This window comes from Saprospiraceae bacterium, from assembly GCA_016710235.1.
Classification (GTDB): Bacteria; Bacteroidota; Bacteroidia; order Chitinophagales; family Saprospiraceae; genus Vicinibacter.
This window is the reverse complement of the sequence record JADJLG010000001.1, coordinates 1,008,871-1,470,243: the sequence shown is the minus strand read 5'-3', so window position 1 is coordinate 1,470,243 and position 461,373 is coordinate 1,008,871. Positions and strand designations below refer to the sequence as shown.

365 protein-coding genes, 4 tRNA genes, 1 rRNA gene and 9 pseudogenes (2 of these 379 cut by a window edge) are annotated in these 461,373 nt (G+C 38.0%); 206 read left to right on the top strand and 173 right to left on the bottom strand.

The features are described from left to right. Positions 1-1,521: the final stretch of a VCBS repeat-containing protein gene (locus tag IPI99_06095; GenBank protein ID MBK7340080.1), read on the top strand. 2,040 nt of this gene lie to the left of the window's left edge; 1,521 of the gene's 3,561 nt are visible here — the last part of the coding sequence; its start codon lies beyond the left edge, outside the window; the stop codon is at positions 1,519-1,521. 37 nt (positions 1,522-1,558) lie between these two features. Here IPI99_06095 and IPI99_06090 read toward each other — a convergent pair whose 3' ends face one another. The 7 genes from IPI99_06090 to IPI99_06060 form a co-directional block, all read right to left on the bottom strand. Continuing rightward, a complete protein-coding gene (locus tag IPI99_06090; protein ID MBK7340079.1) occupies positions 1,559-2,341 on the bottom strand; it encodes a sulfite exporter TauE/SafE family protein in 783 nt (260 codons plus the stop codon). Beyond that, positions 2,334-2,747, bottom strand: coding sequence for a methylmalonyl-CoA epimerase (gene mce / locus IPI99_06085; protein MBK7340078.1), 414 nt, complete (start codon positions 2,745-2,747; stop codon positions 2,334-2,336). Before mce ends, IPI99_06090 begins: the two co-directional genes overlap by 8 nt. A gap of 5 nt (positions 2,748-2,752) precedes the next feature. Then, positions 2,753-4,420: a hypothetical protein gene (locus IPI99_06080; GenBank protein MBK7340077.1), complete on the bottom strand. Its 1,668-nt coding sequence runs from the start codon at positions 4,418-4,420 to the stop codon at positions 2,753-2,755. A 5-nt stretch (positions 4,421-4,425) separates the two neighbouring features. Then, positions 4,426-5,178 (bottom strand): methyltransferase domain-containing protein, encoded by a 753-nt coding sequence (locus tag IPI99_06075; protein MBK7340076.1) that lies wholly within the window; start codon positions 5,176-5,178, stop codon positions 4,426-4,428. Further along, entirely contained in the window at positions 5,178-6,131 is a 954-nt protein-coding gene (locus IPI99_06070) for a glycosyltransferase family 2 protein (GenBank protein ID MBK7340075.1), read from the bottom strand. Before IPI99_06070 ends, IPI99_06075 begins: the two co-directional genes overlap by 1 nt. A 115-nt stretch (positions 6,132-6,246) precedes the next feature. Next, positions 6,247-7,773, bottom strand: a complete 1,527-nt coding sequence (locus IPI99_06065) for an aldehyde dehydrogenase family protein (GenBank protein ID MBK7340074.1) — start codon at positions 7,771-7,773, stop codon at positions 6,247-6,249. A 5-nt stretch (positions 7,774-7,778) separates the two neighbouring features. Continuing rightward, positions 7,779-10,115, bottom strand: a complete 2,337-nt coding sequence (locus tag IPI99_06060) for an immune inhibitor A (GenBank protein MBK7340073.1) — start codon at positions 10,113-10,115, stop codon at positions 7,779-7,781. Positions 10,116-10,169: 54 nt separating this feature from the next. Between IPI99_06060 and IPI99_06055 the strand changes: the two genes are divergently transcribed. The 8 genes from IPI99_06055 (at position 10,170) to IPI99_06020 (ending at position 15,639) form a co-directional block, all read left to right on the top strand. Then, the gene (locus tag IPI99_06055) at positions 10,170-10,757 is read left to right on the top strand and encodes a ribonuclease HII (GenBank protein MBK7340072.1); all 588 of its coding nucleotides are present in this window, start codon (positions 10,170-10,172) and stop codon (positions 10,755-10,757) included. Further along, a complete protein-coding gene (locus tag IPI99_06050; GenBank protein MBK7340071.1) occupies positions 10,750-11,217 on the top strand; it encodes a hypothetical protein in 468 nt (155 codons plus the stop codon). Before IPI99_06055 ends, IPI99_06050 begins: the two co-directional genes overlap by 8 nt. 237 nt (positions 11,218-11,454) lie before the next feature. Further along, positions 11,455-11,880 (top strand): hypothetical protein, encoded by a 426-nt coding sequence (locus tag IPI99_06045; GenBank protein MBK7340070.1) that lies wholly within the window; start codon positions 11,455-11,457, stop codon positions 11,878-11,880. Next, positions 11,862-13,229: a hypothetical protein gene (locus tag IPI99_06040; GenBank protein MBK7340069.1), complete on the top strand. Its 1,368-nt coding sequence runs from the start codon at positions 11,862-11,864 to the stop codon at positions 13,227-13,229. Before IPI99_06045 ends, IPI99_06040 begins: the two co-directional genes overlap by 19 nt. Further along, the gene (locus IPI99_06035; protein ID MBK7340068.1) at positions 13,222-13,818 is read left to right on the top strand and encodes a hypothetical protein; all 597 of its coding nucleotides are present in this window, start codon (positions 13,222-13,224) and stop codon (positions 13,816-13,818) included. The genes IPI99_06040 and IPI99_06035 overlap by 8 nt, the downstream gene beginning before the upstream one ends. A gap of 21 nt (positions 13,819-13,839) precedes the next feature. Then, the gene (locus IPI99_06030) at positions 13,840-14,421 is read left to right on the top strand and encodes a hypothetical protein (GenBank protein ID MBK7340067.1); all 582 of its coding nucleotides are present in this window, start codon (positions 13,840-13,842) and stop codon (positions 14,419-14,421) included. A gap of 21 nt (positions 14,422-14,442) precedes the next feature. Beyond that, positions 14,443-15,030, top strand: coding sequence for a hypothetical protein (locus tag IPI99_06025; protein MBK7340066.1), 588 nt, complete (start codon positions 14,443-14,445; stop codon positions 15,028-15,030). 21 nt (positions 15,031-15,051) lie between these two features. After that, positions 15,052-15,639: a hypothetical protein gene (locus IPI99_06020; GenBank protein MBK7340065.1), complete on the top strand. Its 588-nt coding sequence runs from the start codon at positions 15,052-15,054 to the stop codon at positions 15,637-15,639. Positions 15,640-15,679: 40 nt separating this feature from the next. Here the strand turns inward: IPI99_06020 and hflX are convergent, their stop codons facing one another. From hflX to IPI99_05990, 6 genes are all read right to left on the bottom strand, one after another. Further along, positions 15,680-16,888 carry a GTPase HflX gene (hflX, locus tag IPI99_06015; GenBank protein MBK7340064.1) on the bottom strand — a complete coding sequence of 403 codons (1,209 nt, stop codon included), beginning with the start codon at positions 16,886-16,888 and terminating at the stop codon, positions 15,680-15,682. 69 nt (positions 16,889-16,957) lie between these two features. Further along, positions 16,958-17,320: a rhodanese-like domain-containing protein gene (locus IPI99_06010; GenBank protein ID MBK7340063.1), complete on the bottom strand. Its 363-nt coding sequence runs from the start codon at positions 17,318-17,320 to the stop codon at positions 16,958-16,960. Further along, on the bottom strand, positions 17,320-18,111 hold the full coding sequence (locus tag IPI99_06005; GenBank protein MBK7340062.1) for a sulfite exporter TauE/SafE family protein: 792 nt from the start codon (positions 18,109-18,111) through the stop codon (positions 17,320-17,322). The genes IPI99_06010 and IPI99_06005 overlap by 1 nt, the downstream gene beginning before the upstream one ends. Before the next feature lie 3 nt (positions 18,112-18,114). Next, positions 18,115-18,756, bottom strand: coding sequence for a DUF1801 domain-containing protein (locus tag IPI99_06000; protein ID MBK7340061.1), 642 nt, complete (start codon positions 18,754-18,756; stop codon positions 18,115-18,117). 18 nt (positions 18,757-18,774) lie between these two features. After that, positions 18,775-20,043, bottom strand: a complete 1,269-nt coding sequence (locus tag IPI99_05995) for an ABC transporter permease (GenBank protein ID MBK7340060.1) — start codon at positions 20,041-20,043, stop codon at positions 18,775-18,777. Continuing rightward, a complete protein-coding gene (locus IPI99_05990; protein MBK7340059.1) occupies positions 20,040-20,669 on the bottom strand; it encodes an ATP-binding cassette domain-containing protein in 630 nt (209 codons plus the stop codon). The genes IPI99_05995 and IPI99_05990 overlap by 4 nt, the downstream gene beginning before the upstream one ends. Positions 20,670-20,822: 153 nt before the next feature. Here IPI99_05990 and IPI99_05985 point away from each other — a divergent pair, with 153 nt between their 5' ends. Then, positions 20,823-21,608 carry a nitrilase family protein gene (locus IPI99_05985; GenBank protein ID MBK7340058.1) on the top strand — a complete coding sequence of 262 codons (786 nt, stop codon included), beginning with the start codon at positions 20,823-20,825 and terminating at the stop codon, positions 21,606-21,608. Here IPI99_05985 and IPI99_05980 read toward each other — a convergent pair. The 3 genes from IPI99_05980 to IPI99_05970 all read right to left on the bottom strand — a co-directional run bounded on the left by IPI99_05980 (position 21,586) and on the right by IPI99_05970 (position 23,854). Next, the gene (locus tag IPI99_05980) at positions 21,586-22,611 is read right to left on the bottom strand and encodes a thioredoxin family protein (GenBank protein MBK7340057.1); all 1,026 of its coding nucleotides are present in this window, start codon (positions 22,609-22,611) and stop codon (positions 21,586-21,588) included. The genes IPI99_05985 and IPI99_05980 overlap by 23 nt on opposite strands. A gap of 39 nt (positions 22,612-22,650) precedes the next feature. Then, positions 22,651-23,022 (bottom strand): VOC family protein, encoded by a 372-nt coding sequence (locus IPI99_05975; GenBank protein ID MBK7340056.1) that lies wholly within the window; start codon positions 23,020-23,022, stop codon positions 22,651-22,653. Positions 23,023-23,227: 205 nt separating this feature from the next. Next, positions 23,228-23,854, bottom strand: a complete 627-nt coding sequence (locus IPI99_05970) for an MBL fold metallo-hydrolase (protein MBK7340055.1) — start codon at positions 23,852-23,854, stop codon at positions 23,228-23,230. Positions 23,855-23,895: 41 nt separating this feature from the next. On the opposite strand from IPI99_05970, the gene IPI99_05965 reads away from it, so the two are divergent. Both IPI99_05965 and IPI99_05960 read left to right on the top strand, forming a co-directional pair. Next, positions 23,896-27,048 carry a hypothetical protein gene (locus IPI99_05965; GenBank protein MBK7340054.1) on the top strand — a complete coding sequence of 1,051 codons (3,153 nt, stop codon included), beginning with the start codon at positions 23,896-23,898 and terminating at the stop codon, positions 27,046-27,048. A gap of 155 nt (positions 27,049-27,203) precedes the next feature. Then, on the top strand, positions 27,204-28,100 hold the full coding sequence (locus tag IPI99_05960; GenBank protein ID MBK7340053.1) for a flavin reductase family protein: 897 nt from the start codon (positions 27,204-27,206) through the stop codon (positions 28,098-28,100). 60 nt (positions 28,101-28,160) lie between these two features. Here the strand turns inward: IPI99_05960 and IPI99_05955 are convergent, their stop codons facing one another. From IPI99_05955 to IPI99_05945, 3 genes are all read right to left on the bottom strand, one after another. Beyond that, entirely contained in the window at positions 28,161-28,991 is an 831-nt protein-coding gene (locus IPI99_05955) for a Smr/MutS family protein (GenBank protein ID MBK7340052.1), read from the bottom strand. A gap of 31 nt (positions 28,992-29,022) precedes the next feature. Continuing rightward, a complete protein-coding gene (locus IPI99_05950) occupies positions 29,023-29,727 on the bottom strand; it encodes a hypothetical protein (protein ID MBK7340051.1) in 705 nt (234 codons plus the stop codon). Between the two features lie 207 nt (positions 29,728-29,934). Beyond that, positions 29,935-30,258 carry a hypothetical protein gene (locus IPI99_05945; GenBank protein ID MBK7340050.1) on the bottom strand — a complete coding sequence of 108 codons (324 nt, stop codon included), beginning with the start codon at positions 30,256-30,258 and terminating at the stop codon, positions 29,935-29,937. 239 nt (positions 30,259-30,497) lie between these two features. Here IPI99_05945 and IPI99_05940 point away from each other — a divergent pair, with 239 nt between their 5' ends. Beyond that, on the top strand, positions 30,498-31,571 hold the full coding sequence (locus IPI99_05940) for a hypothetical protein (GenBank protein ID MBK7340049.1): 1,074 nt from the start codon (positions 30,498-30,500) through the stop codon (positions 31,569-31,571). 34 nt (positions 31,572-31,605) lie between these two features. Here IPI99_05940 and IPI99_05935 read toward each other — a convergent pair whose 3' ends face one another. Then, positions 31,606-35,004 carry an isoleucine--tRNA ligase gene (locus IPI99_05935; GenBank protein MBK7340048.1) on the bottom strand — a complete coding sequence of 1,133 codons (3,399 nt, stop codon included), beginning with the start codon at positions 35,002-35,004 and terminating at the stop codon, positions 31,606-31,608. A gap of 208 nt (positions 35,005-35,212) precedes the next feature. On the opposite strand from IPI99_05935, the gene IPI99_05930 reads away from it, so the two are divergent. Next, positions 35,213-36,088, top strand: coding sequence for a diacylglycerol kinase family lipid kinase (locus tag IPI99_05930; protein MBK7340047.1), 876 nt, complete (start codon positions 35,213-35,215; stop codon positions 36,086-36,088). Positions 36,089-36,132: 44 nt separating this feature from the next. On the opposite strand, the gene IPI99_05925 is transcribed toward IPI99_05930, so the two are convergent. Together IPI99_05925 and IPI99_05920 are read right to left on the bottom strand one after the other, a co-directional pair. Then, positions 36,133-36,822 (bottom strand): SOS response-associated peptidase, encoded by a 690-nt coding sequence (locus IPI99_05925; protein ID MBK7340046.1) that lies wholly within the window; start codon positions 36,820-36,822, stop codon positions 36,133-36,135. Positions 36,823-36,918: 96 nt separating this feature from the next. After that, entirely contained in the window at positions 36,919-37,722 is an 804-nt protein-coding gene (locus IPI99_05920) for an SPOR domain-containing protein (GenBank protein MBK7340045.1), read from the bottom strand. A 320-nt stretch (positions 37,723-38,042) separates the two neighbouring features. Here IPI99_05920 and IPI99_05915 point away from each other — a divergent pair, with 320 nt between their 5' ends. From IPI99_05915 to IPI99_05905, 3 genes are all read left to right on the top strand, one after another. Next, entirely contained in the window at positions 38,043-38,624 is a 582-nt protein-coding gene (locus IPI99_05915) for a sigma-70 family RNA polymerase sigma factor (GenBank protein MBK7340044.1), read from the top strand. 2 nt (positions 38,625-38,626) lie between these two features. Further along, positions 38,627-39,289 (top strand): hypothetical protein, encoded by a 663-nt coding sequence (locus IPI99_05910; protein ID MBK7340043.1) that lies wholly within the window; start codon positions 38,627-38,629, stop codon positions 39,287-39,289. Positions 39,290-39,398: 109 nt separating this feature from the next. After that, complete coding sequence (locus IPI99_05905) at positions 39,399-40,628, top strand: trypsin-like peptidase domain-containing protein (GenBank protein ID MBK7340042.1); 1,230 nt, start codon at positions 39,399-39,401, stop codon at positions 40,626-40,628. A 256-nt stretch (positions 40,629-40,884) separates the two neighbouring features. On the opposite strand, the gene IPI99_05900 is transcribed toward IPI99_05905, so the two are convergent. The 3 genes from IPI99_05900 to IPI99_05890 are packed head-to-tail and all read right to left on the bottom strand — an operon-like array spanning position 40,885 to position 45,129. Further along, positions 40,885-43,536: a TonB-dependent receptor gene (locus IPI99_05900; protein ID MBK7340041.1), complete on the bottom strand. Its 2,652-nt coding sequence runs from the start codon at positions 43,534-43,536 to the stop codon at positions 40,885-40,887. Next, complete coding sequence (locus tag IPI99_05895) at positions 43,533-44,516, bottom strand: FecR family protein (GenBank protein MBK7340040.1); 984 nt, start codon at positions 44,514-44,516, stop codon at positions 43,533-43,535. The genes IPI99_05900 and IPI99_05895 overlap by 4 nt, the downstream gene beginning before the upstream one ends. A 43-nt stretch (positions 44,517-44,559) precedes the next feature. Further along, positions 44,560-45,129: a sigma-70 family RNA polymerase sigma factor gene (locus IPI99_05890; protein ID MBK7340039.1), complete on the bottom strand. Its 570-nt coding sequence runs from the start codon at positions 45,127-45,129 to the stop codon at positions 44,560-44,562. 125 nt (positions 45,130-45,254) lie between these two features. Here IPI99_05890 and IPI99_05885 point away from each other — a divergent pair, with 125 nt between their 5' ends. Further along, positions 45,255-46,169 carry a hypothetical protein gene (locus IPI99_05885; GenBank protein MBK7340038.1) on the top strand — a complete coding sequence of 305 codons (915 nt, stop codon included), beginning with the start codon at positions 45,255-45,257 and terminating at the stop codon, positions 46,167-46,169. 284 nt (positions 46,170-46,453) lie between these two features. Here the strand turns inward: IPI99_05885 and IPI99_05880 are convergent, their stop codons facing one another. Then, a complete protein-coding gene (locus tag IPI99_05880) occupies positions 46,454-46,669 on the bottom strand; it encodes a transposase (protein MBK7340037.1) in 216 nt (71 codons plus the stop codon). An 867-nt stretch (positions 46,670-47,536) separates the two neighbouring features. Further along, positions 47,537-52,666 (bottom strand): gliding motility-associated C-terminal domain-containing protein, encoded by a 5,130-nt coding sequence (locus IPI99_05875; protein ID MBK7340036.1) that lies wholly within the window; start codon positions 52,664-52,666, stop codon positions 47,537-47,539. A 351-nt stretch (positions 52,667-53,017) separates the two neighbouring features. Between IPI99_05875 and IPI99_05870 the strand changes: the two genes are divergently transcribed. The 4 genes from IPI99_05870 (at position 53,018) to IPI99_05855 (ending at position 60,361) form a co-directional block, all read left to right on the top strand. Further along, positions 53,018-53,281, top strand: coding sequence for a hypothetical protein (locus IPI99_05870; GenBank protein ID MBK7340035.1), 264 nt, complete (start codon positions 53,018-53,020; stop codon positions 53,279-53,281). 59 nt (positions 53,282-53,340) lie between these two features. Continuing rightward, the gene (locus IPI99_05865) at positions 53,341-54,942 is read left to right on the top strand and encodes a hypothetical protein (GenBank protein ID MBK7340034.1); all 1,602 of its coding nucleotides are present in this window, start codon (positions 53,341-53,343) and stop codon (positions 54,940-54,942) included. Between the two features lie 24 nt (positions 54,943-54,966). Further along, on the top strand, positions 54,967-59,241 hold the full coding sequence (locus tag IPI99_05860; protein MBK7340033.1) for a PKD domain-containing protein: 4,275 nt from the start codon (positions 54,967-54,969) through the stop codon (positions 59,239-59,241). Positions 59,242-59,848: 607 nt separating this feature from the next. Continuing rightward, positions 59,849-60,361 carry a DUF1761 domain-containing protein gene (locus tag IPI99_05855; protein MBK7340032.1) on the top strand — a complete coding sequence of 171 codons (513 nt, stop codon included), beginning with the start codon at positions 59,849-59,851 and terminating at the stop codon, positions 60,359-60,361. Between the two features lie 76 nt (positions 60,362-60,437). On the opposite strand, the gene IPI99_05850 is transcribed toward IPI99_05855, so the two are convergent. Beyond that, positions 60,438-60,632, bottom strand: coding sequence for a hypothetical protein (locus IPI99_05850; GenBank protein MBK7340031.1), 195 nt, complete (start codon positions 60,630-60,632; stop codon positions 60,438-60,440). A 402-nt stretch (positions 60,633-61,034) separates the two neighbouring features. Here IPI99_05850 and IPI99_05845 point away from each other — a divergent pair, with 402 nt between their 5' ends. The 3 genes from IPI99_05845 (at position 61,035) to IPI99_05835 (ending at position 68,103) form a co-directional block, all read left to right on the top strand. Then, positions 61,035-65,603, top strand: coding sequence for a CotH kinase family protein (locus IPI99_05845; protein MBK7340030.1), 4,569 nt, complete (start codon positions 61,035-61,037; stop codon positions 65,601-65,603). 548 nt (positions 65,604-66,151) lie between these two features. After that, on the top strand, positions 66,152-67,453 hold the full coding sequence (locus IPI99_05840) for a transglycosylase SLT domain-containing protein (GenBank protein MBK7340029.1): 1,302 nt from the start codon (positions 66,152-66,154) through the stop codon (positions 67,451-67,453). A gap of 116 nt (positions 67,454-67,569) precedes the next feature. Beyond that, positions 67,570-68,103 carry a hypothetical protein gene (locus IPI99_05835; GenBank protein MBK7340028.1) on the top strand — a complete coding sequence of 178 codons (534 nt, stop codon included), beginning with the start codon at positions 67,570-67,572 and terminating at the stop codon, positions 68,101-68,103. A gap of 497 nt (positions 68,104-68,600) precedes the next feature. Here IPI99_05835 and IPI99_05830 read toward each other — a convergent pair whose 3' ends face one another. Continuing rightward, positions 68,601-68,888, bottom strand: a complete 288-nt coding sequence (locus IPI99_05830; GenBank protein MBK7340027.1) for a hypothetical protein — start codon at positions 68,886-68,888, stop codon at positions 68,601-68,603. 202 nt (positions 68,889-69,090) lie between these two features. Here IPI99_05830 and serC point away from each other — a divergent pair, with 202 nt between their 5' ends. The 8 genes from serC (at position 69,091) to IPI99_05790 (ending at position 77,784) form a co-directional block, all read left to right on the top strand. Next, positions 69,091-70,161: a 3-phosphoserine/phosphohydroxythreonine transaminase gene (serC, locus tag IPI99_05825; GenBank protein ID MBK7340026.1), complete on the top strand. Its 1,071-nt coding sequence runs from the start codon at positions 69,091-69,093 to the stop codon at positions 70,159-70,161. A gap of 11 nt (positions 70,162-70,172) precedes the next feature. Beyond that, positions 70,173-70,907, top strand: coding sequence for a M48 family metallopeptidase (locus tag IPI99_05820; GenBank protein ID MBK7340025.1), 735 nt, complete (start codon positions 70,173-70,175; stop codon positions 70,905-70,907). Positions 70,908-71,063: 156 nt separating this feature from the next. Then, complete coding sequence (locus tag IPI99_05815; protein ID MBK7340024.1) at positions 71,064-71,612, top strand: porin family protein; 549 nt, start codon at positions 71,064-71,066, stop codon at positions 71,610-71,612. A 107-nt stretch (positions 71,613-71,719) separates the two neighbouring features. Continuing rightward, the gene (gene fabG / locus IPI99_05810) at positions 71,720-72,466 is read left to right on the top strand and encodes a 3-oxoacyl-[acyl-carrier-protein] reductase (GenBank protein ID MBK7340023.1); all 747 of its coding nucleotides are present in this window, start codon (positions 71,720-71,722) and stop codon (positions 72,464-72,466) included. 15 nt (positions 72,467-72,481) lie between these two features. Then, positions 72,482-73,075, top strand: a complete 594-nt coding sequence (locus tag IPI99_05805) for a DUF3109 family protein (GenBank protein ID MBK7340022.1) — start codon at positions 72,482-72,484, stop codon at positions 73,073-73,075. Positions 73,076-73,225: 150 nt separating this feature from the next. Next, positions 73,226-75,346, top strand: coding sequence for a peptidylprolyl isomerase (locus tag IPI99_05800; protein MBK7340021.1), 2,121 nt, complete (start codon positions 73,226-73,228; stop codon positions 75,344-75,346). A gap of 171 nt (positions 75,347-75,517) precedes the next feature. Then, positions 75,518-76,804, top strand: coding sequence for a 3-phosphoshikimate 1-carboxyvinyltransferase (aroA, locus tag IPI99_05795; protein ID MBK7340020.1), 1,287 nt, complete (start codon positions 75,518-75,520; stop codon positions 76,802-76,804). Further along, positions 76,801-77,784, top strand: a complete 984-nt coding sequence (locus IPI99_05790; GenBank protein MBK7340019.1) for a chorismate synthase — start codon at positions 76,801-76,803, stop codon at positions 77,782-77,784. Before aroA ends, IPI99_05790 begins: the two co-directional genes overlap by 4 nt. 62 nt (positions 77,785-77,846) lie before the next feature. On the opposite strand, the gene IPI99_05785 is transcribed toward IPI99_05790, so the two are convergent. After that, on the bottom strand, positions 77,847-79,034 hold the full coding sequence (locus IPI99_05785) for a hypothetical protein (protein MBK7340018.1): 1,188 nt from the start codon (positions 79,032-79,034) through the stop codon (positions 77,847-77,849). Positions 79,035-79,327: 293 nt separating this feature from the next. Here IPI99_05785 and IPI99_05780 point away from each other — a divergent pair, with 293 nt between their 5' ends. Continuing rightward, positions 79,328-80,404 (top strand): glycosyltransferase, encoded by a 1,077-nt coding sequence (locus tag IPI99_05780; GenBank protein MBK7340017.1) that lies wholly within the window; start codon positions 79,328-79,330, stop codon positions 80,402-80,404. 19 nt (positions 80,405-80,423) lie between these two features. On the opposite strand, the gene IPI99_05775 is transcribed toward IPI99_05780, so the two are convergent. From IPI99_05775 to IPI99_05765, 3 genes are read right to left on the bottom strand one after another with little or no spacing between them, the layout of a single operon-like run. Then, positions 80,424-81,251 (bottom strand): M48 family metalloprotease, encoded by an 828-nt coding sequence (locus IPI99_05775; protein ID MBK7340016.1) that lies wholly within the window; start codon positions 81,249-81,251, stop codon positions 80,424-80,426. A gap of 58 nt (positions 81,252-81,309) precedes the next feature. Further along, positions 81,310-82,095 carry an enoyl-CoA hydratase/isomerase family protein gene (locus IPI99_05770; protein ID MBK7340015.1) on the bottom strand — a complete coding sequence of 262 codons (786 nt, stop codon included), beginning with the start codon at positions 82,093-82,095 and terminating at the stop codon, positions 81,310-81,312. Positions 82,096-82,109: 14 nt separating this feature from the next. Further along, on the bottom strand, positions 82,110-85,163 hold the full coding sequence (locus tag IPI99_05765) for a M1 family metallopeptidase (GenBank protein ID MBK7340014.1): 3,054 nt from the start codon (positions 85,161-85,163) through the stop codon (positions 82,110-82,112). A 167-nt stretch (positions 85,164-85,330) separates the two neighbouring features. Here IPI99_05765 and IPI99_05760 point away from each other — a divergent pair, with 167 nt between their 5' ends. Both IPI99_05760 and IPI99_05755 read left to right on the top strand, forming a co-directional pair. After that, positions 85,331-85,672 (top strand): DUF2853 family protein, encoded by a 342-nt coding sequence (locus IPI99_05760; protein ID MBK7340013.1) that lies wholly within the window; start codon positions 85,331-85,333, stop codon positions 85,670-85,672. Positions 85,673-85,743: 71 nt separating this feature from the next. Then, the gene (locus tag IPI99_05755; GenBank protein MBK7340012.1) at positions 85,744-86,472 is read left to right on the top strand and encodes a ComF family protein; all 729 of its coding nucleotides are present in this window, start codon (positions 85,744-85,746) and stop codon (positions 86,470-86,472) included. A gap of 62 nt (positions 86,473-86,534) precedes the next feature. Here the strand turns inward: IPI99_05755 and IPI99_05750 are convergent, their stop codons facing one another. Further along, positions 86,535-87,767 (bottom strand): ABC transporter permease, encoded by a 1,233-nt coding sequence (locus IPI99_05750; protein ID MBK7340011.1) that lies wholly within the window; start codon positions 87,765-87,767, stop codon positions 86,535-86,537. A 216-nt stretch (positions 87,768-87,983) separates the two neighbouring features. Here IPI99_05750 and IPI99_05745 point away from each other — a divergent pair, with 216 nt between their 5' ends. Beyond that, a complete protein-coding gene (locus tag IPI99_05745) occupies positions 87,984-88,229 on the top strand; it encodes a rhodanese-like domain-containing protein (GenBank protein ID MBK7340010.1) in 246 nt (81 codons plus the stop codon). Positions 88,230-88,281: 52 nt separating this feature from the next. Here the strand turns inward: IPI99_05745 and IPI99_05740 are convergent. Then, positions 88,282-88,355, bottom strand: a tRNA-Ile gene (locus tag IPI99_05740). Between the two features lie 198 nt (positions 88,356-88,553). Between IPI99_05740 and IPI99_05735 the strand changes: the two genes are divergently transcribed. Together IPI99_05735 and IPI99_05730 are read left to right on the top strand one after the other, a co-directional pair. After that, on the top strand, positions 88,554-89,189 hold the full coding sequence (locus IPI99_05735) for an HAD-IA family hydrolase (GenBank protein ID MBK7340009.1): 636 nt from the start codon (positions 88,554-88,556) through the stop codon (positions 89,187-89,189). Next, a complete protein-coding gene (locus tag IPI99_05730; GenBank protein ID MBK7340008.1) occupies positions 89,189-89,665 on the top strand; it encodes a RecX family transcriptional regulator in 477 nt (158 codons plus the stop codon). The genes IPI99_05735 and IPI99_05730 overlap by 1 nt, the downstream gene beginning before the upstream one ends. A gap of 352 nt (positions 89,666-90,017) precedes the next feature. Here the strand turns inward: IPI99_05730 and IPI99_05725 are convergent, their stop codons facing one another. From IPI99_05725 to IPI99_05705, 5 genes are all read right to left on the bottom strand, one after another. Continuing rightward, positions 90,018-90,860 (bottom strand): hypothetical protein, encoded by an 843-nt coding sequence (locus IPI99_05725; GenBank protein MBK7340007.1) that lies wholly within the window; start codon positions 90,858-90,860, stop codon positions 90,018-90,020. Between the two features lie 176 nt (positions 90,861-91,036). Beyond that, the gene (locus IPI99_05720) at positions 91,037-92,857 is read right to left on the bottom strand and encodes a T9SS type A sorting domain-containing protein (GenBank protein ID MBK7340006.1); all 1,821 of its coding nucleotides are present in this window, start codon (positions 92,855-92,857) and stop codon (positions 91,037-91,039) included. 269 nt (positions 92,858-93,126) lie between these two features. Continuing rightward, positions 93,127-94,971 (bottom strand): T9SS type A sorting domain-containing protein, encoded by a 1,845-nt coding sequence (locus IPI99_05715; protein MBK7340005.1) that lies wholly within the window; start codon positions 94,969-94,971, stop codon positions 93,127-93,129. A 111-nt stretch (positions 94,972-95,082) separates the two neighbouring features. Then, positions 95,083-96,066: an NAD-dependent epimerase/dehydratase family protein gene (locus IPI99_05710; protein ID MBK7340004.1), complete on the bottom strand. Its 984-nt coding sequence runs from the start codon at positions 96,064-96,066 to the stop codon at positions 95,083-95,085. Continuing rightward, on the bottom strand, positions 96,063-96,371 hold the full coding sequence (locus tag IPI99_05705) for a cytochrome c (GenBank protein MBK7340003.1): 309 nt from the start codon (positions 96,369-96,371) through the stop codon (positions 96,063-96,065). The genes IPI99_05710 and IPI99_05705 overlap by 4 nt, the downstream gene beginning before the upstream one ends. 112 nt (positions 96,372-96,483) lie before the next feature. Between IPI99_05705 and IPI99_05700 the strand changes: the two genes are divergently transcribed. The 3 genes from IPI99_05700 to IPI99_05690 all read left to right on the top strand — a co-directional run bounded on the left by IPI99_05700 (position 96,484) and on the right by IPI99_05690 (position 99,428). After that, positions 96,484-97,863: a TolC family protein gene (locus tag IPI99_05700; protein MBK7340002.1), complete on the top strand. Its 1,380-nt coding sequence runs from the start codon at positions 96,484-96,486 to the stop codon at positions 97,861-97,863. 19 nt (positions 97,864-97,882) lie between these two features. Then, a complete protein-coding gene (gene pdxH / locus IPI99_05695) occupies positions 97,883-98,512 on the top strand; it encodes a pyridoxamine 5'-phosphate oxidase (protein MBK7340001.1) in 630 nt (209 codons plus the stop codon). A gap of 175 nt (positions 98,513-98,687) precedes the next feature. Further along, positions 98,688-99,428 carry a glucosaminidase domain-containing protein gene (locus tag IPI99_05690; GenBank protein ID MBK7340000.1) on the top strand — a complete coding sequence of 247 codons (741 nt, stop codon included), beginning with the start codon at positions 98,688-98,690 and terminating at the stop codon, positions 99,426-99,428. Between the two features lie 42 nt (positions 99,429-99,470). On the opposite strand, the gene pdxA is transcribed toward IPI99_05690, so the two are convergent. Next, on the bottom strand, positions 99,471-100,529 hold the full coding sequence (gene pdxA, locus IPI99_05685) for a 4-hydroxythreonine-4-phosphate dehydrogenase PdxA (protein MBK7339999.1): 1,059 nt from the start codon (positions 100,527-100,529) through the stop codon (positions 99,471-99,473). A 205-nt stretch (positions 100,530-100,734) separates the two neighbouring features. After that, positions 100,735-103,146, bottom strand: coding sequence for a gliding motility-associated C-terminal domain-containing protein (locus IPI99_05680; protein MBK7339998.1), 2,412 nt, complete (start codon positions 103,144-103,146; stop codon positions 100,735-100,737). 210 nt (positions 103,147-103,356) lie between these two features. Here IPI99_05680 and IPI99_05675 point away from each other — a divergent pair, with 210 nt between their 5' ends. From IPI99_05675 to IPI99_05665, 3 genes are all read left to right on the top strand, one after another. Further along, positions 103,357-109,062 (top strand): hypothetical protein, encoded by a 5,706-nt coding sequence (locus IPI99_05675; protein ID MBK7339997.1) that lies wholly within the window; start codon positions 103,357-103,359, stop codon positions 109,060-109,062. Positions 109,063-109,308: 246 nt separating this feature from the next. Next, the gene (locus tag IPI99_05670) at positions 109,309-112,077 is read left to right on the top strand and encodes a TonB-dependent receptor (protein MBK7339996.1); all 2,769 of its coding nucleotides are present in this window, start codon (positions 109,309-109,311) and stop codon (positions 112,075-112,077) included. Between the two features lie 262 nt (positions 112,078-112,339). After that, positions 112,340-113,920, top strand: coding sequence for a T9SS type A sorting domain-containing protein (locus IPI99_05665; protein ID MBK7339995.1), 1,581 nt, complete (start codon positions 112,340-112,342; stop codon positions 113,918-113,920). A 52-nt stretch (positions 113,921-113,972) separates the two neighbouring features. On the opposite strand, the gene IPI99_05660 is transcribed toward IPI99_05665, so the two are convergent. Further along, a complete protein-coding gene (locus tag IPI99_05660) occupies positions 113,973-115,664 on the bottom strand; it encodes a T9SS type A sorting domain-containing protein (protein ID MBK7339994.1) in 1,692 nt (563 codons plus the stop codon). 251 nt (positions 115,665-115,915) lie between these two features. Here IPI99_05660 and IPI99_05655 point away from each other — a divergent pair. Next, positions 115,916-117,540, top strand: a pseudogene (locus tag IPI99_05655) (SulP family inorganic anion transporter). 13 nt (positions 117,541-117,553) lie between these two features. On the opposite strand, the gene IPI99_05650 reads toward IPI99_05655, so the two are convergent. Beyond that, a complete protein-coding gene (locus tag IPI99_05650; GenBank protein MBK7339993.1) occupies positions 117,554-118,678 on the bottom strand; it encodes a hypothetical protein in 1,125 nt (374 codons plus the stop codon). Between the two features lie 84 nt (positions 118,679-118,762). Here IPI99_05650 and IPI99_05645 point away from each other — a divergent pair, with 84 nt between their 5' ends. From IPI99_05645 to IPI99_05615, 7 genes are all read left to right on the top strand, one after another. Then, entirely contained in the window at positions 118,763-119,614 is an 852-nt protein-coding gene (locus tag IPI99_05645; protein ID MBK7339992.1) for a pantoate--beta-alanine ligase, read from the top strand. Positions 119,615-119,678: 64 nt separating this feature from the next. After that, entirely contained in the window at positions 119,679-120,029 is a 351-nt protein-coding gene (locus tag IPI99_05640; protein MBK7339991.1) for an aspartate 1-decarboxylase, read from the top strand. A 3-nt stretch (positions 120,030-120,032) separates the two neighbouring features. Then, positions 120,033-121,085 (top strand): flippase-like domain-containing protein, encoded by a 1,053-nt coding sequence (locus IPI99_05635; GenBank protein ID MBK7339990.1) that lies wholly within the window; start codon positions 120,033-120,035, stop codon positions 121,083-121,085. Beyond that, complete coding sequence (gene rfaE2 / locus IPI99_05630; GenBank protein ID MBK7339989.1) at positions 121,082-121,579, top strand: D-glycero-beta-D-manno-heptose 1-phosphate adenylyltransferase; 498 nt, start codon at positions 121,082-121,084, stop codon at positions 121,577-121,579. The genes IPI99_05635 and rfaE2 overlap by 4 nt, the downstream gene beginning before the upstream one ends. Before the next feature lie 95 nt (positions 121,580-121,674). Continuing rightward, positions 121,675-122,550, top strand: a complete 876-nt coding sequence (locus tag IPI99_05625; GenBank protein MBK7339988.1) for a cyanophycinase — start codon at positions 121,675-121,677, stop codon at positions 122,548-122,550. Between the two features lie 27 nt (positions 122,551-122,577). Next, positions 122,578-123,855 (top strand): phosphoribosylamine--glycine ligase, encoded by a 1,278-nt coding sequence (gene purD, locus IPI99_05620; protein ID MBK7339987.1) that lies wholly within the window; start codon positions 122,578-122,580, stop codon positions 123,853-123,855. A 3-nt stretch (positions 123,856-123,858) separates the two neighbouring features. Further along, positions 123,859-126,312, top strand: a complete 2,454-nt coding sequence (locus tag IPI99_05615) for a bifunctional UDP-N-acetylmuramoyl-tripeptide:D-alanyl-D-alanine ligase/alanine racemase (GenBank protein ID MBK7339986.1) — start codon at positions 123,859-123,861, stop codon at positions 126,310-126,312. Positions 126,313-126,484: 172 nt separating this feature from the next. Here the strand turns inward: IPI99_05615 and mscL are convergent, their stop codons facing one another. Both mscL and IPI99_05605 read right to left on the bottom strand, forming a co-directional pair. Beyond that, on the bottom strand, positions 126,485-126,883 hold the full coding sequence (gene mscL / locus IPI99_05610; protein ID MBK7339985.1) for a large conductance mechanosensitive channel protein MscL: 399 nt from the start codon (positions 126,881-126,883) through the stop codon (positions 126,485-126,487). Between the two features lie 91 nt (positions 126,884-126,974). Beyond that, positions 126,975-129,257 (bottom strand): aconitate hydratase, encoded by a 2,283-nt coding sequence (locus IPI99_05605; GenBank protein MBK7339984.1) that lies wholly within the window; start codon positions 129,255-129,257, stop codon positions 126,975-126,977. A gap of 242 nt (positions 129,258-129,499) precedes the next feature. Between IPI99_05605 and IPI99_05600 the strand changes: the two genes are divergently transcribed. Next, a complete protein-coding gene (locus IPI99_05600; protein MBK7339983.1) occupies positions 129,500-131,452 on the top strand; it encodes a peptidase M1 in 1,953 nt (650 codons plus the stop codon). Between the two features lie 157 nt (positions 131,453-131,609). Here the strand turns inward: IPI99_05600 and IPI99_05595 are convergent, their stop codons facing one another. After that, positions 131,610-135,065 (bottom strand): hypothetical protein, encoded by a 3,456-nt coding sequence (locus IPI99_05595; protein ID MBK7339982.1) that lies wholly within the window; start codon positions 135,063-135,065, stop codon positions 131,610-131,612. Positions 135,066-135,134: 69 nt separating this feature from the next. On the opposite strand from IPI99_05595, the gene IPI99_05590 reads away from it, so the two are divergent. The 7 genes from IPI99_05590 (at position 135,135) to IPI99_05560 (ending at position 141,205) form a co-directional block, all read left to right on the top strand. Beyond that, on the top strand, positions 135,135-135,305 hold the full coding sequence (locus IPI99_05590) for a hypothetical protein (protein MBK7339981.1): 171 nt from the start codon (positions 135,135-135,137) through the stop codon (positions 135,303-135,305). Between the two features lie 85 nt (positions 135,306-135,390). Then, positions 135,391-136,386 carry an Omp28-related outer membrane protein gene (locus tag IPI99_05585; GenBank protein ID MBK7339980.1) on the top strand — a complete coding sequence of 332 codons (996 nt, stop codon included), beginning with the start codon at positions 135,391-135,393 and terminating at the stop codon, positions 136,384-136,386. Between the two features lie 195 nt (positions 136,387-136,581). Further along, positions 136,582-136,917 (top strand): hypothetical protein, encoded by a 336-nt coding sequence (locus IPI99_05580; protein ID MBK7339979.1) that lies wholly within the window; start codon positions 136,582-136,584, stop codon positions 136,915-136,917. Positions 136,918-136,932: 15 nt separating this feature from the next. Next, positions 136,933-138,054, top strand: a complete 1,122-nt coding sequence (locus IPI99_05575) for an SIR2 family protein (protein MBK7339978.1) — start codon at positions 136,933-136,935, stop codon at positions 138,052-138,054. A gap of 3 nt (positions 138,055-138,057) precedes the next feature. Continuing rightward, on the top strand, positions 138,058-139,920 hold the full coding sequence (locus IPI99_05570) for an ATP-binding protein (protein ID MBK7339977.1): 1,863 nt from the start codon (positions 138,058-138,060) through the stop codon (positions 139,918-139,920). 212 nt (positions 139,921-140,132) lie between these two features. Continuing rightward, positions 140,133-140,522, top strand: a complete 390-nt coding sequence (locus IPI99_05565; protein MBK7339976.1) for a hypothetical protein — start codon at positions 140,133-140,135, stop codon at positions 140,520-140,522. A gap of 2 nt (positions 140,523-140,524) precedes the next feature. Further along, positions 140,525-141,205: a hypothetical protein gene (locus IPI99_05560; protein ID MBK7339975.1), complete on the top strand. Its 681-nt coding sequence runs from the start codon at positions 140,525-140,527 to the stop codon at positions 141,203-141,205. 484 nt (positions 141,206-141,689) lie between these two features. Here IPI99_05560 and IPI99_05555 read toward each other — a convergent pair. Further along, positions 141,690-142,718 (bottom strand): annotated as a pseudogene (locus tag IPI99_05555) (IS91 family transposase). A gap of 1 nt (position 142,719) precedes the next feature. Beyond that, on the bottom strand, positions 142,720-143,655 hold the full coding sequence (locus IPI99_05550) for a tyrosine-type recombinase/integrase (protein ID MBK7339974.1): 936 nt from the start codon (positions 143,653-143,655) through the stop codon (positions 142,720-142,722). 238 nt (positions 143,656-143,893) lie between these two features. Here IPI99_05550 and IPI99_05545 point away from each other — a divergent pair. The 6 genes and pseudogenes from IPI99_05545 (at position 143,894) to IPI99_05520 (ending at position 150,901) form a co-directional block, all read left to right on the top strand. After that, positions 143,894-145,353, top strand: a pseudogene (locus tag IPI99_05545) (IS1182 family transposase). A gap of 495 nt (positions 145,354-145,848) precedes the next feature. Next, complete coding sequence (locus tag IPI99_05540; GenBank protein MBK7339973.1) at positions 145,849-146,748, top strand: helix-turn-helix transcriptional regulator; 900 nt, start codon at positions 145,849-145,851, stop codon at positions 146,746-146,748. A gap of 98 nt (positions 146,749-146,846) precedes the next feature. Then, a complete protein-coding gene (locus IPI99_05535) occupies positions 146,847-147,980 on the top strand; it encodes an NAD(P)-dependent alcohol dehydrogenase (protein MBK7339972.1) in 1,134 nt (377 codons plus the stop codon). Between the two features lie 112 nt (positions 147,981-148,092). Beyond that, positions 148,093-149,253: a carboxymuconolactone decarboxylase family protein gene (locus IPI99_05530; protein ID MBK7339971.1), complete on the top strand. Its 1,161-nt coding sequence runs from the start codon at positions 148,093-148,095 to the stop codon at positions 149,251-149,253. A gap of 14 nt (positions 149,254-149,267) precedes the next feature. Next, complete coding sequence (locus IPI99_05525) at positions 149,268-150,323, top strand: NAD(P)-dependent alcohol dehydrogenase (protein MBK7339970.1); 1,056 nt, start codon at positions 149,268-149,270, stop codon at positions 150,321-150,323. Between the two features lie 2 nt (positions 150,324-150,325). Then, on the top strand, positions 150,326-150,901 hold the full coding sequence (locus tag IPI99_05520; protein ID MBK7339969.1) for an NAD(P)H-binding protein: 576 nt from the start codon (positions 150,326-150,328) through the stop codon (positions 150,899-150,901). Between the two features lie 558 nt (positions 150,902-151,459). On the opposite strand, the gene IPI99_05515 is transcribed toward IPI99_05520, so the two are convergent. Next, the gene (locus tag IPI99_05515; GenBank protein MBK7339968.1) at positions 151,460-151,642 is read right to left on the bottom strand and encodes a hypothetical protein; all 183 of its coding nucleotides are present in this window, start codon (positions 151,640-151,642) and stop codon (positions 151,460-151,462) included. A gap of 398 nt (positions 151,643-152,040) precedes the next feature. On the opposite strand from IPI99_05515, the gene IPI99_05510 reads away from it, so the two are divergent. The 8 genes from IPI99_05510 (at position 152,041) to IPI99_05475 (ending at position 159,763) form a co-directional block, all read left to right on the top strand. Then, positions 152,041-152,370 carry a hypothetical protein gene (locus IPI99_05510; protein ID MBK7339967.1) on the top strand — a complete coding sequence of 110 codons (330 nt, stop codon included), beginning with the start codon at positions 152,041-152,043 and terminating at the stop codon, positions 152,368-152,370. Further along, positions 152,357-153,094 carry a slipin family protein gene (locus IPI99_05505; protein MBK7339966.1) on the top strand — a complete coding sequence of 246 codons (738 nt, stop codon included), beginning with the start codon at positions 152,357-152,359 and terminating at the stop codon, positions 153,092-153,094. Before IPI99_05510 ends, IPI99_05505 begins: the two co-directional genes overlap by 14 nt. Positions 153,095-153,766: 672 nt before the next feature. Then, positions 153,767-154,072 carry a hypothetical protein gene (locus IPI99_05500; protein ID MBK7339965.1) on the top strand — a complete coding sequence of 102 codons (306 nt, stop codon included), beginning with the start codon at positions 153,767-153,769 and terminating at the stop codon, positions 154,070-154,072. 9 nt (positions 154,073-154,081) lie between these two features. Next, the gene (locus IPI99_05495) at positions 154,082-154,819 is read left to right on the top strand and encodes a slipin family protein (GenBank protein ID MBK7339964.1); all 738 of its coding nucleotides are present in this window, start codon (positions 154,082-154,084) and stop codon (positions 154,817-154,819) included. A 688-nt stretch (positions 154,820-155,507) separates the two neighbouring features. Further along, positions 155,508-156,029, top strand: coding sequence for a hypothetical protein (locus IPI99_05490; protein MBK7339963.1), 522 nt, complete (start codon positions 155,508-155,510; stop codon positions 156,027-156,029). Beyond that, positions 156,026-156,367, top strand: coding sequence for an NIPSNAP family protein (locus IPI99_05485; GenBank protein MBK7339962.1), 342 nt, complete (start codon positions 156,026-156,028; stop codon positions 156,365-156,367). Before IPI99_05490 ends, IPI99_05485 begins: the two co-directional genes overlap by 4 nt. Positions 156,368-158,262: 1,895 nt before the next feature. Continuing rightward, positions 158,263-158,541 (top strand): hypothetical protein, encoded by a 279-nt coding sequence (locus tag IPI99_05480; GenBank protein ID MBK7339961.1) that lies wholly within the window; start codon positions 158,263-158,265, stop codon positions 158,539-158,541. Positions 158,542-159,319: 778 nt separating this feature from the next. After that, on the top strand, positions 159,320-159,763 hold the full coding sequence (locus IPI99_05475) for a VOC family protein (GenBank protein ID MBK7339960.1): 444 nt from the start codon (positions 159,320-159,322) through the stop codon (positions 159,761-159,763). Positions 159,764-159,822: 59 nt separating this feature from the next. Here the strand turns inward: IPI99_05475 and IPI99_05470 are convergent, their stop codons facing one another. Next, positions 159,823-161,079 (bottom strand): IS66 family transposase, encoded by a 1,257-nt coding sequence (locus tag IPI99_05470; GenBank protein ID MBK7339959.1) that lies wholly within the window; start codon positions 161,077-161,079, stop codon positions 159,823-159,825. 673 nt (positions 161,080-161,752) lie between these two features. Here IPI99_05470 and IPI99_05465 point away from each other — a divergent pair. The 5 genes from IPI99_05465 (at position 161,753) to IPI99_05445 (ending at position 165,022) form a co-directional block, all read left to right on the top strand. Continuing rightward, on the top strand, positions 161,753-162,121 hold the full coding sequence (locus tag IPI99_05465) for a VOC family protein (protein MBK7339958.1): 369 nt from the start codon (positions 161,753-161,755) through the stop codon (positions 162,119-162,121). Between the two features lie 396 nt (positions 162,122-162,517). Then, positions 162,518-163,036, top strand: a complete 519-nt coding sequence (locus tag IPI99_05460; GenBank protein MBK7339957.1) for an ester cyclase — start codon at positions 162,518-162,520, stop codon at positions 163,034-163,036. Positions 163,037-163,182: 146 nt separating this feature from the next. Continuing rightward, positions 163,183-164,052, top strand: a complete 870-nt coding sequence (locus IPI99_05455; GenBank protein ID MBK7339956.1) for an NmrA family NAD(P)-binding protein — start codon at positions 163,183-163,185, stop codon at positions 164,050-164,052. Positions 164,053-164,056: 4 nt separating this feature from the next. Next, a complete protein-coding gene (locus IPI99_05450) occupies positions 164,057-164,635 on the top strand; it encodes a DUF1211 domain-containing protein (GenBank protein ID MBK7339955.1) in 579 nt (192 codons plus the stop codon). 12 nt (positions 164,636-164,647) lie between these two features. After that, positions 164,648-165,022 (top strand): hypothetical protein, encoded by a 375-nt coding sequence (locus tag IPI99_05445; protein ID MBK7339954.1) that lies wholly within the window; start codon positions 164,648-164,650, stop codon positions 165,020-165,022. Between the two features lie 54 nt (positions 165,023-165,076). On the opposite strand, the gene IPI99_05440 is transcribed toward IPI99_05445, so the two are convergent. The 9 genes from IPI99_05440 to IPI99_05400 form a co-directional block, all read right to left on the bottom strand. Next, the gene (locus tag IPI99_05440; GenBank protein MBK7339953.1) at positions 165,077-165,424 is read right to left on the bottom strand and encodes a helix-turn-helix transcriptional regulator; all 348 of its coding nucleotides are present in this window, start codon (positions 165,422-165,424) and stop codon (positions 165,077-165,079) included. Between the two features lie 225 nt (positions 165,425-165,649). Beyond that, positions 165,650-167,023, bottom strand: a complete 1,374-nt coding sequence (locus IPI99_05435) for a YHYH protein (protein ID MBK7339952.1) — start codon at positions 167,021-167,023, stop codon at positions 165,650-165,652. Positions 167,024-167,084: 61 nt separating this feature from the next. Next, the gene (locus IPI99_05430; protein ID MBK7339951.1) at positions 167,085-168,092 is read right to left on the bottom strand and encodes a c-type cytochrome; all 1,008 of its coding nucleotides are present in this window, start codon (positions 168,090-168,092) and stop codon (positions 167,085-167,087) included. Next, complete coding sequence (locus IPI99_05425; protein MBK7339950.1) at positions 168,089-168,763, bottom strand: hypothetical protein; 675 nt, start codon at positions 168,761-168,763, stop codon at positions 168,089-168,091. Before IPI99_05425 ends, IPI99_05430 begins: the two co-directional genes overlap by 4 nt. Positions 168,764-168,914: 151 nt before the next feature. Further along, positions 168,915-169,100 carry a hypothetical protein gene (locus IPI99_05420; protein ID MBK7339949.1) on the bottom strand — a complete coding sequence of 62 codons (186 nt, stop codon included), beginning with the start codon at positions 169,098-169,100 and terminating at the stop codon, positions 168,915-168,917. A 269-nt stretch (positions 169,101-169,369) separates the two neighbouring features. Beyond that, positions 169,370-170,278, bottom strand: a complete 909-nt coding sequence (locus IPI99_05415; GenBank protein ID MBK7339948.1) for a DUF2974 domain-containing protein — start codon at positions 170,276-170,278, stop codon at positions 169,370-169,372. A gap of 98 nt (positions 170,279-170,376) precedes the next feature. Next, a complete protein-coding gene (locus IPI99_05410; GenBank protein MBK7339947.1) occupies positions 170,377-170,601 on the bottom strand; it encodes a hypothetical protein in 225 nt (74 codons plus the stop codon). A 458-nt stretch (positions 170,602-171,059) separates the two neighbouring features. Beyond that, positions 171,060-171,722, bottom strand: coding sequence for a mechanosensitive ion channel (locus IPI99_05405; GenBank protein ID MBK7339946.1), 663 nt, complete (start codon positions 171,720-171,722; stop codon positions 171,060-171,062). Positions 171,723-172,259: 537 nt separating this feature from the next. After that, positions 172,260-172,979, bottom strand: a complete 720-nt coding sequence (locus tag IPI99_05400; GenBank protein MBK7339945.1) for a pirin family protein — start codon at positions 172,977-172,979, stop codon at positions 172,260-172,262. Between the two features lie 687 nt (positions 172,980-173,666). Between IPI99_05400 and IPI99_05395 the strand changes: the two genes are divergently transcribed. Further along, complete coding sequence (locus IPI99_05395) at positions 173,667-174,383, top strand: hypothetical protein (GenBank protein MBK7339944.1); 717 nt, start codon at positions 173,667-173,669, stop codon at positions 174,381-174,383. A gap of 208 nt (positions 174,384-174,591) precedes the next feature. Here IPI99_05395 and IPI99_05390 read toward each other — a convergent pair whose 3' ends face one another. From IPI99_05390 to IPI99_05370, 5 genes are all read right to left on the bottom strand, one after another. Then, positions 174,592-174,885 carry a hypothetical protein gene (locus IPI99_05390; protein MBK7339943.1) on the bottom strand — a complete coding sequence of 98 codons (294 nt, stop codon included), beginning with the start codon at positions 174,883-174,885 and terminating at the stop codon, positions 174,592-174,594. Positions 174,886-174,984: 99 nt separating this feature from the next. Beyond that, positions 174,985-175,482 (bottom strand): gliding motility lipoprotein GldH, encoded by a 498-nt coding sequence (locus IPI99_05385; GenBank protein MBK7339942.1) that lies wholly within the window; start codon positions 175,480-175,482, stop codon positions 174,985-174,987. Between the two features lie 6 nt (positions 175,483-175,488). After that, positions 175,489-176,643, bottom strand: coding sequence for a molecular chaperone DnaJ (gene dnaJ / locus IPI99_05380; protein MBK7339941.1), 1,155 nt, complete (start codon positions 176,641-176,643; stop codon positions 175,489-175,491). Between the two features lie 6 nt (positions 176,644-176,649). Further along, a complete protein-coding gene (locus IPI99_05375; protein MBK7339940.1) occupies positions 176,650-177,198 on the bottom strand; it encodes a nucleotide exchange factor GrpE in 549 nt (182 codons plus the stop codon). A 64-nt stretch (positions 177,199-177,262) separates the two neighbouring features. Next, complete coding sequence (locus tag IPI99_05370; GenBank protein MBK7339939.1) at positions 177,263-177,787, bottom strand: TlpA family protein disulfide reductase; 525 nt, start codon at positions 177,785-177,787, stop codon at positions 177,263-177,265. Positions 177,788-178,051: 264 nt separating this feature from the next. On the opposite strand from IPI99_05370, the gene IPI99_05365 reads away from it, so the two are divergent. Both IPI99_05365 and IPI99_05360 read left to right on the top strand, forming a co-directional pair. Then, complete coding sequence (locus tag IPI99_05365) at positions 178,052-178,948, top strand: ROK family protein (GenBank protein ID MBK7339938.1); 897 nt, start codon at positions 178,052-178,054, stop codon at positions 178,946-178,948. A 299-nt stretch (positions 178,949-179,247) separates the two neighbouring features. After that, complete coding sequence (locus tag IPI99_05360) at positions 179,248-179,727, top strand: hypothetical protein (protein ID MBK7339937.1); 480 nt, start codon at positions 179,248-179,250, stop codon at positions 179,725-179,727. A 35-nt stretch (positions 179,728-179,762) separates the two neighbouring features. Here the strand turns inward: IPI99_05360 and IPI99_05355 are convergent, their stop codons facing one another. The 11 genes from IPI99_05355 to IPI99_05305 all read right to left on the bottom strand — a co-directional run bounded on the left by IPI99_05355 (position 179,763) and on the right by IPI99_05305 (position 205,904). After that, positions 179,763-182,207, bottom strand: coding sequence for a hypothetical protein (locus tag IPI99_05355; GenBank protein ID MBK7339936.1), 2,445 nt, complete (start codon positions 182,205-182,207; stop codon positions 179,763-179,765). A 43-nt stretch (positions 182,208-182,250) separates the two neighbouring features. Then, complete coding sequence (locus IPI99_05350) at positions 182,251-183,447, bottom strand: hypothetical protein (GenBank protein MBK7339935.1); 1,197 nt, start codon at positions 183,445-183,447, stop codon at positions 182,251-182,253. 30 nt (positions 183,448-183,477) lie between these two features. Continuing rightward, complete coding sequence (locus IPI99_05345) at positions 183,478-184,020, bottom strand: hypothetical protein (GenBank protein ID MBK7339934.1); 543 nt, start codon at positions 184,018-184,020, stop codon at positions 183,478-183,480. 20 nt (positions 184,021-184,040) lie between these two features. Next, complete coding sequence (locus tag IPI99_05340; GenBank protein ID MBK7339933.1) at positions 184,041-184,484, bottom strand: hypothetical protein; 444 nt, start codon at positions 184,482-184,484, stop codon at positions 184,041-184,043. Positions 184,485-184,899: 415 nt separating this feature from the next. Next, positions 184,900-192,015: an RHS repeat protein gene (locus IPI99_05335; protein MBK7339932.1), complete on the bottom strand. Its 7,116-nt coding sequence runs from the start codon at positions 192,013-192,015 to the stop codon at positions 184,900-184,902. 16 nt (positions 192,016-192,031) lie between these two features. After that, positions 192,032-198,466, bottom strand: a complete 6,435-nt coding sequence (locus tag IPI99_05330; GenBank protein MBK7339931.1) for a hypothetical protein — start codon at positions 198,464-198,466, stop codon at positions 192,032-192,034. 23 nt (positions 198,467-198,489) lie between these two features. Further along, positions 198,490-199,635, bottom strand: a complete 1,146-nt coding sequence (locus IPI99_05325; GenBank protein MBK7339930.1) for a hypothetical protein — start codon at positions 199,633-199,635, stop codon at positions 198,490-198,492. Positions 199,636-200,097: 462 nt separating this feature from the next. Next, the gene (locus IPI99_05320; GenBank protein MBK7339929.1) at positions 200,098-201,930 is read right to left on the bottom strand and encodes a hypothetical protein; all 1,833 of its coding nucleotides are present in this window, start codon (positions 201,928-201,930) and stop codon (positions 200,098-200,100) included. 428 nt (positions 201,931-202,358) lie between these two features. Then, complete coding sequence (locus IPI99_05315; GenBank protein MBK7339928.1) at positions 202,359-203,432, bottom strand: hypothetical protein; 1,074 nt, start codon at positions 203,430-203,432, stop codon at positions 202,359-202,361. Positions 203,433-203,457: 25 nt separating this feature from the next. After that, entirely contained in the window at positions 203,458-205,173 is a 1,716-nt protein-coding gene (locus IPI99_05310; GenBank protein MBK7339927.1) for a collagen-like protein, read from the bottom strand. Between the two features lie 239 nt (positions 205,174-205,412). Further along, on the bottom strand, positions 205,413-205,904 hold the full coding sequence (locus IPI99_05305) for a T9SS type A sorting domain-containing protein (GenBank protein MBK7339926.1): 492 nt from the start codon (positions 205,902-205,904) through the stop codon (positions 205,413-205,415). Between the two features lie 103 nt (positions 205,905-206,007). Here IPI99_05305 and IPI99_05300 point away from each other — a divergent pair, with 103 nt between their 5' ends. Together IPI99_05300 and IPI99_05295 are read left to right on the top strand one after the other, a co-directional pair. Beyond that, entirely contained in the window at positions 206,008-209,109 is a 3,102-nt protein-coding gene (locus tag IPI99_05300) for a hypothetical protein (protein ID MBK7339925.1), read from the top strand. A 58-nt stretch (positions 209,110-209,167) separates the two neighbouring features. Beyond that, a complete protein-coding gene (locus tag IPI99_05295) occupies positions 209,168-209,788 on the top strand; it encodes a response regulator transcription factor (GenBank protein MBK7339924.1) in 621 nt (206 codons plus the stop codon). A gap of 579 nt (positions 209,789-210,367) precedes the next feature. On the opposite strand, the gene IPI99_05290 is transcribed toward IPI99_05295, so the two are convergent. Then, complete coding sequence (locus tag IPI99_05290) at positions 210,368-211,147, bottom strand: T9SS type A sorting domain-containing protein (GenBank protein MBK7339923.1); 780 nt, start codon at positions 211,145-211,147, stop codon at positions 210,368-210,370. Between the two features lie 453 nt (positions 211,148-211,600). Here IPI99_05290 and IPI99_05285 point away from each other — a divergent pair, with 453 nt between their 5' ends. After that, entirely contained in the window at positions 211,601-212,011 is a 411-nt protein-coding gene (locus IPI99_05285; protein MBK7339922.1) for a toll/interleukin-1 receptor domain-containing protein, read from the top strand. A gap of 57 nt (positions 212,012-212,068) precedes the next feature. Next, positions 212,069-212,527, top strand: coding sequence for a hypothetical protein (locus IPI99_05280; protein ID MBK7339921.1), 459 nt, complete (start codon positions 212,069-212,071; stop codon positions 212,525-212,527). A gap of 761 nt (positions 212,528-213,288) precedes the next feature. Here IPI99_05280 and IPI99_05275 read toward each other — a convergent pair. Next, on the bottom strand, positions 213,289-214,020 hold the full coding sequence (locus tag IPI99_05275; protein MBK7339920.1) for a response regulator transcription factor: 732 nt from the start codon (positions 214,018-214,020) through the stop codon (positions 213,289-213,291). Then, entirely contained in the window at positions 214,007-216,886 is a 2,880-nt protein-coding gene (locus tag IPI99_05270; protein MBK7339919.1) for a histidine kinase, read from the bottom strand. Before IPI99_05270 ends, IPI99_05275 begins: the two co-directional genes overlap by 14 nt. Positions 216,887-217,243: 357 nt before the next feature. Here IPI99_05270 and IPI99_05265 point away from each other — a divergent pair, with 357 nt between their 5' ends. Both IPI99_05265 and IPI99_05260 read left to right on the top strand, forming a co-directional pair. After that, a complete protein-coding gene (locus IPI99_05265) occupies positions 217,244-217,885 on the top strand; it encodes a class I SAM-dependent methyltransferase (protein ID MBK7339918.1) in 642 nt (213 codons plus the stop codon). A gap of 483 nt (positions 217,886-218,368) precedes the next feature. After that, positions 218,369-219,964, top strand: coding sequence for a hypothetical protein (locus IPI99_05260; protein MBK7339917.1), 1,596 nt, complete (start codon positions 218,369-218,371; stop codon positions 219,962-219,964). Between the two features lie 652 nt (positions 219,965-220,616). On the opposite strand, the gene IPI99_05255 is transcribed toward IPI99_05260, so the two are convergent. After that, complete coding sequence (locus IPI99_05255) at positions 220,617-221,222, bottom strand: hypothetical protein (protein MBK7339916.1); 606 nt, start codon at positions 221,220-221,222, stop codon at positions 220,617-220,619. Positions 221,223-221,467: 245 nt separating this feature from the next. Here IPI99_05255 and IPI99_05250 point away from each other — a divergent pair, with 245 nt between their 5' ends. Next, positions 221,468-223,786 carry a beta-N-acetylhexosaminidase gene (locus IPI99_05250; GenBank protein MBK7339915.1) on the top strand — a complete coding sequence of 773 codons (2,319 nt, stop codon included), beginning with the start codon at positions 221,468-221,470 and terminating at the stop codon, positions 223,784-223,786. A 16-nt stretch (positions 223,787-223,802) separates the two neighbouring features. On the opposite strand, the gene purQ is transcribed toward IPI99_05250, so the two are convergent. Beyond that, positions 223,803-224,528: a phosphoribosylformylglycinamidine synthase subunit PurQ gene (gene purQ / locus IPI99_05245; GenBank protein MBK7339914.1), complete on the bottom strand. Its 726-nt coding sequence runs from the start codon at positions 224,526-224,528 to the stop codon at positions 223,803-223,805. Position 224,529: 1 nt separating this feature from the next. Continuing rightward, positions 224,530-225,507 carry a hypothetical protein gene (locus IPI99_05240; GenBank protein MBK7339913.1) on the bottom strand — a complete coding sequence of 326 codons (978 nt, stop codon included), beginning with the start codon at positions 225,505-225,507 and terminating at the stop codon, positions 224,530-224,532. A gap of 135 nt (positions 225,508-225,642) precedes the next feature. On the opposite strand from IPI99_05240, the gene IPI99_05235 reads away from it, so the two are divergent. From IPI99_05235 to IPI99_05200, 8 genes are all read left to right on the top strand, one after another. Next, on the top strand, positions 225,643-226,614 hold the full coding sequence (locus tag IPI99_05235) for a polyprenyl synthetase family protein (GenBank protein ID MBK7339912.1): 972 nt from the start codon (positions 225,643-225,645) through the stop codon (positions 226,612-226,614). A gap of 109 nt (positions 226,615-226,723) precedes the next feature. After that, positions 226,724-227,149, top strand: a complete 426-nt coding sequence (gene rpsF / locus IPI99_05230; protein ID MBK7339911.1) for a 30S ribosomal protein S6 — start codon at positions 226,724-226,726, stop codon at positions 227,147-227,149. Between the two features lie 30 nt (positions 227,150-227,179). Beyond that, the gene (locus tag IPI99_05225; GenBank protein MBK7339910.1) at positions 227,180-227,446 is read left to right on the top strand and encodes a 30S ribosomal protein S18; all 267 of its coding nucleotides are present in this window, start codon (positions 227,180-227,182) and stop codon (positions 227,444-227,446) included. Positions 227,447-227,465: 19 nt separating this feature from the next. Continuing rightward, positions 227,466-227,912 (top strand): 50S ribosomal protein L9, encoded by a 447-nt coding sequence (locus tag IPI99_05220; GenBank protein MBK7339909.1) that lies wholly within the window; start codon positions 227,466-227,468, stop codon positions 227,910-227,912. Positions 227,913-228,085: 173 nt separating this feature from the next. After that, complete coding sequence (locus tag IPI99_05215) at positions 228,086-228,931, top strand: T9SS type A sorting domain-containing protein (protein MBK7339908.1); 846 nt, start codon at positions 228,086-228,088, stop codon at positions 228,929-228,931. A 49-nt stretch (positions 228,932-228,980) separates the two neighbouring features. Further along, positions 228,981-229,790 carry a Nif3-like dinuclear metal center hexameric protein gene (locus IPI99_05210; GenBank protein ID MBK7339907.1) on the top strand — a complete coding sequence of 270 codons (810 nt, stop codon included), beginning with the start codon at positions 228,981-228,983 and terminating at the stop codon, positions 229,788-229,790. A gap of 2 nt (positions 229,791-229,792) precedes the next feature. Further along, entirely contained in the window at positions 229,793-230,551 is a 759-nt protein-coding gene (locus IPI99_05205) for a hypothetical protein (GenBank protein ID MBK7339906.1), read from the top strand. A gap of 35 nt (positions 230,552-230,586) precedes the next feature. Further along, positions 230,587-232,074 carry a hypothetical protein gene (locus IPI99_05200; protein MBK7339905.1) on the top strand — a complete coding sequence of 496 codons (1,488 nt, stop codon included), beginning with the start codon at positions 230,587-230,589 and terminating at the stop codon, positions 232,072-232,074. Between the two features lie 130 nt (positions 232,075-232,204). Here the strand turns inward: IPI99_05200 and IPI99_05195 are convergent, their stop codons facing one another. Next, the gene (locus tag IPI99_05195; protein ID MBK7339904.1) at positions 232,205-232,807 is read right to left on the bottom strand and encodes a YceI family protein; all 603 of its coding nucleotides are present in this window, start codon (positions 232,805-232,807) and stop codon (positions 232,205-232,207) included. A gap of 18 nt (positions 232,808-232,825) precedes the next feature. Continuing rightward, complete coding sequence (locus IPI99_05190) at positions 232,826-233,284, bottom strand: MarR family transcriptional regulator (GenBank protein MBK7339903.1); 459 nt, start codon at positions 233,282-233,284, stop codon at positions 232,826-232,828. A gap of 132 nt (positions 233,285-233,416) precedes the next feature. Here IPI99_05190 and IPI99_05185 point away from each other — a divergent pair, with 132 nt between their 5' ends. The 5 genes from IPI99_05185 to IPI99_05165 all read left to right on the top strand — a co-directional run bounded on the left by IPI99_05185 (position 233,417) and on the right by IPI99_05165 (position 237,774). Continuing rightward, complete coding sequence (locus IPI99_05185) at positions 233,417-234,691, top strand: HAMP domain-containing histidine kinase (GenBank protein ID MBK7339902.1); 1,275 nt, start codon at positions 233,417-233,419, stop codon at positions 234,689-234,691. Continuing rightward, positions 234,688-235,377 carry a response regulator transcription factor gene (locus tag IPI99_05180; protein MBK7339901.1) on the top strand — a complete coding sequence of 230 codons (690 nt, stop codon included), beginning with the start codon at positions 234,688-234,690 and terminating at the stop codon, positions 235,375-235,377. Before IPI99_05185 ends, IPI99_05180 begins: the two co-directional genes overlap by 4 nt. Before the next feature lie 3 nt (positions 235,378-235,380). Next, the gene (locus IPI99_05175) at positions 235,381-236,295 is read left to right on the top strand and encodes a DUF4271 domain-containing protein (GenBank protein MBK7339900.1); all 915 of its coding nucleotides are present in this window, start codon (positions 235,381-235,383) and stop codon (positions 236,293-236,295) included. 69 nt (positions 236,296-236,364) lie between these two features. Further along, positions 236,365-237,105, top strand: a complete 741-nt coding sequence (locus IPI99_05170; GenBank protein ID MBK7339899.1) for a uroporphyrinogen-III synthase — start codon at positions 236,365-236,367, stop codon at positions 237,103-237,105. Between the two features lie 9 nt (positions 237,106-237,114). Further along, complete coding sequence (locus IPI99_05165) at positions 237,115-237,774, top strand: CoA pyrophosphatase (GenBank protein MBK7339898.1); 660 nt, start codon at positions 237,115-237,117, stop codon at positions 237,772-237,774. A gap of 834 nt (positions 237,775-238,608) precedes the next feature. Here IPI99_05165 and IPI99_05160 read toward each other — a convergent pair. Next, on the bottom strand, positions 238,609-239,124 hold the full coding sequence (locus IPI99_05160) for a mechanosensitive ion channel (GenBank protein MBK7339897.1): 516 nt from the start codon (positions 239,122-239,124) through the stop codon (positions 238,609-238,611). Between the two features lie 544 nt (positions 239,125-239,668). Between IPI99_05160 and IPI99_05155 the strand changes: the two genes are divergently transcribed. Then, positions 239,669-240,250: a DUF3575 domain-containing protein gene (locus IPI99_05155; protein MBK7339896.1), complete on the top strand. Its 582-nt coding sequence runs from the start codon at positions 239,669-239,671 to the stop codon at positions 240,248-240,250. 326 nt (positions 240,251-240,576) lie between these two features. Here the strand turns inward: IPI99_05155 and IPI99_05150 are convergent, their stop codons facing one another. Both IPI99_05150 and IPI99_05145 read right to left on the bottom strand, forming a co-directional pair. After that, complete coding sequence (locus IPI99_05150) at positions 240,577-241,050, bottom strand: hypothetical protein (GenBank protein MBK7339895.1); 474 nt, start codon at positions 241,048-241,050, stop codon at positions 240,577-240,579. A 311-nt stretch (positions 241,051-241,361) separates the two neighbouring features. Next, positions 241,362-241,751: a DUF1398 domain-containing protein gene (locus IPI99_05145; protein ID MBK7339894.1), complete on the bottom strand. Its 390-nt coding sequence runs from the start codon at positions 241,749-241,751 to the stop codon at positions 241,362-241,364. Positions 241,752-242,043: 292 nt separating this feature from the next. Here IPI99_05145 and IPI99_05140 point away from each other — a divergent pair, with 292 nt between their 5' ends. After that, positions 242,044-242,388, top strand: a complete 345-nt coding sequence (locus IPI99_05140; GenBank protein MBK7339893.1) for a hypothetical protein — start codon at positions 242,044-242,046, stop codon at positions 242,386-242,388. Between the two features lie 20 nt (positions 242,389-242,408). Here IPI99_05140 and IPI99_05135 read toward each other — a convergent pair whose 3' ends face one another. From IPI99_05135 to IPI99_05040, 20 genes and pseudogenes are all read right to left on the bottom strand, one after another. Then, complete coding sequence (locus IPI99_05135) at positions 242,409-244,127, bottom strand: metallophosphoesterase (protein MBK7339892.1); 1,719 nt, start codon at positions 244,125-244,127, stop codon at positions 242,409-242,411. A gap of 5 nt (positions 244,128-244,132) precedes the next feature. Continuing rightward, positions 244,133-245,332 (bottom strand): DUF1566 domain-containing protein, encoded by a 1,200-nt coding sequence (locus tag IPI99_05130; GenBank protein ID MBK7339891.1) that lies wholly within the window; start codon positions 245,330-245,332, stop codon positions 244,133-244,135. After that, a complete protein-coding gene (locus IPI99_05125; GenBank protein MBK7339890.1) occupies positions 245,329-246,951 on the bottom strand; it encodes a YHYH protein in 1,623 nt (540 codons plus the stop codon). The genes IPI99_05130 and IPI99_05125 overlap by 4 nt, the downstream gene beginning before the upstream one ends. Positions 246,952-246,965: 14 nt before the next feature. After that, a complete protein-coding gene (locus IPI99_05120; protein MBK7339889.1) occupies positions 246,966-247,439 on the bottom strand; it encodes an IS30 family transposase in 474 nt (157 codons plus the stop codon). After that, a complete protein-coding gene (locus tag IPI99_05115) occupies positions 247,400-247,933 on the bottom strand; it encodes an IS30 family transposase (protein MBK7339888.1) in 534 nt (177 codons plus the stop codon). The genes IPI99_05120 and IPI99_05115 overlap by 40 nt, the downstream gene beginning before the upstream one ends. Before the next feature lie 128 nt (positions 247,934-248,061). Next, positions 248,062-249,717, bottom strand: coding sequence for a metallophosphoesterase (locus IPI99_05110; protein MBK7339887.1), 1,656 nt, complete (start codon positions 249,715-249,717; stop codon positions 248,062-248,064). Between the two features lie 203 nt (positions 249,718-249,920). Continuing rightward, the gene (locus IPI99_05105; protein MBK7339886.1) at positions 249,921-250,334 is read right to left on the bottom strand and encodes a GNAT family N-acetyltransferase; all 414 of its coding nucleotides are present in this window, start codon (positions 250,332-250,334) and stop codon (positions 249,921-249,923) included. Positions 250,335-251,155: 821 nt separating this feature from the next. Beyond that, entirely contained in the window at positions 251,156-251,899 is a 744-nt protein-coding gene (gene arr / locus IPI99_05100) for an NAD(+)--rifampin ADP-ribosyltransferase (GenBank protein ID MBK7339885.1), read from the bottom strand. Between the two features lie 389 nt (positions 251,900-252,288). Then, positions 252,289-252,744: a DUF1801 domain-containing protein gene (locus IPI99_05095; protein MBK7339884.1), complete on the bottom strand. Its 456-nt coding sequence runs from the start codon at positions 252,742-252,744 to the stop codon at positions 252,289-252,291. Between the two features lie 179 nt (positions 252,745-252,923). Continuing rightward, a pseudogene (locus tag IPI99_05090) lies at positions 252,924-253,463 on the bottom strand (dihydrofolate reductase). A 524-nt stretch (positions 253,464-253,987) separates the two neighbouring features. Beyond that, positions 253,988-255,061, bottom strand: coding sequence for a porin (locus IPI99_05085; protein ID MBK7339883.1), 1,074 nt, complete (start codon positions 255,059-255,061; stop codon positions 253,988-253,990). Between the two features lie 686 nt (positions 255,062-255,747). Continuing rightward, positions 255,748-256,221, bottom strand: a complete 474-nt coding sequence (locus tag IPI99_05080; protein MBK7339882.1) for an IS30 family transposase — start codon at positions 256,219-256,221, stop codon at positions 255,748-255,750. Next, on the bottom strand, positions 256,166-256,714 hold the full coding sequence (locus tag IPI99_05075; protein ID MBK7339881.1) for an IS30 family transposase: 549 nt from the start codon (positions 256,712-256,714) through the stop codon (positions 256,166-256,168). The genes IPI99_05080 and IPI99_05075 overlap by 56 nt, the downstream gene beginning before the upstream one ends. Before the next feature lie 286 nt (positions 256,715-257,000). Next, positions 257,001-258,098 (bottom strand): hypothetical protein, encoded by a 1,098-nt coding sequence (locus IPI99_05070; protein MBK7339880.1) that lies wholly within the window; start codon positions 258,096-258,098, stop codon positions 257,001-257,003. Further along, positions 258,091-259,098 (bottom strand): hypothetical protein, encoded by a 1,008-nt coding sequence (locus tag IPI99_05065; GenBank protein MBK7339879.1) that lies wholly within the window; start codon positions 259,096-259,098, stop codon positions 258,091-258,093. The genes IPI99_05070 and IPI99_05065 overlap by 8 nt, the downstream gene beginning before the upstream one ends. Positions 259,099-259,331: 233 nt before the next feature. After that, positions 259,332-260,864: pseudogene (locus tag IPI99_05060) on the bottom strand (IS1182 family transposase). A 144-nt stretch (positions 260,865-261,008) separates the two neighbouring features. Continuing rightward, complete coding sequence (locus IPI99_05055; protein MBK7339878.1) at positions 261,009-261,332, bottom strand: type II toxin-antitoxin system PemK/MazF family toxin; 324 nt, start codon at positions 261,330-261,332, stop codon at positions 261,009-261,011. Then, on the bottom strand, positions 261,329-261,568 hold the full coding sequence (locus IPI99_05050; protein ID MBK7339877.1) for an AbrB/MazE/SpoVT family DNA-binding domain-containing protein: 240 nt from the start codon (positions 261,566-261,568) through the stop codon (positions 261,329-261,331). The genes IPI99_05055 and IPI99_05050 overlap by 4 nt, the downstream gene beginning before the upstream one ends. Before the next feature lie 72 nt (positions 261,569-261,640). Then, positions 261,641-261,919, bottom strand: a complete 279-nt coding sequence (locus IPI99_05045; protein ID MBK7339876.1) for a hypothetical protein — start codon at positions 261,917-261,919, stop codon at positions 261,641-261,643. Positions 261,920-262,076: 157 nt separating this feature from the next. Continuing rightward, the gene (locus IPI99_05040; GenBank protein ID MBK7339875.1) at positions 262,077-262,247 is read right to left on the bottom strand and encodes a hypothetical protein; all 171 of its coding nucleotides are present in this window, start codon (positions 262,245-262,247) and stop codon (positions 262,077-262,079) included. 236 nt (positions 262,248-262,483) lie between these two features. Between IPI99_05040 and IPI99_05035 the strand changes: the two genes are divergently transcribed. Both IPI99_05035 and IPI99_05030 read left to right on the top strand, forming a co-directional pair. After that, positions 262,484-263,419, top strand: coding sequence for a tyrosine-type recombinase/integrase (locus IPI99_05035; protein MBK7339874.1), 936 nt, complete (start codon positions 262,484-262,486; stop codon positions 263,417-263,419). Position 263,420: 1 nt separating this feature from the next. Further along, positions 263,421-264,449: pseudogene (locus IPI99_05030) on the top strand (IS91 family transposase). A gap of 555 nt (positions 264,450-265,004) precedes the next feature. On the opposite strand, the gene IPI99_05025 reads toward IPI99_05030, so the two are convergent. Continuing rightward, positions 265,005-265,676: a hypothetical protein gene (locus IPI99_05025; GenBank protein ID MBK7339873.1), complete on the bottom strand. Its 672-nt coding sequence runs from the start codon at positions 265,674-265,676 to the stop codon at positions 265,005-265,007. Between the two features lie 358 nt (positions 265,677-266,034). Between IPI99_05025 and IPI99_05020 the strand changes: the two genes are divergently transcribed. After that, complete coding sequence (locus tag IPI99_05020) at positions 266,035-266,334, top strand: hypothetical protein (protein ID MBK7339872.1); 300 nt, start codon at positions 266,035-266,037, stop codon at positions 266,332-266,334. Between the two features lie 593 nt (positions 266,335-266,927). Here the strand turns inward: IPI99_05020 and IPI99_05015 are convergent. From IPI99_05015 to IPI99_05000, 4 genes are all read right to left on the bottom strand, one after another. Next, positions 266,928-267,230 carry a hypothetical protein gene (locus IPI99_05015; protein ID MBK7339871.1) on the bottom strand — a complete coding sequence of 101 codons (303 nt, stop codon included), beginning with the start codon at positions 267,228-267,230 and terminating at the stop codon, positions 266,928-266,930. Between the two features lie 5 nt (positions 267,231-267,235). Then, positions 267,236-268,609, bottom strand: coding sequence for a restriction endonuclease subunit S (locus tag IPI99_05010; GenBank protein MBK7339870.1), 1,374 nt, complete (start codon positions 268,607-268,609; stop codon positions 267,236-267,238). 50 nt (positions 268,610-268,659) lie between these two features. After that, positions 268,660-270,819 carry a restriction endonuclease subunit M gene (locus IPI99_05005; protein MBK7339869.1) on the bottom strand — a complete coding sequence of 720 codons (2,160 nt, stop codon included), beginning with the start codon at positions 270,817-270,819 and terminating at the stop codon, positions 268,660-268,662. Between the two features lie 335 nt (positions 270,820-271,154). Further along, a complete protein-coding gene (locus tag IPI99_05000) occupies positions 271,155-271,886 on the bottom strand; it encodes a hypothetical protein (GenBank protein ID MBK7339868.1) in 732 nt (243 codons plus the stop codon). A 622-nt stretch (positions 271,887-272,508) separates the two neighbouring features. On the opposite strand from IPI99_05000, the gene IPI99_04995 reads away from it, so the two are divergent. The 4 genes from IPI99_04995 (at position 272,509) to IPI99_04980 (ending at position 276,811) form a co-directional block, all read left to right on the top strand. Then, positions 272,509-274,041, top strand: coding sequence for a CotH kinase family protein (locus tag IPI99_04995; GenBank protein MBK7339867.1), 1,533 nt, complete (start codon positions 272,509-272,511; stop codon positions 274,039-274,041). A 106-nt stretch (positions 274,042-274,147) separates the two neighbouring features. After that, positions 274,148-274,834, top strand: a complete 687-nt coding sequence (locus IPI99_04990; GenBank protein ID MBK7339866.1) for a hypothetical protein — start codon at positions 274,148-274,150, stop codon at positions 274,832-274,834. A gap of 420 nt (positions 274,835-275,254) precedes the next feature. Further along, positions 275,255-275,599, top strand: coding sequence for an alkylphosphonate utilization protein (locus tag IPI99_04985; protein MBK7339865.1), 345 nt, complete (start codon positions 275,255-275,257; stop codon positions 275,597-275,599). A gap of 36 nt (positions 275,600-275,635) precedes the next feature. Then, a complete protein-coding gene (locus IPI99_04980) occupies positions 275,636-276,811 on the top strand; it encodes a TlpA family protein disulfide reductase (GenBank protein ID MBK7339864.1) in 1,176 nt (391 codons plus the stop codon). Positions 276,812-277,042: 231 nt separating this feature from the next. Here IPI99_04980 and IPI99_04975 read toward each other — a convergent pair whose 3' ends face one another. The 4 genes from IPI99_04975 to IPI99_04960 form a co-directional block, all read right to left on the bottom strand. Then, positions 277,043-277,714 (bottom strand): two pore domain potassium channel family protein, encoded by a 672-nt coding sequence (locus IPI99_04975; protein MBK7339863.1) that lies wholly within the window; start codon positions 277,712-277,714, stop codon positions 277,043-277,045. A gap of 212 nt (positions 277,715-277,926) precedes the next feature. After that, positions 277,927-278,991, bottom strand: a complete 1,065-nt coding sequence (gene porQ, locus IPI99_04970; GenBank protein MBK7339862.1) for a type IX secretion system protein PorQ — start codon at positions 278,989-278,991, stop codon at positions 277,927-277,929. Then, positions 278,970-279,572, bottom strand: a complete 603-nt coding sequence (locus tag IPI99_04965; GenBank protein ID MBK7339861.1) for a toxin-antitoxin system YwqK family antitoxin — start codon at positions 279,570-279,572, stop codon at positions 278,970-278,972. The genes porQ and IPI99_04965 overlap by 22 nt, the downstream gene beginning before the upstream one ends. 12 nt (positions 279,573-279,584) lie before the next feature. Beyond that, a complete protein-coding gene (locus IPI99_04960) occupies positions 279,585-280,139 on the bottom strand; it encodes a putative metal-dependent hydrolase (protein MBK7339860.1) in 555 nt (184 codons plus the stop codon). Between the two features lie 130 nt (positions 280,140-280,269). On the opposite strand from IPI99_04960, the gene IPI99_04955 reads away from it, so the two are divergent. From IPI99_04955 to IPI99_04900, 12 genes are all read left to right on the top strand, one after another. Then, on the top strand, positions 280,270-281,592 hold the full coding sequence (locus IPI99_04955) for an OmpA family protein (protein ID MBK7339859.1): 1,323 nt from the start codon (positions 280,270-280,272) through the stop codon (positions 281,590-281,592). A 132-nt stretch (positions 281,593-281,724) separates the two neighbouring features. Then, positions 281,725-282,705: a PhoH family protein gene (locus IPI99_04950; protein ID MBK7339858.1), complete on the top strand. Its 981-nt coding sequence runs from the start codon at positions 281,725-281,727 to the stop codon at positions 282,703-282,705. A 52-nt stretch (positions 282,706-282,757) separates the two neighbouring features. Further along, entirely contained in the window at positions 282,758-283,786 is a 1,029-nt protein-coding gene (gene pheS, locus IPI99_04945) for a phenylalanine--tRNA ligase subunit alpha (GenBank protein MBK7339857.1), read from the top strand. A gap of 781 nt (positions 283,787-284,567) precedes the next feature. Then, entirely contained in the window at positions 284,568-288,272 is a 3,705-nt protein-coding gene (locus IPI99_04940; protein ID MBK7339856.1) for a hypothetical protein, read from the top strand. A gap of 90 nt (positions 288,273-288,362) precedes the next feature. Beyond that, the gene (locus IPI99_04935) at positions 288,363-289,889 is read left to right on the top strand and encodes a T9SS type A sorting domain-containing protein (GenBank protein ID MBK7339855.1); all 1,527 of its coding nucleotides are present in this window, start codon (positions 288,363-288,365) and stop codon (positions 289,887-289,889) included. A 165-nt stretch (positions 289,890-290,054) separates the two neighbouring features. After that, positions 290,055-291,581 carry a T9SS type A sorting domain-containing protein gene (locus IPI99_04930; GenBank protein MBK7339854.1) on the top strand — a complete coding sequence of 509 codons (1,527 nt, stop codon included), beginning with the start codon at positions 290,055-290,057 and terminating at the stop codon, positions 291,579-291,581. A 165-nt stretch (positions 291,582-291,746) separates the two neighbouring features. Then, positions 291,747-293,273, top strand: a complete 1,527-nt coding sequence (locus tag IPI99_04925) for a T9SS type A sorting domain-containing protein (GenBank protein ID MBK7339853.1) — start codon at positions 291,747-291,749, stop codon at positions 293,271-293,273. A gap of 231 nt (positions 293,274-293,504) precedes the next feature. Next, the gene (locus IPI99_04920; GenBank protein ID MBK7339852.1) at positions 293,505-294,809 is read left to right on the top strand and encodes an insulinase family protein; all 1,305 of its coding nucleotides are present in this window, start codon (positions 293,505-293,507) and stop codon (positions 294,807-294,809) included. A 221-nt stretch (positions 294,810-295,030) separates the two neighbouring features. Then, on the top strand, positions 295,031-296,062 hold the full coding sequence (locus tag IPI99_04915; GenBank protein MBK7339851.1) for a rod shape-determining protein: 1,032 nt from the start codon (positions 295,031-295,033) through the stop codon (positions 296,060-296,062). A gap of 28 nt (positions 296,063-296,090) precedes the next feature. Beyond that, the gene (gene mreC / locus IPI99_04910; GenBank protein ID MBK7339850.1) at positions 296,091-296,921 is read left to right on the top strand and encodes a rod shape-determining protein MreC; all 831 of its coding nucleotides are present in this window, start codon (positions 296,091-296,093) and stop codon (positions 296,919-296,921) included. Then, on the top strand, positions 296,914-297,435 hold the full coding sequence (locus tag IPI99_04905) for a hypothetical protein (GenBank protein ID MBK7339849.1): 522 nt from the start codon (positions 296,914-296,916) through the stop codon (positions 297,433-297,435). Before mreC ends, IPI99_04905 begins: the two co-directional genes overlap by 8 nt. A gap of 6 nt (positions 297,436-297,441) precedes the next feature. Further along, entirely contained in the window at positions 297,442-299,337 is a 1,896-nt protein-coding gene (locus IPI99_04900; GenBank protein MBK7339848.1) for a penicillin-binding protein 2, read from the top strand. A gap of 346 nt (positions 299,338-299,683) precedes the next feature. On the opposite strand, the gene recA is transcribed toward IPI99_04900, so the two are convergent. After that, positions 299,684-300,733: a recombinase RecA gene (recA, locus tag IPI99_04895; protein ID MBK7339847.1), complete on the bottom strand. Its 1,050-nt coding sequence runs from the start codon at positions 300,731-300,733 to the stop codon at positions 299,684-299,686. A 169-nt stretch (positions 300,734-300,902) separates the two neighbouring features. Between recA and IPI99_04890 the strand changes: the two genes are divergently transcribed. Continuing rightward, entirely contained in the window at positions 300,903-303,896 is a 2,994-nt protein-coding gene (locus tag IPI99_04890; protein ID MBK7339846.1) for an amidohydrolase family protein, read from the top strand. Between the two features lie 50 nt (positions 303,897-303,946). Here the strand turns inward: IPI99_04890 and tmk are convergent, their stop codons facing one another. The 3 genes from tmk to IPI99_04875 all read right to left on the bottom strand — a co-directional run bounded on the left by tmk (position 303,947) and on the right by IPI99_04875 (position 310,442). Continuing rightward, positions 303,947-304,567: a dTMP kinase gene (gene tmk / locus IPI99_04885; protein MBK7339845.1), complete on the bottom strand. Its 621-nt coding sequence runs from the start codon at positions 304,565-304,567 to the stop codon at positions 303,947-303,949. Positions 304,568-305,119: 552 nt separating this feature from the next. Continuing rightward, positions 305,120-307,264 (bottom strand): T9SS type A sorting domain-containing protein, encoded by a 2,145-nt coding sequence (locus IPI99_04880; GenBank protein MBK7339844.1) that lies wholly within the window; start codon positions 307,262-307,264, stop codon positions 305,120-305,122. A 91-nt stretch (positions 307,265-307,355) separates the two neighbouring features. Then, the gene (locus IPI99_04875) at positions 307,356-310,442 is read right to left on the bottom strand and encodes a leucine-rich repeat domain-containing protein (protein ID MBK7339843.1); all 3,087 of its coding nucleotides are present in this window, start codon (positions 310,440-310,442) and stop codon (positions 307,356-307,358) included. A 255-nt stretch (positions 310,443-310,697) separates the two neighbouring features. Here IPI99_04875 and IPI99_04870 point away from each other — a divergent pair, with 255 nt between their 5' ends. From IPI99_04870 to IPI99_04810, 13 genes are all read left to right on the top strand, one after another. After that, entirely contained in the window at positions 310,698-312,017 is a 1,320-nt protein-coding gene (locus IPI99_04870) for an amidohydrolase family protein (protein MBK7339842.1), read from the top strand. A 118-nt stretch (positions 312,018-312,135) separates the two neighbouring features. Next, positions 312,136-312,657 carry a DUF4294 domain-containing protein gene (locus tag IPI99_04865; protein MBK7339841.1) on the top strand — a complete coding sequence of 174 codons (522 nt, stop codon included), beginning with the start codon at positions 312,136-312,138 and terminating at the stop codon, positions 312,655-312,657. Beyond that, a complete protein-coding gene (mvaD, locus tag IPI99_04860; protein ID MBK7339840.1) occupies positions 312,654-313,700 on the top strand; it encodes a diphosphomevalonate decarboxylase in 1,047 nt (348 codons plus the stop codon). Before IPI99_04865 ends, mvaD begins: the two co-directional genes overlap by 4 nt. Positions 313,701-313,760: 60 nt before the next feature. Then, positions 313,761-314,306: a rhodanese-like domain-containing protein gene (locus tag IPI99_04855; GenBank protein ID MBK7339839.1), complete on the top strand. Its 546-nt coding sequence runs from the start codon at positions 313,761-313,763 to the stop codon at positions 314,304-314,306. 3 nt (positions 314,307-314,309) lie between these two features. Continuing rightward, a complete protein-coding gene (locus tag IPI99_04850) occupies positions 314,310-315,008 on the top strand; it encodes a TIGR04283 family arsenosugar biosynthesis glycosyltransferase (protein MBK7339838.1) in 699 nt (232 codons plus the stop codon). 64 nt (positions 315,009-315,072) lie between these two features. Beyond that, the gene (paaA, locus tag IPI99_04845; GenBank protein MBK7339837.1) at positions 315,073-316,041 is read left to right on the top strand and encodes a 1,2-phenylacetyl-CoA epoxidase subunit A; all 969 of its coding nucleotides are present in this window, start codon (positions 315,073-315,075) and stop codon (positions 316,039-316,041) included. Between the two features lie 12 nt (positions 316,042-316,053). After that, positions 316,054-316,335: a 1,2-phenylacetyl-CoA epoxidase subunit B gene (gene paaB / locus IPI99_04840; GenBank protein ID MBK7339836.1), complete on the top strand. Its 282-nt coding sequence runs from the start codon at positions 316,054-316,056 to the stop codon at positions 316,333-316,335. 5 nt (positions 316,336-316,340) lie between these two features. Continuing rightward, entirely contained in the window at positions 316,341-317,099 is a 759-nt protein-coding gene (gene paaC, locus IPI99_04835) for a phenylacetate-CoA oxygenase subunit PaaC (GenBank protein ID MBK7339835.1), read from the top strand. Between the two features lie 6 nt (positions 317,100-317,105). Then, positions 317,106-317,606, top strand: a complete 501-nt coding sequence (gene paaJ, locus IPI99_04830) for a phenylacetate-CoA oxygenase subunit PaaJ (protein ID MBK7339834.1) — start codon at positions 317,106-317,108, stop codon at positions 317,604-317,606. A gap of 51 nt (positions 317,607-317,657) precedes the next feature. Continuing rightward, a complete protein-coding gene (locus IPI99_04825) occupies positions 317,658-318,395 on the top strand; it encodes a sulfite exporter TauE/SafE family protein (GenBank protein MBK7339833.1) in 738 nt (245 codons plus the stop codon). 32 nt (positions 318,396-318,427) lie between these two features. Continuing rightward, positions 318,428-319,534, top strand: a complete 1,107-nt coding sequence (locus tag IPI99_04820) for a universal stress protein (protein ID MBK7339832.1) — start codon at positions 318,428-318,430, stop codon at positions 319,532-319,534. 31 nt (positions 319,535-319,565) lie between these two features. Continuing rightward, a complete protein-coding gene (locus IPI99_04815; GenBank protein ID MBK7339831.1) occupies positions 319,566-320,381 on the top strand; it encodes a universal stress protein in 816 nt (271 codons plus the stop codon). Between the two features lie 56 nt (positions 320,382-320,437). Further along, the gene (locus tag IPI99_04810; protein MBK7339830.1) at positions 320,438-320,827 is read left to right on the top strand and encodes a hypothetical protein; all 390 of its coding nucleotides are present in this window, start codon (positions 320,438-320,440) and stop codon (positions 320,825-320,827) included. Here IPI99_04810 and IPI99_04805 read toward each other — a convergent pair. Together IPI99_04805 and IPI99_04800 are read right to left on the bottom strand one after the other, a co-directional pair. Then, the gene (locus IPI99_04805; protein ID MBK7339829.1) at positions 320,815-321,411 is read right to left on the bottom strand and encodes a hypothetical protein; all 597 of its coding nucleotides are present in this window, start codon (positions 321,409-321,411) and stop codon (positions 320,815-320,817) included. The genes IPI99_04810 and IPI99_04805 overlap by 13 nt on opposite strands. Positions 321,412-321,432: 21 nt before the next feature. After that, the gene (locus IPI99_04800; protein MBK7339828.1) at positions 321,433-324,036 is read right to left on the bottom strand and encodes a T9SS type A sorting domain-containing protein; all 2,604 of its coding nucleotides are present in this window, start codon (positions 324,034-324,036) and stop codon (positions 321,433-321,435) included. A 226-nt stretch (positions 324,037-324,262) separates the two neighbouring features. On the opposite strand from IPI99_04800, the gene IPI99_04795 reads away from it, so the two are divergent. From IPI99_04795 to IPI99_04750, 10 genes are read left to right on the top strand one after another with little or no spacing between them, the layout of a single operon-like run. Then, positions 324,263-325,336, top strand: a complete 1,074-nt coding sequence (locus tag IPI99_04795) for a hypothetical protein (GenBank protein ID MBK7339827.1) — start codon at positions 324,263-324,265, stop codon at positions 325,334-325,336. 23 nt (positions 325,337-325,359) lie between these two features. Further along, positions 325,360-326,652 (top strand): nucleotide sugar dehydrogenase, encoded by a 1,293-nt coding sequence (locus tag IPI99_04790; GenBank protein ID MBK7339826.1) that lies wholly within the window; start codon positions 325,360-325,362, stop codon positions 326,650-326,652. A 33-nt stretch (positions 326,653-326,685) separates the two neighbouring features. Further along, positions 326,686-328,005 (top strand): UDP-glucose/GDP-mannose dehydrogenase family protein, encoded by a 1,320-nt coding sequence (locus IPI99_04785; protein MBK7339825.1) that lies wholly within the window; start codon positions 326,686-326,688, stop codon positions 328,003-328,005. 10 nt (positions 328,006-328,015) lie between these two features. After that, positions 328,016-329,146 carry a DegT/DnrJ/EryC1/StrS family aminotransferase gene (locus IPI99_04780; protein MBK7339824.1) on the top strand — a complete coding sequence of 377 codons (1,131 nt, stop codon included), beginning with the start codon at positions 328,016-328,018 and terminating at the stop codon, positions 329,144-329,146. A 14-nt stretch (positions 329,147-329,160) separates the two neighbouring features. Beyond that, on the top strand, positions 329,161-329,733 hold the full coding sequence (locus IPI99_04775; GenBank protein ID MBK7339823.1) for an N-acetyltransferase: 573 nt from the start codon (positions 329,161-329,163) through the stop codon (positions 329,731-329,733). Beyond that, entirely contained in the window at positions 329,730-330,665 is a 936-nt protein-coding gene (locus IPI99_04770) for a Gfo/Idh/MocA family oxidoreductase (GenBank protein ID MBK7339822.1), read from the top strand. The genes IPI99_04775 and IPI99_04770 overlap by 4 nt, the downstream gene beginning before the upstream one ends. An 11-nt stretch (positions 330,666-330,676) precedes the next feature. Then, complete coding sequence (locus tag IPI99_04765; GenBank protein MBK7339821.1) at positions 330,677-332,797, top strand: bi-domain-containing oxidoreductase; 2,121 nt, start codon at positions 330,677-330,679, stop codon at positions 332,795-332,797. Positions 332,798-332,812: 15 nt separating this feature from the next. After that, positions 332,813-333,907, top strand: coding sequence for a UDP-N-acetylglucosamine 2-epimerase (non-hydrolyzing) (gene wecB, locus IPI99_04760; GenBank protein MBK7339820.1), 1,095 nt, complete (start codon positions 332,813-332,815; stop codon positions 333,905-333,907). Next, positions 333,900-335,078, top strand: coding sequence for a glycosyltransferase family 4 protein (locus IPI99_04755; protein MBK7339819.1), 1,179 nt, complete (start codon positions 333,900-333,902; stop codon positions 335,076-335,078). The genes wecB and IPI99_04755 overlap by 8 nt, the downstream gene beginning before the upstream one ends. A 41-nt stretch (positions 335,079-335,119) precedes the next feature. Further along, positions 335,120-335,680 carry a class I SAM-dependent methyltransferase gene (locus tag IPI99_04750; GenBank protein MBK7339818.1) on the top strand — a complete coding sequence of 187 codons (561 nt, stop codon included), beginning with the start codon at positions 335,120-335,122 and terminating at the stop codon, positions 335,678-335,680. Between the two features lie 11 nt (positions 335,681-335,691). Here the strand turns inward: IPI99_04750 and IPI99_04745 are convergent, their stop codons facing one another. The 11 genes from IPI99_04745 to IPI99_04695 all read right to left on the bottom strand — a co-directional run bounded on the left by IPI99_04745 (position 335,692) and on the right by IPI99_04695 (position 343,669). After that, on the bottom strand, positions 335,692-336,510 hold the full coding sequence (locus IPI99_04745) for a T9SS type A sorting domain-containing protein (GenBank protein MBK7339817.1): 819 nt from the start codon (positions 336,508-336,510) through the stop codon (positions 335,692-335,694). Next, positions 336,468-336,761 carry a hypothetical protein gene (locus tag IPI99_04740; GenBank protein MBK7339816.1) on the bottom strand — a complete coding sequence of 98 codons (294 nt, stop codon included), beginning with the start codon at positions 336,759-336,761 and terminating at the stop codon, positions 336,468-336,470. Before IPI99_04740 ends, IPI99_04745 begins: the two co-directional genes overlap by 43 nt. 36 nt (positions 336,762-336,797) lie before the next feature. Beyond that, complete coding sequence (locus IPI99_04735) at positions 336,798-337,301, bottom strand: hypothetical protein (GenBank protein MBK7339815.1); 504 nt, start codon at positions 337,299-337,301, stop codon at positions 336,798-336,800. Positions 337,302-337,354: 53 nt separating this feature from the next. Further along, positions 337,355-337,651: a hypothetical protein gene (locus IPI99_04730; protein ID MBK7339814.1), complete on the bottom strand. Its 297-nt coding sequence runs from the start codon at positions 337,649-337,651 to the stop codon at positions 337,355-337,357. A gap of 782 nt (positions 337,652-338,433) precedes the next feature. Further along, positions 338,434-338,507 (bottom strand) — tRNA-Ala (locus IPI99_04725). 57 nt (positions 338,508-338,564) lie between these two features. Continuing rightward, positions 338,565-338,638 (bottom strand) — tRNA-Ile (locus IPI99_04720). Between the two features lie 217 nt (positions 338,639-338,855). Next, positions 338,856-340,382: ribosomal RNA gene (locus IPI99_04715) — 16S ribosomal RNA — on the bottom strand. 413 nt (positions 340,383-340,795) lie between these two features. Next, positions 340,796-341,116 (bottom strand): hypothetical protein, encoded by a 321-nt coding sequence (locus tag IPI99_04710; GenBank protein ID MBK7339813.1) that lies wholly within the window; start codon positions 341,114-341,116, stop codon positions 340,796-340,798. Continuing rightward, on the bottom strand, positions 341,113-341,364 hold the full coding sequence (locus IPI99_04705) for a hypothetical protein (protein MBK7339812.1): 252 nt from the start codon (positions 341,362-341,364) through the stop codon (positions 341,113-341,115). Before IPI99_04705 ends, IPI99_04710 begins: the two co-directional genes overlap by 4 nt. Then, complete coding sequence (gene lptB, locus IPI99_04700; protein ID MBK7339811.1) at positions 341,364-342,104, bottom strand: LPS export ABC transporter ATP-binding protein; 741 nt, start codon at positions 342,102-342,104, stop codon at positions 341,364-341,366. Before lptB ends, IPI99_04705 begins: the two co-directional genes overlap by 1 nt. After that, positions 342,101-343,669 carry an Ig-like domain-containing protein gene (locus IPI99_04695; GenBank protein MBK7339810.1) on the bottom strand — a complete coding sequence of 523 codons (1,569 nt, stop codon included), beginning with the start codon at positions 343,667-343,669 and terminating at the stop codon, positions 342,101-342,103. Before IPI99_04695 ends, lptB begins: the two co-directional genes overlap by 4 nt. Before the next feature lie 145 nt (positions 343,670-343,814). On the opposite strand from IPI99_04695, the gene IPI99_04690 reads away from it, so the two are divergent. After that, a complete protein-coding gene (locus IPI99_04690) occupies positions 343,815-345,545 on the top strand; it encodes a S8 family peptidase (protein ID MBK7339809.1) in 1,731 nt (576 codons plus the stop codon). A 19-nt stretch (positions 345,546-345,564) separates the two neighbouring features. Beyond that, entirely contained in the window at positions 345,565-346,641 is a 1,077-nt protein-coding gene (locus IPI99_04685) for a rhodanese-related sulfurtransferase (GenBank protein MBK7339808.1), read from the top strand. Here IPI99_04685 and IPI99_04680 read toward each other — a convergent pair. Continuing rightward, positions 346,638-347,186 (bottom strand): 1-acyl-sn-glycerol-3-phosphate acyltransferase, encoded by a 549-nt coding sequence (locus IPI99_04680; GenBank protein ID MBK7339807.1) that lies wholly within the window; start codon positions 347,184-347,186, stop codon positions 346,638-346,640. The genes IPI99_04685 and IPI99_04680 overlap by 4 nt on opposite strands. 207 nt (positions 347,187-347,393) lie before the next feature. On the opposite strand from IPI99_04680, the gene IPI99_04675 reads away from it, so the two are divergent. The 5 genes from IPI99_04675 to IPI99_04655 all read left to right on the top strand — a co-directional run bounded on the left by IPI99_04675 (position 347,394) and on the right by IPI99_04655 (position 351,399). Then, a complete protein-coding gene (locus tag IPI99_04675; GenBank protein ID MBK7339806.1) occupies positions 347,394-347,957 on the top strand; it encodes an RNA polymerase sigma factor in 564 nt (187 codons plus the stop codon). A 3-nt stretch (positions 347,958-347,960) separates the two neighbouring features. Next, positions 347,961-348,572, top strand: a complete 612-nt coding sequence (locus tag IPI99_04670) for a hypothetical protein (protein MBK7339805.1) — start codon at positions 347,961-347,963, stop codon at positions 348,570-348,572. A 19-nt stretch (positions 348,573-348,591) separates the two neighbouring features. Further along, on the top strand, positions 348,592-349,050 hold the full coding sequence (locus IPI99_04665) for a hypothetical protein (GenBank protein MBK7339804.1): 459 nt from the start codon (positions 348,592-348,594) through the stop codon (positions 349,048-349,050). 175 nt (positions 349,051-349,225) lie between these two features. Further along, on the top strand, positions 349,226-350,461 hold the full coding sequence (locus tag IPI99_04660) for a PDZ domain-containing protein (GenBank protein ID MBK7339803.1): 1,236 nt from the start codon (positions 349,226-349,228) through the stop codon (positions 350,459-350,461). A 470-nt stretch (positions 350,462-350,931) separates the two neighbouring features. Continuing rightward, positions 350,932-351,399 carry a DinB family protein gene (locus IPI99_04655; protein MBK7339802.1) on the top strand — a complete coding sequence of 156 codons (468 nt, stop codon included), beginning with the start codon at positions 350,932-350,934 and terminating at the stop codon, positions 351,397-351,399. 850 nt (positions 351,400-352,249) lie between these two features. On the opposite strand, the gene IPI99_04650 is transcribed toward IPI99_04655, so the two are convergent. The 6 genes from IPI99_04650 to aspS all read right to left on the bottom strand — a co-directional run bounded on the left by IPI99_04650 (position 352,250) and on the right by aspS (position 362,942). Further along, complete coding sequence (locus tag IPI99_04650) at positions 352,250-352,882, bottom strand: hypothetical protein (protein ID MBK7339801.1); 633 nt, start codon at positions 352,880-352,882, stop codon at positions 352,250-352,252. Continuing rightward, positions 352,879-353,487 carry a T9SS type A sorting domain-containing protein gene (locus IPI99_04645; GenBank protein MBK7339800.1) on the bottom strand — a complete coding sequence of 203 codons (609 nt, stop codon included), beginning with the start codon at positions 353,485-353,487 and terminating at the stop codon, positions 352,879-352,881. The genes IPI99_04650 and IPI99_04645 overlap by 4 nt, the downstream gene beginning before the upstream one ends. A 100-nt stretch (positions 353,488-353,587) precedes the next feature. Continuing rightward, a complete protein-coding gene (locus IPI99_04640; GenBank protein MBK7339799.1) occupies positions 353,588-354,046 on the bottom strand; it encodes a hypothetical protein in 459 nt (152 codons plus the stop codon). Positions 354,047-354,136: 90 nt separating this feature from the next. Next, the gene (locus tag IPI99_04635; GenBank protein MBK7339798.1) at positions 354,137-354,667 is read right to left on the bottom strand and encodes a hypothetical protein; all 531 of its coding nucleotides are present in this window, start codon (positions 354,665-354,667) and stop codon (positions 354,137-354,139) included. A gap of 642 nt (positions 354,668-355,309) precedes the next feature. Continuing rightward, complete coding sequence (locus IPI99_04630) at positions 355,310-360,895, bottom strand: HYR domain-containing protein (GenBank protein MBK7339797.1); 5,586 nt, start codon at positions 360,893-360,895, stop codon at positions 355,310-355,312. Positions 360,896-361,172: 277 nt separating this feature from the next. After that, positions 361,173-362,942: an aspartate--tRNA ligase gene (aspS, locus tag IPI99_04625; protein ID MBK7339796.1), complete on the bottom strand. Its 1,770-nt coding sequence runs from the start codon at positions 362,940-362,942 to the stop codon at positions 361,173-361,175. Between the two features lie 140 nt (positions 362,943-363,082). Here aspS and IPI99_04620 point away from each other — a divergent pair, with 140 nt between their 5' ends. From IPI99_04620 to IPI99_04605, 4 genes and pseudogenes are all read left to right on the top strand, one after another. Continuing rightward, positions 363,083-364,699 carry a hypothetical protein gene (locus tag IPI99_04620; protein MBK7339795.1) on the top strand — a complete coding sequence of 539 codons (1,617 nt, stop codon included), beginning with the start codon at positions 363,083-363,085 and terminating at the stop codon, positions 364,697-364,699. Between the two features lie 14 nt (positions 364,700-364,713). After that, positions 364,714-366,270 carry a YifB family Mg chelatase-like AAA ATPase gene (locus IPI99_04615; protein ID MBK7339794.1) on the top strand — a complete coding sequence of 519 codons (1,557 nt, stop codon included), beginning with the start codon at positions 364,714-364,716 and terminating at the stop codon, positions 366,268-366,270. Positions 366,271-366,281: 11 nt separating this feature from the next. Further along, positions 366,282-366,716 (top strand): annotated as a pseudogene (gene ybeY, locus IPI99_04610) (rRNA maturation RNase YbeY). 21 nt (positions 366,717-366,737) lie between these two features. Then, entirely contained in the window at positions 366,738-367,055 is a 318-nt protein-coding gene (locus IPI99_04605; protein MBK7339793.1) for an MGMT family protein, read from the top strand. Positions 367,056-367,439: 384 nt separating this feature from the next. Here the strand turns inward: IPI99_04605 and IPI99_04600 are convergent, their stop codons facing one another. The 11 genes from IPI99_04600 to IPI99_04550 all read right to left on the bottom strand — a co-directional run bounded on the left by IPI99_04600 (position 367,440) and on the right by IPI99_04550 (position 377,326). Next, positions 367,440-368,924, bottom strand: a complete 1,485-nt coding sequence (locus IPI99_04600; protein MBK7339792.1) for a cysteine--tRNA ligase — start codon at positions 368,922-368,924, stop codon at positions 367,440-367,442. 164 nt (positions 368,925-369,088) lie between these two features. Next, positions 369,089-369,757, bottom strand: a complete 669-nt coding sequence (locus IPI99_04595; GenBank protein MBK7339791.1) for a hypothetical protein — start codon at positions 369,755-369,757, stop codon at positions 369,089-369,091. Then, the gene (locus tag IPI99_04590) at positions 369,757-370,506 is read right to left on the bottom strand and encodes a cyclase family protein (GenBank protein ID MBK7339790.1); all 750 of its coding nucleotides are present in this window, start codon (positions 370,504-370,506) and stop codon (positions 369,757-369,759) included. The genes IPI99_04595 and IPI99_04590 overlap by 1 nt, the downstream gene beginning before the upstream one ends. Positions 370,507-370,516: 10 nt before the next feature. Continuing rightward, complete coding sequence (locus IPI99_04585) at positions 370,517-371,398, bottom strand: NAD kinase (GenBank protein MBK7339789.1); 882 nt, start codon at positions 371,396-371,398, stop codon at positions 370,517-370,519. Continuing rightward, positions 371,398-372,882: a hypothetical protein gene (locus IPI99_04580; GenBank protein ID MBK7339788.1), complete on the bottom strand. Its 1,485-nt coding sequence runs from the start codon at positions 372,880-372,882 to the stop codon at positions 371,398-371,400. The genes IPI99_04585 and IPI99_04580 overlap by 1 nt, the downstream gene beginning before the upstream one ends. Further along, a complete protein-coding gene (locus tag IPI99_04575) occupies positions 372,875-373,549 on the bottom strand; it encodes a hypothetical protein (protein MBK7339787.1) in 675 nt (224 codons plus the stop codon). Before IPI99_04575 ends, IPI99_04580 begins: the two co-directional genes overlap by 8 nt. Continuing rightward, entirely contained in the window at positions 373,536-374,333 is a 798-nt protein-coding gene (locus IPI99_04570; protein ID MBK7339786.1) for an NINE protein, read from the bottom strand. Before IPI99_04570 ends, IPI99_04575 begins: the two co-directional genes overlap by 14 nt. Beyond that, positions 374,330-375,577: a SpoIIE family protein phosphatase gene (locus tag IPI99_04565; protein ID MBK7339785.1), complete on the bottom strand. Its 1,248-nt coding sequence runs from the start codon at positions 375,575-375,577 to the stop codon at positions 374,330-374,332. The genes IPI99_04570 and IPI99_04565 overlap by 4 nt, the downstream gene beginning before the upstream one ends. After that, positions 375,574-376,542: an ABC transporter permease gene (locus tag IPI99_04560; protein MBK7339784.1), complete on the bottom strand. Its 969-nt coding sequence runs from the start codon at positions 376,540-376,542 to the stop codon at positions 375,574-375,576. The genes IPI99_04565 and IPI99_04560 overlap by 4 nt, the downstream gene beginning before the upstream one ends. Next, complete coding sequence (locus tag IPI99_04555) at positions 376,539-376,874, bottom strand: nucleotide pyrophosphohydrolase (GenBank protein ID MBK7339783.1); 336 nt, start codon at positions 376,872-376,874, stop codon at positions 376,539-376,541. Before IPI99_04555 ends, IPI99_04560 begins: the two co-directional genes overlap by 4 nt. Further along, complete coding sequence (locus IPI99_04550; GenBank protein MBK7339782.1) at positions 376,874-377,326, bottom strand: D-tyrosyl-tRNA(Tyr) deacylase; 453 nt, start codon at positions 377,324-377,326, stop codon at positions 376,874-376,876. Before IPI99_04550 ends, IPI99_04555 begins: the two co-directional genes overlap by 1 nt. 475 nt (positions 377,327-377,801) lie before the next feature. On the opposite strand from IPI99_04550, the gene IPI99_04545 reads away from it, so the two are divergent. The 4 genes from IPI99_04545 to IPI99_04530 all read left to right on the top strand — a co-directional run bounded on the left by IPI99_04545 (position 377,802) and on the right by IPI99_04530 (position 381,794). Next, on the top strand, positions 377,802-378,866 hold the full coding sequence (locus tag IPI99_04545) for a COX15/CtaA family protein (protein MBK7339781.1): 1,065 nt from the start codon (positions 377,802-377,804) through the stop codon (positions 378,864-378,866). Between the two features lie 76 nt (positions 378,867-378,942). Then, a complete protein-coding gene (locus tag IPI99_04540; protein ID MBK7339780.1) occupies positions 378,943-379,695 on the top strand; it encodes an alpha/beta hydrolase in 753 nt (250 codons plus the stop codon). A 60-nt stretch (positions 379,696-379,755) separates the two neighbouring features. Beyond that, positions 379,756-380,292, top strand: a complete 537-nt coding sequence (locus tag IPI99_04535; GenBank protein MBK7339779.1) for an RNA polymerase sigma factor — start codon at positions 379,756-379,758, stop codon at positions 380,290-380,292. Between the two features lie 32 nt (positions 380,293-380,324). Beyond that, positions 380,325-381,794, top strand: coding sequence for a hypothetical protein (locus IPI99_04530; protein MBK7339778.1), 1,470 nt, complete (start codon positions 380,325-380,327; stop codon positions 381,792-381,794). 1,247 nt (positions 381,795-383,041) lie between these two features. Here IPI99_04530 and IPI99_04525 read toward each other — a convergent pair. The 4 genes and pseudogenes from IPI99_04525 to IPI99_04510 form a co-directional block, all read right to left on the bottom strand. After that, positions 383,042-384,118 carry a hypothetical protein gene (locus tag IPI99_04525; GenBank protein MBK7339777.1) on the bottom strand — a complete coding sequence of 359 codons (1,077 nt, stop codon included), beginning with the start codon at positions 384,116-384,118 and terminating at the stop codon, positions 383,042-383,044. A 629-nt stretch (positions 384,119-384,747) separates the two neighbouring features. Beyond that, positions 384,748-385,086, bottom strand: a pseudogene (locus IPI99_04520) (outer membrane beta-barrel protein). A gap of 6 nt (positions 385,087-385,092) precedes the next feature. Beyond that, a complete protein-coding gene (locus IPI99_04515) occupies positions 385,093-385,629 on the bottom strand; it encodes a hypothetical protein (protein ID MBK7339776.1) in 537 nt (178 codons plus the stop codon). Positions 385,630-386,136: 507 nt separating this feature from the next. Next, a complete protein-coding gene (locus tag IPI99_04510; GenBank protein MBK7339775.1) occupies positions 386,137-386,436 on the bottom strand; it encodes a hypothetical protein in 300 nt (99 codons plus the stop codon). A gap of 52 nt (positions 386,437-386,488) precedes the next feature. On the opposite strand from IPI99_04510, the gene secA reads away from it, so the two are divergent. The 10 genes from secA (at position 386,489) to gldE (ending at position 399,864) form a co-directional block, all read left to right on the top strand. Further along, positions 386,489-389,797 carry a preprotein translocase subunit SecA gene (gene secA / locus IPI99_04505; protein ID MBK7339774.1) on the top strand — a complete coding sequence of 1,103 codons (3,309 nt, stop codon included), beginning with the start codon at positions 386,489-386,491 and terminating at the stop codon, positions 389,795-389,797. 65 nt (positions 389,798-389,862) lie between these two features. Next, positions 389,863-390,255 carry a hypothetical protein gene (locus tag IPI99_04500; protein MBK7339773.1) on the top strand — a complete coding sequence of 131 codons (393 nt, stop codon included), beginning with the start codon at positions 389,863-389,865 and terminating at the stop codon, positions 390,253-390,255. A gap of 6 nt (positions 390,256-390,261) precedes the next feature. Beyond that, a complete protein-coding gene (locus tag IPI99_04495) occupies positions 390,262-391,653 on the top strand; it encodes a rod shape-determining protein RodA (GenBank protein ID MBK7339772.1) in 1,392 nt (463 codons plus the stop codon). Positions 391,654-391,663: 10 nt separating this feature from the next. Beyond that, a complete protein-coding gene (gene tgt, locus IPI99_04490) occupies positions 391,664-392,803 on the top strand; it encodes a tRNA guanosine(34) transglycosylase Tgt (protein ID MBK7339771.1) in 1,140 nt (379 codons plus the stop codon). Between the two features lie 4 nt (positions 392,804-392,807). Further along, a complete protein-coding gene (locus IPI99_04485) occupies positions 392,808-393,911 on the top strand; it encodes an LptF/LptG family permease (GenBank protein ID MBK7339770.1) in 1,104 nt (367 codons plus the stop codon). A 200-nt stretch (positions 393,912-394,111) separates the two neighbouring features. Beyond that, complete coding sequence (locus tag IPI99_04480) at positions 394,112-394,660, top strand: RNA polymerase sigma factor (protein MBK7339769.1); 549 nt, start codon at positions 394,112-394,114, stop codon at positions 394,658-394,660. A 326-nt stretch (positions 394,661-394,986) separates the two neighbouring features. Continuing rightward, positions 394,987-396,909 (top strand): sulfatase-like hydrolase/transferase, encoded by a 1,923-nt coding sequence (locus IPI99_04475; protein MBK7339768.1) that lies wholly within the window; start codon positions 394,987-394,989, stop codon positions 396,907-396,909. A gap of 37 nt (positions 396,910-396,946) precedes the next feature. Next, complete coding sequence (mutY, locus tag IPI99_04470) at positions 396,947-398,011, top strand: A/G-specific adenine glycosylase (GenBank protein ID MBK7339767.1); 1,065 nt, start codon at positions 396,947-396,949, stop codon at positions 398,009-398,011. A 10-nt stretch (positions 398,012-398,021) separates the two neighbouring features. Beyond that, complete coding sequence (ssb, locus tag IPI99_04465) at positions 398,022-398,447, top strand: single-stranded DNA-binding protein (protein ID MBK7339766.1); 426 nt, start codon at positions 398,022-398,024, stop codon at positions 398,445-398,447. A 16-nt stretch (positions 398,448-398,463) separates the two neighbouring features. Further along, positions 398,464-399,864 (top strand): gliding motility-associated protein GldE, encoded by a 1,401-nt coding sequence (gene gldE / locus IPI99_04460; protein MBK7339765.1) that lies wholly within the window; start codon positions 398,464-398,466, stop codon positions 399,862-399,864. Between the two features lie 17 nt (positions 399,865-399,881). On the opposite strand, the gene IPI99_04455 is transcribed toward gldE, so the two are convergent. Further along, positions 399,882-401,036 carry a prolipoprotein diacylglyceryl transferase gene (locus IPI99_04455; protein MBK7339764.1) on the bottom strand — a complete coding sequence of 385 codons (1,155 nt, stop codon included), beginning with the start codon at positions 401,034-401,036 and terminating at the stop codon, positions 399,882-399,884. 170 nt (positions 401,037-401,206) lie between these two features. On the opposite strand from IPI99_04455, the gene IPI99_04450 reads away from it, so the two are divergent. Continuing rightward, the gene (locus IPI99_04450) at positions 401,207-401,767 is read left to right on the top strand and encodes a hypothetical protein (GenBank protein ID MBK7339763.1); all 561 of its coding nucleotides are present in this window, start codon (positions 401,207-401,209) and stop codon (positions 401,765-401,767) included. An 18-nt stretch (positions 401,768-401,785) separates the two neighbouring features. Here the strand turns inward: IPI99_04450 and mtaB are convergent, their stop codons facing one another. From mtaB to IPI99_04435, 3 genes are all read right to left on the bottom strand, one after another. Further along, positions 401,786-403,111 (bottom strand): tRNA (N(6)-L-threonylcarbamoyladenosine(37)-C(2))-methylthiotransferase MtaB, encoded by a 1,326-nt coding sequence (mtaB, locus tag IPI99_04445; GenBank protein ID MBK7339762.1) that lies wholly within the window; start codon positions 403,109-403,111, stop codon positions 401,786-401,788. 40 nt (positions 403,112-403,151) lie between these two features. After that, positions 403,152-403,226, bottom strand: a tRNA-Val gene (locus IPI99_04440). 137 nt (positions 403,227-403,363) lie between these two features. Then, entirely contained in the window at positions 403,364-404,806 is a 1,443-nt protein-coding gene (locus IPI99_04435) for an oligosaccharide flippase family protein (protein MBK7339761.1), read from the bottom strand. Between the two features lie 94 nt (positions 404,807-404,900). On the opposite strand from IPI99_04435, the gene IPI99_04430 reads away from it, so the two are divergent. The 4 genes and pseudogenes from IPI99_04430 (at position 404,901) to IPI99_04415 (ending at position 410,516) form a co-directional block, all read left to right on the top strand. Next, on the top strand, positions 404,901-407,138 hold the full coding sequence (locus IPI99_04430) for a gliding motility-associated C-terminal domain-containing protein (protein MBK7339760.1): 2,238 nt from the start codon (positions 404,901-404,903) through the stop codon (positions 407,136-407,138). 137 nt (positions 407,139-407,275) lie between these two features. Then, positions 407,276-408,222: pseudogene (locus IPI99_04425) on the top strand (DsbA family protein). 97 nt (positions 408,223-408,319) lie between these two features. After that, on the top strand, positions 408,320-409,621 hold the full coding sequence (locus tag IPI99_04420) for a deoxyribodipyrimidine photo-lyase (GenBank protein MBK7339759.1): 1,302 nt from the start codon (positions 408,320-408,322) through the stop codon (positions 409,619-409,621). Continuing rightward, positions 409,611-410,516: a TIGR01777 family protein gene (locus IPI99_04415; protein MBK7339758.1), complete on the top strand. Its 906-nt coding sequence runs from the start codon at positions 409,611-409,613 to the stop codon at positions 410,514-410,516. Before IPI99_04420 ends, IPI99_04415 begins: the two co-directional genes overlap by 11 nt. 53 nt (positions 410,517-410,569) lie before the next feature. On the opposite strand, the gene IPI99_04410 is transcribed toward IPI99_04415, so the two are convergent. After that, positions 410,570-411,289 (bottom strand): hypothetical protein, encoded by a 720-nt coding sequence (locus tag IPI99_04410; protein ID MBK7339757.1) that lies wholly within the window; start codon positions 411,287-411,289, stop codon positions 410,570-410,572. Between the two features lie 170 nt (positions 411,290-411,459). Between IPI99_04410 and IPI99_04405 the strand changes: the two genes are divergently transcribed. Both IPI99_04405 and IPI99_04400 read left to right on the top strand, forming a co-directional pair. Further along, positions 411,460-411,735 carry a hypothetical protein gene (locus IPI99_04405; GenBank protein ID MBK7339756.1) on the top strand — a complete coding sequence of 92 codons (276 nt, stop codon included), beginning with the start codon at positions 411,460-411,462 and terminating at the stop codon, positions 411,733-411,735. Between the two features lie 374 nt (positions 411,736-412,109). Further along, entirely contained in the window at positions 412,110-413,501 is a 1,392-nt protein-coding gene (locus tag IPI99_04400; GenBank protein ID MBK7339755.1) for a hypothetical protein, read from the top strand. Between the two features lie 112 nt (positions 413,502-413,613). On the opposite strand, the gene IPI99_04395 is transcribed toward IPI99_04400, so the two are convergent. The 7 genes from IPI99_04395 to IPI99_04365 all read right to left on the bottom strand — a co-directional run bounded on the left by IPI99_04395 (position 413,614) and on the right by IPI99_04365 (position 420,570). Then, positions 413,614-414,054, bottom strand: coding sequence for a VOC family protein (locus IPI99_04395; GenBank protein MBK7339754.1), 441 nt, complete (start codon positions 414,052-414,054; stop codon positions 413,614-413,616). Between the two features lie 49 nt (positions 414,055-414,103). Further along, positions 414,104-414,850: a sulfite exporter TauE/SafE family protein gene (locus IPI99_04390; protein MBK7339753.1), complete on the bottom strand. Its 747-nt coding sequence runs from the start codon at positions 414,848-414,850 to the stop codon at positions 414,104-414,106. 1 nt (position 414,851) lies between these two features. Further along, entirely contained in the window at positions 414,852-415,220 is a 369-nt protein-coding gene (locus tag IPI99_04385; protein ID MBK7339752.1) for a hypothetical protein, read from the bottom strand. Between the two features lie 14 nt (positions 415,221-415,234). After that, positions 415,235-417,589, bottom strand: coding sequence for a hypothetical protein (locus IPI99_04380; GenBank protein ID MBK7339751.1), 2,355 nt, complete (start codon positions 417,587-417,589; stop codon positions 415,235-415,237). 47 nt (positions 417,590-417,636) lie between these two features. Beyond that, positions 417,637-418,218 (bottom strand): nicotinate-nucleotide adenylyltransferase, encoded by a 582-nt coding sequence (locus IPI99_04375; protein ID MBK7339750.1) that lies wholly within the window; start codon positions 418,216-418,218, stop codon positions 417,637-417,639. After that, entirely contained in the window at positions 418,218-419,324 is a 1,107-nt protein-coding gene (dnaN, locus tag IPI99_04370; protein ID MBK7339749.1) for a DNA polymerase III subunit beta, read from the bottom strand. The genes IPI99_04375 and dnaN overlap by 1 nt, the downstream gene beginning before the upstream one ends. Before the next feature lie 214 nt (positions 419,325-419,538). Then, the gene (locus IPI99_04365; protein ID MBK7339748.1) at positions 419,539-420,570 is read right to left on the bottom strand and encodes a hypothetical protein; all 1,032 of its coding nucleotides are present in this window, start codon (positions 420,568-420,570) and stop codon (positions 419,539-419,541) included. Positions 420,571-420,800: 230 nt separating this feature from the next. On the opposite strand from IPI99_04365, the gene IPI99_04360 reads away from it, so the two are divergent. The 18 genes from IPI99_04360 to IPI99_04275 all read left to right on the top strand — a co-directional run bounded on the left by IPI99_04360 (position 420,801) and on the right by IPI99_04275 (position 441,068). Next, positions 420,801-421,631: a hypothetical protein gene (locus IPI99_04360; protein MBK7339747.1), complete on the top strand. Its 831-nt coding sequence runs from the start codon at positions 420,801-420,803 to the stop codon at positions 421,629-421,631. 77 nt (positions 421,632-421,708) lie between these two features. Next, positions 421,709-423,163 (top strand): hypothetical protein, encoded by a 1,455-nt coding sequence (locus IPI99_04355; GenBank protein ID MBK7339746.1) that lies wholly within the window; start codon positions 421,709-421,711, stop codon positions 423,161-423,163. Positions 423,164-423,170: 7 nt separating this feature from the next. Next, on the top strand, positions 423,171-424,400 hold the full coding sequence (locus IPI99_04350) for a PQQ-binding-like beta-propeller repeat protein (GenBank protein ID MBK7339745.1): 1,230 nt from the start codon (positions 423,171-423,173) through the stop codon (positions 424,398-424,400). A 258-nt stretch (positions 424,401-424,658) separates the two neighbouring features. After that, the gene (locus IPI99_04345; GenBank protein ID MBK7339744.1) at positions 424,659-425,882 is read left to right on the top strand and encodes a PQQ-binding-like beta-propeller repeat protein; all 1,224 of its coding nucleotides are present in this window, start codon (positions 424,659-424,661) and stop codon (positions 425,880-425,882) included. A gap of 223 nt (positions 425,883-426,105) precedes the next feature. Further along, complete coding sequence (locus IPI99_04340; GenBank protein MBK7339743.1) at positions 426,106-427,326, top strand: PQQ-binding-like beta-propeller repeat protein; 1,221 nt, start codon at positions 426,106-426,108, stop codon at positions 427,324-427,326. 222 nt (positions 427,327-427,548) lie between these two features. Further along, on the top strand, positions 427,549-428,772 hold the full coding sequence (locus IPI99_04335) for a PQQ-binding-like beta-propeller repeat protein (GenBank protein ID MBK7339742.1): 1,224 nt from the start codon (positions 427,549-427,551) through the stop codon (positions 428,770-428,772). Positions 428,773-428,994: 222 nt separating this feature from the next. Further along, positions 428,995-429,528, top strand: a complete 534-nt coding sequence (locus IPI99_04330; GenBank protein MBK7339741.1) for a hypothetical protein — start codon at positions 428,995-428,997, stop codon at positions 429,526-429,528. A 143-nt stretch (positions 429,529-429,671) separates the two neighbouring features. Further along, complete coding sequence (locus tag IPI99_04325; protein ID MBK7339740.1) at positions 429,672-430,217, top strand: PQQ-like beta-propeller repeat protein; 546 nt, start codon at positions 429,672-429,674, stop codon at positions 430,215-430,217. A gap of 222 nt (positions 430,218-430,439) precedes the next feature. Continuing rightward, positions 430,440-431,669, top strand: coding sequence for a PQQ-binding-like beta-propeller repeat protein (locus IPI99_04320; GenBank protein ID MBK7339739.1), 1,230 nt, complete (start codon positions 430,440-430,442; stop codon positions 431,667-431,669). A gap of 221 nt (positions 431,670-431,890) precedes the next feature. Then, positions 431,891-433,117, top strand: coding sequence for a PQQ-binding-like beta-propeller repeat protein (locus tag IPI99_04315; GenBank protein MBK7339738.1), 1,227 nt, complete (start codon positions 431,891-431,893; stop codon positions 433,115-433,117). Positions 433,118-433,344: 227 nt separating this feature from the next. After that, positions 433,345-434,574, top strand: coding sequence for a PQQ-binding-like beta-propeller repeat protein (locus tag IPI99_04310; GenBank protein ID MBK7339737.1), 1,230 nt, complete (start codon positions 433,345-433,347; stop codon positions 434,572-434,574). A 208-nt stretch (positions 434,575-434,782) separates the two neighbouring features. Continuing rightward, on the top strand, positions 434,783-436,021 hold the full coding sequence (locus tag IPI99_04305) for a PQQ-like beta-propeller repeat protein (protein ID MBK7339736.1): 1,239 nt from the start codon (positions 434,783-434,785) through the stop codon (positions 436,019-436,021). 230 nt (positions 436,022-436,251) lie between these two features. After that, on the top strand, positions 436,252-437,475 hold the full coding sequence (locus IPI99_04300; protein ID MBK7339735.1) for a PQQ-binding-like beta-propeller repeat protein: 1,224 nt from the start codon (positions 436,252-436,254) through the stop codon (positions 437,473-437,475). 75 nt (positions 437,476-437,550) lie between these two features. Next, positions 437,551-437,904, top strand: a complete 354-nt coding sequence (locus tag IPI99_04295) for a four helix bundle protein (protein MBK7339734.1) — start codon at positions 437,551-437,553, stop codon at positions 437,902-437,904. Positions 437,905-438,092: 188 nt separating this feature from the next. Further along, positions 438,093-438,452, top strand: coding sequence for a hypothetical protein (locus IPI99_04290; protein MBK7339733.1), 360 nt, complete (start codon positions 438,093-438,095; stop codon positions 438,450-438,452). A 99-nt stretch (positions 438,453-438,551) separates the two neighbouring features. Continuing rightward, complete coding sequence (locus tag IPI99_04285; protein ID MBK7339732.1) at positions 438,552-439,520, top strand: IS30 family transposase; 969 nt, start codon at positions 438,552-438,554, stop codon at positions 439,518-439,520. 168 nt (positions 439,521-439,688) lie between these two features. Then, positions 439,689-440,234, top strand: coding sequence for a PQQ-like beta-propeller repeat protein (locus IPI99_04280; protein MBK7339731.1), 546 nt, complete (start codon positions 439,689-439,691; stop codon positions 440,232-440,234). 288 nt (positions 440,235-440,522) lie between these two features. Next, positions 440,523-441,068: a DUF3575 domain-containing protein gene (locus IPI99_04275; protein ID MBK7339730.1), complete on the top strand. Its 546-nt coding sequence runs from the start codon at positions 440,523-440,525 to the stop codon at positions 441,066-441,068. A 603-nt stretch (positions 441,069-441,671) separates the two neighbouring features. Here IPI99_04275 and IPI99_04270 read toward each other — a convergent pair. The 5 genes from IPI99_04270 to carB form a co-directional block, all read right to left on the bottom strand. Next, complete coding sequence (locus IPI99_04270; GenBank protein ID MBK7339729.1) at positions 441,672-441,821, bottom strand: hypothetical protein; 150 nt, start codon at positions 441,819-441,821, stop codon at positions 441,672-441,674. A 113-nt stretch (positions 441,822-441,934) separates the two neighbouring features. Beyond that, a complete protein-coding gene (locus IPI99_04265; GenBank protein MBK7339728.1) occupies positions 441,935-442,372 on the bottom strand; it encodes a hypothetical protein in 438 nt (145 codons plus the stop codon). Positions 442,373-442,519: 147 nt separating this feature from the next. After that, complete coding sequence (locus tag IPI99_04260) at positions 442,520-444,457, bottom strand: tail fiber domain-containing protein (GenBank protein ID MBK7339727.1); 1,938 nt, start codon at positions 444,455-444,457, stop codon at positions 442,520-442,522. A gap of 11 nt (positions 444,458-444,468) precedes the next feature. Continuing rightward, positions 444,469-444,936 carry a T9SS type A sorting domain-containing protein gene (locus tag IPI99_04255; protein MBK7339726.1) on the bottom strand — a complete coding sequence of 156 codons (468 nt, stop codon included), beginning with the start codon at positions 444,934-444,936 and terminating at the stop codon, positions 444,469-444,471. 157 nt (positions 444,937-445,093) lie between these two features. Further along, positions 445,094-447,910: a carbamoyl-phosphate synthase large subunit gene (gene carB, locus IPI99_04250; protein MBK7339725.1), complete on the bottom strand. Its 2,817-nt coding sequence runs from the start codon at positions 447,908-447,910 to the stop codon at positions 445,094-445,096. Between the two features lie 86 nt (positions 447,911-447,996). Between carB and IPI99_04245 the strand changes: the two genes are divergently transcribed. The 6 genes from IPI99_04245 (at position 447,997) to IPI99_04220 (ending at position 458,971) form a co-directional block, all read left to right on the top strand. Beyond that, a complete protein-coding gene (locus IPI99_04245) occupies positions 447,997-448,944 on the top strand; it encodes a hydroxyacid dehydrogenase (protein ID MBK7339724.1) in 948 nt (315 codons plus the stop codon). A 158-nt stretch (positions 448,945-449,102) separates the two neighbouring features. After that, on the top strand, positions 449,103-452,765 hold the full coding sequence (locus IPI99_04240; protein ID MBK7339723.1) for a TonB-dependent receptor: 3,663 nt from the start codon (positions 449,103-449,105) through the stop codon (positions 452,763-452,765). Positions 452,766-452,794: 29 nt separating this feature from the next. Then, on the top strand, positions 452,795-456,865 hold the full coding sequence (locus IPI99_04235; GenBank protein MBK7339722.1) for a hypothetical protein: 4,071 nt from the start codon (positions 452,795-452,797) through the stop codon (positions 456,863-456,865). Positions 456,866-456,951: 86 nt separating this feature from the next. Next, positions 456,952-457,989, top strand: a complete 1,038-nt coding sequence (locus tag IPI99_04230) for a PorV/PorQ family protein (GenBank protein MBK7339721.1) — start codon at positions 456,952-456,954, stop codon at positions 457,987-457,989. Between the two features lie 113 nt (positions 457,990-458,102). After that, positions 458,103-458,576 (top strand): transcription elongation factor GreA, encoded by a 474-nt coding sequence (greA, locus tag IPI99_04225; protein MBK7339720.1) that lies wholly within the window; start codon positions 458,103-458,105, stop codon positions 458,574-458,576. Next, positions 458,576-458,971, top strand: coding sequence for an HIT family protein (locus tag IPI99_04220; protein ID MBK7339719.1), 396 nt, complete (start codon positions 458,576-458,578; stop codon positions 458,969-458,971). The genes greA and IPI99_04220 overlap by 1 nt, the downstream gene beginning before the upstream one ends. A 219-nt stretch (positions 458,972-459,190) precedes the next feature. On the opposite strand, the gene ruvC is transcribed toward IPI99_04220, so the two are convergent. Next, positions 459,191-459,751, bottom strand: coding sequence for a crossover junction endodeoxyribonuclease RuvC (ruvC, locus tag IPI99_04215; protein MBK7339718.1), 561 nt, complete (start codon positions 459,749-459,751; stop codon positions 459,191-459,193). A gap of 356 nt (positions 459,752-460,107) precedes the next feature. On the opposite strand from ruvC, the gene IPI99_04210 reads away from it, so the two are divergent. After that, the gene (locus IPI99_04210; protein MBK7339717.1) at positions 460,108-461,064 is read left to right on the top strand and encodes a hypothetical protein; all 957 of its coding nucleotides are present in this window, start codon (positions 460,108-460,110) and stop codon (positions 461,062-461,064) included. After that, positions 461,042-461,373: the 5' portion of a DUF3108 domain-containing protein gene (locus IPI99_04205; protein ID MBK7339716.1), read on the top strand. 496 nt of this gene lie beyond the right edge of the window; only the first 332 of its 828 coding nucleotides appear in the window; it begins with the start codon at positions 461,042-461,044; its stop codon lies beyond the right edge, outside the window. Before IPI99_04210 ends, IPI99_04205 begins: the two co-directional genes overlap by 23 nt.

Below are 461,373 nucleotides of genomic sequence, written 5' to 3'. Positions count from 1 at the left end.
AGTTTGACAATCCTCGATTTGCAAATTTATCCAAAATCCGAGCAAATTATATTTGATACCGCATGTTCATCGTACAATTGGAATGGAAATGTTTACACCAATTCAGGAACATACACATATCAAGGACAGACAGACCATTCCTGCGACAGCATCATCATCCTCAATTTGACAATTCAAGCTGCCGACACAATCATTCAGAATACGAGAGCTTGCGGCAATTACAATTGGAATGGAAATGTTTACACTAACTCAGGTACATACACATTCAATGGACAAAATGAAAATGGCTGCGATTCAATAGTTTTTCTGAATCTGAGCATCGATACCATTTTGTACAGTAATGAGTTTATTTCTTCCTGCGATCAATATGTGTGGAACGGAAAATCATACAACACAACAGGTCAGTACAGAGATACATTTTCTTCTATCAATGGTTGTGACAGCATCGTGACTTTGGATCTTGCATTGAACCAAAGTAAATCCATCATTCAAACACAGACAGCATGCGATTCATTCTTATGGTTGGGAAAGAATTATAAAGAAAGCGGATTATATTATGATACCTTGAGAACAACCAAAGGATGTGACAGCATCATCAAACTAGATCTGACCATTCATTCCACAAAAAGTATAAAGCAACAAAAAACCGCCTGTGATTCTCTCGAATGGAATGGCTCTACATACAAACAATCCGGCATTTATATTTCAAAAAATCAATCACAGCATTCTTGTGATAGTATTACAGAATTGGAATTGACCATCCATCTAAGTACGCGGACGATCCTCATGCATTCTGCATGCGATTCATTCGAATGGAATAGAAATGCAATCAAACAATCCGGCATTTATACTCAAATATTGAGCAACCAATATTCATGCGATAGCTTAGTCACACTCCATATTGAGATTTTCCCTTCTACACGAATATTGGATACGGTTCACGCTTGTGAAGAATATATCGACCCAATTACCGGAAACAGAATCACAAAAGACGAGGTATTGTCTTTCAATCAACAGACAGAACATGGCTGTGATTCTGTAATAAACAAGCTGGTATATATTCATCCACAATATTTCTATTCAGATACGGTTTATACCCAACAAAATTATCATTGGTCTATCAACAACCAAAATTATGGTGAATCAGGAACCTACACCGCAAATTTTCAGACCAAAGAACAGTGTGATTCTATATATACTTTATATCTGATCATAGAAGACGATATTGAAATTTATGCACCGAATGTAATCCACTCGGGAAGCGGAATTGCAACGAATAAATATTTTTATCTCATCACTACCGACGCAATCGATAGAATAGAATATCTGAACATTTATGACAGATGGGGTGAACTGGTATGGACGAAAGAAAATTTTGGAGCCAATATTCCTGAGTTAGGTTGGGATGGAAGCTTCAGAGCTGAACAGATGAATCCTGCGGTGTTTGTGTGGATTGCAAAAATAGTACTTAAAGACCAAAGGACCATTTCTATAAAAGGCGATCTAACAGTGTTGAAATAAATAAACTGTTCGAAAAAGCTATCCAAACCCAACTTTATCAAGTAAACAGAGATAAAATAAGACTATCCAATTGAAACAGATGTAGTAAAGTCATGATCATGATTAAAAGCAAAAAACGATAAGCCCATAGTTCTGCAAAACGCCATTTACATGCATAATGGGCCGTCAACCATCCACCGAGAGCTTGCCCGACGCCAATAACAATTCCAATATCCCATCGTACAGAATGATGAAAATGAAACAGAATCAAAACCAGCAATGTATATACCGAGACAATTACAATTTTAATCGCATTGGATGTAATTAGAGATCCTCCCCAAATCACTACCATCACAGCCAAAAAGAACAAACCCATACCCATCTGAATGAATCCTCCATAAAAACCCAGAATCAATAAAACCGAATGAGTGATCCAGGGTGAAACCTCTTTCGATTGAGGCATGGTTTGCAACCAGCGATCTGGCTTGATAAACATAAATATCAACAGCAGTAACATGAGATATCTATACACTGCCATAAATTGATCCGAAGAGATTTTTAAAGAAACAAGAGCTCCACAAACAGCACCAATACACGTTGGTATGATAAATTTCAGGTAGTTGATCCCCACAAATTTTTTGTTGCGGTAAAAAGGAACCCAACTGGCAATGCCTTGCATCAATATACCAATTCGATTTGTCCCATTAGCCACATTCCCTGGAAGAGATAACATCTCAGTGAGCAGAGCTAAAGTTATTGCAGAACCATTTCCCGCCAAAGTGTTGATGCTTCCAGCCAGAAAACCACCCAAAATGGAGACAACAATCTCCTGACTACTCATGTCCTTCGGCAATGTTCTGACACAACTCGATCAGCACTCCATTTGTGGATTTTGGATGAACAAAACAAACCCATTTTCCATCCGCACCACGTTTTGGCTCTTGCTGCAAAAGATGAAAACCGGCATCACGCAATCGATTCATTTCAATACGGATATCACTAACCTCAAATGCAATATGGTGAATTCCTTCACCTTTTCTGTCGATGAATTTCGCAATCGCACCCTCAGGATTTGTGGCTTCCAGCAATTCAATCTTGTTTGGACCTGTTCGATAAAACAAAGTTCGCACATGTTCACTGGCAACTTCTTCCAATTTATAAGCAGAATCATCAAACAAAAGATCAAATATTTGCCTCGATGATTCAATATTCCTAACAGCTATTCCTATATGCTCAATAGAATTCAACATAATCAATAATTAATTCTTTCAAATGCAGCAAATACCACTTTTTGATCAGGACTTTGCCATTGTTTTAATATCAGGAATTTATCAGGACGATCTTCAAAATATTTATAATTAACACCACCGTATCTCTCCGCAAAGTGGGAATCCCAGATCACAATACTTCCCACTTTGGATTGTTCCATGAGTGGGACAGTTACATTATCCAGACCGTATTTAAACTCTGATGGAGTCATATCCATAAAGTAGGTAAACATAGAAAGTTGCTGATAAATATGCCTGGAGTGAATGTATTTATTTTGGTTCACCCAATCCACGATTTCTTTGCATGTCGAGTTTTCATCGCGGTTGGCCAACTGAATCGGATTTGTAAACAAATAAACATTTACTGCACAAAGTGCTATCAACAACCACCGATATACTTTAACGGAGATGCGAGGAATCATCATCACAACAACTAAGGCCATAGAAACATACAATGGTGTATAAATTCTTGGCGCCCAAAAAGCCCTTTCAATCCAATTGTGATCAAACGTAAAAAAATAAGCTACTGCGATGAGTATGGGGACGAAAAGAATCAGATACAAATACTTTTTTTTCAACTTATAAAAATCACCTAAAGCCCACACAGCCATAGCTACTCCTAATGGCAAAATGATGAGCATATATCTAAGGTTTCCGGCAGTAGAGGTTCCAATGGGATAAGATTTAAGATTGAAAAGACAGTCGGTTAAGAAAAAAATATAAAAGGGAATTAACACAAACCATTCCTGCGTTCTGATTTTCCTTACCAACATCACCAGATACAATAATATTCCAATCACGGTAAGATAACCAAAACAGACACCCGACATTAAAAAATAATGATCAAAACCAGCCCTCAGGTATTGACTTGAATACTGTGTAGCCGTTTTCTTTGCGTCTGAATACAAGTACAATAAATCTCCAGTCTCCACAAATCCCCAAAAATTATTGAGCAGTGGAAACAGAGCCAACATAGCAATTGCTCTGAAATTCATCCTGTACAATAAATAAGCTCCAAAAAGGAATGCAGGCAAATACAATTCTTGTCTTATGATAAGTCCAAAAGAAATAAAAAATGCGGCCCACAGATCATTGGATTTAAAATGAAAATAAACAGCCGCCATGATCATACATGCTGCGGAGATTTCAGAATAGTTCCTGAAAGAAACTCCAAACCATAAAATGCTGGACATCATCAGAGGGATCACAAGTAAAGCAATTTCTGAGCCACGGTTCTTGACAATTTTATATGTAAAGAAAGCTGTTAGTGTCGCCCAAAAACAATTCATCAAAAAAACCAAAGTTTTTCCACCGAGTACAGGAAAAATGTAGAGTAATTTCCATCCTGTTTTTGCCCAGTTACCCAAGATCACAGATGGATTTTCCCAAAACATTTTCATGTTAATGTAGTGTGCCCCTTCCTCTCCCTGATAAAAACCATCACTATAAAATGAAAATGCATAGAGCGATACAAAATGAATGATTAGAAATAAATACAACAGTTTCTCATTTTGCCATTCGTATATCAGAGTATTCCTAATTTGTTCTCCAATATTTATCGGTGTTTTGTTGGTCTGTGATACAGTCTTTTGTTCAGAACTTTGTGCCGAAAATTCTGATGATTTTAGATTGGACTTTTTTGATTTTGCCATGTGAATTATATCTTTTTGCCAAGGGCGAGTAATGATGTTCCTGTTTTACCAAATCTGATTTTTCTTTCTATATAAAATAAAAATCTCAATATTCTGTCGACAGCCGGAGAAGCAGGTTTGAATCCATACTCTATCACATGATCCTTATTGACAAATTTTAACATCAGCTTCCTCAATAACGCTACGGGCAACATTGACCAACCCCAATAGCGTGTGTCGATGACTTGTACTCCTGCATTTTCAATGCAGCTTTTGAGCTTTTTCGCTGAGTATCGCCTTTCATGGCCGGCTGCTGTATCGTAGTCACTGAAGAGATACTGTCCTGCCGGAACATTGATGAGTACATAACCATCTTTTTGAACGTGTTTTAGTGCCTGTTTTACGAAATCACTGTCGTTGCCAATGTGTTCTATCACGTCGAGCAAAAACACGGATTTGTATGCATGAAGCAAATCAGGATGCTCTTCATAAATATTATAGATCATTTTTTTGCTTGGTCCGTCAGCAGCTTTGAGTAAAGCATATTCATTGAGGTCGCATCCGTCAGCCTTAATTCCGACTCTTTCCATCTGTGTGAGCACCACTCCATTGCCACAACCGACTTCAAACACCTGAGATGGATCCACTTGGTTTTTCTGCAACATTTTCTGAATTTCATAAAATCTCCATTGCATCCAAAAATGATCCGGCGCAGAGATTTCAAACCATTCATCAGCCATTGAAACGGGTGCAGGTTTACTATAATACAATAGTGCCATTACATGTATTTTTTCTTGACAATAAACAGAGGTCTCTTCCTGGATTCATCATAAATGCGCAATACATACTCGCCAATTATTCCAAGAGCAACCAATTGAACGCCACTAAATAAAAAAATTGCAATTGCTAGTGTCGCAAATCCCTGAGGTATATGCGGATTATTAATTTTGACATATAAAATGTAAATGGAGTACAATATTGAAATAATGATTACAATCAAGCCGATATTGGTGAGCAATTTGATCGGAAAATGACTGAAACTATAGATACCATTGTAAGCCAATTGGAAAAGCTTCTTGAGTGTATACTTGGTCTCACCACTATTTCTGCGATCTCGATCATACTCCATTCCAAATTGTCTGAAACCTACCCATGATCGAATCCCTCTCAAGAACAAACTGTGTTCTGTCATGGTCAACATTTGTTCGAGTACCTCCCTTCTCATCAGACAAAAATCACCACTGTCCAGTGGAATCCTGATTGTCGCTATCGAACTGATGATTTTGTAATATAAGCTGTAAGTCATCCTTTTCAGCCAAGCTTCCTTCCTCTTTTTTCTCACGGCATAAACGACGTCATATCCTTCTTGGAGCTTGTTGTAAAATGACTCAAGGATCTCCGGAGGGTCTTGCAGATCCCCATCGATCATGGCGATATACTGACCACTACAATGGCTCAATCCCGCCAAATAAGCTGCCTGATGTCCAAAATTTCTGGATAAGGACAATACTTTCCAACGAGAATCCTTTTGGTGAATGGAAATCAGTTGTTTCAAACTATCATCAGAACTACCATCATCCACACAGATCAGCTCATAATCGGGAGTCCAACTGCCTATGGCAGCATCACATCTGGAAAACAGTGTGGAAATATTTTCACCCTCGTTATATATTGGAACTACAATGGACAATAAAGGCTGCCGATCAATTGAGGTATTTTGGTTATCATGCATTGATTCGAAATGATTGCAATAATAGCGTTTTTTAGGCAAAATTATACCTTGTTCCAAGGCAATTCTACCATGAATTCACTAAGAATGGTCTCCAATCTTGTTGGATAAGACCCTGTTAAATTTCGAAACTTATTCCCTGTGCCAGGGTCAGTTTGTCACTATAGCTTATGGTGCTGGTTTGTCTTCTCATGTAGTTTTTCCATGCATCAGAGCCGGATTCCCGACCTCCTCCTGTTTCTTTCTCACCACCAAAAGCGCCACCGATTTCTGCGCCGGAAGTTCCTATATTGACGTTGGCGATTCCACAGTCAGATCCAGCGCATGAAAGGAATAACTCTGCTTCGCGCATACTTTCAGTCATGATCGCCGAGGAAAGTCCCTGAGGTACGTCATTCTGTAAGTGCAAAGCTTCCTGAATGTCTTTGTATTTCATCAAATAGAGCAAAGGAGCAAAAGTTTCGGAGCATACTATTGGCAGCTGTGATGGGACTTCAGCTATGCTAGGGCTCACATAGCAAGCACTTTCGAATCCGGGTCCTTGCAACAATCCCCCTTCTATCAGCATTTTGCCTCCCTGAGATTTTACCATTTCAATGGCACTCATATAGTGGGCCACGGCGTCTGTATCGATGAGCGGTCCCATGTGATTGGTTTCATCGAGAGGGTCGCCGATTCTCAATTGACTATAAGCTTTGATCAATACTGAGCTAACTTCATCATAGATATCTTCATGGATGATCAATCTTCTGGTACTGGTGCATCTTTGGCCTGCAGTACCGATAGATCCAAACACGATCGCAGGTAGTACCTGTTTCAGCCTAGCGGATGGGGTGATAATGATTGCATTATTACCTCCCAGTTCAAGCAGAACTTTTCCAAAGCGCCCTGCCACTTCCATTCCGACAGCGCGACCCATTCTGGTTGAGCCTGTAGCAGACACCAATGCTATTCTTTTGTCCTGACACATCCATTTTCCTACATCCGCAGCACCAGTGATCACAGTACTCAATGCGGATGGATATTGGTTTTTCTCAAATATCTCTGCCGCTATTTTTTGACAAGCAACCGCACAAAGGGGAGTTTTCTCTGATCCTTTCCAGATGACTGCATTGCCACATATCCAGGCAAGTGCAGCGTTCCACGACCATACAGCTACCGGAAAATTGAAAGCCGAAATCACTCCAACTATTCCCAGAGGATGCCATTGTTCGTACATCCGATGCATAGGTCTTTCAGAGTGCATGCTAAGACCGTAAAGTTGTCTGGACTGGCCTACGGCAAAGTCGCAGATGTCGATCATCTCCTGCACTTCTCCGAGTCCCTCCTGCAAACTTTTTCCCATCTCATAACTCACCAGTCGACCAAGGTCTTCTTTCCTGCGTCTCAGTTCATCACCGATCTGCCTGACGACATCTCCTCGTTTTGGTGCCGGAACATTGCGCCAAACGCTCGCTGCATGTTCAGCCGCTCCAACCAAATTTTCATAACTTGCTTTATCTGTGACAGAAACTGAGCCTATCTGCCTGCCATCTACCGGCGACACTGATTGTATAAAGTCTTTTCCCTCTATAGCTTGAATACCACTCCAGCTCCCGGGATTTTTTGCGTCTATCCGGAGTCTGTTAATAAACTGAATATCCATGATGTCTAATTTACGATGAAATGCAGAGAATGTGACTGCGACATATTGCGCCCAGTATGCAGGATGTAAAGTCCTTTTGGCAAATGGCTTACTTCAAGATCCCAGCCACCATCAGCAGTGCGCAGAGGAGCAACCCACTTTTTACCATCAGGTGAACTCAGCTGAAAATTGTATTCTTGGATTTGGGATATTTTAAAATCCTCTATCCGGATATGTAACACATCATTTGCCGGATTCGGTTCAAGGCGAATTTTGTCAGCAATTGGTTCCTGTGTACCGGTCAGAGACTCAGCATAGATTTTAATATCATCGATATAAAAACCATCATGCGGCACACCTGAGAAAGTAGAATTAAAATACAGTTCTAGAAATACATGTTTTCCCAAATATTCACTGAGGTCTATCCATTCAGAAACCCATTGTTCTTGAGTTCCGGCATAGAGCGGATTGTTCAGGTCTTGAAAATTCGTTCCTTGTCTGGTGTAAACCCCACAAAGTGGTTTGAAGTTGTTGCCGTCCGAAGATGCTTTGATCTGGACATAGTCTGCATCAGCTGAGAGATCCCACTTCGCCCTAAAACTAAGGTAAGCTGATTTTGAAGAGCCTAAGTTTGTAGCTCCCCAGGATTGCAATCTGAGTGTTTGACCTTCCTTGAGCGGACCATTTGGACTGTCTGTAAAACAACTTGGTTCGCTGGTATAATCTTCCTCTGTTAAAGTCCAGGACTGTGCGGTCACAGAAAACCATCTGTCTATCTGAGTACATTCTTCCTTGAATGCCGGAAGGCCTTTGAATACCTTAGTGGCTTTGATCACCTGCACATACGAACCTGAACTGATGGTGATCTCAAAATTGATACTGTCACCAACATGAGGTGACTTTGAAAAGTGAAACGGCAGGTCAATAAATTTGACTTCATTGGGATCGATATGATAAGTGCTTTCTCCACTGGTCGATTTCAATCCGCTGTAATCTGTTGTTACATTTACTGCTATGGTTCCATTGACAACACCGAGCTGCTGTACCTGAAGTTGAAGGATTAAACTATCTGTTTCAATTGCCCTAGGTGAAATTTCCTGAGCATCAAAGCACTCTCCTGCGCACCAGGCAGCTCTGAAGTTCATGTATTGGGTAGATTGGTTAAGCGTAAGAATATCTCTTCTCTCCGGCCAAAAAGCGTAACCAACTTCAGGTGTAAAAGCTAATATTTTTTGATTTAAATCCTCAGCACCATACATCCAGTCATCTGATACCCCGTTCACTCCATAGGCCAGAGTCTGCTGTGTCGTACCTACCTGAAATTTATTAAACTTGGTAAAATCATTTGCCAAAGCCAAGTACTGCACAGAGTCTTCGGTAGGCCTGTCAAGATAACCCCATGGAATGATCAGATAATCTCCAAATGCATGATAATTCAAGGCTATGCGAAATTCCTTTGTAGCACACAGATATTTCATGGCTTTGGTCTCGCTTTCTGAAAAAGCACCTGCACCTCTGAATGTCTCTGAGCCACCGGAAGGAGAGGAGCCATTATTGTCCACAGCCCAGCCCAATCCATAGTTGCGATTGAGATCCGTTCCGATCCCTTCGGTATTAGGCCTTACATTCTTCCTCCAATTGCCTCCACCAAATGGGCTTTGAAGCTCATTGTACGCATATCCATCAGGATTCAGACAAGGGACAAAATACAATTCGCGGTTGTCCACCAATCTTTTGATCTCAGGATCTCTGCCGTAATTTTCCAACAATGTCCACATAAAAAACAACATCTGGGACATGCTGATAGGCTCGCGAGCATGATGGAGCGCAGTATAAAGTACCTGAGGCTCGTCGGATTCGTCAGAGTCAGGATTATCGCTGATTTTCAAGAAATATATGGGTCTATTTTCAAAGGTAGTAAAGTTTCCTATCTGCTTTTTGACACTTATCAGCTGAGGATATAGCTCTCTCATCAAATCCAGATTGGCATACAACTCATCTAAAGTCGAAAACCCCCCCATTGATCCAAACTCATAATTTGATGGAATCTGGTACTTGGGAGGCAATACCTGATCCGGATTACAGTTGAAAGGTCCGGACCTCAGCTCTGTTTTTTTGCGAGGTACAGACTTATATTTCAATCCTGCATTTTCTATTTTTGCAAGCTCCTCCTGAGTAAAATCACCTTCAAATGACTGATGTGGTATATGATGCCCATGATCACAAGCCAATCCAAGATCCAAGAGAGTTTGGATACTTTGCCCATCAAGTTCTATTTTTGCCTTTTTCCAGAGATTGGTTTGTTGACCGAACAAACTTCCAGCGAAAAGAACCCAAACAAATAAACATTTAAAAACCGGCATAATAGCAAATGGAAATAAACAGAGCGCAAAAGTAAAAAAAATCTCGCAACACTGATGAAACAATTGTTTAAATATTACAAAAATTTATCATATGAAGTGGGATGCGATGAAGCCGGACGAGGTTGCCTGGCAGGACCTGTCGTCGGTGCAGCAGTAATGTTGGATCCAAAAATCGAAATAATAGGCCTGAAAGACAGCAAGAAGTTAAGTGAACAAGCCAGAAACTGCTTAAGAACCGAGATTGAATCCAAGGCTATGTGTTGGTCAGTATTCATGGTTCATGCAGACGAAATCGACCGGATTAACATCCTTCAAGCCAGTCTAAAAGCAATGCATCAAGCAGTCCTGGATCTGCCTCGCAAAGCCTCTTTGGTATTGATTGATGGAAATAAATTATTGCCGGATTCTGCTCTGGAACAAATCGCCATTATCAAAGGTGATGGTCTTTATCAAAGTATCGCTGCAGCATCCATTCTTGCCAAGACGCATAGAGATGAATTCATATCCGGACTTTCTGAAGAGTATCCGCAGTACGGCTGGGAACAAAACAAAGCCTACCCGACGATCTACCATAGACGAATGATTCGCATCCACGGCCTCAGTCCCTATCACCGCAAAACCTACCGTATAAGCCATGCCTGAACAAAATACAAAGCTCTCGACTCATCGATATTACTTAATGGCCTATCCGGTTTCCGATCTGACAGTGGCCAGATATCTTTCTGCTATGGGAGTTGACTTCCTGGGAGTTGACGCAGATAGCTTTTCAGCTGAAAGACTGGAAGAACTTTTGAACACCCTCAGCGCATGGCTGGCAGGGCCTGAAATTGTCCTGTTTGGCAGCTCAGAACAGCCACCTGCTTACCTTGCGGACCGATTCAAATATTTTGAAAAACCGGCTGGTGAAATTCCTGACCTTACCGTTCATCAATCCTCACTCCAAATTGCGAAATTATCACAAAATATCTTCAAAGAAGTGATGCTTGATCCCCTAAAGTTACCGGAAACTTGTATGGGGTACTTTTTCCATCCGGGCACAGAAAATGCACCTGGAATCTATGACTCCGAATTAACAGACAGGTTTTTTGAAACCATAAGTTGAATCTTGTAGGAGCGGTTTATTTGAACATAAATAATCAAAAAACTACAATGAATGTGTTCCTTGGCCTGCCCCTCGACCATAGGGTCCTGCGGGTCGCCCTTCTACGGGGTTCGCTGCGCTCCGTGCTGACGCACCAAGCCCTCCGTCCGGCTCAGGCATGATAAATTTAGCAATAATTCAATAAAAACTATTGGATCTTTCAACTATTTTGTTTAACTTTGACTAAAATAGTTTTATATGAAATACTCTCATCGCATCACTTTTGTATTTTTTGTAATTTTCTTCTCTTTCCATAGTCGGAGCAATAGCCAGAATAACTCATTCATTGAATATATAAATTACAATCCTGAACAATTCAATAGCAGTACTAATCAGTTTATACAATATAAAACTACTGACTCTAGCACACTGCAGTATTGTTTTGCTATATTGGGGAAGTTGCCTGACTTTTTGAATGATTCAGCACAGTTTCAGTTGAATATTCCGGGATTCATTACGAATCAAACCATCGAACCAATGGATTACCAGTTTACAAATGACTCCAATTATACTTATTCCGGCAAATTTGTCAACGCTGAAGGTTGGTTTACAGCTATATCAGAGGGTAAAACAAAATCAATGTTAGTACATGCGCCCCGTACTATATGCAATTTTATCCTTTAAAAGCTGATACTACCCTATGTATCAAGTTTTCTGATAATCCTGTCGGCAGACCTGCTTGTGATATTGGAGAAAGCGAAAATTCGGCTTCAAATGAAGATGAACCTCAGTTTGGTTGTGCTAATTCAGTATGCGCATCGGTCATTAAAATTTTGCTACTGATCACTCCCGAAGCAGAGACTAAGTTGCCTGACCGAAACCAAATTCCAGGCCTTGTAAAACAGTGGACAGAAAACATCAATACCGCCTTCCGCAATTCATTGATTCCCCATCGCATAGAAACAGTCGTTGATTATTATAACTTTACAAATTATTCTGAAGAAGGATATATAACAGAGGATGTTATTAATTTAAGATCTTCTCCTCAAGTTAATCAAATAAGAAATGATAATAAAGCTGATCTATTATTTTTAATTACTAACCAAAATTATAAAACATTTTTAGGTCATGTTGTGAATGAAGTGGTTGACCCAAATCGAGCGATGGGTATAATAGAGGTCTCTTATATCGATGCACCGGATTATACTTATGCTCACGAACTTGGGCATCTATTTGAAGCTCACCATCAACGAAAGACGGGTGGGAGTCCACCAGATCCTCAAGACTGTGCATTTGCCTGGAAAACTTCAACAAATCAATATACCATTATGAATTCCGGACAGCGTCCTTATATCATGCACTATTCTGATCTGTTTGCCAAATACAACTCAAGCATCCCTACCGGAAATGATATCAACAACAATGCAGGCAAGATTCGCACCTCAGGTTGTACTGTAGCCTCTCATAGATCAGAGAATAATTTACAAGTGTCTTTACTGGGCAGTTTTATAAGCTGCGGCAGCTACTTTCTACGTACTTTCATCAGGCAGCCTGATCTTGGCTTTATAGGCCAGCCTCCCTATACATATGTCTGGGAGAGGAGTATCACCGGCGATTTTAGTGATGCGATCCAAATAGGGATTGGCCCCAACATCAATTATGACCCATGCCTCGTATCCGGAGTCAGATATCATTTTGTCCGGGTTAGAGTGACCAGCCTGACAGATGGATACAGTACGATGGTGAGCCGCAAGATCAAATGCTTCAATTGTCCTAATGCTCAGGCTCATGCAGAAGAAAGAAATACCAAAGGATCATTGATATCACTTGATCAGCTTAATGGTATCATTTTTGAAAATCCTGATCTGATACACTCATATACAATATTTGCGGTCGATGGCCGCAGGATTGAAGAATGGAATAAAGGGATTACCAGAATTTCGGAATTTAATTCAATTCCTATAGGTATATACATATGTCATATCATATACAAAAATGGCAAATATCAAACTCTAAAATTCTATCATGAATAAATTTATGTATTCTTTGCTGATCAGCACATTAATAACATCCTCATGCAGCAATGTCGAAATCATTGATCCTCCTCCTTGCATAGAAAAAGAAGAAATTCAGGACAGTACGAGCAGGGTCATCGGCAATCCCTTCTTCCCCAATCCTCATGGCGAAGCATATTGTACCAAAGTCAACCAACTGACTTGGTTTGAACCCATATCAATTAAATACAAAAATGACTCATCTACTTTTTATTTAATATTATTCGGGAGAGATCAAGACAGTATATTGGTTGACGAATTAAGAGTGAACAGAATTCCATTTAAAATTGGTTGTTATGAAATTACCGGAACCAACCCGGAAAAGGATAAATCAAAATTAAATAGCACGTACGATAATATATATGAAGATGTCATCATTGATGAGTTTATGCTCGACACCTCTGCAATAAATAAAATAACTGTATCCGATATTGATACGACCTCAAAAACGATCACGGGTTATTTTGCAGTCTCCTTTGTCTTTAAAAATGATCGTCCCAAAAGAAATCCATTCAATCCTTACCGGATGAGATTTTTCAATGGCTATTTTAAAGGAAAATATGAATGATGAAAATTTAATAAGATCAATATGAAATACTATTTCTCTTTTCTTGTCATATGTGCACTTTCATGCAATAAGGTTGAAAACATTGCTCCTCCTCCTTGCATAGAAAAAGAAGAAATTCAGGACAGTACGAGCAAGGTCATCGGAAATCCCTTCTTCCCCAATCCTCATGGCGAAGCATTTTGTACCAAAGTCAACCAACTGACTTGGTTTGAGCCTTATATTGGGGAATACGAAAAAACTTTCTTTTATCTAAGATTAATTGGATTAGACTCAAATAAAATTGCATCAGATGAATTCGTCATTTATAATATTCCACTAAATATCGGATGTTACAAAATAGAAGCAAATTCTGTTGATCCAAATACCAAATTAGTGGAAGCTTATTACAGAAATATTGATTATGATATTATAATTGATGAGTTTATTCTCGACACCTCTGCAATAAATAAAATATCTGTATCCGCTATTGATACGACCTCAAAAACGATCACGGGTTATTTTGCAGTCTCCTTTGTCTTTAAAAATGATCGTCCCAAAAGAAATCCATTCAATCCTTACCGGATGAGATTTTTCAATGGCTATTTTAAAGGAAAATATGAATGATGGAAAATTAATAAGTTCAATATGAAATACTATTTCTCTTTTCTTGTCATATGTACACTTTCATGCAGCAAGGTCGAAAACATTGCTCCCCCTCCTTGCATAGAAAAAGAAGAAATTCAGGACAGTACGAGCAAGGTCATCGGAAATCCCTTCTTCTCTAATCCTCATGGCGAAGCATATTGTACCAAAGTCAACCAACTGACTTGGTTTGAGCCTCACATTAAGCGATATCCTAATCAGAATTCACTTTTTTATATTGAGTTTTTTGGATTAGATGCTGATAGTGCATTGGTGGATGATTTTTATATTATAGACATTCCATTTCAAGCAGGTTGTTATGAAATTGATGAATTAGAGTATATTACTTCAAATAATAAGTTAAATGCAACATATGAAAACATAGATCATGATATTGTCATAGACAGATTTATTCTCGACACCTCTGCAATAAATAAAATATCTGTATCCGCTATTGATACGACCTCAAAAACGATCACGGGTTATTTTGCAATCTCCTTTGTCTTTAAAAATGATCGTCCCAAAAGAAATCCCTTTAATCCCTACCGGATGAGATTTTTCAATGGTTACTTTAAAGGAAAATATGAATGATGGAAATTGATTAAGTTCAATATGAAATACTATTTCTCTTTTCTTGTCTTCTGTGCCTTTTCATGCAGCAAGGTCGAAAACATTGCTCCTCCTCCTTGCATAGAAAAAGAAGAAATTCAGGACAGTACAAGCAGGGTCATCGGCAATCCCTTCTTCCCCAATCCTCATGGCGAAGCATATTGTACCAAAGTCAACCAACTGACTTGGTTTGAACCCATTATTCAAAAAGATTTTAACGATAGTAATTTTCTATATATTTTTTTATTCGGAAGAAATATAGACAGCGCACTTAATGAAGAATTAGTGATTTGGGATATTCCATTCAAAATAGGTTGCTACAAAATTTCTGATTATCAGAGCGACAAAAATCGATCGACTTTGAATTCGGATTTTACACACATCGACGGTGATATCAATATAGATGCTTTTATTTTGGATACCACGGAAATAAATAAAATTTCGATTTCAAGCATTGACACCACCTCAAAAACGATCACGGGTTATTTTGCAGTCTCCTTTGTCTTTAAAAATGATCGTCCCAAAAGAAATCCATTCTATCCATACCGGATGAGATTTTTCAATGGTTATTTTAAAGGAAAATATGAATGAGTATATAAAATTATTTTTAAAATCCAGGAAGTACTCAAGATCACCATTGTCTGGCTTTGTAAGGATATCGTACCAAATATTGTCTGGCAATCATTTCTTTAAGCATCGTCCTAAACTGTTCGATATTCTCCAGGTTTCTTGCAGACAAAAATAATGCAGACATTTGATATTGTTCTGTAACTGAATATAAAAGATCCTTCTCCAGTTCATTTTTCGTTAGGGGATCCAGTAATTTGTCAAAATACTTTTCCCGATATTGATCTATTTTATTCAACACCATAAGCATTGGCTTATCAGCAGCATGAAGACTTTGCAAAGTAGCTAATACCGTATTGATATGATCTCTGAATTGAGGATGTGAAATATCGATGACATGCACGAGAATATCGCTTTCTCTTACTTCATCAAGGGTTGATTTAAAACTCTCCACGAGATGGTGAGGTAGCTTTCTAATGAACCCAACTGTATCTGAAAGTAAAAAAGGCATAGCATCCCAAACGACTTTACGCACTGTTGTGTCAAGTGTTGCAAAAAGTTTGTTTTCCGCGAATACATCAGACTTACTCAATACATTCATCAAGGTAGATTTACCGACGTTAGTATATCCGACCAATGAAACCCGAATCATTTCGTCCCTGTTTTTTCGTTGAGTCGTATTCTGAAGATCTATTTTTTCAAGCTTTCTTTTGAGCAATGAAATTTTCTCTTTAACGATTCGCCTGTCGGTTTCTATTTCCTGCTCACCGGGACCTCTCATACCTATTCCCCCTCGCTGCTTCTCAAGATGTGTCCACATGCCTCTCAATCTCGGATAGATATACTGCAACTGGGCTAACTCCACTTGAGTTTTAGCTTGTGCAGTTTGAGCGCGATTGGCAAATATATCGAGTATCAACGAAGACCTATCCAAAATTTTTACTTTGAGCATTTCTTCCAGAATATTCTGTTGCTTTCCGGTAAGATCATCATCAAAAATGACCAGATCTACCGGGAAATGCTCCATGTAAGTTTTGATTTCCTCAGCTTTTCCTTTCCCAATAAAAGTGCGCGAGTCCGGTCCGTTTAACCTTTGGGTCACTCTGTAGATGCTTTCTGCTCCGGCTGTCAGCGCGAGAAACTCCAATTCATCCAAATGCTCCTGTATTAAAGCATCAGACTGATCAGGTAAAATAATCCCAACTAGAATGGCTTTTTCAATACCATTTGTTCCTGATGACCTGCGGGGGTCAATATTCCAAGATGTTGTCAAATCAAACTACTATAAGTTACTGCAATAAATAGCACAATACGTTTAGTTCCAATCTCTAAAAAAATCAAACTAATCAATTCCTTTGAAATTGGAATATCCTCCCAAATTATACACATTCTTGAATCCTCTCTGCTTTAGATAATCAGTTGCGGAACCGCTTCTTCCACCACTTCGGCAGTACAGGTAGATATTCTCGTTTTTGTCCAAAGTTTCAGCCAACTTTTGAAAGTCCCCATTGTACCAATCTGCGTGAATCGCCTTTGAATAATGTCCCTCATTCCATTCATCCAATGTGCGCACGTCGATGACTTTACCGGGATTCTTGGTCAACTGTGTTTTGATGTCATTTGGCTTTCCTTGTCCATTTGCACAAGATATCGTGAATCCAATGACCAAAAGAGAAAAAATTGCACTTACAATATTTATTTTCATCATTTATAAAATTCGTTTTTCAAAATCACACCCGCAATACCAATAAGGATAAATGCCAGCATTTTTTTCAAATACATTTCAGAAAAATAATTCCTGAGCTGCACTCCGATCACAAGGCCACACACACAAGCCAATGCAAATGCCATAAAATGCCACAAATGATGTACAGGGATATGACTACTGCTGATCAAAAAACCGAGCATTGTGTTCAAACAAATGATGGCAAGAGAAGTTCCCGCTACTTGACTCATCGGAACTCCCAGACCCAAAATCAAAGCCGGAACTATGATAAATCCACCTCCTGCACCCACCAAGCCGGTAACCAAACCAACCAAGATTCCAAGAAAAACCATATACCTCTTGTCTTGCATGATTTCTCGACCAAAATTGGGTGGATACATCAAAAAATAAGCAGAAAGTAACAATATACAGGTGAATAGCACCATCAATACTTTCTCACTAGCTAGCTCCAGACCGGATCCTAATTCCAAATGTTCTGGTATCGCAGGTTGAACAAACACTCTGGTTAAAGCAATGACAATGACTGAAATCGTCCCAAATCGCACAAAAGCATTCAAATCAATGCCTTGCTTATGATTCAAATATAAAACTCCTGCACCGCTACTCAATGCAACTACAAGATAAGATCCAGGTACTGCTTCAGTCAATGGCAATCCATATACATAGACCAAAACCGGAATGGTCAACACTCCACCTCCTGCACCCACCAAGCCAAATAATATTCCCACTACAAATAGCAAAACCGAAGTCAATACAAAAGCGAACCACATGAATCAATCCCTTAAAAAAGTGAACTTCTCTTGTTTCATCATGGATCTTAAATGATCTAAAGCAGAAGGTCCTATCCCATGCCAGGATGCAATCTCTGTCTCTGTAAACTTCCCTAAATCAGCCAAATTATAGACTTGATGTGCTTGCAGCGCTCTTCTTGCAGGTGAAGCTAAAATATCAAAAGCTTTACTTTTATCCGCATCTCCTATGGAGCATTTTGGACAGAAAGTGCACACCTTGCGTGGAGGCAATAAATGTCCATTTTCACAGTACTTTGATTGCTTGGAAGCTCTTATCTTTTCTTCATTCTGATTTTTACAATAGAGACATATTTCACGTATCAATTTATCCGGCAATGCTACTTCATTTGGAAATTGAATAGTGCCTTTGGAGGTTTTCAAGTGATCAATTTGTCTTTTGAAATGCTCTATGGCTTTTGCTCCCGGATATAAACCGATATGTGATTGATAAGCAGAAAAATGTATCAAATTTCCAAAATATGTAAATGTAGGTATTCCGTAAGCCATGGTTCTCTCCGCTTGTGGGACGCATTGTTCGATGATGTCGACAAGCTGATTCAGTTTCGCTTGGATATCTTTTGGGAACTGTTGGATAAAATCCGTGAATGCTTGTTTAGAATCCATTTATGTTAATTTATACTGCTAAAATTCGGTAAGGTCTTCCTGAATCTGTGAACGCATGGCCAAATAGGACGGAATCAAAGCTGCAATCATACAAATCAGGACTGCAAATAAATATATTCGCAATTCATACATATGAAAAAACCACCCTGTGATTTGGTAACTTCTTTTGAGAAGTGTGGTCTTCGAAAATAATTCAAGGAAAGTATGACTAAAAATCCATGCCAGAAAAACTCCAAAAACCCCCAATATTACTGCTTCAAACAAATAAGCAGAAAAAATGAATATCTTCGAAGCACCACCTAACCTCATGAGTGCGGTTTCCTTTTTTCGCTCTTGTAAAGAATGCCACAGATGAATAAAAATACTGATGCCCGCCAATATACTGATCATTAATCCTATCCATTTCAATAGGTCTGAGGCTGAGCCGGTGAGTTCGTACAATCGATTCATCTCAATTGCCGGATAAGAAGCCATGACATTCGTATTGTCATTGACCATTCGCCCGAAGTTTAAAGCTTGAATATTGTTGCCTCTGAATCTGAGTAAGAGTGCGCTGATATCATAGTCGCGACCCGCAAGCGAATCATTACTCAGTACAGTCCGGTTCTCCTCATCATGGTGTTCGTGATCATGATTTTCTCCTTCGTGGTCATGATGATGTCCTTGATCATGTATAGCCCAATATGTAGAGATGGGACAATACACCAAGCGATCGCTGATTTGGCCCGTTGGCATTAAAACTCCTTTTACGATAAAATGATGTGGGTGCGATTCCAATGAGTCTTCTGCATTCAGTCCATGTCCACCTTCAAAACTCGAACCCGGTTTCAATCCCAATTGAAGTGCAACTTCACTTCCTATAACGGCATCGAAATCCTGTTGAAACGAATCACCCTCAGCCAGTGTCAACTTATACCAGTCAAGGTACCCGGTAGTGGTCCCCACGATTCTATAAGAATGTACTTGATCTCCCAAGGACAAGGGCAATGCCTCTTGGATTACGGGATGCTTGGGATTGAAAAATGCTTTAACTTCCGACAAATGGATATTGCCTGTGGGCACGTCAGCGTGGTAAATGTTGCACAGAACAGATTGCAAAGGACTTCCTTTGGCACTAATGACGAGATCCGTTTCGGCCAGATTCTTGCTAAAATGATTCTCGAGCTGCTGCTCTATTAGAAATATAATAGAATAAAGCCCTACTGAAAGGGCAACCAAGAGAATACTAAACCCACTCCTGAGTGGTTTAGATAACATATTCTTCCAGGCTAGGTACAAGGCTTTCATACAAGAGTCATAGAATTTGAAAACATGGAACTAAGACGATGGTCATGGGTTACTACAATCAATGTGGTGCCAATCTGATCTGCTTGATGCAGCAAAAGACGCGCAACCATGATGGCATTTTCATCATCCAAAGAAGAACTGGGTTCATCTGCTAGGAGCAGGCTTGGTTTTTTCATCAATGCTCGGATAAAATTGACCCGTTGCTGCTCTCCCTGACTCAATGTAAATGCCTTCTGATCCGCCTTATTTTCCAAACCCAACTTCGTCAACCAATCCATGCACTCTGACTCATTTTGCTTGGCATGTGAAAAATATTGGAAATACATCAGATTTTCCAACACAGTCAACGAATGGATAAAAACGGATTTCTGGAGTGCTACACCAATTTTCTTCCTGCGAAAGACATCCATTTCAGATTGTGACAATCCTGTGATCTCAGTGTCATCAATCCAAATTTTTCCTTTTCTGGGTTTGATTAATCCGGCTATCATATGGAGCAAACTGGATTTACCTGAACCAGAGCTGCCAAGCACCAACAAAGGCCTGTCACTATGGCACTCGAAATCCGGAAAATGGATAGGGTTTTCACCTTGATACTGAACCTCCAAATCTTGTATGCGCACCATATTTTGAAAAGCCTGATTTTGATAGTCCTAAATAAAAGGAATGAGAAGCACTTGTGTTCAAGAGTATTTAAATTGAGTAATCTATTTTTCAATCATTCCATTAATTTCTCAGAAAAATGTGAACTTCACCCTTGAATCTCAAACGGTAAAGGAATGAATTTAGCTCTGGTTCAAACTGACTTGATTTGGCAAGATAAAGCTGCCAATAGACAAAATATTGGCAAAATGATTGAAGAAAATACAACAAATGTAAAGCAGGCTGACATTCTGATATTACCCGAAATGTTCACCACCGGCTTTACCATGGCTGCATCGAAACTCGCAGAAAGCATGGATGGCGATACCATTCATTGGATGAGAAGCTTAGCTGACCAATACCAGATAGCGGTCTGCGGATCCATGATCGCGCATGAAGATGGAAAATTTTTCAACCGTTTTGTGTGGTTTTCACCGGAAAGCAAGGAGGTATTGTCTTATGATAAGAAGCATTTGTTCTCCCTGGCAGATGAAAATCATCATTTCCATGCAGGGACAGACCATTTAGAAATTGAATACAAGAATTGGAGGATCATGCCATTCATTTGTTATGATTTGAGATTCCCTGTTTGGATGCGCAATACCCAAGAAGTTGACCTGATGATCTGTGTAGCAAACTTTCCGACCAAAAGGAAAAAAGCATGGTCCACACTATTGCCTGCACGAGCCATTGAAAACGTATGTTACGTCGCAGGTGTAAATATTATAGGTCGCGACGGTAACGAAATAGAATATCCAGGATGTTCTGGTGTTTTCGATTACACGGGAGAACTCCTGCTGGACGCAAAAAGTGATAAAGCCATCAATTTTGTAAGTATTGATAAGCCGCCCTTGGATGTTTTCAGGAGAGCATATCCTTTTTTGAAGGATAGAGATCATTTTAATTTATTGCCGAATCATTGAGGATTTTTGTTCCCGTAGAGATTGGTTTTCCTATATAATTTTCAAAACCGGATTTTGAGCTGCTCGACTTTACTTTTTGCAATAGTCGATTTTGCCTGGGTGACAAATATATTGTGGGCTCCAGTGACAAGGCGAGTGCACTATTGACTCTGGCTGATTGAGTTTCGGTCATTGGGATGTATTTGAGATCATGGTGCTGGAGGTAATATTTTACTTCTCTATCTTCTCTGAATCCGGATCCGGACTTTCTTTCAATTTGGACAGAGGCATCCAGTTTCTGGGTTTTATCTAAATAAACAGCGTCCGCACAAGCCGATTTCCGGCCCTCCTCCAAAATTATTTTTGCACTTGTCTTTTTGGGATCATACTGCACTTGGACGACCTCCTTACCATTGACGAATCCTGCTTTAGTAGCTACCACACCGTCTAACTTCCCATAAGTTTTCTCTCCACTCCAAAAACAATACATTCCAACTGTCAAACTCTCAACACCCGAGGATTGAGCTTGCAATTCATCTTCAAGTAATTGCAGATATTGAGGTACCAATTTCCCTGATTTGATTAAACTTACATTGATCTTAGAAACCATAGCATATGCAGAATAATTTCCATTTAGACGCGGTGAGACTTCCTTCAGCTGGGCATCTACTATACGGACGACAGGGTTATTCCAGCTAGGTTCTTGAAAGTAATCCAATATTTGCTTGTCACTTCCTCCACGATTATTGTAGATACAAAGTGGTATAAAATAAGTTTCGATGGCTTCTACAATCAATGGATGCGACATCACCTGTTCCCCATAATTTTTGCAAGTTGAACATCCCGGTACTTCCTGGAATAGTATCAGTATCGGTTTTCCGGTTGATTTCGATTTTTCTTGAGCAGAATTCATATCACGCAACCAACGTACTAATCCCAATTCCTCGGGTTGAGATTGTGATCTTGCAGGAATCACAAACAATGCCATCAGCAGACAAAAGACAAAATCTGAAAGAAACTTCATTTTCACAGTTTTAAAAAAATGATACGTAAATAATTCATATCACCTATGTTGATCAAACATAAGCGGATTGCCATCCGGATCTACTACAATAAAACTTGCAGGTCCGGATGTCGATTCGTCAGCCTCCACAACCATACTGAGTCCATTTGATTTGATTGCCTTCTGAATGGTTCTGACATCATCAAACTGCTCAAGAGCTTGAGCGTTTTCGTCCCATCCAGGATTGAAGGTCAAAATATTTTTTTCAAACATGCCCTGAAATAGACCAACTAAAGCATTACCATTTTTCATGATTAAATAATTTTTGCTCAAATCTCCAGCAAAGACAGTAAACCCAATGTTTTCATAAAATGCCTTTGAAGCAATAATGTCCTTCACACTTAAACTAATGGAAAACGCACCTAATTTCATTTTAACAGTGATTTCATTTAAAAAATAATATACCTATAACCCCATTTTTACTTTGAATTTTCAGAACAATTGAATCGTAGTAGAAAATCAGCTGCAAAATTTGGGTTAATAAAACAACAAACAAATATAAAGATTATCTCAAACTGCCTCGCCACTAACTATTTATCCCCACAAGAGCAAAATTTCTGCAATTATTCCAGATATTCTATAAATCCATATCCTTTTCAGCTCCTATATTGGTCGGGTTCCCGTGTCCTGAATACACGACTGTTTCCTCTGGTAAGGTAAACATCTTCGTGCGAAGGGATTGAACCAATTGAGTATAATTTCCACCTGGAAGGTCGGTCCTTCCGATCCCTTGCTCAAACAGTACATCACCGGAAAAAATGATTCTCTTTATCTTTTCATGATATGCAATGCTTCCCGGACTGTGGCCCGGAACAAACAAAAGTTCAAATGCGAGGTCTCCCAAAACGATGATGGCAGTTTCGTCGAGTAAATGTGGGTGTTCAGGGAGCCGCATTTTACCTAAACCGTACATTTCAGAGACTTGTGGAGCAGCTTCGTACACAGCCAACTCACTCCTGTGAAGCTCAGGCAAGAGGCCAAATGTGTCAAACACCCATTGACAGCCAAACACATGGTCGATATGTGCATGGGTCAATAATAATCTGGAAGGAGTCAGCCCGTACCTCTTGAGGGAATCTTGCATTTCTTTCCTCTCCTGACCACTGATCATTCCAGGGTCAATAATCAGACATTCCGGACCTTGATCCCAAACCAAATAGCAGTTTTCGTAAAATGGATTACAAACTATACGGTGAATATTCATGATTCGTTCTATTTTTGGTACTTGTGAAACGTCTTTGTTTTTTGTCCTTGGCTTTAATTCTCCTTGTCAGTCAATCCGCTTTGACCCAAGGATCTGAAGTCATTTTTGGAAAAAACAAAATTCAGTTCACTGACGATCTGTTTGACTGGTGGATGTACGAGACAAATTCGTCCGTCATTTACTGGTATGGCAAAAGTAAAAATCCTGCCATTTTCTGCATTCGACAAATCGAAAATTATAAAAATAATGCTCAGCAATTGTTCGAATACCACCTCAAAGATAAAATAGAAATCTTTGTATATGCAGATAAGTCAGATTTTCTACAATCCAATTTTGACTTGTATTCTGCAATTCCAAGCCAACAACAAGATGCAAACATACCTCTGGTCAGAAATCAACAAATTGTCTTATACTTCAACGGCGATTATAATGCTTTAAAAAATTCATTGCAAAAAGCGGTCATGCAAGTATATTTCAATTCCATGTTTTCAGGTACCGGATTCCGTGAAGTAGTCCAAAAATACTCGTCCTTCAAACTGCCAGATTGGTTCGTTCCCGGATTGATAGAATTGTATGCAGACAACTGGAATGCAAGTGATGAAAATAGAATACAACAAATACTCCGGCGTAAAAAAAACAAAATTCCTTCTGATCCCTACGATCTTACATTCTATGGCAAAGCATGGTGGAATTATATTTTTCGCCACTATGGACAAAAATCGATCAGCTCATTTCTTTATCTCACACGTATCCATAGAGATCTGAACAAAGCAGCTAAACTCAACTTCGGAAAATCAATAAAAGATCTTCAAAATCTCGCATACATTGATTATAAATCAAAATACCAAGAGACCAATGATTTTTTAAATCCAGATTATATTGTTCGTCTAAAGCATGGAGAACAGATTATTCAAAGTATTTTCAACGAGGCAGAAAATTCTGTTATTTTAAGCACGTGCCAGCAGTCAAAAGTCAGAATAAAATATTGGAATCCTGAAACAAAAAAAACAAAGACATTGTGGAGGCGTGGAGTACGATCATCTATAGAGCCAAATGATGCGCATTTTCCTATTCAATTACTCTCGTTCCAAAACAAAAACCCGGGACTTGTCATTTACGAATCAAAAAATAAAATTTGTCTAAGCAATTATCTGGACCCACATTTCAAAAAACACTTTTTCCCAGAAGAAATTCACGAAGTATATAGCGGATTGAGACTTGATGATGACAGATTACTACTCAGTGTTGGTATTCAATCAAGTGTTGACCTCATCGTATATTCTATCCGGAAAAGGCAATACAAACGAATTTCGCAAGATCTCTTCCAAGAGAAAGTAGTAGCCTGGATAAATCGCAATGAAGTACTTGTTCTTTCAGACAGAATAGAGGACAAATATTACCTAAGGTTCGACACCAGCTTATTCAATTCTGAATTGCATGCATTCAAACTCAGCCTCAAAGATTTTTCTTTACACCCGTATCCCCTTCCGATTGAGAAGGGATTGCAGCAAGGAAATTATGATGGCACATCAACATATCTCACTTTTGAAAATAAGAACAAATATTATATTTTAAGAAGCAATTCTGAAGGAATTTGGGAATTCAAAATAAGTGATGAACCTCCGGTGGGATTTTTGCCCTTTCAATCTTCCACCTACGTGACTTATGATTCCGAGAAATTAAAATATCGGAGATGGTTTAAATCTATATGGACATCAGATTTAAAGTCTTTGGATACTACTACAACTTTTCCAAAACAAGACACAGTTGACAACTTAGGAAAAAACACGGAAGTTGCCATTCCCCAGGAAAAATTTATTAATGCATTCGGTCCCTCAAAAAATAGGGAAGAAATTCTTCGCGAATTATATTCCACTGAATCATCAACCATCAGATCAAATCATCAACCATCTTTTTTGTCTCTCAAGGATAGTGTGACATTTACTCCTTTTGTCCAATCCCAGGCTATCGCATACAGAAAGCGATTTTTTATTGAGGACCTGAGTTCTCAAATAGACAATAAGTTGTTATTTGAAGGCCTGGAATCCTTTTCACAACTACAAGACCAATATCAGTTACCTGTACCGGGAGTATTATTGAAAGGCAGGGTCAATGAAGTTCTACACAATTATCAAATCGAAGCTGCATTTCGCCTTCCATTAAATCTGGTAGGTTCGGAGGCATATCTCTCACTCGCATTCCGAAAGAAAAGAATAGATCATGTATTCACGATCTACCGCAAGAAATCCAAGCAATATGTGGGTGACGGGTATTCCAACATCCGTCTTGCGACAAACACGGTGATGTTGCAGTCACTATCCACTTATGCATTCGATCACCACAGAAGCCTGAGGTTACAAATGAATATCAGAAATGATCACAACTATTTTCAGGCTACAGAACAAAATTTATTAGACTCTTCAGGTCTTTTCGCTACCCGATTTGCTGTTCGTGGTGAATATGTTTTTGACAACAGTTATTTGCGGATGATCAATTTACGCGAAGGTTGGCAGGCAAAATTCTATATTGAAGGATCCAAAAAAATGAACATTTCTGAAGATTTTAACCGGATCGCATTAGGAAAATCTATATCCTTCTATACCGGATTTGATTTAAGATACCATTTTCCAGTTTTGCGGCAAAGTACCATTAGTTTGAGATCTGCAGCTGTTAGCTCTGTCGGGCAAGACAGAATATTATTTTATCTGGGTGGAACCGAAAACTGGATATTTCCAAAATTCAGCGAAGAAAACTCCTTTACAAATGGGCAGAATTATACTTATCAAACCCTTTTTACTGAAATTAGAGGCCACCCTTTAGGTGCAAGAAAAGGTGGATCTGCATGGACGAACTCTATAGAATGCAGAATACCTATATTCAAATATTTGCAGGGAGTAAACTGGAAAAGCGGATTCATCAGGAGTATGCAGTTGATTGGATTCTTCGACAACGGGATTGCTTGGGATGGATTATGGCCAAAATGGAACGAAATTCAGTATGTTCGTGTAGAAAGGGAAAACCCTGTAATACAAGCAGAGATCAATTACAGGCGAGGTGCTTGGATTTCAGGAGCGGGGGCTGGGATCAGAACTTCACTTCTTGGCTATTTCATCAGATTCGATTATGCATACCAGGTGACTTCCAATGGATTTCAAAATCCACTTTTCCATTTCAGTCTTGGTACTGATTTCTAAAGAATTTGAAACTCAGTACAATGAATTCTGATCCAAAATTATTTTGAAATAATGCCTCAACAATCCTCGATGTTTTTGTATTATATGATGATTCAAAAGTCAGAATTGTCTTAGTGGCAAATCATCCGGTTGATAGATTCACATTTTCCTATTTTATGAAAAAAAAATATATACCCAAAGACCTGAGTACAGCAGACCTGCACCAATTTTTATTGGGCTCTGTGGCGCCAAGACCCATTGCATTTGTGAGCACAATAGATCAAGATGGATTGCACAATCTGGCTCCTTATAGTTTTTTTAATGCTTTCAGTAGCAACCCTCCAATCTTGGTGTTTTCCTCCAATAGAAGAGTTGAAAATAACACCACAAAAGATACTCTTGCGAATATCATATCTTCGAAACAATGCGTGGTCAACGTTGTGAATTATGCGATCGTAAGACAAATGATGCTGTGTTCCGTGGATTTCCCTCACGAGACAAGCGAATTTGAACAGGCAGGTTTACACGAAGAAAAAGCGGATTATGTTTCCGCTGCACTAGTACAGGAATCGCCTGTAAATATGGAATGTGAAGTCCAGGAGGTGATGCCATTGGGTGACCAGGGAGGGGCAGGACATCTGATTATTTGTAAAGTGGTATGCATGCATATTGACGAAAATATTTTGGACCAAAACGAAAAAATAGATCCACACAAAATCGACTTGGTTGGTAGAATGGGCAGAGCATTTTATGTACGAGCGAGTGGAGACGCAGTATCCTCAATGCCACAATCTCAACAGCTTCCAATCATCGGTTATCCCGGACTCCCGGATTCAATAAAATGGAGTTCGGTTTTTTCTGCCAATGACATTGCACGCCTTGCAGGTATGAATGCCTGGCCGCTTCAAAAAATAAGTTTTGAACAATTAAAAGATTTGAATCTAGACCTGCCTGAAAAAGCCACAGGTATCCAATTAGACAATATACATCGTATTTGTTCCGAGTTGATACGAAAATCGGACTTGGAAAAAGCCTTGCTTATTCTTGATTATTATAGAGAAAACTCGCATTAATCTTTGCTGACAGCAGCATTTAAGGATGCACATTTATCTCTTGTAAAGCAATTTATATTCTTAATCATAGCGTAAAAGAATTTTACTACTCCCTCCATTATGGTTTTCTGTGATTTGGAATACGTATGAATTTTCTTCCAGAGATTCGTAAATTTTTTGCTTTAAAATACCATTTCCTTTCCCGTGAATAATTTCGATCTCTTCACATTCCAGTTGGATCACTTTATCCATATATTCATGAAATTTCTTCAATTGAATCTCCAGTACATGTTTGTTTTTCGAATGATGGATTCTTTCTTCATAGTGGAGATCTAAACTTCTAGACAAGGCAGCCAATTCTACTATCCTGTTCCGAGTGTTAATTTTTTTTGATCTTGCCGGCAATTCGATTTGAAAAGCCGCGTTGAAATCATTATCCTGATGAGCAGTTGGATTGAATTTTCTCCCATCCATATCGTGGTATGTCAGGAGCGTCAAAGTATAAAAAAGTCGCTGAGGCAAAATATGCAGTTCCCTTGATTGACGTCGAATATTTTGGAACTGAAAAACAATTTTTTTTGCGATGGGTTTTGCACAATTCTTGTGCAAAATATTCACATTGATTTCAGGTTTATAACTGCATTCATCTGCTGTCCTTTTGAATAAATCAATCATAGTCATAGCTGGTAATTTGCCTTTTAAGCTAAACTCTCCAAAGCCTTGACCAGAAATATGAATCGTTAAGCCAACATCAATCCAGCTGTCATTCGCAAGATAAAACTTGTAAAAGTACACATTGCCATCATAACTGTATTCCGGTTCTATTGCGAAAAAAATACCAAGTGAACGATGACTCTCCTCATCCTCAGGTAATTGAAAAAAATGAGGTCTGAATTGCAATAACAATTCCATATTGAAAAGCTATAATCTCAGAGTCTTATCTTTAGTTTGTAGGTGGGACTAATATTTTTTCGTCAATATCCGGGTTAATGGTGATTTTAATGACCTGCACTTCTCCATTAGGTGAGATCATTTTGTGAGGAAAAACTGTACCAGACTCTAGTTTCCTAAAATCGGAGAAATCCGTCACTATTTCCATTTCCTTTCCCATAATAGTCTTCTTTGCAGACACCCTCACCAAGTAATTAGTTGTTGGGTCTATCAAAAAATAACTGATTTTTCCTTCTTTACTAGTGGATTTTAACTTGTAACAATCTTTTCCATCTACATCATCCATCCCCAGATACTCAATAGCCAGTCCTATTTTTTTATAATCAAGCAAAGGGCCCGCAGGATAAAACTGCGATCTGCTTTCAGCAATAACTTCTTTTGGCATAGGTTTTAACACCGGTGCACCTTGCATCGGCATATAAGTCCATCCTGTATCAGGTGTAGCAATAGTCCAGAGCTTCATACCCATTATTTCCATGTCCATCCTGTAACCTTTCTCCTTTATTGAGGTAAACTTGATAGGAATTTCCTGTTTCATGGCCTGAACTTTGCCTTCCAAAATACTCGCCTGTATTAATTCCAATTTTTCACGGCCACCCATTGCTTGGATATATTTCTCAATGATTTCGTCTGCAGTTTGTGCACGAACGATCCAAACACCACATAGGAAAACTAAAAATGCTATAATTTTTTTCATGAATAACTTTTTTTAAACAGTAAATCAATATAAATGTTCCACTGCAAAGTTACTGAAAATCAGACACCTCAGGTATATTTATAATCTCCCAAAAAAAGAAAAAGACCACAGAGCTTAACTCCGTGATCTTTCTTTTACCCAGTTATTTACTTCTGAATTTTCACCAAAAATTCTCCTTTTCAAAGAATCACATCTCAGGCTTTTAGATTAAAATCTACGTCTTTGACGATCATGCTTTTGTTGCCACATATCCATTTGCATCTCTTTCCTCATTCTTTTGAGTTCTTCCTTTTCTCTTCTGGATAATTTTCCATCACTCAGGGCCATTTGTTTGGCTGCCTCAAACCTTTCTCTTTGGATTTTCAGCTGCATAGCTTCCCTGCCATCCAAATCACCATGACGGTAACCCTCTCTGATTCTGTCCTCATATCTATTGTGGTCATTTCTATCATCTTTGCATTGCGCCTTTAAAGTTCCTGAGACAAAAGCGAAAGAGAAGATGATCATAGCAATTGCGATTTTTGTTTTCATGGTTTTGTATTTTATCATTTTATTGATTGACCTGCCAAACCTTGAAAGGATTAATTGATTTTTTTTCTTAACTCAGCTTTAACGAAAATTGTGATTCTTGGTAGATGCACACACTCCGACAGGATAAATCGATTTATTCAACAATAATGATTCAATTGGTCAAAACAGACCATACTCCTCGCTTATCGGGATAATTGCCGTTTTAAATCTATGAATGTGCGTATTTTTGGATTGTGAATGTGGAAAAATCCATAGACCTGGCAGTTGATTTCTTATTATCCAGTATTGAACCAAATACTGGAGGTAGCAGCGCATTTTATTCAAAAATATTGCACCCCATCAATGGCTGGCATGCACCTTATCCTGAGACCAGCGGATATCTGATTCCTACATTGATCAATTGTGCAAATTCCAGTTCCAAACATGTGCAGCTAATCCCAAAAGCAATAAAAATGGCTGAATGGTTACTCAGTATTCAACAAGCAGATGGAGCATTCAGTGCTGGGGCATGGATTCAGAAAAATGATTTAACCAAAAGCCCCTTTAATACAGCTCAGATTATCATTGGATTAATTTCCGCTTATCAATTTACAGGAATTTCCAAATATTTGGATTCAGCTTCATCGGCTTCAAATTGGATTGTAAAAATTTTTGAATCGGAAATTTTTCCTGAACTGAGTGCACGTCAACACTCATTTCTTCCGGCATATTATTCCAGAATTGCTTGGCCGCTCCTACAATATACAGAAATAAATAAAGACTTAATCACTGCGTCAACTGCAGAAAGATTATTACAAATTATTCTGGGCTTACAAATGAATAACGGCGAATTTGCCGATGCTGGATTTTCTAAAAACAGTCCAGCTTATTTACACACGATAAGCTATTCACTTGAGGGATTTTTAGAATCATATTTAATTACCAATAATGAATCATACCTCCATGCTGTCATAAAAGGAATGAAACGTATCATTTTTTATCAGACCAATAATAATCGTTTACCTGGAGAGCTAACTGTAGATATGAAGCCAAGATTCCATTTTAGATGCCTTACCGGCGAAGCCCAAATCGCATTTCTTTGTTTTCAACTTTTTAATATTACTAATGATCGAAAATATTTTGAATTTGGCAAAAAAATACTTGGAGAACTTGTACTTCTGCAGCCTGAGAAGAACGGTTTCAGAAAACGTGGAGGATTATCCGGATCCAAACCTTTCTATGGTCCTTATGCCAGAATGAGACAACCTAACTGGGCTACAAAATTTTTATTAGATGCTTTACTTATGTTTAAAAGCATCCAAGAAAGATCATGAACGATCACAGAATTAAATTATAAAAGATAATAACCTATACCTTTTTGATTCCTATCAATACTGTTTCGTCATTCAACCATTCGATTTTCTCCTGACTTGCTTCATCTGAGGTAAATTGAATCTCATTGGCAAGTACTTCGCTTTTGATCATATCGCTGTATGTATTTACCGCTTGAACCAATTGTGGATGTGACTCTACAAAAGTGATGATCTTATCTGTTACATTTAAATCATTCGTTTTCCTCAAATTTTGGACTCGATTGATCAATTCACGGGCAAAACCTTCTGTGAGTAATTCATCGTCGAGTTTTATGTCCAATGCCACTGTAATTTCTTCGTCCGTACTTACTAACCATCCTGGAATATCCTCAGTAAAAATTTCAATATCATCCACTCCGATTTCGAAATTCTCTCCTGCAATCCGGAGCTGTGCGATTCCCTCATTTTCTATTTTTCTGATTTGATCATTTGCCCATTCAGTGATCAATGCCGCACCTTCCTTCATGTGTTTTCCCAGTTTTTTACCAAGTGTTTTAAAGTTGGGCTTTGCTTTCTTCCTTATGATATCGTTTTCTGCATCCAGATACCGGATCGATTTAATATTCAATTCTGATTTAATTAAATCTTCAACCATGAGTATGTCTTTCTTAAATTCATCACTCAATGCCGGCAATAAAATCTGCTGCAGAGGTTGTCTCACTCTCAATGATTGTGATTTTCGCAATGATAAGCCCAAAGTACAAATCCGCTGCGCATATTCCATCCGCCGCTCTAATGATAGATCAATATACTCTTCTTGAGAGACTGTCAACGAAGTCAAATGAACACTTTCAAATCTGATTGGACTTTGTCCAACCAAGCCTCTATTTCTGATACCATCTGTAAGTGATTTGTACAACCATTCTGCAAAAAATGGAGCGATCGGCGAAATTAATTGTCCACATACCATGAGACACTCGAAAAGAGTTTCAAATGCAGTTTGCTTTTCAAAAGATGACTCCGCTTTCCAGAATCTTCTTCTAGAAAGTCTCACGTACCAATTGGACAATTCATCACCCACAAACTTTTCTATTTTCCTGGCAGCTTGCGTTGGCTCATAATCATCCATGCATGCACGAACTTCCCTTACTAAATTTTGCAACTTCGATAATATCCACCTGTCCAATTCAGGCCGGTCTTCTACTGGAGTAACATTGAGCTCATCTATGGCGAACTGATCCACATTGGCATAGATGGCAAAAAATGAATATGTATTGTAAAGTGTTCCAAAAAATTTATTCCTGACTTCAGTAATTCCCTGAAGATCAAATTTCAGATTTTCCCAGGGGTCAGCGTTGGAGATCATATACCATCTCGTTGCATCTGCTCCATGATTTTTGATGGTTTCAAAAGGATCTACAACATTCCCTTTCCGCTTAGACATTTTTTCTCCATTCTTGTCCAATACTAATCCGTTGGACACCACATTTCGAAAAGCTATACTATCGAAAACCAAACTTCCAATTGCATGTAGAGTGTAAAACCAGCCTCGGGTTTGATCAACGCCTTCTGCAATAAAATCTGCAGGAAATAATTTTGATTTTTGGTCTACTCCAAATGGCAAAGCTTGTTTATTTCCGTCAGCATCCGGACAATAACCCCACTGCGCATAAGGCATCGCTCCACTGTCAAACCACACGTCGATCAGATCAGATTCCCTTTGCATCCTCTTGCCATCAACATCAGAAACTAAGATCACATCATCTATATATGGCCTATGCAAATCTTCCGGCACCTTTTGATCTATTCCTAAAGTGCGATTGGCTTTTTCTATTTCTGCTCTCAGTTCATTTATAGATCCGATGCATTTTTCATGTAAACCATCTTCGCTTCTCCAGATAGGAAGTGGAATTCCCCAATATCTAGATCTTGACAAATTCCAATCTTGTAGGTTTTCTAACCAGTTTCCAAATCTGCCGGTGCCTGTGGATTCGGGTTTCCAGTTGATTTGTTGATTGAGCTCAACCATTCTATTTTTAATGGAGGTCACTTTGATAAACCAGCTATCTAATGGATAATAGAGTATCGGTTTATCCGTCCTCCAACAATGCGGATAATTGTGTGTGTATTTTTGTGATACTAGAAGTTTACCTTCTTTTTTTAATTTGATGACGATGCGCTCGTCTACTGACAGATATCGATCGGATTGCTGTCTATTCTTTTCTGTTTCTTTTTCTGCTTCAGTGAGATAATCTTCCTTGACATATTCACCCGCAAAGTCTGTGACTTCACTTGTGAACTTGCCTCTTTGATCCACCAGAGTGAGTGCTCCAATACCATACTTTTTTGCCACCCTCATGTCATCAGCCCCAAATGAAGGTGCTATATGCACTATACCTGTACCATCTTCCGTGGACACAAAATCTCCCGGTACAACGATATATGAATCTCCTTCGTCAGGCTTCTTGTAATTGAACAAAGGCTTATATCTCAAGCCGGAAAGGCTTGCCCCGGAAATCGAAGTAGCCATGAGCTTGTATCCACCTTTTTTATCGAGATTATCCTCCCAGGAAGCCGTTTTTTCAAGTTCATTTTCCTTTTTAAACCAGGAATGAATCAGGTCACCAGCTATTATGATATTTTGAATTTCTTGGGTGTAAGGATTCTTGCATTGCACCCAGGCATATTTTACTTTTTCACCTACAGCCAGAGCTGTATTGCTCGGCAAAGTCCAGGGTGTCGTTGTCCAGGCGGCGATATAAAGTTGATCCGGCAGAGTCTCTTTTTGTTGATCATTCATGGATGCAGAATTCACCTCAAAAAGCGCAACTGCTGAGACATCTTTCACTTCTCTATATGCTCCGGGTTGATTCAACTCATGTGTGCTCAGTCCTGTTCCAGCAGCCGGTGAATAGGGTTGAATGGTATAGCCCTTGTACAGCAGTTTCTTATTATAAATTTGTTTCAATAACCACCATACGGATTGAATATAAGTTTTTTCAAAAGTGATGTAGGGCTGATTGAGATCGACCCAATAGCCCATTTTTCGGGTGATATCGTCCCATTCATTTTTATACCGCATCACAGTTTCACGGCACTTTTGATTGTAGTCTTCAATACTGATTTTTGTTCCGATGTCTTCTTTGGTAATGCCTAATTCCTTTTCAACACTGAGCTCGATCGGTAGTCCGTGAGTATCCCAGCCTCCTTTCCTGCTTACCTGCTTACCCTTCAATGTTTGGTATCTGCAGAAAACATCCTTTACAGCTCTCCCCATTACATGATGAATACCGGGCTTTCCGTTGGCAGACGGCGGACCTTCATAAAATACAAATACCTCAGATCCTTCCCGCAGATCTACACTCTTCTCAAAAATTTTATTCTCCTCCCAAAACTTTGAAATCTCTTTATCGATTTCCGGCAACTGCAGACTCTTTACTTCGCGATATAACATGATTCTAAAAAAAATAGAACCGCAAAGATACTATTAAAGGATTGATTTACAATATATTCTAATATAACAGATCAAATCCCTCCTTTCTCATTTCAGTATAAAACCGGAGTAGAAGCTTTTTGATAAAATCCAATTAATAATCAGAATTTGCTTTCTTCTCTAAGCTTCTCCGGCCAACTTGTATATTTGTCATTCTAAATTAAAAGCATTGACCAGGTTTCTCTTTATTGTCAATCCAAAATCCGGGACCACTACTAAAAACCGAATCGTAGAGAAAATCAGGTCTTCATTTAATGAGAATGAATATACTATCCAATACACAAACGGTCCTCGTCATGCTACTGCATTGGCATCAGAATTTGCAAGAAAGAATGGAGACACAGTAGTAGCAACAGGTGGAGATGGTACCATCAATGAAATCGCACAAGCCATTTGTGATTCGGATACTAAAATGGCGATCATCCCTTGTGGATCCGGAAATGGACTGGCAGGACATCTTGGCATTTCCAAAGAAGTGGACAAAGCGATTCAAATCATCAAGTCCGGCCATACCAAACCCATGGATCTGATTAGAATTAATGGCCGTATTTGCTGTAATACTACAGGGCTGGGATTCAACGCTTATGTTGCGAAAAGATTTGCAGAAAGCCATGCTCGCGGATTCAAGACATATTTGCAAATTGGTCTTTTGGATTTTGGCAGGTATCAGCCATTTGCTTGCTCGATGGAGCACTTACGTTTTAATGATCTCCTGACCCTGGAGATTGCAAATTCTTCCCAATTAGGCAATCGTGCAATCATTTCCAAATACTCCCTTGTGTCAGATGGAAAAGCCGAAATCATCACACTTCAGAAACCAAATATTATAGACGTACCGAGAATTCTCACCAGAGTTTTTGCAGGTAAATTACATTTGGATAAAAACAGTGAGCTAGTATCATTTGAAAAAGCAACGCTACATACCGATCGAAACGTCGAACTGCACATTGATGGCGAATTTATAATGGAGTCTGATCTTTTTGAAGTAGAAGTCTTGCCTCGCCAATTAAGCGTTTATATACCCGAAAAAGATTCACTTCATTAGTACCGGGAGACTTGTATTCCTAAAAGAGGTTTTGAAATAAAATATTAATTATTGCTTTCGTAGGGCTCCAATAATTCTGCTGAGTTGTTTTTCACTTGATTGACCAATTCCTTGACCCGGTATGCTTTCATATCATCCGATTCATAAGGTACCATTAGCCCTAATAAATCATTCCAGGTATTTTCAGGGCTCAACCACCATTTTTCGGCTTGCCTGGAGAGTATCACAGGCATCCTGTCATGGATGGGTTTCATGAATTCGTTGGACGGACAAGTAAGTATAGAAAAGCTATGCAAAAGAGAGCCATCCGGTGATCTCCAACTATCATAAATCCCTGCAGTAGCAAAAATTTTTTCGCTTTTAACCTGAATTCTCAATGGATGTTTTTCTCCCGATTCTGTTTTTTGCCACTCGTAAAAACCATCCAGAGGAACAATGCACCTGCGTGATTGGACAGCAGTTTTAAAATAAGGTTTTTCCAAAATTGTCTCTACCCGTGTATTGATCATCTTGGAGGCGATCTTTATATCTTTTGACCAAAAGGGAATCAATCCCCAACGATAAATCTGAAATTGGCCCGGATGCTTGTCAATCAGTAGTGGCAGGAAATGTGTTGGCGCTATGTTATAATTGGGTATCGGATTATATCGCTCCAAATCTTCTGAATAAAAGTCCGAGTCAAATCGCTCCTCCAAATCAGCTTCATTCACAGTAAGAGATGCTCGACCACACATAATTATACAAAAAATGGTATGGATGGTAGCCTATTCAGCAATAGCTTTCCGGCTTCCATCCATACCACCATCATTTATTGAAATGGAGATAAAATTTTACTTCTTGATAAAGGCGTCGTCTATACCTTTTGCTTTAAGGCGACTTACCACAGTACTGGCTTCCTGATGAGTAGTATATTGGCCAGCAATAGCTCTGTAATATTCTTCATTGCCGAAGGCTTTTTTAATGGCTTTGCTGAATCCCATTTTCTTCAGTTTTTTAACTTGTGCATCAGCACCTGAAGGTACAATATAAGAGCCTGCAACTACATAAAACGTCCCGGTGCCTGTACTTGCTTTTGTGTTGGTAGAGGACGACTTTGTTTCTTTAGTTTTTACAGCTGAAGTAGTTTTTGTTGTTACCGGAGCTGATCTTGTCACTACCGACTTTGATTCTTTCGCTTTCACCGTTGAAGTTGATTTGTCAACCGTAGCACGATGAGCAGAAGTTGTTCCAACATTGGATGAACTGCGATCCGACTTCGGCAGAGAAACAATATTATCCACATTTGCAGGCTGAGACACAGTCTGTGCTTTAGGAATGGTAGATCCCGTTCCTGCAGAAGGAGAAGAGTTAACAGGTTTACTGTAATCAAGTTCAATCACGCCATCTGTTCCAGCACCTTCCGGTTTTGCAACCTTTGTGGCGAGATCTCCGGTCAGGTCAAGTATCATACTGTCCTCTTTAGTCAAGGGACCGTTAGCAACAAAGGAAGGATCCAAAAACAAGCTGTCGCTTGCATCGGCCACCGTTTCTGCAACTGTTGCCTCCGGCTGAGTCCTCCTGTAAATCATGACAGATATCGCTACAACTAGCAGTGCAAGTAGCGAGTAGAGTAGAATTTTGATTAAATTGTTCATTTTTATAATATATTACAGTGCAAATATACAACATATTATAAATTACAAAAAAATTAAATGTATAATTTTACTGTATTTAAAAGATGTTAACTTTTCATCCGGAGAATCAGCCTGACAAGTGCCTGAAAACGAAAATAAAACTGGTTTCTAAATGACACCAATACTCCAAATTTTGACTTGTGTTTCATGCCAGCTCTTTATTTATAATTAAATAATGGCATATACAAATTACAAACCGATAGATTTCTTAATTTGCCCTCTTAACAAACAAAACAAAAGTCCAGACAGACCCACCGAGGCTTGTTTGCAATAAAGCAACCATGAAAAGCGACGAACTCGTATTAATGATCAGGCAAGGAGGAAGCAATCGCGATCGGGCTTTAAAGCAAATTTACAAGGATCACAAACTCAAAAAATCATTGCTGTTTTGGCTAAAAGGCACTGGAGGCACAGAAGGTGAAGCCGAGGACCTGTTCCAAGAAACTCTTGTAATCGTGGATCGCAACATCAGGGAAGACAAATTCCACGATAAAAGCAGTTTTTCTACATATTTTATCAGCACATTTAAGTTTCTGAGAATGAATGATTTACGTAAAAATAATCGCTTTATCGAACTACCGGATGCACAAGAATTGACGGAAATGGTAACGAATTCGACGATTGTGACACTAATAGATGAAGAAAGAAACCAACTATTAGATCAAACTCTGACCATGCTAGGGGAAAAATGTAAGAAAATCCTTGAATTATGGAAGTTGTCCTATTCTATGGATGAAATCTCACAAATCCTCGGTTTGCCATCAGAAAGTATGGCCCGGAAATTAAAATTTCAATGCATGCAGAATCTGATCAAGCTGGTGAATGAAAATGAAGATCTGAAATCAAATTTAAAATCAAGTTGACCTTGGAATCACACATTGAGATATTTGAAAAATACTTTCATCAAACTTTAAATCCTGATGAAAAGCAACATTTTGAAGCAAAAATGTCTAGGGATCCTGCAATTCGGGAGGAATGGCTTGCTTATTTGATGTCCCAACAAGTGATAGAGAGGCAGATTTCAAATTCCCTCAGACAACAAATGAAAGCCTGGGACCAGGAGAATAAATCGACAATTCTTAATCTCATCCCACTGCATTGGATCAAGTATGCTGCAACCCTGATCCTTCCACTCGCTTTTGCCTGGATTTATTCCAATCATTTTTATAGTGACAAAGCCCTTGTCAGTGAGTTCAATCAAGTAGTTGACCTTAACACCCGCGGAGAGCAACATGACAATGAACCCATCACACCAATTCAGGAAATGACGGAAATCCGCAAGCTCGTTTTTTCAAATGCACCATTGGCTGTACAACAAGCAGAAAAACTCCTGGAGAAATACAAGACCGGAGAATATGGTGATGCGGCAGAATGGACTCTTGCCATGGCTTATTTGGAATCAGGAGATGAACACCGATGTCGAGCTTTACTTGAAAACATGAGTGCTTCAAAAACTCATTTATACAATAGTAGATCCAAACTATTGCTGGACAAACTCAACAGTAGATGGAGGAGTTTATCATTCTAAAAATTAGTCCATCTTTTCGAGTTAAATTTGAGTTAAATGGATTAAACTAAAAATACAATTTTTTGAAGCAGCGTTTTTTGTCTATTCGAATATTAAAATTAGACAAACCATGAAAAAGTATTTTCCATTCATTTTTTCCGGGATGCTCGGAGGCCTGCTTGTTTTGGGAGGTTTGAAATACTGGAATGAACCAAAGCTACAAACTGTAGCAAATACCGAAAATGGGTTGGCTGTGGCTGTGTCTGAAAATACAAGCCCTGTAACCGGCCCGGATTTTTCACTTTCAGCAGAGAAAGCACTAAAAGTAGTTGTACAAATCAATGCACAGGAAAGCGACCAACTGGTAAAACAGAAACAAGAGGAACTGAGTAAAAAATACAGCAATCCTTTTTCTGACCATCCTTTCTTTAGAGAGTTTGATATGAGAGGTTTTGGATTTGGAACTCCTTATTACAATCAGAAAAAAGGTAGCGGAAGCGGGGTGATTTATTCCCAAGACGGTTACATCGTCACCAATAATCACGTTGTTGAATTTGCTGACGACATAGAAGTAATTCTTGAAGGAGGAAAAAAATATAAAGCAAAAAAAGTCGGCACCGATCCCCGAACAGATCTGGCCGTCCTAAAAATCGAGGCCACAGATCTACCCACATTAGAACTCGCTAACTCAGATATATTGAAAGTGGGTGAGTGGGTATTGGCTGTGGGCAATCCGTTTGGATACTTAACCTCTACAGTGACAGCAGGAATTATTAGTGCAAAAGGAAGAAATCTTGATATTGAATCCAATGAATATGATCCTTTCAACTTTGACGATCAAAACGACAAAAAAGAAGGACCTAAAATTGAAGAATTCATTCAGACGGATGCAGCGGTCAACCCCGGCAATAGCGGTGGAGCACTGGTGGATGCAACAGGAAAGCTGGTAGGAATCAACAGCGCAATCGCAACCAAAACAGGATATTATAGCGGTTATTCATTCGCAATACCCAGCAACTTGGTCGTCAAAATAGTGAAAGAGCTTATCAGCAATGGAAACTTTGAAAGAGGAAGATTGGGAATTGCTGTCTCAAATTTAGATGAAGAAAAAATTAAAGAATTAAAACTTTCTATTGAGCATGGCGTTGTAGTAGAATCATTAGAAGAGAATAGCTCTGCCAAGTTTGCAGGAATACAACCCAATGATGTCATTACAGGAATCAATGGAAAAGCGATCAACAATTATGATGAATTGCTAAAAGTTGTCGGTTTGACAAAAGTGGGAGAGACCTTGAACATATCAATTATTCGCGATGGAGAAACAAAGACAATTCCTGTGCGAATACGCAAAGGAATATAATAAGCCTTTTGTAGCTTTCTATAAAGTTGGTTTTTCGTTTTGTTTGAAGATCCCGGTCCATAAGGCCGGGGTTTTTTTTTGATTAAATGAAAAGTATTTTAACCGACATTATAGCTGAAATTCTATCTCACAGCAGATTCTGCACAAACGCAAAGCTCGACTCAAGACTTGATACGCAAGAATAGATGTTATAGCTTAATTTGAACGCTTCGGAATTATTGGGCATTTTAAATCTCAATGCAAAATCTGGGATTCACTACCATGCCACCAACAAGGATAGATTGAGTGTACGCCCGAGCAACTTTACTTCATTCCCCACAATTTCAGTATTATTAGGATTGCTGTTATTCCGATTAGGAATTTGGTATATGTACTGCACTGACTTTATATTGTTCCAATCCAATACATTGAACACCCCTATTCCGGCTTCAAGCCTCGATTTTTTAAAAAGCCATTCGTACCTCAATTCTGTATCAACTCTGAAGTAATCTCTCAAATAGTTTGTGTTATCGTTGACGACGATCTGAAGTCTGTTTCTGTCTTTGACAAGAGACAAATCGGTATATGGTTGAGCACTGCCGTATACACTCTGCAAGCTCAGACTCGCCCTCTTCAATCGATACAACTGAAATGCCTTAGCCTGGTGCTTACGGGAATAAGGGACGTCATATGGCTCTCCCGCATTTACTTTTCCAAAGCTGTTTTCAGCATTTAGATAAGAATAACTCAATTCCAATTCATAATTCGCCCATTTTCTTTGGAGCGATACATCAACTCCATACATTTTTGCTTCTCCATCAATGATGAGAGGTTTTGGAATGCGTGGTGGATTGTTGCCATTGTTTTGGATAAATGATGATCCATCATAGATTTGCTCTATCACACCATCTATATCTTTGTGATATGCTTCAATCGTAGCAACAAGTCGCCGATGCTGATACTTCAACTTCAGCTCCATCTGTCTGGAAGATAACTCAGGATATTGAATGCCATTGGGCAAAATCCAAAACATATTGACTTGTCCAAACCGATCTTCAAAATGGTTTTGCCTGAGATACTGCTCGTACCACCCAATTCTAAAATCGGCAGAAAACTGCTTTGTAAACTGATATCCAATATTCAATCTGGGTAAAAATTTCCCGGATGTAGCTTGTGAATACTTACTATAACGCAGTCCGGGTTGAATCCTCCATTGATTGAAGATGTTCTGTTGCATCGAAACAAAAAAAGCATAATCAGAATATCCAATTTGACTATCATCAATAACATTCCTCAAATTGAAGTGGGTTTCCAACATGGTTCGATAATCATTGTATTCGGCACCTAACTTGATGTCTGCTACTTTTAGACTGACTTGATGTACAAACTGCATCTGTCTGGTGTTCATGTAATGTTGATATATTGTTTTTTCAGACAGATTTATATTGTTGCGAGTTGAGAAGATATCCAGTGTTGACAAGATGGCTTTGTTTTGTCTGATCTCAGAAAAATTAGCCTCTACGGATGATTTTTGATTGGAGCTCCAATCGTAAGAAAAACCGGCATTAACACTGAAATTTTTCCAAATAGTAGTATCCTCGTATCCTTCAACAAAAGAATCCCTCATGATGGTATAATTTGAATTGTAGGAAGAGTTGAGATGATCACTGGACAAAAATCCAGCTAAATGTGCACATGCTTTTTTGCCAATTGGAAACTTGATCTTGGAATAGGTATCATAAAAAGAAAAATCAGGTTGAATAGAAATCAATTGTTGACTTCCTCTTTCTAAAGTCTGTACATTCCCTTGGCCGGATTCCAGGACATTGCTTAGAAATCCAGACTTTCCAATTGTTCCATTCGTTATACGTCCCGCCAACTGGAAGTTGATACGGTCTGATTTAGGACTTTCGATAAAAGCGTTTGTGCTGATCAAACTCAATTCTGCCTTGCCACTCCAATGATTCGATGGTGTAGGTGTAGTCATCAGAAAATAAGACGCCGTCTTGCCACCGTACTCTGCGGGAAAAAAACTCTTGAAAACTTCCATTTCTGAAACTAGAAAAGGATTAATGGCGCTGAATAATCCATAAAAATGGTCAATGGCATAAAGATTCAACTCATCCAGTCGCATATGATTTTCTTCTGATTGGCTTCCTCGTACGTGTAGTGCAGAAGATACATCATTTGTGGCATCGATCCCAGAAATTTGTTGCGCAGCCCTCATTGGATCATGAAATGCCATCGTCCTATTCAGCTGAAAGTCGTAGATTTTTGTAGATCGTAGGCTACGAATGTCATCAATTCCAGCCGCAGATGAAATGGTTATAGGTGTTAAAGTTTGCAAATCTGTATTCAATCTAATGTTGAGGTTTTTATTTGACCCGATTTTGAGGTCAGCACGTGAAGTTTCGTAGCCTAGATACCTAAACTCTAACCAGTGTACTGAAAACCTGCTTTTGGATTGCACCAAAAACTTACCTAAACTGTCAGTTTCGCTGACAATATAGTCTGGCAACAGGATTACAGTTACCCTCTCCAGGGGCTCTGAAGAGATTGCATCATAAATTCTACCCGATGCTGAAATAAGATTATCATTATAGCCTTGACTCTCGATCCTCATTTTCTTTGCAGGTTCAGGCACCAACAGATAATGTGATTTATCTTGCAACACGGCTTCAAATGGTGTTTGATACAGCAACTCATGAAGGACTTCTTGAAGCGTGTTTCCATAATAATCGGCAGGAACCTGGTAACCCGCAGCAAGGGCTGGGTCGAACGCAAAGTGCACACCAAACTTTTTCTCCAGTTGTTTAATGGACTCTCCTAAAGAGATGGTATTTGATGGAAAAGTATGTTTGACCGGTTGCGAGCGAAGGTCTGCAAACAAAAGAAAATAACTAAGTAAAATAATTAAAGCTGATTTCATTGTAGCTTTTTCAACATCAATGTGTTTCCTTCCATATGTCCTTCTAGACGTAAAGGTAAACAAATTGAGTGAATAGCTTGCTGGAGGTTAGCTTTATGGAAATAACCGGTGTAAGGTATTTGTCTAAGTGAATCTGCGATTTGAACGTCAGAAATCTGATATTGTCTTTGCAATTCATCCAAAATATGTTGAAGCGGAACCTGGTTATAGTAGAAATACCCTGAAGTCCACAGTTTTGCATTGTCAATCTCTGTTTTTTGTACTGCAGCTGAAATATCTTTATTGTTGACTTTTTGCCCTGGAGTGAGTATAAACCTGCTGTTATTGTTTTTGTAAGTCACAGCTACTTTACCTGTAAAACATGTCACTTCCATCCAATCACTTCTGCTGTAGATGTTAAATGAAGTCCCTAAAACTTCAACTTCTCCCTGACTGGTTTCCACAGTAAATTTACTGCCTTTGGTTACTTCGAAAAAAGCTTCTCCGATGAGTTGGATGCGTCTATTCTTCAAGAAACTTGCGGCATCATAATTGACCTGGCTTTTTGCATTTAACTTGACACTCGAGCCATCGGGAAGTAGATGTGTGCTGGTTTGGGCTACCTCCGTGGTGACATCGATCAAATTCGTTTTATTGAAAAAGAAAAGAAAATAAACCAACAGTAAACTGGCTGCTGCGCTGCCAATCCACGTCATGATTCTTGACAGGTGAATTTTCTTGCGTTCGGGTTCGACAGCTATAGCTGACTGAATCTTGTCCCACAGAATATCTTTATGATCAGGAGAACTCGCTTCCAGAGATTTATACTGCAATGCTTTACAAAGCCGAATAGCAGAAATATAATTGAAATTCGCTTCAGGATATTGGATTGAGAAATCAGACCATTTCTTCGAGTAAGGCTGCCCTGACATCACCCAGCTGACAAAGTCCGGATCTTCCAGAAACTGTTCGACTTGATATGATGAATATGACTCTTTCATGATGGTATACAAATGATATAAGTCAGTTTTTTTCGCCCTGTACTCATATTTTTAAAAAAAAGATCAAACAAAACACAATAATTTCTTTGAGCTTTACAATTGCTGTAGAAACCAGATTCCTTACTGACTGGTATTTGAGGTCCATAACTTCGCAAATTTGCTCATACTCCATTCCTTCTGAAAATCTCAAGTAGATGGCTTCTCTTTGTCTGTTGCTCAGCTTTTTCATTGCTTCTTGCAATTTTTGAGAATTCTGTTCATCCGTTTCTTGAATGATCATTTCATCCATAAATCCGGGCTGGCTATCAGCAGACTCTGCGCCTGATTCGTCCAATTCATTATAAGGACTGAGTTTTTTAATATTTCGGATCAGTTTCCTCCTGAATGAGCTTATAATATAATTTCGAACAGAATCCGTTTCGCCCAGATTGGATTTCATTTTCCATAGATCTATAAATAAATCCTGGATACTATCTTCAGTGATTTCCAGATTTGAACTCATACGCATACCATAATTGATCAATACCTTATAATATATATTGTACAAGGCTTGTAAGGCAGCGGCATCACCGGCACGAAGAGAAGACCAATATGTGAATTCGTTAGTTTGCAAGACACAAAAATGGCATGATTTTTTAAAATTTGATATTTTTTTCTAAAACATGAGTACAAAAATCCAATTACAATCTTTATCCCTTTGTAAACAATGATCTATAATTTATTAAAATTTTAAACTGTATGAAAATGTTAAAAAATGTATTGGCAGGCTTACTTCTTGTAGCGAGCGTGATATTTTTCAACTCTTGTTCAAAAGAAGACATCAGCTCAACGCTTAGCGATCAACAACTAGCAGTCTATGATGCTGAAAATTCTGCAACAGCAGATGTACTATCTACTTCTGACCAAACAGAGACTGCGGTATTGGAAATGAGAGGCGGACCTTGCTTCACAATCGTGTTTCCAGTAACAGTATTACTCCCTGATTCAACTACACAGGAAGTCGCTTCGGCTGACGAATTCAAATCTTTACTCAAAAGTTTAGGAAGAAAAGAAAGCAGACATGTTCATATTCTATTTCCTTACGATGTTACCCTGTCTGATGGTACAGTAGTCACTGTAAATTCAAAAGATGATATCAAAGCAATCATAGAGGATTGCAGAGGAACTCATGAAGCACAAGATACTCCTTGCTATACTGTCAACTTTCCTGTAACTATCGTCTTTCCGGACAACTCTAGCACAACAGTTGCATCCAAAGAGGAATTGATTGCAGCAGTAAAAGCATGGATTTCTAACGGAAATCGCGGTCGTCCCGAAATAGCTTATCCTTACACCGTAACTTTAAAAGACGGAACGATTGCAACAATCAACAGCAAAGCAGATATTGATGCAATTCGAGAAGCTTGCAGACCTGATAAAGGTGGTCACAATCCGAATACTCCTTGCTATGAGTTGCAGTTTCCTTTGCAAATAAAGATAGGTAAAGATATTATCACCGTAAACTCTGAGGATGAATTGCGTGCAGCAACCAAAAGAGGCCACAATGCTCAAATCCAGTTTCCTTACTCTGTAAAAATCGTAGAGACAGGGGAAATCGTGACCATAAATGATGCCTCTCAACTTAGACAATTGATCAAGGACTGTAGAGGATAAAAAGTTAAGTTAATTATTCAAATGGTGTAGAGCCTGGCTATTGCCGGGCTCTTTTCGTTTTTATGAATAACAGTTTTTCTACATCACACAATAAGAGTCTATGTCTCCTTGCAACTCAAAAAAATACATCTTTTCCAAAAAACCAAAGAATTGTTGACTTTTGATTCTAAGTAGATGCCAAAATCCGAAAATAGTCTTTATAAATCTTGTATTAGAAAAGAACAGGACTACTTTCAATTCGCGAAACCCTAGTCTAAATTCACTAATTTGACACCTTCCATGTATTAATATCTTATTTGTTTTATCCCCTGTGCCATTTTATCTGCAAGCTTCATAACCCATACAAATGCTGTACGTAAAACTGAAAATAAAGCTTTAAGTCTTTTGTGCTTTGCTAAATGTGTAGCTTCAATATCAAATCCGGAACTTTCCAAATTTTTGAACATACATTCGATTTGCCATCTCATTTTATACAATTCTAAAAAATTAGCTTGATCCACATTTGAGACTACTTTACAGGAATCAACTTTGGCTACTTTGTTCAATATTTTTTTTGCCTGAAATGAAAAATGGAAGAATTAAAAATGATCTCTGTCGATGAAATACCTTGCATTCATTGACGGATAATCTTTGAAATAGGTTCTTTTCTTCTGCATCCTATATTTTCTACAAATATGAAAATTATTGCACATGCGAATTATAAACAGAATTCTCAATTCATTTAATTTGTCAAAACCAGTTTTCGTCTATAATCTCCCTGTCTGCAAGGAATCCGCCAATTCCTATTTCAGGAAGAGCCTCCTTAAATTGAATCCATAATTCAATCCTTTCATCTTCACACGAATTGCCTCGTTAATTTAAGAATTTCCAAAACAAAGGGACGCCTTTTCCTTCCTAGCGCAGTGATAACATTTGAATATTAATATTGGAATCACCTAACTTCCAATTTCTTCTATCCATAATAAGAAATACTAAATCTCTAATACCATTCAATCGAACAATTATTTTGTCAAGATGCATTGGATTAAATCCAACTTCTGAAACAAACCGTTGAAGCCGTCTATTTATACTCAATGTCTTTGCTGTAGAAGGGATTAGCTCGTACATCTTCCATAAATAAATTGCCTGGGTTTTTATAATAGCCTCTATCATGAATTCTTTATTTTAATCTACTAAGATTCAAATATTCGAGTTCAGCTTGTAAAATTTCCAGGATGGCACAAGCTGTGTATTCAGTTGCCATGTCTTGTGGATTAATCGCAATAGATTGAATATCAACCACAAATATGGCAATTACTTATATTTGTAAAAAATATCATATACTTAGCTTTTCACTATTATCTCTTCACTTTTATCTATTTACAATTTTATCTAACCAAACTAACATCCCCGGATATTTCTACAACTTTATCTTGACTGTTGTGATAGGTAAACGTATAGACATAAACGCCTGGAAGTTGTGGGGTATTATTATAATTTCCATCCCATGATTTGCATGGATTCTGTGTATGGTAAATGAGTTCGCCCCAGCGCGAAAATATGGATAAAGAAATTATTTCAGCTGAAGATGCTGGGACCGGTAGCCATTCATCATTTATGCCATCTCCATTGGGAGAAAAGCTATTCGGAATATACCAATCGGGATCATTATTGGGAATGACGATAACTTGAATACTATCTATGTCTGTACATCCATTTTTATCTTTTACTTCAAGAAAATAAACGCCACTTGCTTTTGGTTTTAATATTGGATCTGGACAATCTGTACAGCTTAGTTGTTCCAATGATATCCAATGAAATTGATTTACATTATCTGAATAATTCGCTTTGAGAAATATACTATCGCCTTGTGTGATCTCGATCCGTTCAGGTAGATCCACATATAGATCTTCATAAAAGTAAACCGCATATTCTATAATACTATCGCAATAGATAGTTGAATTAGATTTTTTGCGAAGTGTCCAACTTTTCTCTTCATTGATCGTCACGCCTTCTACTATTACCGAATCTCCATAACAAATAAAAAATTCTATCTGTCTCGTCGGTGTGGGAAGTAAGGATACTTGATGTATGATAGTAGAATCACATGCTGATAAAGCAGAAGATAAATGCTGAACTAATTGGATAGAGTCGTAATAATATTTTCCTAAAACACTTACACTATCACCATGACAAATAGAATACTGCACAATGGTTTTAGGAATACTAGGAATCAGATGGACTTGATGTAGTATCGTCGAGTCGCAGCCTTGATTTGTGATAAAATTTTCTCTGATCGTATCTGCATTTTTTATCCAACGGTTGCTGATCCAGATAGAGTCTTCTGCACAGAGTGAATAATTATTTCGTTGTAAAGGAATAGTGGGCAATACTGAGACTGAATAAAAAATAGTGCTATCACATCCATTGTTGCTATTCAGAATTTCAAAAAAATCTCCAGTTGTTTTTCGCCATGCTCCCGCTAGATAAATGGAATCATTTGCACAGATGTATTGTGTAGGCATAATGGTCGATAGTCGAGGAAAATTTTTAACAATGGTTGTATGAGTAGAGTCGCAGCCATTATTGTTTTTTAGTACTGAATACAAACTGATACTGTCTCTATAATAAACGCCATTAATCAAAATAGAATCCTCACTACACTTATAAATAATCTCTTGTGTAAACTCCACTTTGGGATAGAAAATAAATTCTGTACTATGCATAGAGTCACATCCATTTTGATCCTGAAATTTCTCTGTAAGAATCTCATTCTTGGTGTAGGCATTATTTTGATAAAATGCGGTATCACCATAGCAGTAGAAATATTTTTGTTGTGTTGGGGTAGCCAGTTCATGAACAAAAATATCATGAATGACCAATGAATCAGGACAATCCAAACTATTCTGCAATAGCTCAGATACTCTAGCAGTTTCTGTCCATTTTTTTCCAAATGCAAATACCGTATCACCTCTACATATCTTATGATAGAATAGAGTACTATCTTTTTTTGAGGCTTTGATTTCTACTGTGGACAATGAGTCACAGCCATCCACAGATTGATATAATTTGCTCACGACTCCAGATGTTTTTTCCCATTTGTCAAAGACGAATATACTATCTTGAGCACAAAGTCTATGCTGTGTTTTGGTATTCCATGATAGAGCCACTCTCACACACACAGTCACGATACTATCACAATACTTAGGGTAATGCAGCTTGATATCGAAACAGCTATCTCTCTGTAGATTCTTGAGAAGGATGGTATCGCCCGTCTTCTGTCCATGGATGCTAAAGTCTGTGGCATTGCTCTCGAAGATAATGGAGGCATCTTGCCCTTTGCAGACGACTGTATCTAGTCTTGTCCACTGAAACTCTATATCACAGGCGCAAGGACTCACTGTGACCCAAGCTGTATCGGTGCGGAAGCCACAGCGCGCAGGATAGCTCGCTGCGATCCGATAGACTCCCGGCTGACCGAAATAGACATCTATCGTATCCCCTTGATGTGATCTCAGCTCTGCACCATCAAGCACAGTCCACTGCGTCGCCTCATGAGCACAGGCATCCGTGAGTCGGAATCTCAGTACAGTATCTGGACAGCTGTGCAGAGGCCCATAGATATAAGCCTTGTAGGGGAACTGCATCCCTGAGGGAAATAGTATCGATCCAAAATTACTAAAATAAGGCATCTTCAGTCCCTTGCGCTCGAACTGGCAGGCCACACCCTTCTCGTTGGGCTTATGCACGACAGCGAGATAAGGTCCAAATACTGCTGTGCCTCCTTCAAAATAGATCTTTTCATCTGGCCCTATGATTGGAGCTAATTCTTCTTCGACTCCGAATGTGCCTCGTAAATATATCACCGTCTTACTATTCCGAATGCTATCCTGATTCCTATTAGATAGATCCATCTGATAAACAGCGTCTCCTCCACTGACATACAGCTTACTATTGTCCGATGAAAACTCACACCAATAAACATCTTCTTGATTTGTAGATCGATCCATCACCTCTACACCATTACTGATGATCCCAGTGGCAGGATCAAACTGATGGATTTCTATATAATGCACACCTGTGACTTCTGCTAATGTGGAGCCATCGTGTGAGACCTTGATATGGCCATAAGTGCCCACGGCTCCAAAATCATTGTGATAAACACCTGAATATCCTGTCCATACTGGCGCTGCGGACAAGCCCTGATCTGTGAGCAACCAAACACTATACTGTTCATCTGTGGCTCTCTGTCCTATGACCCACCAGTCCTTGCCATTACAATGTCGCGCGGCGGTGACGCGCTCACCACTATAGGCGAGTATCTTTCTATCTTTCTGGCTCCCTTTGATCAGTCCCTTCCCCCCATTCGCCAATACATTGATGACTGTATGGTGCAAATACTCTATTCGTCCAGTGCGATCATTCGTCTCTGGTTGAAACAAATGGTAGAGAGAGTCATTTCCCGGTTGGGGAAGAAGCAGGGTCATGACACTAGAGCTTCCATACCAAAACCAATGCATACTAAAGTGATTTTTATTATAGAGTTCTAATCCATTCTCGTACAATAAGAGATTGCCATTTCTATCACAAATACTGGTATGTCCTTCTCCTAGTCTTGCCTGAAAATAGCTGATAGTATCTGGTCTGCCTTGATTCCAATCCAAGCCACTATAGCCCATATACCAGATATTCGTCTCTTTGCCACTGGGGCAAGTGTCGATACAGGTCTCTTCCACTCTCACACACACAGTCACGATACTATCACAATACTTAGGGTAGTGCAGTGTGATATCGAAACAGCTATCTCTCTGTAGATTCTTGAGATGGATAGTATCGCCTGTCTTCTGTCCACGGATGCTATAGTCTGTGGCATTGCTCTCGAAGATCATGGAGGCATCTTGCCCCTTGCAGACGACTGTATCTAGTCTGGTCCATCGGAACTCGATATCACAGGCGCATGGACTCACTGTCACCCAAGCTGTATCGGTGCGGAAGCCACAGCGCGCAGGATAGCTCGCTGCGATGCGATAGACTCCTGGCTGACCGAAATAGACATCTATCGTATCCCCTTGATGTGATCTCAGCTCTGCACCATCAAGCACAGTCCACTGCGTCGCCTCATGAGCACAGGCATCCGTGAGTCGGAATCTCAGTACAGTATCTGGACAGCTGTGCAGAGGCCCATAGATATACGCCTTGTAGGGGAACTGCATCCCTGAGGGAAATAGTATCGATCCAAAATTACTAAAATAAGGCATCTTCAGTCCCTTGCGTTCGAACTGACAGGCTACACCCTTCTCGTTGGGCTTATGCACGACAGCGAGATAGGGTCCAAATACTGCTGTGCCTCCTTCAAAATAGATCTTCTCATCGGGTCCTATGATTGGAGCTAGAAAATTTTCAACCCCGAATGTGCCTCGTAAATAAATCACCGTCTTACTGTTCCGAATGCTATCCTGATTCCTATTGGACAGATCCATCTGATAGACAGCGTCTCCTCCACTCACATACAGCTTGCTATTGTCCGATGAAAACTCGCAGAAGTATATGTCTTCTTGATTGGTGGATCGATCCATGACTTCCATCCCATTACTGATGACGCCGGTGGCAGGATCAAATTGATGTATCTCTATATAATGGCTTCCGGTGACTTCTGCTAATGTGGAGCCGTCGTGAGAGACCTTGATATGTCCATAAGTACCCACGGCTCCAAAATCATTGTGATAGACCCCCGAATATCCCGTCCAAACCGGAGCTGCGGACAAGCCCTGATCGGTGAGCAGCCATACACTGTACTGCTCGTCTGTGGCTCTCTGTCCTATGACCCACCAGTCCTTGCCATTGCAATGTCGAGCGGCTGTAATACGCTCACCACTGTAAGCGAGTATCTTTCTGTCTCTCTGACTCCCCTTGATCAGTCCCTTCCCCCCATTCGCCAAGATATTGATGACCGTATGGTATAAATACTCCGTTTTGCCTGTACGAGAATTTGTCTCCGGTTGGAACAAATGGTAGAGTGAGTCATTGCCCGGTTGGGGCAAGAGCAGGGTCATGACACTTGAGCCACCGTACCAGAACCAATGCATTCTGAAGTGATTTTTATTGTAAAGTTCTAAACCATTCTCATACAATAAGAGATTTCCATCTCGGTCGCAGATGCTGGTATGACCTTCTCCTACACGATACTGAAAATAACTGATGGTGTCCGGTCGGCCCTGATTCCAATCCAAGCCACTATAGCCCATATACCAGATATTCGTCTCTTTGCCACTGGGGCAACTGTCCTGTGCAGTGATTTTGGAAGGTGAACATGCAGAGTACAATGTAGTCTTAGCGGATACAGCATCCTTTATACTACAAGTCTGTGTACTGTCAAGAGGTCGCAATGAACAGCTAAAACTAGGGCTAGGGCTTGCTGTATGAATCAAATTCTTGGTGATGACCCCAATCCATAGGACGCAGCCTATCAGACTCAAGAGCCTGACCGGACTTGTATTAGGATTAATCTTGGAATTCATACTGATTCACTAATCGCTGATTTAGATCCGTTGTATAGCTGTTCACTACAAATCTAATTCCATTGTGTTGAATATGAGCTGAATTCGCTTAAATATTTTCAATTTAACTGAGATTTAAGTAGTTTTTCTTCATTTTTTAAAAATAATTAACGAATTCTTTGGCATTCAGCTCTTTTTGCTTACTTTTGCTTTAAGAATATCCACACACTCATACTCCTATTTTTTTTCATTCCTGATGTATAGCACATATCATTGATTGCTAAACTCATTTCTCAAAGGATGTTTTCATTTGTGACCTGCTCCATGCTCTAAAGAAATTCAATTTTATTAACACATTAAAATTTTTACAAGATGAAAAGATTCTTCTCTCTTACTACTTTGCTTGTTTTAATCACTACCGGATTGAATGACAGCCATGCTCAAGGGATCATAGGGCCAATCAGCCCCTGTAACCACAGCCAGACCAGTTACACGGTTGACATGTCGAGCCTTCCCAGTAATAAAAACTACTCACTCAAGTGGTCACTCCAACTGAATAAAGGAACGATAATCAAAGATAATATCGACCCTTGCGAAGTCATGTGGAATACCTCAGGAGCTGATACCTTATCGTAAAAATAACAGCTACTCAATTCACTCCTGTAGAATATAAACTCGGCATCCAGGTCAATCAAATGGAGGATTTTAAGATTGAGCTAAGTCCAATATATTCATGTCCATATCGAAGTGATATTCATATACCTTCCATATGTGTCAATGATACAATTACCGCAAGTACTATATCCGGCAACGACTATGATTACATTTGGGTATATGATGGCATGCTGATCGGGACTAACTCATCAGTGAAATTCACAAGAAGCACAGCACAGCTAAAAAACCTCTGCCTGCAAGTGACCCATAAAGTCAACAAATGTATTTTTTCTCAATGTATCCCTTTGCAATTTGTTGAAAAACCAATGGCAAAAATTGAACTGATAGACTCCTTTCACCAGCCCCTTATTATCTGTAAAAATGAAGAGATTAGATTCAAAAATAAGTTCATCAATTCACACAGTGCGCAATATGAATGGCAGATTCTTAAAGCGAATCAAATCCTAGCGCGATATTATACTAATGAAATCAGCCATAGATTCACTGTTTCCGGGGAAATCAAAGTAAAACTAATCATCACAAACTGCGCTCAATGTGTGCAGATAGATGAAATGAACCTGACCGTGGAAGACAAAAGAGCCATACTCATCTCGTGTCCTAGCGTGGTATGTCAAGACAGTCAGAAAATAGTGCGTTATACTGCTATGGACAGCTGCTCACAGTTTACATGGCAAGTGATCAATGGTCAAATCGTGGCGCAACAAGGGAATACACTCGACGTCATTTGGTCAGAATATCCTCCCGATGGATTTGGCTACGTCATCCTTGATGCGAGTGCATGTGATAGTACTGTCTGTTCTCAAAGAACCATAGTCAAAGTGCCTATCTTACCGACAAAAGGCGTCGATATAGTTGGACCAAAATTGCTCTGCAATCCTGGTCGCGCTACTTATATGATGCCAAAGTGGCCCGGCGCCATGTATTATTGGTCGGTGAGCCCTATGGATTCGGTGCATATAATCAATTCTGGTGCCAATCTTTCGATTGTCAATATTGACTTCTTAAAAGCAGGAAACTACACCATCTCTGTAAGAGTAGAACATCCCTTGGCGGAATGCAGCTTCACCAAAGAATTGGATGTACTGGTGACTCTATTATCTATTGAGCATCGCGATACATTCTGCTTAGACGAAACCAAATCGTTTGAACTTACAGGACTGCTAAATAGTCCTTATGAAATCATTTGGACTATATACAATCCTCCATTTTCTAAAGCAACAAGTAACACCAGATTATTAGATATCCAAGCATTAGATTGGAAATACACCGGATCAAATACTATTTATACTAAAGTTATGGATAAAAATGGATCGTGCGACGTCAGGAGCGATTTTTTGGTAATCAAACCACCCAAAGACTCCATCGCAGGTCCACGAATCATCTGTCCAGATAGTAGCTATCTCTATAGCTGCAATGATCCAGAAACAGAATGGGATGTCAGAGGTGGAGCAGTCATCCAATCGTCGCCTACTTCGAGAGAAATCCAATGGAATCCAAGTGGGCCTTATTTTATTAAATATAGAAGCAAATTGGCATTCTGTTATTCACATTGGGATAGTATCGAAATTCAATCGCACTTGAGCCAAGAAAGTGGTATTACAGGCCCTACAGAAGTATGTTAAGACAGTCGCAGCAGATACAAGGCAATGTACAGTCCAAAGGCCATCATACAATGGCTATCCCTACCAGATTCCATCGGATCTTTCCAACTCATCAACAATAATGAAATAGAAGTCTATTGGTTGGCATATAAAGACTCTACGGCTACGATAAGAATTCAAGTAAGTGACTGCGGCATGACATACTTTGATAGCCTCGTAGTACATATCAATAAGCGATCTAAAGCAATCATTACGGCTTTGAATTTGTGTCAAGGCAATGATGCAATGTTCTCGGTCAATGCCAATTCTTCAAGCTACCTCTGGGAATTTGGAGATGGAGAGACCAAGACGAGCAACACAAATGAAGCATCTCACCGATATAAAGAGCCTGGGATCTATACCGTAAGAGTCTATTGGGATAAAGGTGGTGATGACTGCATTCTAGGCAGCTATACTCTCAAGGAAATAGAGATCATCGCTACAGAATCACCGAGACTCAGCATGGTTAATCTGGATACGGGAGAAGACATGGGCTGCCTTACAGACGATCCTGTCAATGTGATCATTGTAGCATCGATGCCTCGCAGTCAGAATATAACGAGATATTCATGGTATGTGGGGGATTCATTGTATAGTGACACGGGTAGTACATTGACACTATACCATGCCTATCCAAGCTCACCGACTCTCTGCAATGATATAAAATGTATCCCGCATGGAGTGGATTGTCCTGGAGTAGGAAGCATAGCTGTCGCACCCTGCTCTATTTGTGACAGTGAATGTAGCCCTGATATCACGCAAATCTCTGCTAAATGTGCTAGAATAAATTTTGAAGGTCAATTCATCAATTGGGATGATTCATGTATCGTACCAGACCCTCCTATAGGAGATAAATCATTGAAAGGGGTTTGGCTTATCGATGGCCAAATAGTTAAAGAAATTAGAAGAAAAATTGATTTAGAAAGTCAACAATTTGAAGTACAAGAGGCTGGATGGCATACGCTAAGCCTCAAGGCATATATGCAGGGTGAATCGGATACCACTATAGTCTGTGGCGATACCATCGGCATATATCCCAAGGACGCACTGGGCAACTATCCTCAAGATACCTTCTGCGAGCTAAAAGTGGATACTAGCATCTTGGTCAAAACTGTGGCGAACTTTAAAGGCATCTTCTCATGCAACGGCGACCAATACAAGCTGCGACTCAAAGAGTCATTGAGCTATGTGCCTGGTCTATTTGACCCAAATATCTACCGATGGAAAAATACTGAGACAGATGTAGTACTCGGAGAGGGGAAAGAGATAGAGATCCTAGTAGATGGCGGTACTGAGATCATGGTCCTGCTCGAAGTCTTGGACACCAGCAATCCGAATCAAATTATCTCCTGTACCAAGGAGCAAAGTTTCCAAGCCCCAGACAAATTGTTGGCACCAATTATAATTCATAATCAAGTACTTTGTAATAAAGCTTTTTATGATTTTAAAATCGGCAATGATCTCAAAGATATTGTAGAGATACATTGGGACTTTGGTGATGGCTCAGAATCAAACCAATATCAACCCTCTAAATTATATGATAGCCCAAATACTTATATTATTAAAGTCACACTAGAAAACAAATACGGCTGTATAACAGAAAGCCAAGATACAATATTGGTGAAGCAAAATAGAATAAGTGGCTATATACTTATAGCACCGGATACTTGCAAAAATATACAATTGCTCTATTTTCAAAACACATCGCAGGATCCTGTTTCCAGCTATAAATGGAGCACGGGTTCTACTGATTCATTTACTTATGTGAATAAAGACGGTCAATATATGCTAGAAGTGACTAATCCAATAGGTTGCTACTATAAATTTTCAAGAACAATAAAGAATCAGTTACAATTAGCATTCTTGGATACGATCAAGGGACCGAAACAATTCTGTACAAATGGAGCCTTAGTTAAATACACATATCGAATAAATAGAGATACAAACCTATATAGATATGAATTCAGTATTGAAACTATACCTGCCACAATACCTATCACAAACTATTCGATGAACAATAGTTCAGGAACGATTACAATCACTTTGAATAATCTATTGGGCTATAAGGGCAGTTACTTAATCACAGTTCGGGCATTTAGAAAAGGGTCGAATATTCTATGTGACGAATTGGTGTATGAATTTAAAGCAAATGAAGCACAGATCCCTTATCCAAAAATTGACTCAACTTCGATTCAATGTGATCCATTTTCAGCCAGATTATATGATTCACTAGGAAGGAATATCATTTGGACTGATTTCAATATTACATCAAATGAAATTATTATCACAAAACCTGGTTTTATACAAACAAAACTAATAAGTATAGATGGTTGCATTTCGAACAAATCAATTTTATTAGATCCTTTACCCGATTTTTCATTTTTCTTATCGGGATGTTATGAAAGATGTGACACAACGATATACACCAATAAGCTCGTTATTCCAGGAAGTGCAGACACTAGAAAGTATAAAAAATGGGCATACATCCAAGACGACAATGTCATTTTATCAGGACAAAATAGTGTGGTAGGCGATCTTCATCTCGGTGTCGAAAACGAAGGAAAAATTTATCTTGTACTAGAAAATTATCTTGGATGTAAAGATACATCAGAAGCATTTTGTCTTGTGATAAAATACTGTCGTGATACTTTTGTCTGTGACTCATTACATATACTCTATGACAGTATAACTGTCATAAAAGATAGTATAAATTGCGTCAATGGCGAACAGTATTTCACCATAAAAGCCGAACTAGCGACCAATCCTATCACAGATATATGTGCGCCTAATCCAATCCTAATTACAAATGCAGTATGGACTAAACCGGTGCAAGCAAGAAGGAACGGAGGAAAATGGATCTTGGATCAAGGTCAATTTAAATTATCAAAAGAGCAATGCGAATCTGTAACTAAAGCCACAATAAAACTGTGCTACAATAACATTGAATGTGATGTTGATATACCATTTACATTAGATTGTACTGATGATTGTTTTGATTGCTCTGTTGTGCCTAACTTTAGTTGCCCACATATTTATATCCAACAAGTTAGTTTTGACTGTGCTAGTCAATCAGGCTTCTATACCATTAATGGTGAATTGGCGGCACCATCAGGATGGAGTATATGTAGTCCAAACCCAATAGAATTAGATAGTTTAGTTTGGGATGAATTACCTACAGTTACTCAAAATCCATTATATCCACAGTTGTTTACTATTACCGGAGGCAAGTTTAAAATTCCTTTGAACCAATGCACTGGAAGTCTAAAAGTCAGAATACGATTATGCAAAGGAGCGACAGTGTGTAAGAAGGAGTATGTCTGGCCATTTGCATGCTATGGTCAAGGTCAATGTTATGATGAGCAAGTTACAATCCAATTAAATGGTGAAGGACCTAGTATTAAAATGAATATAACTGGCATGGTGGATAATATATTGAATTGTAACCCAACGTATCCATATCTAAGAGCAGTATTGTATTATTGGCCTCAGTGTACACAAATGATAGCTCAAAAAACGATTACCAAACCACAGTATGGAGAAAGTTATAATTTTGATTTTACACTCTTTCCACCTATACAAACCTGTTATTGTGTAAGATTATTTTATTGCACTGCATTGATTGGGGGAAATTGTATTCCAGCATGTACATTTAATTCATGTAATGGTTATTATGGGGATTTAAGAACTGGAACAGATGGAAATATTAATACAAATATTACTTGTGTTGAAAACAATCCTATTGCAGGTTTAAACAGTTACAACTTTAATATAAACTATGGAGGAACAGGAACTGGTGTTATCATAGATAGTCTGAATATAATTACTAATAATATTTCAATCAATGGAATTTCTAAAACTAATGGTGAACTCAATGGCTCCTTTACATTACCAGATACCATTAGTAATATTAATTTCGAAATTTTTGTAGGGAATCAAAATTATTCCGAATCAACAGTAATTGTGTTAGGTAATAGTACTTTGCCTCCGTGCGGTCAAATCAGTAATCAGAGATCAAGAACAGTTTTTAATTATGATTTGCAAATTACTCCAAATCCAAGTAATGAAAGTACGATCGTAAATTACAAATACAACAAAGATTGTAAGAAATGTTATTTACGATTATTTAATTATTCAGGAGAAGAAATCACAATTAAAACCCCTTGTGATCTCAGCAACAAGTTAGAAATTAATACAAGTAAATACGCAGAAGGAATTTACGTAGTGGTGCTTGAAGAAGATGGAATTTTCAGGTCTATGGAAAGATTAGTTATCATGCGTTAGAAATAATTTCAATAACTACAATAATAAAGGCGAGGAATCCTCGCCTTTATCATTTCCTGAAATGGACATGAGTTCAATTATCCCAGATTCCGCATTAGGGAAAAAGAAGTTATTCTGTGGTCAGAATCCTACAGCTTAGCGTTAGAAAAAAAGTCATATGAAATTCGAGCTATCCTTTACAAATAAAGAGCTTACACCATGGCATGGATTGGTTTTTTTGAAGTAAATGTTAGACAAAATTGACTCTAGGGGGCAAGTTGAATCTCGCCATCCATTATCCGGTCAAAGTTCTCATATAGGTCATTGTGTTCCTGTATTCTTAGAGTCATTCGTAAGCAGAATTTGGTGTAGGGCCAAACGATTTTTGCATAAGGATTCACTAGTGCTGATCATGCTCTTACTAAAGTCTTTAATGAGAAGCAAGTTCAAGGTCAAGATGCATACCAGAGATATCTAAGCAAACTTGATCAGAAAACAAACATTAAAGTAAATCGCCATTTTCATTCATGGGTCTTTATCTCCTTGCAACTCAAAAAAATACAACTTTTCCAAAAAACCAAAGAATTGTTTACTTTTGATCATTAAAACTTAAACAAAATCATTTTTTATGGAAGGACTAATTCACATTAATTGGATTGCACTTTTTGTAGCATCATTAATCCCTTTTGTCACAGGATTTATATTTTATCATCCCAAAGTTGCCGGCACAAAGTGGATGGTGGCAGCAGGACTAACAGAAGAACAATTGAAAGGTGCTAATATGGGCCTCATTTTTGGGGTATCTTTTATCCTAAACTTTATGATTGCATTCGGAATACAATTTTTTGTGATCCATCAGTGGGGCATGATCGGTGTACTGATGGGTGGGCAGGATGCAATGAATCCAAGCTCTGAAGCAGCTCAGACTGCAAGGACGCTTTTCGAGAAATATGGCAATAATTTTCGCACTTTTAGACATGGGGCAATGCATGGAGGATTTGCAGGTTTGCTGATAGCATCCGCAATTATTGGTGTCAACTCAATGTTTGAAAGAAGGTCATTCAGTTATATTTTGATCAATGGAATATACTGGATCATCACTTTAGCATTGGTTGGCGGTCTAGTCTGCGCATGGGTTTAATGAAATAAAAATCCTTTTCACTTTAAACCATTATTTCAATTTGGAAAATTGAGATAATGGTTTTTTTATGACTCTATCACTTCATTTGCCTCATCCAGGTGGCCATTGATAGAATCAATGTAATTGCAAAAATGATATATAACAGAACAATATAATCACTAACCAACTTTGGAAAATAATGACCAAGAATCAGATAAGCAGAACCAATGCAAAGTTTTAAAGGAATCAGTTCTGCATTGGTCCAGGTTGATTTTTTTGAAAAAAGATTCATAATAATTTTTTACAATTGAAAAATTTGTACCGACATTTCAAGTTGTTCTACAAGATTTTAATAAATAAACAACAATTGTTGATTGAACATTAAACCATGTAAAATCCTTTAATAATGCAAGCTTCTTAATCATAATCTATTGGGCTTGCAATTTATAAATTTTGCTTTTCTCTATCCCGGATATTTTTACAAAGATACGACGTTAATTATCTATAAAACCGGCGATCACCATAAGCTTTTTTTAACATGTTATGACTATAAATTCGCCCAAGGATGCTGCATCACCCTTCCTGTAATGATTTAGAATTTTACAAATCCGAAAATCGGGAAAACCAGTACATTTGCGTGGCCTCAAGCTTCATAATTTAGATAGATTCCATTAAAAAATTACCTGTGTTCGCGATGACAAAACAATTGATTATCATGTGTTTGAGTCTGCTCTTAATTGAGTCCAGCCTCAATTCGCAAGTGTGGATTAATGAATTCCTGGCTTCCAATGTCGGCAATTTGGCTGATCCGCAATACGGTGTCTATTCGGACTGGATTGAGCTCTATAATGAAGGAAGCACATCAATCAATCTGAGTGGTTGGTCACTGTCTGATGAGGAGACCAATAATCCCACCTGGCATTTCCCTCAAAATATAAGCATAGCCCCAAAATCATATTTGCTGGTTTGGGCGGATGGACAAAACACCGGGCTGTATACAGATTTTAAACTCAGCGCGGACGGAGAAAGCGTGGTGCTGTATAATTCTGTTGGTCAATTGGTAGACTTCCTCCCTTTTGGTTCTCAAAATCAGGACGTTTCTTACGGAAGAAAAACGGATGGTTCTAAAGATCTCGGTTTATTTACAACACCAACTCCCGGTAAATCTAATAATTCAAGCAAATTCTTTTCATCAGCAGTCGAACAAGTGCCCGTTTTTTCAGTTAACGGAGGATTTTTTAGCAAGGCCATTGAGCTTGATATCAAAAATCTGTACAATACAGGGACAATCAGATTTACATCAGACGGTTCGGATCCATCTGAAACCAGTTTAATATTTTCAGTTCCAATATTGATTAATCAAACCACAGTTGTTAAAGCCCGGATGTTTTATCCAAACCAAATCCCAGGTCCAATTGTGACAAATACCTACTTTATCAATGAAAAATTTGAGCAACGCAAGTTGCCTGTACTTTCTTTATCCACTCACCCTGATTATTTCTATGGAAAAGATAGTGGATTGTATGTACAAAATTTTAAACCTGAGTGGGAATATCCCATCCATTTGGAATTCTATCAAAATGATGGCTTGCTTGGATTTCATCATGATGCAGGTGTACAAGTAGGGGGATTGAATGCCTGGATATTACCTCAAAAACTCCTCAATATTTATTCGCGAAAAGCCTATGGATCAGGTAAATTCAATTTCCAGATTTTTCCCCGAAATAAAAGAAATGAATTTGGAGACCTGATTTTAAGATGCTCTGGTAATGATTGGTCAAATACCCTCTTTAGAGATGGACTTATGCAATCATTAATACATGATTATGCAGACTTGGATGCTCAGGATTTTAGACCAACGTCTGTTTATATAAATGGCAAATATCTTGGAATACATAATATCAGAGAAAAACAAGACGCTGACTACTGTAATTATTACCACCAAATCAATGAAGATAGTTTGGACTATATTGAAAATAATACAGAAGTAAAAGAAGGCAATTTAAATTCATACAATTCCATGGTCGGCCTGCTGAGTGCAGGGGTTCAGTCCGATACCAATTTTGCTTTGTTACAGTCGATAATGGACACTAAAAACTATACTGACTATATTATCTCACAAATATTTTCGGCAAATACTTCTTGGGGTCATAATGTATCCTGTTTCAAAAATCGGTCCGGAGCAAATCAATGGAGGTGGTTATTGCATGATTATGATCGTGGTTTTGACTTGGCCAACGTCAATTCTACCGGGATGAATTGGGCAACCGCCACAAATGGACAATCTTATAGCAATCCTGCATGGGCAACTTTGTTTTTGCGCAAAATGCTGGAAAATAACAACTACAAAAAGGCGTTTATCTCACGATTTGCTGATCATTTATACGTGAGTTACCATCCTGTAACCATTGAGAATAAAATAAATTACTTTGCAAATCTCATCAGATCGGAGATGCCTTACCAAATAGCGAGGTGGAAAGGCACAACATCTTCTTATGGAGACGCCATACCCACTTTAGAATTTTGGGAAAATGAAGTTTCGCAACTAAAAGAATACGGCATACAACGCAATGCATTTATGTGGACTGATCTTCTTAACTTTTTTAATTTGGCTGGACTAAGCACATTAAATTTATATATAAGTTCAACTGATGCCGGTACTATCAAATTACATGATTTTAAAATTCCTACATTTCCTTGGAAAGGAACTTATCTCCAAAAAATTGAATTGACACTACAAGCTAATGCTAATCCGGGTTTTCAATTCCACCATTGGGAAAAAATAATGACCAGTGCGCATAGTATTTTTCCTCTGCAAAGTACCTGGAAATACAGAGATGAGGCTCTGGCACCTCCGGCTGATTGGAACAGTCCGAATTATGATGATAGAAATTGGACTCAAGGAAAAGCTGAATTTGGATATGGTGACGGTGATGAAGCGACAACCCTCCAATATGGGAATGATCCAAACAACAAAACAATCACATATTATTTCAGACAAAACTTCCATATAGATACAATATCAAATATTGTGAATTTATTTTTTCGCTTTAAGGCAGATGATGGAGCAGTTATTTATGTCAATGGCAAAGAAATTTATCGTTTCAATGTTCCTTCACAGCCAACTAAAATTGAATTCAATACTCTAGCCAGTAGTAATATCAGTGGCACAGCGGAAAATGAATTTAGATCCATAGAAATTCCAAAAACAACCTTACAATCAGGAGAAAATCTGATCGCTGTGGAGGTCCACCAGGTGAATCCAAGCAGTTCTGATATCAGTTTTGAAGGAGAACTTTTAGCTGAATATGTAAGTTCGGTGACAATTGTTCAATACTCTCCGATTTATTCATTGCAACTGGAAAAAGAAGCGAGCAATCTAAGGGCTGTATTTGAAATCGATGGTCATTGTGGTATACTATCTGAAAACATCTCCACAGATACAAAACTGGTCAAAGCCTGTTCCCCATATATCGCAACAGGAAATGTCCTTGTAAAAACCGGAGTTAAATTGAGTATTGAACCCGGAGTTGAAATCAAATTTCCGGCAGCTTGTAATTTAATAATCAATGGGCATCTCGATGCTCAAGGCTCAGAAAAAGAACCAATCATCTTTAGTGGCCTTAATGACAAAACAATATGGGGAGGATTATTCTTCCAAAACTCTGACAGCACTAATTTCCTCAATTTTGCTCAATTTACAAACGCAAGTGCTGGCTTAGATCGCACCTATCAACCAGCAGCCATCAGTTGTTATCATGCTGATCTTTCAATGGATCATTTACAGTTGACAAATGTGATGGACAATCCTATATTTTCACGATTTTCAAACATCGTATTAAGAAACTCCAATATAAAATCTAAAGTAACAGGAGATTGTATCAATGTGAAGCAAGGATTTGCTATTGTTGAGAATTGTGAATTTGAGGGATCTATAGAACAAGATATGGATGCTATTGATTATGATGGAGTTAAAAATGGAATCGTAAAAAACAACATCATTCATGATTTTAGAGGCGACAACAATGATGGGTTAGATATTGGAGAAAAGTGTGAAAATCTTGAAATCGAAAATAATTATATTTATCATTGCTTCGACAAAGGCATTTCTGTTGGACAGCAATCGACAGCAAGCTTGTTTGACAATACAATTGTTTACACGACTATTGGCATCGCACTGAAAGATCAAAGCAAAGCTACCATTGATCATTGCACTTTTTTTGGGAATCAGCAAGGAGTATCTGCTTACGAGAAAAACTCAGGCTTATTAGGAGGGTCTGGTATAATCACAAACTGTATTGTAAGTAATGCCTCATCCGACGCTTATCGCGCTGATACATTCAGCAGTTTAAACTTTGTTGATTGTCTATCGGATTTGGATCCGGGATTACCTAATCGTGGTGATATAAATGAAAATCCCGAATTTGTGAACCCAACGTATTACAATTTTCAACTCAAGTCAGGGTCACCTGCGATAGGCAAGGCATCAGATGCATCAAATCTTGGAACAAGAAATGTACGGCCGCAATCTGAAATCTACCAACTTTTGATTTCCGAGATCCTTTATGATGATTCACTCAGTAATTATCCTGAATATTTAGAAATTTACAATCCAGGGAATAAAGATATTTCATTAGCCAACTATAGAATATCTGAAGGGGTAGAATATGTTTTCGAAACTCCTGCTATTATTCATGCAAAAGAAGCTATCATTATCACCAGTGACAAAATCAAATTTAGTCAATTTCAGGGACAAGTTTTCCAATGGACTGACGGTAAATTAAAAAATGAAGGTGAAAGAATTCTTCTATTCGACAAGGATGGAATCCTCGTCGATTTTGTCAATTTTGACAATAAAGCACCTTGGCCTCCAGTTAATATGCTTGGTGGAAAATCCATTGAACTCATTAGTGCCAATTTGGACAATCATTTTGGTTCGAACTGGAAATACAGTGAGACTACAGGAGGAAGTCCAGGTAGCTTTACAGAAATCTCTAATGCGGATCAAGTTCAAAATTCATCCTTTAAATTAAGACCTCAACCTGCTTCAGATTGGGTTGAATTGGAATTTGAACATTCGGTAAACGATGCAAATTGTTATGTTTATAATATGTTGGGAGTTTGTTGTTCGGCCCAAAAAGCAAATGGTATAAATTTAAAAATTAACCTAATCGACAAGAACTTTTCTGATGGAAATTATTTAGTTCAGGTGATAGATAAAAATGGAACAAGCAGTTCACAACTATTAAGCATTGTTAAATAATTGCTATTGACTTTCTGGATATTTTTTGAATTTTATTATTAGTTATTCAGTGCTTCAGAAAGATTCATGCTCCACTTGTACACAAGATTTATCCTTTAATGGAATATTTCCAAAGAATTAGTTCATGATATTATTCATTTTATTTTGTTCAGAGACTAAGTTATACTACACACCATTATAGTCCTGTCCTATTCCACGTAGGTATCAAGCAAATATTGATTTGCGACAAATAAACTTCAATTTTATAAGAAACAGTCTCGTTGAGAAATGTTATTGATTTTTTACTAATGCAAATTTATTCCATGTATTTTCATTTGATTTTGAATCTATTATCACAATTTGACCACTTATTTTAATTGTGGCTTATTTTATATTAATATTTTTAGTAATGTGTATTAACACCATATTTAGGCGGTTAACTTTTACTTTACACAAATTTATTATACCTTTGCGTTTCTGTTTTCGCAGATCATGCTCGATTTTATGAAATTAAATTTCTAGAATTAAGCCTACTGCCAACCCATTCATCGATCCTTATTTTACATTTTATGCGTTTGACGGCTTCATTATTTATTGGTTTTATCTTGCTCAGCGCTTGGACTTTTGCGCCTGCGGGTACTGGCGTCCCATCTGACAAACCAGGTTCACCTATTGTTGTGGGCAGTCCATTTTTTGAAGATGAAGTAAAAGCAAGGCTTTCAGGTATGTATAGCATTGTAGGCGAGGTGCCTATTGATGAAGATGTAATGGATCAGGTTAAGAGATTTGTGTCAGTGGATAGAACTGCCAGTAAAATGCTATTGCAGAGAAGGGAGCAATTTTTTCCAGTATTGGACAAGTTGTTTATGGAAGCCGATCTCCCTTCTGATTTGAAGTTCTTAGCCGCAATCGAATCCGGTCTCAATCCGGCAGCCAAATCGGGAGTTGGTGCAGCAGGTTTATGGCAATTCATGCCAGGTACCGCAAAAATCTTAGGTTTAAAAGTTGATGCAGCCATGGATCAGCGGTTGGACGTTGTTCTTTCAACTAAAGCAGCAATCAAATACCTTCAAAAACTTTACAATCTTTTTGGAGATTGGGCGCTGGCATTAGCAGCTTATAACTGTGGAGAGCAAAAAATCATAGACCTAATTGACTCAGGAGTACCCAAAAATTTTTGGGAAATGCGAAAGTATTTGCCTAGGCAGACACAACTTTTTGTTCCCGCGTTCATCGGTATGAACTATATGATGCAATTTTATGGCGAACATGACCTGCTTCCGGATGCAGATGAGCCATTACATTTACCATTGTCATATGCCAAAGTATACAAGGAAATGCAGGTCTCTGACTTGCTATCCAGTACCAAAATAGATAAAGACATCTTTTATTTTTACAACCCTGCATATAGAAAAGGTAATATTCCAGGCAAAAAAGAAGGAATATTCATTGCACTTCCAGATAGTCTAATGAGTTCTTTTGTCGATTACTATGTTATCAAATTTGAAACAAAGGACGGCTTAACCCCTGAAGAGGTTCGCTCTTTAAATCCTGAAGACAATTATCTGGAAGTGATCAGTTTCTCCAGACCATATGTTTTCCAGCCTGAAGGCGTTATCAGTTACCTCTCAACTGAAGTGGCTTATACAAAACCAGAGATCATTCCTACTAAAGAAAAACTTGCAGACCTTTCTCCAAATTTAGAAGAAAGCAGGCTGATTCGACACATTGTGAAAGCCAAGGAATCCATTGCTGATGTGGCCATCCAATATCCTAATGTTGGAATACGCGACTTGATAGATTGGAATCAACTCGACATTTCACAGGCTTTACAGCCTGGGCAAATCCTTTTGATCAGAAATCGGAGCTAAAAGAGAACTTCACTGACTCCTTAATTAACTTATTATTTTAACAAAGCTTAATCCGTATTAACAGCAAGGTTTAAATGTCATAATACATTTGCGCTAAAATTAAAATCCAACACACAATGAAAAATTTAGCAATCGTATTATTTGTTTCTCTTTTGATCGTTTCTTGCAAAAACAACGAACAATTTCGTGCACCAATTGATGCTTTAGCAGCAGACTGGGAAAAATCTACTGGTAATGTAGCAGAAATTGGAAATTTAATTTCAGGACTTCAGTCTAATTTGACTTCAATGAAAGACAGTTTCGTTGTTGATCCAAAATTGAAATTGACGCCAACGGCAACAGCTACAATTGACTCTTTGAAAAATACCTACATGGCGTCCTTAAATAACGTTGAAGGTTTGACTAAAGGTTATTCAGAGTTTTCAACAAAATGGACTGATCTTACTAGCAAAATGAACAGCCTTAAAGAAGGTTTGGCAGCAAACAAATTGGAAGGAGACGTTATGGCTCAAATCAATGAATTGAAAAATTCTGTAGCTGAGGCTACTACAATGACTGAAGGTTACAAATCAAAGTTAGAAATGATCAGAGCAAACTCAATGTCTGTATATCAAAGTTTCAAAGCAGCATTGATGCCTGCAAAAAAATAAGTCTTGAGTGACATACATTCAGTCTAAAATAGTCTGAACCAAGTTCACTTTAGGAATGAAGAATTAAGAAAAGAGTCTGGAAATATTCCAGGCTCTTTTTTCTTTATGACCTTTAGAGTTTATAACATCTATACTCCATGAATTGAGTAACTTGTTTCACCCACATTTTTACTTTTAGATTCGTATTGAGAATCAAACCAACAATAAAATCATGGGTTTTGATGTAACCGGATGATTTCGCCAAGCGAAAAACGAAAGAGCAATTTTACTGGATTATGAGGGAATCGATCAAATTTTCGCTTGGCATTGCAATAGCAAATCATTGAATAAACAATTGTTTTTTTCAAATTCCATTAGTAACTATAATGATTGAACTAAGTGCAGTTGAACTTTTGGCTTGTCTAAAAGATATCTATCCTTGCTAATCAAGCACATTATAACGAATTGATTTTGAAATCAATTTGCTATGTAATACAAATTAAGCAATATCATTTGGGTTAGTAGTCCAGAAAAGTAATTCTACAAGCATCATCCGTATATCCGGTCACCATTCGTTCATTATCTCGAGCCAGAAATAATGCTTTGATAATATTAGCATCAGTTGTTGCCCCAATATAATTTTGATTGGCACCGGGAAACTTATACGCGAATACACGACCATCATTATAAATTCTCAATCGTGAAATTTTGACCCCTGAAAATACTGCACCACAACTACCCTTACTTGATTCGTGTTCGAGTTGTAAACCGTTCTTGCTTTTTGTGGTGCTTGACTTTTTTTTCATCACTTTCGTTTTTTCAGTTGGTGAGTTTGTTTTTGATCTTAGTTTTGCCATATTCACTTTATTATATTAGTGTCGATTTATGGTAAAATATTCCAATTTTCAGTTTCTAATGTTCATTTTTTTTCAAATTAGATATCGATTTCCTTTTGTACGCAACATCTTACGTCTGAATCCTTAACTTTGAGCCAAATTATACAAATTGATGAAAAAGCATAATTTTTACGCCGGGCCAGCGATATTGCCTCAATCTGTCTTACAGGAAGCAGCTCAGGCTGTTTTGGATTTTAACGGAAGTGGGCTTTCTCTACTTGAAATTTCTCATCGAAGTAAAGATTTTGAAGCTGTAATGCATGAATCCGACGAAAGAGTGAAGAAACTTCTTCAGATTGGTGATGAATATGCAGTGCTTTTTCTTGGTGGAGGTGCAAGTTCTCAATTTTCAATGGTTCCAATGAATCTATTACGAGATGGTGAAAAAGCCTATTACAGCAATACCGGAGTATGGGCCAGTGGTGCGATCCGTGAAGCAAAATTATTCGGTCAGGCAGTGGTTTTGGCAAGTTCAGAATCTGACCAATTTAGGCATATACCGAGAGATTATAATATTCCAAATGATGGTGCTTATTTCCACATGACATCAAACAATACAATATATGGCAGTCAATACCACTGGTGGCCTCAATCGGAATTGCCATTGATTTGCGATATGTCGTCTGATTTATTTTCCAGACCTGTAGAAGGCAATAAATTTGGGCTCATCTATGCCGGGGCACAAAAAAACCTGGGACCTGCAGGTGTCACACTTGTGGTAATCCACAAAAATCTGATATCTAGAAGTGGGCGCAAACTACCTGCAATGTTGGATTATAAAACACATGCGGAAAAAGGATCAATGTACAACACGCCTCCAGCATTCCCAATCTATGTTAGTTTGTTGACAATGAGATGGATTGAAAAAATAGGAGGACTGGAAAAGATTCAGGCTTTAAATCAAGCAAAAGCCAATTTGCTATACGCTGAAATTGATCGCAATTCATGTTTTGAAGGCACTGTTAAAGTTGAAGATAGATCTCTGATGAATGTTGTTTTTGTACCAAAAAAACAAGAATACGAAAGCATGTTTTTGGAACGATGCAAAGCTGCTGGTTGTGTTGGTCTGAATGGTCACAGATCCGTAGGTGGTTTTAGAGCATCACTTTACAATGCATTAGAACTATCCAGTGTTGAAACATTGGTAAATCTTATGCAGGATTTCGAAAAAAATGTCGGATAAGTCTTTTACATATGATCAGGAGGACAAAGCTCCGATTTGACGAACTTAATATCTTGCTGGAAATCCACCTGGAAAGACGTTCTTCTGCACGGGTATCTTTGGGTAAGGATAAGGCAATCCTTAGAATCCCTTTTCTGAGTTCAATCCCCGATACAGAAAAACATATTGAATGGGCAAAAAACTGGATTGGTGATCGAATCAAAAGTGATGCTTCACTAAAAGAAAGATATTCTGCCAAAGCATACGTCAGTGGAAAAAAATATATGGTACTCGGGGAAGAGATCGTCCTCCAAGTTGTTGAAAAAGGTACAGATCAGGTAGCCAAGGCTAATCTGGTAGAAAATACTCTTCAGATCTATCTTCCTGAAGGATTGGAAGACGATCAAAAAAAAGAGGTCTGCTCTACTGTTATTCATGGCTTGATTAGCAGACGTTTCTTACCTCGGTTGAAGATGAGAGTTTTTGAATTGAACCACAAGCATTATCAGCGAACTTACCGAAATGTAAAGATTAGGCATAATCACAGTAATTGGGGATCTTGCAGTACTGCAGGTAACCTGAGTTTTAGTTCCAGACTTTTATTGACTCCTTTGTTTGTGTACGATTATGTAATCATACATGAACTCGCACATTTGGTCGAACACAACCATTCAGACAGATTTTGGGCCCAGGTAGCCAGGGCTATGCCGGATTTTCAGAGAGCTGAGGATTGGTTGCGTATCCATGGAGAAAAATGCTTTTGGTAATTACTTATTTGATTGTCTTTGCTTTATATATATAAAATAATCGGAAATATTTTTTTTAAAAGCTTTAAGAATAGAAAATAATACATTCAAATACTTGGTATATAAAATATTTCTATACTTGTGGCAAATTTTTAATCACAATCAAAACTTAAAACAATGAAAAGATTCTTTCAACTATTGGTGCTTTTGGCATTTGTATCAGTTTCAGCTTCGGCACAAGGAAACCTATTCGTAGGTGGTCAATTAAGTTTTTCAAGCAATGATTCAGAAAACTCATTTACAGTGTCCCCTAATCTTGGATACAGGATCAATGAGCACATGGTACTCGTAGGAGCAGTTGGTTTTACTTCAGGAACCACAGATAAAGATTTGATCTCAGAAACAAAAACGAGCGGATTTGGTCTTGGTGCAGAATTGAGATATGGCTGGATGTCAGGAGATAATGTATTTTGGTTTCTTGCGCCGGGAGTTAATTTCGGATCTTCGAAAGTAACAATAAGTGACGTTGATTCAAAATCAACAAACTTTGGAATTGCCCTTCGCCCAGGTATATCTTATCAAATGTCTGACAGATGGTCAGTAACTTCTCATTTTGGCAGTTTAGCATATGATAGCGTAAAACCTAAAGATGGAGATGCTGTAAATACATTCGGTTTGAATTTGGACTTAGACAATATTGATTTCGGTTTGAGCTTCCATTTCTAATCATTAAAAATTAAAGTCAATTAGAAGGCAGTCCTCCGAGGCTGCCTTTTTTATTTGTAGGCTAAGCGGATTTAACTTAGTTTAGCATCTCAATTGCAAACTATTTTATGCAAATTTTACAATCCAAAACAGCTCTAGTCACAGGCGGAAGCAGAGGAATAGGTGCTGCCATAGCAGAAAGATTGGCCTCTGAGGGTGCCAACGTGGCCATAAGCTATCAGTCTTCCCCTGAAAAAGCGAATGAGCTTATTCAGAAATTACAATCTTATGGTATTCAAGCCAAAGCATATCAATCCAATGCAGCTGATTTTCAGCAAAGCGAACTTTTGGTCCAAAACGTAATTCAAGAACTCGGAGGATTGGATATCCTAGTCAACAATGCTGGGATTACAAAAGACAATCTGTTGCTCAGGATGACTGAAGAACAATGGGACTCTGTCATCAATACCAATTTGAAGTCGGTTTTTAATCTCACCAAATTCGCCACAAAACATATGATGCGTCAACGATCGGGCAGCATCATCAACATCAGCTCTGTGGTAGGCGAATTTGGAAATGCCGGGCAATCCAACTATGCGGCGTCGAAAGCCGGTATAGCAGGTTTTACCAAATCTATAGCAAAAGAACTTGCCTCCAGAAATATTCGATGCAATGCAATAGCTCCAGGGTTTATAGAAACGGATATGACCCATGTTTTGGACGAAGCTACGAAAGCTACTTTCATCAAAAACATTCCTCTAGGAAGGTTGGCATCGGTAAAAGAGGTAGCAGATGTGGTGCTTTTCCTTGCCGGAGAGCAATCCTCATATGTTACAGGTCAGATCATCAGTGTCTGTGGCGGGATGAACATCTAAAACTTCTGAAAGAAAATGATCGCCATTCGAGATATTCTGGTAAGTGAAGATATCATAGAAGAACAGTTTATATGTTCGTTGGATCGGTGCAAAGGAGCTTGTTGTTACGAAGGTGATCTTGGAGCCCCTCTTCAGGATGAAGAGCTCGATATTCTCGATGAAATTTATCCAAAAGTCCGACCATATCTCTCTCAACGATCTATTGAAGTCATTGAAAATAATGGACTTTATGCATTTTATAAAGATTTAGGGTCCTATGGTACACAACTAGATAAAGGTGGACCTTGTGTATTTATGGGCTCAGATCCAACTGGTGTAGCATATTGCAATATTGAAAAAGCATGGAAAGACGGCCTCATTGATTTTCGGAAACCTATCTCCTGTCATCTTTATCCTATCAGAGTATTATCGAACAAAAACCAAGGGTTTACAGCAATAAATTACGACAGATGGGAAATTTGCAATCCGGGCTGCCAACTGGGTAAACAGGAAAAAATGCCCTTATATAAATTTGTCAAAGAAGCCATTATTAGACGTTTTGGAGCTCAATTTTACGATGAGCTGGGCGAAATCGCACAAGACTTGTCAAAGGAAAGCCAGGACCAGTAGAATGAAATATGCTCTACGATCCAAAATTCAGAGAAATCTCATTGAAAATCAAGCACAAAGAGCTTATCTTTGCGACTCTTAAAAAAGAAACTACAGCTCCGCTGACATTTTTTACTAAAAAGTTGAACTACAAAGACTTAATTTAGAATCATGGGATTGATAAGCAATATCAGAAAGCATCTATGGTTTGTGACGATTTTGATTGCACTCGCCTTGATCGGTTTTATTGTGATGGATATGACAACCGGCAAAGGTGCAATTTTTAACAATACAGACACTTTGGGCAAGGTAGCCGGTGAAAAAATCAACTACAAGGATTTTTTGCAAACCGAAAAAGTCCTTTACAACAACACAGATGTTGACTATTTTGGACGTAAGGAGTACTTGTGGAACCAATATGTTGAAAGAATTTTACTGAACAAAGAAGCCGATAACAATGGTACTGGTGTCTCTGAACCTGAACTCAAGGAGTTGGAATTTGGTAACTTTTTGTCTCCGGTGATCCAAAGGAACTTCCGCAACCCTTCCACAGGAGTTGTAAACCGAGAGCAGTTGAACCAATTTAAAAATGGCCTGGAAAACGAAAGCCTGCCAGCTCAGTTGACGGAATTTTGGAAAGTACAGGAAAAAGAAATCATCAAGGACAGGATGTACACAAAGCTCAACAACATCGTGAGCAAATCGCTGCATATGCCAAACTTCATGGTGGAGAGAAATCAAGTCGAAAGCAATACCAAATATACACTTATAGCGTCCAGGGTTCCTTATACGGCTATGAAGGATGATGAAGTTGAAGTAAAAGATGAAGACTACAAATCATATATAGACGCCAATCCCGGGCTTTACAAAAATGATGAAGAATCACGCACCTTGAAATATGCAGTAATACCGGTAGAGGCTACATATCAGGACTCAGCCAACATTAGAAAAATTTTAGAGGATAAAATAGCCTCTTTCAGGGATTCTAAAGACGATTCTTTATTCGTCGTAACCAATTTAGGTAAATGGGAAGAAACCTACATTACTCCGGAAAAAATATCTAAAGGTCTCGGACAAGAAATTTACAATAAAAATGTAGGGGATGTTTATGGCCCATATGTGGACGAAGGTGAGTTTCGACTTGCTAAGGTCTTGGGTAAAAAAGTATTGGCAGATTCTGTTAAATCCAGACATATTCTCCGTAGAGTATCTACTCAAGCTGAGTTTATAGCAGCAACCAATTTGTTAGACTCATTGAAAAATCTGATAGAGACAGGCAAACAATCCTTTGACTCATTGGCTATCTTGTATAGTCAAGATCCCGGCAGTGGTACAAAAGGTGGAGATCTCGGATTTGCAGGTGAGAACATGATGGTCAAACCTTTTAATGATGTTATTTTCTACAAGGGTGACAAAGGTAAGTTGTATGTAGTCCATACTGATTTCGGTGTCCATTTGGTTCAAATCACAGATCAGAAATTCCTTACCAACAGACAAGGAATAAAACTTGGAATCATCTCAGAAACGATTCAACCAGGAGATGATATTCTAAACGCAAAACTTGAAGAAGCTCAAACTTTAGTCCAAAATAATAAAACATTAGAAAGTCTAGAAAAAGCTCTCAGTGCAGAAGGAAAATATACCATTGAACTGGTAGGAAATGCCTATGAAAATACATTCAAAATCAACAAGCTTGGTGAAAATGCGAACAATATAGCTCGTGAATTCATACGCTGGTCATATGGCAAAGATGTTGCCCCAGGCGAAGTTTGTCCGGAAGTTTATTCCCTCCAGGATGACGTAAAAAAGTTTACAAACAGATATCTGATAGGTGGTTTGAGCTCAATCAATCCAAAAGGTTTAATGACAGTAGACGCTGCTAGAAATTTCATTACCTCAGATGTTATGAATAAAAAGAAGTTTGAAAAGATGAAATCTAAAGTAGGTGTAGTTTCTGATATCAATGGCTATATCGGCGAATACCACGTTGAAATCGATACGCTCACTGAAATCACTCTTCAAGGTGCTATGCTTCCTCAATTTGGAGAAGAGCCGGAGTTGTTAGCTAAAATAGGCAAACTTCCGATAGGTCAAGTATCTGAACCATTGGAGGGGAAAAACGGACTTTATGTATTTAAAGTAATTGATAAAAAAGATGCGGGCCCAATCAATAATCTGGATGCATTCAGAAGATTTTATAAGCATCCCGCTGTAAATACATCAATGACATATATGATGATTGCACTGAAAAAGAAATATAGCATCAACGACAATCGTTTTAAATTTTATTGATCTACAAGATTCATTTATAATAAAAAACCGGAGATCAATATTTCCGGTTTTTTTATTTTAAGACTATTGAAAAATGGATATGAACCGAAAATATATCATGCTCGCTGTGGAAAAGATGGCACACAAATGTAGAAGAATAAAATCTGACCCATTTAATTTGTAAAGCTCACAATGATCATTCAAATAAATTCATCTCAACCTCCTCACGGTACTTTATTTTTCAAACGGCCCTCCAAGAGCATTGCACAAAGAGCACTTGCATGTGCAGTACTTGCACAAGGTAATAGCCAAATTATCGGTGCCGGAAATTCTGCAGATGTATTGACTGCAATCAACATCTGTCGATCTTTGGGCTCAAAAGTTCATTTAGAAGAGGAAAAACTTATTGTAGAGCCAAACAAAAATGAACGTCTCTATCAACAATTAAACTGCAGAGAATCCGGATTGTGTCTGAGAATGTTCTCTCCGATCGCAGCACTTTCCTCATCAAAAACAAGTATTTTTTGTGATCGTACATTGGCAGCCAGACCACATAATTTTTTGCAAATAATGATGCGTGATTGTGGGGTACAGTTTCTATCAAGAGATGATCAATGGCCACTTGAATTTAAAGGTCCATTACACAGGAAACATATTGAAGTTGACGCCTCGATCAGTTCGCAACACGTTACTGGGCTTATATTTGCCTTTTCTTCCATTGAAAGCCAAACTGAAACAAGCATTCTCCTTATAGATCCGGTTAGTTTACCCTATATTGACCTCAGCTTGGATATTCTGAAAAATTTCGGAATCCATGTAGTTAGAAATGGAACTGAAATTATTATTCCTGCTTCCGGAAAAATGCTTGCAAATGTAATTGAAGTAGAACCGGATTGGAGTAGTGCGTCTTGTTTACTTGCAGCCGCTGCCATCTCGGGAAATGTAAAATTAATGGGATTAAAGGCGCTTTCTAAGCAGGCTGATGCAGCAATACTGAAAGCATTGGAGGTATTTGGCGCGGGTATTGAGATGGATACTATTATTCCGGCAGTCCGAGTTTTTAAGAAAGAATGCAAACCAATAGAATTTGATGCCTCAGATTGTCCTGATCTTTTTCCTGCTTTGGTAGCAATGTGTTCCGTTGCCAATGGAAAATCCACTCTACACGGCGCCAACCGATTACACCACAAAGAGTCTAATCGCGCACTTGCATTGCAAGAAGAATTTCTAAAGTTTGGAGTTAAAATTCTCATCAGTGACAACACATTAGAGGTTTATGGAAATGAAAACTTGCTCAATCCAGGCATTATTGATACTCATCAAGATCATAGAATAGCCATGGCATGTAGCGCTGCTGCTTTTAGATCGAAAGGTCAGGTGGAAATCCACCATGCTGAAGTGGTTGACAAATCATATCCTGAATTTTTCCTAGACTTGCAACTGCTTGGGGCTGATATTCGTTCATTAGGAGGATTATGAACCAGATTGGACAACAGTTTCGACTTTCCATATTCGGCGAATCTCACGGACCAAAAGTCGGTGTGAGTATCGATGGCATCCCTCCTGGAATTGCTTTAGATGTTGACGATTTCTCCAATGATTTGCAACGTCGTCGCACAGGTGGTACAGGCACCAGTACTAGACTTGAAAGCGATCAACCTGAAATCATATCCGGCCATTTTAATGGATTTACAACAGGAGCCCCTCTGACAATAATTTTTACAAATGAAAGTCAAAAATCAACAGACTACTCTTTTGTCAAAAACTCGCCCAGACCCGGACATGCTGACTTCGTGGCGGATCGTAAATATAGAGGGTTTGAAGACTATCGCGGAGGAGGTCATTTTTCAGGACGCCTTACTTTATGTCTTGTAGCCTCGGGAGTAATTGCAAAAAAAATTTTATCCTCCTGTCATTTCTCAGCCAAGGTAATTGAAATTGGTGGCAATACAGATACCGAAGAAGGACTGCAAAAAGCCATTTTGAAACAAGATTCTGTTGGAGGATTGATAAGTTGTGAAATTACTGGTGTTCCAATAGGTCTTGGTGAACCTTTTTTTGATAGCCTGGAATCTAAAATAGCCCATCTTGCATTCGCAGTCCCTGCTGTAAAAGGTATAGAATTCGGCTCCGGATTTTCTGCAAGTAGAATGTATGGTTCCGAACATAATGATGCACTACTTGATAAAGACGGTTTCACTGCTACTAATAATTCAGGTGGAATCAACGGTGGAATATCAAATGGCAATCCTATTACCTTTCGCGTAGCAATAAAACCTGCCTCGAGCACTCCCAAAGAACAATTCAGTTTTAATAAGCAATTGAATGCCCCTGCTCAAATCACAGTAACAGGTAGGCATGACTTGTGCATCGCCTTAAGAGCGCCAGTTGTAATGGAAGCGATAGCTGCAATCGCCATTGCGGATGCTTTTCTATGCAATAATTCATTTCATGTCTAAGTAGGATTGTAATTGATTTACCCTGACTCAATTCAATAAAATTAATTTTTGTGAAACAAGTGCTACTTTGTATTGATCGCATCTTCGGTCATATTCTGTCTCATCAGTATATAAACAATCCAGGAAAAAAATAAGAAATATGCTACACCCATCTGAGTTTCAAGAGTAGACTCTACCATGCAGGTAGCCCATAGCATTGCCAAGATGGAGACGGCTAATGGCGAATGATTACTGATTGACTTTTGTACGTATACCACAAGAACATAAATTAGTGAAGTTATTGCCAGTATTCCGCAAAAAGCCCATGAGAAAATAAACTGATTATGAGGTAACAAAACCTTGTCAATTCCAAAACACTCTAAATAAGTCTGTGCAGTCACATCATACAAATCACCAATACCCGAACCCGTGATCGGCTGATGCTTGATCATCTCCCAACCCACCTTCATGGATACCCATCTTTCAAGATCCGAGTAAAGCGCCCAATTAGCACCTGATTTCCATACTTGATATTGCCAGAGCATATAACTCCATTTTTGTTGGATAGCCGGAATAAACCTAATGCTCGAATATAAAAGGGCTGTACCAAGTGTAAGAAAACTTGCTACATGTAAATACTTTTTCCGGCTGATGAAAAGTAAAGAAAAATAAACAATAAATGAAATATAAAACGCACCTACCGCACTTTTTACAGCAAGAATATGAATGATAATTGACAACACGAGAAACAATAACAGATTCCATACTTTTCTTAACCCTTTCTGTTGGATCTTATTGGTCCTGTACACATCGAAAAAAAATAATGCGAAACCAACTAACATTAAACTGAATCGAATATGTGAAATTGGAGTTTTAATTGCCTTTCCACGAGCCAGCTCAGATTGATAAAATGAAAAATTACTGAAATATTCATACAAAGAAATACTGCCAAAAATGACCAGACTGATAGCTCCGGTACATAATATTGCGTAAAGTTGCCTAAATGTTATTTTTTTAAAGCTTAACCATACCAAAGGCATAAATAAAAATGGAAGTTTCATTCTGGAAAACCAGATCCACTTTTCTAAGTTATCAGACCATAAACCTGAAATAAAAACACTGAAAAAAATAAACCATAAACCCAATAGTTCAGGATGATCAATAATTTCTTTGATTTCATTCCTCAGATTAGGTTTCAAGTGTATGTATGGAAAAGTATTTACAATTGAAAAAACGGCTGTAGCTGCAAGCATTATCGTAGAAACAGACACTAAAAAATTTGACCAACACAATCCAAAAGCCAATAAATGCATGCTCCCCAGAAACATACACTGTCTACAGCTCAATCCTTCACCAGGACCACAATTTACAATCGATCTAAACTTTGAGAATGCAGTCAAAAGCCAATTTCTTTTAGTAATAATGGAGGTTTAGCCGAAATATACAATGTATTAGTAAACGCTAGGTGAATATGATCCATTATATAGGTCACCATAATAAACTGATACAAGTTAGATTATCTTCTTATGAGATTTATCTTTATGCCTGATATCAATCCACCAAAGTGAGAGTATTGATTTGTCCGCAACATTGGGGTCTGGGCCACTTGACTAGAAGTATTCCTGTTATCAGGTACTTTATAAATAGTGGACATGAGGTGTTGCTTGCATCATCCGGTGCAGGAGTGGATTTCTTGCGTTCAGAATTTCCTGAAATTGAGGTTTTTGAATTACCTGATTATAAAATAAATTACCCTTCGTCCAATATGTATTTAAACATGTTGACGCAATTGGGAAAAATGCATCTTTCAATTTGGAAAGAACACATCAAAATTCGTGAACTCGTTAGGTTGCTCAAAATAGAGCTTCTTATTTCAGACACAAGGTTTGGAGCTTTTCACGGTAAAATTCCGTCAGTCATGATTGCTCACCATTTACATATACCATTGAGTATCAAGTCATTCAGTTGGTTTAGTGATACTTGGTTGAAACTATTTTATAACAAATTTGATCGACTCTGGGTACCTGACAGGGCTGGAAGCGATAATATTTCCGGTATATTGGCTCACAATTTTAAATCCGCCAAAAAAATTTTCTTAGGCAATATTAGTCGCTTTCAAAAATTGGAGCTCAGCAAAAGGTATGACATTTGTTTTGTGCTTTCGGGACCGGAACCCCAAAGAACTATTTTGGAAGAAAAGATACTGGATTATCGCCCTAAACTTTCTCACCTTAAATGTTTACTGATAAGGGGCAAGAAAGAAATTCATCACATCATTTCTGACGAGTCTTTTCAGATTGTTGATATTCTTTATTCCCCAGAACTCAATAAGGCCATGTGTGCATCGGACATGATCGTAAGCAGATCGGGATATACAACACTGTTGGACTTGAGCATCATTTGCAAAAAAGCATTTTTAATACCTACTCCAGGGCAATTTGAGCAAGAATATCTGGCACAAGATCTGAAAGACAGAGGCATTTATTATACAATCGACCAAAAAAACATAGACTTTGAAAGAGACTTGGTAGAAGCAAATGATGGTTACACCGGGTTTTTACCCAGGAATCAAAAAAATGAAAGTCTTGATGAAATATTAGATCGAGAAATAGAATTCCTTTTTCCTCAATCCAAATCTTAATATTCCTATGATGCGCGGGTTATTTCTTGTATTTATCAATAGCTGCCCTGATTTTTTCTTTTCTATTGTCCGGGTCAGGATGTGTTGAAGTAAACTCATCTTGGCTGGAGCCTCCAGAGGCTTGTTTGAGAATTTCCATAACATCAATCATGGCTTCAGGGTTGTATTTACTATCTAGCATAAATTTTACTCCCAATTCGTCAGACTGTAATTCCTGATCTCTCCCGTATTTGAGTCCTATCAATGCAGCTGCTTGTTGAGCCATTTGTGCAGCACCATAATCACCCAGAGCTATCCCTACAGCATTGGCAAGTCCACTTAGCAAGCCTTCTTTGGACATCCGCTCACCTGAATGTCGACCGATTACGTGACCTATCTCATGCCCTAATACACCTGCAAGTTGATCCTCGTTCTGCAGTCTAGCCAACAGTGCACGGGTTATAAAAACTTGTCCCCCTGGCAGAGCAAAAGCGTTGACAGTCTCCTGGTCTGCAAGCAAATGAAAATCATACTGATAAGGCGTTTTGGCAGCTACAGAATTTTGAACCAGCTTTTTACCAACAGTTTTGACTAGATTCTGGCCTCTTTGATCAGGATCCAGACCTCCATATTGCTGTACCATCATTGGTAGAGATTGCAATCCCATAGCGATTTCTTGCTCAGGAGTGAGACTCACATGCTGTTCTATACCCAAATATTCATTATATGATTTGGTATTGCAATACTGGAAGTAAGAAAACCCAAATATTACCAAACCGATGATCAAGGGAGCACCTAATCTGGAAACCAAGCCTCTGGTACCCGGATTACCATAATTTCCTTGAGGATAGCCACTTCGTCCAAACATTGTTTTCGTTTTTGCTTATAAAATAATTCAAAAATTTATAACCTATTTTTGTATTCAATTAGTTCCCGGTAAAAACAGGAGCTCGTTTTTCAAGAAATGCAGCAACGCCTTCCTTAAAATCTGAGCTGGCACCCGCTTGGAGCTGCAGTTCCAATTCGGTATTCAACTGGGCCTCCAAATTATTATCCTGTGAAAGTAATAAAGCTTTCTTTGTTAATGCAAGTGCTTTTGTTGGCATCACAGCTAGTTTCAGAGTAAATTCAAAAGCTGACGCAAAAAACTCTTCGTCCTGGTATAACTTGAAGGCTATACCCAAATTCAATGCATCCCGGCTATCTATTTTCTCCCCGGTCATCATGTAAGCCTTAGCCCTTTGCAGGCCAATCAATCTAGGCAAAAAGAAAGTTCCTGAACAATCTGGAATCAATCCAATTTTTGAAAAAGCTTGTATAAAAGATGCAGAATTGGAGACTAAAACAATATCGCATGCCAAAGCAAGATTTGCTCCTGCTCCAGCTGCTACTCCATTGACAGCTGCAACGACCGGTTTGCTCATCGAACAGATTCTTCTGATGATCGGATTATAATGTTCAGCTAAAATCGTTTCCATGGTCGGGCCATCGACAGCTATTGCTTCTTTTAAATCCTGACCAGCACTAAATCCTCTGCCAATTCCTGTAATCATAACTGCTCTCACATCAATACTTTCCTGGCAGTAATAAAGTGCTTTTTGTAATGAAATTGACATTTCTCTGTTAAAAGAATTGTAAACTTCAGGCCTATTGAGATAGATGATACAAACATTAGATTTTAATTCATATTTGATTCCATTCAGTTCTGTCATGGCAATTTATTTTATTAGTTTAACTTAATAGAATTGATGATATTGATTAAACTTACTGGACTAAACCTACAAGTAAATGTAATTTCTTTAAAATAGTTATGAGAGTCTTGTGACTGATATAAAGTTCTGATATTTGATGAATGAAAAACTGGAAAATTGAACTGCAAATAATTTCTCAATAATCTGAGTTGAATACCGGAAGTAAATGCTGTTTGCTCACTCTTCGGAATGAGATCAGATGAAGGCTTAAAATATCCCAGATCTACATAAGGTCTGATAATCCTTCCCACTTTAGGAAAAGGTAAGTCCATACTTAGATTTACAGCTACTAAGAATGTGTTGGTGTTGCCAAAATTCCCTCGTTGTGCCACTCCATTTGCAACATGAAAACCTCCCTGGAATTCTGCAATTTGTTGTGACCATATACCCTCGGGTGCTGTTCTACCAAAAAAGAAATTTTCATTGGTTGCATCCATATATCCTTGATAAGACAATCCAACAGAACCTCTTGTAAATGAGTGAACTCCACGTGCAGCGATGAATGAGGAATTTCTCTGAGAATTCAAAGGAAAGAAAGAGGTAAAAATTCTGGTTTCAACCCCTCTTCCTTTTTTATAAATCCAATTCTTATAACAGTCAAGATCCAGTCTCAAATATTGCTCTTTATCACTATTAATTATTTTGTAACGTTCATATTGTAAATTTGCTGAAGCGCGCAAGTTTCCTAATCCATGAGTTTTTACAAAAGTATATTTGAGTTGATGAATAACATTATTTACATGATCTGTTATTGGCAACTTTTCACTATAATTCAATACCTGATCTTGAATAAAATGTACCTGATATTTTAACTCTCCATTAGATAAAATGGAATGATCATGAATGAAATTCAAAGCTACAAATGGGCTTAATTGATTATAGTTTAATATTTGCTGATCGGATAGGATTCTCGTGTACGCAAATTGTTTAGCTTTCAATCCAAAATCAATCTTGTATAAAGGCTTTCCAATAATAAATCTTGAATAACTCAGGTTGAGTTTACCGACTAGATGTTTCGTTTCTGTACTATACATCGGTTGCAGAGACCATTTGAATTTTTGCTGGGGCAATACCGGATTTGAAATTAAAGCCCCCAACATCCATTTATTATAGTCATTCCACCCAACAAGAGGAGTAATACCTATTAGATTATACGATGGTTTTTCCATCAAGGGTAGTAATGATAATCGGATTGGATCACATTTTGGAAATAAGCGATTGGGTCGGTATGTATTATTTGAAGGATAGAGATCCGTAGATCTCAACTCTCGATCTAACTCGATTTTTGTCCAATTCCGATTGGGAAAAGGCAACTTCATTTCCCTTTCAAATCCGGGAACCCAATTTTCAAAATAAATACTATCCTTAACCCAAGCTGTGATTTTAATCGGAGCTGCTATTTTGCCATGATTCTTCAAAATGAGTTGACTGCCATCTGCATTTTTTTTCAAAGATCGAATGGCATAATCCGTTTTGTTATCAGATTGTAGAAGACCTTCAAACAACCAAGATAAATCCTCTCCTGCATTCTTTTCCAGTGATGCCTTTAAATCTTCAGGATATGGGTGTTTAAACTTCCATTCATTATAATAATTCTTCATAGCTGAGTCAAACTTCTTCTTACCCCAATACTTTTCTAAATATTCTAAATAGTAGCCTGTATTTGAATAAACATCAATTCCATAATTCCACGAAAAGAAGTTGGCTGAATGCTGATCAGGATGTTGAGAGAGGTGACTTCTTTGGAATACTCTAAATCCCAATTGGTTCTGATCAAGATTGCCCAGATATTTATTCCATTTTCTGGGTAAAAAACCTTCTCTTACTGCATAGAAACTATCCATATATCTGTTCTCATAATATGTATTAATGCCTTCATCCATAAACGGGTGTTCGCGCTCATTGCTACCAAGTATCCCGTAAAACCAGTTATGTCCAACTTCGTGAGTGATGACATTATCCAGTGAAGCATCATCATTAGCTCCACTGATCACCGTGATCATGGGATATTCCATTCCTCCCCCAGCACTTAGTGCTGCTTCAACAGCTGTCGCTTGGGGCCAGGGATAAGTACCAACATTTGCAGAATAAAATTCTACAGCCCGTTTTACATATTCAGCTGATTTTGACCAAAATTTTGGGTTTTCAAAAAAGCCCCACGTTTCAATATTTTTAAATACCTGGACTTGGCAATTTGATTTCTGCACATAAAATCTCTTGGAAGCAAACCAGGCAAAATCATGGACATTCTCAGCAAGGTACCTGATTGTTTTGTATTGTGAGGATGATTCAGGATCTTTATCGTAAAGCTTGGTTTGGTTTGCAATAGCTTGTGAAGATTGTCTCACCTTTTCTTCCAAAAAACGCTTTTCGCTTTCATCTTGAAGTTCACCCGTCGATGCCACGACATAGTTTTCGGGTAAATGTATATTCACATCGAAGTTTCCAAACTCCGAAAAAAACTCTCCCTGGTCCAAATATGGCATAAGATGCCAGCCTTTAGCATCATAAACTGCCGGCTTTGGGTACCATTGGGTGATTTCATATGTATGTCCATTGTGCCCAAGTCGGCTGAAAGTGATAGGAATTTTTACCTGGAACGGAGTTTCGATTCTGATAGTTTGTCCTGGTTTCAATGGCTGATTCAAAATAAGCCAAGCCATGTCAGGATTTTTTGTGTCTATCATAAGTTTCGCTTGTTCCTGATCCACTCTAAAATCCAACTCAGTAATATTTCCCATTTGAGTAATCGGAGCGAAATGATATTTCAGTGATTTCTGCTTGCTCTTTTGCTTTGCAAATGCGGTAGACTTTGTACTGTATGCGTTCGGCCATAGATGAAATCCAATTTTGTCTAAAACATGTGGACTATTATTCGTATATTTGAGTTCTAGTTTTCCATCCAGTTGATGCTTTTTATCATCCAGACTGACACTAATTTTATAATCCGTTCTTTGCTGAAAATAAGATGTTTGAGCTTCGATCAATCCAGCAAAAAACAAAAAGAAAGCAATTACTAATAAACGCATATGATCTATCGATTAAAAGTTTCAAAGGTACGATATTCTAATCAGGCTAAAAAAATGTCTCCTTTCTTTTAGAATGGCGAAAAAAGTGACTTCCGTGAATTTTTTACGTCCACAAGTTGTTAAATTTGAGCGATTGCTCTTTCACATACTTTTATAAAACTTTAGCAATGAGTAAATTTGATGAAAAACTGGACCTGTACACAGCAGAGGCCAAAAAATTAGGAATTTCAGTAGATCCTACATTATTGAAAGCAGTGACCAAAGGTCTTGGTCCGGCTATTTATAGCAATGATTCTTCAATTGTTGCTGGAAGTGACAAATCCGAATTGGATAGGATCAAAACCAACTTTTTAATCAAAAAATTGGGCTTGGCAGACAGCAACGAATTGGATCAAGCAATCGCAGATGCAGTTCAAAAAATGGGTGCCGGAAACAAACAAAAACACAGAGCTATAATTTATTATTTGCTTGTTGAGAAGTTTAAGAAGCAATCCGTATATAATAAATAACAAAAAATTAGAAGCCGATCAATTATCTCTGGTCGGCTTTTTTTTACACCTTATTTTCCCCGAGCCATTTTATGCAATTTCCTGGACTTCATAAGTCAGCACAATTATTTAAACGTGGATTTCAATCCATGGTAGATTTATTTTATCCTCAATACTGCATTTGTTGTGAGGAAAAGTGTCTTCAGAGTAATGAACTATTCTGCGAAAAATGCCAGTACCATGTTCACCCATCGGACATGTTTCAGTATGAAACCAATCCTTTCACGGATCATTTCCAAGGCCGTATACCTCTTGTAGCAGGGTCTGCACTTTTTATTTATACTAAGGGGGGAAGAGTCCAGCAAATGCTGGAAGCTCTCAAGTATAAAAACAAACCAGAAATTGGAATTAAGATAGGCGAAAGATTCGGACAGATATTGCTCAATTCAAAATTTGTCCATGGCATCAATTGCATCATTCCGGTACCTTTGCATAAAAAAAGACAAATATTAAGAGGTTACAATCAAAGCGAAAAGTTTGCGAAAGGCTTGTCCGAGATACTAAATATCCCTGTCCGCACGGACATATTATCAAGAGAAATTGCAACGCACTCCCAAGTTGAAAAACATCGGGCAGAACGCTTTGAAAACATGCAAAGGGTTTTCAGGCTTTTGCCTGCTTCATTGAAGTACGAAGGATCCCATTTTTTGTTAGTCGATGATGTGCTCACTACAGGCGCAACTCTTGAGTCTTGTGCACGTGAATTATTGCAAATCAAGGGCTCAAAAATCAGTATGCTGACCATTGCAATGGGAAAATAAATTTACAGCTAAAGATATATTCTTACTGAATTTGAAAATAAATATAATCGATTCTCAAAAATTCATTCGTACCTAAGGGACTCTACCGGATCCAATGCGGATGCTTTCACAGCCGGATATAGTCCCGCTACGATTCCCACGATCGTACAAACTGCAAATCCTAGTATTATCCAAGCCCACGGAATGATATACGGTCCACCCATCAGTACCGTTACGATGTTGCCCAGTGGAATCGCCAAAGCTACACCCAATACTCCACCAATCAGGCAGATTAATACAGCTTCGATCAAAAATTGAATCAGAATATTTCGTCGTGTTGCGCCTAATGCCTTAATGATGCCTATTTCCTTTGTGCGCTCTGTTACAGAAACCAGCATGATATTCATCAATCCAATTGCTGCTCCCAGCAGTGTCATCAAACCAATTGCTATTGCAGCTGCTCTAAGTTTTGTGGTATTTTCTTTTAGAAACTCTATTATTCCATCACTTTTCCTGATTTCGAAGTCGTTTTCTTCAAATGATTTCAATCCTCGAACTATCCTCATAACCCCAGTAGCTGAAGAAATGACTGCTTCCATCCGTACTGCGTCGTCTACTTTCACGCTGATATCGTAGTCCAAATCTCCATACATTACTCGCCCATTGACCAGAGGAATCAGTATCCTTCTGTCGGCACCTTCATTCATACTTGCGCCTTTTGATTTAAGTACACCTACGACTTGATATTTCTGGTCGTTGACTGAAATAGATTTGAGTAATGCATATTCGGGTTTATCTTTAAATAGTTTCTTGACCAATTCCATCCCAATTATGGCTTTGGCTGATCCTGATTCTTGTTCTTGTGGAGAAAAAGATCTGCCATACTCAATTTCATACCCTGCAACTTTGAAATAGTTATCATCAATTGCCCTAACTCTAACTGTAGGATTGGTTTTTTCAGATCCAAACTTGATTGTGGCATTATTAGTGCACCCAACTGAAAGACTTACTAATCCTTGTTCTGTAAATTTCTCTTTAAACGATGTTGCCTGGAAATAATCAATTTGCTCCGACTCTTGACTTTTGCGTCCACCTTGATGGCTTCTCATGTCAGAATTGAGTCTTTGAATATTGAAAGAATTTGCACCCAAATAACTAAAATTGCTGCTCATACTAAAAATGATGCCATCTATTGCGGTAAGGATTCCCACCAGTGCCATTACTCCCAGTGCAATGATTGTAAGGGTAATGGCTGAGCGCAAAAGGTTCGCTCGAATATTACTTAGTGCTATCCTAAATATTTCCAGCTGATTCATAGTTCAAATATAAAGCCCAAATAGTCTGTATAGAATTAATTCGATCAAAGTAACCAACAAGGCTGTCAAAGCAATGGCTTTCCAGACTAACGCAATTGTCTCAAGCTAACATAGTTCGCACATTTCAGATTATTTTCATTTTTGTTTAAATTTTCAACTCCAAAGTATAAACAAAATTTTACTTTTTGGCGTTGATCTAGCAAATTCTTATTTCAAATGAAAGCAACAATAGTAGATGTTCGAACACCACAGGAGTTTCAGGGAGGCCATGTCGCTGGTTCTGTAAATATTCCTCTTCAAGAGATTCATCTCCACCTTGAAAAGCTAAAATCTTTGCCTTCACCAATCATTTTGTGTTGTGCCAGTGGTATACGAAGCCAGCAAGCCACCTCATTCTTGACTAGTAATGGCGTAGATTGCAAAAACGGCGGGTCTTGGCTTGATGTCAATGCTAACTTCTAAAAGCTCAAGGTCACGAGCTTAGCTTTCTTAGGATGTATTTTGGAAATGTAAGTGGTCCCACCTGGGCTCGAACCAGGGACCCTCTGATTATGAGTCAGATGCTCTAACCGACTGAGCTATGGGACCGGATCTGAACAATCCGGCGCAAAAGTATGAAAATCTTATTAATTATCCACGCCAATCATCCGCCGAAGATGATTAAGAGATCTCAGAATGTATTAGGAATTGATTTAAAATAAATCTCCTATCATCTAAAAGCCATGTTACCATTTAAGTTCTTTATGATGGGGTATGTTTTGCAAAAAGAATGTACGAAATTTGCGGATGATGGAAACAAAGCCGGTAACATCTTTACTTATTGATCTTGGGGGAGTATTACTTTCGCTTTATGAATCCCAAACTTCAGATCATTTCAAAAAACTGTTGGACCCTACTAAACTGCAGAATATTGATGAGTTGGTGTTTCATCCTTTTGACCGTGGAGAAATCGGAGAAGAATCTTTTTTTAATAGACTACAGACAAGATCTCTAAAGATTTTTGATGGAGAGCTCTATCGAACAGCCTGGAATGCCATGCTGGGTAGCATGTCCCTTGAAACGATTTCCACGCTTGAAGAACTCAAAAAAAAATACACCTTGATATTAGTCAGCAATACAAACCTCACTCATATCCATTTTGTCAGAAAAAAAATTGCTCAGGAATGTGGACTAGTTGATTTTGACCGCCATTTGTTTCATCACAGTGTATTGTCATTTGAAGTGTTTATGAGAAAACCTGAAAGGAGAATTTTTGAATATATCCTGCAGCATTATAATTTAAATGCAGAAGAATGTTTGTTTATTGATGACAAAATTGAAAATACAACTTCCGCTAGTGCAGTTGGCATTCAAACTCATCATATGAAACTGAATAGTGATTTCACCAGAACTATTCAAGAATTATTGCCCTCAATTTCCTAATGAATAAGATTTATTCGTCAAAAGAAATCACACTACAAAAATTACAACATTACTGTGCGTATCAGGATCGTAGTCAAAAGCAGGTTGAAAAAAAATTGTATGAGCTAAAATGCGGTAGAGAGATAGCCGGCGAAATCACTTTAGAACTTATAAAATCCGGGTATCTGAACGAAGAAAGATTTGCAAGAAGTTTTGTCAGAGGAAAGTTCAGAATCAATCATTGGGGTAAGAAAAAAATAATTCACGAGCTGGAAGTACATGGTATAACTGGAAAATTGGTTCAAATTGCTTTGCAAGAAATATCTGATGAAGAATACGAAAATGAGGCCTTTAAACAAATTATATCTCTAGCTCAGAATTCAAAAGAAATAGATTTTGCAGCAAAACAAAAAATCTTCAGATCATTATATCAAAAAGGATTTGAGTCTGAATTGATAAACTCACTTATGGATCAATACTTCATCAAAAAATGGTGATTTATTGCATAAGCCAGAAGAATTTCTTTTATAAATTATTTCATCATATTTAATAAATTAGCTCTAAATACCTAACAATTCTATTAATTGCTAAATATAGAAATATATTAAGATTAAATTCAACAGGATATCTTTGTCATTAAACTAGCTATCCTAAGAAATCAAACAATTAATGCTGGGGCGACTAAAAACTCACCCCAGCATTAATTTAAAATTTAATATTAGTAAGAATTGTTTTACTAGTTAAATTAAAAACCTTATAGTATAAACTTATAAATTAATTCAGCTAAATTTTACATCAGAATAATAATATAATCGATTTCCAACATATAAATTTATGTAGTACATGCTGTTATATATGCGATCCTCCACAACATATATATGTAAATTGAACTATTATCTTAGTATTCCAACAGTGCTCTTCACTTATATTTTCACAACTGGAACCATCGTTACAAACAGAGTAGCTAATGCTCACTGATGGTGTACAATTTGTACATATATTTGAAGGACATGCAGGCATAAATAAACTCGCAAGAAAATTCACCTGAGCTGCTATTTGATTCTGCAAAGCTATAGATACCGGAATATGTAAATATGGTGTATTTGCTTGAAATTCAGGACAATAATATGTGCTACAAGATGTAGTATTTGAGCAAAAATGGAAAGGATTCCCATCTGGATCTTCACTGAACGTCCCATATGGCAATAGACTAAAATCTAAGCATTTTGTTTCTATAACAGAACAATTTGTTGATAAGCTTGGTCCAGTACAATTGGTAGTTGCTTTACATAATTCAGTAGCAACTGCAATTGCATAAGCTCCCATATTAGGATAGTTACATGGATCTAAATTTTGACGCGAACAACAGCCTATTCCTGGGCATAAACAATTAATATTAGTGCAATTGGAAAAATTACTACAATCCGTTACCAAATCAGCCCATTGAAACTCGCTTGTATTTTTACTAAGCTGGTTAGTTGCAGTAATAGGTGTTTCAACTTCTTGCTTACATCCAATTAAACCTTGAAAAATTAAAAATAAAAGTGAAAATTTTATGAAATTCGACATTCCGATGTCATGAACTTTTAAAAATTGGGATTCGGAATGTCGAATTTCTAGTTTTTTGAAACAAAATTTCTTAATAGTGTTTTCAAAATGTCTTGAATTAAAAAATTCCTCTAGTGATTTCATGTTAATAATTTTTTAGTTATTTAATAACCAAAATTAATAAGTTATCAATTTATTAGTTAATAATATTAAAATATTAACTAAATATTAACATAAGTACGTTCTTAACCAAAAAATCCTCCAAAAATCAAAAGCCCGAAACAGTGGTCCCGGGCTTTTGATTTTACTCTGAAAACAGATTAATGCGCTACGGTAAAGTTTAGTTTACGCAAGCCGATTTCTGTTTGTATTTTCAAAATATACTGCCCTGAAGGGAGTTTGCTCACGTCAAACTTTGGATGGAATTCCTGACCTTCTTGATCAGTTTTGATGTCGATCAGCCTTCCATTAATATCCAGGATATGATAAGTGATTTCCTTTATCGGAATAGCAAATTTCAGATCTGCACGTAGATATTGATTTACAGGATTTGGATAAATATTTACCTGCAACTTGGTATCATCCAGAACATCCTTATTTCCAACCGGACAAGCAGTAGATTCGCCTAAAATTACTCCGGTAGCTGAAGAAGCCCAGAAAATGCCATTAAATCCCGTATAACCTGCAGGAGCACTAAACACTCTTGCTCCTTCAAAATCAACAACACCTGATCCTGTGGTAGTAATTTGCAAATAAGGATACATTTCCCAGTCTTCTGTGTTTGTAAAGCTCCGATAAGCCACGGTTCCATTATAATCAAATCCCTCATCAAATCCAAAGAAAACAGTCTCTGCTCCAGTAAACTTTATACTGGCAATATAAAGATCATTGCTTCCTGTAACACAATAATGGGGCTGGTCTCCAACAAAGTTTTCCAGGTTCATTCTAATGTCTCCAAATGCTGATGTATAATTACTAGGGAAAGTATAACTGCCTGCAGCCGCAATTTCCATCTCATCATTTGTGGCCTGTAGATCACCATTCAGGTCATTCCATTTGTATATATACCCTTCCATAGTCAATCCTGCTAAATTCGGTGCAAGAGTTGCCGCTCCAAATACTAACGAGTCTATAGAGTATCCTATAGCAGTTGGGCTAGTACTATAAGGCAGCCTGAACAATGACAACAGCTCATAACTACCAGGCCAGGGACTTGGAGTATAATAATTGGTTATCATCGGTAAATTCGTCGCCGGATTCCAACGTCCTTTACAAAATATATTATTCGTAATGCTAAAGGTATTCTTTGCCTTATTGTCTATATCATATAATTCTACACTGTCGGATGAGGTTACATAGCTCACTTCATAAATACCCACACCCTTCTTTAAACTGCTTAGATTTGCTGAATCATTAAACAAAAAGATCGATGAGTCAGACTCTATAGCTACTTGATCAGAGGAAATATTATCATAAATACTTTGACCTCCGAAAGATATGGTTGCGTGCGATTTGACATTTGAAGCTGAAACTATCCCGTCATTGATAATGAACATTCCGGGATAAAACAAATAATCGCTTTCTGCACGCAATTGGCCAATGGGGTAAGCACCAGCTTCAGGATTAAAAATTCGCTCAAAATTATTTACCCTTAAGTCCACATTTTGAGGAGGAATCGGTCCTATAGAAAACCATACCTCTGACCCACCATTGATAGCTGCCTTGATTCGGTTACCATCTGCTTGAGATACCATGATACATGGTACTGTAATTTGATTGGCTACATTGGCAGCCGGCATTGGAAATGGTGATCCTACCCTGTTGTTGATGACAATGACCAAAGCAGCTCCGGCTTGTTGTGCGCGAAGGCATTTTTCATCCATTAAGCAAGTACCTCTGTCGAGAATTGCTATGTTACCCGTAACTTCAGCGGAATTGGTCAATGCGCTACAACCTTCATTTGGTTTTCCAAATAAACCTTGCAAATCAAAATTCTTATCGATTTCTCCTCCAAAATCAGCCTTTGCAAACTCAATACTTCCTGCTATACCGGCAGGTTGGGAGATTCGTACCAACACCTTTTGTGCTTGTGCCGCAACTAGGCATATTACGAATAGAAAAAATAGTAGATTTTTTTTCATGGATTAGAATTGTTGTGAATAAATATTTTTCAAATATACTGACAAGTCTTGAAGTATAGTCATTAGCTATTAATTGTTTTTTCTAATAACGAATAAAAGCTGGAAACGTGAATACAAATAGCAAAATCACTAGAGACTTAACACCGAATTTTATAGCTTGAATTCGACTCAGAGATATATTGAGTTAATGAAGATTGAATAAGAGTTGAGAACAAAAAAAAGCCCGATAAACGATACCGGGCTTTCATTTATAGAAAATTATAATTCCATTATTTCACGACTGTAAAGTTTGCCTTTTGGAAACCTTTGTCTGTTTGAACTTTAAGTATATATTGACCTGCAGGGAGTTCAGATACGTCAAATTTGCTGACATACTCTTGCCCTGATTTATCATTGAATTGTGTGATCAACCTTCCATTGATATCAATAATGTGATATACCATTGAGGTTGTGGGCTGGGCGAGTTTAATTTTTGCTACCAATTCCGTTGTTGCAGGATTTGGAGACAATTGTACCTGAACATCAGCGTCAGTGAGAAGGTCTTTGTTAGAAACTACTTGTTCACTCATAATCATTCCAGTAGCCAATGCTCCCCAGAAAGCTCCACTATAACCCATATATGGCTCTAACCCACTATCATTGAACAAACCAGCTTCTTCAAATGATACAACCCCAGCAGGGGTGAGAGTCGTCTGAAGGTAAGGATATGCGTCCCAGTCTAAAGCTTGAGCCGCTTCTCTGATTTGGAAGTTAATTCCATAATCTATCCCAAAGTCAAATGGAAAGAACATTGGTGCATCACCAACATATCTTATAGCAGCAACATATAAACCTTCATTCTCCGGAATAATGTAATGAGGCTCAAGTCCGGAAAAATTCTCCAGATTCATACGCACGAGTCCCGAAGAAGCTGTCGTTCCTGAAGGGAAAGTATATGTTCCAGCTGCAGCTATCATCATCTCGTCGTTAGTAGCTTCACCATCTTGATTGACGTCATCCCATCTGTAAATATAGCCTTCCATGGTAACACCTGCTAGAGTAGATGGTGAACTCACTAACACTCTGAAAACCAAAGAATCGATAGAATAACCCTGCCCATTGTTCAATCTATACGGAGAAAGCATCTCCAAAAAACCAGTTCTATTTGCTGCTGAAGGTCCAAAATAAGTTGTAACTAAAGGTTCATTCGCAGCCATATTCCATCTGGCTTTACTATAAGCAGATTTTGTTACATAAAAGCTTGAAGTAGCGATGTTGTCTTTGATAATTTTCTCTGTACTATCAGAACTTACTGAATAGTCAATCTTGTATTGACCTAAACCTTTATTGTTTGAAACAAAAGGATATTCTGCGATCAAAATTCCTGTAGTTGAATCAGGAAGGATATTGATTGTATCTGTGCTTGTAGAATTGAATACCTCAGTACCACTAGGTACATGAGTTATGGTAGCTTTCGCTTTCACATTTGTGGCTTCTTGATATCCATCGTTGGTAGGTAATGCAGCAACTAAAACATCAAAATCAGCGGCAGTTTTGATTTGTGAAAGAGGTACAGTTCCAGCTGGTGCATGAGCTATTTTTTCAAGATTATTAATTCTCAAGTCAACATTTTGATCAGGGAAAAGTCCAATTGAGAAAGTAACTTTCTCACCTGATGTTATTGCATTTTTTATTCTATTCCCTTCATCAAAACTTACCATGACACAAGGAATAGTGATTTGATCTGCAATTGCTTGAGTCGCGACACCCATAGCAAATGCCGGCCCACCAAGTGTTGCAGAATTGCTGTTCATCACAATAACCATGATGGCTCCAGCGATCTGAGCATTCAAACATTTCTCATCAAAATTGCAATTTCCACGATCAATCAAGGCAATATTACCGGAGATTGCAGCCCCATTTGTAATAGGTCCTGAATTACAAGCAAATGCAGGTACTGTTTTGATACCTTCACCGGAAATTACACTTGTAAATTCCCCGCCAAATCCTGCTCTTACAAAGTCGATCTGTCCGGCAATGCTTGAAGGCGCATTAATAAATGCGAGTTCTTTTTGGGCTTGGACCGACAATCCCAATGCGGCCACAAAGCCAAGTAGTAGTAAAAGTCTATTCATAATTTGTTTAGTTTATAGTTTGAAGCTTAAAATTACGACAAATTCCAGTGTCTTAGAAGTCATTTATACATAAATTAATTAGTCAATTTTATGTTCATCAATTATAACAATTTATATATTAGATTTTTTAATCATATATAGTCCGGAGATCCGCAACAATTGGTCTCTTAAGCCTTCCCTCTTTAAGCTCATGTATGTAGAATTTGCTTTCTGGTAGCTTAGAATTGTGCTCACCTGCTTCTCCGTTTCTGAGGTCATGACTGATTTAACTCCTTTTATTTTGCTCACGACATTGTCAGTCCAGCGAAAAATTCGAATCATACTGCTCCCGATGAGAGTTGAGGGCGCCTTTTTACCCATTCCCTCTGCAATCCAAGCAAAAAGGTCTTTGTAATGCACTACTGAATCGTAAACCAAACTCTGCTTTGCTTCTCCATCATGCCGAATCAGGTGGACGATCCATTTTGCGGTATTCTCTGCGGTACAAACGCCAATTTTTCCAGCAGGATAATACCTCAATCCTTGGTGCACTCGTCTGAATACGGCATTGGAGCCCTCCGTCCAATCGCCAAATCCAAGGATCAAGGCCGGATGTACTATTTGCACAATCATACCTTCTGCCTCTGCCCTGAGTATCTGGAGTTCTGCTTTGTATTTACTCTTTGCATACTCACTTGTAAAAACCGGATCACCCAATGCATCCAGTCCGATATAATTGGGGTCAGATGATCTACTCAGTGTGGAAGCTGAACTAATGTAAATTATCCTTCGCACCCCTGCATGCAGACAACAGTCTACAAGATCTGATGTAGCTATTTCATTTACTCGATATAGCATATTGCGATCAGTTGCAGAATAAGAAACTAAGCCTGCGCTATGAATTACGGTATCTACGCCTTCCAAAGCAAATTCGTAAGTATCCGGACGAAGTAGATCAGCTCTTATCCAAGTGAGGTTTTCCTTGGAGCAAGTCGGTGAATTCTGGTGATGAATAGCAACTATTTCTTCTAGCGGCTCCTGGAGTAGATAGTCTAAAATATGTGATCCCAACATTCCTGTAGCTCCTGTCAAGAACAGCTTCTTCCCCTTCCTCATAAACTATCTTTTAAGGAGTCTGCATATTTTGCCAGTAGAACTATTTCCATGCTGTCCAGCGCGGTAGTGAATCCACTCATCAGATTCCTTCCATAGCGGATCACGTCTTCCTTTTGTTGAAGGGAAAGTGCAGAAAACCGAAGATTCATGGCTCCATTGGACATCAGATTGCCATCTGCACCATGACATTTGATACAATAAGTTTTGTAAAGTTCTCTGCCCTGATCAAATTCATCTTTCGTCCGCTTTGATTGAGTACAGGACATCCAAATCAGTGCGACGCTCAAAAGTATTCCACCTTTCATCTTATACGGCCCGCAAATGTAAACTTTTTAAGCAGGAGATAGTTTAATTTCCCATCTGTACCCAACAGTCATATTTTTGCATCATTGTAATACAATCGTACAAATAGCCATCATGTTTAAAAATACCTTTCTACTATTTTGTTTGATCGTTCAATCATTTTTGATCCAAGCACAGCAAAATTTCAGTCTTTCCGAAGCTGTAGATTATGCTATAAAGGAAAGTTCAAGGTTAAAAATTCAAAAATTTGATATAGATGATGCCAAGCAACAGGTGAGAGAATATTATGCAATCGGATTGCCCAAACTCAAGGCCGGGGCTACTTACAATTATTTTCTCGATATACCGACTAGCATATTACCTGATTTCTTAAGCCCTGCAGTGTATGGTATCTTGTTCAAAGAAAATGTAATACCATCCAGAGATATTGATTTTGGTTCCGGCTTTCCTGCACAATTTGGTACCAGCCACAATTTGAGTGGCAATATCGAATTTTCAACGCTCCTTTTTGATGGAAGTTTTTTCGTTGGATTAAAAGCCCAGAAGCTCTATCAAGAATTGATCTATAAGCAAATTCATCAGACCGAAGCCGATGTGAAATATCAGGTTACCAAGGCCTATCTCTCTGCATTGTCAACGGAAGAATCAATACAAATTATAAACAAAAACATCAGCAATCTGGAAAAAGTGTACCATGAAATGAGTGAGATTAACAAAGCCGGATTTGTTGAAAAACTCGATGTGGATCGCTTAGAACTCTCCCTGGAAAACCTGAGAACAGAAAAGGAAAAATTAAGTCGTATATCGGAGGTCGTTCAAAATCTGCTTAAATTCCAAATGAATTATCCACTTGATCAGAAAATCGTTTTGTCGGACAATTTAGAACAAGTGATGAACCGGTCATATCTCGATATTATGGATCCAAATATTCGAGTAGACATTAATAAAAGACCTGAGACACAAGTCATCGATCAAACATTACAATTGCTCAATATCAATCTCAAAAGGTATAGGATGAGCTATTTTCCATCACTTTTTGGCTTTGCCTCACACTCACAATCTTTACAAAGGAACAAACTTTTTGACCCAGATGAAAATGGCTGGTTACCAACGACAGTAGTTGGGCTTCAATTGTCAGTACCAATATTTGATGGATTTGATCGAAATGCAAAAATCGCACGTGCAAAAATTGCGCTTGCCAAGACCAATACTCAAAAAACGGAATTTGAAAGGGCAGTTCAACTTGAATTTTCAAATGCAAGATCTCAATATCTAAATGCGTTGAATACTTTGGAGTCGCGCAAAAAATCGCTCCAATTGGCACAGAAAATATATGATACGAGCAATATAAAATTTAAAGAAGGTGTAGGTTCATCCTTGGAACTCACACAAGCGGAACGAGATCTTTACCTCTCTCAGGCAAATGTCCTAGAAGCTAAACTAATGCTCTCTCAGGCCAAAGCAGATCTGGACAAAGCTTTGGGCAACTATTAATCTACGAAACTTTCAATCCATGAAGCTTCATCATATCAGAGCGGAATATACGCAATCATCTTTAAACATTGGGGACGTAGAAAAGAATCCTATAGATCAATTTCGCAAATGGTACAAGCAGGCTGAGGAGGCTCAACTTGATGAAACTAACGCCTTCACATTGTCCACTGTGAGCCAAACAGGTCTGCCATCCTCACGTGTAGTCCTGTTGAAGGAAGTCTCGGATGAAGGCTTCGTTTTTTTTACAAATTACAACTCTCAGAAGTCTAAGGAGATAGAATCGAACCCCCAAGTGAGTATGAATTTTTTTTGGATGGGTTTGCAGAGACAAGTGCGGATTCAAGGTCATGCAGAAAAAATCTCAAGAGAGGCTTCGGTACTCTATTTTGACAGCAGACCTTTGGAAAGTAGGGCTGGATCTGCCGCTTCTCCGCAAAGTGCAGAAATTGAATCAAGGGAAGTCCTCGATACCAGATTTAACCAGCTTCTAAGCCATCCTGAAGAAATCAAATGTCCAGAGCATTGGGGGGGCTATTTGATCAGACCTATTCATGTTGAGTTTTGGCAAGGCCGCTTAGGCCGGCTACATGATAGAATCGCCTTTGAAAAAATCGATCTATCATGGCGAATTTTTAGGAAAGCACCTTGACATACGTCTTGTTTTTAAATCAACCAGCAGGTAAGATATAAAAAACACATTATAATTATTTATAACTTATATATTATTGTATATAAGGATATTATACAATATCAAATATAAACTTTGAAGAATTTGGTATCATTTTTGCTCAGGGAAGTGAAGAAGAATAATTTTGTGCGAAATCATGAAAAAAGGAATTCAAATCACAGCTTTTCTGAGCATCATTTTAGCCGGCATTTTTGGCGGATCATTCAGGCCCATAAGTGTTCAAGAGCTCTATATGGACCAATACAAATATGTAGCAATCAGTGAGATGCAAAGGAGTGGAATTCCTGCTAGTATCAAAATGGCTCAGGGAATCATGGAATCCATGGCCGGCAGATCAGAGCTTGCTGTCCAGGCAAACAATCATTTTGGTATCAAATGCAAAGGCACCTGGACTGGTGAAACTTATCTGTACCAAGATGACGATCTCGATTCATCAGGTCAGTTGATTCATTCATGTTTCAGGATGTATCCTTCCGCTGTAGATTCCTACATAGATCATACTGACTTCATTCTCGGTAGATCCAGGTACAAAGAGCTATTCAATTACTCGAAATTCGATTATGAATCTTGGGCATTGGGACTAAAAAAATGCGGTTATGCTACTGATCCACTTTATGCAAAAAAATTGCTCGAGACCATCAGGAAATATAATCTCGAAAACCTGGATAAAGAAGCTGATCCAATAGGCTGGGAAGCTTATCAGAAGGAAAAAAGTAAAATTTCTGTACTGCCGACACCTAAGAAAATTGAAGAATCAAAAGTGCTTTCAAACAACAATAAGCCGGAAGTAAAAGCAGCTACAAAATCTGTAAATAAATTAAAAAAGAAAAAGAATCGTCGTAAGTTTGCATCGCCAAGGTTATCAGGGTCGAAGTAAACCAATCTCAGACCAAAGACGAATGTTAATAGAGTGACCAACCTACTCGCTCATTTCTTCTGATAGCTTTGGCCTTTTTTTCAATACATTTTGTCTCATTTCCACATATCCTCTTTTTTCGAGTATGAGGTCTTTTGCCCAATACATAGCTTGAATCATTGAACCCGGATCAGCCATATTCTTACCGGCTATCTCAAAAGCGGTTCCGTGGTCTGGAGAAGTCCTTACGAATGGTAATCCAGCTGTATAATTCACACCTGAATTAAAAGATAATGTTTTGAATGGAATAAGACCCTGATCATGAAACATAGCCAATATTCCATCAAATTTTGAAAACATACCTGATCCAAAGAATCCATCTGAAGGATAGGGTCCCGAGACAAACAAACCATTTTTCTTGGCTTCGATTACTGCAGGACGGATAAAACTTTCCTCTTCATTGCCCAACAAACCTTCTTCACCAGCGTGAGGATTTAAACCCAGGACTGCAATTTGTGGCTTGGGAATGCCAAAATCTTTACGCAAGCTCTCTTCCATAATCAGAATCTTCCTGAGTATCAGCTCCTTCGACAAAGTTGAGGGTACTTGAGACAATGGAATATGGTCAGTCACCAAACCCACCTTGAGCTTATGGCTCACCATCATCATGAGTACATCATTTACACCTGCCTTCTCCTTGAGATAAGACGTATGACCCAAATGCATACTGCCGGCTAGTCTCATCGATGCTTTGTTTACCGGTGCAGTGACGATTGCGTCTATGTCGCCTTTAACGACATCTTCTACTGCCTTTTCTAAACTGAGAAGAGCATATTTGCCACCATCCGGACTGGCCTTGCCAAGATTTATAGTGACAGTATCATTCCAACAATTGACCAGATTTAGCTTGCCGGCTTTTGGTTTTTCGCCTTGATGCAGAACATGAAAAGAGAGATTGTCGAGCTGGACAATATTTTTATGATAAGAGCTGATCTTTATGTTTCCGTATAAGACAGGTGTGAAGAGTTCTAATATACTTGGATTCTTAAGTGCTTTGAGTATCACTTCGAGACCGATACCATTGATGTCGCCTGAAGTAATACCGATTTTTATTTTTTCCATTCGAATTGTTTGTGCGAAGATAGCCATACCGGAATGAATTCAAATTGCTTATTTCCCCGGGAAACGCAACGAGTCCCCAATCATCCGGATTGTAAAAGAAGCGGTATGGGTAAAATCTTATTTATAAAATCTTGTTCAACACAGTTGAATATTTCTTTGAGACATCTACACGTCAGAATGCAATAATCAAACTATGTTTTCTCTATCATTTGATAATTGAAAATGATCCACTGATATTTTTTCTGTCACAAAATATGTCTTCTGCTTCTATAGAATAAATATAGGTTTCTAAAGGCGATACTGTTCCTTTGAAAATAAGATCCCATCCTTCATTGATATTATCAGATGAATATACCCTTTGTCCCCATCGATTATAAATCTCCATTTGAAAAGATTTAATCTGCTGCAGACTATCCGAAGTCACTTTGAAAATTCTGTTTTCCGGAATTTCTGAGTATGGTGCAACGACATTTGGCATTTTGATGATTGGGAAGCAATCTTTCTTATTTAGAATGTGTTGTTGTGTAAAAATAGATTCTAAACATTTGTATTCTAATTGAACACTGGCAGGAGATTTCACTTGAAGAAATGATAAAGTATCGGCAGAGTTATTCGTTTTCCACTTGTAACTCAATAAACTATCTATACCACTGATATATTGGGCAGTAAAATTCATACTTTCAGTACAACATAATGGGTCATAATAAATGGTAGGTAATTGCGGGTTTAACTCTCTCACAATATGCATTTGACTGAATTTTGATTCAAAACAAGTATAATCTACAGTACGGGTGGCAGGTGCTTTAACACGTAGAGTATCTGTCTTCTCGCCGGTGCTCCAAACAAAACTGGTGTTTGGGAAAGTTGTAGCTTTAAAAACCTCTGATTCTCCTTTGCATTTCAATCCGTAATTTACCTCCGGTAATTGTGTTTGAAAAACTTCTACTTTATGTTTTTGGCTAAAATGGGTTTCAAAACAAGTATAATTCACTGTACGGGAATCAGGCGCCAGGACATGTAAAGTGTCAGTCGCCTCTCCTGAACTCCAGACAAAGCTGGATTTTGGGTAAGAAAGAGCTTGAAAAATAACCGGTTGAGCTTTGCAGCTAACCGGATATTCAATGTCAGGTAATACCGGTGAAAACTCTTCAACAAAATGCTTTTGAGTAATTGTCATTCCGCAATAAGTGATTGTCACTGTAACCGAAGAGGGAATACGCACTTTTATAGAGCTCTGTGTAGAGCCCGTCTCCCAGTTAAATGTCGTATTCTCTGTATTCGGAACATTAAATGTTATAGAATCTCCTTTGCAACCCGGAGGATAAGGAATCTCACCTGATTTCAAGTCAAATTTTTCACATAATCTTTCCATTTGAAAAGTGTCCAGCACCAAACGTTCATAAGAATCCAGTTTTGGAAAAGGAGTTTTGCTGAATGTAGGATGATCGAAAGTATCTGTTTTCATGAGCTGAGCCGGCCAGAAATTACGCTTGGTAGAGTCTTGACAACTAAAATCCATGAACTTGCTCAATTTTACATTAAAAAGCATATTAAAAGAATCTACTGCCAGTACAGCAGCAAATACTCTTTCTAAAGTTGGGGTCACCTTGTAATTTGTCAGCTTTAGAGTTTTATCAAATAGTGAATTTGACTTGATGGCATCCTGTTGCAGATCTCCCCAAAAAGATGCAATCGATGCTTTGGCATTGCGCCCTAGAGTCAAAGTATCAGAAAAAGTAGTATAGTACTTTCCATCTCTTCCATAGAAACTATACGGCTTTATATCCGGAAAATATTGAACCAGAGAGGAAGCAACGTCAAGCTCTCCACCGTCTGATACTCTTAAAAACCTGAAGTATCTCTGGCCATTGTTCTCCACCCATCCAGAGAGAGCTACGGGTTCATTGGGAGAAGTATGAATGACGATATTGTTTTGCATTCCTGAAAACCGAGTTTGGAAGGAGTGTACAAAATCGACCTCTGCATTTTCGTTCATTTGCATATACAAAGAGTCTCCCAATGTAACTAACCATCTACCTGCCTTGGAATAGTTGATGTCTTGCATTTGTAGGCTGCTGTCCAATTTTAAAAGCTGTTGAACAGTATAATCCGGCAGAGCTTTTAAAAAACAAAAGGAGGCATCCTGTTGATTATTGCCTCCATTGAACCCAAGAAAATGATTGTGGTCTTGAACGATGACTTTCGGATTGGATACAAAAGGCATTTGCTGAAAATGCATTCTTTTTCTGATCAATGAGCTGCCGTCTTTATTGACATCCATGCACAATATGCTCATTCCGACGGTATCCCTGAGGACTCCACTCATATGAGCCACATCATCTGCCATAAACAATGAAGATTCATTTAACAAACCGGACAACTTGAATTTACGAGACCATTCCAGCTTACCACAAAAATCAAATTTTGCAAAAGTGATTGCTGAATCTCGGGTGACAAAGACCTGCATCCAGCCTGCATCAGAAGTAGCTCCGATATGAGCATCCGTCACACTCAGGCTGTCTTTGTAGGCATCTACAAACTGGAGTGGTTGGGCCCATACCCACTGCATGGCTACAACAGTTAAAAAGAATGCTTTGGAAAAGGTCTTGAACATCATTTACTTCATTTTAAATCATCGGTGCAAAGATAACACCCTCCGGCCGGTTTTTGGGGGATTGATTTGGTCAGAATCTATTGAACATCGGAGCTGTGGGACATTTTAGAAACTTTTTAATTATATTATTAAAATATTATATATATATTTGCAGGTCTTTCTGTGACTAATATGTTACAAAAAGATTATATTTAATAAGCAAAACTACTCGACATGGTCTCTTTACAACGGATGCATAGCCCATCGTGGCTGTCTTTTGCATTGATTTTGTTGGTCTTTTCATCACTAAAGTCCCAGGTAAGACCGGGTGTCCCGGCCACACCTTGCCCAATCCGAAACGGGCAAAGCATTATTTCAGGTGACTTACGTCTCAGTCCTCATTCATTCAAGCAGAATTACTGTACAAGTGCCAGTTTGGACTGGAGTTCAATTGATCAATCCATCGTGTCAGACAATCAATACTCATCAGTTGAGCTGAATGCGGGGACCAAATCTTCCTGTCTTATCCTGGGAGGATTTGATCTCAAAATACCGGCTGGAAGTGTCATCCATGGGATGAGTTTGGAGTTGGAAGGCCATGTAGAGAAGGGTCCAGTCATTACAGAAAAGGTTCAGCTCATCAATGGCTTGGGCCAACTCATTGGAGAAAACAAAGCAAACCGCAACAATTCTCCGGCTTGGCCTCTGACAAACGGAATAGATCAGATTTGGACATATGGGTCTCCAACTGATCAATGGGCGAGCTCCCTGAACACTGACTTACTCAACGACCCGGGATTTGCCATTGTCGTGCAACTAGCAAACAATCAAACATCCACCGCGGTGGCGAAACTAGATCAGGCTAAATTGATCATCAGATACACTTCAGTAGGAAGAATTTGTATGAAAGAATGTGCCATGTTGTTTGTGGACCCTGTACCTGGTGCAGAAGAATATGAGTGGAGCTACCCACTTGCTGCTTATCCGGTGTCTGCCACAGACAATGAAGAAACGATTTCTCTCAATATGGAGGGATTGATGCCTGGTGTATATGAAGTCTGTGTCGCAGCAAAAAATAGTCGCGGAAGCTCATCTAAATGTTGTCGTTCTTTTTTACTCTCTCCATGTACTTCCGGTTCTGTCGGAGATTATGTATGGGCAGATGAAAATGGAAATGGGTTACAAGAATCCGGAGAAAAAGGTGTACCACAAATTACTGTAGGTATCTATGATGCTTTGACAAAGAAATTGATCAGATCAGTAACAACGGATTCGTCTGGTCACTTTAGATTTGATGGACTGAATGAAGGTTACTATTACTTAAAATATAATCTAGCAGCTAATTCTTACTTTACAAAAGTAATCTCATCTCCGACCGGATTTGATGTGAGCAAAGCAGATGAAAGCAATGGACCAGGTACCTCAGCAAGTTTCTATTTGGCCTCCGGTCAATTCAGGGATGATATAGATGCCGGCATTTTTAGTTTCTCGTCAATTGGTGACATGGTATGGTCAGATGACAATGGAAATGGAATTCAAGATCTTACTGAAAACGGCATTTCTGGAATCCGACTTTATCTTTATAATGATCAATTAATTTTGCTTGATTCAACCCTGAGTTCGAATGAAGGTAAGTATACTTTCTCAAAACTGTTTCCTGGAAATTATCTCATCAAAACTGTGTTGGATTCCAAATATAGTGTGACCCAACAGCATTCAGGAAATAATCATGAAAGGGACAATGATTTTGACAAAAATGGATGGACCTCCCAGATATCATTGCAATACAATTATAATAACGGTTCCATAGATCTTGGCATTCAGGAAGTGGGAGCCATTTGTGGAACTATATGGTATGATTCCAACAAAGATGGTCTGAGGGCTACAAATGAAAAAAGATATCCAGGTGTTAAAATTTACTTACTGGACGATTCTAAAATCGTAAAACTAGATTCAGCATATACTAACTCAGAAGGTAAATATTGTTTCCCAGAAATTCCTATCAAAAATACACGTTATCTATTGATTGATTTACCAAAAGAAAATATCATCACATTTACCGACAATGGTCCCGACAATATCGACAGTGATTTTGAGACTACGGGGTTTTCGAAAGCACAATATTTTGTTTATTCTGCCGTACTTCAAATCGATGGAGGATTGTATTATAATTGTCAATTAGTTGCATCAGATCTCCATGTTGTGGGGCCATCATCGTTTTGTATTCAAGCAGGACAAAGAGCAAATTTGAATGCAGCTCCTGTAACATCAAATCAATATCCATCCAACTACAAACTTTATTATGTACTTATTGATGAAAATGGTGATGTAATTGAAACAAAAGATTTTCCACAATTTGAAATTTACTCAGAAGGTACTTTTACAATTTCGTCCATCATTGTAGAATCCGATCCTAATGGATTCGACTTCGTCGACATCAACTCGTTGACCAAGGGAGTGAATTTTGAAAACTGGGTAAACGGATATCTTACGAAAGGTATCTGCCTAAAATCATCTCAGAATTCTGCAAGATTTTCCATCACACCGTGTGCTACATTATCAGGGCGCGTATGGTACGATTATGGTAAAGATGGAATTCAAGACCCACAGGACAGGGACATGAAAGATATCCAAATTTACTTGACCGATTCAGGCTCAAGAGTATTGGATTCAGTACGTACAAGTCCTGATGGGCTTTACAAATTTGATCATTTGGTCACAAATATTATTTACAGGTTGCAATTCAATTTTCCAAAAGATTTTGTAGCAAGTCCAAAAGATGCATCAGGTTTTGAGTACAACGATTCTGATATCGACGGAGCTGGTTGGAGTGATTTAATTCCATTAACTGGTAAAGATAGTATTGTAATTGATGCAGGAATGTCTCTCAACTGCACTGCCTTAGCCGGAACTCTGCAAAAATTGCCTCTGCAGAAAGATTGTTATTCCGGCAATTCGCTTCTGATCGAATCAAGTCCTGCCAATAGTGCTGTAATTCCTGCAGGTTTCAGCATAAAATATATTTTAACACATGGCCCAAATTTTATCATAGAAGATTATAGTAACAGTCCACAATTTTATGTAAATCAGATTGGGACTTTTTCCATCTATGCTCTTGTGCTCAATGAAAATCCAACTGATTACAATTATATCAATCTCAATTCCAGGATCCAAAAAGGGACAACTACACTGGTAGGATTCAGCTCTCCTTTGAGGTCTGAAAATATATGTCATGCAATCACATCAAGAAGTGTAAATCATTTCATTTATGATTGTGTGAATATTGAAGGCTTGGTATGGTATGATAAAAATAAAGATGGATCTCAGGCAAACGAAAATGGAGTACTCGGAACTAAAGTATATCTATTAAGATCAAATGGAACTTTATTGGATTCAACTGCAACTACAGGAGATGGAAGGTATAGATTTTCTTCCATTACTCCTTCGATAGATTATAAAATAAAAATTCTGGTGGACACTCCTTATATTTTCACATTACAGGATGCCACAGGTTCAGAAGCTGATGACAGCGATGTAGATCAAAGCGGTTTGTCCAGAGTCTACAGCCTAATACCTGGAACAACCCAACAATCAGATGCAGGTATTTTGTTTCCTTGCTCGGTGTTGGCAGCACCAATAGAATATAGGTTTCAATCAAATACATGTCTGAGGCCTTCAGGTGTTGATTTAAGGTCAAGAGTTGTCGGAAATCATTCATATAACAATAAATTTCAGGTGCTTTACCTGCTTTCGAATAAGGAAACAGATGTCATCCTTCAAACCTCCGTAATCCCTGATTTTAGAGTATATGATTCAGGGATGTATGAAGTGTGGGGTTTGATCATTCCGAACAGTTCTCACCCTGAGTATGAAGACTTTTCTTTTTTAATTCAAGGAAAAACAAAAATTGACGAAATCAGAAGTTTTCTAAATAAAACGAATATTTGTCACAGCTGGACACCTAATACTGTATCTTTTAATGTGATAGCATGTGACAGAATAGCGGGATCAATTTGGGAAGATCAAACAAAAGATGGATTGCATGATAGCTTTGAGCCTTTTTTAGAAGACATAAAAATCTATCTTGTAAATAATCAAAATACAATTATTGACAGCACTTTAACCAATGATAAAGGATCCTACGCCTTTATTAATTTAGTTGCAGCAGACTACTTTATCCGTGTTTCGATTCCAGCAGATTTTCAAATGACTTTACAGAATGTTGGTACAAATAGATCAATTGACAGTGATTTCTCTACTCAGGGAGAACTATTTGTGAATTCATCTGAAGTGCAAACCGGTACTTTTAAGGACGGTGGATTAATAAGAGAATATGGACAAGTTGGGAATCTAGTCTGGGAAGATGTCAACGGAAATGGCATTCAGGAAATTGGCGAACCGGGTATAAACGGAGTTACACTTCATCTCTACCAGGCCTCCACTCACGAAAAGATTGCTTCCACAATTACTTCTGACATGAATGGTATTAGCGGATCTTATTTATTTCCATATGCACCAGTTGGCCAAACTTATATTGTTGCAGAAATGTCGTCAAGATATTGTGTTACATTGCAAGGCGCTGGATCTAACAAATTGGAGGATAATAACTTTAAAACACATGGACAGATTCACACGTCAGATACATTTAATGTAATCGCTCAAACCCAAAATTCGGATGTAGATCTCGGTATTTTTAGAAAATCTACAGTGGGAAACTATGTCTGGTTAGACCAAAATCAAAATGGAATTCAGGATTCGAACGAATCAGGAATTAATGATGTAATTGTACGCCTCTTCGAAGCTTCAGGAAAAAAAATAGGTGAAATACAGACAAGATATAACCCAGAGTTCCAGACTGACGGTTACTTCGAATTTAATGATTTAAAACCGGGCTACTACTATCTGCAATTTACAAACACTCTTGGATTGGCATTCACGCAAGCAAATGCTGGAACCATCGACTTTGATTGTGACGTAACAGAGTCCAACGGTCCAGGTACAACAGATCAATTTTTAATAAACTCCGGTGACATACAGCTCCATCACGATGCCGGTTTTATCCCTCCTGGATTGATTGGGGATAATATTTGGATGGATAATAATTTAAATGGTTTACAAGACCCGGAAGAATCCGGGGCTTCAGAAATTACTGTAGAACTATACAACGCTTCTATGGATAAAATCAAAGAAACGAAAACAAATGCATTTGGTGAGTATCATTTTCCTGTGGAGCCCGGACAATACATAATTCGCGTAGTGCTGCCCGAAGGACTTCAGTTTACTAAATACAATCCTTCAAACGATGAACTCAACAGCGACATCATGGGAACATATGGGGAAGGTACGAGCAATATGATAGAACTGAGTAAATATGGTGAGCATGCAATCATCAATGCAGGCCTTGTACAACCTTCAATACTCGCATTAAACGAAATAGAATTGAATGCTAAAAGAGTGAAAAACTCTGTTCTTATAGAATGGAAACATGAAATTAAATCAGTTAATGGAAAATTTGAAATTTGGAAATTCAATTACCAATGGATGAAACTTACAGAATTCTCTGGTAATAATATTCCTTATAACCAATTACAAAAATTTGAAGACAAAGATCCAGTCATGCATGCTGAGTCACAATATCAAATACGATATACATACGAAGGCGGGCAAATCTTGTCCAACATTATTGTCTTGCCAGTAAGTTCCAATGAAATTAAAATTCAAAATCAACTGGTATCAGACAATCTGATTGCTATTCAAACAAACACAGCTCCTATTCAATACTTCATCACTCATATCAATGGTAAAGTAATCAAAACTGGCAATTTGTTACGCACGGAAGAAGTAATTTCTATAAATGACATTCCTTCAGGCTTTTACTTTATCCGATTTAATTCTGAAGGAAACTTCCTTAAAGCAATTCCTTTTGTTGTAGTCAGGTAAAACAAATGAAATAACAGATAATGAGCTTTGCTGTAGTATGAGTCTTGCGGTAAGGTTGTCATTCATTATAATAGTTAGCTGAAAAAAAAGAAATTTCAGCTATTCATTCTAAACCCAACATTCGTGGTTGGAAATCAAAGACTTTGGTTTGTCAAAAGAGTTCAATACAATTTGTTCATAATTTCTTAATTTTAATGTAACATTTATGTAACATTGAGATTAGACCTTTGTGCCAAAATAAAATTAATGAATAAATTATTGATCTTTTTGGCCTCATTACCACTAATCAGTTTATGTCAGGTAGGGTCTATTGAGGGGACAGTAAAAGACGCAACTACCGGTGAGCTATTAATCAATGCCGTTGTACAATTAACACCAGGACAAATAGGTACTGTAACTGACTTTGATGGAAATTTTCAATTTTCAAATATTAAAATAGGCGAATATCAAATCAAGATCAGCTATTTAGCTTATCAAGATACTATTATTAAAAAAATTAATGTAAGCAATAATATAACTCTTCAGATACCTGTTTGGCTATCCAACAACAAGATTTCTCTCAATGAGATTTCCATAACTGCAACAGCAAAAAGGGATGGGTTAACTGCCTTGATGCAACTCCAGAAAAACAATCAAGGTATAGGAGAGGGAATAAGCGGAGATGCGATTAAAAAGTCAACGGATAAAAATATATCAGATGCACTTAAACGAGTGAGTGGGGTTAGTATCCAAGATAATAAATTTGCAATCATTCGAGGTTTGGGTGAAAGATATAATATGGTGATGGTAAATGGCATTGCAATGAGTAGCACTGAACCAGATAAGCGAGCTTTTTCATTTGACATATTCCCGGCAAATCTTATAGACCAGATTTTTATTCAAAAAACAGCCACCGCGGATCTTCCAGCTGAATTTGCTGGCGGTGCTATCTTGCTAAAGACTAAAAACATCCCCGAAGAAAATTTTAACCTGTTTTCATTTGCTTTAGGTTATCTGGATGGAACAACCGGCAGAAGATTCATGAAATCCGAAACGGGTAGGATTGATTTTATAGGCATGGATGATGGAAGACGAAACATGCCACAAAATTTTCCTGAAACTGAACTTTTCCAGAGTATGAATCGCGAGCAACAGATTAATAATTCGAAGATGATGCCCAACGATTGGAAAATAGAGCATAAAAAATTCGCATTACCTTCAATCCAAGCCCAGTTTACAAAAGGATTGCTTTATAAATTCTATGAAAATAAAACATGGGGAAATACGATATCTTTTTACTATAATCTACAATCAAAATCCAATTTACAATTTAGATCTGATTATGCATCAACAGAACGGATCAGCGAATATACGGACAATATATCCAAGCAAAGCCCGGTATGGAGTGTTCTTTGGAATTCAGCACTTCAATTCAACGATAATAATAAGTTATACATCCTTACGAATCTCAACACCAATACTGAAAACACGATCATCAAAAGGTCTGGAAGTGACTTCGAGCAAGAAAGATATGTCAGATCCTCAAGTATCGAATACAATGAAAATCATCTGCTCACAACAAAATTGGGTGCAGAAAATACATTCTCACGGGTTTCATTAGACTATGGCATTGGATACAATTATAACTTAAAATCGACACCTTCCTTAAGAAGAATGTATTATAGCAAAAACTTTGATGAACTCGAAGGCATCCCGTACCGCGCTTATATTCCTTTAGGCTCTGCGGATCCATACAGGTCCGGAAGATTTTATTCTTCTCTCAATGAACATAGTTATTTTGTATTTGGGAATGTCAATATTCCTCTAAAGCAAAAATCTAAAAACGAAAAAGTGAAACTTGGATTTAATATCCAAAAAAGAAATAGGGAATTTGACGCAAGAGTTATTGGATATATCAAAGCAAACCCAACAATTTTTGAGCAAACACTTTTGACTCTGGAACCTTATGAACTTTTCGCTGAGGCAAATATCCGTGAATCCGGATTTATGCTCAACGAAATTACAAATCCAACTGACAGATATGTAGCTTCAGCATTGAACACTTCTCTATATGCCATGTACGATCAGCAATTTTATTCAAGAATCAAACTCAATCTTGGTTTTAGACTGGAAAATTATACGCAAATATTCAATGGTATTGATTACACACTTCGACCTGTTGATCTCAATGAAAAATACATTTCAGTTTTACCTTCAACAAATATTTCCTATGATTTTACTTCCAATCACAAATTAAGATTCTCAGTATATCGGACAATAAGCAGACCTGAATTCAGGGAGCTTGCTCCTTTCTCCTTCTATGATTTTAGCATCAATGGAAATGTAACCGGATCACCATCGCTCGTTCCGGGTTATATCAATAATTTTGATTTTAGGTATGAGTTTTATCCCGGTAAAAATCAAATTATATCGGTCTCTCTTTTTGAAAAAAAGTTTTACAATCCTATAGAATTTACATTCATAAACTATGGTGCAGGCTCAAAAACATTTTCTTATCAAAATATTCCCGCTGCAGAAACCAGAGGTATAGAACTTGAAGTCAGAGCCAAGCTTAATATTATTCACAAGTCACTTTCCAACTTTACCTGGTATTCAAACATTTCTGTCATGCAATCCAGTTTGGATCTGAAAAATGTAAGTTCCTATGATACAAAGAGATCCATGCAAGGACAATCTCCCTATCTGATAAATTGCAATCTAAGCTATGAACCAACGAATTCTAAATTATTCATAGGAATTGCTTACAACCGATTTGCAGACAGGATCGTTCAAGTGGGTACAGTAGGCTATGCAGATACATATGAAAAGGCTAAAGATCAACTGGATATAATATTGATCCATAAATTCAATAATAAGGCCTCAATTAAATTGGCTGCCGGAGATATTTTTGGGCTTCCAAACAAACTCTATCAAGATATCAACAGTTCTCACAAATATGATCCAGGGAATGACTTGTTGCTGCAAAAAACGGATTCTCAAAGATCATTCAGTGTGGGTCTTCAATTAAAAATTTAAAATAATCAATTAAGAAAGTATTAGATAGACTTAGTTATATTCAGGCGTTCAGACCATTCAACTATTCTATATTTTCAATTTTATCTCCTGACTATTTGCTTCGGATGCTTTGCACCTTCCTAAAATTTCCTCTAGCTCTTCACTGATTTAATTATTCTAAATGGTACTGCTTCATTTTAAAATTGTTACAATTTCGTAATATAAAGTTGCCGATAAATTCCTCCAATGGTCGCTAATTTTACATTCAATTAAAATTATTATTATGAAAAAATTATTTACACTTTTCCTTTTTTCTTTTACAATTTCCTGTTGGAGTCAATCAGAAATTCTCACCGGAGATATCACGACAAATACATTGCTCACAAGTAATAAATCTTATATATTGAAAGGATTTGTTTACGTAAAAAATGGTGCTGTTTTGACGATTGAACCTGGCACAATAATTAAAGCTGATAAAGCTACTAAAGGGGCGCTTATAATTACCAGAGGCAGTAAATTAATCGCAGAAGGAACCCAAGAAAAGCCTATTGTATTTACCAGTAATGAAACTATCCCCGGATATGGAGATTGGGGAGGTATCATACTTCTCGGTAAATCCTATACCAATACCACAACAAACGGTATCCATGGCGAAGGAATTATAGAAGGCGGCGTAGATAATGCAAATGGAGACGGCAGATATGGGGGAAATGAACCTGACGATAATTCAGGAATTTTAAAATTTGTCAGAATTGAATATCCGGGTATTGCATTTGCTCCGAATAATGAAATCAATGGCTTGACACTTGGAGGCGTTGGTAGCGGAACAGAAATTGATTTTGTTCAGGTTTCATATTCAGGTGATGATGCTTTCGAATGGTTTGGCGGCACGGTAAATTGTAAACATTTGATCGCTTACAGAGCCCTTGATGATGATTTTGATTGTGATTTTGGATTTAGCGGAAATATTCAATTTGCTTTATCCGTCAGAAATCCTTTGATTGCAGATATCAGTGGGTCAAATGGATTTGAAATTGATAATGATGCTTCCGGATCTAATTCTATCCCAAAAACCAAACCTACTTTCTCCAATGTAACTATTATCGGACCTATGAATCCCTCTGTATCGCCAGATTTCAAGAGGGGCTTGCATTTAAGAAGAAATAGCGAAGCTGCAATTCTAAACTCCTTGATCATTGGAAATTATCCAGTTGGTCTTTTCATTGATGGTGATTCGTGTTTTGCACATGCTCAATCCGGAAATCTTGAATTTAAAAACAACATTCTTGCCGGTATGACCGAACTCACAAAGACAACTGCATCCACTTTTGACATTAAAAACTGGGTTACAAATAATGAAAATAAATTATTTCTCACCACCAATGAAGCTGGCCTTGTTGACATCAACGTTTCTGATCCAATAGCCAACATTCTAAATCACTCGCCTGCAAATGGTCTTGCAAAGTTTGATTCAAAAAGAATCCAGAACAGATTTTTCGACAAAGTTGAATATTCGGGAGCATTTGACGAAACCAATGATTGGAGTTGTAGGTGGACTAGATTTGAAAACGGTGTCAGAAATAATTGCCAAATCACTTCCAGCAAGGAAATAAACAATGATGTTGAGATATTGATCTCACCACTTCCGGCTAAGCAATACGTAAATATTTCATTTGGGAATAATGTCCAACTCAAGTCGCCAATCCGAATTAGCAATTTTCAGGGGAAAATTTTAAAAACGGTGAATACCCAAGGAAATAATTCTGTTCAAGTGGACACCCATGACTTAATTAACGGCATTTATCTCATCAACATCAATACAACCCAAGGGCAAATCATAAAAAAACTAATCATTAGTCAGTAAATTTCTATCATAAATCTAAAAAGGGGGAGAATGAGAATTCTTCCCTTTTTTTTTACGGAGAAACGATAGCCTTTTGCGTCGCTTCAACGTCTTTTGATTTAATTTTTACAAAATAAACACCTGGCTTTTTCAGTTGAGGAAATTCACTCTTATATAGATGCTTTCCTGAGTTTTGATTTACCAACTTTTTTTCGTGAATTAGTTTTCCGTTTTCGGTGGTAATCGTAATTTGAATGTCGGATGGTTCAGCTAAAAAGTATGACAACACAAACTGCCCTTCGTTTGGATTTGGCAGAATATGTAGTTGAAGTTGATTACAACTTTGTTCATTTTTAAAGTCATTTGAGCCGGTATTGATTTTAACCAATTTTACTTTGAATATTGTATTCATTGCAGTACTTAAATCCCCTTCATTATCCCAAAATATATTTGCAGCATTACTTCTAATACCTCCAACAAGATAACCTAGTAGGGTTGTGTCAGAATTCAATTCATCCAATTTGACAACATTATTTTTAAATTTTGGTAAGTTGGCTTCCTGAATTAGTTCACTGCTCGCTCCTAACCATTCCGGTAATTCAAAAGGCAATTTATATTCTATCATTTTTCCATCAGCTGACCTAGTAATCCTTGCAATTGTTTTTACAAACGGCACATTATTGTCCTGAACTAATTGGCCATTTTTTTCATAATACTGGGCTATGCCTCCAAAAAACAAGGTGTGCATTTCATTATTTTTTTCAGAATACAAAGGAATCGTAGCGCAATGGTAATGATTGAAGTACTGTGCAAATCCAGGTACAATTTCATACTTCTGCTCTGTGATATCGACTGAATTCAAATATGGAAGATCTGCTGTTTCTTGAAAAACACCAGAAAATGCGGTGAGGCCTTCCCTACCGTCAGGCATGATCTGTGCGACAACATTATAATCTCTTCTATGAAAAGCAGTTTTATCTGTCCAACGATTAACATTAGTAATCCGAATCTGAGAACTATCATCTATCAGGTCAAACTTCTTTAAACAGTTGGTATACTCCTGAACAAAACCTGGTCCATGAGTCGGACCCATTGGATTATATCTGCCCATAAATTTCTGACCTCCAATCAGATAATAGGAATTATTTATTTTGTCTAATCTACCACCTGTGATTTGAAAAAAAGTGTCTCGTAGTTGCCTAAAGAATTGATCGGTCAGTCGATTTTCGATGACAGCCTGTATGGTTGCGGGAATATCGACTACCGTCAGATTTGGAAAAGTGACATGATCTCCTGTTATATCACTGAATCCATACCCACCAACTAAAATCAGGTTTTGAGCTTCTTGATAGAATTCCATATTTGTGGATTTCAGTTGCTCTCTCAATGGAGGAGATAGTTTCTCTACAGAAGCTGTCCAAAATTTTCCTTCTTTGGGATCCACTACAATGATTTGATTATTTTGTCCTGGCTGATCAAACGATGCAAAAGGTTGGCGGCGGTGGAGTCCATCAATCCGACCACCAATCAACATCCATTTACCTCCATGCTGCCCAACAGCATAAGATTGGATTCCTTGCATTCCAGTAATATGAAGTGGTTCCAACAGCATTTCAAATGGGAAGGCTTGCCCCGTTAAGTATGTATTTGTGATAAAAGTCATGACTACTATCCAGATAAAGCGCATACTTCTTGCCGCTTGGAAAAAACCACTGTTCGAGCTGTTTTTCAGCTCTCGATAGAAATTAATATTCAAGCTATTCATTTTTTGGATGAAAGTTTATTTGGTCATCATTTAAGAAACATAAGTATGAATATTGATGTTGATATTTTCTCCTAATTTTGCAACTTATCCTCATCATTCTAAATCAGCAAATAGATGGTAAAAACAGATACAACAAAATATTATTCTCACTATATTCCTAAGCTCCAAGAAATGTATGCACATTATATAAATTCATCAAACAATCTCCTTAATTTTTAATTAAAACAAATTCATCCCTTCAGTCTTCTGAAATGTATAGACCCTCCACTTTATTCTATCGATTCAAGCATGATTTGCCTGCCGGCATTGTGGTATTTTTTGTTGCATTGCCCTTATGTTTGGGAATTGCACTTGCCGGTGGCGCGCCTCTTTTCAGTGGTATGATCGCAGGAATACTGGGTGGTATTGTAGTAGGCTCACTGAGCAACTCTCCGCTTAGCGTGAGCGGACCCGCAGCAGGATTGGTCTCCATTATTTTCGTGTCTATAACCACGCTTGGTTCATTTGAAGCTTTTCTTGTGGCAGTCATTATCGCAGGGATTATTCAAATTCTGCTTGGCGTGATTAAAGCCGGAATGATCGCAAATTATTTTCCGAGCAATGTGATTAAAGGAATGCTAACTGCTATTGGAATCATCATCATCCTCAAACAGCTTCCTATTGCACTTGGATATGGCAAAACGAAAGATAGCTTATTGTCATTTTTACAACACCATGGCCCCAATGCACTTGCATTCATCACCGAAAAAATACAATACATCGACTTGGGAGCTACGACTATATCATTGCTATCCATAGTTATCATGCTACTTTGGGAAAGCAGATGGATTTCGGCTAAGCTCAAAATCATTCCTGGGGGATTAATAGCAGTTGCAGCAAGTATAGCGCTCAGCCAGCTTATTTTCAAACACTATAGTTTTTTACTAATTGAACCCAATCATTTTGTTCAGGTGCCGATCGCCCACAATTTGAGCGAATTCTACAGTTTTTTCAAAACTCCTGATTTTGATGTGTTGTATCGAAAGGACATCTATGCCATTGGATTAACTATAGCCATTGTTGCATCAATTGAGAGCTTGCTGAGTGTGGAAGCGATCGACAAGTTGGATCGCCAAAGGAGGGTAACAAATCCCAATCGAGAGCTGTTGGCACAGGGAATAGGTAATATACTCTCCGGTCTTCTCGGAGGACTTCCTATCACCAGCGTCATCGTCAGAAGTAGTGCCAATTTTAATGCAAACGCGCAATCTAAATTTGCAACTATCATCCACGGTATCATACTCCTCATTTGTGTTATAGGAATTCCTTCATTGCTGAACATGATCCCTTTGGCTGCTCTGGCATCTATCTTATTGCTCACCGGCTTTAAATTATGCAAACCCTCTATTTTCATTGGTTTCTTCCAAAAAGTAAATACCAATGGGTGCCATTTGTGGTAACAGTACTCGCGATTGTTTTTACCGACTTGTTGTATGGTGTAGCAATCGGGCTTGCGACCAGCGTCTCCGCCATTTTGGTTGGAAATTTTAAAAATTCATTTGTAATCTTCACAGAACAGACCGAAAATAAAGACCTGGTACTCGTGCATTTTTCAGAAGAAGTATCCTTCCTCAATAAAGCGGAAATAAGAAAGATGTTAGATCATTTACCAAAAAACTCTTCAGTGATTTTAGATGCTTCAGATTCAAAGTATATTGATTTTGATGTACAGGAGTTGATCAGAGAATTCATACAGCTCAAAGCACCACACTACAACATCCAGTGTCACACTATTGGCTTCAAAGAAGACTACAAAATTCACAATAGTGACAGTGCTTCAGAAATCAAAGAAAAATATCCAGTATTCGAAATGGTAATCAGAAAAACATTCCTTTAAATTTCGAATACGCTTATATTTTGATAGCTACAGCAGTTTCCTCTGAAGCGAGATGTGCATATAAAAAAGGAATTCCAAGAATAAAATAAGTGATGTCCGCCTTAGAAGAAAAAAAAGCTTCATTCCAACCATATGTCGCAGTCACATCACCCATATAGATCAAAGCTACCAGGAATAGCCATGAACCAAATATAAAATTGTAGTTTTTTACATTGATCCAACAACCGGAACCCAGTGCTATCAATAATACTATTATCGAAAGATATTCAGGAAAAAGCTTATCAGATTGCGTTAGAAATGGATTGTATTGTTGCCAAACTTGCGTATGACCCCAAATAAAAGGTAAAAACAATAAACAAAAAGATGTCAGTACGACGGAATTCCATAGAATCCATTTAGTGACTGTGCCAAAATAATTCTCCAAAAGAAAATAAACTGAACTTATCAGAAAAAGGCCGCCATAAACATTTCTAGTACAGAGGACCATTCCACCAAGTACGGCTGAAAATAAAATACTACTAATATTTGATTTTTTGTCAGTTGAAAACAGAAAGTCAAAATATATCAGGCAGATCAAACTAAAAGTCAATATCGTACTTCTGGTTAACACTTCATAAACGAAAACGGGAAAAACAAAAAGAGTTGAAATAAAAAGGAAGCTGTTGTTTTTTTTATGAGCAAGATAATAAATGAATACAAGCAAACTTGCCAAAGAAAGAAGTGCCACATCTCCAATCAGGTAAAAAGGTAGTGAAACAATAAAATAAAATGGTAGAGGACCCGGATGATTACCCAAATGTGAAATCGCCTCATAAGCATATTGATGATGAAAAACCTGTGTCCAAAATGAGCTGATCACACTCCAACGATCAACCTGAAGATTCTCAAATGGAATCCTCGACAATAAAAACATGATCATGACTAAAAATGCACCGATAAATAATGCAAGCATCTTTCTGTGCAGTGTAAACTGATTTATTCTTTCATTTTGGATCAGATAAACCATTCCGAGTAGAAAAGTAAAACACAACACATAAGACCATTCACCTGCAATTCTATATAAATATTTGAATAAAAATAATGTCTGAATGAGAAGTATGATACTCCACGTTATTCTTTTCTGAATCAATGCAATCATGTTCCCGCAAAATTAATTGTCCGGTGCAGATACAGATTGAATTAATCTTTAAAAAAATTGTACGTTTGCTTTTTTTCCCGATTCATGAAAATATATAAAACGGTCAAACCTCTCCAAGCGCATCTGGCACTGTTGAGGGCTAAGGGTGAAAAGATCGCATTTGCTCCTACCATGGGCGCTTTGCACCAAGGGCATGTCTCACTTATCCAAATTGGGAGGGAGATGGGTGCGAAAACGGTGTGTAGCCTTTTTGTCAATCCAACACAATTTAATAACATGCAGGATTTACTCAAATATCCACGAATGTTAGATAAAGACACCGCTCTGCTCAGGTCATACAAATGTGATGTCTTGTTTGCTCCCTCAATCGAAGAGATTTATCCTCCACAACTGGACACGAGAGTGCAGATCGACCTTCAAGGTCTGGATAAGGTGATGGAAGGAGTTTTTCGTCCTGGACATTTTGATGGGATGCTGCAAGTAGTCAAAAGGCTGCTGGATATCGTAAAGCCTGATCTTTTAATCATGGGGCAGAAAGATTTTCAACAGGTGTCCCTGGTGCAACTGATGATAAGGAGCCTCAATTTACCGGTACAGCTCGTCTTAGCGCCAACATTGAGAGAATCTGATGGTCTTGCTATGAGCTCTCGCAATATGAGATTAAGTCCGCAAATGAGAAAGAAATCCGTGGTGATTTACAAAGCTTTGTCCAAAATTAAAGACGAATTTGGAAAATATCCCCTGGAGATTTTAAAAAATCATGCCTGGAAAATGATGGAAGACGAAGGGCTGAGGCCAGAATATCTTGAAATTGTAGATGGAAACAACTTACAAAGTGTTGTCGATAGTCAAAAATCAGAATATATTGTAGTACTTACGGCTGCATGGGCAAATGATATAAGGCTGATCGACAATCTTATCCTCAAATCACTCTAATTTTGAACTATCTACCCTATGACTGCTGTTGATAGAGCAGAAATTAATTTGCTACATTTGCGCCATGTTTCTTCAATTTTTTAAATCAAAAATCCACCGTGCTTTTGTCACAGAGGCAAATTTGAATTATGTGGGAAGTATCACTATCGACGAAGTGTTGATGAAAGCCGCTGACATTTATGAGGGAGAAAAAGTCCAGATTGTCAATAACAACAACGGCGAAAGATTCGAGACTTATGTGATCAAAGGCGAGCCAAATTCAGGACGCATTTGCCTGAATGGGGCCGCGGCTCGCAAGGCTGAGGTAGGCGATATTTTGATCATTATTTCTTATGCTTTCATGACACCGGAAGAGGCTAAAGGTTTTCATCCCACTACAGTTTATGTAGATGAACAAAATCGCCTGAAATCATAAATTTTGCCTCGACTTCTCAAACAAATTCTGCAATTTATTTTATTTCTGGGCCTTGGCTTATTTATCATGTGGTATATCTACCATGGACAGAGGGATGCTTACTTCTTATACTGCAGCTCACATGAAATTCCAATTGAAAAGTGCAGCTTAAAAGACAAGCTCTGGAAGGACTTTAGCTCTGTGAACTGGTTTTATATCGCATTGATATTTGTGGCATTTTCTATGAGCAATGTGAGCCGATCACTGAGATGGCAAATGATCTTAAGAAGCATGGGTTACAAAACTCGTTTTGTCAATGCTTATGGATCTGTTTCCATTGCTTATTTTGCCAATCTTGGTTTACCCCGCAGCGGAGAATTTTTTAGGGCGAGCTTCATGTCTAAGTATGAAAAGATCGGTCTGGACAAAACACTTGGCACGATAGTGCTGGACAGGATGGTCGACATGGTTTCCATGCTAGGCCTCATAGCTCTGGCAATGGCGATTCAATGGCATATTTTTAAGGACTTTCTGGGAAAATATGTTTTTGCGAGCATGAACCAAAAGTTCTCACTATTGATCATTCTGGGGGTCGCTTCCTTACTTATTGTTTTGCTGATTTTCTTCAGCAGGTCGATCTGGAGACAGTGGCATTTTGTAAGACAGGTCGGCATCAAGCTTTCAGGTTTTGTTTCAGGAATAAGAGCCATAGGATCATTAGACAGTCCCTATCTTTTCCTCTTGCATACAGCATTGGTTTGGTTCTGGTATTTCATGATGCTGCTTTTTGCTTTGAAGGCTTTTGATGCAACCAGTCACATTGGAATTTCTGCGGCATTGTTGATATATGTTTTTTCTGCCTTAGGCATGGTTGTTCCAACGCCTGGAGGCATGGGTAGTTATCATTATCTGATGATACTCGCACTGAGTTTTTACGGGATCAATGAATTGGATGCATTCTCCTTTGCCAATATTGCTTTTTTCAGTGCTCAGTTTGCTACAAATATTTTGATGGGAATTGCGGCATTAATTTATCTGCCCATCGTTAATTCTACAACGAATAGACCGTCCACATGAAAACAATTGATCAAGTACACAATAAAATTGTCACCAGAGAACAAGCAGCAAAAATCGTTCAACACTGGAAGGACCAAGGAATGGAAATCGTTTTCACCAATGGCTGTTTTGATATATTGCACCGAGGGCATATAGAATATCTTTTTGCAGCCAGGACTCAAGGTGATCGGTTGGTAATTGGTGTCAACTCCGACCATAGTGTCAAACTACTGAAGGGCCCCGACAGACCTGTCAATGATGAGCAAAGTCGTATGCTCCTCCTGGGAGCGCTTGAATGTGCAGATCTTGTTGTATTGTTTGACGAAGAAACACCATTATCATTGATTCAGCTACTCTTGCCGGATATTTTGGTCAAAGGTGGTGACTGGAAAGTTGAGCAAATTGTAGGAGCTGATATTGTGACGGAGAAAGGAGGAAAGGTGTTGAGCCTGGCCTTTGTCGATGGATTTTCTACTACGGGTACGATCGCAAAGATCCAAAAAAAAGGTTCCTAAATTTAAGATTTTCAATGACTTAGCTCTCAAGCTGCGTTGCATTGTAGCCGTTTATATGAATTTGTTTAGTTTTGCGGTTCCATTTTGCTAACCAGATGACCGAATATAAAGGTACGCTCATTCCGATAGGAGGTAACGAAGATAAAGGGATGGGTCCGAACGAAATGTACACACTTGACTTCATTGAAAGGGGTATTCTCTCACGTGTAGTCAAAGAAGCTGGTGGCACAGCAGCCAAAATTGTGGTCATCACCACAGCTTCCAGCATTCCCGTTGAGGTAGGTAACAATTATTTACACGCATTCAGGACGCTTGGATGTACTCATGTGGATGTGCTGCATATCCGTAGTATAGAGGCTGCAGAGGATCTCAATCATTTGAGGCATATCCACAATGCGGATTGTGTTCTATTCTCAGGTGGAGATCAATCCAAGATAGTCAAGTACATAGGCAATACGCAGATGCATGTCGAACTCGTTTCCAGATTAATGGACGGAAAGTTTGTTCTGGCGGGGACGAGCGCAGGAGCAATGTCTATGTCACATGAAATGATTGCCGGCAGTGGTCCACCAGAATCATTGATCAAAGGCAATATCAAGATGTCCAGAGGAATGTCATTGCTTGATAATGTAATCATAGATACACATTTTATCCAGAGGGGCAGATTTGGTCGCCTAGCAGAGGCAGTCGCGAGACATCCGCGCTTGCTTGGTATAGGTTTAGCAGAGGATACCGGCCTTGTCATCCGCAGAGGAAATGACTGTGAAGTGATCGGTTCAGGGATGGTGATCTTATTTGATCCCAGGCACCTCAGTCACAACAATTATGATGTTCTAGAATCTGGCACCCCTATGTCACTGTCCAACCTTACTACGCACGTATTGGCTACCGGAGACAGATTTAAAATCAGAGAAAGGAGCTTAAAAATACTTCCTCTTGAATCTTATCTGGAAGCACAGGTCAAATCTTAATCCAGGGCGTCTTATTTTTACCGCACGATGAAAAAATCAGTACTCCTGTTAGGCTCAGGTGGGAGAGAACACGCCATAGCCCGGTCCTTGAATCAAAGTCCGCATTTGTCTTCTTTATTTGTGATGCCTGGTAATCCAGGTACAGCATCATTGGGCACTAATATTTCTATTGCCGCAGACGATGTCGCTGCCATCGTGGATTGGATCAGACTAAACCATGTAGATCTCGTCATCTGCGGTCCTGAAGCCCCTCTGGCAAACGGTCTGATGGATGAAATCCGAGCTGCATTTCCTCAACAAAAAATAGGCCTCATCGGACCCGGAAAAGCAGGTGCATTACTTGAAAGCAGCAAGTCATACGCTAAATCCTTTATGGCCAGGCATCAGATCCCAACGGCTGCATATTCCGCCTTTCAATCTCATCAAATGAATGATGTGTTGCAGTTCATCCATAGACTTCAGCCTCCAATTGTGCTCAAAGCGGATGGCTTGGCAGCAGGAAAAGGTGTCGTCATATGTCCTGACCATGGATCTGCAATTCAGGAAGCAGGTGAAATGCTGTCGGGAAAATTTGGATCAGCTTCCAGCACCTTGGTGATAGAGGAGTTTTTACATGGAATAGAATTTTCGGTGTTTGCGCTCACTGATGGGAAGGATTTTGTGCTATTGCCGGAAGCAAAAGATTATAAAAGGATTGGTGAAGGCGACACTGGTCCAAATACAGGAGGTATGGGCGCAGTGTCACCGGTGCATTTTGTCAATGATGAGCTGATGTCCAAGGTGCTGAGTCGCATCGTCGTTCCTACAATCAATGGATTGCGAAAAGAGAATATACCCTACTGTGGTATTGTTTTTTTTGGTTTAATCAATGTGAAAGGAGATCCCTTTGTCATTGAATACAACGTGAGATTGGGAGACCCTGAGACTGAGGTGATTTTACCTCGTCTCGAGACGGATCTTCTTACACTATTTTTGGCAGCAACCGAAGGAACACTTTCAGGAACAATGGCCAAAATTTCAAAGCAATTTGCGACTACCATAGTACTTGCATCACAGGGTTATCCTGCTGCATTTGAAAAGGGAAAATCCGTGCATCTGCCATCAATGCTAGATCGCTCGCAAATCCTCTTTCATTCCGGAACGATCCAGGATAACCATGGTATCAAAACCGCTGGGGGCAGAGTATTTGCAGCCACCGGATTGGGAGTCAGCCAAGCTGATGCTCTGCTCAAAGCCAATGAACTAGCTGCCTCGGTTCATTTTGAAGGAAAATATTTCAGGAGAGATATTGGTTTTGACCTCTGATCCATGAACTACAATCTGGAATCTTTAGCGAACATTTTCGGCTGTGCAAAACCGGTTGCACAGAAACAGAGAAGCATAACACAGGTCAGTATAGACAGCAGGTACATTACTGATCCGGCTTCTACGATATTCATTGCGCTTTCTGGTACCCATACGGATGGTCATCATTTTATACCCGAGCTCATAGATCTTGGTGTTCGGACGTTTTTAGTCGACAGGGAGATGCTTTCCGGCAATCCTGAGGTCATCTTTTTTCAGGTGGATAATGTTCTTGGCAGCTTGCAGACCTGGGCAGCCTTTCACAGAAAACAATTTCAGATTCCTATTATCGGAATTACAGGATCCAACGGGAAAACAATTTTAAAAGAATGGTTAAGCGAAATTCTATCACGGCACTACAAAATTTGTAAATCGCCCAAATCTTATAATTCACAACTTGGCGTAGCGCTCTCTGTACTCCAACTGGACAGCTATCATGAGATTGGGATTTTTGAAGCAGGGATCTCCCGGCCCGGTGAGATGACAAAATTGCTTGATATCATCCGGCCTACAGTCGGAGTACTGACCAATGTTGGTGACGCCCATGACCTTGGATTTGAGTCCAGAGAACAAAAATGGCGGGAAAAAATGACCTTGTTCAATAGCTGTCAAGTACTCATTACAAAAAAAGATCCCCACGTCGCCACAGCAATCCAACATCTAAAAACCAAATGGATCAACTGGAATTTTCAGCCTGATGAGGCAGAGTATCAACTTGCACTCAAAATTCAGGAAGACAATACAGAAATCTATGTAAGACACGGATCTGATCTGTCGGTGTATCAACTGCCACATCGAGATTCATTCGCGGCTGAAAACGCAATTCACCTCATCCTCACTTGTACTTATCTGGGGCTGAGACATGAGGATATCCAGCAAGGACTTTCTGATTTGCACCAGTTGAGTATGCGAATGGAATTGAAGGAAGGTCTCAATGACTGTTTGTTGATCAACGACAGCTATATCCTGGATCTCCAGTCCCTGAAACTTGGCTTGCAATTTATGGATCAGCAAAGCCTTCGATATTCCAGAACGATCGTCATTTCTGATTTTGCACAACACCATCATGACGAGAGATTATTCAGGGAGCTCGGAGAACTGATCCGACTCTTTCAGGTAAAAAAAGTAGTTTGCATTGGTTCGGCCATTCAGGAGTTGAGAAACTGGATACCGGAGCAAAGCCAATTTTACCATTTTAACGATACTGAAACCCTCTTGGATCAAATCAGTCAGTTACGATTCCAGGGAGAAATTATCTTGATCAAAGGTGCTCGTAAATTCAAGCTGGAGAGATTTTTTGAAGATTATTCAGCGTCGAGACATGACGCCATTTTGGAAATAGACCTTAAAGCAATAGAACACAATCTTCAGTTCTATAAAAGTATCATCAAAGCAGATACCAAGATCATGGCTGTAGTGAAAGCAGCATCATACGGCAGTGGCCACTATGAAATCGCACGACTGATGGAATTTAAGTCTGTCGACTATCTTGCTGTCGCCTATCCTGATGAAGGGATATTGTTGAGAGAGAAGGGGATTCGACTGCCGGTTCTGGTCATGAATTGTGGTATAGGGAATTTCCTAATATTGAAAGAAAACAGCCTGGAGCCTGAGATTTACTGCATGGAACAATGTCAAGATCTTGAAAAAATCTTAGAACTCACTGAGCCGACTGACATCCATCTGAAAATCGACACCGGAATGCACAGATTGGGGTTTGGTCCAGATGATATTGATCTACTGTGTCGATGGCTTCAAAAGAATGGAAGTAAACTGAAAGTCAAATCAATCTTTACACATTTATCTGCCAGCGATCAGAAAGCTTTTGATGAGTTTACCGCTCAACAATTGTCGGAATTTGGCTTGATCTGTGAAAACATCCAACAGACTTTGGGATATAAAGTATTGATCCATTCATTGAGCAGCTCAGGTATTGCCAGGTGGCCTGATGCGCAAGCAGATATGGTCCGCATTGGCATTGGTCTTTATGGCCTTGACAGCTCGGCAGAAATAAGAGAGCAAATGGAAGCTTCACATTGTCTGAAGGCTAAAATCAGCCAGATAAAATCATTGCAACAAGGAGACACGGTCAGTTATAACCGCAGCTACCAATGTGAGCGGGATATGCAAATAGCGATCATCAGTGTAGGATATGCTGATGGTCTTCCTCGCAATGCAGGAATGAATGGTTTTCGAGTGTTGGTCTCAGGTATTGAATGTCCCATTCTTGGAATTGTTTGCATGGATATGTGCATGATTGATATCAGTGAGGTGAAGGATGCACATATAGGAATGAGTGTTGAAATTTTTGGTAAAAATCGCCCAGTGCAACAATTGGCTTTAGCCGTACAAACGATACCCTATGAAATTCTCTGCGGCATATCTCCAAGAATCAAACGCATTTTTTTAAGGGATTAAAACCAATTTTTGCTGCTGAAGATTTATTAGAAAACAATTCCGCCGCCCAATATTCAACATTTATAAAGTAATAAATCCTTATTACCCAATTTATTTAGAATTGAATTTTGAACAAAAAAAAAAGCCGCAATAAAAAAATTACTGCGGCTGATAAATTTTGGTAAAAAACTCATTATCTCTTCAGCAAATCTCTGATTTGAGTGAGTAACTCTTCCTGAGTAGGTCCCGCTGGAGCTGCCGGAGGTGGTTCTTTCATTTTATTTGCTGATTTAACAATCATAAACATCACCCAAGCGATGATGATGAAATTGATCACTGCAGTAATGAATCTTCCCCATTGTATTGCTGACTTTGGAGTCGCAACTTTACCGTCTGCACCTAGTACTTCCGGAGATAACACATATTCAGCTTTTGCCATATCGCCCAGCTGAAATATTTTTCCAACTATTGGCATGAACATTCCATCTACGAACGCAGCGACGATCGTACCAAATGCTGTTGCCATAACGAGACCGACTGCGATGTCAATGAGGTTTCCCTTCATTGCAAAATCTTTAAATTCTTTAAACATAAGTAAATTTTTAATGAACAATAATTTGTTTGACCGTTCAGGATTCACACTGAACAAACGACAAATATATTAGAACTTTTTATATTTAAAATTACTTGATAAGTTCTTTTCTGATTTTATTTAATGCGGAACCTTCCCTCAGCCAGCTGATCTGCTGCTCGTTGTACGTGTGGTTTAGTTTTATTCTGTCCTTTGTTCCATCTGCGTGTTGCGCTACCAAAAACAAGGCTTTGCCGGGCTTCATCGCAGCAAACCCGTCCAACTTAAATGTGTCATCTTGGCGGATCAGATCGTAGTCCTTTGGGTTGGCAAAAGTGAGAGCCAGCATCCCTTGCTTCTTAAGATTGGTTTCGTGGATTCTCGCAAAGGATTTCACGATCACGGCTCTGACACCCAAGTAGCGAGGCTCCATAGCTGCGTGCTCTCTACTGGACCCTTCACCGTAATTTTCTTCTCCAACTACGATCGTACTGATCTTGGCTTTCTGATAAGCCCTTGCGGAGTCCGGAACTGCCATATATTTATCCTCAACAAAATTCAGCACCTTGTTAGATTCATCATTGTAAGCATTGATAGCACCGATGAGGCAGTTGTTGGAAATATTCTCAAGATGTCCGCGGAACTCAAGCCAGGGGCCTGCCATAGAGATGTGGTCAGTAGTGCACTTGCCTTTTGTTTTGATGAGAAGGCGCATGTTCTTGACTTGCGAGGCTGTAATGGGTTTGAACGGTTTTAGTAATTGCAAACGATTAGATCCTCTTTTCACCTTGACCACAACCGATGCTCCATCTTGTGCCGGTGCTTCGTATCCTGCATCCTTCACTTCAAATCCTTTTGTAGGCAGTTCGTGTCCAACGGGTGGCTCAAGTTTTACCTGCTGGCCGGCTTCGTTGGTGAGAGTATCAGTGATCGGGTTGAAGCTCAGTTTGCCTGCAATCGCGAGCGCTGTAACTATCTCCGGCGATGCTACAAAAGCATGTGTATTTGGGTTGCCGTCGTTCCTTTTAGAGAAATTCCGGTTGAATGAAGTGATGATTGAATTTTTTCGCGAAGGGTCAGCCATATGTCTTTGCCATTGGCCGATACAAGGCCCACAGGCATTGGCAAGTACAACACCTCCTATTTTTTCGAAGCTCTTCAGAATGCCATCTCGCTCCACGGTATATCTGATCTGTTCAGAACCAGGAGTTACGGTAAATTCAGATTTTATCCTCAAATTTTTCTTAACGGCTTGTTGAGCCAAGGAAGCCGCACGCGACAGGTCTTCGTAAGATGAGTTGGTACAAGAGCCAATGAGACCAACTTCTAGTTTTTCGGGGTAATTATTTTCCCGGACGGCTTGAGCAAACTGCGAAAGCGGCCATGCGAGGTCCGGAGTATAAGGGCCATTGATATGTGGCTCCAATGTGTTGAGGTCTAACTCAATCAGTTGGTCAAAATAAACTGCCGGATTTGCGTAACATTCTGCGTCTCCGGTAAGGTCAGACGCGATTTTGTCGCACATATCGGCGATGACGTCTCTTCCTGTATGTCTCAGGTATTTTGCCATGGATTCATCGTATCCGAATGTTGAGGTAGTCGCACCGATTTCCGCGCCCATATTGCATATGGTTCCCTTTCCTGTGCAAGAGAGGTTTCGCGCTCCTTCTCCAAAATATTCGACGATGGCTCCCGTTCCTCCTTTTACTGTTAGAATGCCGGCAACTTTCAAGATAACATCCTTGGCTGATGTCCAACCCGACAATTTGCCTGTAAGATGAACGCCTATGATTTTTGGCATTTTCAGCTCCCAGGACATTCCGGCCATTACGTCAACTGCATCGGCGCCTCCTACGCCTATAGCCACCATACCGAGGCCACCAGCATTGGGAGTATGAGAATCTGTACCGACCATCATCCCGCCCGGAAAAGCGTAGTTCTCAAGCACGATCTGATGAATAATGCCCGCTCCAGGTTTCCAGAATCCAATACCATATTTATTGGAAATGGACTTTAAAAAATGGTAAACTTCTTTATTGTCCTTGTTGGCTGTTTTTAAGTCATTCTTGGCACCATTTTCGGCAAGAATCAAGTGGTCGCAATGTACCGTAGTGGGTACTGCACATTTGTCTTTGCCGCAGGTCATGAACTGGAGTAAAGCCATCTGTGCTGTTGCATCTTGCATAGCTACGCGATCAGGTGCAAAAAACACGTAATCTTCGCCTCTTTTGTAATCTGCCATCGGACAGTCCGAATGCAAATGGCTGAATAATATTTTTTCGGTTAATGTAAGCGGCCGGTTTATTTTTTTCCTGGCTGCTGCAACTTTTGAAGAGAAGTTTGCATAGAATCTGGAAAGCATATCCAGATCGAACGGAGTGTTTGTTTTTGCCATGAATTTTTTGCTACTTTTTGCGCCGCAAAGATACAGGTATTCGCTCTGAAAAACAGAGTAAACCTAAAACTTTTGATGCCGGGATTCGTCATGAGAGATAAGTTATCTGTACGATCCGGGTTTGAAGCAGGTACTGCGCCGGTCGCAAAAATTTTCTCCACTAAATCCAGCAATTTATGCATTAAAATTCGTTCACTTATGAGATAAAATGCTGAGTATCTTTGCACAAATAAATACAGAACATGAATTTTCGATTCCCAAACTGGATTATGGTTTGCTTCTTAGTCCCCGCTTTTTTGCTGAATGCCCAAGATGAAGGAGTTTTCAGAGGCTGCAAAAGGCCTTCAGAGCACCAATGGCAAGATGTGAATCAGCGCATATCGGCGAGAGCTGCTTCAGATTTTAACATCGTGTACAGCAGGATGAATTGGAATATTGATCCCGCGGTTAATTATATCTCGGGTACGGTGACGCATTATTTTGCACCGACTACCAACAGCTTTGCGGAACTTCAACTAGATCTGTCACCGAGCCTCAAGGTGAATCAGATATTGTATCACGGCAACATCCTGAGCAGTTTTACTCATTCTGCACCTTTCAATCTCAACATAACACTGCCTTCTGAAATCTCTGCAGGTAGTCTGGACAGTATTTCGATCAGCTATGCAGGTGTGCCCACCGCAACCGGATTTGGATCATTCATTCAGTCAGACCACAACGGTGTGCCGGTAATCTGGACCCTGTCAGAGCCCTATGGAGCTCAGGAATGGTGGCCTTGCAAAAACGGCCTTGATGACAAAATTGACTCGCTGGATATCTTTGTCACATGTCCTAAAAAGTATAAGGCTGCCAGCAACGGATCACTCCAGCAAATCACAGATGGAACAGCAACTGACCACACCTACCACTGGAGACATCGCTATCCTATCGCTTCATATCTTGTGGCTATCGCCGTCACGAATTATGAGGTGTACACTGATGATGTTATCCTAAATAATGGTACTGCAATGCCTATGCTGAATTATGTCTATCCTGAAAATCTACAGGATGCCAAATCAGGAACGGCCAACCTGGTTCAGGTTCTCAGATTTTACGACAGTTTGTTTGTCACTTATCCCTTTGCAGCCGAAAAATATGGCCATGCACAATTTGGATGGGGTGGAGGAATGGAGCACCAGACGATGAGTTTTGTGACCAGTTACGGTTGGGGCTTATTGTCTCATGAGCTTGCCCATCAATGGTTTGGAGACATGGTGACTTGTGGTTCGTGGGAAGATATCTGGCTCAATGAAGGATTTGCGACTTATCTCGAAGGCTTGACCAGAGAACGATTTGTCACTGAACAAAATTATAGTTGGTATAACTGGAAAGAAGACAATCTCAACTACATCCTACTTGCCAATGATGGATCTGTACTGGTAGAAGATACCAGCAACGTAGGCCGCATCTTCCACGGGAGATTGTCCTATGCTAAAGGAGCTTATTTACTTCATATGTTGCGCTGGAAACTCGGCGATGCCAATTTCTTTCAAGGAGTGCGCGACTATCTCAGGTCAGAGCGTTATAGTTTTGGGCGTACACATGAGCTTCAGAAAAACCTTGAAAACTCGTCCAGACAAAACCTCTCCGAGTTTTTCTCAGATTGGTTTGAAGGGCAAGGTTTCCCACGTTATTTTGTAGAATGGAATCAGGATGTAGACAATAAAGTCTATATCAAGATATCACAGTCATCTTCACATCCTTCCGTTTCTTTTTTTGAAATGCCGATTCCCGTGTTGCTCAAAGGGCAAGGCAAGGAAAAAATGTTGAGATTAGAAAATGTACACGATAAACAAATATTCGTCAATGATGTCGATTTTGTTATAGAAGAAGTTGTTTTTGACCCAGAGCTATGGATACTTTGCAGCAATGGAGTATCCAAATCCCTCGTTTTAGGATTAAATGAAGGCGATCTTCATTCTGCTTATGAAATATACCCCAATCCTACAAATGGAATGCTGTTTATAGATAGCAAGTTAGGTACGCAGGATGGATTTAGATGGTCATTGAGACAAAGCACCGGATCTGAAGTCCGGTCGGGTTATTATCAGGCAGAGGGTATTGATCTTAGTGAGCTGATACCGGGAGTTTATGTCTTAGATATACAAGAGCCCGGGACGGGAAATTCGTTGAAATACAAGCTGATTCGAAATTGAGTTATTCCTCTTAGATTCACTTCATCCATGCAATAGCTGTATCAACTAGAATGTAGCAGCTGAAATTCTTTTCAGGGTAAAATTATTTGCAACGATTGGGTTTAATTCAAATTTTATTGCGGAAGGTCAATATCGTATTCCAAAGCAAAATCCGGGATTAAAAATTTGCCCTCATTGCAGCGCGCATCGTATGGGTGGGTTCGTAATCGGCAGATTTTCTTCCTGAATAGGACAATTGGAGTTGTACGACCTTGGTGATTCTATAATCTGTCTGTAGTTCCCAAGTAAAATTATTGCCCGCCTTAAATCCTTCTAAAAGTATGTACTCAACAGCAGTCCCCGGACTGCCTGAATAAGAAATACTTATCCATTTGGTATTGGCACGTAAGGATATTCGCCGTTTCCAGGCATATTGGACTTCGGCTGCTCCCTGATTGATATTGGCCCTTTCCCCGGAAAATTTGTATTCACCGGCATCTTTTTTCAGGTAGCTGCACTGCATCCTCACTTCAGAAGAGAGCCTGAAGCTTAGAGAAGGTTCTATTCGATATAGCCTTATTTGATAATTCTGAAGAGGGTATGATGCCAACTCGTGCTCTTCCCGTTTAAGTCCGGTGGACAAAGCCAGGTCCCATTTCTTCTTGAGTGTATATCTCACTTTGAAGGTTTGTTCCCAGGATTGCCTTTGTTCGGTGCCTGAAACCAGGAGTTGTTTTTGACCGGAATATTGCTGGATGTAGTTGTATTCGTATTTTGGACTAGAGCGGTTAAAGAAAATCTGCTGTTGAGCAAATGCAGTAAAGGCGATGGTTTGAGATGATTTATCGAGAAACTGGAGAGGATAGATACGTTCCCCAAAATTGCTTTGGTCGCCTACCTTGGAGTTGAAGCGCATCACATTTTCAATTTGAAGCCGGCGCATCGGATTTTTGTGGGATTGAAACAACTGTGCGCCGTCCCATCGCAAAAAGTTGTTCCACTCTGACTGGTACACCTGAACATACTCCGAATTGAATATTTGGATCTTGATGAACTGTGCAGAATCAATATCTGGTGCATAAACGTATTCCTGCTGTTGGCGAATGCCGTCAGCATTGAAGTCTACAAATATATAATCCCCTTCCCCGGGCCTTTTTTCTTCAAAGAGGAATTCGAGCTTGGGCTCAACTCCTGATGACACCAGATATGTGTTTTTACTGCGGATGGACTTCTTCCAGAAATCTATCTGGTGATCCACTGATCCGAGAAACTGATATTGCCCCAGACTATCTTCCAGAGCTTTGGAAGCATACTGTACCAATCTTCCTGTCAAATTCAGGTCGTAGTTTCCCCAGCGCAAGGAAACTTTCTTGAATCCAACTAAGGCTTCATGCGCCTGACTGAAATTTTGAAATGAGCTTACACCCGGAGTTTTGTCTGCGCGCCATTTGTATTCCAGGTTCAAGAGCTTATTGTCTCCAGACTTTCGCTGCCACGAAGTCTGTATCTGATCAAAGGAGAATGCCGATCTCAACAAGCTGTCAGAATGTAAAGATCGCCTCGAATTCTCCTCCCTATCTGCCTGGAGCCGCCCTGTCCAGAGTTTACCGAATCTTCTTTCCCAGGAAAACTGTGGTCTGAAGAAAACGGATCTGTCAGATATACTGCTGGCTTTCAACTGATCCAAGACCAGTGCAAACTGCCGAATGCTATCCCGCCATGCCAAGGTTGCCGTAGATTTCAAGCCGTCTTGAATATGGGTCCGGGAAAGTTGCGAGACTTGCATTCTCAGTTCCAGCTTTTTGTGCCAATCGGACTGGAGACCGGCTGTGATCCAGCGATCTTCTACGGAAGGTAGGTTGCTGAGGTTCCAATCTCGTAGAAATTCGACAGGTCTGTAGTGGTTGATGGCTTTGAATCTGCTGTCATTCCATTCAGCTTTGGTAAAGAGCTGTACGGATGTTTTGGCTGCATTCAGTTTCCAGGAAGGGCTTCGTAGCTCCAGAGTGCCTGCCAGACCTGTGTTGTCGCCATCATCCAAAGCAGACAGACGGTTTTGGTCAAATCTGCTCATAGCGATCTCTGCTTTGAGCAATCCCGTTGAGTATATATTGTGTCTGAGGCCAGCTGTCACCATCAGCTGACTTTGCGGAGCAATCAGCGGAACAAGTGGCTCGTAGTTGCCCGTAGGGAGACCCGTCACGGAATCCGGTGCTGTCCATTCGTAGACTCTGCCGTTGAGGTTTGCCGATTTGAGTCGGTAGCTTCCCCGTGCGGGTGGCGTTTCGGAAAACTGTACCTGAAGATCCGAGCTGTCCGGTAGTGATTTCACGCGCAAGATTCTAAAAGCTGCAGGCACAGCTTGGATCATCACCGTGGTATCAGCGTAGCTGTAGTAAATCCTGTTGGGGTTGAACTCGGAGCCTGCGGTTTTGATCCCACTGCGAAAAAGCAGACTTTGGTCATCACCTGAGTTGGCCAGGGTGAGTTTGTCCAACGAGTCCAGGTCGTTTTCAAAAGCGGGCTTTTTGCTGTCTCTTTCCTGGTAGACATTGAGGTAGATATTTCTTTTTTTACTGTCCATGGCAGCGTGATATACTGCCAGGGACCTAGTGTAGTGTTGGTCTGTGTATTCAAACTCTACTATGACCCTGCTTTCGGAACTGATCAACCGTCTGGGTGTAAATCTGATTTCGGCAAGGTTGTAATCCACGATATAGTCTCCTTCTTCTCCCCTCTCTAACAATTGCCCATCGAGCCATACTTTTTCTGTACCCGCCAGCATGATGATAAAACTCTCCCCCATCTCCCCTGTCAGTCGGTAAGGTCCCTGATTTCCATTGCTGACAGCTAACTCCATTCTGCGGAATTTGCCTTTGGAAATCCCGAATGCTGCCCGCTGGGTCCAGATGGCGGATTTCCAGTTTAGCTTATCTTCAATCAGCCCTCCCTGACTTTTCTTATAGTAATTCATGAAATACCCTTGAGGTTTTTGGATCTCAAAGTCGCCCATGGTCAAGGCAGATTTATTGTTGTAAATTTTGAGGAACAAGCGGTCGAACTCCTGTATCTGTCTGGTATTGCCTTCAGGCTGTATTGGAATCTGATTGTCTGATATACTACCGGTGAGCTTGAGGCCATGACCCAGATCACCATTGATCTGAAGATTGAGCGCAGAGTTGAGAACCAGATTTTGGGTGTTGCCTACTGAAAACCCACGGGTAAAGGATCCGGAATAGTCCAGATCACCCTGATCCCACCAATCTGAGGCTGGTTTGTCAGCCTGATATCCTACCATGTCTTCCAGAGGTTCGAGGACCTGTTGGCGGATATTTGTATCGTAGAGGAAATAAGCTTTGGAGCGATACAGAGGAAAGGTCCTGTAACTGATCTTGAAGCTGTCTCGCTGAATAGTATCGAGAATAATGACCGGGGGCTCGTGACTGAGAAAGCGGAATCCAATCTCTCCCTTTTGATTCGACAGCCGCAACGTAGCACCGTCTAAAACAAAGGAATCCAAAATGTAGAGTGTGTCCTTTGCCGGAGGATGCAAGACCAGATGTGGGGGATTGTTCTGTGCTCTCAATGCCACAACGGAGATCAGGCACATGGCTACAGGAAGCAGCTTATGCAAAATCCAAAGAGGAGAAGCTATGTTGTCAGCGTTAGTCAAGCTTATAAAAATATTCTAAAGACATGCTAAATGATCAAGGCATATTGCCTTTCTGCATCTCTGTGGACAAGAGAGCAGAACATTCATATCCTCTCCAGCCATCAAGTTTGGATGCAAAACGCAAATATCGCTATAGATCATATGGTTAGCGACTTCCAAATGATGAATCCTGTGCCGGAAATCGAGAGAACAGGACTTTAACAGAGTTTTAAAAACTAAAAAGAGGTATAGAAAATTCATTTCAGCTATCTTTATGCATCGAATGAATGATTCAAAAAGGAAGATTATGATGAAAAAATTATACTTAATCGCTTCTATTTTACTTTTTGCCGGAGTACTGGGTTATAGTCAGGCAAAGAAGTATATTACCTTACAGCATTTTACCAATACAGGTTGTCCTAGCTGTGCCAGTGCGAATCCGGGGTTCTATACCAAATTATTTGATCCCGCATTGCAGGGCAGCTACCACCATTTTACGGTGCACCCCTCATTTCCTTATAGCACCTGCCCGTTGTATCAGGCTAACAAAGAGCAAAATTCTCTACTGACCAAGTTTTACAATATCAACAGTACACCAATGATAGTGATCAATGGTACGAAGACAAAAGGCGCCGGAGCCGTGACTTCAGCAGATCTGTCTGCTGACCTCAATAGCAGTTCAGCGATTTCAATTGTGGTCAGCGAAACCGGTACGACCTCCAAAACTGTCAATGTTGAAATCAAGACCGTAGGGACTAAGCCCGGCAGCAGTTACAAGCTCATGGTAGTCGCAGTAGAAAAACAAATAGATCTGGTCACAGCCAATCGCGAACGCGTACATTACAACGTGTTTCGCACGATGGTCAGTCCGGCTGCCGGAGAATCCATCACTTTAGCCAATACAGGATCTTCGGTTTCATTTGTCTATAATTATACGGTAAACAGTGCCTGGAATGAAAATCAAATGTATGCGATCGCCTATCTCTATGATTCCAATACGAAGGAAATTCTCAACTCAGGTACAAAATTTGACCTGATCTCTTCTACAAATGATATTCAGGCTTCAGATATTCAGGTCTATCCGAATCCGGTGAAGGAAGTCCTCAATCTGGATCTGGGTCAATCCACCGCTGCTTCTGTCAATGTCGTGATTACAAACATGTTTGGTCGTGAGATCAAGAGCAATTTCGAGAGACAGAACAACACGCTTATCATTCCTGTAGGAGACCTTCCGAGAGGGATTTATTTTGCGCGAATCAATGTAGGGGACAGGACGATCACCAAGAAGTGGATAAAGTCCTGATTCACCCGCCGATTCTTTTACCTTATAATTTGAACTAAACAGGGCTATAGGTCTCGTAGAGAGGCTGCTGTATCATAGCTCTCGGGTCTGTACATCATAGCTGTCATGTCATTTGCATGGGGCGGGTTTCCGGTTAAGTCATCAGCCAGCCATACCCCCATTATCTGCATCGCTAAGCTCATACAAGCAATGCTTGTGGGAGTGCCCCTTGCGAGGCAAGGGTCGCCGTCCTGCGTGGTTCGCTATCCGCTCCGTCAGCCGGGTTCGGCTTACCTGCTGCGCAGCACTCCGGCCGGCTCACGCAGAGGAAAGAGGTCTGAGAAAAAAATCCTGAATCCACCCGGTAAAATGAGACAAAATCCTCCTTATATTTGCTTGCCAAAGCTCAAACCGCCCTTAAAAATGAAAGGAAACCCTGGTCACATAGAAGATATCTACGCCATAAAATATAAACGCCATATGGCGTATATATTTTATGGCGTAGATAAAGATGTTGGCGTGCATGCAAAAACCGACAACATAATACATTAATCGAAATAGGAAATAATGGACATAGAGAAATTTAAAAATACAATTCAAGACTGCAATTTGAATTTCCTTGTTGGGTCAGGTCTTTCAGTTCCTTACTTTTCGACACTTGGTAACATTGAAGTTCTTTTAACTGAATTGGAACGAAACAAAACTCTTAGCGAAAACGAAAAAACCATTGTTAGAGCTTCAATTTTGGGGAAATACTTCAAAACTGTTATCAGCAAAAACCCTCAAATTATTGATGAAACTATTACAGATGTTAAGAGAGACGAGGTTCTATCAAACTACAAAAATTTCTTAGTTTATCTAAATACAATTGTTCTAAAAAGAAAAAGTACCATTCTTAACAAACAAGTCAACATTTTCACGACAAATATCGATGTGTTTTTCGAAAAGGCTTTGGAGACCTCTCAACTTGAATACAACGATGGATTTTACGGCCGATTTAACCCTATTTTTAACCTAACAAATTTCAAGAATTCTTTATTCAAAAAAAGCCTTCATTACGATAACACCTCAGAAATCCCTGTTTTCAACTTATTGAAAGTCCATGGCTCGTTGACTTGGGAAACAGATAAAGATAATATTATTTATTCAGGTTTAAGAGCTATCAATTCTGTCCAAGTTAAATTTGACAATGTTGAATCGGATTTGATTGATTTTGATACATCAGCAACTATCGACACTCATTTTACTACAGAAGTTAAAGGAAAAACTATTTTACCAACCTATGGAGAGTTTTTAGAAGAATATAAAAAATTTGCAGTTGTAAACCCAACCAAGGAAAAGTTTCAAGACACAATTCTTAATCTTCAGTATTATGAGCTTCTAAGATTATTTTCAAACGAGTTAGAAAAAGAAAATACGATACTCATCGTATTCGGATTTTCTATGGCAGATGAACACATTAGGGAGATTGTTACAAGAGCAGCAAACTCGAATCCTACTCTAACAATCAAAGTTTTCGCTTATGACAATAGTGCAAAACTTGATATAGAGGCAAATCTAAAAAAAGGAAGTGCCACTATTCGTTATTATAATATTGAAGTCTTAGAGATTGAAGATACATCTAAACATTTCGACTTTAAAACTTTCAACCAAGCGTTCTTAAAAGCAATCTTAGACAAAATTGATTAGTATATGTCAAACGAAATAATAGTCGAAGATTCAATATTTAGAGTAGGTAGAGTAATTTCTGTTGATGGTCGGTCAATTAGAGTTTCAGTTGACAAAGCAAAAAATTCATCCCATTTAGTGTATAAAGGTGACCTAATTAAAAATGTATCTGTTGGTAGCTACATTAAAATAATAAAAGGTTTCACAATAATTATTGGTAAGGTTGAAGGGGAGTTCACTTATGAAGACAAAATTGCTTCTACGAAAGAATATAGTAGTGATAAGGAAAAGATAAATAGGTCACTTAGTGTAAGCCTGCTTGGTTTTTTTAACAAAAAGGAATTTGAGCGTGGAATTAAAGAGATGCCTTTAGTTGATAACGAATGTTATCTTTTAGACAGAAAAGAGTTTAACCAAGTACATGATTTTATTCGAAAAACTGATGAGCCTTTAGTTATCGGAACACTAACTTTAGAAAAAGGACAAACCATCACAGTTGGAATTGATAGTCTATTCGCCAGCCATATTGGTATTTTTGGTAATACAGGAAGCGGAAAGTCATATACACTAGCCAAGCTCTATTTTGAGCTGTTTAAAATTTACAAAGACAATCAGAAATTCAAGCAAAAATCAAATTTCTTTTTGCTAGATTTTAATGGAGAATATGTAACCGAATCAGAAAATGTAATTATCCCAAAAGAATACAAGAATATTTATCGGTTGAACACAAAAAACAATGACGGTCAAAAGTATCCGATTTCTAAAGAAACGCTTTATGACCATAATTTTTGGGCAATTGTATTAGAAGCTACTGAGAAAACTCAAACACCATTCTTAAGAAGAGCAATCGGCAACACTTCACTTGCAGAAAAGATTAAAACAAATGAGAGTCTTAAGGAGCTTATCAAAAGCACTTTTTTGCTTGGGATTGCAAAGAACGATGGCGAACTAGGTCAAAAGATTTTAATTGAATTTCTATCTGAGCTATATTTTTCGTTGGGTCATTCTAATTTACTCGAGATTAGAGATTCTATCAGAGATAGAATCACATTCTATGCCAGAGATAATAAAAGAGAGTTTGTTTACATAGACGATGATGGTGAATGGTATTGGGATAATAACATGAGAACAAAAATTCTAGAACACTTTGAGGAATTAGAATTAACAAACACAGAAATAAACGACTTGGATGTTCTCAAATTACAGATAGTTTTTCAATATTATGATGAGATAATCAAGGGATTTGCGAACATCGAACATCTTGCCCCATTGATAAAGCGGTTAGGAAAAAATTTTAGTGATATAAGAAAAGTTATTGAAGCGAAAGATGATGTTTCAACTTCTAGAAATTTCACAATAGTATCGTTAAAGGATGTCAATATTCATATGCGTAAAATATTGCCATTGTTGTTGTGTAAACAACTTTATGAAGGAGAGAAGGCAAAAAATGATGAGACAACTCACTTAAATATAATAATAGATGAGGCACACAATATTCTTTCAAGAGATTCAAATCGAGAAAGTGAACAATGGAAAGATTATAGACTTGAAACTTTTGAAGAAATAATAAAAGAAGGTAGAAAATTCGGTGTTTTTCTGACATTATCTAGCCAAAGGCCTTCTGATATTTCGCCAACAATAATTTCACAATTGCACAACTATTTTTTACACAGACTAATAAACAACAATGATATTATTGCGGTGGAGAAAACCATCTCTTATCTTGATAAACTATCCTTTGAGTATTTACCAATTCTGCCAACAGGTACTTGTATTTTAGCAGGGCTTTCAGCTCAAGTTCCAGTAGTAATAGACATTGGAGCAATTGATAAAGAATTTGAGCCAAATAATAAAACAAGAAGCTTGATTGAAAATTGGAAAGATTAAAATTGAAAATAATAAAGCACGACACGCCAACATTGGCTATACGTAATGCTGGCAAAAGTACTGATAATAAAGTAATTACATTAAATAAACTAACTGCCAAAAGGAAAGTGATGTGCCATAAATTCCCGCACTACGCATAGCCGCAACCGTTGGCGGCAAGTTTAACAAAGACTCCACTAATAGACATAAAGTGATAATCTAAAATTTGAACGATGATAACACCAGAACAAGCAAACGACATTAGAGATTTTCTGATTAAGGAGCTAAACAACAATGGCTTTGGCGACATCGTGACAGAAGTTAATACAAGACTTGAAGAAGAATATGAAGAAGAAAAATTTGAAAGGCAACCCCGTTATCTTTTAGATTTTTACCTAACTCAAAGCATTGAAGTTTTAGAGAATTTATCAAATAAAAATTTTCAAGGATTGATAAATCGCTTGAATGAGTTTACAAAAGGCGAAAAAAAAATTGAAACAATTAATGTTGAACTTTTAAATTCTGGAGAACAAGTCTATTATGACTTGAGTGAACTGCCAAACTACGACAAAATCATTTCAACATTCCGAGAAATTTTACAAGAAATTCGCAAAGAAAATTAACTATGACACCAGCAGACGTAGCTAGAATAAAAGGACAGATTACAACAATACTTCAAGGGAATGCAGGTGTTTCTCCTGCACGTACAGCAAATCTTTTGCCGACAAGAAGTTTACAAGGCAAACTTTATGAAGCCCACGTTCTCGCAACTATAATTGAAAATTTAGTAACTCAAGAAGGGCTTCAGGTCACTCTTATCGGTGGAAGTGTATTAACACTTCGTCAAAAGGGCGGACAAATTAATCGGGCTTATCCATATTTTGAAGTAAGGAATGGCGGAGTGCTTTTCGGTGAATTGTTTACTGATACATACTTTGCAACTATTAGCTATCATATGCGTGGTGCGCCACCCAGAAAAACAAACGGAGATTATCACGAACTTGACATTGCTTTACTTCAACCAAATCTAACAGGATACCCTCAACATACAGACGTAATGTTAGCCGTTGAATGTAAAAATACTTCCATTAAAAAAAGTATCATAAGAGAATTATTGGGTTTTAGGCGAGAATTAGCTTTTTATACTGGTACTATGCAACGGACACATTTCACTACCTATCCTACAAATCAAACTATGTCTAACCCAAATTCTGTTCATATGCTTTATTGTTCTGACATCCGAATAAACAGATACACTGCAAATTGTTTACAATTTGGAATACTATTACAACATCACAGAATTTAAAGAAATGACTAAAACTCAAAGAATAAAACCAGCCGCCAACATTTAGCCGTATAGAAGAAAGCCCAAAGGAAAAATACAATAGAAAGCTAATCGTCACTTACAGATAATGATAAAATAAAACTACAACGGGCTTTCTGCTATACGGTGTTCAACGAGACCTCTTCTTAGGTGTCATAGTATATCAATTGAGTTTTTTTAGGTCAAGCTTTTACTTTTTTAGTAGTACAATTATTAGTTTTTTTGCATAGCTTCGCCACAGAAAAATCTACATTAATTTTTCTGTAAGTAAATGTATAACAATATTTATTTAGGGTAATTTTCATGGAATGTCGATGTTTATTAATGGAGAGCCTTTGTTTTGTATGGTCTTGACATCGATCAAAATGCCGTTGATGCAAATACTTGTTTTGATCAGGATTAATTTTCCAGTTTTGCAGATGGGACATAGACTTATGTCAACTCCTGTTTTGATCAATACGCGCAATTGAATTGGTATTTCCACTTTTGGCATTGGTGGCGGCAGTTTCAATAGATTATGCAACTTTGCAATACGTTCATTTTTACCTCGATGGGACAAATATCCCGCATGACGAATTTTTACAAATCGTCTCGGCAATATATGTTGCTCATATCGTCTTGCAAATTCAATATGCGACAATGTCATTTCTTTTTCCTTACCATTATCAGCATAATCTTTGTATTGAAATTTGATATATTTATCATCAATTTTCTTTATCCTATGTGCTGTAATTGCCACCTTATGTGTATATCTACCTAGATATGCTATGATCTGAGATGGTCCTCCAAATGGTGCCTTAGAATACACATTCCACTTTTTATAACGCACTGATTCAATTGATGAATTTAATTTTTCTGCATTTTCTATTTGCAATTCACCATTGCAAAATTGAGAATACATTTGCTTAAGAAAATGTGCTTTATATATTTTCTCCATCACTCTTCGTGGAAAAATAAATCGATCTTTTGATCTTTTACTTTGTAACCAATTTCCTTCTTTAGTCACTCCACCGCCACTTACGATACAATGAATGTGTGGATGAAAGCTAAGATCTTGACCATGTGTATGAAGTATAGAAACGATACCAAGTTGAGCGCCAAGCCATCGAGGATCATGACCTAACTTTAGCAATGTATAATGTGCTGATTGAAACAATAACTCAAACATCAACTTCCGATTTCCCATCGTGATGCTTCGCAATTCTTGTGGCAATGTAAATACTATATGGAAATATTGTGTAGGCAGCAATTCACTCATTCGATCTTCTATCCATGCTTCACGTCTCATTCCTCCACATGTAGGACAATGACGATTCCCACAACTGTGATACTGATAATGGACATGGTTACAATTTGTATTATTACAACGATATTGATGAACTCCAATTTTACTTGTATGACATTTACTTAACTTGTCAAAAACTGCTCTGCTGTATGAGTTAAATCTTGTAATCGATGGATGTGAAAATATTTTTTGTTGTAATAATTTTGTAATCTCAATTTGATTTTGTTCCACGTTGAAACAATTGATCGAGTGGAGATATTATTCCAAGTTGTGTATGCTTTTGTAAATGTAGATAGATCATCGTGGTCTCTATCTTACTATGTCCTAATAGTGTTTTGATCACATGCAGATTTGTGCCACTATTAAGTAGATGTGTTGCAAAACTATGACGCAATGTATGAGCTGTATATTTACTTGTCTTGAATCCAGCTTTCTCCATTGCTGAATTTACTACCAGTTGCATACTTCTTGGATGCATTGCTCTGCCAGTTTGCTTACTTGTAAATAAATATACCTTTGGTCTTGATTCAAGGATATAGAATTCTCTCAGTCTAGCCACCAGATGATCCGGAAGCAATGTATATCGATCCTTAGACCCTTTACCTTGTATTATTTTAATTCGCTTTGATTTGCTATCGATATCTGCTATCCGAAGATTACACAATTCACTGATTCGCATTCCAGTGCCATACAATAATCCAACAACACAATATTCCTTCACCGTCATTGGTGTACATATTAGTTTTTCAATATCTTCTTCACTCATGATATTTGGCAATATAAATTGCTTCTTCGGATATAAATTACTCGGCACGATGTATTTGCACGGATGTATCTTCTTAAAGAAAAAACTGCATGCTTGTGCCACACTTCTACACTTAGCTCGACCTACTTGATGCGCTGTTTTTATATAAATCAAATATTGCTCTATATCTTCTTGTAGAATATCCTCTACTCGCTTATGATGATAGTATTTAAACAATAATGTCATCTCATTGACGTAGGATTTGATGGAGCCTAGACCATATTCTTTTATGGTCATTGTCTGTTGCAACTTCTTTAAATAAAAAATTGCATTCTCTTGTAATACATTTTTGGAAATTTCGTTACCTTGCATAAATTTTTGTAATGCAATGGCAAGTATCATTCCTATTTCTTTTGTTCACCAGAGGTGTCGCTTGAACATCGGTTTGGCAATAGTGGGGCAGACAGTTGTAAATTAAACTTTAGTAATTCTATTTGGCATTAGTGCAAAGGTTGGGCTGACGTTTTTCAAATGCCCCACCATCGCCAAGCCGTAAACCGTCAGGTTGTGAAAAAACTCCCAAAAAATTAATATAAATAAATCGTGGCAATATTAATTGTAATGTGTATTTTTATACATTATGAATCATGTTACCGGCATACCAAGATTACAAATGCAGATGAGTTCATTGGAAGACTCAATAGGACAGGATAATCCCGTTCGATTTATTGACGCATTTGTAGAGCAATTAGATTTGTTAAAACTTGGATTTGAAGTAAAGACTTTAAAGAATGAGGGTCGACCTAGTTTTGAATCTGCTACACTTCTTAGAATTTATTTGTATGGCTATTTAAATGGTTTGAGAAGTAGTCGCCGATTAGAAACAGAATGCTGTCGCAATATCGAACTTCAGTGGTTAACATTAGGCTTGAAACCAAATTATCATACCATTGCTGATTTCAGAAAAGACAATCCTAAAGCATTAAAAAACGTGTTCAAATTATTTGTTTCATTTTTGAAGGATATCGATTTAGTAAGTGGACAAGTTGTAGCTATTGATGGCACAAAGTCAAGAGCCCACAACAGCAAAAAGAATAATTACAATCAAAAGAAAATTGAGAGACATTTAGCCTATATTGAAGAGAAAAGTACGGAATACATCAATCTACTTGAACAAAACGATTCCCAGGACGACTTAATCAAAGTTTCTGACATCCAAGAAAAAATAAATAGACTTAAGAAGAACAAAATTAAGTATGAAATTCTTCAGGAACAACTCCTTACTACAAACGAACAACAGATAAGTACTACTGATCCGGATTCCAGAGCATTGTTGGTTCATGGACAAGTCGTGGAGGTATGTTACAATGTCCAGACTGCGGTTGATGAAAAACATAAATTGGTCATTGCCACTCATACCATAAATCGCAATGACCGGAATGCCTTAACCGATATCGCACTCGAAGCAAAAGCAAATTTGGCTGCAGATAATTTTATTGCTATTCTAGATAAAGGCTATCACAATGGGCGAGAAATTCAGCAATGCAAAGATGCAAATATTGTTACAATCGTTGCACCTTCTGAAATAGTGAATAGCAACACACATGGAACCACACCAGAATACGTAGTAACGAATTTCATTTATAATGAAGAAAGCGATTGTTATACATGCCCACAAGGCAATATTTTAAATACAACCGGTTCCTGGCATAAAAAATCAAGAGATAATCATAACAGTTATAGATTTAAAAAATACCGAACACCCGACTGTAAAACATGTCCGGTAAAACATCTTTGTACAGGAAGAGCAAGTGGAGGTAGAGAAATAGAGAGAAGTGAATTTGCTTCTGCGGTAGAAGAGAACAATAAACGCTATAAAGACAATGCAGTATTGTACCGTAAGCGACAAGAAATTAATGAGCATATCTTTGGAACCATAAAAGAAAATGGGGATATTATTACACAAACCTTAAAGGATTAGTAAAAGTCAATGGTGAACACAGTCTAATAATGCTTGTATACAACATCAAACGATGTTTCTCTATACTAGGGGTTCCGATGCTTATCGAAAAATTGCGAAACTGGGTTTCTCCTTACAAGAAAGACCCTAATTTTTCTCAAAATTGGCTTGTTTTAAGCCTGTGGGAGCTCATATTTTTTTGCAAACTACTCGGCGGTCTATGAAAATATTGCCTTTATCATGTCTAAAATTCGGTGATATGAAATTTTTCCAAATAATTTATACAGTTGGAAACAAAAAATATGGTATTTTCACAGTCTGCCGTTAGCAGAAACCCTATGGCGACAGTGCAACCTTGAACATTTGAGCTTTGAACGAACTTTTCGTGGACAACTTACTTGACTTCAAAAGCCCACCCAAAAATAAATTTGTAAAAAAGCCCACCCACGCCAACGCACAAAACACACTTTCATTTTTTGCCGACACACAAGCCGACCCGAAAAAAATGAAAGAGTGTTTTCTCCACCCAAAAAGACAATTAAAAACCAAAAAGACAAACAGCCCCCTTTTCGGGGGCTGTTCATTTTAAGTTTGCGATTTGTGTTTGCTATGTTTGAAATTCGTAACTTTGCCGCATGAAAAAAGTTGAGAACATAGAAACGTTTTATGAGGAGAAGCATACTTGGATGCCTGACAATCTGCGAAAAGAAATAGGGCATTTCAATGTATTTAAGCTCGACCCGTTTATAGGAAAGAACGCCAAACAAGTGCCTTACCGCAAAAGGGACTACTATAAAATCACATTGATTATTGGCAATGGCGTAGTTCAATATGCCGACAAGACAATAGAAGTAAAAAAACATGCTTTGGTGTTTTCCAATCCGCAAATACCATATAGTTGGACACAATTAGACAAGGTTCGCACTGGACAATTCTGCGTTTTTAACCAAACACTTTTTCACCAATATGGCAACCTCGACCAATATTCCGTTTTTCAACCGAATGGAACGCATGTATTTGAATTGACAACGGAACAAGTTAAAACTGCTACTGCTGTGTATGACAGAATGTTTGACGAGTTTAACTCCGAGTATATTCATAAATACGATGTATTACGCAACTTGACATTTGAGTTGATACATTTTGCTATGAAGATGCATCCAGCAACAAGTTTGGACAAGCAACCCGTGAATGCTGCCAAGAGAATTTCTACCTTATTCTTAGAGTTGTTGGAAAGACAGTTTCCTATTGATGACAACCATCAAACTATGCAGCTACGTTCAGCTTCTGATTTTGCAGAGAAATTGAATATTCATGTAAACCACCTGAACCGAGCAGTAAAGGAAACGGCAGAAAAAACAACATCGGAAATAATTGCTGAACGTATTTTACAAGAAGCAAAAATCCTGTTGCGACACAGTTCTTGGAATGTTTCTGAAATTGCTTACTCATTAGGTTTTACAGAACCGACACATTTCAACAACTTTTTTAAAAAGCACACCAAGTTAAGCCCGATGAAATTTCGTGTTGTTTGATTTTCGTAATTATCTGTTTGATTTTAGTTGTTGAGTAAATTCTAATTACTGCACCTTTGCGGTGTCAAATAATTAGTGACAATTGAAAAATTAGGTATATGAAAATCAAACATCTTTTTACAATAATAATGTCGCTGACATTTATTGCAACCGCATTCTCACAAAACAAAACTGTTCCCGCCAAAGGCTTTGCCGTATTGGCAAATGACGGAAAATTTAAACCGTTTGAATTTGAACGTCACGCATTGGGTGATGATGAAATTAAAATTGACATTCTTTACGCAGGTATTTGTCACAGCGATTTGCACCACGTTAAAAGCGATTGGGGCAAAGAAGAATTTCCCATGGTTCCCGGACACGAAATTGCTGGACGAGTATCAGAAGTAGGAAAAAATGTGACCAAGTTTAAAGTTGGCGATTTAGCAGGTGTTGGTTGCTTGGTCAATTCTTGCGGGCATTGCGATTTCTGCAAAGCCAATTTGGAACAATACTGCAAAGAAAATGTGCTTACCTATCACGACCACGACCAATTTCACAACAATGAAACCACACAAGGCGGTTATTCAAACAACATTGTGCTGACTGAAAAATTTGCAATAAAAATTCCTGCCAATGCAGATTTGAAAAAAGTTGCTCCATTGCTTTGTGCAGGTATTACAGTGTATTCGCCTATCCATTACGCAGGAGTAAAAAAAGGCGATAAAGTTGGCGTTGCTGGCTATGGTGGATTGGGGCACATGGCAGTTCAGTATTTGGTAAAGATGGGGGCAGACGTTACAGTATTTGATATAACCGAAGAAAAACGAGCTGAAGCTTTACGAATGGGAGCTACTAAATATGTGAATGTAAATAATCCCGAAGACCTAAAAGGATTAGACAATACACTTAGTCTTATTATCAGCACAATTCCCGCAAGCTACGACCCGAATATGTATTTAAAAATGTTGAACATCAACGGACAATTAGCCATCGTAGGACTTCCACCATTCGCTATTATGCCAACTATTCCTATTGATAAATTGATTTGGCAAGGTAACCGCAAAGTGTTCGGTTCTCAAATTGGAGGTATTAAAGAAACACAAGAAATGTTGGATTACTCTATAAAAAACAACATTTATCCCGAAGTAGAAATTATCTCTGCTACGTCTCAATCCATAGAAGAGGCTTATCAAAAAGTGTTAGACGGTAAAGTGAAATTCCGTTTTGTAATAGATATGACAACAATGAAATAACCCAATGAAAGTTCTAAAACATACAGGGCTTTTACTTCTGTTGGTTACATCCATTATCACAGGAATTACAACCGCAAAAGCACAAGTAAAAAGTAACGATAAAAATTACAAAATGACATCATTTATAGATAAAGGAGTTCCCGTTCCCAAAGAAAATTTCACAGGAACAGTTTGGGTGAATATGAACGTAAAACCCGATGAAGGCTACAACACCAATATTGGAACGGTAACTTTTGAACCGAAAGCAAGAACCAATTGGCACAGCCACACAAGTGGTCAAATATTGTTTGTGATTGAAGGCATTGGATATTATCAGGAAAAAGGCAAACCCATTCAGTTAATACAAAAAGGTGATGTGGTCAAAGTTCCAAAAAATACAGAGCATTGGCACGAAGCATCACACGGAAGTTCGATGAGGCACATTGCACTTGTTCCCGAATATGACAAGGATAAAACAGAATGGTTGAAACCTTTAAGCGATGCAGAATATAACCACTTTAAAACCGAAAAATCAGAAGTGAATATTACAGAGACGGCACACAAAAACCACGAAGAATTGTGGCCAAATTACAATTCAAAAGCTGCAATAAATGACCCCGATTTGATCAATGTGTTTGACAATTTTGCTTTTGATGAAGTCATCCATCACGACACAATGGATGCCAAATTAAGAGTGTTATTGATTATGGCAACTACCATTGGCTGTCAGGCGTTGTCAGAATATAAAATGTTTGTAAATGCAGCTCTAAACGTGGGTGTAACACCAGTAGAAATAAAAGAAGTATTGTATCAGTCAGTGCCTTACGTTGGCATTTCTAAAGTGCTTGATTTCATTTATGCTACCAATGAAATTTTCACAGAACGAAATATTACTTTACCATTAGAAAGTCAATCTACCGCCACTCCCGAAACAAGACTTGAAAAGGGATTGGCAAAGCAAAAAGAAATTGTGGGTAATCGTATTGATGATATGTATAAAAGTTCGCCTAAAGACTTGTTGCATATCCAAGAGTATTTATCTGCCAACTGTTTTGGCGATTACATTACCAGAAGCGGATTAGATGTTAAAACCAGAGAAATGGTAACGTTATCCTTTTTAATAGCAATGGGAGGAACTGAAAGCCAAATAAAAGGGCATATTCAGGGCAATTCCAATGTTGGAAACGACAGACAAACTTTAATCAACTTAATGACACAGTTGTTGCCTTATGTGGGTTATCCAAGAACACTAAATGCAATCAACTGTTTGAACGAAATTTTACCAATAAAATAATCAACCAAATAAATATGGAAGCGAAACAAATAAAAGCATACGGCACAGGAGCATCTACACAGCCTTTGCAAGAAATGAAAATTGAACGTAGAGCCACAACTCCACATGATGTAGAAATTGAAATCCTATTTTGTGGCATTTGTCATTCCGACTTGCACCAAGTAAAAAACGATTTTGGTGGGGCAATCTATCCGATAGTTCCTGGGCATGAAATTGTAGGACGAGTTACTGCTGTTGGTAATCACGTTACCAAGTTCAAGGTGGGTGACTTAGCAGGAGTTGGTTGTATTGTTGACACTTGCAGAACATGCAATCCTTGTAAAGACGGCTTTGAACAATTCTGCGAAGAAGGAATGACTTTTTCATTCAACTCCATTGACAAAACTTATGGTGGACATACGTTTGGCGGCTATTCAGAAAGTATTGTAACTGATGAAAAATATGTTCTAACCATTCCGAAAACTTTAGACTTAGCTTCTGCCGCACCGTTGCTTTGTGCTGGAATTACAGTTTATTCTCCGCTAAATCATTGGAAAATTGGACAGGGAAGTAAAGTTGGAATATTAGGCATTGGTGGATTAGGGCACGTTGCCATTAAAATTGCGAAAGCAATGGGTGCTTTTGTTACCGTGTTCACTACCTCACAATCAAAAGTTGACGATGCAAAAAGATTAGGTGCAGATGATGCTGTTCTATCTTCTGATCCTGAACAAATGAAAAAATACGCTGGCAAACTCAATTTTATTATAGACACTGTTTCTGCCAAACACGATGTAAATATTTACCTAAACCAACTTACAGTTGATGGCAGTATGGTCTTGGTTGGCTTGCCACCAGAGCCACTTGCAATTAGTGCATTTAATGTAATAAAAGGACGCAGAAGTTTTGCAGGTTCAAACATTGGAGGCATTGCAGAAACACAGGAAATGTTAGACTTCTGTGCTAAACACAACATTACTGCTGACATTGAACTGATAAAAATTCAAGATGTCAATACAGCATATACAAGATTAGAAAAAGGAGATGTGCATTACAGATTTGTAATTGACATGGCTTCGCTTAAAAGTTAGAAATGAAAAAGGTAATCATCCTTGGAGCAAGCGGAAGCCTTGCTCCCTATGTAATTGAGGCGTTGAAGCAATTGCAAAATGTAGAGATTACATTATTTGTAAGAAACAAAAGCAGACTTTCAAACAGTGTTGCCGAAGGCTGCACTGTGATTGAAGGTGATGCAATGAATTACAATAGCGTAAAAAATGCAATTACGGGTCATCAAATCGTTTATGTAAATCTTGCTGGTAATTTAGAAACAATGACAACTAACATTGTCAACGCAATGGACGAAACGGGTATTAAACGAATTATTGCCATCAGTTCTATTGGAATTTACAAAACACCTTTAAAATCTGTTTTAATTCCATACAGAAAATTAGCTGACATAATTGAAGCATCTAATCTTGACTACACCATTTTAAGACCTGATTGGTTTACCAATGACAGCGAAGTGGATTATGCGTTAACTCAAAAAGGAGAAACCGAAACAGGGACAGCTATTTCAAGAAAAAGTATTGCAGCATTTATTTCGACCATTATTGACAAACCTGAACTGCATATAAAAGAGAATTTAGGTATTAGTAAACCAAATTAAAAAGCCACCCACAAAAAATACACTCTTAAAAACCGCACAAGCCAACGCTGCGACCAAAGTTTTTAAGAGAGTATTTTTTCTCCCTCCCAAGAAAAGCCCCGCACTTTTTTACAAATTTATTTCCCCAACTGCACGGACTGACTGCAAACTCGGAACGACAAAGCACTTCGAACAGACAGAAGGGCATCTGCTAACATTTAGCCGTATAGAAGAAAGTCCAAAGGAAAAATACAATAAAAAGCTAATCGTCACTTACAGATAATGATAAAATAAAACTACAACGGGCTTTCTGCTATAAAGCTGAGAGAAGGGTCTCTCAGTTCTCTCATCAGATGCATCTCTATGCATCTGGTCTTGAATAAAATTCAAGACTTCATTCGTTCATTTTCAACGAGACCTCTTCTTAGGTGTCATAGTATATCAATTGAGTTTTTTTAGGTCAAGCTTTTACTTTTTTAGTAGTACAATTATTAGTTTTTTTGCATAGCTTCGCCACAGAAAAATCTACATTAATTTTTCTGTAAGTAAATGTATAACAATATTTATTTAGGGTAATTTTCATGGAATGTCGATGTTTATTAATGGAGAGCCTTTGTTTTGTATGGTCTGGACATCGATCAAAATGCCGTTGATGCAAATACTTGTTTTGATCAGGATTAATTTTCCAGTTTTGCAGATGGGACACAGACTGATGTCAATTCCTGTTTTGATCAATACGCGCAATTGAATTGGTATTTCCACTTTTGGCATTGATGGCGGCAAATCAGTTGATCATACAAGTTTGCTATACGCAGCTTTTTTCCTCGGGGTGACAAATATCCGGCATGATGTGTATAATCCGGAGCAAGGCTTACCACCAAAGAAAGTTCACTTTTGGATAATCAAGCGTTAAGTTGATTACCAGAATAGTCACAAGAAAGACCCGAATTTTTCTAAAAATTGGCTTGTTTTATACCTGTGGGAGCTCTTATATTTTGTGCAAACTATTCGGCGGTACATAAAAATCTTGTCTTTATCACGTCCAAAATTCGGTTATATGAAATTTTACCGGGTGATTTATGCATTTGAAAACAAAAAAATGGTATTTTCACAGTTTGACGTTAGTGGCAAGGCTACGAGACCGGAATACTGAAGTGAAAATGACAATTGATAAAATAAAAATATTAAAGATAAACCGCCACCTGTTTGACAAAGGGACAAGCAAGGAACAGGGTATTGCGGTGCTTTGTCCCAAGAGGTTCGACTCCTCGTTTGCTTCAGATGCAAAGTGTGGTTACACTCCAGCCTGTCACGCTGACAAAGAAAAGGTAAAGAACAGAGTAGAAATACTCAATCTGAATTTGAGTTTGCAAAACAAAGGATACCGTTTAGACAGTTTGGCTAAACTTAAAATGTTTTCCCTTGAGTTTGGTGTTTTTTACCTTTTATTATTTTCAAACTTCATAACAAATATATATGGCAATTTTTAAAAGGCAGTTACAAGTAAAACCAAATACAATTGGTTATTTGTATAGAGACAATAACTTTGAACAAACATTAAATTCAGGCTATCACGAATTTTGGGACTTTAAAAACCGAATTGAATTATTTAGTTTGCCAACAACAAGCAAACTTATTTGTGTGACAAATCAAGAAGTTTTGACAAAAGATAATGTTGCTCTACGCTTTTCATTCAATATACTTTATAAAATCACAGATGGACAAAAACTTTTAACTCAATTTTCGTTAGACAGACAAACTGTCTATATTATTCAAGAATTGGAACAAAGAATTTGTAACATTGTTCAAATATTTTTAAGAGATAGAATTGCTGAAATGGACAGTGAAACTTTGAATGAAAAACGCAATGAATTAACAGAATTCAAAACTGAAGAAATGGAAAATCAAGTTGCTCAATTTGGAGTAACAATTGAACAAGCTCAATTAAAAGACTTAACATTTCCTAAAACAATTCAAGACCTTTTTTCTAAACACTTGGAAGCAAAGGTCAGAGCAAAGGCAGACCTTGAAAATGCAAGAACAGCAGTTGCAACAGCACGAACTTTAAAAAATGCTTCTGAACTTATGAAAGGAGATGACAATATAAAATTCTTCCAACTTTTAGAAACTATTGGAAAAATTGCAGAGAAAGGAAAACATACTTTTAACTTTGGAGACATAACACAAATGGCAAAGAACGAAAATGGGAAATAAGCCCAGCCCCCAACATACAAGGAATAAACGAAGCTCTGCTGCGATTTAATCCTGTGTTGAATGAAGCTCGGGTAGCCCGGCTTTGAGGTCAATACTATGGGGAATAAATAATTTTGTGATGGGTTACTGAGGGTGCTTAGAGGTTATTCAGGAGATTGATCAGTGATTTATCAAGCTTCAATGGAATTGGAATTGAATAAAAGCTTACATTTTTATAGAGCAAATTGGTTTTTTGAAACAAGTGGTCATGTAGTTTTCAATGATTATTTTATTTGTGCAATAGGATCTTAGCTCGTTCACAGATACAAGTCGTTTATAGTGTATTGATTTTTAAAATTTGAAGATTCGCTATCGGAGGTGGAGTTGAACTAAAGCTCAGTATCCGGATCATTTTGCCTGTCTTGCAACAAGGACATGAGTCCGGATCTAAATGGTATTTCTCCACCCTAGAAAGACCCTATCTTAGCTCAAACTGGCTTGTTTTAAGCCTGTGGGAGAGCTTAATTTTTTTGCAAACTATTCGGCGGTCTATAAAAATCTTGTCTTTATCACGTCCAAAATTCGGTTATATGAAATTTTACCGGGTGATTTATGCATTTGAAAACAAAAAAATGGTATTTTCACAGTTTGACGTTAGTGGCAAGGCTACGAGACCGGAATACTGAAGTGAAAATGACAATTGATAAAATAAAAATATTAAAGATAAACCGCCACCTGTTTGACAAAGGGACAAGCAAGGATCAGGGTATTGCGGTGCTTTGTCCCAAGAGGTTCGACTCCTCGTTTGCTTCAGATGCAAAGTGTGGTTACACTCCAGCCTGTCACGCTGACAAAGAAAAGGTAAAGAACAGAGTAGAAATACTCAATCTGAATTTGAGTTTGCAAAACAAAGGATACCGTTTAGACAGTTTGGCTAAACTTAAAATGTTTTCCTTGAGTTTGGTGTTTTTTACCTTTTATTATTTTCAAACTTCATAACAAATATATATGGCAATTTTTAAAAGGCAGTTACAAGTAAAACCAAATACAATTGGTTATTTGTATAGAGACAATAACTTTGAACAAACATTAAATTCAGGCTATCACGAATTTTGGGACTTTAAAAACCGAATTGAATTATTTAGTTTGCCAACAACAAGCAAACTTATTTGTGTGACAAATCAAGAAGTTTTGACAAAAGATAATGTTGCTCTACGCTTTTCATTCAATATACTTTATAAAATCACAGATGGACAAAAACTTTTAACTCAATTTTCGTTAGACAGACAAACTGTCTATATTATTCAAGAATTGGAACAAAGAATTTGTAACATTGTTCAAATATTTTTAAGAGATAGAATTGCTGAAATGGACAGTGAAACTTTGAATGAAAAACGCAATGAATTAACAGAATTCAAAACTGAAGAAATGGAAAATCAAGTTGCTCAATTTGGAGTAACAATTGAACAAGCTCAATTAAAAGACTTAACATTTCCTAAAACAATTCAAGACCTTTTTTCTAAACACTTGGAAGCAAAGGTCAGAGCAAAGGCAGACCTTGAAAATGCAAGAACAGCAGTTGCAACAGCACGAACTTTAAAAAATGCTTCTGAACTTATGAAAGGAGATGACAATATAAAATTCTTCCAACTTTTAGAAACTATTGGAAAAATTGCAGAGAAAGGAAAACATACTTTTAACTTTGGAGACATAACACAAATGGCAAAGAACGAAAATGGGAAATAAGCCCAGCCCCCAACATACAAGGAATAAACGAAGCTCTGCTGCGATTTAATCCTGTGTTGAATGAAGCTCGGGTAGCCCGGCTTTGAGGTCAATACTATGGGGAATAAATAATTTTGTGATGGGTTACTGAGGGTGCTTAGAGGTTATTCAGGAGATTGATCAGTGATTTATCAAGCTTCAATGGAATTGGAATTGAATAAAAAGCTTACATTTTTATAGAGCAAATTGGTTTTTTGAAACAAGTGGTCATGTAGTTTTCAATGATTATTTTATTTGTGCAATAGGATCTTAGCTCGTTCACAGATACAAGTCGTTTATAGTGTATTGATTTTTAAAATTTGAAGATTCGCTATCGGAGGTGGAGTTGAACTAAAGCTCAGTATCCGGATCATTTTGCCTGTCTTGCAACAAGGACATGAGTCCGGATCTAAATGGTATTTCTCCACCCTAGAAAGACCCTATCTTAGCTCAAACTGGCTTGTTTTAAGCCTGTGGGAGAGCTTAATTTTTTTGCAAACTATTCGGCGGTCTATAAATATATTGCCTTTATCACGTCTAAAATTCGGCTATATGAAGTTTTACCAGGGGTTTTTTACAGTTGAAAACAGAAAAGTGGTATTTTCACAGTCTGACCTTATAGCCGTCATTGTATAACGACATTTCATAAACAACAATTAGACAAAAGAATATGCAAGATTTTAAAATAAACGAAAATGGACAATTAGAAGTTTTTGCTTCGCCAACTTCTTCACACACCGACTTTGACTTTTATATTGGCAAATGGAATATTCTCAACAGAAAACTTAAAGAACGACTAAACAACTGTGACGAATGGATAGAGTTTAACTCAACTGACGACACTTCTCATTTGTTAAAAGGTTTTGCTAATATGAATAAATTTTCTGCCACATTTGACGGAGAACTATTTGAGGGCATTGCAATCAGACTATTTAACCCACAAACAAAATTGTGGAGCATTTATTGGGCAGATAGTAACGCAGTTTCTTTTGACCCACCAATGGTTGGTTCATTTGACGGAAATATTGGAAAACTATATTGTAAAGACACTTTCAATGGACAAGATATAATTGTATTATTTCATTGGGACAAAACCGACATTAACAATCCAGTTTGGAGCCAGGCATTTTCAACAGACAATGGAAAAACTTGGGAATGGAATTGGTATATGTATGCAAGCAGAATAAAATGATAACAGAAATAAGAATATACAAATTCAAAGAAAATTCGTCAGAGAATTTTATTAAAGTTTTCACAGAACAATCATTGCCAATGATGAAAAGTTGGAAAATTAATGTCGTCGACTATGGCTTTTCACTTATCGATAAAGAAAGTTTTTATTTAATTCGCAATTACGAAAGCTTAGAGCAACGTAAAGAAAGCCAAGACGCATTTTATGGAAGTGATGAATGGATTAACGGGCCAGAAAAAGAGATTATGGATTGCATTGATACTTACAACACAATTGTAACAGACAACTCAACATTTTTAGCGAATTTGAATGACGAAAAAAGAACAACGACCGGCTAACATTTAGCCGTATAGGGGAAAGCACGACAAAGAAGGAAGCCTGAGAACTAATTGAACGAATTATGTAAATACAAAACTAGCTTTTCCCTATGCGGTGTTCAACGATGCTATTGAAACCAAGAGTTTAGTGGTTTCAATAAGTCGTTTTATGGCGTTTTCTCGCGCGCTGAAGGACGTGCGATCACTCTCTAGTTATTTCTGCATAATCCAGAATAATGCTTATCACCTTTTCCGGAGCAAAGGTACCCACCTATGGCCGTTCACTTTTGGATAAGCAAGTGGTAAGTTGATTACCATAATAGTTACAAGAAAGACCCAAGCCCATCACAAAATTGGCTTGTTTTAAACCTGTGGGAGAGCTTATTTTTAAAGCAAACTATTCGGCGGTACATAAAAATCTTGTCCTTATCACGTCTAAAATTCGGTTATATGAATTTTTACCAGGTGTTTTATGCAGTAGAAAACAAAAAATATGGTATTTTCACTGTCTGACGTTGTGCACAATAGATCATTTATTTAAACTTATTTCTAGTGAACATTGAAAGAACATATTTAATCTGGTTCTATGTTTTTAAGATATGTATTGCTTTATATTTACTTTATCAATTAAACGAAGCATTATATTTAACAAGTAGAGAAAACAATAATCCGCATTCCAAAAATTTACTAGGTTTAAAAGAATACTCATATGCATTCTATACGATAGATTTCATTTTAATCATTATATCCTTACATTGGGTATACAGGGTGCAAAAAAAAGGTTATAAAATTTAATAATTAAATGCCTGTAACATACAAGGATTAAACGAAGCTCTGCTGCGATTTAATCCTGTGTTGAATGAAGCTCATGTAGCCCGGCTTTGAGGTCAATACTATGGGGAATAAATAATTTTGTGATGGGTTACTGAGGGTGCTTAGAGGTTATTCAGGAGATTGATCAGTGATTTATCAAGCTTCAATGGAATTGGAATTGAATAAAAAGCTTACATTTTTATAGAGCAAATTACTTTTTTGAAACAAGTGGTCATGTAGTTTTCAATGATTATTTTATTTGTGCCATAGGATCTTAGCTCGTTCACAGATACAAGTCGTTTATAGTGTATTGATTTTTAAAATTTGAAGATTCGCTATCGGTGGTGGAATTGATCAGATTCCTATGGCTCACAAAAATATCCATCAGGAGATGTCAGCTCAACAAAATCTCGTCGATATATCGCAAGTTTCCAACCAAAAATTGTCCGCGTGGCTGATCACGGAAGCCGGGAAGATTGAACCCCAATTTGGCCACAGAAATTTGACAAAATACTAAGCTAATTCTTATTTGTAATCACTTCATCAATTGATTTGGGCGTGACCCTCGCCAGACGAGGGTCGGTGATCTCCGCACTCGCTATTCGCTCGGTGCTTGCGCACTACATGCTCCGTCCACCTCACGCATGAAATTGTATAATGATTTTCATTATTACCTACGATGGAAAAACAATTGATAAAGACAGAATTTTATTAAACATTTCCATTGGAGAATTGTAAGCCATTTGTGATTGTGATCATGACTTCCATAAACTCAAATTTTACTTTGAAGATCTGTTACCTAGCTCATTAATCACAAAATCCGGATTACAATTATTATCAAAGGATCAACAATAGGATTTTCCGAAAAAACCAAATCAATGAAATCGAAAGTAGAGATCAAAGCCATTTTCAATTGTACCTTGGAAAGAGCATTCAAAAGTCCAATGTTCTGCGACCTAACAAAAATTCATACCGGCTAAGGCCTGATGCTAAAAGTAACTCACTGTACAGAGGATCAAAGTTGAGGCCAAATAGGATCAAGCAAAAAAGTATTTGTCGCAAAATCCTGGACTCAAGCTGGAGGTCTTGGTTCTGTGGACAATGTGTTGGCGCGAATAGAAAATAAATATTGGAAAATAGAAGTCAACCAATTTCAGGCTTGGGTACTCGGCTTTTACAAATTTGTCGGTGAGTGGGAAACCACTGAATCAGAAAAAGATAAAATCCTGGTACAATATACTTATATCTTGTATTCCAATCAGTTCCTCCAATACCTATTAAATTGGCTATTTGCCAAAGTATTCTGGAAAAGCTATATGCATCGGGTGTTAGAAAATGTGAGAAATCAAACAATTCAAAATGATGCCTACGTATATGAATAAAAAGCTATTTCTAAGCCATCTATTTACCAAAAATAAGTAAATATCAGTGGATGAATAGCAGACAATAACTTATGATATCTCTGTAGTATCTTGAAATAAAATAACACAACAAGTGATACTAAAATTGTTATCTTGAATATTAAAATATTTGCCTGAAACAAACAAAATACACTCGTGAGATAAGCTATAAAAAAATGCTCAACTAGATAAGAATATCCAACAAAATATATTGGTAGTCTGTGGCAGAAATAAAAAACGAAGTCGTACTGCAGAACATATTTTTAAAAATGACCCTAGAATTAATATCCGCTCTGCAAGTTTAAGTCCGAAAAGTGAACGAAAGATTTCTGAAAATGATATTTCCTGGGCTCATATAATCCTTGTTATGGAATCGGACCAGCACAGCTAAATTGTGGACCTATATCCTCATTTAGATCTGCCTATTCTAAAAGTACTCTTCATCCCGGATGAATATGAGATTATGGATACCGAATTAGTTGAAATGCTACAAGACAAAATAAATGAAATCATAAACCATACCTAAGTCTTGTATTCAGGCAATCATACTGACACTAAGAATCTTCAAAACCGGTACGGAATGAGCGTGGCGATAAGTATTATAATTTTCCCCTACCTTTGCAAAACAAACAGCAATCAATAAAATAGTCAACTCATAGATGTTGATCAAATCAAAGTCAATGTTATGAATCAATATTTGAAATTTTCTTTACTGGGCCTAGTCTCATTTATTTTGGGCTTTCAGTTGAAAGGCAAGGTCATTGAAAATCAATCATCGGAAGGCCGGGTCACTGGTATAGGCGGAATCTTCTTCAAGTGCAAAAGTCCTAAAGAACTCAGAGCTTGGTATGAGCAGAATTTAGGGATAAAAGTCAATCAATACGGCGCTGTCTTCGAGTGGAGACAGGGATTGGATTCAAGCCAAAAGGGATTCACACAATGGAGTCCTTTTAATGAAAAAACCAAATACTTTGATCCTTCAACAAAAGAATTTATGATTAATTTCCGGGTAGATAATTTGGACAAACTACTCTACAAATTAAAGCAAAATCATATCTCAATTGTCGATACTATAGAAGCCTTCGATTATGGAAAATTTTTGCATATTATGGATTTAGAGGGCAATAAAATTGAGTTGTGGGAGCCTAATGACAGCGTATATGAAAAGTTAGGAGAAAGCCTCAAATGCGAAACAAATAAGTAGGCATTAAGAATTGCAATTCTCCCAATCAATATTTCAAATTATTGAATAATCGTAACTACTTAGGTCAAAGGTAAGGTAAAAATACCTTCAGCAAATAGAGATTTTATCCAATCGAGCACATTCACTGAGTTTTTTCTTAAAGTGATTGTTATGGAGGAAATACGCATATAGTATTTCGCACCTTCCAGAGATCTAAAGCATCCAGCCACTTTTTGTTTTGTTTTGCAATGGCGAATATCGCGTTCTGCTTGATTGTTTGTAAATGGTATTAAGTTGCTGAAGGCAAATCCCAATACAGATTCCTTATATTTAATTAGTCTGTTGATTAAGTTCAATCCTTTTGAATTTTTAATTCGACCTCTGTAACTTGTTCTTCTTGGTGGCGGTTCTTCATGAATTCCTTGTCGTAGTATTTTGTTATAGTCAAGAAGTATTTGTTTTTTATTTTTCTTATTTTTAGCTATCGGTGAATTATGTAGTTCTAATAAATATTTTTGAAATCGAAAAGCCCACTTTGATTTATCTTCTATTAATGCATTGAGTTCCCTTATGAGATGTGCTCCGCATATTACATGTTTAACTTGTTCTAATGTAAAATAGCTAGACCAGCAATCATGCACTAGTATTCCTTTATAATATGGTAATATGGAAGCTTCATTTCGAATTGCTTTTTGACCTCTTTTCTCGTTTATAAACTGGTGAGTTAGTTTGTCAGTCGATACTACATGATTCCAATAATTTTTACCATTGATATTAACTCCTGTTTCATCCGCATGCACTAATTTGCTATTCAGTAAATGTTCTTTTACCTGATCTTCTGTTGGTTTCATTAAGTTATAAGATTGTTTCAACCAATTGATAATACTGGATTCGTTTATTCTGATCTGATATAGATCTTCCATCAACTGGACAATCTTTGCCAGTGGAATTTTATAATTTACACTCATTATTACACATACAGCCTTTATGGTTGAACCATACTGCGTCGGCGCTTGTATGTGATTTGGAAAATGTCCGGCAGTTATAGCCTGACAGTACGGACATATACATTCTTTACGTTGATATTCTATTATCCGGATCTCCTGTGGAGGAATATCAAATTCTTGTCTTGTTTCAATTATTACACCTTTGACTTTTGTAAGATCTGCTCCACATTGACATCGTTTCGGTTCCAAAACTATAACCTCATCCACAAATTCTACTTTATCTAAAGTCTTTCCCTCGTGACCCTTTTGCCCACCTGAATTCTTATTCTGTTTCCTGGTAAATGCACTCTTTATCTTCTTAGTCTTGTATAGGTCCGAAGAAGGAGGCATATGACTATTTTTACTATTTTGCTTATTTTTAAGTTCTAATACCTTTATTCTCTCCTTTAGTATTGCATTCTCCACTCGAAGCTGGGCATTCTCTGCTCTAAGTTCAACTACTTCTTGCCGTAGTTTATTTAATTCTAATAATATTTCTTCTAATTTATGGATAACTTGAATCTTTTGATGAGTATTGATTCAATTATCTTCTATTGGTAGGAACACAAATATACCTATTTTTTTAATTCCGAGATAAAATATTATTTTTGACCTAAGTAGATACGAATAATCTTGCAAGGCAGTTTAAGTTCAATGTTGAATAATAGTAAAAGAATTTCATGATCTGCATCTCTCATATTAGAAGTTGGCATTGGGATAATGAACATTAAAATTATTACAAGGCTTATCGGCCTTCCTTGCGCCAATATACTTGCCTATCTCAAATGCGCAAATCAAAGAACAAATCCAGCTTTTTCCTGAAAAATACAGGATTGATCAGACTACATCAAGTCTTTATTCTGTCTGCCTCTGGGAGAATGGATATTACAGATCCAGGCATTGGCCATTTATTATGAACCGGGTGATTTTATAGAAAATTTGCTCACATTTCAAATATGGGTATCTTTGACCCACATGAAATAGTGCTTTTATCTATTTAAAAAGTTTAAAATTATAAATTAAAATGAAAAGGGTAACGGGAATTGGTGGCGTTTTTTTCAAATGTAAGGATCCAAAAGCAGTGACTGAATGGTACAAAAATCATCTTGGACTAGACACAAACCCTTATGGCGCGACTTTTGAATGGTATGAAAGTGCGGACAGCACTAAAAAAGCACAAACTCAATGGTCACCTTTTGCTGAAAGCTCCAAGTACTTTGAAAAAGAATTTATGATCAATTACAGGGTGGAAAACCTAGTGGAGTTAGTAGAAGAATTGAAAAAAGAAGGCGTGACCATCCTTGACAATATTGAGACATATGATTATGGAAAATTTGTTCACATTCTGGATGCTGAAGGGACCAAGGTGCAACTATGGGAGGCAGTAGATTAAAACTTAATTTGTAGTTGGAATTTTCTAAGGAGTCAAATTAATTTCAAACTCAAATCACAATTATCTAAATATTTATTGAGCCGGAAATCAGATGGACTGAAAAGTTCAAAATTGATTGTAAGCGTAAACATATCAAGCGAGGAATCGAAATGATTCATTATGAAAACTATCATCATTTAAGTCGGAAATTTTCAACTATTATTCTAAGGTGAATCCACTAGAGAAGGAATGAACAGCGAGATTTAATCCTATTTAATTTTCTTGTAACAAATACATTCCCGGAAAATATCAAACCTTAATGATACTTACCAAAAAGGTATTACTTTCAAATTGGTTAGTATGACACATTGGAATAGTAAAGAATTTACCTTTGTCGGCTTAAAATTATAATCAACAATGAAAAAAGTAATTTATTGGGCATTGCTCACAGTATTTCTAGTTTCTTCTGCCCAGGCACAAACATCAAAACATTCAAGTAAAAAACATTTAAAAATGAGTATTGACGCAAACAAAGAAATCGCTTTGTCACTTTCAAAATCTATTATGAAAGGAGATTGGGCTAAAGTAGAAGATTTGCTTTCAGATGATTTCCAGTATTTTGGGGATGGTCAGGCTGCCATAGGAAAGAAAGAATACATCTACTTCATGAAAGAAATTCTGAGCAAGGGATTCACCAATATGGATATGCACTTTAATCGCGTAGTGGGTGAGGCTGATATGGTCGCCGTAGATTACACCAACTTCATGGACAACTCTGGTGTTTATTTTGGAATTCCCGCGACAGGTAAGCGCATAGCATCTACAGGACAATTCATGAGGCAAATAAAAAATGGTCAGGTTGTGGCAGAATGGCAGACCACAAATACATATGGCATGATGGTCCAACTTGGTGTAATTCCACCTCCAAAAAAATAATCTCAATCGATTATTCTGCAACATTCCACCTGAATAAACAGGTGGAATGTTTTATTTTAGAAATATGGATAAATGTATACGGATGATTTAAACCAAAATTAGATTGAACCGAAAAGTATTATTTTCAATTTATAAAACTTAAATATATGTCAAAGAATATAAGCATTATTGGCGCCACAGGGATGATTGGAATTCCTGTAACAAAAGAGTTAGTCAAAGCGGGTTTTAATGTCACTGCATTGGTAAGAAATCCTGAAAAAGCGAAATCAATTTTTCCAGCAGGTGTAAATTTTGTGAAAGGGGATTTGGACGATAAAAATTCAATCGGGCTTGCTCTTGAAAATGCGGATGGACTGTATATCAATATTTCAACCCGCCCTACGGATAAAGAAAACCAGTTCAATCCTGAAGCTCAAGGTTTAGACCATATCATATCTGCTGCAAAAACCAATGGCAACATTAAACAGATTGTTCTTTTATCATCCTTTCTGGCGCGCAATTATCAAGGTAACTGGTGGGTTTTCAATTCCAAGAAATCAAGCATTGACAGAGTAAAAAAATCAGGGATTCCTTATACTATTTTTTATCCTTCAAACTTCATGGAAAATCTCATTTCTGAAGGGATGAAAAGAGGAAATAAACTCAATTTTATTAACGCTTCGGTAAACCATAAATCCTGGTGGATTGCCGGTGAAGACTTTGGCAGAAATGTCGCACAAGCTTTTTTGACAGAAAAAGCTTTGGATCAAGAATATCCTGTGCAGGGACCGGAAGCTCTGACTATGCAGGAGGCTGCTCAGAAATTTGTCGGTGCCTATTCCAAGGAAAGGCTTTCAGTGGGATCTATGCCATACGGAGTATTAAAATTTCTCGGATACTTCATACCTCAAATGAAGTTTGTCTCAAAATTAATGAATGTAATGATCAATAATTTTGAGACATTTGAGTCTCAAAAAACCTGGGACCAATTGGGCAGACCTCAATTGACCGTAGAAGGTTTTGCTCACAAAACATAATTGGATGAAAAAAGGAAGAATAGAAGCATTTAGTGATGGTGTCTTGGCCATCATTGTCACGATCATGGTACTGGAATTGAAAATTCCCCATGGCAATTCCTGGTCTGATTTACTGGCTTTATGGCCTAAATTTTCAAGCTATATCCTGAGCTTCTTGATGATCATCATCTATTGGAATAACCATCATCATGTTTTTCAAACAGTTGAGAAAGTAAATGGAAAAATCCTTTGGACCAATGGCTTGCTACTTTTCTTTCTTTCTCTCGTACCTTTTGGCACTGCTTGGATGGGCGAATCGCATTTTGATTCTACACCTGTGGCTTTCATTGGGATCATTTTCCTTCTTTCCGGGTCAAGTTATCAATTACTTACCAAGTTTATTATAAATGAGCATGGGCAGGATTCAGTACTTGCCAAAGCTATGGTAAATGATATCAAGGGGACAATTTCATTGGTGGTTTATATCCTGGGCATACTTATCTCTTATTATTATCCTATCGTTTCGGCAATTCTATATCTCCTGGTGGGTATTATGTGGCTGATTCCTGATAAACGTATCGAAAGAGAATTTCGAAAAAACTGATTCGTATTATTTATGCGCAAGACAGCATTATCCATTTCTCTGAGTATGATTTGGATTAGCATCTCAGAGTTTTATCGCAATTCAATATTGTTGCACACCATCTGGGCATTACATTACCAAAATTTAGGAATGTCGTTTCCGGAAGCTCCTGTCAATGGCCTTATTTGGGGCGTATGGTCTTTGATATTTGCAATCATCATTTTCATCTTGTTTCAAAAATTTAATTTTTGGGAGACCTTTATCCTGAGTTGGGTAATTGGTTTTTTAATGATGTGGTTGGTGATTGGAAATTTGGGTATCTTGCCTCTTTCTATATTACCATTTGCTATTCCATTGAGTCTTTTGGAGGTTTTTATCACCATCCATATTTTCCGATTTTTTAAATGACCACGTTTTTTCCAGACAAAGTATAGATAATCAGTAAAGATTATTTAATCGTATTTATTCTACTTCAAACTTTGATCCATACGAACTCATTGCTTCCATAATTGGAAGCAATTTTTTACCTTCTTCGGTGAGACTATATTCAACTTTAGGTGGAACTACCTGATAAACTTTACGATGAACTACGCCTTGTTCTTCAAGCTCTTTAAATGTCTGTGAAAGCATTTTGTCGTTTATAGTGACCAGTGTTCTTTTCATTTCACTAAATCTCTTCGTGCCATTACGCAGATTCCAGATTACAACACCCTTCCACCTTCCTCCCACAATTTTCAATGTCAGATCTACAGGACAATAAAAGTAAGTACCATTGAGCTTATACCTTTTCAATTTTAGAATTTTATGCAAAAGTAAATCTTAGTGATTCACTTACTAAAGATACAGTGCTTTCATTTTAGTAAGCACACATTGAGTCAGGCAGAAGCCTTCAAAAATCCGATCCCTCTTAGCTGTTTTTGAGCAATAAACCCAAAAAACATTTCGACTTAAAACAAAATTCCCGGATAGCAACTCATCATTAATAATTAATATTTGCTAATTAAAGATCCGTTGATTTACCAAAAAACTATTGGTTTATTTCTGTAAAACAAGCTTTTCAGTTTGGAAATGATTTCCATACTTGATTTGTATAAAATAAGTTCCTGCATACAATGTCTGAATATCGAAATAAGCGATCGTTTGCCCTTTATCAATAGTGGTCTGGCTAATCATCTTTCCTTGTAAATCAAACAAACTCAGATCTATATCATTTGGATTAAGTCCTTTGACTTGGATCGCAATCAGGTCTGAAGCCGAAACGGGTATAATCTTTATATCTATATTTTCTGACGAAGGATTTTGATTGGACAGAACCGGATTATAAACCGTCGTTGTTTCGGAAATTGAACTCACTTTTGTTCCTGTTTTAACACCATAATATTTAGGTCCGACTATGTATGGGTAGGCAGAGTTGTGCTGTTCGTCAACGGTGGCAAAATAGCAGTAAGTTCCTTTAGGATACTCCGGAGTCACGCAGAAACGGCCATTGTGTGCGTCCAGATAGCTTGGATCATTAGAATGAGAAATCCATTCGTAATCTTCACGAAAAGTTCCCAGAGGGTAACTGGTATTGACAGCCGGGCCATCAGGTACATCTGTACCATCGGCATGATGGGTCCTTACCGTTATTTTACGCAACTGATAACCGGATTTGATCCGTGTGATCCCGCCAGATCCATCAGTATTCGCGTACCCATAAGCTCCATAAACAGGAAATCCATCGTAAGCAAATCCCAACAGCGGAGAGTGCTTTGTAGGATCAATAACGTACAATCCGTCGGAATCATAAAGATTACAAATATTTGAAATCACAGTTTTGTCCAGGTCAAAGGCACTTGGATTCTGGTGATGATGGTAGTTTGAACCGGCCGGGTGCCCCTTCGCACAATCAAATCCTTTCTTTTCAAAAACGATTGCGTCACGATACCAAGATTGTGTAGTGCCGGGACCTCCCGGACAAGGTGCATTTCCCGGGCCACCGCACCAAGAATTTGTGTTGGTATTCCATGCTACATCATCCCTGAAATCGAACATAGCCACACCATTGATAAAGATACCTATGTTTCCTCCCTGAGTTGCGGTTTTCGTACCTGTATTTTCGGTTGGATTTAACGGCAATTTAAAGATAGCATTCTGATTACCGGCTTGATTGGGGTTTCCATCCAAATAAGGACCGACATGATAAGCCGGCATTCCAGTCGCATGGACATACACATTGTTTGCAGAGTATTCTACCGACTGACAATTGACCAAAATTCCATGTGAGACAGGTATTGAATTCCCTGAAACATAGTAATACCCAGTTTTTGATTTGTTTTGCAACCAACTCGATATGGCCGGATTGATTTGCGAAATAGCCGTTGTTAAGCTGATGCTGATTAGGGCTATGGCTAACAAATTATTTTTCATTTTTCCTGATAGTTTTTGTTTGAATTATAAAGTACCCAACCAAAAGTCATAATAAATGCTTTTACTTCAACAAATGTTTCGGATCGAACACAAATTCTTTGTCCGATAAAGTTAGAAGAAAAGCGATTAAGTCAACTTGATCATTTGGGTTTAAAATGATTGCCTTGCTTGCTTTCTCCGAACTATCCAATTTGGTGTTGAAATCCCCTGCATAATGGTGAATTACTTCTTTTAACGTCGCAAACCTGCCATCATGCATATATGGATATGTAAATACTAAATTACGCAAACTGGGTACTTTAAATTTCATTCTGTCTTCTTCTAGTAGTGTCACTCTATATCGCCCCTGATCATTTAAATCCGGGTCAAGCGCAAGTCCATTTTTTTCGAATGAAAAGTTTGAAAACAGAGGTTCCGTATGGCACCGATTGCAATTCTTCAAAAACAGTTTATACCCTTTTTCCTCCTGCACAGAAAATTTCTCCTGTCCCTGCACGACCCTATCATATTTTGAGTTTGCAGACACTAGTGTAAGCTGGTATTGAGCCAAAGCTTTCAAAATTTTAGCACTGCTTATACTGGAGTCCCCACATGCCTCGAAATACAGATTGCGGTAAAGAGTTATTGCTTCGATTTTTTGGATTACTTCATTGATGGAGCTACCCATTTCAGCTGCATGAGATATTGGTGCCAGAGGCTGGACATCGAGATGATTGATGGCTCCATCCCACATAAAAGATTGCTGCCATGCAAGATTAAAAAGAGCAGGCGCATTTCTATTTCCAATTGAATCATGAATACCGTGACTCAATTCATGATCCGTATGAGCAAAAGCATTGAAAGGCGAGTGACAAGAAGCACATGAGATCGAATTGTTAGCAGATAATTTAGGGTCAAAAAATAAACGCTTTCCAATCTCTACCATCAAGCTGTCCGGTGGATTGTCTTGAAAAGGATAAAAAGGTACAGGAAAGTGTGAAGGCTGATAGGGAAAAATATTACCGCAAATCCATCTGAACGACATGAATCCTAAGGCAATAAAGGCACACGAATAAATGAACGTTCTCATCTACAAGTCTTGAACATGTGAACTAAGTCATCAGCAATTTTCACTGCTGGTTCTCCGGGCGACATAACCTGATATGTATTGGTGAGATCAATTCTTCTCACTAATTCATCTAAAGCCAGCACGACACAAATATTACTATCCTCTTTCACATCCAAGCTCACTTCTCTCTGAGTTTGGTATGGTGTTAAATATCCACCGATATGCCAATAAAATTTATGGCGTCTTGCCGGGCAATTGCTTGACCTTCCCTCCAATTTAAAATTGATATAACCACTCTGCCAGGTCCAGTACATTCCCTTGATCGGATCTAGAACTCCATCCAGGACACCCGAAACATTGAGGAGGCTATCGATGCCGATCTTAAATCGCAGTAAATTGAACTTACCCTCAAATTGCAATGGAATTCTTAAACTGGAAGCATCTGACATATCTAACAAATATGCCTTCTCGTCAGACCTTAAAACCAAAGAATCATTATCAAACAACTCAAGATGAGTGATGTAAAATTTTAATTTATCAAAGATCAATGTATCACCTTCGATGACATAATTTTGACCTGGGAGTACGTCTTCAGATTGACAAGTAATCCTAAAATCAACAGAAGATAAATCCTGAGAATGTAAATTCTCATCTATCATCAATAAAAATAATATAATAACAAATCTAAGCATTTGATGAATTAATAAAAAGGGTCTAAGCAATCACTTTTTTAATAATCACATGGAAACATTTACCCTTCAATAGATGAATCCTATAATTCAAATTGAAACATGTAAAAATAAAACTTTTATTCATTTGCTTTTTCTTGTTTTGCAATAAGTTTTAAACAAGGTATCCTTTGCTATTCACTTTCAAAATATGTCTTTTCGCATCTTCGTAAAATTCACTTTTCCCAAGATGGTTCATGGTCAGAAACTCAACATCTCTGTTAGCTGCCTCGAAATGATATACTTTGGCTTCCTCCAGACTCATTTCAGTAAACTCCTGTCCCCTTGCATGAAAATACATTACAATAAAATACTATAACAAGAAAATTCCGTAAGACTTTACTGTCTATTTGGCTACAAAGGTAGTGAACATTGCCCGCAGACAAATTCAAGAAAGCTACTATTTTTTGATCTAACCAACAATGTGGAGAGAATGCCGTCGCTTACAAAAAGAGTGACCAGGAAACAAAAAGCGACATTTCTTCAAGTGTTGAGTAAAATTTTTCTCAGTTTAATTTCAAAATATCAAAGCTTGCCCTGCAAAAAACAAAACCTCAAATTTGATTGCCATCAATCAGACAATTTCATCCAGGAAATGAGGGAATCCTGCTCCACCAAGCTCCAAGAATGTGGATTGATATCGCCATTGGCACGTTTTCCCTTATTTGCACTTTTGACGATGTCACAAGACTGAGTGTCTAACGAGTGAAGGTATTCAAAAAATCGTTCATTCATCCGGCTATTCGTATAGTTGTAATCCCGCGATCTGTTGATCTTGTGCCATTCAGGTGATGGTTCAGTATAAATTCTAATCCGATAATCATTTAACCGATGAAGCCCGGTATGAGAATTTTGAGAGTACGTAAAAGGTGAAAATACAGTATACATACTATCATTTTCCATTGGATCACCTAAAGTATTTTTTAAAACAATGGTCAAATAATTGGCTTCTTGAATCGCAACATCATTGGCATTTAGCTTGATGTCATTTTGACAGTTCAAGAAGAGTTGTTTCAAATCCAAAGGAGCATCAACAGAAAAAACGGCTTTGACATTTCTACTACCGTGAGTACTCATATAGTCACATTGCAATAAAGCAATATTACCACCGCTGCTAAATCCGCCCATATAAATCGGATCATTCTTTAAATGATGAAATTGAAATATGGTATCAATTTGAATTCTCAACTTTTCCTTCTCCTCCTCAGAAATAAAAAGTCTTTGATTGTAATTCAAAATAATAGTCGTCACTCCCCGATCATCAATGCCCATTAAAAATTGTGCTTCCTCCCTAGTTTTTTCAATATCACAAAAATAGCAAGGAAATAAAATCAATATTCCTTTTTGTTTTGAAGAAATTTGAATTCCATAATTTTCATTTTTAAACCAGGTAGATTTTACCTTACTTCTACAAGTAAATGACCCAAAAAGTAAAATAATGAAAGTCAGAATTTCTATTTTTTTCAATTGATTTATCATTAAAACCCAAATTTAAAATTGTAAGACGAAATTTATTCTTATTGTATTATAAAATATCATACTTTATTCCACTAAACAAGATCTGATATATTAAGGAATCAAAATGCTCGATCCCTTCCAAACCTTGAATCATTAAACTTTTCAATACTTGTTTCTTCCGGATAAAGCCATATTTCATCTATGTCTCCGTCATCATTCAGGTCTGCATCTACATCTCCCACTTCATCCCCCGTGGTATTGATACATGTGGAGTTCGCCAAGGCTTTTTTGAAGGTAGAATCCGGCATATGTATGATCTTTCCGTAGCTAAGTATTGGGGACATGAAATAAATAATAAGCCATAAGCACTGCATAGTAAATGAATTAAAATTATCATACTATAAATTTAAATTAAAGTCCTCCGGCACAATAATGAGATTCACAGGTAAAATTCTATTGCTTCTATTCATGAGGAATTAAATCCTATCACAATTCTCCTTAGCTGCATAAATATAGCCAAAATTGCATGGTATTAATTTTGGGTTAAATTAAATATCTGGAACAGTTTCCTTGTAGAAGTAGGTTGAAATATCCTTCCTACATCCGGCTCGCATTGGCTACAGAATAGTTGGATAATAACTAATTTATTAAAGAATTTAAATTACCAAACCGGACTATACCCTGAGTATTATATTTGCCTGAACTTAAATCAATTCGTCTGATAATAATTATTCCAAATCTTCAAACCAATCTCTTTAGTACATTACAACAGCGAGTTCACTTTCAAACATAATACAGATGATCATTCGCTTTTGATATGAACAACCCTTTGAGGAAAAGGGATATGAATATTGTTCTCCCTTAGTGTTTTCAATATCTCGAGCCTAATGTCGCTTTTTAATCTCTCCACTCTAAAAACTTCGTTGGTGTAAAAAAATACAGAAAATATTAATGCGGAATCTCCAAAGTCATCAAATCTTACAAAGGGTTCGGGTTCCATCAAAATTTTTTGATTTTTTTTCACTACTTCTTTTAATAATTGCATCAACTTGGGAACATCTGTGGTATATTCAATTCCAAGTGTAACTCTAAATCGGGAAGAAACTGCACTATGCGTCCAGTTCACAACCCTATTGCTCGTAAGCTCGGAATTTGGTAAAATGATATAATTTTCGTCTCTTCCCAAAACTGTAGTAGTTCTAAAATTTATCGCCTCCACTTTATAAATCATGGAGTTTACTTCAATGATATCTCCTACCTTCAGTGTACCATCCAGCAACAACACAACTCCTGAAATAAAATCATTGAAGAGGTTTTGCAATCCGAATCCCAAACCAACAAGCAATGCCGTTGCCCCGGCCATTAAGACAGATACATTAAATCCAAGCAAATGTAAACTGATGACCCATGAAACTGAAATGATAATGTATCTGAAAAGTTTGGAAATAGAAAACTTCTTTGCAATATCCAAGGTCTTGCTTTTGTAAATGATGTGCTTGCTCACAACCAGCAAGAATATCACCAGCCCAACAAATATTATAAAACTGATGACATTGTGAATTTTTAAGGTGTACTCTCCAATTTCAATTAGATTCGATTGTAAAAATTCCTTCATAGACTTTCATGGTTTGGGGCAAAACTCTAAAGACAGATTCTTATACATTCTTCAGAAAAGTTTTCAGAAACCCATTATAAAAATTTCAAAAAACACTAAGAATTTCTTCTTTCCGGTTGTCCTGAGAGTTTAAGGTATAATAAGTAATGACAAATCAACCCTCCAATTGTTTATTCACTAAACATAGAAATAACTGTGTCTATGGGTATCCAAACATCTCATTAATTTTGCATAACCAATATCATATCTGAACAGGTATCAGGTAAGAATCTATTCAAAGTTAAAGGCGTCCAATAGATCTGGTGAATAGCAATTCATGACAGGCTAACTGGTCCATACTACCTTGGAGCATAAACTTCAAAATTTCTCTATCGGAGAAGGGTTGATTCATATACTCATTGGTAGTTCCATCAACAATAATTCTGCATCTTGACTTTCTGCTTTTATTGAAACCGCTTCTGTATCCCAAAGGCCTAAGCCGTCTCTTTGATTGAGAGATATACCATTGATGTTTACTTCTCCCTGAAGCACAAATCCATATACGCCATGATTACTATCCTTCAATTTATAATCCATTTGAAAGTTGTTGTCAAATTTACTGAGATAAAACCAGGCATTTTGCTGAATCCATACTCCCTGATCATCAGGATTTGGCGAAACGATTTGTTGAAATGTGTTTCGACGATCTGAAGGATTTAGAGTCATTTGATCATAACGAGGCTGCACATTTTTTTTGTTTGGGAAAAGCCAAATTTGTAAAAATTTCACCGGCCTGTCTTTGTGTTTATTGTGCTCACTGTGAGTGATCCCGGTTCCTGCACTCATTACCTGTATATCCCCGTTCTTGATAACCGCTACATTACCCATACTGTCTCTATGCTCCAGATCACCTTCCAGAGGAATACTGATGATCTCCATATTATCATGAGGATGCGTTCCAAAGCCCATGCCGGCCCCAACAGTGTCATCGTTAAGGACCCTGAGAACTCCAAAATGCATTCGCTCAGGATTGTAATAATTTGCAAAACTAAAAGTATGATAACTGTCTAGCCAGCCATGCTGTGTATGACCTCTTGTTTCGGCATTATGAATTACAAATTTGTCCATTATCTTTGAATTATTATTTCCATTAATCGAATGTTCTGCTTAAAGGAATCATTCCACTTTTTCTGAGTAACAAATTCCGAACCTTCAAATGATGTGAAGTTACGAAATTTAAACGACTTGTTCCAGATTAAACTCAATTTAATCCTCTAATAAATAATACACAAGTAGTCATGGTTTATATAAACTGTAATGAGGTATCATTCTATCATGAATCAGATTATGGAAGTATATTTTGTTTTTGCATAAGCCCGTTTTGTGCATTTGATATTCAATGTGGCATTGCAGTGGACAGTTGGGTACACTAATTTTTTCCTAATACAAGATTTAAGGTGTATTTGATTGAGTTCATTTATAGACTTTTAATTTATTGTATAAGAACGTTTTCCAATTCATAGATACGAGTAGGTTTTCGGCTAAGGATATTGGAGGCAAAAATATGCTGCACACTAAAAGTAATGCAATGAAAAATGCCAAATGATACCATCCTGGTAAAAGAGTTATCAAGTCATGATCTTGAAACTAAACTCATAATCTCCATAATAAAAATATATACTTAATTCCTTCGTTACAATTCTTATCCTTATCTAGTTGGATTTGGAACTAAATTTGCAATTGCTGACTTAATTCGAAATTCAGATTTTCTAGGCTTTAAATAAATAATCAAATACAGAACGATCAGGACTTATTATGAATATACTAACTATTATATTCGTCTTTACTTCAACCCTAGTGATTTCTTCATGTAAGTCACCGGATTTGGCTGTTTCAGGCAATGCCAAGGAAAATAGGTCAGATCTTAAAGCCACAAAAAAACAGCATTTTCGCTTTAACCAGGTGATTAGATTTGGTGACTACTACAGCTCAAAAGTAAAACGAAGCTGGCCAAAGCATAGTTCGGAATTTGCTTTGAAATTTCAAAAAAAAGCAGAACAAAAATTGAGTTTTACACAATATACTCCATTCGGAAAAACTGCCGCAGTGATGGCTATAAATCATTTGAGCAATAGGGAAATAAAAATTTTCAAGGATTTATTTTCATATTCGCTGCTGCATCAAAACACTTTCATCGGCACTGTCATACCTACGAACGATGAATCAAAAAATTGGAATTTTGTCATTCATGATCCAGAATCCGGATCGTCCAATGATCTGAAATGCGGTATGATTAAAGATAATTCTGACAATATAATAATGATCAATAGGGTAAAAAAATTAAAAGGACAATCCAACTGGGTTTTGCTTGACAATTTTGGTTTTGAATTCATCATGAACGGATGGACAGTTTGTGCCGTTTCGACAATTAATAACGGGCGGATCTGGTTGAAAGATGATATTGAAGAAGATCTCAAATTAGTCCTTGCCAGCATTTCCACTGCTTTACTTGTCCGACAAAGCCTGTACTAGTTGCCTGAATGCTGTCACTGAAGACTTTCACAATTCTGAGTACAGAATGCAGTTCCATGCAAAATGCTGTGCACGAGACAGGTCCTTCAAACAAAAATCCGGATGGAACCTGCAAACATTAATTTTAAAGAAAATTTCTCCTTTTGCAAAAGATTCAACTTATCCTGAAAGTTAAACCCAGATTTTACAGATGAACGTAGCTTAACATTTACTTCATCAAAATGAGTTGACTATCCTCTGTCGCATTTACCCAATGTTTGACTCCGGGAGCTATCTTTATAAAATCCCCGCTACACAACTTATACTGACCTTTGTTTTCGTCTTCATATATTACCACTCCTGACACACAAAGTAATATTGCATCTATTGGAGTGCTATGCTCTTTAAGAACACTGTCTTTCTGAAGATGAAGTGCTGTGATTTTTCCTTCAATGGTCTTAAACAATGGCTGTGCTGATACATTCTTTTCTGGTGAATGCAACCCTTCAAGATTGTGCTTCATACCTTTCAGTTTTATGGTCACTTTTTTTCAAAACGAATTGTGCAAACCATTTATTCAAAATACTGAGCCATTTATCAGAAAAATGACTCCTTGTTGGTTTTACTTTTGATCTTTCTGTCCTAATTTAAATACCTGAAGTCCAATTTTCTTTAGGCCAATGTAAGGATCTACACGAGAATTTTGTTGAATACTTAATTTGTATTTTCCCAATTGAGGAAATCTGGCTTTTTCCTGCAAGAGCAGTTCTAATTTACAATTAGCTCCTGTCGTACATTCCCCGTAAGGTTTACCATTTTCCTGAAGCAGCTCCAATGAAACATCTGTCGCTGAAATGAGTGTTTGGTCAGGATAAACTGTCTTACATCTGACATAAATATTTTGAAAAGGAATACTCAAGTCATGATCTACAACAAGAAGGAGTCGATAGAGTGATGCTGTATCCTCAATATTCCATTCAAATTCCAGAACTTGGTTATAAGTCCATTTTTCATCTTGAATATCAATAGAATTTGAATAAACTCTGTCTGATTGGCAGCTCTGCAAACTGAATATTACCAGCATAAGGCTGATCGACAGGTAAACAATTCCGATTTTCATCTTTATCTAATGAAAAAACTCCTTCATTCGTTCAAAAAAGCCTTTCTCTTCCTTACCCGGATGTGGCTGAAAATTGTTCATTCCTCTCATCTTCTCAAGAATAATCTTCTCCTCGTGTGTAAGATTTTTAGGTGTCCAGATATTGACATGGATGAGGTGGTCTCCTTTTTCATAGCCATGTACAGAAGGCATACCCATTCCTTTGAGACGGAAAATTTTACCGCTTTGCGTCCCGGGGGGAATTTTGATTTTTACTGTCGATGATAATGTGGGAACTTCGGATTGTATTCCGAGCGCTGCATCTGCGAAATTGATGAATAAATCGCTGTGAATGTTGGAGCCATCCCGAGAAAAAGTCTCATGCGGTTTTTGTTCGATGATGACGAGAAGATCTCCTGCGGGACCTCCTTTGCTCCCAGAATTTCCCTTACCCCTCATGGATAGTTGCATATTGTCTTCTACACCAGCAGGGATTTGGATTTCGATAGTTTCTTCTCCGGTCTCCACTCCACTTCCTCTGCAGACATTACACACATTGGCGATCTGCTGACCCGAGCCATGACAAGTGGGACAAGGAGCTGTAGTCTGCATTTGACCCAGGAAAGTATTTTTGACCTGTCTCACATATCCGGAACCATGACAAGTACTACAAGTCCGAACAGACTTAGCGTCTTTTGCGCCAGATCCTCCACAGACTTTGCAGGACAGCTGTTTTTTTACTTTTATCTTTTTGTTAATGCCGGTAGCCATTTCTTCGAGGCTCATTGTCACTTTGATACGCAGATTGGTCCCTCTTTGTCCGCTTGAGCCTGATCTACCGGACCTTCCTCCAAAAAAGGATTCAAATGGATTGCCGGCGTCTCCAAAGATGTCTCCAAAATGGGAGAAGATATCGTCCATATTCATACTGCCACCGCCCCCAAATCCCTGATTGGGATCCACACCAGCATGTCCGTATCTATCATAGCGAGCTTTCTTGTCTGCATCACTTAGCACCTCATATGCCTCCGCTGCCTCTTTAAACTTATCTTCAGCTGCTTTGTCACCGGGATTTCTGTCGGGATGATACTGCATAGCAACCTTCCTGTATGCTTTTTTTATAGCATCCGCATCGGCTGATTTTGTCACGCCTAATATCTCGTAATAATCTCTTTTTGTCATCGGTTCTTATTTGGCTACCACCACTTTTGCATAGCGGATGATTTTGTCATTCAGTAGATACCCTTTCTCCAGGGTATCAAACACCTTACCCTTCATCTCCTCAGACGGAGCAGGGAATTCCGTTACAGCCTCGTGAAGCGAAGGATCAAATACTACGTTTGTGCTATCCATAGCTTCTAATCCTCTTTGCTTGAGCAAGAGCAAAAGTTTGTGATAAATTAATCTCATACCTTCCGGAAAAATCTCAGTGTTCTTTTGATCCTCGGCAAGTTTTTGGGCGCGTTCAAAGTCATCTAATATGACCAGTAAGTCAGCCACAAGGTCCTGAGAGGCATTTTTGATATAGTCATTTTTCTCTTTGTAGCTCCTCTTCCTAAAATTGTCAAATTCAGCAAAAAGGCGTAGGTACTTGTCCTTCTGATCTGCCAACTGCAAGGCTAAATTTTGATCTTTAGTCCCCATGGAATTGGCGTCCGCCTCTTCTGACCCCAAAGTCTGATCTTCTGTATTCTCGAGGATTTCGTTTTCTATTTTATCTTTTTCTTCATTCATCATCTTCAGTGATTTAATCCTCAGAACACATCAATAGTCTTGCCACAGTGAATTTCAGGCCATTTTGTCAGTTTTTGATCGTCTGAAATGCCAAATAATCATCCAAGTCTTCAATAGAGGGGTCAGAGAGTACGATCAACCCGTCGGGTCTAATCAGATATTTTGTTGGGATCTGGCGGATATTAAAGAGTTTGGCCAGAGGAGCAGACAACGATTGGTCCTGTATGATTTGGTCCGGCCAGATCAGTCCATCTTTACGAATCGCCTCAACAGCCTGGAAACTATCGCGCTCCAGAGCGATGGAAACGAATTCTATGTCAGTGGCATTCTTGTATGCTTTTCCTTTATAGCGCTCGTACATCATCACAAGTGCAGGATTTTCATGTCTGCAAGGGGCACACCAACTACCCCAAAAATCAAGAAGCAGATACTTCCCTCGGTATGTACTGAGATCAATCGATTTTCCGGTAGTTGTCATAGCACTAAACTGAGGGCAGGGCTGGCCCAGAACAAGCATTGGCTTGAAATAAAAATACCTCACCAATACCGCCAGGAAAATCAAAGCCAGAATAATATACAAGTTTTTTTTCACAGACTGAATATTCAATTTTCATCAAGAATGTCTCGCAATGGAGAAACGGAGGAATTGAAGGCGGCAACACATTGAAATGATCTCTTCCAATACATCTTCGTTTGTTTGCTTCGGACGATAAAGTTCAATATCCGTCATTAAATCTCCCTCCCCAGAAAGTTTCGACCTGATAATAACATCACACAATACAAAATGATCTGGTTTTTATCGCAAAATAAGTTTCCTTGTCATGATCTTTGCCGGTAGAGATTAAAATCAAAGAATATGTACCATTGGGGAATTGATATGGGAGGCACCAAGATTGAAGGCGTGATCATCCGAAAGGAGCCCAAACTGGAGATCTTACAGCGTATAAGGGTCGACACTGAACAAGAGTTTGGATATGATCACGTTCTCGGACAGTTCAAAAAACTCGTCACACTTCTGCGAGAAAAAAGCGGACTCCAGACAAGCCACATCGGTGTAGGAACACCAGGCACTATAGATAGTGTGTCCAAAGTCATCAAAAACAGTAACACGCAGTGTATAGTTGGAAAACCTATGGTGGGCGATCTGCAGGAACTTCTGGATTGCCGCATTACCATGGCCAATGATGCAAACTGCTTTGCGATGGCAGAAGCCAGTCTTGGAATCGTACCGGATTATTTGCAAAATCCTGAGGTAGTCTTTGGGGTCATCATGGGAACCGGTGTTGGAAGTGGAGTCGTAGTCAATGGAAAAGTCATCAATGGACGTCATGGAATTGCCGGTGAATGGGGTCATAACCGTTTAGCTGAAGAAGGTCCCATGTGTTATTGTGGCCATAACGGTTGCGTTGAGACATTCATCTCAGGACCTGCCTGCCAATCACATTACAAGAATCTGACAGGCCAAACTATTCCCATGGCAGAAATTTATAGTCGGTATCTGTTGGGCGAACCTGAGGCGACACAAACTGTACAGCGATTGGTAAAATATTTTGGAAAAGCAGTTGCCATAGTGATCAATCTTATCGACCCCGATGCAATTGTATTGGGTGGTGGATTGGGCAATTTAGACGTACTCTACAATGAGGGAAAAGATGAAGTCAAAAAACACTTGTTCAACAAATCTCTTGAAACACTTTTTCTTAAGCCCAAATTGGGAGACAGCGCAGGAGTCATTGGAGCAGCCTTGCTGTGAATTTTCAATGAAATGAGTGCTGCTATTCTGAGCATAGATGATCGTCTGAAACTTTATCCTCCTCATTTTAAAAATTGAAATCTGTTCCGCTCAAAAAACAATGCAGCAATTTCTAGTCCGATGAGGTATATTAATTAAATTCACAGGAAACACTTCTGGAATTCTAAAAGATTTTAACACATTATTAAAATTAGCTAAGTAAAAGAGGGGCCTATTCAATCTACATTTGCTTGATATATTTATATGAAATTACATTGTTCCACATACAATCAAGCATTATAAACAAAATCGATTAGAAAATGAAAAATAATACTTCTGGCTCAATTGAAATTCTATTTAGACAATCGTGCAAGATGTGTGGCTTCTTCTTCATTTCTGTGATCGCCACGATGCCTTTAGCTCACTTACAACAAACATGTATTGACCAGAACGGCGCAATTTCCACCATCTTTGAAACTGGTCTAATTAAGACGATTTTTCACTCGGATGGTAAGCAATTGACAGTATTCGCCAATGAAGCTTGCAAAACGGCCTTTCACACGAAAAGGAAACAACCCACAATATTGGATAATGGGATCACAAAAACAATCATTCAACCTGTAAATAAAAAACAGTCAAAAACCAATTCAAAAGTAAAAAAAGTAAAATCGCAAAACGAGAATCCAGGAGTACAAAGTGCAGAATCAAATGCTCTAAAATCCGAAACGAAGGAAAAAAGCAAGAATAAAAATAAAAGAATAAAAGAAGCGCAATCTGCAGAATTCAACATTTATAAGTGAATTTACACCAATCTAATGGAGTAAATTGATATCAATTACCAGGAATATCGGATACCAGCCTGGGCGTAGGTCTCATTATACTTTCCATTTACGCCAGGGTACTCGGAGTATTTATTTTTAAATGCTCTTACATTCAGTTGAAAATTTTTAAAAACAACTCCATCCAATGAAATAGTGTACGCCAATTTATGATTCGTATTCTGTGTATTAAATCCGGAACCCACAAGGAGTCTAATTTTCTTTGCGAGAGTTTTTCCCAATAGCAGTTGATAACCTGTATTTCGACTCGTGAGGTTTGCCACTGCATTGTTAGAAAGTTGTGCAGTCAAGTGGATGGATATACCATATTTAAAACTTACATTTTGTTGAATGAAAGCATAAATTGTATTAATATTGTGGGCAACACTATCTGTGGTAGTATGCAGATACATGCATTGCAGTTGTGTGCTCGACATGCTATGTTTAGCTAATTTAAAACTTTTATTCAACCCCAAATTTATAATACCAGAGTTGAAATAATTGAAATTGCTTTTGAGACGGTCTAAACTCAAGCGTATTTGAATATTTGGAATAGATTTTGAATTGATCTGCGCTTCAACACCAAACTCATTTCTGTCAGTTTGATATGATTTCGAATCAGATATATTATCAAAATCTCGATTATAAAAAGCAGAGACTTTACTCTGAGTTTTACCCAACCGCTGGTCCCAACGAGTAGAATATCGAATCAAATCATTTGACAAGCCAAACACCCCCGGATGCTTATAACCAGGTCCGGTATATTGATTTTCTATAATAAACCGTGATCTGTTGTTAAACAAATTCAGTTTGACAAATCCCGTGTAGGCATAATCTGCACTTGATGACAAATTCGGTTCCAATTGATTCGTCAGCTTTGATTGGGTGTTGTTCAAATAATAAGCTTGTAACGTATCGTACGTATTATGATTTTGCATTAAGCCGGCCACTTCACCACCCACTTCAACGACTCTATTTTTAGAAAATCCAATATTAAAATCAATAGAGCCTACCCATGAATTTTGAGGGTAAAACTCTTGGAATTGTGAAGTAGTAATACTGCTATCCACATCAAAAAATCTCAAGGCATTGAAGGAAACATGAGTACCGTCTATTTTCCCAAATCCCAATCTCATACCAATCATTTTTTGAGTGAACTGGGCAGCCAATGAATCTGTGGCAAAAGTTATAGGAGAGTGAATTTTACCAGCTGAAGCCGCAATGTAAAAAAGTCCTGGATTCCACTCAAAATTGGCGCCAAATATCTGTGTTCCATTGAGGGTCAATGGAGAGTAGGAAGGAAAAGCTGTACCAATGCTTAACTCTTTTATATTGAACAAAAATTTATTCATTCCTGTATAGGCTCCATATTGTTTTAATAAGGATAACATTTGCTTTGGATCATCAAATTGTGGTGGCTCATAGGCCATTTTCTTTAATTCTTCCAGACGTCCTGATGTAATCCATTTATCATAGGTTGCTTTTAATTGCATATATCGATTTTTCAATTTATCGGTTTTTCGTTTTTGCTCGAGCAATTGATTATATTTTTTTTGCAAAGCGGCTTTTTGTTTGGATGTAGCATCCGTTACTTTTTCCTGTGCTAGTGATTTCAGTTCACTTGATATCTTTTGTAATTCCTGATCTACTTTTTGAAGTGCAACGGATTTTATTTTCGATTCCAAATCTTCATATTCTGTCAAAGTGCGCAAATCATCTTCATTGAGTTTCACTTTTTTTAGTTGTGCTTCTATAACTTTCCTTAAAATCAATTCTTTCACATTTCGCTCAAATCTTGATCGATCAAACGCCAACGTGAACATATCAACATCTTTCTTATAATTTGTTTTTTCAGTCGTATATCGGAATTGTCCGGCTATAGGAAATGAGTATACACTTAAGCCTTGTTCTGCCTCAATGCGAAGATAAGAATTGGGCAATTCAGTAAACACTGGTTTAGGGTTATTGTACATAAAATCTACAGATGCGGATCCATATGCAGAGATATTTTTGTATTTTGACTTATCTCCTTGACTCTTTATCAAATCCCCAACTGTAGCATTGCGACATGGATTAGCTAGTTCGCGATCATTGGCATGTTCGATCAATCGGGTGCAAAGTGTATAATTCCCCTTAGGAAAATTACCAGTAGCGACGACAGCTTGTTTAGCATCCTGATCTTGCCAATCCGTCTTAGATGTTTTGATAAACGTATTTGACAGTTGAATAATCCCTTGCTTCAAATAAAATGATTCTGATTTTAATTCCACCAAAACTTTACCTCCATCATTTTTAATGGTTCCGATCATATAAACTTTCACTGCTTTTGCATTATTAATTGTTTGATTCCAGACATCAGTGGGCGCCAATGTTTCAGGTGCAATAATTTGTGTAAACCCTTTACTACAAATGCTGAACAGAAATATGTTGATGAAAACTATAAGCAGAAAATAATTTTTCATTTTATCTATTATGGAGATTTAAAAATTCAAATTACGCATATCACTATCTTTTCCAAAAACACGATATCCCTGTATTTCCAGAACAACTATTACTTGTCTCTATATCTGCATTATGCGGCTTTGAAGCATAATATGCAATTCCATATTTTAAAAAATTACTCAATGTCGAATTTGTAATATACAATACTCCATCTGGGGACTGAGCTACCATGCCACCAAAATTCGTACTCGCTTCTCCACCATCAGAAATTACTGCATGATCAATGTTGAGTCTACCTCCATTATCAGCATAAATTCCACGCCAATAATTTACATTGTTGAACTCTCCAGAGAGTTTTACTTTTTGTGCACTAGTTCCTTTAATATCAATTATTCCTCCCTTGGTAGCATATATTACAGAAGAAGGGGACATAATCAAATTTACACCTGCTTCAATAGTCAGTTTTCCTCCTGCATCCATCTTATAAAAGTTACTGATCAATTGGTAACTTAGTGGTATTGCTTTTACTGAAAATACAGAATTTACTACTGAACTTGAGGTGTTAAAAATCCATTGCACATTATTTATCTGATTGTCTTTTGCTATGATAAATGGATCCATATATTGGATCGATTGATCGTACACAACAACTGAATTTTGATTATCTAGCAATTGACAATATTCAAATTTATTCAATATTGCATTATTATAAATTGAAAGACCGGTATTTAAATTATGACGAATCGTAACATGATCAATGCTTATACGCACCGGTTCTTTGAATTCCTTGCCAAGGATAAGCGCAGCTTTTCTTGCATTACTTGCTGTACTTATTTTTGCATTTCCTGCATATTCAATAATGCAATGTGATAGTACATTTTCTAGATTATTGCTATTGTAAAAACTAATGCCATCCCAAAAACCTTTGGTTTGTTGCTCGCCAGTAAAAGTAATTGGATTGGCTCCTGTTCCAATAGCTTTTATAGCAGCAAATTCATTTACATCCAAACAACTATTCTGAGAAAATGCTATAGTTGTCCCTGCTTCTATAGTTAGAATTGCTGAAGCTCTTAATTCAATACAGCCTTGAATAATATAATCCACACCATTTACATTGTTTTTTAATGTAAGATTGGAAGTTATATCTTTAGAGATCACTTCGGTATTTAGAATTTTTGTGTCTTCACTTTTCTCGCATGAAGTAAAAATCACATAACTTAATACCAAACATGTAATTGCAATTTTATTTAAATTTATCATGATGATAATTTTTATTTATTTAGAAATTTTTTATTCTGATCTTGAATCATAAATGATGCCGTCGGTAATCTGATGGGTATTATTATTTTGATCAAGTCCAACACCGGAAAATGTAGCAGATATTGCATAATATCCTTTGATTGGAACTATTTTTCTTTTTGTCACTTTCATTGAGCTTGTGCTTAACTTATCAGGTCTAAATACTATGATATTTGTAAACGGCATACTCTTATCTGGTAAATAATACGCTATTTTTACAGTCTTCTCGTCACCTAAATTATAACTTTGTCCAACATTACATTCAACGCCTTCAATTACTATTTGAAATAATTCAGGTCCATTTATTTGGGTTCCTGCGATGGATGCTGTTCCATAAGTAGAGTCCGACCAAGCTGTTGCTGCCAGATCAAGTTTGACTTCTCGCCCATCCAACTTAAATGTAATGTAACCGGTATCTTTCTTGGTATTGCCATTATTATTGTTATTATTATTATTGATATTATTATCATCTTTTGAGCAAGCAGATGACAAAATGATAACTATTCCGAGAATAAAAAAGAATATATTTTTCATATTGATATGGTATTAAAAAATTAAAAAGTTCCCTCTGTTATTTGCATTTCTCCACCTACAATTGGATCTATAAATTTCCCCTTAAAAGATCCATGCGCAATAGGTTTGCCACCTACTGTTGTGGTACTTGAAATTGTAATTTCACCCTCTTCTATTACAAAATTTTTGTTAGCAATACTACATGTTGCGAAAAACCCATCTGCGAAATTATATGTTTTATTGGATGTAAATCCATCTAAAGCAATATTGACGCTGCTATTATCAGAACTCCTAGTAGCACTGAGTCCAAGTAAACCATCTTGAATAAAAGACTTATTAGTTGGGCTAGACCAAGTTTGTCCATTATACTTAAAAGTGATGGTACCAAAACCTGATTCATTTGGTGAATTGTCTGAAGATGATTTCTCACAGGAGATAACACTCCAAAGTAGGAGTGAGCTAAAAAGAATGAATATTTTTTTCATATAGATTACTTTTTTTTCAATTTAATTATAATGCCGTAAATCTATTGCCAAATTGCTTCCAGTTTAAGCTGGATTTGTTGACGGGGATTTTGGGTTTACTGATGGATACAATAAGACCAAAAGAAAATAAAACATCGATCTACTTATTCTATGTCAATTTACAACCGGTTAGATTTTTTGTGTATGAAAGAATATCAAAAAGCTCAATAAAAATTGATCTTTTTTAAAAAATCGTGACATTAGACCATCATTAAATTCCATATTATCAATTTGTCAAAGTATGGTTTTTGTTTTTCGAAAAGTATCGTTGCATTTGGTTCAGATTTAGAAAAGGCTGTTAAAGAATGATCAATGACAGAATGGAAAGGAATTTTGGTTTTTTCATTTTAATTCTAAGTAATATTTTATAAATAATTTACTGTCTTGTAACAGAACCATCACTATTAAAAAAAGTCGCACCACCACCTGAGCTACCATGTCTTGCGCTTTGATATGCTCGATATTGCTCTCTGGACAAAATTCTACCACCTGAGCCCTCAAGTCCCAGAAATATATAAGAGTCTTCTCTAGGTGCTGAAGGTGCAGTACTTCTTGCCGGAGGGCTTTCTGGAGCTGTACTTGAGGATCGAGGGTCCGCTGTCATTGCAGCTTGAGCAGCATTTGCTGCTATGTCGTAAACCGCCCCAGCTGTCTCATCCCAAGAAGATTCCATTGGTTGATACACCAAACGAGAAACGTCATCTGCAAATCTTTGAGCATCACGAGCTTGAATACGGAGACCTGTATTCCTAATATGGCCAGATGGTCTAATAAATCTACTAGGAGGTTGGACTACTGTTGATGCATATTCTGCGGCTCTAGCTTCTGCTCTAGCTAGTGATCTTGTTGCTAATCTTGATTCAATTGCACTTCCCGCTCCACTAAATGCCGCAGAAAGAACTAATTGGGTGCCAGAATATTCATCTTGTTCACCAGTATTTACTGAAACTTCTTGTTGTAAGGCATTAGATCCTACTTCTATTGCAATACCAAGTGCAACTCTTTGCCCTACAGTCACTGTAACACTTCCACTGAATGTTTCTATTGTGGATAAACCTCCAGTTAAAGCTCCAGCACCTGTTGAAATAGCAACTCGCAAAAATGCTCCAGCTGGATCGGGTGCATTCCCTGTTATAGCCCAACTTACACCTTCTGCAGCCAATCCTCCTGCCAATCCAATAGCAGCACCCCAACATGGAGGGCAATCACCTTTGGGATCTGTTCCTACAATTGGGTTATTAAATACAAAATTGTAAGGAGTTATATTCTCAAATAAAAATTCTTTTGGATCAGCTGTATTCCAGTTTCCTAGCCGAGGATCATATTGCCTGTATTCTGTAGAATACGCATTTCCTTTACCTTTAATTTCATTATCCTTTGCCATTCCTTGATATCCGTAATCTAAAGTCAATCCTGATGAATCCCTACCTGGCATTGTCATTCCAAAAGGGTAATATTCTGTAGCAGATCTTATGTCATTATTATAATTAATTCCGTCTATACATTTTCTATCTGAAACTTGAATATTGGCATCACTAATTTGATTTTTTAATTCATACACTTTAGAACCTCTTAATTGTTCCCATTTATTGAGTTTAGAATTATTAAGTAATTTTTTATTACTCTGCATTAATCCAATTCTACTTCCGGAGTAAATAGGAAATGAGTTTAACACAACACTATCAATTAACAAAGTGTATGTTGCTGCATTATTTCCATTGATATCATTGACTAATAATTTGTATTTATGTTCTGAGTCATTAGAATTTATCTTAATCACTCTGCTCCCCAAAGCATCGTATTTGAAATGCAAATTTTCTAAATTTGATTCTACTTGTTCTAATCTATCTTTATTGTTCCAATGATATATTATATTCCCTTCACTCACATCAGAAGTCAATCTTCCCTTTGCATCGTATTGATAGTTATTTTCAGATTGTGTTGCAAGATCTGTAATATTTCCTGAAAGCCTTGTTCTGCTATTATCTAAGATGTGATTCAATCTATTTTTGCGTGAAGGATCATATTGGTACCGCAACTGATCAAATCTATTTCCTCTGCCATCGTATCGATCCAATGTTTGGATGTTTCCATTTTTATCATAGCTGAGATCCATTCTGTATTCATTTCTTCCATTGGGCATGGATTGAACAAGTCTATTCATTTGATCGTATTTATACTGATGTGTTCTTTCTGCATTATCCAGGCCTTTATTCCAAATATTGATCTGAGAAATATTGCCACTATAAAGAGACGGTCCGGACAATGAAGAAGCTATCGGATGACCGATTCCCCTATAATCTTGATTAAAATAATTTAATGAATAAGATAATTGATCCGGAAGAGATGAACCATTATCCATCGAACTACTGTTCAAACTTTTAAACCATCCATTGATTGTATAATTGAGATCCAGCGACTGAATATTTTCTGATCCTAAAACAGCTCTTGCTACAGGTCCATGCATATAATATTCATATCGAGCATCTATATCTTTATAGATCTCCGGTTCCCATCTACTAAATCCTGTTTTGACAGAAGTAATTCGCAGATCTGCATCATAGCTGTACCACCTGTAAAATTGATCTGAGTAGCCTTCTTGATAGGCTACCTCATTCATTTTTCCTGAAAGCACATCATACTTGTATCGGATACTTTTGATTCGGTGATTATTGACAATGTCTGCTGATATTCCAGGAATGCTTTGCAAATTGGCAAAATCTTGGATAATCTCTCTAGCATTTCCGGCAATATCATAATCAAAATAAAAAGCATGTTGTAGATTAGTTCCGGTACTAAAACTTTTAACCGCTGCCACTCGATTGCGCAAATTACTTTGAGATTTCATTTTAAATTTATCCAAAACATTTCTATCTGATGTACTAACATCATAGATAGTTACAGTATAATCCTTTTTAAATGTTGTGACAGCATCCAATTCTCGTCTATAACTAGAGTAAGTTGTACGACCTGCATCCATAATCGTATTGATATTATTAAACGCCTGAACAGTTCCTCCTTCAACTGTCCTTCCTCGAGAATCATATTTTATATAATTCGCTTCTGCACTGGCTCTAAGAACCGGATCTTGACTAAGAATAATTCTACCTACTTCATCATAAACAAATTTTGTAGTACCGCCGTCGGGAGTAGTTTTTGACGTTTTTGCGTTTTGCGAATTGTAAGTAAATCTGGTAACAAGATTTTCATCATGATTTGGAGTTCCTGCTCCCGTAGCGACCCTTACTGCCAATGGAGGAATGGTTTTTGTAAGATTCCCAGCAAGATCATAATAAAACAAAGTAAAATAATATGACTTTTGTTTTGTGCTTAGACTGCATGATTCTTCTCCTCCATTGAGACATCGAGAAGTATAAATAACTTTTAGGCTATCCTTTAACATAAGTGCCCTAGCTTGTTTTGCTGCGATAAGATTATCTTGCCTGTTTTCTTGTTGTGATTGCTCGCATTTATTTTTAATTTCTACTTCAGGAAATAAATGATCAAGACAGCACAATGCATTTTTTTCATTAAGATTTTTATCCAAATTGCTTTTCTTTAATATTCCTATTAAAGTAGATAGATAGCTTGGATTGTAACTTATTTTTAATGCTAATACATCATTAAGTTTGAGCTCAATTGTATAAACTTTATTAGAATAATCAAAAACCTTTAAATGAAAAATATTTTTATTTTTCTTGTGCTCATCTATACATCCAAAGTACTTGATTTTATTCCATTTAAATTTAGAGTCAGCTTTAAATTCCATTTCTGTCTGTATCACTCCTCTATCATCTCTAATAGTTGCTTTAAGTTTATTTTCAGCACTTGTTCCAAAAGTTTCATTTCCTGATATTGTGGCTGACCATCTGTAATTTCTTGCACTAGGATTGGGAAATGTGGAGTACATCATTTCTGGTATCACAACAGGTGGTATATCATTAAGACTTATATCTGTTCCTGTAAATTTGTTGGATGAACTCCATTTGTCCATTACCAATGAATTAAGAAAAGCAAGAAATACAACTGATTGCGGAGATTTTCCACATGAGCTCATGAGCTTGGCATCAGCGTAGGCTTTTGCCGTATTAAGATCTACTGTCCTACCCTCTAATGGTATATTATCTAATCTTATGCAACGCGAATGCGAAAAACAAGACTGCATTTTGCGATATCTATATCTTAAGGAAGGATTGGCTGTTGCGATTGAACAATTATGACAATCTCCTTGAACATTAATACCGGTGCAAATAGCTAGTCTTAAATGATTCTTTCTTGGTCCTTCCGGAACCGTTCCAAATTCAGTGTTAATTGCATAATTTCTTAGACTATCTACAATTCTTTGTTTAGCATCTTGATATATTGCCCTAAAGGTAGTCCATGCAAAATTTTTTGCCTCCTCGCTGAGGGAATTTAAACGTCCAAGATTCTCTCCGACACAAGATCTCATTGTACTTGCATTTGCATAAGCAGGGGCATTACAAAACATCTGTGCGACCACTGATTCATAAATAGTGAGATAGGACCCATCTCTCATTGGAGATGACTGCCGCAATCGATTTATCATATCTTCTTTGACAGGATTTGATGCTGTTTCAAAAAATGGATCACTATTGATCCAATCAACACTGATTCCGGCATCTACTCTCAAGTAGTTTTTTTCGACAGCTGCATCAAATTTACTGGTTTTTGACATAGATTCATCATGATGCAAACTGCTTACAATTTTATTATTCCACTGTAATAAAGGAAACTCAGGATGAAATTGAACTAATAGTTCAGACCATGTTTCCTTCCATACATTTTTTAATAATTCAAACGATTGTATATTCTGAGGGATAGTATATTTTCTGCCGTTCTCTATCTTGTATTGTTCCGGCGGAGAGCTAAGAATATAATCCGTTTCTGCAGCATCCGTGATGTCTATCCATGAAGTAGCTCCATCCAAATCTTTGTAGCCGAATGCAGGTATCTTTCTGTAAACAAACCCATCAAATACTAGTAAATAATTGAACATTGAAACCCCAAAAGAATCCACGCTGCTTAGATCCATACTACCATATTTTCCTCCGGGCCTCATATCCCCAGCCAACATTGAAAAATGCAACATGTCAAAATTATAATTTGCCTCCAGACAATTTTTAGAACAGAGGGGATTAGAGCTAGGCAACCTTATCGGCAAACCATCAACAACCTCAAAGTTACATGGAATACAAGCGGTCGGATTGACACAAGGAAGTGCTGGGGTAAATGGCGGATTATAACATGCAGTATCTCTTTGAATAAAGTCCTCAATGTATTTTTTTCTTGCCTCTTCATCAATTTCTACATGTTTGGAAAAATGATATTCACCAACAGCCAAACTTGTCAATGTCGTATCAAATGGAATGTTTCTTGAAGATTCACAATTGCTTATATTACCATCATTAAAAGGACCAATCCTTATTCTTTTTGTCATCAAACTTTGCCCACAAGAATTTTTTATTCTAAGCACAATTGTCTTAGGACAGTCGTAACAAACATTTTGAGCACATACAGCCAGGTTCACATCAGCTGGATTGATCTGATATCTCAATTTCAAGTCGGATCCTTCAGTTTCAATAAACAAAATTTTTGTGGCATGACTGGTTCCCTGTCGATAATTGAAAGAATGATCTTCTGAAGTTATGCTATACGACACATCGATTGGAATTTCCTGATCAGGTAATGCCTCAAGATTCTCAGGTTTGTTACCGGCTAAAGCAGAGGCAATGGTTTGACCTTTTGAATTTAGATATGAAATATAAATCTGGCCATCAGGATTTTTTACTATTTGCTTAGTGTAATGTGAAGCATCTCCTACCTCTCTACCAAATAGACGTGTCAACTCCGTTTGCGAGGGAATTGCGTAATAATACTTCGTATCCTTTCCTGACCCTATTTGAAATGCTTCTCCGGCAAGTCCACTGCGTTTGATCCTTCCAGTATTATCGGGAGTATATTCTACCTGCATAAAAGGAAATCCATTGGCCTCAGGAATTTCATCTCGATGCAGGTCAGCAATATCATTATTCGAACTGTAATACTTTGCCGTTCCGGAATTGTTGCTCATTTTTCTAGCTAGAATTTCATCGGAACAATTTGGAATATCCCTGTCAAAATCTTTTGCAGAATATTGTTCACCGGATTCGTTTGTATTAAGTTTTGGGATAAATCGCAATGGTGGAACGTCTTCCAAATAAGTGTTTATTTCTGTAAACAATGAACCTGCAGAAGAACCGGATCTGCTTGAGCCCGTTGAAAGATCAACACCGGAAGGAATAAATCTACGATCAATCTGCCCTCCTGTTGGAATTCTGGTGCCCGTTCTTGGCAAACTTCTCCCTGTAGTTCCACCTACAACATTTAGTTTTTCGGTGGGCTTTACAGGTGTGGGCAATGCTTGAATCACAGGCCTTCCGTGATAGTCATAATAGGATTCAGAAGCAATGATATGTTGACCCTTGACATTGGATTTTGTTAAGGTCTGCCTCAGCTTCCCTGTTCCATCAAAAAAACTCACTTGATCTGCTCTGATTCCATTTTCCAAATAGCTCGTCTTATACTGCCATGGCTTTGAATCTTGTTCAAAAATATGTTCTGCTTCTATACTCATTGGGCTACTGATGTTTGACCATCTTCCAATGTAAGTTGTTTTGTCAGGTCTGATACTTCTTCCTCTTACTCTTGCCACAAATTTTGCTTTGGAAGAAATCATAGGGATTTGATACTCGTTTTTATTTATATTGATCCTGGTGGAATTCTTGTCCATTTGGATCGGCTCAGAAGAATAGCCATCAATAAATTTCCATTCCAAATCATAAGACGAAGCCCAAGCTTGTTCTTGAAATGAAATTTTAATATAACTAAATTCTTTTTTTACTTTCAAAGAAAATGAATCACTGATTGCAGTACCCGTTCTAGGAGTTCTGGACTCTGATCCCAAAATTTGAATTGATAACTTGATCTGTTCTGATCCGTCCATCCAACTTGCATTTGTTCTAAATGTATCGATTTTTACTTCTGCCCAAGCCACACTATCTATGGTATAAAAATCTTTCGCCTTGTAATTTTTACCTTGCTCCCTATTGTAATTTAAACTCAATTGAATACGCACACTGTCGACCGTCGTCAATCGGTTCCACTTCTTATACTTTATCAACATACTAACACTGCTTTCATGATCCAACTGAGCAAGAGGGTCTGCTAAAGATTGCTGTACAAAGCCAATAACTAAAGCTGATTCCAGAATTTTTACCTCTGATAATGAAGAACTTATACCCGATTTACTTACCACGTCGGAGTTATAAACAGTATCTTTGAAACGTTGAACGCCAAGTCCAATAGATTTCATTTCACTAATTTTCATTATATGTTCTCCATCACCAATTTGTTGCAAGGTTTGACCAAGCAAACAAGTCGAATAGGTTAACAATTCTCCAAATATTACGAATAAAATGAATACCTTTTTCATGTCAATGAATTCAAATTTATTTAGGAAGTTCTGTTCGTATTTCTTGTATAGTATAGACACCTTGTTCAGTTTCTTTTTTAGTTCTTTCCAGTTTCCCTTCCGCATCGTATTCATAAAATGATGCATAATTTTGTTCATCCAATTTTGCAACCAATCTATAGTAATCATTTGTATAAACAAATGCTTCCATATTGGAATTGAAAGGTTGAATTTTTATATCATCAAACCATATCGTTTGCGTAGAGCTATTATTAAGCTGCAATAAAAACAGGGAGCCCCTATGCCTAAATTTCCCTGAGACTTGTTGCCACCCATCAATGATGACCCCTGAACTATAAAATGTCTCTCCATTAATTTCCACCTCAGCTATGTCTGAGAATGAACTTAGATCATTATTTTTACAATGCAACCATACAGAGAAATAATACTCCTTATCCGCTTCCGGAGAAAAGCTCATATTCATATCACCGTTTTCAAGAGTAAAACTACCTGAAGCTAATCTTATAGTTCTTTCACTCCGTATTCTTTCTTGAAGAGAATTGTATCTATATTCCACTTTGCCGCCGGAAGAAAGTTTTATACTTTTATTTCCTGAATGACTGACTTCAGTATCAATACCTACAGGATCAATATCTGTAGCTCCATCAAGAATAAAATGCCTAGGAATGCGACACTCAGCAGTCCCAATCACAGAATACCTGCTTGTAAATGCAGTGGAGTAATCTTCAAATCCATCAAATGCAACATCTGTCATTCTCGCATTGATAGCGTTGGCTGCCAGTATATTATTTCCAAACTGATAGATCGACGCAGATGGAATATTCAAGGCATTGAAAATTTCTACAGGATCACCTTTAGAGTTTACCTTCACGACCTGATCTCCGCGTTGCCAAATGGTTTTCGAAGGATTCTCGATCAATTTTCCATCTCCGGAAAGGATCCAAAAAGGTTCAAAGCGATCCAATAATCCAGCATCATAAATAGGCCCTTCAGTTCTTCTCGTATTGACAAAGTGAGATGCATTAGATCTGTAATTTCCAAGAATTCCATTTATAAATGGATTCACCTCTATACCACCTGAATTACAATCCATTGATACCGTAGTACTCCTTGATTCACAAATTACTAAATCCATGCAATCTGTTGTAAGGATATACTCCTGCCTGCAATTTGCATTAATTGAATTCCCTCTTCCTCTCAAAGTTCTCCCGTTCATACAATTGTTTATATTTTCCACCGGAATTTCAAAATCAATTACCATTGAACTATCACAGAATGGCGACCCATCTGCTGTAGAAATTGTAATACTACAGGATTGACCAAGAATTGGAATAATTGCATAATTCGGATAGCTTATAACATTAGCTTTTTTTGATTTTAAATCAAGTGGAAATCTTAAACTAGAATTTCTCTTATTGTTAAGACCCCCAATAAAACAGTCACAAGTTCCCGCTGTTTCCGTACGAATTGCTGCCACATCGGTATGCCAATAATCAGAATACGTAACAGCACTTGCTTGAATCACGGAATCAGAATTTAAATTCAAATGCGTAGAGCTCATTGGATTTTCTACTGTGACAATATTTCCTATTGATGCTGAAAGGAGATTTTTCCTACCGGATCTTTTGGTAAAAACAGTAAAGCTTCCTCGGTCATCAAATCTGCGGCCATTGGCTTGAATCAATTGTACTCTTCTTGCCTCCACTTTGCTGACCCATACTGTTCTTGCTGTACCCCTGGAGTCATTTCTATATAATAATAATTCATCTCCTTCTTCGTAAAAACTCTGAGCATTGGGCAAGCTAAAACTGGACTCTGATATCAAGACGTTTTTTAGCTTTAAACCCTGATTCTTTGATGCATGAGACATTCCATTGTAGGCCCAATAAGCCGGAATGTCTAAATTATAATATTTTTTATCAAATTCATTATCCAATTCAGTAAGGATAATCCGACCACTTTCTCCATCATAAGCAAGATTCTTCATTGCCTGGAAAGCTCCATATTTTCTGGATATCACATGATCCAACAATCCAACTCTAGTAATGAATTTAGTAATCGCATGAGACCTAAATTCTGTATAAAATTGATTGATTACAGGCACGGGAATAAATAATGGAAATGGAATAAATGAGGCGGAAAAGATTTCCAAATTCAATTGTGCTCCGCCCCCTTCTTGAGCACTGATCTGTTGATTGGCATCCACATAATAATCACAATCCACTCCGATGGTCTTCTGATCTACAGCCAATGTCCTTGGATTGATTACCGTCGACACATTGTCTAAACTTCCATCAGGATTGGTTTTATAAATATGTTCTGTGCTGGAAATTAAATTGTCATATTGATCGTACTCTGATTGTTTTTTTAGCTTTCCATGCATATCATTAATTTCTACAACAAATCCCTGAGTTACCACTTCAGCTATTTCCGAACGATTATAGACCTGAGTTGGGATAATCATTTCTTTTCCTACAAAAAACTTATCTGTCTTTTTGTAACGGTAAGGAAAATCTTTTGCAGTATAATTTTCTTGAATAGAATATCCTGTACCATGTTGAGTAATAGGCACTGCTGTTAATGACTTTTGAGTAACCTTGGAATAAACAACTGTTGGAAATTGGTAAAAGATATCTCCTAATGGTTCCAATTGATAATTATTCACATTAATTGAACTTACTCGTCTCCTTGAATAATGGATTGGCAGAACAAGCGGATTTTCATCCTTACCAATAATGGGTTCATAAGATGCTACGCCAGAAGATAAATCTCCATCATTATAAGAATATTCTGTACCGTAAACTCCATTGATTTGACCGGAATAGTTTCCTACCTGCATCTTAGCCCAATTGTCATTGACAATAATACTTTTTACTCTTGCCCCTCCTCCTTTTTTAGCTTGAGCAAAGTGGTTGAGTCTTAGCATTGAGCCTTCATAGTCCATATGCAATCCTCTGTTATTTCGTTCTAAAAAAGCAACTAAGCCTCCACCACCAAAAACTTCATCAAATGTTGTCCCTAGATCATCAAATGCCTGCTCCATATCCCTTGGAACCTCAGGATGATCTGGTTTAATCAATAAAGGTTTTTCAATCATGATATACTCTCTGGCTGCAAGAGTAAACGGGTGCATATTAATTCCATATGACTGTGGAGTCTCTGAATAGGTAACTACCGAGTGCTGGTTTGCTAAAGGAAGTTTTATCCATATATCTGTCTGCTCCGGTGTAGATCCTCCTTCTCTTAATCCATAAGATCTTCCTGCATCGGCTTCATTAAAAGAAATAGGAATAAATCCTGTTATACGCTCAAATTTGGAGGGCAATCCAGATGATGCTTCTACCACACGAACCAAACAACTAAAGTATAACTCATGTATATGTTCAAATAATGGAAATAATTGGGCTGGTCTTGATATCACTGGATCACCAAATGTTCTCGGAATAGATAATACTAAGTACCTATTAATAGTGCCATTGTATTTTAAGGCACCGACAGGATCAATCTCACCATTGGCTTCTCTGCATACTCCTTTGATTTTGTACATGGTAGTTGCTTTTTTATCCTGAACAAAAGCGTAGTCATCGGATTCATATGTAATTTGCAATGTCGCTTTTTGAGGAGTTTTAATAGAATCAAGCAACCAGGCAGCAGCATCAATATTTTGCTCTATTTTATTCTGGTTGGTATATGGAAAATCTTCCTGAATTCCTCTTTTATAATTTCCCCAACGATCTACTTTTTTTGCATGATAATCAGGGTTTATACCATATGAAAATTCATAAGGGCTTTGCATAGCTTTTTTTGATTTGCCATAAGAAAATGAAATTTTCTTTAAAGTCAACTTTCCATTTTGGCTTGGATTTGTTCCATGTCTTACTGTACTCGGATTATTATTGCAAAGAGAATAGTCATATTCAAAAAATACTGTCTTGATTGGAATCAAGCCGGAGGTATTATTAGTGTAGGCAGCAAACAGCTTAATACTGTCCAGTTTATAGAGTTCTGCATTTGGATTTGTCCCGCCATGTAACCCTTTGACCCCAAGTCCATCTCTACGAGGACTTGAATAGAATTCCGCTGTATAATTGCGAGTTTGGATTTTATCGACATAATAAATTTCTTTACCTCCAAACAATATGGAACCACTATTATCATGCTCTGTGTGTTTTTCCCCATCTTGAAAATTTGCTTTCGCTGTATCTTGCGGGTTTCTCCACAAATAATTGCTGTGTACTCTTTTATACATAAAAGAAGTATAAGTTCCCAAATCATCCGGAGTTGGCCCGTTCAATGTAAGATCAGAATAATCTGATGACAATATCTCTGTGACATACCAGGCATAGGCATGTGCAGGAGTAGAGGTTTTCAAATAATAATTATTCTCGCCTTTTGTATTCCGAATACTGGCATCAGAATCTTGATAAGTAACACTTCCTTGCTCATCTTCATGAGCTTCATGTCCCACATTAAAACTAAGTTCTTCTATAAAATTATTATATGCTGGAAGTCCAAACTTATACCTTATTCCATCTTCATTAACTACTTCAACTTCTTGAATCAAATGATCTGATTTACTTCCATAACTAGGAATTGCAGGATCCTCAGCAAAATCTCTTCTTGGGAGATCAGAATAAAATCTTGTTGTCAATTCTCCGGCATGTCTCATGTCTCCTATTGTTCGATAATTCATCAATTTATTTCTCAATTTTCTATTTGGGTAAACCACCTCGGCGCTTGATGCAATCCTTTGTCCATTGGACAAATTTTGTGTGGTGACTGCTGTTCCTAGATCATCCCCTCTGTGCAGATTTGCTCTTACCGGCTCATAAGCGCCCAGTTTATCAAATATTTCTTCACCTTGCATTGGAATGAGTTCTCCTGTATTTTGAAAATATACAGGCTCAAAATCCGACGACGGCATTGTATCCTTGAATCCAAAGGCTTCGGTAAGTTGATTCCCATTAGACCATTTAGTGCTTACATCGGAACCTACTTGGACAATTACATTTGCTCCAATGTGAACTATATCTCCTACTCCAACTTCTAATCCTCCTTCTCCCATATCACTCGAATTGCGTTGAAAAGAAGTATGGACTGTTCCTATGTCATTTCTTTTTGGTCTAAATGAAGTTTGCAATCCATGCGCACTTACATTATATAAATCATAGGTATATGCTGTGATAGGCAATGTGGGAGTCTCTCTGTAATACACGCCTTCATTGGCTCTATTAAAATCATGTAATGCATCTTCAGCTCCATATTGGCTGTATAAATATCCAAATGATTTTTTTCTAAATTCTCTGGTGACAAATTGATTGTACGTATTGAACTCCAATTCACCATGAATATGTACAGGCTTAACTTCACCACCTAAAGTAGCTTTTACTCGCGATGTTATAGAATGTGTTGGGATTTCAAATGGTGGGGAAAATGAAGGAGAAGCAAATGAATGTGTAAAATTTGAGCTAAGCCCACCCATTTTATGTTCTAATTCTTCTCTATTCCTGCCCTCGCCCACTTCTCTTGATGTAGAAACACTGCTACTGATTCCATACTGAAGAGATTTAAATCCTTCTCTACTGTCTATGGTAGCTCCTAAATATCCTCCCAATGAAGTTGCTACATTAGATTTTGTAAAATTTCCTGACATACTTAGTGAAGGAGAAAAACTTGCTCCTTTGGTTGAACTTACACTAATATCCAGGCCAACTCCTCCACCAAAATTAGATCCACCAGCTCTTACATTTCCTCCCATACCCAGTGTGGTAGAAAAACCCTCATAATTATCATGTTCTATTTCCAGGCCAAGATTCAATCCAACACCTGCACTACTGCTACCGCCAAGTTGGATACCGGCTATTTGTACACCAATACCTACCGCAGCCCCAACAGTTACTTTTTCTTTGATATTGGCTTCTTTGAGAATATCAACTTCTCTAAAATCATCAGGAAGCCCTCTTACTGAACGATTTACAGAACCTGCATTGAGAGACCAACCAAGACCTACCCAGGAAGATTCATCATTGACTCCAACTTGCGAATTGTAATTGATATTCACAGGATATCCTCCAACTTCCAACAATGGAATATTGTAACTAAAATCACCTGTAGCCAGATTAACCAGATTTGAAGAACCTACAGATGTAAATGATGATGCCTCCGGTGCACCTGGCCCTCCATGATCATAGTTTCGCCTCGCTGTTATTTTCCGCTTTTTAGATAGCTTGCCTACTCTGTTTACTTTTTTTTGAACCTGTACATTGTCTGATTTGCAGTCCTCTTCCGCAAAAATGTCAACACAATCCAACACATTTGATGTCGTCCGTTTTTGAAAAGAATAGGATTCGACATTCCATCCTCGCATTGCATAAATTATTGAATCAACAAATTGAAGATGTATAATCATCAAGAGCGAAAAAGCCCACATTTTCTTATATCGATTAATCATTATTATTTCCTTTTAAAATGATTTCATTTGTTTTTATTTATCGAAAATTTAAGAGTATATTGGTCTGCATTGTCACACAGTATCTTCAACATATATTTCTTGTTTGGCGATAATTTCAAAGTTTCAATAGTAGTTGTGAAATAATTGTAGGAGTCTGTAACATCCATCTCCTTTTGAAGTAATACTGAAACTCCATCTTGAATCGAATAGAGAACTTTTCTTATCCCGGAAATATTTTCAAAATAGAAATTGAGATCATTATTATTTAATGTAACTTCATCTTGAGATTGCCCAAAATTTGAAAGGAAGTAATAGTTTTTCCCTTGAATCTTTTTATTACTGACCAATTCTTCTTCTTCCTCCTCCTCCTCAGTTTGCTGATTGAGTGGCTCACTGATACAATCTTTCCAAGTAAATTCCCATACTGGAGAAATGCTGATTTCCTTTTTATTTTCTACTACTGAGATATACCATGCATAGCGCTGATTGTCCTGAAATGGCAAACCTGCAAACGGATATTGATATTGAGTTTCTTGAATTCCCCCTGTACAAAAATAACATGGGTTGGTCTTCACTGCAGAATTGGGTTTTTGAGATTTGAGTACTTCCACAATTTTTATTTGATATGAAAATCCGTAATTGTTCAAACTTCCCCTGTAAGGCGTCCAAATAAACAGAGGATTAGGTTCGCAGATTTCGGATCTATCCGCAGGAAAAACTAGATTCATAGGTGTGAGTTGGTTGATCGTAAAATTCATACAATTTTCAGCTAGTTTTGCCTTGGTCTGCGCATCAAATAGCGTTAGACAAACCGTATACATTCCATTTGGTAAAGTATTCGTCCGGACGATATGTTCTTCATATGTCTTGTCTTTGTAAATTACATTCTCTGGAATTAAAATGTTATAGTTTGTGTGATTGATTTGGAGAGATCCAATTGGAGAAGTAAAAACTGCTGAATTCGCCTCAGCAAGTCTCCCTTTTTTGCCCTCAGTCAGGATCGCATGTAGATATACCCTCCTAGTAGTATTTCCCGCATTGATAATGACGCAATTCCATATTTGAGCAGTGCGGGCACTAAATTCCTGAGGCCGCTGAACTTGCATCGAAATCTGAGCGTCAAGATTGAGTTTTAATGCACAAATGATTGCTAAAGTTAAAAATCTCATTCCACTATACATTAAAATATGAACCAGTAATGGTTTACTGATCTATTGAATAATTCAATATGAATACAAAATTATAAAGAGAGTTTGTGCTTTAAAAATTCGCAATGTCACATTATAATGTGAAATTATAGATTGATCGAAATGCTTTAATTTATATGTCTTATTTCTATTGATCTTCATGTATTATAGAGAGTTCTATAGTAGAGCTCTCATTCTCGTTGTACATGGAATCTCGTCGGTTTTCATTGTTTTTACCCCTGATATTGATTTACAATTTGTCAATGTCATCACATTTTCAGATACGAATAGTCCAAGAAAGAGGAAGAGCAGATTTTAGGTCAAGTGTAATTTACTCGTAGTGATACAAAGAGCTTATGAAATAAAACCTACTAATATATCGGTATCCATTAGATGGAGAAACAATTCAATAAAATCTCATAAGAAAACTTGTGAGAATAAATTTTAATCTAAGATAAATTTACACCGTTTTCCACTTGAATAACAATAGTAGATGGAAGGGGGCAATGAAGGTAAAGTAATTATATTCTTACCACTGGTGAGTTTGGATGATAAAATATTCCCACCAAATAGATTGATAATATACAAGGTGGATGCCTTTTCAGATTGAACAACTAATGTTTTTTCATTGGCAATATAATTACAATTCCATTCCACATTGGAACTATTTTTCGTAGAAGTAGAGATGCATGATTTTGATTGATGTCTTACCACTGCTTGATATTTATATGGTTTTATAGCAACTGTATCTTGATAGAGTGACTCAAACAAGCCCCAGCACCCATAGCGCGGACTCCTATCTGCGATAAAAGAGAAATTTTCACACAACAGAGGTTCATTTCCTTCTTGCAATGTTTTAATTCGAGAAAACCATTCATTGTAAAGATTGTATATAGCAGTATCACGGTGTAGATCTATTATAGCCTGACCGTATGATGGCTCTACACCAAATGGATGTGCAGTGATATGATTTCCTCCTTCATAAAACACGAGTTGTTTTCCAAGACGTTTGGCTAAATTTTTAATTTGGGTGATGGCATCAAATTCAAAATTCATATTCGATCTAACTTCTCTTGCTATGTCAAGTGTAGTAGCTCTGTCAGCAAGCGCGTCCAATCTCATATCTGATTCTTCAGATAAGCCAAAATAAAATGTAGGTGCGATTGCATCATATGAATTCTGTCTCATTGTGTTGGCAACCCGTTCACTTACATCATACCATCCAGTAAAAGCTCCAACTACACGAGTAATTTTTCTGAGTTCGCCATTATAAACCGAAGACCAAATGTCCAGAGCATTTTGAATGGCAGGAACATAGCACTCTGGCCAAGTACCAGATGGTTTACAAAGATTTTCATCCAGCCATACAGTCTGACCAAAAATCCAATTCCATATTTCATTACTATACTCAATATAGAGATGTCTTTCCGGCGAGACTTTAAACTTAAAAAATAATGCCATATTTCGGATATAATCATCACTTGCTGCATGTGGTATACATACCCAACCATCTACATGAAGTTCTTCCATAAGCATTATCATCATTTCATAAGGTATGCCTTTATAGCTAGTCCAAGTGTAATCTTCCAATTTAGCTCTACTTGACCAATCCACTTTATTTTGACTCCAAGTCCAATCATCCTTTTGTCCCCAATAATTAGTGTGTCCCCAATCCATAAAACGGATAGACTTAAATGGTTTCAGATAAGACAGCCATAAAGGATTGAATGGGTGAGTTTGATAAGTGGTCTCATATTCTGAATGAATAATACGAATATCTCTAATTGGATCATTGACGAGTGATTTTTTTATAATCAGCTGAATTTCGCGATCGACATTTGTAGGTAAAGTAAATGCATATGTATGAGCTTCCAATCTTCTAAAGTTCTCAACTCCTACATTGATATCCAGTTCGCCTTGTCCCTCAAAAAATACTTTGTATTCACCAATTTTCCATCCTTCAATTCTAGCCCAAATTGTGGCAACATATTGCGGTAGGCTATTGCCAGAAACAATTTGCGGGATATGAGTTGGATAGCCATCTAGCCTAAAACTCATTTGATGAATTTGTCCAGTCTCAAATTCACCATTATCATCCTTTGAATACCAGTTACGGCAAGATTTCATCATATTGACGAAGGGCTGTTCAGTGCCCCAATCAAAGAGTCCTGAAAGATTGGTTCCAAAAGCAATTTTACATGAATCCGGAAGTGAGCTCTGTGCCTCAACTATGTTACCTAAGAATATTAATATTATAAAAAAGGGAAATTTATACATCACATTTAATTTTGTAGTTCAAATATATACCAATAGATTTAAATACCCATATACCGATAGTGGATCAAACAAAATACCTCCTGTGAAATGCTGTGTCAAATTATTTCCATCTCTGGATACACCAGAAAATTAACTGAATTTGCATAAGATATAGTAGCAATTACCACCTCATTTGTGTGCGTCATATTCCTTAAACAAAATTGGTTTTTTTATAGAGACATCAAATACCAAGGATTTATTCGCTTAGCTCATAAATAATCTCAATAAATTTCTTTTTATTAAACAACATGTTTTTCCAAGATTTAAATCCATGTTTTCTAGAACAACATGGGAAATTCCCATGTCATTATTTTGTAATTCTAACGCAAAAACAAACTAACTGGATGAACCTGTACAGTGTTGCACCCACCTTATTATGAAAAAAACACCTAATTTGATTTTATTAATTTAATCAACCTATTGTCCACTTTGATATAATATATTGCCGGTAAAAGTCCACTTAAATCGAGCTTGTCCGAGTGATTTGCATGAATTAAAATACTTCCCATTTCATCAATCACTTGAATATTGATAGCTTTTGTTTCCAAATTGAGAGTAAAACCGTCCCATTTGTAGTTTGCTGGATTAAGGATAATATCTGTGTTTGTTGTATTGCACTTGACATTAGTCCTGTTATAATTACATACTGTTTCCCATGCTACTTTTTGCAACACAGCAGCTTGAGAATTCGTTGGAGCAGGAGAGTAATTTACATTATACATATCCTTAAGCTGCGCAGGAAGGCCAACTGGAGATTTTTTGAAGATTACTCCGTACATGACACAAGCAATAAAATAATTTCCTATATTGGTTAAATGTATATCATCCGAAAATAACTCTCGGTGTGATTTAATTCCAGGAAGTCTGCCAGCAGCTATTTCATCATGAAGTCTAGCTAGACCTTGACCCCCTGGCACCATGTATGCAAGATGATTTGGATATTTCCTATTATGCTGATCCAATATTCCTTCCCATAATACAAGATCACTATCAAGTCTGGTGCGCCAAGGGATATGACTGTCATTATCATACATACATCCTGTAGGTGTACCACTATTGATACAATGCCAAGTCTCGTAGAATAGCATTTGGATATTGGGATTGCGCTTTTTAGCAAGTAGATAAAAACTATCCAAAAATTCATAAGTCATACTCCATTGGAGATGTCCCTTAAGTGGTACAGCTTCGGTGATAATGAAATGGTCGAAAGTCTGTCGTCGCAATGTGGTATCCCAAACATCGCCTTGTCCCGTATATGGATTGGTCCAGTGCCAACCTAAGTTGGCACCAATGCCAATATTTCGCTGCATGTAAAATGGTATATTACTTTCCTTAGCCATCTCGCTTACCATCTGAGGAATATTCAAATTAATGAGACTATGACCCAAGAAAAAAGTTCGATTGGATTGTGCATTAATTTGAAATGAACAAATCAATGAAAATAGTAAAATATTTTTTTTCATATTTATATTCCAGCTGTAGAAATAGTTATTCTGTTTTAATCACAAAAACAAAAAATGTCACTCCAACTGGCATATTGACATTGTTAATTTCATTCGAAATTTTCCAAGACCCTGTCGCGAAATCGTACCAGGTGATTACTGAAGAACCAGTATATGGCAAACTTTTCTGGACAAATACTAGGTCTGTGGATTTCGCATTTGGATAATATAGAACAGTAGCATTTCCTGTAATATTATTAAAACTGCTTGTATGAATGAAAGCTGTCCTGAATTCATTATTTTGTGGCACTTTAATGTACCCATTTTTTAATTCAAGTAAGGCATTGTTTGGACTTTGATTACCATTTCTTGTGGATTCTAAACTCATGACGGCAGCTGTAGTAGCAGAACTGACAGTTACTGTATTTTGGTCAGAATTGGGATTTGCTTGATTCACTGTCATTGTCCTACCTGTTCCCAAGTTGAAAACATCAAGAACTTGATTTGTCTTGACAGTATTTCCATCTATTATTGTTGATGAACCTGAATGTGAATGGGCTATTAATGCCAATCCTGAGCCTTCATTTTCTAATTTTAATATTGATCCTGCATTATTAGAATTCTCATTATAAAATCTTGCTGTAGTATTTTTTGCATCGATTGAAAATGATTGCACCTCAATTCCTTTATCTCCTTGACTTGTGGCACGTAAAGCCGGAACAGTAGAAACCAATCCTCCCTGATGCACCTCTAATGGAGTCGTGTTATTGATACTATTGATAGAAAAAGCCACAGGGTTCGCAGCTCCGTAATTTACATTATACGGAAGAGTTAATCCTACATCTGCTCCTGGTTGCCATTTTGATCCATCAAATTTAAGTACTTGATTTATACTGGCACCCATGGAGTGTAAGTCGGAATTGTTAATGGAGAAATCTATGATTTCTGAACTTCCAATTGTTTCCGGTTTAAGCTTTAAATCATAAAATGTACCCGTGATTGCTCCACCTGCCACACTAGTATTGATGATATCATTACTAGCATCTGTATCACCTGTGTTCGTTATTATATTTGAAGCTATTGATATTCCAGGACCAGGACTGTAGCTACCAGCCGGTCCAGTATCCCCTTTATCTCCTTTATCTCCTTTTGGTCCTTGAATCCCTTGAATCCCTTGGTCACCTTTGTCGCCTTTCAAGCCTTGGAGCCCCTGTATTCCTTGGTCGCCTTTATCTCCCTTCAAGCCTATATCGCCTTTGTCACCCTTGTCACCACGGTCACCTTTGGCTCCTTGGCTTCCTATATCTCCCTTCGGACCTTTGATCTCACCTACATCTATCCACGCCATCCCATTCCAAAAATGTCCATGACCATTGTCTTGTGAAATGTACATATCCCCGATTTGTCCGTTATAAGGCAATGGCAGATTGGAAGAGCTTGGTACAGATCCAACGATTCGAACCCCTGTACCTGCGTCTCCCTTTTCACCCTGGTCGCCCTTGTCGCCCTGATCACCTTTGTCGCCACGATCGCCTTTCAATCCGGTGTCTCCACGGTCGCCTTTATCTCCCTTGTCTCCTTTGTCGCCCTGGTCACCTTTCGCCCCAACAAAAACACTATTATCCACTAAAACACTGCTAAACGTATTGAATGTAGCTCCGTTATCGTCTGAGCAACTGACCAACAATTTCTTTGCACTACCCCAGTTGACTGATGAAAAGCTGCCACTTAATGGTGTTCCTGTGCCGATCAATGTGCTCATCCATCCATACACGTCCGTCAGCGGACTTTGGGTTTCACTATACAATAAAGTTCCTGATCCGTATTCTAAAATATCAAACTTCAATAGTACGCGAGTATTGGCTTGTGGCGCTCCTGAAGAATTTCGCAAAATGGCTTGATACGGCAGACCCGTTTGTGCCATAAGACCGCTGATACAGAAAGCAAGTATCGCAATTAATAAATAACACTTTTTCATAATTAATTTTTATTATTAAAATCTTAAGGATTAATTTTTACAAATGATTTTGTGTTGGCTTTAAAACCTTGTGCATTCAATTGAATAAAATAATATCCATTTTCCATTTCCAACAGATCAAGTTGATTTCCATTATTATGGAACTGGCCTGATTTGATCAATTGGCCGGTTGCATTGAGAATCTTAAATTCCACTACAGTCTTCAAATCAGGTAGATCTACCTGCAATGTATGAAAGACAGGATTTGGATATACATTGGCAGAAAAAATGAGTTGGTCATCTATTCCTACAGTGTTTGATGAAGATGTGAAAGGTGAGGTATAATCTCTTCCCCCACAATCGTCAAAAGCGGCCACCGGGCCTCCAATGGCATATTGAAAGCTCATCCCATTGCATGAGCCTACTGAGTAATTCTTATAAAATGCTATCTGTGATATTTCGCACTGCGCTTGGAGAATATGAACAGCTGCCACTTCCGCCGCCAATGTAAAAAGGATGTTGAAGAAAATTTTCATGAGCCTTAATTTTTTACAAAAGTATGCAGACTGTGGAAAATTCATTTTTTTCACCTGTCACATCATGATGTGAATTCTCTAAAATCCTTCCAACAAGTATGATTTGATTACTTTTGTCATAGGGATGGACTGGAGGTTAAACATAAAGGGAGTAATTATTTTACTGTTTTGTTCAGGATGGTCAACTGCGCAACCTTCAAGCATACTATTTGACAGATATACAATTAAAAATGGATTGAGCAATGACAATATTCTAGCTATTCATAAGGACCAAGATGGATATTTATGGGTCGGTACTAATTTCGGCCTCAATCAATTTGATGGACATGTGTTCAAACAGTTTTTTCACGATCCAGACGACCCAACCAGCTTGTGTGATAACAAAATAAATGCGATCATGCCTGTTGGAAAAAATGAGATTTGGATAGGTACCAGACTTGGCATTTGTGTATTCAATAAGGCTATTCAAAAATTTGAAAAAATAAGTTTACCCGATGAAAATTCAAGATCCAATAGAGAAAAGGAAATTCTAGATTTTTATTTTGACACCATTCAACAAAGAATTCACATTGCCACACACAAAGGCATGTTCTCTGCCTTAGTTTTCAACAAAATACTAGAACCTTACAAGGATCTTTCTTCGGACAAATTTTTGACCAATGCATTCATTCGTACAATTTGCAAAATCAATGGAAACTTTTGGTTAGGAACACACGAGGGGGTTGTAATCTACAATATCAAAGATTCATCATATAAAAGAATCTTTACTAAAACTTCAAATCCAGCATCTTTTACTGACAACAATATTCAAGACATCTATCAGGATTATGATGGCGATATATGGATAGCGAGCTGGGGATCAGGACTGCGTCTATGGAATCCAATTGATAGCAGCTTTACAGATTTTATTCAAGATACATCTCAGTATAAGGTTCCTGTGGCCAACATCATTTTGGAAATTGGACAAACCGACTATCCGGAAGAGAAGGACCTACTTTGGCTTGCGAGTGATAATCCTAGTTTTTCTTGTTTTAATAAAAAAACGAAAAAATTCACTCCCTTTTTCTCACAATCATTTCTCAATAATTATACAGTCTTGGGAAATACGACCCACCTTTTTTTTGATCAACGAGATGGATTGTGGATTGGCAGCCAACAAGGCTTATTCAAGTATGATATCAACAAACAATTACTAAAATTAAGACAATTCTATCATTGCCTCAATCACAAAAATTTATTACAAATCACTGGTATGTTTCTGGACCCTGCGGATCAAACAGGAAATACATTTTATTTTGGTACATGGAATGATGGCGCTTATGTTTACAATTTTAAAACTGAGCTGTGTGAAAATCTAAAAATAAAATATCAGCTTCCTCTCATTGACAAATCATATATCCATTCCATCACAAGAGCACTTGACAAAATTTATATTGCTACTGATATCTCAGGACTCATCGTTTTTAATCCACAATCAAAATCTGTACATTCAAAAATATTTCTCGCAAACGAAAAAATACTAGAACTCAAATTTGATCAAAATAAAATTTTATGGATAGGTACTGCTAATGGCCTCTTCAAAATGGATATCCTAACAGAAAAAATAGTGAAAATTGAAATTCTACATCCCGAATTTAAAAACAAGGACATTTCAAGTATTGTCAGAGGTATTGCAATTGACAATTTTAAAAATGCATGGATTACAATAGGTGACGATGCAGACAGGCTACCTTTTTTGATCAAAATTGAACCCCAAAATCAAAACATGGAATTCATACAGCACAACTCAGACAAAAAATCATTTCCCATCACTGACGAAATACGAAACGTAGTCATAGATTCAAATGGTATTGTGTACATTGCATCCAGAATGGGTTTGGTCAGATTTAATAGTCTTAAAAAACCTTACGACTTCAAACTTCTTACCCACAAATACGGACTCTGCAATGATTATATTAACGAGATCACGATTGATCCCGATCAGAAAATTTGGTGTGGTACTCTTTCTGGTTTATCGAAATACTTTCCTCGAAACAATACTTTTAGGAATTACTTTATTTCGGAAGGTTTGATGATCGACGAAATTCGTGGAGTGAGTTATCAAGGAGACAAGCTGATAATCAGTTCTTGGGGTCAAATTCAGTACATTACAAGAGAAAACCTGTCCAGCAAACTAGCCTTCCCCAATCTCAAAATATCAGAATTTGACGTGAATCAAAAACCCTATTTTTGTCAGGGAAGGAAGGTTGAAAATGGCGATCATATTCATTTGAGTTATGAAAAAAATAGCATTCAAATATTAATGTCTTCCCTTACTTTTACAAATCCAGACATTGTTAAATTTAAATATAGGATGGCGGGATTTGAACAACAATTTAATGAAAAATATAGTGGAAACATTCAATATAAACTGAATCCAGGGTCTTATACTTTTGAGTACACCGCTTCCAATGCTGATGGAGTGTTCAATCCGGAAATTCAAAAGCTCTATATTTATATTGCCACACCTTTTTGGAAGTCAGCTTGGTTTTTTATAATTATAAGTGCTTCTGCCATAAGTATTGTTTATTATTATTTCTGGCAAAAAGATCAATCCCGTAAAAAACTGGAGAAACTCAGATATCAAATCGCCAGAGATCTTCACGATGATATGGGCAGCAATCTCAGCAACATCAAGATGATTAGCGAACTGGAACTCCTCCAAAATCCACAAGCCAAGGATACCAGCTATTCCAAGATTGCCGAAAAATCACGAATAGTTATGGAAAATATGTCCGACATCGTATGGTCCATCAATCCAAACAATGATGATCTCTCAAAAGTAATCGCCAAAATTCAAGTGTTTGCCATTGATATTCTTGAATCAAAAAATATCGTATTGAATATGGATATTCCCGAATTTCCTGATAAAATTAAAATGACACTAGAACGAAGGAGGCATTTTCATATGATATGCAAAGAAGCATTTAACAATATAGCAAAATACTCTAAGGCAGATGAGGCTAAATTCAGTATTCATCTCAAGAACAAAAGGATTTATACCGTGATAGCAGACAATGGTGTAGGGTTTCATTCCGTGGTGCAAGGGACAGGAAATGGCCTCGTAAATATGCGAAGTAGAATAGCTGACCTGGGAGGGAAAATTCAAATAGACGGTGGATCCAATAATGGGACAATAATCTCATTTGACTTTCCAATCACATGATGATGTGATAGATGTCTTAATTGATTCGTTGTAATTTTACACATTTAATTTTAAACACATGATCAAAGTTGCTATATATGAAGATAACGAATCTCTCCGCGAAACACTTGCATCTATCATTCGGGCTACACCCGAATTTGAGCTAGCCGGAGAGTTTGGACATTGTCTCGATGCAATAAAAAACACAAGCGCATATGGACCAGACGTAGTCCTCATGGACATCGATATGCCCGGCAAAAACGGTATCGAGGGACTCAAAGAAATCAAAAGCCGGTTCCCCAATATCAATGTCATCATCAACACCGTATTTGAGGATGACGATCGTATTTTCCAAGCAATCAAAAATGGAGCTACCGGTTACCTGCTCAAGAAAAACAGTCTGGCCAGTTTGATACAAAGCATCAGGGACGTCCACGAAGGCGGAGCACCAATGAGCCCATACGTTGCACGCAGAGTACTAGACATGCAGCACGAGGTCAACAAGAAGAACTACATACAGCTATTATCCGATCGGGAAAAAGAAATTCTAGAACTGCTCGCCAAAGGGCACAGCTACAAGATGGTTGCTGCTCAGCTTTACATTAGCATCGATACTGTCCGTACATATATCAAGCGCATTTATGAAAAACTACATGTGCACTCTATCACCGAAGCAGTTCATAAGGTTTTTATCAAGTGAGTATCGGATACTTTTAAGATACAACAAATCAACACAATAGGATAGATACAGCAATAAGGAACTTTATATTGGCGTCATTTTTAGTCTATTTTAATTCAAAAAATCGTTTCGCAAGTTAAGATCCTTTTGAATGAAATAACAGATTTAAGTTAATGGATTTTGCGGATCATGCAAGTTCAAGTAATAAGTGCAACAGGATTATTATTTGAATTTACATTTATGCTATTATCTTTAAAATGAATTTGATGAGACAATGTTCAGACATTGATTTCCAGCAATAAAACTGTAGATATCACAAAATAATTTGAATTTTATCTGATAAGCATTCTCAGGAATTGCGCACAATAGATGTTTGAAACACACCCGCATTATGATCAAGCATTCCAATACCATCTTTGAATCAATTCGGAAGGTTTATTTAATTTTTTTCCACTATAGCTTGTACGCAGGTTTGGCGATTTTAGTAAGGATATATTATGACCTGACGAGAAAATAACTGACCGTCAATCAAAAATAAACATTGAAGTTTTTTATGTTTCAAAAGGGTCAAATAAATCTTGTAAGATTTTATCTTCTATTTTATTTGACTACAAATTTTTCAGTTCTTAAAATATTACTGTCTTTTACCAAACTGACAAAATATATTCCAGCAGAAAATGTGGATACATCTACGGACATTTTATTTTCAGTTATAGTATATTTAGAGTGTAATGTCCCTGAACAAGAATTAATAATAAGCTGATCAGCTTGTGGAGTCAATAGACCTTCTATAATAATCTGATCAGAAGAATAGGAGATACTTATTTTCGATTTCGCTATTTCCTTATTGGATGAGATAATATTGACTGTATTATTGACAATGCTGTAATATGCGCAGACATCATCTACAATATAATATTCGTTTGAAAAATTGGATTTGGTTACTTCTCTATAGAATTTCTCACAGTTAGAGGCATTGCCCGGCGTAGGAGATTCCATCATACAGATAAAGTTATGAGAAGGTATATGTTCATAATACTTGAGTGTAAACAGAATTGTATTTTTGGGAAAAAATACACTAACACTCGTCGCTGAGTTCCATGAAAAGCGGATGTGCTTTGGACAAACTTCATTATAACTTGCTGTTGAAAAATTAGGAAGAACAGCACTCGATGCAGAAATAAATTCTACTTCATTGGCATTATGCATAAAGCCAAATTGCAATGTAGAAAAAGTATAATCCTCAAGTGTGACCAGGTCTGCATATATATATCCACCCTCAAGTCGCAGCTTAAGTTCTGTCTTAAAATGATCCTGAGCATTAGCGAAGCTCCAAAATAGCAATAAACTGAAAAGTTGTAAAAATGGGTTCTTTTTCATAAACATTTTAATTTAAAAGGTGATAGTAAAGTACAAATGTAATGATTCTGTCTTAAATATCAAAATTATTTTGAACAATATTTAGAGAGTTTCTCACTAAAGTTATGATGTTCTTGGGCTAAAACCAGTCAAGGAATTGACAAAATTGAAGGACTGGAAAACCTAACTGAACTTAATTTTTAAGACCTGGCTTTCAATCAAAGCACATCTTCTCCGTAAATTTAGTCTCAGCATAGATCAAAAAGCGGAGTACTACACTGATTATCTGGAATTACTCAGATCCTCAGAAAATCCGATAGAAAATCAGTATATAGATGCTTATCTCTTAAATCAAAATTCGGGACAAACTCCGAAAAATAGTTTCAAATCCATAAGTATAATGCTTATCTGGAAAATCCGTTGGACATACCCAAAAAAATATTTATATCTTATTCCTCAAAAAATTCAGCGTTCATGCAAAGATTTAGGACACATCTTTATTCCTTAAAGATGGAAAACAAGATCACTGATTGGACAGACCGTATGATTAAAACGGGAACGAGCTGGAATGAGAAAATACAAAAAGAACTGGACGAATCTGATCATATAATTTATCTTCTCAGTCCTGATTTTCTAGCCACTCCATATATTATGGATGTAGAACTTAAAAAAGGGATTGAAAAAAATGACCGCGATCAGAGTGCAATGCAATTTATTCATATCCAAGATTGTAATTGGCAAAACCACCCGAAGCTTTCTTCTCTCCAGCATTTATTGGATCCAAATAAAGTAGGAAAAGACATACTAGTCGTTAATGATCCAATGAATGATAAAGCATGGGTAACCATCATTAATGATCTTCGCAATGTTTTAAAAGATAAATAAATATTATATCCTATTTTCGTTCCCGAAAACAAAATTTATCGTTCAACCAACAACTTTATGAAGTACCGTTTACTCTTACTTTTTGTTTTAATAGGGAGCTTGACAGTTTCGGCACAATTCGACAATCCTCTTTACGATCCCCTACTCGCTGAGTCACTTGGAGGCGACGATTATGGCATGAAATCCTACATGTTGGTCATTTTAAAGACAGGGACCGCCGAGATTGAAGACAAACAAATCAGAGACAATTTATTTCAAGGCCACATCGCCAATATTGTTCGTCTCGCCAAAGAAGGGAAGCTCGTAGTAGCAGGCCCATTGAGTAAAAATGACAAAAACTATCGCGGCATATTTATACTTAATTCCACAACCAAAGAAGAAGCCGAAATACTCCTTCAATCCGATCCTGCTATCAAAGAAAAAGTCTTTGAAACGGAAATATACAAATGGTATGGTTCAGCAGCGCTCCCTACTTATCTTCCCAATCATGAAAAAATAGAAAAGAAAAAAATGTAGCCATTTCTATTTTAATATTATTAGAATTGAATCTGCCATTTGATCTAAATGGAACACATAAATACATACTCAATTTGCTACCACAAAGCCAATGGTCCTAAAAGAGCATTCTTGTCAGGAGCAGTAAACATGATTTTCTGGTTAGAATGTCATACTCAAGAGAAGTAAGCAGATCACAATCAGCTCCTGGAAGGAACAACAATAAAATATTGCGATCATAATTAATGAAAGTCCAAACGGGGATGGGAATCGATCATCAGGAAATGAAAGTATTTACAATGAAGTCGATAGTACTTTCAAACTTGCAGGTTCCGCCGATCAATCAGTTTAAATTTATGAAGTAATGAATATGAGCCTTTCTACAAATGATTCAAGAAATGAGAATGTTTTTATTTCCGGTAGTTGCTCCACGAAGTATGCGTCTCTAATATCAATTGTAATAGTAATAACTCCGCAATTTATTTAACTGCCGTTTGATCTACTCTGTTTGTTAATGAAAGTATGACAAGAGAAGGTGGAATACATATTGTATAAATTGGCACCTATAAGAGTTCTCCTCTTGCAGGCCAAACTGTTTTGCCTGTCATAGGAAATTGTCTAATTGGAAATACTATACTTAAAACAGACGGATTAAGCATTTAAAGTGAGAGGGCTGAAGACAGCAATGATATCGATTGTTTCTTTGAATTTACAATTTCTCCGGTAAATCCATGTAGTAATTGTATATCTTGAAACTGCTTTGTAGCCAAATTGAAAAAAAACTAATCATAATTGATGTAATGTAAAGAATTTAAAACTTGATTCTTATAAGTACTACCAATGTTAATTTCAGTACCATCAACCATAATTAATTTATGAACCTTTCCTCGAATTAGGTTTTGCACATGTTGCTTATTTATAATATGCGACCTGCTAACTTTTATATAGTAAGGATAAGCCAAAAACTGTTCCTCAAATTGATTCAATTGCCGAGTAACCAAACTTGCAGGTTTATCTGTAAACTCAAATAAGGTATAATTCCCTTGAGCTACAATCCTTAACAAAGTGCTGCTCTCAATAAATTCAATTCCCTTTTTGAGACTAATAGGAATTTTTTGACTCTTCTCTTTAGCCAATCTGAAATTTTCAATGTTTTCAACCGAAGATCTCAATTCATCAATTGATATTGGCTTCATAATATAATCAAATGCACCAATTTTTATAGCCTGAATCGCATACTCAGAAAATGCAGTTGTATAAACTATCCTTTCACAATAACTCTTTGCTTTTTGAGCGAATTCTATACCTTCCATTTTAGGCATCCTAATATCTGTATAAATTGCATCAACGGGTTTTTGCGTTTTCTCTAAAAACTCTAAAGCCTTTTCAGGATTAGTGAAAGAACCTAAAACAAATACATTGTCAAACAACCTGGAAAAAAGAATCTCCAAAGTCTCGATATTACTGATCTCATCGTCAATGATGATTACATTAATCAAACTAGAATTTTCCATAAATAACTATTTTAGCTGTAGTATAACCATCTTCTCTGAATATATTTAAAAATCCTGTTTTCTTTTTAATCAGCCCATAATTATACATATTAATTCTGTTTTGAACATTTTGCAATCCTATCCCTCCAAAATTATACTTCCCATCGCTAAATCCTTTACCATTATCTTTAACCAAACAAATAAGTCGATCCTTTCTATAATCAAAATCGATCAATATTTGACCGTTAACAGGAAAGTCGTCTGGAAAACCATGGATAATTGAATTTTCAACTAGGGGTTGCAAAATAAGGCTTGGAATATTAAATTCTAACACTTCCTTCTCATGAATTGGATTAATATTAATCTTTAACAACAAATTCTTTCGGAATCTTAAATTTTCGATTTCAAAATAAGATTTAATGAAGTCTAGCTCTTCTTTGATAGTGGACGTATTACTGCCTTGTTTATACAATATTGATCTTAACATTTTTCCAAAGACACTGATCGTATTGATAGCATCGTTAGGCATATTTTTCAAAATCAGATTTTGTATTGCATTCAAAGTATTGAGAATAAAATGAGGCCGAATTTGCAATTTTAACGTCTCATAGGATAGTTCTTGAATCTGTTTTTCCAACATGGCTTCCTTCTCTTCATTTTTCCGCTTTGTATTATAATAGTACCTTAACAGAGCCAGGGGAGTTATGATACTTGCCAATGCTGCAAGCAAATAGAATAAAGTTGTATTATACCAAACATTTCTAATTACCACTACTGGCGAATATGCTAATGGTGATCTCAATCCCACTACATTTTCTGCATAAGCTGTTAACTTATATTTTCCGGGAGGTAAATTACTGTAAGTAAATAAAGGTATCGATGTGCTTTTAAAGCTCAAATCAAGTGGCTCAAGTTTATAAAAAAACTTCAACTCCTTGGGAAAATTATAGTCAATGACTTCATAATTGAACTGAAGATAATTATTCTCCTTGTCAAAAATACTGTCTTTAGAAATTACATTACTTGTTATAGACGTAATATTATTGAAATAAAAAGAAGGAGAACTTCTTGTTAAATTTAATGAACTTAATGTAACAGTTTGAAATCCATACTTATTTACAACTAATATTTTATCCATTAAATTGAATAAAGCAACTACTCCGGTGACAGAGATTCCATCACTTTCAAAATACCTTTCTTTAATTTTAAAATGCTGATCCAACAATAATATTCCTTTATCAAAAGAAACTAAATAATCATTATTTACCTTAATGATATCAATTGAATTATTTAGCAAATAAGTTGAATCTAACGAATTATATACAATTTTCATATCCCTCAAACAATAAATTCCTCTCCCATTGGTAAAAACCCAGAATTCTTGATCATCAATTTGTTTCAACTTTGAAATAAAAAGATTGTTAAACTCTTGCACAGGACTTACGGTATTGCCATCCTTATATAAATATACTCCATTTTTTGTTCCTACAATTATATTCTTTTTAAATTTAATGGAAGATAATGTCCTTTGGTTTATTATACTTTCGAACCGGCTTTTACCGCTAATTACATCCTCTGTTTTCGATTTGAAAAAATTGGTCGCTGTAGACAAATAAACATTGTCATCTTTTTCAAGTATATGTTTGACAGATTCAAATTGAACTTTAAACTTTAAATTAAAATCATTGTCAAGACTAGCAATCTCGTTGTCAGAAACACAAATAATTCCTTTATTTGTATTCACAATTGAAGTGATTCTCGATTCAAACAATTTTTTCTTTTGCAGGATTCCTTTTCTATGATCAACTTCAATCAAATCTCCTTTGGTATTTCCAACCAGTAAAATACTATCTGATATAAGTGTACTTGCTGTAACTGAAGAACTAAATTTCTCAAATGAAATGTCAATTCCCTTTTTAATCGGTAGCTCCATATATAAGCCACCATTATAGCCACTAAGCCATAAAATATTATTTCTATCTCTATAATGTGAATTAAAACTTAACTCAATTTCCGGATTCGCTTTTTGCTTTATCTGGTTATAGGTAAACATACCTTTTGGGGTGTAATACAAATTCTGAGAAGACAATTTGCAATTACCATGAATGGGAATTTCCGAATAAATAGAATCAATCTCTTTGGTTTGCAAATTAATCTTGTAAAGATTTGGCCTATTGTAAAGTTCAACGTATTTTTCTTCTTCATAGTCTATCAAGACAACTATATTCTTAGGGTTTATTATTAAATTATCTACAATTCTCCTGCTGGATAGTGAGTAACTTTCTTTTAACTTAGAAATTTCAAAAAGATCAACATGACCTGCATCAAAAATCAACCAATGAATGGATTCTCTGTTCTTCAAAAATGTTGACATGCTTCCATTATATTTGTTTAACAATAATAATGAATCTAGATTTCCTACTGGATTAATTTTGTACACTTTCAAATTTATATTATTATAATTTCTGCTTTGCAATATAAACAAATCTGCCAAGCACGAAAAGAAAAATGCTTCATAAGCTTTATTGAGATCCGTGAATATTTTCTTCAATGAATCTTTGGCCACAAAGATCTGCAAAGACAAGTCTGACCCCCAAATATTTCCAAAGCAATCTGAATCAATATATATTATTTCCTGATCCAAAAGGGAATCTGTCGGAATTTTAGCAAATTTAACCCCATTAAAGCTGAACAAGCCTTTGTCAGAACCAAAATAAATGAGATTATTCTGATCAGAGGTAATCCTATATATGGTTGAATTGTTGAGATACTCAGGATCATTAAAAATTTGTAGATAAGGGACTTGACCATAGATAGGAAAACTTAATAACCATAATGAAACCAATAGTAAAATTCTATATTTTATATTTGCAATTTGACAGTTCATGAATCTCTAATCCAAAAAACGCTATAAAAATAACAATTATTTGTTACAACCTCATCCTCACATTCAAAAATGTAGTCAATATAATTTGAATTTTCCAAATAATTGGTAACATGAGGTTCAGAACTTGGTAAAGTCACCAATTGGAAATAAACTCAACCTTACCACTCTCCAGACAAGCCTTCCTCAAAAAGTCATATAAATTATTTTCAATCAAAATTGAAGAATCATTCAATTGTGTGTTCAGTTTTCTATTTTTAAATCCTTATTGACTGGCAGATTGTAACATGTTGATTTGCAAAATTCATTCTTAACAAATTGCTTAACTTAGCAAAAATCTTGTCCATATTTCACAATACAATGGATTCATACCAAGAAACTTTTGAAACCTGGAATAATATAGCTTCTCTTTATGAAGAGAAATTTATGTCCCTGGATCTATACAACAAAACTTATGAGATTTTTTGTGAACTGATAGTACGCCACAATGCCCAAGTATTGGATGTGGGATGCGGACCAGGTAATATTACCAAATTTCTTTTGTCTAGACTTCCCAATCTGGAAATTTTGGGCATAGATGTTTCTCCCAATATGCTTGATCTGGCAAAGAAGAACAACCCAAAAGCCCATTTTAAACAAATGGATTGTCGTTATTTGGACGAACTACAATCAAAATTTGATGCTGTGATCTCAGGATTTTGCCTGCCATACCTATCTCGTTCAGACGTTCAAAAGCTACTTGCTGATATTGACAAACTATTGTCTCCTGGTGGCATCATCTATTTGAGCATCGTAGAAGGAGATCCAAATCTCTCAGGTTTTCAAACCAGTAGCAACGGACAACGAAGTTATTTTTTTTATCACGATCTTGAAAGCTTAAAACAAGCTTTGGATAGATTTTCTATACAAATCCTTAAAGTAATTAGATTAGAATATCTCACTTCAGCCAAAAACATTGAGGTTCATACTGTTATCATTGGTAAAAAGGATTCTGCTCTTTAATTCATCTGCCTAAAATCAATAATTTAGGGCCATTTTATTACAGTTCTATGGTATTGAATAATGAAAGCACTGCACCATCCTTTAACTTGGATTTTGCTTTCAGATTAGTGCAATATCAAATTAAAAAAGTGTTGATATGTGAGACTAGTCAGGCAGGAGGAGAAACGAATGTATGATTTCTTTCGAAGATGGGAGAACTGACCAAAACTCTGTTCGGCATTACGATTGCTCCCCGTGAGAGGAAGCTTGTGTTTTCAATTCCTTCATTTGGATCAATAATAATCAATTTTTACGAATCAAGCAAAACATAACGCTTTGACCGTGCAAGGTATTCTATCTGATATTTCAAATATACTGCAAGATTTGACTGAACAACCTGCCCAACACATCCCGTTTTCTTCTATAAATATCATGATCTATTACCGGCTATTGAAATGTTATGAAAATGGATATCTTTAAGCTTTATTAGGTGAAATACAAATTATGAATCGGCTCGAAAGTCAGCTCAAAAAAGCAAAACAAAATTATATTATCAGTTGTACTTATTCACAGTTTTCCATTTCAGGATTTTTCCAAAATGCTTCTACCTGGGGTCTCCAAATTGATGGAATACATTTCTATGAAGATTTGGTCCTCTTCATTTTAGCTCACCCATACAATACCGGAATTTATACTGCGGCACAATCAGAAAAAAATAGAATCATCGCTTTCTGTGAATCCAAACAACACACGTGCCGAATCAGGCACTTTAATACAGGACTTCCTTTTACCTTCAATTATGCTTATTTATCTATCACAATGTTGCAGCTTCTCATGCAACAAGGTCAAAAAATATCTCTGGAATCTCTGGATAAACAATCTACTGCACTTGCTGAAGCAGTGGCATGTGGATTGACTCCTGCTCTAAGAGAATCTTACGACTCAACACTCACTGTGACTGCACTTTTAAAAAAATATAAAGTAAAAATATCCTCTCAATTGGCTTATATCATAGATGCTTTTACAGCATTAAACAACCAAATCGAAGTTCAGGATAGGTTGTGGGAGCAATTGCACTTGGCTGTGCGAATGGAGATTGATATTCTTCACTGTAGGCTGAACAATATATTTCCTGCGCGGGAAATATTTTATCATCAAAATTGGCTAAAAAAAATAAATACTGTTGAATGGATCAGAAAATCCATTCCGCCCCTAAAAACACCATCAACTGAAATGATCAATGCCATAGATAGCAGTTCAAAATGGAAACTGTTATTGCTCCAGAGAGAGACTGATCCTGTCACTTATATGAATCTCGCCAGTGTAAAAATGGTCACATTGGAAAGAGGGATTAGGATTGCACTGTTCACAATGTGCTCCAATCGTCAAATGCCTCTTGAGTCTTATGTGGGTTACACTTTGTACAAAAATGAATATCCCGCAGCTTATGGTGGAGCCTGGATTTTTGGACATCATGCTTTGATCGGATTAAATATTTTTGAATGGTGCCGTGGTGGAGAAAGCAGTTTGTTTTTTAATGAGCTCTTGAGAACATATCATCAAGTTTTTGATATCCGGCATTTTGAAGTGGAGCCCTATCAGTATGGATTAGGCAACCCCGAAGGTATTCAATCAGGAGCATTTTGGTTTTATTATAGAATGGGTTTCAGACCGGTGGACAAAAAATTAAACAAGGTTGCCGGTTCGGAATTCAAAAAAATGACAAAAAACGTTCACTACAGGAGCAGCCAGGCTATATTAAAAAAATTCACGGCCTCCAATATGATTTTGCAGCTGACAGATACCAATCCATTTACAGTCAATGATGCTAAATCCTCCATGGAACAATGTGTAAACAAAGTATTCCATGGCAATTACACAAAAGCATTGAACACTGCTGTAAATCATTTTTTTTCTGAATTAGACTATGCTGATAGACCAGCTCTGAGCTCAGACCAACATGAAATTTTACTGTACTTTTTTTCAAGAAAAATGAGATCCAACAAAAGACTCCAAGCAGCTATTCTGTCAGACAGATCTTCCGATCCATACAGTTATCAAAAAGTAATTTGTTCAACCGTAACAAAGACTTCAATCTAAACAGAATCATTTTAATTCCTGACAAACCAGGATAATATATTCAGATTCATAATCCTTTTGAATGATGCATATTTTAGAATTGGTAGCAATCAATAATTACACAATTTTGACAGGCATATTGTTTGTGACAGACGATCAGAACTTCTATCATATTAATTATGATGAATTCAAAAATCACCATAAATAGATAATCCTTGCATCCTTGTTGAGTTCTATCTTTGATTCAATACAAATTAAGCTTTGGGGTTGTAGTGAGAATCAAATTGGAAATAAAATCAAGGGTTTTGATGTGCCAGAAGGTAATCGCAAAAACACAATTCTGTCTGGCTTACTGTCCATTGAATTATTAGTATTCATGACACTGACTTTAAGGGGAGAGTTATCCTATATCTGACTTTAAGTAAACATGGTATGAATTCTTTACCCTACGATACAAAGTATTCGACAACTCATTCAAACGAGAATAAATCAGCTATTGATTCCTGAGCCTATCTGCAGGTGTTCCAAATTTTACTTTATTTTTTTCCATGAAATGGGAGAACCAAGCAAGAGACTTCAAGCAACAATTTTTTGTCATTCTAAGTTTCTGATCCTTGCTTACGAAAAAATAATATATGCAACTGTTGTAAATACCTGAAAATCGAGCAGAAGATTATCTCATTCGCGGCATACGGCGCTTACCTCCCGGGCGAAACATCATTCTACTGTCTGATTGGGACATCATTTTAGCTCTTCCTTGTTGTTTCATGACGTCGTCTATCATTTTCACCTGATCTTTGAACAGATCTTGCGAAAAATTCAATGATTTGAGTTCCCGATATGCAGAATTTGCCTGCGTCCATTTATTCTTCTGAATATGAATACCGATCATTTGAAGTAGGATCATCGCCTTTTCATTATCACTTGGTAATTTAAACGATTGAGCTACTGCAAACTGCTTTTCAGCTTCTTCTGTATTACCTCTCTGCATAGCTACCGAGCCTTTGATCAGGTAGTAATAAGCTCTATTGGTCACGTAAAGCCAGTTTGGATTCAATGTCAGGTTCAATCTCTTTTCACAGGTATCAAAATCCATGGATTGCATCAGCATTGCTGAAGATTGAATAGTACCCAACAAAATATAGCTTGCCAGGAGTCCCAATCCAATGATAAAAAATGGCAAAGCATACCAAAATCCATAAGCAAAGGCCAGCACCGTCCCTCCAACAAGACAAACCGCGATGAGTGCCAACTTCAGATAAATATTGATCGTAAACATTTGTGTACTGATTGAGGCGCAAATTTAGTGCATCTTAGGGATTTAGACCCTTGATGAATGTGGGCGACCAAAATGATTAACACATAAAGTTTGGGCTTTATTCGTATTGGCGTTCATTTGACTGACTTATAATCAATACTTTTTTATCATGCATTGTGATGATCTGATTCAATACCATAATTTTTAAAATTGCGTTTGAGCTTTTTTTGCGGAGATGTACCTTCGCCTTTTATCAATCCGAAAACATGAAAAACTCTACAGCTTTCAATATGGCACTTTGCTTTATGCCAATATTTTTGTCATTCACAAATGCTCAAGTTAGCGAGGCCATCATTCCACAACCCAAGTCCATAAGTTACGGTCATGGATATATTGCACCTTCAGATATCCGATATGTCTCTATCCAAGAAGATGCCGGAGAAAGCATCAAAAAATTGGCTGAAATGTATGCTTCTGTCTTTGGCAACAAACTCGAAATCAAGAGTCATAGTAATCCTAAGACATTTCAGGATGCTACTATTATTCTGGCGATCAAAGCCGACATTTATCACCCGGAAGCTTATCAACTGCGTATCAGCAAAGGCTCAATCAGCGTTACTGCCAGCCAGGAGGTCGGCTTATTCTATGCCTTACAAAGTCTGACACAACTCATTGACTTTGCAGGCAAAAACGAGTCTACCTCTGAATTAAAAATCCCCTATGTCGTCATTGATGACGAACCTGAGTTTGCTTATCGTGGAATGCATCTGGATGTCAGCAGGCACTTTTTTCCGGTCCAATTTATCAAGGAGTATATCGATTATATGGCGAGATATAAGTTCAATAATTTCCATTGGCACCTCACCGACGACCAGGGTTGGAGGATCGAGATCAAAAAATATCCTCTACTCACCCAAGTAGGCTCCAAAAGAAAAGAAACTCTGATTGGTTCTTATGCAGACATGCCTCAACGATATGATGGTAAAGAGTATGGTTCATACTACTCACAGGACCAGATACGCGACATCGTGCGGTATGCACAATCTAAATATATTGAGATCATCCCTGAAATTGAAATGCCTGGTCACAGCTTGGCAGCTCTGGCAGCTTATCCGGAGTTTGGTTGTACAGGAGGCCCTTATGAAGTAGCCACAAGTTGGGGAGTTTTTGACAATGTATTTTGCTCAAAGGATTCAACCCTGGGTTTTGTAAAAGATATCCTGTCTGAAGTCAGCGACTTGTTTCCGGGTAAATATATCCATATTGGAGGAGATGAATGTCCCAAAACTGCATGGAAAGCTTGTACTGCCTGCAATGACAACATGAGAAAAAAAGGAATCAAGACTTACGAAGAGCTCCAGAGTTATTTCATTAGCCAGATCGACCTTTTTCTTTCAAAAAAGAACAAAAAAATCATTGGCTGGGATGAAATTTTGGATGGTGGGCTCAGTCCTCAGTCCACAGTGATGTCCTGGCGTGGTATGGAAGGAGGAGCAGCTGCCGCAAGACAAAAACATGAAGCTATCATGACTCCTACAAGTCACTGTTATTTCGACTATTATCAAAGTCCTGCTAAGTCTGAACCTCTGGCTATCGGAGGATTGACGACGCTTCAAAAAGTTTATAATTTCGAACCGATTCCTGAACAACTAAAACCTGAGGAAAAAAGATACATCCTTGGAGGACAAGCTAACTTGTGGACTGAATATATAGAAACCGGAGAAAAAGCGATATACATGGCATACCCCCGCGCAATGGCGCTAAGCGAAGCCCTTTGGACACCAAAATCGCAAAAATCCTATTCTGATTTTGTGAGCCGAATGCGGTTCCATTACCAATGGTTTGCCAACAGGTCATATAAATTGTCGACTGCATATCTGGATTTGTCATACAGGACCCGCAGTTCGTTGGCTGATACCAATTGCTGGGTCATCTTTGAAAAACCACCACTCGCAGGTAAAATATTGGCAGAAGCTCGCTATGCAGGTGACTACAATCAATATTACCTCACTAAAGACAGTTTTAAACTCAAGGAGTCCACCACATTCAAAACCTGGTATCAGGCTGAAGACAACACTTTGGGAAAGCCATTGGAAATTCGCTTCCTCAAACATCTTGGATGTACTGCAGAAGTACAAATGAGTGAAAAACCTTCACCAAAATATTTTCTTACTAATGAAAGTAGTCTGATCAATGGAATTGATGCTCCTGAAAACAAGTATTCCGGACAGGAATGGATGGGATGGGATGGGAAAGATGCCGACTTGACTTTTGCTTGGAATACGATACAAAAGATCAGCAGTATTAAAATTCAAAATTATCATTTGCCGGGAGCCTGGATTCACCAACCACAAAAAATTACAGTTTTCTCCAAACAAGGTTCTGATTCCTTTAAGCCTGTCAAAACGGTTGAAATGAATAAAGAGATTTCCACCGGTTACAAGCAAATTTCAATCGACCTTGATCAGCCGATAGAGACCAAAGATCTCAGAATTCTCATTTCAAATCACGGTAAAATTGAGTCGGGTCAAGCCGGAGAAGGACATGGCGCTTGGTTGTTTGTTGGAGAAATTAGAATCGATTAGTATATAGAAAACAAGTTTAGGCTATGAGCAGATGGTGTTCTTTGATATAAGCAAACAGGCTCTCAAACAAAGCACGTCCATCAGTATTGCCCAATATAGCTTCCGCTGCTCTTTCCGGATGAGGCATCATGCCACAGACATTGCCTGTTTCGTTACAAATTCCTGCAATAGAGGAACAAGAACCATTAAAATTGTCCCCGTCGCGGATCTCCGCTTCAGCATCGCAATACTGGAACATGACTTGATTGTTTGCAAACAATCTTTTAATGCTTGACTCGTCTGCAAAATATCTTCCGTCAGCGTGTGCTACTGGAATGGAATAAGCATGGTGGAGATCCAGATCGTATGTCAATGGACTAAACTTTGAGTGCGGTTTCAAAAAAACATTCTTACAGACAAAATTCTCTGATTTGTTCAGAAGAAGTTGTCCTGGCAACATCCCAGCTTCACACAGGATTTGAAACCCATTGCAAATGCCTATTACATAACCTCCATTGTCTGCAAAAGCTTTCACAGCTTTCATGATCGGTGAAAATCTGGCTATCGCACCACATCGCAAATAGTCTCCATAAGAAAACCCTCCGGGCAAAAAAATGACATCACCAGGGTTATACCCTTTCAGACTGCTTTCTTTGTGCCAGATTTTTTCTGTTTGCTTGCCGAAAACTGTTCCCAATACATGAATCAGATCGTCATCACAATTCGATCCCGGAAAAACAACTACCCCATACTTCGTAGACATATCACCAATTTTGAAACTGTAAAAATAAAGCCAATACCACAAACAACACATGAATGGACTCTGCAACCAACGGATTTTTAGTTCTAGTGACCAAAAGACCCATTATAAAACTGAGGGGCATGATCAACATCGTAAGGTGCGAGTATGAGCTGACTTTCATGAATAAAAAGCTCAATAGAAAGATAAAACAGGTCCAAAACAATAAGTTGTAGTATTTCTGAATCAAGACAATTCGTTTAACCTGAAAATAGTTGAACTGTACAAGCGCTGAGATGAAAAAAACAATCAATATTCCAAATCCCACCCAGGCCCAGGTCCAATTCAATCGATGTAAAACATAGTTTGAAAAATAGCCCTTGATTTGAGTCTGCCAAAATATATGATCCCAATCACCAACATACAGTACCACATAAATGAGAAAAAAGACGTTGATAAATCCGGTCAACATTTGAAATAATAACTTCACTTGAAAACCTTTTAATAAAAAAATACCCAATAATCCAAGAAGTAAATAAATATAATAAGGTACATACAACGCTGACGCCAGTCCAATAAAAAAACCGAAATTAAATAATTGTACCGCCGTTGATTTTTTATTGTAAATCTGAAAAACATTATCAATTGCAATGATGAAAAAGAAATTTCCTAACAGTGCCGGATTCATATAAAGTGTTGGTAATCCAAAGCCTACCATGAGTATAAAAAACAAGCCCGGAAAGAGTTGACCATAAGGATTGAGTTTATATCTGGATACCAGACCATTGATCATCAATGCCTGAACGAATATTATCAAAGTGCTCAGGATCACGTTCAGCTCATAAGACCACTTTTGCACTTGGAAAACATGATTGAAAATAAAGTTTCTTTCGTCCCACTCGAACCCCACCCTCCTCAGCCAGAGTCCCAGATGCAAAAACAATGCATAAGGCAGGAGTAAAAGAGAGTTGACAAAAAGATTTTTCTTAAAAAACTGGAGCAAAATTTATCTGAATTGAACCAAAGACGAAGGTAAATCATTTTGATCTTTTAGTGTCGAAAATACATACCTTTGGTGCTGGCTAAGGGCCACTTGAGCTCAGCAGTCAAGCAAAAATCGATCAGTAGTCAGTAGTAGATGGCAAGTCTCTCAGAAATCAAAAAACCCGTACTTACAGAAATCGCCCTCTTTGATTCCCACTTTCGCGACGCCATGAAAAGTCGTGTGGCCCTTTTGGATAAAATCACCTATTACATTGTCAAGACCAAAGGCAAACAGTTCAGACCACTGATTTGTATCCTTACAGCAAAAATGCTGGGAGAGGTTAATGACAAAACATATGCTGCAGCGACCCTTGTCGAACTGCTACATACGGCGAGTTTAGTACATGATGATGTTGTGGATAATGCGGACCAAAGGCGTTCTTTTTTTTCCATCAACGCCCTGTGGAAAAACAAAATAGCCGTTTTGGTTGGCGACTACCTGTTGTCCAGAGGTCTCCTTACCGCTTTAAGCAAAAAGTATTTTGACCTGCTGGAAGTCCTTTCGGTTGCAGTAAAAGAGATGAGTGAGGGCGAGTTGTTACAGCTCGAAAAAGCGCGCAGGCTGGACATCACCGAGGAGATTTATTACCAAATCATCCGGCAGAAAACGGCTTCCTTGATACGTGTTTCATGTAGATGTGGAGCGCAGTCGGTTACTGAAGACCCTGCCGTGATTGAGCATGTTTCCATTTTTGGAGAGCAGCTCGGGCTGGCTTTTCAGATCAAAGATGATCTTATGGATATCAATGCGGACGATACGGGCAAACCCAAAATCCTGGATATCAAAGAAAAGAAAATGACCTTACCTCTAATCAGCGCTTTACAAGCGGCTCCCGCGGGAATCCGCAAAGAGATCATCTCAGATATTCGCTCCAGATCGGAGGATGAAGCAGTGATTCGAAAGGTACTTTCTTTTATTCATGATTATAAAGGTGCCCAGATCGCCCATCAGAAAATGAACCAGCACAGGGACATTGCATTGCAGGCCCTGGAGCAACTACCCGCTAATGTGGCCAGAAATAGCCTATCACAACTGTGCTATTTTGTCACCGAACGTACGAGTTAAAGCCCAGATCTGCTTCATTTTCAGGATTTTAGTAAAAAAAGTAAAAGTATCCTTTACTTTTCCTCAAAAATGTTTATATCTTTGCAGCCCTTTTAAAAATAAGTGTCAAATGCGAAATTTTGAAGTAACCTTTATCGTAGACCCAGTGCTGTCGGGCGATGAAGTGAAATCGACAGCCCAGACCTACAGGGATATGCTTCATGCTGAAGGAGCACGCATCATCCACGTAGATGAAATCGGACTTCGCCAGCTGGCTTATCCGATCAACAAGCGTTCCACAGGAGTGTACTATTGCATGGAATTTGAATCCGAGCAAGCTGCATTCATCTCCAAATTTGAGTTGGCTCTCAAGCGCGACGAGCGCATCATGAGATACCTCACTGTAAAATTGGACAAGTATGGAGTGAAGTACAACGAAGACAAGAGAAATGGTAAGATTGGCAAGAGAATGATGAAGGAAAAAGTAAACCCGAATCCATTTATCGCCAGCGTACCACCTCCACCGCCGGTAGTTACACTTACAGAAGAAGAATAATCTCCTTTAACCTTTTAAAGAAAAAGAAAAATGGCAACGCAAGACGAAATAAAATTCCTCAGCAACCCCAATATCGGACAGAAAAAGAAAAAATACTGTCGTTTTAAAAAGTTTGGTCTAAAACATGTAGACTATAAGGATGAGAGCTTTCTTATCCAGTTTGTCAACGAACAAGGAAAACTTCTCCCTCGAAGATTGACCGGAAATTCTCTCAAATACCAAAAAAGAGTGGCAAGTGCCGTAAAAAGAGCTCGCCACCTAGCTATTTTACCTTATATGACCGACTTATTAAAGTAATTTTTAAAATTTACATGTCATGGAAATCATTTTACTGAAAGATATCGACAAAGTAGGTGACAAACACCAGATCGTAAAAGTAAAGCCTGGTTACGGCCGTAACTTTTTGATTCCTCAAGGACTTGCACTTCTGGCAAATTCTTCCAACAAAAAAATCTTAGCCGAACTCCAAAAGCAGGAGGATGCCAAAGAAAACCGCAAGCTAAACGATTACAAAGCATTAGCTGAACAACTGGATGGAGTAGTACTCCGTATCGGTGCAAAAACCGGCACAAGCGGAAAGATCTTCGGGTCTGTTACCAATGTTCAAATAGCAAATGCTTTAAAAGACCAGTGCAATATTGATGTGGAAAGACGCAAAATTTCACTCCCTGAAGAAGTGAAAACTGTCGGCGAATACCATGCACAGATCGATTTTCATAAGCAAGTCCAGACCAAGGTTAAGTTCGAGGTCGTAGGAGAATAAGATTATTGTTTTCAAATTATAGTGTCCTTCCGGTCTGAAGTCCGGAAGGATTTTTATTTTAAGCCGGATTAATAGGCCCTCTGGTGTTTAATAGATCTTCAATTGAAACTTTGAGTTAAACTTTTGTAACAGTAGTTGGTCTTACATTCATAGTATAATTGAATTTTCTGCCGATGAAAAAATACATTTACTTTCTTTTCCTTTTGAGCTTTGGTTCAGTCTTGTTGATGTCCAATCGAGCCGGCAGAGCTTATTCCGGGGGTTTAGGCAGTACCGGAGCACCGGGTGACGATGCAACAACCTGTCTCAACTGCCACAATGGACCCATTAATGTAAGCTTGGACATCTTTGTCCTCGATGGCAAAGACACAGTAAAAACTTATACTCCTGACAAGGAATATGAGGTCAAGGTCCGCGTCAACCACGTAAGCGGCAACGTACCTAGTGCCTATGGTTTCCAGCTGCTCAGTCTCCATGCACCTCTCAAAAAGACCGGAACTGACAACAAAAGCTGGATACCTATATCGGCTAATGCAAGAACATTTACCCCGAGAAATGGTCGTATGTATGTAGAACACATTGACCGTAGCAGCTCCAACCTTTTTGAGATGAAATGGACTGCTCCCAAAGCAGGCACCGGTGCAGTCAGCTTCTACGCTGCAGGTAACGGAGTGAACTCTAACAATAACTTTAGTGGCGATGGTTCCGCCAAAATTAGCTTGGAACTACAGGAAAAAACAGGTACGTATGTAGAGAACACAGATCAGAGAAATAGATTAAGAATTCTACCCAACCCTGTACAAGACCTCGCATTTATTGAAGGAGATCTCAGTGATGTCCATCATATCGCTTTGCACAACCTACTCGGTAGAATAATATTGTCACAGGATGTTAACTCATCGTCCAGAACAATTGACCTGAGCTCATATGCAGATGGAATTTATTTCGTTCAATTCATAGCGAAAGACGGCACTACTATCCGCACTTCGAAAATTTCCAAGCGGAGCATAAAAGCCTGATTTTTGCAGGATTACTATTTTGCAGCATCAATCAAACCGGATTTTCACCATGTCTGAACCTTTATCATCCCCAGTAAAACTTAAAGAACTTTGCGATTATCTTGAATCTATAGCTCCTTTGCACTTGCAGGAATCTTATGATAATTCTGGACTGATTGTAGGACATCCGGAAACAGAAGTCAAAGCAGTATTATGTTGTCTGGATGCCACAGAAGAAGTTCTTCGGGAAGCTCAGTCCACCGGCTGCAATCTAGTAGTAGCACATCATCCTATCGTCTTCAGAGGATTAAAACGATTCAATGGATTGCATTATGTAGAGCGGGCGGTGATGTTCGCCATCAAGCATGATATCGCTATCTATGCGATCCACACCAATTTAGATAATATACTGATCAATGGCGTCAATAGTCAACTCGCTGCGCGATTGGGTCTCATGGATACTACCATTCTCAGACCTCACGAGCCGGGTGCAGATGTTGGAGCGGGATTGATTGGCTTATTGAAAGCGCCGGTGCCGCCCATAGATTTTCTCCGATTTGTTTGCAAGAGCTTCCAAATCAAGACTCTTAGACACACAGCTATTTTGAAGGAAAAATGGACCAAAATTGCCCTCTGCGGAGGATCGGGTTCCTTTCTGATTCAAGATGTAATAGACAGCGGAGCAGATTTGTACATCAGCGCAGATATCAAGTATCACGAATATTTTGAAGCAAATGCTAAAGTGACGATAGCTGACATCGGACATTACGAAAGTGAATTTTTTACGATCGAACATTTAGCCGGTCTCATTTCAGAAAAATTTCGTAATTTTGCAACCCATTGTACAAAAATGAATACAAATCCTGTACAATACCTGTGATTATGGCTAAAGCTAAAGTAACTGCAGAAATTCCTATTGGTGTCAAACTGAAGCATTTGTATGATTTACAGTGCATCGATTCTGAAATTGACCAGATCCATATTTTAAAAGGTGAACTACCTATGGTCGTCAGCGACTTGGAAGACGAAATAGGAGGATTGCGTACAAGAATGTCTAAGCTGGACAATTCCAAACAGGAGCTTGAGAAAGAGCAATCCAACCACAAGTCTAATGTCAAAATGGCAGAAGATGCCATTAAGAAATATGAAAAACAACTCGAAGGAGTAAAAAATAACCGTGAATACGAAGCACTGGGTAAGGAAATCAATCTTCAGAGGCTCGAAATTCAGTTGTCTGAAAAGAAACTCAAGGAAATCGTCGATCAGGTAAAAGCAAAAAAGCTCACCCTGGAGACTATAGAAGAAAAAGTACTGGCAAAAGAAGCTGAGCTTTCCGAAAAGAAGGAAGAACTCTCTAAAATCCTCGAGAAGACGGAAAAAGAAGAACAAACTCTCCTCAATAAGTCTGACAAACACCGTAAAAAAATCGAAACTCGTCTTTTGCATGCTTACGATACCATACGCAGACGGTATCGCAATGGTCTTGCTGTAGTCATGATCAAAAGAAATGCATGTGGCGGATGTTTTAATCAAGTGCCACCACAGCTTCAGCTTGAAATTGGCTTGAGAAAAAAAATCGTGGCTTGTGAGCATTGCGGACGCGTGCTTGTGGATGACAATATCCAGGAAGTAGAAAGCTGATTTTAGCTTTTTTCTCATTTATTTGTTTAAGGTTCATGCGTGTAGCCGCTTTTATAAGCTTGCTGATAATTTTATTTTCATCCGGCATAACTGAACTCACTGCTCAAACATTGACATTCGGTGTTGGCTGTCGGGAAGCTTATCAAGGCATTTTAGAATTGGACGACGCACGTTACCAAACACTACGCACTAAAGCTCTTTCAGAAGGAGAACAGGAAGAAGCCATAATTTTGTTAGACCATTTCAATGATTTTTTAAAAACCTTCATCAGTGAGAGCACAGCTGCATTTGACAATATGCAAAAGCTCAAGGACGCCAGAGTCTTACGTATCAACAAATCTAATCTGGCTCAACATGAGAAAAATTTTATTCAGGCTGAAATTCTTTTGCAATCAGGACTATGTGCACTCAAATTCAGTAAATGGATTTCGGGTGTGACAGATATCAGAAAGGCGACACAATTGTTAGAGTGGAACAAATCAAAGCATCCTGACTACCCCTATACTTACAAAAGCCTTGGTCTTATTCACGCCTTGATCAGCACGATTCCTTCCGAATTAAGTTGGGCCACACGTCTTGCTGGGATGAATGGATCATTACAAGTTGGCGTAAGTGAACTGGATTACTTTGACAGATTTGCTAAGTCTAATGGAGACATTTTTTTGTTGGAATCAGCAGCTTGCAAAGCCTATGTCAGTTCCTATTTGGAAAACAAGCCGAAGGAAGGATTTAGACTATTCGAATCTAAACTCGCTGATTATGATCCTTCACCTTTGATCACTTTTGTTCAAAGCAGGCTGGCCATGAAAGCAGGACAAAATGATGCTGCTCTTAACCGATTACAGGCATTGCCGGCGCATTTGAAGAAGAGGCTCCCTTTTCTGTATTATTTGGAGGGAATTTGCCGATTGCAGCGACTTGACTTGAATGCAAAAAATTATTTCAACGATTTTCTATTCCTGGCAAAGGGCAGTTCTTACAAGAAGGAATGTTATCAAAAACTAAGTTGGATCGCCCTGCTTATGGACGATCAAAAATCATGGGAAAACTATCGTAAATTATGTCTCAATGCCGGAAACGCTTTGTTGGATGAGGATAAACAAGCACATGATGAGATGCTGATGGGATTGAAGCCGGACACCGTATTGCTCAAAGCCAGGCTCCTTTGTGATGGCTCGTTGGCGGATAGAGCTTATGAACTGCTGGCACCAAAAATGAAATCTTACTATTTGAATCCCAACTGGAGACTTGAAGCGGTATATCGCATGGGACGAATCTGTCAGCTCAAAAATCTATCAGCAGAGGCCCTGCATTATTTTCAGGATGCCTGGGATTTTGACCTCACTCACTCCGATCCGATGTCTTGCAACGCTGTATTGCAAAGTGGATTGATCTATGAGTCATTAGGAGACTACCAACAGGCAGAAGACAAATACAGGGAAGTGCTTCAACTCAAGCCAAGGCAATATAGTCGATCTTTACACCAAAAAGCCAAAGCTGGATTAAGCAGGATACAAAAATAACAAAGCCGATAGCTTAAGCTACCGGCTAACTGTGTTTAACAGAAGTTGTTAGGGTTAAAAAACTAACTTCAATTGGTCCACTCCTGCCAATAAACTGATTATTGAAGATTGCTCAACTGATTTGGGGTTATTACATCCCAGCATGTAAATTAACAGTTAGCGTAAATTCATTTTCAATTGCTTTGTCGCCTAAGTTGTCGAAAAAAGAGCCTGAACCATATTTGATATCGTATTTGGTACGATCCACTTTGATGGTTGCTTTAGCATGAACATTGTTCTTGCCCGGAGTGACATCTGTAGGAAAAGTCAAAGCGTGAGTAATTCCTTTAATCGTAAGATCACCGGTAATTTGTGCATTTGTCTTGCCTATATATTTTACTGAAGTGATTTTAAAATCAGCTGTTGGAAATTTTTCAGAACCGAAAAAATCATCACTTTTCAAGTGACCGATCAACTTGGCGTTATACTCACCTTTGAGGTCGTCACAAGTAATAGTGTTCATATCGATAGAGAACATTCCACCAGTGATTTTGCCTTCTTGAAGGGTCACTTGACCAGACTTGATTGAAATTTGTCCGCTGTGTTGACCCACTACTTTTTTACCTAACCAACCAATTTTGCTGATAGATGTATTTACATTTAATGTGACAGGTTTCTGCTTCTTCATTGTTGCTGACATCAAAAAAGCCGATAGTATCACAAGAGATCCTAAATAGAAAAGATTTTTTTTCATGCTATATACTTATTTTTGTTAATTGTACTCTTCTCGGATTCGATCCAGACTGTCGTTGAAATCAATTTTTTTCTGGTCGCTGATCCAGTCAAACATCACATTCATTTTGCTCACCAACTTGCTCGCTTCACGGACTACCTCCAAACCAGTTTCACTGATCTTCAACTCTATCTGTCTGCGATCATTTGGACTACTCTCTCTGACGACATAAGCCTTTTCAACCAATTTGTCGACCAATCTGCTGGCATTACTTTGTTTATTGAGCATACGCTCTGCTAAATATTTCAAATTTACAGCATGATTGCCTGCCCCTTTGAGTATGCGTAAGACATTGAACTGCTCAACACTGAGGTCGTAAGGCTGGAGAATCTGATCTGTCTTTCCACGAATCCAGTAAGCGGTATAGAGCAGATTCACATGAAGCTTGTGTGCCTCACTTTCAAAAATATTCTGCCTGATCTCTAGTTCCAGTTTCACGACACAAATTTAATACAAATGTATTTAATGTATATACATTTATTGTTAAAATATTTTTAAAACCCACATCACAAGTCTAGCAAATTGACATTCAGCAGGTTATGTCGGCGGCTTTTATCTTAACTTTGCAATATGTCATCCTTTTGGATTAGAATGGTAGTCATCATCGGTGCGCTCACGGTCATCGGGATATTTGCCATGCAGGCTTATTATCTGCGTGAAAATTTTAACAAAGAAGAGGTAGAGTTCAATCGCTCTGTAAACATTGCATTGCGCAACACCGCTCAGCTCATTGCGTCATACAACAAAGTCAAACTCAATGAAAAAGGTCTGATCAGGAAGGAGTCTTCTAATCTCTATGTGGTCAATGTAAATTCCTTCATTGAGCAATCAATCCTGGTATTTTACTTAGAGTCTGAGTTGGACAAACAGGGCATTCAAGCCCAGTTCGAATATGGCATTTATGATTGTGCGAACAACGAGTTGGTATATTCTGAATGTTGTGTCTCCTCTAGTCAGAAAAAACCGATCAAACTCAAAAAGGTCAAAACCAAAAAGTCCGACGTCAACCATTATTTTGAAGTGAAGTTTCCGGATAGAAACTCGTACCTCTATCAGGAGATGAGTTCAGTGATCATTTTCTCCCTGCTGATCTTATTGGGTTGTATCATCTTTGCCACTGCGATTTTCATCATGTTGAGGCAGAAAAGATATTCTGAGTTGATGCGTGATTTTGTCAATAACATGACTCACGAGTTTAAGACACCCTTATCTTCGATCAAGCTATCTACTGACGTACTGCTCAATCATCCTTTGATACAGGAAGACAAGCGCTTGCTTCAATATAGCACGATCATCAGCACTCAAAATCAACGAATCAATGATCATGTTGAAAAAATACTCCAAATTGCCAAAGTAGAATCCTCCACCTTTCACTTGAAAAAAGAGAAATTAAACATGAATGAACTCATTGAAGAAATCGTTACACCTTTTGCTCTCAAGGCAAATGACAGAGGGGGGCATGTCTATCGTGACTATGAATTGGAAAACGTACAGATCCAGGCTGATCGTTTTCATCTGAGTAATGTATTGTCCAATTTGTTTGACAACGCTATAAAATACAGTAAGGAAGCGCCTGTAGTCCATGTCAGACTCAAAAGGATCAATGACCAGGCATGCTTTGAAATCGAAGATCAAGGTATCGGTATACGACAGGAACATCTGGACAAAATATTCCACAAGTTTTATCGTGTACCTACCGGAGATGTACATGACGTCAAAGGATATGGTATCGGTTTGTTTTATGTCCATAGGATTTGTGAATTGCATAAATTTCCGGTCGAAATAGAGTCCAAATTTGGAAAAGGAACGAATGTTCGTATATTGTTCCCAAATTTTTCTTCATGAAGCGAGCCAGAATATTATATGCAGAAGATGACGAAACTTTGAGTTTCATAACCAAAGACCATCTGGAATTGCAGGGATATGAGATCAGGCATTGTGGGGACGGGAAGAAAACAATAGATGAGTTTAACTCAGACCAGTTTGACCTTGTCATCCTAGATGTGATGCTACCCGGTATGGACGGGTTTAGTATTGCTGAGGCCATCAGGAAGAAAAATCAACAGATTCCGATCATATTCCTTACAGCTAAATCACAAAAAGACGACAGGATTCAAGGCCTCAAATTGGGTGGGGATGATTATCTGACCAAACCCTTCAGTATTGAGGAGTTGATCCTCAAGATTGAGATATTTCTGCGCAGGTCAAGAGTGTTTGAAATGCCTACAACTGAAGTCGAGCAGATGGTTGGTATATACAAATACATCCCACAGGAATATCAACTTATACTGAACGACAATGTCAGAATATTAACTCAGCGCGAAAGCGAACTCCTGAGCTATCTGCTTAAAAATAAAAATAAAGTCATCAAACGATCTTCTATTCTTGAGACGCTTTGGGGCGAGGACGATTATTTCATGGGCAGGAGTTTGGACGTTTTCATTTCGAGGCTGCGGAAATATTTGGGAGAAGATCCATCCATCAAGATTGACAACATACATGGTATAGGATTTAAGTTCATCTGCCCTTGATCGATGAGACTTATTTTTAGTGCTTTTTTCTTCATCCTTAGTAGCTTTCAGATTTTCGCTCAAGAAAGTAAGAATCCTTTTGAAATCAGGACTACGACAAAGGACAGCATGCCTCTTGGAATAACAAATACTGAAAGTTCGGACCTAAGAGGGCTCGTAAATCCATTCGAACTTAGACCATCCTTGTATGTAAAGGACAGCTCAGACACTCAGGTAGCAAAAATCAAGAGATTGCTTCTGCCAAAAATCGCTCTGGGATCAACCCAGATAGCGGACGTCAAAAATTTGTTGTTTTGGTTGTTGCTCTTTCTCACTTTTCTACTTGCAATTGCCATCAATCTCAATCGCAGTATCACTTTACAGATGTTCAGAAGCCTGTTTAACCTGAATTATCTCGGATTGATTTTCAGAGAGAGCCGTGAGGGAAATATGATCATTTATTTGATTCTTTACGGACTTTATTTCATCGGGTTGAGTATTTTCCTTTATCTCAGTTTCATTTATTACAAAGGCCTGCAGAATCCATATTATATCGCAGTGATCATGATCAGCATTTGTCTGATTTATGCCATCCGACATCTCAGTCTCAGATACATTGGGAGAATATTCGGACTGAGCAAAGAACTGGACAAAATTACCTTCAGTATCATCATTTTTGGGTGCATTTTGTCTATGATTCTTATTCCTGTAGATTTTCTGATCGCGTTTGTTCATCCTGATGTAGCAGGTAAATTGATATATGTTACTGCTATTTTCATCTCTTTGTTTTACTTTTTTAGAATTTTGAGAGATATTCTTCTTACCGCGAATACTTGGAGGTCATCTCTTTTTCACTTTTTATTGTATCTTTGCAGCTGCGAAATCGCGCCCCTGGTTTGGATAGGTGTTTTTCTCTATCGTCAGGGTCTGGTTAGTTAAAACCAAGCATAGATGCCTGTAAAAAAGACCACTAAGGCGACGACCTCGCCCATTTCCCCGTCTAACTTTTTGAAAGTGAATTCTATCTTGGTTTCACAACCTAAACCGGAAAGGTCACCTTATTACGAAGTGGAAACCAAGTACCAGTTACAGATCGACTGGCGTTCATTTATTCAGGTCGATGGATTTACAGAAAAGGAATTCAGGAGACAAAGAATCAGAATGGAAGAATATCCATGTGTGGTGTTCACCAGCAAAAATGCTATCGAAAACTTCTTTCGTCTTGGAGAGGAAATGCGTGCCAGAATATCCGAGATGACCAAATACTTCTGTGCCACAGAAGCCGTTGCCAATTATCTTCAAAAGTTCATCATTTTCAGGAAGAGGAAGGTTTTCCACGGGAATAAATCTATCGCTGAACTGATGCCATACTTTGTCAAGCATCGCGAAGCGGGTCCTTTTCTGGTTCCCAGCTCTGAGTCTGGAAGTAAGGATGTTGCTGTTGTACTCAAAGAAGCTAAGGTAAAGTTTCAGGAAGCATTCATGTATCGTACCGTATCAGCGGACCTTTCCGATCTGAAAGACATCAAATACGACGTGCTGGTATTTTTTAGTCAGCTTGACATTAAGTCCCTTTTTGATAATTTTCCTGATTTCGAACAGGGCAATACTCGGATAGCAGCGTTTGGAAAAGCAACGGCAAAAGCTGTAATGGATGCAGGGCTTAGACTCGACATTCAGGCGCCGACTCCTGAAACTCCGTCCATGGCTATGGCACTTGAAGAATACCTGAAAAAAAGCAATAAGTAAGCTCTCCTTATGGCTGGGCCGAAATGGATCGAACAACTTTCCAAAAGTTTTTTTGAATATCCCCTGACAGGCATTGAATCACATGTTCAGATGGCTCCATTGCCCCATCGCTTGAAGGAAGATCCGGGACCAACGGCAAGAACGGCAGGAGTCCTTATCTTGCTTTACGAGAACGATGAGGACTTTGTTTTTCCATTGATCAGGCGATCTGCGCATCCCGGAGATCCACACAAAAGCCAAATCAGCCTTCCCGGGGGACGACAAGAAGAAACTGATTCCAATCTTGCACTGACAGCCATCAGAGAAAGTTCGGAAGAAATAGGAGTAAATACAGAAAACATCCTGATAGTTGGATCATTGTCCACACTATTTATTCCTGTAAGTCAAAACATAGTACATCCCTACGTGGCTTATTACACAGGTACTCCAAACTTCCAACTTGGTGAAAATGAAGTAGAAGAATTGATTCCTATACGGCTTCATGATCTGCTTGCGGACCAAAATATTGAGAAAAGAACGATCAAGACAAGTTACTCTGATTCTATCGAGGTACCTGGATTTGTATTGGACGGCCACTGGGTTTGGGGAGCTACCGCGATGATCTTAATGGAATTTAAGTCTCATCTACTGAAAATGATGGGAAAAGGGGAGTCTCCAAACATAAATTAGGCTCAATTTCTGCCTTCCTCAAAAATTCATTTTTTTTTAAAAAAATTATTGAAATCCGGTAACGGAATCGGAAATTCTGACACTAATCCTATGAAATCAATTACAAACCAATTCGCAGAATAAGTTTGTAAGCCTAAATGCAACGGCAATGAAGGCGGTTTCTTACCTACCTCAACTTTAGTTTTTGTTTGAAGAATGGCCTGGAAAAGGATCTACCTCCCCAAAAAATCTATCCAGTCGGGAACCATGACTTAGTCAAGACACTCTCGATCAATACTGGAGTACCCTCTAATGGCAAAGTAACATCCTTGTAAAAGGTTAAAACGAAGCCGACATGGCACTAAAAGTCGGCTTTCGTTTTTTCCAACAACTATCAAAGTTTGAGTCCACACAGAAAACAAGCAAAAATAGACACCGGAATTACACCCTAAATTTCTCATGTCTTTTTGGTTGAACAACGATTCATTGGGAAACTAAATTAACCTATTCTCAATGAATTCAATTTTTTGGAAATAAGGATACAAATTAGGAAATGAAATGGGTTAATAAATAAAATATGGTTTCACCTGATTCGTACAAACTATATCATATCATACCTCTAAATTGTTGCAATCTCAAAACATACAATTCAAATAGATTCAAAATCCCTTAAGGCTTCTCTGATATATTAATCTGAATTCGTAGTAAAACGTCAGCTCGGTAGTTCTCATTTCCGAGTAATTTTAGTTTGTTTAAAATAACTTTGTAACAGATGCCCCATTAAAAAAAGTAAATCAAATACAAGCACTTGAATATCCACTGATTTCTATAGCTACCTTTCGGAAACAAAATAATCTATTTCGCATCAGTTTCTTTTATAATTACAATCACATTATTTAAAATAAGAGAGCTCGGAATGATAATTTTTTTCTGGTCATTATCCTCAATAATAGTTGAGTTGAGATTGATCTCTCTTACATGACCGGTGTTGTCCTGTATCTGTACCAAATCACCAATTTTAAAAGGTTTTACAATTACCAGATACACTCCACTAATCAAATTGGAAAACAACTGTTGTGAAGCAAAACCAAGAATCAAACTCGATATGCCAGCTCCAGCAAAAAGCGAATGCGCAAAGGTTTGTGTAATTGGAAGCATCAACAATGCCCAACCAAATCCGATCAAATAAATGATAGATGTTACCAGATGGCTGACAAATACGAATCCCGTGGCATCTATATGGTGCTGGAGCGCATTTTTGATGATTCTTCTTTCCAGATACTTCCTAGATAAAAATGCAAACAAAATAGTCGCCAATATGACCAATAGAGCCAGTACAAACGGATAAGGATTCATTAAAACATGTTGCATAATAAAAATATTCGGTCTTGATGAACTTTAATATCAAGTATTCTTCGGTCACAAATATACTGAACCTCCTATTATAAAGATCAAATGCTGCCCATAATTTCCTATTCCGATAAACTCTAAATCTATAATGGTTATCTCTCAGATAAATATGCCTCTATAGATCGAAAAAACATGTTTAAACCAAGATTAATCAAATTATTCAGATCAATAAGTTTCTTTGAAAGCTATAAAACCCAATAATATTGAAGAAAATGATACCTTCATATAAGTTAAAAACTATTATTAATTAATATCCAGAAAGATTAATATTTGAACTCCAAAATATTTATTGAGCTTATTATCATCACGATAAAAGCAATTTAGAAAATCTAAATATTCACTCCAAATAATAATATATCAACTTTAAATAAAAAGGTCATCCATTGACATCATGATTTGCTTTCAATGAAGAAACCACACGATTAATAGGATGGTCAACTTGAACGAAACCGAGGATAAACATGTTAATTAAGACAGTTTCGTACAATTAAAACAAAGTCGATAGATGCGGAGAAAAAAGATTTATCAACCAAACAATTGCTACTCAAACATACTCTTGAGTTTTAATTTCATTAAAACCTTATTTGTCCTGTTATCCTTGTTCTTCTCTACTTCTATCCTGTCGCAGACTATTGTGAAAACGAATGTCTTCAATGTACTTCTTATCCCTTCAATCCACCTGGAACAGGGACTGAGTCATAAACATTCCTTACAGTTGAACCTGCACAGAGGTAGTTTTACATTTTTCAGCAAAAGAGACTGGTTCAATGCTTCATTAGATTATAGATACTACCCGGCTAATTATAAGGATAGAGCTTTAAGTGGAATCTACTTGTCGCCAGGAATTCATTACAATTATGAATACAATGAACCCTTAATCGGTGAAAATCAAGAAATCATATCCTATGGCAGGCCCAACCTTGGAGTTGTTGGCAGAATAGGGTACCAGACTGTATTTAAGAATATGAGATGGAGTTTAGATTTAGGCATTGGGCTAGCCTCCTATTTACTCTATTTAAAGAAAGCAGAAAACTCCAATGCCGAAGCAGAATTTAGAATGATGGCCGGAATAGGTTATAGGATTTGAATACCAAGCTGTTCAAAATTAGTTACATTCTGTCAATAAACTCATTATTAGGCCTCTGTGAATTAGCTTATTCATGAAAGTTATCCTTTCATGAATAGCTTTTATTAATAAAAATTAAAGCCAAAGTCTGTTTATTTGAAACCTATTTCGAAGAATTTCTAGATTGAATTTGTACTGAAAGATTCATTCTGATTTTCATAATTCCAATTTCCTTTAAACGCAAGTTTTTTAAATATTATCCATATGCATTTTCCTTTGATGAATATCCAGAGAAATATTTGACAATTGCCAACTGAGGTCAAACTATTTAAATCTAAATCCAAAACTTATATAAGCACCCAAAAAACCTTCCGATCAATGTAGCCAGGACTCACCCCCCTAAAAACTGTTTTCGTACCGAAATTCCTATACCCACAATTTATTCTTGGATCAATGGTCCTAATACTTTTGCTTGGATAAACTAAATCGCTCAAACCGATTACATCATCTTGTACTATGCTCAATATAAAATACTTCAAATCCAATCCAAGTTCAAGGAATTGTCTATGATTTCCGATCAATTTATAGATACCTGAACCGATGGTCAAAGCAATAGTATTTCCTCCAAAATTTGAACCCAAATTAAACTGAATACCATACATCTTTTGTTGCATCGTGTGATCATAAACCGCATTAATGAGCAAACCATTTTTCCCTAATTCTAAATACAACGCATTTCTGCGGAAGTTATCATTTTCCTGAGCTTTGCTCTCAAATGTAAAGCCACAAATCAGACAGACCAACAATATTGCTTTTATCATAAATTTAGTATTAGTTTTTCTCAATCATGTGTTTTGAAATTCATTCCAAAAAACAAAAATTCAAATCAAGATGTTTGTTCTCGACGGAGAATATAAAAATAGATTATTATTTAACATTTACAAAAATTCAATCTTATACTTCAAGTGAGTATGCTAAATTCAATTCAGGATAGCCAATTCTAAATTGAAGTCCTAATATTCTTTTCTTCTTTAACCCAAATTGAATATGCCAGTAATGGATTCTTACCAAATTGATACTGACTCGATAATATACTTGATCTATTTATACTTATGTTTCAAGGATCAAAGTTTCATTCCGGGATCTGCTCAATCAATACTTCATTCCCAGCTTTGTCAAAATATGTGCATGTCATTTTGTCTATAGAGATTTCCCACATGTCAATACCTGTATCAGCACACATTCTTATAAAAGTCAGGTAGTCGGTTTTGCCTTGTTGGTGTGCTTTTAATTCAATTTTAAACTCTTCCAACTTGGCTATCTCAGATACAGGAATTGGATCGTACTTTTGAGGAACGGTTGCAGTGAATCCTTCAGCTCCATGATAATCGATATGCCCGTCATTTACATATGACTCATAGTGTGTTACGCCCAATGATTTGATCTCGCGTATATAAGCCGGAAAGTCAGCTCCTGACTTTACTTTTGCATGTGCAGCCTTGATTTGATCTATTGTAAACATTTATTTACTACATTTTTATAATAGAAAGGCAAATTTAATAATCCCTTAGAATTCAAATATTATTTTTAGTTTATCCTTCGATAAAATGGTGCATATCTTCCACCTGACACAGTTCCAACAAAAGGAATATAAAGATGCCAGACAGCATATCCATAAATACCTAAGCAATATCACTCCAGAATTTTTGATACTTGAGAAATTTTCCAAATGGGACCAATCCACAGCAATATTAATGAACTATAAAAAATAAACCATTTTTGATACGCTCAACCCCGTCAAAAAGAATATACTTGTGAATCCGGTGATCTTAAAAGATTTGAATATTACTTTGCAATATTATGAGAAATTTATTTCGGGAAAAGGTTTGGATTCCTTAGTAATAACTCCTGAGTTCATCCTTAGAAAAATTCCAAAAATACATGACCAATCCACGAGAGACAAAATAGTCAAAAGATACCTCTCCGGAATTCCTTTAAAAGACCTTTCTATGCAGTTTTCGCATCCAGTCAAAGACATCATTGCTGTACTTGAATTTTACAATTTAGAAATTGTAAGTCCTGAGGTACCCAAGAATTTGAAAATGTCTAAATTTAATAAAAAAAATTATTGGAAAAAGACGAAATTTTTCCGGAAATAAGATGAGTTCTTTGTCCCTACTTATGGTGCAATCCATACCAATTTACCTCCGGAAATTAGACCATCTGCTGAGTACAATTTGTAGTAATAGGTTCCAGATAGTTGTTCTTGTGAGCGATCATCCCGGCCATCCCAAAATACCTCGTATTTCTGAGGAGTAATTTTCTGTCCGTCGATCAATCGCCTCAGACGACGTCCCTGATGATCGAACAGGTCGAGATAAATTATCTTCTCTTCAGCTAGTGAAAATTCAATTTTTATCTCCCCGCAGGAAGGATTGGGATAAATCAACTCACGGCCATAATCAGCATTCCAAAGCACCGGAGTATTAGTAAACAAGGTGTCGTAACAATAATTTTCCGGAATGTAGTAGCTGGCCGCAATATCCTTGTTATGGCGAGCGCCTGTCTCTTGGGAAGGTAGGTACACTTTGATGTATTCTGTCAATACCCCGAGAGGACCTACTGTGACTCTGAGATGGCCAGAATTGGGCAATATTTTTCCTTGAAAATATCCATACTCAGCCGCTTGGTTTGGACCATTGAAGTTAGGCAAGCTAGGTTGTGGGACCAGCTGATAAATCAGGCAATCCTTGTCTTGCTTTGCAAAGAAATGATCATGTCCGTGAAAAAAAATTGTCACCTTGTTCTCTGCCAACAATTCCTTTATCGGCTTGTACCATCCCGGTCTATTGGAAGACCAGCCAGTTGTGCCTTCCAGGTTTTTGCCTCCCCATTCATACTTATCGGCATATTCTATCCCGCCTCGGCCCAGTGGATCACCCCCTACGAGCTGGTGGCAAAATACGAACTTGAACCTTGCATCACTCGTCTCCAGAGTATTGCGAAGCCAGTCGTACTGATCCTTTCCAAGTGTCCAGCGCCAGCCATTGAGTGTATCCGGTTTGATACTGGTAAAAAAGTAAGGATCCAGTACAACGAATAAAGCATCTCCCCAAGTCCAGGAATAATAGCTCTCACGCTTGCCCATAAATGTGTAGTTCGCATCATCTCCACTGTAAAAATTGTCCGGAGCGGGATTTTTAAAGTATTTTTTTCTATCAACAGCATCAAAAACTGCTACATTTTGAGAAGTATTGTTCAACTGCCATCCCGCCTCTCCCTCGTGGTTGCCCAAAACAAGATACAGTGGCAAAGAATGACATACCTCTTCATAAAAAGAACGCATGTATTTGACCCTCCAGGTTACAGTATCATGTGTGATATTCTCTTTTCCGACTTTGAGCTTGTCAGACATGAATATGTCTCCGAGATCAATCATAAAATCAGGAGAGTCCTCCAGTTCATTTTTAAGACATCGGCGATATAGAGCTGTATCGGAAAAGTCATCCAGATGAGGGTCTGCTTGTATCACGAATGAAAATTGTTTTCCGGGAGACCTCTGTGTGTGAAATGTGCCCTGAGGCCTGTAAATTTCATTGGTCTGTCCAGGTTTTCTATAACAAAGCTGGTAGTAGTATCTTGTATCTTGTCCGAGAGGCTCCATCAGGATTTCTGTAAGACTGTCTTTGACAAAAAGTATCCAAGGAGTCTGTCTGGTATAAGCTCCACTGGAAGTACCATATCGCGCACAAACCTCGACATCCTGATCAAAGGAACAGAGAAGGGTGATACTTCGATCAGTAGGTCTGCTGAGGATTTCCCGATGGACAATTTTCTGTGCCTGAGCTATGAACATCAGGCATGATGCTGTAAGACTTATTGCAATACGCTTGCACATGTTTATTAAATTTTGATCAGTTTGAAACTTTTGTTTTGGTCTCCTGCGGTGATGAGGTAATATACTCCTGAACTCAATGATGAAAAATCTTGTGCATCAATATTTTTTCCGCGGTATATGCTTATTCCGCGACTATCTATCAAGTGGAAATCGATATTGTTGTTTCGAAAAGTTGTACGGATGAATTGTGAAAAAACATTTGAAAGTACTTGCAAGGGCACATTCTCTGCAATGTTTCCATTCTGCAGTATCGGGTTGATGCCTCCTCTGACGCAGAGGATTTTATTTTTGGTTGCTTTGGATTCATGCGAGATGACTCCAAACTCTGTCTGCATGAACCAACCTTCGTTGGTTTGATTGGGCAGGGAGGTCGAAGACCAATATTTATTCATTCCCACCTCGGGAAAATAATACTCTTGTACTGATGGTTGAAGTCGATCCTCGTCATTGATCGATTCAAGTTCTTTGATATTTGGCAATCGCCAGTCTGCATGACCTTGCAGAACTAGATTTTCAGCTCGTCTGAGTGCTTCTTCCCATTCCATAAAATCGGAAGTCCCAAACCTCTGCCATTCCAGTCCAGTCAGAACATCTGTCACTATACTATCTGAGATGATGAAATGTGCTGGTATCTCTTGAGGTCCATGAATATCCCTCACAGCGCGGACATGAATTTTTTTAATGCCTCCTGCGCTAATGGTTTCATTTTTTGGGTGGTTGCCAATACCGCCTCCTGCATTGGTAACCCACACTTTAGTCGTTGAGCCTTTCTGCAATTCTCCTGTCCACCAGTATTCTGCACCTGAGATTGGAAAGATCTTCACGTCAAGGGGAGGATTCTGTCGTCCGTGATTCAATATAGAAAAGGCTTCTTGTGCAGAAGGTAATCTCCAGTCGCTGTATCCTCCCAATCGTAGGTTCGTGCAATATTCAGTGGCCCTCTCGAAGGTCATTTCACCTCCATCCACCTGCTGCCACATCAGGCCTGTCACTGTGTCTGTAACGGTACCATCAGCATTGAGCAAAAAATAAGGTACATTGATTTGGTAATCTGCATCTTCGCCATATACTGCACTAAAACTTTGATTTTGACCGGTATCCGGAAGTTTGGACATCGTTTTTGTGACCGATTGCGAAATACAAATGTTTTGATATAATATCAGAGAAAAGAAAACGAGCAATTCAAACTTAAAAATTGATTTCATTGGACAATAAATTTGTAGGATTTGGTGCTCTTTTGGAAATATACTTTCAATAAATACACGCCTGATCTAATTTCTGAGAAATCAATTTTCTCTCCCGGATTTTTCTTCTTGAAGTAAACATTACCATTGAGGTCAATGATTTCAATTTGCTCCCATTTTACTCCTTTTTCATTCTCCTGTCTGACGGAAAATGTACCTGAATTCGGGTTCGGTGTGATGAGTACTTGTACTTCGTCAGTGCTTAAACCATCCACCGAAGTTTGGAGCACGCAAGGAATATGACCGTTATAATTTTCACTCGTTGTGCCATTATTGTTGACAAACTGAAAGGTATATTTTCCTGTATTCGTCCAGCTATAATCCACTTTAGTTGATTGACCATTGCGCTCATAAGTCAATATATATCCATTACCGGAGGAGTTAGGAACGAAATCGGTAATCACTGCTCCATTGAGCGGTGTCAGTGATGGTCTCACCGGGTTTGCTCTCGGCTGTGGTATGATTTGCAGTGTTGCGTCTTCTGTCACCTTGCCGACCATTCTTCCGATCATGTATGGTGCCTGATCGCTGCCGTGGTAGTGATACGAGCCACTTCCATCAAAGTGTCCGTGATTGGCATCCAAAGGCTTCATGCTCGACCCGTCAGGCTCCCTACTCGCATATACCGGAAATCCATCCAAGGCAAAAGCTATGGGCAGGATATCGACAGTCTGCGTGTCGAGAAACATTGGTGCTACGTGATAATGGTAGTCGTCTGCACGGCCACTATGACCTCCCCACCGATCCAGCTGTCCATCCAGCAGCGCATCAACGCCCGTGTTCGTATATGGGTTGAATATAGGTACACCATTGCTGGCTATGGCAACAGCTCCTCTCAGAAAATGCTGTGGACTTACGGGTACAGGATCTACTGCAAGTTCTGGCTGTAAAGGAATTTGCCAAGCGTTACTGCCTGTATAACATTGTGGAATTGGTACTTGCTGTTGCCAACTCCTGATACCTGTCATCATGGAATGTGTTTTCGGAATTCCTTTGGACTCCACATAAAACCATGTATTGTCCCATCGTGTCAACACTTCGGGTTTGAAGGGTGTAAATGCAGCCTCTATAAACAAAGGATCTGTACCTAAGAATACGAACTTGCATTCATGCCTGAAAGAAAAAATAAGGAGTGAGCTTAAGAATAAAAGACTCGTCGAGACTACTATCCATTTCCTTTTTCGATGATTGAAAATCGAATTTAAAATAAATAATAGGACTATAGCAATCATAACAAAAATGACAGGAAAAAAACTGAATTTATTTTCCTTTTTTTGCTCTGCTTTGTGTTGTTTTAGGACTAAGCTTTGATTCACATGATCAATTAATTTTTTTCTCTCTAACAGCAGAGTTTTGTCCTGGTCATCAAACTCAGAAATGAGGTATCCCTTCACACTTCCTGCTTCGGTTTGAAAATAAACACTATCATTAGAAAAAAATAAAACAGAGCCTTTAAAGTAATTTTTAGATTTTAAATGGAAAGAATATCCAACATAATGATCTCCATGAATGTCATGGGCCCATAGTCTTCCGGAAACTGTACAGAAAACAAGCAAGAAAAAAGTAAACTTATGTGGCATAAAAATTGCTGAATTCAACATTTAAGTGCGACAAGGTTCAAAAATACTTCATTTGGTGTTTTGTAGCCTAATTTTTTTCTTGGTCGATTATTTATTTGGGATTCAATTCGATCCAAGTCAGTTTGCTTGAGCATGGAAAAGTCTGATTTTTTTGGCAAGTATTGTCGTATTAAACCATTGATATTTTCATTGCAACCTCTTTCATAAGCGGAATATGGATGAGCAAAGTATATCTTAGTATTCAATGCTTTTGCCAATGTTTGATGATCTGCATTTTCTTTTCCATTGTCTAATGTAATTGTATGGCATAAGTTTTTATATTTTTTCAATTTGCAACTGATTGTTTTGGCTGTGAATTTAGCTTCTTTGGACTCCAGCTTAATGATCTTGACAAACAAGGATTTTCTTTCCACCATACTGGCAATTTGGGACTTATGATTCTTTCCTACTATAGTATCTCCTTCCCAATCTCCATACCTTTTTGAGATTCAACAATCTTTGGTCTATCTTCAATACATACTCTGTTTTTGATAATTCCCCTTTGTTTATAGGTATTTTTGCGTCTTCGCCTACTTCTGTGGGAATGTCTTAAATTACTCCATAGATCACCTCCTTTCCTTTTATCTTCATATACATATTGATATATGCACTCTTTACTAACCCTTTCATACTTATCAATATTCGCTCGACCTTCGATTTGCTCTGGGCTCCACTTGATTTTAAGTAATTGATCCACTTTGCTTTTAAGATCGCTTGTAATTTTATTCTTCCTTCCCTTTCCTTGTGCTCTCTGTTCACTCCGATCCTGAGCTCTTGCGCTTCCATATAACTTGTATGAACCAGGTGAAGAGTTTCTATCGAGTTCCCGATATATAGTGCTTCTATGATATCCTAATTCCACAGCAATCTGAATAATGCTCATTCCTTGCCTTTTAAATTGTTCAATTAATACCCTTTGAGGGTAGGTGATTTGTTTATACATTTGTGTACAGTTAAAAATCTTGAGGGGAAAGTACCTATTTTTATAATAGGTCTTTCTCCAAAAGAATGTTTTATTAACTGTCGCACTTATTTATGGAATCTAGTATTTATTTATATTTTATTAAGTACTTATTTTATGATTTGAATTCGGTGTGTCGTCATATTGTTTTGATCTATTATCCTGATCAAGTAAAATCCACTTGATAGATTGCCAATATCTAGTTTTGCTGTTTCTTCACCTGCAGATATTTCACCTGTATCGCATGTACTTGCTTCGATAGAACGGATCTCAATTTTTCTATGGTAGGGTTTGATAGAATTCGCAGTGACCTGAATGAAATCTGAAGTAGGATTGGGATAGAAATGATATTGTTTTTGTTGTGAAAATTGTCCGTCTTCATCTTGTGTTTGCGTCACACAATTGCCTACCTGATAAGATCGTCTAACTGTCCCATTTTTTAAAGTTTCGGATTCATCCGCAGGCAAAAAAGCAGCTATGTAATCCACAGTAACACAGTCTGATTCCACCTGAACGCGAAGGTGGCCTGATCCGTCTATGGTAACATCCGAATACGCGTCACCATTGTCAGTGACACCGATCTTGTAAGTAGAGTCACTTGGCATCGGTAAGGTTTGATAGATCACCCCGTCCAATTTTTCCCAGGCATAGAGATGATCATGGCCTTGAAAAAAGATGTCCACGCCGTATCGTTCCATCAACTTGTGTATGGGGAGCTCCCAGCCTGGTCGCATCTTGTCAAACTCCCAGGCACCGTTTCCATTATTTCCATAGCCTCCCCACTCACATCCTTTGGCAGGGATGACTCCTCCACGTCCCTGACCTCTGTTATGGTGTGCGAATACAAATTTGTGATGTGCATTGCTATTTTGAAGTGTGAGCCTAAACCAATCGTATTGGGTTTGGCCTAAAGTCCAATCCCAGTTTTTTGGTTTTTCGTCTACATCGCAGTCACGATATACATCGAGCACTACAAAAAGAGCGTCTCCCCAAGTAAATGCATAGTAGTTTTCAGGAAGTCCCATGCCATGTTCCTCTGCGATCATATTTCCCGAATAAAAATGATTGGGCGCAGGATTGGGATAATAAAACTTACGCCATAAGGTCCCAAAGACCCCGATATTATTTGGGGGAGTCTGATCTAGCCAATAACCGCTTTCACCTTCATGATTCCCCAGACAAAAGAAAAATGGCATGGAATGGCATACTCTTCCCAAGTATTGGCGGTAGTCCAGATGTAGGGCTTTCATATCTTCGCTTGAGGTTTCAAGTGGAGTGTGATCATCTCCAAAGGTGTCACCTAAAGAAATCATGAAATCGGCAGAATCTTTTGCCTGATTTTCCAAGCAACGCTGATAGAGGCTACTTACTCCTTTTTTGTCGTAAAGATGTTCATCAGCTTCTATGCAAAATATAAATGCGCTGCCTGGATTTCTCTGAGTGTGAAACCGGTGTATTTCTCCCTGAGTAAAAGTGGGTTTAGCGGGAGGCTTATATAAGGTCCTGTAAAAATATCCATTGTCCGCTTGTAAGCCATCTAATTCAAATACCACTGGCGTATCCGGCTTGCTTCTCTTGACTGAAATCGATTTGTCCAAAGTCGCCGGAGAGGTCCCATATTCTACTTCACAATCTACCACTTCATCAAACAGAACACTGAGTGTAACGGATCGATCAGTAGGGCGGGATAGAATTTCGGTGAGCTTCTGAGCATCACAAATTTGGATCAAGAAAAAGGTACTGATAGTCAAGCAGATCAAACGCATAAAATCGAAATTTGCAAGACTTGGACTATACAAATTCAATTAAGTTTAAAAAAGTGTTAAAAAAAATAAAAATTCAACTTTAAGAAGGTTCAATGCCTCAAAAAAGGCCAGTTCGGGATAATTCGTACTTATGAGCCTGAAAAAATAAAATCCGTGTGGGCTGAAGAGATGATTTCAGAATAAATTCCAAATGAATGTGGTGATTAAACCAACTCGTTCAGCTGATCCAATACATAACATTGATTCCAATGTTTCATTCCGATTCTGGGATAATAATTTACTGCATTTGGGGCTGCAAGCAGGATCAATTTTGCTTTTGGTGTTCTTTCCTTTGTAATGCGAATCAGTTCTTTGCCAATTCCTTTTTTCTGGTAATCGATGTCTACAGCCAGCTCCGACAGATAGGTACAATAAACAAAGTCGGTCATTGACCTGGCAATCCCCACTAACTTGTCTCCATGTCTTGCCGTAATGATCAAATTGGCATGTTCCAACATTTTGCCCAACCTGTCCGGTTCTCCGACAGGCCTTCTGTCCGCTAATGTCGAGCTTTGGAGTACTTGAAAAAACTCTTCGACACTGAGATGCTCTTCGACTTGATAAGATATTGTTTGCATAAACCCGATGATAAATTTAACAAGTAACGCTTTATCTGCAAAAATGCTCTATGGTATATCAATTTAAAATTTGTAGCTTTTATTCTATTTGGAAACTAATTAGCAATAATTTGATTTTAGTTCATTCTTCGAAAAGACATTGGCCCAATTTATCCTTCTGAAATCTGAGTGCTCAGTATTTCAATTAAAGTTCAATGTCAAAGTTTGAATTCTATTGTCAAGTTAAACGATAGCAGCTCCGTTTGATTATTGTACATTCCAGCGGACCAGATTGACATGAGATACACTATCCTCAATACTTTATTGTCACATTCTATTTGTTCCGGAAAATGATCGATACGAAGCTTATGGGAAAAATATAGTAGAACTAAATTTTAATACCGGCTTGATCTTTTGTTTTCTACAGTATGCCATTAAATCAGGTGCTTGGATGCAGAATAATTATGTACTATGCATATACCGTTGGAAAATACCTTTTGAAATTAATTTCCATAGATCATCTCATCTACAATTTATCCAGCAGTGTTAACAAATGTGTATTTTAAAATTTAACCCACCTCCTTCTGATTATCTTGTAAACATCCATACATGATTTTTTTCGCAATAAAAACTCCATCGCTCATTTAGGTCTATATGTAATATACGCCAGAATCCCACAGGATTAACCCAGAAATACAGAGTTGTCATATCCGAAAATGGATTATACTAGATTAATTGTTCTGATGTTATGATAATTTTTATACTTTTAATACCAGATGAATTCCTCTTTTGACATTAAATATCGACTCACTAAATTAAGTTATTGGCCTGATATGAAAAACTCAATTGATAATTTCGCCCTTGCTTTCCTCCAGTTTTTTCCGGAAGCGATCGAGTTCTTCTGGAGTTGGTTTGATCCAATCAAGCAATTCACCGACAATTTTTAAAGGATACTGAGATCGATACGATCGGCTTGGATTCCCTGGAAACTTTTTGTCAGTAAGATTGGGATCATTTTCATAAATACCACTGGGCTCAACGATGTACACTCGTTCTTGTCCATCCCCTTTGGCCAATGCTGCAGCTAGTCCGGCACCATTCTTCAAAGCAGTGAAATAGATGTGTTTCATTGTCAATCCTGTTTTGTAATTTGAAGATCCTTCGCTTGTAAGCATGTCACCGATTTCTAAATTGGCTTTTGTCCCATGATAAAATGGTCCTTTATCTGAGGGATGAAGTTGATGCATCTTTGATAGAGCAGCATTCTCCTCCGCTTTGTCATTCTGACCCAATTGTGCATAACAATCAGACAATTTCAAATAGAGTGAGGGTAAAGCGCTTTGGATGGAGTCATCATTGATAATTAATGCTAGCTGCAAAGCCTTTTCCAACCATTTCAATCTGTCTGAAACTGAACCTTGAAGTCTAGCTATGTAATGGGCAGCAAGAAATTTTTCAGATTCATTCTTGGCTTCATTCCAAGCTTGTATAAACATTTTTATGGCTTCATCAGGTTTAGCCAAATCCTCCATTTCCATACCTTGAAGACAAAGTTTAATTGTAGGATTGAAAGGAGAAAATTCCATTGCCATATTTTTTAAAATATTTAAATAATTGAGTCAAACTGATCCATTGTCACATTCAATATCCAAATAAGATTATTTCAAACCTTGATCGATCTGAGTAATGATATAAGGTTCATATGTATATAAAAATAACTACCAGATCATTAATCAAAAAAACATATTTCAAATATATAATTGAGCTGTTCTTTTACATTAAGAACATCAACCCTTTTGTTTTGTTACTTAGAGCTTAATTAGTCCAATCAATTTACATTAATTATAGAGATACACATCAATGTCACTTTACTTTGGAATAATATTTCATTTTATTTGACTGGTTTAAAGAAAATAATTCTTTGTAAATTCAATTGAAGTTCACTCACATGCCATTCGAATAGGTGATTTTAACACTACTTCTTCATATTTTTTTCGTATATGTTGATCCAATCCTGCACGCTCATTTTTTTCATCAGCTGACCAATAAGCTCAAAGGGGATCTGGTCAAACTTCTTAAAGCGAATGCAGCTTTTACCCATATCCAATTTTTGTACAGTATGCTTAGGGTATTCTGTCACAAACCAGTTCAACAGGGTCGGGTCAGCATAAATTCCCATATGATAAAAATTAATAGAATTCTTTTGGGATGCAAGTCCTGCGAAAGGCAATGGTTCAATAGGTTTACAGTGGTAGCCGGCAGGATATATTTCATGTGGTACTACGTAACCCAAACCGCCGTAGCTGATTGCCGCCTTAAATCCTTTCGGTAGGTTTCTCACGATTGTCTCATGCAGTCTGGTAAATGCAAGGGAACGATCCGCAGGTATATTTGCTAATATTTCACTTACAGAAGATCCATTTGCTTTCATCAATAAATTTCAATTTTGTTTATTCAAAAATAACACGGTCAGGCTGAATTTGTTTCTGCGTTTTTTTGCCGTCATTGATCATACTTAATCCAAGCAGAACAAATGGAGCCCTATATAGAAAATTTCAAAGTCGGCAGACAGAATTGATTGTTACTTTGAAATAAGGGCACGACAAAAAACTATGATACTATATGACGTAAATAATGAAGTTGAGTCAATCCTGTATCATAAGAAGTCGCTCTGATCAGTTCAAGTACTTGCTCCAGCCTTCCATCCTTAAATAACCTCGTACCATTACCAAGTAGTATTGGTATCATTGAAATGATCATTTCATCTACTAAATCATGCTTCAGCAGCTCATGGATGACTTCAGCACCACCATCACAATAAATATCTTTTCATGCTTGCATTTTAAGGCGATGGATCAATGTCGGTAGGCTGCCTGTATAAAATATTGTCCTTCCTGATGGCGGTCTTTCAGTCCTTGTTACAACAAATAGGTCTCGATGTCCATTGTCATAATACGATGGCCCAACTTCTTTGAGTACATAATCGTATGTTTTTCTTCCTATAATAATGGAATCAATTTTTGAAATAAACTCTCCGTATCCATAATCTTCCCCTTCTTTCTCTACTATTTTCAGGAAACTGAGATCATCGTAAGGTTTCGCAATATAGCCATCCAGGCTTGTTGCTATAAAAACTGATAAATTTCGCATTGGTCTATATCTTAAAAAGATTTATTATGATGAAATACTACGCACAGGTCTAAGCAGCATGATCTTTATAAACACACTTATACTGAGGATAAAGTTTATTTAAAGCGTAGACTCATTCAAATGAAGCTCTTGGAAAAGCATTGCTGTGATAATATTGAATAATTCCAAGCCCAATATGATTCTTTGTGGGGATGTTAGCTGAATAAATGCTTAAAAAAATCATCATGTATTGTGACTATGCCTTTGGATATACCAGAGTGAAAGTAACAGATATTTAAAGAAATTTTTTTTACATATCTCTACCTTACTTTTGTCCTCATCAAGACCTTTAATTCATAATATAGCATGTACAACTATGGCTAATGGAGATCCCAATACTATAACTCTCCTAGCTTTAATTTAGCTATAGGCCAAAAAGTGCTGTGGTGATCGTCCAAGTTTAGCCTGTGCTTAGCTGATTAACTCCAAAACAAATTTCAATATTTATCTTCAAAAGCGATCTCTCATTCTCCTAAATTCAACCTTCAAAGTTTGAAAGTTAGATTTGTAGTGAGAGAAAAATTTCTATTTTGGTTTAAAAATATATCGTCTTTTGAATGCAGCATTTTTACTTCAAACCTGAACAAGATTTTTTCGTTTATATCTAAGTCAAAGTTAGAAGAGAGTCCATATGTTTGAAAGCCATTTTTAGTTCCTGTAGAAATAATAATTTGTTTATCGTCTCTATAATATTCACCCCGAAATGCCAATCTACAATTTTCCCTTATTTTGCTCCTTAGTATCAAGACAGGTGAATACCATATACCATACTTACTATTATATAATTTTTCTGATCCCATGTCAAAGCCTACAATAATTCCCATTCTATTCGTAGGCTCGTACTGCATGTAAAAGTTATGAAAATGTCTAAATACCATTACACTATCCGGTTTGTCAGACCCCAAAAAAGTGCTATAATTGAAAATTAATTTTTTAGATGGCATATAGATTATTTGAGTGCCGAAAGAAGGTCTCTGAAAGTCATTTAGTTTACTAATCTTTTGCCAACCATTCAAATATAAAAAAGAAGTAACTAATTTATCATTTCTTGAATAATAAGTCAATTTTGCTCCGCCTTCATAATACGGCGAATTTTCCGCAAGTATACTTCTTGTTAAAGTCCAACAATCCGCACTTACAACACTTTCAAATCCTATATGTGAAGGTATAATTCCCAGATCCAACCAGAGCTTCCGATTTTTTAAAATATTCAGTCCAATGTTTGCTTCATAGATAAACTGAGCCCACGATGCTTCTGTGGCTAAGTTGTACTCAGCGTAGTTTCCAGCCATGATTGCTACATTAGCTCTATAAGCCTTATCCAGATAATTTGCTTTGAGCAAAAGTAGATTGGTGTTAATCTCATTATGTCGTTTGTGATTGTAAATAAAATTAGATTTTTCGTGATTCTGGGGATTGGAAAAATCATAACTATAATAAAACTCCCCAAATGCAAAATAATTTAATTTCTTCAAACTATCATTTTGAGAATAGCCACATAATGATATTGAAAGTAAAACAAATAAAATCCAAAATTTAAACTCCTGATTGCTATACATTTATATAATATTTAATCTATAAAAAAACTATGAAAACCATTTACCTAAAATAGAACCTAACCTTTGTTAAGCTCAAAGTATTATACTAATTTAATAATTCTTTCATTGCAGCTTCGCACGTAACGGAAGCATTGGTAAGTTGAAAGATTATTTGTCTTATCCTATCAGAAAATGAAGCTTTTACTTCATTACTATGTGCCTTATAATTGCCTTTATGCTCTTGTTCTTTGACACAATATTTCATCTAACTATTGTGTAAACTTTTGCTGTGATTTTCGGAGAGATTGATGGTTTCGCATGATTCAAAAATTAAATTTAATACTTCAAAATAACAAACTACTTCTTATGAATCTCTGTCTGTGAGTTCTGTCATGTCAATTTTTTGAAGCAACACATCCATTTCTTAATCGCTCATTTTGTTGCCCTCTATTCGGTTTTTAGATCCTATACTTCGAATTGTGGCGAAACTTTTTAACACTTTGAGGCTTTGTCCCTCTTTTCGCTCCATTGCAGTCAAATATGTATCAAAGCAGTAAACTTCACTGACTAACTTAATCAGCTTCCAGTCTATATCGAGTCTAAAATTATATACTTAATTATTTATTTTGATACGCTTTGATACTCAAAGGTACGAACATGGTTTGAAATTGAAAATTAAATTTAATACAATTCGATATAAGCTGAATTCAACATTTAAGTGCGACAAGGTTCAAAAATACTTCATTTGGTGTTTTGTAGCCTAATTTTTTTCTTGGTCGATTATTTATTTGGGATTCAATTCGATCCAAGTCAGTTTGCTTGAGCATGGAAAAGTCTGATTTTTTTGGCAAGTATTGTCGTATTAAACCATTGATATTTTCATTGCAACCTCTTTCATAAGCGGAATATGGATGAGCAAAGTATATCTTAGTATTCAATGCTTTTGCCAATGTTTGATGATCTGCATTTTCTTTTCCATTGTCTAATGTAATTGTATGGCATAAGTTTTTATATTTTTTCAATTTGCAACTGATTGTTTTGGCTGTGAATTTAGCTTCTTTGGACTCCAGCTTAATGATCTTGACAAACAAGGATTTTCTTTCCACCATACTGGCAATTTGGGACTTATGATTCTTTCCTACTATAGTATCTCCTTCCCAATCTCCATACCTTTTTGAGATTCAACAATCTTTGGTCTATCTTCAATACATACTCTGTTTTGATAATTCCCCTTTGTTTATAGGTATTTTTGCGTCTTCGCCTACTTCTGTGGGAATGTCTTAAATTACTCCATAGATCACCTCCTTTCCTTTTATCTTCATATACATATTGATATATGCACTCTTTACTAACCCTTTCATACTTATCAATATTCGCTCGACCTTCGATTTGCTCTGGGCTCCACTTGATTTTAAGTAATTGATCCACTTTGCTTTTAAGATCGCTTGTAATTTTATTCTTCCTTCCCTTTCCTTGTGCTCTCTGTTCACTCCGATCCTGAGCTCTTGCGCTTCCATATAACTTGTATGAACCAGGTGAAGAGTTTCTATCGAGTTCCCGATATATAGTGCTTCTATGATATCCTAATTCCACAGCAATCTGAATAATGCTCATTCCTTGCCTTTTAAATTGTTCAATTAATACCCTTTGAGGGTAGGTGATTTGTTTATACATTTGTGTACAGTTAAAAATCTTGAGGGGAAAGTACCTATTTTTATAATAGGTCTTTCTCCAAAAGAATGTTTTATTAACTGTCGCACTTATTTATGGAATCTAGTTAATTAGATCCAATCATATTACGAAAATTTTAATCGTTAACTTTGTGAAATCGTTTTTCAGCGAGTTCGGCCATCGCCTTTCAGCCGATGAGGCGCGGCATCTACGCACATTGCCGTCTGCTTTGGCATTGCGTTTTTACCGGCCATTGACATTGATGAATTGTTATACCACTTATTTTAAGTTAATACCCTATAACCAAAAACTTATCTTCTGTGAAAACATCTTTATCGTTAATGATTAATTTTTGATTTCTTATGCTGAATCCCTTCTTGCTCTTTGAATGAATAATTTCAAAGTTTGACATAGTGTTTGGCAAAATTATTTCATTGGTAAAGTAGAAATTTAATTTATTCCCTCTGCTTTTTAACAATTCCTCATTAATCTCGTATCCTCTTCTCTTTTCAATTAAAAAGCCATTTTTAATAAGATTTGACTTAGAATCGATAATATAATATGCTAATGCACAATCTGGAATGTCAGTATGCAATCTATTTAAACTATCTATAGATGAGTTTAATAAAAGCACTATGTTAGTCAACTTAATAGTTTCAATTGAAGTTTTTGTAACTTTTTCATTAAGTTCTCTTATATCACCTAAATACTCATTTATAGAATTTTTACAAACATCATATTCTATTCTTATATTTCCTAACTCTGTATTGATTGTATATATTTCTTTATCTTTTTTAGCTAATAATTCTTCACAAGAAGTCTTTTGAAGATCTAACCTATTGTTAAGTCTCTTTATTGTTTGTTCCAAATTACCAATTTGTTGTCGAGAATTTGAATTTAATTTTTCCTTAAATACTATTTCTGTCTTGAATAATTGAATTGCGTCTTGAAGTGCCTTGTTATCGATAGTTAGATTTTCAATTTCGTTTAAAAGAGCTTTATTTTTTTCAATTGAGTTTTTATTTGCGTTTACAACTCCCGCAAGATTGTTTTTTACCTGTATTGCTAAAGGTTCATTTTGTTTGTCAGTTGTTACAAATTCAGTCAATTCCCTTTCAAATCCTTTTATCTCCTCATCCCGCTGTTCGATTAAATTAAACTCTCTGTTAATCTCTACCAATTGAGTTGTGATTTTGAAGTAGGATTCCTCAAGTGTTTTATATGCATTGGCCTGTGCTTCAAAGGCGCTTTTTTCAGCATAGAGGTTGCCTTCAAGTGATTCTACCTTGGTAAGTAGTTCTGAATTTTCTTGTTGTGATTGCTCATATTTCTTTTTGTAACATCCCACCAAAAAGAACGGAAACATAACAAAAATTAACCTATTCATAATTCTTGTAGTTGAGTTTAAAGAAACCATTTTTTGTATTATAGTTTGATTCTAGAAATTCCATATTTTCTCTTGAATAGCGTTTTATAGTTGTAAAATCATGATACACACCGTTTTCAAGCATCTGAATAATTAAATTACTTCCTTGACATTCGGCCTTGATATTGTCAAAATACTTATCATCAAGAATAATTGATAACTCAATATTTTTATTTTTAACCTTACCAAATTTAAAAATCATTGGCGATTTTACTTTTATTATGCTAATTGGGTCTGTCATAAACGTTTTATTTTCTAAACTGGATAAGTCAAGTATTTGTGAGTCGATTATTTTTAAATTTTCCAAAACCTCACTTCGTCTCCTTTGTAAAGAATCAGGAATACTTTCAAAATAATCTAAGCAACTCCAATGAGTCTTTGTTAAATTATACTTTTGATAGTACAATTTTTCCAAAGCGATATACATATTTTTTATCTTATCAATTTCACTCGGAAAATCCTCTTCAAATTTCCTAATTTTATATAACTCAACTTTATTTATTGTTTCTTCATAGTACCTATTCATTAGAAGGCTTCGTACTTTTTTGATATTCTCAGGTTCTTTGGCTAACTCACTCAAGATGAATAATGAATCAAGGTTGGGTCTCTCGGTTTTGTTGATATAGTTCCAAATTGAATTTTCTCTTTGGCTTCTTACAATTTCTCCTCTGATTTCATTTAGTTTGCCTATCCGTTTATCATCAGGAAAATCATTGTTGAATGCATCTATGCTTTCAATTGATGGATTTTTTAATAAATTGTCATATTCTTTATCTCTCCTTTTCCTTTCCTCCTCACTTACAAAAGAAGCTTCATTTTGTTTTACTTCTTGTTTGTGTAACTCATCCTTTCTTCCTTCGTCGAGTCCAAATGACCAAATTATAAGCAATACACTTACAACAAAAAATATAATTTTTCCAACAACGGTTTCGATGATTAATTCAAGTAAACTCTTTAGCATTGGTTTTGTATTTTTTTATATTTATTTATTTCAAATTTAAGTATGGTACCACGCCAGAGCGCGAAAATACCACATATTTGATTTCAAAATGAACTAAATACCTTGTATAATTTCATAAAGCTGAGCTTAGAAGATACACAAGCTAAACTTACTAAATCGTCGAGCCGTCAGACTGTCTAAAAACTCCAATTATTCTAGCAATAATAGCCAAAAACGACGGTTTTAGGTGCATTCTATGCGACTTTTATTTTTGCATGGACAAAAATGCGTTGAAAAATTGGTGGGCGCAAATTTGAGTTTATTGATCGATACAAATCAATTATAGCGAAATATGACAAAACGAGTCCTTCCAGGTACTTTTTGAACTCATTTTTGCCAATGATATTAATCAATCTGCGTAGATTAAAGGCAGTGAACATCAAGCCTACATCTTCACTTGCTCTTTTGATGGATTTTTTGGTCATAATGTAATAAAATCCCCATTGTCTTTTAATCACACCGTAAGGGTGTTCCACTATGGCTTGGCGCTTTTTATATAGCTCTGGATCATTTTCAATATTACGTTTATTCTGTTCGATGTAGGGTGCATATTCAGATCGTTCGATGATTCTTCCATTTATTGCACTTGTGCATAAATCACGTGCTGGGCATGTCTGGCATTTGTTGGTTTTATAATGTTTAACTTTGTAATATGATCGACCTGTGTTTCGCTTATACCAATTGCCGTTTGTGGTTAATTTTCTGCCACGTGGACAAGTGTATTTATCTTTATTTTCATCGTAAATAAATTGATCATAATTGTATCGTGGATCTGGGGCAAATGATGATACTCCCGGTATTGCTACAAGTGGATTTATACCCATCGTACATGCCGCTTTTAGTTCTGATCCTGTGTGATATCCCTTATCGTATAATGCTGTAAAATCTGTATGCCCTAAGATGATTTTTGTCCTGCGAAGCATACCACCCATTGCCTTGCTGTCGTTTTCGTTGGTGACTTTATAATCTACTAGTAGACAATGTTTTGCGTCTACTGTGGTTTGAACATTATAGCCTACTTCAGTAATGTTATTGCGTGTGATGAGTTGACGACTATCAGGATCGCTAGTCGATACTTGGACTTCACCGGTTTGCTCTAATTGTTCTGTGAGATGATTATAAAATTCCTTTCGATTATTGTGTTTTTCTATTTGATTCTGTATGATGGCTTTATTGTCAAAATCAGCATTTTCTAATGCTTCATTGTATTCATTTAATTTGTTATCAATATATGCTAAATGCCTTTCTATTTTCTTAGGGTTGTAATTATTTTTTTTGGAGTTTTGTGCCCGTAATTTTGTGCTGTCTCCTGCGATCAAGTTACAGCCGATAAGATCATACATTTTTGCAATACTGACTGTGTATTGAAATACTTTGCAATTAGCTTTCTCATTATCTCGTCTGAAGTTTGAAATAGTGTTATGATCTGGTGCCAACTCTTTCAATAGCCACATCACTTCGATGTTTCTGTGACACTCTTTTTCGAGTACTCTTGATGATCGCATCGAATTTAAATATCCATAGATATATAATTTCAATAAATCCTTTGGATTATAAGATGGTCGTCCTTCGGTGTTTCGTTTTACGAAAAATTTGAAGTCTTCTTAGTTGATCGATTCAACGAATAAATCAATAACTCTTACTTCATTATCTTGATCGACTAGATCGTCTAAACACTTCGGAAAAAGTACTCCTTGATTTCGATTATTTCCTTGAATGTATTGCATACATAAATATACAAAATGATCAAAATGTGGCTATTTTTTTTAATAAAATATCGATTTAGTTTTTAGACAGTTTGACGGTTAGTACATCTGCTGTGCGACCGATAGGGAGTCTGTACGTCCAGCGCATTGTTCTCACTATTATTTTTATTTAACAAATGTTTCATCGATTGTTTTCTTTATTTTTTCTATTGTTTCAATTTCTAGGCTTCCTGTGATTTTAACAATTCTCTGTTTATCAATGGTTCTAATTTGATCGACTGCCGCCATACCCTTTACATCATGATTTGATATACTAATCCTTGTTGGATATTTCTTAGGCGTTGACGTTATTGGAATAATTACTATTGTATTTAAATAGTGGTTCATTTCATCAGGTGATATTACCACACAAGGTCTTGTTTTACTTATTTCGCTTCCCAAAGCTGGCTCTAAATTAACGAGGACTATTTCGTATTGATTAACCTTCATACCCATTTTGATTCTTCATCAAAAATGTCTTGGATCAATAATTCATCATCTCCATTTTTTCTCATTTCTTTAAAAGATTTTGCCCAATCAGCTCGTGGTTTTGTGATCGGTTCTATTATTATGAAGTTTTCTTTCATTCTTATATTTACTGTTTCTCCGATATTGTACTTATCTAGAATAGTTTTACTTAACCGAAGTCCCTTTGAATTTCCTATTTGTATAATTTTGGTCACCATATCAAAACTTTTTACAAAGTTATTACATTGTAATCACATTTCCAAATTCATTTTATTGGTCAGAACGTCTTTTTATACGCCATTATGGCGTATATATCTTCTATGTGTGATGGGTTTGCTTTTTATATTTAAGGGCGGTTTGAGCTTTGGCAAGCAAATATAAGGAGGATTTTGTCTCATTTTGCCGGGTGTATTCAGGATTACTTTCTCAGACTTCTTTCCTCCGAGTGAGCCGGCCGGAGTGCTGCGCAGCAGGTCAGCCGCACCCGGCTGACGGAGCGAAGAGCGAACCACGCAGGACGGCGACACCAAGGACAACGAACAAAGGGGACACTCCCTGAATATTCTCAAAAGACAGTTGGAATTGATACAGCTACTCTGCTATTGGGAAATCAGTATAGCAGCAGTTCGGCGATCTTGACTTGGCGTTTTTCTGCATTGAGCAGCATCTCCGCTTCCAGTGTGGAATTCAGCGGTATTGCCGGTAGATTGCGTGAACCAACAGTTACTACATGGGCATCCAGCGAACTGAAACAGTCTTTACTTCAAATCCAAGTTTTAACAAATCTAATTGCTCTACAAATGCGTCAATAAATCGAACGGGATTATCCTGTCCTATTGAGTCTTCCAATGAACTCATCTGCATTTGTAATCTTGGTATGCCGGTAACATGATTCATAATGTATAAAAATACACATTACAATTAATATTGCCACGATTTATTTATATTAATTTTTTGGGAGTTTTTTCACAACCTGACGGTTTTGGGCTTGCCGAAGGTGGGGAATTTGAAATACTAATGTTCAAATTTACGATAATGCTCAATAGAATTCAAAATGCTCAACCTTGCTATTCTGCCCCACTTTTGGCAAACCCATGTTCAAGCGACACCTCTGGTGAACAAAAGAAATAGGAATGATACTTGCCATTGCATTACAAAAATTTATGCAAGGTAACAAAATTTCCAAAAATGTATTACAAGAGAATGCAATTTTTTATTTAAAGAAGTTGCAACAGACAATGACCATAAAAGAATATGGTCTAGGCTCCATCAAATCCTACGTCAATGAGATGACATTATTGTTTAAATACTATCATCATAAGCGAGTAGAGGATATTCTACAAGAAGATATAGAGCAATATTTGATTTATATAAAAACAGCGCATCAAGTAGGTCGAGCTAAGTGTAGAAGTGTGGCACAAGCATGCAGTTTTTTCTTTAAGAAGATACATCCGTGCAAATACATCGTGCCGAGTAATTTATATCCGAAGAAGCAATTTATATTGCCAAATATCATGAGTGAAGAAGATATTGAAAAACTAATATGTACACCAATGACGGTGAAGGAATATTGTGTTGTTGGATTATTGTATGGCACTGGAATGCGAATCAGTGAATTGTGTAATCTTCGGATAGCAGATATCGATAGCAAATCAAAGCGAATTAAAATAATACAAGGTAAAGGGTCTAAGGATCGATATACATTGCTTCCGGATCATCTGGTGGCTAGACTGAGAGAATTCTATATCCTTGAATCAAGACCAAAGGTATATTTATTTACAAGTAAGCAAACTGGCAGAGCAATGCATCCAAGAAGTATGCAACTGGTAGTAAATTCAGCAATGGAGAAAGCTGGATTCAAGACAAGTAAATATACAGCTCATACATTGCGTCATAGTTTTGCAACACATCTACTTAATAGTGGCACAAATCTGCATGTGATCAAAACACTATTAGGACATAGTAAGATAGAGACCACGATGATCTATCTACATTTACAAAAGCATACACAACTTGGAATAATATCTCCACTCGATCAATTGTTTCAACGTGGAACAAAATCAAATTGAGATTACAAAATTATTACAACAAAAAATATTTTCACATCCATCGATTACAAGATTTAACTCATACAGCAGAGCAGTTTTTGACAAGTTAAGTAAATGTCATACAAGTAAAATTGGAGTTCATCAATATCGTTGTAATAATACAAATTGTAACCATGTCCATTATCAGTATCACAGTTGTGGGAATCGTCATTGTCCTACATGTGGAGGAATGAGACGTGAAGCATGGATAGAAGATCGAATGAGTGAATTGCTGCCTACACAATATTTCCATATAGTATTTACATTGCCACAAGAATTGCGAAGCATCACGATGGGAAATCGGAAGTTGATGTTTGAGTTATTGTTTCAATCAGCACATTATACATTGCTAAAGTTAGGTCATGATCCTCGATGGCTTGGCGCTCAACTTGGTATCGTTTCTATACTTCATACACATGGTCAAGATCTTAGCTTTCATCCACACATTCATTGTATCGTAAGTGGCGGTGGAGTGACTAAAGAAGGAAATTGGTTACAAAGTAAAAGATCAAAAGATCGATTTATTTTTCCACGAAGAGTGATGGAGAAAATATATAAAGCACATTTTCTTAAGCAAATGTATTCTAAGTTTTGCAATGGTGAATTGCAAATAGAAAATGCAGAAAAAATATATTCATCAATCGAATCAGTGCGTTATAAAAAGTGGAATGTGTATTCTAAGGCACCATTTGGAGGACCATCTCAGATCATAGCATATCTAGGTAGATATACACATAAGGTGGCAATTACAGCACATAGGATAAAGAAAATTGATGATAAATATATCAAATTTCAATACAAAGATTATGCTGATAATGGTAAGGAAAAAGAAATGACATTGTCGCATATTGAATTTGCAAGACGATATGAGCAACATATATTGCCGAGACGATTTGTAAAAATTCGTCATGCGGGATATTTGTCCCATCGAGGTAAAAATGAACGTATTGCAAAGTTGCATAATCTATTGAAACTGCCGCCACCAATGCCAAAAGTGGAAATACCAATTCAATTGCGCGTATTGATCAAAACAGGAATTGACATAAGTCTATGTCCCATCTGCAAAACTGGAAAATTAATCCTGATCAAAACAAGTATTTGCATCAACGGCATTTTGATCGATGTCCAGACCATACAAAACAAAGGCTCTCCATTAATAAACATCGACATTCCATGAAAATTACCCTAAATAAATATTGTTATACATTTACTTACAGAAAAATTAATGTAGATTTTTCTGTGGCGAAGCTATGCAAAAAAACTAATAATTGTACTACTAAAAAAGTAAAAGCTTGACCTAAAAAAAACTCAATTGATATACTATGACACCTAAGAAGAGGTCTCGTTGAATATGAACGAATGAAGTCTTGAATTTTATTCAAGACCAGATGCATAGAGATGCATCTGATGAGAGAACTGAGAGACCCTTCTCTCAGCTTTATAGCAGAAAGCCCTTTGTAGTTTTATTTTATCATTATCTGTAAGTGACGATTAGCTTTTTATTGTATTTTTCCCTTGGGCTTTCTTCTATACGGCTAAATGTTATATGCTGTGGTTCTTTTGTTCGTCACCGTTGCCATCCTTCAATTTTAAAGTTTTTTTCAATTAGTTTTCGTTCTTTCCCACCGTTGTCGGGAACAAACCAAACTTCAAATCTTGCTGCATAAGGTTTACCCCAATCTCCTTCATAAATTGTAAAAATACCTTCTGAACTATAACCTTCCCTTGCAGTCATTTCAAACATTGCTGTCGTATCACTTGAATTAAAAACTTTTATTCTACTTCTTTCTTTAAGTCTGTTTGCTGATAAAGGGTCGTTGTGTGTAACTTCAAATGCTTTTAAATAACAATAACCACTCTCAATTTTTTTTGTCCAAACAGCGTATGAATAAAGACCTGGTTGAAATGAGTTGTATATTTGGAAGTTAGGTAAGGTGTCTAAACTTTTTGAAGAAAAATTGCTGTCTGACGGCAAATACAGTTTAATGTCGTTAGGAATTGTTAGTTTGTCTGCATATGTGTCTGGCATAGATTGGTCTTTCCAAAACAAGGCAATTGAGTAAAAGAAAAATCCAACTACTGAAACTCCAATAATTGTTGCAGTCAAAATTGCAGAAAGCCATCGTCTTTTTACTAATTGATATATTGTCGAAATGATTAGTCCTAAAAAGCCAAGCACAAATAACAGAAACGAATAGTCTTGTAGTTTGTGGTTATTTGCTAATTCACACAAAACCATTATTAAAGCTGTGAGTCCGAAAACAAGAGCAGGTCGCCACCATTTATCGAAGCAATATGTTAAGATTTCCGTCATTGTCGTTTAGTTGTTGTGTATCGTCCTACCATAGCATATAACGTCAGACTGTGAAAATACCACTTTTCTGTTTTCAAATGCATAAAACACCTGGTAAAATTTCGTATCACCAAATTTTAGACATGATAAAGGCACTATTTTCATGTGCCGCCGAATACTTTGCAAAAAAATAAGAGCTCCCACAGGCTTAAAACAAGCCAGTTTTAAGAAAAATTAGGGTCTTTCTTGTGACTATTCAGGTAATCAACTTACCACTTGCTTATCCAAAAGTGAACTTTCTTTCGTGGTAACCTTTGCTCCTGATTATACACGTCATGCGGGATATTTGTCCCATCGAGGTAAAAATGAACGTATTGCAAAGTTGCATAATCTATTGAAACTGCCGCCACCAATGCCAAAAGTGGAAATACCAATTCCTTTGCGCATGTTGATCAAAACAGGAATTGACATCAGTCTGTGTCCCATCTGCAAAACTGGAAAATTAATCCTGATCAAAACAAGTATTTGCATCAACGGCATTTTGATCGATGTCCAGACCATACAAAACAAAGGCTCTCCATTAATAAACATCGACATTCCATGAAAATTACCCTAAATAAATATTGTTATACATTTACTTACAGAAAAATTAATGTAGATTTTTCTGTGGCGAAGCTATGCAAAAAAACTAATAATTGTACTACTAAAAAAGTAAAAGCTTGACCTAAAAAACTCAATTGATATACTATGACACCTAAGAAGAGGTCTCGTTGAAAATGAACGAATGAAGTCTTGAATTTTATTCAAGACCAGATGCATAGAGATGCATCTGATGAGAGAACTGAGAGATCCTTCTCTCAGCTTACGAATGAAGTCTTGAATTTTATTCAAGACCAGATGCATAGAGATGCATCTGATGAGAGAACTGAGAGACCCTTCTCTCAGCTTTATAGCAGAAAGCCCTTTGTGGTTTTATTTTATCATTATCTGTAAGTGACGATTAGCTTTCTATTGTATTTTTCCTTTGGACTTTCTTCTATACGGCTAAATGTTAGCGGTTCGCCCTTCTATTCTGTCGTGTTTGTTTGTTGTCATTTCGTGTCTGTTGTGGTGCGTTGGCTTGGTGGCTCTTTTGCAAAACTTGGCTTTAGCGTGGGCTTGTACGGTTTTGCAAATGTGCCAACAAATGCGTTGGCTTTACCATTTAATCCATTTGTTTGATTTGTCTTCTTTTAGTTCAATGTGGTCGCCAAATATTTCTTTAAGTCGTTGAACGCCCTTTTCATAAACTTTCTCTTCGCTTATGTCAGGTAAATACTCTGTCTGTAGAGAAAATTTAGGCTGTGTCATTGGGTCTATCCTGTCTGTATTTTCAAGCACATAAACTAAAACTCCGTTAAAGTAACCTTGCTTATGTGATGCAATAAAAAAGTTGTGAGTTAAGCCGTTGTGCTGAACTTCATAGGATTTTATCCAATTTAAAAATGGGTGTTGTTCCATTGTATTTAGTTTAAAAGTATTTCTTCAATTTCATCACTTGCTTTTTTCAGAAGTTCTTTTGTTTTGTCTTTTAGTTGTTGGGCTTGTTGTCTGATGCCTGTAATGTGTTCCGCTATTTCTATTTGCTTGTCAAGTGGTGGAACTGGAATTGGTAAATGTGAAACATCTTCGGGTGCTAAATGTCCATTTGTTGCTCCTGTAATGTTTCTCTTAATTTCTGTTTGCATCAAGCTACATCTTAGAAAATGATAAACAAAAGCGTTGTCCGATAAAGAGTTTGTTTGAAACTTTACAATGTCGCCACCTAAAAAATAATCTCCTTCATAATTCCAAAATGCAATCTTACCAATCGTTGCACCTGTTATTACGACTAAAACATCTCCAATTTTTAGTTTTTGTTGCTTGCTAAAAATATTTTTGGCTGTAAGCAAATCGTCAAGCGCAATTGTTCCGTCTGCATTAATTGAATTAATCTGAACAACTGAACATTCTCCGTCCTTTTCATCTTGTTTTGGTAAACTTCCCTTTGTCAAATTCCCGGATATTATTTCACGAAGTTGTTTAACAGGGTATTTCCCCTTAGAGATTGCAGATAAATTATTTATGAATTTGTCTTGATGAAAAAATGGGTCAATTCTTTTGTTTAGAATGTCTGATAATGACCTTGTAAACATTCTGTTCTTCAAAGTGTTTTCAGGAAGTTGGGGTAGTCTTATTCCTAACTCATTCAACAAATAATCATCAATACTTGAAAGAAGTTTTACTGCTTCCGCTTCGTTCTTTTGTTTTTGAGCAATTACTTTTTCAGTGATTTGAAGAATACGTTTGTCTTCAATAATCGGAATAGATAGCAATGCAGGATAATCTAATGCTGGTCGTGTTCCGCCTGTGCTTCTTCGACTTGCCAATTTTTCGCCAATGTCTGAATTTAAAAACGCTGCAAGTGTTTCGCTAATTTCTTTGCTTCCTGTTTTGATTACGCAAACGTGTTGATTGATATTTCCTTCAAATCCTTCTGGAGCTACTGATGCGACCGCCATTCGTCCAACACCTGTAATTTTCACTAACAAATCACCTGCTGAAACTTGGCTTCTTTTCAGCATTCCGTTGTGTGTTTCTTCGTTGATGTATTTACAATCGTCAAACTCCAAAATTCCTGTTGGCGAAAGGTTTTGCACTCTTAAAAATGGTATTCCGTTTTCTTTCTCGGCATAATATTTTTCGCTTTCGGTTGTCTTTGGTGTTGCTCCACTCGCCAAACTTTGAACGTAATCTCTTAATTTATTTGGCTTCTTGGCTAAAACTTTCTTTTCAAGTTCTAAAAGTTCGGGAACATAAAAGAAAGGGTCAAAGCGTTTTTCCAATTCGCTTTTTTGCAAAATGAAAACTCGGCTTTTGTTGAGTGTTGGCGAAATAGTATAACTGCTCATTACTTCTCTGTCTTGTTAATGTGAGCAATAAACTTTGATAGTTCTTTTCCTATTTCAATCAACTCATTGTTGTTGGTGTTTCTGCCTGTGGCATCATAGCCAATATCTTCTGCAATTGCCATAAAAATAGGGTAGTCGTCTAAAGCGGTTTGTTTTGCCAAAAAGTATTTTTCGGTTAATTCTTCTTTCAGCAAATTCACTTTGTCGGTAAGTGCAGATTGAACAGCCGACTTGTCGGCTTGTATCATTTCTGTTATTTCCTTTTTGTTGGCTTTCGGGTTCTTGGCTTTTGCATCTGCTTCTAATTTCTTAATCGCATCAGCTTTTTCTTTTTCCCATTTTTCTATAGTAGCAATATAGTTGTTGTCGGTTTTAACTTGCTCTTTTAGTTTGGCTTTTTGGTTGCTGATTTTTTCGCTTTGCTTTTCTTTCTGCTTACGCAAAAACAAAACAGAACTTTTAACTCCTGCACCTGTGGCACTAAAAGCGGTTTGAGGCATTGAAACAACGGCAACAATGCGATACATTTCTTCAATGTTATCTCTCACATATTGCAAACTGCTATTGGTTAAAATACCATCGGGAATTACAACTGCCAAATAACCGTGTTCTACTAAAAATTTGTGGCACTGCTCCAAAAACAACACTTCGGTGCTTTGGCTGTCACGCAAAGCGGCTTTGCCGCTTGCGGTTGTATTCAGCCAATCCACTTCTTTAATTGCTAAATTGTATTGATGCATATATGCCTTTTCGGTTTGCTTAATACTGCTTCCGAAAGGTGGATTGGTTACGATAAAGTCAAATGAATTGTATTTAAACTCTTTGTTGCCTGATTTAGCTTGCATTTCTGTATCACTCAAAAGTCCGTCCGATGCAATTACGTTGGTGTGTCCGTCATCGTGAATAATCATATTCATTTTGGCGGTTCGGGCAATTTGGTCGTTTATTTCAATACCAAATAGGTTTTTCTCTGCGAAGTCGTGCCAATATTTGTAATGGTCTTTTTCATCTTTGATAGGGTCGTAAAATTCGTTGGCTTGTTCTCGCACTTTGTCCAAGGCGTAAAGCAAAAATCCACCACTTCCGCAACTGGTGTCAAGCACTCTTGATTTGTGCGTAATCGGCAAACTGTCAACAATAAATTTTACAATTGGTCTTGGTGTAAAGTATTGTCCGAAGTCGCCACGGAAATAACTGCCCATAAAAGTTTCAAAGGCTTTGCCTTTGCTGTCAAGGTCAGTTTTATTGAGGTTGATACGCTGAAAGTATTTTACAATAGTCAATGTTTCTTGTGCAGTAAGAGTGATACCGTCTTTGAAAACTTCAGGTGCTTCTTTTTCACCAACTGCATAGATTTTCTTGATGCGTTTTAGTAAGTCTTCGGGGTCTTCATCACGAAAAATTTGAAAATCGTAAGGGTCGCCATTTTTTCTTGGGTGTTTCTCGTCCCAAATTTTGCAGAAAATGAGTTTATCCAATTCGTCAAATGCTACACTTGGATTTCGTTGTCCACCGCCCCAAAGTGCTTGATGCGATTGAATGAAAATCTTTGTTAGTTCGCTTTCGCTTACTGGTTGAAGTTCAAAAAATTTCTGTTTTACGTTTGGGTCAGGTTCAGAAACAATGTTTTTTGGCTCTACATCTGTGTCAGTTTGCGAAATACCGCCTTTTACATATTTGTATGGTGCAAGTTTGTTAATACCAAACTGCGGAATGTCGGGAATTTCAATTCTGCTTTTCGGCTTCTTGTCAGGAACTTCATAATACTGATTTTTAATTCGTGAAGTTGTCCAAACGTATTTTGCACCTTCGGCAACAGCGTAGCTGTATGCTTGGTCAACGGCAATGTTAAACTGCTGGTCGGTTAAATCTTCTTTTTTACACTCAACTAATATGTAGGTTTCTTCACACTCATCATCATTATAAACTACAATGTCGGCTTCCTTCGTCTCCGAACCCATTTGAACAGATAAAAATTGTTTAATTCTGTTCTCAGGGTAGCCATATATTAGAACCAAAGTCAAGAATGTTTCGGCTTGAACTTTCTCTTCAGGATTGTTGTAATTCCGTTTTTTGTTTTGGTGAACGTATGTTATAAAGTTTCGGTCTTCGTCAAACCGAATAAGTCCCTTTTCTATTCCCGTGTCAATTAAATTCATTCGTCTTTTCTCTTATTTTATTAGGTCGCTAAGTTAAGTTTTTAAAACCCTTTATTGTCAAAAACACCCTTCAAACTGTTCGTTGTCCTGCTGTCGGGTGGTGGGTGGGCTTGGGTGCGGTTGGGCAAAATAAAATGTGCTGCAAATTGTGTCGGCTTGTGCGTTGGCTTGTAGCTCTTTTTATTTTGCGAAGGGTTGGCATTTTGTCTGTCGTTTTACTGTTTGTTTCTTGTTGGTTGTGTCGTCTTTTAGGGTGACCGCTAACGGTTTGCCGTACCCGACGTGCCGAGTTTAGAAGGCATGATCGTGGTCACGGCTTGTTATATGTCGTCTATTTATTTAATTATTTTGTTTAAATTTATATTTGTTCTGCAGAATTCTTTTGCATCTTTAATTGTTGATGTTGGCCATAATATGATCCTTTGTCCGAAAAGAAAAATTACAGGTCCGTCAGTTTCATCTAATTCAATATTTTCAATTGAAATATTCACAATTGTTCTTAATTCATTAAGACTATATTCATCCATTAATAATGCTTTTAACTTTTCAGTTGCCTCTTTACTATAGTATTCTTGGTATATGAAATATTCAGTTAAGGTTTTTATTGCCTCAGCTTTTTGACCTATGTACAAATAGTAATTGGCTAAATAAATTGATATTTTAGTTTCGTACATCAATATTCCATTTAGACACCCACCTGATCTTGGAAAGAATTCATTTTTCAGTTTCTTGATATACTTTATTGCATTTTTGGGCTTATTTAATCTTAATGATAGATCAGAAATTTCTAAGCAAACATCCGCATATATTGAATATGGATTGATTAAATCTGTTATTGGATTACAAGCATTTTTACTCTTCCAAGTTACTTCTTTTATTTTGGTTTTATTGACGAAATCTTCGAGTACTTTCAAAGCATTAATTGTGTCCTTTTCGCAAAGTAAGCTATCTGCACTTTGTAGAAATTTATGCGTTGGATATTTGTAATTAGAATTAGTTTGAGCTGAAAAAACCCCAAAAGTTTGAGATACTAAAAATATCGTGAGTATGTTTACTAAGTATTTCAATTGCAGTTTCTAATTAAACAATTTTTGTTGGCAGTTTATTTTAGTTTCAATTTCTTGATGACATATAACATCTTTATCTACGCCATAAAATATATACGCCATATGTCGTATATATTTTATGGCCTATATATCTTCTATGTGACCAGGGTTTCCTTTCATTTTTAAGGACGGTTTGAGCTTTAGCAAGCAAATATAAGGAGGATTTTGTCTCATTTTGTTGAGTGGATTCAGGATTATTTTCTCAGTTTTCTCTCATCTGAGTGAGCCGGCCGGAGTGCTGCGCAGCAGGTCAGCCGCACTCGGCTGACGGAGCGAATAGCGAACCACGCAGGACGGCGACCCCAAGGACTTCGTACGCAGGGGGCACTCCCGGCTACAAGCCGGAATTTGATTTCATCTCCTGCAGATTGGTATGTTTGGGTTCATTTGATCGGGCTGCCGCAAATCAAAATTACGTACGTAGTCATGCTTTCTGTCCGGGAGATGACCGATCGAAAATTTGGATAGTTCGCCGGTTGGCCTTCAACATAGTGAGCTGGAAGATCTTGCTCCGCTATTTTCTGTGTATTCCGTGCGATCCCCCGGCGTTTATCGCATTTTAAAATTTTTCTATTTTTGGTGCATGAAGTTTCATTTTTTATGCTTGTTCGTTCTCAGCGCCTTCTCTGCCTATGCTCAGGATCCCGGAGATGATTTTTTTGCTCAGTGGAAAGTCCATGACATCCGCTTTGAGTTTCACCAAACAGGCTTTTGGGACAGCCTCAAGCAAAACTATACACTCGACGTCTATATGCAAGCCGACGTCATGATCGACGGCAAATCTTATCACAACTCCGGTGTCAAATTCAAGGGCAACTCCTCCTACAACAATGCGAGCAACAAAAAGCCTTTTCGCATAGACCTGGCAGAATACGTTGATGGCCAGTCTCATGACAACCTGAAAAAAATCGTCCTCAACAACGGATTCAAAGATCCCAGCTTCCTACGTGAGAAAATGATGCTCGATTTCCTTTACAATCACGGGATAGCGGGTCCTCGCTGCGGATTTGCCAGACTCTACATCAACGGCGAATACAGAGGGCTGTACACTGTCGTGGAGGACGTCAACAAGACGTTTCTGGAAGATAGATACGGCAATAAGGACGGCAACCTCTTCAAAGGTGATCCGCGTGGTACTCTCGTTTACAAAGGTTCCTCACCAAGCCTTTACAGCTCCGACTACGAACTGAAGACCAACGAAAAGGAAAATGACTGGTCAGATCTGATCCGATTCGTTGATGCACTCAACCGCATCCCCACTGCTCAGCTCAAAGACTCGCTGGCCACGTATATGAATACAGACAGCTGGCTGGACTACTGGGCTGCTCACAATATCTTCGTCAATCTGGACAGCTATATAGGCAGCGGTCACAACTACTTCATCTATCACAATACGGACAGCGATCAGTTCGACTGGATCAGCTGGGACGTCAACGAGGCTTTTGGCAATTTTCAGATGGGACAGTCCTTGACCAATCTTAAAAATCTGGCCATCGGCTATATCCCAACTCCAACCACACAACGCCCGGTCATGAACCGGCTCTGGGGCGAATCCTACTGGAAGCAGGCTCTGGTTGACAGAATCTGCGCCTTGCTCCCGGACTTTTCTAACGAAAAACTGAATGCTCGCATCGACTCCCTCGCCAATCTCATCCGGCAGGATGTCTATGCAGATACTTATAAGACATATTCCAATGCGCAGTTCGAACAAAACCTCTCCCAAGACCTCAACATCACAGTTCCGGGCTCTCCTGCAGGGGGAATGGTGGCTGGTATCAAGTCCTTTATCAACGACCGCAGAACTTCCCTTACCGGCCAACTGAAAGCCTTTGGATGTGTCAGCACAGACCAGGAGGCGGTATCGGGTACCGGAGTTCAAAAACTCTATCCCAGCTTGCTCCGCTCGGGCTGTCTGTATATCACCGGGATAGATATCGACAAGGATATCCGGATAGAAATATTCAATGCAACCGGTGCGGCGATCCATGCCGTCCTTGTCCAAAAGACCACTGATCTGATCAGCTTAAGTATAGATCCCCAAGTCCCTCCGGGATATTATGTGGTGAAATGCATTGGCGGAAAAGGATCAAAATCATTTTCCTTTGTCAAGGAATGACTTATTTTTGTTGAACCCGGTTTTTGACGATAGTTTGATTCGAAACCGAATTTCATCTACAGAAATTGGCTAAAAAAAACCATTCTTTATTAACCAAACACTCAAAATGAAACATACGACAATATGGATTGCTGCTCTGATGATGCTATCCACTTCCTGCAAGCTTACCAGACAAATCAAGGCGAGATACAGTAAAAAAGTGTACTCGCATGAGTACAAGATCCAAGACAAAAACGTCGTATATCTAGAGCTATGGTCCACCGCAAAAGAAGAATATTATGATGACCTTCGAAGCAAATTGGTATTTTACAAATCCAAGTCCTACGAAATCAATGGCTTGCGGACCTGTTGCCCCAAAAGCGAAGACTCCATCAGGGTAGTGACAACGAAGCTTAAGATTCGTAAGCTGAGAGGATATGCTCGTCCGATAGATCCGGAAAGTGATGACATTATATTCTCCAATTTTGTCAAGCGTCCATCCTGGGACAAGCTGGGACTGGCCAATAAGCCTAACTGGTGGACTTACAGCTTATCAGATTTGATGGATAAGTTTGAACAAACCCATGGTAAGGTCGAGCTGGAGGAAATAGATCTGAACACGAGCTTTTCTACCAGATATAGGGGTGATAAATCGCGCAAGAAAGAATTTAAATCATTTTTCATTGACGAAACCAATCGAGAATTAATCAAACGAATCCAGGAAAGTCCTTCCAAAAATCTATTAATAATGGGCACGAGATTCTCTCACAAGGATTTCGAGAAAAAATTATTGCGAATTGGTGAGAAAAAATGAATGCGTTCACTTTGAAACTTGTCCTCAATAAAATATGCTTATCCTGTTTGAATAAAAAATATTCTTAGGAATCCGTTATAACACGGAGCCAGGATTTTGAATTCAATTAGGTGTGTATTGGAATTTCAAAGTAAAATCCGGGTTAAATAAAAGTAGCTACAAAAGAAATTAAATTTCTGTTTCAGATATTGAAGAGTATAAAGGGCAACTCTAAAATGAGAATTCAATAAAGAAAAATCCAATTCAAAATAAATTTTCAGGTATAATATTCAAATTATAAAAAATCTAAGTGATTACCGGCCTGAGAAATGTGTTATTGTAAGTAAGCAAAAATGATTGTCTGTCCGAAAGAATGTGCTTGTCATCGGCTCATTTTTTTCTTTGTACCTTGCGACCGAATTCAACACAAAAGTAGATTTTATGTCAGAAATTCCTCCTTGTCCAAACTGTGGATCCATCTACGCGTATCCCAACGACATGTTGTTGGTCTGTCCGGAGTGTTTTCACGAATGGAATCCTGCCGAGTCCGACTCAGCTACCACAGACAATTCCGGCAAAGTACTGGACTCTAATGGTAATGAGTTGCAAAACGGTGACTCTGTCATCGTCATCAAAGATTTACCCGTCAAAGGCGCACCAAAACCCATCAAAGCCGGCACCAAGGTGAAGAACATTCGTCTAACCGAAGGCGACCATAATATCGATTGCAAGATTGAAGGATTTGGCGCAATGGGTCTCAAATCGGAATTCGTTCGCAAAGCATAAACGCGTCATACATTCATCCACCTTCAGACAAGATTCATGCGCATCTCGATATTACTCCTCTTTATACTGAGTTCGTGGCACTGTACTCCCAAAGGCTCGATAAGAGGTCAATTGCAGTTGTCGGGCAGCACGGCAGAAGAGTGGAAGCTCTACCTGATCCGGCCGATGCGGTTGGCAGATATTGCAAGTAGTTATACAGGCGACATCATCGACTCTGCTACTCTGGAGGCATCCGGTAAATTTCGGTTCAAGGGTCTGCCCAAAAGCAGCTCTGCTGTATTTTATGAAATCGTTTTGCAAAAGAGGGGAGAAAGATTCCCCAATCGTTTGACCGACGACGATCCACTCCTCTCCAATTACCTACCCATCCTATATGCTGAAGGAGAGACCATCCTGATTTCTGCTGAGGCCAAAGCCTTCCAAGCTACAGCACAGATGCACAAACCATCAGCTGCAAACGCTGAACTTCTTTTGTTGCGCGACAAGAGAGTGGAAGCCTTCCGGCAATATCTTCAGTCCAAATCTGCTGACGCTCACGACGAAGAAAAAATGCTCGAATATGCTCAAGCTCTGGAGGCATACAGGAATGCTCTCCACACTCCGGCAGAATCCACAAGCCGGCTCTACGTTGCTCTTCTGGCCTTGCAGTGGGCAAAAGCCGGAACGGATTACGAGCGCCTGGCTGAGTTTGTCGACGGCTTGTGCACGAAGTGGAGGACATCTCTGCCGGATGATCCCTTCGTCAAAGATCTCTGCCTCCTCTCTGACCCCTCCAAAAGACCGATCCTGGTGGGTGACCTTGTGCCCAATGAGGGCCTTCCTTTGCTCTCAGGCGGTACCGGGGAGATCCGCAGACTTTTGGGACCAAAGCTGACTCTGCTTGATTTTTGGGCCTCCTGGTGTGCTCCCTGCCGCAAAGAAAACCGCAACACCCTCGTCCCCCTCTGGTCAGAGTACCACGAGCGCGGATTCCAAATCATAGGATATGCACTGGAGTCAGACCGCAAACTCTGGGAGAAAGCCATTCAGAGGGACAGCGTCCAACTATGGCCTCACGCTTCCCATCTTCAGGGTGACGAAGCCCCCTTCCTCAAGACCCTCAGACTAACGACCATTCCTGCTAATCTGCTTCTCGACGCTCAGGGTAAAATCCTCGCAAAAAACCTCCACGGTGAAGAACTGCGCCGTTTTGTGGAGGCTTATTTGAAGTAAGGGGGAAGCTGTCTTTATTTCATACAATTGGCTCTTTCAGATGGGAAAACCCGTCAGCATAACTGTACCCTTTCCTGAGTCGGAACTTGACACTTCTGCTTTATTTTCACGATTATATTATCCGATCGTAGGGTCCTAAGGAAAAAAATCGACAAAAAATATTGATTATTTATAACTGAATGAAGACAGAAATATTTATTGTGGACAATGAGTGTTCTAATAGGATTTTACTCAATGATTTGAAGTAAATCTGGAGATAATGATTCCGATCACCGCCACCATATAAAACTGTCCCAACATTCCAAAAAAAGCAACCGTTAGTCTGGACATATCCGTAGTGGGATAAATGTCGCCAAATCCAATACTCGTCAGCGTGATAAAACTGAAATAAGACAACTCATTATAAATGGCCGGGAGATTTCCTTTGCTGATATTGCGGAATGAATCGGGATAATTCAACTCTATGGCAAGATATGAAAACAGCGCTACCATGCTGAGCAATAAATATCCGCAAAACGAACCAATGACTACATTAAACCTCACTTCCTTTGCCATGGTGATTTGTCTGAATACTTCTACTAAAATAAAAATATAAAACACGATATAAAATGCAACAAGAAAGGAGACAAACCAAAAGTTAGTCGAAAAATACAAAAAGCCAAATGGCATTAAAATCGCAATATTGCTGAAAACAATTCGTAAGCGTTTTACCCACAATTCCCTCTCTACAAAAATTCCAAAACTGGCCAACGCAATAATGATCATATTGATCGGCCACACGTATCGGATAAAAAAATCATTGCTCGGAAAGAAGATTTTGTCGAATATCAACAGTGTCAACGCCGCCAACAGAAATTCAAATCTGTAGGTGCTGAGTTTGCCGTGGATTCTTTCGCGTTTCATTTGATCAAGTCCTTTTTTCGTTAATTCATCTGCGAAGAACAGAATTTAAATTGGAATAAATGTTTTTTTTAAAGAAATATTTTGATCAATGTGGCATACAGGAATCAGGATCGCGCCTTGCGGAAGAAATCACTCATTCGTATTTTGGATGCAAAGTGGTTTTACAACCGGTTCTGTCTGACCTTGTCACTTAGAAAAATGAAGGCAGAAACTTATACTTTAGTTTTTACGAATGAATTCAGGTCAAAGCTGAGCCCGATCTGACTCGTCCCTCCGGCGAGATGGTACTTCGCATAACTGTAGTCGAATTTAAACTTGTATATTTTTAATCCCAGTCCAAATGACAAACCATTAAAAGCCCTGTAATCAGAGAGAGCCAAATCCCGCGCTCTCAAATGGTTATATCCAAGTCTCAACCAGAAATTTTCATTCTTTCCCATGCCTAACTCCCCTCCAAAGACCATATGGCGCAATGCATTTCCCGCCGCCTTTTCCAAAGCACTGGTTTCTTTTGTCTCACCGAGCAAATCCACGTTGCCATTCTCTGCAGGATCATCATATCGAATGTCCCATTGCTGCAAATCCGTAAGCGTGATGTGATAGGTAAAGGGCAGGTGCTTGAGCTTTTGTGCTATACCTAATTCAATTTTCATGGGTGTCTTAGCTTCCCTGTGATCAACATAGGGATCCAGCTGAGTTCCCGCATTGCGAAAAACCAAACCTAATGCCAATTTTTTGTCGGGATTGTAGTACCTCGCACCGGCATTGAAAAGAATCCCGGAAGAACTTGCATCACCTACTACTGAATAAATGTAGTGTATCTGTGCACCAAAGTTCAGCCTTTCGCGGTATGGCCTTGCAGCTGCCAGATAAATATCGGTTTCTTTGGCCTGAACCGTACCGCTCGTATTGCCGTAGATGTCAGTACGAGAAACATCACCGGAATTCAAAGCTTTGACACCACCTTGCAAAAAAGTATTCCATTTTTTCATCTTGTGTACATAGTTCACATGACTGTTTCTGATATCTGCAAAATAAAACTGGTGTTGAAATGAAAACTGGGTATGCACATCATCGCTGAGCAATGCGGGATTCGAAGCACTGGAGCTCGCATCCTTGCTTTGCCAGGCCGGAGCCGTACCACCCAGCGCATTCAACCTGGATGAGGCAGATAGATTGACAAATTCAAAAATGCCCTGACCTCCTGTTTGAGCTTTCAGAGTACAGGCACTGATCAATCCGGCAAGCAAGTAGCCTATAATGAGTCTTTTTTCCATAGCGTTTTACATATACCTTTTTTGCAATCCATTTTTTTCTCCAGGCTGCCTGTGCTATCATACATCAGTAGCTCACCTTCTTCGTCAGGCCCATCCAGAAAGCTGCCCTGAGCCTTTATTTTACCGTTTTCATAATATTCTGTAAAGGGACCATTTTCTGCATTGTCTTTCATGATTACTTTGTCCTTGACGGCTCCGGATGGATAGTATGATACCCACTCGCCCGACATCACATTGTTGACATAGATTCCCTCGACGCTGACTTGACCATTCTTGTGAAAAGCCTGGTATTTTCCCTCAAACAGATCTGCATTCCGCGTCTCTATAGAATAGATCGCTCCGTCCTCGTAAAGTTTGCGCGTACCCTGGAGTTTGCCATCGTGATATTCAGCAGCTTCTATTGGCCTGCCCTGCTCGTCAAACGATTCATACAAGCCATTTTTACCATTGCTGGTATCTCCCAAAACGGTGATGCGGTGCATGACCACACCTTTGTCGTTTTTGATCTCATATACTTTGTTCATCTTGCAGGCAGACAACGTGGCGAAGAGAATCATCAGACAGAGTTGTAAGTACTTCATGATCTGTCTATTTTAACTTGTCTGTTTGTTTTTTAATGCCAGCTCGATGTGAGCCAAATGATGAAGACCATGCCAGGCATATAAACTGGCTGATTCGAACAAACTGATATATCTGTCTTTGTCAGGATGATAGAAAGATCGCAGCAGGTCTTGCTCCGGTAGTGCCTGAAGGAAGGATACCCAGCGTTGATGCAAGGCTTTCAGCAAACTGATACTTACCTCAATATCGATTTCAAGGACGTCTTTGGTCTCCGACCAGAGATTTTCGTCGTAAGGGCTTATCCTTGGTTTATCTTCTGTAAAAGCAAGCTTGTGACGGATGTAAGCATTCATATGACTATCGGCACAGTGATGTACCACTTGTCGCACTTTCCAGGAGCCTTCTCGATAAGTGAGCGCTAAGTCAGTGGCTGTAAGATTCCGGCAAAGGTCTTGTAGGCTGTCTGGAAATTGCCGTATCTGCTCTATCCAGCCTTTAAATGACTCGAGCTGGGCGATATCAGGTTTGACCCATCTGCCGATTGGATATTTTAGACTTTCAATGACTTGTTGATTTGCTTCTGACATCGGATTAACATACTGTGAAAATAGCTTAACAATGCATTATAGAGAATTATTGTGACATCGTTGCAATTTTACGTCAAGTTAGCGTGTATTCAATTTTTTTCTATTTATAAACAAATTAAAACTAACAAAAATGAATTTAATCGATTTAGTAAAAGGTCAATTGACACCCGAATTGATGAATGCTGCTTCAGGATTTTTGGGAGAGTCTTCACAGGCAACTACAAAAGGATTTGATGCTGCTATCCCTTCAATTTTGGGTGGTATCCTCAACAATTCAAAAAATACCGGCGTAATGAGCCAGATCTGGGATTTGATCAATTCCAAAGACAATGATCCGGGACTTTTGAATAACCTAGGAGGTTTGTTCTCAGGTTCTTCTGCTGCTTCTTCAAACACAGGTATCGGCTCAACATTGTTGAACCTTCTTTTTGGAGGAAACAACAGCTCTATACTTGGTGCTTTGACGAGCTTTGCAGGTTTCAAAAACTCAGGCTCAGCAGGAAAACTTCTAAGCCTTGCTTCTCCATTCATTTTGGGATGGTTGAAGAAAAAAGTAACAAGCGAAGGCTTTGGTCTTAGCGGTCTTACTACTTGGTTAAGCGGAAACAAAAACGACATCATGTCAGCTATCCCTGGTAGTATGAATTCAGCTTTGGGATTCAGCAATCTTGGATCTACAAGCGGATCTACACACAAAGCAGCTTCTACTGCTTCTTATGACAACAACAACGGCGGTGGTGGCAGCAACTGGTGGATGTGGCTTTTGGGCTTACTCGCAGCTCTGGGATTATTGTGGTTCTTGATGAAAGGCTGTAACAAAACCAATATGGGAGAAAAAGTAAGCAATACTATGGAGAACGTTGCAAATACAGTGGATTCAGTTGCTATCAAAGCTGCTGCTGATGCTAAAGCTGCTGCTGATGCTGCTGCTGAAGCTGCAAAAAGCATGTACGTAGGATTGGATTCAACAGTACGCGCAAAATGGCTTGCTCTAGGTAACATGATGAAAGTAACTCTACCTGATGGCGTAGAAATGAATGTACCTGAGAAAGGAGTTGAGTATTCATTGATCAACTGGCTCAATGACGCTTCAAAAGTTGTTGACAAAACTACTTGGTTCAATTTCGACAGAATCTTATTTGAAACAGGTAAAACAACTTTGAACGAAGCTTCCAAAGAGCAAATCGCAAACATCGCAGCTGTATTGAAAGCATATCCAAATGTCAACATCAAAATTGGCGGTTATACTGACAATGTAGGTGATGCTGCTAAGAACAAAGCGCTTTCTGCTGCAAGAGCTAAAACTGTAATGTCTGCTCTGGTAGGACTTGGTATCGAGTCAAAGAGATTGGAGTCTGAAGGTTACGGTCAAGAGCATCCTGTTGCTTCAAACGACACTGCGGAAGGAAGAGAGTTGAACAGAAGAGTGGCTATCAGAGTCACAAAGAAATAATTTGACTTTCAGGTCAAAAGCCTGATCATAGAAAAAAGCGGGGACTGCGCACAATGCGCGTTCCCGCTTTTTCTTTAAATAGAACTGTGATTCGGATTATTTTTGCACATCATTATTTAAAGTAAAATACATTTGTCACAAAGCGAAATCATCCTCCATATCGAGCAGGTGGACCCTCTAGAACTCCTGGGAGAAAACAACAAAAAACTCAATCTGCTCCGCAAAGCATTCCCCGAAGTCACCATTACTTCACGTGGTTCACAACTCAAGTTGAGCGGCAGAAAAAAAGATACCCAGAGCGCCAAGGAGAAACTGGAGCTCATGGTGAGGATACTCAAGGAAAGTAAAGAGCTTCCCCTACAACTCGTAGAAGAATTGATGCATGGTGAAAGCCCTTATACCTCACGTATCATCAATGTGGATGGCCGTACAGTTCTCCTACATGGCCGCGACGGTAGGATGATTTATGCCAAAACCAGAAATCAGCTTGCTCTCGTAGAGGCAGTGGACCAAAATGATATTTGTTTTGTAATAGGACCTGCCGGTACAGGCAAAACCTATACTGCAGTAGCTCTGGCTGTGAGAGCCCTCAAAAACAAGCAAATCAAAAAAATTATACTCACGCGACCTGCGGTTGAAGCAGGAGAGTCTCTGGGCTTTTTACCCGGCGACCTCAAAGAGAAGATCGACCCATATCTGCGCCCATTGTACGACGCTCTTGATGATATGATCCCGGCAGAAAAACTCGCTCAGTTGATGGAATCTCGTGTGATTGAAATAGCTCCTCTGGCATTCATGAGAGGAAGGACCTTGGATCATGCTTTTATAATCCTCGACGAAGCACAAAACGCAACTCCACTACAGATTAAAATGTTTTTGACGAGGCTTGGCCCCAGTGCAAAAGCGATCATTACAGGAGACTTGACACAGATAGATCTGCCCTACCATCAGAAATCGGGACTCAACCAGGCGTCCAAACTTCTCCGCAATATAGATGGGATCACTACAGTGTACCTCACTCGAGAGGATGTCGTCAGACATCGACTCGTCAAAGAAATCCTGCGCGCATACGAAAATGACAGCAAGCATCCGGACGCCAAAGAAGAAGAATAGTCCACGACCTCTGGTGATGATTGATTACTTTTGATCCACAAATCTTTGTCTTATGATCGGCGATATATTTGAGGAATTGGAACTTCTGCGACATGAAGTTGAGGCCTGTTCGATTGAGGGAGAAAGCGGTGCAGAACAATTCAGACAGCTCTATCTGGGCAGTAAAAACAAGCTCAAACCTCTCTTTAGCCGGATTACAGAAGTAGAAGCTTCCAGGAAAAAGGAATTCGGTCAGAGGATCAACTCGATCAAGCAACTGGCAGAAGAACGCTTTGAAGCTGCTAAACAAAATGCCTCTACCTCAGGATCTAAGATGGATGTCTCAGCGCCGGATATGAGCTTGCCTGCACGAGACCTCAGCTCGGGTAGCAAACATCCGATTACCTTGGTGATGGATCGCATAGTCAGCATTTTTGGTCAGATTGGTTTTGAGGTAGCCGAAGACCGGGAAATAGAAGATGAATGGCACAATTTTACTGCGCTCAACACACCAGATGACCATCCTGCGAGAGACATGCAGGATACTTTTTATCTCAGAGACTTTACTTCACGACTTTTGCGAACACATACCTCCTCCGTACAGTCGCGCTTCATGACCAGTCACAAGCCACCAATACGCATACTGGCCCCCGGAAAAGTCTATCGCAATGAGACCATATCAGCCAGGTCTCACTGTCAATTCCATCAAGTAGAGGGCCTCTATATCGATCGCGCTGTTTCTATGGCAGATTTAAAACAGACTCTGCTTTATTTTGCCAAAGAAATGTTCGGTCCGGAAACGCGTATCAGGTTGAGACCTTCTTATTTTCCCTTTACCGAACCCTCAGCAGAAATGGACATCTATTGGGGATTGAAAGACGAAACGGATCATCGCATCACCAAAGGTACCGGGTGGCTAGAAATTCTGGGTTGTGGCATGGTGGATCCCGCCGTCATGTCCAATTGTGGCATCGATCCAACGGAATATAGCGGATTTGCATTTGGTATGGGCATAGAGCGCCAGGCAATGCTGCTTTACAAAATACCGGATATCAGATATTACTTTGAAAACGATCTTCGCTTTCTGAGACAGTTTTCATAAGAGTGAATGATTTGACCAACTTTAATAATTCAAGAAATTTAGAGTCCGGCTAGTATCTTTTAAATAGATCTCGAGGAGAATAAATCCGGATTTAGTCCTTGAAATCGTCGTGAAAATTAAACTGAAAAAAAAATAAAAACTTTTGATCTAACCGATTTTCGCAAGACAAAATTCATTTGAACGATTTCACTCGTTAATGTGGCATCCCGAGCAAAACTGATTCGATACTGTGATTGAGCATAAGTGAGTAAACTAGTGTTCTCTAATATTTCATTTTGATCGGTAATAAAGAATTCTGGTGCTGCTTTTTACCTCCTGCATCAAAAAATGATTGACACGAATCTATTATTGGCAATGCATTTGATTACGGAGTGAAATTCATTTACTTTAAAATCTTCATGTAAAAATTACGAGTTTATAAACACCAAATTAAATTTAGAGTAACAATTCTTTTCTTTTTTCTTACAACACAGGAGACACATTGAAAAAAAAATATGTATAAAATCTGAATTTTACAACTAAATACAAAACATAGAAAGATTTTATCCAAAAAATACTTATTGTGAGTTATTTGCCAAATACTTTTACGATGATACATTTGTTCACCTTAATTAATTATTTTATTATGATAACAACAAAATCTGAAAAATGCTTCCTGCCATCATGCTCGGTATAGCCGGTTAATTAATACCTATGATCACTCTTATGTATTGAGAAGACTGGCTTTTTATACCTTAAATAACTCCAATTAACATATTTGTTAACCTTTAAATTATTATTCATGAAAACTTATCAAATCAAACGATACTATCGTTTGATATCAGCTATTTCACTTTTATTGATTTCGTTTATCCAATATTCGTTTGGGCAACCTTTTGTAAAAAAATCAACTCTTTCTTTTGAGTCGGGTTTAAATCACGGCGAGTCAGAGGATTGGATATTCTCACTTTGTCCGAGTGTTGATTGTATTCATGTTTATTTCGCGGGATACACAGTATTTCAAGACGTAAATGACCTTTGTCCGGATCCAAAATACGAACCAAGACTTGCGATAGTTGGTAAGTACAATAATATTACCAATAAATTGGTTTGGGAACGAGAATACTACGTGGATTATGGATATGGCGAATTTATTAATATTTTCGAATCTGGTGACAATATTGTAGCAACTGGAGGCGAAAGATCTAATCCATGCAGTGGCCCGAACAATTCTTTGATTCTTGTTGCAGATAAAACTACTGGAAATCCAAGGCCCGGCTATCCCAAACATCTCATCCACAATATCAATGGCCTTGAAAATGCCAACTTACGCTATGGCCCTTTGACCCAAGTGGGAAATACGAATGTCATGTTCGGTACCGGATATGTAAATAATCCAAATGGTGGGTGGAATTCTGTCATCGTTAACACTGACGAAAATGGAAATATTATACCTTTCAATAACGATCCGAATAATACGGGATATTTTATTGGTCCGGCAAATACTGACATCCGCAGGATGATAAAAGTCACAGGTCATCCCGATATTAAGTATGCATACATTGGTTATACAAGTGATAATCCCGTTAAGGACTGTCTGATCGGATTTTTGGACATCAATGGAAAATCAATGCCAAATTTTCCAATGCAGGTGTTTTCTGAAAGCAGTTTAGTAGCCGCCGGTAAATACACAGATCTACCCGGCGATGAACCTATTTGTACCGGAATTCCGGTTTCAACTTATGAGAATGAAAATGAGGAAGCCTGGGATATACTCCAGGATGGTGAAAATCTATTTATTACCTGCAGATTTGATTATTTCTTTGATCCTGAAGTAAATTCCGGAGATAATTGTAGTGAATATAGCAATCTTCATAGATATGAATACTCTGATATTGCCTTAGTGAAATATTCATTATCTGCTCAAGGTGGTGGCATCACCCAAGCTGTAAATGTCGGAGTCGCTGAGGCCCCTGAATACTGGCCCGATATGGAATTGATCGACGGGAGGATCGTTATTTTAGGGGCAAAAACGACGACTATTCCCAATAGTACCGATGTCTTATCCTCAGGGACTTTAACGTCATTTAACACCAATCTGGGTGATAAGAAATTTGGGACTTTTAATGACGATTGGAATATTAATTGTTCATTCGATATCACCTCAAATTGCGATGGCGATATACTTGTAGGTGGAAATAATGAGTTACATGATGAAGATTATTATGTGTACAAGCTGAACAATAACTGCCAATCAAAAACAAGTTTCAATGGTCAAAATGATATCACGAGCAATGTTTCAATCAATAATATTGCAACGTGGTCTAGTTCCAGAAAAGTAAATGCGACAGTGATCGTCAAAGCAGGTGGTGAATTGACCATAGGGCCCGGAGCTGTGATAGAATTTGCTGCAAGTTGGGACCAAATTGATTTTGATATTTTAAATAAAAATTTGCCTTCTGAGAATGTTGCAATCCCTAAAATTCAGGTACAACCCGGTGGTAAATTAATCTTAAATCAATGCACACTACGCGGATTGTCATCTTGTCCTTTAAATGGAATGTGGGATGGTATCGAATTGCAATCTGGAGGAGAGGTAGTCATGAATGGAGCCACTATCATGGATGCCAAGTATGGAATTATGGCAGACAAAAGCGTCTATGACCAATCCGGACGTATTCGACCATCTGAAACCATGGGTGGAGCTTTGATTACTTCCACAAACAGCCATTTTGAAAATTGTTTTCGTGGAGTTCACTTTGCAAAATGCGCTCAGAATACATCGCATTTTACAAACACAGAATTTCTGTGCAACAGTCTGCTCAAGGATCCTTCATATCGGTTCTTTGCTACTGATCAGTACGCTAATGCCATTTCCACTGTAAGAGGGACGGAGGCTTTTATTTATTCTAGCGGTGTAGATCAATCTTCGATAGAATTTGGATCTTGCAGTTTTACGAATTCAACAAATTTGTACGCACCTTACCGCGGTGATGGTATCCGGGTATTCAATACTGCTTTCAAAATAGGCAACAGTACATTCACCAATCTCTATCAAGGACTGTATGTATCGAATAGCTTGCTTAAAATGCAAGGAATAAAAGTGGATGGTTCAAATGTATTTACCGGAAATTATATTGGCGTGAGGATGAGCGGTGGCACCGAAAATCGGATTCAGAATATGAATTCATTTACCTCAAAGGGCCATTATACCAGTAATCAACTCTTACAAATCGTGCAATGGAATCGTGGTATAGGCGTATATAATCTGGCATCTACTCGAATCAAAATCGCAGATCAGAATAGCTTTACTTCGATCAATACCAATCAAAGCTTGAAAGATTATGGCATCTACAGCCTTGGTACGACGGATGCTCCAAGTCTTCACAAGAAAAACAATTTTACAGATTTGTGGGAAGGAGAGAAGACGACGGGTAAGAACAAAGGATTATCTCTCAATTGTAACAGCTTCACACAGCAGACCAGAGCCTGGAATCTGGCCGGTGAGGTGAAGGACCAGGGATTGTGTTTATCAAGCCAACCGGAAATTTCTTACACTCCTGACAATACTTTCAACGACGGCGCCATGCAGTATGTGCCCATCAATCATATAGCGAACGCAGCCAATGACATGAAGTATTATTTGAAGGATGCATTACAATCTGGAAGGCCAATTTACAATACCGCTCCACCGAAGGTGACCACACCTACTTGTTGGGTAAATGGAATACAGGAGGGTTGTATGTTTGACCCGATGCTCGGACCCGGAAACGTAAATTATTACCAATCCATGTACGATGGCTTGCCGAATGGAGACCTCAAGTATTGGCTGGGCAATGACCTCGCGCGCTATTACTCAGATGCCGGCTTAGTCAGTCAATACGTGAATATTATCTCTAACCTGCCGCAGGATGGCAATCGCATCACTTATGCCCTGTATCAGTTGAGGAATGGGGACGCACAGGGAGCTAACAATACTGTGAACTCACTGTCAGCTTCCAATCCTGACAATGTCGATTTTGGCCTCGTATTCCAGATATTGCTTGCTCACAGCAACCCTCAGAATGGATTGTCACAATTGAACACCACCGAGATCAATACTTTGGTGAATCTCTCTGACCATGAGAATCAGGCTGCTGCAATAGCCCAGGACATCTTGGGTCAGTATTACGATTATATTTTCCCGGTATGGGTAGATGAGACGGTTCACACTTATGGCACAGAGGGTAAAAAATCGAGCCAAAACATGAAAGAATCTTCGATAGTTGGCCTGAATAATCCTGTCGCAGACCATTTGGAGTTTACTCTCACAAACTCTTCTGATGGCCAAAATAATTTGACATTAACTATACACAATGTCGAAGGCAGGCTTCTGTTGACGCGCGATTTTCTGTACGGGCATGATAAAGTATCGCAGAATGTCACATCACTCACACCCGGATTTTATCTCCTGAGCCTGAGTCGAGATGGGAAGGTCTTTGACTCCAGGTTATTTGAAAAATTATAATCTATATTGTGAATTTGTTATATTTTGGTGCAGCATTGCTCGCTGCACCAAATTATTAATTTATGCAGCATGAAAATTAATTACAACAACATGAAAAAATACCTGATACTATTCTTACTCTTCCTGATTCAGATTGAATGTATAGCGCAGTATTCTCGTGTGTACGAATCCTATAGAAAGAATATCAACCGGATAGCAGAGGGGATTGGAACTGACATCATAGAAGATGAACAGGGTAAGGCTTATTTTGGATCTGTTGCCTGGAGTTTGGACCCAAAACAATTATATAGTTATACGTTTTTATCTAAAGTAGATAAAGAGGGTCAGGTTGAATGGGCTAAGCCAATATCTGATACAGTACTCGAACCAAGCACCCCTCGCTTGATGGCCAAACTCAGAGATGGCAGGTATATCGTAGGGGGCAGTATTGTCCAAGATAGTATGACAGAGCTACAAAACTGGTTGGCATTTTTTGACGGAGATTTCAACAAACTGGATGAAAAGATTTATCCGGTAGAATACGACGCCAACAACCTCTGGAGTTTTCATCAACACAGCGACGGCGACCTGATATTTTGCGGCCTTTCCGGCAAGTATTACAATCAACCCGGAGGAGGCCTTGGATGGGGCAGAGCATTCATACTTTGCACGGATAGCCTCGGAGAGAAGAAATGGTATCGCGAGTTTGATAATACAGTTCTTCCGTTTGATCTGTACAGTTTTTATCATGTCACCGAAGATCACCTGGGTAATCTTTATGTATGTGGACAAAACTTCAGAAATGATCTGGATTGGAATGCGCTGTATGCAAAGTTTACTGCTGATGGTAGATTAATATGGTTTAAAGAGATAGACTCACCGGGATTTGCTGATCGATATATGTACATTCAGGAAAGACCTGACGGCAATCTGATCTTATTGGGAAGCAGCTTTGATTTTCAGACGGATACTGCTGCGATATTGTATAGTATCATCGATACATCAGGAAAAATTATTCATGAATTTAAAGATACTCGAAATTATGAACAAATAGAATATTGGCGATGTAAGCCTACCCTGGATGGAAATATCATATGCGCAGGGGATATGCAAAGAACCGGAGATATTTTGGATGATGATTTGAGAAATGGATTTGCACACAAACTCAATATGGATGGGAAGATATTGTGGGAGCAGGAATACAGTGCAGTGGACAGCCTGGTAGAGTTGTTTTTCAATCTCGGCCTCTCTCGGGATGGTGGATTTTATTTTGGAGGCATCAGTTGGCTACCTGAGATTTATGAAAGCAGAAACTGGTTGGTACGGGTGGACAGCAACGGCTGCCTGATCCCGGGCTGCAATCCTGTAGGTATCACAGAAAAAGAATCCTATCCGGAACACTATGTCCTGGCACCGAATCCCACACAGGAAGACCTCTATGTGTACAGCAATGAGTACCACTACAAAGCATCCGAGATCTCCATATTCAATGAATGGGGGACACAGGTTTACAGCTCGCGCATAGAGACGGCATACAAGCACAAGATCAATCTGAGCCAATTCAGTGCAGGCATATATTACTATGTCATCCATCGCGCCAATCAAAAACTACAGTCGGGTAGATTTGTAAAGATTTAATGGCCGGGTTGGATACTTGATCGACCTACTTGCAGGATAGCAGGTGGAAAGAGTGATCAATTATCGGATAAATTAATTTATTTTTATTCCGGTTTTGATCATCTACCCCAATTCTAAATCCAAAGAGTTTGGACTAAAATAATCCTCATTCCAACAAGCAACAACATGAAAAAATACCTGATATTATTCTTACTCTTCCTGATTCAGATTGAATGTATAGCACAGTATTCTCGTGTGTACGAATCCTATAGAAAAAATATCAACCGGATAGCCGAAGGAATATTTTCTGACATCATAGAAGATGAACAGGGTAAAGCCTATTTTGGATCTGTTGCCTGGAGTTTGGACCCAAAGCAGACATTCAATTACACATTTGTGAGCAAACTGGATCGACTAGGAAATGTGGAGTGGGCCAAGCCGATTTCTGATACAGTTCAAGAGCCCTCCATTCCTCGCCTGATGGCGCAACTCAGAGATGGCAGGTATATCGTAGGGGGGAGTATTGTACAGGACAGTTTTACTTCAAATCAAAACTGGTTGGCATTTTTTGACGGAGATTTCAACAAACTGGATGAAAAGATTTATCCGGTAGAATACGACGCCAACGACCTCTGGAGTTTTCATCAACACAGCGATGGTGACCTGATATTTTGCGGCCTTTCCGGCAAATATTACAGGGAATTTGGAGGTGGCCTTGGATGGGGCAGAGCATTCATACTTTGCACGGATAGCCTCGGAGAGAAGAAATGGTATCACGAGTTTGATAATACAGTTCTTCCATTTGATCTGTACAGTTTTTATCATGTCACCGAAGATCACCTGGGTAATCTTTATGTATGCGGACAAAACTTCAGAAATGATCGGGATTGGAATGCGTTGTATGCAAAGTTTACTGCTGATGGTAGATTAATATGGTTTAAAGAGATAGACTCACCGGGATTTGCTGATCGATATACGTACATTCAGGAAAGACCTGACGGCAATCTGATCTTATTGGGAAGCAGCTATGATTATCAGACGGATTCAGTAGCGATATTGTATAGTATCATCGATACATCAGGAAAAATTATTCATGAATTTAAAGATACTCGAAATTACGAGTCAATAGGATATTGGCGATGTAAACCTACCCTGGATGGAAATATCATATGCGCAGGGGATATGCAAAGAACCGGAGATATTTTGGATGATGATTTGAGAAATGGAATGGCACACAAACTCAATATGGATGGGAAGATATTGTGGGAGCAGGAATACAGTGCAGTGGACAGCCTGGTAGAGTTGTTTTTTAACCTCGGCCTCTCTCGGGATGGTGGATTTTATTTTGGAGGCATCAGTTGGCTACCTGAGATTTATGAAAGCAGAAACTGGTTGGTACGGGTGGACAGCAACGGCTGCCTGATCCCGGGCTGCAATCCTGTAGGTATCACAGAAAAAGAATCCTATCCGGAACACTATGTCCTGGCACCGAATCCCACACAGGAAGACCTCTATGTGTACAGCAATGAGTACCACTACAAAGCATCCGAGATCTCCATTTTCAATGAATGGGGGACACAGGTTTACAGCTCGCGCATAGAGACTGCATACAAGCACAAGATCAATCTGAGCCAATTCAGTGCGGGCATATATTACTATGTCATCCATCGCGCCAATCAAAAACTACAGTCGGGCAGATTTGTAAAGATTTAATAGCCGGGTTGGATACTAGACCGACCTACTTGCAGGATATCAGGTGGAAAGAGTGATCAATTATCGGATAAATTAATTTATTTTTATTCCGGTTTTGATCATCTACCCCAATTCTAAATCCAAAGAGTTTGGATTAAAATAATACTCATTCCAACAATCAACAAAATGAAAAATTACCTGATAGTATTCTTACTCTTCCTGATTCAGATTGAATGTATAGCGCAGTATTCTCGTGTGTACGAATCCTATAGAAAAAATATCAGTAGAATCGTAGAAGGAATAGATACAGATATTATTGAAGATGAACAGGGTAAAGCCTATTTTGGATCTATAGCCTGGAGTTTGGACCCAAAGCAGACTTTCAATTACACATTTGTGAGCAAACTGGATCAAAGAGGAAATGTGGAGTGGGCCAAGCCGATTTCTGATACAGTGCAGGAGCCGAGTACTCCACGTTTGATGGCTCAACTCAGAGATGGCAGATATATCGTAGCTGGACGTATTGTGCAGGACAGTTTTACTTCAAATCAAAACTGGTTGGCATTTTTTGACGGAGATTTCAACAAACTGGATGAAAAGATTTATCCGGTAGAATACGACGCCAACGACCTCTGGAGTTTTCATCAACACAGCGACGGCGACCTGATATTTTGCGGCCTTTCGGGCAAATATTACAGGGAATTTGCAGGTGGCCTTGGATGGGGCAGAGCATTCATACTCTGCACGGATAGCCTCGGAGAGAAGAAATGGTATCGCGAGTTTTATGATACTTCCCGACCCAGAGATCTACACTGGTTTAGCCACGTTACGGAAGATCATCTGGGCAATATTTATGTCTGTGGATTTAATTCCAAAGCAGCCGTCACAGGCAATCGATTGATTGTAAAATTAAACAAAGAAGGAACTGTATTATGGTATAAGGAAATTGCTTCACCGGGATTTGCTGATCGGTATATGTACATTCAGGAAAGACCTGACGGCAATCTGATCTTATTGGGAAGCAGCTTTGATTTTCAGACGGATACTGCTGCGATATTGTATAGTATCATCGATACGTCAGGAAAAATTATTCATGAATTTAAAGATACTCGAAATTACGAACAAATTGAATATTGGCGATGTAAGCCTACCCTGGATGGAAATATCATATGTGCAGGGGATATGCAAAGAACCGGAGATATTTTTGATGATGATTTGAGAAATGGAATGGCACATAAACTCAATATGGATGGGAAGATATTGTGGGAGCAGGAATACAGTGCAGTGGACAACCTGGTAGAGTTGTTTTTCAATCTCGGCCTCTCTCGGGATGGTGGATTTTATTTTGGAGGCATCAGTTGGCTACCTGAGATTTATGAAAGCAGAAACTGGTTGGTACGGGTGGACAGCAACGGCTGCCTGATCCCGGGCTGCAATCCTGTAGGCATCACAGAAAAAGAATCCTATCCGGAACACTATGTTCTGGCACCGAATCCCGCACAGGAAGACCTCTATGTGTACAGCAATGAGTACCACTACAAAGCATCCGAGATCTCCATATTCAATGAATGGGGGACACAGGTTTACAGCTCGCGCATAGAGACGGCATACAAGCACAAGATCAATCTGAGCCAATTCAGTGCGGGCATTTATTACTATGTCATCCATCGCGCCAATCAAAAACTACAGTCGGGTAGATTTGTAAAGATTTAATGGCCGGGTTGGATACTTGATCGACCTACTTGCAGGATAGCAGTAGGAAAGAGTGATCAATTATCGGATAAATTAATTTATTTTTATTCCGGTTTTGATCATCTACCCCAATTCTAAATCCAAAGAGTTTGGACTAAAATAATCCTCATTCCAACAAGCAACAACATGAAAAAATACCTGATCCTTTTGCGAATTCACATAGCTTTGTGGTCTCAGGATGGATATTAAAATATGAATTCTCACGCAAAAGAAATCAATCAATACCTTAGATCACTCAAACCGGATTGGAATGTAAACTTACCCCATTTTAATCAATTCACCATCGACAAAGAGACTCAAATTTTTCTTGTTCCACCTTCCAACGATGCCCTCGTTTATTGTGAATTGGTTTTTGTCAATGGCAGAATTTCTGAAAAAAAGAAAATGGCTAGCAGACTTACTGCCAACCAGCTTTTTGAAGGTTGTAATGGCATGGAGTCCAAAGAGCTTGCGGATTTCTTTGATTTTTATGGTGTCAATTATAGTATGCAGGCCGACCTCGATTTCAGCAGTTTATCCTTTAGCTGTCTGCACAAACACCTGGCCCAGGTTGTGGAAATGATGGTCCGCGTGCTGACAGAGCCCTCCTTTTCTGAAGAAAATCTTGAGAAAGGTAAAAAAGCGATCCGCTCTCAACTCAAACACCAATTAACCGAACCGGACTTTGTCTCTTATAGAGAATTTACAGCTCGGGTTTATGGCCCACAAAGCATGTACGGCTACAACTCATCAGTAGAATTTCTGGAAGCACTGACCGTGCAAGACCTTAAAACTTATCATAAAGAAAACTACACCGCAAAAAACCTGAAGGTGTTTTATTCAGGAAAAATGATGCCTCAGGGGTCAAAAGACTATTGGACCACCGTACTCAAGCCTTTCTTTTCTATAGAAGATACCCGAGGCCAATTTCGATACCAAATGGAAGTCGGAATTCATTCTGACCATCATTACTATATCCCTTCCAGCACACAGGTGAGCTTGAAAATGGGTAGAAGAATGTTTGAGAGATCTCATCCGGACTTTTACCATAGCTACCTTACCAATACTATTCTTGGCGATTATTTTGGCTCAAGATTGATGAAGTCGATACGCGAGGATTACGGACTTACCTATGATATTCATTCGACGCTGGACAGCCAGGCTTGGGATGGATGTTTTTACATCAGTGCCGAGATCAATGCCGGAAGCAAAATCCAGACGATAGAAAAAATTCACTCCGAACTCAACAAGTTGAGAAGGGAACCCATTTCTTCCAAGGAGCTCAACACCGTGAAAAACTATCTTCTAGGTCACATTCTCCGCCTCATGGATGGCTCCATCCAAACCGCAATTCTCATTAAAATATTAGTCCTTGAATACAAAGGAGTGTCCGCATTTAGACAGCTTCTAAGCGCTATTGAAACTGCCACTCCGGAAGATATTCTCCGGATATCAAATCAGTACCTGAATCCGGCCGAATTTTTTACCATCACTGCAGGTGCCGGGAAGTCAGCATGAGTGTCCTACAACACTTAGAATATCGCTAAAATTTGGCAATAATGCATTAATTTTGTGTCCTTTCCAGACATATCCCTCTTATTCTTGCAGATTGAGCAGCAATTTGGATTGATTTTTGTTGTGCAACTGCTACAAAATATAGGTCAAAGAAGCATTTTTAAAGAAAAAGATCAAGCCGTAGCCCTCGAATGAGTGCAAAAAGGCATTAACCGGACTATAAAATGAAATTATTCAATCTCTTTATGCAAGAATTGGCGGTAGACCTGGGTACTGCCAATACTCTGATTATTCAAGACGACAAAGTAGTGGTGGACGAACCGTCCATTGTAGCAATAGATAAGAAAACGGGGGAAATCCTCGCCGTAGGAAATAAAGCCATGCAAATGCATGAGAAAACTCACAAAAACATCGACACAATACGTCCACTCAAAGATGGTGTAATCGCAGACTTCCAGGCCGCCGAAAGTATGATTCAAGGCATGATCAATATGATCGGCAACAAAAGACGCTTTTTCACTCACCTCAAAATGGTAATCTGCATCCCGTCAGGGATCACGGAAGTGGAAAAAAGAGCCGTGTTTGACTCCGCTGACCACGTAGATTCCAAAGAGACTTATCTGATCCATGAACCCATGGCTGCCGCATTAGGTATTGGCCTTGATGTCGAAGAACCGATCGGGAATATGGTAATCGACATTGGTGGAGGTACCACAGAGATCGCAGTAATTGCATTGTCAGGTATTGTATGCGACCAATCTATTCGCGTTGCCGGGGACGAATTTACCGAAGACATCATAGACTATATGCGCAGAGAGCACAATATGCTCATCGGTGAAAGAACTGCAGAAAAAATTAAAATAAACATCGGGGCAGCAACAAAAAATCTGGACATCATTCCGGAACCCTATCCGGTCAATGGCCGGGATCTGATGACTGGTATCCCGCGACAGATCGTGGTGAGATACGAAGAGACCGCAGAAGCTCTGGATAAGTCTATCATGAAGATAGAAGAAGCCGTGCTCAAAGCCCTGGAAATTACTCCTCCTGAACTCTCTTCAGATATTTATAGAACTGGGCTGTATCTCACAGGCGGCGGGGCTTTGCTCAAAGGATTGGACAAGCGGCTTTCTCTCAAGACAAAACTACCTGTCATCGTAGCAGACGACCCACTCAGAGCGGTCGTCAGAGGTACAGGTATCGCATTGAAAAACACAGATCGCTTTTCCTTCCTTATCGATCGAAAAAGCATCTGATCTGATCATCCGCGTTAGCTTGTAGATCATGTTCAGGGTATTTAGGCTTCTCGTTCAAAATGGTTCTTTCCTGCTGTTCGTATGCCTTCAGCTTTACTGCCTGTATTTGATCGTACAATATAACAAAAATCAAAACCAGGTTTATTTATATTCCAAACAAAAATGGGCCCTCACTATCCAGGACAAATATCAGTCTGTCATCAACTATCTCAACCTCACACAAAAGAATGCAGAAGTAGCAGCTGAAAATGCTCGATTGCTGGAAAAACATTTTTTACAATACGAACAGTCCCGATATACAGGATTGGACTCAACATCGCAACTGATCAATTTATATAAAGTAATCCCGGCAGTTGTAATCAACAATTCCGTGACAAAAGTTAACAATACAATCACCATCAATAAAGGTGGTGAGAACGGTATCGAACCCGGTATGGGCGTTGTCACTGCAAAAGGTGTGCTTGGAATCGTTACAGATACTACCAGACATTATTCTCTGGTTATGTCTTTACTCCACACCAAATCGAAAATCAGTGCCAAGCTTCAACGTACTCAATTTCCAGGTACCTTGGTTTGGAAAGGTTTCCACCCTGAACAATTACACCTGGAAGACGTACAAAAATATGCAGACGTCAAAGCTCATGATACGATTGTCACCAGCGGTTATAGTTTAGTTTTTCCGGAAGGATTGCCTATCGGAAGAGTAGAAGCATTTGAAATCCCCCAAGGCGCGTTTACTTATTCGATACAAGTGTCCTTGTTTCAAAATTTAAATACAATTGAGCAAGTCTATGTGATCGGTCACAACTACAAAAACGAAAAGGACCAATTGGAAAAACAAGCAGAAAAGTATGAATAGGATTTACGTCATACATGCAGTTCGCATCATTGTGCTGAGCCTCATTCAGGTGCTTGTGTTGCGCAATGTTCCGATGTCCTCTTCTGCAGGTCAGTACATATTCATCATTATTTATCCGGTAGGATTGCTTTTACTACCCATTGCCTTACCACAATTTTTTGCTTTAATGATCGCCTTCCTGGCAGGCACTTTTGTCGATATATTTTATCAATCGCCCGGTGTACATGCCGGAGCTTGCTTGTGGATGGTATTTATGCGCCCCTGGATACTCAAGTATTTTGAACCGAAATCCGGCTACTCTTCTTCTCAAAATCCTACAGGTGAGTCTTTGGGTATTTTCTGGTTTATGCGTTATGTGTCTGTATTGATGTTTGTGTTTTTCTTCAGTTATTTCGTACTGGAGGTATTTACCTTTGTATATATGGGAGAGATTTTATTGAAAGCAATATTGAGTTTTTCTGTATCTCTGTTTTTTATTTTCGTTTTACAAATATTGATCAACCCTAAATATTGATCTTGGATGTCAACATCAATAGCCACAACAAAATTTCGAATAATTGATTCGATTATCATTGGGATCGGATTCATCATGATTTTGTTGTTGTCCAAGCTGCAGTTGTTCGATCCTTTTTATTCTGCAAAAGCAAACACCACAACTTTAAATCAAAATACCATATATCCTTCGAGAGGTTTATTTTATGACAGAAATGGAAAATTGTTGGTCATCAATTATCCTACCTATGATATTTATACGGTTTTCAACAACATCAGTCCTCAAATGGACACTGCTAAATTTTGTAGATTGCTGAATATCACCCTTGACAAATTCCTGGAAAATCTCAAAAAAGACTGGACCACTGGAAAGTTCTCTAAGTCCATACCATTCGTATTTGCCAAAAATGTCGATGCCAGAACCTTTCTGCAATTTCAGGAGAACATGTTTCAGTTTCCCGGATTTACCGCAGCTCTCCGTTCTATCAGAGAATACCCGATTGCAAGTGGTGCAAATTTTTTAGGATACACTTCAGAGGTAACCCAACGCGATATCGACCAATCTGATGGTGAATACAAGCCGGGGGATTACATCGGTGTCGCTGGTGTAGAAAAAAAATACGAAGAATCGATCAAAGGCGAAAAAGGTGTTCACTTTGTGTTAAAGGATAATTTAGGCCGGGAAGTGGGACCATTTGAAAATGGAAAACTGGACAAAAACGCCACTGCAGGTGCGGATCTTGCTCTCAGTATTGACATAGACTTACAGAAATACGGAGAAAAACTCTTGGAGCATAAGGTCGGCAGTATCGTGGCCATTGAACCTTCAACAGGTGAGATACTTTGTCTGGTTACCTCTCCCACTTTTGATCCAAATTTACTCTCCATCAACCCGGATAGAGGCCATGCTTTTGCTGACTTGCTGAGAGACTCCCTCAAACCACTATTTGATCGGTCATCTGCCGCAAAATATCCGCCGGGATCTATATTTAAACCTGTTATGGCTCTGATAGCCTTACAGGAAGGCATTTTGACAGAAAACACAGCTCACGCTTGTCATGGAGGATATTTTTATAAATCGGTAAAGGTGGGTTGTCACATACATCCTGCTCCATACAATGTACCCACCGCTTTGCAACATTCTTGCAACGCCTACTTCATTGAGACATTCAGAGATTTTATTGACAAAGATGGATTCAACAAACCCGGAGGTAGGATGGATCTTCTGGTGAGGTATCTTCAAGCCTTTGGACTCGGCAAACCTCTCTATTCCGATGTGTCCGGAGAAAGTCCGGGATTTATTCCTACCTCAGACTTTTTCACCAGGAGATACAAAACAGACCAGTGGAGATCAACCTATATCATGTCTTTGGGCATAGGGCAGGGTGAATTTCAATTGACAACCTTGCAGATGGCTAATCTGGCTTGTATTATGGCCAACAGAGGCAGCTATATCACACCTCATCTACTCCGCGGTACCATAGACAATTCTTCCAAAGAGATCCTTCCACAGAGTTATGAAAGAATAAAAGTTCCGGTAGATCAAAAATATTTCAATCCCGTCATCGAAGGCATGGAGCTTGCAGTCAAAAGCGGTACTGCCACGCTTGCTTACAATGACAAACTGAGCATCTGTGGCAAGACAGGTACCTCTGAAAATCCTCATGGAGAAGACCACTCAGTATTTTTTGCATTTGCTCCAAAATACAATCCCAAAATTGCCATCGCTGTTTATGTCGAAAATGCAGGATGGGGTGGTGCTGTAGCTGCGCCTATCGCTTCTCTCATGATCGAAAAATATGTCACCGACAGCATCGCCAGACCCTCCCTGGAAAAATATATCATTGAAAAAAATCTGGTGAACCCTCGACCCAAAATCTCTAAACAGCCCATCGATACCAGCCTGCAAATTCCTCTGGAGTAAAATCATATATGCCTTTGGCTGATTTCTCCAAATTCAATTTAAGTTTTTTTTAACCAAAGCAAAGAAACGATGGTGAATCAATTGTCGTTTATTAATCAAAGTTTGGTATAAAGTTTTGGCTTCGTTATAAAATCGGGATATGTTTTCCCTACAGGGATTAGGGAGGGTCATCTGAAAAAACTCAGATGACCTTTTTTTTTGCACCAATTTCAAAACCATGATTCAGCTGATGATATCGGAGCAATATTCAAAAATGACTTATTTCTCTAAAAAAAACCGGCGAACCCTAAAGTTCGCCAGTATGGATATGTGGGATAAATAAAACCTTGCCTAAGGGCACGTCCTGTTAATCTTCGGATGATGACTCACCGTTACCGATTTTCACAGCCTTGGATGCGGACAATTTTGCCCTGATTTTGTCTTCTATTTCTCTTGACATTTCCGGATTGTCTTCCAGAAACTGTTTTGCAGCGTCCCTTCCCTGTGCGATTTTTGTACCTTCATACGCGTACCAACTACCCGATTTGTTGAGGACATTGAGTTCTGAGCCTAAATCTACGATCTCTCCTGTTTTAGAAATTCCGTGACCGTACTCGATATCAAATTCTGCTACCCTGAATGGTGGTGCGAGTTTGTTTTTGACCACTTTGACTTTTACGCGATTCCCGGTGATATTTCCGTCTTTGTCTTTGATAGCGTTGCCACTGCGGCGTATGTCCAACCTCTGAGAGGCATAAAACTTGAGCGCATTGCCACCGGTAGTTGTCTCCGGATTCCCGAACATCACACCTATTTTCTCCCTCAGCTGATTGATAAATATACAGCAGCATCCAGTCTTACTCAAGGTACCGGTAAGCTTTCGCAAAGCCTGAGACATCAATCTCGCCTGAAGACCCATCTTAGAGTCTCCCATCTCACCTTCAATTTCACTTTTGGGAACCAATGCAGCGACAGAATCTATAACAATGATGTCGATGGCTCCTGAGCGAATGAGGTTCTCAGCTATTTCCAACGCCTGTTCCCCATTATCCGGTTGTGATATCAACAGATTTTCCGTATCCACTCCCAGACCTTCAGCATAACTTCTGTCAAATGCATGTTCTGCATCAATGAATGCTGCAATGCCTCCTTTCTTTTGGCATTCTGCAATGGCATGAATGGCAAGAGTTGTTTTTCCGGAGCTCTCAGGGCCATATATCTCAATCACACGACCCTTTGGAAATCCACTTACGCCCAATGCAATATCAAGACCTATGCTGCCAGAACTGATTACGTCAACCTCATCAAGAAGTGGTTTATCGCCAAGCTTCATGATAGATCCTTTGCCATATGTCTTCTCCAGACGATCTACTGTGAGTTGCAGGGCTTTTAATTTCTCATCTTTCTCGCGTGACATATGTATTTTTTTTATATAAATGCGAAGGTAATAACTTCCCGGAATTGTCCTTTCATCTGCACTTATATTTTTAGGATTACTTTTACATATGGCCAGCGAAAATTAGCTTTACAACTTGATCACATATTTTATTCTGGTCATATTATTATCGTTTCAAATTTTCATCTCAATGTGGACTCAGATCAAAAAACTTATTCTCTATACGCTCACATTCCCATTGTTCTTCAGTTCATTCATAGAACTTTCCGGACAGATCACTTTCCCGGTAAATGATATCCGCGATCCGGAACACAGTCTCATCGTCCTCCGCAACTTGAATATTCATCAATCCTCTGATCGCACCGCTATCAAAGGTGATATTTTGATCGAAAACGGTATCATCCGCCAAATGAGTAGCATTCCAATCCAAATAGCCGGAGCTCAAATCATCGAATTAGATAGCATGCACATATATCCTTCCTTTATCGAACCTCTTTGCTCTTATGGGATTGGTGAACCTAAAACTACAGCTCCTTCTACCAACACCATGCTGAGTAGTCAGGAAGGTCCTTATTCGTGGAATGAGGCAATACGGACTACTGTCCATGCCGACGGAATGTTTAAAGTAAATGCTGACCAAGCAAAAATGTGGCGGGAAGCAGGATACTCTGTTGTAAATACGCACTATCCTGACGGAATCTCCAGAGGGAGCTCCTGCATAGTAAGTTTAGAGGAAAAAAATGAGCACCAAGTCATTCTCACTCCTGAAGCTTCCCATGTCTTGAGCTTGAACAAAGGTATGTCGTCACAGGAATACCCGGGCTCATTAATGGGCGCCATCGCTTTGATACGGCAGACTTATTACGATGGACAGCAGTATGTTAAAACAATTCTTCCCAAAGAATACAATCTAAGCCTGGTGGGGTGGAATTCACTTCAGCAAATGCCCCAAATCTTTATAGCTCAGGATAAACTGGATATCCTTCGTATTCAAAAGCTGGCTACAGAGTTCAACAAAAAATACTTTATAGTCGGGACTGGAGACGAATACCAGAGAGCTTCTGAAATCCAAAAGTCGAATGCCTCACTCATTCTGCCGATCAATTTTCCCAAAGCTTACACTCTGGATGGACCCTTTGACGCCAACCGCATCAATCTGGGGGATCTAAAGCACTGGGAAATGGCCCCTTACAATCCATCTATTCTAGCCTCATATCACATCCCTTTTGTGTTTACCAGCGCCGGCTTACAAAACAAATCCGATCTGGTAAAAAATATCAGATTAGCCATAAGCAAAGGACTTTCGCCCGAACTCGCTCTTTATGCGCTTACAGAAGGACCGGCTAGGATATTCGGCATATGGGACAAGGTAGGATCTCTCGATATTGGCAAACAAGCCAATTTTATCGTGACCACAGGTCCTCTTTTTGACGAGCAGACCAAAATCATCGAAAACTGGACCAGAGGCGACAGATATATTCTAAAACAACTGGAGAAAGAACCGGCAAGCTTTCCTTATAGCTTGATCATTGGCAACACACCATACGGAATTCATCTATTCAATCAGGACGGTAATTTGCGCGTAGAGTGTAAGACTCCCGACACCCTCACGCGTATCATCATGCGTGCTGACGGCAGCACCATTTCCGGTAGCTTGGTTAGTGCAGACAAAAAAAACTACCTGTTTACTTTGACCCAAAAAGATGGTCTTTGGTCAGGAACTGCACTTAGCCCGGAAGGGACTTGGGTACCCGCTAATATGTCCTTGGCTGCAGACATCCCTCTTCCTTCCCCCAAAGCCAAGCAAAATCCAAATAAAAAAGATAGTTTGACTGATTTATCTATTCCAAGACCATTTATGGCTTTTGGATGGAAAGAAAGACCTCAGCAATCCAATTTTCTTATAAAAAATGCAACGATCTGGACCTGTGAAAATACAGGTGTTCTGGAGAAGGCTGACATTGCCATTTCTTCAGGTAAAATCAAAGCTATAGGAAAAAACCTGAACCAGGCAGGCTACATTGTAATCGACGCAAGTGGCAAACACGTCTCTCCGGGAATTATTGACGAACACTCACACATTGCTATTTCGGGTGGAGTCAACGAATGTACCCAATCCAATACTGCAGAGGTGAGAATTGGCGACGTTGTAAATTCTGATGACATCAACATTTACCGTTTGCTTTCTGGTGGTGTGACCAGCTCACAACTATTGCATGGATCTTGTAATCCAATCGGTGGACAATCTGCACTGATCAAGTTGAAGTGGGGCTTTGCTCCTGAAGAAATGCAATACGGTGGTACAGATGGCTTTATCAAATTTGCTCTCGGTGAAAATGTCAAGCGTTCAGGATCACAGGCAAACAACCGTTATCCGGATTCTCGAATGGGTGTGGAGCAGGTCTATATTGACGCCTTTACCCGTGCCCAAGCTTACAAAGAGCAAAGGGCTAAAGATCCGAGCATGGTGAGAAAAGATTTGGAACTTGATGCTCTGACAGAAATTTTGGACAAAAAGAGATTTATCACCTGCCATTCTTACGTCCAAAGTGAAATCAATATGCTCATGCACGTGGCCACCAGGTTCGGTTTCAGAGTCAACACGTTCACCCACATCCTTGAAGGTTATAAAGTAGCGGACAAGATGAAAGCTCATGGAGCCGGAGCATCCTCATTTTCGGATTGGTGGGCTTATAAATTTGAGGTGTATGAGGCGATTCCTTACAATGGTGCTATCCTGCATAACGAGGGGGTAATCACTGCATTCAACTCAGATGATGCCGAAATGGCAAGAAGATTAAATCAGGAAGCCGCCAAAGCAGTCAAATATGGTGGAGTAAGCGAAACTGAAGCTTTGAAATTTGTGACTTTAAATCCGGCAAAACTGCTGCATATTGACAGCAGAACAGGTAGTCTACGAGAAGGGAAAGATGCTGATATTGTCATCTGGAGTGAAAACCCTCTTTCCGACTTTGCTGTAGCAGAAAAGACATTTGTAGATGGCATGTTGCTCTTTGACAGAGTTCAAGATAAAAGACTAAGAGAGGAAGTCAGGGCAGAGAGGGGCCGCTTGATTCAAAAATTACTGAAAGCAAAAGAAGAAGGCTCTCCTTCAGCCACATTTCAATCTAAAAAACAATTGTATTACCATTGTGATACGGTTGGAGACCAAGAAGAAGAATGATGCAAATCTGCATTTCCTGCCTTTTGTGAAGGATTGGTTACAATAGCGTGTTAAAGTAACTGATTTACTGCAGCCGAAATATCCTCGGCAACTTCCTTTGCATCTCTATTTCCATCTGTAATAAAAATATTCTCCTGAGATTTTAGAAGTTCAAATGCCTCAAAATACTTTTTACGCACCGCATTGAGATTCTCCATGTTTTCATACAATTCGATAGCGTCCCTGCTTTTTGTCAAGCGACTCATGCTGACCTCAGGATGAACATCTATATAAATATTGAGATCCGGTCTCAATAATTCAGCACTTTGAGCATTTGCAGCAATGACCCACTCCATGGACATATGTGCCCCATGATATGCATAAGAAGAAAAGTAATACCTGTCTGTGATTACCGTGAAACCTTCCTCCATTTTTTGCAGAATCCCATTTGTTTTATTCAACAAATGGTCCAACCTATCCGCTACAAACAATCCGGCTATCGTCCTGTGATCAGCCTCCATTTTATGATTGAATATGCTGCGTATCATCTGTCCTATAGGAGCATCTGTAGGCTCAAAAGTACAGTAAACTCGATGACCTGAACGCTCCAGATGTTCCTTCAGTCGATTTACCTGTGTGCTCTTACCACTACCATCTATCCCTTCGAAGGCAATAAATAAATTATTCTTCATCAAAATTTCTGCTTTGCCAAACCCTTAGTGAACATGTGATTTTATATCCTTATTCCAATTCACTCAAAAATCCCAAAGTTAGTCTTTCTAATTTGGAATTAAAATGTTTCCTAATATAATAAACTGCAGGTGCTCAAGAAAAAAAGGAATTTCTAATTGCTATAAAGAAAAACATGAAAACCCGATTTTTCTTTGAGATACTACATCACAGACAAATGAACGCCAATTCGGAAGCAAAATTTTAAAACTTATATTGCGACAGAATGGTTTCGCAATGTGAGAAGCGAGTGCATGATTTCAACCGATAATGTGGAAGTCTAGCAAAACTATGCTCCCATGTCAATTACTCCTATGAGAGTAAACTTGTGTTTTTTATATTTTTTTTTGGACCAATATTGGAGTACCCATTTGCAGCTCTCCAGAGCTCGTATAACAAATCTGTTCCTGCAAATTATTTGTTTTGTAATGCATGATTTGATTTTAAAATCATTTTGTTACACTCCAAAGCATAATCTGTTCCGACTAATTATAGCATCTCGGCTACACTTTCCCTTAATATTTTATTATTTTTTTACATATATATTGCCCTCCGACAAATAATTTTAATATAAAAGCCCCGGAACTAAATAAATGTATTTTGTTTTCTTTAGTCATTGCTTTTTCAATAATTTCCCCTTGCATATTTAATAATTCAAATGGAACATCTTTATCAAGACCACTAATACTAATATAATTATTTGTTGGATTAGGAAAAATCTGAATGGAATTATGATTTAGATTCTTTGTTTCTGTAGTGAGCCATGTACTATCACATGGATATGATTGAAAATTGATTACTTTATTTCCGGTTTCAAAGCATCTTAATTTTGTAACTAGGTTGCGTGGATCAAAAAATCCTTTTCCCAAATACAATTTAATATCAAAATAAGATGCTCCTATATTTTTATAAACAGGTACTACGATGTCATGCTGATAAGAGCCATTATTTGAGATTCGCAGTAGTTGCGTTGAAATCGTGTCCACGTTAATAATAGTATTGTAAAAAGAATCAATTTTTACATGAGCAGTTTTAGCACTATTAGTCCAGTGATCCCAATAATTGACTTCATAATCCGAATGTGTATTAAAATTGTAATGCATTTCAAAACTCCTCAATTCTGCATCCCAAAAATACATTTTATCATTTTCAAGGTACATAGAATCCTTATTATTTATCAAATAAATTTTCTTACCATTTCTCGATAAAGTATCGGTAATTTGAAATTTCAAAAAATTAACAAATGGTTGACTTGGATTACCGGAATCCTCTAGAGTTTCATAAGTCCACATAGATCCAATGGCCAAGTCTGGTTTAGGATTTGGCGCAGAAGGCTTAAGCCTAATAATTGTATCACATGGATATCCATCTAGACAACCCAATGAATCAACTCTGAGATGCCACACTTGGTTAGTTTGTACTTTATATGGATCTAATGCACTCAATTGCCAATTGCTATAAAATGCATCACCACAGGCTATGATATCTCCATTATCCAATTCCTCTGCCTTATTAAGATCAGAATATCTGTATTGTCCATAGACGTCAATATCTAATAATTCTTGAGGTAATTTATAGATACGCAACCATTTTATTTTCCCATTCGGAGACATGCGGCATATAAAACCATTCCATGCTGTGCTCAAGTCTCCTCCTGGAACTTTACTATCTCTAGTATCTCTTACCCTTCCTGTCGTCAGGATATCTCCATTTTTACATTCTTTTATTCGACTTGTTTTATAGTATCTTCCATCTATAAGTTGATTGTTAGGTAGCTCCACGCTCCATTCTAATTCCAATTTATTATTCAGTTTATTTACTGATCCAACAGTATAAGTATTTTGCTTTATTGGATGCTCACGGGTACAAAAATAATAATCTCCAGTTTTACTTACAAGCAAACTAACCCTGTTATTATTGTCGTCATTTTTACATTGGAAAGAATCTAACACATTGCCTTCTGTACTTATTTTAAGAATCTTAAATGTTGGTACTATATTAGATACACCAGCTGGGGCGCCACTATTCATAATAAATGCCATATTTCCATCCGGTGTACTTTGCAAATCATGAGCTAAATGTGCCCACTCTCCAAGAGTATATTTTATTGACCAACTGATTTGCAAGGAACTTGTGTCGATACAAGATAGGATAATCTTTGGTGCTATATTACTTGAATTAGGTAGTTCTTTAGCTAAAGTAAATATATTATTATAAATATTGAAAATACCAGTGCTATATAATTGTACATTTGAATTTGTTGAACTAATAATTGTCGAGTTTTGCTCTTCAAATTTATTGGTAAATTTACTAATAAAATATTGATTTGCCAAATTATCCCATCTCTTTGAAGTGATTAAGAATGAACTATTTCTAATTGTCGATATATTAAAATTATTAGCTAATCCAATATTTTCAAATTTGAAACTTTCGAGAATCTGACCCGCAAAATTAGTTTTCAAAATTTCTGTGCAATTTCTATTTCCCAAATCAAAAGAACAAAATTTTTCACAAAACAAATAATTAATTCCGTTATGTAAGGTAAAGTCAGAAAAAAAACTCCCTGCAACACTCGATTCGATATGATATAATTTTGAAAAAGTATTTTGGCCTAAAAGGCAATTAAAACTAACTAAACTTATTAATAAAATATGCTTCATAATATAAATGTATTTTTGATTATTAATTCAAATTATCCAATAAAAAAATTATAGCAGATGATCGTTGTCATCTGCTATAAAAAAAATCAAATTACTTTATACGGACTACTATCTTAGTATCCATAACTTTATTTTCGGATAGCAATCGAATAAAATAAATACCGGAAATCAAATGACTGCAGTCCAATACAATTCTACTTCCTTCCATATTAAATCCATTTGTTGGCATTCTGCTTCCCTGCAAATTATAGATAAAAATTTCCTTCGGCAAATCATCTACATCACATCTTAAAATATCATTCACAGGATTGGGAAAACAATTTGCCTCCTCTACTAATCCCTCTTTCTTTTTGCCCCAAGATTCCGCATCTTTTACTCCAATTGTTATATCCAATGTATCACAGCAAGACCATCTTTTGTCAAAGCGAATTGTATCAAGATCTTCATTGCTTATTATCCCAAAGCCATTGCATTTAATGGCATTCTGGCATAAGACTGTCTCTATTAAATTCCCACTACAGTCATAGAATTTAGTTTCCACAATTCTGGTATTGCAACCATCATCCCTACAACAAACCGTTTGAATGTAAATAAGTCTATTGCCTTTTACTTCTACAAAACCAGCTTCTGCATTTGCATATATACACATTTCATTTCCCATGCATTGAACAGTGTTCAAAGTATCTCTTATCCATGGGATACTATTAATATTACTCCATTCATCCCCTTTACAACTATTTCCACAAAGTTTAATGAATCGATTATAAAGCGGATTAGTCTCCATTATCTGATCCCCAAAAGGACAGAAGAAAATTATCTTCTCTGTAAAAGTATTCAAATAATTAGTACTAAAGTCAACTCTTCCTATCTGGAGTTTATGCAGTTTGCTGAGTTCATCAGGCAGTTCTCCAAAAATAAGATTATGGTCTAACTTTAACTCCTGTAATTCGGTGAGACTTCCCAAAAAAGGAGGAACGACCTCACTTACTATATTCTCCCCGAGGTCCATTACGGCAATATCTTTCCAGCTTTTCATTACAGGAGAAAATACACCCTCTATCATATTATTTCTGAGCTTAAGGTACTTTATAAAAGGTGTGTTTAAAGCTGGAATATTCCCTGTGATACCATTATTTGACAAATTTAACGTATCCAGTGTATTTAAATTTAATCCTGGAAGTTGTCCCCTCAATCCGTTGTTTTCTAAAACAATACTTTGGACACATCCTCCATTTGTTGCAGTAATACCATACCAACTGGAAATAGCTTGCCCGGGAATGAGCCAATTGTCTTTTCGATTCCAGTCGTCCCCATGAGTTCCATTATAAAGTTTGACCAACTCCAGACTATCGTTTTTTACGTCGCAGACCCTAACAGAAATGGTGTAACTCTCAAGTGTCAGTTCCGGTAATCTTAGGTTGCTTACTTTGACAAAATATCTGCCTGCATCTTTCAGCTGGATATCTGTGAAATTGTATGTGTTGGAACGGTTATTCTGCAATGGATCCATAGACCATGTAGGATTATCAATATTTTGCCATAAATATTTACTGTCAGTAAGCGATGAATCAATCTCCAGATTCACTTTAAGGTCACTCCCCGCTACTACATCGAAACTTGTATCCCGGTAAAACTTTCTTTGTGGAGAGTAGGTATAATTTGCTAATTTTCCAATATTGATTTTTAAAGGTTCACAAACAAAGTTGTTGCCATCAATTGATATACTTGCACTTCTTGGAAATTCAAAATCACCTACTGTACCACTTAAGTTATTATTCGATAAATATAATTGTTTTAATGTTGAAGGTAAAAAATCCGGTATAGGCCCTGTTAAATGATTATCAGATAAATTTAAATATTCCAGATTTGGCGCATTTAACTTTGGAATCACGCCTTCCAATCGATTATTCGATAGTTTCAGTTTAATCAAATTTGGAAAGTTAAATTCAGGGATCTCTCCGGTCAATTGATTAAGCGACAAATTCAAATACAAAACGCTCGTTGACTTAAAATTAGGTATTGATCCGGTCAATCGATTGTTTGACAAAGTCAATTCTTTTAAATTTGGTAGCTCAAATTCAGGTATTTCTCCGCTCAATTGATTATTTGATAGATTTAATTCAAATAATATATTTAGATTGAAGTCCGGTATATTTCCACTCAACTTGTTATCACTTAGATTCAAAACCCATAAATTTGGTAAATTGAAATTTGGAATACTCCCTGTAAGTTTATTATTATCTATTCTTAAATAACTTAATTTTAAAAACTTTAAATTAAGTATTTGGCCAATTAGCTGATTTTTATTGATTGTTAAAACTTCCAAATCTGGAAAATTAAAATCCGGTATTTCTCCACTCAACTGATTATATTCCAAGTACAAATTTTTTAATTTCGGCAAATTAAAATTTGGTATTTGACCCGATAATTTATTGTGAGCTAAGCCTAAAATTTCCAAATCTGGAAAATTAAAATCCGGTATTTCTCCACTCAACTGATTTATTGACAAATTCATTTCTATTAAATTTGGCAATTCAAGACGAGGAATCTCGCCTGCGAAATTGTTAGAAGTTAACCGGAAAATCTTTAAATCTGGAAAATTAAAATCCGGAATTTCTCCACTCAATTGATTGGAAGTCAAATCAATGATCGATAATTTTGGTGACTTAAATTCCGGTAATTGCCCAGTTAAATTATTGTACGACAAATCTAACTTATTCAGTTCAGGCAGGTCTAAGTCGGATACAAATCCACTCAATTTATTATTGTTTAATTCTAGAATTTTCAAGCGAGGCAAATTAAAGTCTGGAATTAAACCAGAGAGATTATTCTCGGAAAGAAGAAGCCAATTGAGCATTGGTAAATTTAATTCCGGTATTTGATTAATTAGACCATTATCGATCAAACCTATCTTGAATACGCACCCATTGGAATCCGTCTGTACTCCGTACCACTTATCATAGGAAGTTTTCAGATCCCATTTAATTTTCCAATTTGATCCTCCGGTGGATTGATACAATTTTACTAACTCCAGGGAGTCAGAAATTCTGTTGCATTGTGCCTTGACGCTGACAAAAATGAACAAAAAAAAAGAATACATGGCAAAGTGTACAATAGCCTTATTTCTCATATCTTCAGGTTGTTTGAGTACTCTATATGTGATCAAAAAAGCAGACATTTACATCTGCATGTTTCACAAAGCTAATTAAATATTTGAATTTTACAAAAAAAGCTTCAATTATCTTCTGTTCCTTAACTTAGAATTTTATTTAATCCCATTTTATTCAATATTTTAATCATTCATATTCTGATGATTTTCAGTTTTTAGGCCTCAATTGATCTAACCTTACCTTGAGATCAATCAAAATTCCAATAATCTCTGCTCATATTCTTTTTCTATCTTTACTCTTCATTTTTCTGCAAGGCTTTTTGTATGTTGAAATTATTCAAATTCAGGTTTCGGACTCTTCCGGTTTACAGTTTTACCAACTTTCTCCTGCTTTACTGTGCATTTGTCATTACCGCGTTTGCCCAAAACCAACCCGCAGCTCCGCAATCCAAGGATTTAGCAATCTCCCGAGGCAGAATCCATGTCGGAAACGGTTCTGTTATAGAATCCGGGTTAATTTTGGTTTCAAAAGGAAAAATAACATATTGCGGAGCTGACTTAAGCAAAAATTCAAGCGAAAGCATACAAATCGACGCAAGTGGCATGGATATCTATCCTGGCCTGATCGCTTGCAATACAAGCGTTGGGTTAAATGAAATCGAACAGGTGAAAGCCACTCATGATGCTTCGGAATTGGGCATGATGAATGCAAATGTCAGAAGTATTATCGCATACAATACTGATTCGAAAATTCAAGCTACTCTTCGAAGCAACGGAGTTTTGATCGCTGAAGTTGTACCTGAAGGAGGCAGAATCAGCGGCCAGTCTTCTGTAGTCCAACTCGATGCTTGGAATTGGGAAGATGCAGCCATCCGCCAAGACAATGCGATACACCTCAGATGGCCGAATATTTCACGTAAATTGACCGCCGGAGAGAATCCGCCAACGCCAAAACAAGATCCTTATAAGGTTCAACGCGACGAGCTTGACGATTTTTTTAATGCTGCAAAAGCATACTCGCAAGAAGTCACACACAATGAAATCAACCTCAGGTATGAGGCTATGAGTGGATTGTGGAATTGCTCAAAAAAACTTTTCGTCCATGTTTCTGAAGCACAAGCGATGCAAGATGTAGTGGTGTGGGCAGCTAATCATGGTATCACTCCAATCTTGGTGGGAGCCGAAGATGCCTATTTGTTGCTGGATTTGCTCAAAGCATATCACATTTCCATCGTACTCACGGGTACTCATAAAATGCCGATGAGGGAAGACGAAGACATCGATTTAGCTTTCAAAATGCCCAAAATATTAAATGATGCAGGCATTCCATTTTGCCTGAGCGTACCGGGTTTCTGGCAGGTTAGAAATCTCGCCTTTCAGGCAGGGCAGAGTATTGCCTTTGGACTAACCCATGAAGAAGCCTTGCGTATGGTGAGCTTTAATGCTGCTCAAATCCTGGGCATTGCTGATCAGGTAGGCACACTGGAACAGGGCAAAGACGCTACCTTATTTATTTCCCAGGGAGATGCTCTTGACATACGAACTCAAAATGTAAAATATGCGTTCATTCAAGGAAGAAATTTAGACTTGTTTGATCATCAAAAGAAATTATATCAGATTTACAAGGAAAAATATAAGCAATAAAGCCTTGAAGTTTTGGTGCAACATTTTTCACCGACAAAAGCACATTTTGACTTTTGCATGTAGCTTACTGTCTTTGGGTCTCTCTTTCGGACAGAGTAAAGAATACAAAGAATACAATATGATGGTTGATAGCCAGTGGGTGACCGTTTTTGTAAAAGAGGGTGACACCATCATAGTCGCTAGCTTAGAGAAAGTTGTAGTTCAGGCTCCCAAAGAATTTGATTACGGGGACCAAAGGGAGCTTTATTCTAAATATCGTCGAGCCGCAGCAGTAGCTTACCCTTATGCCGTTCAAGCCGTAAGGCTTTATCTCCAACTTCAAAAAGAACTCGAAGGTAAGTCAGAAAAAGAGCAAAAAAAGATAATCAAAAACCTCAACAAACAGCTCAAAGACGAATTCGAGGATCCGCTGAAAAATCTGACGAGAACTCAGGGACTTCTGTTGACTAAAATGATAGAAAAAAAATTCGACAAGTCTTTTTATGACATCATCAAAGAACTCAAAGGAGGTTTTTCTGCTTATTATTGGAACGTTCTCAGCAAACAATTTGGCTATGACCTCAAGAACGAATATCGATATGGTGCTGACGAAGTGATGGATGCAGTATTGGAAGATTTTGATATAAACAAAGATTTATGATCAGCGAACACAAAACTTGCTGGAGTAGCCCCTCCAATATTGCTATTATCAAATACTGGGGAAAGTATGGCAATCAGCTGCCCATGAATCCTTCCTTGAGCTTTACTCTTGATTTTTGTCGCACTACAACAACCATTGATTGGAGTCCTGTCGGCCTGGAAAACGGTGGATTTGAATTTTATTATGATGGAAAAAGAAAACCCGAATTTGAAACAAAACTCAATGCTTTTTTTATAAAAATAAAAAAGGAATATCCATTATTCGGAGAAATTCAACTCAAGATAAATTCCGTCAATAATTTCCCGCATTCTGCTGGAATCGCTTCTTCAGCATCCGCCATGAGTGCGCTGTCGTGTTGTCTGACAGATATTTACTGTGAACTAAAGAGCAATTTTAAAATTGGCTCAATAGATTTTTGTCGCATGGCTTCAATACTCAGTAGGCTAGGCAGCGGTTCTGCCTGCAGGTCTGTATATCCTGAGGCTGCATCCTGGGGAAAATTCGACTTTGTAAAAGGATCGGATGATCATTTTGCCTCGCCTTGTCAACAATTTCTTGACCCCTTATTCCAGCATCTGAACGATTGGATTTTGATCGTCAATGAATCTGAGAAATCGGTTTCTTCGAGTTTGGGCCATCAATTGATGGAAAACCACCATTACAGACAGGGGCGTATAGCCCAGGCTCACCAAAACATCAACCATCTCATCCTTGCCCTCCAATCAGGAGATTGGGAAAAATTTGCTGAAATTTCAGAAGAAGAAGCGCTTTCTCTTCACGGTTTAATGATGAGTTCACAACCGGGTTATATTTTGCTTGAACCACAATCTTTACAGTTGATTCGAATCATCCGGGAAGCGAGAAAAAAGCAGGGTATTCCTGTTTGTTTTACAATAGACGCAGGACCCAATATCCACATGTTGTTTCCCGATCGTGCATTTTCGCAGGTGAGTCAGTGGGCTTCCGAGCATTTGATGGGCTTACTTTCTCCTGAAAGCATCATCAAGGACAATTCCGGTAAAGGTCCATTAAAAATATCCTAAAGTTTAACTTTTATCACGTCAGAAATAGTTGTTTTTACGGAATTATATTTGTACTTGAAAATGGAAAAGAAAAAGTCAATCTTACAAACCTTAAAAACACTTTTTCTCATTTTGACAGTGAGCCTGTCTATGGCTCCATTGTCTGCCCAAGACAGCCGAATCACAAATCCAAAGTTTGCAAAATTGCTCCAGAAAATGCTGTCACATTCGGTTCCGGAATTGAGCTGTGTGGATTTCAATAACAAGCAGGATGAATTTATTATCCTCGACACGAGAGAACAGGATGAATACTATGTAAGCCATATTAAAAATGCGAGACACTTGGGTTATGATCATCTAAGTTTGAGCCAATTAGATTCTATTTCTCGTGAAAAAAAAATAATTTGTTATTGCAGTATTGGATATAGGAGTGAAAAGGTCGCAGAAAAAATTAAGAAAAAAGGATTTTATCATGTTTACAATTTATATGGTGGAATTTTCGAAATGGCAAATCGCGGGTTTACAATTGTGGACTCACAAGGTCAGCCAACTGTAAATATCCATCCATACAGTTCTCTTTGGGGCATTTGGATGACCAATCCGAAATACAAAAAAGTTTACCATTAAGGCATGAGGTTAAGTATTGTCATTCCCGTGCTTAATGAAGAGAAATATCTGGGCACCACGCTTCGTTATTTAAAAGAAAATTGTTCCCCTTTGACGGAAATAATTGTAGTTGATGGAGGAAGTCAGGATAACACCAGCTCAATCGTGAAAGATACAGGTGGCTGCGTATGGATCGAAACCAGGCCCCAAAGGGCAGGACAAATGAACAAAGGAGCCGCTTTGGCAAATGGTGAAATTTTGTTTTTTCTTCATGCAGATACTTTGCCTCCAAAAGCTCTTGAGCCCATTCTCCAAAACGCCATTCAACAAAGCAAACTCTGCGGTTGTTTTATTTCAGAATTTCAGGGACATTCTGTTATGCGAAAGTTGAACCATTGGTTTACCAAAAGTAATTTGCTTTGGTTTAGAGGTGGAGATCAGTCGTGTTTCGTTGAAAAAAAACTTTTTCATAAGATTGGTGGATTTGATGAGAGATATGATGTTATGGAGGATTATGATATCATCTGTCGATTGAAAAAGCAAGCTCCATTTTCTATTTTACCGCACAGTATTTCAATTTCTGACAGAAAAATTCGCCGCCATGGTTATTTTAAAATCAATTTGATCTACAGCATTATGCTCTCTGCATTTATTCTGAATGTTGGACCTAAAAAGCTCTATCAGCTCTACAAAACATTATGGCGCTCAGATAGCTTAAAATAAAATAAAGGATAATGTAGTCTTTTATATGGAAAGGCATTAATTTTACCTGTAAATTGTTTAGCCAATGCATACAACCATCACCAGTTTTCAAATGGCTGATCTTGAAGCCAGATTTCAAACCCGAATCGACGCTGAAGACAAAATCGAAGCCAAGGAATGGATGCCTGAAGAATATAGGAAGACATTAATTCGGCAGATCTCTCAGCACGCTCATTCTGAAATCGTGGGTATGCTACCTGAAGGGAACTGGATCACCAGAGCCCCGTCTCTCAAGCGCAAAGCAATATTACTTGCAAAAATTCAAGATGAAGCCGGTCATGGACTATACCTGTACAGTGCATCTGAAACCCTTGGAGTGGAAAGAGAAGACTTGCTGGCTGAGCTGCATTCAGGGAAAGCTAAATATTCCAGTATATTCAACTATCCTGCCCTTACTTGGGCTGATATTGGCTCTATTGGCTGGTTGGTTGATGGTGCAGCTATCATGAATCAAGTTCAGCTTTGCCGCTGCTCCTATGGCCCCTATTCGAGAGCGATGATCAGAATCTGTAAAGAAGAGTCCTTTCACCAAAGGCAAGGATTTGAGATTTTACTCAAATTGTGCCAAGGTTCTCCGGAACAAAAACAGATGGCTCAGGACTCTGTAAACCGCTGGTGGTGGCCTTCCTTGATGATGTTTGGGCCAAATGATTCGGAATCTCCTCATACTGCTCAATCTATGAAGTGGAAGATAAAAAGACTAAGCAACGATGATTTGAGGCAGAGATTTGTCGACATGACTGTACCTCAGGCAGCAGTTTTGGGTCTGACACTTCCGGATCCGGAACTCAAATGGAATCCGGAAAGAAATGCACATGATTTCGGAAAAATCAACTGGGAAGAGTTTTGGAATGTCGTGAAAGGAAATGGCCCATGCAACAAACAAAGGCTGCGCGACAGGGTAGCAGCCCACGAGAACGGTACCTGGGTACGTGAAGCAGCAATGGCTTATGCGGCGAAGCAAAAGGAAAGAAATCAGCAATCTCCACAATAAAACCTTTATACAATGAAAAACTGGCCATTATACGAAGTGTTTATTCGACCACGCAATGGTTTGGATCACAAGCATGCAGGCAGTCTTCATGCAGCAGATGCAGCCATGGCACTCGAAAACGCTAGAGACGTTTATACTCGACGCAATGAGGGAATTAGTATTTGGGTGGTTGAGTCCAAATATATCACTGCCTCTGATCCCAAAGATCAGGATATGTTCTTTGAACCTGCGGAAGATAAAATCTATCGCCATCCTACGTTTTACGACTTACCTGATGCAGTAAAACACATGTAATCATCATGAAAAACCAATCGAGTTTATACAGTTTTCTTACCATCCAAGCAGACACAGCACTGATCAATGGTCAGCGTCTAGGAGAGTGGTGCGGACATGGTCCCGTGTTAGAGCAAGACATAGCCATGACCAATATTGCCTTGGATTGTATCGGCAGAGCAAGGCTACTCTATCAGTATGCTTGCACGATCGACAGTCGATTCAAGGATGAAGATGAAATGGCTTATATGAGAAATGTGATGGAGTATAAGAACTTGCTTCTTGCAGAACAACCGAACGGTCATTTTGGAGTTACCATCGCCAGGCAGTTTTTTTTAGATGCTTTTCATCTGCCTTTTTACGAAGCCTTGTGTGAAAGCAAAGATGAAAAGTTGGCTGCAATCGCCGCAAAATCAGTCAAAGAGCTGGCTTATCATTACAGATGGAGCAGCGAATGGGTTGTTAGATTGGGAGATGGGACACCTGAAAGCCATGCCAGAATGCAGGAAGGGATTGATGAAATGTTTGCCTTTACAGGAGAAATGTTTGAAGCGACCGAAGACGAATCCATTTTGACTGAAGGTGGTATCATTCCGGCTTTAGAACTTATCAAGCAAAACTGGCAAACCAGAGTATCTCAGACCTTGCAACATGCTACTCTGATTGAGCCCAAAGCAGGCTGGATGCAATCGGGTGGCAAAAAAGGTGTACACTCTGAACATCTCGGACACATCTTGTCTGAATTACAATATATGCAGAGGGTATATCCGGGTCTTGAGTGGTAGAATAACCTGAAAAGAGTGAACCAAGTCGAAGAAATATTCACGGTACTGGAGTCGATTCCCGATCCCGAAATTCCGGTTCTTTCCATCGTAGATCTGGGCATTGTACGACATGCACAAGTATCGAGTAGGGGGATTGAAATCAAAATCACTCCAACATATTCAGGTTGTCCGGCTATGCACCTGATAGAAACGGAAATAAAATTTGCATTGGAGGACCATTTCTCACAAGCTGTTTACATTGAAACGGTACTTTCTCCGGCATGGACCACGGACTGGCTCAGCCCCCACTCTAAAGAAAAATTAAGACAATACGGGATCGCGCCACCCACCACGTTAAGTAGCAGACGTATCCAAAATTTGTTAGGGGAGTTAGGCGATAAGGTCGTCTGTCCTAGATGCAGCTCTTCCCATACAGAGTGTGTGAGTTCTTTTGGATCTACTGCTTGCAAGGCATTATATCGCTGCAAAGAATGCCTGGAGCCTTTTGATTACTTCAAGTGTCATTGATTTCATATGGCACTTGCTTTAGCTGTTTAGAATCTTTTAGAGAACCACCGGATGAACACAGATTTATTGATTTTTAGTCTTTTGGCATTACTTGCTGAAATCATTGGAACTATTGGTGGATTTGGTTCTTCAATGCTGTTTGTTCCGCTTGCAAATCAGTTTTTTGACTTACATTCTGTTTTGGGGATTACTGCTCTTTTTCATGTGGTGAGCAATTTATCCAAAATCACATTATTCAAAAAAGGAATTGACAAAAAATTATGCTTGCAGATGCTTGTCCCCAGTGTAATTTTTGTCACCATTGGTGGTATATTGAGTAAATACATTGATATGAGAATTGCTGAAATGTTTCTTTCTTTATTTTTGATTCTGATCAGCTTACTTTTCATGTTTGATCTGAATCAAATCAAACCTACTCAACAAAACATGATTTCTTCCGGTGCTTTGAGCGGATTTTTAGCCGGATTGATTGGTACCGGAGGAGCAATCCGTGGCTTGACCTTAACTGCTCTGAATCTAGAGAAAAGCGTATTCATTGCTACTTCTGCTTCAATTGACCTCGCCATTGATTTGACCCGCAGCGCCGTTTACTTATGGAATGGATATATCACCAGACAAAATTTATATCTTTTGCCAATCCTTTTTTTGATAGGGATTGTGGGAACCTGGATCGGAAAAAAATTCGTTGATAAAATAGCGCAAAGCATGTTTAAAAAAATTGTATTATTGCTTATATTGGGAATTGGTATTTATACTCTTTCTAAATGGATTTTTAGTACATCCATGTAAGCATTATTTCCATTAGACCAAAAATGTTAGCTATGATAAAATTTGAAATCAATTCGAAAAATGATCAGGAAACTAAAGATCTGACCAATATGATTCACGATTGTATGACATCTGAAGGTTCGGACTATATGATAGTGGTCAATCGCTCCAAATCTGAAATTCAGGAATCTTTGCAAAATAAAGAATCTCATATTCAGTTTCACAAATACACGATTTATCATCATGAATTAAAACACTACGAAGAAACCAAGAAAAAGCTCTACAACGCGGTACATCATAAAAGAGATAAAGTAGAAAAAATACTTATCGGCACAGACCTGTCAGAGGCAGCAACCGAGGCAATGAATTATGCTTTTCAGCTGGTTCGTGACTTTAATGCCAAAGCAGAAATTGTCTATATTGTCGAAAGCTTGACCCAGCTGACTCTACCACAACCGATGAGCAGCACAAGCTATGTTCCTCTGGTAGACCTCGAAGCTATGGGTAGCACTTTGAAAGCACATGTTGATCGACTACTGGACGGACATCCGGAAATCAACAGCACTATGATTTCTTATCGGGTTGTCATCGGAGAAGTCGTCAGTGAGATCCTCCAGGAGGCTAATCGTACGCATGCAGACTTAATCGTACTTGGCAATACAGGTAAAAATACATTGCTTAAAAAAATATTCGGGTCTACAGCTCGCAATGTAGCACACAAAGCAAATATTCCCGTATTATTAGTTCCTCCACCATCAAAATATACAAGACCTCTCAAAATTTGCTACACTTTTACAGATGAATCCTCAGAAACATTGAACCTGTCTGAAGCCATCAAATGGTCATCTCAGCTGAATGCAGATATTAGTTTTCTCTATGTAAGTCAGTACGAGCCTTTTGAAGCACTATCAAAAGAAAATTTATTCAGTAAAGTGTCAAAAAATATTGACCCTGCACTGATCCAAAAGTTCCACATCACCCATGATGTAATCCCTGAAAAAGGTATAGAGAGATTTGTGAAAGAAAACCAAATCGACCTCATCATACTTGTGGATAGCGGAAAAAATAAAATCAGCTCTTTTCTTACTGAAAGTGTAAGCAAAAATCTGGAATACAACGCCGATTTTCCACTTTTGATTTTACATAGACATGTAGACTAAAAAAACTCGCTTTAAAATCCTCAATCGTCCAATGTTAAAAAAAATAGTCATCCCTGTAGACTTCGGAAATGGTGCAAAAGCTGCCTATTACTATGCACAGCAAATGACCGCACATTCTCCGGCAGAAATTTATCTCATACATATATTGAATCCTGAAAAAAGCGGTCAAAATGTGAACGATGCAATTGCCCTGAAAGATCTACAGGACTTTGCGACACAGCACACGGTTCCCGACCTGAAAAATCCAAATAATGGATTACATACAAGCATCCTCAAGGGCAGCTATCAGGATTGTATTCAGGCATTTTGTGATAGTAACAACTGTGATATGATGATATTAGGTAGGAGAGATAAGCACAGTCTCATGGATAGAGTGCTTGGCTCCATTGGATCAAAAATCGCAGAGCAATCAACTTGCCCTGTTTTAATAATTCCAGAACACATTCTTGAGGCACAATTTAAAAACATATTATATGCCACCGATCACAATTCTATACAAATGGGAAAATTACAATCAGTTTTAAATCTCATTCGTCACTTTGGATCCAAATTACACTTTATTCATATCAATGCTTTTGTAAACGAAAACACTTTACTCAAAAACAATGTGTTGTCTATTTTGTGTCACGATGGAATTCCAATCGTTCCTTTTGTCTACAAAGAATTTAAATCCGAACACATTGCAACAACACTCAAAGAATACTCAAAAGAGCAAAATATTGATCTCGTAATACTATCACCAAATCAAGAACATTCAATTTGGGAAAAATGGACACACAGCATCTCACAGGATCTCATCCATTTCAGTCAACAACCAATGCTCATTCTCAATAAAAAAAAATTATAAATATCTAATTTGAAAATATGATTCCGGATAAAATTATAATCCAACCGAAAATTTCCTTGTCAGAATTAAAACGACAATTCTCTCATCAGTATCCCTATTTGAAACTGGAATTTTTCAACAAATCACATGAATTTCATGGAGGAAATCTAGCCAAAAACATGATTCGAAATACGGACGTAAAAATCGAAGATATCTCCAAATGCAATGCAAGTGCATATGCTGAAATCAAAGCTGACCTACAGGTGGGAAAATTTGAAATTAAATTTCAGGAACAATTTAATCTTGGTGTTCAAGTGTTCAAAAAATCTAGAGGTACGTATATAGAGACAACGAGATCAGATGATTTTACTTTCGGTCAATTGAACAAAGCTGCGCAGGAATACAACGAACAATTGTCTGAAGATCTGAGTACCGAAGATGATCTGGATGTAGATTATTTCCATTGAATTGTATTCATCAGGTGGATAATATCTTCCTTTAAAAATAATGCAAGCGGAGCCAATGAGTCCGGTCTTGTTTGTGTATGAAAGTACAATGATCCTCTAAGAAAATGCTTGGCACTGTCTGTCACATAAAACTGCACTGGTGAGGCAGCATGCCCTTCCATATCAAATAACATCCCACTTAAGGACGAAGATTTTCTAAATGGAATTTCATCCAAATAATTTGCTACTCTTTGGTGTTTTCTCGCCAGAAGAAATGCATCGTTGATACATTTGCTCATGTCTGCTTTGGACTTAATCGGAGAGTAGGTGCAATAAATTCCCGCATCCAAACTGTCGAGGTACAGGGTAAACCAACATTCATTCGATGGTTTTTCATCAAAAAAAAGTGTGTCCTTCACCACCCTGGAGTAAGCAGGAATTTCGCAATCAAAAGGACAATCTGTATTGCTGAAATTTTGATAATTTTTTTCAGGAAAATTTATTCTTGGAAAGGTCCGCGGTTTCGGTACATAAACCGGATCTGCGCATGAACTCATCCACAGCAAAATATATCCCCACACTAAGATTCGTTGTCGCAATTGCATTGGAAATAGCCAAACTCTGACTTAGATCTTCTCAAACTTACGCTGTGTCCATTTCTGACCACTCAGAATGTGGACTACATACCACCCCGATGTAAGATCTTTGACCTCCATTTTTAGTTCATTTTGATGATAATTAGACTTTCTCAACTCCTTGCCTTCAAGGTTTACTATACGAACCTGCTGTATCGGATGATTTGATTTGACGATCAAAAAATCTGCTGTTGGTTGAGGATAGATATTAACCTCATTTTTTGATAAATCAAAAGTTGCAGTATTCAATTTCACTTCAAAGCTCTGCATTTTAATACAGCCATTGGCATCTGTTACAATAGCCACATAATTCCCGACAGGAAGATCATTGAGTGGCCTCTGTGGATCTAAGGTAATTTTATATGGTGGTGTCCCGCCAGAAGCTTGTATGTTGACAGAGCCATTTTGACCTGGTTTCGCATCTGTCACACTTACACTAAACTGGACTTCAGTCGGGTGCTTTACCTGAAAAGTAAACTTGTCTGAAGTATTGAGACGGGATCTGACGGTGACATCATAACTACCATCAGGTACATTGATAAGGTCTCTAGTTGTCGCACCGGTATTCCACAAAAATTTGAATGTCGCCGCCCCCGCTATGCTGTCCAAAAATATCGAGGCTGGAGGATCTCCTGCACATTTGACATTAGTTATTCTATGCGATACAAGGGTCGGGATCGAACAAGCATAGTTCAGCGTCTTGCACAATGTGTCAACGTTGCAATACCCTGTAGTGACCTGACATATCGTCGCCTTGCCATCCCTGCACGGCATAGCTATTTGTTGTAATGTATCGCTACCAACCACTCTTTGATTTAACACCCATTCCAAACTTGACTCCTTTGTTACATTGTTGCGCACGATTGCAAATTCATGGTCATTGGTGAGTTCAAAATCTGACTGAACAAAATAGTCTATCGTGCTCAATACGTCGTCCTTCACTCCCGGGGAAACATTGTAAAAAGATCCGCTGGCATTTTTTTCGAGCTTACGTGCTTTTACCATGTATTCATACAATATATCTTTTGTGAGGCATTTATCCTGAAAATAATTGGTATCAACTATCGCTATTTGGGAATAAATCGTGTCTGTGGCTTTTTTGCGGTAAACGACGTAACCTTCCGTGGCATCAGAGGAAGTGGACCAGTCAAGATTGACCAAATGTCCAAATTTATTGATCGACAGGCTAGAAGGCGGTTTGATCGGAAACAATACCAGTGTAGGATCTCCCATCAAAGCAATATGTGTCCCTCTAGCTCCTACGAGCCCTGCGGTATAAATGCCAACATTATTACTGGTAATCAACATACTACTTCCGATATGATCTCCCATAGACATCTGGTGCAAGTGCATGGCAGGCCTTCCCGCCCAGGCAGTAGTCAATACTGTACCGCTACCCAATGCACTGCGCATAAAAGCATTCTGAATATCCCAGTCCCCAAAATAAGATCCAAATAAAAATGTAAAGACGGTTTGTAAGGAATCTGTTGCCATCAAACCACTACTTGAAATTCCAGCTGCTCCCTCATAATTACCGCCACCTGCTCCAAATGAGCACAGGTAAGATCCGGTCAGGAGACTATCTCTGAATGCTCCCGAAAATACGTTGTCAGAATTAAATAATGGAATAAAGCTCTGGTAACCGGATTGGCCAAAGCCTTCATTCTGGAAGTTAAAATTGTCCTGAACCATCGCACGGCGCATGGACCTTATTTGCCCGGTACGATAGAGATGGTTTTTATTGAGATAGCGCTTCATCATGACCGTGTCTGATACACCAAAAACAGGTAAATTTGAGAAATCCACCCTTCCAATTTCCAATTCAAGGTCTGAAGGGATGCTAGAATTATCAAATTTCCCATCATTTGGGATATTTTTATTCTCGGCTCTGGAGGCTACTGTATTGTTTACAGCTGTATCCGTCCAAATTCCGTCAATATCTGCATAATATGAATCTGCCGGCCAAGCTCCCTGATGATCTGGATGTCCATCGTAAGCGGAATTTCCGGAATATGGTACATCAATGTGACCTAAAAGCAAGATCGTCTTAAGGCTGGGGTGAAGTTTGACAAGACCTGTGATCAGGGCCTTAGTTCCTTTCACGTCAATAGCATTTGGGATATCCCTCACCAGTACTGTCCAGTTCTCGTTTTCGAGGTCATCAACAAGTTGATTAATTTCGTTTTTAAGTACAGTCGAAAATTTGCTTTCCACAAATACAGCGATTTTCGGCTTGTATATTGGTGGTACATATTTGATCCCTGCTAGAACATATCCATTAGCCGTAATGCTGCTGGAAGTTCGGCTGACGCGATATTCATAGGTTTTGCCAACTTCGACATTTCTATCGGTAAAACTGAGAGAATCAGACGGATAATTGGCGATAAAACTACCCCAAGACTTTGCTTCTTTTGTTTTCCTATAGACAAAATATCTGGTTGCATTTGGGTAATAATCCCAGCGTAGCGTAATGGATGCCGGGTTTTCTTTTACAAGTACCCTCAAGGACACCGTTGCCTCCAAAGACCAATTCTGAGCTTTTAACCAAATAAAAGAAGAGAAAAGTATCATTGTTACCAGATAAAATTTTCGCATGTCGTTCTTTTTTTGCTGCAATTTAAGGCATTGTGCATTAATAAGTGCATAACATATTAAAAAACGACCTGCATTGCGTTCTCCAAATACCTTTTTGTACTTTTTATTAGTTTTTAACGTCTTAAGGAGAATTTGAAAAATGGCTGAGAGGGATTTTATATTACAAAAGAGATGAAGAAATTATAAATTAAACTAATTTTACATGTGAATTTTGAGATCTTATCTTATGCCGGAAAAACAGACATACCAGGAAGAAGAGTTGAGCTTTAAAGGACTGGTCCTGTCCATCAAAGTTTACATTCGTGCTATTTTAAAAGCTTGGAAATGGATCGCGCTGTTTGTTTTACTTGGTTTTGGAATATTTACACTTCTTGGTATTAAAAATCACAAATGGTACGAAGCTGAAGTCAGCTTCATGATCAATGACACTCAAGGTGGTTTCGGAGGAATCTCCGCTCTTCTTGGCCAATTTAGCGGATTTCTGGGAGCTTCTGAAGAACAAGCTAACCTCCAGAAAATTTTGGAGCTTTCAAAGACAATGCGCATTGCCCAAAGCATCTTCTTTACAAAAGCTGTAGTAGACCAAAAAGATGATTTCCTCGCAAATCATTTGATCCGCGAGCTTGACCTCAAAAACAAATGGTCTCCTGATCCGATCATCGGCAAGAAAAATAAATTCAAAGGTTTCCTTTTCAAAAGTTCCGATGTGGCACAGTTTTCCCGATTGGAGAGCGAAGCTTTTAAGCGCTTGCACAAAAATTTTTCAGCGATGGTACAAACCGGTTCTTCTGACAAGACTGGGATCATGAAAATAAGCATTCAGTCTCCGAATGAAGAGCTCGCATATCAATTGTGCAAAACCATGTTTTCGGAGCTAAGCCAGTTTTATGTCGACAAAACCATTGAAAAACAACGTGAAACATACCTGGGTCTCAAAATGAAAACGGATTCTCTTAAAAATCTGATGGTGAGAAAAGAATACGGTTTGGCGGGATTAAAGGACAGTTACCGAGGTACTTGGTTACAAACGGAAGAGGTCCCCAAAACAATCTTGGACAGGGATATCAGAATGCTCCTACTCATCTATGGCGAAACCGTAAAAAATTTAGAGCTCGCCTCTTTTTCATTAGAAAATGTTACTCCATATATACAGGCTATAGATCCTCCTATGCTTCCCTTAGAGGTGAAACAATATTTCTCTATTAAAAACATAATCCTGTGTATTTTCGCCTGCTCTTTTTTAGCGATACTCACAGTGATCGCATTGACGTTTTATCAACAAAAAATGTCGGAAGCTTGACAGATAACAGTTAAGAATAAATGATGTACAAAGATTTAATTGAAAAGAAAAAAAATATTGCTGTAATAGGATTGGGTTATGTCGGATTGCCCTTAGCCTTGTCTTTTGCAAAAAAATTTCGGGTGATTGGATTTGATACAAATGCTTCACGAGTTCAGATGATGAATCAAAAAGTTGATCCATCAAAGGAATTGCTCAGTGAAGATTTTGACGGCAGAGATATTTCATTTACTTCTGATGCCGCAAAACTTAAAGAAGCTCATTTTTTTGTTGTAGCTGTTCCTACCCCTGTGGATGAACACAAAATCCCGGATTTGAATCCTGTCTTGCGCGCCTCCGCTTCAATTGCCTCTGCTCTCAAAAAAGGTGATTATGTAATTTACGAATCCACTGTATATCCGGGCTGTACAGAAGAAGATTGTCTTCCCATTTTAGAAAAAAATTCAGGGCTGAAAGTAAATGTAGATTTTAAAATCGGTTACTCTCCGGAAAGAATAAATCCGGGAGACAAACAAAGGTCGGTCGAAACAATATTGAAAATCGTTTCCGGAAGCGATCCGGAATCATTAAATGAAATCGCACAGGTATACGGTACAATAATCCAAGCTGGAGTATATGAGGCTTCTTCAATCAAAGTTGCTGAAGCAGCAAAGGTGATTGAAAACACTCAAAGGGATTTGAATATTTCTTTCATGAATGAGTTGTCTATCATTTTTGATAAAATGGGTATCGACACCCGAGAAGTTCTTGCCGCAGCTGGAACGAAATGGAATTTTTTGAAATTTGAACCAGGACTTGTTGGAGGACATTGTATTGGCGTCGATCCTTATTATTTATTGCACAAATCCAAAGAATTGGGTTATGATCCTGAGGTTATTCTCAGCGGCAGAAGAATCAATGACAATATGCCGGCTTACATCGCCAAAAAACTCACTCAAATGCTGATTGCCAAAGGAAAAAATCCAAGCAGTTGCAAAGTTCTTATCAAAGGAATTACTTTTAAAGAAAATGTTTCCGATATCCGCAATTCAAAAGTAGCTGATTTGTACAACGAACTGAATGATTATTCGATAAGTGTTGATATACAAGATCCAAAAGCAGACTCAGAAGAAGTGTTCAAAGAATACGGTATTCATATTATCGATCATGTAGATACTTTATATGATAGTATCATCATTGCAGTCGCACATGACGATTTCAAATCGGATACTTTGGAAGATTACAGAGCTATCATGACAAAAGATCCTGTATTAATAGATCTCAAAGGAATTTTTGAAAAGCCTTCAAAGTCAGATTTGACATATTGGAGGTTATAATTAATAGAAAAGAAATCCTGAAATTTTTAAAACATGAATGTTGCAGTTGTTGGTACGGGTTATGTAGGTTTAGTCACTGGAACCTGTTTTGCAGAAACGGGCAACCATGTAATTTGTGTTGACAACAATGAACAAAAATTAGCACAGTTACAAAGGGGAGAAATACCCATTTTTGAACCGGGACTGGAATTGATATTTGAAAGAAACTGCAAACAAAAACGACTTTCCTTCTCGGCGGATCTCAAAGCGGCAGTCCAAAACAGTCAGATCATTTTTTTAGCCTTGCCTACTCCTCCCGGGCAGGATGGGTCAGCAGATCTAAAATACGTATTAGGCGTTGCTTCTCAACTTGCGGAATTCATTGATCAGCATAAAGTCATTGTCAATAAAAGTACAGTGCCTGTAGGTACAGCAGAAAAAGTAGACGCTATTTTGGCTTCAAAATTGGATCGCAAACTTTTTGATGTTGTATCCAATCCTGAGTTTTTAAGAGAAGGAGCCGCAGTCGAAGACTTCCTCAAGCCGGATAGGGTTGTAATAGGCGCTATGTCTGATCAGGCAAAGCAAATTATGATTGACTTGTACGAACCCTTTGTTCGTCAAGGCAATCCCATATACAGCATGGATTGGAGAAGTGCTGAATTAACAAAATATGCAGCCAATGCATACCTGGCTACTCGTATCAGTTTTATGAATGAAATTGCAAACCTGTGCGAGCTCACGGGAGCTAATGTTGACAACGTACGAATAGGCATGGGTAGTGACAACCGCATCGGCAAAAGATTTTTGTTTCCAGGTGTAGGATATGGCGGAAGTTGCTTTCCAAAAGATGTAAAAGCACTAGACTTCACCGCGACAAATAGTGGATATCATTTTGATATTTTACAATCCGTAATGCATGTCAATGGCAGACAGAAAAAAAAGTTGTTCGAAAAAATCAACAAATACTTTAATTCTGATTTGTCAAATAAAAAAATTGCAATTTGGGGCTTGTCATTTAAGCCCAACACGGATGATATCAGGGAAGCGCCGGCTATTGAATTGATAGTAGATCTACTCTCAAAAAATGTAAAAATCAGCGTATTCGATCCCGAGGCAAACCAAAATGTAAAAGACATTTTCGGCGATCAATTAGAATATGCTGAAGATATGTATGAAGCCGCTCATAATGCAGACGCCTTGGCTATCGTTACAGAATGGAGCCTTTTCAGATCACCTGATTTTGGAACAATTTCCGAGAAAATGAAACAAAAAGTCATTTTTGACGGTCGTAATTTATATGAACCTGAGAAAATGAAACAGCTTGGATTCTATTATTCCAGCATAGGAAGACAAACAATTATTCAGAATTGATATGACAAACATGAAATTACAGATGGTTGACCTCGCAAGTCAATATTCCAAGATCAAACCGGAAGTAGATAAAGCTATTCAGGAAGTAATCAATACCACTTCTTTTATTAACGGAGCTGCTGTAAAGTCTTTTGAAGAAAATCTTGAACTTTATCTACAATCTAAATATGTAATACCATGTGCAAATGGAACAGATGCTCTTCAGATTGCCTTCATGGCTTTGGATCTAAAAGCCGGAGATGAAATCATTGTGCCTGCATTTACATATGTGGCTACAGCAGAAGTGATTGCTTTACTGGGCCTGACACCGATTATGGTTGATGTAAATCCCGATGATTTCAATCTCAATCTGGAAGAAATCAAAAGAGCTATCGGCCCAAAAACAAAAGCAATTGTTCCTGTTCATCTTTTTGGACAATGTTGCCAAATGGAAGAAATCATGCAAATAGCAAATGAACATCATTTGTGGGTGGTTGAGGACAATGCTCAGGCAATCGGATCAGATTATACATATTCAAATGGTCAAATAAGAAAATCCGGCACTATAGCTCATATCGGTTGCACGTCCTTTTTTCCTTCCAAAAATCTAGGTTGTTACGGAGATGGCGGGGCCATATTTACAAATGATGAAGCGCTCGCTGATAAAATAACCATGATCGCAAATCATGGCCAAAGCAAAAGATATTATCACGATGTAGTCGGTGTAAATTCCAGGCTGGATAGTATTCAAGCTGCTGTATTGGATATTAAATTGAAACATCTGGATGCCTATGCTTTGGCACGCCGACAAGCAGCCGACTACTATGATTCCGCTTGGAAAGATCTGCCTTTTATCATCGCACCTTTTAGAAACTCTCATTCCACCCACGTATTCCATCAATACACCCTGAGAATTACCAATGGAACGAGGGATGCTTTGAAGGAATATTTGGACTTAAACAATATACCTTGTGCTATTTATTACCCCGTTCCGCTGTATGATCAAAAAGCATTCGTTCCATACAGAGGTAAAGTCACCAAACTACCGGTTACAGAGTTGTTGTGCAACGAAGTGATTTCTCTACCAATGCATACCGAAATGACTCACGAAATGCAGGACATTATCATTCGAAAAATATTGGAATTTTATCAATCAAAATAAATATTGTGTCATCCATATATTTTGCTCATGAAACCGCAGTAATCGATAGTGGCTGCACCATTGGTGAAGGTTCAAAAATATGGCACTTTAGTCATATTATGCCGGATAGCATTATTGGTGATAAATGTAATATAGGCCAAAATGTGGTGATTTCTCCGGGCGTTGTTTTAGGCAATAATGTCAAAGTTCAAAACAATGTCTCTATTTACACGGGAGTGATTTGTGAAGATGATGTCTTTCTTGGTCCTTCGATGGTTTTTACAAATGTCATCAATCCCAGAAGTGCTGTGATTCGAAGAGATCAGTACGCTAAAACTACTGTCAAAAAAGGAGCCTCAATAGGCGCAAACGCAACCATCGTTTGTGGTAATGATATCGGTGAATTTGCCTTTATCGGGGCCGGAGCCGTGGTGACAAAATCGGTGCCTGCTTATGCGCTGGTCGTTGGTAATCCGGCAAGACAAACTGGATGGATGAGCGAATACGGCCACAAGCTTGAGTTTGACACAAATGGATTGGCACTATGTCCGGAGTCCGGAGCAAAATATCAACTGAAATCAGGTGTAGTTACAAAATTAAACACATGAAAAGATTTGCACTAATCGGGGCCGGAGGATATATCGCTCCTCGACATATGAAAGCAATTAAAGAAACCAAAAATATTTTGGTTGCAGCTCTCGATAAAAATGATTCAGTTGGGATCATGGATAGCTATTTCCCTGAAGCAGATTTCTTTACTGAATTCGAACGATTTGACAGACATCTGGAAAAACTCAAAAGAAAAAAAGAGGGAATTGACTATTTGAGTATTTGCTCACCAAATTATTTGCACGATTCCCACATTCGTTTTGGGCTTAGGTTAGGCGCTGCTGTCATCTGCGAAAAACCCCTAGTCCTCAACCCCTGGAATATCGATGCGCTTCAAGAAATAGAACTAGAAACTGGAAAAAAAGTCAATACAATACTTCAACTGCGTCTGCATCCTGCTGTAAAAGAATTAAAAAACAAAATTGAAGCAAATCCTTCTCAATCGTACGATGTAGATTTGGTGTATATCACTTCTAGAGGAAAATGGTATCACACGTCCTGGAAAGGAGATGTCCAAAAATCCGGAGGTGTCGCCACTAATATTGGCGTTCATTTTTACGATATGCTGGGATGGTTATTTGGTGAAGTCAAACAAAATATTGTCCATGTCCAACAAGCAGATCGGGTGGCTGGCTTCCTGGAATATGATCGAGCACGGGTGCGTTATTTTCTTAGCATCAATGAAACGACTTTGCCCCAGGAAGTGGTTTTAGCCAATAAAAAGACATACAGGAGAATGCTTATAAACAAAGAAGAGTTTGAGTTCAGTGAAGGATTTGGCGATCTGCATACGATTTCCTACCAACACATCCTCAGTGGTCAGGGTTTTGACCTGGAGTCTTCTCGTAGGTCGATAGAAACGGTTTTTCAAATTCGCAATGCAGCGCCAGTTGGATTAATCGGAGATTTCCATCCGTTTGCTGCATTATAAAATCATTGCTTTTGAGAATTTTAATGCAAAGCCTGAAAGACGGCACCACATACCTCGAAACCTTGCCTGTGCCCCATCCTTCTGCGCAGCAGGTACTGATCAAATCTACCTGTAGTTTGGTATCTCCAGGTACTGAAAAAATGCTGATCCAATTTGGTAGGTCTTCCGCTTTACAAAAAGCTCAACAACAGCCGGATAAACTGCAACAAGTTTTCCAAAAAATTAAAAATGAAGGCCTGTTTTCAACACTTGAAACAGTCCAGAACAAACTGGACCAACCCATTGCACTAGGATATTCCAATGTTGGTATAGTAGAAGAACTTGGCTCAGCTGTACATCATCTTTCCAAGGGAGACAGAGTTGTAAGTAATGGATATCACGCAGAATATGCCTTAGCTTCTAAACATTTATGTTGTAAAATTCCAGACAATGTCGACGATGATACAGCTGCCTTTGCTATAATTGCAGCTATCGGTCTACAAGGAGTTCGTCTGCTCCAAGTAGAATTGGGCGAAAAAATTGTGGTAATAGGTCTTGGCTTAATCGGAATATTAACCTGCCAAATACTCCAGGCCAATGGCTGCGAAGTGATTGGAATGGACAATAATGAAAATGCCTTGGAAAAAGCAAATTTACTTGGCATTACCACCTATCACTCTGGTAAAATATCCGGCAGCGATATGTTTCAGCATGTCTTCGGTGGCATTGGGGCTGACGCAGTTATCATTACCGCTTCCGCTGCAGCGCCATTGACAAATTATGCTGCGGAAATCTGTAGAAAAAGAGGTAGAATCGTTTTGGTTGGGGTCGTATCCAATGAATTGGATCGAGATCTCTTTTATAAAAAAGAACTTCGTTTTCAAGTTGCCTGTAGTTACGGTCCTGGTCGGTATGACCCTGTTTACGAAGAACAAGGCGTAGATTATCCGATTGGATTTGTGAGATGGACAGAATCCCGAAATATTGAAGCGGTACTTCAACTGATGTCAAATGGAAAAATATCCACAAAACATCTTTTATACAGACAATCGGAATTTGATGATGTAATAGAAAATTTTTACTCCAAACTGGATGAATTAAAATGGGGAAACCTGATAAAATATCATTCCACAAATCATTCTTTTTCATCTGCCATACAGCTGCAAACACATTTACCAAAAAATACAAACTCTAGAAATCAAACATTTGGTGTGATCGGCTCTGGTAATTTTGCTACAGCTGTTATTTTTCCTCAGCTGAAGAAAAACGGAGCAGTAGTAAAATCCCTGGTATCGAAACAAAATACCTCAGCGAAAACGGCCAGAAAATACGGTATAAATAACATAAGCACGAAAAATGAATTAATCCTTTCTGATCAAGAAATAAATACAGTAATAATTTGTAATCGTCACGCAGCTCATGGTCCTACTGTTCTTGACGCTATCAATTCAGGAAAAAGAGTTTTTGTAGAAAAACCTCTTTGTACAAACGAAAACGACCTGGCAGAAATTAAAAATAAAATAAGCCTTGGAGCTGAAGTAATTGTGGGCTTCAATAGAAGATTTTCTCCGCATTCGTCCAAAATGAACCGTTTGTTGGGAAATGATCGGTCAGGGGTAGCTATCAATTATCTCATCAACGCCGGTTTCATTGATCCTTCTCATTGGATACAAGATCCTGAACAAGGAGGCGGTAGACTAATCGGTGAAGTTTGTCATTTTGTCGATCTATGCAATTATTTTACACAATCAAAAGTAGTAGAAGTCAATGCAGTAAATCAAGGAAATAATAATTCTTTGAGTGATATTTTATCAATTCAATTAAAATATCTAAACGGCGCTATTGCTTCCATCCAATATTTTTCGAATGGGTCAAAAAAATATCCCAAAGAACAGCTTCAGGTATTTGACAAAGGAAAGGTTTACCAAATCGATAATTTTAAAACATTTTCGATAAATGGAAGCAGCAGCCCATTCCAATTTCTGAATCAAATGGACAAAGGCTATAGAATTCAATTTTCGGAATTGACTAAGGAAAACTCTCCATTTTTCAATCATCAATATTATCAAGATGTTATCCATAGTACTGAAGTTACCTTTGCAATTAAAAAATCCCTGGAACAAAATACAAGAATTCGAATTACGGAAATGTAAAATAAACCTCCTTTGATCAAAATATTACAAATAGTAGGCGCAAGGCCCAATTTTATGAAAGTGGCTCCATTGCATCGGGCTTTTAGCAACGAGAAAAACGCCATTTCCAAAATTGTGCACACAGGTCAGCATTTTGATCAACAGATGAGTGATATTTTTTTTCAGCAGTTAGAACTTCCTGAACCTGACTATTATTTAGGTGTCGGTTCGGGAACTCATTCTCAAATGACTGCTGAAATGATGACTAAATTTGAACCTATATTATTGCAAGAAAAACCTGACTTTGTTGTCGTAGTTGGTGATGTGACTTCCACGTTTGCTTGTGCGCTGACTGCTAAGAGAAATAACTTCAAAGTCGCACACGTAGAAGCAGGATTGAGAAGTTTTGACAGAACAATGCCGGAAGAAATTAACAGAATACTAACTGACCAAATTTCTGACCTATTATTTCTCACTGAATCTTCAGCTAGAAATAATCTGTTGAATGAAAATGTAGATGATGCCAAAATTTACTTTACAGGGAACTGTATGATAGATTCTCTGATCTATTATTTACCCAAGATAGAGAAGTCAAATATTCTACTGACTCTTGGAGTCGTACCTCAAAATTATATTTTGGTCACTATGCATCGTCCCGGCAATGTAGACAGCCGCGAAGGATTGGAGAAAATCATCAAAATCCTGGATAGATTGAGCAAAGATATTCCGATTGTATTTCCGATGCATCCGAGAACAAAAAAGAATCTCCAACACTTTGATTTATTGCATAAAATTCAATCTAATCAAAATATACATATTACCGAACCTTTAGGATACCTAGAGTTTATACATTTAATGCACCATAGTAAATTGATCATGACGGATTCAGGTGGTGTACAAGAGGAATCAACTTATCTTAAAGTTCCTTGTTTGACTTTTAGAAAATCTACTGAGCGTCCAATCACTATAGAAAAAGGAACGAACCAATTGCTGGATGATCTGGAAGTTGATACAGCGATTGAAGCTGCTCAAAAATGTCTAAGCGGAAATTCAATTACAGGGATAATTCCTGAATTGTGGGACGGAAATGCAGCAAATAGAATTGTAAAAATAATGATGAGTTATGCTTGAAAATAAAAAAATAGCAATCGTCGCCAATTCTACCTGGAACATTTACAACTTTAGACAAGATCTTATCAGGATGTTTAAAGCTGAATCCTGCAAAGTTATTGTAATTGCTCCGATTGACGAGTATATTCATTACTTAAATGGTTCCTATTTTACTAAACATATCCCTCTTCATCATTTAAATTCTCAAAGTCAATCTCCCTTAGAAGAATGGCGGTGTTTCTGGGAACTCTATCACATCTATCGCAAGGAGAAACCCGATATTATTTTACATTTTACAATCAAGCCAAATCTGTATGGGTCTATCGCAGCCAGGTTTTTAAAAATTCCTTGCGTGAGTACAATAACCGGCCTTGGCTTTTCATTTTTAAAACGAGAAAAGCTTTCAACTTTCTTTACATTACTATATCGATTTGCTCTACGGAAAAACAAACGTGTACTCTTCCATAATGATGAAGATAATTTGTTGTTCCAAAAATTAAATATCACTTCAAACACCCAGGGTAAGGTAGTGCCCGGCTCAGGTGTTAATACCAATTATTTTCACCCATCATTTAATATAATCAACAAGGATAAATTTTGTTTTCTTTTTGCTGGCAGATTATTGAAAGACAAGGGGCTTGAAGAATTCATTCAAGCAAGCATACAATGTAGAGCATTCCTGAAACGAGCGGAGTTTTGGGTGGTAGGCCAATTGAACGAAGAGAATCCTAACACCATAAGCAAAACCGATCTTTTGGATTGGGTAGAAAAAAGATACATAAAATATCTAGGCGCTGAAAAAGATATTCGACCCATTATTGCACAATGCAATGTATTGGTCTTACCATCTTATAGAGAAGGCAAACCCAAATCCCTCCTGGAGGCGATGTCAATGGCTAAACCTGTAATCACAACGGATGTCCCAGGATGCCGAGACCTGGTCGAGCATGAGATCAATGGTTTAATTGTTCCACCTAAGGACAGTTTTTCTTTGGCAGAAGCCATGGTTCGTCTATACAATATGAGTGATGTAGATGTAAATAAAATGGGCCTTTCCGGAAGAAGCCTGGTAGAAGATCACTTTAGTATTGCGAAAGTTCTGGATTGCTATCGTAACATAGTGACAGAAATTCTCATCCACTCAAATCAGGATAATTCATCTGTTGCAATTGAGGAAAATATCAATAAGTAATTTTAATTAGCCACCAAACGAAATAGAATAATATCATTCCTGTGTCTGTCACAAATCAAAAAAAAGTTTATCTGCGTAATATCGAATACTATCGCAATAGACTTTGCCTGATCCTGGAATGGATTAATTCATCAAAACCCAAAAGTATTTTGGACGTCGGATGCGGAGAAATGATTCTAAAATCAATGTTAAATCAGCGTGATGTCAGGTACACAGGAATAGACCAATATTCTCCACAATCTGATAAAGAAAATTTTATTCATGAGGATATACTGGCATATACAGTTGAAAAAAAATTTGATATAGTACTTTGCCTTGGTGTCATGGATCATCTTTCTTCATCAGATAAAGAAAAATTATTCCATAAAATCATTCAATTAACAGATAGTGTTTTGATTATTTCTATCAAGAATTATAAGAATTTAGTTTATCGCGCTCTCCAAAAAACTGATAAGGAAGGTAAAAGCTTATATTTATTTTTAAAAAAAACCTCTACTAAGCAAATGTCCATCCTAAAATTTCCTTATTATCAAAAATGCGTTGAATTAAAAAAATTTCCATCGCTTTTTGCTACAGAATATATATTTTATATCAAAAAGTAGCGTTTTTAAGATTAGTCAATTATTATTTTCTGAGTAAAGTATTTACCATTTTTTAAATAAAATTTCAAGATATGAATCCCAGGACCAATTTCAGTCAAGTTGACGAACCTGTCCTTCAATTTTTCCTTCAGTAGTTGTCGACCACTGCTATCGTACAATTCAAAATATAAAATCTTTTCCAGTTCACCATCTATTATAATTCTGCTGTGGGTTGGTGAGGGATATATACTAAAACCAAATCCATCTTCAGAGTCTGTTGTACCAAGTTCGCCAATCTTGAATGATTCTCCCAGCAGCTTTTCGGTCGTTCCATTGGCATAAAATAATGTGAAGTCGCAAATCTCTACAACTCCTGTGCTTTTGGCTTTCAAAATGTAAAAAAGTTGTTGAAAAGTATCAATGATTGGAATATCTCTCTTAGAATTTTGAAAATAAACCACTTCAATTTTTTCAAGGCTAATTTGCTGCTCGTAAGAATGGTGTTCAAATATGAATACTGAAGTATCTTTCCACGTCTTAGCTAAGGAATTGATGAGAATGACATCGTCAGAATTAGAATTCAATACACTGAAATTATACCTTTCAATACTGCGCTTTTCCAAAAACGACTCATAGGTTTTCTCCATTCTAGTATTGCCGTTTTTCACAAATTTCAAAATCGGATTACCCTCGCATTCCAACGCCCTTGATTCTGGACTATTGTGAGTGTATTTAAAATACCAACGCAATAAATTCAGGTCACGAACATTTACCACACCATTTCCATCTGCATCCGCAAATTTTGGATTCAGGACTCCAGGGCGCTCAGTACCCCAATCGAATGACTCCATTCCTCTCCATACGTACTGTCTGACCTCTTTAATCCTGTTATATTTAACATCTTAAATATGTGTACCGCATCCAAAGCATCTACTCGACCATTATTATCACAATCTCCCGGCCAAACACAGCCATCTTTACAATCATCAAATGAACATCTGTATAAAAACCCTTCATTGTAAATTTTTTGGATTCTTAAAATGTTTTGTTTTGCAATATTTACATTTTGTATATGATTTGAGTCCGGATCTTGATTGTACATCAGTACAAAATCCAAGGTCTCCGATTCATTGTTGTCCTATGATCCAGTCTTTATCATTTGATCTATAGTGAAATCCACACCTTGCTCATTGCTCATTCTATACATTGACCAAGATTTCTCTTCATTCGGATCTTCTGAAAACTGGTGATCTCTGGTTTCATGGTTGAACGGCTGTGTAAACTTCCTGAAAGTACCATCAGCATTAAAATATTTTCGGAGGAAGCTATTTTCCATTTGCAGAATTATTTTTCCCGTACTATCAATATTAATATCGGCAGAAAAATAATCCATCTTTTTATTTAATATCGTCATAGAGATTACAGGAATTTTGGATTTATACGAAAATGAACTTGGACAAGAGTTTGCTTGTAAAATACCATCATTCGCATCAGCATTATACCAGTAAGCCGAATTCAGATCCGGAAAACAACCTACATAGTCATCTAAATAGCAACCCACTTGTGGATCCACTGAATTCAATAGAATAGAATTTTTTACTTTATATTGGGTCTCATTTTTATTACTGATCCTACATGACATAAAAACACTATTGTGAAGAATCTGTTCTTCTGGACAGCTGAAAGCAAATGCAGTTATAGCATATTCTGATTGAAAAACATATTTTCCACTATGATGATACACAATAATATCATCCGATTGGGCATTCTATCTGCTGATAAATTGTGTACCGTTGGATAGTCACCATGATCTGGATTATAATTTCCATCTTGATCTACATCAATGAACTCTGCTAGCGGATAGTCCCCTTGTTGAATTGGAAAGCCGTTAAATTCCTCAAAGTAGGGGTTATTTTTCCCTGGCCATGCATATATATCTGATCTTTTGGTATCCACATTTCCATCCTGATTAAAATCATCAACATGATCCAAAATTTCTCCCTTGTCTATGTACCAAAATTTTTTGAATGCGTTGATTTCTTAGGTAGTTGGTTTAAAATTTGGATAATATAAGGATCCTGGTGTTTGTATTAAATTTGGAACATTTGTACTCGATGGCAAGATAAAAAATGGGTCAATGCTAAACATTTGTAAGTGCATTGAATAACATATTGACGGTGAATATATTCCCTGAAATGGTGCCACACATCCTGCTAGATTCGACTCGAAGTTTGAAAATGGATAACCATTTTCAAAATAAGCATGAACATTATTAGAGCTTAACCCATCACTTTGACATGAACTTATCATAGGTATCATAGAGATACACAGCAAGTGTAATATTATCCGGCGCATCGTATGTTTTATTTGTTAACGATTCAAATAAAACATTCGCTGCCTCCTAATGAATGTTTACAGCTTAAATTTTATATATCGCTATTAATAAAACAATCTTTAAACTCACAAATACGAAGCTAAATTTCCGTTTTTACATTTGGCAACAAAAATCTGCTTTCCCATTTTTCAGTGTTATTTGAAAGAAAAAAAATAGAAAGCCGACCTTAAAAATTGAGTTATTTTAAATGAGTACTACTCTTCAAGAATCTACTCACTTTTCATCTCTATTAGTAATGGCGCATTAGGAAGAAAAAATATCAAGTCGATTACAATGTAATCTCTGAGCAGCTTTAGCGAACCAAAAGAATAATTCCTGAAAAACAACCTCTGGTAATTGCAAAAAAAAAAGAGACCTGCAAAACAAGTCTCTAATATTGTGGAGGATCAGGGATTCGAACCCAGGACCCCCTGCGTGCAAGGCAGGTGCTCTAGCCAGCTGAGCTAATCCCCCCGCTTTTTAAAAGCATGCGCAAAGATAATTGAAATTAATATTTGCGCAAATCTATTGTAGTCCCGCCCAGATTTGAACTGGGGACCTCTACATTATCAGTGTAGCGCTCTAACCAACTGAGCTACGAGACTATCTGACAGAAATACTGGGAAAAGAATCTGTAATGGTCTTTGGGACCTGTACAGTGTTTGAAAACTTCGGTTGCAGGCTGTCTTGCTTTATTCCCGCTCTCGTTCCTGAGTCTTTCGATTTCATTGGAGTTTTGAATTTTCCTTTTCGCTCTTCTTTTTCTCCGTTTCTCCCAGTTCTTCAAATTCTCATCTGTTGAACTTGGGACGGATTCTCTTAAAAGGAGGTATTCCAGCCGCACCTTCCGGTACGGCTACCTTGTTACGACTTAGCCCCAGTCACCAGTTTTACCTTAGATAGCTTCTGTAACGAGCACCATCTTCAGGCACCCCTGGCTTCCATGGCTTGACGGGCGGTGTGTACAAGGTCCGGGAACGTATTCACCGCGCCATGGCTGATGCGCGATTACTAGCGATTCCAACTTCATGGAGTCGGGTTGCAGACTCAATCCGAACTGAGACCGGCTTTCTGGGATTGGCTCCACATCACTGTTTCGCTTCCCTCTGTACCGGCCATTGTAGCACGTGTGTCGCCCTGGACATAAAGGCCATGATGACTTGACGTCATCCCCTCCTTCCTCTCCCCTTACGGGGGCAGTCTCTCTAGAGTCCTCCCTTGCGGGTTAGCAACTAAAGATAGGGGTTGCGCTCGTTGCGGGACTTAACCCAACATCTCACGACACGAGCTGACGACAGCCATGCAGCACCTTGCTTTGTGTCCCTTGCGGGCCTGCATGCTTTCACACACATTCAAAGCACATTCTAGCCCAGGTAAGGTTCCTCGCGTATCATCGAATTAAACCACATGCTCCACCGCTTGTGCGGACCCCGTCAATTCCTTTGAGTTTCAACCTTGCGGTCGTACTCCCCAGGTGGCTTACTTATCGCTTTCGCTTAGTCACTCAATCCTTAGATCAAACAACGAGTAAGCATCGTTTAGGGCGTGGACTACCAGGGTATCTAATCCTGTTCGCTCCCCACGCTTTCGTGCCTCAGCGTCAATTCAGGTCCAGTCAGCTGCCTTCGCAATCGGTATTCCATGGCATATCTAAGCATTTCACCGCTACATGCCACATTCCGCCAACCTCATCCTGATTCAAGTCTAACAGTATCAATGGCAGTCCCATCGTTAAGCGACGGCCTTTCACCACTGACTTATCAAACCGCCTACGCACCCTTTAAACCCAGTGATTCCGGATAACGCTCGCACCCTCCGTATTACCGCGGCTGCTGGCACGGAGTTAGCCGGTGCTTATTCTCATGGTACCGTCAGTCCTTAATAAATTAAGTTTTTTCGTCCCATGCAAAAGAAGTTTACAAGGCAGAGCCCCTTCATCCTTCACGCGGGATGGCTGGTTCAGAGTTCCCTCCATTGACCAATATTCCTTACTGCTGCCTCCCGTAGGAGTCGGGTCCGTGTCTCAGTACCCGTGTGGGGGGTCACGCTCTCACGCCCCCTACTGATCATCGCCTTGGTAGTCCGTTACACTACCAACTAGCTAATCAGACGCACACCCATCCTATACCGCCTCAGCTTTAATTAATTTGCCATGCAGCATTCTAATCACATGCGGGATTATTCTCAGTTTCCCAAGACTATCCCCCAGTATAGGGCAGGTCATGTACGCGTTACTCACCCGTGCGCCGCTCTAGGTTCCAATATTGCTATCAAAACTTGCCGCTCGACTTGCATGTATTAAGCCTCCCGCTAGCGTTCATCCTGAGCCAGGATCAAACTCTCCATGGTCAATATCTTCAAATTATACAGAGTCCCTTCAGATTATTTATCTCTCAATACTTATCCTTGTCTCCTCCATATAATTCTTTTCTATCTGTTTCCACAAAAAGTCCTTCCTTCCCCCTCTTCTTCCTTCTTTCTCTCTCCCGCTTCGCGTCCTTTCCGCTTCTTTCCTTTACCTTCTGTTTTCTGTCTTCTTTCCCCAGTCTGTCAATGAACGTTTTAAACTGTTTCTCCTGTTTTAAGATTCATATCATAAACACAAGAAAATCAGTAGATTATATTAAAATATTGCCACTTTCTTTAAAAGCGGACTGCAAAGTTATGCTTTGGAAGCAATTTACCAAAAAAAAACGACGTCTTTATCAACAAACCAACCAAAATTATATATGCCTATTTTCTTCGGACCATTGCTGAAATGCCTAATTATCCTTCTTCCCTATGCTGTCTTCCCTTTTGGGCTGTACATACCCTCCAAAATTCACGTCTGGTTTTTCGGGCCTCATCGTGTCTGTCGGCACTCTTAAACTGTCAAATTTGATCCTCTTGGAGATATATTTTAATATGGAATCTGCTTGCGTCTGAGCATCCAACAATAATTGCCTGTAACAATTACCAAATTTTTGCTGAAAATATTCAGCTCGTTTTTCTTGATATTTTCTTTCCGCCAACTCTTTTATCTCCCGAGTATTGTCTCCACAGGAAAAAATTATCAGCATTCCTATCCAATATAATTTTTTCACTGTAAATTTTTATTGATCTCTTGAATTTCCGTTTTGCGCACTTGTATTAAACTATCCACAAGAGAACTAAATTGAGTCTCTCTGATTTTAATACAAAGCGAATCCGTTGTAATGTCAAACATTTTAATTTCTGCATAGTACATACTGTCTGAAAGTATAGAGGCTTCCTTTTCTACTTGTCTTTCTCGATTGCTGCAAGAAGCGAATAAAAATAAAGTAACAGCAAGAAACATTAAACTCACTTTCATCAATTCACAAGATTTTTTCTGCGCAGTTCAAAATTTTGACCCAAATACACTTTCCTAACAATTGGATCGGCTGCCAGCTCTTCAGCTGTACCATCTTTCAATAATTTTCCTTCAAAAATTAAATACGCTCTGTCTGTGATTGAAAGCGTTTCTTGAACATTATGATCGGTGATCAGAATACCAATATTTTTTGTCTTGAGTTTTTCAACAATACTCTGAATGTCTTCAACAGCGATCGGGTCAATTCCTGCAAAGGGTTCGTCCAACAAAATGAAATTGGGTTCTGAAGCTAATGCTCTGGCGATTTCCGTACGTCGTCTTTCTCCGCCTGATAAAGAATCTCCCATGTTTTTTCTGACCTTGGTGAGATTGAACTCTTCAATCAATTGCTCAAGCTTTTCCTTTTGCTCTTGCTTCGTCTTGGTACCCATTTCCAGAATTGCGCTGATATTATCTTCAACACTCAATTTCCTAAATACACTGGGTTCCTGGGGTAAATACCCTACTCCTTTTCTCGCGCGGATAAACATAGGATCCCTGGTAATTTCACCACTGTCCAAATATACACTTCCCGCATCTGGTGAAATAAATCCCACTATCATATAAAAAGTTGTCGTTTTACCCGCTCCGTTTGGACCCAGCAAACCGACAATTTCTCCTTGATTTACCTCGATAGAAACACCATTGACGACGGTTCGGTTACCATATTTTTTGACCAGCTCTTTTGTGCTTAATTTCATTCTCCTACATTTAAAATCATCTTTTGATCCCAGTCTGCTCTCAGCTCTTTAAGTTTCCAACCGAAGATCCGTTCAGCTTGTTGTTTTTGCTTAAAATCTATGGGGTCCCATTTTCCATTTTGGTTCCGGTCCACAATTAATTTTACTTCGTAGACAAGCGGATCCAGATGTGTAAACCGAAATGTTTCCATCGTATTTTCAGCTACAAATATTTTTTGAAGTACCGGTTTATCTTTATAGCTGAAATTCAAAATATACTGTTGGCGAGTTTGAAGAGAATCCAATATCAGCTCCAGACGTGACAATGACTCGTCCACCTTGGTTTTCAAATGAAAAGTATCCGTCCTATTGGTTCGATTGCCCTGCATCCTTACTGCCATACTATCCAGTATAATTGTAAAATATATAGGTTTTGTTTCCTGATAAACGATATCTATTATCTGTGGATTTCTTAAATTAATTTTTGCCAGAAACTTGATCTCAGGTGTGGATCTGATTTTAGATTCATCCAAAGAAAAAATCGGCGACGGACTTTGAATCTGGGCTGAGTCAATCTGCGATATAGCTTCTTTGACCAGAACCAGCTTTTCCATTTGTACACTATCTGGTTCCGTATATTTGTTAAGTTTCACGGTGTCCTTGATAGCCTCCAGTTCAAAATATGCATTAAATTCTTCTGCTGAATTATAATAATATAAAATACTGTCCTCATAATATATTGTTTTTACAAACTTGTCCTCCGGAGAAATTTTCGTTTTTTCCTTTTCAATATCTTGAGTAAATGCAAAAGCAAGCAACCCTGGTTTTATCACTTTATTTTTTATTTTCAAAGGCAACTTTTCTTGAGAGAGAAAAATAATATATTCTGTTCCTGATTGAAATGGTCTTGCATTTCCCTCATAATATCCTATCGACTCAATTTTTTGGTCATAAAAATAATTTTGATTTTTGTCTTGTATTGCGTACAACTTATAGACCGTGTCTTTCAAATATTTAAAATGAAAACTTCCTGCTGTATCAGTATACGTGACATAAAATGGTTTCGTTTTTGTAAATGCACTGTCCTCCTGATTTTTATATAGCGTTACCGGAATTTTAGCAAGAAATTTGTTGGTTTGAGCATCAAATACTTTACCTCTGATCTCGCCGGAATCAATCGATGGCCCTGTAGAAAATACAACATTAATATTGCGGGCAATATTTTGAGCAGTAATATCGCGAACGGCTTCTCCTAAGTTTATGGAGTAGGTCGTTTGTGGTTCGAGTACCTCATTTTTATCGAAAGAAATTAAAAGCCTTTTTCCTTTCAATTTATATTGAATTGGCAATTTAGTCGGCGGAGAAACGATGATATTTTTTGTCGGATTTAAAAACCGGAACCACTCATCAAAATGTACGACTATAGGCTCTTTACCTGAAAAATTGGTAGCAAATAAGTTTTTGCATTTTGCAGTGTCAATTTTAGGCGCTATAATGTCAGCTTGTCCACCTGGCAATTGTTTGATATTTGCACAAGAGAGCGCAAATACTCCTGCAAAACATAGCCAACCGAAAATCCTGAACATCGGGCAAAGATAATTCACTTTCTCATGTGGTTTAATATTTAGCCAAACGCTTGTTTCATAAGGATTTCAAGAACTTCCCACGCTTCAATACACCATTATATTTGATGGAGATATTTTGCTTACTTTTGCAAATTAAAGTGCCATAATGTTTAGATTTTTATTGCTCTCCTTGTTATTTGTGTTTGATCTGCATTCACTTCCGGGCCAGTCTGCCAGCATTTCTCCCCGAGCGTTGGCTTACTTGGACAGTCACGATAAAGTACCTATCCTTATATATCTTAAAAAACAGGCTAATTTATCTGCTGTCAAACCAGAATGGACTAAGCTTCAGAAAGGTACTTTTGTTTATCAGGCGCTTCAAGAATGTTCCTCCTCATCGCAATCCAGAATTATTGATTTTCTGGAGCTCAATCAGGTCGCATATAAGTCATTTTTCATAGTCAATTGTGTACAAGCTTATTTGCATGCTGATCAGTTGAACCATTTGAGTCAAATGTCTGAGGTAGCTGCTCTATTATTTGACGAATCCGTCCAACTGACTCCTGTCATGGACAAAACTTTGCTTCAAATCCATGCTCGTGCTCCTGAAATTACCTGGGGTATCAAATCCATTCATGCTGATGAAGTTTGGGATTTGGGTTATGAAGGGCAAGGAGTCACTGTTGCAGGAGAAGACACTGGTATAAAATGGGACATTCCAGCAATTAAAGACAAATACAGGGGTTGGAACGACACATCTTCGTCTGTCGATCACAACTACAATTGGCATGATGCCATACATACGATCAGTCCACTTTCCGGAGACAGTATTAATCCTTGTGGATTAAATCTGCTTGCGCCTTGTGATGATCACGGACATGGAACTCACACCATAGGAACCATAACCGGTCATAGTTCTGAACACGCTATCGGCGTCGCCCCAAAAAGCAAATGGATTGGATGTCGAAATATGGAGCGGGGCAATGGGGCCCCTTCTACCTATATTGAATGTTTTGAATTTTTTCTCGCCCCCACAGATTTGGAACAAAGAAAACCACGTATAGACCTGGCTCCTGCCGTGATCAACAATAGTTGGTATTGCTCCGAAGAAGAGGGTTGCGATCCCTCAAACTGGAATATCATGGAGAGAGTCGTATCTACCCTCAAGGCTGCTGGAATTGTCGTGGTAGCATCAGCAGGAAATAATGGAAACACTTGCGGTACGATTGCGAATCCGATCTCAATGTTTGAATCAGCATTTTCTGTAGGTAGCTATGCATCCAATGACACGATCAGTGGATTTAGCTCCTGTGGCCCGGTAGTCGTGGACAGTAGCTTGAGAATAAAACCCAATATTGTTGCTCCCGGATCTGAGGTGATTTCCCAGTTGCCGGATCTCTCGTACCAAGCATGGAGCGGTACTTCCATGGCGGGACCTCACGTCGCTGGTGTTGTGGCATTGATGATTTCGGCAAACCCTTCTTTGCTCGGACAGGTAGAAAAAATTGAGAGCATTCTGGAACAAACGGCAGAGCCAACCCCATCATTGATCACCTGTGCTGGCAGTGCCCCTGAAGACATCCCCAATATCATGTATGGATATGGCAAGATAAATGCTCTAAGAGCGGTATTAAAAGCCAAATCTCTGGTGGGAAATGAAGACAAAACTTTCAAGAGCTGGCAAGTAGTTCCCAATCCCGGAAAAGAATTGATTTCACTCAACATGCCTGTAGCCGAGGATGTTTTGTTGATTTATAATCTTTTGGGGCAATTGGTATTGTGCACTCCAATATCAGCTCAGGACAGGATTTTACCAGACTTTACTGGGCTAAACAGTGGCTTGTACCACCTTATCTTACAGAAAAGCGGATACCAGACTTCCTGGGTTAAGCAATGATCTACCCTATAGTTTTCGGATGAAAAAGCTGTATAATATTGTCGACAGAAAAATACTCTTGCGAAAGATGCGGGAGAGCCCGGAAGAACGCATTACGCTTTCTTTTTACAAATATGTCCATCTTTTTAACCCAGCCTTTTTTCGCGATCACTTATACACAATGTTCGATGATCTGCATGTATTAGGAAGAATCTATGTGGCTCACGAAGGTATAAATGCCCAGATTTCTGTTCCGGTTGAAATGATGAAACTCTTTAGAAATGCTTTACAAGATGTCGACTTTTTCAAAGGCATGAGGCTCAATTATGCAATAGAAGATAACGGTAAAAGTTTTTTTAAACTGGCCATCAAAGTGCGTAGTAAAATAGTAGCAGACGGCCTTGACGACAAAAGCTTCGACGTCACAAATTCTGGAATTCATCTGGATGCTCAAAGTTTTAACGAACTTGCTTCAATCCCTCAGGCGGTCATTGTAGATATGAGAAATCATTACGAAAGCGAAGTGGGCAGATTTGAAAACGCGATATGTCCTGACGCCTCTACTTTCAGGGAAGCTCTGCCGGAAGTGGTGGACACATTGAAAGATAAAAAGAGCCATCCGGTGATCATGTATTGTACCGGAGGGATAAGGTGTGAAAAAGCTTCAGCTTATCTCAAACACTGTGGGTTTGAACATGTTTACCAGCTCAATGGCGGCATCATAGAGTATGCTCGACAAGTCAAAGAGCTGAACCTAGAAAATAAATTTAAAGGAGTAAATTTCGTATTTGACGAACGCTTGGGTGAAGCTATTTCTTCAGAAATCATCAGCAAGTGCCACCAGTGTGGCCAACCTGCAGCTCAGCATGTCAATTGTGCCAATGACAAATGCCACTTGCTGTTCATACAGTGTGATTCCTGTGCGACCGGAATGAAGAATTGTTGTTCCGAAAAATGTGCCGATTTCATTACAAAATCTCCGGAAGAGCAAGAAAGAATTAAAGGAAGCACACTGTTTAATGGTAGTAAGTTTTCCAAGGGGAGATATCGTCTCGACTCTAACGCCGAATTTTCTTCGCTGAGCCGACTTACCAATCAGCACAGTACCTGTTTCTAAAAATTATACTCTCTGTTTTTTCCTCTCGCTCCTCTAAACCGGGATTCTATGTAAGCTAGATCCGCAGATTCTTCCGTCCCGGGGACGAATACCTCCATAAAGTCAACAACACGTTCGTGATAGTCGAACTTGCACAGGACTATCGGAATTTCAGCTCCTTTAGCGATGAAGTAAAATCCGGTTTTAAAATGGTCTACCTTCTTTCGGGTACCTTCAGGTGCTATAACAATGGCAAAATCAGAATTGGTCTGAAATACTTTGACGTAGCTCTCTACCAAATTATGGCTTTTGTCCCTTTGAACAGGGAAACCTCCCAAAGCTCGAAATATCCAACCAAAAGGGAATCGAAATAAGCTCGCCTTACCCAAAAAACGTATTTTCTGCAAATGGAACGCCGTCCTCACAAGAATCCCAAGGGGAAAATCCCAGTTGGAGGTATGTGGAGCAACGATAACCACATATTGGGGCAAAGAACTGATTCTTTCTATACCTAGCACTTTCCAGCCCAATAGTTTCAAGATCCATGCAGAAAACCATGCCGACATATCACCGATCTCTATTTGAAGACAATATAACGAGTTTTGGTATTTTTATCATAACTCCTGATTCACTTATCATATACAACATGAAAATCTGTCAAAGACCTTAGTTTTGTGCATCAATTTGGGATTTCAACTTAAAATGTTGGCTTCCATCAAGTTCTAAATTAAACCTCACCGGATATCATGAGTCAAACAAACAAAAGCAACACAATGCCAGCTGTTGATGATGAGCAAATCTTAGATTGGGCCCTGGACAGTGTCACGCGGGAGAAAGGATTTCGCGCACTGATACAGAAATATCAACAAAAACTTTATTGGCATATCAGAAGAATGGTGCTCAATCATGATGATGCTGACGATGTCTTGCAAAATACTTTTATTAAGGTGTACAGAAGTTTAGAAAATTTTGAGAGAAAAAGCAGTTTGTTTACGTGGATGTATCGTATAGCCACCAATGAAACATTGACATATCTTGAAAAGAACAAAAAGTACACTTATGATGCTTTGGACGATATGACAGAGCATCCCGCTATCAGCAAACTCAAGGCAGACCCTTATTTTGAGGGTGATGAGCTGAGTTTAAAATTAGAGGAAGTTATGCAGCAATTACCGGAAAAACAACGTGTTGTGTTTCAAATGAGGTATTATGATGAAATGCCTTATAAAGAAATTGCAGAGATACTTCAGACTTCTGAAGGCGCGCTTAAAGCTTCATATCACCATGCCATGAAAAAAATTGAAGAGCATTTTAAATCCAATGATAAAATTAAATAAATCATGAACCCACATCAGGAAAATTATCCATCAGATGTTCTGCCTCCTGCCAAAAATCCTTTCTTGGTTCCGGAGCATTATTTTGAACAATTGGAGACTCAGATTTTTCAAAAAATATATGTGGAGGATAAATTAAATCTGCATCAGGGAAAATTGACCGTTCCTCAGGATTATTTCAACTCCTTGGAAGAGAAATTAATGTCAGAAGTCAAGCTGGAGGAAAATCTTATTCCACAAAAATTTGAAAAGGATATTCCATTTAGGGTGCCTGATGGCTATTTCGAAAAATTGGAAGACAGAATCTTTGCTGCTGCTACTAAAAAACCGACCATATCGCGTTTCTCAACTATAAGAAAATGGTCAGTTGGAATAGCGGCCTCCGTTTTAATCTCAACTTCAGCTTTCTTTTTTTGGTCTCAGCAGTCTAAGCCACAAAATCAAACTTTCAGTTGGGACGAAATCCCTGACGATTTATTGATAGAATATGCAAGTATGAATATTGCCAGTTTCGATGATGAAGACCTCAAAATTATTCTCGAAGATTCAGAATTATTACCTAGACTTGATATAGAAAATGTTTCAGAACAAGATTTGGAAGATATATTATCAAACTAATTTAAAAATCAGAGTGAAAATGAAAAAACTATTCACATGCATGATACTGATGACCCTGTCATTGATAAGCATCGCTCAAAATAATCCCGAAAAAACAAACAAACAACAGCTCCTTGAAAAAATAGAAGCTCAACGTTCGGCCTATATCACCTCAAAACTCGATATGACTTCAGATGAATCTACCAAATTCTGGCCTCTCTATAATGAGTATAGTAGAAAAAGGATGGAACTGAAAAAAGAGTATAAGGCTCAAAATGCAGACAATCTGTCTGAACAGGAATCCCGTATGGAGCTTGACGAACAAATTGAATCACAAGAAAAAGCGCTTGCATTGAAAAAATCCTACTATGAAAAATTCAAAGCCGTGCTTCCAGCTGCAAAACTTGCAAAGCTTGAATCCGCTGAACAAGAATTTCGACGCGAAATATTAAGACAAATCAAAGAAAGAAATAAGTCCAACTCTGGACCTCATCGTTAGATTGAATTGCAACAGGGATTTGATCAAGCCTCGGTATTTTTATCGGGGCTTTTTATTACTGGGTACTCTTGAATAAGGCACGATCAGATCAGTGCTATGCATTTTTCGGGTAAGGCAATGTATCTTCTTCTCGATAGATGAAGAAAATAACAAATGCCTTGCCTATATTTGAAGAATGAAATTATGCATCGCCGGTACATTTTCTGCTTTAAGAATCTTATGTTTTATGATGCTGGTTTCAGTTCACACGCTGACTTATGCAAGTGATTATTTTGAAATACCATTTCGCTATGTGAATTCTTACATGCTTGTAGATGTCCTGGTGGACCAGAAAATCAAGATGAGTCTTTTGTTTGACACCGGCTCAGAACATAATATTATTTTCGACAAGCAGAATTTTTATTTTTCATCATCCCCATTTATTAGAGAAATTACTGTCTTTGGTGCTGATTTGAATGTGGAAATTCCAGCTCTGGTCAGTAGGCCTTTTTCATTGAAGGTTGGTACGTTTCCTGAAATTTTTCAATCCCTACTTGTCCTCAAAGAGCATAGCAGCAATTTTGACCAAATGATCGGAGAATCTGTGCACGGCATCTTAAGCGCTTCGCTTTTCAAAAATTATCTGATTCAGATAGACTACCGCAGAAAAAACATTAGTCTAAGGTCCACTATTTCTGAAAAGAAATTAAAAAACTTCAGTTCTATACCTCTTGAAATTTATAAAAACAAACCTTACCTCGCCTGCAAGGTGCGTATGTCAGGTGGACAACAGAACAATCTCAGGTTGCTCATGGATACAGGTGCAGGGATAGAAGCATTATTGTACAATCGCTCTTCACAACAGATCTGTTTACCTGCAAAGCTATTGCCAGCACCAATAGGAAGCGGACTGGGTGGAGTCATCAGTGGTGCCCTTGGCAGATCCGAAAGTTTATGCCTGCAGGACAGTATCTGCTTGCAAGATGTTCCAATCTATATTCAGGAACTGCTCTCTGATCATGCATTGAAGGAGTTGGACTTCAAACAAGGATTGCTTGGCAATAAACTCTGGGAAAACTACATTTCTATTTTAGACTATTCCAATAATACATTGTGGCTCAAAAAAAATTCCGGACGCAAGTGGAAATCCCGCGGGGACCATAGCGGAATATCGTTAGTGACAACGGGTAGTGATCGCAGCTTGAATATTTTTATTCAGTATGTTATTCCCGGAAGCCCTGGGTCCGAATCTGGCTTGCTACCTGGAGACAAACTGATTACTATAAATGGTTGGTCTGTGAAATTATTGGGAAGTCTCCAGACTGTGAATAAATTCTTGCGCCGTGATGCTGACAAAGTTCTCCGTATAAAAGTCAAACGCCATGACAAAACGTTGATAAAAAAATTGACCTTAAGAAATTATCTGGAATAATTAGTTTAATCTTGATAACATGAATAGATCTGACAATATTTCCGAAATTTATTGTCCCGATTATCGCCAAATTGTATTCTTATTTTCCACATTATACATAACTTTACAAGCGTTAACTCAGAAATTGCTGTTGTGGAGATTGTAGTAAGAATCAAGTGAGATATCATATCAAGTATTTTAACCTGGTCGCAGGGGTACGCAAAGCAAAAATCGAGTGAAATCGCTCACTTGAAAAAAAGAGAACCTGGCAAATCTTTCTAAGCAATTCATTTGCTCTCAAGAGAGTAATCAATTGCTTTTTTGTATTTGGATTGATCATGAAGCTACCAAATGCAACTGCAATGACAGTATTAAAAAAATCTGTACTTGCAAATCAAGCTTTATGCAATGTCTTAACTTTGAATTCTTATTGGTTCATAATAGATCTTTAATATAAAATCAGGATTTGTTGTTACACAAATAATTAACAGATGCAAAGAAATAAATATATTGCTGCCAGACTCCAAGAAGTCTTGATAGATGGGTATTGGATTGCAAATACTAACTATAAATCGCAAATACAAAATCTTTCCTATGATCATGCTTACTATAAAATTGGAACCCTTCATTCTATAGCCGAACTTATATTTCATATAAACTATTATCTGGAAGGTTTATTGCGAGCATTTGAAACCGGTAGCTTAGATATCAGCGACAAATTCAGCTTTGATTTGTCACCGGAAACATCCGCCGCTTCATGGCAAAATTTAATTGGACAATTTCATTCTAACTCAAGAAAATTCGTGCAGTACATAGAACAAATGGATGACCAACTGTTGGACCTGGATTTTATTGATCCCAAATATGGGACATACTTGCGCAATATTGAAGGAGTAATAGAACATGCCTATTATCACTTAGGTCAAATCAGTTTGATCCGCAAGCTTCTTAATGTCTGATTGTTTTAAATCTTTAAGTACTCTCTAGACCATCTATTGTGCAAAGAAGTGCTTGCTCTGATTTTCGATTTTCAGTTTGTTCAATATTATAAGTACAATTGAATATTAAATTTTTATATGTTTCAGAATAAATACACCTTCTGCTGTACTTACTTTTATAAAGTATATTCCCGCAAGCTGGTTAGAAAGGTCGATGTCGATTTCATAATTATAAATTCTAGGATTATTTTGGCTTCATAAAGTACCATCTATTCTAATCACTTCGATATAACTTATTTCAAAGTCATGGTAGAAAAAATTTTAAAATTTCCTTGACTTGGATTAGAGTGAATATAGAATAATCGTTTATCTGTCTGCCTGCACTTGTACGAAAAATTCTTTTACCAAGAGCCGCCACAATTTCAAATTCGATTTTATTATCTGGTGTTTCAAGATCACCCCTAAAGAAACAAATCACGTGTATTTAAAAAATAAAATTGCCGCATCAATTTTTATTGTTTTCTTGTTCACTTCAAGCGACATATTTTAAGTCATTCTGATACATATTGTCATTTTGTCGGATAAGTAAAACGGGTCTTCTTGATTCTAAATCTGTCTGATTAATAAGCTATTAATCGTTTAATAAAAATTAACCCAATTTTGCTTTAGGATTCACATTTTTGATTGAAAAAATATGATAAAATTGAGTAAAAACGGTTAATTGAATAAAGATACAAGCATAGTTATGAATGTTATCTAATAGTATTCTAGTTTTTACAACTTACCGATGTTTTTACCAATTGTAGCGAGATAAGCATACACAATTGAATAACGCTTGCAATACCTACAACTCAATTTTTAATAAAGTTCTTCATTGTTTAAAAACTTTAGTATAAATTACACCATCATCAAAAAATAAATACTCAGGGTAGCTTCCATTATTTGACTCTCTTTTAAAGATCAATCTAAATCTGGCTTTAAAAATTCCAGTTTTTTCATCGTAACTTACAATTTTAATAAAATTTGGTTTATTTGAAGAAGTAAGTTTATATGATTCTTCAAGAGTACAACCATCTTCTCCATTTTTGAAATAAGAACAATAACAATCCTTATTAAACTGATTTAAATTTATTATACCCTTTGATAATTTATTATAAAATCCAAAAGTAAGGCTTCCGATTACAATTCCTATTTCTTGAGTCAGTTCTTTACTAATTAAGCCTGTTGTGTTTTCACTGGTCGCGTGCCCCCTTGGATATGAGGTCCACAATTTCCCATTCACTTTTGCTTTGGTGTATCCAAAATATAAATGGCCTCTTGCCGACTTACCTTCTATAAATAAAGAGTCGACAAAAGCCAAATGATCAGGCGTAGGCAGTTTGTATAATGAATTATATATAACTCTTTTATTATCTTTTGATGAGGCTAATTTTATTTTTGATTGGGAATTCAGAAAACTAAATGGAAATAATATTAATAAATTTAAAAAAAGTATTTGTTTCATTTTACTATTATTTTAGTATTATACAACAATTTATCATCTTCTTTTATTTGTAAAAAATAGACTCCTGGAGGAATGTTAAGAGAAGTATTGTTTAATTGCTCAAGCTCATTTAATAAATCTATATTGCCAGAAATTATCAGCTTACCATTTAGGTCAAATAGACTACAATAAATTTCCTCAGGATTTGCATTGTCTTGTGCCAACCTAGAAAGGTAGCTAGAACTTTGACTTTTAATACCTTCATTTTTATCTACCTTTTTTAAATATCCGGGTAATGACATTGGTGTTTCCGGGCATATTGTTGTAAAGGTTTTAAATAAATAACCAATTACTTGTGTACCATTTCCATAGGCTGTAATTTTCACTGTTATACTTGACCTGTTAGGAAAAATTAAAAGAGAAATATCACAATAATTATTTGGTGTAAAGGGACAACTAGTATAATAATTGAATCCATCTATGGTATATTCAAATTTATAGTTCTGAGCATTACATGTTGTTGGTAGCATTGAGGCAGTCACTTTTATCGTTGTTGGATTACACTCTGAGTCAAATTTTCCTTTGGCATGAATTGTGCATTCATTAGGTTCATTAAAACCTGCCATGCCACATCCAGAATTCTGGATGACACATGCATTATATTGATATTTGGTTCCTGTAGTCTTTGAAGAATATTTTACATAAGGATTTGAATAGTTTAAAATTCTATTTGACTCGGCTGGGGCTTGATGAATAACTGTCCGAAAAAGATTTGCGCATATCTTTGTATGCTTTACTGAATGGCGTTAAGTCATCTTCGTGACCTCCACATAACAAATGTCCAACTTCATGAGTAAAAGTGTACCTTCTATCTGTAGCACTATTGAATTTAACAACGGTGCATGGTGGTGTAGCACACTTAAAAGCTATTCCATGTTCACCAGTAGGCCAGTTGTTACCAGTTGTAAGAAGTACTACTAAATCTGCTTTTACATTATTTACTCTTGTATTCAGGTCGCTTGGGCCTATTACCAATGGTTTTAATTGATTCAAATCATCGTTTGAAGAAAATTTATCTGTCCAACCTATATCAATAAGCTTTGCTACTTCTACGATTCTTGCACGATGCTTTACTTTACTGCGTATGTAAGTAATATTTAATTGCGATAACATCATTCGTGTCATTGGTAAAAGGTTTACCATTGGCATCACAGCAGCTAAACTTGGAGTATATGCAATATAAAGATCAATTGTACAAGAACCCGAATTAAGTATTCAAGTATCTAATGATTCTGGCACATAATTCGTGCTTCCATCTCCTATATCTGGTTTTAATGTGCCGTTGTCCGTATTAACTATTTTAACCAATATTTGTTTGTCTGAGGATATTGGGTAAATACGATAGTATGAATCTCCAATTGCTAACTCTGCATAAAGCTGACCATCCATGTTTTTGAATAATACATAATCAGAAAGTTTTATGCCATTGTTAATTCGTTCTCCATACCATTCAAAATTCATATTGTCTTCGAACTCTGAATGAGCATGCTCAAAATGCAAAGAAGTATTTTCATTTGGAAGAGAAAAAGTTAAAATTCCATTTGCACTATTTACTGAATTAGTAAAATTTGTAATACTTATCCAGCTTATTTCAATACTTGGGTTCAGTTGTGAAAATACAGAATAATTTTGAGATTCCAATACTGTTAATGCCTGAGGCGGTGAAATGGTGTTAATTAGGTTTTGACTTATAAGTGAAAAACTTGAAATGATAATGAAAACAAAAGAGTAATTTAGTTTATTCATGTTCTAAAATTTTAGTATGATAAGAAATAATTCAATTAGCTACTTAGTTATTCTGGTCCCAGATTTTTTATCCCTTTGCCTTAATGATACCTGCAGGAAATTATTAAGCTCGTTATCATAATAATATCAATTGCAACGCTTTTTGCGAAACCTACATCAATTATATGATATTCAAAAATTTTGTATATAATGCTTTACATTACATACCTTTTGATGGTTAATTTACATTCGCTTTGTCTTTGTTTTTAATTTAACTTCGGATGCATTGGTTTTTTACTATAAACAATCTGGAATACAAACATAACTCTATTTTTCAAAATTTAAAATCTTTGAAGGTAATTTTAACCTTGTATTTATCTGTAGTAAGAATCATTAGCGATCGACATTAGTAAAGGAGCTTTACAATTAATTAAATATGAGGCAATTAAATAAATGCAGAGGGGTTATGCCTTTGAGTAATATAAACCCAAAATAATTCATAGAAAGAAATTCTAATGACTATTTTAGAATTATACCTCTAGTTGGTAGCACTAATTGTCGTTTAATGAGATAGACCGGTTGAACGAACGCAATTGAACAAAGAAAAAAACTCACTAACCAGACTGGCTGGTCAGTGAGTTATCACACCTTTTCATGAGTTGCTTAGTGCTGGACTGTAAATCTTTTGCTGATTTTCTGTCCGTTGTGACCTTCTACTATCATTTGATATACACCCGATGGCCACGCAGATGTATTGATTTCAAATTTATCTTCTGTCGTTTTATCAACTGATTTCCAGATAAGCTTTGACTGAGCGTTATAGAAAGAGATCTGCGAGACTCCGGCTTCACTTATTTGAACGAAAACCTGATGATCGGATGGATTCGGATACACCCAAGCATCCAAAGTCTGTACATCTCCTAGGTCATTTTTTCTGGTTTTAAGTTCACTCCTGAGATCTAAACATCCTCCCAGACATTTTAATGTCTGAGGTGTTCTAATCTCCATTTCATTTTCTTCGGTAGAACCTCCAAAGCTTGTTCCTCCATTGATCGACACACAATGATCTTCAACTTCTCCATAAAGGAATGTGCTGCATGGTCCTGACGGATAACCGCCATATGCCATCGAAACTCTCATTCTGCTTAGTCTTGGACTTAATCCGTTTGGAATAGTAATATTTCCAATCATTATCGTATTGCCGAATCCGTAAGTAGCCAGCTCATTCAAATTGTCAAATATTCCGTCTGCATTATAATCTATCCACACCTTCCAGTACACATTGTAGATAACACCTGCATATCCAGGAGTAAAAGATACAGTGTAAGTCTGTCCCGAATAAATTTCCGGACATTCTGTGATGTTTTTGTAATACCCTCCATTGTTTCCTGAATGATGATGCAACGTGGAGATTGAAACTGAGTCCACCCACATGTGTCTGCTATCTCGTCCTCTGCTATTGCAGTATTTTTCAAGAGAATCGCACTTCACCTGCACATTAAAACTACATGTGTCCTTTCCTCCATCTTTTGAAGCCACATAAGTAATTCTATGTGTACCACAAGGTACTTCCGTGCCTCGTTTTGGTCCTTCTATTTGTGTCAGGGTCCAACATGGAATTTCGCAAACAAACTCTCTGCTGGATGCTCCATTCTGGTCATTCCAATAACCATCCGGGCGTAGTTCGATATAATCTTCGTTTCCATTCATGTTGTTAGGTTGGCCAATCAACCAATTGCGATAAATAAATCCTTCTCTGTTCACCCATTCAAACAATCCTTCGGTATTTTCATCGGTACCTCCTATCCAGGCCGTCTGACCCATTAATTTGCTCGAAACATATTCGTTTTCACTTTGGTCATTGATGACTGCAAGATGTCCTCCATTGAGCGTACAGATCACCTTCGCCTCATCCCAGCTGGCCGGTGCCAACGAACAGAAATATCGGTGACCACCATATTCGCCCATATAGATAAAACCAGGCAGACTGTCCACACATGGTGTACAATATCTTACTGTCGGCAGATTCCAATTTACTATAGCACCAGTTTTATATGGATCTGAATTCTTAACCATTGTGTCAGGAGGACAGGTAATTTCAATTTCAGATCCGTACACAGTAATCTTGAATGATGTGCTAATGCTATTGCCGCATACATCAACTACTGTATAGCTTACTGTCGTCATTCCGGCACCAAACCTGTCGCCAGGACGGTGTGATGAACTCATGTTTCTGACTCCGCAATTGTCAGCTGCCACCGGAGGTAGCCAATACACTCTAAGATCACATTGACCATTTGCATTGATTACTGTATCATGTGGCACGCTTGTAAAGCGAGGATTGACATCGTCTTTCAATTCTATGATCTGTTTACATTCTGATTTTAATGTCGGTATTTCCGGATCTGTCGCAGTCCATGTGCGTTCTATTTTAATCGCTCCTGAGCACGGCCCGTTCGATAGAATTTTATCTTTATAACTAATCACAGGAGTTTTACATGTTGGCTTACCTGGTACCGCCGTCGCTGTTCCAGTATTGGAAGGATCCGTGGAAGTTGAAGGACATGCTTTATAGTCTGCCGGACAACTTATGACCGGATTTTTATCACAACAATTATCAGTTACAGTCACTGTAAACCAACATGTGCTTGTGTTTCCACAATCATCAGTAGCCGTATATACCACAAGTGTATTACCCCGATTGAGTTGGTCACCCGGTTTATAGTTTGATCCTACAAACACTGATCCGCAGGCATCTGAAACCGTTGGTGGTGTCCAGCTTGCGATTCCTTTGCAATCATACGTTGGATCAACGGTGAAATCAACAGGACAAGCACTAAACACCGGAGATGTTTTGTCTTCTTTGGTAATATATTGAATACAGCTCGCAGTCAAAGAAGTGTTGTTTGCATCAGTTGCTTTCCATGTGCGTTCAACGTATGTTGAGCATGCGCTTTGGTATAAGACACTATCCGTGAATGAAATTACCGGAGACAGACAATATGGGCTTGCCTGCGCCGTCGCCCTTCCTGTAATTGAAGGATCAATTGAGGAAAGTGGACATACTGTAAAATTAGAAGGACATGTAATCGTCGGTGGTTTGTTGCAACAACTATCTGTCACTGTGATGGTAAAACTGCACTGCGCTGAATTTCCACATGCATCAGTGGCTACATATAGAACAGTGTAGAATCCCGTTGAAAACTCCTGCAATGGTAGATAGTTCGATATTGTATTTACTATACCGCATGCGTCTTCCGCAACCGGCACGTACCAGTCAACTTTTACTTTACAATCCGGATTTGGATTTATCGTAATATCCGGTTGACAGTGTAAGAACACAGGTGGCGTCGTATCCTCCATTACAATCCTTTGGTCACATCTTGCCTCCAAGCTTGATTGATTGCGGTCAAATGCTCGCCAATGTCGAACGATTACCGTTGAACACGCACTTTGGTATAAGACCTCGTCATTGCGCGAAACGATTGGGTCGTCACAGCTTGGGTGACCTTTTGTCGCAGTCGGTCTGCCTGTATTCTGTGGATCTATATTTGCCCCTAGACATAAAGTTAAATCCGCTGGGCATGTAATTGTCGGTGGTTTGTTGCAACAGTTGTCTGTTACTGTCACGGTAAACCAGCATGAACTTGTATTGCCACAATCGTCTGTGGCTGTGTACACCACGAGAGTATTGCCAATGCCTAACTCTGATCCGGGTGCATAATTGAACCCCAGGTTCACTTGACCACAATTGTCACTAACCGTAGGTACCGTCCAGTTGACGATCGCTTTACAGTCAGCTCCGGGATCTACTGTGAAATTGACCGGGCATGAGCTAAATATCGGTGAGGTCTTATCTTCCAGAGTAATTGTCTGAACACAATGAACCGTATACGTTGAATTATTAGGATCAGTTGCAGTCCAAGTTCGCTCCACAAATGTCGAACAAGCACTTTGGTACAAAACAGAGTCGGTGTAGGTAATTACCGGTGGCTGACAATGAGGACTTGCCTGCGCTGTCGCTGTTCCCGTTATGGATGGGTCTAGCGAGGATACAGGGCATACAGTCAAATTGGCAGGACATGTAATGGTTGGTGGTTTGTTGCAACAATTGTCTGTTACAGTCACGGTAAACCAGCATGAACTTGTATTGCCACAATCGTCTGTGGCTGTGTACACCACGAGAGTATTGCCAATGCCTAACTCTGATCCGGGTGCATAATTGAATCCCAAATTCACTTGACCGCAATTGTCACTAACCGTAGGTAGCGTCCAGTTGACGATCGCTTTACAGTCAGCTCCGGGATCTACTGTGAAGTTGACCGGACATGAACTAAATACCGGTGAGGTCTTATCTTCCAGAGTAATTGTCTGAACACAATGAACCGTATAAGCAGGATGATCCGGATCTACAGCTGTCCATGTTCTTTCTATTCTCGTTGAACATGCACTCTGGAAAAGAACTCGATCCGCAAAAGTCAACACCGGATCTTTGCAGAAAGTACCTCCTTTGGTAACCTTTGCACTGCCGGTATTTGAAGTGTCGGTACTTGTTCCTGGGCAAAGTGTCAAATCTGCCGGGCAAGAAATCGTTGGAGGCTGGTTACAGCATGTATCAGTAACCGTGATGGTAAAGCTGCACTGTGCACTGTTTCCACAGCCGTCGGTAGCCACATACAGTACTGTATAGAGTCCCGGGGTAAATTCCTGGAGTGGTAAGTAGTTTGAGGTCGTATTGACTGCTCCGCATGCGTCTTCTGCGATTGGCACATACCAATCTACTTTCACCTTGCAGTCAGGACCAGGGCTGGCCGTGATATCCGGCTGACAATGTAAGAACACAGGTGGCGTATTGTCCGTCTGAGTGATGCGTTGGTCACATCTGGCTTCAAGTGTCGGTTGGTTACGGTCAAATGCTCGCCAGTGTCGAACGATTACCGTCGAACAAGCACTTTGGTACAATACTTCATCCGTGCGTGATACGATCGGGTCATCACATATTGCACCGGACCTCGTTGCCGTTGCCTTGCCTGTTATGGATGGGTCGATACTTGATCCCGGACACACTGTCGCGTCTGCAGGACAAGAAATCGTTGGTGGTTTGTTACAACAGCTATCCGTAACCGTAATGGTAAAGCTACACTGTGCGCTGTTTCCACAGCCGTCAGTAGCCACATAAAGTACTGTATAGAATCCAGGGGTAAATTCCTGGAGTGGTAGGTAGTTTGAGGTCGTATTGACTGCTCCGCATGCGTCTTCTGCGATTGGTACATACCAATCCACTTTCACCTTGCAGTCAGGACCAGGGCTGGCCGTGATATCCGGTTGACAGTGTAGGAACACAGGTGGCGTATTGTCCGTTTTTTCTATTCGCTGAATGCAGGAGCTGATAAGATTAGGCTTTGCAGCAATAGAAGCTGTCCAGATTCGATAAATCACAACCGAACAATTGCTAATATTGACCACAGAGTCCCGATAATTGACAGAAACTTGACCACATGCCGGACTTGGCGTAGTAGCAGTTGCTCTGCCTGTAGTATCCGGGTTCGTACCGGCGGTATAGCAGAGAGTTAAATTTGCAGGACATGTAATCGTCGGTGGCTGATTACAACAATTATCAACTACCCTTATAGTAAAGCTACATGTTGATGAGTTTCCGCATGCATCGGTTGCGGTAAATATGACACGAGTTGTTCCAACCGGAAATTTATCTCCATTGATATGGGAGCTTGATAAGCTGAGATTGCCGCAATGATCTGTCACCCAAGGAGAAGTCCACTGATATGTGGCAACACATTTGCTGTTGCTCAAAATAACGGTATCCTTAGGACAGTTAAAGAATACCGGAGGCTCTTCGTCCTTAAGATCTATATACTGAATACAAAAGCTGCGTAAATTTTCGTCATCTGGATCTGTAGCAGTCCATATTCTTCTGATTTTTTTTGCCCCGGGACATGGACCTGTCTCGTATTCATTGTCGATATAATCCACAATTGGTGCTTGGCAAGAAATGCTTCCTGGTTTGGCAGTAGCACAACCCAATGCTTCGATATCTATCGAGGCTCCGGGACATGTCGTAACATCAGCCGGACAGGTAATGATTGGTGGTCTGTCACAGAGTACTCTACGGTTAAAACTTTGAAGGACTTGTATCTCCTCCTGAGCATAAACCGATGGCACAAAATAGATGACTGTAAATGCCAAAAAAATTGCTTTCAAGTTGGCAAGGGGTAACTTCAGTCTATACATTACACTATCTTTAAGTAGAAATAAATGTTTATGAGATCCAGAAGTCCTGAGTAATTGGCTATAGATTCGAGGCGTAAAAGTAGTTAATACTTTTATTCAAAGCGCAAGAATTGTAAAATTTTATTTTACTAAATATTATATTAATAAAATATTATATAAGAATTATATTTAAATTAAAAAATATTGTTATATATATTTTGCGTGGACTGTGCTTCATTCACATAATAGAAAAATGGAACTACTCGTCCATTTCTCCCTAGATATTAGTGTAAATCGATTATTCTATCGATTCTATTAGGTTTATGCCAAGCTCTTTGAGTTGATGCACATCCAGTTCTGAAGGAGAATCAATCATCGTGTCTCTTCCTTGATTGTTTTTTGGAAAAGCGATGTAATCTCTGATGTTTGTTTGGCCTTGCATAACTGCGCACAGACGATCAAATCCAAAAGCTATCCCAGCATGCGGTGGAGCCCCATACTCAAAGGCCCCTAGCAAAAATCCAAACTGCTTTTCCGCTTCTGCAGGAGAAAATCCGAGCAATTGGAAATTCTGAGCTTGTAAAGCTCTGTTATGTATTCGAACCGACCCTCCACCTATCTCGGTACCGTTGATTACCATATCGTATGCTGCTGCTCGAATTGAGCTCAGAACTTCCCTATCATCGGATCTCAACTTTTCTATATCCTTTGGTAACGGCGACGTAAAAGGGTGGTGCATTGCATAAAAACGATTACTCTCCTCATCCCATTCTAACAATGGAAAATCAACAACCCAAAATGCCTTGAATTCTCCAGCTTTTATAAGTTTGAGCTTACGCCCCAATTCGAGTCTCAGTTCTCCGGCTTGTTTCAGTGTTTTTTCCTTTGGTCCTGCCAAAATAAAAAGCACATCCCCTGATCCCAACTTCCAGCTTTTTGCCAAGTCTTTAAGTCGTTCATCACTATAGAATTTTCCCAGGCTGGTTTTGACACTGCCATCGTTATTAAAACGCACATATGCCAGTCCTTTCGCACCTATTTGCGGCCTTTTTACCCACTCTGTCAGATCACTGATCTCTTTGTTGCTGAAAAAGTCTGCAGTAGCTTGACATGCAAGTCCACAAATTGCTTCTGCCTCATCAAACACCGGAAATCCTGCTCCTTTCAGCTCTCTCTCCAGATGTTGTATTGGCATGTCAAATCGCAGATCCGGTTTGTCAGAACCATAATTGTGCATAGCATCTTCATAGCTCATTCGTTCAAATTTTGGTAAATCTATCTCCAATATTTTATTGAATAAATGCTTGATCAAGCCTTCAAATGTTTCTAATACATCTTCTTGATGCACAAAGGCCATCTCGCAGTCTATTTGTGTAAATTCCGGCTGTCTGTCTGCTCTGAGGTCCTCATCTCTGAAGCAGCGTACTATCTGAAAATATCGATCCATTCCTGCAACCATCAAGAGCTGCTTGAATGTTTGTGGGGACTGGGGCAGTGCATAAAACTGTCCTTGATTCATCCTGCTGGGTACTACGAAGTCTCTTGCACCCTCTGGTGTGGATTTGATAAGATATGGTGTTTCTATTTCTACAAAACGCTGATCATTCAAATAATTTCGCGTTTCGAATGCTGCCTGATGACGAAACAGCAATTTGTTTTTTACCGGAGATCGTCTTATGTCAAGATACCGATATTTCATACGCAACTCATCCCCGCCATCAGACTCATCTTCAATAGTGAACGGCGGGACGGCAGATTGATTTAATATCTGCATCTCTTTGACCTGAAGTTCTATATCTCCCGTTGGCCTCTGAGGGTTTTTGCTGCTTCGCTCTCGGACAATGCCTTTAGCCATTATCACAAACTCTCTACCCAGTTTTCTCGCTGCCAAACAAAGGCTCTCGTCTTCTTCCAAATTAAAAACAATCTGCGTTATGCCATACCGATCCCTCAAATCTATAAAAGTCATACCTCCCAAGTTTCTGGCACTTTGAACCCAACCGCTCAAAATAACTTCCGCCCCTACATGGTTCATTCTTAATTCTCCACAATCATGACTCCGATACATTTTCTGCTCTTTTTTTGCAAAAATAAAGAATCTCCGGCCAAACCAGAGATGCCTTGATTTGAATCTGAATCTTTCTGCTGTTTTGGTGCTTCCTCAAATCCGATAAATGAGCAGATTCACTATCTTTATGTTTTTGTATAATGGCTGACTCTATTTCTAACTCTAATCGTTACAGTTTCCGAGAAATCCATGTGATCCAATTGTTCACTGCTATAATCTTATTGATACTCGCAGTTCTGTTTAAGGGGACCGGTGATGATGGAGACAGCCTCTTACATTATTTGTATGCCAAATGGGCTTATACGGATCCTTCATTGTTTTTCAATCATTGGGCTAAACCTCTTTTTGTCTTAGCAGCCACACCCTGGAGTCAATTTGGTTTTGTAGGAATTAAAATTTTCAACATCGTAAATATATTATTAGCACAATATTTTATTTACCGAGTGTGTTTGGCATGGGATTACAAATTTCCGTGGCTTGCTTCTCTGTTTTTAATTTTATGCCCTATGCTAATCTATTTTGGTTTGTCTGGGTTGACAGAACCTTTTTTTGCATGCCTATTTTCTCTTGGTCTGTTTTTATTTCAGAAAGAAAAATTTTTATCCGCAACCATTCTCATTTCTTTTTTACCCTTTGCAAGATCAGAAGGTTTGATCATTATAATTTTATGTGCAGCATATCTTTTGTGGATAAAAAAATACAGTTTCTTGCCATGGTTACTTACTGGTCATGTGATCTATGGATTTGCTGGAATGAGATTTTACAATAATGATTTTTTATGGCCTTTCAATAAAATCCCTTATCCGATCAATAAAGCATTTTACGGTAAGGGTGAGTTATTTCATTTTGTTTATAACATGCCCTATGTTACTGGGATCATTCTTTCTGCATTATTGCTGGTTGGTTGCTTTTTTTTATTTCGAGATGTTAAAAAATTACTTCAATCCAGAAACAATTCTCGACTTTCTTTGGAGGTATTTTTAATTTATGGTTCATTTTTAGGTTTCTTGTTTTTTCATTCGTACGCTTGGGCGTTTGGGAGATTTAACTCATTTGGTTTGATGAGGGTTTTTATAGCTGTAATTCCAATGATGTGTATTATAATGACAAAACCGTTTGAATATTGGCATACTTTTTTTGAATCAAAAAAGGGTCTCTATACTTTAGCGGGAATTGTCAGTTTTCAATTTATTTTAAATTTTACGCCAAATCATAATTACGCGGTTCAAGCTCGTAAATTAAATGAAACCGGTGCTCAAATCTGTATGAAAAAAGCAATCTCTGAATTGGAAGAAAAATATCCTGAGTGGACAAGATTGCATAAAATCTATGCAGCTGTATCCTTTCCCTTTTATGCAAAATTTAATCCTTTTGTCATAGGGTTGAATGAAAATATCGGAATCCTTAATCAGAAAAAATCTTTTCCTGAAAATACTTTGATCGTCTGGGACGAGTGGTTCGCACCACTGGAAGGTGGCGTTAAAGAAGAAAGGATTACTTCAGATACAACATTTAATAAATTTGTCATCACAGAATTTACAGGAGAAAGTGGAGACCATCATAAAGTCATTATGGCTCGGTCCAAAATAGACAAAAGCATGCGCGAAATTCGTGAAGAAAAAATACGATCGATGATGCACACGATACGCTCTGATGAAAAATGGTTGAGCCATGTACGAGAAAAAGCTATAGAAAGGGGGATTCCTTTGGATTCTATGATTTATCTGGATGCGGAATATATGATTGATATAAAATAAAAACAATATAGCCGATGTTGATTAAATCCTATGCTGCTGCTGTGTTTGGTGTTGATGCACGTACCATTACAGTAGAAGTGAATGCCGGTGGAACCGTAGCACTCGGAAAAATAAATTATTTCATGGTAGGACTTCCCGACAATGCAGTAAAAGAGGGTTATCAGAGGATTGAATCTGCAATTAAAAATGAAGGTTTCCAGTTTCCTCGACTAAAATTGGTGGTAAATTTAGCTCCCGCTGATATCCGGAAAGAAGGCTCATCTTATGATCTTCCTATTGCCATAGGAATACTGGCTGCAACAAACCAAATGGACAGCTCCCAGTTAGACAAATACATGATTATGGGAGAGCTCAGTCTGGATGGCAGCCTTCGTCCCATAAAAGGCGTTCTGCCAATTGCCATTCAGGCGAGAAAAGAAAAATATAAAGGGATTATCATTCCAAAAGTCAATGCTCGTGAAGCTGCAATCGTCAATCAGCTGGATGTCATAGCTGTAGAAACTTTAAAAGAAGCCGTTGACTTCCTTACTGGAGCTCAGACCATAGAGCCTTTGGTGATCGACACAAGAGAAGAATTTGCTTATCAACAAACCCTTTATGCCAAAGATTTTTCTGACGTAAGGGGCCAGGAAAATATTAAACGGGCCCTTGAAATAGCGGCTGCAGGAGGGCACAATGTGATCCTTATAGGTCCTCCAGGTGCCGGAAAAACCATGCTTGCTCAGCGGTTGCCTTCAATTTTGCCGCCTCTTGGATTGAATGAAGCTCTGGAGACCACAAAAATTCATTCCGTAGCCGGTATTTTACCAAGCGAAAGTGGTCTGGTCTCTGTCCGCCCTTTCCGGTCCCCTCATCATACTGTCAGTGACGTAGCCCTGGTGGGTGGAGGCTCCAATCCCAGTCCGGGCGAGATTTCTTTAGCTCACAATGGCGTTTTGTTTTTGGATGAGTTGCCGGAGTTCAAACGCGCCGTACTGGAAGTGCTGCGCCAGCCTATGGAAGAAAGAAAAGTAACGATCTCCAGAGCTAAAGTCTCGATAGATTATCCTGCCAGTTTTATGCTGATCGCTTCCATGAATCCTTGTCCCTGTGGTTACTACAACCATCCAGAAAAAGAGTGCGTATGTGGTCCGGGAGTGGTCAAAAAATATCTGAGCCGTATCAGCGGTCCACTTTTAGACAGGATCGATCTTCACGTTGAAGTGACCCCGGTTTCGACAGATGATCTCATGGAACATGGTAAACCGGCAGAATCGTCCCTATCGATTCGTGAGCGAGTGCTTACCGCTCGCCAAAGGCAAGAAAGCAGGTATGAATCTCTGCCCGGCATTCACAATAATGCCCAGATCGGATCTAATATGGTCAAAGATATTTGCCAGATAAATGCTGCAGGAATCACCTTGCTGAAAACCGCTATGCAACGCCTTCAATTGTCTGCAAGAGCATATGATCGCATCCTGAAAGTCGCTCGTACGATCGCTGATTTAGCCGATAGTGATGATATCAAAATTGAACATTTGGCGGAAGCCATCCATTTTAGAAGCTTGGACCGCGAAGGTTGGGCGGGATAAAAATCCTCATTATGCGATTTACACCAACTCAAAAATCTCTCCTTAAAAAAGCAAAAATCAGCTTTCATTCTGATGATTATAAGTTGCCTTGGGATCAAAAGAAGCTAAAGCTCTGGATGCAGACGATAATCTTCGGATTTGGAAAAGCCGCAGGTGAAATTCATTATTATTTGTGCAATGATGAAGATCTATTGGAAATCAATCGGCAATACTTGCAGCATGATTATTATACAGACATTATCAGTTTTCAATATAATCCCGATGTGGTAGCAGGTGACATTTACATCAGCTATCAAAGGATCAGTGAGAATGCTGCCAACCTCAAGGTTGAGGAAGAAGAAGAGTGGTTGCGGGTGTTAATTCATGGAATCTTACATTTCTGCGGTGTTAAAGACAAGTCTTCCAAAGACGAAAAACAAATGAGAAAATTGGAGGAAGATGCCATCCATTCTTTTAAACACAACTATCTGCAAGAGCAAAGCTATTACGATCTTGTTTTTGCTATTGTCAAAATGATTCCGCGCGGAAAGGTGACTAGTTACTCAGCCATCTCAAAATTTCTTTCCCTAGGATCGCCTAGAATGGTTGGTTATGCTCTTCACTCCTTACGTGGCAGCAAAATGGGAATCCCCGCACATCGGGTGGTAAATGCTAAAGGTGAACTTTCAGGACGACACAATTTTGGTGGAGACAAAGCTATGGAAAACCTCCTCCGTTCCGAAGGTGTTGTAGTAGAAAATGACAAAGTCATAAACTTCCCAAAAGTTTTCTGGCAGCCGGAATAACTCATTCTTTCAATGTTCGTGTTACGCCATACTTTTTTTTAACCTTGATTTTGCTTTAGGGAATGGTAGCCCATATCAATTGGGCAATAAAATCAAGGGTTAGGATGAGATCGAATGATTTCGCGAATTAAAAATCAAGTGCTCGTTTTCAATCGATTATGAGGTACCCGACCAAAACTTCGCTTGGCATTGCCCTTTCTCTTATTGAGTAATCTTGAGTTTTCTTCTATTTGATTTTGATCAGTATTGAATTACCCAAGTGCAGATCCAATGACTTGTTTATAAAAAATAATTCTTTCGAATCCAACCTTTCCCACAGCCTTGATTTTGAAGTCACCTTGCTGCACAATTGAATTTCCGATACAAAATTTAGGTAAAATCAATTCAATCTCTCGTCCAGCCAGTGCCTTCTTTACCGTCTTTTAGCTGTATGCCGAGTTCTTTTAATGAATCTCGAATTAAATCAGAGGACGCCCAATCTTTTCTGTTTCGAGCATCTGTTCTCAGAGAGATTATGAGCTTCATCAATCCGTCTGTTGTTCCACCATTTTCTTCTTGACTCTCCGCCTGCAAACCGAATATGTCAAACACAAGGCTTTTAATCCTGCTTTTCATGTCGATCCAGCAGGATTTTGATATCTTGGATGAAGAAATATGTCTGTCCTTTACCGAATGAATGAGGCTGACCAATTCAAAAACAGAGGCCAGAGCTTTGGGCACATTGAAATCATCGTTGAGGTCGTCGAAACATTGGTTGAGAGATTGATTCACTTTCTCGTCAAGTTCTCCTTCCTCTTCGGCAAACGCGTCTGTAATTTGATCCATGGCAAGAATTGCTTCCATGAGGCGTTTGTATCCTTTTTCTCCTGCAATCAGTGCCTCATCGGTAATATCCAATGTGCTGCGATAATGTGCTTGAAGCATAAAAAACCGGATACTCATCGGTGAGAATGCTTTGCTGATCAATGGGCTTTGGCCGGTAAATAATTCAGTTGGTGTGATCGAATTGCCTTCGCTTTTAGACATTTTCCTGCCATTAAGCAAGAGCATATTCGTGTGCATCCAATACCGCACAGGTGCATGTCCGCAAGCTCCTACGCTTTGTGCAATTTCATTTTCGTGATGAGGAAATTTTAAATCATTTCCCCCACCATGAATGTCAAAAATTTCACCCAAATATTTTCTACTCATCGCGGAGCATTCCAGATGCCATCCGGGAAATCCTACTGACCATGGTGAAGGCCATTTCATGATGTGTTCCTCTGATGCTTTCATCCAGATAGCAAAATCTGAAGGGTGATTTTTTTCGTCTTGGTTCTTTAAATCCGATCGGCTTTCTGCCATCAACTCTTCAACAACCCTTCCACTTAGCTGACCATAAGGATTTTTATCCTGAATAAATTGGATCGTATCAAAATAGACTGAACCATTTTTGACATATGCATATCCTCGATCCAAGATTGCATTGATCATTTCTATCTGTTCTATGATATGACCGGATGCCAGTGGTTCTATCGTAGGTGGAAGCGTATTGAAAATCCTCATCATTTCATTAAAACCCAAAGAATATTTGTGTGCAACTTCCATGGGTTCCAGTTTCTCCAGTCTTGCCCCTTTTAACATTCTATCCTCACCATCATCCAATAAGTGCCCTACGTCAGTGATATTTCTCACATATCTGACTTTATATCCCAGATACCGGAAATACCGATGTATGATATCAAATGAAACGTAAGTTCGACAGTTGCCAAGGTGAACATCATTGTACACAGTAGGCCCACAGACATACATTCCTGCATAACCTTGTTGTAAAGGCACAAATTCTTCTTTCTGTCTTGTCAAGCTGTTGTATATCCACAGATTTTTCATCTGAATGTATTTGATATTTACTTTTTATTAAATTGTTCTTGGATTATTAGAACATCGGATTTCATGTTTTGCCGATAAGAATTCTTCGATACAAGTTTTGCAAAGATATATTCCTATTCTTTCATTTCGTCTGCAAATTGATAAATGAGGGCGTTAATGGAAACTTAATTCAATTCATTTCTGAGCTGTTTGTTTTTATTTGAGATCGCTTTCATTTCTGATTTTGCTTTGACGCCAGCGATTGCATTGATCGCTAAATACATTACTAAACTGCCCAGAAAACATAGGTTTCTTGCCATATTCCAAACGGATTCCGCTCTATGAAAAAATGGATGAATAACAAAATTTTGTATGAATATTATACCCAAGGTGCAAATCAATAATAAAACAACCACCGTAAACCAGTTGGCATAGGATTTGAGATTTTGTAGAAACAATTGATGAAATAATAGCTTTCTATATTTAGGATTGGAAGTATTCAATTTATATAATTCTCTGAAATGATGCAGTGATGATGAACTCTCCTGTTGCTGTACATAATAGGTCGCCCTCAAATAAATCAGTTTTTCATAAATGTGTCGCAATGTTTGATGAAAATGATCATGATTGATAATTTCATACAACAGCTGCTCACTTTGCTTTTCGAAAGTAAAATAATTTTCGACATAAAACATCGCTTTCACAAATGAAAATTTGATCTCCGCGTATTCTTCAAACTCGAGGTCCTGTATCTTTCTAAAATTTTTTTTGTAAAATATAATATGATCAAAAAATGCGTTATCCGGCAATCGTCTGAAACTCACAATAAGATCCGAAGCATGTATTGTTTTCATTATACCAGATTCAACGGATAAATAACCGGCCTGGATGGCGATGCGTCGAGTTCAATCGGCGCCAGTTGCAAATTGAGAAGATAAAATCCATCTGTTATCTCATTTTTTACATATATCAGCTCGGTTATTGTACAATGTCTCGACCTGTCACCTTTCCAAAACGATTTATGCGAAGCGAGGAGCCCCTGATCCTCTTCTTTGTCTACAGAAGGTAGATCTACCAATAAATGTTGTATACCATTCTCTACGATCAGGTCAATGGCTTCCGGAGAAAAATACGGCGGATTAGTACCTGAATATTGTCTCGTTATTTTCGAATCATCATTCGGGAGCGTCCTTACTATAAGCGCTTTTACTCCACTATTCTGCCACAATGCTGCAATTGTAGCAGCTTCAATTACAAGATCTCCATTTTCTCTACGCGTAGGATAAACGGACAACAATTCTGCAACAAACAAATATTTAGTCAAAACTTGATTGACAGATAATCCTTCACTGGAAATGTGTGCACTACTTTCCGTGTGCGTACCGTTTCCGTGTGGATTTAATTTGACATTGTAAAAATTAACCGGAGATCCGGATTCTATACTGCCTATAAAATTTCCCATTTTGACCGGCTCATGTTGGTATAATGGAGCGTAAAAGCAGTTTACTTGGCGTATCCCCGGATGCAGAGGGATGGAAATATCATGCCCACGGTCTAAATCAACCTTACAAATGAGATTATCTATATTTATAACGAAATTCATCTCACGCTTTTTAGTTTCTCTGGTCCAATCCCCAGTTTAGTTTTTCATGGATAGTCTTCAAAAAACTCGATGGCAAAAGATGTACCAGTTTAAAGGAATAATCACACTTTCTCACTGCAAGTTGATAGTCTGAGGTAATTACTTCAAACCTCGAGTCCATCGTACACAGGAAACTATCTGCCCTGCCTTCAATCTCAAAAGAAAGAACGTAATGATCCGGCAAAACGACTGGTCTTACATTCAGATTATGTGGCGCCACCGGAGTTATGATGAAATTATTAGAATCCGGAAAGACTATGGGGCCACCGCAGGATAATGAATACCCTGTAGATCCGGTTGGTGTAGAAACAATCAGTCCGTCAGCCCAATATGAATTTAGAAACTCGCCGTTTACAAAAGTACGTATTGTAATCATAGAGGAATTATCTCTCTTGAGAACCGTAAAGTCATTTAAGGCCAGCGGAGCTTCGCCAAACAATGCAGGGTTGCTATCCAATTTAAGCATGGATCTATCTTCTATGGAAAACATTCCATTCACCAATTGATAAACTGCATCATTGATGAGTTTCTTGTCTATGCCTGCCAAAAAACCCAGACGTCCCATATTGATCCCCAGTACCGGTATTCCCAGGTCACGAATCAGTCCTGTTGTGGACAATATCGTACCATCACCGCCAAAACTAATCACAAACTGAGGTTTAATATTCTCCAAATCCTCATAGGAGCTCCACAGTCGATCGTCGATTTGTTTTCTGATGTCGTTACCGAGTAAGGAATAAAAGGTTTCGTAGATATAATACTCGATCCGGTGATCTCTCATTTGAGTCAGGAAGCTTTTGATATGAATTTGGTCTTCCGGATTCAGTTTTTGCCCAAAGATGCAGATCTTCATTAGAACGTGGATTTGCTGTGAACAAAGATACCGACTTCTCTTCTATGGTTGACAGAAAGATGCAGTTGAAGTTTCTGTACATTATTTATTCCTAATTCTCCTCCTAATGTGGCGCTATACAAAAAGCGATTTGCTAATTCATTGCTTGGATCCTCATATTTATCTTTTACATATGCCGTTGAAACATTTACCAATGCTGAGGCATCCAGTTTAAACTTGATCCTCGGTTCGTTTTTAAGTATCTTAAAAAAACTCTTATGATATGAAAATAATTTGTATCGAAGGTTTTGCTCGACTCGCAGCATATGCGTTCCATCAATGACATAATATTCATATCCGTAAACTATATTGTTATAATACCCCAATAATTTGTTCAGAGAATATGGTTGTTTATTATTGAGGATTTGCTGCGAAGAAGTGATAACCGAAGAGTAAATATATCGAGGAAATAATTTTTTTGCATAAACCCACTCTTGTCGGGTTATAAAAGATCGAACATCATCACTTAAAAAAGATCTTCTCAAAAAAAACTCGAATGCTAAGCGATATCCTTTTTCCGGCAATAGATCATGATTCAGTTTATTGAAATAAAATCCATAACTTAAGAGAAAATGCCTCTGGATCCGGTTTCCGTCACCATAAAAATTTCGATTGCGGTATGCAATAGAATCGCTAATATTGTTGTACTGGTATTCCAAACGATATTGGTGAAAAATTATACTGCTGGGTCTGTGTGCCAAACCTATATAAAATTCTCTTCTGGTCAATTGGATTTTTTCTTCATTCCTGTAAAATACTAATTTATTATTTTCGGATTTGTAATCTACTTCTTTGCTGTGAGCATATAACATTCCCGCATATGCACCAATATTTCTTCTATAACTAAAATAAGGGTAGTAATAATAAAATTCGTATTTGTTTGTATATCCGGTCTGCATCTTTAATCTAAGTTTATCCTTTCTGCCAGACACATTATAGTGAATCAGCTGTAGTCCATAATTTACTCTATCTAATGAGTGATTTTGCTCTGTCCACCAGACATTATAATTTCGGTCCGCGATGTCAAATATTATAGATGGAAAAAATAACCAGCTTTCCTTTAATGATACAACAATCTCGAATTCACAATGCAAACTTTGTGAAGAATCCTGAATTGTAGATACTTTAACATCCGCAAACAATCCCGTTCTGGTAAGGTCAATTTGAATTTGATCCAGTTTTTGATAAAGTGCATTGATATTCAAAACCTCATTGACATGGGTTCTCATTTCGTTTTTGATGACCCATAATTTGGTTTTTTCATTTCCTTCAATATGAATATTGGAAACTATTATGCTGTCACATTGAGCACCAAGCCTGGTCTCTGAAAACAATAATGCAATTCCTACTAGGATTTGGAAAGCCTTCTTGATGAAGAAACGAATAAACTTTATAAACCACCCATTCTTTTTATTCAGAAATGTAGTGCACTCTTTGTCATACATCCAAATACCTCATTAATTCGTCATATCGTTCCTGATACTCACTTACGTATTGTTTCGGTGTGAAAACTTCTATTTGGTCATACTCATGTCTCTCTAGTGTTTGGATGATTGTGTCTGGTTCTGAACAGTTAAGTTTGATTGTGAGTAGCATTTCGTCATGATCATCAACGTTCGTTATAAAGCTGTTCAAAATAATACATCTGTGTTCTTCAACAATTGTGGCAATCTTACTGAGCAAATAATCCAATTTTCTCATCCGAATTACAATTAATGAACCTCTCTGCTCCGTTTCAAAACCATGATTGAAAAACTGGATAATTTCTTTAATGCTGACACTTCCTACTATGTGATTGTCTTCATCAGATATAGCTATAATACTGATTTTATTCTGTATAAAATTAGTCCACAATTTTAATATGCTATCTGTATTTTTGACTACTACTTGAGCACAGGAAGGATTGATATGTTTTAAGGTTTCGAATTTCTTTTGATTTTCTAAATCTTCTATAGAAATTAATTTATTGAAATATTGTCCCGAGATCACGATAAGATGTTCTACCTCTTCAGCCTCCATCCATTTTAAAGCATCCGTCACAGTATTCTCTTCATTGAGCATATTGCGCTGTGAATTTACTATTAGTCCTGAATTGAGGTCATGATAGCTCATTCTTCCAGTTTTGTTTTGTGTCCAACAATAATTCAGTTTTTACTTTACGCGCATTCTGCAGTTCCTCCAATAAATCTCTGTCTCTTTTATTTAATCTTTCAAGAATAGAATCAGTTAGAATATACTGGTTATTTCGGAAAGCCTCAAATTCCGGTAGGACCCTTATATATGCCAGAGCTTCATGATTCATTACATTTTCCCAATCATTAAAACCCAACAATCTTGCTTTGTTGAGATGGGTGATTGCATTTGTCGCTTCTTCATTCATTGAATAAGCACATGCTATATTAAAGTGGAGTGCTTTATCATTTGGATCCAAATCAATGGCTCTTTTAAAATCCTGAATTGCACCTTTGATATCGTAATCTTTAAATTTTCTGATCCCAGAATTTTTATAATTCTGACTTTCCTTCCTTTGCTTGCGAAGATCAAAGTATGAGCTTTGGTTTCTTTTTGTTGTCTCTTGATTTTCGTCTAATAATATATATCGGCCTCTTCTTTGGTTTTGTACCTTAGGCATTTCCCTACGATTGCCATACCTGTCTCTGAAATAATAAGAATTGTATTTCCGATCAAATTCGTTCGGGTCCATGATCATAAATTTGTACGCATCGTACCACGAAAGCAAAGTAGAAATAGGCATACCAAAAATGCTAAATATATTTCTTAATATAAGCAACAAAATATAGAGTATACCGATTTCGGTTTGTCTAAGATAAAATCGGTGCATTCCAAAACTACCTCCGATTATAGCCAGAAAAATGGCAACCCATTTTTTTTTCATTTTGATAATTTCTTAATTTTTTGTGTGGGACAATATTTAAATGTAATAATCGCAATATCATCCGGAAGTTCCTCAGATCCTTTAAAGTTTTGTATTTGATCCATGATTTTTGCATTGAGATCTTTCGCGGTGATATTTGGTTGTTCTAAAATACTGGATTTGATGTATGAAACATTGAATTTTTCGCCAAATTCATTCTTTACATCGGTCAGTCCATCAGTAAATGCGACCAATAATGAGCTTTCTTCCAAAGGAATACAACCTTCTCTCAACTCCGGAAGTCTGTCAAAATGACCTATGATCGTACAACTTGCACCTAGTGATTGAAAATTTCCTTTGTGATAATATATCGGTGGAATATGTCCCGCATTCACATATTGTAGAGTTTTATTCTTAATATCTGCCAACGCAATAAAGAAAGTGATATACTTTTCCCCTTTTGTGATTTTCAACACGGTCTCATTCAGAGCGATGACAAGCGTTTCCAGATCCTTATATTGTTGGGCAAGATTTTGTACCAATGCTTGAAAATTGGCCATAATCATCGCAGCTGCTATTCCTTTACCTGAAACGTCAGCGATACAAAAACAAATCCGATCTTCATCAAAACGGATATAATCGATATAATCTCCTCCTACTTTAAAATGCGGTTGATAAATATTGGCCAATTCAAACTGTGAACCTGTCGGCATCTCCTCAGGTATCAACATCTTTGTCACTTCATTAGCCAGTTCCAGCTCTTTCTCCTGAATAATTTGTTTGCGAACCAGTCTCTTGTTTTCTATAGCAACGGCTATGATATTGGTGATAGACGTTATAATCTGAATGTTGTTGAAAATATCCTCACCATTTTTTACTCCACTGATGAGAGAATACGCAATTGGATCTCGCTTGTGATATACCGGAATGATAAATTCAAATTCTTGTAATTGTTTGTCGTCCGTTTTTTTAATAGTATGCAGACGTTTGTATTTGATAAATTTGTCCGGCAACTCTTCCAATCTCAATTCCGGATCCACATGATTTGTTAAAACCGCGTGCCACTTGGTTTCTTCTTGTATATACAATGCAATTTTTTCAATACTGAGTTCCCAGGTTAAAAAATTCTTGTACATGGTAAATAAATCTTCTTGTGGAAGATTTTCATTGATCGCTTGAGTAATATTCAGCAAAGATGTGATCTGGAGTTGTTTTAGACTCAACTCATTTTCCATCTTTGTCAATATATTGTTTTCGCGACTCATGTTGTGGTTGCTTTCAAATCGGTCTTGTCTCTCCAATAATTGGTTTGCAATTGAAAAGACAGAATGAGCAAAACTACAATAAATGCCGGAATAATGGCAAGCAATGGATTCGATGATACTGCATATACATAATGCTCCTGAAGAATGTTTCCCAAAGTTGGAATCGGAGGCTGTAATCCAAGCCCAATAAAAGATAAACCCGACTCAAGCAATACAGCCAAAGCAAAATTGGAAGCTGCCAATACATAAATTGGTCCCATAATGTTCGGCAATATGTGTCTGAACAGAATTCTACTGTCTGAAAATCCCATCGATATGCCTGCTTGCACAAAATACATCTCCTTATAATACTTTACCTGGCCTCTGACTACTCTTGCTACATCACCCCACATCGTTAGTCCGATCGCAATGAACAAGGCAGGTAGTGTTCTTCCAAAAGCAAAACTGATCGCAAAAGCCAACAGTATAGAAGGTAAACTCCAGAATAGACCGATCAGCATACTTAGGAATCGGTCTGTCTTTCCACCATAATAACCTGCCATCGCACCGATCGTTATTCCTAAAAATAACGAAAAAAGAACTGCCGTCGAGCTCACTACCATCGTATATCTGATGCCGACGATGATTCTACTGTAAATGTCCCTTCCCAATTTGTCGGTTCCAAAATAATGTGTTGTACACTTTACCTTTTGGTCCTGGACAGAAGTCTTCCGCCCTGAGTTGGATGAAGGTGCTACACCAATTACAAATTCTTTAAAATTACTGATTTCCGCTTTTGACAATAAATTCCCTTGTCCACAGCTTGTAAACATGGGGTTCCTCAGGGATTTTGTCAAGTCCTGTGAATTGGCGTACTGCATTTTATCTACACTGAAAAAATAAGGTACAACACAGGCAAATAAGCAAAATACAAGAAACAGACTCGTCAACACAAATAATATTTGTTTCAAGTCTAACGATTTCATGCTAGAAGTTTTGGATTCTTACTGTGTCTGTCTTTATCTCTTTTAGTTTTTTTTGATAAACTTTCTTGCATTGCTGCATCGAGATCAATTTGCATTTGGTTGGCCAGACAGCATAATACAAACTGTATATCTGCCAGCTCTTCTCTGATCATTTCTTGGCTTTTATCTTGATCGGGAAAATTTTTATAGGATTGTTCCCCATATGTTCTGCTAATATGTCTTGCCAGCTCGCCAACTTCTTCTACTAGAATCAGTGTGTTGGTCATTTCATTGAAATATCTGATACCGTATTGTTTAATCCACAGATCCACTGCCTGTTGCATACTATTCATCACTCTTTGTTTTTGCTGTCAATAATTATAGTGACCGGCCCATCGTTGATCAGCTCTACTTGCATATCAGCACCAAAACTACCCGTTTGAATTAGGCTTTGGCTCATTTCAGTCAGCTTTTTCACAAATTTCTCATACATCTGTTCTGCTGCTACTGCAGGAGCAGCTTTTATAAAACTAGGCCTGTTTCCTTTTTTGGTACTAGCCAACAAAGTAAACTGACTGATTACCATTAACTGTGCTTTCGCTTCTCCGGAAGATATGTTCATATAGCCGTGTTGATCCGGAAAAATCCTTATTTGTGCAACTTTTTGAGATAACCAGTTGATATCTTCGTCTGTATCTGCACCTTCTACTCCCAATAAGATCAACAGCCCAGGGCCAATGGTAGAAATTACTCTTGTATTGACTCTCACGGTAGCGGATTTTACTCTCTGTATAACAGCTCGCATTTTGAAGAGTAAAGATAAACTTATAAACATTTTTAATTCTTTTAATATTTATAGCTTTCATCTTCAATGGTTCAAAAAATTATTTTTTCACATTTGATATTTGATTTTTCATTCAATTTTCAACATTATAGTTGGGTATTGTGAATATCTGTCATCCAATAGAATACAAATTTGCTTCTTCCACATTTTTATTCACTACTTTTCACATGTTCTACAAGTGATCTGTTGATAAAATTATTCACACATATTTAATTAACTTGAAGTGAATAAAATCTATAATATTTACATTTATAAATATTTAGAATATGAATAAAATGTGATTTTGATGTGTATAACTTAGGTTTGTAAGCTGATTCACATTTTCACACAGCATAATACATCAAATCGTATTTAAATTTCTTTTATAAAATATTATTATTTATGTAATGTTGTTCGTTGATGGATTTGTAAGAAAATTTCAGACTTTTGCCTAGCCATGGGAAATGTAGTAAGAAGCAGTGTTAAAATCTGGTTGATTTGCGGTATTGTATTGATACTGGTGCAGATATTACTCGGTGCGATAACGCGATTGACAGGAAGTGGATTGTCCATTACTCGATGGGATATTGTCACAGGGATTTTATTTCCTCTTTCAGATGAGAGCTGGAATCATCATTTTGAATTGTACAAGCAGACGCCTCAGTATCAGAAAATCAATAGTGACATGGGCCTTTCTGACTTCAAATTTATTTTTTTCTGGGAATATTTTCATCGTTTATGGGCTCGGATGATGGGTTTGGTGTTTGTGTTTCCACTTGTTTATTTTTTGATTAAAAATTGGCTAAACCGGCGCTTACTAGTCCATTTGTCTATAGTTATAATTTTAGCTGCTTTTGTGGCATCATTGGGATGGATAATGGTGGCCAGTGGGCTTAGTGAAAGACCTTGGGTCAATGCCTATAAATTATCTTTTCACTTTTTGGCAGCAGTCGCATTACTTACATTCATCTTTTTCACATATTTAGATTATAGTTGTGGAGATTTAAAGAAATGGGATACAGGGAGACGAGGGTCAATTGTTGCACTCAGAATATTTGCTGTACTTGTGATATTGCAATTATTCGTTGCCGGAGTTATGAGTGGAACTCACGCCGGGTTGATTGCACCAACCTGGCCAAAAATAGCGAAGGACTGGGTACCGGGGTTTTTATTGAGAGGAAACTTTTCTGTTTTATATGACTGGTCCGATTATGATAAAAATCCTAGTTTTCTTTTGCTGGTGCAATTTGTTCACAGAAGTCTTGCTTATGTTATTTACGGCTTCGCCATTTGGATGTTCTTTTATTTTCGAAAGTCAAGTTTAGTGTTGCTTAGGTATTTCAGTTTACTGGTGGGACTTCTGACAGTTCAATTGATTTTAGGCATTCTTACGGTGATCAATTGTCATGGAAAGGTGCCTTTGTTCTTGGCTATATCACATCAATTTATGGGTCTTGCCTTGTGGTTGTGTGTATTTTATGGATTGTGGAGGATAAAAAATGCTAACATTTCAGTTCTGTAAAGCTTGTATTGAAAAATTAGTATGTAAATGCTTTTTCTGATTATTTTTGCTTTGCTCATTGATATAAATAGTGTAGATGGATCTGATTACAGAAAATAAATTCAGTTATTTTGAGTCCGGAGCGAAAGGACCTAATCTGATGCTATTGCATGGTTTGTTTGGAGCATTAAGTAATTTCAAAGATCTTATAGAGCACTTTAGCAAAGATTATAATGTAGTGGTGCCTATCATTCCAATTTTTGAATTGCCGTTACTACAAGTTGGTTTGAATGGATACGTTGATCATGTTGTCGATTTCGTCAAGTTCAAAAAATTTGACAAATGTCATGTTTTAGGAAATTCGTTGGGAGGGCATATTGCACTATTGTATGCATTAGCTGATCAGGAGCATGTGAGGAGTATTACCCTTACAGGTAGTTCAGGGTTGTTTGAAAGTGGGATGGGTAATTCTTTTCCAAAAAGGGGAGACTATGAATTTATCAAGAAGAAGACTGAACTGACTTTTTACGATCCGGCGATTGCGACAAAAGAGCTGGTGGATGAGGTTTTTGAGATCACCAATGACCGTGGTAAGGCGATCAGAATCATAGCTACTGCAAAGTCTGCTATCCGAAATAATCTTGAGCATAAACTGCATTTAATTAATGTACCTACTCTTCTTATTTGGGGTCAGAATGACAATGTTACTCCTCCGTTCGTTGGAGAAAAGTTCAGTGAATTGATTCAAAAATCGGAGTTACATTTTATTGATAAATGCGGACATGCCCCTATGATGGAGAGACCCCTAGAATTCAACAGAATTCTAGAGAGTTTTCTAGAAAAAAATTAGATGAATTAAAGTATGAACAGGCAGCGTATGAACTATACGCAGGGTCTGTTATGAATACAAATGGAAGTGCTTGAAATGGTTGAAGCTTGTCTTCGGGGTGATCGTATCTCCCAGAAGAAACTCTTTGACCTTTTTGCAGGAAAGATGCTAGCCGTTTGCATGCGCTATTCCAAGCATAGAATGGAGGCTGAAGACCTACTGCAAGATGGTTTCATTCGGGTGTTTATGAATCTTGATCAGTTTAAAAATGATGGTCCATTAGAGCAGTGGATCAGAAGGATTATGATAAATAATGCGATCAAGAAATATCACAAGAAATGCAACCAAAACGAAAGTTATACGATAGATACAGTTGTTGAGGAAGGGGTTCAACCGGATGCGATAGATCAAATTTCAGAACAGGAGATGATGGATATGATAGCTGAGTTGCCCGATGGTTATAGAATGGTATTCAATCTATTCGCCATTGAAGGGTATTCGCATAAAGAAATTTCTGAGATGATGCACATCGAAGAAAGTACCTCTCGATCTCAGTTGGCAAAAGCAAGAAAGGTTTTACAAGATAAGATAATTAAGAATTCTAATTTTTTGGTGTAATGAACTTAAACAAAGAGTCGAAAATTGACGGAATGTTCAGACAAAAGCTGAAAGATTTTCAGTATGAACATCCTGAACATTTATGGCAGGGAATCGCAGATCAGTTGGATGGAAATAAAAAATCCAGACGCGGCCTGGTATTTTGGTTTTCTACATTATTGATCGCATTGACTATTTCGGCGGGCGTAGGAGCTGGAGTATATTATTGGTATAACACTAACCAGGTGCGTGATAATGGAGATGCAACCACAAAGTCCCTTGCTGATGGATCCTCTACTGATGGCGCTACATCAGGCGACAATATGTCAAATACGGTGGATCATCATCCTATTGAATCCTTAAGCTCAGAATCATCACAAATGACTGAAAATGAGCTAAGTACAGCAGATTTAAAGGACCGAAGCTTTAATCGTATACGAACTTTGGACAGAGAGTCATCATTAAGAACGACTGGAGGAGAAAGAAATTTTGAAAATGGTATAGCTACCAGGACGCATATAGAAAATCGAAATGATAACCAGAGAAAAGGCATTGACGACAATTCAGATGCTTTTGGAGTGAATGTCCAAAATGAGGAATTGAATTTTGTATTGAAAGAGAATTATAAGAAGTTGGGAGAATTTGCTAACAAGGATAATACGTCTAATCAGGGAAGTGTATTAGGTGACGAAGGTGAGAGTCGTGAAGAAGTTTCTAGTTTATCTGTAAGCATGATGCCGAGCCTAATGACATTACCTAACTCTACAAAGAAAACAAAGAAGCCGAATATTGATGGTTGTCTGGTCACAAGACCAATCAAATTGACACATTATTACATTGATGCATATTATACTCCTGAGTTGAGTATCCGAAAAATGGATGCCAGGGAGCAGGGAGCACTTGCCTATGCGGAGAAAAGAAGCGGATCAGAGAGACCAACAATGGCGTTTAGTTCTGGAGTAAGGGCCTCGTACGTCATGCCACAGGGTTTGGCTTTCAGAACTGGATTTATTTATAGCATGAACACTGAGAAATTCAATCACATCAAAGGTTCGGTATTTATTGAGAAGACGATCAAGGATGAGAACGGCAACATTATCCGTATTGATACTGTGGAGGAGTTGGAAGTATTAGAAATCAAGAACAGGTATACATTTATAGATATACCCATTTTTTTAGGATATGAATTGGAGATGAGAGATTTTATTATGTCTGCTAGTTTAGGAGTAGGCTTGAATATAATGTCAACACAACGAGGCAAGGTTTATGGTGAAGATCTCAAGAGTCTGTATGACCTGTCTAACCCATATTTGGAAGGTGGTGAGCGATTTTATAAAACAAGAGCTGGTGTTTCACTTTTAGGAAGTTTTGGATTTAACTATAAGTTGAATAAGAATTTTATGTTGTTATTAGAACCATCAGTCCGATATTATGTGAAGGATTTGACGACTCCCTCATATTCTTTGTCCCACAAGTATTTGCAGACTGGAATACTGGTTGGTTTGAGGTATAGAATTAAATAGTTTTTTGTTGTGAAGTAAAAAGGAAAGGCCTCGTTTGAGGCCTTTTTTATGTTCCACGTGGAACACATCTGTTATTTGTATCCGCCATGAATTATCTGTCGCTGATTTTGTTTTCTATTTTACCCAATTGCTGATACTTAAGAAGGTCAATTTTACTGCTAAGAAGTGAACCAATTTTAGGTATTCGTTATACCATTATGAATCGAATCATTTGAATCTAACATGTTCCACGTGGAACATAGGAAGAAATATATATTTCAGCAATTATAAAAAGAGTTCACTCTATTTCAATTGAATACAGAGAAAATCTTGGTTTGATATTAGGTTTAATGTTTAACCAAGGAAATTTATTCCTTTCAATGTATGTGATTCTAAGGATTTAATGGAAAGGAAGGCATAGTAACAAGGAAATAGATCAACCAATAAATTAAACTTGGTGAGGTGAAGACAATTCAAGAAAAAGGAACCAAACTTTCAAAGGAGTATCCATTAAGTTTTATGCCAGCAGTATCGTGATTTCTACAATTTATTAGGATCAGAGGACTAGATGCGAATACAATCGCAGAATTTAGCCCATTACTATTTTCAGCAAGATTTTGGGAATGAATACCCCCGGCATTGGCTACATAACTCATCCTGGTTTTCATTGAAAAATCGCCTGGTGTAAATTAATGAGCCAATCTATAATGACATCCAATGTCTTATTTTATTATCGAATTTTCAGAAATAGGCATCGTAGCCATTCATACTTCACTATTTTTTTAAGAACAAGAAAGAAAAGACCGGAAATTAACATCCAACGGAAAACTTGAGCATAGATTAGATATTCTTTCTCTTTTTATTTAAAGATAGCTATGTAGAAGGCAATTTATATAAAGTAATGAATATTTTGGTAAGGGGAGGAATATCTAAATCAATATTTGTCTATTATAAAATAGCTCACAATATTATTTAGTAAGGAACTAATCTAATTAAAATATTATTCCGCTATTAACTGTAGTTTATTATTCATTCACTAAAACTTTATTATTAGAGATACTATGACTCGAAAGAGATTTTCAGCTGCAAAGATTGGGTTAACACTCAATAAACGCTGACCAGCCAAATGAAATATCCATTAAGCAACACAATTTTGGAAGTAATCGTAAAAACGGAATTCTTTTTAATATTATACTCAGCATTTTGAGTAAAACATATCCTCAAAGTAGTGGGAGCAGAGACGCTTTACATCAAGGCTTGTGCGAAACTCAATGGAGAAATATTACAGGTCTGAAACTTTGACCGTCAAAGTACATGATCTCCTGTCCATTGCAAACAAACCACAAATCCCCGGTTCGGTTTTCGAAAATGTGAATGATATTGTATCCACAAAGGCCATCTTCTACAGTATAATGTTTCAATTCTTTGCCGTCATATCTCCAGATTCCGGCATCTGCTGTACCCACCCATATATTGCCGGAAGTATCCTCATTGATTGCAAACACACGCGCCATAGAAGTTGGCATATCCTTTGAAGCAAAATTTCGTAAAAACTCCTGATTACCAAGACCGAACTTTTCGGTAATATTGATCAAATGCTTGCCGTCAAATTGGAATAATCCACCACCATTATTGCCAAACCACAAGTTGCCATTTTTATCTGCTAAAATGGTGCGCACAGCAGGACCGCCGAGATCCAAACTATCCATGTATTTATACTGATATCCATCATACACGCAGACACCCTTGGATTGAGTGCCAAACCAGATTTTTCCGGATTGATCTCTGAGATAAGAATACAATGCATAAGGACGATTGAGATTACTTCGCTCAGGAATATACGTTTCAGGAGTAATTTTAAACTGGGTAAATTTCTTTCCATCATAATGTACTGTCTTACCGTCCGGAATCGCAAAGATCAGATCACCCGGCATAAAGTTTAGCTTGCCTTCCGGAGCAGAAGCGATGGTCTCATTAAAGTTGCTAAATTTAATTCCATCGTATCGACAAATACCATCTCGACCTGCAAACCACAAATTCCCCTGAGTATCTTCTTGAATTGACCAGACATAATTGAAGCAAAATCCAACTGAATCCGTAAAATGAACGATAGTGTTGCCGTCATATCTGAAAACACCATCTGCATTGCTAGCAATCCAATACCGATCTTTTTTGTCCTGAAAGATGAAATCAATATTTTTCCCGAAAGGATAATTGTTTGTAACTTCTTCGTTCGGTCTTGTGGGCAAAGCAGCCTGGATCTTATGTTGCTTGCAAGAAGAAGGCAGCATTAAAAATGGAGCAATCATCCACAGCACTATAGAAAACCAAATCGAAGTGAACATTTGAGTAAGAGCTTAATTAAATCATGAAATTACAGTAAAAAATGAATAGCATCTGAATTAAGCCAGATTTTATAGTCAGTTTGATTCTCGATCGATCTCCTGCTTTACAATTTGGGCTAATATTTTCTGTAAAGGAAGGACGATCATAGATTGTATAAAATGTTTGTTGCAAAAATTGTCATTTTACCTCAAAACAAATCAATTACCCGTTTTGCCTTATTGAAATTTTCAGAATAGAAAACCGGATCTAAGAGGATTTTTTCTTGCAGCTACAATCGATAAAAAATGAAAGCGATTTTTATTTTTCTGATGAGGCTTTTCATCAGGATATCCAATTTAAAATTGAACAAACGCAAATTTATTCAACAAATTAAAAGCTGGATTCTAAGAAAAAAAGTATTTCCAACTTAGAAAATTAAGTCTAAAGAATTTTATCCAGCCCTCATTTTTTCATCTTCCATATCGGATTGACTTTGTCGCGCTTTTTGTACACCGGATTTTCCAAAACGGAGGTGTAAATGAATGTCGCTACTGTTGAATCCCAATTTCTGTCAGTATGAAACTTTTGATTGTCATGATCCACCTGCACTCTGATTTTATTTTTATGGAAAATATCATTAATAGCAAATTTATAAGTGGAAAGTTTGTTCGATGCGTAAGCATAGTTGATATTCTAAGTTTTTATCCTCCGTACTTAAAATCAAGTATCCGGCATTAATATTTTCATGATAGGAAAAGGCGCATGAACGTGAAGTATCAAAATTAGGAGAATTGTTGGTTAGTTTAAACAAGCGAAGATCATTTTCGGTTTTTACTAAGCTGGATTTTATACCGGTTTCAAGCTTTATTTTGTATAAGAATAGACTGTAATCTACTTTGGCGGAAAAAACGATTATATTTCCTTTTTGATTGGAATTCAAGTAGAATGAATCAAATAAGACTCCCTGAGGATCTAGAAACTGATTGTTAAAATCTTACTCAGTCGATAGATTATAATTACCAAAGACAAGATCAAAGCCGAGGTCTTTATTTTGTTTATCATATGATTTTTTCAAATTGAAATTCAGTAGTACATTTGTTTTATTGTCAGTAGAATATTGATTGGTTTTCGTGTTGTATTGCACAATATGTTCCGGATTGGAAACGATTGAGTTAGAACTTCCGTGACGAATATTGTCACTCAGATTAAGATATGCGAAAGCACCTAGAATAAATTTTGGATGGAAGTAATAATCAGCACCTAACTTCAAAGTCTGTGCTAAAAAATCTTGCTTGATAACACTGGACTGGTCAAATATTGCACTCACCTCTCTGGTCGGATTAAAAATTTGTCGGTTTATGTAAAAATTAGTAAAGTTGTCGGGTTTACTAATCGAATAATTTCCGAACAAATTGATTTTGTGTTTGCGAAAATTTGCATTTGCGCCAAGACTGGGTTTAAAGTTTTTTCCTTGGCCGAGACTGATATTGGTATTTCCATTCAATCCCCCACAGATTAAAGTACTTCCCATTTATTAGACCAATTTGTTTACCTTATGAGTTGAAAAAACGTTTTATATAGGCATAATAAACAACAACAAAACTCTATAGCATCAAAAACATAAGTTAAATAATACATAACAACGTGAAAACTAATGTCATAATCATTTTTTTGATATTTTCGCACAATGCTCACTCCCAGCATCAGTATGATTATTACGGTTATTCGGATTGTATGATTCCGGAAGCTAGATATAAGCCGAAAGGGCATCTAATTCACCTTTAAGGGGTTGTTCAACGCCGTGCCTTTGAATCTCCATAAAGAATGAGTTCAACTCTTCACCACTCTTAAACTGCTTAAGGAAGTCGACGCTTAAAAACGCTCCTTTTTTCATTTTGTAAACTGTGTTTTAAATATAGCGAAAAGTTATTTCCTTAAATTTTATAAAAAGTTCAGAGCAAAAAAACTTTCCAGAATAACTTTTGTACTTACACACTTTACAGGATATTGGTAGATTAGGAGATAGACAATATCAAATTTATAATGATTTTTTCGTAATCGGTGATTCGAAATAAAGACCTTGGACGTATTGCTTAAAGGAATGGTTATTTAAAACGACAATAGTTCCTACGAGATCAAACAACTCAGTGCTCAGTCGTTCTCCTAACTTTACAATGCTTTCGGTATAAATGGGCAATCTCTTTAATGCTTTTTCAAAAAGCATTCTTGGTGACATTCTGTCAGGACTTCGGCTCTGGTATGATTTGTGTGCAGCATTGGAACGCAGTTTTCGGGATAAAAAGCCACAAATCAGCTCTTTGCGTTGCAGAGAGGGCAAGTTTCCTCGAGCTTTAGCGTTAATGATTAACTTTACAGTTTAAAATCGATTTATGTTAGGCTTCCTCAAGAAGATTTTCGGAACGAAACACGAGCGCGATGTCAAGGAATACCAGCTCAGGCTCCCGGAGATCAACCGCTTTTATGAAGAATATCAAGCACTCTCTCATGACCAATTGAGAAACAAAACCGTAGAATTCAGAGAAGAAATACAGCAGTACCTGAGCGAGATCAATGGGAGAATTGACAGTTTGCGCCAAGCAGCTGAGGAAGAAGAGAATGTACATCGTAAAGAAGAGATTTACAATACAATAGACAGTACAATAAAAGAAAAAGACGGCCTTATCGAAGAAGTTCTCAAAACCCTGTTGCCAAGGGCCTTTGCTGTTGTAAAAGAGACGTCCAGGAGATTTATGCAGAACGAGATCCTCGAGGTGACAGCTACGGATGCCGACCGAAACCTATCGGTATCTCGTTCCTACATCAACCTTGACGGGGATAAAGCCAAATATTCCAACAGTTGGTCGGCTGCAGGAGGTCAAATCACATGGAATATGCTACACTATGATGTGCAACTCATCGGTGGTATGGTACTCCATGATGGAAAGATAGCGGAAATGGGTACCGGAGAAGGAAAAACCTTGGTCGCGACACTTCCAGCATATCTCAATGGCTTGACAGGGGAAGGAGTTCACGTTGTCACGGTCAATGATTACCTAGCTAGGAGAGACAGTGAGTGGATAGGACCGATATTGGAATTTCTCCATCTCAGTATAGATTGTATAGACAAGTATAAACCGCATTCTCAGCAAAGACGCGCTGCCTACAATTGTGACGTGACTTATGGTACGAACAATGAATTCGGGTTCGATTATCTGAGGGACAATATGGTGCGCTCTTCAGAAGAGAAAGTTCAGCGCAAACACCATTATGCTATGGTAGATGAGGTGGACAGTGTGTTGATAGACGACGCCAGAACACCACTAATCATCTCCGGTCCGGTGGATGTAGACGAAGAAAGTCAGGAATACAATGAACTCAAACCCAAAGTGGAGCGCCTTATCAACGAACAAAAAAGATTGGCAACACAAAATCTTTCAGACGCCAGGAGACTCATTTCAGAAGGAAATGCAACAACGGGCGAAGGAGGAGGAGGTATGGCATTATTCCGCGCTTACAGGGCATTACCGAAGTCCAGACCATTGATCAAATATCTTAGTGAGGAAGGCGTACGCGCTATATTGCAGAAAACAGAAAACTTTTATATGCAGGAGCAATCCCGCAATATGAGAGTTGCCGATCAACCTCTTTATTTCACGATTGACGAAAAAAATAAACACGTAGAACTGACTGGAAAAGGAGAAGATTTTCTGGCTAAAGGAGAATCAGATACCAACTTTTTTATCATACCGGATCTGGCCCAAGAAATGAATGTAATCCTCGGTCAAACGAATTTGAGCAAGGAAGAAATTACCGAAAAAAAGGAAAAGGTTCTCAATGATTATGCCATCAAGTCAAAACGCTTACACTGCGTTCATCAACTTTTGAAGGCCTACACTTTGTTCGAAAAAGATGAAGAATATGTGGTCTTAGATGGTGAAGTAAAGATCGTCGACGAAGGTACAGGTCGTATGTTGGAGGGCAGAAGATATTCAGATGGTCTGCACCAGGCTTTAGAAGCCAAAGAAGCTGTAAAAGTGGGAGAACTCACTCAAACTTACGCGACGATCACACTCCAAAACTACTTCAGGATGTTCCACAAGCTGGCGGGAATGACGGGTACGGCAGAAACAGAAGCAGGGGAGTTCTGGCAGATCTATAAGCTGGACGTTGTGGTTATTCCAACCAACAGACCGGTTATCAGGGATGACAGAGAAGACCTTGTTTACAAGACATCAAGAGAGAAATTCAATGCTGTAATAGAAGAAATTGCATCTTGTACGGAAAAGGGAAGACCGGTATTAGTGGGTACGACTTCTGTGGATATTTCTGAAAAATTGAGCCGTATGCTCCAATTGCGAGGCATACCTCACAACGTTCTCAATGCAAAGCAGCACCAGAGAGAGGCGGAGATTGTGGCAGAAGCGGGTCTGCCGGGTAAAGTCACCATAGCTACGAACATGGCAGGTAGAGGTACGGACATCAAAATTACTGATGAGGTAAAACGAGCCGGAGGTCTGGCTATCATAGGTACTGAAAGACACGAATCAAGGCGTGTGGACAGACAGCTTCGCGGAAGGTCCGGTCGTCAGGGAGATCCGGGTTCGTCCCAGTTTTTCGTATCCTTCGAGGACAACCTCATGCGACTTTTCAATTCAGATCGCATGATCACGATTATGGACAAACTCGGACACAAAGAAGGTGAGGTCATGCAGCACTCCATGGTGACAAAGTCAATAGAGAATGCACAAAAAAAGGTAGAGGAAAACAACTTCGCCATGCGAAAACGTCTGTTGGAGTATGATGACGTCATGAATATCCAACGAGAAGCGATCTATAAAAAGCGCGATCATGCATTGGAGGGATATAGACTTTCGGTAGATCTGGATTATATGTTCAGAAGTACACTTCAACATATTGTCCACAAAAACAAAGCTACTGGGAGTTATCCGGAATTTGTCAATGACTCGATTATGCTTCTTGGTTTTGAACCGGAGATGCGTGATGCTGACTTCTTACAATCAAGAGAACAGGAAGTTCTGGCCAGATTTGAAGACGAATTTTATAACTTTTATAAGAAGAAAGAAGAGGCGATCAGTAATCTCCTACTTCCGGGCATAGAGCGTATCAAAAGGGAACACGGTGATCACTACAAGCGCATAGCCATACCTTATGAAGATGGCATTAACGAACCTGTTCCAATTGCCGCTGAGATCGATGAGGCCTTGCGAACCAAAGGAACTTCTATTATGAGGGATATCGAAAAATCAATTGCTCTGAGTATCCTTGACAGCAACTGGAAGGAGCACTTGCGCAATACAGATGAGCTCAAAGATTCTGTTCAAGCGGCTACTTTTGAGCAGAAGGACCCTCTCGTCATATACAAGATGGAAGCCTACAAACTGTTCGAAAATCTAGTGTACAAAATGAATGAAGAAATCACCTCCTATCTGACCAAAGGCAAGGTGATGATCGCTGTCGAGACAGAAATGCAAGAGGCCAAGACCCAAAAAGCAGACCTTAGCAAAGTACGAACCAACAAGCAAGAAGAAAATGCTAGACGAGCGGCGGAAAGTGCGGGCAGAGCAGAACCGCAAGCTGTCCAGACGATACGCAACAGTGGACCCAAAGTAGGCAGGAACGAACCATGCCCATGCGGGAGCGGTAAGAAATTTAAAAACTGCCATGGTGCAGAATCATGATTTTGTCATAATTGTCATGTATCTTAGTCGTTCTTGTTGACAAACTTAAATCCTTTACACAGACCATGAAAACTGGATTCACACTACTCATTATCAGTCTCTTACTCACTATACCGGGAGCGATATTCTCACAAGGTAAGGTCTCTGTCAAAGAAGACCCCGACGTGAGTAAAATGATCGACCAATATGTGAAAAGAAACAAAGCCAATACCCATGTTCAAGGATGGAGGATCACAGTGATCACCACTACAGACCGAAGGATGATGGAAAGCACAAGAGCAGAGTTTCAAAAGCAGTTTAATCTCAAAACGAAGTGGGAGTATAAAGAGCCTTATTATCACCTAAAAGCCGGAGCCTATCTTTCTCGGAATGAAGCTAATTGGGCTTTAGAGAACGTGAAGAAAAAATTTTCCGGTGCATTTTTATCCTTAGATAAAATCCCGTACGAAGAACTCTGATCATTCATGTCTATCAGAAAAGAACGGATTCTTTATGACTGGGTGACGATCGGAATATACATCAGCATGCTGTGCATAGGGTGGATGGCATATTATGCAGTGACCTACACTCAGAATGAAGGACGCGATTTTTTCGACCTTTCGACTCCTATTACCAAGCAAACAGTTTTCACAGTTACTGCGCTTCTTGTATTTATAACGGTGACTTTTATCGATTGGAAGTTCTGGCAAAACTTTGCATATATCTTTTACGGAGCAGGACTGGTGCTCCTTATATTGGTATTGATATTTGGCTCTGAAATCAAAGGAGCTAAAGCCTGGTTTTCTTTTGGTGGCTTTTCATTTCAACCAGCTGAGATAGCGAAGTTGGGGACGGCTCTTGCATTATCTGCCTATCTGAGCAATTTCAAAACCGATTTAAAAGTCAGACAATATCAACTTGTCGCCATCGGTCTCATTTTGGTGCCCGTTTTTCTTATCTTATTACAACCGGATGCAGGATCGGCGTTGACCTTTTTCTCATTCTTCCTCTTGCTTTTTGTAGCAGGATTGAATGAAATTTACTTCTTGATCGGTGCAGTTTTGATTGCCACCTTTATCTTGTCTATAGTATTTCCATTAGAATATTTTGAGCTGGGTCTCTTGATTATTATCCCTATCATCGCCTGGTATTTTTCGAAGAGATTTCCTTTATCCTGGGCGGTATTGGCCCTCAGTCTTGCTGCAGTTGTCATCACTTTTCTTTATCTTTCCTATTGGTATTGGATTGGAATCGGAGTGTTGGGTTCATTGGTTTTTCTTATTCTACTTTGGAGATCCAGACAAGAGAGACTTTCTCTGGCTCTCTTATCGTCGATGATTTTGCTGACTGGTTTTGCATTGATGACAACACAATTGTTTTTGTCCTTGGACAAACATCAACAGGAAAGAATCAATGTGTGGTTGAAGCCTTCGGAATGTGATCCCAGAGGCTCTCTGTATAATATTTTACAGTCTAAGGTAGCCATTGGCTCCGGAGGATTTTGGGGCAAGGGTTTTTTGAAAGGGAATATGACAAAGCTGCGTTTTGTTCCTGAGCAGAGCACAGATTTTATTTTTAGTACGATAGGAGAAGAACATGGGTTTATCGGTGCAGTATTGGTTGTCACTTTATTTACCATACTCATGCTGAGGATAATGAGGACAGCTGAGTCTATCAGTACGAAATTTATCAGTTATTACAGTATTGGTCTTGCAGGATTGCTCCTTGTGCACGTTTTGGTGAATATAGGAATGACAATTGGTCTCATGCCCATAATTGGCATTCCCCTACCCTTTATCAGCAAAGGTGGATCTTCTTTGATTGGATTTTCGTTGATGCTGGGTATTTATATCAGAATGCAAGCCAAACCCAAGTAGAAGAATTTTTATGAGCCAAGACCGATTTCAACTCATCCACCGAGCGCCCAACAGCAAAGCGAGGGCTGGTTTACTCCAAACGGCACATGGAGCGATAGAAACGCCGATTTTCATGCCTGTAGGGACTGCAGCCACGGTCAAGGCTGTTCATCAGAAAGAGCTTCAAGAAGAAGTGAAGGCACAGATCATTTTGTCAAACACATATCACTTGCATCTTCGTCCGGGAAGTGAGCTCATCCGTCTGGCAGGAGGCCTCCATCAGTTCATGAGCTGGCCTATGCCGATATTGACAGATAGTGGAGGATATCAGGTTTTTTCATTGAGCGAAAGGAGAAAGATCAAAGAGGAGGGGGTTACATTTTACTCTCATATCGACGGCTCCAGACAGTTCTTCTCACCGGAATCCGTTGTAGACATTCAACGCAATCTGGGCTCCGACTTTATGATGGCTCTGGACGAATGTCCTCCTTTTCCCTGTGAACAGAAATATGCAGAAAAATCAATGCAGCTCACCCATCGCTGGATCCAACGAGGACAAAATCATTTTCAATCCACCAGCAGTATACACGGCCACGAACAGATTTTTGTGCCAATCTGTCAGGGTTCAGTATATCCCGATTTAAGGATAAAAAGCGCTGAATTTATTTCTCAGTATGACAAACCCGTATATGCGATTGGTGGATTATCCGTTGGAGAACCCGAGAATGTACTATACGAGATGGTAAATCTAGAAACAGACGTATTGCCGGAGACCGGAGCGAGATACCTGATGGGAGTAGGCACTCCTGCAAATCTCCTCGAATGTATCGACCGCGGAATAGATATGTTTGACTGTGTATTGCCCAGTAGAAATGCAAGACATGGGATCATTTACACTACAGAAGGGATCATCCATATCCGCAACGCTAAGTGGAAAGAAGACTTTAGTCCAATAGATCGGGGTCTGACTACAAACACCAGTGTTCAAATGTCAAAGGCATACTTACGCCATCTTTTTCATTCGAAAGAAATTCTAGGAGCGCAGATTGCTACTCTGCAAAATCTGGGCTTTTATCTTTGGCTTGTGAAGGAAGCTAGAAGACATATAATTGATGGCAGCTTTTCTAGCTGGAAAACTAAAATGATTGAAGTCATCTCACTGAAAAGGTAAGCGGATGAAGAAGTACTTTGCACTTTCCATCTTCGATAGATATATCATCCGCAAGTATGTGGTGACATTCACTTTTACCATGGCTTTGTTATCAATTATTGCGGTGGTCTTTGATCTGAGCGAACGTATCGAAAAACTGCTCTCTCACAACCTAAGTGCATGGGTGATTGCGAGAGATTACTATTTCAACTTTATTCCTTGGATCAATTCGTTGATGTTTCCACTTTATGCCCTGATTACAGTAATCTTTTTCACCTCCAGGATGGCCGGACAAACGGAAATTATTCCTGTTTTTAGTTCAGGCGTTTCTTATGGCAGATTTCTTCGTCCATTTATTATTGCAGGAAGCTTTTTTACATTGATACACCTTATCGGCAACCATTATTTTATACCAAGAGCGAACAAGACCCTTAAGGAGTTTGAAAATACCTATATCAAGACCAGTAATGTCAAGGAAAAGGATCGGAACGTGCACATGTTTGTTGACCAGGATGTTAAGGTATATGTGCGTTATTTTAACGTGAAGGATTCGTCCGGGCAAGATTTTATTATGCAAAGATTTGATCAGGATAGACTAGTGGCTATGCTTCAGGCGCGAAGTATTAAGTGGAAGGCAGAACCACATGTCTGGACAGTAAAAGATTACGAACTGAGAACTTTTCAGGATAGTGTAGAGAGTTATCAGACATATAGAGAACAAAGTCTGGATACAAGCATCAACTTCTTGCCGAGTGACTTTATCTTTAAAACCAACCAAAAAGAGGTCATGCCTACCCCGGAGTTGATTGAATTCATCCAAAGGGAGAAGGAAAAAGGTTCCGGAATTTCTCGTTTGTTTGAGGTGGAGAAGCAGCGCAGATCCGCAGATCCTGTCACTACATTGATTTTGACCATAATAGGGGCTTGTATAGCGAGTCGGAAGGTAAGAGGGGGCCTCGGATTGCACCTTGCCTTGGCAGTCATCATTGGTGTGTGCTATATATTCCTTTCCAAACTTTCTATCACCTTTGCAAACAGTGAAATTTTACCACCTTGGATAGCGGTATGGATCCCAAATTTTATATTTACTTTCGTAGCATATTATTTTTATAAAAACGCACAAAAATAAAATTGTACAAATAATATTTTGTTCAACAAAAGTTGAAAGTTTGAGAAGATGTTTTTAAAAATCGAAATCTGTAATTAAATTGAAAATCAGCAGATTATATAAAAGTCGAAAATGTTCACGTAATTTTAACACTATTTTGTCTAAAGATCACCTGTATCCAATTAAACAAATTAGTATATTTGAGAAAATTTTTTGATGTTATGTCGACGGTGGAGTTTTTTAACCAGTTTAACAAGCAGACTCAGACACTCAACAACTTTGCGTACAGTTTGACCAGAGATGCTGAAGATGCAAAAGATTTGTATCAGGAGACCGCATTCAGGGCTTTGTCCAATAGAGATAAATTTCAACCGGGTACTAATTTTAAAGCATGGTTGATTACAATCATGAAGAATATTTTCATCAACAATTATCGCCGTAAAGTGAAGGGCGGTATTGTGAATGATAATTCTGAAAATCAGTACTATTTCAATTCTATCAGCAACAGTGTTCTTAACCGAGCTGAATCAGATATGATGATGAAGGAACTTCATGCCATGGTGGATAGTCTGGACGATTCTTTGAAAGTGCCATTTGTGAGATATTACCATGGATACAAATATCAGGAGATTGCAGATGAACTCCATCTGCCTCTTGGAACCGTAAAAAGCAGAATATTTTTCGCAAGGAAAGCTTTAAAAAGTATGATTGGATCACAGTATCATATCCATCAGGAGATGCATCAGGAAATGGCTGTCTCCGATAACTAATCACTTCTTTAATTTCAATAGTTTCCGGTCAAATTCATTAGGTCTGGATGAAAGGTGTTGCTCTATCGTTCAGAATTTCACATTTTCCTGCTTGCCAAAGAATGTAAAGTCATTTTGCATAAAATCATTTTTTGCTTTATTCATAAAGGAATATGGCATTTTCCTGCATAGAGAATGCAATACGCCCTCTCCGGCATAATTTGGTAAATTCAATCACAGATTTTGCAGTCAATTTCGTAGGGAATAGATCTTCAAAGTAAAATCTGGATTAAATCTCATTATCTTCGCCATTCAAAATCCATTAGTTTTTATCATAGTAAATTAAATTGCCGACACAATTTCATATATGGCAAATTTTCATCAGAACATTTCTACCTCTGATATTGATCTACACAGCCTTGCGTATCGGATTTATTGCCATGTTTTCTTCAGATTTAGAAATTCATTCTTTTAAGGAAATTTTGAACATCATTATTAGTGGATGGAGATTTGATTTAAGTGCACTCATGTTGGCTAATATAGTTTTGAATGGAATTTATTTTTTAGTATTTCCATGGACAGCAGGCTTAACAGCTATTTGGAGAGTATGGCGAGTTCTTTTCATCGCTTGGAATCTTTTGTTCATACTGTTGAATCTCGCTGATTTTGCATATTTTCCTTTTGTACAAAAGAGAATGCAGATGGACGCTATGCAGTTTTTGACAGGAGAAAAAGGTTCGGATTTTTATCGTCTGTTGCCAGAGTTTATTTTACAATTTTGGTATATTCCTTTTCTTGTTATTCTAGCGTACATTTTCCTGAATAGACTTATACCTTTATCAATATTCAAAGCAGAAATACTGAGAAACAAAAACACAAAATCCTTTTTCCAGTATTTGTTTTCACTATCAATTTTCGGGGCCTTATCTATAATAACCATTCGCGGTGGATTTCAATTAAAACCCATTGATTCAGTAAATGCGGGGCAGATGACGGATAGCAGAAAAATACCTGCAGTGGTGAATACCACATTTACTCTGTTGCGCTCAAAGGGAAAAAATAATCTTACCGAAGACTTGTCTGGAAAATGGAATTACGAGACGGAATTACAAAAGAAAATTATTCAACCATTTAAAAGAGATAGTTTTAAATCCTGGAATGTAGTAATTCTGATCGTCGAAAGTCTATCGCATAAATATTTGCACAACGACCAAAAATGGAATGCCACTCCATTTCTTGATTCCTTGTTGAACGAAGGTCTATATATGGAAAATTCATATGCAAATGCAAAAGAATCTATCCAGGGAATTCCTGCAATATTGTCATCTATACCATCATGGCAGAAAGACCCATACATCAATTCAATTTATTCAACGAACCAAATCAGTTCACTTCCCAATGAACTTAAAAATAAATCTTATACGACAGGGTTTTTTCATGGTGGACAAAACGGAACCATGCGACTTGATTTATTTGCGAAGATGGCGGGGATAGAAAAATATTTTGGAAAAAATGAGTATAACAATGATTCTGATTTTGATGGGAAATGGGGAATTTGGGATCATAAATTTTTATCGCGCGTTGTTGATGAATTGAATCTTTCACCGGAACCTTTTGTATATTCCATTTTTACAATGAACCCACACCACCCTTTCCAAATCCCTGAAGAGTTTGGAAAAGAAATGCAGGTGCAAAAAGAACCGTTGATCAACTGCCTCAGGTATACAGATTATGCTTTGCGAACATTTTTTGAAAGAGCAAAAAAGGAAAAATGGTATGATAATACCTTATTTGTGATTACTGCAGACCATACAGGTAAAAATGTGGATGATGTATATCGTGTCATGACAGATATATTTAAAATTCCAATACTTTTTTTCAAACCCAACGATATCTCTCCATTGAAAGATAGTACGACCATTGTCAATCAAATCGATATTTTTCCTTCTGTACTGGCTTTGCTTAATTATGACCAGGCATTTTTTAGTTATGGTAGAAACGTATTTGATACAACCGGGAAAAATTATTGTATCAATCTCTCTTATGGGTTATACCAATATGTAGATTCAGATTATATCGTGCTACATGACGGACAAAAGATAGTTGAAATCTATGATCAGAAGAAAGACATCTATAATACCAAAAACCTTGTCAACACTTTGGATCCTTTGATCATTAAAAAATATAATGACCTTATATTGTTGGAGACAAACTGCTTTTCGCATAGCTTGATCCATAATATGATGGTATCCTCTAAAATCCACAAATAATCAGTGTCTTCAGTTGCTTTTTTGATAATCTGAAAGGATGAAAGCCGGACTTTTTAGAAAATTATTGTATCAATGGTCCTCGGATCATCCAAGAGAATTGCCCTGGATCGGTGAAAAAGATCCTTATAAAATATGGATTTCGGAAATCATGCTTCAGCAGACCCGCGCCGAGACCGTTGTGCCTTTTTACCTTCGGTTTATTGGTGAATTTCCAAATCTGTCAGCTGTAGCGAATGCCTCAGAGACAAAATTGATGTTGTATTGGCAGGGATTAGGCTATTACAGCCGATTGAGAAATCTGCATCATACTGCGCAAGAAATCGTAGCCCGATACAAAGGAAAATTTCCTGAACATTTCGAACAAATAGTAGCACTAAAAGGCATTGGCAAGTCAACAGCATCAGCCATTGCCTCTTTTGCTTTTGGCAATCCTTACCCTGTCCTGGACGGAAACGTGGTGCGGGTGCTTGCAAGGATATTTGGATTGGAACACTCCTTTTTTACACAATCGGGAAAGAAGAGATACGAAGAGCTCGCTGTGGAGATGCTGGACAGAACAAATGCAGGGCACTATAATCAGGCCATCATGAATTTTGGAGCATTGTGTTGCACGCCAAAGTCACCAGAATGTTCCCTCTGCACTTTTAGAAAGGAATGTGTTGCTTTCCAAGAAAATCTGGTTTTGGACTTACCGGTAAAGAGGCCTAAACTGGATAAAAGGAGAAGGTATTTTCATTATTTCGTGGTATCTGATTCGAAGGGAAGGTTGGTGCTGCATCAACGGCAAGACAATGATATCTGGAAAAATCTGTTTGAATTTTTTGGTATCGAAAGCCAGTCTAATTCATTTTCAAAAATTGATCTTCGGTCTCAGTTTTTACTAGCTGGATTTGAACTGGATGAAGTACGAAAATGGCAAAAATTGAGTACGGTAAAACAAGCACTCACTCATCAAATCGTCGAAATGATGTTTTGGACTAGTGAGGTCCATGTTAAACAAATAAAGCATGTTCCGCATTACTTGTTGGTCGATAGGAAAAAGCTCAACAATTTTGCTTTTTCCCGAAAAACCAGTAATTTTATCAAACAATTCATCATTTAAACATTCCATTATGGTAAATAAAGTCATCCTTATAGGGAATTTAGGTAAAGATCCAGAATTCCGCACTCTGGAGAGTGGAGCATCCCGTGCAAACTTTTCATTGGCGACGAATGAAAGTTACAAAGATAAAAGTGGCCAATGGCAAAAACTGACTGAATGGCACGACATCGTGGCTTGGCGCAATCAGGCTGACCAGGCTAAAAATCTCAAAAAAGGAATGCAGGTTTATATCGAAGGTAAGCTTACTCACCGGAAATGGACAGACAAAGAAAACAAGGATCACTATATCACGGAAATTCAGGTAGAAACAATGCGAATACTAGAAAAGCGGGAAAACTCTACTTATGGTGGTTCTTCAGGTAATAGTTCTCAAGGCAGTGCTATGGAAGAAGACCCATTCACAAAGTCGGCAAGTGAAGACGATCTGCCATTCTGATCACTAAATCTACATTTTGGAAGCGGAGCCTCCCCATTTAATATTTATCATAAATCTCATACAGGCTGGATCTGTATTTGAAGGACTAAGTTTATTGACTTTATTGGTGTTTATGCTCCTGTTGTCTGCAATGTTCTCAGGTTCTGAGGTGGCTTTTTTTTCATTAAACAGACAACAAGTTGAAGCGTTGGAAGAAGACGACAATCAGTCCGGAGTCGCTTCATTGCTTTTCCTAAAAAATCATCCAAGGAGACTGCTTGCTCTACTTTTGATCTGCAATACATTCGTCAATATTGCGATTGCCATCTTGGTAGAAGGAATTCTGTCGGTTTATTTTCCGGTAACCGGATTCCATGACTTTGCTACTTATTTGGTGAGTTGGAGGCCACTAAGTTGGCTAGATCATGCACAACTAGGCAATCTTATGTACTTTATGGTAGCTGTGATCGGGGCAACTACGCTCATACTCTTGTTTGGGGAAGTTACTCCGAAAATTTACGGCCAATTCAATAGCATCAAGTTAGCAAGATTTATAGCACGGCCGTTACGTGTATTGGATTATTTAATGAGACCATTTACAATAATACTAGAATCCATGACCACCTCGGTCGAGAGAAAGATTATTGAAAAAAAATTGAACGTGCAAACCACATCTAGAGAAGATCTGGATGCAGCCATTGACCTGGCTGTGAGTCATGAGCAAGAGTCCGGCAAACAGGTTGACATGCTGAAAGGGATTATAAAGTTTAATGACGTCACTGCGAAACAAGTGATGACGGCCAGAACTGAAGTATATGCGGTAGACAAAGAGGAAAATTATAATGATGTGATTCAGGTCATCAGAGAAAGTGGTTTTTCGAGATTACCAATATTTCAGAATGATCTCGATCATATTTGTGGAATCTTGTATGCTAAAGATTTAATCGGGCACTTAGGAGAAGGAGCAGGCTTTGAATGGCAGCAATTGATCAGAACTTCACTTCATTTTGTACCGGAATCCAGAAAAATTAATGAACTGCTCAATGATCTTCAAGAGAAGCATTTGCACATGGCATTTGTGGTGGATGAATATGGCGGATTAAGTGGTTTAGTGACACTGGAAGATATCATGGAAGAAATCGTAGGAGAAATCAAAGATGAATTTGACGACCAACACGAATTGAATTTCACGAAACTCGACTTGCACAATTATTTATTTGATGGAAAAACGTTGATCAATGATATGTGTAGAGTATTGGGAATAGATATTTATCTGTTTGAAGATGTGAGAGGAAATGCGGATTCTATAGCGGGTTTGCTATTAGAAAATCTTGGAGAAATGCCTAAAAAAGATCAGGAAATACAAATCGGTGGTTGTTTATTTAAGGTAGTTGCTGTCAGCAAAAAAAGAATAGAACAAATTAAAGTTACAATTTAAAAGGGATTATTAAAAGTCTATCTGATATTTTTCTTTTGAAAAAAAATAATTCCAGCGATACCTGCAATAATCAAACAGAAAGCAATCATCTGTGCAAAAGAAGGATGAAACCCTAATATATTATAACGAGGATTAACACGGATGGCTTCAATAAATATTCTTTCAATTCCATTCAACAGACAGTAGATAAAAAATAATACACCGGCTGCTTTGATTTTATTTCTCAAGATCCAAAGAACTCCAGTAATTGTAAATGCAAGAATACTTTCATAAAGAGCTGTAGGAAAAACGCCGGGACTCAATTGACTGCAATATTCAAAAACACAACCATCGATTTTAATTCCTTCATTCAATACATTGTGTGGATATGTAAATGACCACCAACTATCCGGTAAAAAAAACCAGGAAGGCTTTGCCAATTCATTTACAATTCCCCAGTCTCCATCTCCGCTAAAATGACACCCCAATCTTCCGACGGCATAGCCTATCATTAAGGTAGGAGCTATCGCATCCATCATATAAATAGGGTGCAATCCTTTGCTGCGCACGTATCGAAATACCATGATAAAAGCCAAAATCAGGCCACCATAAATTGTAAGGCCGCTACCTGAGAAAAAATTGCCTATTGGATCTCTTAAAAAATCACCAAAATTTTCAAATATGCTAAATAGTTTAGATCCGATAATGCCAAATAATGCTGCTACACCTGTGATGTCCATCACCCGTTGATAAGGGTGGATAAATATGTCAGCCCTTCGGACTTCTTTGTCAACTTGCCGATTCATTTTATAGAACCAATAAATAGCTGTCGCGAGACCTGCAAGGATAAAAGAAATGAAATGTATTTTAGTCGAAAAAATTATACCTGCAGGATCCAAATGAAATTCACTAAAATGTAAATATGCATACATAACTTTTCCAGCAAGCACCGCATTAATTACTGTTTGAATTCCGATAAATTGCCAATTGATCGGCTGATACACAATAATGTTTTCTAGACGGCCGGATAATTGACCAATTTTCTCTTTTCTTTTTAGTTCTAGGTATAATAAGAACCCACTGGCTAAAAACGAAAGTCCAAGAAACAATCCGAATGTCTTGATAATGGAAAAGACATTATCAGGTTGAGTACCAAATAATGCATGTAAAATATACGAAAAATCAGGATACATAATTTACCTGCTGAGATGAAAATTAATGAACCCATAAATGTAAGCAAAATGGAAAGGATGGAAAGCCAATTTGAAAAAAATCAGATATGTATTATGAATACAACGATGAAAGTGGATTTTTATAAGCTCTATTGAAGGAGGAAGAATAGAATTGAATGTATCTTTGGCATATGAAATTACCACTGATCGCATTTCTGAGCATTTGGATGTGGGTGGCTCAGGCACAATCGGGAGCGGTAATCAGTGTTGGGTATTCCTCCGGATTTACTGATTACAGCTTGACCACGGCAAATGGAGGATTTATGAGTGGTTGGAATGCTGGTATTGTAGGAAGATTTGGAGATGGAAAATTTTTTATTCGACCTGGATTGGAATTACACAAAATTTATCTTGAGTCTGCAAATAAAGCTGAGTTATTCACCGACAGAAAATCGGCATATTTCCTAAAAATTCCTGCACAAATCGGTTACAGGATCATCAACCTGGAAAAGTTCAAGCTGATTGCCATGGGAGGTGTGCAAGTGAGCTATATCTGGTCCATCCAAGAGAATGCATTGGGCTTGAATCACGATACCATGAAGGATTTTCAGCTGGGAGCCTTGTTTGGAGGTGGCATAGATTTGGGTCCTTTGGTCTTTTGTGTACAATTCGAGAAGGGATTGTCTGAGCTTTACACCGGGACAAGTAAAAAGTCAGATTATGTAATTTATACTTTGGGATTTTCCTTCTAGGCCCAAGATCTCATTTTGTTAACTCAGTATAATTGTACCAGAAGGCGACAAATACTGTAAATTTTCCTCTGATATAAGGTTGGTTGACCTATTACCCCCAACCGTGGTTTCAACCCTACAATAGTTATCTGTCCATCCGAAAATTTTGCCACTTTCATCCGATTGTTCCCAAAGAACAGGGCGAGTTGTACCTAACTGCGACGATGCAAAGGCTCTTTTTTTCTTTTCTGAAAGAATCCTCAACATTTCATTTCGATCTGAACGCTTTTTAGGAGAAACCGACCCTTCCATTTCAGCTGCGGCAGTGTTTTTCCTTTCCGAATAAGTGAAAACATGAAGATAAGATACGTCCAGGTCCTGGATAAATCGATAGGTGTTCATAAAATGCTCTTCCGTTTCGCCGGGAAAACCAACGATCACATCCACACCAATACATGCATGAGGCATTCGCCGCCGGATCTGTTCCACTCTGGTTTGATAAAGCTCTCTTTTGTAACGTCGCTTCATTCGAGCAAGAATCTCATTGTCACCGCTCTGAAGCGGAATATGAAAATGTGGCATAAATCGACGACTATTGGCCACAAAATCTATAATCTCCTCTGTACATAGATTAGGTTCAATGGAAGAAATCCGGTACCGATCAACAGTGGTTTCCCTGTCCAGTGCTAGAATCAAATCAACGAAGAGTTCTTGTTTTTTGGGTATTTGCTGTTCGATAATTTCCGTACCATTACCAAAATCTCCAATGTTTACTCCTGTCAGCACAATCTCTTTCGCACCCTGTATGGAGATGGTGTTGGCCAGTTGAACGAGTTCAGAAACAGTCCCCGACCTGGACTTTCCTCGTGCCTGGGGAATGGTGCAAAAGCTGCATTTATAGTCACATCCGTCTTGGACCTTTAGAAAGGTTCGGGTCCTGCTTTCCAAAGAGTATGAAGGCACAAAGCTATTGGCGTGGTGGACAGGTCCAACTTCCATCAGCCCGGATGTACTTTCCGAAAGTTTGTTCAATACTTCGACGAGTTGAAATTTTTCTGCAGCTCCCAATACGATGCTCACACCGGGAATTTGTGATATTTCGACTGGCTTTAGTTGTGCATAACATCCGATGACAATGATTTTGGCGGAAGGGTTTCGTCTCAGGAATGACCGGACAGAATATCTACATTTTTTGTCAGCTTCTTCTGTTACTGAACAGGTGTTGAGCACATAGATATCTGCAGGAAGATGATAATCCGTGATTTCGTATCCGGCGTCTGAGCACATCCTTTCTATAGAAGAAGTCTCGGAAAAATTGAGCTTGCAACCCAATGTATGAAACGCTATGGTACGAAATGTGGACACTCCGAATGATGCATTAAAAAAGTATGTGAGGAGGAAAGAGTGGGAGATACTGGGTTCGAACCAGTGACCCCCTGCTTGTAAGGCAGGTGCTCTGAACCAGCTGAGCTAATCTCCCGGATATTTCACCGATGTGGTTTTATCAAATAGCTTTTTCAAACTACAAACACCCATATGGTGAATAGGCGGGCAAAGATAAACAGGCTGTGCAGAATAATCCAAACAAAAGGATAAATTTTCTTGGCCAGAAGATATTTAGCTGCGCAATTTGGACACGAACATCCTTACTTCGTCCCATTGAAAAAGGCGGAGCAAAAAGGCAATAAGGGCTATTGAGGGTAATATCAACAAAACAAAAGTATAAAAGGAAACTCCCCAAAATGCCATCAAATGTCCCAGGCCAAAGCCAAGAATCACAAAGGAAATAAATTGTGCCACTTCGATCGTTTGGAAATGATAAGCCCTAGGGGTAGCAGCAACCAAAACAATCAAACAAACAGATTGGGAGACTAGATTAGAAATAGCCGATCCATTTATACCCCAATTCGGTATCAGTAGATAGTTAGAGAGAAGGTTCACAATCACAATACAGATATAAATGAGAACAAGACGCTTTTCCAGATGAATAGCCTGATATAGGGCTCCGTAGATATAGCTCAAGCTTGCGGGAAGGAAAGCCAACATTGTCCATTTCATACATTGATCGAGATCAGGATCACTGAGTCTATTGACCAAAAGATTGATATCATGTGCATAATAGAATCCCGTGATAACAATCAAAACGGTAAGGAACAGAAGCAACTTCATACTAAAATGAAGAAAATCATTCTTCAGCTCAGCATTGAATTTTTGACGCGAAAACATGCCCAGCAGCAACCCCCCAAAGGCAAGGCTCACCATGTTAGCTGCATCGAAAAATCTCATTACTAAGGTATATTTTCCCACAGTATAATCTCCACCGCGGTGCCATCGTCCCAATAGGAGTAAGTCTTGTTTAGCATACAATGCATTGAAAAAATAAATCAGTGCAAATGGCAGACATGCGACAAAAATTTGTTTGACGCGCGAATGGCTGAAGTGAATACTCAGATCCGGTGGTTTTTTGGAAAAGAAAACAAGGATGCAAATCAACAGCGTAAGCCCAAGGGATACGGTCTGCATCCAGACAAACAAAGGTATGGACAGATAGTGTTTCAAACCAGGTATGAGAAGAAAAAAAGCACCGGTTATGATTAAAATCCAGCGATCCATGACAGACAAAAAGCTATCCCATCTATAGAAACTCATTCCTGCAATTGCAGAGCGAAAAAACCCAACACCGCTAATCAAAATCTGGTTGAAAGCTACATGCGCAAGGAGTTTGAGGGATTGATCCGGAGGAAACCATATCAAAGCCAGAAGCAAACAAAAGAGCAGATAAATTATTGAAAGTATACCTTTACTTGCGAGGAGCTCGCCAAATCCTGTATTCCCCTGTAGGCGCTGTTGGCTGATTTCGCGATTGGTAAAATTTTGAATCCCAAAATCATTGATCACTTGCAGAATCAAAGTGAAGTTGAGAATTCCGGCATAAAATCCGAACTGTTCAAGACCAACATGCAATTGAATATTTTTTTCAATCAAAAACAGGTAAATCGGCTTAATGATAAAGCTAAAGAAGAGTAATAGAATAATATTGATGACAAACTCTGAGCGCATCTGTACCGCAAAAGAACAAAACGAAAATTAATCCGGGAGAATTATTTTCATTTGTCCAAGAATGACTTATTTTGCTCCATCATAAAAGCTAAAAATGAAAAAAATAAATATTGGAATCTCCATCTTCTTGTTCATTATAGTCAACCAGATACAAGCACAGGATCTTTATTTTCGGAAATACTACTTTCATGATCAATTCAATCCGAATGGACCAAATACAGGCATACTCAACTATGCCATAGAAACAATGAAGGATGGTTCTATTGTCACTATAGGCTTTGGATCAGATGCTGCCAACCAATCCACAGGTATCCTCTCCCTGTTCAGCTGCACCGGAGATCTGATTTGGACAAAAAACCTTGGTTTATCAAGTGGTGCTACCAATACTAATTTTGGAATAGCTGAAGCATCTAATGGAGACATTGTAATTTGTTTTAACCATAGCGCAACGTTTTTTTCAGCGACGATGCTGATTACCAGAATCGATCGCCAAGGGAATGTAAAATGGTCCAACAGACTTGGTGTCAGCAAAGAATTTGGCCGAGATATGGTAGCAACAAAGGATGGCGGATTTGTGATTGCAGGCAGTACAGGGGTTTATGGCATCGATCATACCCGTGATGATATTTATTTGCTAAAAATAGATAGTGCCGGAACTTTGTTGTGGACAAAAACATTTGGCACTTTAGATTCCTATGATCAGGCATTTGCAATAGAATCCGACCCGAATGGCAACCTCTACCTAACCGGTAGATTAATAAACAGAGGGACGTTCATGGGTTTTCTGATGAAAACTGACCCGAATGGCAATCCCATGAAAACGATTGCAATTGGAGCTGAAAATCACAGTACTAATGGGTATGATCTGGCCGTGCTTTCCAATGGCGATATCGCCTTGACAGGCTTTACTACAATTCTTGAGCAAAACTTTCAGGATAGGTCAGACCTCATGGTGGGATTGTTTGATAAAGACCTTAATACGAAATGGATCAATACTTATGAGATTGCAGCAGGAACTGATAATGGAGCCTTGGGGGAGAGTATTGCGGAAATGAAGGATGGCGGATTAGCTATTGTTTCAGAGTCAGCTTCTTTTACAAATCACAATTTACCAATCCCACAAGCAGCGGGAAAATGGTTAGGCACCATCATAGAACGAGACGGAAAACTAAGAAAAGCGTATTTATACAATCTGTATGGATCGGGATATCCAAAAATCAAAAAATCGTCACTGGGAGGATTTGTAATCGCAGGGACTTCAACTTACAATACTCTTTCAAGAGCGTTCCAAATGCTCATGATTAAAACGGATGATCAATTGCTCAATGACAATTGTGAGGAATTAGATGTCACAGGAGAGTTAATTACACTTTCACCAAGTTTTATAGTCGAAGATTACAATTATACCGAGAGGAGTGGAGGCAGTACAATACCCTACAATCCTATTGTTGATGGAAGGGAAATTATGAATGAAGTAGTATGCGAAAAACTACCGGAGTTTTCGGCTAAATTTTCTGCTCCTAATGAAATCTGCCAAGGCCAGGAAATCGAAATAAAAGACGAATCTATTACTCTACCGGGAATTAAGTATAAATGGCAACTTGGAACCACGGAAGACACTACCAGCGGAAGTGTAAAAACCACCTTCCAATCTTCAGGAGAGATTCCTGTGATCCTGACGCTTCAATTTGGGTGCATTACTAAATCCTTCGAGAAAATAATAAAGGTTAATAGCGCAATAGCGATAACAAAAAATGACAAGTATTGTGAATTACAACAATACGTTTTTAATGGAAAAATTTATGAAGCAGGAACTCACATAATAAAACTTCCCGCTCAAAATGGTTGTGATACTTCGATGACTTTAAATCTTGAAAAAAATGAATCTAGTTTGATAGAGAAGGAATTATTCTGTGGAGATAGTATAATCATTGAGGGTAAGGCATATAATAGAGATACAGTGATTAAAGATAGTGACAATTGCATTTTATATAAAATCACAACAGTAAATTGTAATGAAGATTGCCTAAAATTTCCAAACGTTTTCGCTCCTTTTTCTGAAATAGAACAAAACAGAACATTTAGACCAATTCTAAACTGTCAAGATTCGGCGACGGTGCAACTAGAAGCGCTTGAAATGGAAGTCTACAACAGATTTGGAATAAAAGTTTTTGAAACAAAATCCAATACAGGAGCTTGGGACGGTTATTATAAAGGAGAAATTTCGCCTATGGAAACCTATATCTACATTGCAGAGTATTCATTGCGTTATGGAGAAAAGTTTGTTCGCAGGGGGTTAAAACAAAAAGGTTCAGTGAGTCTGATCAAATAATGTCATTAGGCATTAAATTCAATCGCGGGGGCAGATCTAGTAGAGAAATTATTTTGTGAATCATGAGATTCATAAGCATCATTACGCTATGCTTTGTTGTCAGTACAATAATCGGGTGTGGAAATCTAAGTAAGAATATGAATACAAGTAGCGAAAATAATCCTCTGTTCTGTACACCGCAAGATGGTGTATGCTTGATTGCCACTTCAAAAGAAACAAAACATGAAGCTGGACTCGATTCTGAGCATTCAAATTCAAGCAAAAAATCAAACTCATTTATTTTACAGATCCAATTTGTTCGTCATGTTGGGCAATTGAACCGCAACTAAAAAAACTCAAGCTAGAATTTGGGGAACATATAATATTTGATTATCACATGGGAGGTTTGTTACCCTCTTGGGACATATACAACAGCGGTGGAATTAGTAAGCCCTCAGATGTCGCGAGCCATTGGGACGAAGTAAGCTCCTATTATCAAATGCCAATTGTGGGTGACGTTTGGCTTCAAGACCCATTATCCTCTTCATATCCTCCTTCTATAGCATTTAAGGCAGCACAGCTGCAAGACGAAAAAAAGGCGGCAATTTTCTTAAGAATACTTAGAGAAAAAGTATTCGTCGAGAAAAAAAATATTACCAAAGAATCTGAAATCAAGGAAGCAGCGGATCAAAGTGGATTGATTGCCGTAAAAATTCTGGAAGATATGAAAGTTGTGGCGTTGGAAAATTTCCAAAAAGATTTGCAACTCGCTGCAAAAATGGGCGTACGAGGATTTCCAACAATATATATTTTAGGAGAAAATGGTCAAATGGAATTGATTTATGGTTCGCATCCATATAACACGTATGTACAGGCAATTCAAAAAAGTTTTCCCGAGATTCGAAGGAATGAAGTCACGTTGAATGATTTTGAAGTACTTGGTAATTATGACAGCTATACCCAAAAGGAATGCGCTGAAATACTCGGAATTAGTTTTGAAAAAGCCAAATTCATATTAGATGAATGGTTGAAAAAAAATCCAATTAGCGAACGAATTGACACACGAAATGGAAGTCTTTGGAGATTACAAAGAAGAACAAATTAATTTAGATTTAATTTCACTCGCATTTATATTTTAATCATGCTCTAGTCATGATACTATTTAAAAGAAATAAACATAATTTATATTGAAATTCTGAACTGTGAAAGAAATTGCCATATTTTGGTTTAGACGTGATTTGAGACTAGAAGATAATGCAGGATTATTCTCTGCATTGAAAGGCAACTATCCGGTATTACCTGTATTTATTTTTGATCCAAATATTTTAAATCATTTAACTGATAAATCGGATGCGCGTGTAAGTTTTATTCATCAACGGTTGGAGAATATCAATCAGCAACTAAAGCCTTTTAAAAGTTCAATTTTTACCATTTTCAAGGAACCTAAGAGTGCATTTGAAGAATTATTATCAATGTTTGCTGTGCGAGAAGTTTTTACAAACAGGGATTATGAGCCATATGCTTTAAAAAGAGACGAAGTCATTAGAAAATTTCTCCATGAACGCAACGTAAAATTTCACACATTTAAGGATCAGGTAATTTTCGAGAAACTTGAAATTTGCAAAAAGGACGGCAGCCCATATACTGTATTTACTCCGTATTCAACAGCATGGAAGTATTTGTTCTCACAGCACGCGTTAAATGTGTATCCGAGTGAAGAATTATTGGACAACTTTTACATGAATAAAGAGCTGAAGTTCTTGGCTTTGAAGGAACTGGGTTTTGAAAATTCCATGATCAAAGTTCCAGCGTGCAATTTAGAAGAACATACAATCAGAAATTACCATCTTAATCGCAACTATCCGTCCGTTCATGGAACCAGTAACCTCAGTGTTCAATTGCGCTTTGGCACAGTAAGCATAAGAAGATTAGTGAAAATGGCCAATTCTATGAATGAACAATGGTTAAATGAGCTTATTTGGAGAGAATTTTTCATGATGATTTTATTCTGTTTTCCAAATTGTGTTGAAGAAAGCTTTAAGCCAAAATATCGAAATATTGAATGGATAAATAATGAAGCACATTTTAAAGCTTGGTGCGAGGGAAAGACAGGCTATCCGTTGGTAGATGCAGGGATGCGGGAATTGAATTCCACAGGATTGATGCATAATAGAGTAAGGATGGTAACTGCGAGTTTTTTGACTAAACATTTATGGATTGATTGGAGATGGGGTGAGGCATATTTTGCTGAGAAATTATTGGATTTTGATCTTTCAGCCAACAATGGAAATTGGCAGTGGGCTGCAGGATGTGGTTGTGATGCTGCGCCCTATTTTAGAATTTTCAATCCGACCGAGCAGGCACGTAAATTTGATCCTGAACAAATCTATATTAATAAGTGGTTGGGTGAAGACATAGATACTATAATCCTTCCGATTGTTGACCATGCCTTCGCCAGAGATCGTGCAATTAGGCTTTATAAAAAGTATTTAAATGAGGAGTGAACTACCATCAGTATTGTTAGTTGGAGGAAGTGGTAATTTAGGAAGAAAACTCACAAAACTTCTTGCCGAGAAAAATTATAAAGTGAGATGGTTGACCCGAAAATTAAATTCCAAAATAAATATCAAGCAATTTGAGTGGGATTTTGAAAAAGCTTTCATTGATACAGCATGTTTCGAAAACACTGATATTTTGATCAATTTGGCAGGGGCCTCTATTCGAGACAAGAGGTGGACGAAGCACTATAAGAATGAAATTTACAATAGCCGTGTTAGAGCAACAAGGTTTTTGAGAGAGGTTATAGAATGTAACAAATACAGGATCCGGACTTTCATCCAAGGTTCTGCTGTAGGATATTATGGAAACCAAACAACGAGTGACATGATGGCAGAAGACCATTTTCCAGGGAAAGATTTTTTAGCTAAAACGTGCGAGGAATGGGAGCTGGAAGCTAAGAAGTTTTCGGAATTGGGCTGTCGAGTGTGCATTATGAGAACCGGAGTTGTGTTCTCTCCTGGTAACGAAGCATACGATACAATGTTGAAATTGGCTGCTTTTAAGATAGGCAGTACGTTAGGTGATGGACGCCAATATTTTCCTTGGATTCATCTGGAGGATTGGTGTCGAATGGTTATTTTTTTAATTGAAGATCAATTATTGCGTGGGGCATTTAATGCTGTTGCACCTCATCAAATTAAACAAGCCGAATTAAATACATTTTTTCATAAGAAAACCGGCAAAAAGCAAATGATCCATTCCACACCAGCATGGTTCACTAAATTGTTGTTTGGTGAAATGGCGGAAAATTTGTTGAATGGAAGTTCTATTTCCGCACAAAAAATTTTAAACGCAGGTTTTAAATACAAGTACCCGGATTTAAATTCAATGCTTAAATAGATCAAATTTGCTCAAGCACAAATTTGAATCAAATAAAAACAGCTTTATTTGTTTTAAAAATAAATACCAAGTTTGTATCCAAAAGTTAAGAAAAGGCCGGATTTTTTCGTTGCCTCGGAAGTGGTATATGTTCCAGTGGTATATTCGTATCTAGTACTGGAGGTTTGTTTTATTCCACCACCAACATACCATTCATTTACAAAACGATCCCAAATCACAGTTTTGCCGAATGTAACACGGAGCAAATCAATTCTACTCTCTGATTTAGAACTGGAACCTAAACTTGCATCTTCCAGAGGATCGTGACCAAAGGAGGAATACCTTGCGCCTAATCCTACAAACCACCCTTCTGGAGAATCGTAAGCGTCTGTGTAATACTTCAGTTGAAAAGAAGCGTATGGCCCAAACTTGGGATTACCATCATCATCGGAAGAGAAGTCGTCGCTCTCCCAGAAAGATAATACACCCAGAGCTTTTGCCGGATAACTTGCGCCGAGACCTAGCTCTATACCAAGTCGATTATTTAAAACCCTCTCATAGGAAAAGATAATATTGGCAGCTGCAATCTGAAGTAGATCCAATTTAATCATATTCATTTCCTGGTAGTTCTTAGTGCTTTTTTTAGCTTTTTTATTAGAGGAGTTGTCGGTATCAAAAACATTTATTGATTCATTTTCTTTTTTTGAATCAGTGGGAGGATTGTCATTTTGGCTAAAAATAAAAGTTGTATTAAACGTAAAAAATAATAATAAAATTTTAAAATATTGGTTCATGTTAAATTATTTGATGTAATTAGAAGCTTTAATGATGAAAAAAGTGGCATTGTAATTGATGTAAACTCTGAGTTCTAAATAGAGAGCCACAAATATATACAATAATACTATAATATATTGCATTATATTTTTAGCAAAATGGAATATCACATCAATAAAATAAAATTAACATGTTAGTAAAAGTGAAATTTATTTATTTATTTCTGATTTTCAGCTTGGAATTGTATGAAATGCGAGCACAAAACGCAGGAGTAAAAGTTGCAATCAGTAAAAGTGAAGAACATGAATTGGAAGGCGGCAGTGGATTCTCAAGCGGTAGCACGGATCTTTTAGGCTTCGGAGCGGATTCATTTTCTAATTGTATCTACTTAGGTCAAAATTCTAATAAAATAGGTTTTGTTCCTACCATGAAGAAATTGAATCAATACTCAAAAAGCGTACCTTGAAGAGCCGCTACGTGCGCCCCCCCGGCCACCCGAAAGGGGGGGGCCTTTCCCCGAAACCAAAAAAGAATTCGGGGGCCCCCCCCCGGCCCAGCACACCCCCCCGGGGAACTCAAGCAAAAGGTACGCAAGACCCAACCCCCCCCCCCCCCCCCCTCCACCCCTTCCCAAACCAACCCCCGCCCCCCCCACACCAAACCAAACGAGAAGGGGCGGGATGCCTCAGGACGGGGGGAAAAAAAAACTAAAAACCGCCCCCCCCCCCCCCCACCCCCAAAAAAAAAAACCCAGGGGGGATGGGCACAAAAAAAAAACCTCTTTGCGAGGGGAATTTTTCCCCTCCCTTTGCCCCAAGAGTTACTTCTAATTATTATGTATTGAAATCCGTACCTATAAAAGGATCAAAATATAATTCTTTGGCGATGGACATTTACAACAGTAACCTAAAGCTTCAAAAAACAAAAAATCTTGATTTGCCATCAGAGAAGAATTCTGTATTGAATCTGGAGGATCTGTATCAAATAAAAAACAAACCCATTGTCTTTTATTCTCAATTTGATAATACATCAGATAATCGAACATTATACTATCAACAGTTGGATGAAAGTTTGCAAAAATCCAAAGTTGAAAAATTATTGAATTTCAATACACCGAATAAGGAAAAAGGTGGCTTTGAAACATTTTTCTCCACGGATTCCAGCAAGATAATGGTTGTTGTGTATGAACCACAAAAACAACAAGAAAACTTTAGAATAAAGTGCTTTGTATACCAGAGCAATATGACGAAATTGAAAGATTACAGCATTGACTTTGGCGTAGAAAATAGAGATGTAAAAGATTACAATATAGGCGTATCCAATAAAGGATATCCGTTGATATTTATGACCTCAGTTCGAGACGAAAAGAATCCTGACTATGGAAAATGGAAGGAGGAATTGTTGGTATTTGTAGAAACAAATTCTCCGTTAAAGTTCAACCTGGATATGAAAGAAAAAGCTATTTCATTTTTAAGGAAAACATACGAATCAGGAGATGACCTATCTTTTGTAGGTACAATTCAGAATGCTAAAAAGGATGATGCAGGGACGCTAGGCACATGCTTTATTAAGATTAACCTGAAAGAAAAGAAGGCCTCACAGACAAGCATTAACTATTTTAATAGTGAAGTGCTTTCATTTTTTAAATTAGACGAAAAAGATATAAAAGCAGGGAGAGGTGTCGATTATTTTGTGCCATTATTTACCGGTAGAACTGCCAATAACTCTTCCGTCATAGTTCTGGGATCCTATTACACAGAAAGAACAAATGGTGCTATAACCGGTTATTATGAATTGTCAAAAATCGCGGTTACATACCAAGAAAATGGACAACAAAAGTACCAAAAAGTGATCCCGAACTCAGTTTATGCAGATAAGCATATAGGACGGATCAATCATGTTTTTATCTATGGTAATAATGTCTGTGTAATGTATAATACAAGCGCAAAAAATCTGGAACCCGAATATCGTTCAAAAGTAAAGACTCAAAATCGTGTCATGCCCCTAATCAACAACACTTATACCATTGCGCCAATTGGAAAATCAAAGGGTTTAATTTGCCTCACTCATATCGATGAAACTGGCAAACTAAGTAATATTCCCTTGACAAGTTACAAAGAAGATCGTATGATACTGGCACCAAGTCGAGTATATTGCGATGGAAATAACTTTGTATTTGCAGTCGTTGGAAAAGCAGGATTCAGGGTAATTAAAGGAGTATTTTCAAAGTAAAATAGAGAAGAGCAAGGTCATTAATTTAAAAGGCTTTGCTCTTTTATTTCATATATCAGAAAAAGCATAATATAATTTTATAGGAGAATTATATTGAGATTGAACTTATCTTTTATGCAGATTCAACACAATTGAACATCCATTGCACACCAAACTGGTCGACACAACTGCCATAATATGCTCCCCAAAACATTTCCTGTAATTCGTGTTCTACTTTACCGCCGGCGGAAAGTGCATTGAATAATCTTAATGTTTCCGATCTGGTATCAGGCTCCAGATTGATGTATACGTTGTTTCCCATTTTAAGATGAAAGCCAAGACTTGTTGGAGCATCTGTGCCCATCAGGCAATGGCCACCGGTGATTTCCAAACCAACATGCATGACTAGATCTTTAACATCTTCAGGCATCTCAGGGGAATTCTCTGAAGCCGGAAGGCCCCGAAATCTATTGATGCCACCGTCGAGGAACTCTCCACCAAAAACGCTTTTATAAAATTCAAAAGCTTTTTCTGTTTGATTTTCGAAATTGAGATAAGTACTTGTACGCGCCATAAATTTATTTTAAAAATTAAACGATTGTTATACACAATTATTTGGAGGATCAAATTACTCCAAATATGAGTAATATTCCAAAAATTATCAGGCCTATCGTGACACTGGTATGAAGAATTTGAATATTCATTTTTTTAAGTAAAGTATTACCAAGAATAGCTCCTGCAATAGCTCCCATCAAAGCAACACCTAATGACTGGTAGTGGATATGGGTAGATGCAGTGGAAATTTGTTTGCTGTAAACCGTTAATCTGGTAAGGTCAACACAGCAAGCTATTGCAACGCCCGTAGCTATCCAGGTATTTTTGTCCAAATTAAATTTACTAAGAAAAGCTGAACGAAGAGCACCTTGATGTCCACTCAACCCTCCAAAAAATCCACTCACCAATCCACCGGCAAAATACCATCGGGAATCAATCTGCCACTTGCGAAAACTAGTCCACCATTCAATGAATGCGAAGACAATGAGTAAGAGCCCAATGAGTCGTTTCAAAGCTGATTGTGCGCCAACATCCTGCAAATTGAAACTAGTCAACAGGAGACTCCCAACAACGGCTCCCAGTACAGAAGGAATACCAAAACTTTTGAGTATTGAGAGGTCTATATGTTTTTTTGTCAACAATAGTTTGAATAAATTATTCAGGAAGTGAACTATAGCGGTCATCGCAATGGCTATAGGTGCATCAAAAAAAATCAGGAAAACAGGCAGCAAAATTGTTCCAAGTCCAAAACCGCAGAAAAATGTCAGCAAGGATCCGGCAAAAGCCACAAGTAAAACCACGAGTAGATTGAACATATTAACTGAGCTTTCGGATGATCATATACGCTAGAAGTTTCAGAATAAGCAGAGCGATAATAATCCCTATCATGATTCTGTATTTGTTGTTTTTCTCTTCCGTTTTCCGTTTGACATTGAGAGGTGTTTGGGATTCTTTATCCAGTTCAAACGAATATTCATAGCTCTCATTAATCTTTTTTATTTTGAAGATCAACAATTCTTCTTCCATAAAAAAACTGAACTGATAATCATCTTTAATTGCAAAATTGATATGCATGATGGAGTTGTCTAAATAACACACCAAATGCCCGCTTTCCTCACCGTGGTAAATACCGAAGTTATGTTCCGTTCCAAAATAATCAGTAAAACTCCAGGATTGTTGACCCATCAGGTGATGGGAATTTATTGATTAAAAATTATTTTTGTCATCAGGGCATAGCTTTTGTCCAAATTTTGAGTCGTGTTTGCCCAGACCAGATAAACGCCTGTAGCAGATCTATGGCCTAAATAATCATTGCCATTCCAATTGAATTGACCGCCTGTGGCTAAACTCTCATAAACAAGTCTGCCACTGATATCCGTTATCTTTACCCTGGCATCTCTTGACAATCCATTGATTGCAATGATGCCGGAATAATTTGAAGGAACCGGATTCGGAAATACTAGAGCCTGTCCGAATGAATTATCCAAGGCACTTGTCGCATCAGATCTAAACACCTGTAAACCTCTGTCCGTAGCAATCCAAGCCTCTCCTGTCTTTCCATCAATCGCAACATCTATTATCGTATTGTCAAGCAAAGGACTGTTGGAAGCATTAAAAATGTGAATTTCTTCATCTGTAGATGGTGAGAGAACATACAATCCATTTGTAGTGCCAAACCACTTGCGATTTCCTCCATCAAAAGCAATGGAGCTAATTACTTCAGATTCCAGGAGATAATAAGGGATACCATCTTGGACATATTTTTTGCGGGTTCCTCGACACTTTCCATCAAAAATTGAGCTACTACATTCAAAAACAATTGGGCCTTGAGCCGTTCCAACCCATACGTCTCCTTCGAGATCAACTTCTACGGTATTCACACGGTTGTTTTGAATTTCCGAATTACTGCTGTTGACCAGGATTGCTCGATCATCCGTAGGGTCATCCGGATTTTTTTCATCAAAAACAATCACACCGATTGCGTCTTTTGGTACGATCCATTTATATCCATTGTGATCCACCTTGACTTCAAACAATAGATTTGTCATGCCTTTGAGATCAAATGCCTGCGAGCTGCCATCCTTTTTGAAACAGACTAAAGGGTGTGGAGAAAGAAACAATGAAACCCAGAGATTCTCTGCTTTATCAAAGCTGAGGCCGGTGATTCTAAGTCGTGAAGGATCCGCCGGAGGAACTTCCAAAGCAGAGTTTGACGAATTGTATATCTTATATTTCTGACTAATTTTATCATATTCTATCAATCCTTGTTGATTGCTTGCAAAAAATAACTTTGTTTTGTCAGGACTTTCAACGATTCGCACCACATCCAATAGCTTGATTGAATCCAAAAAGGGTACAGAGTATTGATTGATTGCATCCCAACTGCGATCTTTAAATTTCAGGAGACCTTCAGAATAATATTGGTAAGTACCAATTTCATTGAAACCTCCTGAGGCAACATACACGGCGTCGCTAGCAGGAAGTATTTCGAAGGAGCGATTGGTTAATGGTCCGTTGACCAAAATCACATTGCATTGATCTGTTGCGGATTTCATATATCGGAATCCCCAGCGTTCATCCGACAACCAGTACCAGCCATTATTTGACTTGATAGCACGAATGTTTTTCTGAGTGCATTCATTTGCAATCTGGGACCAAACTCCACTTGGATTCAATATTTTGATCGAATGGTCACAGTTTTGAGAGCTGCATCCCAATCCCACCAACATTTCTTCAGGGTAGGCATCCAGATATTGAATTTTGAAACCGTTGAATTCTTCCTTCAACTCGAAGCGATGCATATTATTCATAAAATACAGATCCGGACCTGATGACACATATAAGTTTCCATTGAACACTTCAATTTGGTCTATGGATTGTCCGACCGCCAATCCAATTGATGCCTCAGACAAATTTTGCCAGCTACCAAAATCCTGAACTAAGGCGTTGGCTTTTTCATCATATACATAAAGCCCCTCTGTGGTTGCAGCAAAAAGTTTATTGTCAAATTTCACCGTTTTGATGAAATGGTTAGATTCGACAAAGACTGAATATTCAAATCTGCCAGTTACGACATTGAGCCTACTCAAACCGTAATCACCATTAATGAAAACGTGCTCATTCCCTGCATCAGATATAGAATTTATATTCTTGTTGATAGGGATATTATTAAAATTAGCCAAATCCGTCACTGTAAATATTCCTTCGCCGTTTATGAGATCAATTATCCCTGTGGTGTAAGCGACGATCAATGTTTTTGACTCCTTGTGATAGTAAATGGTTTTTATCAGGCTTTCGCTTAAGCCGTTGTGTTTATTGATTTTTTCATAGCTCAAATCAGATTTATTGATTTTAAGTAGAGAAAACTCAGTCGCATAATACACAAATTCATCACTTTGACAGACAAGTGATCCCGTGTTGAAAGGCAGATGAGTGTCCCATTGACCGATGGCCAGAGTTTGTTGTGCGCTTAGAGAGGATAGGGACATCACCAATAGTAAAAGCAAGGCGCTTAGGCGTGCGATGTTCGAAAGTGGAGTGGGAATGTTTTGCATCCTATAGGAACGAATTGAAGTGATTGATTATTCTGTTCTGCTTATATTTAGCTTTTGAGGTAAAGTTTTTTTGTGAGGAGTTCCTCAAGAGCTTTTTCAGGGACCATAAACTGCACAGATTTGCCGGCTTTGAGCGTATTTCGTATAAAAGTTGATGAAATATCCAGCAATGGAGCATCTACAAAGCGGATGGCATGATGAGAAGCCAGGTCGGTACTGCTGTCATAGCCGGGACGGCGGTAAACATAAATTGTGTACTTGTTGAGAATTTGATCGTAGTTTTTCCACTTAGGCAAGCTGATTAAATTGTCTCCACCCATGATTAAACTGAAATTATCATTCGGGTATTTTTCTTCAAGATGAGCTAAAGTGTCTATTGTAAAACTTGGTCTTGGAAGCTTGAACTCAATATCGGAGACCCATATTTTCGGATGGTCTTCTACAGCAAGACGGACCATCTGAAGTCTGTCCTGATCGTGCGCCAGAGTGGATTTTTCTTTTAGGGGATTGTGGGGACTGACCACCAGCCATATTTTATCAAGACTCGTTTCGTTCAGCAGATGTTGCGCGATGATGAGATGCCCTACATGGATTGGATTGAAAGATCCAAAAAAAAGCCCAATGTTCATTAATAATTGGTGACAACAAGCATCAGGATATTTTCACCAGGATCTTGTTCGGTTGGAACTAAAATGGCAGGTTTATTAGAGTCAGAAAGTTCAAACTCAACTTCTTCCTGTGCGATCGCAGAAAGCATTTCGATGAGAAACTTGGCATTCAATCCCAAATTCATTGGTTCTCCCTGAAATTCACATACCAGTTGTTCCGTCCCCTCATTATTTAGATCAAAGTCGTTAGCAGAAATAGTCAGACTTTTGTCTTGGATGTTGAGTACCACTTGATTCGTTGTTTTATTGGCAAAAACAGCCAATCTCCTCAATGCTGAGAGCAATTCAAGACGATTGACTTTCATCTTGTTCGGATTGTCCACAGGTATGACGGCATTGTAATCCGGAAACTTGCCTTCTATCAACCGACAACTGAGCAAGATACCGGCAAATTCAAAGTAAGCCTTGGCTTTGTTATAATAGACGGTTACCTCGGCATCTTTAGTCAAAATTGATCTCAGGGCAAGGAGTGATTTTTTGGAAAGAATGAGGGAGGTCGCTACATTGCTTTGGATATCCAGGAGGGAATACTTAACTAGTTTGTGGGCATCTGTTGCCACAAATGTCACATGGTTGAAGTCAATATTCATGCACACACCGCGCATTGTCTGACGTATCTCGTCATTGCTGGTCGCATAGATGGTTTTGTCGATCGCATTGAGAAGGTTTGCTCCTTTGAGAATCAGCTTATCTTCGTTTCCCGGTCTTGAAATCTCAGGATAATTGCTTGCATTTTGCCCAACAAGCTTATATTTTCCGGCAGCACTCAGAATCGTTATCCCACAGCTATCAGGATCTATTTCGAAGTCCAGAGGTTGTTCAGGCATTGACTTCAGGGTATCCAGCAATGTTTTTCCGGGTACAGCAATGGCGCCACTAACACCATTGGACACAGTCATTTGGGAATGAGTAGTGACGTCAGCGGTAGAGGTGATGATTTCCAACTCATTGCCTTTAAGTTGGAATAGAAAATCCTCCAAAATTGGCATTACAGGATTGGAAGCCAATGAGACAGAGTTGATTTGCAGGTTACGGAGTAAGGCCTGGGAAGATACTGTGAACTTCATGATTTGTACGCTTAAAAAGAAAGGCAAACCTACGAAATATTTTCGATCCTGAAAATCCCTAAAAAATGGTGTTATACTATATGCGTTTTATGCATTGGGGCAAGGTACATACCCATTGGAATAAAATTGTTTCCAGCTAAAATCTTGGCACACGAGATTTGAATTTTCACAATTAATGAAATATTATTTTGAATATTGAGCGCATTAATTGTGTTCAATGAATATAAATATTGATCAAACTTGCCACCTCTTGTTTAAAAAGGACTAACTTTTGTTCGATTGGATAAAATAAATTTTTTCTATCTTTTTCTCCTTCTCCACTAATTTGAGTAGAATGACTTTTCACTTTTTCTAGCCACTGAGAAAAGTGTGAAGTCATCTTTTCACTCGAAGTTCTTAAAAAATTGGGATAATCTATGGCACTAAAAAAGTATTTGCCCTCATCAGACTTAATCAAAAACAATTCTATCGGATAAATATATTCATTAGAATATATTTTTATTTGAGAACGATGCATTTGTTTAGAGCTGCTGTAATTCTTTATAGCAGAGTCACACATATGTTTCAAATGTGTTACTAGTTCTTCGATATCACTAAGGATAGCATCAATATATGATTTTTTTGAAAACACTCCAAGTTGGATATAAAACTTTAATTGATCAAAAGTACAATCCAACATTCTGGGATTCCATATTTCAACTCCATCAAAGTTGTAATATATTTGAACACAACTATCTATTTCTTTTTTTAGCTCCGGATCAGAAATAAAAATAGAGGGATCAAAATTTTTTAAATAAGCGGAAATATTCCATGTGCTAAAGTTCCAGGCATATAGTTTAAATGCAAATAGATTAGAAAACGCCATCATATGAAAAATGGGAACTTCTCCGGCAAAATTGATATGCTCAAGGTTTTTCAACTGACTGAGAGAAAGTAGATGGTTTTTAAGGTTTTTAACGAAATCAATTGGGTGGTTTGGAGATTTACGCAATGCATCCATATAGACAGGCACTGGTCTTGCATTTCCAATTATTAGTTGGTCTAGTGAGATATCCAGTTTTTCTGCTAGTACTAACGCTTCATCCAAGCTAAATGGGATCTGGTAGCTCAGGCGTTTATAAGCCGAGCTTTTGCTGATATGTAACATATCTGACAGATAGTCAGCGAGATTTCCTGACCCTATTCTCAAATTTATTTCATGTAGGAGTCGATTTTGAAAACCATAGGTATTTGAATGAGATAACATATTATTTCAGGTATTCGAAGATACAATAAACAGCATACAATCCGCTAAAGTAGTTGATAATTCTCAATATGTGATAAAAAATGAATATTAGTTGTCAGAAATAGGAAAAATTGTATAAAGTCTAATTCAAAAATGTATGATAATGAGAAAATAAAATTAAATTTTTCATTTTAAGAATTTATCGGGCTGCAATTTTGAGTTTTATTAAATTTCAAAAACAATTCACATTTATGAAAAAGACTAATTTTTTAAGGTTGTGCTCGATCTTCTTGATCATGCTGTTCCTGACGATTATGCATTCAGGGTGTAAGAAGGATTTGCCCGGTCAGGGAGATTCAGGAGGTGGGATTAATCTGCAGGGGCAGGTGATTACGGATTTTCATCTGAGCTATGGGGCGAAGGAAATCAGTTATTGTAAGTATAAACTCCCGGTATCAACTGCACCGGACAAGTCATCCAAGTATCTCAATACGATACCCAAAGAACGAACTTACCATATGTCCTTCGACTTGAGTTCCGGGAATTTGAATATGGAAATAGATCAGATGAATTTCTCTTCACCAGTGGACTCCTGGAACCAAGGCAACAACAATATTAATAAACTGGTCAACGACGGAATCAATGTTACGGCATTTGATGCCGGCGGGCGCAAGATCTTTAGTCAAAGCGCGAGTTTAAGCAAGCCTAATCCACAAGAGATCATACAGTCTATGGCGGAAGTCATCGACAATCGACCTCTAGCACAGAAAATGCAAGACCTTTCACAAAAAGGAGCTTTAGTCAAGGAATTGACCAATGCGTATGCGGTGAGGACAGAATACAGCAACTCCAATTTTGGAATGAATACAATTTCAATTTACTCCAAAGATAATGGTCATCTGGTGTATTTTTGTCAATATGATGATGCAGACAATACTTTTTTGGTTCACAGAAGGATAGTAAAATATATCAACTCTCCATTCCCGACAGAAGTATATTCAGAAAATATGACGAGACTGCCCGATGGAGATATCGAAACAGCAGTCGATATTATAAGCTTCAACAACTTTGATATGCACTAATAGCTAAGTGCTAGTGCTATATCTTCAGGATAAGAGTAAAACAGATCCATTTTATCACATTTAAAAAAAATACAAAAATGAAAACCATAAAGTTAAAATTGATTATTGTCCTTATAGTGAGTGTTTTTCTAACTCCAGAGTCATATACTCAAGAGAGGAATGTCATGTGGGTTCATGGCTTGGGAGGCTCTAACAATAGTTTTCTGACGAACTCAGTGCATCACCAGAGCAAATATCTCATGAAAAGTATAAGAGGCGTATATGACAAAGGGGATGATGCCAAGGCATGCAGTGCCAAGATCAAAAACCAGTTTGAGTCCGGTTTTGGTAATGGGTCCAGCCAGCCCACAAATATCTGTATATCGCATAGTTTTGGGGGACTTGTGGCAAGGACCCTTGAAAAAGGGAATGCTGACAAAGGACAAACTCAGAACTTCGGAGGCCAAATCCTGGTGCATTCACCGCAAGGGGGTGCTCAGTTTGCAGCCAATTATCAAAACGGATTCTTTGATAAGAAATTTGCAGAAGTGTTTAACAAAATCACAAAACCATTTAAAGCGGACATTATTGATGAAGTTGAGATGCTCATAGCCACACCATTGCTGGTCATTGGGGGAACTTCCATAGATGTATTAACGTTTGATGATATTGCAAATATCTTGGCCGTTTTCTGGGGAATCAACAATCTTGAAGGTACTGAGGCATCGTGGTTGTTCAAAGCATATGCTGAGAATATTGACTTCAATGACAAACCGAAGATCACGGATCTGGTTCCCGATAGCGATTTGATGAACGAATTGAGGGATTTTGACAGCCCGGGACAATTGATCACCATATATGGTGCGGAGGAGAGGAATATCGTTCATCGGCTGGTATCGTCACTCAGTGTGAAGCCTGGATCGAACACTTTGGATATCGTATCAGATGAGAAAGATATATTTTCCCCGTTTGAGGGATTGTTTGAATTGAATTTTAACATAAACAGAGGCTTGGGGATAGCTGCAGATATATCTGGAGCGAATTTTGTCAGAAAGTTATTCACGAGTCACAACACCCCGTTTCACGAAAGAGCGAGATTATGGAGAGAGGGCAAGGACTATCTGAATGGAGGGTTGGAGACTGACTGGTTGATATTGATAGGAGCTGTAGGATATACAGTGCAAAAAGTGTCAATCACACAAATGACACCGGAATGTAAAAACAAACTGGATGGCCTTGAGATTCTCCTTGAAGACTTTCATAAAAACGGAGAATTCAAAAACCGAGATGATGTACAGAATGCCATTAACAATTTGATCCACAACTCTGGCTGTTATGAAAACGGTTCAACTGAGATAGAAATTCCGTATAATAAGCCAAACGACGGTGTAGTACTCACCGAATCCCAACAAGCCGCCGGTGGCATCCTCTTCGAAAACATCAACTGCAACCATTTCGAGGCGGTGAATACGAAGGTGTTGAGCGAAAATTTTATCAATATTTTTCAAGAAGGTGCAAGAGGAGCAGGATGGTATGTTACACCTTTAAGATAATTTACGTATGAAAAAAATAATTTCAATTATTTTTATTGGAGCGACCCTCCTTAGTTGCTCTTGCACTAAGGAGGATAACTCCATTTCAACTAAGACTGAAAATGGGGTAATTACAGAGAAGCCATATATTTGGTGGAATAAAGAGGAGGAACACGATCATTTTATAATCACGAATGGATTCATTTATAAAAATTCCTTTCTAGCAGAATCGCATATAAATAGTATTTCATATTTATCTTTACAAATTGGAAAAAATGGGAATATTCTTTGGAGATGGAATGATTATTTTAAATCGGAAGATCTATCTATACGAGATTATTATTTCAATAACGAGAATTTTATATTTCAACAAGGTCCTCGATCCTATTGTATAAACCTTGAAACCGGAGAAACAAAATGGAAAAAACAATGGAAAAACTCTATGCAAATAAAAGTAAGTGGAATTGACAATGAACTGATAGTACTAGAGTATTATTCAGATAATGGAAATTCATATCCTAGTATTAATATATTAAATGTAATTAATGGAAATATCATCGAAAGGATCATTCCAAAATTTGAAAATAAAGTTAATATAAATGTATTAGGAGAATTAGGAGATATACATTCAGTTTCTCCTTTTAAAAAAAATGGCAAAGTTTATTTGCTTATAACTTATAATGAAGCAATAAGTTATTCCAAGTCAATTCCCTTAATCAGTCTCTATAATTACACTGATAAAACTTGGGTGTATGAATATAAAAAAATAACTAATCTAGAGAAAGGAGGTTTAGGGTTTGTCGATATTCAAAATGATAGAATATATCACGATGGAGCAAGTCATGTATTCTGCAATGATCTTTGGACAGGAGATAGCATTTGGACTCAAGAGTTCAAGGGTAATTTTCTGTTTGGAAGTTGTACTTATGACCAAGGTACTCTCTACTGCGCAGCAGAAGGCGACGGTTATTACGCTTTAGATGCGGAGACCGGAGCGATCAAGTGGAAGGGAGAACGTGCGCCGGGCACAAGCAGTAGAATGGTGGTATTGAATGGAGTACTGTATTACATCAATGGAGGCGACGGACGACTATGGGCTCTGGATGCAGCTACAGGAAAGACATTATGGCGACTAAAAAGTCCCGACGGCTATAGCTTCAAGCGAGAGATCAATGTGATGCAGGGAGATGGCGAGAGAAAGGGATATGTCCTCACCAGCACATGGCATGGAGCTTGTGCGTATGAGGCGGAGCGGTAGTTTTATAGTCGATAGTTGAGAGTCGAAAGTTTTATAGTCGAAAGTTGATAGTCGATAGTCGAAAGTGGGGAGACAGGATACGTAAATATTCTTTACTAACGACTATCGACTAATGACTATCGACTATTTATTCGAAAACATCAACTGCAACCATTTCGAGGCGGTGAATACGAAGGTGTTGAGTAAGAACTTTACAGACATATTTCACCATGGCTTTAGGAATACAGAATGGTTTAAAACTCCTTTAAGATAAGTTATATGAAAAAAATAATTGCAATTATATTTATTGGACTCTTCCTTGGTTGTGGATGCAACAATGAAGAGGATCCTTCTCTTAAGTTGGAGAACGGTGTAATTACAGAAAAACCATTTATCTGGTGGAATAAAGAAGAAGAGCATGATCAATCTATAGAATCCGTAGGATTGATATATAACGGTAGTTTTATAGCTGAATCACATCAAGGTGGAAAATCTTTTATCGCTTTATTGGATGCAGAAACGGGTAAAATTAAATGGAAATGGAATGAATATTTGCGAGAAACAGATGGAGGTTTTTTAGATTATTTTTCATATCACAATTTGCTTAGTTTCCAAAGTGGCCCTCGTTCTTATTGCATCAATTTGGAAAATGGTAAGACTCAATGGAATAAAATTTGGGGGCAACCAATGTACGTAAGAGTCGGTGGAATCAAAAATCAATGTTTTATTCTTCAAGATTATCCAGATAATGGAGACCAATACCCTGGCTTTTATATTTTGGATTTACAAACAGGTAATATAAAAGAAAAAATAATCCCGAAATATTTAAATACAATAAATAGAAATGTATCAGGAGAACTAGGTAGGATTATAACTGCAAAATCCTTTAACCATAATAGTACAGATTATATAGTAATTACTTACTGCGAATCTATAAATGAAAAGAATTGCATACCATTGATAAGTTTGTTTAATTATACTGAAAATAAATGGGTATATGAATACAAGAAAATTACCAATCTAGAGTCCTATGCTTTGCCATGTGTAGATATTCAAAACAATAAAATATATCATGATGGAGCAAGTCATGTATTCTGCAATGATCTTTGGACAGGAGATAGCATTTGGACTCAAGAGTTCAAGGGTAATTTTCTGTTTGGAAGTTGTACTTATGATCAAGGCACTCTCTACTGCGCCGCCGAAGGCGACGGCTATTACGCTTTAGATGCGGAGACCGGAGCGATCAAGTGGAAGGGAGAACGTGCGCCGGGCACAAGCAGTAGAATGGTGGTATTGAATGGAGTACTGTATTACATCAATGGAGGCGACGGACGACTATGGGCTCTGGATGCAGCAACAGGCAAGACATTATGGCGACTAAAAAGTCCCGACGGCTATAGTTTCAAGCGAGAGATCAATGTGATGCAGGGAGATGGCGAGAGAAAGGGATATGTCCTCACGAGCACATGGCATGGAGCCTGTGCGTATGAGGCGGAACGGTAGTTTTATAGTCGATAGTCGAAAGTCGAAAGTGGGGAGGCAGGAGACATGAATATTCATTACTAACGACTAACGACTAACGACTAACGACTATTTATTCGAAAACATCAACTGCAACCATTTCGAGGCGGTGAATACGAAGGTGTTGAGTGAAAATTTTGTTGATATATTCCAAGATAAATTGGGAAATTCTGGTTTTTTTAAAACTGAATTAAGGTAATTCAATATGAAAAGAATTATTTCAATTATTTTTTTGAGTGCCATCCTCCTTGGGTGTTCGTGCACTAAGGAGGATAACTCCAATTCAACTAAGACTGAAAATGGGGTAATTATAGATAAGCCATATTTATGGTGGAACCAAGAGGAAGAGCATGATAATTTTATTATTACTACTCCATTTACATATAAAAGAAATTTTATTGCTGAAACACATGAAGGTGGCACTTCATATATGTCATTACAAAATGTTCTAGATGGTAGTATTCTATGGAAATGGTCAGGATATATTAATCCATATGATATTGACATAAGAACGATATATGCAACCAATAATAAATTGGTTTGGCAAAGTGGGCCACGTACTTATTGTATTAATTTAGATAATGGAAAATTGAATTGGACTGCTAAATATGAAAAACCTCAATTTTTCATAGAATCTGGAAATGAAAGTGAATGCTTTCTTATTCAAAATCATCCTTCTGACTCAGACATATTTCCTGGTATAGAAATATTAAATATCGATAATGGAAATAGAAATGAGAAAATTATTCCACCATTTAAGAATTATACAAATCAGAATGTAATAAATGAATATGGATCAATATATGGAGCACAAAGTTACTTCAGAAATAATGATGAAAATTTAATAATATCATATGCGGAACCAAACAACTATTATAATAGTAAGGGCTTTTTAGGCTTATTTAACAGAAAAAGTAAGCTTTGGAAATATACATTGTTATTAAATGATAAAAAAGTTGCAGGTGAATTAAAAATATACAATGAAAAAATTTACTTTGTAATAGGTGATGCAATTCAGTGCAGGAGTGTTTGGAGTGGAGATAGTGTTTGGCATAAAGATTTTAAAGGAAATTTTGTGTATGGCGGTTATATGATCGACCACGGCACGCTCTACTGTGCCGCCGAAGGCGATGGCTATTACGCTTTAGATGCGGAGACCGGAGCGATCAAGTGGAAGGGAGAACGTGCGCCGGGCACAAGCAGTAGAATGGTTGTATTGAATGGAGTACTGTATTACATCAATGGAGGCGACGGACGACTATGGGCTCTGGATGCAGCTACAGGAAAGACATTATGGCGACTAAAAAGTCCCGACGGCTATAGTTTCAAGCGAGAGATCAATGTGATGCAGGGAGATGGCGAGAGAAAGGGATATGTCCTCACCAGCACGTGGCATGGAGCCTGTGCGTATGAGGCGGAGAGGTAGTTTTATAGTCGATAGTCGATAGTCGAAAGTGGGGAGGCAGGAGACATGAATATTCATTACTAACGACTAACGACTAACGACTATCGACTATTTATTCGAAAACATCAACTGCAACCATTTCGAGGCGGTGAATACGAAGGTGATGAGTAGAAATTTTGAAAGTATTTTTAAAGATGGAGCAAATGGATCAGGATGGTTTAAAACTCAGTTAAGATAGAAAATATGAAAAAAATAATAGCAATTATTTTTATAGGAACCCTCCTTAGTTGCTCATGCACTAAGGAGGATGCTCCTTCTGTTAAAACAGAAAATGGTATAATAACTGAAAAGCCATATATCTGGTGGAACAAACAAGGATCTCATGACTTTGAAATGATTACAAATAACATTATTTTTAATAAAAACTTTTTGAGTTTAGTTTTAGAAAATAGTAAAACTTACTTTTGTTTGTATAAAATTTCAGACGGAGAAATTTCATGGAAATGGAATCCCAAAAATGACAATGATTATGGAGTAGATTTTCCATATTCATTTAATAATTATTTGTATTTGTTAAGTGGGAGTCCAAGGTCTTATTGCATTGATTTAAATTCAGGCAAGGAAATTTGGAGTAAAACATGGGATAAAGCAATTTTTTACAAAAGTTCAGGATATAAGAATGAAGTTTATGTTTTACAAGATTTTGCAGATACAGGAGATGAGTATCCAGGTTTTTATATTTTAGATTTGTATACTGGTAATATTAAAGACAAAATTATTCCAATGTATAAATTTAGAAATAAAAATGTATTGGATGAATTTGGAAGTATTAGAGGTGTAAATCGGATTGATTCGTTGGGTAAAATTTACTACATAATATCATATCAGGAGTCAATTAATGATAAATCATCTTATCCTTTAATAAGTCTTTATGACTACACTGATAAAAAATGGGTTTATGAATATAAGCCTTTGAGTACTGTTATTTTAGGTGGACAAGGCACTTTGTCTATATATAAAAATAAAGTTTATCATACTTTAGGGGATAATGTTATCTGTCATAATTTATGGACAGGAGATAGCATATGGACGACAAAACTAAAAGGAAACTTTCTTTTCGGAAGTTATATCATAAACAATGATATTCTGTATTGCGCCGCCGAAGGCGACGGCTATTACGCATTAGATGCAGAGACAGGAGCCGTCAAGTGGAAGGGAGAGCGCGCACCTGGTACTAGCAGTAGAATGGTGATATTGAATGGAGTACTTTATTATATAAATGGCGGTGATGGCAGACTTTGGGCACTTGATGCAGCTACAGGCAAAACCTTATGGCGACTCAAAAGTCCAGACAATAACTTTGGCTTCAAGCGAGAGATCAATGTGATGCAAGGAGATGGAGAGCGCAAAGGCTATGTATTGACAAGTACATGGCATGGGGCTTGTGCTTATGAGGCGGAACGGTAGTTTTATAGTCGATAGTCGAAAGTCGAAAGTGGGGAGGCAGGAGACATGAATATTCATTACTAACGACTAACGACTAATGACTATCGACTATTTATTCGAAAACATCAACTGCAACCATTTCGAGGCGGTGAATACGAAGGTGTTGAGTGATAATTTTACAGACATATTTCATCATGGCCGTAGGAATACAGAATGGTTTAAAACTCCTTTAAGATAAGTTATATGAAAAAAATAATTGCAATTATTTTTATTGGACTCTTCCTTGGTTGCGGATGCAACAAGGAAGAGGATCCTTCTCTTAAGTTGGAGAACGGTGTAATTACAAAAAAACCATTTATCTGGTGGAATAAAGAAGAAGAGCATGATCAATCTATAGAATCCGTAGGATTGATATATAACGGTAGTTTTATAGCTGAATCACATCAAGGTGGAAAATCTTTTATCGCTTTATTGGATGCAGAAACGGGTAAAATTAAATGGAAATGGAATGAATATTTGCGAGAAACAGATGGAGGTTTTTTAGATTATTTTTCATATCACAATTTGCTTAGTTTCCAAAGTGGCCCTCGTTCTTATTGCATCAATTTGGAAAATGGTAAGACTCAATGGAATAAAATTTGGGGGCAACCAATGTACGTAAGAGTCGGTGGAATCAAAAATCAATGTTTTATTCTTCAAGATTATCCAGATAATGGAGACCAATACCCTGGCTTTTATATTTTGGATTTACAAACAGGTAATATAAAAGAAAAATAATCCCGAAATATTTAAATACAATAAATAGAAATGTATCAGGAGAACTAGGTAGGATTATAACTGCAAAATCCTTTAACCATAATAGTACAGATTATATAGTAATTACTTACTGCGAATCTATAAATGAAAAGAATTGCATACCATTGATAAGTTTGTTTAATTATACTGAAAATAAATGGGTATATGAATACAAGAAAATTACCAATCTAGAGTCCTATGCTTTGCCATGTGTAGATATTCAAAACAATAAAATATATCATGATGGAGCAAGTCATGTATTCTGCAATGATCTTTGGACAGGAGATAGCATTTGGACTCAAGAGTTCAAGGGTAATTTTCTGTTTGGAAGTTGTACTTATGATCAAGGCACTCTCTACTGCGCCGCCGAAGGCGACGGCTATTACGCTTTAGATGCGGAGACCGGAGCGATCAAGTGGAAGGGAGAACGTGCGCCGGGCACAAGCAGTAGAATGGTGGTATTGAATGGAGTACTGTATTACATCAATGGAGGCGACGGACGACTATGGGCTCTGGATGCAGCAACAGGCAAGACATTATGGCGACTAAAAAGTCCCGACGGCTATAGTTTCAAGCGAGAGATCAATGTGATGCAGGGAGATGGCGAGAGAAAGGGATATGTCCTCACGAGCACATGGCATGGAGCCTGTGCGTATGAGGCGGAACGGTAGTTTTATAGTCGATAGTCGAAAGTCGAAAGTGGGGAGGCAGGAGACATGAATATTCATTACTAACGACTAACGACTAATGACTATCGACTATTTATTCGAAAACATCAACTGCAACCATTTCGAGGCGGTGAATACGAAGGTGATGAGTAGAAATTTTGAAAGTATTTTTAAAGATGGAGCAAATGGATCAGGATGGTTTAAAACTCAGTTAAGATAGAAAATATGAAAAAAATAATAGCAATTATTTTTATAGGAACCCTCCTTAGTTGCTCATGCACTAAGGAGGACAATTCCATTCCAATAAAAACAGAGAATGGTGTAATATCTGAGAAGCCATATTTATGGTGGAATAAAGAAGAGGAACATGACCAATTCATAATTACTACACCCTTAATATATAATAAATCTTTTATTGCAGAGACACATCAAAACGGTAGATCATATATGTCACTCCAATGCGCAAAAAATGGAAAAATTATATGGAAATGGGATGAGTATGAAAGATTATATGATTTAGAATTAAGACATCCATATTCTAATAAGAAGATTTTATTTTTTCAATCAGGTCCCAGAACATATTGTATCAATATGGAAACAGGGAAAACTGAATGGAAGAAAACATGGGATAAGGCATTATATGATAAATGCAGCGGATATCAAAATGATTTTTTTGAACTAAAGCAGTATCACGAATTAGGAGAAATTTATCCTGAAATTGACATATTAGATATAAGCAATGGTAGCATTAAAGGTAAAATAATCCCTAAATTTGTAAATACCACCTCATATAATGTTTTAGATGAATTGGGAGATATACATTCAGTTTCTCCTTTTGAAAAAAATGGCAAAGTTTATTTGCTTATTACTTATAATGAAGCAATAAGTTATTCTAAGTCTATTCCCTTAATCAGTCTATACAATTACACAGATAAAACTTGGGTGTATGAATACAAAAAAATAACTAATCTAGAGCAAGGAGGTTTAGGTTTCGTAGATATTCAATATGATAAAATATATCATGATGGTGCAAGCCATGTGTTTTGCAATGATCTATGGACTGGTGACAGTATATGGACTCAAAAATTTAATGGAAACTTTCTTTTTGGAAGTTGTCTGGTTGATAATGGCACAATGTATTGCGCCGCCGAGGGCGATGGATATTACGCCTTAGATGCAGAGACAGGAGCCATCAAGTGGAAGGGAGAGCGCGCACCTGGTACTAGCAGTAGAATGGTGATATTGAATGGAGTACTTTATTATATAAATGGCGGTGATGGCAGACTTTGGGCACTTGATGCAGCTACAGGCAAAACCTTATGGCGACTCAAAAGTCCAGACAATAACTTTGGCTTCAAGCGAGAGATCAATGTGATGCAAGGAGATGGAGAGCGCAAAGGCTATGTATTGACAAGTACATGGCATGGGGCTTGTGCTTATGAGGCGGAACGGTAGTTTTATAGTCGATAGTCGAAAGTCGAAAGTGGGGAGGCAGGAGACATGAATATTCATTACTAACGACTAACGACTAATGACTATCGACTATTTATTCGAAAACAAAAACTGCAATCATTTTGAAGCGTTAAATACGAAGGTGATGAGTGATAATTTTAATGATATATTTCAGAATCTATCAAATAAGTCTAAATGGTTTCAAACTCCTTTAAGATAAAAATATGAAAAAAATAATTGCAATAATATTTATTGGACTCTTCCTTGGTTGTGGATGCAACAATGAAGAGGATCCTTCTCTTAAGTTGGAGAACGGTGTAATTACAGAAAAACCATTTATCTGGTGGAATAAAGAAGAAGAGCATGATAATTATATCATCACCACTCCTTTTATTTATAACAATTCTTTCATTGCAGAAACTCATCAGAATGGCAGATCTTATTTATCTTTCCAAAATGCAAAAGATGGGAAACTACTTTGGAAATGGGATGATTATCTATACGATTATGATATTGATTTGAGATTTCCACATTGTTCACATCTTGGATTTCTATTTTTTCAATCTGGACCAAGATCTTATTGTGTTAATTTGGAATCAGGAAAAACCCAATGGAAGAAAACTTGGAATGATCCATTATTTTCAATTTCTGGAGGGTATCAAAAAGAAGTTTTTTTACTTCAAGATTATCCTGATAATGGGGCAACTCATCCCGGCTTTTATATACTAAATTTGGAAACAGGAAGTGTTAAAGAGAAAATTATTCCACATTTTGAAAATTTTACAAATAGAAATGTATCGAATGAATTTGGAAGAATTACGGGGGTAAATCCGATTGAAAAAAATGGGAAGGTTTATTTATTAATTACCTATTGTGAATCCATAAATGATAAACATTGTTTTCCATTAATAGGTCTATATAATTCTACTGATAAAAAGTGGGTTTATGAGTATAAAAAGATAACTAATCTTGAGCAATATTCACTTGGTTTCGTAGATATTCAAAATGAAAAAATCTATCACGATGGAGCAAGTCATGTATTCTGCAATGATCTATGGACTGGAGATAGCATTTGGACTCAAGAGTTCAAGGGGAATTTTCTGTTTGGAAGTTGTACTTATGACCAAGGTACTCTCTACTGCGCCGCCGAAGGCGACGGCTATTACGCTTTAGATGCGGAGACCGGAGCGATCAAGTGGAAGGGGGAACGTGCGCCGGGCACAAGCAGTAGAATGGTGGTATTGAATGGAGTATTTTATTATGTCAATGGAGGCGATGGACGACTTTGGGCTCTGGATGCAGCTACAGGCAAGACATTATGGCGACTAAAAAGTCCCGACGGCTATAGCTTCAAGCGAGAGATCAATGTGATGCAGGGAGATGGCGAGAGAAAGGGATATGTCCTCACCAGCACGTGGCATGGAGCCTGTGCGTATGAGGCGGAACGGTAGTTTTATAGTCGATAGTCGAAAGTCGAAAGTGGGGAGGCAGGAGACATGAATATTCATTACTAACGACTAACGACTAATGACTATCGACTATTTATTCGAAAACATCAACTGCAACCATTTCGAGGCGGTGAATACGAAGGTGTTGAGTGATAATTTTGTTGATATATTCCAATTCGGCAAGAAGGGTGCAGCTTGGTATCAAACACCATTAAGATAATATAAAATTTATGAAAACAATAGTTGCAATTATTTTTTATGTTAGTTTCCTCCTTAGTTGCTCATGTACTAAGGAGGAGACTCCTTCTGTTAAAACCGAAAATGGGGTAATAACAGAGAAGCCATATATCTGGTGGAATAAAGAGGAAGAGCATGATCAGTCTATTATTACTACCCCATTTACATTTAATGGTGGATTCATTGCAGAAACTCATCAGAATGGCAGATCCTATATGTCATTTCAAAATGCAATAGATGGAAAAATTCTTTGGAAATGGGATGACTATACATTTGATTATGACATTGGACTTAGATATCCATATTGTTCAACATTAGGATTTATTTTTTTTCAATCTGGACCCAGAACCTATTGTGTAAATTTACAATCAGGGAAAACTCAATGGAAAGAAACTCAGTCTGCTTCACAATATATAGTAACTAATGGATTCTTGAACGAAGGTTTTGTGTTACAAAGTTTTCCAGATGATGGTGATAAATATCCGGGAGTCAAAATTTATGACTTAGAAAAAGGCAATCAGAAAGATAAAATAATACCTAAATTCTTAAATATTGATAAATTAAATGTGTTGGGAGAATTAGGATCAATAGGCAATGTAGTTCGAATAGATACGTTAAATAAGATTTATTATTTGATATCATATGACGAATCATTAAATGAATATAAAAGTAAACCAATGATTGGTCTTTATAATTATTCAGAAAAAAAATGGATTTATGAATATAAATTAATTACCAATTTGGAAAAAACTGGATTAGGTTTAGTATCAATTCAAAACAATAAAATTTATCACGATGGAGCAAGTCATGTATTCTGCAATGATCTATGGACTGGAGATAGCATTTGGACTCAAGAGTTCAAGGGGAATTTTCTGTTTGGAAGTTGTACTTATGACCAAGGTACTCTCTACTGCGCCGCCGAAGGCGACGGCTATTACGCTTTAGATGCGGAGACCGGAGCGATCAAGTGGAAGGGGGAATGTGCGCCGGGCACAAGCAGTAGAATGGTGGTATTGAATGGAGTACTGTATTACATCAATGGAGGCGACGGACGACTATGGGCTCTGGATGCAGCTACAGGCAAGACATTATGGCGACTAAAAAGTCCCGACGGCTATAGTTTCAAGCGAGAGATCAATGTGATGCAGGGAGATGGCGAGAGAAAGGGATATGTCCTCACCAGCACGTGGCATGGAGCCTGTGCGTATGAGGCGGAACGGTAGTTTTATAGTCGATAGTCGAAAGTCGAAAGTGGGGAGGCAGGAGACATGAATATTCATTACTAACGACTATCGACTATCGACTATTTATTCGAAAACATCAACTGCAACCATTTCGAGGCGGTGAATACGAAGGTCATGAGCGAAAACTTTATACGTATATTTAACAATAGCGATGGTGGTCCTTTCTTTAAAACTCAAATGAGATAATATGAAAAAAATAATTGCAATTATTTTTTCCGGACTCTTCCTTGGCTGCGGATGCAACAAGGAAGAGCTTCCTTCTCGCATCCTAGACAATGGAGTGGTTATAGAAAAACCTTACATTTGGTGGAATAAAGGAAATTTAGAACACCTTAATGAGTTGTGGGAAGTCAAAACATTTGATTTTAATGTTATTAAGGAACTAGTTACCGATGACAAAAATTATTTAGCTTCGTATAAATTAACAGATGGTAAATTAAATTGGAAATGGAACGACTATTGGAATAATGACTTTCAATTTTTAGGAGAACCATATCAAATTAATAATTTGTATATAGATAAAGTGAATAAAAATACATATTGTATTGATTTATTTACAGGCAAGACAGTATGGAAGATTGCAAGAAATTCAGAAGGCAATTGGATAAATTCAGGATTTAATGATAACTATATTGAAATAATGTATGGTTCGAATAAAATCAATGGATTTTCAGCGCACTCAATTTATGTTGGTAAAACTGATTCTCCAAATTTTTACAAAGAAATTATTCCAAAATATTTTGTATCAAAAAACCTTACTGTAAATGATGAAGTGGGTATATGTTGCAAACCTAACGGTTTTCAAAAGGATGGCAAAGAAATGATCTTTATTCCGTTTTATTGCCCAAACTCGATCAATGATGGTAAAAGATATATATCACTTTACAATCTTAGCGATGATAGATGGGTTTATGATAGTATACTCATATCAGAAAAAAGTAAATTGGGTATGAGTTTACTTCCTTTATTTTATAACGATTTAGTTATTATCAATATTGATCAATCATTGTACGCTATTAATGTAATGAAAGGAGAAATTATTTGGGAAACTAAATTCAATCAAAATTCAAGTTTTGGATTTGGAGGATTTATAATTGACAATGGCACTCTCTACTGCGCCGCCGAAGGCGACGGCTATTACGCTTTAGATGCAGAGACAGGAGCGATCAAGTGGAAGGGAGAACGTGCGCCGGGCACAAGCAGTAGAATGGTTGTATTGAATGGAGTGCTGTATTACATCAATGGAGGCGACGGACGACTATGGGCTCTGGATGCTGCTACAGGCAAGACATTATGGCGACTAAAAAGTCCCGACGGCTACAGCTTCAAGCGAGAGATCAATGTGATGCAGGGAGATGGCGAGAGAAAGGGATATGTCCTCACGAGCACATGGCATGGAGCTTGTGCGTATGAGGCAGAACGGTAGTTTTTATAGTCGAAAGTCGAGAGTCGATAGTCGAAAGTGGGGAGACAGGATATGTAAATATTCTTTACTAACGACTAACGACTATCGACTATCGACTATTTATTCGAAAACATCAACTGCAACCATTTCGAGGCGGTGAATACGAAGGTGTTGAGCGATAATTTTAGAGATATTTTTAAAGATGGAGCAAAAAATACCACTTGGTTTAAAACTGATCTAAGATAAATTTTATGAAAAAAATAATTGCAATTATTTTTTCCGGACTCTTCCTTGGCTGCGGATGCAACAAGGAAGAGCTTCCTTCTCGCATCCTAGACAATGGAGTGGTTATAGAAAAACCTTACATTTGGTGGAATAAGGAAGAGGAGCATGATCAATCAATAAAAACTATTGGTCATTTTTATAATGGTAGTTTTCTTTGCGAATCACACCAAAATGGAATTTCTTATCTCAGTTTAACTAATGCAAAAAATGGAAAAATTAGTTGGAAGTGGAATGGATATAGAAATAGTAATGATTTGTCAATAGATTTTCCTTATTCATATGATAGATATTTATATATATTGAGTGGGTCACCTAGAACTTACTGTTTGGATTTTAATTCTGGCAAAGAAATTTGGAGTAAAACATGGGATAAAGCAATTTTCTATAAATCTTCTGGTTATAAGGATGAAGTTTATGTATTACAAGATCATGCAGATGGTGTGGATGAATATCCCGGTTTTTACATTCTTGATCTTAATACCGGAGTAGTGAAAGATAAAATTATTCCAATGTACAAATTTAAAAATAAAAATGTAATAAATGAATTTGGAAGCATTAGAGGTGTTCAAAGAATAGATACTTTAAATGAAATTTACTATTTAATTTCATATACAGAATCAATAGATAGTAAATCTAGTTATCCACGTATCTCTTTATATAATTATTCAAACAAAAAATGGATCTTTGAATATAAGCCATTAATTACTATAGATCCTGGTGCACAAGGTTCGCTTTGTGTTGTAAATAATAAAATTTATCATTCATTGGGTAATTCTATTGTTTGTCATGATTTATGGTCTGGTGATAGTCTGTGGTCACAAGAATTTAAAGGTGGATTTTTATTTGGTGAATATATGATCGACAACGGCACTCTCTACTGTGCCGCCGAAGGCGATGGTTATTACGCTTTAGATGCGGAGACCGGAGCGATCAAGTGGAAGGGAGAACGTGCGCCGGGCACAAGCAGTAGAATGGTTGTATTGAATGGAGTATTGTATTACATCAATGGAGGCGACGGACGACTATGGGCTCTGGATGCAGCTACAGGCAAGACATTATGGCGACTAAAAAGTCCCGACGGCTATAGCTTCAAGCGAGAGATCAATGTGATGCCGGGAGATGGCGAGAGAAAGGGATATGTCCTCACCAGCACGTGGCATGGAGCCTGTGCGTATGAGGCGGAACGGTAGTTTTATAGTCGATAGTCGAAAGTCGGTAGTTGGGATAATTTTATTTAGAAAAATGGGATATAATTAATAAGAGATATGAGAATTACAAGATTTGAAGATATTGTAGCTTGGCAGAAGGCACAAGATGTTGCAGTGGATATATATACTGTTTTTGGATCAATGAAAGACTTTGGATTTAGAGATCAGATTTGCAGGGCAACGGTGTCAATATCAAACAATATCGCAGAAGGATTTAATCGAAGCAGCGATGCAGATTTTATTCGATATTTGTATATATCCTTAGGATCTTGTAATGAAGTTATATCAATGTTGTATTTAGCACACCGATTAAAATATATAGATGAAACGCAGAAAGAAACATTGCTCAATAAATCCACTGAAATTGCTAAAATAATCCGAGGATTAATAAAATCATTCAATAAATTATAATTCAATGACTAACGACTATCGACTCTTATTTAATTGCAATTATTTTTTATGTTAGTTTCCTCCTTAGTTGCTCTTGCACAAAGGAGGATAGTCCTTCTGTTATATCAGAAAATGGCGTAATAACAGAGAAGCTATAAATCTGGTGGAATAAGGAGGAGGAACATGACCAGTCTATAGAATCTGTAGGATTGATATATAACGGTAGTTTTATAGCCGAATCTCATCAAAATGGAAAATCTTATATCGCTTTATTGGATGCAGAAACGGGTAAAATTAAATGGAAATGGAATGAATATTTGCGAGAAACAGATGGAGGGTTTTTAGATTATTATTCATATCACAATTTGCTTAGTTTCCAAAGTGGCCCTCGTTCTTATTGCATCAATATGGAAAATGGTAAGAGTCAATGGAATAAAATTTGGGGGCAACCTATGTACGTAAGAGTCGGTGGAATCAAAAATCAATGTTTTATTCTTCAAGATTATCCGGATAATGGAGACCAATACCCTGGCTTTTATATTTTGGATTTACAAACAGGTAATAACTAGATTCCATAAATAAGTGCGACAGTTAATAAAACATTCTTTTGGAGAAAGACCTATTATAAAAATAGGTACTTTCCCCTCAAGATTTTTAACTGTACACAAATGTATAAACAAATCACCTACCCTCAAAGGGTATTAATTGAACAATTTAAAAGGCAAGGAATGAGCATTATTCAGATTGCTGTGGAATTAGGATATCATAGAAGCACTATATATCGGGAACTCGATAGAAACTCTTCACCTGGTTCATACAAGTTATATGGAAGCGCAAGAGCTCAGGATCGGAGTGAACAGAGAGCACAAGGAAAGGGAAGGAAGAATAAAATTACAAGCGATCTTAAAAGCAAAGTGGATCAATTACTTAAAATCAAGTGGAGCCCAGAGCAAATCGAAGGTCGAGCGAATATTGATAAGTATGAAAGGGTTAGTAAAGAGTGCATATATCAATATGTATATGAAGATAAAAGGAAAGGAGGTGATCTATGGAGTAATTTAAGACATTCCCACAGAAGTAGGCGAAGACGCAAAAATACCTATAAACAAAGGGGAATTATCAAAAACAGAGTATGTATTGAAGATAGACCAAAGATTGTTGAATCTCAAAAAAGGTATGGAGATTGGGAAGGAGATACTATAGTAGGAAAGAATCATAAGTCCCAAATTGCCAGTATGGTGGAAAGAAAATCCTTGTTTGTCAAGATCATTAAGCTGGAGTCCAAAGAAGCTAAATTCACAGCCAAAACAATCAGTTGCAAATTGAAAAAATATAAAAACTTATGCCATACAATTACATTAGACAATGGAAAAGAAAATGCAGATCATCAAACATTGGCAAAAGCATTGAATACTAAGATATACTTTGCTCATCCATATTCCGCTTATGAAAGAGGTTGCAATGAAAATATCAATGGTTTAATACGACAATACTTGCCAAAAAAATCAGACTTTTCCATGCTCAAGCAAACTGACTTGGATCGAATTGAATCCCAAATAAATAATCGACCAAGAAAAAAATTAGGCTACAAAACACCAAATGAAGTATTTTTGAACCTTGTCGCACTTAAATGTTGAATTCAGCATATAAAAGAAAAAATAATCCCGAAATATTTAAATACAATAAATAGAAATGTATCAGGAGAACTAGGTAGGATTTTAACTGCAAAATCCTTTAACCAAAATAGTACAGATTATATAGTAATTACTTACTGCGAATCTATAAATGAAAAGAATTGCATACCATTGATAAGTTTGTTTAATTACACAGATAAAAACTGGGTGTATGAATACAAGAAAATTACCAATCTAGAGTCCTATGCTTTGCCATGTGTAGATATTCAAAACAATAAAATTTATCACGATGGAGCAAGTCATGTATTCTGCAATGATCTTTGGACAGGAGATAGCATTTGGACTCAAGAGTTCAAGGGTAATTTTCTGTTTGGAAGTTGTACTTATGATCAAGGCACTCTTTATGCAGCCGCCGAAGGCGACGGCTATTACGCTTTAGATGCGGAGACCGGAGCGATCAAGTGGAAGGGAGAACGTGCGCCGGGCACAAGCAGTAGAATGGTTGTATTGAATGGAGTGTTGTATTACATCAATGGAGGCGATGGACGACTATGGGCTCTGGATTTAGCTACAGGCAAGACATTATGGCGACTCAAAAGTCCCGACGGCTATAGTTTCAAGCGAGAGATCAATGTGATGCAGGGAGATGGCGAGAGAAAGAGATATGTCCTCACGAGCACATGGCATGGAGCCTGTGCGTATGAGGCGGAACAATGAGTAAATTCTGTATGTGAATAAAATATTGAAAATGTATTAAAATTGGTATATAAAAGCTATAAATGATATAAATACATCAATATAGTACCGCGTAAACAACAATACACAAGATTAGTTATGAATTTATATTCTTACCAATAGCCACCTGAAATATCGGATTGAGATTAAATTTGCAGGAGAACCAAAGTTTTTTTAGTTTGCTTAATAGACTTGCACAAAATAGACAAAGGGTATTGGGATGTCAGTAAAAAATTTTATACATTTACGCAACTAATTAAACAATTTATTATGCGTAAACTAACTATTTTTTTTCTGTTTTTTGTGCTCGCCAAGTCAGCTAGCGCTCAATTTGATCTTACGATCAATCCCGTGAGTCTGCTGTTTAGCAGTGTAGATATCAGTGGTGAATATGGTATCAAACCTTCATTTGGACTTGAGGGAACTTTGGGTTATGATTATGGAGGGTATTCTGTAGGCGATGTCGATGTAAAAAACCAAGGCATAGGCATCAGGTTAATTGGCAAATATTATTTTAACCCAAACAGGAATATTGATAAATTTAATATAGGACCTTACGTAAAATTTGCTACAAGAAAAGGTAAATATGAAGATGGTGTTTCCACTTCTAACATAACAAATACTAGATTTGCAGTAGGATTTTATGTTGGCTATAAATGGGTTTCTGCTGGAAGATTTGTTTTTGAACTTGGACTTGGAGCTGGTCGTGCTTTTGTAAATAAATATTCTTCAGAAGATGAATCAATTGAACTGGGCGATTTCCCTCTGTTAAACATAGATGCTACTGGAAAATTAGCAATAGGATACCGTTTCTAATAAGCAACAAAATTAAATTAATGAAAGCAGGATCATGAATTTGATTCTGCTTTTTTATTTTACAATTGAATGGAATACACTTGTATGATTAATCCCGCATCTTTCAAATAAAAGTTTGACGCACCTACGCAGGCAGTCTTTCTAACAAATGTAGCCAATATTGTATTTTATAAATGGAAAACGATATCCATACACTTCAAAATCTGAGTTCAAATTAAACCGAGAACCTATACTAAGGTCAATACTAATTCCCTTAAAATTCAACTGCTGATAGCCGATTTGACTATATAGAAGGATAATTTTTGTCAAGTTCTGAAGCTAAAGCCAGGTCAGACCCGAAATAAAAACCCACAAGCTTATTTTCAAACGAAAAGTAATAGCGTGGTATAGTCCAAATGACATAAGACTTCGTAAAAATAGGTACTAAAATACAATTCAGATTTACGCTCAGTTTTGAGGAGAAAATTGCTCATATTCAAGATGAAGGCTAGCAAGGAATAGGATAGACTTTAAATGTATTTTTGGGTTATACAACAGTAATAGTGCTTAATTGAGGAAAGATCAACAGAATATAGTAGTTTTTCATTCTGTTATAATCTTGATTTAAACTCTATTGTTTTTCCAATCATAATCCATATTAAAGTTGATGACCAATCCTGCTAAGATACCTGTGCTTTCTGAATCACCACCCTCATGAATAGAGTTTTTTAGTTTCGATCCAAATGTAATAAAATCATAAGTGATTTTAGACATTTAATCCACCGTTTAATAATTACTAAGAATCCAATGGTGACATTGAACTTAACACCCGAATTAGTCTTGCGGGTTGAAGAACTCTTCAACTGTTTTTAATGGTATCCTAATTCTTACCAAGCATATCCTAAATTAAATTTCATAAAAGGAAATGGGTAGCCAAATATTTCAGAATCCGAAATTAAACTATACTCAGGACCAATAGAAAGATCCACAGTAAGTCCTTTAAACTTAGCCCATTGGTAACCTAGTTGGGCTCCCATCAATGGAAATTGTGATTCATCGAAGGATACATAACCAAGATTTGGCCCTATGTATAATCCTGATGGAACAAATCGGCTTTGGTGAGTTATATAGAACTTATACATAGTCCAAATACCCCGGCTCCCACTACCATAAGGAGAAAGGAATCCGCCGACACTTAAGCCGGATTTGGAACTCAAGACTCTTTCATACTCTATATGCAGTATGCCAATGGCAAAAGGAAAGGGACTTCCTTTTATTATATTTTTAATTTGGGCCGGGGTCTTGATGCTAAATCCAATTAGCATAATTGTGAAAAACCAATTTTTCATAGAATTAAATATAATTAGAGATAAAGGTAGATTAAACTTGGAATTTTTCCAAAATTTTTAATTTAAAAAACAACCCGTTGAAATTCAATTTCAACGGGTTGCCAAGATTCAAATTTTAAAATATTATTTCTTTTCAGAGATCAATTTCTTTAATAATATAATTTCTTCTGGAGTCAGGCTGGTTATTAACGACTGCTGTTGTTTCAGTTCCTCAATTTCTGATTGTTGTTCCTGAACGGCTTTTATCAATACAGGAATCAAACCAATATAATTAACAGACATAAAATCCTCTTCTTTTGTACCTTGACGAGTAAGTTCAGGGATGATTTCTTTTAATTCCTGGGCTAAAACACCTAATGCCCTATAACCATCATCCATATTTTCCTCCTTCCATCGGTATGAGTACACTTTCATCTTTGAAACTTCATTCAACCCGTAATTCAATGGCTTAATGTCTCTCTTCATTCGAATATCAGAACCATTAAATGCATTTCTGGAACACCAAACATCACGCCAGCGAAGAGTCGACTTGCCGAGATCTCTGGTATTGTTGCTAAAAGGTATAAATGAAGAGTTCGTTTGAATCGTGGCATCTCCACCATCCTGAAAATACTCGACAGAACCAAAGGTTATTTTTCCTCCAAGAAACAAATCATTGAAACGAACTGTGCTTGTACCCAGATCTCTCGAATTGTCAAGGTCGGGTTTCAGATTCGCATTTAGGTTGATAATGTTTGTACCGCCGTCCGTAAATCCTTCTGTGTTTCCAAAAAATACGCCACTTTGAAATTTTGCTTTTCCTACTACATTTAGTTTAAATCCGGAGGAGACTACATCAGTACCGATATTGACACTTCGGGTGTCATCATCGATTACCATTGTATTATCTCCTGTAGTTCCATTTGCCTCAAATGCTATCTGCCCATTGGATCTTGTGGATATATCAAAATGTTGAAACCCGCTGCTAATTCTTAAACCATTGCCGACAATATGTAATTTTTTTATTGGCGATGAGGTGCCTATGCCCACATTTCCGGAATTACTACTATAAATATTTGTACCTGAATTCGTCCAGAATGAAGATCCTCCTCCCAGAGAGCTAAGATCCACACTACCACCACTTGGCGATAAAGAAAGCACCTTTGATGCCTGATTGAAAGAAAGAGTTTGCAATTCATTGCTCGGACTTTCGTCTTCAGCTGAAATGAAAAAACTCAGTGGCCCGTTGCTAGTAGATAGAATTTTGATTCCGGGTCCTTGGTTCAAAACAACAGGTTTTCGGATTTCCCATTGGTTAGTATTGGCATCATAAATAAAGGCGTCATTATGGTTTGCGCCACTTGAACTGAATTTAGATTTGAGTAAAGAATTATTTGCTACTCCCAGCGGACTCCCTGCGGTTCCATTTCCTGTCAATGTACTTTGTGTTTGCACTGTCTGTGTCCCCCAGTTATCACCTAGACCATTTTGAGGAAGTATGACGGAGTTTCCACCGCTTATACGTAGCTCGTTGTTATTGATAAGTTCCAATCTTTGTATTTCGTTGGTGGGGTCAGCATCATTATCATTTTTTAATTCAGTGAGATCCACGTTTGTATTATTTATAGTGAGAGTATGATTTCCGGTGTTATAACTTAAATTATTAACTCCATTCTTTGCTTGCTCTGCAAACAGTGAATAGGGCACACTTTGAAAAGGAATTTCACCAAGATTTACAAATCCGGATCCGGTATTGACATCTGTTCTCAGGTAATATTTTCCATCCGACCAGTTGATATTTTGAATAGAACCATTTTGATTTTGTCCATTTCCTATAGATAGATTTAATTGGCCTAATTCGCTGGTGAAAATTCCATTATATTCTTCACTGTATACGCTGAATTTTTGTCCATTCTGGTCCTCTCTTATAATTGCTGCGCGGAAGCTGACTGCTTGATTTTTTATTGGCTTGTTGGCATTGTCGGTGAGCACAATTTGATAATTAAATGATTTGGGACTTTGCGCAGATGCTAAGCTGAAAAAAAAGTAAAATAATAATAATGTAAAAAAAAATTTTTTCATTTCAATTGATTTTAATGTTGTACAATGATGGGCTTTGAAAAATAATGCGTGGTGTTATATAAAGTAATAAAGTATTCTCCAGAAGGAATTTCTGAAACAGGAATCGAACTTCGGTTTCCATTAATTTGAAATCTATAGAATACATTTCCGAGTGCGTCATGCAAAACACCTTCTGCCAGAATCTCTTTAACGCTTTGAATATTCAGAATTTTCATCGACGGGTTGGGATAACACAAGATGTCAAAATTGAATTTTTGCAAATCTTTTACAGAGGTCGATGCCGGATCAAATAAAAATTGGAATCCGGAATATGCATTTGCAAATGTTTGATTCGATATCTGGCCCAAAGTAGAATGGATGTGTCCATCGGGAAAGGACCTGTTGGTCCCGCCACTGGAGACTAATCTCCATGACGAGGATTGTGCATGTATAAGTATGCCGGATAACAACAATACGAAAAGGAGTAGCTTTTGGAGCATAATAAAATATTTTAAGGTTAACAATTGGAATCAATTCGTCTATTAAAGAAATAGAAATTTATACAGTCATTTTACTTTGGGACTGTATAGTGTTAATTAGTGTCTCTATTCAGAGAAATGTTACTAGAAATTGAAAAAAAAATTACAAAAAAAAAGATTACCGCGCTAAGTACATATAGCGCTTGCTGTCGAGGTCCCTGAAATAGGGATCATAAAGATCCTTGATAAAATAAATTGCCTCTCCTGTAGATTTCATTTCAGGACCTAAACTAATATCTACACCAGGGAACTTGTTGAATGAAAAGACAGGTACTTTGATCGCATAGCCATTAAGCTTATTGATCATTTCAAAATCATTTAGTTTATGTGTACCCATCATTAATTTAGTAGCAATATTTAAATAAGGGACACCATAAGCTTTTGCGATAAATGGTGTCGTTCTGGAAGCACGAGGATTTGCCTCTATAACATAAACTTGATTGTTCTTAATAGCAAATTGAATATTGATCAATCCTTTAATACGAAGGCGCAATGCAATTCTCTTGGCGTACTGTATCATCACTTCAATCGCTTCTTGGCTCAAACTATAAGGAGGGAGCACCGCTGAGCTGTCGCCGGAGTGAATACCGGCAGGTTCAATATGCTCCATAATCCCCATGATGTGGACATTTTCTCCATCACAAAGCGCGTCTATTTCAGCTTCTTTTGCCCTTTCGAGAAAATGATCAATGAGCACTTTATTGTCCGGCATGTGCTTGAAAATGGTGAGTACATGATTCTCGAGTTCGGTGTCATTGATAACAATTCTCATGCGTTGACCACCCAAAACATAAGAAGGCCTAACGAGAACCGGATATCCGATACTACGAGCTACATCCAAAGCTGTGTCGGCATCCATAGCTACACCATAATTCGGATAAGGAATTTCCATTTCTTTCAGTAAATCCGAAAACCTTCCCCGGTCTTCAGCAATATCCATATCCGGAAAGGAAGTGCCAATGATTGGAATTCCTTTGTTGTGAATTTTTTCAGCCAGCTTTAATGCTGTTTGGCCACCCAATTGGACGATTACACCTTCTGGCTGTTCGAAGTCAAGGAGATCTTCAATATGCTCCCAATAAACAGGTTCAAAATAGAGTTTGTCGGCTATATCAAAATCGGTAGAGACTGTTTCTGGGTTACAGTTCACCATAATGGCTTCCCAACCTTCTTCTCGTATGGCCAGAACGCCATGTACACAACAGTAATCAAATTCTATCCCCTGGCCAATTCTATTTGGTCCCGAGCCTAGGACTACGATTTTCTTTTTCGAAGATCTTTTACTTTCGTTTTCTTCTTCAAATGTCGAATAATAGTATGGAGTTTGAGCTTCAAATTCGGCAGCACATGTGTCTACGAGTTTGTATTTGCGACGAAGATTGAGTTTTTTTCGATAATTGATGATATCTTTTTCATCCAACCTCATGAGCCAAGCAATTTGAGCATCAGAATAACCATTTTGCTTGAGTTGAAGCAAAAGATCGAATCCGATATCCTCAGGTACATTGAGCTTCTGGACCTGCTCTTCCAATTGTACAAGTTTTTTAATTTCGCGAAGAAACCAAGGATCAATGTGGGTCAGCTTGTGTATTGTTTTTTCCGGAACACCTAGACGCAAAGCGTCTTTAACTCTGTAGATCCGATCGTCACTGACTTTCTCCAGGCGCTCTAGTATATCTTGTGTATTGATCCATTCCTTTTTGTCAGCGCCAAGACCGGCTCGATCATTTTCCTGAGACTGACAGGCTTTTTGCAATGCTTCAGAAAAAGATCTTCCGATTGCCATGACTTCACCCACAGACTTCATCTGAAGACCCAGACGGGAATCAGCGCCATGAAATTTTTCAAAATTCCAACGAGGCATTTTGACAATTACATAATCCAGGCTTGGCTCAAAAAGAGCACTGGTAGTCCCTGTAATTTGGTTTTTCAGTTCATCCAAGGTATATCCCAATGCCAGTTTGGCTGCAATCTTAGCGATGGGATATCCGGTTGCCTTACTAGCCAAAGCTGAGGAACGGGAAACACGGGGATTGATCTCTATCGCTATGATTTGTTCATCGATTGGATTTAAGGCAAATTGGACATTGCAGCCTCCCGCAAAATGACCCATAGACCGCATCATCAGGATTGCTTGATTTCGCATCCTTTGAAAAGCAGTATCCGAAAGGGTCATCGCAGGAGCAACTGTGATACTATCACCTGTATGAATCCCCATTGGATCGAGGTTTTCCACAGTACAGATGATGACCACATTGTCATTTTTGTCGCGCAACAATTCCAGTTCGTACTCTTTCCATCCCAGCACGGCCTTTTCAACCAAGACCTCGTGAGTGGGAGAAGCGTCCAAGCCACGTCTCAAAGCTTCGTCAAAAGCAGTTTCTTGATGTACAAAGCTACCTCCTGTCCCACCGAGTGTAAACGAAGGTCGTATGACCAAAGGAAAGCCAATTTTTTGAGCAGCCTCTTTTCCTTCCAGAAATGAATTTGCGATCAAAGAAGGTGCGACCTCTATTCCTAGGCTGATTACATGTTTTCGGAATAATTCACGGTCTTCAGCAAGATTTATAGCATCAATATCAACACCTATCAATTTGACGTTAAAGCGGTTCCAAACATTTTGCCTCTCGGCTTCCATAGCAAGATTGAGGGCAGTTTGTCCGCCCATGGTAGGCAGAACAGCATCAATTTTTCTTTCTTCGAGTATTTTAATGATGGACTCAACGGTCAACGGCATCAAATAGATATGGTCCGCTGTAATCGGATCCGTCATAATAGTCGCCGGATTTGAATTGATCAAGCTTACTTCTATGCCCTCTTCTCGGAGTGAACGAGAAGCTTGAGTACCTGAATAATCAAATTCACAAGCCTGACCTATGATGATGGGGCCACTTCCGATTATCAGTACAGAACGTATGGAGCTATCCTTGGGCATGGGCTGAGTTTAGTCGCAAAGATAGTATCCACAGCCTATTTAGTTTACCTTTGTTGATCGTCAGAGCTCAAATTAATCCACAGGAAATGAAAGAAAAATCTCCGAAAGTTCTTATAACTGACGATGTGCATCCTCTATTGATTGAGGGTCTGCAACAAAGAGGATACGATGTTGAATTTCGTCCGGACATCAGCTATAAAGAGACTCAGGCAGTAATTAAAGAATATAATGGCCTAATCATCAATAGCAAAATTTTATGCGACGATCAATTTTTTGAAAAGGCAAGCAAGCTAAAATGGGTGGCCAGATTGGGATCAGGCATGGAAATTATCGACATGGACGCTGCTGAAGTTCGAGGCATATCCGTTTTCAATACACCTGAAGGAAACCGAAATGCTGTAGCGGAACACGCGATTGGTTTACTGCTTTGTTTATACAGAAATTTATTGCAGACAAATCAGGAAATGTCAAATGGCGTGTGGTTGCGAGAAGCAAATCGTGGAGAAGAAATTGCCGGAAAAACAATAGGAATCATTGGATTTGGCAATACTGGGAGTCGATTCGCTTCCCTTTTATCAGCTTTTGGAGCAAAAATTTTGATTTTTGATCCCTACAAGCAGCGCATAGACATTCCGGAACGTTTTGAATACGTGATGAAAATACAAGCGATTCAGCAAGAAGCAGATGTAATCAGCCTACACGTTCCACTGAATAATGAAACAAAGCATATGGTTGATGCAGCGTTTATTGGCGGATGTGAGAGAAAACCGGTTTTAATAAATAGTTCCAGAGGAGCAGTGGTGGATACAAATGCGTTGTTGGATGGCCTAAAAATCGGTTTTCTTTCAGGAGCTTGTTTAGATGTCTTTGAGAATGAAAAACCAGAGACATTCAGTGCCTCTGAAAACGAGAACTTCAAGCAATTGTGTGATTTGAAGCAGGTAGTGACGAGTCCTCACATCGCGGGTTGGACACATCAATCCAAACAGAAACTTGCCGAGTGGGTCTTAAAAAAATTGGATACATTAAATTAATTCTATAACTATAATATAAAGAATATCAGCAATTTATAAATAATATAAAAAAAAGAGTACTGAAAAGTCGCATACTCCGCAACAGGATTTTTGAAAAACATTTAGAAATGCTTAACATTGCGAACTTTTTCATTTACAGAACGAAAACTTTTACCACAATGATGAAAAAATTTGTACTCGTACTGTTTATTCAGCTTTTAGCGATAGGAATATATGCGCAGACGAGCTTATCAGGCAAAGTCAAAGACAAAGAATCCGGAGAAGACCTGATTACAGCTTCAGTTTCCGTTGAAAAAAACGGTGTATTTATTACCGGAACAGTTACAGACATAGATGGTAACTTCAGTGTAAATCTGGATCCGGGGACATATACAGTGATTGTAAAAATGTTGGGCTATGGAGACCAACAAATCAACAATGTTATAGTAAAAGCTGGTAAAGCCAATCCTATTGAGGTTCTTCTATCTTCTGATACGAAGACTTTGGGTGTTATTGAAATTGTCGAGCAGAAAGTACCGCTGATAGAGCAAGACAATACAACACAAGGATCAACTTTAACTTCAGAACAAATCCAAAACCTACCGGTAAAAAGCATTATCGGGATTGTCGCAGCCTCTGCCGGAACATCCAGCGTGGATGGAGGAGATGCTTCGATACGCGGGTCCAGAACAGATGGAACCGTATTTTATCTGGATGGAATTCGATATACAGGAAGAAACATACCAACTTCTGAAATTGAACAACTTCAGGTGATCACAGGAGGTATTGAAGCACAGTACGGTGACGTGACAGGCGGAATCGTGTCTTCTACTACTAAAGGCCCTTCTTCAAAGATTTCAGGCGGTCTTGAAGCAGAGACATCTCAATATCTGGATCCTTATGGATACAATTTGATCAGCGGAAATCTGAGTGGTCCAATTTGGAAAAAAACCATTGCATCCAAGAATTTGACAAGAACAATTCTGGGATACCGTCTTGCCGGGCAATACAATTATCAAAAAGACGATGATCCACCGGCTTATGGAGTGTACAGAGCGAAAGAAGCGACCATCAATAGATTGATTAGTGACCCGACCTATATATTCCATGGCTCTAAAACGACAAACGGCTTGTTTTTGAAGGAAGGTGAAGACGTTGAAAAGATTAAGTATAATCCAAACGAAGAAAACAAAGCAGTCGATTTTTCGGCGAAACTTGACTTCAGACCAACTGAGCAAATAGATTTTTCCATTACGGGAATTTTTGCGGACGTCAAAAACCGCTTTACGCCGGATGTGAATACGGAGTCCGATGGAATTGGAACTACAGTAGGTAATGGATCGTGGACATTGTTGAACTGGACCAGAAACCCATATCGCAATACACAAACTTATAGAGGTTTGGTCAGGTTCAGACATCGCCTGGGCAGGACGAATACAGGGGCTGAAGAAGGTAAAAAGCCGAGTTCTTTGCAGAATGCTTATTATACCTTACAGGCGGGATATGAAAATATTCGCCAATCAGAAGAAGACCTGATACACAAAGACAATTTCTTTAACTATGGGTATGTGGGCAGCTTTGACAGACAATGGGATCCAGTATTTGATTTCCAATCCGGTGACCACGTTGGATTTGTGCCATTAGTAAGAGGATTTACTCCGAGCAATATCAATCCAGCTTTGTCTAACTACAATAAATTGCTGCCTGCTGTTGAAGACCAAGGTGTTTTGGAAGCTTATACCGCATTCAATGGTGCGGTGAGTAACTCCAATAACACCATTTGGAGCGGGATTCATACCCAGGTAGGATCAGTTTATAATAACTACGTCAAGTCTGACGACGAAATTCTAACCTTGCAACTCACCAGTGGTTTTGACTTTTTGCCGAAGGGTCGTAGCAATACCAGACACAATATACAATTTGGGGGTCTTGTGGAACAAAGAATCGATAGAGGATATACACTTAGACCATTTGAGCTGTGGAAAATAGGCAGATTGTACACAAACAATCATATAGTTGGTGTGGATACGTCCTTGATTGACTATTATGATTCTACGGGTCGACCTATTTATAAAGGCTTAATCACGGAATCACCGGATAGCAGATTCAACAAAAGCGTGAGAAGGGTGCTTTATCCAAACGCCAACCAAGACAGTCTTTTGAGGAAGTATGTCAATTTGGATGGCTTGACACCAGATCAGCTGAGCCTCGATATGTTCTCTTCCAGAGAGCTGACAGATCAATCGCTTGTAGGCTATAGAGGATATGATTATCTGGGTAATAAATTGTCCAGAAATGTCAAATTTGATGATTTCTTTAAGGTGAATGCAGACGGAACAAGAGACTACAAGGTAGCTGCAAACGCCCCGGTTTATGCAGCAGGTTATGTTCAGGATAAATTTTCTTACAAAGACATTATTTTCAGAGCCGGAATTCGAGTGGATTATTATGATGCCAATACGAAGGTGATCAAGGACCAATATTCTTTGTACGATATCCTCGGAGCGAAAGTTTTTCATGCCAAGGAAGGCACCGTAAAACCGGGAACGATCGGCGATGACTTCAAGGTATATCTATCTAAAGAAGGTAGTTCGGATGTTAAGGCTTATCGTGATGGTGACCAATGGTATTTTCCTAATGGCGCCAAAGCGAATTCATCAAGTTTGATTTATGGAGAAAACAATAACGTAACACCGGCGTATTTTCAACCGGCGGATTCTCTCAGAACAATTAGAGGGTCTTATTTTAAGCCGGAAAATTCTTTTGAAGACTATACTCCGCAAATCAACTTGATGCCAAGGCTAGCGTTTTCATTCCCCATTTCAGATGATGCAAACTTCTTTGCCCACTATGACATTTTAGTTCAGAGACCAACTTCCAATAGTTTTGTTTCCCCACTGGATTATTTTTATTGGGATATCTCAGGTAGAACACCGGCAGACAACGGAAGATTGAAACCGAGCAAAACAGTAGATTATGAAGTTGGATTCCAACAAAAAATAACTAACTCCTCTGCAATAAAACTTTCGGCATATTATAAGGAGTTAAGAGACATGATCCAACGTACCACCTTGAGCAAAGTAGCAGGTGTAGGAACCTATGACACTTATGGCAATCTCGATTTTGGTACAGTAAAAGGATTCAATTTTAGTTATGATCTAAGACGTGTAGTAAACTTTTCGTTTAATGCTGCTTATACATTACAGTTTGCTGATGGAACAGGTTCTGACCCGAACTCTCAGCGAGGACTTACCGGAAAAGGTATAAATATCAGAAATATTTTCCCTTTCAACTTTGACGAAAGGCACCGTTTTGCATTTACGTTCGACTATCGTTATGACGAGGGTAAAAAGTACAATGGACCGCGCCTTTTTGGTAAAAACATATTTGCTAATGCAGGAATCAATCTTCAATTAATTACCGCTTCAGGACGGCCATATTCTCCAGGGACTACAATTACAAGATTTGGAGGAGAAGGATATTTAGGGGCAATTAACGGAGCAAGATATCCTTGGAATTACAATATAGACATCAGGGCGGACAAAAACTTTAGCTTGACCAAAGAAGGAAGCAAAAATCCCCTAAGCTTAAACATCTACCTCAGGGTACAAAATCTTCTGGATACCAGAAATGTTATCGGGGTTTATAGAGGTTCAAAAAGCGCCGCTGATGATGGCTACTTGGCCAACACCAGAGGAGTAAATGAAATCAAATCTGTAAGCAATATATACGGACAGGATCAGGTCCAGTATTTCGTGGATTCTTACAACTGGAGATTACTCAATCCGGATAATTATACTTTGCCACGTAGAATATTCGTAGGTGCAATTTTTAATTTCTAATGAAAGTCTATTCAATAAAATACTACAAAATGAAATATTGTCCATTTTACCTCATCTGTTTTATGTTGTTCAGCTCGCTCGTTCAAGCTAGACAACCGGAAGGACTTATAAAAACACCAACGCCAAAAACGAAAAGCAATGTTTTGAAGGCCCGCGAGAATTGTTCTCCGGCAACAAAGCAAATTGATCTTGAAATCAATAATGTGCGCGCTCGATTGCTCAATGGTGGCGATATGTGGTGGGATCTAGACAAAGGTCGCTACATTGTACCTAAGGTGGTACCGGGATCCGGAAAAAAAGAGGTTTCTTCAATATTCGCCGGAGCTGTTTGGGTTGGAGGTTATACACCTGCCGGTGCCTTAAAAATGATGGCTCAGACATACCGTCGTCCAACAGAAAATGATTGTTGGCCAGGGCCTCTCAATCCTATTACGTATGAAGCTGAAACGGCTGAATGCATCAATTGGGACAGATTTTTTGAAGTTTCTGGAAAGAATATTGCGAATCACAATAAATTGTACAAGGCATCAGGAAATACTGAAGTCCCGGTGGCTTTAATACCGGATGATATCCTGTATTATCCTGCAAGAGGAAATAAGTTTTTTGAGAGCAAGTATAATTTTCCTTTGCCAAATCTCAAGCAAGGATTGGCCTTGTTTTTTGATCAAAATGACAACAGAACCTATGAACCCGAGTTGGGAGATTATCCTGTAATTGATATCAGAAATTGCCCTCCGGATATATATCCGGACCATATGGTATTCTGGATATATAATGACGCTGGGGGTGTACACACAGGTTCAGGTGGTGATCCAATCAGGATGGAGGTACAAGTCCAGGCGTTTGGATTTCAAACCGGAGATCAGATCAACGATATGACTTTTTATCGATATAAACTGATCAACCGTGCACCTGAAGATATACGAGACTGTTACTTTGCGATGTGGATTGATCCGGATCTGGGTTGTCACTCAGATGATTATATTGGATGCGATCCAGATGCTGAATTGATGTATATCTACAACCGAGATGCAACGGATGGTTCCAATGGATGTAATTGCACTAATTCAACAAATACATATTGCACAGAAGTCCCAATTCTCGGAGTTGATTATTTCAGAGGCCCTCTTGGCCCAAAGGTTTTTGCCAGAGATTCCCAAGGAAATCGTCTTATAGACCCTTTAGGTAACTTTATACTTAATGACCCAGAGCCGGGAACAGGACTTGTGGACACTTTTGTTGAAATAGGAATGTCTTCTTTCATGTATTATAATGGCAATGGTCTGGGAGGAACACCGCATCCCAATACAGTGGATCCTACACAAGCCATAGAATTCTACTATTATTTGACAGCCAGATGGAAGGATGGATCATCTTTAACGAAAGGTGGCACAGGCTATAATCCAGGATCAACAGATTCTACAAAATATGCTTATCCCGGAGCTCCTAACGACGTTACCGGATGGAGCATGTGTTCCGCTCAAGAAGGCGACGGAGACAGAAGGACGATACAAGCCTCAGGACCTATGCTCTTGACTCCGGGCGCCGTCAATGAGTTGATCATTGGAGCAGTGTGGGTACCTGAACAAAAATATCCTTGCCCTAGTCTTTCAGACCTACTGGAAGCAGATGGATTGGCTCAGGGACTTTTTGACAACTGCTTTAAATTAAAAAATGGCCCGGACGCACCGAACGTCGATTTTGTGGAATTGGACAAGGAATTAATCATGATATTGTCTAATGAGAAAGGGACAAACAATTATAATATTAATCCTGAGGATTATGCAGAGGCAGGCATTGGATTTCCGCCCAACGTGGATTCTTTGTTCAGGTTTGAAGGATATAGGATATTCCAAATGGCCGGACCGGACATAAGCCTTAATGACAATACAATCAATGATCCGGAATTGGTACGCGAAATCGCAACTGTAGATCTTAAAAACGGAGTAAAAAAACTCTACAACTGGGTTTCAGTTCCAAACCCTTCTGTAGGGCATCCAAAAGACAAAGTATACTATCCAGTAGAAAAGGTAGTAGGAGTGGATAATGGTATCAAGCATAGTTTTCAAATTGTTGAAGACCAGTTTGCAAAAGGTGACAGAGCGTTGATCAATCACAAAAAATACTATTTCTTAGCAATCGCGTATGGATACAACAACTATAGAAACTTCGATGTGGACAGTGTTCAAGGACAGCGCATGCAGTATTGTCCCGGTCGTCTGAATATTGGACCAGAAGGCGATGGTAAGCCATATGTCGCTGTACCGAGGCCACAAGTATATGAATCTCTGGCTTCAAAATATGGCGATGGTATTCCGGTGACCAGGTTGGATGGTGTTGGTGCAGGACATAATTTTTTAAGGTTAAAGCAAGAAATGTATGGCAAACTGCTTGACGGTAGTTATGCAGGTGTCATAGACTATCAGGAAGGATCAGGTCCCATTCAGGTTAAAATAATAAACCCCTTAAAGGTGAAGAATGGTAAATTCGAACTGAGATTTGTGGATGCCATTCCAAATAATGCAAAATTGGATCCACCGGTAACCTGGACTTTGATTAATGTAAATGATACAAATGAAAAATATACTTCAGAAGCTTCTATAGATAAGATTAACGAACAAATTATCGCAAATTATGGTATATCCATCACAATCGGGCAAACGGAGGAAGCTGGTAAAAACCCTACTGTAGATAATGGTATCATCGGAGATGGATTAGAATTCGAGTATGGAGATATCAATGGCCCGCAATGGTTTTTGGCACAACCTGATGCTGCTTTTCAGGGTGTAAATTTTATCAAGAATGATTTGAACGAATCTTCATATAGTTTGGATCCGAACAAATTATTCAGCTCCTTGGGTAGCGGCAATATCGAAGGTAGCTGGTACCCTTACAAGTTAGTTTCTTCTGGAGAGCTATTGACACCGGCCTGGGCGAGTGCCTTGAATGAAGCAGTAAGAGGTTCATTAAAATTAGACTCTTTGAATAATGTGGATATTGTATTTACAAAAGACAAATCCAAATGGACTCGATGTATGGTAGTTGAAACCTGGAATCCTGCCGCAGGAGGAGCAGAGACCGAACCGACCACAGGAAATAAAAACTTCGATGTAAAAAAATCGCCTTCTGTAGGTAAAGATGATGTTGATGGTGATGGTTATGCGGATCCTGATGGGACGGGCAATGGATTTGGTTGGTTCCCAGGATATGCTGTTGATGTGGAAACAGGCCAAAGGCTCAACATTTTCTTTGGTGAAAATTCTTATTATGACAATACAAATATTGTAGATTGTCTAAAAGATAAAAAAGGCGTAGGAAACGATATGATGTGGAATCCGACAGATCAAATTTTCGCTGATCAAGATATCTGTGGAAATATAGGTACTCTTGGTCTAGTGTTTGGAGGGCATCACTATATCTATGTTACCAAACAAGCTTATGATTCTTGCAGCTTTTTAGCCAAAAACATTAACGGAACAATTAGTGCGAGAAATCGTGCATTTGGAATGCTCACATGGGCCACCATGCCGCTAATGTTTACAGGAACAAGCCTCATTCCTTTGGGATCAGGCAATGAGGGATTGATTCCAAATGAGCTCATTGTAAGATTGAGAGTAGACAATCCATATAATGTATTTTCAGGTACAGGGAAAAACAATGGACACCCTATGTACCAGTTTGAAATTTCAGGAAAGGAGTCTTCTACTGCAGTTACTGCAAATGAGATGGACAGTGCTTTGGACGATGTTAATGTAGTGCCGAATCCATATTATGGCTTTAGTGTTTACGAAACAGGACAATATTCCAACGTAGTAAAAATTACAAACCTGCCGGCTAAATGTGAAATTAATATCTTCTCGATAGATGGAAAGTTTGTAAAGCAGTACAATAGGGATGAAGTTCCACAAAAAGTGAAAGGCATAAGAGGTATTACCGAAAAACAAATCAATCCTGATGTAGAATGGGATTTAACTAACTTCAAAGGGATTCCGGTAGCTTCGGGTGCTTACTTGATTCATGTCAAAGAATTGACAACAGGCGAAGAAAAGATTCTGAAATGGTTTGGATTAGCAAGAAAATTTGACCCATCAGGATTATAAAAAATGAATTCAAAGGATCCGTACTGTGTAAAACCAGAGTACGGATCCTCAACCATAATTTTGAAAGCTATTATAAACTAAACGATATGCGCAAAACTTTACTCGGTAGTTTTATTCTCTCAATATTTATATTCGGAAGTGTAACTGCAGGCAATCCTGATCGACAAGGCGAGGCCGGAGCCTACGAACTACTCATGAACCCATGGGCTAGATCCTCTGGCGTAAATGGCTTAAATTGCTCCAATGTGAAAGGCGTGGAGGCAATGTTTATCAATCCGGCAGGACTTTACAGTTCAAACAAAACACAGGTGGCGCTCTCTCATACTAGATGGCTTGTTCCCAGTGGAATCAATATGAACGCATTTGGTATTGCTCAGAAAGTGGGCAAAAGAGGAGCATTAGGTATAGGACTTTGTTCTGTAGGATTTGGAGATATTCCGGTGACGACAACGGAAAATCCTGAGGGAACAGGTGCTACATACAGCCCGACTTTTTTTAATGTGTCATTGGGATATGCACACAATTTTGCAGATAAAGTCACAGTGGCGATACAATTGAAAGGGATTTCAGAATCAATTCAGGACGTTTCCGCATTTGGATTTGGAATAGACGCCGGAGTGCAGTATTCGGGCGGAGAGGAGAATCAGTTCAAACTCGGTATTGCCTTGCGCAATATCGGTGGTCCAATGAGATATAATGGTGAAGGTGTGGCAACACAGCTACAATCCATCTCAGGACATAATCTTACCTATGACGTGAGAATCAACCGTTTTGAATTGCCTTCATTATTACATATTGGGACTTCATATGATTTAAATTACGGAGAGATGATTTCCGTCACCCCTATGGTAAACTTTACTTCCAACTCATTTGGAAGAGACGAATTGGGAATAGGTGCAGAAGCTCGAATTACAGATTATTTTATGGTTCGCGCTTCATACAAGTTGGAGTTGGGCAAGTCAGATGGCCTTGAAAACAGTGCATACACAGGGTTTAGCGCCGGGGCAAGTCTTATGGCTCCTCTAAAAAAGAAAAGTGATAGCCGTTTTGGAGTGGACTATGCCTATCGACCGACATCACCTTTCCAAGGCACTCATAACATAGGCATTCGTTTGGAGTTTTAAACTTTTTTGAGCCATGGCTCGTTAAGTTTTTAGGCTAAAAGATATAAGAAGAGAATGTTTTCCTTGACAGGAAGACGTTCTCTTTGTTTTTTTTATTAAAATTTTAATAAAGCATGAATCAGGTCTCTTATATGACTCAGGAAGGCTATGACAAGATCAAGCATGAACTGGACCAATTAAAATCTACAGGTAGACAGGAAGTGGCAAAAGCGATAGCGGAAGCCAGGGAAAAAGGTGATTTATCTGAAAATGCTGAGTATCATGCAGCAAAAGATGCTCAGGGAATGTTGGAAATGAAAATCAATGATCTTGAGCTCAAGCTCGCAAACGTTCGAATCATAGACCAATCAAATATCGACACATCCAAAGTGACGATGTTAACCTTTGTTCGCATGAAAAATCACAAGCTCAAAAAAGAGCTCACCTACCAGATTGTAGCGGAGGCTGAAGCGGATTTGAAACAAGGAAAAATATCGGTGAATTCTCCGATAGGACAGGGCTTACTCGGAAAATCAGTCGGTGAAAAGACAACAATTCAGACACCGGCTGGCGAAATGGTATTGGAAATTCTTGAAATCCATGCATAATGCCAACTATATTTACTAGAATCATTCAGGGAGAAATTCCATGTCATAAAATTGCCGAAACGAGCAATTGTTTTGCATTTTTAGATATCAGGCCTTTGGCTAAAGGACATACTCTGGTCATCCCTAAAACAGAAGTCGATTATTTTTTTGACTTGCCACCAGAAATTATACATGAAATCATGGATTTGTCAAGAAAAATTGCCGTGGCTATTAAGGAAGTTGTGCCTTGTACTAAAGTGGGGATCAGCGTGATAGGCCTGGAAGTTCCACATGCTCATCTTCATTTAGTTCCAATAACAGCAATTGGAGATATGAATTTTTCGAAAGAGAAAATGAGTTTATCAGACAAAGAAATGGCAGAACTTGCAACCCAAATCAGATCCAGAATATCTTGAAAACCGGAAAGTTTAATCAGGAACAGTATTCCTTGCTTTTGGAAATCAAACGAACAAATTTAATACCGGCTTGACTGATAACAAAATACCGGATTTAATGAAGAGAAAATAGGGTTAAAAGCATTGGTTAGCCCATGCGAGTGTAAACTGGAAGCAAAGTCAAGAAAATTAAAAATTCATTTTGGACTTGAATGATGATAACGCGCTGTAATTAAAATTTCAAATTTTGATTTTGTCGGGAAATTCTTTTATAAAAGAAGCCCAACTGCTTTTGCCGGATTTGGTAGGTAGAGGATTTTGTAGAAAATAATAACAACACAAGGCGGTTGCCAGCGCATCGGAAGCGTCTAAATATTTGACCTCAATTTTAAACTGCGTTGTCTTTTCAAGCATATCAAATACTTGTTGCTTACTTGCATTTCCATTTCCTGTAATAGACTGTTTGATTTTCTTTGGACTGAATTCATATATGTCCAGGCCCATTACCACAGCTGCCGTAAGTGCTACGCCTTGAGCTCTGCCCAGTTTAAGCATCGACTGTGGGTTCTTACCATAAAATGGCGTCTCGATGGACATGATAGCCGGCCCATAAGCCTCAATAATTTCTTGCACCCTGAGATATATTTCGCGCAATTTGTCTGTATGCAACTCAAAATCCTTTAAGCGCAAAACATCCGCAGTCAACACCTTGGGCTTGGATAGACTATAATCGATAATAGCAAAGCCTAATATATTGGTACCCGGATCGACACCTATGATTCTGTTTTTATCCAGACGCATTTAATTCATTATTTTGGAAGTAGAATTTATGTTTCGGTTTAAGGAATGAATTCATGTAACGCAAAGGTGGCGATTTTTGATTTCATATGGAAATAATCTATAATGGGTGGTTTTTTAAATTGGCTGACAATGCTCAAATTATGCAATGAAATCATCAATTGTTAACTGCTATAATCTGCTCACCAAGAAAATTTTCAGAATAAAAGGATTGAATGCGGTACTTTTCAGCCTTCATGAAGTCTAGATATTGCTCAATTTAGAATTTCAGTTAGTATTCTAAACCAAAGTATTGCCCGTTGTCAGACTGATCAATACATCAACCCAACGCGATATTTTGTTTATAACCAAATAAATACATGGCATCACATCAAACCATTTGGTCAGGACTGGGTAAAATCCCATATTTCAAGCATGTATTCTATGCCGGATCGATCTTGTCATTTATATGGTTAGCTTACAAGTGTATTGTGGCCATTCAACTTCCCATGGTGTGGGATCTCCAGAAACAATTAATGCTACTAGCAGTCCTCGCCATGGTACCGGTCAACTGGTTATTAGAAGCTTTAAAGTTGCGCCAGGGTCTGTTGCACGATTGGACCATAAGAAAATGTCTCGGTATCGTATTGAGTGGATTGGCGACAGGATTATTGTTTCCAATCGGAGGTGCACAGTGGGGCGGTCGGGTGCTCAGTGTACCAGCAGAGCAAAGTGTTCAGGTGCTAAGAATTAGCCTGTTGAGCTCCTGGGGACAGACTTTTTCAAATGTCTTTATGGGCTTAATTCTAGGATACGGTAGCTATCATCTTCTCACCGAGTGGGTAGGTCCGCCCCAGATATTTTTGATTTTAAGCCTAAGTGTGGTAGTAGGTGTCGTCGGTATAAATATGCTCAATAGGATCTCACTCATTCAGGGTTTGCTCAATAGAATCTTTAAAAAAACGTTATTTGATATTTACCGGATTAAACCAAAGACAATGCTTGTAGTCTTCTTATTGTCATGGTTACGGTATCTGGTATATGGATTGCAATACTTTATTATGGTCCAGATTTTTACCGCATTGGGTCCGAAGGAATCCATTCAGGCAGTAAGTTTAATCCTCTTGATACAATCTTTGGTTTACCTTCCAACTGTGTTTCAAGGACTGTTGAGAGGAGGGATAGGCGCCTGGGTCTTTGGAAAATTTGGGCTTGAATACGAAGTTGGCTCTTCATTAGCCGTACTTATGTTTTGGATAAATATAATCTTCCCGGCTTTGCCCGGTTGTTATACAATGTTTAAAGAAATAAATAATGAGAAAATTAGTAACTATTAAAAAATATGTAGTTGGCATAGCCATGATCATGTTATTGGGTGGGCTGTGTATGTCCTTCGGCCAAAAATTTGACCCGGCAATGTTGCCATTTCAGGCTAAGGAAAAGTTGATTTATAAAATCTACTATAACCTCAATTTTGTTTGGATCCCGGCAGGAGAGGTGGTTTTTGAGGTAAAAGACGAGGGAGATCTGTATCATCTTGAGGTGACCGGGAGAACCTACCCCTCTTATGAATGGTTTTATAAAGTGCGAGATAAATATCACTCCTATATCGACAAGAAAACACTCTTGCCAAAACTTTACATCCG

Coding starts and splice junctions, on each gene's coding strand:
- IPI99_06090 (MBK7340079.1), bottom strand. CDS start 2,341: ATGAGTAGTCAGGAGATTGTTGTCTCCATTTTGGGTGGTTTTCTGGCT.
- IPI99_06080 (MBK7340077.1), bottom strand. CDS start 4,420: ATGGCAAAATCAAAAAAGTCCAATCTAAAATCATCAGAATTTTCGGCA.
- IPI99_06075 (MBK7340076.1), bottom strand. CDS start 5,178: ATGGCACTATTGTATTATAGTAAACCTGCACCCGTTTCAATGGCTGAT.
- IPI99_06070 (MBK7340075.1), bottom strand. CDS start 6,131: ATGCATGATAACCAAAATACCTCAATTGATCGGCAGCCTTTATTGTCC.
- IPI99_06065 (MBK7340074.1), bottom strand. CDS start 7,773: ATGGATATTCAGTTTATTAACAGACTCCGGATAGACGCAAAAAATCCC.
- IPI99_06060 (MBK7340073.1), bottom strand. CDS start 10,115: ATGCCGGTTTTTAAATGTTTATTTGTTTGGGTTCTTTTCGCTGGAAGT.
- IPI99_06055 (MBK7340072.1), top strand. CDS start 10,170: ATGAAACAATTGTTTAAATATTACAAAAATTTATCATATGAAGTGGGA.
- IPI99_06050 (MBK7340071.1), top strand. CDS start 10,750: ATGCCTGAACAAAATACAAAGCTCTCGACTCATCGATATTACTTAATG.
- IPI99_06045 (MBK7340070.1), top strand. CDS start 11,455: ATGAAATACTCTCATCGCATCACTTTTGTATTTTTTGTAATTTTCTTC.
- IPI99_06040 (MBK7340069.1), top strand. CDS start 11,862: ATGCAATTTTATCCTTTAAAAGCTGATACTACCCTATGTATCAAGTTT.
- IPI99_06035 (MBK7340068.1), top strand. CDS start 13,222: ATGAATAAATTTATGTATTCTTTGCTGATCAGCACATTAATAACATCC.
- IPI99_06030 (MBK7340067.1), top strand. CDS start 13,840: ATGAAATACTATTTCTCTTTTCTTGTCATATGTGCACTTTCATGCAAT.
- IPI99_06025 (MBK7340066.1), top strand. CDS start 14,443: ATGAAATACTATTTCTCTTTTCTTGTCATATGTACACTTTCATGCAGC.
- IPI99_06020 (MBK7340065.1), top strand. CDS start 15,052: ATGAAATACTATTTCTCTTTTCTTGTCTTCTGTGCCTTTTCATGCAGC.
- IPI99_06010 (MBK7340063.1), bottom strand. CDS start 17,320: ATGAAAATAAATATTGTAAGTGCAATTTTTTCTCTTTTGGTCATTGGA.
- IPI99_06005 (MBK7340062.1), bottom strand. CDS start 18,111: ATGTGGTTCGCTTTTGTATTGACTTCGGTTTTGCTATTTGTAGTGGGA.
- IPI99_06000 (MBK7340061.1), bottom strand. CDS start 18,756: ATGGATTCTAAACAAGCATTCACGGATTTTATCCAACAGTTCCCAAAA.
- IPI99_05995 (MBK7340060.1), bottom strand. CDS start 20,043: ATGAAAGCCTTGTACCTAGCCTGGAAGAATATGTTATCTAAACCACTC.
- IPI99_05990 (MBK7340059.1), bottom strand. CDS start 20,669: ATGGTGCGCATACAAGATTTGGAGGTTCAGTATCAAGGTGAAAACCCT.
- IPI99_05985 (MBK7340058.1), top strand. CDS start 20,823: ATGAATTTAGCTCTGGTTCAAACTGACTTGATTTGGCAAGATAAAGCT.
- IPI99_05980 (MBK7340057.1), bottom strand. CDS start 22,611: ATGAAGTTTCTTTCAGATTTTGTCTTTTGTCTGCTGATGGCATTGTTT.
- IPI99_05975 (MBK7340056.1), bottom strand. CDS start 23,022: ATGAAATTAGGTGCGTTTTCCATTAGTTTAAGTGTGAAGGACATTATT.
- IPI99_05970 (MBK7340055.1), bottom strand. CDS start 23,854: ATGAATATTCACCGTATAGTTTGTAATCCATTTTACGAAAACTGCTAT.
- IPI99_05960 (MBK7340053.1), top strand. CDS start 27,204: ATGAAAAAAAAATATATACCCAAAGACCTGAGTACAGCAGACCTGCAC.
- IPI99_05955 (MBK7340052.1), bottom strand. CDS start 28,991: ATGGAATTGTTATTGCAATTCAGACCTCATTTTTTTCAATTACCTGAG.
- IPI99_05950 (MBK7340051.1), bottom strand. CDS start 29,727: ATGAAAAAAATTATAGCATTTTTAGTTTTCCTATGTGGTGTTTGGATC.
- IPI99_05945 (MBK7340050.1), bottom strand. CDS start 30,258: ATGAAAACAAAAATCGCAATTGCTATGATCATCTTCTCTTTCGCTTTT.
- IPI99_05935 (MBK7340048.1), bottom strand. CDS start 35,004: ATGTTATATCGCGAAGTAAAGAGTCTGCAGTTGCCGGAAATCGATAAA.
- IPI99_05925 (MBK7340046.1), bottom strand. CDS start 36,822: ATGTGTGGTCGAGCATCTCTTACTGTGAATGAAGCTGATTTGGAGGAG.
- IPI99_05920 (MBK7340045.1), bottom strand. CDS start 37,722: ATGAACAATTTAATCAAAATTCTACTCTACTCGCTACTTGCACTGCTA.
- IPI99_05915 (MBK7340044.1), top strand. CDS start 38,043: ATGAAAAGCGACGAACTCGTATTAATGATCAGGCAAGGAGGAAGCAAT.
- IPI99_05905 (MBK7340042.1), top strand. CDS start 39,399: ATGAAAAAGTATTTTCCATTCATTTTTTCCGGGATGCTCGGAGGCCTG.
- IPI99_05900 (MBK7340041.1), bottom strand. CDS start 43,536: ATGAAATCAGCTTTAATTATTTTACTTAGTTATTTTCTTTTGTTTGCA.
- IPI99_05895 (MBK7340040.1), bottom strand. CDS start 44,516: ATGAAAGAGTCATATTCATCATATCAAGTCGAACAGTTTCTGGAAGAT.
- IPI99_05885 (MBK7340038.1), top strand. CDS start 45,255: ATGAAAATGTTAAAAAATGTATTGGCAGGCTTACTTCTTGTAGCGAGC.
- IPI99_05875 (MBK7340036.1), bottom strand. CDS start 52,666: ATGAATTCCAAGATTAATCCTAATACAAGTCCGGTCAGGCTCTTGAGT.
- IPI99_05870 (MBK7340035.1), top strand. CDS start 53,018: ATGAAAAGATTCTTCTCTCTTACTACTTTGCTTGTTTTAATCACTACC.
- IPI99_05865 (MBK7340034.1), top strand. CDS start 53,341: ATGGAGGATTTTAAGATTGAGCTAAGTCCAATATATTCATGTCCATAT.
- IPI99_05860 (MBK7340033.1), top strand. CDS start 54,967: ATGTACAGTCCAAAGGCCATCATACAATGGCTATCCCTACCAGATTCC.
- IPI99_05855 (MBK7340032.1), top strand. CDS start 59,849: ATGGAAGGACTAATTCACATTAATTGGATTGCACTTTTTGTAGCATCA.
- IPI99_05850 (MBK7340031.1), bottom strand. CDS start 60,632: ATGAATCTTTTTTCAAAAAAATCAACCTGGACCAATGCAGAACTGATT.
- IPI99_05845 (MBK7340030.1), top strand. CDS start 61,035: ATGACAAAACAATTGATTATCATGTGTTTGAGTCTGCTCTTAATTGAG.
- IPI99_05840 (MBK7340029.1), top strand. CDS start 66,152: ATGCGTTTGACGGCTTCATTATTTATTGGTTTTATCTTGCTCAGCGCT.
- IPI99_05835 (MBK7340028.1), top strand. CDS start 67,570: ATGAAAAATTTAGCAATCGTATTATTTGTTTCTCTTTTGATCGTTTCT.
- IPI99_05830 (MBK7340027.1), bottom strand. CDS start 68,888: ATGAAAAAAAAGTCAAGCACCACAAAAAGCAAGAACGGTTTACAACTC.
- serC (MBK7340026.1), top strand. CDS start 69,091: ATGAAAAAGCATAATTTTTACGCCGGGCCAGCGATATTGCCTCAATCT.
- IPI99_05820 (MBK7340025.1), top strand. CDS start 70,173: ATGATCAGGAGGACAAAGCTCCGATTTGACGAACTTAATATCTTGCTG.
- IPI99_05815 (MBK7340024.1), top strand. CDS start 71,064: ATGAAAAGATTCTTTCAACTATTGGTGCTTTTGGCATTTGTATCAGTT.
- fabG (MBK7340023.1), top strand. CDS start 71,720: ATGCAAATTTTACAATCCAAAACAGCTCTAGTCACAGGCGGAAGCAGA.
- IPI99_05805 (MBK7340022.1), top strand. CDS start 72,482: ATGATCGCCATTCGAGATATTCTGGTAAGTGAAGATATCATAGAAGAA.
- IPI99_05800 (MBK7340021.1), top strand. CDS start 73,226: ATGGGATTGATAAGCAATATCAGAAAGCATCTATGGTTTGTGACGATT.
- aroA (MBK7340020.1), top strand. CDS start 75,518: ATGATCATTCAAATAAATTCATCTCAACCTCCTCACGGTACTTTATTT.
- IPI99_05790 (MBK7340019.1), top strand. CDS start 76,801: ATGAACCAGATTGGACAACAGTTTCGACTTTCCATATTCGGCGAATCT.
- IPI99_05775 (MBK7340016.1), bottom strand. CDS start 81,251: ATGTTTGGACGAAGTGGCTATCCTCAAGGAAATTATGGTAATCCGGGT.
- IPI99_05770 (MBK7340015.1), bottom strand. CDS start 82,095: ATGACAGAACTGAATGGAATCAAATATGAATTAAAATCTAATGTTTGT.
- IPI99_05765 (MBK7340014.1), bottom strand. CDS start 85,163: ATGCGTTTATTAGTAATTGCTTTCTTTTTGTTTTTTGCTGGATTGATC.
- IPI99_05760 (MBK7340013.1), top strand. CDS start 85,331: ATGAGTAAATTTGATGAAAAACTGGACCTGTACACAGCAGAGGCCAAA.
- IPI99_05755 (MBK7340012.1), top strand. CDS start 85,744: ATGCAATTTCCTGGACTTCATAAGTCAGCACAATTATTTAAACGTGGA.
- IPI99_05750 (MBK7340011.1), bottom strand. CDS start 87,767: ATGAATCAGCTGGAAATATTTAGGATAGCACTAAGTAATATTCGAGCG.
- IPI99_05745 (MBK7340010.1), top strand. CDS start 87,984: ATGAAAGCAACAATAGTAGATGTTCGAACACCACAGGAGTTTCAGGGA.
- IPI99_05735 (MBK7340009.1), top strand. CDS start 88,554: ATGATGGAAACAAAGCCGGTAACATCTTTACTTATTGATCTTGGGGGA.
- IPI99_05730 (MBK7340008.1), top strand. CDS start 89,189: ATGAATAAGATTTATTCGTCAAAAGAAATCACACTACAAAAATTACAA.
- IPI99_05725 (MBK7340007.1), bottom strand. CDS start 90,860: ATGAAATCACTAGAGGAATTTTTTAATTCAAGACATTTTGAAAACACT.
- IPI99_05720 (MBK7340006.1), bottom strand. CDS start 92,857: ATGAAAAAAAATCTACTATTTTTTCTATTCGTAATATGCCTAGTTGCG.
- IPI99_05715 (MBK7340005.1), bottom strand. CDS start 94,971: ATGAATAGACTTTTACTACTACTTGGCTTTGTGGCCGCATTGGGATTG.
- IPI99_05710 (MBK7340004.1), bottom strand. CDS start 96,066: ATGAGGAAGGGGAAGAAGCTGTTCTTGACAGGAGCTACAGGAATGTTG.
- IPI99_05705 (MBK7340003.1), bottom strand. CDS start 96,371: ATGAAAGGTGGAATACTTTTGAGCGTCGCACTGATTTGGATGTCCTGT.
- IPI99_05700 (MBK7340002.1), top strand. CDS start 96,484: ATGTTTAAAAATACCTTTCTACTATTTTGTTTGATCGTTCAATCATTT.
- pdxH (MBK7340001.1), top strand. CDS start 97,883: ATGAAGCTTCATCATATCAGAGCGGAATATACGCAATCATCTTTAAAC.
- IPI99_05690 (MBK7340000.1), top strand. CDS start 98,688: ATGAAAAAAGGAATTCAAATCACAGCTTTTCTGAGCATCATTTTAGCC.
- pdxA (MBK7339999.1), bottom strand. CDS start 100,529: ATGGAAAAAATAAAAATCGGTATTACTTCAGGCGACATCAATGGTATC.
- IPI99_05680 (MBK7339998.1), bottom strand. CDS start 103,146: ATGATGTTCAAGACCTTTTCCAAAGCATTCTTTTTAACTGTTGTAGCC.
- IPI99_05675 (MBK7339997.1), top strand. CDS start 103,357: ATGGTCTCTTTACAACGGATGCATAGCCCATCGTGGCTGTCTTTTGCA.
- IPI99_05670 (MBK7339996.1), top strand. CDS start 109,309: ATGAATAAATTATTGATCTTTTTGGCCTCATTACCACTAATCAGTTTA.
- IPI99_05665 (MBK7339995.1), top strand. CDS start 112,340: ATGAAAAAATTATTTACACTTTTCCTTTTTTCTTTTACAATTTCCTGT.
- IPI99_05660 (MBK7339994.1), bottom strand. CDS start 115,664: ATGAATAGCTTGAATATTAATTTCTATCGAGAGCTGAAAAACAGCTCG.
- IPI99_05650 (MBK7339993.1), bottom strand. CDS start 118,678: ATGATTGCATTGATTCAGAAAAGAATAACGTGGAGTATCATACTTCTC.
- IPI99_05645 (MBK7339992.1), top strand. CDS start 118,763: ATGAAAATATATAAAACGGTCAAACCTCTCCAAGCGCATCTGGCACTG.
- IPI99_05640 (MBK7339991.1), top strand. CDS start 119,679: ATGTTTCTTCAATTTTTTAAATCAAAAATCCACCGTGCTTTTGTCACA.
- rfaE2 (MBK7339989.1), top strand. CDS start 121,082: ATGAAAACAATTGATCAAGTACACAATAAAATTGTCACCAGAGAACAA.
- IPI99_05625 (MBK7339988.1), top strand. CDS start 121,675: ATGACCGAATATAAAGGTACGCTCATTCCGATAGGAGGTAACGAAGAT.
- purD (MBK7339987.1), top strand. CDS start 122,578: ATGAAAAAATCAGTACTCCTGTTAGGCTCAGGTGGGAGAGAACACGCC.
- IPI99_05615 (MBK7339986.1), top strand. CDS start 123,859: ATGAACTACAATCTGGAATCTTTAGCGAACATTTTCGGCTGTGCAAAA.
- mscL (MBK7339985.1), bottom strand. CDS start 126,883: ATGTTTAAAGAATTTAAAGATTTTGCAATGAAGGGAAACCTCATTGAC.
- IPI99_05605 (MBK7339984.1), bottom strand. CDS start 129,257: ATGGCAAAAACAAACACTCCGTTCGATCTGGATATGCTTTCCAGATTC.
- IPI99_05600 (MBK7339983.1), top strand. CDS start 129,500: ATGAATTTTCGATTCCCAAACTGGATTATGGTTTGCTTCTTAGTCCCC.
- IPI99_05590 (MBK7339981.1), top strand. CDS start 135,135: ATGATCAAGGCATATTGCCTTTCTGCATCTCTGTGGACAAGAGAGCAG.
- IPI99_05585 (MBK7339980.1), top strand. CDS start 135,391: ATGATGAAAAAATTATACTTAATCGCTTCTATTTTACTTTTTGCCGGA.
- IPI99_05575 (MBK7339978.1), top strand. CDS start 136,933: ATGGACATAGAGAAATTTAAAAATACAATTCAAGACTGCAATTTGAAT.
- IPI99_05570 (MBK7339977.1), top strand. CDS start 138,058: ATGTCAAACGAAATAATAGTCGAAGATTCAATATTTAGAGTAGGTAGA.
- IPI99_05565 (MBK7339976.1), top strand. CDS start 140,133: ATGATAACACCAGAACAAGCAAACGACATTAGAGATTTTCTGATTAAG.
- IPI99_05560 (MBK7339975.1), top strand. CDS start 140,525: ATGACACCAGCAGACGTAGCTAGAATAAAAGGACAGATTACAACAATA.
- IPI99_05550 (MBK7339974.1), bottom strand. CDS start 143,655: ATGATACTTGCCATTGCATTACAAAAATTTATGCAAGGTAACGAAATT.
- IPI99_05540 (MBK7339973.1), top strand. CDS start 145,849: ATGAAAAAAGTTGAGAACATAGAAACGTTTTATGAGGAGAAGCATACT.
- IPI99_05535 (MBK7339972.1), top strand. CDS start 146,847: ATGAAAATCAAACATCTTTTTACAATAATAATGTCGCTGACATTTATT.
- IPI99_05530 (MBK7339971.1), top strand. CDS start 148,093: ATGACATCATTTATAGATAAAGGAGTTCCCGTTCCCAAAGAAAATTTC.
- IPI99_05525 (MBK7339970.1), top strand. CDS start 149,268: ATGGAAGCGAAACAAATAAAAGCATACGGCACAGGAGCATCTACACAG.
- IPI99_05520 (MBK7339969.1), top strand. CDS start 150,326: ATGAAAAAGGTAATCATCCTTGGAGCAAGCGGAAGCCTTGCTCCCTAT.
- IPI99_05510 (MBK7339967.1), top strand. CDS start 152,041: ATGACAATTGATAAAATAAAAATATTAAAGATAAACCGCCACCTGTTT.
- IPI99_05505 (MBK7339966.1), top strand. CDS start 152,357: ATGGCAATTTTTAAAAGGCAGTTACAAGTAAAACCAAATACAATTGGT.
- IPI99_05500 (MBK7339965.1), top strand. CDS start 153,767: ATGACAATTGATAAAATAAAAATATTAAAGATAAACCGCCACCTGTTT.
- IPI99_05495 (MBK7339964.1), top strand. CDS start 154,082: ATGGCAATTTTTAAAAGGCAGTTACAAGTAAAACCAAATACAATTGGT.
- IPI99_05490 (MBK7339963.1), top strand. CDS start 155,508: ATGCAAGATTTTAAAATAAACGAAAATGGACAATTAGAAGTTTTTGCT.
- IPI99_05485 (MBK7339962.1), top strand. CDS start 156,026: ATGATAACAGAAATAAGAATATACAAATTCAAAGAAAATTCGTCAGAG.
- IPI99_05470 (MBK7339959.1), bottom strand. CDS start 161,079: ATGCCTCCTTCTTCGGACCTATACAAGACTAAGAAGATAAAGAGTGCA.
- IPI99_05465 (MBK7339958.1), top strand. CDS start 161,753: ATGAAAAGGGTAACGGGAATTGGTGGCGTTTTTTTCAAATGTAAGGAT.
- IPI99_05460 (MBK7339957.1), top strand. CDS start 162,518: ATGAAAAAAGTAATTTATTGGGCATTGCTCACAGTATTTCTAGTTTCT.
- IPI99_05455 (MBK7339956.1), top strand. CDS start 163,183: ATGTCAAAGAATATAAGCATTATTGGCGCCACAGGGATGATTGGAATT.
- IPI99_05450 (MBK7339955.1), top strand. CDS start 164,057: ATGAAAAAAGGAAGAATAGAAGCATTTAGTGATGGTGTCTTGGCCATC.
- IPI99_05445 (MBK7339954.1), top strand. CDS start 164,648: ATGCGCAAGACAGCATTATCCATTTCTCTGAGTATGATTTGGATTAGC.
- IPI99_05435 (MBK7339952.1), bottom strand. CDS start 167,023: ATGAAAAATAATTTGTTAGCCATAGCCCTAATCAGCATCAGCTTAACA.
- IPI99_05430 (MBK7339951.1), bottom strand. CDS start 168,092: ATGAGAACGTTCATTTATTCGTGTGCCTTTATTGCCTTAGGATTCATG.
- IPI99_05425 (MBK7339950.1), bottom strand. CDS start 168,763: ATGCTTAGATTTGTTATTATATTATTTTTATTGATGATAGATGAGAAT.
- IPI99_05420 (MBK7339949.1), bottom strand. CDS start 169,100: ATGTATTTTCATGCAAGGGGACAGGAGTTTACTGAAATGAGTCTGGAG.
- IPI99_05415 (MBK7339948.1), bottom strand. CDS start 170,278: ATGATAAATCAATTGAAAAAAATAGAAATTCTGACTTTCATTATTTTA.
- IPI99_05410 (MBK7339947.1), bottom strand. CDS start 170,601: ATGTCCCCAATACTTAGCTACGGAAAGATCATACATATGCCGGATTCT.
- IPI99_05400 (MBK7339945.1), bottom strand. CDS start 172,979: ATGGACAAATTTGTAATTCATAATGCCGAAACAAGAGGTCATACACAG.
- IPI99_05395 (MBK7339944.1), top strand. CDS start 173,667: ATGAATATACTAACTATTATATTCGTCTTTACTTCAACCCTAGTGATT.
- IPI99_05390 (MBK7339943.1), bottom strand. CDS start 174,885: ATGAAGCACAATCTTGAAGGGTTGCATTCACCAGAAAAGAATGTATCA.
- IPI99_05385 (MBK7339942.1), bottom strand. CDS start 175,482: ATGAAAATCGGAATTGTTTACCTGTCGATCAGCCTTATGCTGGTAATA.
- dnaJ (MBK7339941.1), bottom strand. CDS start 176,643: ATGACAAAAAGAGATTATTACGAGATATTAGGCGTGACAAAATCAGCC.
- IPI99_05375 (MBK7339940.1), bottom strand. CDS start 177,198: ATGATGAATGAAGAAAAAGATAAAATAGAAAACGAAATCCTCGAGAAT.
- IPI99_05365 (MBK7339938.1), top strand. CDS start 178,052: ATGTACCATTGGGGAATTGATATGGGAGGCACCAAGATTGAAGGCGTG.
- IPI99_05360 (MBK7339937.1), top strand. CDS start 179,248: ATGAAAAATAATACTTCTGGCTCAATTGAAATTCTATTTAGACAATCG.
- IPI99_05355 (MBK7339936.1), bottom strand. CDS start 182,207: ATGAAAAATTATTTTCTGCTTATAGTTTTCATCAACATATTTCTGTTC.
- IPI99_05350 (MBK7339935.1), bottom strand. CDS start 183,447: ATGATAAATTTAAATAAAATTGCAATTACATGTTTGGTATTAAGTTAT.
- IPI99_05345 (MBK7339934.1), bottom strand. CDS start 184,020: ATGAAAAATATATTCTTTTTTATTCTCGGAATAGTTATCATTTTGTCA.
- IPI99_05340 (MBK7339933.1), bottom strand. CDS start 184,484: ATGAAAAAAATATTCATTCTTTTTAGCTCACTCCTACTTTGGAGTGTT.
- IPI99_05335 (MBK7339932.1), bottom strand. CDS start 192,015: ATGAAAAAGGTATTCATTTTATTCGTAATATTTGGAGAATTGTTAACC.
- IPI99_05330 (MBK7339931.1), bottom strand. CDS start 198,466: ATGATTAATCGATATAAGAAAATGTGGGCTTTTTCGCTCTTGATGATT.
- IPI99_05325 (MBK7339930.1), bottom strand. CDS start 199,635: ATGAGATTTTTAACTTTAGCAATCATTTGTGCATTAAAACTCAATCTT.
- IPI99_05320 (MBK7339929.1), bottom strand. CDS start 201,930: ATGTATAAATTTCCCTTTTTTATAATATTAATATTCTTAGGTAACATA.
- IPI99_05315 (MBK7339928.1), bottom strand. CDS start 203,432: ATGAAAAAAAATATTTTACTATTTTCATTGATTTGTTCATTTCAAATT.
- IPI99_05310 (MBK7339927.1), bottom strand. CDS start 205,173: ATGAGCACATTGATCGGCACAGGAACACCATTAAGTGGCAGCTTTTCA.
- IPI99_05305 (MBK7339926.1), bottom strand. CDS start 205,904: ATGAAAATTTTCTTCAACATCCTTTTTACATTGGCGGCGGAAGTGGCA.
- IPI99_05295 (MBK7339924.1), top strand. CDS start 209,168: ATGATCAAAGTTGCTATATATGAAGATAACGAATCTCTCCGCGAAACA.
- IPI99_05290 (MBK7339923.1), bottom strand. CDS start 211,147: ATGAAAAAGAACCCATTTTTACAACTTTTCAGTTTATTGCTATTTTGG.
- IPI99_05285 (MBK7339922.1), top strand. CDS start 211,601: ATGCAAAGATTTAGGACACATCTTTATTCCTTAAAGATGGAAAACAAG.
- IPI99_05280 (MBK7339921.1), top strand. CDS start 212,069: ATGAAGTACCGTTTACTCTTACTTTTTGTTTTAATAGGGAGCTTGACA.
- IPI99_05275 (MBK7339920.1), bottom strand. CDS start 214,020: ATGGAAAATTCTAGTTTGATTAATGTAATCATCATTGACGATGAGATC.
- IPI99_05270 (MBK7339919.1), bottom strand. CDS start 216,886: ATGAACTGTCAAATTGCAAATATAAAATATAGAATTTTACTATTGGTT.
- IPI99_05265 (MBK7339918.1), top strand. CDS start 217,244: ATGGATTCATACCAAGAAACTTTTGAAACCTGGAATAATATAGCTTCT.
- IPI99_05260 (MBK7339917.1), top strand. CDS start 218,369: ATGAATCGGCTCGAAAGTCAGCTCAAAAAAGCAAAACAAAATTATATT.
- IPI99_05255 (MBK7339916.1), bottom strand. CDS start 221,222: ATGTTTACGATCAATATTTATCTGAAGTTGGCACTCATCGCGGTTTGT.
- IPI99_05250 (MBK7339915.1), top strand. CDS start 221,468: ATGAAAAACTCTACAGCTTTCAATATGGCACTTTGCTTTATGCCAATA.
- purQ (MBK7339914.1), bottom strand. CDS start 224,528: ATGTCTACGAAGTATGGGGTAGTTGTTTTTCCGGGATCGAATTGTGAT.
- IPI99_05235 (MBK7339912.1), top strand. CDS start 225,643: ATGGCAAGTCTCTCAGAAATCAAAAAACCCGTACTTACAGAAATCGCC.
- rpsF (MBK7339911.1), top strand. CDS start 226,724: ATGCGAAATTTTGAAGTAACCTTTATCGTAGACCCAGTGCTGTCGGGC.
- IPI99_05225 (MBK7339910.1), top strand. CDS start 227,180: ATGGCAACGCAAGACGAAATAAAATTCCTCAGCAACCCCAATATCGGA.
- IPI99_05220 (MBK7339909.1), top strand. CDS start 227,466: ATGGAAATCATTTTACTGAAAGATATCGACAAAGTAGGTGACAAACAC.
- IPI99_05215 (MBK7339908.1), top strand. CDS start 228,086: ATGAAAAAATACATTTACTTTCTTTTCCTTTTGAGCTTTGGTTCAGTC.
- IPI99_05210 (MBK7339907.1), top strand. CDS start 228,981: ATGTCTGAACCTTTATCATCCCCAGTAAAACTTAAAGAACTTTGCGAT.
- IPI99_05205 (MBK7339906.1), top strand. CDS start 229,793: ATGGCTAAAGCTAAAGTAACTGCAGAAATTCCTATTGGTGTCAAACTG.
- IPI99_05200 (MBK7339905.1), top strand. CDS start 230,587: ATGCGTGTAGCCGCTTTTATAAGCTTGCTGATAATTTTATTTTCATCC.
- IPI99_05195 (MBK7339904.1), bottom strand. CDS start 232,807: ATGAAAAAAAATCTTTTCTATTTAGGATCTCTTGTGATACTATCGGCT.
- IPI99_05185 (MBK7339902.1), top strand. CDS start 233,417: ATGTCATCCTTTTGGATTAGAATGGTAGTCATCATCGGTGCGCTCACG.
- IPI99_05180 (MBK7339901.1), top strand. CDS start 234,688: ATGAAGCGAGCCAGAATATTATATGCAGAAGATGACGAAACTTTGAGT.
- IPI99_05175 (MBK7339900.1), top strand. CDS start 235,381: ATGAGACTTATTTTTAGTGCTTTTTTCTTCATCCTTAGTAGCTTTCAG.
- IPI99_05165 (MBK7339898.1), top strand. CDS start 237,115: ATGGCTGGGCCGAAATGGATCGAACAACTTTCCAAAAGTTTTTTTGAA.
- IPI99_05160 (MBK7339897.1), bottom strand. CDS start 239,124: ATGCAACATGTTTTAATGAATCCTTATCCGTTTGTACTGGCTCTATTG.
- IPI99_05155 (MBK7339896.1), top strand. CDS start 239,669: ATGCGGAGAAAAAAGATTTATCAACCAAACAATTGCTACTCAAACATA.
- IPI99_05150 (MBK7339895.1), bottom strand. CDS start 241,050: ATGATAAAAGCAATATTGTTGGTCTGTCTGATTTGTGGCTTTACATTT.
- IPI99_05145 (MBK7339894.1), bottom strand. CDS start 241,751: ATGTTTACAATAGATCAAATCAAGGCTGCACATGCAAAAGTAAAGTCA.
- IPI99_05135 (MBK7339892.1), bottom strand. CDS start 244,127: ATGTGCAAGCGTATTGCAATAAGTCTTACAGCATCATGCCTGATGTTC.
- IPI99_05130 (MBK7339891.1), bottom strand. CDS start 245,332: ATGAAATCAATTTTTAAGTTTGAATTGCTCGTTTTCTTTTCTCTGATA.
- IPI99_05125 (MBK7339890.1), bottom strand. CDS start 246,951: ATGCCACATAAGTTTACTTTTTTCTTGCTTGTTTTCTGTACAGTTTCC.
- IPI99_05115 (MBK7339888.1), bottom strand. CDS start 247,933: ATGTATAAACAAATCACCTACCCTCAAAGGGTATTAATTGAACAATTT.
- IPI99_05110 (MBK7339887.1), bottom strand. CDS start 249,717: ATGCGTTTGATCTGCTTGACTATCAGTACCTTTTTCTTGATCCAAATT.
- IPI99_05105 (MBK7339886.1), bottom strand. CDS start 250,334: ATGCAAACAATATCTTATCAAGTCGAAGAGCATCTCAGTGTCGAAGAG.
- arr (MBK7339885.1), bottom strand. CDS start 251,899: ATGGAATTTTCTCCTTTCAATCCTACAATTAAACTTTGTCTTCAAGGT.
- IPI99_05095 (MBK7339884.1), bottom strand. CDS start 252,744: ATGAAAGCAAATGGATCTTCTGTAAGTGAAATATTAGCAAATATACCT.
- IPI99_05085 (MBK7339883.1), bottom strand. CDS start 255,061: ATGTATAGCAATCAGGAGTTTAAATTTTGGATTTTATTTGTTTTACTT.
- IPI99_05075 (MBK7339881.1), bottom strand. CDS start 256,714: ATGTATAAACAAATCACCTACCCTCAAAGGGTATTAATTGAACAATTT.
- IPI99_05070 (MBK7339880.1), bottom strand. CDS start 258,098: ATGAATAGGTTAATTTTTGTTATGTTTCCGTTCTTTTTGGTGGGATGT.
- IPI99_05065 (MBK7339879.1), bottom strand. CDS start 259,098: ATGCTAAAGAGTTTACTTGAATTAATCATCGAAACCGTTGTTGGAAAA.
- IPI99_05055 (MBK7339878.1), bottom strand. CDS start 261,332: ATGAAGGTTAATCAATACGAAATAGTCCTCGTTAATTTAGAGCCAGCT.
- IPI99_05050 (MBK7339877.1), bottom strand. CDS start 261,568: ATGGTGACCAAAATTATACAAATAGGAAATTCAAAGGGACTTCGGTTA.
- IPI99_05040 (MBK7339875.1), bottom strand. CDS start 262,247: ATGAATCATGTTACCGGCATACCAAGATTACAAATGCAGATGAGTTCA.
- IPI99_05035 (MBK7339874.1), top strand. CDS start 262,484: ATGATACTTGCCATTGCATTACAAAAATTTATGCAAGGTAACAAAATT.
- IPI99_05025 (MBK7339873.1), bottom strand. CDS start 265,676: ATGGTTTTGTGTGAATTAGCAAATAACCACAAACTACAAGACTATTCG.
- IPI99_05015 (MBK7339871.1), bottom strand. CDS start 267,230: ATGGAACAACACCCATTTTTAAATTGGATAAAATCCTATGAAGTTCAG.
- IPI99_05005 (MBK7339869.1), bottom strand. CDS start 270,819: ATGAATTTAATTGACACGGGAATAGAAAAGGGACTTATTCGGTTTGAC.
- IPI99_04995 (MBK7339867.1), top strand. CDS start 272,509: ATGAAGTTTCATTTTTTATGCTTGTTCGTTCTCAGCGCCTTCTCTGCC.
- IPI99_04990 (MBK7339866.1), top strand. CDS start 274,148: ATGAAACATACGACAATATGGATTGCTGCTCTGATGATGCTATCCACT.
- IPI99_04985 (MBK7339865.1), top strand. CDS start 275,255: ATGTCAGAAATTCCTCCTTGTCCAAACTGTGGATCCATCTACGCGTAT.
- IPI99_04980 (MBK7339864.1), top strand. CDS start 275,636: ATGCGCATCTCGATATTACTCCTCTTTATACTGAGTTCGTGGCACTGT.
- IPI99_04975 (MBK7339863.1), bottom strand. CDS start 277,714: ATGAAACGCGAAAGAATCCACGGCAAACTCAGCACCTACAGATTTGAA.
- porQ (MBK7339862.1), bottom strand. CDS start 278,991: ATGGAAAAAAGACTCATTATAGGCTACTTGCTTGCCGGATTGATCAGT.
- IPI99_04965 (MBK7339861.1), bottom strand. CDS start 279,572: ATGAAGTACTTACAACTCTGTCTGATGATTCTCTTCGCCACGTTGTCT.
- IPI99_04960 (MBK7339860.1), bottom strand. CDS start 280,139: ATGTCAGAAGCAAATCAACAAGTCATTGAAAGTCTAAAATATCCAATC.
- IPI99_04955 (MBK7339859.1), top strand. CDS start 280,270: ATGAATTTAATCGATTTAGTAAAAGGTCAATTGACACCCGAATTGATG.
- pheS (MBK7339857.1), top strand. CDS start 282,758: ATGATCGGCGATATATTTGAGGAATTGGAACTTCTGCGACATGAAGTT.
- IPI99_04940 (MBK7339856.1), top strand. CDS start 284,568: ATGAAAACTTATCAAATCAAACGATACTATCGTTTGATATCAGCTATT.
- IPI99_04935 (MBK7339855.1), top strand. CDS start 288,363: ATGAAAAAATACCTGATACTATTCTTACTCTTCCTGATTCAGATTGAA.
- IPI99_04930 (MBK7339854.1), top strand. CDS start 290,055: ATGAAAAAATACCTGATATTATTCTTACTCTTCCTGATTCAGATTGAA.
- IPI99_04925 (MBK7339853.1), top strand. CDS start 291,747: ATGAAAAATTACCTGATAGTATTCTTACTCTTCCTGATTCAGATTGAA.
- IPI99_04920 (MBK7339852.1), top strand. CDS start 293,505: ATGAATTCTCACGCAAAAGAAATCAATCAATACCTTAGATCACTCAAA.
- IPI99_04915 (MBK7339851.1), top strand. CDS start 295,031: ATGAAATTATTCAATCTCTTTATGCAAGAATTGGCGGTAGACCTGGGT.
- mreC (MBK7339850.1), top strand. CDS start 296,091: ATGTTCAGGGTATTTAGGCTTCTCGTTCAAAATGGTTCTTTCCTGCTG.
- IPI99_04905 (MBK7339849.1), top strand. CDS start 296,914: ATGAATAGGATTTACGTCATACATGCAGTTCGCATCATTGTGCTGAGC.
- IPI99_04900 (MBK7339848.1), top strand. CDS start 297,442: ATGTCAACATCAATAGCCACAACAAAATTTCGAATAATTGATTCGATT.
- recA (MBK7339847.1), bottom strand. CDS start 300,733: ATGTCACGCGAGAAAGATGAGAAATTAAAAGCCCTGCAACTCACAGTA.
- IPI99_04890 (MBK7339846.1), top strand. CDS start 300,903: ATGTGGACTCAGATCAAAAAACTTATTCTCTATACGCTCACATTCCCA.
- tmk (MBK7339845.1), bottom strand. CDS start 304,567: ATGAAGAATAATTTATTTATTGCCTTCGAAGGGATAGATGGTAGTGGT.
- IPI99_04880 (MBK7339844.1), bottom strand. CDS start 307,264: ATGAAGCATATTTTATTAATAAGTTTAGTTAGTTTTAATTGCCTTTTA.
- IPI99_04875 (MBK7339843.1), bottom strand. CDS start 310,442: ATGTCTGCTTTTTTGATCACATATAGAGTACTCAAACAACCTGAAGAT.
- IPI99_04870 (MBK7339842.1), top strand. CDS start 310,698: ATGTTGAAATTATTCAAATTCAGGTTTCGGACTCTTCCGGTTTACAGT.
- IPI99_04865 (MBK7339841.1), top strand. CDS start 312,136: ATGATGGTTGATAGCCAGTGGGTGACCGTTTTTGTAAAAGAGGGTGAC.
- mvaD (MBK7339840.1), top strand. CDS start 312,654: ATGATCAGCGAACACAAAACTTGCTGGAGTAGCCCCTCCAATATTGCT.
- IPI99_04855 (MBK7339839.1), top strand. CDS start 313,761: ATGGAAAAGAAAAAGTCAATCTTACAAACCTTAAAAACACTTTTTCTC.
- IPI99_04850 (MBK7339838.1), top strand. CDS start 314,310: ATGAGGTTAAGTATTGTCATTCCCGTGCTTAATGAAGAGAAATATCTG.
- paaA (MBK7339837.1), top strand. CDS start 315,073: ATGCATACAACCATCACCAGTTTTCAAATGGCTGATCTTGAAGCCAGA.
- paaB (MBK7339836.1), top strand. CDS start 316,054: ATGAAAAACTGGCCATTATACGAAGTGTTTATTCGACCACGCAATGGT.
- paaC (MBK7339835.1), top strand. CDS start 316,341: ATGAAAAACCAATCGAGTTTATACAGTTTTCTTACCATCCAAGCAGAC.
- IPI99_04825 (MBK7339833.1), top strand. CDS start 317,658: ATGAACACAGATTTATTGATTTTTAGTCTTTTGGCATTACTTGCTGAA.
- IPI99_04820 (MBK7339832.1), top strand. CDS start 318,428: ATGATAAAATTTGAAATCAATTCGAAAAATGATCAGGAAACTAAAGAT.
- IPI99_04815 (MBK7339831.1), top strand. CDS start 319,566: ATGTTAAAAAAAATAGTCATCCCTGTAGACTTCGGAAATGGTGCAAAA.
- IPI99_04805 (MBK7339829.1), bottom strand. CDS start 321,411: ATGCAATTGCGACAACGAATCTTAGTGTGGGGATATATTTTGCTGTGG.
- IPI99_04800 (MBK7339828.1), bottom strand. CDS start 324,036: ATGCGAAAATTTTATCTGGTAACAATGATACTTTTCTCTTCTTTTATT.
- IPI99_04795 (MBK7339827.1), top strand. CDS start 324,263: ATGCCGGAAAAACAGACATACCAGGAAGAAGAGTTGAGCTTTAAAGGA.
- IPI99_04790 (MBK7339826.1), top strand. CDS start 325,360: ATGTACAAAGATTTAATTGAAAAGAAAAAAAATATTGCTGTAATAGGA.
- IPI99_04785 (MBK7339825.1), top strand. CDS start 326,686: ATGAATGTTGCAGTTGTTGGTACGGGTTATGTAGGTTTAGTCACTGGA.
- IPI99_04780 (MBK7339824.1), top strand. CDS start 328,016: ATGAAATTACAGATGGTTGACCTCGCAAGTCAATATTCCAAGATCAAA.
- IPI99_04770 (MBK7339822.1), top strand. CDS start 329,730: ATGAAAAGATTTGCACTAATCGGGGCCGGAGGATATATCGCTCCTCGA.
- IPI99_04755 (MBK7339819.1), top strand. CDS start 333,900: ATGCTTGAAAATAAAAAAATAGCAATCGTCGCCAATTCTACCTGGAAC.
- IPI99_04745 (MBK7339817.1), bottom strand. CDS start 336,510: ATGGAGTCATTCGATTGGGGTACTGAGCGCCCTGGAGTCCTGAATCCA.
- IPI99_04740 (MBK7339816.1), bottom strand. CDS start 336,761: ATGTACAATCAAGATCCGGACTCAAATCATATACAAAATGTAAATATT.
- IPI99_04735 (MBK7339815.1), bottom strand. CDS start 337,301: ATGTCATGTAGGATCAGTAATAAAAATGAGACCCAATATAAAGTAAAA.
- IPI99_04705 (MBK7339812.1), bottom strand. CDS start 341,364: ATGAAAGTGAGTTTAATGTTTCTTGCTGTTACTTTATTTTTATTCGCT.
- lptB (MBK7339811.1), bottom strand. CDS start 342,104: ATGAAATTAAGCACAAAAGAGCTGGTCAAAAAATATGGTAACCGAACC.
- IPI99_04695 (MBK7339810.1), bottom strand. CDS start 343,669: ATGTTCAGGATTTTCGGTTGGCTATGTTTTGCAGGAGTATTTGCGCTC.
- IPI99_04690 (MBK7339809.1), top strand. CDS start 343,815: ATGTTTAGATTTTTATTGCTCTCCTTGTTATTTGTGTTTGATCTGCAT.
- IPI99_04685 (MBK7339808.1), top strand. CDS start 345,565: ATGAAAAAGCTGTATAATATTGTCGACAGAAAAATACTCTTGCGAAAG.
- IPI99_04680 (MBK7339807.1), bottom strand. CDS start 347,186: ATGTCGGCATGGTTTTCTGCATGGATCTTGAAACTATTGGGCTGGAAA.
- IPI99_04675 (MBK7339806.1), top strand. CDS start 347,394: ATGCCAGCTGTTGATGATGAGCAAATCTTAGATTGGGCCCTGGACAGT.
- IPI99_04670 (MBK7339805.1), top strand. CDS start 347,961: ATGAACCCACATCAGGAAAATTATCCATCAGATGTTCTGCCTCCTGCC.
- IPI99_04665 (MBK7339804.1), top strand. CDS start 348,592: ATGAAAAAACTATTCACATGCATGATACTGATGACCCTGTCATTGATA.
- IPI99_04660 (MBK7339803.1), top strand. CDS start 349,226: ATGAAATTATGCATCGCCGGTACATTTTCTGCTTTAAGAATCTTATGT.
- IPI99_04655 (MBK7339802.1), top strand. CDS start 350,932: ATGCAAAGAAATAAATATATTGCTGCCAGACTCCAAGAAGTCTTGATA.
- IPI99_04650 (MBK7339801.1), bottom strand. CDS start 352,882: ATGAAACAAATACTTTTTTTAAATTTATTAATATTATTTCCATTTAGT.
- IPI99_04645 (MBK7339800.1), bottom strand. CDS start 353,487: ATGGCAGGTTTTAATGAACCTAATGAATGCACAATTCATGCCAAAGGA.
- IPI99_04640 (MBK7339799.1), bottom strand. CDS start 354,046: ATGACACGAATGATGTTATCGCAATTAAATATTACTTACATACGCAGT.
- IPI99_04635 (MBK7339798.1), bottom strand. CDS start 354,667: ATGAATAAACTAAATTACTCTTTTGTTTTCATTATCATTTCAAGTTTT.
- IPI99_04630 (MBK7339797.1), bottom strand. CDS start 360,895: ATGTATAGACTGAAGTTACCCCTTGCCAACTTGAAAGCAATTTTTTTG.
- aspS (MBK7339796.1), bottom strand. CDS start 362,942: ATGTATCGGAGTCATGATTGTGGAGAATTAAGAATGAACCATGTAGGG.
- IPI99_04620 (MBK7339795.1), top strand. CDS start 363,083: ATGGCTGACTCTATTTCTAACTCTAATCGTTACAGTTTCCGAGAAATC.
- IPI99_04615 (MBK7339794.1), top strand. CDS start 364,714: ATGTTGATTAAATCCTATGCTGCTGCTGTGTTTGGTGTTGATGCACGT.
- IPI99_04600 (MBK7339792.1), bottom strand. CDS start 368,924: ATGAAAAATCTGTGGATATACAACAGCTTGACAAGACAGAAAGAAGAA.
- IPI99_04595 (MBK7339791.1), bottom strand. CDS start 369,757: ATGAAAACAATACATGCTTCGGATCTTATTGTGAGTTTCAGACGATTG.
- IPI99_04590 (MBK7339790.1), bottom strand. CDS start 370,506: ATGAATTTCGTTATAAATATAGATAATCTCATTTGTAAGGTTGATTTA.
- IPI99_04585 (MBK7339789.1), bottom strand. CDS start 371,398: ATGAAGATCTGCATCTTTGGGCAAAAACTGAATCCGGAAGACCAAATT.
- IPI99_04580 (MBK7339788.1), bottom strand. CDS start 372,882: ATGTATGACAAAGAGTGCACTACATTTCTGAATAAAAAGAATGGGTGG.
- IPI99_04575 (MBK7339787.1), bottom strand. CDS start 373,549: ATGAGCTATCATGACCTCAATTCAGGACTAATAGTAAATTCACAGCGC.
- IPI99_04570 (MBK7339786.1), bottom strand. CDS start 374,333: ATGAAAAAAAAATGGGTTGCCATTTTTCTGGCTATAATCGGAGGTAGT.
- IPI99_04565 (MBK7339785.1), bottom strand. CDS start 375,577: ATGAGTCGCGAAAACAATATATTGACAAAGATGGAAAATGAGTTGAGT.
- IPI99_04560 (MBK7339784.1), bottom strand. CDS start 376,542: ATGAAATCGTTAGACTTGAAACAAATATTATTTGTGTTGACGAGTCTG.
- IPI99_04555 (MBK7339783.1), bottom strand. CDS start 376,874: ATGAATAGTATGCAACAGGCAGTGGATCTGTGGATTAAACAATACGGT.
- IPI99_04550 (MBK7339782.1), bottom strand. CDS start 377,326: ATGCGAGCTGTTATACAGAGAGTAAAATCCGCTACCGTGAGAGTCAAT.
- IPI99_04545 (MBK7339781.1), top strand. CDS start 377,802: ATGGGAAATGTAGTAAGAAGCAGTGTTAAAATCTGGTTGATTTGCGGT.
- IPI99_04540 (MBK7339780.1), top strand. CDS start 378,943: ATGGATCTGATTACAGAAAATAAATTCAGTTATTTTGAGTCCGGAGCG.
- IPI99_04535 (MBK7339779.1), top strand. CDS start 379,756: ATGGAAGTGCTTGAAATGGTTGAAGCTTGTCTTCGGGGTGATCGTATC.
- IPI99_04530 (MBK7339778.1), top strand. CDS start 380,325: ATGTTCAGACAAAAGCTGAAAGATTTTCAGTATGAACATCCTGAACAT.
- IPI99_04525 (MBK7339777.1), bottom strand. CDS start 384,118: ATGTTCACTTCGATTTGGTTTTCTATAGTGCTGTGGATGATTGCTCCA.
- IPI99_04515 (MBK7339776.1), bottom strand. CDS start 385,629: ATGGGAAGTACTTTAATCTGTGGGGGATTGAATGGAAATACCAATATC.
- secA (MBK7339774.1), top strand. CDS start 386,489: ATGTTAGGCTTCCTCAAGAAGATTTTCGGAACGAAACACGAGCGCGAT.
- IPI99_04500 (MBK7339773.1), top strand. CDS start 389,863: ATGAAAACTGGATTCACACTACTCATTATCAGTCTCTTACTCACTATA.
- IPI99_04495 (MBK7339772.1), top strand. CDS start 390,262: ATGTCTATCAGAAAAGAACGGATTCTTTATGACTGGGTGACGATCGGA.
- tgt (MBK7339771.1), top strand. CDS start 391,664: ATGAGCCAAGACCGATTTCAACTCATCCACCGAGCGCCCAACAGCAAA.
- IPI99_04485 (MBK7339770.1), top strand. CDS start 392,808: ATGAAGAAGTACTTTGCACTTTCCATCTTCGATAGATATATCATCCGC.
- IPI99_04480 (MBK7339769.1), top strand. CDS start 394,112: ATGTCGACGGTGGAGTTTTTTAACCAGTTTAACAAGCAGACTCAGACA.
- mutY (MBK7339767.1), top strand. CDS start 396,947: ATGAAAGCCGGACTTTTTAGAAAATTATTGTATCAATGGTCCTCGGAT.
- ssb (MBK7339766.1), top strand. CDS start 398,022: ATGGTAAATAAAGTCATCCTTATAGGGAATTTAGGTAAAGATCCAGAA.
- IPI99_04455 (MBK7339764.1), bottom strand. CDS start 401,036: ATGTATCCTGATTTTTCGTATATTTTACATGCATTATTTGGTACTCAA.
- IPI99_04450 (MBK7339763.1), top strand. CDS start 401,207: ATGAAATTACCACTGATCGCATTTCTGAGCATTTGGATGTGGGTGGCT.
- IPI99_04435 (MBK7339761.1), bottom strand. CDS start 404,806: ATGCGCTCAGAGTTTGTCATCAATATTATTCTATTACTCTTCTTTAGC.
- IPI99_04430 (MBK7339760.1), top strand. CDS start 404,901: ATGAAAAAAATAAATATTGGAATCTCCATCTTCTTGTTCATTATAGTC.
- IPI99_04415 (MBK7339758.1), top strand. CDS start 409,611: ATGAGGAGTGAACTACCATCAGTATTGTTAGTTGGAGGAAGTGGTAAT.
- IPI99_04410 (MBK7339757.1), bottom strand. CDS start 411,289: ATGAACCAATATTTTAAAATTTTATTATTATTTTTTACGTTTAATACA.
- IPI99_04405 (MBK7339756.1), top strand. CDS start 411,460: ATGTTAGTAAAAGTGAAATTTATTTATTTATTTCTGATTTTCAGCTTG.
- IPI99_04395 (MBK7339754.1), bottom strand. CDS start 414,054: ATGGCGCGTACAAGTACTTATCTCAATTTCGAAAATCAAACAGAAAAA.
- IPI99_04390 (MBK7339753.1), bottom strand. CDS start 414,850: ATGTTCAATCTACTCGTGGTTTTACTTGTGGCTTTTGCCGGATCCTTG.
- IPI99_04385 (MBK7339752.1), bottom strand. CDS start 415,220: ATGGGTCAACAATCCTGGAGTTTTACTGATTATTTTGGAACGGAACAT.
- IPI99_04380 (MBK7339751.1), bottom strand. CDS start 417,589: ATGCAAAACATTCCCACTCCACTTTCGAACATCGCACGCCTAAGCGCC.
- IPI99_04375 (MBK7339750.1), bottom strand. CDS start 418,218: ATGAACATTGGGCTTTTTTTTGGATCTTTCAATCCAATCCATGTAGGG.
- dnaN (MBK7339749.1), bottom strand. CDS start 419,324: ATGAAGTTCACAGTATCTTCCCAGGCCTTACTCCGTAACCTGCAAATC.
- IPI99_04365 (MBK7339748.1), bottom strand. CDS start 420,570: ATGTTATCTCATTCAAATACCTATGGTTTTCAAAATCGACTCCTACAT.
- IPI99_04360 (MBK7339747.1), top strand. CDS start 420,801: ATGAAAAAGACTAATTTTTTAAGGTTGTGCTCGATCTTCTTGATCATG.
- IPI99_04355 (MBK7339746.1), top strand. CDS start 421,709: ATGAAAACCATAAAGTTAAAATTGATTATTGTCCTTATAGTGAGTGTT.
- IPI99_04350 (MBK7339745.1), top strand. CDS start 423,171: ATGAAAAAAATAATTTCAATTATTTTTATTGGAGCGACCCTCCTTAGT.
- IPI99_04345 (MBK7339744.1), top strand. CDS start 424,659: ATGAAAAAAATAATTGCAATTATATTTATTGGACTCTTCCTTGGTTGT.
- IPI99_04340 (MBK7339743.1), top strand. CDS start 426,106: ATGAAAAGAATTATTTCAATTATTTTTTTGAGTGCCATCCTCCTTGGG.
- IPI99_04335 (MBK7339742.1), top strand. CDS start 427,549: ATGAAAAAAATAATAGCAATTATTTTTATAGGAACCCTCCTTAGTTGC.
- IPI99_04330 (MBK7339741.1), top strand. CDS start 428,995: ATGAAAAAAATAATTGCAATTATTTTTATTGGACTCTTCCTTGGTTGC.
- IPI99_04320 (MBK7339739.1), top strand. CDS start 430,440: ATGAAAAAAATAATAGCAATTATTTTTATAGGAACCCTCCTTAGTTGC.
- IPI99_04315 (MBK7339738.1), top strand. CDS start 431,891: ATGAAAAAAATAATTGCAATAATATTTATTGGACTCTTCCTTGGTTGT.
- IPI99_04310 (MBK7339737.1), top strand. CDS start 433,345: ATGAAAACAATAGTTGCAATTATTTTTTATGTTAGTTTCCTCCTTAGT.
- IPI99_04305 (MBK7339736.1), top strand. CDS start 434,783: ATGAAAAAAATAATTGCAATTATTTTTTCCGGACTCTTCCTTGGCTGC.
- IPI99_04300 (MBK7339735.1), top strand. CDS start 436,252: ATGAAAAAAATAATTGCAATTATTTTTTCCGGACTCTTCCTTGGCTGC.
- IPI99_04295 (MBK7339734.1), top strand. CDS start 437,551: ATGAGAATTACAAGATTTGAAGATATTGTAGCTTGGCAGAAGGCACAA.
- IPI99_04285 (MBK7339732.1), top strand. CDS start 438,552: ATGTATAAACAAATCACCTACCCTCAAAGGGTATTAATTGAACAATTT.
- IPI99_04275 (MBK7339730.1), top strand. CDS start 440,523: ATGCGTAAACTAACTATTTTTTTTCTGTTTTTTGTGCTCGCCAAGTCA.
- IPI99_04270 (MBK7339729.1), bottom strand. CDS start 441,821: ATGTCTAAAATCACTTATGATTTTATTACATTTGGATCGAAACTAAAA.
- IPI99_04265 (MBK7339728.1), bottom strand. CDS start 442,372: ATGCTAATTGGATTTAGCATCAAGACCCCGGCCCAAATTAAAAATATA.
- IPI99_04260 (MBK7339727.1), bottom strand. CDS start 444,457: ATGAAAAAATTTTTTTTTACATTATTATTATTTTACTTTTTTTTCAGC.
- IPI99_04255 (MBK7339726.1), bottom strand. CDS start 444,936: ATGCTCCAAAAGCTACTCCTTTTCGTATTGTTGTTATCCGGCATACTT.
- carB (MBK7339725.1), bottom strand. CDS start 447,910: ATGCCCAAGGATAGCTCCATACGTTCTGTACTGATAATCGGAAGTGGC.
- IPI99_04245 (MBK7339724.1), top strand. CDS start 447,997: ATGAAAGAAAAATCTCCGAAAGTTCTTATAACTGACGATGTGCATCCT.
- IPI99_04240 (MBK7339723.1), top strand. CDS start 449,103: ATGATGAAAAAATTTGTACTCGTACTGTTTATTCAGCTTTTAGCGATA.
- IPI99_04235 (MBK7339722.1), top strand. CDS start 452,795: ATGAAATATTGTCCATTTTACCTCATCTGTTTTATGTTGTTCAGCTCG.
- IPI99_04230 (MBK7339721.1), top strand. CDS start 456,952: ATGCGCAAAACTTTACTCGGTAGTTTTATTCTCTCAATATTTATATTC.
- greA (MBK7339720.1), top strand. CDS start 458,103: ATGAATCAGGTCTCTTATATGACTCAGGAAGGCTATGACAAGATCAAG.
- IPI99_04220 (MBK7339719.1), top strand. CDS start 458,576: ATGCCAACTATATTTACTAGAATCATTCAGGGAGAAATTCCATGTCAT.
- ruvC (MBK7339718.1), bottom strand. CDS start 459,751: ATGCGTCTGGATAAAAACAGAATCATAGGTGTCGATCCGGGTACCAAT.
- IPI99_04210 (MBK7339717.1), top strand. CDS start 460,108: ATGGCATCACATCAAACCATTTGGTCAGGACTGGGTAAAATCCCATAT.